Origin of the sequence: Labrys miyagiensis, assembly GCF_030160835.1 — a bacterium.
GTDB classification, from domain to species: domain Bacteria; phylum Pseudomonadota; class Alphaproteobacteria; order Rhizobiales; family Labraceae; genus Labrys; species Labrys miyagiensis.
In genome coordinates this window covers 284335-713524 of sequence record NZ_BSPC01000005.1, presented here as the reverse complement: position 1 = coordinate 713524, position 429190 = coordinate 284335, and the positions used below count along the sequence as shown (strand labels likewise).

402 protein-coding genes, 2 tRNA genes, 1 other RNA gene, 3 pseudogenes and 1 riboswitch (1 of these 409 cut by a window edge) are annotated in these 429190 nt (G+C 64.2%); of the genes and pseudogenes, 195 read left to right on the top strand and 213 right to left on the bottom strand.

All coding sequences use genetic code 11. From position 1 onward, the window contains the following. Positions 1–266 precede the first annotated feature (266 nt). From QQL24_RS04090 to QQL24_RS04065, 6 genes are all read right to left on the bottom strand, one after another. Positions 267–629, bottom strand: coding sequence for a RidA family protein (locus tag QQL24_RS04090; RefSeq protein ID WP_284310596.1), 363 nt, complete (start codon positions 627–629; stop codon positions 267–269). Positions 630–729: 100 nt separating this feature from the next. After that, positions 730–1551: a carbohydrate ABC transporter permease gene (locus QQL24_RS04085; RefSeq protein ID WP_284310595.1), complete on the bottom strand. Its 822-nt coding sequence runs from the start codon at positions 1549–1551 to the stop codon at positions 730–732. Beyond that, positions 1548–2417 (bottom strand): carbohydrate ABC transporter permease, encoded by an 870-nt coding sequence (locus QQL24_RS04080; protein ID WP_284310594.1) that lies wholly within the window; start codon positions 2415–2417, stop codon positions 1548–1550. The genes QQL24_RS04085 and QQL24_RS04080 overlap by 4 nt, the downstream gene beginning before the upstream one ends. Before the next feature lie 316 nt (positions 2418–2733). Further along, positions 2734–3972, bottom strand: coding sequence for an ABC transporter substrate-binding protein (locus QQL24_RS04075; RefSeq protein WP_431310633.1), 1239 nt, complete (start codon positions 3970–3972; stop codon positions 2734–2736). Positions 3973–4168: 196 nt separating this feature from the next. Beyond that, positions 4169–4477 (bottom strand): addiction module antidote protein, encoded by a 309-nt coding sequence (locus tag QQL24_RS04070; RefSeq protein WP_284310593.1) that lies wholly within the window; start codon positions 4475–4477, stop codon positions 4169–4171. A 2-nt stretch (positions 4478–4479) separates the two neighbouring features. Next, positions 4480–4770, bottom strand: a complete 291-nt coding sequence (locus tag QQL24_RS04065) for a type II toxin-antitoxin system RelE/ParE family toxin (protein WP_284310592.1) — start codon at positions 4768–4770, stop codon at positions 4480–4482. Between the two features lie 209 nt (positions 4771–4979). On the opposite strand from QQL24_RS04065, the gene QQL24_RS04060 reads away from it, so the two are divergent. From QQL24_RS04060 to QQL24_RS04045, 4 genes are all read left to right on the top strand, one after another. Further along, positions 4980–5768: an SDR family oxidoreductase gene (locus QQL24_RS04060; protein ID WP_284310591.1), complete on the top strand. Its 789-nt coding sequence runs from the start codon at positions 4980–4982 to the stop codon at positions 5766–5768. Between the two features lies 1 nt (position 5769). Continuing rightward, a complete protein-coding gene (locus QQL24_RS04055) occupies positions 5770–6837 on the top strand; it encodes an ABC transporter ATP-binding protein (RefSeq protein ID WP_284310590.1) in 1068 nt (355 codons plus the stop codon). Positions 6838–6919: 82 nt separating this feature from the next. After that, positions 6920–7150: a type II toxin-antitoxin system Phd/YefM family antitoxin gene (locus tag QQL24_RS04050; protein WP_284310589.1), complete on the top strand. Its 231-nt coding sequence runs from the start codon at positions 6920–6922 to the stop codon at positions 7148–7150. Between the two features lie 10 nt (positions 7151–7160). Further along, on the top strand, positions 7161–7574 hold the full coding sequence (locus QQL24_RS04045; protein WP_284310588.1) for a hypothetical protein: 414 nt from the start codon (positions 7161–7163) through the stop codon (positions 7572–7574). 44 nt (positions 7575–7618) lie between these two features. Here QQL24_RS04045 and QQL24_RS04040 read toward each other — a convergent pair whose 3' ends face one another. Next, positions 7619–8545 carry a LysR family transcriptional regulator gene (locus tag QQL24_RS04040; RefSeq protein WP_284310587.1) on the bottom strand — a complete coding sequence of 309 codons (927 nt, stop codon included), beginning with the start codon at positions 8543–8545 and terminating at the stop codon, positions 7619–7621. A 243-nt stretch (positions 8546–8788) separates the two neighbouring features. Between QQL24_RS04040 and QQL24_RS04035 the strand changes: the two genes are divergently transcribed. Next, the gene (locus QQL24_RS04035) at positions 8789–10288 is read left to right on the top strand and encodes a CoA-acylating methylmalonate-semialdehyde dehydrogenase (protein WP_284310586.1); all 1500 of its coding nucleotides are present in this window, start codon (positions 8789–8791) and stop codon (positions 10286–10288) included. A 160-nt stretch (positions 10289–10448) separates the two neighbouring features. Here QQL24_RS04035 and QQL24_RS04030 read toward each other — a convergent pair whose 3' ends face one another. Next, complete coding sequence (locus tag QQL24_RS04030) at positions 10449–10931, bottom strand: hypothetical protein (protein ID WP_284310585.1); 483 nt, start codon at positions 10929–10931, stop codon at positions 10449–10451. A 262-nt stretch (positions 10932–11193) separates the two neighbouring features. Continuing rightward, positions 11194–11583, bottom strand: a complete 390-nt coding sequence (locus QQL24_RS04025) for a VOC family protein (protein WP_284310584.1) — start codon at positions 11581–11583, stop codon at positions 11194–11196. Between QQL24_RS04025 and QQL24_RS04020 the strand changes: the two genes are divergently transcribed. Next, on the top strand, positions 11564–11695 hold the full coding sequence (locus QQL24_RS04020; RefSeq protein ID WP_284310633.1) for a hypothetical protein: 132 nt from the start codon (positions 11564–11566) through the stop codon (positions 11693–11695). The two genes, QQL24_RS04025 and QQL24_RS04020, sit on opposite strands and share 20 nt — an antisense overlap. Here the strand turns inward: QQL24_RS04020 and QQL24_RS04015 are convergent. From QQL24_RS04015 to QQL24_RS03985, 7 genes are all read right to left on the bottom strand, one after another. Continuing rightward, on the bottom strand, positions 11673–13100 hold the full coding sequence (locus tag QQL24_RS04015; protein WP_284310583.1) for an MFS transporter: 1428 nt from the start codon (positions 13098–13100) through the stop codon (positions 11673–11675). The genes QQL24_RS04020 and QQL24_RS04015 overlap by 23 nt on opposite strands. Before the next feature lie 456 nt (positions 13101–13556). Next, positions 13557–14357 (bottom strand): hypothetical protein, encoded by an 801-nt coding sequence (locus QQL24_RS04010; RefSeq protein ID WP_284310582.1) that lies wholly within the window; start codon positions 14355–14357, stop codon positions 13557–13559. Positions 14358–14498: 141 nt separating this feature from the next. Next, on the bottom strand, positions 14499–15341 hold the full coding sequence (locus tag QQL24_RS04005) for an Imm49 family immunity protein (protein ID WP_284310581.1): 843 nt from the start codon (positions 15339–15341) through the stop codon (positions 14499–14501). A gap of 18 nt (positions 15342–15359) precedes the next feature. Beyond that, the gene (locus QQL24_RS04000; protein ID WP_284310580.1) at positions 15360–16283 is read right to left on the bottom strand and encodes a hypothetical protein; all 924 of its coding nucleotides are present in this window, start codon (positions 16281–16283) and stop codon (positions 15360–15362) included. After that, a complete protein-coding gene (locus QQL24_RS03995; RefSeq protein WP_284310579.1) occupies positions 16252–17445 on the bottom strand; it encodes a filamentous hemagglutinin N-terminal domain-containing protein in 1194 nt (397 codons plus the stop codon). Before QQL24_RS03995 ends, QQL24_RS04000 begins: the two co-directional genes overlap by 32 nt. Position 17446: 1 nt before the next feature. Beyond that, on the bottom strand, positions 17447–18055 hold the full coding sequence (locus tag QQL24_RS03990; protein WP_284310631.1) for an invasion associated locus B family protein: 609 nt from the start codon (positions 18053–18055) through the stop codon (positions 17447–17449). 707 nt (positions 18056–18762) lie between these two features. Continuing rightward, positions 18763–19512 carry a sulfite exporter TauE/SafE family protein gene (locus tag QQL24_RS03985; RefSeq protein WP_284310578.1) on the bottom strand — a complete coding sequence of 250 codons (750 nt, stop codon included), beginning with the start codon at positions 19510–19512 and terminating at the stop codon, positions 18763–18765. 110 nt (positions 19513–19622) lie between these two features. Here QQL24_RS03985 and QQL24_RS03980 point away from each other — a divergent pair, with 110 nt between their 5' ends. Both QQL24_RS03980 and QQL24_RS03975 read left to right on the top strand, forming a co-directional pair. Further along, positions 19623–20537: a LysR family transcriptional regulator gene (locus tag QQL24_RS03980; RefSeq protein ID WP_284310577.1), complete on the top strand. Its 915-nt coding sequence runs from the start codon at positions 19623–19625 to the stop codon at positions 20535–20537. A gap of 706 nt (positions 20538–21243) precedes the next feature. Beyond that, positions 21244–21768: a hypothetical protein gene (locus QQL24_RS03975; RefSeq protein WP_284310576.1), complete on the top strand. Its 525-nt coding sequence runs from the start codon at positions 21244–21246 to the stop codon at positions 21766–21768. Between the two features lie 183 nt (positions 21769–21951). On the opposite strand, the gene QQL24_RS03970 is transcribed toward QQL24_RS03975, so the two are convergent. Then, a tRNA-Ala gene (locus QQL24_RS03970) sits at positions 21952–22027 on the bottom strand. A 105-nt stretch (positions 22028–22132) separates the two neighbouring features. On the opposite strand from QQL24_RS03970, the gene cbiB reads away from it, so the two are divergent. Beyond that, entirely contained in the window at positions 22133–23116 is a 984-nt protein-coding gene (gene cbiB / locus QQL24_RS03965) for an adenosylcobinamide-phosphate synthase CbiB (protein ID WP_284310575.1), read from the top strand. 423 nt (positions 23117–23539) lie between these two features. Here cbiB and QQL24_RS03960 read toward each other — a convergent pair whose 3' ends face one another. Next, positions 23540–25006, bottom strand: a complete 1467-nt coding sequence (locus tag QQL24_RS03960) for a cobyric acid synthase (protein WP_284310574.1) — start codon at positions 25004–25006, stop codon at positions 23540–23542. Positions 25007–25226: 220 nt separating this feature from the next. On the opposite strand from QQL24_RS03960, the gene QQL24_RS03955 reads away from it, so the two are divergent. The 3 genes from QQL24_RS03955 (at position 25227) to QQL24_RS03945 (ending at position 30719) form a co-directional block, all read left to right on the top strand. Then, a complete protein-coding gene (locus QQL24_RS03955) occupies positions 25227–27884 on the top strand; it encodes a TIGR02302 family protein (RefSeq protein WP_284310573.1) in 2658 nt (885 codons plus the stop codon). Positions 27885–28188: 304 nt separating this feature from the next. Continuing rightward, on the top strand, positions 28189–28587 hold the full coding sequence (locus tag QQL24_RS03950) for a GFA family protein (RefSeq protein WP_284310572.1): 399 nt from the start codon (positions 28189–28191) through the stop codon (positions 28585–28587). A 95-nt stretch (positions 28588–28682) separates the two neighbouring features. Continuing rightward, positions 28683–30719 (top strand): oxidoreductase, encoded by a 2037-nt coding sequence (locus tag QQL24_RS03945; RefSeq protein WP_284310571.1) that lies wholly within the window; start codon positions 28683–28685, stop codon positions 30717–30719. Positions 30720–30756: 37 nt separating this feature from the next. On the opposite strand, the gene QQL24_RS03940 is transcribed toward QQL24_RS03945, so the two are convergent. Both QQL24_RS03940 and QQL24_RS03935 read right to left on the bottom strand, forming a co-directional pair. After that, on the bottom strand, positions 30757–31476 hold the full coding sequence (locus QQL24_RS03940; protein ID WP_284310570.1) for a DUF3142 domain-containing protein: 720 nt from the start codon (positions 31474–31476) through the stop codon (positions 30757–30759). After that, the gene (locus QQL24_RS03935; RefSeq protein ID WP_284310569.1) at positions 31473–33581 is read right to left on the bottom strand and encodes a PA5441 family protein; all 2109 of its coding nucleotides are present in this window, start codon (positions 33579–33581) and stop codon (positions 31473–31475) included. Before QQL24_RS03935 ends, QQL24_RS03940 begins: the two co-directional genes overlap by 4 nt. Positions 33582–33757: 176 nt before the next feature. Here QQL24_RS03935 and QQL24_RS03930 point away from each other — a divergent pair, with 176 nt between their 5' ends. Together QQL24_RS03930 and QQL24_RS03925 are read left to right on the top strand one after the other, a co-directional pair. Further along, positions 33758–34894 carry an MGDG synthase family glycosyltransferase gene (locus QQL24_RS03930; RefSeq protein WP_284310568.1) on the top strand — a complete coding sequence of 379 codons (1137 nt, stop codon included), beginning with the start codon at positions 33758–33760 and terminating at the stop codon, positions 34892–34894. 91 nt (positions 34895–34985) lie between these two features. Next, positions 34986–35507, top strand: coding sequence for a hypothetical protein (locus QQL24_RS03925; protein ID WP_284310567.1), 522 nt, complete (start codon positions 34986–34988; stop codon positions 35505–35507). Positions 35508–35560: 53 nt separating this feature from the next. On the opposite strand, the gene QQL24_RS03920 is transcribed toward QQL24_RS03925, so the two are convergent. The 4 genes from QQL24_RS03920 to QQL24_RS03905 all read right to left on the bottom strand — a co-directional run bounded on the left by QQL24_RS03920 (position 35561) and on the right by QQL24_RS03905 (position 40731). After that, positions 35561–35998 carry an RES family NAD+ phosphorylase gene (locus tag QQL24_RS03920; protein WP_284310566.1) on the bottom strand — a complete coding sequence of 146 codons (438 nt, stop codon included), beginning with the start codon at positions 35996–35998 and terminating at the stop codon, positions 35561–35563. Then, a complete protein-coding gene (locus QQL24_RS03915; RefSeq protein WP_284310565.1) occupies positions 35998–36423 on the bottom strand; it encodes an Xre family toxin-antitoxin system antitoxin in 426 nt (141 codons plus the stop codon). Before QQL24_RS03915 ends, QQL24_RS03920 begins: the two co-directional genes overlap by 1 nt. A gap of 174 nt (positions 36424–36597) precedes the next feature. After that, the gene (locus QQL24_RS03910; RefSeq protein ID WP_284310564.1) at positions 36598–39024 is read right to left on the bottom strand and encodes a GcvT family protein; all 2427 of its coding nucleotides are present in this window, start codon (positions 39022–39024) and stop codon (positions 36598–36600) included. Positions 39025–39165: 141 nt separating this feature from the next. Next, positions 39166–40731 carry a trimethylamine methyltransferase family protein gene (locus QQL24_RS03905; RefSeq protein ID WP_284310563.1) on the bottom strand — a complete coding sequence of 522 codons (1566 nt, stop codon included), beginning with the start codon at positions 40729–40731 and terminating at the stop codon, positions 39166–39168. A 242-nt stretch (positions 40732–40973) separates the two neighbouring features. Between QQL24_RS03905 and QQL24_RS03900 the strand changes: the two genes are divergently transcribed. From QQL24_RS03900 to QQL24_RS03890, 3 genes are all read left to right on the top strand, one after another. Then, complete coding sequence (locus tag QQL24_RS03900; protein ID WP_284310562.1) at positions 40974–42134, top strand: iron-containing alcohol dehydrogenase; 1161 nt, start codon at positions 40974–40976, stop codon at positions 42132–42134. 93 nt (positions 42135–42227) lie between these two features. Beyond that, the gene (locus QQL24_RS03895; protein WP_284310561.1) at positions 42228–43730 is read left to right on the top strand and encodes an aldehyde dehydrogenase; all 1503 of its coding nucleotides are present in this window, start codon (positions 42228–42230) and stop codon (positions 43728–43730) included. Between the two features lie 130 nt (positions 43731–43860). After that, the gene (locus QQL24_RS03890; RefSeq protein WP_284310560.1) at positions 43861–44970 is read left to right on the top strand and encodes a mandelate racemase/muconate lactonizing enzyme family protein; all 1110 of its coding nucleotides are present in this window, start codon (positions 43861–43863) and stop codon (positions 44968–44970) included. Positions 44971–45109: 139 nt separating this feature from the next. Here the strand turns inward: QQL24_RS03890 and QQL24_RS03885 are convergent, their stop codons facing one another. Next, entirely contained in the window at positions 45110–47929 is a 2820-nt protein-coding gene (locus QQL24_RS03885; protein ID WP_284310559.1) for a S10 family serine carboxypeptidase-like protein, read from the bottom strand. 593 nt (positions 47930–48522) lie between these two features. Here QQL24_RS03885 and QQL24_RS03880 point away from each other — a divergent pair. Together QQL24_RS03880 and QQL24_RS03875 are read left to right on the top strand one after the other, a co-directional pair. Then, positions 48523–48843, top strand: coding sequence for an MmcQ/YjbR family DNA-binding protein (locus QQL24_RS03880; protein ID WP_284310558.1), 321 nt, complete (start codon positions 48523–48525; stop codon positions 48841–48843). Between the two features lie 110 nt (positions 48844–48953). Continuing rightward, complete coding sequence (locus QQL24_RS03875) at positions 48954–49778, top strand: hypothetical protein (RefSeq protein ID WP_284310557.1); 825 nt, start codon at positions 48954–48956, stop codon at positions 49776–49778. A 213-nt stretch (positions 49779–49991) separates the two neighbouring features. Here QQL24_RS03875 and QQL24_RS03870 read toward each other — a convergent pair whose 3' ends face one another. Continuing rightward, positions 49992–50882 carry a DMT family transporter gene (locus QQL24_RS03870; RefSeq protein ID WP_284310556.1) on the bottom strand — a complete coding sequence of 297 codons (891 nt, stop codon included), beginning with the start codon at positions 50880–50882 and terminating at the stop codon, positions 49992–49994. 183 nt (positions 50883–51065) lie between these two features. Here QQL24_RS03870 and QQL24_RS03865 point away from each other — a divergent pair, with 183 nt between their 5' ends. Both QQL24_RS03865 and QQL24_RS03860 read left to right on the top strand, forming a co-directional pair. Beyond that, complete coding sequence (locus QQL24_RS03865; RefSeq protein ID WP_284310555.1) at positions 51066–52004, top strand: LysR substrate-binding domain-containing protein; 939 nt, start codon at positions 51066–51068, stop codon at positions 52002–52004. Continuing rightward, entirely contained in the window at positions 51941–53245 is a 1305-nt protein-coding gene (locus QQL24_RS03860) for an MFS transporter (RefSeq protein ID WP_284310630.1), read from the top strand. The genes QQL24_RS03865 and QQL24_RS03860 overlap by 64 nt, the downstream gene beginning before the upstream one ends. Before the next feature lie 99 nt (positions 53246–53344). On the opposite strand, the gene glk is transcribed toward QQL24_RS03860, so the two are convergent. The 6 genes from glk to QQL24_RS03830 form a co-directional block, all read right to left on the bottom strand. Beyond that, positions 53345–54298, bottom strand: coding sequence for a glucokinase (gene glk / locus QQL24_RS03855; protein ID WP_284310554.1), 954 nt, complete (start codon positions 54296–54298; stop codon positions 53345–53347). 178 nt (positions 54299–54476) lie between these two features. Next, a complete protein-coding gene (locus QQL24_RS03850) occupies positions 54477–55103 on the bottom strand; it encodes a glutathione S-transferase family protein (RefSeq protein ID WP_284310553.1) in 627 nt (208 codons plus the stop codon). Positions 55104–55177: 74 nt separating this feature from the next. Next, positions 55178–56575: an NAD(P)(+) transhydrogenase (Re/Si-specific) subunit beta gene (locus tag QQL24_RS03845; RefSeq protein ID WP_284310552.1), complete on the bottom strand. Its 1398-nt coding sequence runs from the start codon at positions 56573–56575 to the stop codon at positions 55178–55180. Positions 56576–56584: 9 nt separating this feature from the next. After that, positions 56585–57073: a proton-translocating transhydrogenase family protein gene (locus QQL24_RS03840; protein ID WP_284310551.1), complete on the bottom strand. Its 489-nt coding sequence runs from the start codon at positions 57071–57073 to the stop codon at positions 56585–56587. Positions 57074–57177: 104 nt separating this feature from the next. Continuing rightward, complete coding sequence (locus QQL24_RS03835) at positions 57178–58323, bottom strand: Re/Si-specific NAD(P)(+) transhydrogenase subunit alpha (RefSeq protein WP_431310632.1); 1146 nt, start codon at positions 58321–58323, stop codon at positions 57178–57180. 135 nt (positions 58324–58458) lie between these two features. Further along, complete coding sequence (locus QQL24_RS03830; RefSeq protein ID WP_284310550.1) at positions 58459–58746, bottom strand: aa3-type cytochrome c oxidase subunit IV; 288 nt, start codon at positions 58744–58746, stop codon at positions 58459–58461. Positions 58747–58934: 188 nt separating this feature from the next. Here QQL24_RS03830 and QQL24_RS03825 point away from each other — a divergent pair, with 188 nt between their 5' ends. Together QQL24_RS03825 and QQL24_RS03820 are read left to right on the top strand one after the other, a co-directional pair. Beyond that, the gene (locus QQL24_RS03825) at positions 58935–59219 is read left to right on the top strand and encodes a CopG family ribbon-helix-helix protein (protein ID WP_284310549.1); all 285 of its coding nucleotides are present in this window, start codon (positions 58935–58937) and stop codon (positions 59217–59219) included. 3 nt (positions 59220–59222) lie between these two features. Further along, complete coding sequence (locus QQL24_RS03820) at positions 59223–59513, top strand: type II toxin-antitoxin system RelE/ParE family toxin (protein WP_284310548.1); 291 nt, start codon at positions 59223–59225, stop codon at positions 59511–59513. A gap of 1 nt (position 59514) precedes the next feature. On the opposite strand, the gene QQL24_RS03815 is transcribed toward QQL24_RS03820, so the two are convergent. Beyond that, entirely contained in the window at positions 59515–61047 is a 1533-nt protein-coding gene (locus QQL24_RS03815; RefSeq protein WP_284310547.1) for a trimethylamine methyltransferase family protein, read from the bottom strand. Between the two features lie 114 nt (positions 61048–61161). Beyond that, positions 61162–61749: a hypothetical protein gene (locus QQL24_RS03810; RefSeq protein WP_284310546.1), complete on the bottom strand. Its 588-nt coding sequence runs from the start codon at positions 61747–61749 to the stop codon at positions 61162–61164. 103 nt (positions 61750–61852) lie between these two features. On the opposite strand from QQL24_RS03810, the gene leuD reads away from it, so the two are divergent. The 3 genes from leuD (at position 61853) to htpX (ending at position 64640) form a co-directional block, all read left to right on the top strand. Then, a complete protein-coding gene (leuD, locus tag QQL24_RS03805) occupies positions 61853–62458 on the top strand; it encodes a 3-isopropylmalate dehydratase small subunit (RefSeq protein WP_284310545.1) in 606 nt (201 codons plus the stop codon). 267 nt (positions 62459–62725) lie between these two features. Continuing rightward, positions 62726–63421, top strand: coding sequence for a L,D-transpeptidase (locus QQL24_RS03800; protein WP_284310544.1), 696 nt, complete (start codon positions 62726–62728; stop codon positions 63419–63421). Between the two features lie 298 nt (positions 63422–63719). Then, the gene (htpX, locus tag QQL24_RS03795) at positions 63720–64640 is read left to right on the top strand and encodes a zinc metalloprotease HtpX (protein ID WP_284310543.1); all 921 of its coding nucleotides are present in this window, start codon (positions 63720–63722) and stop codon (positions 64638–64640) included. Positions 64641–64662: 22 nt separating this feature from the next. Here htpX and QQL24_RS03790 read toward each other — a convergent pair whose 3' ends face one another. The 3 genes from QQL24_RS03790 to QQL24_RS03780 all read right to left on the bottom strand — a co-directional run bounded on the left by QQL24_RS03790 (position 64663) and on the right by QQL24_RS03780 (position 68283). After that, entirely contained in the window at positions 64663–65205 is a 543-nt protein-coding gene (locus QQL24_RS03790) for an invasion associated locus B family protein (RefSeq protein ID WP_284310542.1), read from the bottom strand. A gap of 257 nt (positions 65206–65462) precedes the next feature. Continuing rightward, entirely contained in the window at positions 65463–67550 is a 2088-nt protein-coding gene (locus QQL24_RS03785; protein WP_284310541.1) for a CHASE2 domain-containing protein, read from the bottom strand. Continuing rightward, positions 67543–68283: a Crp/Fnr family transcriptional regulator gene (locus QQL24_RS03780; protein ID WP_284310540.1), complete on the bottom strand. Its 741-nt coding sequence runs from the start codon at positions 68281–68283 to the stop codon at positions 67543–67545. The genes QQL24_RS03785 and QQL24_RS03780 overlap by 8 nt, the downstream gene beginning before the upstream one ends. 196 nt (positions 68284–68479) lie before the next feature. On the opposite strand from QQL24_RS03780, the gene QQL24_RS03775 reads away from it, so the two are divergent. The 7 genes from QQL24_RS03775 (at position 68480) to QQL24_RS03745 (ending at position 74412) form a co-directional block, all read left to right on the top strand. Further along, the gene (locus QQL24_RS03775; protein WP_284310539.1) at positions 68480–69220 is read left to right on the top strand and encodes a ComF family protein; all 741 of its coding nucleotides are present in this window, start codon (positions 68480–68482) and stop codon (positions 69218–69220) included. A gap of 39 nt (positions 69221–69259) precedes the next feature. Then, entirely contained in the window at positions 69260–70354 is a 1095-nt protein-coding gene (locus QQL24_RS03770) for a YwqG family protein (RefSeq protein WP_284310538.1), read from the top strand. Positions 70355–70587: 233 nt separating this feature from the next. After that, on the top strand, positions 70588–70845 hold the full coding sequence (gene grxC / locus QQL24_RS03765) for a glutaredoxin 3 (RefSeq protein WP_284310537.1): 258 nt from the start codon (positions 70588–70590) through the stop codon (positions 70843–70845). A gap of 13 nt (positions 70846–70858) precedes the next feature. Beyond that, positions 70859–71701: a carbon-nitrogen hydrolase family protein gene (locus tag QQL24_RS03760; RefSeq protein WP_284310536.1), complete on the top strand. Its 843-nt coding sequence runs from the start codon at positions 70859–70861 to the stop codon at positions 71699–71701. Beyond that, positions 71698–72144, top strand: a complete 447-nt coding sequence (locus tag QQL24_RS03755; RefSeq protein WP_284310535.1) for a DUF1178 family protein — start codon at positions 71698–71700, stop codon at positions 72142–72144. Before QQL24_RS03760 ends, QQL24_RS03755 begins: the two co-directional genes overlap by 4 nt. A gap of 295 nt (positions 72145–72439) precedes the next feature. Further along, positions 72440–73087: a TerC family protein gene (locus QQL24_RS03750; RefSeq protein ID WP_284310534.1), complete on the top strand. Its 648-nt coding sequence runs from the start codon at positions 72440–72442 to the stop codon at positions 73085–73087. 296 nt (positions 73088–73383) lie between these two features. Then, positions 73384–74412, top strand: a complete 1029-nt coding sequence (locus QQL24_RS03745) for a LacI family DNA-binding transcriptional regulator (protein ID WP_284310533.1) — start codon at positions 73384–73386, stop codon at positions 74410–74412. Between the two features lie 60 nt (positions 74413–74472). Here QQL24_RS03745 and QQL24_RS03740 read toward each other — a convergent pair whose 3' ends face one another. Beyond that, positions 74473–75963, bottom strand: a complete 1491-nt coding sequence (locus tag QQL24_RS03740; RefSeq protein WP_284310532.1) for a S10 family peptidase — start codon at positions 75961–75963, stop codon at positions 74473–74475. A 233-nt stretch (positions 75964–76196) separates the two neighbouring features. Then, entirely contained in the window at positions 76197–76949 is a 753-nt protein-coding gene (gene ubiG, locus QQL24_RS03735) for a bifunctional 2-polyprenyl-6-hydroxyphenol methylase/3-demethylubiquinol 3-O-methyltransferase UbiG (RefSeq protein WP_284310531.1), read from the bottom strand. Positions 76950–77261: 312 nt separating this feature from the next. Here ubiG and QQL24_RS03730 point away from each other — a divergent pair, with 312 nt between their 5' ends. Together QQL24_RS03730 and gfa are read left to right on the top strand one after the other, a co-directional pair. Further along, positions 77262–82082, top strand: a complete 4821-nt coding sequence (locus tag QQL24_RS03730) for an NAD-glutamate dehydrogenase (protein WP_284310530.1) — start codon at positions 77262–77264, stop codon at positions 82080–82082. Positions 82083–82206: 124 nt separating this feature from the next. Then, complete coding sequence (gene gfa / locus QQL24_RS03725; protein WP_284310529.1) at positions 82207–82773, top strand: S-(hydroxymethyl)glutathione synthase; 567 nt, start codon at positions 82207–82209, stop codon at positions 82771–82773. Between the two features lie 132 nt (positions 82774–82905). Here the strand turns inward: gfa and QQL24_RS03720 are convergent, their stop codons facing one another. Next, positions 82906–83706 carry a TrmH family RNA methyltransferase gene (locus QQL24_RS03720; protein WP_284310528.1) on the bottom strand — a complete coding sequence of 267 codons (801 nt, stop codon included), beginning with the start codon at positions 83704–83706 and terminating at the stop codon, positions 82906–82908. 198 nt (positions 83707–83904) lie between these two features. Here QQL24_RS03720 and QQL24_RS03715 point away from each other — a divergent pair, with 198 nt between their 5' ends. Then, the gene (locus QQL24_RS03715; RefSeq protein WP_284310526.1) at positions 83905–84741 is read left to right on the top strand and encodes a methyltransferase domain-containing protein; all 837 of its coding nucleotides are present in this window, start codon (positions 83905–83907) and stop codon (positions 84739–84741) included. 9 nt (positions 84742–84750) lie between these two features. Here QQL24_RS03715 and QQL24_RS03710 read toward each other — a convergent pair whose 3' ends face one another. The 5 genes from QQL24_RS03710 to QQL24_RS03690 form a co-directional block, all read right to left on the bottom strand. Next, positions 84751–85074 (bottom strand): type II toxin-antitoxin system RelE/ParE family toxin, encoded by a 324-nt coding sequence (locus QQL24_RS03710; RefSeq protein WP_284310628.1) that lies wholly within the window; start codon positions 85072–85074, stop codon positions 84751–84753. Next, positions 85064–85354 carry a type II toxin-antitoxin system ParD family antitoxin gene (locus tag QQL24_RS03705; RefSeq protein WP_284310525.1) on the bottom strand — a complete coding sequence of 97 codons (291 nt, stop codon included), beginning with the start codon at positions 85352–85354 and terminating at the stop codon, positions 85064–85066. Before QQL24_RS03705 ends, QQL24_RS03710 begins: the two co-directional genes overlap by 11 nt. Positions 85355–85445: 91 nt before the next feature. Beyond that, entirely contained in the window at positions 85446–85859 is a 414-nt protein-coding gene (mutT, locus tag QQL24_RS03700) for an 8-oxo-dGTP diphosphatase MutT (RefSeq protein WP_431310631.1), read from the bottom strand. Further along, positions 85856–87094 carry a bifunctional glutamate N-acetyltransferase/amino-acid acetyltransferase ArgJ gene (gene argJ / locus QQL24_RS03695; protein WP_284310626.1) on the bottom strand — a complete coding sequence of 413 codons (1239 nt, stop codon included), beginning with the start codon at positions 87092–87094 and terminating at the stop codon, positions 85856–85858. The genes mutT and argJ overlap by 4 nt, the downstream gene beginning before the upstream one ends. A 129-nt stretch (positions 87095–87223) precedes the next feature. Continuing rightward, entirely contained in the window at positions 87224–88240 is a 1017-nt protein-coding gene (locus QQL24_RS03690) for a peptidylprolyl isomerase (RefSeq protein ID WP_284310524.1), read from the bottom strand. Between QQL24_RS03690 and QQL24_RS03685 the strand changes: the two genes are divergently transcribed. Both QQL24_RS03685 and secA read left to right on the top strand, forming a co-directional pair. After that, positions 88239–88445: a hypothetical protein gene (locus tag QQL24_RS03685; RefSeq protein ID WP_284310523.1), complete on the top strand. Its 207-nt coding sequence runs from the start codon at positions 88239–88241 to the stop codon at positions 88443–88445. The genes QQL24_RS03690 and QQL24_RS03685 overlap by 2 nt on opposite strands. A gap of 496 nt (positions 88446–88941) precedes the next feature. Then, entirely contained in the window at positions 88942–91755 is a 2814-nt protein-coding gene (gene secA, locus QQL24_RS03680; RefSeq protein WP_284310522.1) for a preprotein translocase subunit SecA, read from the top strand. 160 nt (positions 91756–91915) lie between these two features. Here secA and QQL24_RS03675 read toward each other — a convergent pair whose 3' ends face one another. The 7 genes from QQL24_RS03675 to QQL24_RS03645 form a co-directional block, all read right to left on the bottom strand. Further along, positions 91916–92668: a TfuA-like protein gene (locus QQL24_RS03675; RefSeq protein ID WP_284310521.1), complete on the bottom strand. Its 753-nt coding sequence runs from the start codon at positions 92666–92668 to the stop codon at positions 91916–91918. Beyond that, entirely contained in the window at positions 92665–93879 is a 1215-nt protein-coding gene (locus QQL24_RS03670) for a YcaO-like family protein (RefSeq protein WP_284310520.1), read from the bottom strand. The genes QQL24_RS03675 and QQL24_RS03670 overlap by 4 nt, the downstream gene beginning before the upstream one ends. A 57-nt stretch (positions 93880–93936) precedes the next feature. Beyond that, on the bottom strand, positions 93937–94548 hold the full coding sequence (locus QQL24_RS03665) for a hypothetical protein (protein WP_284310519.1): 612 nt from the start codon (positions 94546–94548) through the stop codon (positions 93937–93939). Positions 94549–94613: 65 nt separating this feature from the next. Beyond that, complete coding sequence (locus QQL24_RS03660; RefSeq protein ID WP_284310517.1) at positions 94614–96533, bottom strand: BTAD domain-containing putative transcriptional regulator; 1920 nt, start codon at positions 96531–96533, stop codon at positions 94614–94616. 842 nt (positions 96534–97375) lie between these two features. Next, positions 97376–100600: an efflux RND transporter permease subunit gene (locus QQL24_RS03655; RefSeq protein WP_284310516.1), complete on the bottom strand. Its 3225-nt coding sequence runs from the start codon at positions 100598–100600 to the stop codon at positions 97376–97378. Between the two features lie 16 nt (positions 100601–100616). Next, a complete protein-coding gene (locus QQL24_RS03650; RefSeq protein ID WP_284310515.1) occupies positions 100617–101780 on the bottom strand; it encodes an efflux RND transporter periplasmic adaptor subunit in 1164 nt (387 codons plus the stop codon). A 255-nt stretch (positions 101781–102035) separates the two neighbouring features. Further along, positions 102036–103352: a UDP-glucose dehydrogenase family protein gene (locus QQL24_RS03645; RefSeq protein WP_284310514.1), complete on the bottom strand. Its 1317-nt coding sequence runs from the start codon at positions 103350–103352 to the stop codon at positions 102036–102038. A gap of 291 nt (positions 103353–103643) precedes the next feature. Here QQL24_RS03645 and QQL24_RS03640 point away from each other — a divergent pair, with 291 nt between their 5' ends. Beyond that, positions 103644–104459 carry an alpha/beta fold hydrolase gene (locus QQL24_RS03640; protein ID WP_284310513.1) on the top strand — a complete coding sequence of 272 codons (816 nt, stop codon included), beginning with the start codon at positions 103644–103646 and terminating at the stop codon, positions 104457–104459. Between the two features lie 84 nt (positions 104460–104543). Here QQL24_RS03640 and QQL24_RS03635 read toward each other — a convergent pair whose 3' ends face one another. After that, positions 104544–105095: a histidine phosphatase family protein gene (locus tag QQL24_RS03635; RefSeq protein ID WP_284310512.1), complete on the bottom strand. Its 552-nt coding sequence runs from the start codon at positions 105093–105095 to the stop codon at positions 104544–104546. Between the two features lie 216 nt (positions 105096–105311). Here QQL24_RS03635 and QQL24_RS03630 point away from each other — a divergent pair, with 216 nt between their 5' ends. From QQL24_RS03630 to cobS, 4 genes are all read left to right on the top strand, one after another. Then, the gene (locus QQL24_RS03630; RefSeq protein WP_284310511.1) at positions 105312–105524 is read left to right on the top strand and encodes a CbtB domain-containing protein; all 213 of its coding nucleotides are present in this window, start codon (positions 105312–105314) and stop codon (positions 105522–105524) included. Positions 105525–105540: 16 nt separating this feature from the next. Then, on the top strand, positions 105541–106323 hold the full coding sequence (locus tag QQL24_RS03625) for a CbtA family protein (RefSeq protein ID WP_284310510.1): 783 nt from the start codon (positions 105541–105543) through the stop codon (positions 106321–106323). 359 nt (positions 106324–106682) lie between these two features. Then, on the top strand, positions 106683–107291 hold the full coding sequence (locus tag QQL24_RS03620) for a J domain-containing protein (RefSeq protein WP_284310509.1): 609 nt from the start codon (positions 106683–106685) through the stop codon (positions 107289–107291). A 79-nt stretch (positions 107292–107370) separates the two neighbouring features. Continuing rightward, positions 107371–108357: a cobaltochelatase subunit CobS gene (gene cobS / locus QQL24_RS03615; protein ID WP_284310508.1), complete on the top strand. Its 987-nt coding sequence runs from the start codon at positions 107371–107373 to the stop codon at positions 108355–108357. A 1-nt stretch (position 108358) separates the two neighbouring features. Here the strand turns inward: cobS and QQL24_RS03610 are convergent, their stop codons facing one another. Continuing rightward, positions 108359–109168, bottom strand: a complete 810-nt coding sequence (locus QQL24_RS03610) for a glycosyltransferase (RefSeq protein WP_284310507.1) — start codon at positions 109166–109168, stop codon at positions 108359–108361. A 265-nt stretch (positions 109169–109433) separates the two neighbouring features. On the opposite strand from QQL24_RS03610, the gene QQL24_RS03605 reads away from it, so the two are divergent. The 3 genes from QQL24_RS03605 to QQL24_RS03595 all read left to right on the top strand — a co-directional run bounded on the left by QQL24_RS03605 (position 109434) and on the right by QQL24_RS03595 (position 113201). Next, complete coding sequence (locus QQL24_RS03605; RefSeq protein WP_284310506.1) at positions 109434–109817, top strand: DUF4112 domain-containing protein; 384 nt, start codon at positions 109434–109436, stop codon at positions 109815–109817. 289 nt (positions 109818–110106) lie between these two features. Then, positions 110107–111993 (top strand): cobaltochelatase subunit CobT, encoded by a 1887-nt coding sequence (gene cobT, locus QQL24_RS03600; RefSeq protein WP_284310505.1) that lies wholly within the window; start codon positions 110107–110109, stop codon positions 111991–111993. Continuing rightward, a complete protein-coding gene (locus QQL24_RS03595) occupies positions 111990–113201 on the top strand; it encodes a rhomboid family intramembrane serine protease (RefSeq protein ID WP_284310503.1) in 1212 nt (403 codons plus the stop codon). Before cobT ends, QQL24_RS03595 begins: the two co-directional genes overlap by 4 nt. A gap of 332 nt (positions 113202–113533) precedes the next feature. Here QQL24_RS03595 and QQL24_RS03590 read toward each other — a convergent pair whose 3' ends face one another. From QQL24_RS03590 to QQL24_RS03580, 3 genes are all read right to left on the bottom strand, one after another. Beyond that, positions 113534–114283 carry an SDR family NAD(P)-dependent oxidoreductase gene (locus QQL24_RS03590; RefSeq protein ID WP_284310502.1) on the bottom strand — a complete coding sequence of 250 codons (750 nt, stop codon included), beginning with the start codon at positions 114281–114283 and terminating at the stop codon, positions 113534–113536. 49 nt (positions 114284–114332) lie between these two features. Then, on the bottom strand, positions 114333–115082 hold the full coding sequence (locus tag QQL24_RS03585; protein WP_284310501.1) for an SDR family NAD(P)-dependent oxidoreductase: 750 nt from the start codon (positions 115080–115082) through the stop codon (positions 114333–114335). A gap of 95 nt (positions 115083–115177) precedes the next feature. Continuing rightward, a complete protein-coding gene (locus QQL24_RS03580) occupies positions 115178–115471 on the bottom strand; it encodes an ArsR/SmtB family transcription factor (RefSeq protein WP_284310500.1) in 294 nt (97 codons plus the stop codon). 183 nt (positions 115472–115654) lie between these two features. Here QQL24_RS03580 and QQL24_RS03575 point away from each other — a divergent pair, with 183 nt between their 5' ends. From QQL24_RS03575 to QQL24_RS03560, 4 genes are all read left to right on the top strand, one after another. Beyond that, the gene (locus QQL24_RS03575; RefSeq protein WP_284310499.1) at positions 115655–116365 is read left to right on the top strand and encodes a glutathione S-transferase family protein; all 711 of its coding nucleotides are present in this window, start codon (positions 115655–115657) and stop codon (positions 116363–116365) included. 198 nt (positions 116366–116563) lie between these two features. Beyond that, positions 116564–119101: an ABC transporter permease gene (locus tag QQL24_RS03570; RefSeq protein ID WP_284310498.1), complete on the top strand. Its 2538-nt coding sequence runs from the start codon at positions 116564–116566 to the stop codon at positions 119099–119101. Positions 119102–119347: 246 nt separating this feature from the next. After that, positions 119348–120124, top strand: coding sequence for a Bax inhibitor-1/YccA family protein (locus tag QQL24_RS03565; protein WP_284310497.1), 777 nt, complete (start codon positions 119348–119350; stop codon positions 120122–120124). Between the two features lie 64 nt (positions 120125–120188). Then, positions 120189–120713, top strand: a complete 525-nt coding sequence (locus tag QQL24_RS03560) for a GNAT family N-acetyltransferase (protein WP_284310496.1) — start codon at positions 120189–120191, stop codon at positions 120711–120713. 73 nt (positions 120714–120786) lie between these two features. On the opposite strand, the gene QQL24_RS03555 is transcribed toward QQL24_RS03560, so the two are convergent. From QQL24_RS03555 to QQL24_RS03530, 6 genes are read right to left on the bottom strand one after another with little or no spacing between them, the layout of a single operon-like run. Beyond that, on the bottom strand, positions 120787–122406 hold the full coding sequence (locus tag QQL24_RS03555) for an acetate--CoA ligase (RefSeq protein WP_284310495.1): 1620 nt from the start codon (positions 122404–122406) through the stop codon (positions 120787–120789). A 6-nt stretch (positions 122407–122412) separates the two neighbouring features. Further along, positions 122413–122994 carry a CAP domain-containing protein gene (locus QQL24_RS03550; protein ID WP_284310494.1) on the bottom strand — a complete coding sequence of 194 codons (582 nt, stop codon included), beginning with the start codon at positions 122992–122994 and terminating at the stop codon, positions 122413–122415. Between the two features lie 12 nt (positions 122995–123006). Continuing rightward, on the bottom strand, positions 123007–126276 hold the full coding sequence (locus QQL24_RS03545) for a DUF3772 domain-containing protein (RefSeq protein ID WP_284310493.1): 3270 nt from the start codon (positions 126274–126276) through the stop codon (positions 123007–123009). Positions 126277–126336: 60 nt separating this feature from the next. Then, positions 126337–126804 carry a GNAT family N-acetyltransferase gene (locus tag QQL24_RS03540; RefSeq protein WP_284310492.1) on the bottom strand — a complete coding sequence of 156 codons (468 nt, stop codon included), beginning with the start codon at positions 126802–126804 and terminating at the stop codon, positions 126337–126339. Between the two features lies 1 nt (position 126805). After that, on the bottom strand, positions 126806–127723 hold the full coding sequence (gene kce, locus QQL24_RS03535) for a 3,5-dioxohexanoate:acetyl-CoA acetone transferase (RefSeq protein ID WP_284310625.1): 918 nt from the start codon (positions 127721–127723) through the stop codon (positions 126806–126808). Further along, the gene (locus QQL24_RS03530) at positions 127720–129060 is read right to left on the bottom strand and encodes an aspartate aminotransferase family protein (RefSeq protein WP_284310491.1); all 1341 of its coding nucleotides are present in this window, start codon (positions 129058–129060) and stop codon (positions 127720–127722) included. Before QQL24_RS03530 ends, kce begins: the two co-directional genes overlap by 4 nt. 484 nt (positions 129061–129544) lie before the next feature. Between QQL24_RS03530 and QQL24_RS03525 the strand changes: the two genes are divergently transcribed. The 3 genes from QQL24_RS03525 to QQL24_RS03515 are packed head-to-tail and all read left to right on the top strand — an operon-like array spanning position 129545 to position 131967. Further along, positions 129545–130453 carry a heparin lyase I family protein gene (locus tag QQL24_RS03525; RefSeq protein ID WP_284310490.1) on the top strand — a complete coding sequence of 303 codons (909 nt, stop codon included), beginning with the start codon at positions 129545–129547 and terminating at the stop codon, positions 130451–130453. Beyond that, positions 130440–130634 carry a hypothetical protein gene (locus QQL24_RS03520; RefSeq protein WP_284310489.1) on the top strand — a complete coding sequence of 65 codons (195 nt, stop codon included), beginning with the start codon at positions 130440–130442 and terminating at the stop codon, positions 130632–130634. Before QQL24_RS03525 ends, QQL24_RS03520 begins: the two co-directional genes overlap by 14 nt. Before the next feature lie 31 nt (positions 130635–130665). Continuing rightward, positions 130666–131967, top strand: a complete 1302-nt coding sequence (locus QQL24_RS03515) for a nicotinate phosphoribosyltransferase (RefSeq protein ID WP_284310488.1) — start codon at positions 130666–130668, stop codon at positions 131965–131967. Positions 131968–132200: 233 nt separating this feature from the next. Here QQL24_RS03515 and QQL24_RS03510 read toward each other — a convergent pair whose 3' ends face one another. Next, a complete protein-coding gene (locus QQL24_RS03510; protein WP_284310487.1) occupies positions 132201–132542 on the bottom strand; it encodes a hypothetical protein in 342 nt (113 codons plus the stop codon). A gap of 665 nt (positions 132543–133207) precedes the next feature. Between QQL24_RS03510 and QQL24_RS03505 the strand changes: the two genes are divergently transcribed. The 3 genes from QQL24_RS03505 (at position 133208) to QQL24_RS03495 (ending at position 135352) form a co-directional block, all read left to right on the top strand. Beyond that, positions 133208–134254: an aldo/keto reductase gene (locus QQL24_RS03505; RefSeq protein ID WP_284310486.1), complete on the top strand. Its 1047-nt coding sequence runs from the start codon at positions 133208–133210 to the stop codon at positions 134252–134254. Positions 134255–134469: 215 nt separating this feature from the next. Then, the gene (thpR, locus tag QQL24_RS03500; RefSeq protein WP_284310485.1) at positions 134470–135027 is read left to right on the top strand and encodes an RNA 2',3'-cyclic phosphodiesterase; all 558 of its coding nucleotides are present in this window, start codon (positions 134470–134472) and stop codon (positions 135025–135027) included. Positions 135028–135046: 19 nt separating this feature from the next. Further along, the gene (locus QQL24_RS03495) at positions 135047–135352 is read left to right on the top strand and encodes a 4a-hydroxytetrahydrobiopterin dehydratase (RefSeq protein ID WP_284310484.1); all 306 of its coding nucleotides are present in this window, start codon (positions 135047–135049) and stop codon (positions 135350–135352) included. 113 nt (positions 135353–135465) lie between these two features. Here the strand turns inward: QQL24_RS03495 and QQL24_RS03490 are convergent, their stop codons facing one another. The 6 genes from QQL24_RS03490 to QQL24_RS03465 all read right to left on the bottom strand — a co-directional run bounded on the left by QQL24_RS03490 (position 135466) and on the right by QQL24_RS03465 (position 141033). Beyond that, positions 135466–136281 carry an ABC transporter permease gene (locus tag QQL24_RS03490; RefSeq protein WP_284310483.1) on the bottom strand — a complete coding sequence of 272 codons (816 nt, stop codon included), beginning with the start codon at positions 136279–136281 and terminating at the stop codon, positions 135466–135468. Then, positions 136278–137144 carry an ABC transporter permease gene (locus QQL24_RS03485; RefSeq protein ID WP_284310482.1) on the bottom strand — a complete coding sequence of 289 codons (867 nt, stop codon included), beginning with the start codon at positions 137142–137144 and terminating at the stop codon, positions 136278–136280. The genes QQL24_RS03490 and QQL24_RS03485 overlap by 4 nt, the downstream gene beginning before the upstream one ends. Continuing rightward, entirely contained in the window at positions 137144–138268 is a 1125-nt protein-coding gene (locus QQL24_RS03480) for an ABC transporter ATP-binding protein (RefSeq protein ID WP_284310481.1), read from the bottom strand. The genes QQL24_RS03485 and QQL24_RS03480 overlap by 1 nt, the downstream gene beginning before the upstream one ends. 251 nt (positions 138269–138519) lie before the next feature. Next, complete coding sequence (locus QQL24_RS03475; RefSeq protein WP_284310480.1) at positions 138520–139647, bottom strand: extracellular solute-binding protein; 1128 nt, start codon at positions 139645–139647, stop codon at positions 138520–138522. 62 nt (positions 139648–139709) lie between these two features. Beyond that, the gene (locus QQL24_RS03470) at positions 139710–140378 is read right to left on the bottom strand and encodes an alpha/beta hydrolase (protein WP_284310479.1); all 669 of its coding nucleotides are present in this window, start codon (positions 140376–140378) and stop codon (positions 139710–139712) included. Beyond that, the gene (locus QQL24_RS03465) at positions 140365–141033 is read right to left on the bottom strand and encodes a DNA-3-methyladenine glycosylase family protein (RefSeq protein WP_284310478.1); all 669 of its coding nucleotides are present in this window, start codon (positions 141031–141033) and stop codon (positions 140365–140367) included. Before QQL24_RS03465 ends, QQL24_RS03470 begins: the two co-directional genes overlap by 14 nt. 22 nt (positions 141034–141055) lie before the next feature. Here QQL24_RS03465 and gluQRS point away from each other — a divergent pair, with 22 nt between their 5' ends. Beyond that, the gene (gluQRS, locus tag QQL24_RS03460) at positions 141056–141913 is read left to right on the top strand and encodes a tRNA glutamyl-Q(34) synthetase GluQRS (RefSeq protein ID WP_284310477.1); all 858 of its coding nucleotides are present in this window, start codon (positions 141056–141058) and stop codon (positions 141911–141913) included. Positions 141914–142081: 168 nt separating this feature from the next. Here the strand turns inward: gluQRS and QQL24_RS03455 are convergent, their stop codons facing one another. Together QQL24_RS03455 and QQL24_RS03450 are read right to left on the bottom strand one after the other, a co-directional pair. After that, complete coding sequence (locus QQL24_RS03455; protein ID WP_284310476.1) at positions 142082–142519, bottom strand: NfeD family protein; 438 nt, start codon at positions 142517–142519, stop codon at positions 142082–142084. 93 nt (positions 142520–142612) lie between these two features. Further along, a complete protein-coding gene (locus tag QQL24_RS03450) occupies positions 142613–143593 on the bottom strand; it encodes an SPFH domain-containing protein (RefSeq protein ID WP_284310475.1) in 981 nt (326 codons plus the stop codon). 300 nt (positions 143594–143893) lie between these two features. On the opposite strand from QQL24_RS03450, the gene metX reads away from it, so the two are divergent. Then, positions 143894–145081, top strand: a complete 1188-nt coding sequence (metX, locus tag QQL24_RS03445; protein WP_284310474.1) for a homoserine O-acetyltransferase MetX — start codon at positions 143894–143896, stop codon at positions 145079–145081. 29 nt (positions 145082–145110) lie between these two features. Then, on the top strand, positions 145111–145746 hold the full coding sequence (gene metW / locus QQL24_RS03440; RefSeq protein WP_431310637.1) for a methionine biosynthesis protein MetW: 636 nt from the start codon (positions 145111–145113) through the stop codon (positions 145744–145746). Positions 145747–146180: 434 nt separating this feature from the next. Here the strand turns inward: metW and QQL24_RS36410 are convergent. Both QQL24_RS36410 and QQL24_RS03430 read right to left on the bottom strand, forming a co-directional pair. Next, positions 146181–146402, bottom strand: a pseudogene (locus QQL24_RS36410) (methyltransferase domain-containing protein); the annotation flags it as partial. A gap of 241 nt (positions 146403–146643) precedes the next feature. Then, positions 146644–148215, bottom strand: a complete 1572-nt coding sequence (locus QQL24_RS03430) for a L,D-transpeptidase family protein (protein ID WP_284310473.1) — start codon at positions 148213–148215, stop codon at positions 146644–146646. Between the two features lie 547 nt (positions 148216–148762). On the opposite strand from QQL24_RS03430, the gene QQL24_RS03425 reads away from it, so the two are divergent. After that, positions 148763–148975 (top strand): hypothetical protein, encoded by a 213-nt coding sequence (locus QQL24_RS03425; protein WP_284310472.1) that lies wholly within the window; start codon positions 148763–148765, stop codon positions 148973–148975. Between the two features lie 132 nt (positions 148976–149107). Here QQL24_RS03425 and QQL24_RS03420 read toward each other — a convergent pair whose 3' ends face one another. The 4 genes from QQL24_RS03420 to QQL24_RS03405 form a co-directional block, all read right to left on the bottom strand. Further along, positions 149108–150061: an acetyl-CoA carboxylase carboxyltransferase subunit alpha gene (locus QQL24_RS03420; RefSeq protein ID WP_284310471.1), complete on the bottom strand. Its 954-nt coding sequence runs from the start codon at positions 150059–150061 to the stop codon at positions 149108–149110. A 115-nt stretch (positions 150062–150176) separates the two neighbouring features. Beyond that, entirely contained in the window at positions 150177–150965 is a 789-nt protein-coding gene (locus QQL24_RS03415; RefSeq protein ID WP_284310470.1) for an SDR family NAD(P)-dependent oxidoreductase, read from the bottom strand. Beyond that, positions 150962–151450, bottom strand: coding sequence for a tellurite resistance TerB family protein (locus QQL24_RS03410; RefSeq protein ID WP_284310469.1), 489 nt, complete (start codon positions 151448–151450; stop codon positions 150962–150964). Before QQL24_RS03410 ends, QQL24_RS03415 begins: the two co-directional genes overlap by 4 nt. A gap of 207 nt (positions 151451–151657) precedes the next feature. Beyond that, on the bottom strand, positions 151658–152806 hold the full coding sequence (locus tag QQL24_RS03405) for a DUF4167 domain-containing protein (protein ID WP_284310468.1): 1149 nt from the start codon (positions 152804–152806) through the stop codon (positions 151658–151660). 449 nt (positions 152807–153255) lie between these two features. Here QQL24_RS03405 and ffs point away from each other — a divergent pair. The 4 genes from ffs (at position 153256) to QQL24_RS03385 (ending at position 155958) form a co-directional block, all read left to right on the top strand. Next, positions 153256–153353: signal recognition particle sRNA small type (ffs, locus tag QQL24_RS03400), an RNA gene on the top strand. Positions 153354–153398: 45 nt separating this feature from the next. Then, the gene (locus tag QQL24_RS03395; RefSeq protein WP_284310467.1) at positions 153399–155183 is read left to right on the top strand and encodes a DNA polymerase III subunit gamma/tau; all 1785 of its coding nucleotides are present in this window, start codon (positions 153399–153401) and stop codon (positions 155181–155183) included. Positions 155184–155192: 9 nt separating this feature from the next. Beyond that, a complete protein-coding gene (locus QQL24_RS03390) occupies positions 155193–155516 on the top strand; it encodes a YbaB/EbfC family nucleoid-associated protein (RefSeq protein WP_284310466.1) in 324 nt (107 codons plus the stop codon). A gap of 34 nt (positions 155517–155550) precedes the next feature. After that, positions 155551–155958 (top strand): hypothetical protein, encoded by a 408-nt coding sequence (locus tag QQL24_RS03385; protein ID WP_284310465.1) that lies wholly within the window; start codon positions 155551–155553, stop codon positions 155956–155958. A gap of 38 nt (positions 155959–155996) precedes the next feature. On the opposite strand, the gene QQL24_RS03380 is transcribed toward QQL24_RS03385, so the two are convergent. The 4 genes from QQL24_RS03380 to QQL24_RS03365 are packed head-to-tail and all read right to left on the bottom strand — an operon-like array spanning position 155997 to position 157517. Next, positions 155997–156338, bottom strand: a complete 342-nt coding sequence (locus QQL24_RS03380) for a type II toxin-antitoxin system RelE/ParE family toxin (protein WP_284310464.1) — start codon at positions 156336–156338, stop codon at positions 155997–155999. After that, positions 156339–156584, bottom strand: coding sequence for a type II toxin-antitoxin system ParD family antitoxin (locus tag QQL24_RS03375; RefSeq protein WP_284310463.1), 246 nt, complete (start codon positions 156582–156584; stop codon positions 156339–156341). A 41-nt stretch (positions 156585–156625) separates the two neighbouring features. Then, positions 156626–157093, bottom strand: coding sequence for a carboxymuconolactone decarboxylase family protein (locus tag QQL24_RS03370; protein WP_284310462.1), 468 nt, complete (start codon positions 157091–157093; stop codon positions 156626–156628). A gap of 1 nt (position 157094) precedes the next feature. After that, positions 157095–157517, bottom strand: coding sequence for a cupin domain-containing protein (locus QQL24_RS03365; RefSeq protein ID WP_284310461.1), 423 nt, complete (start codon positions 157515–157517; stop codon positions 157095–157097). 96 nt (positions 157518–157613) lie between these two features. Between QQL24_RS03365 and pdxR the strand changes: the two genes are divergently transcribed. Both pdxR and QQL24_RS03355 read left to right on the top strand, forming a co-directional pair. Continuing rightward, entirely contained in the window at positions 157614–159029 is a 1416-nt protein-coding gene (pdxR, locus tag QQL24_RS03360) for a MocR-like pyridoxine biosynthesis transcription factor PdxR (protein ID WP_284310623.1), read from the top strand. A gap of 84 nt (positions 159030–159113) precedes the next feature. Beyond that, positions 159114–159797, top strand: a complete 684-nt coding sequence (locus QQL24_RS03355; RefSeq protein WP_284310460.1) for a 5-formyltetrahydrofolate cyclo-ligase — start codon at positions 159114–159116, stop codon at positions 159795–159797. 143 nt (positions 159798–159940) lie between these two features. Here the strand turns inward: QQL24_RS03355 and QQL24_RS03350 are convergent, their stop codons facing one another. Beyond that, the gene (locus QQL24_RS03350; RefSeq protein ID WP_284310459.1) at positions 159941–161035 is read right to left on the bottom strand and encodes an HPP family protein; all 1095 of its coding nucleotides are present in this window, start codon (positions 161033–161035) and stop codon (positions 159941–159943) included. 218 nt (positions 161036–161253) lie between these two features. On the opposite strand from QQL24_RS03350, the gene recR reads away from it, so the two are divergent. The 5 genes from recR to QQL24_RS03325 all read left to right on the top strand — a co-directional run bounded on the left by recR (position 161254) and on the right by QQL24_RS03325 (position 166298). After that, positions 161254–161856: a recombination mediator RecR gene (gene recR / locus QQL24_RS03345; protein WP_284310458.1), complete on the top strand. Its 603-nt coding sequence runs from the start codon at positions 161254–161256 to the stop codon at positions 161854–161856. Between the two features lie 152 nt (positions 161857–162008). Continuing rightward, positions 162009–162311, top strand: a complete 303-nt coding sequence (locus QQL24_RS03340; RefSeq protein ID WP_284310457.1) for a virulence factor — start codon at positions 162009–162011, stop codon at positions 162309–162311. Positions 162312–162335: 24 nt separating this feature from the next. After that, positions 162336–162926, top strand: a complete 591-nt coding sequence (locus tag QQL24_RS03335) for a methylenetetrahydrofolate reductase C-terminal domain-containing protein (RefSeq protein ID WP_284310456.1) — start codon at positions 162336–162338, stop codon at positions 162924–162926. Beyond that, positions 162923–163975: a methylenetetrahydrofolate reductase gene (locus tag QQL24_RS03330; RefSeq protein WP_284310455.1), complete on the top strand. Its 1053-nt coding sequence runs from the start codon at positions 162923–162925 to the stop codon at positions 163973–163975. The genes QQL24_RS03335 and QQL24_RS03330 overlap by 4 nt, the downstream gene beginning before the upstream one ends. Positions 163976–164108: 133 nt before the next feature. Further along, positions 164109–166298 (top strand): patatin-like phospholipase family protein, encoded by a 2190-nt coding sequence (locus QQL24_RS03325; protein ID WP_284310454.1) that lies wholly within the window; start codon positions 164109–164111, stop codon positions 166296–166298. On the opposite strand, the gene QQL24_RS03320 is transcribed toward QQL24_RS03325, so the two are convergent. The 7 genes from QQL24_RS03320 to QQL24_RS03290 form a co-directional block, all read right to left on the bottom strand. Next, positions 166273–166641 carry a VOC family protein gene (locus QQL24_RS03320; RefSeq protein ID WP_284310453.1) on the bottom strand — a complete coding sequence of 123 codons (369 nt, stop codon included), beginning with the start codon at positions 166639–166641 and terminating at the stop codon, positions 166273–166275. The two genes, QQL24_RS03325 and QQL24_RS03320, sit on opposite strands and share 26 nt — an antisense overlap. 131 nt (positions 166642–166772) lie before the next feature. Further along, positions 166773–167783, bottom strand: a complete 1011-nt coding sequence (locus tag QQL24_RS03315) for a CobW family GTP-binding protein (protein WP_284310452.1) — start codon at positions 167781–167783, stop codon at positions 166773–166775. Next, the gene (locus QQL24_RS03310) at positions 167780–168670 is read right to left on the bottom strand and encodes a DMT family transporter (protein ID WP_284310451.1); all 891 of its coding nucleotides are present in this window, start codon (positions 168668–168670) and stop codon (positions 167780–167782) included. Before QQL24_RS03310 ends, QQL24_RS03315 begins: the two co-directional genes overlap by 4 nt. 252 nt (positions 168671–168922) lie before the next feature. Continuing rightward, positions 168923–170248, bottom strand: a complete 1326-nt coding sequence (locus QQL24_RS03305; RefSeq protein ID WP_284310450.1) for a D-alanyl-D-alanine carboxypeptidase family protein — start codon at positions 170246–170248, stop codon at positions 168923–168925. Positions 170249–170731: 483 nt separating this feature from the next. Next, a complete protein-coding gene (choV, locus tag QQL24_RS03300) occupies positions 170732–171928 on the bottom strand; it encodes a choline ABC transporter ATP-binding protein (protein WP_284310449.1) in 1197 nt (398 codons plus the stop codon). Then, positions 171928–172770: a choline ABC transporter permease subunit gene (gene choW, locus QQL24_RS03295; protein ID WP_284310448.1), complete on the bottom strand. Its 843-nt coding sequence runs from the start codon at positions 172768–172770 to the stop codon at positions 171928–171930. Before choW ends, choV begins: the two co-directional genes overlap by 1 nt. Before the next feature lie 315 nt (positions 172771–173085). Next, entirely contained in the window at positions 173086–174036 is a 951-nt protein-coding gene (locus tag QQL24_RS03290; RefSeq protein WP_284310447.1) for a choline ABC transporter substrate-binding protein, read from the bottom strand. A gap of 479 nt (positions 174037–174515) precedes the next feature. Between QQL24_RS03290 and QQL24_RS03285 the strand changes: the two genes are divergently transcribed. Together QQL24_RS03285 and QQL24_RS03280 are read left to right on the top strand one after the other, a co-directional pair. Then, complete coding sequence (locus QQL24_RS03285) at positions 174516–175298, top strand: 3-hydroxybutyrate dehydrogenase (protein ID WP_284310446.1); 783 nt, start codon at positions 174516–174518, stop codon at positions 175296–175298. A 106-nt stretch (positions 175299–175404) separates the two neighbouring features. Next, positions 175405–176127, top strand: a complete 723-nt coding sequence (locus tag QQL24_RS03280) for an SDR family oxidoreductase (RefSeq protein WP_284310445.1) — start codon at positions 175405–175407, stop codon at positions 176125–176127. A gap of 84 nt (positions 176128–176211) precedes the next feature. Here the strand turns inward: QQL24_RS03280 and QQL24_RS03275 are convergent, their stop codons facing one another. Further along, entirely contained in the window at positions 176212–178134 is a 1923-nt protein-coding gene (locus tag QQL24_RS03275) for a potassium transporter Kup (RefSeq protein ID WP_284310444.1), read from the bottom strand. A 295-nt stretch (positions 178135–178429) separates the two neighbouring features. Continuing rightward, on the bottom strand, positions 178430–180343 hold the full coding sequence (locus tag QQL24_RS03270; protein ID WP_284310443.1) for a potassium transporter Kup: 1914 nt from the start codon (positions 180341–180343) through the stop codon (positions 178430–178432). 430 nt (positions 180344–180773) lie between these two features. Between QQL24_RS03270 and QQL24_RS03265 the strand changes: the two genes are divergently transcribed. Beyond that, entirely contained in the window at positions 180774–182480 is a 1707-nt protein-coding gene (locus QQL24_RS03265) for a formate--tetrahydrofolate ligase (RefSeq protein ID WP_284310442.1), read from the top strand. Positions 182481–182675: 195 nt separating this feature from the next. Continuing rightward, positions 182676–182876, top strand: coding sequence for a hypothetical protein (locus tag QQL24_RS03260; RefSeq protein WP_284310441.1), 201 nt, complete (start codon positions 182676–182678; stop codon positions 182874–182876). 20 nt (positions 182877–182896) lie between these two features. On the opposite strand, the gene QQL24_RS03255 is transcribed toward QQL24_RS03260, so the two are convergent. The 3 genes from QQL24_RS03255 to QQL24_RS03245 all read right to left on the bottom strand — a co-directional run bounded on the left by QQL24_RS03255 (position 182897) and on the right by QQL24_RS03245 (position 184946). Then, the gene (locus tag QQL24_RS03255) at positions 182897–183400 is read right to left on the bottom strand and encodes a hypothetical protein (RefSeq protein ID WP_284310440.1); all 504 of its coding nucleotides are present in this window, start codon (positions 183398–183400) and stop codon (positions 182897–182899) included. A 69-nt stretch (positions 183401–183469) separates the two neighbouring features. Beyond that, positions 183470–184003: a hypoxanthine phosphoribosyltransferase gene (gene hpt, locus QQL24_RS03250; RefSeq protein ID WP_284310439.1), complete on the bottom strand. Its 534-nt coding sequence runs from the start codon at positions 184001–184003 to the stop codon at positions 183470–183472. Between the two features lie 82 nt (positions 184004–184085). Further along, positions 184086–184946, bottom strand: a complete 861-nt coding sequence (locus QQL24_RS03245) for a CE1 family esterase (RefSeq protein ID WP_284310438.1) — start codon at positions 184944–184946, stop codon at positions 184086–184088. A gap of 328 nt (positions 184947–185274) precedes the next feature. Here QQL24_RS03245 and ftsE point away from each other — a divergent pair, with 328 nt between their 5' ends. The 5 genes from ftsE (at position 185275) to QQL24_RS03220 (ending at position 189354) form a co-directional block, all read left to right on the top strand. Next, a complete protein-coding gene (gene ftsE / locus QQL24_RS03240) occupies positions 185275–185949 on the top strand; it encodes a cell division ATP-binding protein FtsE (RefSeq protein WP_284310437.1) in 675 nt (224 codons plus the stop codon). Further along, entirely contained in the window at positions 185940–186908 is a 969-nt protein-coding gene (locus QQL24_RS03235; RefSeq protein WP_284310436.1) for a cell division protein FtsX, read from the top strand. Before ftsE ends, QQL24_RS03235 begins: the two co-directional genes overlap by 10 nt. Before the next feature lie 16 nt (positions 186909–186924). After that, positions 186925–187731, top strand: coding sequence for a YdcF family protein (locus QQL24_RS03230; RefSeq protein ID WP_284310435.1), 807 nt, complete (start codon positions 186925–186927; stop codon positions 187729–187731). Positions 187732–188197: 466 nt separating this feature from the next. Further along, positions 188198–188944 (top strand): lysophospholipid acyltransferase family protein, encoded by a 747-nt coding sequence (locus tag QQL24_RS03225; protein ID WP_284310434.1) that lies wholly within the window; start codon positions 188198–188200, stop codon positions 188942–188944. A gap of 32 nt (positions 188945–188976) precedes the next feature. Then, positions 188977–189354 (top strand): hypothetical protein, encoded by a 378-nt coding sequence (locus QQL24_RS03220; protein WP_284310433.1) that lies wholly within the window; start codon positions 188977–188979, stop codon positions 189352–189354. Positions 189355–189513: 159 nt separating this feature from the next. Here QQL24_RS03220 and ureG read toward each other — a convergent pair whose 3' ends face one another. From ureG to QQL24_RS03180, 8 genes are all read right to left on the bottom strand, one after another. Beyond that, positions 189514–190143, bottom strand: a complete 630-nt coding sequence (gene ureG, locus QQL24_RS03215) for an urease accessory protein UreG (protein WP_284310432.1) — start codon at positions 190141–190143, stop codon at positions 189514–189516. 70 nt (positions 190144–190213) lie between these two features. Continuing rightward, entirely contained in the window at positions 190214–190531 is a 318-nt protein-coding gene (locus QQL24_RS03210; protein WP_284310431.1) for a hypothetical protein, read from the bottom strand. Further along, entirely contained in the window at positions 190528–191217 is a 690-nt protein-coding gene (locus QQL24_RS03205; RefSeq protein ID WP_284310430.1) for an urease accessory protein UreF, read from the bottom strand. Before QQL24_RS03205 ends, QQL24_RS03210 begins: the two co-directional genes overlap by 4 nt. A 3-nt stretch (positions 191218–191220) precedes the next feature. Continuing rightward, a complete protein-coding gene (locus tag QQL24_RS03200; RefSeq protein WP_284310622.1) occupies positions 191221–191835 on the bottom strand; it encodes an urease accessory protein UreE in 615 nt (204 codons plus the stop codon). A gap of 267 nt (positions 191836–192102) precedes the next feature. Beyond that, positions 192103–193815, bottom strand: coding sequence for an urease subunit alpha (gene ureC, locus QQL24_RS03195; RefSeq protein ID WP_284310429.1), 1713 nt, complete (start codon positions 193813–193815; stop codon positions 192103–192105). 112 nt (positions 193816–193927) lie between these two features. After that, positions 193928–194233 (bottom strand): urease subunit beta, encoded by a 306-nt coding sequence (locus QQL24_RS03190; protein ID WP_284310428.1) that lies wholly within the window; start codon positions 194231–194233, stop codon positions 193928–193930. A 97-nt stretch (positions 194234–194330) separates the two neighbouring features. Continuing rightward, positions 194331–194633: an urease subunit gamma gene (locus tag QQL24_RS03185; RefSeq protein ID WP_284310427.1), complete on the bottom strand. Its 303-nt coding sequence runs from the start codon at positions 194631–194633 to the stop codon at positions 194331–194333. 111 nt (positions 194634–194744) lie between these two features. After that, positions 194745–195572: an urease accessory protein UreD gene (locus QQL24_RS03180; protein WP_284310426.1), complete on the bottom strand. Its 828-nt coding sequence runs from the start codon at positions 195570–195572 to the stop codon at positions 194745–194747. Between the two features lie 200 nt (positions 195573–195772). Between QQL24_RS03180 and QQL24_RS03175 the strand changes: the two genes are divergently transcribed. After that, a complete protein-coding gene (locus QQL24_RS03175; protein WP_284310425.1) occupies positions 195773–196237 on the top strand; it encodes an Hsp20 family protein in 465 nt (154 codons plus the stop codon). 116 nt (positions 196238–196353) lie between these two features. Here the strand turns inward: QQL24_RS03175 and QQL24_RS03170 are convergent, their stop codons facing one another. The 3 genes from QQL24_RS03170 to QQL24_RS03160 form a co-directional block, all read right to left on the bottom strand. Next, complete coding sequence (locus tag QQL24_RS03170; RefSeq protein WP_284310424.1) at positions 196354–196794, bottom strand: hypothetical protein; 441 nt, start codon at positions 196792–196794, stop codon at positions 196354–196356. 131 nt (positions 196795–196925) lie between these two features. Beyond that, positions 196926–197975, bottom strand: coding sequence for a GTPase ObgE (gene obgE / locus QQL24_RS03165; RefSeq protein WP_284310423.1), 1050 nt, complete (start codon positions 197973–197975; stop codon positions 196926–196928). A 174-nt stretch (positions 197976–198149) separates the two neighbouring features. Continuing rightward, on the bottom strand, positions 198150–199325 hold the full coding sequence (locus QQL24_RS03160) for an aspartyl protease family protein (RefSeq protein WP_284310422.1): 1176 nt from the start codon (positions 199323–199325) through the stop codon (positions 198150–198152). 304 nt (positions 199326–199629) lie between these two features. On the opposite strand from QQL24_RS03160, the gene QQL24_RS03155 reads away from it, so the two are divergent. From QQL24_RS03155 to QQL24_RS03145, 3 genes and pseudogenes are all read left to right on the top strand, one after another. Continuing rightward, positions 199630–200172, top strand: a complete 543-nt coding sequence (locus QQL24_RS03155) for an invasion associated locus B family protein (protein ID WP_284310421.1) — start codon at positions 199630–199632, stop codon at positions 200170–200172. A 91-nt stretch (positions 200173–200263) separates the two neighbouring features. Continuing rightward, positions 200264–200554 (top strand): annotated as a pseudogene (locus QQL24_RS03150) (type II toxin-antitoxin system RelE/ParE family toxin). Positions 200555–200567: 13 nt separating this feature from the next. Then, entirely contained in the window at positions 200568–200858 is a 291-nt protein-coding gene (locus tag QQL24_RS03145; RefSeq protein ID WP_284310420.1) for an addiction module antidote protein, read from the top strand. Positions 200859–200993: 135 nt separating this feature from the next. On the opposite strand, the gene betA is transcribed toward QQL24_RS03145, so the two are convergent. The 3 genes from betA to betI form a co-directional block, all read right to left on the bottom strand. Continuing rightward, on the bottom strand, positions 200994–202652 hold the full coding sequence (gene betA, locus QQL24_RS03140; protein WP_284310419.1) for a choline dehydrogenase: 1659 nt from the start codon (positions 202650–202652) through the stop codon (positions 200994–200996). Between the two features lie 100 nt (positions 202653–202752). Continuing rightward, positions 202753–204216 carry a betaine-aldehyde dehydrogenase gene (betB, locus tag QQL24_RS03135; RefSeq protein ID WP_284310418.1) on the bottom strand — a complete coding sequence of 488 codons (1464 nt, stop codon included), beginning with the start codon at positions 204214–204216 and terminating at the stop codon, positions 202753–202755. Positions 204217–204235: 19 nt separating this feature from the next. After that, positions 204236–204868: a choline-binding transcriptional repressor BetI gene (gene betI, locus QQL24_RS03130; protein ID WP_284310417.1), complete on the bottom strand. Its 633-nt coding sequence runs from the start codon at positions 204866–204868 to the stop codon at positions 204236–204238. A gap of 183 nt (positions 204869–205051) precedes the next feature. Here betI and QQL24_RS03125 point away from each other — a divergent pair, with 183 nt between their 5' ends. Further along, positions 205052–205264 carry a hypothetical protein gene (locus tag QQL24_RS03125; protein ID WP_284310416.1) on the top strand — a complete coding sequence of 71 codons (213 nt, stop codon included), beginning with the start codon at positions 205052–205054 and terminating at the stop codon, positions 205262–205264. 162 nt (positions 205265–205426) lie between these two features. On the opposite strand, the gene QQL24_RS03120 is transcribed toward QQL24_RS03125, so the two are convergent. The 9 genes from QQL24_RS03120 to QQL24_RS03080 all read right to left on the bottom strand — a co-directional run bounded on the left by QQL24_RS03120 (position 205427) and on the right by QQL24_RS03080 (position 212874). Further along, a complete protein-coding gene (locus QQL24_RS03120; protein WP_284310415.1) occupies positions 205427–205882 on the bottom strand; it encodes a pyridoxamine 5'-phosphate oxidase family protein in 456 nt (151 codons plus the stop codon). A gap of 132 nt (positions 205883–206014) precedes the next feature. Then, the gene (locus QQL24_RS03115; RefSeq protein WP_284310414.1) at positions 206015–206416 is read right to left on the bottom strand and encodes a F0F1 ATP synthase subunit epsilon; all 402 of its coding nucleotides are present in this window, start codon (positions 206414–206416) and stop codon (positions 206015–206017) included. A gap of 63 nt (positions 206417–206479) precedes the next feature. Then, entirely contained in the window at positions 206480–207910 is a 1431-nt protein-coding gene (gene atpD / locus QQL24_RS03110) for a F0F1 ATP synthase subunit beta (RefSeq protein WP_284310413.1), read from the bottom strand. Between the two features lie 36 nt (positions 207911–207946). After that, positions 207947–208354, bottom strand: a complete 408-nt coding sequence (locus QQL24_RS03105) for an organic hydroperoxide resistance protein (protein ID WP_284310412.1) — start codon at positions 208352–208354, stop codon at positions 207947–207949. 24 nt (positions 208355–208378) lie between these two features. Continuing rightward, the gene (locus tag QQL24_RS03100; protein ID WP_284310411.1) at positions 208379–209266 is read right to left on the bottom strand and encodes a F0F1 ATP synthase subunit gamma; all 888 of its coding nucleotides are present in this window, start codon (positions 209264–209266) and stop codon (positions 208379–208381) included. A gap of 30 nt (positions 209267–209296) precedes the next feature. Beyond that, a complete protein-coding gene (gene atpA, locus QQL24_RS03095; RefSeq protein ID WP_284310410.1) occupies positions 209297–210823 on the bottom strand; it encodes a F0F1 ATP synthase subunit alpha in 1527 nt (508 codons plus the stop codon). Beyond that, the gene (locus QQL24_RS03090; RefSeq protein WP_284310409.1) at positions 210823–211383 is read right to left on the bottom strand and encodes a F0F1 ATP synthase subunit delta; all 561 of its coding nucleotides are present in this window, start codon (positions 211381–211383) and stop codon (positions 210823–210825) included. Before QQL24_RS03090 ends, atpA begins: the two co-directional genes overlap by 1 nt. 365 nt (positions 211384–211748) lie before the next feature. Next, on the bottom strand, positions 211749–211934 hold the full coding sequence (gene rpmF, locus QQL24_RS03085; RefSeq protein ID WP_068294749.1) for a 50S ribosomal protein L32: 186 nt from the start codon (positions 211932–211934) through the stop codon (positions 211749–211751). Positions 211935–212163: 229 nt separating this feature from the next. Then, complete coding sequence (locus tag QQL24_RS03080) at positions 212164–212874, bottom strand: biosynthetic peptidoglycan transglycosylase (protein WP_431310636.1); 711 nt, start codon at positions 212872–212874, stop codon at positions 212164–212166. A gap of 194 nt (positions 212875–213068) precedes the next feature. On the opposite strand from QQL24_RS03080, the gene QQL24_RS03075 reads away from it, so the two are divergent. After that, positions 213069–213953, top strand: coding sequence for a LysR family transcriptional regulator (locus tag QQL24_RS03075; RefSeq protein WP_284310407.1), 885 nt, complete (start codon positions 213069–213071; stop codon positions 213951–213953). 6 nt (positions 213954–213959) lie between these two features. On the opposite strand, the gene QQL24_RS03070 is transcribed toward QQL24_RS03075, so the two are convergent. Further along, positions 213960–214385: a cupin domain-containing protein gene (locus QQL24_RS03070; protein WP_284310406.1), complete on the bottom strand. Its 426-nt coding sequence runs from the start codon at positions 214383–214385 to the stop codon at positions 213960–213962. Between the two features lie 204 nt (positions 214386–214589). Between QQL24_RS03070 and QQL24_RS03065 the strand changes: the two genes are divergently transcribed. Next, positions 214590–214949: a hypothetical protein gene (locus tag QQL24_RS03065; protein WP_284310405.1), complete on the top strand. Its 360-nt coding sequence runs from the start codon at positions 214590–214592 to the stop codon at positions 214947–214949. A 14-nt stretch (positions 214950–214963) separates the two neighbouring features. Here QQL24_RS03065 and QQL24_RS03060 read toward each other — a convergent pair whose 3' ends face one another. Continuing rightward, entirely contained in the window at positions 214964–215851 is an 888-nt protein-coding gene (locus tag QQL24_RS03060; protein WP_284310404.1) for a LysR family transcriptional regulator, read from the bottom strand. A 111-nt stretch (positions 215852–215962) separates the two neighbouring features. Between QQL24_RS03060 and QQL24_RS03055 the strand changes: the two genes are divergently transcribed. Beyond that, the gene (locus QQL24_RS03055) at positions 215963–217012 is read left to right on the top strand and encodes a YeiH family protein (protein WP_284310403.1); all 1050 of its coding nucleotides are present in this window, start codon (positions 215963–215965) and stop codon (positions 217010–217012) included. Between the two features lie 104 nt (positions 217013–217116). On the opposite strand, the gene QQL24_RS03050 is transcribed toward QQL24_RS03055, so the two are convergent. Next, positions 217117–219171 (bottom strand): 2Fe-2S iron-sulfur cluster-binding protein, encoded by a 2055-nt coding sequence (locus tag QQL24_RS03050; protein WP_284310402.1) that lies wholly within the window; start codon positions 219169–219171, stop codon positions 217117–217119. A gap of 113 nt (positions 219172–219284) precedes the next feature. Then, positions 219285–219896 carry a glutathione S-transferase family protein gene (locus QQL24_RS03045; RefSeq protein WP_284310401.1) on the bottom strand — a complete coding sequence of 204 codons (612 nt, stop codon included), beginning with the start codon at positions 219894–219896 and terminating at the stop codon, positions 219285–219287. Positions 219897–220018: 122 nt separating this feature from the next. Between QQL24_RS03045 and QQL24_RS03040 the strand changes: the two genes are divergently transcribed. Together QQL24_RS03040 and crcB are read left to right on the top strand one after the other, a co-directional pair. After that, the gene (locus tag QQL24_RS03040; RefSeq protein ID WP_284310400.1) at positions 220019–220921 is read left to right on the top strand and encodes a LysR family transcriptional regulator; all 903 of its coding nucleotides are present in this window, start codon (positions 220019–220021) and stop codon (positions 220919–220921) included. 60 nt (positions 220922–220981) lie between these two features. After that, positions 220982–221041, top strand: a riboswitch (Fluoride riboswitch). 70 nt (positions 221042–221111) lie between these two features. Then, a complete protein-coding gene (gene crcB, locus QQL24_RS03035) occupies positions 221112–221549 on the top strand; it encodes a fluoride efflux transporter CrcB (protein ID WP_284310399.1) in 438 nt (145 codons plus the stop codon). Between the two features lie 162 nt (positions 221550–221711). Here the strand turns inward: crcB and QQL24_RS36525 are convergent. Next, positions 221712–222137 (bottom strand): annotated as a pseudogene (locus QQL24_RS36525) (ROK family protein); the annotation flags it as partial. Between QQL24_RS36525 and QQL24_RS36520 the strand changes: the two are divergent. From QQL24_RS36520 to QQL24_RS03010, 4 genes are all read left to right on the top strand, one after another. After that, a complete protein-coding gene (locus tag QQL24_RS36520; RefSeq protein WP_431310630.1) occupies positions 222120–222263 on the top strand; it encodes a hypothetical protein in 144 nt (47 codons plus the stop codon). The pseudogene QQL24_RS36525 and the gene QQL24_RS36520 overlap by 18 nt on opposite strands. 155 nt (positions 222264–222418) lie before the next feature. Then, complete coding sequence (locus tag QQL24_RS03020; protein WP_284310396.1) at positions 222419–223258, top strand: FkbM family methyltransferase; 840 nt, start codon at positions 222419–222421, stop codon at positions 223256–223258. A gap of 162 nt (positions 223259–223420) precedes the next feature. Next, complete coding sequence (locus tag QQL24_RS03015) at positions 223421–224401, top strand: aldo/keto reductase (protein ID WP_284310395.1); 981 nt, start codon at positions 223421–223423, stop codon at positions 224399–224401. A 276-nt stretch (positions 224402–224677) separates the two neighbouring features. After that, positions 224678–225505: an aldo/keto reductase gene (locus tag QQL24_RS03010; RefSeq protein ID WP_284310394.1), complete on the top strand. Its 828-nt coding sequence runs from the start codon at positions 224678–224680 to the stop codon at positions 225503–225505. 352 nt (positions 225506–225857) lie between these two features. Here the strand turns inward: QQL24_RS03010 and QQL24_RS03005 are convergent, their stop codons facing one another. Further along, positions 225858–225983, bottom strand: coding sequence for a hypothetical protein (locus QQL24_RS03005; RefSeq protein WP_284310393.1), 126 nt, complete (start codon positions 225981–225983; stop codon positions 225858–225860). A 563-nt stretch (positions 225984–226546) separates the two neighbouring features. On the opposite strand from QQL24_RS03005, the gene QQL24_RS03000 reads away from it, so the two are divergent. Next, complete coding sequence (locus QQL24_RS03000; RefSeq protein ID WP_284310392.1) at positions 226547–227335, top strand: hypothetical protein; 789 nt, start codon at positions 226547–226549, stop codon at positions 227333–227335. Positions 227336–227760: 425 nt separating this feature from the next. Here the strand turns inward: QQL24_RS03000 and QQL24_RS02995 are convergent, their stop codons facing one another. Beyond that, positions 227761–229080, bottom strand: a complete 1320-nt coding sequence (locus tag QQL24_RS02995; RefSeq protein WP_284310391.1) for an LLM class flavin-dependent oxidoreductase — start codon at positions 229078–229080, stop codon at positions 227761–227763. Positions 229081–229224: 144 nt separating this feature from the next. Here QQL24_RS02995 and QQL24_RS36515 point away from each other — a divergent pair, with 144 nt between their 5' ends. After that, entirely contained in the window at positions 229225–229506 is a 282-nt protein-coding gene (locus QQL24_RS36515; protein WP_431310629.1) for a hypothetical protein, read from the top strand. A 424-nt stretch (positions 229507–229930) separates the two neighbouring features. After that, positions 229931–230179, top strand: coding sequence for a helix-turn-helix domain-containing protein (locus QQL24_RS02985; protein ID WP_284310390.1), 249 nt, complete (start codon positions 229931–229933; stop codon positions 230177–230179). Between the two features lie 188 nt (positions 230180–230367). On the opposite strand, the gene QQL24_RS02980 is transcribed toward QQL24_RS02985, so the two are convergent. After that, on the bottom strand, positions 230368–231639 hold the full coding sequence (locus QQL24_RS02980; RefSeq protein ID WP_284310389.1) for a S41 family peptidase: 1272 nt from the start codon (positions 231637–231639) through the stop codon (positions 230368–230370). Between the two features lie 157 nt (positions 231640–231796). On the opposite strand from QQL24_RS02980, the gene QQL24_RS02975 reads away from it, so the two are divergent. Further along, on the top strand, positions 231797–232240 hold the full coding sequence (locus QQL24_RS02975; protein WP_431310628.1) for a group III truncated hemoglobin: 444 nt from the start codon (positions 231797–231799) through the stop codon (positions 232238–232240). Positions 232241–232250: 10 nt separating this feature from the next. Here QQL24_RS02975 and QQL24_RS02970 read toward each other — a convergent pair whose 3' ends face one another. From QQL24_RS02970 to QQL24_RS02960, 3 genes are all read right to left on the bottom strand, one after another. Continuing rightward, positions 232251–232757, bottom strand: coding sequence for a hypothetical protein (locus tag QQL24_RS02970; protein WP_284310388.1), 507 nt, complete (start codon positions 232755–232757; stop codon positions 232251–232253). Between the two features lie 43 nt (positions 232758–232800). Next, positions 232801–233199 (bottom strand): hypothetical protein, encoded by a 399-nt coding sequence (locus tag QQL24_RS02965; protein ID WP_284310387.1) that lies wholly within the window; start codon positions 233197–233199, stop codon positions 232801–232803. 160 nt (positions 233200–233359) lie between these two features. After that, positions 233360–234412 carry a LuxR family transcriptional regulator gene (locus tag QQL24_RS02960; RefSeq protein WP_284310386.1) on the bottom strand — a complete coding sequence of 351 codons (1053 nt, stop codon included), beginning with the start codon at positions 234410–234412 and terminating at the stop codon, positions 233360–233362. Here QQL24_RS02960 and QQL24_RS02955 point away from each other — a divergent pair. Continuing rightward, positions 234368–235180 (top strand): hypothetical protein, encoded by an 813-nt coding sequence (locus QQL24_RS02955; RefSeq protein ID WP_284310385.1) that lies wholly within the window; start codon positions 234368–234370, stop codon positions 235178–235180. The two genes, QQL24_RS02960 and QQL24_RS02955, sit on opposite strands and share 45 nt — an antisense overlap. A gap of 10 nt (positions 235181–235190) precedes the next feature. On the opposite strand, the gene QQL24_RS02950 is transcribed toward QQL24_RS02955, so the two are convergent. Together QQL24_RS02950 and QQL24_RS02945 are read right to left on the bottom strand one after the other, a co-directional pair. After that, positions 235191–236213: a methyltransferase gene (locus QQL24_RS02950; RefSeq protein ID WP_284310384.1), complete on the bottom strand. Its 1023-nt coding sequence runs from the start codon at positions 236211–236213 to the stop codon at positions 235191–235193. Continuing rightward, positions 236210–237082 (bottom strand): MarR family winged helix-turn-helix transcriptional regulator, encoded by an 873-nt coding sequence (locus tag QQL24_RS02945; RefSeq protein ID WP_284310383.1) that lies wholly within the window; start codon positions 237080–237082, stop codon positions 236210–236212. The genes QQL24_RS02950 and QQL24_RS02945 overlap by 4 nt, the downstream gene beginning before the upstream one ends. A 101-nt stretch (positions 237083–237183) precedes the next feature. On the opposite strand from QQL24_RS02945, the gene QQL24_RS02940 reads away from it, so the two are divergent. Then, the gene (locus QQL24_RS02940; RefSeq protein ID WP_284310382.1) at positions 237184–238140 is read left to right on the top strand and encodes an IS481 family transposase; all 957 of its coding nucleotides are present in this window, start codon (positions 237184–237186) and stop codon (positions 238138–238140) included. Positions 238141–238237: 97 nt separating this feature from the next. On the opposite strand, the gene QQL24_RS02935 is transcribed toward QQL24_RS02940, so the two are convergent. The 10 genes from QQL24_RS02935 to QQL24_RS02890 form a co-directional block, all read right to left on the bottom strand. Further along, the gene (locus QQL24_RS02935; protein ID WP_284310381.1) at positions 238238–239389 is read right to left on the bottom strand and encodes a flavin-containing monooxygenase; all 1152 of its coding nucleotides are present in this window, start codon (positions 239387–239389) and stop codon (positions 238238–238240) included. 358 nt (positions 239390–239747) lie between these two features. Then, positions 239748–240158 carry an acyl-CoA thioesterase gene (locus tag QQL24_RS02930; protein ID WP_284310380.1) on the bottom strand — a complete coding sequence of 137 codons (411 nt, stop codon included), beginning with the start codon at positions 240156–240158 and terminating at the stop codon, positions 239748–239750. 169 nt (positions 240159–240327) lie between these two features. Further along, the gene (locus QQL24_RS02925; protein WP_284310379.1) at positions 240328–240819 is read right to left on the bottom strand and encodes an RNA pyrophosphohydrolase; all 492 of its coding nucleotides are present in this window, start codon (positions 240817–240819) and stop codon (positions 240328–240330) included. Next, a complete protein-coding gene (locus QQL24_RS02920) occupies positions 240816–241319 on the bottom strand; it encodes an RNA pyrophosphohydrolase (protein ID WP_284310378.1) in 504 nt (167 codons plus the stop codon). Before QQL24_RS02920 ends, QQL24_RS02925 begins: the two co-directional genes overlap by 4 nt. 9 nt (positions 241320–241328) lie before the next feature. After that, positions 241329–241919 (bottom strand): DsbE family thiol:disulfide interchange protein, encoded by a 591-nt coding sequence (locus QQL24_RS02915; RefSeq protein WP_284310377.1) that lies wholly within the window; start codon positions 241917–241919, stop codon positions 241329–241331. Continuing rightward, complete coding sequence (gene ccmD / locus QQL24_RS02910; protein WP_284310376.1) at positions 241916–242119, bottom strand: heme exporter protein CcmD; 204 nt, start codon at positions 242117–242119, stop codon at positions 241916–241918. The genes QQL24_RS02915 and ccmD overlap by 4 nt, the downstream gene beginning before the upstream one ends. 1 nt (position 242120) lies before the next feature. Then, positions 242121–242879 carry a heme ABC transporter permease gene (locus QQL24_RS02905; RefSeq protein ID WP_284310375.1) on the bottom strand — a complete coding sequence of 253 codons (759 nt, stop codon included), beginning with the start codon at positions 242877–242879 and terminating at the stop codon, positions 242121–242123. 169 nt (positions 242880–243048) lie between these two features. After that, positions 243049–243717, bottom strand: a complete 669-nt coding sequence (gene ccmB, locus QQL24_RS02900) for a heme exporter protein CcmB (protein ID WP_284310374.1) — start codon at positions 243715–243717, stop codon at positions 243049–243051. After that, positions 243714–244334 (bottom strand): heme ABC exporter ATP-binding protein CcmA, encoded by a 621-nt coding sequence (gene ccmA / locus QQL24_RS02895; protein WP_284310373.1) that lies wholly within the window; start codon positions 244332–244334, stop codon positions 243714–243716. Before ccmA ends, ccmB begins: the two co-directional genes overlap by 4 nt. After that, positions 244331–245359 (bottom strand): KpsF/GutQ family sugar-phosphate isomerase, encoded by a 1029-nt coding sequence (locus QQL24_RS02890; protein WP_284310372.1) that lies wholly within the window; start codon positions 245357–245359, stop codon positions 244331–244333. Before QQL24_RS02890 ends, ccmA begins: the two co-directional genes overlap by 4 nt. Before the next feature lie 63 nt (positions 245360–245422). On the opposite strand from QQL24_RS02890, the gene QQL24_RS02885 reads away from it, so the two are divergent. Both QQL24_RS02885 and QQL24_RS02880 read left to right on the top strand, forming a co-directional pair. Beyond that, positions 245423–246757 (top strand): lytic murein transglycosylase, encoded by a 1335-nt coding sequence (locus QQL24_RS02885; protein WP_284310371.1) that lies wholly within the window; start codon positions 245423–245425, stop codon positions 246755–246757. Positions 246758–246799: 42 nt separating this feature from the next. Next, on the top strand, positions 246800–247933 hold the full coding sequence (locus QQL24_RS02880) for an SGNH/GDSL hydrolase family protein (protein ID WP_284310370.1): 1134 nt from the start codon (positions 246800–246802) through the stop codon (positions 247931–247933). Between the two features lie 42 nt (positions 247934–247975). Here QQL24_RS02880 and QQL24_RS02875 read toward each other — a convergent pair whose 3' ends face one another. The 5 genes from QQL24_RS02875 to gltB all read right to left on the bottom strand — a co-directional run bounded on the left by QQL24_RS02875 (position 247976) and on the right by gltB (position 255736). Beyond that, positions 247976–248284 (bottom strand): type II toxin-antitoxin system RelE/ParE family toxin, encoded by a 309-nt coding sequence (locus tag QQL24_RS02875; RefSeq protein WP_284310369.1) that lies wholly within the window; start codon positions 248282–248284, stop codon positions 247976–247978. After that, the gene (locus QQL24_RS02870) at positions 248277–248564 is read right to left on the bottom strand and encodes a type II toxin-antitoxin system ParD family antitoxin (protein WP_284310368.1); all 288 of its coding nucleotides are present in this window, start codon (positions 248562–248564) and stop codon (positions 248277–248279) included. The genes QQL24_RS02875 and QQL24_RS02870 overlap by 8 nt, the downstream gene beginning before the upstream one ends. A 91-nt stretch (positions 248565–248655) precedes the next feature. Next, positions 248656–249288, bottom strand: coding sequence for a LysE family translocator (locus QQL24_RS02865; protein WP_284310620.1), 633 nt, complete (start codon positions 249286–249288; stop codon positions 248656–248658). A gap of 172 nt (positions 249289–249460) precedes the next feature. Continuing rightward, a complete protein-coding gene (locus QQL24_RS02860) occupies positions 249461–250885 on the bottom strand; it encodes a glutamate synthase subunit beta (RefSeq protein ID WP_284310367.1) in 1425 nt (474 codons plus the stop codon). A gap of 105 nt (positions 250886–250990) precedes the next feature. After that, a complete protein-coding gene (gene gltB / locus QQL24_RS02855; RefSeq protein ID WP_284310366.1) occupies positions 250991–255736 on the bottom strand; it encodes a glutamate synthase large subunit in 4746 nt (1581 codons plus the stop codon). 580 nt (positions 255737–256316) lie between these two features. On the opposite strand from gltB, the gene QQL24_RS02850 reads away from it, so the two are divergent. Further along, on the top strand, positions 256317–256508 hold the full coding sequence (locus QQL24_RS02850; protein ID WP_284310365.1) for a hypothetical protein: 192 nt from the start codon (positions 256317–256319) through the stop codon (positions 256506–256508). 2 nt (positions 256509–256510) lie between these two features. On the opposite strand, the gene QQL24_RS02845 is transcribed toward QQL24_RS02850, so the two are convergent. From QQL24_RS02845 to QQL24_RS02810, 8 genes are all read right to left on the bottom strand, one after another. Then, positions 256511–257515, bottom strand: a complete 1005-nt coding sequence (locus QQL24_RS02845; protein WP_284310364.1) for an ABC transporter permease — start codon at positions 257513–257515, stop codon at positions 256511–256513. Further along, positions 257512–258567, bottom strand: coding sequence for an ABC transporter permease (locus tag QQL24_RS02840; protein ID WP_284310363.1), 1056 nt, complete (start codon positions 258565–258567; stop codon positions 257512–257514). Before QQL24_RS02840 ends, QQL24_RS02845 begins: the two co-directional genes overlap by 4 nt. Before the next feature lie 217 nt (positions 258568–258784). After that, positions 258785–260293 carry a sugar ABC transporter ATP-binding protein gene (locus tag QQL24_RS02835; protein ID WP_284310362.1) on the bottom strand — a complete coding sequence of 503 codons (1509 nt, stop codon included), beginning with the start codon at positions 260291–260293 and terminating at the stop codon, positions 258785–258787. Positions 260294–260545: 252 nt separating this feature from the next. After that, a complete protein-coding gene (gene rhaS, locus QQL24_RS02830; RefSeq protein ID WP_284310361.1) occupies positions 260546–261565 on the bottom strand; it encodes a rhamnose ABC transporter substrate-binding protein in 1020 nt (339 codons plus the stop codon). A 272-nt stretch (positions 261566–261837) separates the two neighbouring features. Continuing rightward, positions 261838–263202: an FGGY-family carbohydrate kinase gene (locus QQL24_RS02825; protein WP_284310360.1), complete on the bottom strand. Its 1365-nt coding sequence runs from the start codon at positions 263200–263202 to the stop codon at positions 261838–261840. A 352-nt stretch (positions 263203–263554) separates the two neighbouring features. Beyond that, positions 263555–264610 carry a substrate-binding domain-containing protein gene (locus QQL24_RS02820; RefSeq protein ID WP_284310359.1) on the bottom strand — a complete coding sequence of 352 codons (1056 nt, stop codon included), beginning with the start codon at positions 264608–264610 and terminating at the stop codon, positions 263555–263557. A 245-nt stretch (positions 264611–264855) separates the two neighbouring features. Further along, complete coding sequence (locus QQL24_RS02815) at positions 264856–266472, bottom strand: FGGY-family carbohydrate kinase (protein WP_284310358.1); 1617 nt, start codon at positions 266470–266472, stop codon at positions 264856–264858. 184 nt (positions 266473–266656) lie between these two features. Further along, positions 266657–267433 carry a DeoR/GlpR family DNA-binding transcription regulator gene (locus tag QQL24_RS02810; RefSeq protein WP_284310357.1) on the bottom strand — a complete coding sequence of 259 codons (777 nt, stop codon included), beginning with the start codon at positions 267431–267433 and terminating at the stop codon, positions 266657–266659. Positions 267434–267694: 261 nt separating this feature from the next. On the opposite strand from QQL24_RS02810, the gene QQL24_RS02805 reads away from it, so the two are divergent. The 12 genes from QQL24_RS02805 (at position 267695) to QQL24_RS02750 (ending at position 283435) form a co-directional block, all read left to right on the top strand. After that, a complete protein-coding gene (locus QQL24_RS02805) occupies positions 267695–269773 on the top strand; it encodes a bifunctional rhamnulose-1-phosphate aldolase/short-chain dehydrogenase (protein ID WP_284310356.1) in 2079 nt (692 codons plus the stop codon). Positions 269774–269905: 132 nt separating this feature from the next. Continuing rightward, entirely contained in the window at positions 269906–271081 is a 1176-nt protein-coding gene (locus QQL24_RS02800) for a glycosyltransferase family 4 protein (protein WP_284310355.1), read from the top strand. Further along, positions 271081–273000: a glycosyltransferase gene (locus tag QQL24_RS02795; protein WP_284310354.1), complete on the top strand. Its 1920-nt coding sequence runs from the start codon at positions 271081–271083 to the stop codon at positions 272998–273000. Before QQL24_RS02800 ends, QQL24_RS02795 begins: the two co-directional genes overlap by 1 nt. A 122-nt stretch (positions 273001–273122) precedes the next feature. Further along, on the top strand, positions 273123–275018 hold the full coding sequence (locus tag QQL24_RS02790) for an ABC transporter ATP-binding protein (RefSeq protein ID WP_284310353.1): 1896 nt from the start codon (positions 273123–273125) through the stop codon (positions 275016–275018). Next, complete coding sequence (locus tag QQL24_RS02785) at positions 275015–276928, top strand: ABC transporter substrate-binding protein (protein WP_284310352.1); 1914 nt, start codon at positions 275015–275017, stop codon at positions 276926–276928. The genes QQL24_RS02790 and QQL24_RS02785 overlap by 4 nt, the downstream gene beginning before the upstream one ends. Further along, positions 276925–277944, top strand: coding sequence for an ABC transporter permease (locus QQL24_RS02780; protein WP_284310351.1), 1020 nt, complete (start codon positions 276925–276927; stop codon positions 277942–277944). The genes QQL24_RS02785 and QQL24_RS02780 overlap by 4 nt, the downstream gene beginning before the upstream one ends. Before the next feature lie 8 nt (positions 277945–277952). Beyond that, positions 277953–279119: an ABC transporter permease gene (locus QQL24_RS02775; RefSeq protein ID WP_284310350.1), complete on the top strand. Its 1167-nt coding sequence runs from the start codon at positions 277953–277955 to the stop codon at positions 279117–279119. A gap of 245 nt (positions 279120–279364) precedes the next feature. Beyond that, a complete protein-coding gene (locus QQL24_RS02770) occupies positions 279365–280702 on the top strand; it encodes a nucleotide sugar dehydrogenase (RefSeq protein WP_284310349.1) in 1338 nt (445 codons plus the stop codon). 44 nt (positions 280703–280746) lie between these two features. Next, positions 280747–281028, top strand: coding sequence for a helix-turn-helix domain-containing protein (locus QQL24_RS02765; protein ID WP_284310348.1), 282 nt, complete (start codon positions 280747–280749; stop codon positions 281026–281028). Positions 281029–281130: 102 nt separating this feature from the next. Beyond that, positions 281131–281700, top strand: coding sequence for a TetR/AcrR family transcriptional regulator (locus tag QQL24_RS02760; protein ID WP_284310347.1), 570 nt, complete (start codon positions 281131–281133; stop codon positions 281698–281700). Positions 281701–281770: 70 nt separating this feature from the next. Beyond that, the gene (locus tag QQL24_RS02755; protein ID WP_284310346.1) at positions 281771–282640 is read left to right on the top strand and encodes an SDR family NAD(P)-dependent oxidoreductase; all 870 of its coding nucleotides are present in this window, start codon (positions 281771–281773) and stop codon (positions 282638–282640) included. A 177-nt stretch (positions 282641–282817) separates the two neighbouring features. Beyond that, positions 282818–283435, top strand: a complete 618-nt coding sequence (locus tag QQL24_RS02750) for a class I SAM-dependent methyltransferase (RefSeq protein ID WP_284310345.1) — start codon at positions 282818–282820, stop codon at positions 283433–283435. A 165-nt stretch (positions 283436–283600) separates the two neighbouring features. On the opposite strand, the gene QQL24_RS02745 is transcribed toward QQL24_RS02750, so the two are convergent. The 5 genes from QQL24_RS02745 to QQL24_RS02725 form a co-directional block, all read right to left on the bottom strand. Further along, entirely contained in the window at positions 283601–285595 is a 1995-nt protein-coding gene (locus tag QQL24_RS02745) for a mechanosensitive ion channel family protein (RefSeq protein ID WP_284310344.1), read from the bottom strand. Further along, a complete protein-coding gene (locus tag QQL24_RS02740; protein WP_284310343.1) occupies positions 285592–286722 on the bottom strand; it encodes a 2Fe-2S iron-sulfur cluster-binding protein in 1131 nt (376 codons plus the stop codon). Before QQL24_RS02740 ends, QQL24_RS02745 begins: the two co-directional genes overlap by 4 nt. Before the next feature lie 399 nt (positions 286723–287121). Continuing rightward, positions 287122–287601 (bottom strand): class I SAM-dependent methyltransferase, encoded by a 480-nt coding sequence (locus QQL24_RS02735; protein ID WP_284310342.1) that lies wholly within the window; start codon positions 287599–287601, stop codon positions 287122–287124. Continuing rightward, positions 287598–288857, bottom strand: coding sequence for a glycosyltransferase family 4 protein (locus QQL24_RS02730; protein ID WP_284310341.1), 1260 nt, complete (start codon positions 288855–288857; stop codon positions 287598–287600). The genes QQL24_RS02735 and QQL24_RS02730 overlap by 4 nt, the downstream gene beginning before the upstream one ends. A 22-nt stretch (positions 288858–288879) precedes the next feature. Beyond that, positions 288880–290088: a glycosyltransferase family protein gene (locus QQL24_RS02725; RefSeq protein ID WP_284310340.1), complete on the bottom strand. Its 1209-nt coding sequence runs from the start codon at positions 290086–290088 to the stop codon at positions 288880–288882. Between the two features lie 354 nt (positions 290089–290442). Between QQL24_RS02725 and QQL24_RS02720 the strand changes: the two genes are divergently transcribed. The 11 genes from QQL24_RS02720 to QQL24_RS02670 all read left to right on the top strand — a co-directional run bounded on the left by QQL24_RS02720 (position 290443) and on the right by QQL24_RS02670 (position 303782). After that, positions 290443–293232, top strand: a complete 2790-nt coding sequence (locus tag QQL24_RS02720) for an ABC transporter transmembrane domain-containing protein (RefSeq protein ID WP_284310339.1) — start codon at positions 290443–290445, stop codon at positions 293230–293232. A 70-nt stretch (positions 293233–293302) separates the two neighbouring features. Then, on the top strand, positions 293303–293746 hold the full coding sequence (locus QQL24_RS02715; RefSeq protein ID WP_284310338.1) for a cyclic nucleotide-binding domain-containing protein: 444 nt from the start codon (positions 293303–293305) through the stop codon (positions 293744–293746). Between the two features lie 66 nt (positions 293747–293812). After that, positions 293813–295081 carry a serine hydrolase domain-containing protein gene (locus tag QQL24_RS02710; RefSeq protein WP_284310337.1) on the top strand — a complete coding sequence of 423 codons (1269 nt, stop codon included), beginning with the start codon at positions 293813–293815 and terminating at the stop codon, positions 295079–295081. A gap of 7 nt (positions 295082–295088) precedes the next feature. After that, entirely contained in the window at positions 295089–295451 is a 363-nt protein-coding gene (locus QQL24_RS02705; protein WP_284310336.1) for a VOC family protein, read from the top strand. Positions 295452–295820: 369 nt separating this feature from the next. Next, positions 295821–297488 (top strand): adenylate/guanylate cyclase domain-containing protein, encoded by a 1668-nt coding sequence (locus QQL24_RS02700; RefSeq protein ID WP_284310335.1) that lies wholly within the window; start codon positions 295821–295823, stop codon positions 297486–297488. A gap of 200 nt (positions 297489–297688) precedes the next feature. Then, complete coding sequence (locus tag QQL24_RS02695) at positions 297689–298003, top strand: HigA family addiction module antitoxin (RefSeq protein WP_284310334.1); 315 nt, start codon at positions 297689–297691, stop codon at positions 298001–298003. 146 nt (positions 298004–298149) lie between these two features. Then, positions 298150–299253: a radical SAM/SPASM domain-containing protein gene (locus QQL24_RS02690; protein ID WP_284310333.1), complete on the top strand. Its 1104-nt coding sequence runs from the start codon at positions 298150–298152 to the stop codon at positions 299251–299253. Continuing rightward, positions 299250–299984, top strand: a complete 735-nt coding sequence (locus QQL24_RS02685) for an FkbM family methyltransferase (protein WP_284310332.1) — start codon at positions 299250–299252, stop codon at positions 299982–299984. Before QQL24_RS02690 ends, QQL24_RS02685 begins: the two co-directional genes overlap by 4 nt. Positions 299985–300074: 90 nt before the next feature. Beyond that, positions 300075–302288, top strand: coding sequence for a mechanosensitive ion channel family protein (locus QQL24_RS02680; protein ID WP_284310331.1), 2214 nt, complete (start codon positions 300075–300077; stop codon positions 302286–302288). A 69-nt stretch (positions 302289–302357) separates the two neighbouring features. Next, complete coding sequence (locus QQL24_RS02675) at positions 302358–302999, top strand: LysE family translocator (protein WP_284310330.1); 642 nt, start codon at positions 302358–302360, stop codon at positions 302997–302999. A gap of 30 nt (positions 303000–303029) precedes the next feature. Further along, positions 303030–303782: a phosphodiester glycosidase family protein gene (locus QQL24_RS02670; RefSeq protein ID WP_284310329.1), complete on the top strand. Its 753-nt coding sequence runs from the start codon at positions 303030–303032 to the stop codon at positions 303780–303782. A 4-nt stretch (positions 303783–303786) separates the two neighbouring features. Here the strand turns inward: QQL24_RS02670 and QQL24_RS02665 are convergent, their stop codons facing one another. After that, positions 303787–304344, bottom strand: a complete 558-nt coding sequence (locus tag QQL24_RS02665; protein WP_284310328.1) for a Uma2 family endonuclease — start codon at positions 304342–304344, stop codon at positions 303787–303789. Between the two features lie 122 nt (positions 304345–304466). Between QQL24_RS02665 and leuC the strand changes: the two genes are divergently transcribed. The 4 genes from leuC to rlmH all read left to right on the top strand — a co-directional run bounded on the left by leuC (position 304467) and on the right by rlmH (position 307798). Then, positions 304467–305888, top strand: coding sequence for a 3-isopropylmalate dehydratase large subunit (gene leuC, locus QQL24_RS02660; protein WP_431310627.1), 1422 nt, complete (start codon positions 304467–304469; stop codon positions 305886–305888). A gap of 235 nt (positions 305889–306123) precedes the next feature. Beyond that, on the top strand, positions 306124–306768 hold the full coding sequence (locus tag QQL24_RS02655) for a nicotinate-nucleotide adenylyltransferase (protein WP_284310326.1): 645 nt from the start codon (positions 306124–306126) through the stop codon (positions 306766–306768). 138 nt (positions 306769–306906) lie between these two features. Beyond that, on the top strand, positions 306907–307311 hold the full coding sequence (rsfS, locus tag QQL24_RS02650; RefSeq protein WP_284310619.1) for a ribosome silencing factor: 405 nt from the start codon (positions 306907–306909) through the stop codon (positions 307309–307311). A gap of 7 nt (positions 307312–307318) precedes the next feature. Beyond that, complete coding sequence (gene rlmH, locus QQL24_RS02645) at positions 307319–307798, top strand: 23S rRNA (pseudouridine(1915)-N(3))-methyltransferase RlmH (protein WP_284310325.1); 480 nt, start codon at positions 307319–307321, stop codon at positions 307796–307798. Positions 307799–307894: 96 nt separating this feature from the next. Here the strand turns inward: rlmH and QQL24_RS02640 are convergent, their stop codons facing one another. Continuing rightward, a complete protein-coding gene (locus QQL24_RS02640; protein WP_284310324.1) occupies positions 307895–308317 on the bottom strand; it encodes a hypothetical protein in 423 nt (140 codons plus the stop codon). Between the two features lie 401 nt (positions 308318–308718). Continuing rightward, on the bottom strand, positions 308719–309342 hold the full coding sequence (locus tag QQL24_RS02635; RefSeq protein ID WP_284310323.1) for a zinc-ribbon domain-containing protein: 624 nt from the start codon (positions 309340–309342) through the stop codon (positions 308719–308721). Between the two features lie 282 nt (positions 309343–309624). Here QQL24_RS02635 and QQL24_RS02630 point away from each other — a divergent pair, with 282 nt between their 5' ends. Next, on the top strand, positions 309625–310044 hold the full coding sequence (locus QQL24_RS02630; protein WP_284310322.1) for a hypothetical protein: 420 nt from the start codon (positions 309625–309627) through the stop codon (positions 310042–310044). A gap of 128 nt (positions 310045–310172) precedes the next feature. Here QQL24_RS02630 and tlpA read toward each other — a convergent pair whose 3' ends face one another. Then, positions 310173–310784: a thiol:disulfide interchange protein TlpA gene (tlpA, locus tag QQL24_RS02625; protein ID WP_284310618.1), complete on the bottom strand. Its 612-nt coding sequence runs from the start codon at positions 310782–310784 to the stop codon at positions 310173–310175. Positions 310785–310865: 81 nt separating this feature from the next. On the opposite strand from tlpA, the gene argH reads away from it, so the two are divergent. The 3 genes from argH (at position 310866) to lysA (ending at position 314017) form a co-directional block, all read left to right on the top strand. Next, complete coding sequence (gene argH, locus QQL24_RS02620) at positions 310866–312251, top strand: argininosuccinate lyase (RefSeq protein ID WP_284310321.1); 1386 nt, start codon at positions 310866–310868, stop codon at positions 312249–312251. Positions 312252–312543: 292 nt separating this feature from the next. Further along, positions 312544–312744, top strand: coding sequence for an LPS translocon maturation chaperone LptM (lptM, locus tag QQL24_RS02615; RefSeq protein ID WP_284310320.1), 201 nt, complete (start codon positions 312544–312546; stop codon positions 312742–312744). A gap of 7 nt (positions 312745–312751) precedes the next feature. Continuing rightward, a complete protein-coding gene (gene lysA, locus QQL24_RS02610) occupies positions 312752–314017 on the top strand; it encodes a diaminopimelate decarboxylase (RefSeq protein ID WP_284310319.1) in 1266 nt (421 codons plus the stop codon). A gap of 134 nt (positions 314018–314151) precedes the next feature. Here the strand turns inward: lysA and bmt are convergent, their stop codons facing one another. The 3 genes from bmt to QQL24_RS02595 all read right to left on the bottom strand — a co-directional run bounded on the left by bmt (position 314152) and on the right by QQL24_RS02595 (position 318276). Next, the gene (gene bmt / locus QQL24_RS02605) at positions 314152–315141 is read right to left on the bottom strand and encodes a betaine--homocysteine S-methyltransferase (protein WP_284310318.1); all 990 of its coding nucleotides are present in this window, start codon (positions 315139–315141) and stop codon (positions 314152–314154) included. Between the two features lie 424 nt (positions 315142–315565). After that, positions 315566–316897, bottom strand: a complete 1332-nt coding sequence (locus tag QQL24_RS02600) for a S41 family peptidase (protein ID WP_431310635.1) — start codon at positions 316895–316897, stop codon at positions 315566–315568. Continuing rightward, positions 316897–318276 carry a murein hydrolase activator EnvC family protein gene (locus tag QQL24_RS02595; RefSeq protein WP_284310316.1) on the bottom strand — a complete coding sequence of 460 codons (1380 nt, stop codon included), beginning with the start codon at positions 318274–318276 and terminating at the stop codon, positions 316897–316899. Before QQL24_RS02595 ends, QQL24_RS02600 begins: the two co-directional genes overlap by 1 nt. Before the next feature lie 309 nt (positions 318277–318585). Here QQL24_RS02595 and QQL24_RS02590 point away from each other — a divergent pair, with 309 nt between their 5' ends. Further along, complete coding sequence (locus QQL24_RS02590) at positions 318586–319188, top strand: YqaA family protein (protein WP_284310315.1); 603 nt, start codon at positions 318586–318588, stop codon at positions 319186–319188. Further along, positions 319179–319685: a disulfide bond formation protein B gene (locus QQL24_RS02585; protein WP_284310314.1), complete on the top strand. Its 507-nt coding sequence runs from the start codon at positions 319179–319181 to the stop codon at positions 319683–319685. The genes QQL24_RS02590 and QQL24_RS02585 overlap by 10 nt, the downstream gene beginning before the upstream one ends. Positions 319686–320572: 887 nt before the next feature. On the opposite strand, the gene QQL24_RS02580 is transcribed toward QQL24_RS02585, so the two are convergent. Next, a complete protein-coding gene (locus tag QQL24_RS02580; protein ID WP_284310313.1) occupies positions 320573–321748 on the bottom strand; it encodes an NAD(P)/FAD-dependent oxidoreductase in 1176 nt (391 codons plus the stop codon). Between the two features lie 174 nt (positions 321749–321922). Between QQL24_RS02580 and QQL24_RS02575 the strand changes: the two genes are divergently transcribed. From QQL24_RS02575 to QQL24_RS02565, 3 genes are all read left to right on the top strand, one after another. Next, positions 321923–322378, top strand: a complete 456-nt coding sequence (locus tag QQL24_RS02575; protein ID WP_284310312.1) for a thiol-disulfide oxidoreductase DCC family protein — start codon at positions 321923–321925, stop codon at positions 322376–322378. Continuing rightward, entirely contained in the window at positions 322375–323451 is a 1077-nt protein-coding gene (modC, locus tag QQL24_RS02570; RefSeq protein ID WP_284310311.1) for a molybdenum ABC transporter ATP-binding protein, read from the top strand. Before QQL24_RS02575 ends, modC begins: the two co-directional genes overlap by 4 nt. 500 nt (positions 323452–323951) lie before the next feature. Next, complete coding sequence (locus tag QQL24_RS02565; RefSeq protein WP_284310310.1) at positions 323952–324077, top strand: hypothetical protein; 126 nt, start codon at positions 323952–323954, stop codon at positions 324075–324077. A gap of 341 nt (positions 324078–324418) precedes the next feature. On the opposite strand, the gene QQL24_RS02560 is transcribed toward QQL24_RS02565, so the two are convergent. The 4 genes from QQL24_RS02560 to QQL24_RS02545 form a co-directional block, all read right to left on the bottom strand. Further along, positions 324419–325264: a carbohydrate ABC transporter permease gene (locus tag QQL24_RS02560; RefSeq protein ID WP_284310309.1), complete on the bottom strand. Its 846-nt coding sequence runs from the start codon at positions 325262–325264 to the stop codon at positions 324419–324421. A 2-nt stretch (positions 325265–325266) separates the two neighbouring features. Further along, positions 325267–326208 carry a carbohydrate ABC transporter permease gene (locus QQL24_RS02555; RefSeq protein ID WP_284310308.1) on the bottom strand — a complete coding sequence of 314 codons (942 nt, stop codon included), beginning with the start codon at positions 326206–326208 and terminating at the stop codon, positions 325267–325269. A 64-nt stretch (positions 326209–326272) separates the two neighbouring features. After that, complete coding sequence (locus QQL24_RS02550) at positions 326273–327532, bottom strand: ABC transporter substrate-binding protein (protein WP_284310307.1); 1260 nt, start codon at positions 327530–327532, stop codon at positions 326273–326275. A gap of 194 nt (positions 327533–327726) precedes the next feature. Next, positions 327727–329220, bottom strand: coding sequence for an alpha-glucosidase/alpha-galactosidase (locus QQL24_RS02545; protein WP_284310306.1), 1494 nt, complete (start codon positions 329218–329220; stop codon positions 327727–327729). Positions 329221–329388: 168 nt separating this feature from the next. On the opposite strand from QQL24_RS02545, the gene QQL24_RS02540 reads away from it, so the two are divergent. Continuing rightward, positions 329389–330270 (top strand): helix-turn-helix transcriptional regulator, encoded by an 882-nt coding sequence (locus QQL24_RS02540; protein ID WP_284310305.1) that lies wholly within the window; start codon positions 329389–329391, stop codon positions 330268–330270. Positions 330271–330301: 31 nt separating this feature from the next. Here QQL24_RS02540 and QQL24_RS02535 read toward each other — a convergent pair whose 3' ends face one another. Next, complete coding sequence (locus QQL24_RS02535) at positions 330302–330673, bottom strand: YkvA family protein (RefSeq protein WP_284310304.1); 372 nt, start codon at positions 330671–330673, stop codon at positions 330302–330304. Between the two features lie 236 nt (positions 330674–330909). Between QQL24_RS02535 and sdhC the strand changes: the two genes are divergently transcribed. From sdhC to QQL24_RS02505, 6 genes are all read left to right on the top strand, one after another. Next, positions 330910–331320, top strand: coding sequence for a succinate dehydrogenase, cytochrome b556 subunit (gene sdhC, locus QQL24_RS02530; RefSeq protein WP_284310303.1), 411 nt, complete (start codon positions 330910–330912; stop codon positions 331318–331320). Positions 331321–331595: 275 nt separating this feature from the next. Beyond that, positions 331596–331985, top strand: a complete 390-nt coding sequence (sdhD, locus tag QQL24_RS02525; RefSeq protein ID WP_431310626.1) for a succinate dehydrogenase, hydrophobic membrane anchor protein — start codon at positions 331596–331598, stop codon at positions 331983–331985. 5 nt (positions 331986–331990) lie between these two features. Next, a complete protein-coding gene (sdhA, locus tag QQL24_RS02520) occupies positions 331991–333817 on the top strand; it encodes a succinate dehydrogenase flavoprotein subunit (RefSeq protein WP_284310301.1) in 1827 nt (608 codons plus the stop codon). Positions 333818–333854: 37 nt separating this feature from the next. Continuing rightward, positions 333855–334448, top strand: a complete 594-nt coding sequence (locus QQL24_RS02515) for a hypothetical protein (protein ID WP_284310300.1) — start codon at positions 333855–333857, stop codon at positions 334446–334448. 49 nt (positions 334449–334497) lie between these two features. Then, positions 334498–335277, top strand: coding sequence for a succinate dehydrogenase iron-sulfur subunit (locus tag QQL24_RS02510; RefSeq protein ID WP_284310299.1), 780 nt, complete (start codon positions 334498–334500; stop codon positions 335275–335277). Continuing rightward, positions 335274–336101: a nucleotidyltransferase domain-containing protein gene (locus QQL24_RS02505; RefSeq protein WP_284310298.1), complete on the top strand. Its 828-nt coding sequence runs from the start codon at positions 335274–335276 to the stop codon at positions 336099–336101. The genes QQL24_RS02510 and QQL24_RS02505 overlap by 4 nt, the downstream gene beginning before the upstream one ends. A 19-nt stretch (positions 336102–336120) precedes the next feature. Here the strand turns inward: QQL24_RS02505 and QQL24_RS02500 are convergent, their stop codons facing one another. Next, positions 336121–336342 (bottom strand): hypothetical protein, encoded by a 222-nt coding sequence (locus QQL24_RS02500; protein WP_284310297.1) that lies wholly within the window; start codon positions 336340–336342, stop codon positions 336121–336123. Between the two features lie 265 nt (positions 336343–336607). Between QQL24_RS02500 and QQL24_RS02495 the strand changes: the two genes are divergently transcribed. Continuing rightward, positions 336608–337192 carry an AprI/Inh family metalloprotease inhibitor gene (locus QQL24_RS02495; protein WP_284310296.1) on the top strand — a complete coding sequence of 195 codons (585 nt, stop codon included), beginning with the start codon at positions 336608–336610 and terminating at the stop codon, positions 337190–337192. Between the two features lie 131 nt (positions 337193–337323). Here QQL24_RS02495 and QQL24_RS02490 read toward each other — a convergent pair whose 3' ends face one another. Continuing rightward, the gene (locus QQL24_RS02490) at positions 337324–338166 is read right to left on the bottom strand and encodes a fatty acid desaturase (protein WP_284310295.1); all 843 of its coding nucleotides are present in this window, start codon (positions 338164–338166) and stop codon (positions 337324–337326) included. A gap of 247 nt (positions 338167–338413) precedes the next feature. Between QQL24_RS02490 and QQL24_RS02485 the strand changes: the two genes are divergently transcribed. From QQL24_RS02485 to QQL24_RS02475, 3 genes are all read left to right on the top strand, one after another. Continuing rightward, a complete protein-coding gene (locus tag QQL24_RS02485; RefSeq protein ID WP_284310294.1) occupies positions 338414–339274 on the top strand; it encodes a helix-turn-helix domain-containing protein in 861 nt (286 codons plus the stop codon). A gap of 283 nt (positions 339275–339557) precedes the next feature. Then, complete coding sequence (locus tag QQL24_RS02480; protein WP_284310293.1) at positions 339558–339983, top strand: hypothetical protein; 426 nt, start codon at positions 339558–339560, stop codon at positions 339981–339983. A gap of 345 nt (positions 339984–340328) precedes the next feature. After that, the gene (locus QQL24_RS02475) at positions 340329–341210 is read left to right on the top strand and encodes an alpha/beta fold hydrolase (RefSeq protein WP_284310292.1); all 882 of its coding nucleotides are present in this window, start codon (positions 340329–340331) and stop codon (positions 341208–341210) included. A 63-nt stretch (positions 341211–341273) separates the two neighbouring features. Here the strand turns inward: QQL24_RS02475 and hisN are convergent, their stop codons facing one another. The 5 genes from hisN to QQL24_RS02450 all read right to left on the bottom strand — a co-directional run bounded on the left by hisN (position 341274) and on the right by QQL24_RS02450 (position 348364). Next, on the bottom strand, positions 341274–342062 hold the full coding sequence (gene hisN, locus QQL24_RS02470) for a histidinol-phosphatase (protein WP_284310291.1): 789 nt from the start codon (positions 342060–342062) through the stop codon (positions 341274–341276). 263 nt (positions 342063–342325) lie between these two features. Continuing rightward, positions 342326–342637, bottom strand: coding sequence for a hypothetical protein (locus tag QQL24_RS02465; protein ID WP_284310290.1), 312 nt, complete (start codon positions 342635–342637; stop codon positions 342326–342328). A gap of 211 nt (positions 342638–342848) precedes the next feature. Continuing rightward, positions 342849–346301, bottom strand: coding sequence for an ATP-binding protein (locus QQL24_RS02460; protein ID WP_284310289.1), 3453 nt, complete (start codon positions 346299–346301; stop codon positions 342849–342851). After that, positions 346298–347551 carry a metallophosphoesterase family protein gene (locus QQL24_RS02455; RefSeq protein WP_284310288.1) on the bottom strand — a complete coding sequence of 418 codons (1254 nt, stop codon included), beginning with the start codon at positions 347549–347551 and terminating at the stop codon, positions 346298–346300. The genes QQL24_RS02460 and QQL24_RS02455 overlap by 4 nt, the downstream gene beginning before the upstream one ends. A 300-nt stretch (positions 347552–347851) precedes the next feature. After that, positions 347852–348364, bottom strand: coding sequence for a DUF1993 domain-containing protein (locus QQL24_RS02450; RefSeq protein ID WP_284310287.1), 513 nt, complete (start codon positions 348362–348364; stop codon positions 347852–347854). A 264-nt stretch (positions 348365–348628) separates the two neighbouring features. On the opposite strand from QQL24_RS02450, the gene QQL24_RS02445 reads away from it, so the two are divergent. From QQL24_RS02445 to QQL24_RS02425, 5 genes are all read left to right on the top strand, one after another. Next, positions 348629–350104: an amino acid permease gene (locus tag QQL24_RS02445; protein WP_284310286.1), complete on the top strand. Its 1476-nt coding sequence runs from the start codon at positions 348629–348631 to the stop codon at positions 350102–350104. 107 nt (positions 350105–350211) lie between these two features. Beyond that, positions 350212–351585 (top strand): 3' terminal RNA ribose 2'-O-methyltransferase Hen1, encoded by a 1374-nt coding sequence (locus QQL24_RS02440; RefSeq protein ID WP_284310285.1) that lies wholly within the window; start codon positions 350212–350214, stop codon positions 351583–351585. Next, entirely contained in the window at positions 351582–354149 is a 2568-nt protein-coding gene (locus QQL24_RS02435) for a polynucleotide kinase-phosphatase (protein ID WP_284310284.1), read from the top strand. Before QQL24_RS02440 ends, QQL24_RS02435 begins: the two co-directional genes overlap by 4 nt. Positions 354150–354282: 133 nt before the next feature. Beyond that, positions 354283–354573: a type II toxin-antitoxin system RelB/DinJ family antitoxin gene (locus tag QQL24_RS02430; protein ID WP_284310283.1), complete on the top strand. Its 291-nt coding sequence runs from the start codon at positions 354283–354285 to the stop codon at positions 354571–354573. Beyond that, positions 354536–354871 carry a type II toxin-antitoxin system YafQ family toxin gene (locus QQL24_RS02425; RefSeq protein ID WP_284310282.1) on the top strand — a complete coding sequence of 112 codons (336 nt, stop codon included), beginning with the start codon at positions 354536–354538 and terminating at the stop codon, positions 354869–354871. The genes QQL24_RS02430 and QQL24_RS02425 overlap by 38 nt, the downstream gene beginning before the upstream one ends. An 89-nt stretch (positions 354872–354960) precedes the next feature. Here the strand turns inward: QQL24_RS02425 and QQL24_RS02420 are convergent, their stop codons facing one another. Next, positions 354961–355890 carry a glutaminase gene (locus QQL24_RS02420; protein WP_284310617.1) on the bottom strand — a complete coding sequence of 310 codons (930 nt, stop codon included), beginning with the start codon at positions 355888–355890 and terminating at the stop codon, positions 354961–354963. A 375-nt stretch (positions 355891–356265) separates the two neighbouring features. Between QQL24_RS02420 and ffh the strand changes: the two genes are divergently transcribed. The 6 genes from ffh (at position 356266) to rplS (ending at position 361310) form a co-directional block, all read left to right on the top strand. Then, the gene (gene ffh, locus QQL24_RS02415) at positions 356266–357834 is read left to right on the top strand and encodes a signal recognition particle protein (protein ID WP_284310281.1); all 1569 of its coding nucleotides are present in this window, start codon (positions 356266–356268) and stop codon (positions 357832–357834) included. A 53-nt stretch (positions 357835–357887) separates the two neighbouring features. Then, positions 357888–358253 carry a 30S ribosomal protein S16 gene (gene rpsP, locus QQL24_RS02410; RefSeq protein ID WP_284310280.1) on the top strand — a complete coding sequence of 122 codons (366 nt, stop codon included), beginning with the start codon at positions 357888–357890 and terminating at the stop codon, positions 358251–358253. 273 nt (positions 358254–358526) lie between these two features. Next, entirely contained in the window at positions 358527–359072 is a 546-nt protein-coding gene (rimM, locus tag QQL24_RS02405; RefSeq protein ID WP_284310279.1) for a ribosome maturation factor RimM, read from the top strand. Further along, positions 359062–359790: an HAD family hydrolase gene (locus QQL24_RS02400; RefSeq protein WP_284310278.1), complete on the top strand. Its 729-nt coding sequence runs from the start codon at positions 359062–359064 to the stop codon at positions 359788–359790. The genes rimM and QQL24_RS02400 overlap by 11 nt, the downstream gene beginning before the upstream one ends. A 245-nt stretch (positions 359791–360035) precedes the next feature. Next, positions 360036–360734, top strand: coding sequence for a tRNA (guanosine(37)-N1)-methyltransferase TrmD (gene trmD / locus QQL24_RS02395; protein ID WP_284310277.1), 699 nt, complete (start codon positions 360036–360038; stop codon positions 360732–360734). A 192-nt stretch (positions 360735–360926) separates the two neighbouring features. Beyond that, on the top strand, positions 360927–361310 hold the full coding sequence (gene rplS, locus QQL24_RS02390) for a 50S ribosomal protein L19 (protein ID WP_284310276.1): 384 nt from the start codon (positions 360927–360929) through the stop codon (positions 361308–361310). Positions 361311–361469: 159 nt separating this feature from the next. On the opposite strand, the gene QQL24_RS02385 is transcribed toward rplS, so the two are convergent. The 3 genes from QQL24_RS02385 to QQL24_RS02375 are packed head-to-tail and all read right to left on the bottom strand — an operon-like array spanning position 361470 to position 365484. Next, positions 361470–361748: a hypothetical protein gene (locus QQL24_RS02385; protein WP_284310275.1), complete on the bottom strand. Its 279-nt coding sequence runs from the start codon at positions 361746–361748 to the stop codon at positions 361470–361472. Beyond that, positions 361727–363580, bottom strand: a complete 1854-nt coding sequence (locus QQL24_RS02380) for an extracellular solute-binding protein (protein ID WP_284310274.1) — start codon at positions 363578–363580, stop codon at positions 361727–361729. Before QQL24_RS02380 ends, QQL24_RS02385 begins: the two co-directional genes overlap by 22 nt. Before the next feature lie 5 nt (positions 363581–363585). After that, positions 363586–365484, bottom strand: coding sequence for an extracellular solute-binding protein (locus QQL24_RS02375; RefSeq protein ID WP_284310273.1), 1899 nt, complete (start codon positions 365482–365484; stop codon positions 363586–363588). Positions 365485–365644: 160 nt separating this feature from the next. Between QQL24_RS02375 and QQL24_RS02370 the strand changes: the two genes are divergently transcribed. The 3 genes from QQL24_RS02370 (at position 365645) to QQL24_RS02360 (ending at position 366750) form a co-directional block, all read left to right on the top strand. Next, a complete protein-coding gene (locus QQL24_RS02370) occupies positions 365645–366022 on the top strand; it encodes a VOC family protein (protein ID WP_284310272.1) in 378 nt (125 codons plus the stop codon). Positions 366023–366078: 56 nt separating this feature from the next. After that, positions 366079–366163: transfer RNA gene (locus tag QQL24_RS02365), tRNA-Leu, on the top strand. Between the two features lie 188 nt (positions 366164–366351). After that, the gene (locus QQL24_RS02360; protein ID WP_284310271.1) at positions 366352–366750 is read left to right on the top strand and encodes an Arm DNA-binding domain-containing protein; all 399 of its coding nucleotides are present in this window, start codon (positions 366352–366354) and stop codon (positions 366748–366750) included. A 65-nt stretch (positions 366751–366815) separates the two neighbouring features. Here the strand turns inward: QQL24_RS02360 and QQL24_RS02355 are convergent, their stop codons facing one another. The 3 genes from QQL24_RS02355 to QQL24_RS02345 are packed head-to-tail and all read right to left on the bottom strand — an operon-like array spanning position 366816 to position 369331. Further along, a complete protein-coding gene (locus tag QQL24_RS02355) occupies positions 366816–367046 on the bottom strand; it encodes a HupE/UreJ family protein (RefSeq protein ID WP_284310270.1) in 231 nt (76 codons plus the stop codon). A gap of 17 nt (positions 367047–367063) precedes the next feature. Next, positions 367064–368410: an aspartate aminotransferase family protein gene (locus QQL24_RS02350; protein WP_284310269.1), complete on the bottom strand. Its 1347-nt coding sequence runs from the start codon at positions 368408–368410 to the stop codon at positions 367064–367066. A 60-nt stretch (positions 368411–368470) separates the two neighbouring features. Beyond that, positions 368471–369331: a fatty acid desaturase family protein gene (locus tag QQL24_RS02345; RefSeq protein WP_284310268.1), complete on the bottom strand. Its 861-nt coding sequence runs from the start codon at positions 369329–369331 to the stop codon at positions 368471–368473. A 448-nt stretch (positions 369332–369779) separates the two neighbouring features. Here QQL24_RS02345 and QQL24_RS02340 point away from each other — a divergent pair, with 448 nt between their 5' ends. From QQL24_RS02340 to QQL24_RS02295, 10 genes are all read left to right on the top strand, one after another. Then, positions 369780–370475 (top strand): MtnX-like HAD-IB family phosphatase, encoded by a 696-nt coding sequence (locus QQL24_RS02340; RefSeq protein WP_284310267.1) that lies wholly within the window; start codon positions 369780–369782, stop codon positions 370473–370475. Continuing rightward, positions 370475–371389, top strand: coding sequence for an arginase family protein (locus tag QQL24_RS02335; RefSeq protein ID WP_284310266.1), 915 nt, complete (start codon positions 370475–370477; stop codon positions 371387–371389). Before QQL24_RS02340 ends, QQL24_RS02335 begins: the two co-directional genes overlap by 1 nt. Beyond that, positions 371386–371748 (top strand): DMT family transporter, encoded by a 363-nt coding sequence (locus QQL24_RS02330; protein WP_284310265.1) that lies wholly within the window; start codon positions 371386–371388, stop codon positions 371746–371748. Before QQL24_RS02335 ends, QQL24_RS02330 begins: the two co-directional genes overlap by 4 nt. Next, entirely contained in the window at positions 371745–372641 is an 897-nt protein-coding gene (locus tag QQL24_RS02325; protein ID WP_284310264.1) for an alpha/beta hydrolase, read from the top strand. The genes QQL24_RS02330 and QQL24_RS02325 overlap by 4 nt, the downstream gene beginning before the upstream one ends. Continuing rightward, a complete protein-coding gene (locus QQL24_RS02320) occupies positions 372638–373774 on the top strand; it encodes a GNAT family N-acetyltransferase (RefSeq protein ID WP_284310263.1) in 1137 nt (378 codons plus the stop codon). Before QQL24_RS02325 ends, QQL24_RS02320 begins: the two co-directional genes overlap by 4 nt. Further along, entirely contained in the window at positions 373771–374166 is a 396-nt protein-coding gene (locus QQL24_RS02315; protein ID WP_284310262.1) for a DMT family transporter, read from the top strand. The genes QQL24_RS02320 and QQL24_RS02315 overlap by 4 nt, the downstream gene beginning before the upstream one ends. Next, positions 374163–375974: a sensor histidine kinase gene (locus tag QQL24_RS02310; RefSeq protein ID WP_284310261.1), complete on the top strand. Its 1812-nt coding sequence runs from the start codon at positions 374163–374165 to the stop codon at positions 375972–375974. The genes QQL24_RS02315 and QQL24_RS02310 overlap by 4 nt, the downstream gene beginning before the upstream one ends. After that, entirely contained in the window at positions 375949–377331 is a 1383-nt protein-coding gene (locus tag QQL24_RS02305) for a sigma-54-dependent transcriptional regulator (RefSeq protein ID WP_284310260.1), read from the top strand. Before QQL24_RS02310 ends, QQL24_RS02305 begins: the two co-directional genes overlap by 26 nt. A 20-nt stretch (positions 377332–377351) precedes the next feature. Then, positions 377352–378617: an SAM-dependent methyltransferase gene (locus QQL24_RS02300; protein ID WP_284310259.1), complete on the top strand. Its 1266-nt coding sequence runs from the start codon at positions 377352–377354 to the stop codon at positions 378615–378617. 74 nt (positions 378618–378691) lie between these two features. Beyond that, positions 378692–380248: a B12-binding domain-containing radical SAM protein gene (locus QQL24_RS02295; RefSeq protein ID WP_284310258.1), complete on the top strand. Its 1557-nt coding sequence runs from the start codon at positions 378692–378694 to the stop codon at positions 380246–380248. 10 nt (positions 380249–380258) lie between these two features. Here the strand turns inward: QQL24_RS02295 and QQL24_RS02290 are convergent, their stop codons facing one another. From QQL24_RS02290 to QQL24_RS02260, 7 genes are all read right to left on the bottom strand, one after another. Continuing rightward, positions 380259–381113: a MipA/OmpV family protein gene (locus tag QQL24_RS02290; protein WP_284310257.1), complete on the bottom strand. Its 855-nt coding sequence runs from the start codon at positions 381111–381113 to the stop codon at positions 380259–380261. A gap of 118 nt (positions 381114–381231) precedes the next feature. After that, positions 381232–381831 (bottom strand): phosphatase PAP2 family protein, encoded by a 600-nt coding sequence (locus tag QQL24_RS02285; RefSeq protein ID WP_284310256.1) that lies wholly within the window; start codon positions 381829–381831, stop codon positions 381232–381234. Position 381832: 1 nt separating this feature from the next. Then, complete coding sequence (locus tag QQL24_RS02280; protein WP_284310255.1) at positions 381833–384523, bottom strand: ABC transporter permease; 2691 nt, start codon at positions 384521–384523, stop codon at positions 381833–381835. After that, positions 384520–385287: an ABC transporter ATP-binding protein gene (locus QQL24_RS02275; protein ID WP_284310254.1), complete on the bottom strand. Its 768-nt coding sequence runs from the start codon at positions 385285–385287 to the stop codon at positions 384520–384522. The genes QQL24_RS02280 and QQL24_RS02275 overlap by 4 nt, the downstream gene beginning before the upstream one ends. Continuing rightward, the gene (locus QQL24_RS02270) at positions 385280–385945 is read right to left on the bottom strand and encodes an ABC transporter ATP-binding protein (protein WP_284310253.1); all 666 of its coding nucleotides are present in this window, start codon (positions 385943–385945) and stop codon (positions 385280–385282) included. Before QQL24_RS02270 ends, QQL24_RS02275 begins: the two co-directional genes overlap by 8 nt. 4 nt (positions 385946–385949) lie before the next feature. After that, positions 385950–386537, bottom strand: coding sequence for a hypothetical protein (locus tag QQL24_RS02265; RefSeq protein ID WP_284310252.1), 588 nt, complete (start codon positions 386535–386537; stop codon positions 385950–385952). A gap of 291 nt (positions 386538–386828) precedes the next feature. Beyond that, positions 386829–387377, bottom strand: coding sequence for an acyloxyacyl hydrolase (locus tag QQL24_RS02260; RefSeq protein ID WP_284310251.1), 549 nt, complete (start codon positions 387375–387377; stop codon positions 386829–386831). A 396-nt stretch (positions 387378–387773) separates the two neighbouring features. On the opposite strand from QQL24_RS02260, the gene QQL24_RS02255 reads away from it, so the two are divergent. Beyond that, positions 387774–388616: a FadR/GntR family transcriptional regulator gene (locus QQL24_RS02255; RefSeq protein WP_284310250.1), complete on the top strand. Its 843-nt coding sequence runs from the start codon at positions 387774–387776 to the stop codon at positions 388614–388616. A gap of 335 nt (positions 388617–388951) precedes the next feature. Here QQL24_RS02255 and QQL24_RS36510 read toward each other — a convergent pair whose 3' ends face one another. Further along, on the bottom strand, positions 388952–389176 hold the full coding sequence (locus tag QQL24_RS36510; protein WP_431310625.1) for an NAD(P)-binding domain-containing protein: 225 nt from the start codon (positions 389174–389176) through the stop codon (positions 388952–388954). A gap of 190 nt (positions 389177–389366) precedes the next feature. Here QQL24_RS36510 and QQL24_RS02250 point away from each other — a divergent pair, with 190 nt between their 5' ends. From QQL24_RS02250 to QQL24_RS02240, 3 genes are all read left to right on the top strand, one after another. Then, entirely contained in the window at positions 389367–390305 is a 939-nt protein-coding gene (locus QQL24_RS02250; RefSeq protein ID WP_284310249.1) for a substrate-binding domain-containing protein, read from the top strand. Positions 390306–390408: 103 nt separating this feature from the next. Continuing rightward, the gene (locus tag QQL24_RS02245; protein ID WP_284310248.1) at positions 390409–391959 is read left to right on the top strand and encodes a sugar ABC transporter ATP-binding protein; all 1551 of its coding nucleotides are present in this window, start codon (positions 390409–390411) and stop codon (positions 391957–391959) included. After that, the gene (locus QQL24_RS02240; RefSeq protein ID WP_284310247.1) at positions 391956–392981 is read left to right on the top strand and encodes an ABC transporter permease; all 1026 of its coding nucleotides are present in this window, start codon (positions 391956–391958) and stop codon (positions 392979–392981) included. The genes QQL24_RS02245 and QQL24_RS02240 overlap by 4 nt, the downstream gene beginning before the upstream one ends. A gap of 297 nt (positions 392982–393278) precedes the next feature. Here the strand turns inward: QQL24_RS02240 and QQL24_RS02235 are convergent, their stop codons facing one another. The 4 genes from QQL24_RS02235 to QQL24_RS02220 form a co-directional block, all read right to left on the bottom strand. Continuing rightward, positions 393279–395075, bottom strand: coding sequence for a flavin-containing monooxygenase (locus QQL24_RS02235; RefSeq protein ID WP_284310246.1), 1797 nt, complete (start codon positions 395073–395075; stop codon positions 393279–393281). 226 nt (positions 395076–395301) lie between these two features. Beyond that, positions 395302–395442: a hypothetical protein gene (locus QQL24_RS02230; RefSeq protein ID WP_284310245.1), complete on the bottom strand. Its 141-nt coding sequence runs from the start codon at positions 395440–395442 to the stop codon at positions 395302–395304. A gap of 131 nt (positions 395443–395573) precedes the next feature. Beyond that, a complete protein-coding gene (locus QQL24_RS02225) occupies positions 395574–396653 on the bottom strand; it encodes a tetratricopeptide repeat protein (RefSeq protein ID WP_284310244.1) in 1080 nt (359 codons plus the stop codon). A 174-nt stretch (positions 396654–396827) separates the two neighbouring features. Further along, positions 396828–397646: a hypothetical protein gene (locus QQL24_RS02220; RefSeq protein ID WP_284310243.1), complete on the bottom strand. Its 819-nt coding sequence runs from the start codon at positions 397644–397646 to the stop codon at positions 396828–396830. Positions 397647–398470: 824 nt separating this feature from the next. Here QQL24_RS02220 and QQL24_RS02215 point away from each other — a divergent pair. The 7 genes from QQL24_RS02215 (at position 398471) to QQL24_RS02185 (ending at position 405528) form a co-directional block, all read left to right on the top strand. After that, on the top strand, positions 398471–399244 hold the full coding sequence (locus tag QQL24_RS02215; protein ID WP_284310242.1) for an SDR family NAD(P)-dependent oxidoreductase: 774 nt from the start codon (positions 398471–398473) through the stop codon (positions 399242–399244). 121 nt (positions 399245–399365) lie between these two features. Further along, a complete protein-coding gene (hisD, locus tag QQL24_RS02210) occupies positions 399366–400706 on the top strand; it encodes a histidinol dehydrogenase (protein ID WP_284310241.1) in 1341 nt (446 codons plus the stop codon). Positions 400707–400755: 49 nt separating this feature from the next. Further along, positions 400756–401487, top strand: a complete 732-nt coding sequence (gene hutC, locus QQL24_RS02205) for a histidine utilization transcriptional repressor HutC (protein WP_284310240.1) — start codon at positions 400756–400758, stop codon at positions 401485–401487. A gap of 10 nt (positions 401488–401497) precedes the next feature. After that, positions 401498–402643, top strand: coding sequence for an alpha-hydroxy acid oxidase (locus QQL24_RS02200; protein WP_284310239.1), 1146 nt, complete (start codon positions 401498–401500; stop codon positions 402641–402643). Between the two features lie 226 nt (positions 402644–402869). Beyond that, positions 402870–403877 (top strand): ABC transporter substrate-binding protein, encoded by a 1008-nt coding sequence (locus QQL24_RS02195; protein WP_431310624.1) that lies wholly within the window; start codon positions 402870–402872, stop codon positions 403875–403877. A gap of 27 nt (positions 403878–403904) precedes the next feature. Next, positions 403905–404738, top strand: coding sequence for an ABC transporter permease (locus QQL24_RS02190; protein ID WP_284310238.1), 834 nt, complete (start codon positions 403905–403907; stop codon positions 404736–404738). A gap of 10 nt (positions 404739–404748) precedes the next feature. After that, the gene (locus tag QQL24_RS02185; RefSeq protein ID WP_284310237.1) at positions 404749–405528 is read left to right on the top strand and encodes an ABC transporter ATP-binding protein; all 780 of its coding nucleotides are present in this window, start codon (positions 404749–404751) and stop codon (positions 405526–405528) included. Between the two features lie 430 nt (positions 405529–405958). Here QQL24_RS02185 and pcaF read toward each other — a convergent pair whose 3' ends face one another. The 8 genes from pcaF to QQL24_RS02145 form a co-directional block, all read right to left on the bottom strand. Continuing rightward, entirely contained in the window at positions 405959–407161 is a 1203-nt protein-coding gene (gene pcaF / locus QQL24_RS02180; RefSeq protein WP_284310236.1) for a 3-oxoadipyl-CoA thiolase, read from the bottom strand. Further along, positions 407158–407835 (bottom strand): 3-oxoacid CoA-transferase subunit B, encoded by a 678-nt coding sequence (locus tag QQL24_RS02175; protein WP_284310235.1) that lies wholly within the window; start codon positions 407833–407835, stop codon positions 407158–407160. The genes pcaF and QQL24_RS02175 overlap by 4 nt, the downstream gene beginning before the upstream one ends. 3 nt (positions 407836–407838) lie before the next feature. Continuing rightward, entirely contained in the window at positions 407839–408570 is a 732-nt protein-coding gene (locus tag QQL24_RS02170) for a 3-oxoacid CoA-transferase subunit A (protein ID WP_284310614.1), read from the bottom strand. 63 nt (positions 408571–408633) lie between these two features. Continuing rightward, a complete protein-coding gene (locus tag QQL24_RS02165) occupies positions 408634–409515 on the bottom strand; it encodes an intradiol ring-cleavage dioxygenase (protein ID WP_284310234.1) in 882 nt (293 codons plus the stop codon). A gap of 8 nt (positions 409516–409523) precedes the next feature. Beyond that, positions 409524–411278 (bottom strand): FAD-dependent oxidoreductase, encoded by a 1755-nt coding sequence (locus QQL24_RS02160; RefSeq protein WP_284310612.1) that lies wholly within the window; start codon positions 411276–411278, stop codon positions 409524–409526. Beyond that, positions 411278–412318, bottom strand: a complete 1041-nt coding sequence (locus tag QQL24_RS02155; RefSeq protein ID WP_284310233.1) for a branched-chain amino acid ABC transporter permease — start codon at positions 412316–412318, stop codon at positions 411278–411280. The genes QQL24_RS02160 and QQL24_RS02155 overlap by 1 nt, the downstream gene beginning before the upstream one ends. Before the next feature lie 367 nt (positions 412319–412685). Further along, a complete protein-coding gene (locus QQL24_RS02150) occupies positions 412686–412940 on the bottom strand; it encodes a DUF6489 family protein (RefSeq protein ID WP_284310232.1) in 255 nt (84 codons plus the stop codon). A gap of 315 nt (positions 412941–413255) precedes the next feature. Continuing rightward, positions 413256–413951, bottom strand: a complete 696-nt coding sequence (locus QQL24_RS02145) for a response regulator transcription factor (protein WP_284310231.1) — start codon at positions 413949–413951, stop codon at positions 413256–413258. A gap of 652 nt (positions 413952–414603) precedes the next feature. Between QQL24_RS02145 and QQL24_RS02140 the strand changes: the two genes are divergently transcribed. Then, entirely contained in the window at positions 414604–414891 is a 288-nt protein-coding gene (locus tag QQL24_RS02140; RefSeq protein ID WP_284310230.1) for a DUF982 domain-containing protein, read from the top strand. Here the strand turns inward: QQL24_RS02140 and QQL24_RS02135 are convergent. After that, positions 414885–415724, bottom strand: coding sequence for a c-type cytochrome (locus QQL24_RS02135; RefSeq protein WP_284310229.1), 840 nt, complete (start codon positions 415722–415724; stop codon positions 414885–414887). The two genes, QQL24_RS02140 and QQL24_RS02135, sit on opposite strands and share 7 nt — an antisense overlap. Here QQL24_RS02135 and QQL24_RS02130 point away from each other — a divergent pair. The 5 genes from QQL24_RS02130 (at position 415723) to QQL24_RS02110 (ending at position 419460) form a co-directional block, all read left to right on the top strand. Further along, positions 415723–416001: a hypothetical protein gene (locus QQL24_RS02130; protein WP_284310228.1), complete on the top strand. Its 279-nt coding sequence runs from the start codon at positions 415723–415725 to the stop codon at positions 415999–416001. The genes QQL24_RS02135 and QQL24_RS02130 overlap by 2 nt on opposite strands. A 199-nt stretch (positions 416002–416200) precedes the next feature. Next, positions 416201–416350, top strand: a complete 150-nt coding sequence (locus tag QQL24_RS02125) for a hypothetical protein (protein ID WP_284310227.1) — start codon at positions 416201–416203, stop codon at positions 416348–416350. Between the two features lie 123 nt (positions 416351–416473). After that, a complete protein-coding gene (locus tag QQL24_RS02120; RefSeq protein WP_284310226.1) occupies positions 416474–417187 on the top strand; it encodes an SDR family NAD(P)-dependent oxidoreductase in 714 nt (237 codons plus the stop codon). Further along, positions 417180–417362: a DUF3303 domain-containing protein gene (locus QQL24_RS02115; protein WP_284310225.1), complete on the top strand. Its 183-nt coding sequence runs from the start codon at positions 417180–417182 to the stop codon at positions 417360–417362. Before QQL24_RS02120 ends, QQL24_RS02115 begins: the two co-directional genes overlap by 8 nt. Before the next feature lie 148 nt (positions 417363–417510). Beyond that, entirely contained in the window at positions 417511–419460 is a 1950-nt protein-coding gene (locus QQL24_RS02110) for a hybrid sensor histidine kinase/response regulator (protein WP_284310224.1), read from the top strand. A gap of 29 nt (positions 419461–419489) precedes the next feature. On the opposite strand, the gene QQL24_RS02105 is transcribed toward QQL24_RS02110, so the two are convergent. After that, positions 419490–420305, bottom strand: coding sequence for a YihY/virulence factor BrkB family protein (locus QQL24_RS02105; protein WP_284310223.1), 816 nt, complete (start codon positions 420303–420305; stop codon positions 419490–419492). Between the two features lie 394 nt (positions 420306–420699). Here QQL24_RS02105 and QQL24_RS02100 point away from each other — a divergent pair, with 394 nt between their 5' ends. Beyond that, positions 420700–421410: a DUF1223 domain-containing protein gene (locus QQL24_RS02100; RefSeq protein WP_284310222.1), complete on the top strand. Its 711-nt coding sequence runs from the start codon at positions 420700–420702 to the stop codon at positions 421408–421410. A 132-nt stretch (positions 421411–421542) separates the two neighbouring features. After that, complete coding sequence (locus tag QQL24_RS02095; RefSeq protein WP_284310221.1) at positions 421543–422475, top strand: threonine/serine dehydratase; 933 nt, start codon at positions 421543–421545, stop codon at positions 422473–422475. 127 nt (positions 422476–422602) lie between these two features. Here QQL24_RS02095 and ppa read toward each other — a convergent pair whose 3' ends face one another. The 4 genes from ppa to QQL24_RS02075 all read right to left on the bottom strand — a co-directional run bounded on the left by ppa (position 422603) and on the right by QQL24_RS02075 (position 427023). After that, a complete protein-coding gene (gene ppa / locus QQL24_RS02090; protein WP_284310220.1) occupies positions 422603–423139 on the bottom strand; it encodes an inorganic diphosphatase in 537 nt (178 codons plus the stop codon). A 116-nt stretch (positions 423140–423255) separates the two neighbouring features. Further along, complete coding sequence (locus QQL24_RS02085; protein WP_284310219.1) at positions 423256–424299, bottom strand: ABC transporter ATP-binding protein; 1044 nt, start codon at positions 424297–424299, stop codon at positions 423256–423258. Further along, on the bottom strand, positions 424296–425822 hold the full coding sequence (locus tag QQL24_RS02080; protein ID WP_284310610.1) for an ABC transporter permease: 1527 nt from the start codon (positions 425820–425822) through the stop codon (positions 424296–424298). The genes QQL24_RS02085 and QQL24_RS02080 overlap by 4 nt, the downstream gene beginning before the upstream one ends. A gap of 175 nt (positions 425823–425997) precedes the next feature. After that, entirely contained in the window at positions 425998–427023 is a 1026-nt protein-coding gene (locus QQL24_RS02075) for an iron ABC transporter substrate-binding protein (protein ID WP_284310218.1), read from the bottom strand. Positions 427024–427479: 456 nt separating this feature from the next. On the opposite strand from QQL24_RS02075, the gene QQL24_RS02070 reads away from it, so the two are divergent. Next, on the top strand, positions 427480–428073 hold the full coding sequence (locus tag QQL24_RS02070; protein WP_284310217.1) for a hypothetical protein: 594 nt from the start codon (positions 427480–427482) through the stop codon (positions 428071–428073). 85 nt (positions 428074–428158) lie between these two features. Here QQL24_RS02070 and QQL24_RS02065 read toward each other — a convergent pair whose 3' ends face one another. After that, positions 428159–428668, bottom strand: coding sequence for a GNAT family N-acetyltransferase (locus QQL24_RS02065; RefSeq protein ID WP_284310216.1), 510 nt, complete (start codon positions 428666–428668; stop codon positions 428159–428161). Positions 428669–428965: 297 nt separating this feature from the next. Between QQL24_RS02065 and hemH the strand changes: the two genes are divergently transcribed. Continuing rightward, positions 428966–429190, top strand: partial view of a ferrochelatase gene (gene hemH / locus QQL24_RS02060; RefSeq protein ID WP_284310215.1) — the start only. It continues 825 nt past the right edge of the window; only the first 225 of its 1050 coding nucleotides appear in the window; its start codon is at positions 428966–428968; its stop codon lies off the right edge, out of view.

Genomic DNA, 429190 nt, shown 5'->3' with positions numbered 1-429190 from the left:
TTTGCCAATGCAACTTGACAGCTCAGATAGTCGCTCACCTCTATCCTCTCCCCGTAAACGGGGCGAGGGGACTTCAAAGGCGCGCTTCCACTTGTGACGTCTCATCTCGCCCAACCGGATGGGCGAGATGAGACGCCAAAGAATAAAACTCGCCAGTTGCGCCCCCTCGTCCCGTTTACGGGGAGAGGATAGAGGTGAGGGGTGGCGCGACATGTGTGAGCAAGGCAGTCGTTTCCAAGAGCGGACGGGACGTCCGCGCTCCCAGCTTAAGGCTTATACGCCACGGCCTCGATCTCGACCTTGATATCGATCATCAGCCGGGCCTCCAGCGTGGTGCGGGCGGGTGGGTTTGTCGGGAAATAGCTGCCATAGACCTTGTTGAAGGCCCCGAAATCGCGCGCGTCGACCAGGATCACCGTGGTCTTCACCACATCCTCGAGCCCGGCGCCGGCCAGCGCCAGGGCCTTGGCGAGATTGTCCATCACCGCGCGCGTCTGCTCCTCGATGCCGCCCTGCACCACGGAGCCGTCCGGCAAGGTCGGCACCTGACCGGAGATGTAGATGCTGTCGCCCGCCCGCACGGCGGGAGAGAGGGGGACGTGGGCAGAGCCGAAATGCTGCTTGGTCATACCGGGATCGCCGGCTTTCCAGCCGGCCCTTTACTTCAATAAGATCGGCAATGCCGCTTGAACTGGATGGAAGAGCCGGCTCGAGAGTCGGCGATCCCAGCTATTTCACCGCCCCCAATGCCAGCCCGCGCATCAGATAGCGCTGCAGCCACATGAACATGATGGCGATGGGGATGGTGGCGACGAAGGCGGCCGCCATCACATAGTTCCATTCGATGGTATAGCGCCCCGCCACCTGGTTCACGATCTGGATCGGCAAGGTGTAGCTGTCCTGCTGGCGCAGCATCGAGAGGGCGAGCGGAAACTCGTTCCAGGCGAAGATGAAGGTGAAGATCGCCGTCACCACGATAGCCGGCACGGCGAGCGGCAGGAACACCTTCACCAGCGTCTTGAAGGGGCTGGCGCCCTCGATCCAGGCAGCCTCCTCGAGGTCGCGCGGGATGGTGGTGAAATAGCTCTGCAACATCCACACCGCGAAGGCGAGGTTGAAGCCGATATAGACGAAGACGAGGCCGCTGAGCTTGTCGATCAAGCCGAGATAGACGATCAGCCGGAACAGGCCGATCACCAGAACGATCGGCGAGAGCATCTGCGAGATCAGCAGGAATTGGCGGAAGGCCCCGCGCGCGGCGAAGCGGTAGCGGCTGAGCGCATAGGCGGCGGGAATGGCGATGAGGATGACGAGCGCCGTCGTCGCCAGCGCCACGATCAGCGTATTCAGCAGCGCCGGGCCGAAACCGGTCTCGCTCCACATGTCGATGAAATTGCGCCAGGTCGGTTCGCTCGGCCACCAGGTCGGCGACAGCATCTCGCTGGTGGGCTTGAGTGCCGTGATGAACATCACCGCGAAGGGAAAGAGGGCCATCACCACCATGGGCGACAGCAGGATCCAGTAGAGGATGGAGCGCTTGAGCTTGCTCATGTCGTCTTCTCCTCCCGCATCGCCAGCCTGACATAGATGATGGTGAAGACCAGCAGCAGCGCGAACATGATGATCGACACCGCCGAGGCCTCGCCCAGCTTCCCGAAGCGAAAGCCGACCTTGTAGAGATAGGTCACCAGGATGTCGGTCGAGTTGGCGGGGCCACCCTGCGTCGTCACCCAGATGATCGGGAAGGAGTTGAACACGTTGATGGTGTTCATCACGAAGGCGATGTTGATGAAGGGCCGCAGCAAAGGCAGCGTGATGTAGCGGAATTGCTGCCAGTGGCTCGCGCCCTCCACCGAGGCGGCGTCATAGAGATCGTCGGGCACCGAGGAGAGGCCGCCGAGGAAGATCGTCACCGTGAAGGGGATGGAGACGAGGATGCCGATCAGGATCTGCATCGGGAAGGCGGTGGAGGCCTGCGCCAGCCATTCGATATTGGTGTTGATCAGGCTGAGCCCTTTCAGGCCCGAATTGAGCAGACCGCTCTCCCCGTTCAGCGCCCAGCGCCAGACGATGGCCATCATGGCGAGCGATACCGCCCAGGGCAGCATGACGATGACGCGCGCCAGGCTCCGGCCGTGGAAATCATCGTTCAGGATGAGCGCTATGGGGACCGAGACGACCAGCGTGCCGATCACCACGCCCGCCGTCCACACCAAGGTGCGCCAGAGCGCGGCGATGAAGTCGGGATCGTTGAACAACGCCTGGAAATTGGCGATGCCCGAGAAATCGCGAAGCATGCCGAAGCGGTTGACGTCATGAACCGAGATCGTCCCGATCTGGTAGAGCGGCCACAGGATGATGAAGGCCGCCATCAGGAAGCTTGGCAGGATGAGTAAGTAGGGTGTCGCCCGCCCCATCAGAAAGGCTCTCCGGGTGGTGGGGTGATAACAGCCGATCTTGAACGGAAGACCGCGGCGTGGAGCCTTCCCCACGAAGCTGGGGAAGGTGGCCTTGCGAAGCAAGGTCGGATGGGGTGTGGCCCGACGGGCTCAACTTCACAAAAAGACGCTCAGCTTCGTTCTACGACTGAGCAGAGCCCTATTTGTTAAACGGGAGCTAGCGGCCCACACCCCCTCCGAGCCGACCACGTCGGCCCACCTCCCCCAGCTTCGTGGGGGAGGCTCACGTCGCGCTCTTGCGGGCCGCTGAAGCCGCAAGCCGCTCCTCACATCCTCACTTCTTGTTCAGGATGTCGTTTGCCTGCGCAGCCGTGGCCTTCAGCGTGGCGTCGATGTCGTCGGCCTTGCCCAGATAGATCTTCTGGATCGCATTCGAGGTGATCTGCGCGATTTCCTCCCAGCCCGGGATCACCGGGGCGAAGTGGGCGTTCGGCAGCAGCGAAGCGAAGACCTTCAGGTCCGGATCGTTGGCGAACAGCGGATCCTGCGCTTCCTTGGCATTCACCGGCAGGAACCCTTCGACCTTGTCGAACTTGGTGCGCTGGTCGGTGGTGAACAGGAAGTCGAGGAACTTGAAGGCCTCGTCCTTCACCTTGGAGTTCTGGAACAGCACGATGGAGTCGGTCACACCATAGGTGCTGGTCTTGCCGGAAGGGCCGGTGGGAATCGGCGCCACGCCATAATTGAGGTTCGGCGCTTCCTTCTTGATCTGGCCCGACAGGAAGGGCGCGGTGATCACGGTGGCGACCTTGCCCTGCTTGAACAGGTTCTGCACGTCCTCACGGGCGTAGGAGGTCACGCCCGGCTCGGTGAGGCCACCGTCGATGAAGCTCTTGTACATCTTGGCGGCATCGCTGGCCGCCTGGGCGTCAAGACCGGACTTGCCATCCTTGACGATATCGCCACCCATCGCCCACAGGCCGTAATAGAAATAGACGTCCGTCTCGATTTCCTTGCCCTGCAGGCCGAAGGGCGCGACGTCCGGCGTGGCGGCCTTGATCTTGGCGGCGGCGGCCTTGAAGTCATCCCAGGTCTTCGGCGGCTCGGTGATGCCGGCCTTGGCGAAGACGTCCTTGTTGTAATACATCGCGCGGGCGGAGGCGGCGATCGGCAGGCCATAGGTCTTGCCGTTCAGCACCGAGGGGGAGAGGAAGGTGTCGATGAAGCGCCCTTTGATCTCGGGCGTCATATAGCTGTCGAGCGGGGCGACGATGCCATTCGAGACATAGTCGAGCAGCCAGCGCGTGCCGATGATCGACAGATCGGCATTGGTGCCGGCCGAGATGTCGGTGGTCAGCTTCTGCTGCAGGTTGTCCCAGGGAACGACCTCGATCTGGATGGTGGTGCCGGGATTGGCCGCCTCAAAGGCCTTGGCCGCTTCCTCGAAATAGGGGCCCGTGCCCTTGGAATATTGGGCGATGGTCACACGCACGGTGCCGGCCTGCGCCGCGGAGGCATAAGCCAAGAGTGAGGCGCCTGCCATCAGCATCGCCATCCGTCCGATCATCTTCATGAAACGTCCCCATCTTTCTGACTGCTGCGGTTCCTACGGCGCCCAGCGCCTGTCGCCCGCATGACGGGCGCTACTCTTCCCCGTAATCGGCTGGCTGGCAAGAGGCTTTGGCGGACGGAGTGTAATCGGTTCCACAGAGGGATGGCTGTATCGATTTACCGCAACATCCCTTCTCCGCAATTGGAAGCGGGATGGGTCAGCTATGCTCCAACTCGTGGGGCTCGACCCGATGAATGCTCAGCCCGAAGCCGAGCGCCGCGAGGACACTCGTCAGAGTCGACAACCGGGGATCGCCTTCCCGGGTGAGGCTGGAATAGATGGTCTCGCGGCTCACGCCAGCCTTGCGTGCAATCTGCGCCACGCCACTGGAACGGGCGACAGCACCGAGCATTGCCGCGATGGTCGCCGGATCGCCGCTTTCGAACGCAGCTTCAAGGTGCGCGATCACGTCCCCCTCATCCTTGATATAGTCGGCCGGGTCCCAATTGCTGAGCTTGATGGCCATGATCACACCTCCTTTGCCAGCCTGACGGCCTTGTCAATGTCCTTACTCTGCGTGCGCTTGTCTCCACCACATAGGAGCACGACGATCAGGTCACCCCTTCGCGTCAAGTACACCCTGTAGCCAGGGCCATGATCGATCCTGATTTCACTGACGCCTTCGCGCAGATATTTGACCTTGCCAAATTTGCCCAGCGACACGTCTATGATCGCTGTCTGGATACGAGCGACTGCTTGTTTGTCCCTTAGATCGCCTAACCACTCGTTGAATTCGTCAGTGCGCAGGACGTCGACCATGTGTCAGTTATACCTGACATAGTGGTATGTGCCAAGTTTTCCTTCTGGGGAGTGCGGTTGTCTTGTGCGCTTCTCCTTTCTCATCGAGCACATCGTTTCCACAAGGGGACATCGCGACATGCACGCATGTCGCGATGTCCGCGCTCCCGGATTTCCTTCTCCGGCGAACCGTGCATAGATGCGCCGTCCTGCCTGCAGCGAGTCTCCCCATGCCCGATAATCCGCCCCATCCCCTCGGCCTTGCCGGGCGCCATGTGCTGATCACCGGGGCGGGTGGCGGCATCGGCCGGGCGATGGTCGCGGCCTTTGCCGGAGCCGGCGCCATGGTCTCCGGGGCGGATCGGGATGCCGCCACGATGGCGGAACTGCCGCTTGCCCATCGCCTCGCCTTCGACCTCACCGACGCCAAGGCCTGCGCCGATGCCTGCGCCGATCTTGCCGGGGCCGGTGCGGCGCCCGAGGTGCTCGTCAACAATGCCGGCTTCACGCGCGCCGAAACCATCGGCCAGGTGGATGAGACGGTGTGGGAGCGCGAGATCGCCATCAACCTCACCGGCGCCTTCCACATCACCCGGCCCGTGGTCGAGGCGATGGCGAAGCGCGGCGGCGGCGCCGTGGTCTTCGTCGCCTCGGTGAACGCCCTCGGCCATTACGGCAATCCCGCCTATTCCGCCGCCAAGGCGGGGCTGGTCGCCTATGCCAAGGCGATCGCCGTCGAGATGGGCGAGAAAGGCATCCGCGCCAATGTCGTCTGCCCCGGCTCGGTGCGCACGCCGGCCTGGGACCACCGCCTTGCCAAGGACCCGGCGATCTTCGAAGATGTGGTTTCCCATTACCCGCTCGGGCGGATGGTGAGTCCGGAGGATGTGGCCAACGCCACCCTCTTCCTGGCCTCCCCGCTCGCCGCCGGCGTGACGGGAGCGGTCCTGCCGGTGGATGGCGGCCTCACGGCCGGCAATCTGCGCTTCGTGCGGGACATCATCGAGAGGAGAAAGTGATATGGCGGGCCTGCAGGTCAAATCCTTGGAGAAGCGCTACGGTACCGCCAGCGTGCTGCATGGCATCGACCTCGATGTGAAGGACGGCGAATTCGTCGTGCTGGTCGGCCCCTCCGGCTGCGGCAAGTCCACCCTGCTGCGCATGATCGCCGGCCTCGACGAGATCTCCGGCGGTGAATTGTGGATCGGCCCCAGGCTCGCCAACAAGCTCTCGCCCCAGCAGCGCAACATCTCCATGGTGTTCCAGTCCTATGCGCTGTTCCCGCACATGACCACGCGCGCCAATATCGGCTTCGGGCCGCGCATGCGCGGGGAAAGCGCCCAGTCGATCGAGCCGCGCGTGCAGAAGGCGGCGGGCGTGCTCAACCTGAACAGCTACCTCGACCGCTATCCGCGCCAGCTCTCCGGTGGCCAGCGCCAGCGCGTCGCCATGGGCCGCACCATCGTGCGCCAACCCGAGCTCTTCTTGTTCGACGAGCCGCTCTCCAACCTCGACGCCAAGCTGCGCGTACAGATGCGCACGGAGATCAAGGCCCTGCACCAGGACCTCAAGACCACCATCGTCTACGTCACCCACGACCAGATCGAGGCCATGACCATGGCCGACCGCATCGTGGTGATGAATGCGGGCCAGATCGAGCAGGTGGGTTCGCCCCTCGAACTCTATGACCGCCCGGGCAATCGCTTCGTGGCGAGCTTTCTCGGCTCACCCTCGATGGACTTCATTCCCGGCACGGTCGAGAAGGGCGACGGGGCGCCGAAGCTGCGCACCAGGGGCGGGCTGCTGCTGCCGATGAGCGAGAGTAGCGCTTCCTCGGGCCAGGCGGTGGAAATCGGCATCAGGCCGGAGCATTTCCTGCTCTCGGACATCAAGAACGGCTTCCCCTTCCTGGTCAGCGTGGTCGAGCCGACGGGGGCGGAGACGCATCTGTTCGGCAGCATCGACGGCACCCAGATCCGCACCGTCTTCCGCGAACGCCTGTCGCCGCAGCCAGGCGAGACGCTGTACCTGACGGTGGTGCCGGGCAATGTGCATGTGTTCGACCCGAAGAGCGGGGTGCGGCTGTAGGGCGGCAGCGCCAGCGAATCCTGAATAAAGCAATTGCTCAAACTGTCTAATTTGTCTATTTTGGATAAAACTGGACAGCGCTATGAAATCCTTTGCCTCCACTGAGTTCAAACAGCATCTCGGCGACGTCCTCGCGGCCGCCGAGCGGGAACCAATTGCCATCACCAGACATCGCAAGACCCGCTATGTGCTGATGGACATCGAAACCTATGAACGTCGCTTCAGGAACAATCCGCGGCGGAGCTATGCCATCGAAGAAATGCCGCCCGAGCATTTGGCCTTGCTGGAAGAAGCGCTCGCCGATCTGAAGTGAGGTTGCTGCCGTGCCCGCTCCAAAGTCCGGCGATGTCTGGCGCTACGATTATCTCTGGCGGTGGCAACACGATGCAGGCGAGACCGAAGGCCGGAAGAGCCGCCCTGTCTCCCTCGTGGCGGTCGTGATCGACAAGGATGGCAAGACCAACCTCTTCATTCTCCCGATTACCTCGTCGCCACCTTCGTCAGATAGGCTGGCCCTGGAGGTACCGGAAATCGAGCGGCGCAGGGCCGGTCTTAACGATATGCCGCTCTGGATCATCCTCGACGAGTACAATCACGACCTCTTCGAAGGATCCTTCTACCTCGATCCCTCTGCCTGTATCGGCCGGTTCAGCGAGGCTTTCCAACGAACGACCCTGAACGCCTTTCTCACGGCTGCCAAAAGCCAAAAGACTCGAAGGGTGCCTCGTACCGATTAGACCGAACGCTGCCGAGCAGGCCTTGGCTTTTAGAAATGTCTCCGTCAGGCGAGTTGTGCGGCTCGTCTTCCCGAGTATTCCACATCCGCCACCGCAAAGCTCCCCCGCTCCGCCCGCACCCTCGCCGTGATGTGCTCGGCCACCGCCTTCACGCGCCGCGTATGATGCGTGTCCGGGTGGGAGACCAGCCAATAGCTGCGGGTGAAGTGGATGTGCGGCAGCAGGCGACGGAGTTCCGGGAAGCGGCGGGCGGCGTAGTCGTGCAGGATGCCGATGCCGTGGCCAGCGCGCACCGCCTCCATCTGGGCGACCACGCTGCCGCATTCGAAGCGCCGGCTCATCAGGCGGCCGAGCGTCTCGGCGTAATCGAGCGCGCGGCTGTAGACGAGGTCATCGACATGGGTGACGAACAGCCGGCCCTCCAGATCCGCCTCGCGGGCGATCGGGCCGGTGCGTTCCAGATAGCTTTCGGAGGCGTAGACGCTGAGCGTATAATCTGTGAGCTTCTTCACCAGGAGCTTGCCCTGCGCCGGGCGCTCGAGCGTCACCACGATGTCGGCCTCGCGGCGCGAGAGCGAAAAGGTGCGCGGCAGCGGCACGAGTTGCACGACAAGCTCGGGATGCAGTGCCGCAAGCGCGCCGAGCTCCTGCGACAGAAAGTAATTGCCGAGGCCATCAGGCGCGCCCACGCGCACGATGCCGCTGATCGAAGCCGCCGTGCCGGAGAGGTCGGCGCTGACGCGCAGGAACTCGGACTCCGCCCTCTCCGCTGCCACCAGCAGCGCCTCGCCGGCAGCCGTGAGGGCGCAACCCTGGTTCTGCCGGTCGATCAGCCGCGTGCCCATCGCCTCCTCCAGCGCCGTGAGCTGGCGGCCGACGGTGGCATGGTTGAGCTTCAGGCGGCGCGCGGCGCCGAGGATCTGGCCGCTGCGGGCGACGGCGAGGAAGATGCGGACGTGATCCCAGTTCATGGAGGGTGACTATAATTTTCGCACATCGGGAGTGCAAGACATCTCATTGATGTGCACGGTCGCAAGTCGCATAAGGGCAGCAGTCATCCCGGACGCATTGCGGCACGAAGTGCTGCGACGCAGATCCGGGATCGCAAGCAGAATGAGACTCGCAAATTTGGATGGCGGTCCCGTGTCTGCGAAGCTGCACTTCGTGCCGCATCACGCACGCACGGGATGACGTCTCGCCCCAAGGAGGAAACCATGGCCCAGGAAATTTCCCATTTCATCGGCGGGCGCATCGTCGCCGGCAAGAGCGGCCGCAGCGCGCCGGTCTACAATCCCGCCACTGGCGAGAGCAGCGCGACTGTCGCCCTCGCCTCAACGGCGGAAGTGCGCAGCGCCGTGGAAGCCGCCAAGGCCGCGGCGCCAGGCTGGGCCGCTACCACGCCGCTGCGCCGCGCCCGCATCCTCAACCGCTTCCTCGCCATTCTCGAGCAGCGGATCGACACACTCGCCGCGGTGATCACCGCCGAGCACGGCAAGGTGCTCTCCGACGCGAAGGGCGAGATCCAGCGCGGCATGGAAGTGGTGGAGTTCGCCACCGCCGCCCCGCAGCTCCTCAAGGGCGAGGTGACGGAGAATGTCGGCACACGCGTGGACAGCCATTCGCTGCGGCAGCCGCTCGGCGTGGTCGCCGGCATCACGCCGTTCAACTTCCCGGCCATGGTGCCGATGTGGATGTTCCCGGTGGCGCTCGCCTGCGGCAACTGCTTCATCCTCAAGCCCTCCGAACGCGATCCCTCCGCCTCGCTGCTGCTGGCCGAATGGCTCAAGGAAGCCGGCCTGCCAGACGGTGTCTTCAGCGTGGTGCAGGGCGACAAGGAAGCGGTCGACGCCATCCTGACCGATCCCGACATCAACGCCGTCAGCTTCGTCGGCTCGACCCCGATCGCCCGCTACATCTATGAAACCGCCACCCGGCACGGCAAGCGCTGCCAGGCGCTGGGCGGGGCGAAGAACCACATGATCGTCATGCCCGACGCCGACATGGACCAGGCGGTCGACGCCCTGATGGGCGCCGCCTATGGCTCGGCCGGCGAGCGCTGCATGGCGATCTCGGTGGCCGTGCCGATCGGCGACAAGACCGCGGACGCCCTGGTCGCCAAGCTCGAGCCCAAGATCCGCGCGCTCAAGATCGGCCCCGGCACCGATCCGGAGGCGGAGATGGGCCCGCTGGTCACCAAGCAGCATTACGACAAGGTGCGCGGCTATATCGACGCCGGCGAGGCGGAAGGCGCCAAGCTGGTTGTCGACGGCCGCAGCTTCAGGATGCAGGGCTATGAGGACGGCTATTTCGTCGGCGGCACGCTGTTCGACAACGTCACCACCGACATGAAGATCTACAAGGAAGAGATCTTCGGCCCCGTGCTCGCCGTCGCCCGCGCCCCGGACTACGCCACCGCCGCCCGCATGATCAACGAGCACGAATTCGGCAACGGCACCGCCATCTTCACCCGCGACGGCGATGCGGCGCGCGAATTCGCGCATCAGATCCAGGTCGGCATGGTGGGCATCAACGTGCCGATCCCGGTTCCGATGGCGTTCCACTCCTTCGGCGGCTGGAAGGCCTCGCTGTTCGGCGACCACCACATGCATGGCCCGGAAGGCGTGCGCTTCTACACCAAGCTCAAGACCATCACGAGCCGCTGGCCGACGGGCATCCGCTCCGGCGCCGACTTCGTGATGCCGACGATGAAGTAGACCGGGAGCGCCGGCTTTCCAGCCGGCCTCTTTCCCTGGGATCGCAGGCGTCTCGCCTGCTCTTGGAAACGAAGCGTTTGCAGGAGAGGAAGAGCAGGCGAGACGCCTGCGGTCCCAGGGGATCCCGCACCCCCCTTCCGACAGGGCGTGGTTCCAGAAATTACCCCATCGGGTTCGGCAGATATCCCACGAACCCGATGATCTTCCACACCCCATCCACCCGCGCGCACAGATACAGCGTCTGCCAGTTGATGACATCGACGCTGCCATCCGCCTTGCGGATCGTCCCATCGAATTTCTTGTGCGCCACCACGCGCTCGCCGCTGATCTCGATCTCGGTGAGCGAAGTCGCGCGATAGAGCGCCTCGCGCCGCGGCTCGGCATAAGCGGTCTCGGCGGAGAGCCTGGCCTGCGCGAGCCAGCGGTCGCGGTAATCCTCGAGGCGCGGGAAGACCATGCGCCATTCGTCGGGATTGGCGGATTTCATGCCGCTGAGGCCGAAGAAACGGTCGGCCAGGAAATCGCCGGCGATCGCCTCCCAGTCCGCGGTAAGGAACGCCTCGATATCGCGGCGCACGAGCATCTCCCACAGGCCATGGCGCTCGGGATCGTGGGGAAAGGGATTGGTGTCGGGAGAGGGCATGGGGGGCCGTTCGATTTGATCGTATTCTTGAGATGTCGCGCAGCCCCTCACCTCTATCCTCTCCCCGCAAGCGGGGCGAGGGGACTTCGAGGGCGCGCTCTATCCTCAAACGCTTCATCTCGCACAACTGTTGGGCGAGATGGGACGTCTATGGAAAAGTCATCACGATTGCGCCCCCTCGCCCCGCTTGCGGGGAGAGGATAGAGGTGAGGGGCTGCGCGACATCTCAGAAAGAGGCGCCGCAAACCAGGACCCCTCGTCTCTACTTATACCGCCCGCCCCTTTGCAGCACCTCGATCTTGTAACCATCCGGGTCGGCGATGAAGAAGAATCGCGCCTCCCCTCCCCCCGGCAAGACGAGCAGCTTGAGATCGCCGGGCTCCAAGCCCAGCGTCTTCATCTGGCCATGCGCGGCGGCGAGATCCGCGACAGAAACCGCAAGGTGGCCATAGCCATTGCCGAGGTCATAGGGCTCGGCGCGGCCCTTGTTGACCGTCAGTTCCAGCTCGAAGCCCTGCTCGTCGGCGAGATAGATCAGCACGAAGCTCTCGAACTCGTAGCGTCCGGCGATCTGCAGGCCGAAGGCGTTGCGGTAGAACTCGACCGAGCGTGTCTCGTCGAGAACGCGGATCATGCTGTGGATCATGGCCATGGCGCCGGACCTGCCGTTCGAGGAGAAGGAGCTTGCCAGGGTAGAGGCGCCGGCTTCGAACCAGGTAGTAATCTTGCATTACACGCCGACTATTTCGCGCCCGCCCGCTTGATCTTGAGCTCGTTGCCGGCGCGCGCGTCGAGGCCGAGTATGTCGAGGATGGCGGCGAAGGCGAGCAGGCCGATAAAGGCGAAGGCGATCTGGAAGTCGATGAGCGGCAGCTTGCCCGGCGCGCCCGGGAACCAGAGTTCGGCGAGCCTGAGCGCCGCCGCGCCGACGCCAATGCCGATGCCGAACGACATCTGGAACGCCACGTTGAACAGCGTGTTGGCCCCGCTCATGCGCGCCTCCGGCACCTCGGCGAAGGCGATGGTGTTGAGGGCGGTGAATTGCATCGAGCGCGTCAGGCCACTGGCGAAGAGCAGCGCGCAGATCACCGGCACCGGCGTCGCCGGGGTCAGCAGGGCGCAGGCGGAAACCAGGATGGCGTTGAGCAGCCCGTTGCCGATCAGCACCTGGCGGAAGGAGAAGCGCCGCAGCACGGCCGTGGTGAAGGGCTTCATGGTGATGTTGCCGGCGAAGACCCAGAGCACCAGCAGGCCCGCCTGGTAGGCATCGAGCCCGAAGGCGAGCTGGAACATCAGCGGCGCCAGGAAAGGCACGGCGCCGATGGCGATGCGAAACAGCGAGCCGCCCCAGATGGTGATGGCGAAGGAGCGGATGCCGAGCGCCGAGACATCGACCAGCGGGTGCGCGGCGCGCAGCACATGCCGGGCCGCAAGGCCGGCGATGACGGCGCTCGCCGCCAGCCACAGCGCCGCCAGCGGCATCGAGGAATTCTGGCGCGAGATGAGGTCGAGCCCATAGATCAGGCCGAAGCAGGCAGCGCCGACCAGCACGAAGCCGAGCCAGTCGAAAGGCTTGGCGCCATCGGCCTGGCCCGGCGGAATCAGCTTCATGGTGAGCAGGAAGCCGACGAGGCCGAGCGGCACATTGAGGAAGAAGATCCAGTGCCAGCTCGCATAGGTGGCGAGGAAGCCGCCGACCGGTGGCCCCAGCACCGGCGCGGCGAGGCCGGGCCAGGTGATCACCGCGATGGCGCGGATCAGATCGGCCTTCGCGGTGCTGCGCAGCACGATCAGCCGCCCCACCGGCACCATCAGCGCCCCGCCGACGCCCTGCAGGATGCGCGCGGCGGTGAAGAACCACAGATTGGTGCTGAGGCCACACAGGATCGAGGCGGCGGTGAAGATCACGATGGCCCAGCCGAATACGCTGCGCGGCCCGTAGCGATCGGCCACCCAGCCGCTGGCCGGGATCAGCACCGCCAGGGTGAGCAGATAGGCGGAGATGCCGATATTGAGGTCGATCGGCGCCACGCCGAAGGAATCCGCCATCTGCGGCAGGGCGCTGACGACGACCGTGCCGTCCAGCATCTCCATGAAAAAGGCGCCGGCCACGAGAAAAGCGAGGACATTGCTTCGCGTGGCGCTGCTCTGTGCCGGAGCGATGGTCATGAGGGTGGTTCCGAACTCGACAAGGCCGCGCGAGACTCATGGGCCTCCGGCAATGGTCGGACCATAGAAAAAGAGCGGGGGCGTGGGAAGAGAAAGGTGGCAGGACAACTGCGGTCCAGCGACCCAGTGCGGACTGCCAGGTCCTGGTTGGCCGCGATGGTGGAGCCGATAGTGTCGAGCCGCCGGTCGACTGCCGGTCGACTGCCGGTAGAGATCGCCCGCCCCAGCGACCGTGCCGAGGATGTTGAGATCGCCGGAGACCTGGAGGGCGAGCTTCTGTCCACCTCCAGCGTCTTGCCGGCGTCGATGGTCAGGCCCGAGGCGGTGAGTGACAGAGAGCCGAGCAACCGCGTTCTCACGCCCTCTCGGGCTGAGTCATGCAGCGGGCGCCTCACCTCGTTCTAGCGGATTGCCCCGCACCCAATACACTTCACAGTTTCTTCGTAACGACATAGGCTACGCCAAGCTCCTCCTGCAACCGTTGAGCCAAGGCCTTGCCTTCCTTCCGGAACTCGCTAGCCGCCTGCTCAGGATGTTCACATCGCCCATCAGCGACTGCAGCGTGATGGTGCCCGAGGCCGCCATCGAGCCGCCGGCGACATCGAGATCGCCCAGCGTGAGGATGCCGATATCGGCGGCCTTGATCGAGCCGCCGTCCTGCAGATGGGCATCCCAGCCGTCATAGACGGCGCGCTGGTTGTCGAGGAAGCCGCCGGCGCTGATCAGCACCTTGTCGGAGGCGATCAGGTTGCCGGTGTTGGTGACGGCATCGCCGGAGATGGCAATGTCCTGGCCCAGCACCATGCCGCCCATCTGCTTGGTGAGGGCGTCGACCTGGGATGGCGGCAGCAGGAGCTCAGGCGTCAGCACGCCGTTGTCGTTGGTGTACCAGAGGATCGGCTGGGTGATCGAAGCCTTCTGGGCCTCGGTGAGGGTGTCGCCGAGATGGATGTCCGGATTGGCCTTGAGGAAGTCGACCGTGCCCTGCCAGAGCGCCTGCTGCTGGCCCGCCGGATCCTTGTATTTGGGATCGAGCAGCGCGCGCCCGGTCTCACTGATGATCGCCTTCTCGATCAGGTTCTGCTCGGTCAGGGGATCGGCGAAGAAGGTGAGGTTGCCCCTGCTATCGCCGACCTGGCCCAGGATCCAGGAGGGATCGCGCTGGCCGGCCGGGGTGAGGGGCGCGCCGTGCAGATAGGTGATGCCGTTCTCGGTGACGGGCGTGGGCGCGGCCGCGCCCGTGCCGCTGGCATTCACCGCCCCGGCGCTGACGAAGTAGAAAAATAAGCTCCAGTGTTAGACAAAAACCATGTTCTATAAAACCGGGTCAGAATACAATTACATTAGATGATTACCTCAACTAAGAAAGAATATTTAATTTATTTAATTTTAGTATAGCTAGAAATCTCTCCACAATTTCTTGAAATCTTCTGAATTATCCGCATTTAATTTATCCATAAACCCATAAGCGGTCTTGTATTCGTTCAAGGGCTTCACCGGAAGCCATGCACATGGAACATAAGAGGATTCTAAATTGACGCAAAACCCATGGCGCCACGCGATCTTCGCGTACATTGTCGCGGGTGTTGACACTAAGTCTCGCGTAAAGCCACCCTCCATCGCATTACGTTGCTTCAGCAATTTTGATGAAGTAAATTCCATCAGAATTTCTTCCATCATTGATGAGTTACCATTTGCGAGAGCTAAAAAATAACGAAAATCTGGAATAAATTTTTTGAGGGCACTCGGGTGATTTGCAAGAAAAGCCTCACTTCTTTCCTTTAAAAGCCAAAATTCTCCACGTATAGCTAATTTTGTCTGGTAAAATAGATAATCCAAAGTTTTAATATTATCGGAATCTTTCTCTGAGACATTTTCATCATTGTTGCAGAACCATGTAACCACCCCCTCGTCATCTGACAATAAAGGCGCAAGCAGCTCTGCCCACTTAAGTAGAGGCCCTGAAATAGAAGGCTTGAGAAGATAATTAATTTTCAAAAGACATGCACTATTGAAATACCAGGCCTTGAAATCATGTAAAGATCGGCGATCAAACCACGAAGACAAAGCCGATGCCGCAGCATGGTCAGCCAACGAGCCGGCACACGCTGCTGGATTGCCCCTCTTTGCTTCAATTAGTGCTAACGCTTCCTTATCGTTCTCATCAAAAACAGCATGCTTCTTGACATGTTGTATCCGAGCGTTTGCTTCAGGTTGAAAATCCACCATTATCTCTTCCATAAAATATCTCCGCTGCATTCATGGCACGTGAACTGGGACAAAAACCAAGTTTCCTGTGACACGATTTACCCCTGTGACAGCTGTTATGAGGGTGCCAGTGTTGAGAGCTCTTTGAACGGCCATTGCAGCCGGAGAGTCTGGTTCTAAGTTAGCGAGTACCCCTCGCACCCAAGCGTCCGACAACTGCACACCACTCTGGCTTGATCCAAGTTGTAGAGCGCCGTTTGCCAACTGCTTCGAGTCAACGATTATGATGGTTCCATCCGCCATCTCAAGAACGTGGTCAAATCCATTTATGAGACCTGGTCCGTAGGCTCCTCCCGCAAGTAAGGTGGCTCCCCGATCACTGGCCGCGATCAGATTAAACAATTGTTCTGTCAAAGCACCGCTGGCATCACCGTTTCTCATGATCTGTTGGAGAATGGCCTGTTCAGTTACATCCAACGCGATAGTCGTTCCGTTGATGGATATTTTCGTCGCACTTATGAAGCCGTTTGTAGTAGCGGTAGCGGTACCACCACTTTCGGCCCAAGCTTGAGCGACTCTTCCCAGAGCGGCCTCGGCCTCCTCTGCAGCAGGCAGAGATCCGACCAAACTCGAACAATCCATATTGACCGCGCAACCGGCAGCCTCTGCTACCTGCGCACAACTCAACGGGTTCAAAGTACAGTAGGCGTAGACCTCTGGACCAGCAGCGACACCTGTTATGACCGCTAACGCCGTCAGGCCAACCGCAGCCGTAAGAGCCTGATCCTTCTTCAACTCGGAAATGTAAGCTTGGGAAAGCTGGCTTGCGGTTATCGCACCGCCGTCGACGTCATCCAAGACCTTGGAAAGCAAGACATCGCCTTGGTTTACAAGTGGCGTGCCCAAAATTGAGGACTGAAGACCGGCACCTTCGCCAATGGCCTCATCGAGTTGCTTGCGGCCGGATAAGGGCATCGGGCGCCTGGCGCTGCGAGCCTGATATCGCACCTTCAAGATTGATATCGCCGTCATTGGCGAGCAGCGTCACACTCCCAGACTGCGAAGCGAGCGTAGCCTGGGCGGTTGGTCCATTGCGGATGTCGATCGATCGTGCCTTGATCTTGAGCACGGTCTCGGCCTTGATCTGGGCGGCTTTGGTCTTGGTGTCTGCTGGGATCCTGGCGTCCGGTGGCGCGCCAATGATTGTGACTTTGCCGTCATTTGTGATGGTGAAGTTGCCCAGCGAGGCATTGCCGGTGCCGGCATAGGAGACGCCGGCGCCCCTGGCATTGACGGCGATCTGGATGCTGCTTGCGGAAAGCGAGCCCTGAGGAGTGACATCGACCAGAATCTCATTGGAATTGCCGTTGCCGGATCTCGTTTTGGTCGCCCAGCCCGTGGCCAATCCCAAGGGGGAAACCTTGGAATCAAGCGTCAGATCGGCATCACCCGCATTGATGCCGATATCTCCCGACGCATTGAATTTTTTGTCTCCGGTGGTTTGGTCTGTGGTGAATGTTCCATTGGTGACAGGCCCATCGATCCTGATCTTGCTGGCCAGCAACTGCAGCGTCGGCATGACGCCGGCCAAACCCTTGCCCGTGACCTCGATGTCCGAGCCCGAGCTGACGATCGCGTTGACCATGCCCGGCGACGTCAGGGAGGGCGCATAGCTCACCGTGCCGCCGGACAGCACCACGCCACCGGTGTTGATGAAGGAGCCGCCATCCACCGTGATGCCATTGGGGTTGGCGATGATGATATGGGCGCTGGACCCCAATACCTCGATTGGACCGCCAATCGTCGACCGGCGCGAAGAGGTGACCTCATTCACGATGGTGCTGGCGAAAGGAGAGCCCTTGAGATTGGGATTAGCCGTGCTGTTGTCGAGATTGAGGCCGGCGGCACCCACCGAGAAGTCGGTATAGGTGTTGTGGCTGATGCCGCTGGCGTTGGGCGTGGCGATCTCGACCGTCGGACGGCCGACAGCGGTCGGCGTGCCCATCTGGGTGGCTGTTCCGCCGTCGGGAATGACTTGCTGGGCGAGCGCCGGCATGCCGGCCAGCAGGGCAGACGTGCTGGCGGTGATCAGGCCGAGACTCAGCCGGAACAGAGACTTGAGACGTAGAACTGGCATGTCACATCCCGCCCTTGGTGATCGCGGCGAGCGCGTCGGGCAAGCCCTTCAGGGAAACGGAAACGTCGGCGGGCTTGGTCTTGGTGGTCCACAAGCGGAAGGAAGCGGCCTTGCCCTTCCTGAACGAAGCAAGCACGGCGCCCGTGATCGGAAAGCCCGCGTGGCAGCCGGCCTGGTTGCAGGTCTCGAACAGGATCTTGTAGGCCTTGCCCTTGTCGATCGAGAGCTGCATGCCGGGTGCGAGGTAACCGCCAAGCGGCACCGAAACGATGCCGATGAAAGCCTCGCCTTGCTTGGCCTTCGCGTTCGGCAGGATGGTGGTGGCAAACACGGTCTCGCCGCTTTCCTTCACCACCAGGCGCTGGATGGCGCGGCAATCGGCCTTTGAAGCGGGGGAAGCTGCGGGTGCCTCAGATGTCGGCCCGTCCTGCGCTGATGCCGAGGAGGGCGGCGTTGCAACGACAGCCGATCCACAAGAAACCTCCCAGTCCCCAAACTGCGTAATCCTGGGCCCGGGTAGGGATGTTTTCGAAGGCGTCGCGGTTGTTTTGTCGTCTTGCGCAATCGGCCGTGTTGCCTTGGGCCCGGACGGACTGACGTCATCAGCCAAAAGCTTGGCACTAGAAGTTAAAAGGACAAAGAAAATACCTATGGATATTAATAATACACGGACACCGAGATATATGCGCGCCAATGCCGTAGGTGAGTTCAAATTTCTATTATTCTTGTAGGGCAAGGAGGCACATCGAGTTACAGGTTTTCAACATTACAACGCGTTAACAAATGACTTACCTAAAGTCAATCGTGGATTTCTCTGGGAAATGTCCACCCGATGGTTAACCAATTAGCGAAATAATGAAGTGAATAAAAATAAACTATCAATATAAATGTAAAATAGACATATATTTATCTGATTCTTATAAATAAATCATAAGAAATAATCGCATACTTAGGTATTATTGTAGGTTATATCGTTGTCATAAAATACAAATATGTCCCAATATACATAACGACCACTGCGAAGTTGGCCCCCAAGCCAGTGCACCCGCGAGTGAATAATCGCGAGACTGCCGGAGAAAGGCGCTCGAATTCGGTCGGGCTCCTTTGAAGATCGCTGCAAAAGACAAAGGACGGCGGTCACCAACGCCGCGACGACATCAGGTGATGGGCGCTCACGGACGACTGTGCCTGGAACGTTTTACCTTCAAATCGAATCGTCAAGAACCAAAAATCCCTTTTATATCAATAAATTAATCTATAAACCTGCTTCTGCCTGAATGCATATTACTCGAGTGGATCGCCTGCCATGACCGTCCCCTATCCATAAGCCCGCGCGAAAAATACCACCGTCATCCCAGCCGCGATCAGCAAGGTCGCCGCCCTTACCGCGACCGGCGGCAAGCGCTTGCCGAGATAGGCGCCGAGGTAACCTCCGAGGAGGGCGCCGGCGCCCACCAGCAATGTCGCGACCCAGTACACGGTGCCGGCGGCGATGAAGCAGAGTGCGGCAGCGGTGTTGGCCGCCGTCACCATCAGCGTGCGCGGCGGATTGAGCGCCTTGATGTCGGCATCGGCGAGCAAGCTCCAGGCCGCGATCATCATCAGCCCCACGGCGCCGCCAAAATAGCCGCCATAGAGGCCGAGCGCGAACTGCACCGCCAGCACCGCGCCGGCTGCGGCAAGCCAGCGGGCGCGCAGGGCCGTGCCAAGGCGAGGACCCAACGCCAGCATCAATGTCGCGATGAACAGCAGCCAGGGCAGCACCCGGTCGAACAGGGCGATCGGCGTCCACAGCAGCAGCAGGGCGCCGGCCAGGCCGCCCGCCAGCGTCACGCCCAGCATGCGTCCTGCCGACACGCCGCAGACGGGCGCAAGGCCGTTGCGATAGACCAGGGCGCTGGCCGCGCCGCCGGGATAGAGCGCCACCGTGCTCGAAGCATTCGCCGCGACCGAAGGTACGCCGGCGGCGATCAGAGCCGGCAAGGCTACGAAGGAGCCGCCGCCCGCCAGGGCATTCATGAAGCCGGCAAGCAGTCCGGCAAGGGTGAGCAGCAGGATATGGGACATGACGCAGCGAGGGCGAGTGACGGAGAACACCCTAGAACTGTCGCACCTCCGCCGGCTTGACAATCGGGAAGATCCGAGCTGTTCCTTCGGAAAAACCGAAGGAAAGGCCGATGCGCTTCGATCTCACCGATCTGCGCCTGTTCGAAGCCGTGGCACAGGCCGGCTCCATCTCGGGCGGGGCGGAGCGCATGCACATGGCGCTCGCCTCCGCCAGCGCCCGGATCAGTGGCATGGAGGCGGTACTCGGCACCGCCCTGCTCGTCCGCGCCCGCCGCGGCGTGGCACCCACGGCCGCCGGCCGCACTTTGCTGCATCATGCCAGGGCGATCCTCGCGCAGGCCGAGCAGATGCGGGGCGCGTTGCGCGCCTTCGCCACCGGGCTCAAGGGCGAGATCCGCATGCTCTCCAACACGGCCGGGCTGGTCGAGCTCGTGCCCAACGCCTTGCGCAGCTTCCTCGCGGCCAATCCCGGCGTCGACATCGATCTCGAGGAGCGGACGAGCCTGGAAATCGTCGAGTCCGTGGCGGCGGGACAGGCCGAATTCGGGGTGATCGCCGCCACCGCCGATCTCGCCAGCCTGGAGCTACGCCCGCTCGGCATCGACCGCCTTACCGCCATCACCGCCGCCACCAGCGCCCTCGCGCTGAGGCAGGATATCAGCTTTGCCGAGCTCCTGGACGAGCCCTTCGTCGGTCTCACCGCGGGCGCCTTGCACGACCACCTCGCCCGCAACGCCGCCCGACTCGGCCGGCACATCGCCTATCGCGTGCGCCTGCGCAATTTCGACGCGGTGGCCCGGCTGGTCGAGGCGGGCATCGGCGTCGGCGTGCTGCCGCTCGCGGCAGTGGCGCGCCACGGCTCGCCGGGCCTTGCAGCCCTGCGCCTTACCGACGACTGGGCCGACCGGCGCCTGGTGGTCTGCGCGCGCACCTTCGAGGCGCTGCCGGTTCATGCACGGCTGTTCGTCGATGCGCTGGTGAATGCTGGGAGCGCCGCGCCGGCATTGATGAGGCCGGGCGGATAACCGATGCGGAGCTTGAAGATTATCGGTGAGGCCGGGACGCGAAGTACGCACCTGGTCTCCGTCCAGACCTGCTCGCTGCTTTGGTCGCCATGTGACTGGTCACGCCAAAGGACTCCAAATTGCCTTCGTGATCGAACACCGGCACGACCATCGCGCCGGCTTCTCGTCCCACCTTCGCCCAGTAGGCATTGATCGCGTCGGCTTGCCGCTGGGCGTCCACGACCGAGGATAATAGATGCGATGTGTTTGCTGGCATCTCGCCTCCGCTGTTCGAATCGATCCAGCGAAGAAACCACGCGGAGGGGGCGATAAGGTGACCTCGCGTGCCAAGGAATCGGCCCACTTATTCCCAATTCCTTAAGCTCATCGCCCACCGGGAGCGTTTCATTTTCAGATCGAATCACCGAGAATCGCAAAATACGTTTGATGCCAACGAGTTAATTTGCGAGTCCGCTCCTGCCTGAACGCATCTTGGTCTAGACCACCACTGCACGACCCCCGTCCGAACCTCGTTGCGAGCTGTCGCCAGGAGCACGGGGTGGCGAACTGGGAGAGGTGGTGGAGATGTATAGGTCTAGAAGGGCAACAGGCGAGAAGCTTCAAGCGAGCGGCTAGGCCTTCTATCGTGCCCCGGAATCGGGCTGGTCTTGGTATTTTGATGAATCCTTCTGCTGTACTAAGCTTTGCTAATTGCAGGAGCTTTCAAATGGCCCGGGCCTCGCCGACTAGCTTGGACATTGTCGCAGCGACGGGCTTGGCGATTGGGGGCATCTTCGGCCTCGCTGGTACGTTTGTCGGGACCGCCGAATTACGCGAGTCTTTCTGGACGATTGACGGCGTGGCCATCGTGGTGGCGGCCACCCTGTTGGCGACGAAATATCTGCGTCAAGGACAAGACTGCATAGCGGCTGGGTACCTGACCTTCGCTGCTGGTGAAAGCCTGCTGTTGGCGGGCAATGCCGCGGGACTTCAGGCGAGCGTGCCGTCCTATGTCGGGGGAATAGCCCTTTGGTCGGCAGGCCTCATCATGATCAGCGCGCCGAAGACCTTTCCCCTGTGGGTGCGTTTGACGGCGCTGGTGGCCGCCGTGCTGTTCGGGGTGACAGTGGGTCGGATTATCTGGGGCGCCCCTTTGCTGCCGACCTCCGCTCCCTTGCCCGCCCTGGGATATCCCTTCCTCGTGCTGACCTTCGCGGGTTGGATTTGGACCCTTCTGAAGCGCGGGCCTTGAGTGGCCCGCTTCGGCGCCTCTCTCCGTCTGAGAGGTTGAGTGCCGTCCGACTGGTCGAACCTCGGGAATCTCGCGCTGGTGAACGCTGGGAGCGCGGCCCTCCTTCGCCAAGGCTTCGGAGGGCATCCTGCTTCGATGAGATGTTTCGGACCTGTCCTGCGAAGCTCGAAGAGCGAGGCAGGATGGTGGAGCTGATGAGATTCGAACTCACGACCTCTGCAGTGCGATTGCAGCGCTCTCCCAACTGAGCTACAGCCCCGGCTGCCCGGAAGCGTCGCCATTTAGTGTTCGCGCCTCCCCCCTGTCAAGCCGCCTGCGGCCCGGATCCGGGGTCGGGCATGATCAATTTGGTTTTGCAATACCTATGGATCTGTTCTCACGTATTCTCAGCCTGGCGATCGCCTGGGCCTTTGAAATGATTTTCGGCTATCCGCGGCCCCTCTATGCGCGCATCGGCCACCCCGTCACCTGGATGGGGGCGCTCGTCGCCGGGCTCGACCGCCGCCTCAATGTCGAGGCGGACAGCCGTTCCACCCGCCGCTCGGCCGGCATCGTCGCCACCGGCGTCCTGGTGGTGGTGGCCGGGCTTGGCGCCTATCTCGTCGAGCGGCTCTGCCTGTCGTTCACCTATGGCTTCATCCCGCTCGGCATCATCGCCTCCTCGCTGATCGCTTCCAAAAGTCTGGCCGAGCATGTCGAGAACGTCGCGCAAGGGCTGGAGACGGGCGGTCTCGCTGGCGGGCGCAAGGCGGTGTCGATGATCGTCGGCCGCAATCCCGAGACGCTGGACGAGCCGGGCGTGTGCCGCGCCGCCATCGAGAGCCTGGCCGAGAATTTCTCCGACGGCGTGGTGGCGCCGGTGTTCTGGTATGCGCTGCTCGGCCTGCCGGGCATAGCCGTCTACAAGATCGTCAACACCGCCGATTCGATGATCGGCCACCGCACGCCCCGCCACGAGGCCTTCGGCTGGGCCTCGGCGCGCCTCGACGACTGGCTGAACCTGATCCCGGCGCGGCTTACAGCCCTCATCCTCAGCGCCGCCGCCTTCATCAGCCACCGCCGCGGCCGCGCGGCGATGCTGGCGGTGCGGCGCGACGCCGGCAAGCACCGCTCCCCCAATGCCGGCTGGCCGGAAGCGGCAATGGCCGGCGCCCTCGACCTGCGCCTCGCCGGCCCGCGCGTCTATGGCGAGACGGTGGTCGAGGATGCCTATATGGGCGATGGCCGTAGCGAGGCGGGGGTGGCGGATATCAGGAAGGCTCTGAACCTCTTCCACACGGCTTGCGTGATCCTGTCGGCGGTGATCGGGGTATTGACGTTCTATCTGGTGTACAAGCAATATCACTGAGGGGCGGGATTGCACTCGACAGTCGGGCGAGAAGAGTCGGTTTGAGAAAAGGACGAGGCGGTTGCGCCCCCTCGCCCCGTTCTTACGGGGAGAGGATAGAGGTGAGGGGCTGTGCGACTTTGGCAGGATTATTTCCGCAAATAAATCAGATAGATACAATGAGACGACGAACCACCACCCAGATCGTCGTGCCTTGTAGAACGCTGATCTGAGAATTTTGCGCAGCCCCTCACCTCTATCCTCTCCCCGTAAGAACGGGGCGAGGGGACTTCGACGGCGCGTTCTATCCTCAACCCTCTCATCTCGCTCAGCCGAATTACTGGCGTCTATTCTTCTCAGGCTGAGATGTGTGAATTCGACAGCCAAGAAGCTGGGAGGGCCTGCGCCTTACTCGGCCACGGTCTCACCAGTGGTCAGCGTCGCTTACCCCAGCCCTGCGATCCTCGCGATCGCGGCCATGTCGAGATGCCCGGCCAGATGCGCCGCAAAGGCGTCTAGCGTCTCCTCCACCACGACCTCGTACTGCATGCCGCCGCCCTGCCCGCCCAGCCGCCGCAGCCAAGCGGTGCGCTGGCGGTCATCGCCGAACAGGCCGTGCACATAGCAGCCGGCAACACGGCCGTCGGCGGACCAGGCGCCGTCCGGCGAACCATCGGCAAGGTGCAGCACCGGGCGGGTGAGCGCCGGGCCTTCGGTGATGCCGACATGCATCTCGTAGCCGGCGAAGGGCACGCCATCGGCCGCCGTTTCCCCGGTCACCGCCACCAGGCGCTTGTCGCCGGTGAGGCGGGTGGCGACGTCGAGCAGGCCGAGGCCCGGCACATCCGCCGGGGGGCCCTCAATGCCGTCGGGGTCCTCGATGCGGGTGCCCAGCATCTGGTAGCCACCGCACAGCCCCAGGACATGGCCGCCGCGCCGGGCATGGGCGGCGAGGTCGATGTCCCAGCCCTGGCCGCGCAAGAAGGCGAGGTCGGCGATGGTGGCCTTGGAACCGGGCAGGACGACGAGGTCGGCAACCGGCAGGACTTCACCCGGCTTCACCATCACGAGATCGACTTCCTCTTCCTGCGCGAGCGGGTCGAGATCGTCGAAATTGGAGATGCGCGGCATCATCGGCACCGCGATGGTGATCTTCGCGCCGGGCCGGCGGCTGCCATAGCTGCCGAGCGCCAGCGCATCCTCGGCCGGCAGCTTTGCCGCGCCGGGGAAATGCGGCACCAGCCCCAGCGCCGGCCAGCCGCTGCGCTCGGCGATAAAGCGCATGCCGTCGGCGAAGAGCGAGGGATCGCCGCGCATCTTGTTGACGATGAAACCCTTGACGAGGGCCGAGTCCTCCGGCGCCACCGCCGCCTGCGTGCCGAGGAGCTGGGCGATCACGCCGCCGCGGTCGATATCGCCGACCAGCAGCACGGGTGCTTCCACGGCGCGGGCAAAGCCCATATTGGCTATGTCGTTGGCGCGCAGATTGACCTCCGAGGCCGAGCCGGCGCCCTCGACGAGAACGAGATCGGCCTCTTCACGAAGGCGCGCGAAACTGTCGAGCACATCGGGCAGGAGCCCGGCCTTCAGCCCTTGATAGTCGCGCGCCCTGGCCGAGCCGCGCATGCGGCCCCGCACGATGATCTGGGCGCCCGTCTCCGATTGCGGCTTCAGGAGCACCGGATTCATATGCACGCTCGGCGCCACCCGTGCCGCCCGCGCCTGCAATGCCTGCGCCCGGCCGATCTCGCCACCATCGGCGGTGACGGCGGCATTGTTCGACATGTTCTGCGGCTTGAAGGGACGCACCCTGAGACCCCTGTCGGCGAAATGGCGGCAGAGCCCGGCCACCAGCAGCGACTTGCCGACATCCGAGCCGGTACCCTGGAGCATGAGGATCTTGGCGGGCATTGGGAGTCCTGGAGTTGGTGTCCAGCGCTGTATAGCCGGGATGAGAGCGAAGGCCATATCGAAGATTGGGAAAGGCGCGACCTGAGAGCGTCGCGCCTTTCACAACAATGATCCTCCCCCCGGCCATCGATTCGCCACGCACATCCTTATGATCGATCCCGGCTGGAATCGCAGGGCACAACGCCCTACACTCCCAGAATCGGTTCATTCGGACGGTGGCATGGCGGACGCTGAGGCTGGCAGGGGCCAGGATATCACGCAGGAGGCGCAGTCCTTCGACGCGCTGATCCGGCGCGCCCGGCTGGCGATCGCCTGGGAGCGGGCCTGGCCGCGGCTGGCCTTGCCGCTCGGCGTGATCGGGCTTTTCCTCGCTGCCAGCTGGTTCGACCTGTTCGGCCAGCTCTCGGGGCCGCCGCGCCTCGCCATCTTCCTGCTTTTCGTCGCGGGCCTGATCGCTTCGCTCTGGCCTCTGGCGCGCCTGCGCATACCCACGCGCGAGGAAGCCCTGTTCCGGCTCGACCACGCCATCGGACTGCCGCACCGCCCGGCCACCGCAAGGCAGGATCGGCTTGCCCAAGGCGGCGGCGATCCCCTGGCCGAGGCGCTCTGGCGCCGCCACCGCCGCGCCGCGCTGGAAGCGAGCCGCAACATTCGCCTCGGCGTGCCCTCGCCCAACCTGCCGGCACTCGACCGCTATGGCCTGCGCATCGGGCTGGTGCTCGCCCTCGTGGTCGGCTTCTTCTATGCCGGGGCAGAGCGCCTGCCGCGCCTGATCGATGCCCTGCAGTCGCCCGCCTATGATATCGCCGCCCTGTTTTCCGGCTCCACCGCCGAGCAGCCCGGCACCCGGCTCGATGCCTGGGTGACGCCGCCGCCCTATACGCGCCGCGCGCCGCTGGTGCTGACCGATGCGAATCAGGCCGCCCCGACCGCGGTTCCCGCCGGCTCGCTGCTGGTGATCCGCCTCGCCGGCGACAGGGAGGCCCGCATCAGCGCGAGCGGCGGCACCAGCGAGGAAGCCGCCGCCACCGCCAATGCGCCCGATCCCAACCTGATCGAGAAGCGCCTGAAGCTCAACGCCGATGCCGGCGTCGAGATCGCGCGCTCGAACGGCGCGGTGACGCGCTTTGCCTTTACCGTCATTCCCGACCGGCCGCCGACCATCGCCTTTGACGAGCCCGTGAAGCCGGACGGCAAGGGCGGCATGACCTTCGCCTACAAGGTGGACGACGATTATGGCGCCGCCGCCGTGGAAGCACAGGGCACGCTGGCGAGCGAGGGCCATCCGCTCTACGCCCCGCCCCGGATTTCCCTGCCCACGCCCGCCGGCCATGCCCGCAGCGGTTCGGTGACGGCCACGCGCGACCTCTCCTCCGATCCACTCGCCGGCGCCACCGTGAAGATGACGCTGGTGGCCCGCGACGATGCCGGCAATGAGGGCCGCAGCGCGCCGCAGGACGTGACGCTGCCCCAGCGCGACTTCACCAATCCCCTCGCCCGCGCCTTGATCGAGCAGCGCCTGAAGCTGTCGCTCGACGCCAACCAGGCCGCCGAGGTCAAATATGCGCTCCGCGCGCTGATGATCGCGCCGGAGGATTTCACCAAGGATGCCGGCCTCTATCTCGGCCTGCGCACGGCCTGGGATCGGCTCGACCGCGCCAATTCCGACGACGACTACCGCAATGTCGCCGATTATCTCTGGCAGATCGCCAATGCCATCGAGGATGGCGACGGTACCTTGGCCGAGCGCCAGCTCAAGGCGGCGCGCGAGAAGCTGCGCCAGGCGATCGAGCGTGGCGCCTCGCCCGAGGAGATCCAGCGACTGACGCGGGAACTGCGCCAGGCCATGAACAATTTCCTCAAAGACTATGCCCAGCGCCAGCAGCAGGCCCTCAAGCATGGCCAGAAGCCGAATGCCGGCAAGCAGTTGCGCGTGATCTCGCCCGACGAACTCGCCAAGCTGCTCGACCAGCTCGAGAAGTCGGCCCGCGAAGGCAACAAGGACGATGCCGAGAAGCTGCTCTCCCAGCTCGACGACATCCTCAACAACCTCGCCAATCCCGAGGATGTCGGCCAGGGCGACCCCTCGATGCAGCAGATGCAGCAATCGCTCAATGACATGAGCAAGATGATCCTGCGCCAGCAGCGCCTGCGCGACCAGACCTATCGCCAGAACCAGCCCCCGCCCCAGGGTGGCCAGGGCGACGAGAGCCAAGGGAACGATCAAGGCCAAGGGAACGACCAGAGCCAGGGCGGCAATCAAGGCCAAGGTGACAATCAGGGACTGGGTGACGACCAGAACATGGGCATGGACGGCCAGGGGCAGGAGGGCCAGGGCCGCCCGGGCGGACGCCAGCAGGGGCAGAATGGTCAGGGGGGGCAGGGCCAGACGGGCCAGGGCCTGCCTTCGCTCGGGGATCTGCGCAACCAGCAGCAGGCGCTGCGCCAGCAGTTGGAGAAGATGCAGCGCGACCTGCGCGAGAGCGGCACCGAGGCGCCGGACGCGCTGGGCGAGGCCGGCCAGGCCATGCGCGATGCCGAGGGCCAGCTCGGCGACAACAACAGCGAGGATGCCGTCAGCTCGCAGGGCAAGGCGATCGAGGCGCTGCGCCGGGCGGCCAAGAATCTCGGCGAGCAGCTCGCCGAGGCCCAGCGCAATGCCAAGGGCCAGGCCCAGCAGGGCGGCCCGCGCAACCGCGACCCGCTCGGCCGCCAGTTGCCAAACAGCGGGCCGGATTATGGGGCCGACGGCTCGATCGACGCCTCGCCCTCCAAGCGCGCCGGCAAGGTGCTCGAAGAGCTGCGCCGCCGCCTCGCCGACCCGAACAGGCCCAAGGCCGAGACCGACTATCTCGAGCGCCTGCTGAACAACGAATAGCCTGGGAGCGCGGACATCATGTCCATGGGCGCTGACTTTGCCAATCGAGACGCAGGGTTGGAGTATCGATCACCGATCGACACTCTTGGAAACGCCGCGCTTGGTGGCAGGGAAGATGGCGATCGGTGATCGCCACTCCGCTACTGGCGGTCTCGGCCCGCAAAGTTCACGCATATGGACAGGATGTCCGCGCTCCCAGAAAAACTCCCTCCTCTTGCCAGAATGCGACCTTCATACCGTATTCCGACAATTCGCTCCCCCCGCGCCCGATAGGATGGCCCGCGAAGCATCCACGGAGCCGCCGATGTCCAAAGCCCTTCGCGCCACCGGATCCTGCCTTTGCGGCGGGGTGCGCTATGAGGTGCACGGCGCGCTCAGCGATGTCAGCGCCTGCCATTGCTCGCAATGCGCCAGGACCACCGGGCATCATCTCGCCTCGACCAATTGCGCCAATGACGACCTGATGCTCACCGCCAGCCAAACGCTGCGCTGGTACCGTTCCTCGGAAAAGGCGGAGCGCGGCTTCTGCTCCACCTGCGGCGGCAATGTGTTCTGGCGGGCCTTCGGCGCCGAGGAGATCAGCATCGCCGCCGGCACGATCGACCGGCCGACGGGCCTGAAGCTGACCAGCCACATCTATACCGGCTCGAAGTCGGACTATTACATCATCGCGGATGGGGCGGAGCAGTATGAGGTGTCGTAATCCCCGGATGCGCGGACGTCCCGTCCGCTCTTCCTATCCGACCAACGAGCCGTTTCAAGATGCGGACGGGACGTCCGCGCACCCGGGAATCCCTCATGTCTTCTGATCCCCTGCTCCAGCCCTACCAGCTCAAGCACCTCACCTTGCGCAACCGGCTGATGTCGACCGCCCATGAGCCGGCCTACACCGTGGACGGCATGCCGGCGGACCGTTACCGGCTCTACCATGTCGAGAAGGCCAAGGGCGGCATCGGGCTCACCATGATCGGCGGCTCCGCGGTGGTGGCGCCGGACTCGCCGCAGGCCTTCGGCAACATCCTGCTCTACAAGGACGAGGTGGTGCCGCATCTTGCCCGCCTCGCCGACGAGGTGCATGAGCATGGCGCGGCGGTGATGATCCAGATCACCCATTTGGGACGCCGCACCAATTGGGGCAAGGAAGACTGGCTGCCGATCATCGCGCCCTCCTCCATCCGCGAGCCGGCGCACCGCGCCTTCCCCAAGGCGGCGGAGGACTGGGATCTCAAGCGCATCGTCGCCGCCTATGCCGACGCAGCCGAGCGCGTGAAGGCAGCCGGCCTCGACGGCTTCGAATTCGAGATGTACGGCCACCTCATCGACCAGTTCTGGTCGCCTGCCACCAACCGGCGCGAGGACGAGTATGGCGGCAGCCTCGACAACCGCCTGCGCTTCGGCTTCGAGGTGATGCGGGCGGTGCGCGAGCGCGTTGGCCCGGATTTCATCGTCGGCACCCGCATGGTCTGCGACGAGGACTGGGACCGCGGCATCTCGAAGTACGAGGGCCTCGACATCGCCCGCCGCATCGCCCGCTCGGGCCTGGTCGACTTCATCAACGTCATCAAGGGCCATATCGACACGGACGAAGCACTGAGCCACGTTATCCCCGGCATGGGCGCGCGCTCGGCCCCGCATCTCGACTTCGCGGGCGAGGTGAAGCAGGCCACCGCCATCCCCACCTTCCACGCCGCCCGCATCCAGGATGTCGCCACCGCCCGCCACGCCGTGGCTTCCGGCAAGCTCGACCTCGTGGGCATGACGCGCGCCCACATGGCCGACCCGCATATCGCCCGCAAGATCGCCGAGGGGCGCGAGCACGAGATCCGGCCCTGCGTCGGCATGGGCTATTGCATCGATTCCATCTATGGCGGCGAGGCTTTGTGCATCCACAATGCCGCCACCGGGCGCGAGGGCTCGATCCCGCATGAAATCACCGACAAGGCCGCTGTCTCCAAGCATGTCGTGGTGGTCGGGGCCGGCCCCGGCGGGCTGGAGGCGGCGCGGGTGGCGGCCGTACGCGGCCATCGCGTCACGGTGTTCGAGGCGGCGGACGAAGCCGGCGGCCAGATCCGCCTCACCGCCGCCCTCAAGCGCCGACGCGAGATCATGGGCATCATCGACTGGCGTGTAGCCGAATGCGAGCGGCTGGGCGTGAGGCTGCATTTCAACACCTATGCCGAGGAAGACACCGTGCTGGCCGAGACCCCCGACATCGTGGTGGTGGCGACGGGCGGCCTGCCCAACACCTCCTTCCTCGACGCCGGCGAGAATCTCGTCACCACCAGCTGGGACATCCTCTCCGGCGCCTCCAGGCCAGCGGCGAACGTGCTGCTCTATGACGACAACGGCGCCCATCCCGGCATGACCACGGCCGAGTTCATCGCCGAGGGCGGCGCAAAACTTGAGCTGGTGACGCCGGAGCGCAGCCTCGCCCCGGATGTCGGCGGCACCAATTTCCCGGCCTATTTCCGCGCCTTCTCCAAGGCCGGCGTGCAGACCACCCTGAACCTTCGCCTCGAAAGCGTGGCGCGCGAGGGCAACAGCCTGGTCGCCCGCTTCTTCGACGACTACGGCAAGCGCGTGGTGGAAAAGCGGGCCGACCAGGTGGTGGTGGAGCACGGCACCCTGCCCCTGGACGAGCTCTATTTCGCGCTCAAGCCGCACTCCTCCAATCTCGGCGCGGTGGACTACGAGGCATTCACGGCCGGCAAGCCGCAGACGCTGGCGGTGAACGAGGCGGGGACCTTCCAGCTCTTCCGCATCGGCGACGCGGTGGCATCGAGGAACATCCATGCGGCGGTGTATGACGGCATGCGGCTGGCGATGGCGTTCTGACCTGGGAACGTAAGCCAGGGCCAGTATCGGAAGTATGTCAGGGCGGGTTCTGCAGGAAAATCACGTAGCCCCGGAAATGCGGATCGGACGCGAGACCGGCGGGCGGCGACCATGCCGCGCCTTCGGACAACCCCAGGCGATAGGGAATGCGCAGGCGGCCCAGCCTTGCCAGATAGGCATCGATATCAGGGACCGTCTGCCGGCCGCGATAGGTCTGGAAGATGATTTCGTCGATGGTGCCCGACAAGGCGTCGAGATCTTCCGGTGCCGCCTGCGAGGCCCAGTCCATCAGGCCAGTGACGCTGAGCCGGCAATCGGGCGGGAGCGAGCGCCGCAAGTCCTTGAGAAAACCCGCATAGTTCCGGAGATTTCGCGTCGAGGCGTCGAAATCCACCTGGATGCCGGGAACGCTGCCGGGCTGGGTGCGCCAGGCCGCGTATTTCCTCGCGATCGCCGCCGTGATCTCCGGCGTCCAATCGAGACTGCGCACGCGATAGGCGAGCCAGAGCGCCGGCACGTGGGGACCGGGCACCGAACCGCCCTGCGCCTTGAGACGGACAGCGCCGGAAGGGTCCGGGCCGATCTCGCCCTGCAGCAGGTAGACGGTCTTGGCCTGCTGCACGATCGGGCGCGCCTTCACGCCAGCCCAGAGCCAATAGGCATCATAGTCGCTGGCCTTCACGACGGGTTCGCCGACTGCGACCTGCGTCATGAGCACCGACAGAAGCAATACGGCCGGAAGGCGGGTCAGCCTCACCAATAGAGGCTCTGGCTCCGCGCCCAGGACGTAGCGCCATATTTCGTTTTCAAGGTGTTGAACCAGGCCTTACGCACCGGCTTGCCGACATCCTGGCCGCCGCAGCGATTATTGCCGCTGGGACCATAGCAATTGATGGCGCGATAGAGCGCATAGGCACGCTCATTGTCCGGGGTCGAGGCGTCGGCGATCAGCTTCCTGTAGACTTCGCCGCGCGAGAACGGCGCGCCGGGAAAGATCGGCTTGCTGCCCAATTCCCCAGACTGCACCTCGAAGCTTTCGACGTCGTCGAGATCGGAGGTGCGCACGAAGTCGCCGAGGCACAGCAAGCCATGCGCCGAGCGCGGATTGGCGGCCAGTTCAGCCATAACCGCCTTCAGAGCCGGACATGAATAGGGCTGGCTCGTTCCAGCCCATTTGAAGATGGCGGATTTCGTGCCGGCTGGCGCAGTCCCGTCGTCGCCTGTCAGCGTCGCGGCGTTGAAATCCTCGAGAAAGCCGGTGTAGTGCCCGCGTGTGGCCTCCTTGAAGAGCAGAACGAAACGTGCAAGCGCCCTTTCCTGGGGCGTCGATTGCGGGTCCGCCACCGCCTGGCGCAGCAGGATCGGCCCGGCCGAGCGGCGCAGCACAGTCGCCCTGATGCCGGGATCAGCGATGCGCGTGCCCGGCAGGAAGACCTTGTTGAGCGTGCCCGCCTTCTCCCAGCTCAGGGCGAGGCCCAGTTCGACGCTTTCCTTCTGCCAGCGTCCGGACGCCTGTGGCAGCAACGCCGTCCAGTAATCCGCCGCCTTCTCATACTGGCCGAGTGCCATCAGCGCCTGGCCGCGCAGCATCGACCGGCTGAAAGCGACATAGGGTGGCGCCGGCGGGTCGTTCCTGGCGTCACCCAGCAATTGCAGCGCCGCCGCCGCATCGCCAGCCGCGTAATAGAGGCGGGCGGCCTTCAGGAAGGCGAACAGCGCCTCGTGTCCGGCGAAATCCGACGCCTGGGCATCGAGGTCCGCTGCCGACAATTTGCCTTGGGCGGAATCGCCTTGCCGAAGCTTCATGAGATCGGCAACCGCCAGCAAATTCGCATCATGCCCGGCGTCCTGGGTCCCGGCGAAATATTTGGCATCGATTTCCTGGGAGAGATCGCCGGGAAGCAGATTGGCGAGATCCTTGCCGGTATTGGCGATCTGCCAGCCATATTCAGACGAGAGCCCGTCCTTGTCGCCCGCCAGCCAGTCCAGTCGGCGCATCAGGCCGCGCGCGGAGGTCGCGTATCGCCCGGTGGGATAGGCAGCGAGGTAGGCCTTGAATGCATTCTGCGAGCCGGCCAGCGCCTCCTTGTCCGTCACCTTCGGCTGCGGAACGCCGTCGAGCGAATCGAAGGCTCCGACCTCGGCCTTGTTGAGCAAAGTGCGGCCGATCATGTAGGACGCGCTCTCGCGCAGCCAAACGTTCTGTGTCCCGGCAAGCTTGGTGAAGCTGGCGAGAGCCTCGTCGAACTTGCCCTCATAGAAGGCCGAGGCACCCTTGAGATAGGCGGCGAAATCCTGCGCCGCCGCCGAGGGCTGCGCTACGCCGGCCAGCGGATCCTGCCAGGCGACGGACGCCGTCGCAGAACAGTCGGGGTTCATGCGGCCACGGGCATCGCTGAGAAGCGTGCGCTCGTTCGCGGACAAGCCTTGCTCGGCCTGAAGCGCCGCGACAAAGGCTTGCTGGCCGCTTGCAGAGGAGACGCAGCGGGTCCCCTCCTCGGTCGAGAACACCGATGGGGGGATGCCGGCGCCGGATGGGTTGTCGGCTCCCAAGCCGTCACTGGTCAGAACGTTGTCGATGTTGAAGTTCGCGAACAGCATCGAGGCGTCGAGCCCGGTATCACCGGGCTGGCCCTTCGCCTGGTCCGCAGTCGGAGCGCCCGCGGAACCAACATCCCGCATCAGCAATTGCAAATTGATGCGGCTGTCATTGCCCGGGCTGAGAAAGGGAAGCGCATAGCTTGAAGAATATGCCTTCTGGTCGAGCACCCAGTGTCCGATCTCACGATCATCGCCACAGGCGCGGGCCGCCTGCGTGGACAGCAACACGGCAAGGGAAACAGTCGCGAACAGCAGCCGCATGGGAACATCCGGGTTCAACCAAATATCGACAGGCTATCGGGTTCGATTGGCGCAGGAAAGTGCTCAAGGTCACATGATCATACCGGCGGTTGCCCGAAAGTGCGGGCGCCATCGCATTTCGACAGCGCAAGGCGGCTGGCTTATTGTCTTCCCTCCCGATTCGACCGGAGCCGCCCGTGCCGTCCTCGCCCAAGATCCTCTTCCTCAGCGTCTCCGCCGGCGCCGGGCATATGCGCGCGGCCGAAGCGCTCAAGGAAGCGACGCTCCTCCTCGATCCGAAAGCCGAGGTGCGCCATCTCGACGTGATGGACTATGTGCCCTCCACCTTCCGCAAGATCTATACCGACTATTACATCAAGCTCGTGACCCGGCATCCGGCGATCTGGGGCATGCTCTACCAGGCGAGCTCGGAGGCCGCGCCCGATGCGATGTCGCAGAAGCTGCGGCGGGCGGTGGAGCGCCTCTCCAGCCGTCCCCTGCGCGGCGCCATCGACGACTTCGCGCCCGATGCCATCGTCTGCACGCATTTCCTGCCCGCCGAGCTGTTGATGCGCGAGATCGGCAAGAGCCGCCTCGGCGTGCCCGTCTTCGTGCAGATCACCGATTTCGACCTGCACCGCATGTGGGTGATCCCGCGCATGACCGGCTTCTTCGCCGGCAATGAGGAAGTCGCCTTCCGCCTGCGCGCTCACGGCATCGAGGCGGCGCATATCCATGTCACCGGCATTCCGATCATGCCCGCCTTCGCCGAGAACCATGACCGCGCTGGTTGCGCGGCGGCCTTCGGGCTGGATCCGGCGCGGCGCACCTATCTGCTGATGGGCGGCGGCGCCGGCCTCGGTGTCGCGCCGCTGGCCAAGCGCCTCGCGGCCGTCGATCCCGAGCTGCAGCTCGTGGTGCTGGCCGGCAAGAACAAGCCGGCACTGGAGGATTTGCAGGCGGCCGCCGCGAAGCAGCCCGGCCGGCTCTTCCCCCTCGGCTTCACCAACGAGGTGCCGCGCCTGATGGCGGCGGCCGATCTCGTGATCACCAAGCCCGGCGGTCTCTCAACCTCCGAATGCCTGGCCATGGGCGTGCCGATGCTGCTGAGCGCGCCGATCCCCGGGCAGGAGGAGCGCAATGCCGACTACCTCCTGGAAAACGGCGCTGCGATGAAGGCGATTGACGAGGTCGGCCTCGACTATCACATCGCCCTGCTCAAGGCCGAGCCGCAGCGCCTGGAGACCATGCGCCGCAACGCCCGCGCCCTCGGCCGCCCCCGCGCCGGCGAGGATGCCATGAGGATCGTGCTGGAGAAAACTGCGATTATCTGAAATCGCAGCTTTCTCAAGACCTCGGTTTTGACGCATTTTCTTAATCGAAAAGTCTGCCAACTTTTCTGGAAAATGCTATGGCCGCCCTGCCATGACAGCCACCGACATGCCGCTCGCCGCCACCGGCCGCACCCGTCTCCTGCAACCGATCCTCCTGATCGGCATGGTGATGCTGCTCGGCTTCTTCTTCGCCAATGTCGAGATCCAGATCGAGGGCAGCCATGGCTGGGCCTCCAGCCTGCCGACCTGGCGCATTGAGCACCACTGGCTGCTCGACATCTTCTGGGGCAGCCGCCCGATGACGGGCTACCATGCCTGGGTCTTCCCCTTCATGGCCCTGTTCTTCCATTTCCCGCTGGTCTTCGCCTGGCGCTGGTCATGGCGGCTGGAAGCCCGCGTCATTGCCTGCATCATGATCTTCTGGCTGAGCGAAGACTTCCTCTGGTTCGTCTGCAACCCGGTCTTCGGCCTGGCGAAGTTCGCACCGGAGTTCATCCCCTGGCACATTCACTGGTTCGGACCAGCGCCGGTGGATTACTGGACGATGAGTGCGGCGGCGGCGGTGCTGATGGCGTGGTCGTATTGGGAGCGCGGACTTCCCGCTGCCACTTGAATCTCGAAGCGGCCCCATCCGCCGCCGGCTTTCCCGCCTGTACGGAGCATTGATCAGTACCTGAGGGGAAGCCAGAGACGGTCGTCGAATTTGAAATCCCGTGTGGTGAAATAGCGAATGTCCACGGCTTGTGGGTGAACGGGATTGACGAGAAGATTAAAGCTTTCGGGGATGATGAAGGACGGAACTCGCAAGAGAGGCGTTCTGGCAGAGGCCAGCCACGCGTTGCCAACGGCTTGCGGATCCGAGGGGAGGTCCGAGATGTCCTCGACAGGCAGATCCGGTACCTCGATCTTCATGAGAACGTAATCGTCCGGGAGAAGATTCCAGTCGAGGTCCAAGTGAACACGAACCTCCAGAACCGAGAGAGCGGCGTCCTCGGCTGTGTAAAGCATCGGACGTCCAGGCGTATTCCAGCGAGCTCCATAGAGCCTGGCGCCTTCACCGGACAGGTCAGCGAAGGGCGCAGCGGTAATCCTCCATACGACCATCAGGCCGCAAGTCCATGACGGATTCGGCCTAGCAAAACCTCCACCTGATGAGCGCCTTCGTTAGTGTCCAGCATGTCGAGAGGCGCTTGATCGGTGAGCGCCGTCGTCTTTCGGCGGAGCCAGATCGACGCCTTGTCCTTCGATCGGAATGTCTCTTCAGCCAAGGCGATGACCCGGACCACCCTGAGAAGGCGATCCGACTGGTCGGGTGTGAGCGTACCAATCCGTTTCCGATTGGCGAGAGTCTTACGCGGCACGATCACATGATCCACTTCCGCGGTGGTGATCCGATCTGCGCCAATAAGGGCATCGATAGTGGTTACCGGCAATCCGACCCGCACGGCGTGGATCAGCTCTGCCGCGGTTTCAAGCTTGGTGCCGAGAATGCGATCAACCAAGTTTGCACTGCTGGAGGTTTGAAGCATGGCCTGTTCTCCATGGCGATATGCACCTTATATAAGGGCATATCGCCGGAGGCGCCAGTGCGGATAGAATCGCGACTTCCCTGGCGTTTGAAACCAACGTAACGGCATGCCGTTCCCTCTACATCGACTGAAGGTCGATGGGACTGAGAAGACCGACACACCAAAAGGCTCCCATTACCCCCGCATCCTCAGCCCCTTCGGATCGAACAGCGGCTCGGCGGCCATCTTCGCCCCTCTCCGCTCGCCGATGATCTCGATCTCATAGGGCGCGCCCGCGTCAAAGGCGGCCGCCTCGACATAACCGAGCGCCACCGAGGCTTTCGAGTGATGGGCATAGCCGCCGGAGGTGACCCAGCCGACCACCTTGCCATCGCGCCAGATCGGCTCGTCGCCGATCACGTCGGCGTCGAGGGCGTCGACCACGAAGGTGGCGAGCTTGCGCACGGGGCCGGCGTCGCGTGCTTTCAGCATGGCGTCGCGGCCGATGAAGTCGGGCTTCTGGGTGGAGACGAAGCGCTCGAGGCCGGCTTCCCAGGGCGTATAGATCGGGCGGTATTCGCGCGACCAGGAGCCGAAGCTCTTTTCGAGGCGCAGCGAGTTGAGGGCGCGGCCGCCGAACAGCTTGAGGCCGAGATCGGCGCCTTCCTTCATCAGGAAATCGAACAAAGCGCGCTGATGCTCGGGCTTGACCCAGAGCTCATAGCCCAGATCGCCCGTATAGGTGACGCGGCCGACAATGGCCGGGATGATGCCGACATTGAAGCGCCCGAAGGCCATGAAGGGGAAGGCTTCCTTCGACAGGTCCTCGTGGACGAGGCGGGTGATCAGCTCGCGCGACTTCGGCCCGGCGATCTGCAGGCCGACGAGGTCGAGGCCATGGGCGCGCAGGGTCACGCCGCTGTCGGGCAGATGCGCCTGGAACCAGCGCATGTGATACTGCTCGGCCAGGCCCGAGCCGAAGACCCAGAAGCGGTCGTCGGCCTCGCGCGCCAGCGTGAAATCGCCGATCAGCATGCCGTTCTCGTTGAGCATGGGGGTGAGCACCATGCGACCCCTCGCCGGCAAGCGGTTGGGCAGGAGCTTGTCGAGCCAGGCATCCGCGCCCTTGCCGGAGATCTCGTATTTGGCGAAGTTCGAGATCTCGAGCAGGCCGACGCCCTCGCGCACCGCGGCGCTCTCGGCGGCGATATGCGGGAAATCGTTGGAGCGGCTGAAGGAAAAATCGTCCTTGGCTTCGGCCTTGGAGGGCGCGAACCAGAGGGCATGCTCGAGGCCGCACATGTCGCCGAACACGGCGTTATGGTCGATGAGGCGATCATAGACCGGCGTGGTGCGGAAGGGGCGGGCCGCCGGCAGTTCCTCGTTGGGGAAGCGGATGCGGAAGCGGCGGGCATAGTTCTCGCGCACCTTGGCGTTGGTATGCGTCAGCGTTGTCCAGTCGCCATAGCGGGCGACATCCATGCCCCAGACGTCGAAGCCCGGATCGCCATGCACCATCCAGTTGGAAAGCGCGAGGCCGACGCCGCCGCCCTGGCTGAAGCCGGCCATCACGCCGCAGGCGACCCAGTAGTTCCTGAGGCCGCGGATCGGGCCGACCAGCGGATTGCCGTCGGGCGCGAAGGTGAAGGGGCCGTTGATGACGCGGCGGATGCCGGCGTTCTCGAAGGCCGGGAAGTGGCGGAAGCCGACTTCCAGTGACGGGGCGATGCGGTCGAGATCCGGCTCCAGCAGGTTCTGGCCGAAATCCCAAGGCGTCTCTCTCTCCGACCAGGGCTTGCAGGCCTGCTCATAGGTGCCGAGCAGCATGCCGCCGCGCTCCTGGCGCATATAGATCTCGCCCTCGAAATCGAGCGCGGTAATCACCTCCTTGCCGGTGGAAGCGTTGATCTCGGCAACTTCGGGCATGTCCTCGGTGAGGAAGTACATGTGCTCCATGGCGAGCACGGGCAGTTCCAGGCCGACCATGCGGCCGCATTCGCGCGCCCACAGGCCGCCGCAGTTCACCACATGCTCGGCGTGGATGTTGCCCTGCTCGGTGGCGACATCCCAGGTGCCGTCCTCGCGCTGCGACATGTCGACGACGCGGTTGCGCAGGACGATGTCGGCGCCCTTGAGCTTGGCGGACTTGGCATAGGCATGGGTGGTGCCATAGGGGTCGAGATGGCCCTCCAGCGGATCGTACATCGCCCCGGCGAACTGCTTCTCGTCGATCAGCGGCATCAGCTTCTTGGCTTCGGCAGCCGAGATGATCTCAGTGTGCATGCCCAGATACCGGCCCTTGGCATGAGCCATCTTCAGCCAGTCCATGCGCTCCTTGGTGCCAGCCAGCATAACGCCGCCGGTGAGGTGCAGGCCGCAGGACTGGCCGGAGAGCGCCTCGATCTCCCGATAGAGCTCGACGGTATATTGCTGCAGCTTGGCGACATTGGGATCGCCGTTGAGGGTGTGGAAGCCGCCCGCCGCGTGCCAGGTGGAGCCCGCCGTCAGCTCCGCGCGCTCGATCAGGGTGATATCCGTCCAACCGGCCTTGGCGAGGTGGTAGAGCACGGAACAGCCTACGACGCCGCCGCCGATGACGAGGACACGGGTGTGGGATTTCATGGGGAGCGGTATCCTAGGGTCGAGAGTGAGCAGTAGAAGGCGGCGATTTCCCGGGTGCGCGGACGTCTCGTCCGCATCTTCCCTTCCATCAAGCAAGTCATTTCCAAGATGCGGACGAGACGTCCGCGCACCCGGGAAACATCAAAAATCCGTCGGCGCGCCGCCTTCTTCCTTGCGCTTGGCGACAAAAGCGGCGAGCTCCTCCCGGATGGCGGGATCCATCGGAGGTTCCTGATAGGCCTCCAGCCGATCCTTGTAGAGCCGGTTGGCGCGGTCATAGGCCGTGGGCGAACCCGCTTCCTGCCAGGTCTCGTAATTGCGCCAGTCCGAGATCATCGGCGCGAAGAAGGCGGTGCGGTAGCGGGCCTGGGTATGGGCGCAGCCGAAGAAATGGCCGCCCGGGCCGACCTCGCGGATAGCGTCGAGCGCCAGTTCGTCGTCATTGACCTGGAACGGCATCAGGAAATTGGTGATCATGTCGAGCAGATCGGCGTCGATCACCATTTTCTCGAAGGAAGCATGGAGGCCGCCTTCCATCCAGCCGGCGCCATGCATCAGCAGGTTCACGCCGCCCATCACGGCGCCCCAGAGCGAGAACACGCTCTCATAGGCGGCCTGGGCGTCGATGGTATTGGCGGCATTGGTGTTGGAGGAGCGGTAGGGCAGGCCATAGCGGCGGGCAAGCTGGCCGCCGACGAGAGCGGCCTTCATCTGCTCGGGCGTGCCGAAGGCGGGCGCGCCGGTCTTCATGTCGACATTCGAGGTGAAGCCGCCATAGGCGAAGGGCGCGCCTGGACGCACTGACTGCGACAGCACCAGCCCGGCCAGCGCCTCGGCATTCTGCTGGGCCACCGCCCCGGCGATAGTGACCGGCGCCATGGCTCCGGCCAGCGTGAACGGCGTGAGCACGGTGAGCTGGTTATGCCGCGCCATCTGGATGACGCCTTCCATCATCGGAATATCGAGACGCAGCGGCGAATTGGAATTGATGATGGTGAAGAGCGAAACCTCGCGATCCAGCGTCTCGCGGTCGATGCCGCGCGCGATCCGCACCAGCTCGAAGGCATCGAGGTTGCGCTCGCGCCCAAGCGAATAGGCATGGACAGGCTTGTCGGACAGGGTCAGCAGGTCATAGAGCGCATCGAGATGGCGCACCGAGGCATGGATGTCGGCGGGCTCCACCGGGTAGCCGCCCCACAGATGCACGGTGTCGAGGGTCTGGCCGAGGCGGATGAGGTTCTGGAAGTCGCGGCGGTTGCCGGGCCGGCGGCCACCATCGCGGTCGGCCACGTTGGGCGCACTCGCCACCGAGCAGAAGGCAAGATGGTCGCCGCCGATGGTGAGGTTCCGGTTCGGATTGCGTGCATGCAGGGTGACGCTCCTGGGGGCGAGGCCGAGCTTCGATTCGACCAGGCCGCGATCGAAGCGCACCCTGTTCGTATCAGGCGCGACATCGGCGCCGGCCGCCTTGAGAATGGCCCTGGCCTCGTCATGCAGTACCTCGATGCCCATCTCCTCCAGGATCTGCATCGACGCGTTATGGATGGCTTCGAGCTGATCCTCGGAGACGGCGTTCACAGCCGGGAAGGGGCGCTTGGGCTGGGGACGATAGACCGGCGCCGAGCTGCCCGCGCGCTGGCGCTCCTCGCGGCCGCGGCGGCGCGGCTTTTCGGTGGTTTCGAGGGAGAGTTCCGGCGGGGTTTCCATGACGGGCGGTTCCTTTTCTCCTGGAAACCTAGCGTGCGCCCGGAGCGTTCGCCATGGCGAAAGGGGGCTATCGCATTTTTGGATTGCCTCATCGAATTAAGGCGCGCCCGGCGCGAAAGGGCTGCGGTTAGAGTTGGCTGGAAATGGTGCTTTCGGGAGGCGGGCCTTCAGACCCGCCTCTTGTGGCAAGCGCCGCGTTTCATGCCGGTCTGAAGACCAGCACCCCAAATACGAGATCCACCATGGCCCGCTACCAGCTCTCCCATCTGCCGCGCATCACCGGCGGCCCCGGCGCTCGTGAATTAGCCGGCGAACTGGCGTCCGCCAGGCTTGGCAAGGGCGCGCAGGTGCTGCTTGTCGCCGATCCCGGCCTGAAGGCTACCGGCCTCATCGACGATGTCGAGGCCTCGCTGAGGAAAGCCGGGCTCGGCGTTTCCGTCTTTTCCGAATTCGCGGGCGACCCCACCATCGTCTCGGCCGATGCCGCCGCGGCGCAGGCCCGGCGCACCAAGGCCAAGGCGGTAGTCTCGCTGGGCGGAGGCTCGGCGCTCGACCTCGGCAAGGTCGTCGCCGCCATCGCCACCACTGCCGCCACGGCGCGCCGCTCGGCTGAAGACTATGCGCTCTGCGCCCGCTCGTTCCCGCGCAAGCGTCTCGTTTCACTCGTCATCCCCACCACGTCGGGCACCGGCTCGGAATGCACCCGCACTGCCATCCTCACCCGCGCCGACAAAGCCAAGGTCTGGCTGTGGGGCGAGGAGCTGAAGCCGGATGAGGTGATCCTGGACCCCGAAACCACGCTATCCCTGCCGCCGGTGCTGACGGCCTGGACCGGCATCGACGCCCTCGTCCATGCGCTGGAAGCCAGCACCAACGGCAATGCGACGCCGGCTAACAATGTCTATGCGCATGAAGCGATCCGCCTCGCCAGCGCCAACCTGGCCGATGCCGTCGGCAAGGGCAGCGACCTCGCCGCCCGCGAGGGCCTGCAGCGCGCCGCCGCGCTCGCCGGTGTCGCCATCGACAATTGCGGCACGGCGGTCGCGCACAATATCGGCCACGCGCTCGGCTCGCTGCGTCCGGTGCAGCACGGCCGCTCGGTGGCGCTCGGCATGATCGCCACCCTCGGCTGGAACATCGAGGGTGATGATGGACGCTTCACCGCCGCCGCCCGGGCCATGGGCCTGAAATCGGCCGCCGACCTCCCCGCTGCCTTCGACCGGCTGGTGCGCTCGATCGGCATCAAGGTCTCGCTCGCCGACGAGTTCGCGGGCATTACCCCCACGCGCCTCGCCGACCAGATGAGCCGGCCGGAGAACGCGGCGATGCGGGCTTCCAACCGCCGTACCATCGAGGATGCCGACCTGCTGCGCTTCGCCGAGTGCGTGCTGACGCAGGCCTAGCTGGGACCGCCGGCTTTCCAGCCGGCTCCTCCCTTGTCGTAGAACTCAACGTTTCCAAGAGCGGACAAGATGTCCGCGCTCCCAGGATCTCCAATGCTCGACAAATCCCCCACCCGCTCCGACTGGGAAGCCAAGGCCGCCGCGCTCAAGGCGGAAGGCCGCGCCTTCATCGATGGCGCCTACGTCCCCGCCCGCTCCGGCGCCACCTTCGCCAAGACCTCGCCCATCGACGGGCGCGTCATCGCCGAAGTCGCCGATTGCGGTGCCGAGGACATCGAGGCCGCCGTCAAGGCCGCGCGCGCCGCCTTCGAGGACGGCCGCTGGCGCCACAAGGCTCCGGCCGAGAAAAAGCGCATCCTGCTGCGATTCGCCGAGTTGATCCGCGCCGATCTCGAGCACCTGGCCCTGCTCGAAACCCTCGATGTCGGCAAGGTGATCGGCAATTCGTTGGCCGTCGACGTGCCGTTCTGCGCCGACTGCATCCAGTATTACGCCGAGTTCGCCGACAAGAGCTTCGATGAAGTGGCGCCCACCGGCCCGAACGACCTCGCCATCGTGCGCCGCGAGCCGCTCGGCGTGATCGGTGCCATCGTGCCCTGGAACTACCCGCTGATCATCACCGCCTGGAAGATCGGCCCGGCGCTGGTGGCCGGCAACTCCGTGGTGCTGAAGCCCGCCGAACAGTCGCCGCTCTCGGCCCTGCGCCTCGGCGAGTTGGCGAAGCAGGCGGGCCTGCCGGACGGCGTGCTCAATGTCGTGCCCGGCTTCGGCGAGAAGGCCGGCAAGCCGCTCGCTCTCCATGCCGATGTCGACATGATCTCCTTCACCGGCTCCACCGAGGTCGGCAAGCTGATGATGCGCTATGCCGGCGAGAGCAATCTGAAGCGCGTGGCGCTCGAATGCGGCGGCAAGAGCCCGCATGTCGTGCTCGCCGACGCCGATCTCGACGCCGCCGCCTCCGGCATCGCCTGGGGCATCTACTACAACCAGGGCGAAACCTGCCATGCCGGCTCGCGCGTGATCGCCCATGCCTCGATCAAGGATGCGCTGGTCAGGAAGATCGGCGAGGTCGCCGCCCAGCAGATCCCGCTCGGCCATCCGCTCGATCCCGCCGCCCAGATGGGCGCACTGGTCGAGAAGGGCCATATGGAGCGCGTGCTCAATTATATCGGCATCGGCACCAGCGAGGGCGCCGTTGTTGCGCAGGGTGGGAAGCGCGTGATGGAGGAGATCGGCGGCTATTATGTCGAGGCCACTATCCTCGACGGCGTCAGGCCTGAGCACCGTGTGGCGCGCGAGGAGATCTTCGGTCCGGTGGTGGTGGTGACCAGCTTCGAGGACGAAGCCGAGGCGCTGAAGATCGCCAATGATTCGATCTACGGCCTCGCCGCCGCGGTGTGGACCAGGGACATGGGCGCCGCCCATCGCTTCACGCGCGATTTGCGTGCCGGTACGGTATGGGTGAACTGCTTCGACAAGTCTTCGCTGGCGACACCCTTCGGTGGCTTCCGGCAATCGGGCTTCGGGCGGGATCGCTCGCCGCATGCCATCGAGAAGTACATGGATTTCAAGACGGTCTGGACGGCTTACGCGTAAGACGTCATCCCGGAGGCGGTGCGGCACGCAGTAACGCCTCGCAGATCCGGGATCGCCATCAGGATTAATCGGCACACGGTCCCGGATAGCGCTTCGCGCTTCCGGGATGACGCAACACCCAGGATCCCCCATGAAAATCACCGGCATCGAGATCACTCACCACCGCCTGCCCCTCGACCCGCCCTTCCACGCGAGCTGGGATTCCAAGCCGCGCACCTCCTTCGACGCCACCATCGTGCGCGTCACCACCGACGAGGGCGTCACAGGCTATGGTTCGGGCGACACCATGACGGGCTTTGCCGGCCATGAACGCTTATTCATCGGCGAGGATCCGATGGCGATCGAGCGCCATTACCGCATCCTCTCCAACATCCAGTTCCATTACGGCCGCTGCTGGCCGCTCGACCTGGCGCTGTGGGACCTTGCCGGCAAGATCACGGGACAGCCGGTGTGGAAGCTGCTCGGCGGCCTCTCCAACAAGGTGGCCGCCTATGCCTCCTCCGGCACGCTACGCAAGCCCGAGGAGCTCGCCGAGGCCGCCGAGGCCTATCTCGGCCAGGGCTTCAAGGCGCTGAAGATCCGCTTCCATCGCGGCGACTGGCGCGCCGACATCAAGGCGCTCGAAGCCGTGCGCGGGCGCGTCGGACACAAGCTCGACTTGATGGTCGACTGCAACCAGGGCTGGCGGATGTCCTGGGACGCCTACGCGCCCTGGTCGCTCAAGGACGCCGTGCCGGTGGCGCGCGAACTCGAACGCCTCGGCGTCTACTGGATGGAGGAGCCGCTGCACCGTTCCGACCGCGAGGGCATGCGGCGCCTGCGCGAAATGGTCGATGTGCGCATCGCCGGCGGCGAGATGACGCGCGAGCTCTACGAGTTCCGCGACCTCATCCGCGACGGCTGCCTCGACGTGCTGCAGCCCGATGCCGCGCTGGTGGGCGGCATCACCGGCCTGCGCCGCGTCGCCGCCATGGCGCATGAGAACAATCTCGTGTTCACGCCGCATACCTGGACCAACGGCATGGGTGTGGCCGCCAATGTCCACCTCACCGCCGGCCTTGCCGATGCACCCTTCGTGGAATTCCCCTACGACCCCCCGGAATGGAGCCTGCCGCGCCGCGACTTCATGATGACCGAGCCGCTCGCCGTTGGCAGCGACGGCATGATCACGCTGAGCGATGCGCCCGGCATGGGCTATGCGCTGGACGAGAAGGTGCTGGAAAAGACGCGGATCGGGTGATCCTGGGAGCGCAGGGATTCCTGCCTGCTCCTCCCATCCCCATGCGCCCCAGTTCCAAAAGCAGGCAAGGATGCCTGCGATCCCAGGATTTATCGCCCCGGCGTCGCTGTCGACGGGGCGATAAGTGCAGGCAGCAACCTCACGCCCTCTTGCCTCGGCGTGGCGCGGAACGTGGCAAGGCTGCGGCGGCCAAGGCAGGCTCGGCAACTGCTCCCGCTGCCGCAACGACCTCGGCCGATGCGGGCACGGCGCCGAACAGCTTGGCCAGGCGGTCCCCGATCGGGGCGCCGAGGCCGGTGCAGGGATCGGGTCCGATACGCGCACGGTAGAAGCCGTTATCGCCACTGACGATATCGGCGAAGCAGGTCTGGTTCAGCCAGAGCTTCGGCGTCACGAGGCCGAGCCTGGTGCCGAAGCTGGCGAACAGGCCGGCATAGAGCGGCGCCACGGCGCTGGTGCCCCCCAACGGAACCGACGCGCCGTGCACGAAGAGCTGATAGCCGGTGAAGGGATCGGCATTGCCGGCGACATCGGGAACCATGCGACCCGGGCCCTGTGGCGCGCCCGCCTGCCAGGGCTGCGGCGGGAAGATCGTGGAGAAGCCGCCGCCCGTGCCGTTTCCGTTGGGGCTGCCAGGGTCGTTGTTCCACACCGTCTCCGCCTGGGGCGTCTTCGTGGTGCCTCCGCAGCCGATCACGAAGGGAGAGGAGGAGGGCAGATCGACATTGGCCGGGGTCGGGCCGCCATCCGACGAATCATTGTCGCCGGAAGCCGCGAAGACGATCATGCCGCCGGAAGAGGCGGCCTTCGCCGCAGCGTTGAGGTTGCCTGCGTAGTCGACGCCCGCCTGCTGACCTGCCGCTTGCCAGTTGGCCTCATCCGATCCCCAGGAGATCGAACAGATATCGCAGCCATCCGCCGACGCCGCCGAGATCGCGGCGGCAATGGCACCCATGTCGGTCCCATCGACCCAGTAGACGCGGATCGATGCCGGCTGTCCGGTCGCGAGCGTATAGGCGGCGGCGGCAATCTCGATGTCCATCGTCACTTCGACGTCGGGATCCGCGGCATCGCCTTCGTGCTGGCCGGGGCTGTTTCCCGGCCCGCTGATCACGACATCCTTCAGTGTGGGCGAAGGCTTGCCGATCGACCGGAAGAACGCCTCGATGTCGCTTGTCACATAGCCACCGTCGAGTTCGATAATGGCGATCACCCCGCCCCCCTTCAGCCCGGACGGCCATGAATAGGCTCGGCAGAGGTCAGGAAGGGTCCAGGAGGTGGCGCTCGGCGCGGCCCTCATGGTCAGCCTGCCACTGCCCTGTTCCTGCCGCTTGAAATAAGGCCGGAGATGTCGGCGGGCGGCCTCACGCGAGGACGCGAGCAAGCTGGCAAATCTGGCGCGCGTTGCGAATTGCATGGTGACGCCGTCATAGAGCGTGGTCAGATCCGCCTTCATCTGCGCGCGTGAGGCGCCGTCGAGATAGATCATGTGTCCCGAGGGGTAGTCGCGGATCGTCAGATTGGCGCGCGCCTTCGGGTCGGCGAGCGGCATGGCATCGAGCGTGAGCCTGGTCTGGAAGAAGGGCGTCACGCCGTCGAAATAGCCATTGGCGGAGAAGACCTTCAGATCCGGATTGGCGGCCATGGCCGCGGCGAGATCGCCGGCCGTGTAGACGACCGGATTGCCGCTCGCATCCTTGCCGCCTTTCTGGGCCCGGGTGGGATCGATATGAGAGAAGTCCCAGTTCGCGTAGGCCTGGTCGTTGAGGTCGACGAAGTTGGACGTAGAGGTGAATTGGAGGTCATTGTTGAGATAGACGTTCCACATCGAGGTATAGACGCCCGAGACCGCCGTCATGGTGGGATCGTTGGAGCCCGAAGCCGGATCGACGATGGCCGAGATGCCGGTGTCGATGGCTTTGACCCGTCCGTCATAGATGCCGAGCGCCAGCCCCTGGTCCTGCAGCAGCGCCACCAGGAATGACGATGTGATGCCGTTGTTGGCCTCGACATTCAGCGCCCAGGAGTCGAGCATGACCGGGGAAATGCCGAGCATTTCGCTGAGCGTCTGCGTCGTCGCCGGATCGCTCTTGGGGAAGGCTGCGAGCGCCTGGGCATAAGGGCCCTGGGCGAAGGCGATGACTTGCGTCATGAAGCTCGGCAGGTCGGCCGGTCGCGGCGAGACGGTTGTCTTCTGGTGCCACCAGGCATCGGCGGCGAAGGTCGGCAGCAGGCCGATGGGGTTGGAAAAAGTCGGCGGGTAGTCGAGCACGCTCGATTGCAGCACGATGCCGTTCAGGTCGATGCCATCCTCATGCAGCATCCAGGCGAGAACGCAGGAGCGCGCCGTGCCGTAGGACTCGCCGAACAGGAAGCGCGGCGAGTTCCAGCGGCCGAACGCCGTCAAATATCGCTTGATGAACTGCTTGATCGAGCGGGCGTCCTGGTCCACCCCCCAGAAATCGCGATTCTTGGCCGGCGCGATGGCGGCCGAATAGCCGGTACCGATGGGGTTGATGTAGACGAGGTCGGTGCGGTCGAGCAGGCTGTCGGGGTTATCCTCCATCCGGTAGGGCGGCGGCGGCGTGAAGCCGGGCATGTCGGTATGGATGCGCCGCGGTGAGAAGGACCCCAAGAGCAGGAACACGGCGGAGGAACCCGGCCCGCCATTGTAGAAGAACGTGACCGGCCGCGTGCTCGGATCCATCCCGTCTGCGGTGAAGGAAACATAGAAGAACTTTGCGTTTGGCTTCGAGGAGGACGGATCGACCGCCACGAGATGGCCCGCGCGAGCCGTATAGGCGATGGTCTTGCCGCCGATGATCGCTGAATGATGGGTGATCGCGGCGCTTTCCGACGTATCCGTTACGTTGTCGTCGGGGCCAGCACCATAGGCCGTGGTATCGAGGACGGGAACGTCGGTCGGTGCGGCTTCCTGGTTTGAGGCGGCAATCGACATGAGATCCTCCTGGAAGGTTGAATATGTTGAAGCCCCCCGGCCGATGATCGCTGTCGTAAGTTCCTCGCTAGGTCTGGTCTTGCGAATTCGTGTCCCTGGATCCGATCGGAAAAAAGAACGAGCGTTAAGACTTGTTTCCGCCGCTAAGTTTTACTGGCAGGTTCGACGCGCAACCAGAGTATATCATCCCGTCTCTGCGAGACTGACACAACATCGTAAAAACAAGTGTTGCGTACGCATTCAATGGTCGTGAACTAACCATCATCGCGATCTTGTTCATTATAAACAATTTTACAAGTCCCCGCCAGCAGAAGCATCCATGGGCCGTTGACATACGTTGACGTACAATCAGGATAACAAACGGTATTATTTCTCGCACCACGAGGGGGGTGTCAGACAGTCGCCTAAGCCAGGCATCGATCGGCCATCTTGAACGGGCCGGGCGCTTTGCGGGCCCAGGGCGGGAGATACTCCATGCTAAAGTGTTTTGCGATTTGACGAACTCGGCAAGAATCGCAAAGACGCGTCGAAACAAAGAGCGAGAGCAAAGCAGCGTTTACGCTTGAACGCGCTTTGCTCTAGGGAGGGCGAATATGACCAGCGCCGAGGATCTGCGTCGTCTCGCTTTGGGCCTGTCCGGCACCAGCGAAGCCCCGCATTTCGACCGCATCGCCTTCAAGGCCGTGCGCATCTATGCCACGCTCGCGCCGGACAGGCTGAGCGCCAACCTCAAATTCACGCCGGAGGAGCAGGAATTCAAATGCCTGCTCGCCCCCGAAGCCTTCAAACCCATCCCCAACGCCTGGGGCCGCCAGGGCTGGACGGTGGCAGTCCTGTCGGCGCTGTCGGAGGAAGAATTGCGGGCCGCCCTGGAGATGGCCTGGAAGCACGGAACAGTGAAGAAGAAGCGCTGAACGGCGGCAACGCGAACCTGCATCGTTGCTCAACACTTACTTCACTTGCCGATGGGGCAGGCTCGTGCGAGGAGGAAGCCGTTGTCCATCGAAGGTTCCTGATATCGTCCATGTCCATCGGCGCCGTGTTTTTCCAGGCTTGGACCTTGTTCAGGCGTCGTTTCGTCCTGCTGCTCCTGCTCGGGCTGCTGCAGGGCGCGAGCCTGTTCCTGGGCGTGTTCTGGCGCGATCTCTACTACAATTTCGGCGTCTACGAGATCGGCAGCGTTCTCCCCTATCTGGCGTCGCGGCCCTATGCGAACGAGGTCATGCTGGCTGCCGGCTTCGTCCTTCTGCTGTTCGCCGGCACCGCCATGGCCCTGCTGACCCGTCAGCGGTCGCCAGGATCGACGGGTGCGTTCTGGCGGCTCATGATGCGGCGCTTCCCGCCAGTCCTGATCGCGAGCGCGCTCTGTTTCGGTTTGATCGGCCTGGTCTTCTATGGCTGGTTCCGGCTTGCTCTCGAGATCTTGCGCGGCCCCTTCTCCCAGATGATCCTGATCGGCGTCACCGGAGCGACGGCGCTCATGCTGATCGCCTTCGCCAGTCTCGTCTTCGTCACGCTGCCCGCTGCGGCGCTCGAAGCAGGCGGGCCACTGCAGGCCCTCCGCCGAAGCCTCACTCTCACCGCAGGTCAGCGTTGGCGTCTGGGCGCCATCATGTTGATCCTGCTCGCCGGCCTGGTGCTCATGCTGATTCTGGGCGTCGCGGGGCTGCAGACATCGGCGATCGCAGCCCTTGGCCTCGAGCCGATGCAATACGGCTTGATGGTCATAGGCTTTCTCCTCTCCCTCTTCCTGCTCATCCTCACCCTGGTCATCGCCGCCGCCTATCACCAGATGGTGCGCCTGAAGGATGGCGTGCGCGCCGAGGATGTCGGGGTGGTGTTCGAATAGTGCGGAAAGGCCTGGAGCGTTTTGCGACTTAACGGAACCGGCAAGAATCGCAAAGACGCGTTAAAATAAGGAGTTAGAGCAATGGGTGTTTACGTGTAAACGCGCTTTGTTCTAGAGCAAAATGCGTTCAGGCAGGACCGGACCCAAAGCTTAACTCGTTGGTATCAAACGTATTTTGCGATTCTTGGTGATTCGATCTGAAAATAAAACGCCCTAGGCCATCCTCAACCGCTGCGCCCGCGCCTCCCACCAGACGAGGCCGAGGCTGGCGGCGACGATCAGCGCCGCGCCGGCGAAGACATGCGGCTTGGGGACGTCCTGCCAGAGCAGATAGCCGTAGATGAAGGCCCAGACGAGGCCCGTATATTCCACCGGCGCGATGGCCGAGGCGGGGGCGTAGCGATAGCCCTCATAGAGCAGATATTGCGCGATGCCGGAGAGGAGGCCGAGGCCGAGCATCAAGCCCCAGCCGGTAAGATCGGGCGTCTTCCAGACGAAAGGAAGCGCGGCGCCACACACCACCACGAACAGGCCGGCGGTCGCGATCATCTGGTTGGCCGTGCTCTCGCTGCGGTTGATCAGACGGATCAGCACCGTGCTCCAGGCCCAGCAGAAGGCGGCGAACAGGACCATGGCGGCAGGCAGGAAATCGGCGCGGCCGGAGGGGTCCGCCGCCACGATGACACCGACGAAGCCAGCGCTGACGGCGCACCAGCGCACCAGCGACACCTTCTCCTTCAGGATCAGGATCGAAAGCACCACGCCCATCACCGGCGCGCCGAAATACATCGTCGTGAGGTCGGCAAGCCCGAGATAGCGCGAGGCGTTGTAGAAGCTGAGCCAGGCCACCAGCAACAGGAAGGCGCGGGTGGTCAGCGCCCATTTGTTCCGGCTCTTCCAGATCGGCGGCTGGCCCTGACGGTGGGCGATCGCCACCCCCACGAACACGATGATGATCGAGCGCAGGAAAAGGATCTGCGGCACCTCGTAGCTCTGCACCAGCCACTTCACCGTGGCGTCCTGGATGGAGAACAGGCAATAACCCGCCGCCGCCAGCGCGATGCCGGTCAGAGGGCGTGTATCGGAAGGGGAAGCGGGGGGCATGGGAGGGAAACAAACTTGTAAGGCAATATTCCATGCCTACGCCTCCATGGTTAAAAAAGTTTCTTGCATGCGCCATTTGCCGCTTCGTTCATGTCGCGTTCAAGCTAGGGCGAATATGCGGGAACGGGATGATGCGGCAGACGATGATCCGGCCGTGGCGCCGGGCAGGGTAGGATTTCCGACATGGACAGGCGCTGGCTGCCGCTGAACGCGTTGCGCGCTTTCGAGGCGGTCGGGCGCCAGGGCAGCTTTACCGCGGCCGCACAGAGCTTGCTTGTCTCCCAGAGCGCTGTTAGCCGCCATGTCATCGGCCTGGAAGACTTCCTCGGCGTGCCGCTGTTCGACCGCAAGCCCCCGCAGCCGGCGCTGACGGAGGCTGGCAAGCGCCTGCTACCGGTGGTGGAGAAGGCCTTCGCGCGCATCGACACCACGCTGGAGGAGATCATGCGCGAGCGCGGCGAGCCGCAGCGTTCCCTCCGCGTGCTCCTGCCGACCACCTTCGCCCAGCGCCTCGCCGTGCCGATCCTGCGCAATTTCCGCGCCGAATTCCCCGACCTCAAGCTCGACATCGATTCGCGCCCGGTGCCCGGCAATGCCGAGCGCGAGGCCGACATCGCCGTGATCTACACCCCTCCCCGCGTGGCGCCCCAGGTGCTCGACCTCCTGTGGATGGTGAAGCTCACCATCCTCTGCCATCCCGAGGTGGCGGCGAAGGCCAGGGAGACGGATATCGCGGCCTTCCTCGCTGCCAACGACCTCCTGCATGTAAAGCTCGATGCCCGCTCGCCGGCCTTCCTGTGGGAGAATTTTGCGAGGGCCGCCCACGTCAGCGTCGGCCCGCTTGACCGGGGCCTCGTCTTCGACACCGCCCAGCTCGCCGTGCAATACGCGCTCTCAGGCGCCGGCCTCGCTTTGGTCGATCCCGTGCTTTTCGAGGAGGAGATCCGCGCCGGCAGGCTGGTGCGGCCCTACGACATCCATGTCGATGACGGCTATGGCTATTACCTCTCCATCCATCCCGACGATCTCGACCGGCCAGAGATCGCCCTCTTCCGCTCCTGGCTGATCCGCCGTTTTTCGCGTCCGCCCGCCATCAGCGAACCGCCGCAACAGGCGATGTAGAACGAAAAGCCCCAGCCCGCCTGATTTCACCTCGCCCGAAAGCCCCTCCCTTGCGTTCCCCCTACGCTTCCATCGCTGCCCTGCTGGTCTCCGTCGCTGGCGTGCTGGCCGGCAATGGCGTGCTCACCACCCTCCTGCCGGTGCGGGCCGAGCTCGAGCATTTCCCTGCGCTCGCCATCAGCCTGATGGGTTCGGCCTATTTCGGCGGCATGCTGACAGGTGCCATCCTGACGCCGCGGCTGGTGCAGCGCTTCGGCCACATCAAGGCCTTCGGGCTCTCCTCGTTCTGCGGCGCGCTGATGATCCTCGCCGCCGGCACCTTCGTGGAACCGCATGCCTGGGTCTGCATCGGCTTCCTGCGCGGCTTCTTCCTCGCCGGCATCTACGCCATTGTCGAGAGCTATCTGCAGGGCAAGGCCGAGAACCGTATCCGCGGCCGGCTGCTCGGCCTCTATTCGATCACCCAATATGGCGGCTGGGCCATCGGCAACCAGTTCATGCGGCTGGGCGATCCGCACGCCTTCACCATCTTCGGCATCGCGGCGGCAGTATTGACCGTGTTCCTTTCGCCGCTCCTGCTGATCAAGGATGGGCGGCCGCCGAAGGACTCGCCCCGGCCGAGCATGCGCCTGCTCTGGCTGCTCAAGACCACGCCGGTCGGCTTCGTCTGCGCGGGGCTGATCGGTTTCGCCAACGGGCCGTTCTGGTCGCTCACCCCGGTCTACGCCACCAAGCTCGGCATGGATGGCGTGCAGACGGGCACGCTCGTCTCGGCCATCACCATCGGCTCGGCCGCCTTCCAGTTCCCGGTCGGCCGCCTCTCCGACGCCTTCGACCGGCGCAAGGTGCTGATCGGCCTGTGCATCCTCACGGCCCTGTTCGAGGTCGGCATCTATTGGAGCGGTGCCCGCCTGATCGGCTGGCCCTTCGTGGCGGTCGGCTTCATCATCGGCGGCACCATCTCGACCCAATATTATGTGAGCTCGGCCTTCACCAACGACATCACCGGCCGCGACAACGTCGTGGGCGTCGCCTCGGCCTTGCTCTTCCTCTACTGCATCGGCGCCGTGCTCGGCCCGGTGACGGCCTATTACATCATGCGTTGGCTGGGGGATTCGGCACTCTACCTCCACAATGCCGGCATCCATGTCGCGATGGCGGTGTTCGTGATGCTGCGGGTGCTGAGGAGCCCGGGGATGGAGAAGGTCGCTGGGAGCGCGGACGTCCTCGCCCGCTCTTGAACCGCCAGCCTATTCAAAAAGGGCGCGACCAGAGGTTAGCGCGCCCTTTCTCTGACGAGACGCTTCCAAGAGCGGACGAGGACGTCCGCGCTCCCAGCATCACCAATGCGCCGCGACGGCCGCGCAGCCGATCAGGCCGGGCGTGGGATGCGTGATCAGGCGCGTCGGGATCTGCGCCAGGAACTTCTCCAGTGGCGCCTTGGCTTCGAAGGCATGGCGGAAGGCCTGCTTGTCCATCAGGGCCGAGAGCTTCTGCACCACGCCGCCATAGAGGAAGACGCCGCCCTTGGCCGCGAACATCAGGGCGACGTCGCCGGAGAAGCGGGCGAGATAGTCGAAGAACAGGTGGGCAGCCTCCACGGCGGTGGCGTCCGTGCCCGCCACGGCGCTGGTGCCGATATCGGCGGCGCTACGCTCCCGGGGGTGGCCCGCCAATTCGTTGAGGGCGGCGTCGATGCGCTGCAGGCCGGGGCCGGAGAGCACATGCTCGCCGGAGACGCGGCCGATCTTGCGGCGGATGAGTTCATGCGCCTTGGCCCATTGGCCGTCCGGCACGCCGATCTCAGCATGGCCGCCTTCCGACGGCACGGCCACCCAGCGCGAGCCGCCGCGCACCAGCGCGCCGACGCCGAGTCCCGTGCCCGGCCCAAGCACCGCCATGTTGCCGCCCGAGGTGTAGGCCTGCACCTCGCCGATCGTGGTGGTGTCGCTGTCGGCAAGATGCGGCAAGGCGTGGGCCACCGCCTCGAAATCGTTGATCACGTCGAACCGGGCGAAGCGCAGCGCCGCCGCCAGCTTCGGCGGGTTGAACAGCCAGCTCTGGCGGTTGGTCGGGCCGACCATATCACCCGCCACCGGTCCGGCAATGGCGACGACGCCGGCATTGGGCCGCTCGCCGACCTCGGTGACATAGGCCTCGATGGCATCCTGGAAGGTCGGGAAGTGCTCGTTCTCGTAATGCCGCTCGCTGCGGTAATCCGTCCGCCCCTTGTTGACGAGGGCGAACCGGCTGTTGGTGCCGCCGATATCGCCGAGCAAGGTCACATCTGTCATAGGTGTTCCCGTCTTCTTGGTGGTTGCTGCGAAGGTGACGTGTCGGGACGAAATTGGCAAGCGCGCTTACTTGCCTCGCCCACATACTCGCCAGCTTCCGTCGAGCAAAACCAGCCTCCCCAAAGCCCTTTGAACAACGTCTAACAGCTTTCTGCTCCAACCCAAGAATTATGTCGGATTATTCAGAACTCTGTTCATGGCGCCGCCAGGTCTCACCGATCACAGGATGCGCCAAGATCGCCTGCCGCAGCGTCCGGAAGACCGGTAGGTCCTGGGCAGGTTCATGCCAGTCGGCGAGCATCGCCGCATAGGCGTCGACGATGGTCGGCGTTTCGCCGAACAGGAACGGCCCCCTCATCGCGCCGGCGACAATGGCAAAGATACGATCGGACTCCCGGCTCGCCGCGGCGCGAACGGCCTCGATCCCCGCCTCGCTCGCATCGGCCGTGAAGCGGTCGGCATAGTAATAGCGCAGGGCCGCCGGATAGCCGGCAACGGCGAGGAACATCAGCCAGCGCAGCGCCGTGCCACGCTCCGAGGAACCGGCGGGCGGCAGCAGACCCGCGCCCGGGCGCGCCTCATCGATCGCCAACACGATGGCAGCCGTCTCGGCCAACACGGTCCCGCAAGGCATGATGGCCACCGGGACCTGAGCCGCCGGATTGAGCGCGAGGAAATCCGGCTCATGCTGGCTGCTCTTCTTTTCGACCAGGATCGCCTCGGGCTCGATGCCAGCCCAGGCGAAGGCGATCGCGGTCACCAGCGATCCGGTCTGGGGGCGCCAATAGTGCCGCCACTTGGTCATCTTGGTCTCATCCTTTGCTTGGGGTGGGGCAAAAATTTTATTCTGGAGATTCGTGCAGGCCCCCCTTCGCGCCCTCACAGTCCCTTGAGGATCTCTTCCACCATCTTCTTGGCATCGCCGAACAGCATCATGGTGTTGTCGCGGAAGAAGAGCTCGTTCTCCACGCCCGCATAGCCCGAGCCCATGCCGCGCTTGATAAAGAGCACGGTCTTGGCCTTCTCGACATCGAGGATGGGCATCCCGAAGATCGGCGAGGCCGGATCGGTCTTGGCGGCCGGGTTGGTCACGTCATTGGCGCCGATGACGAAGGCAACGTCCGCCTGGCCGAACTCGGCATTGATATCCTCGAGCTCGAACACCTCGTCATAAGGCACGTTGGCCTCGGCCAGCAGCACGTTCATATGGCCGGGCATGCGGCCCGCGACGGGGTGGATGGCATAGGCGACGTCGACGCCCTCGGCCTTGAGCCGGTCACCCATCTCGCGCAGAGCGTGCTGGGCCTGCGCCACCGCCATGCCGTAGCCGGGCACGATGATGACCTTGGAGGCGTTCTTCATGATGAAGGCGGCATCCTCGGCCGAGCCCTGCTTCACCGGCCGGGTTTCCGGCCCCTTGGCCGCGCCGGCCACCGCATCGCCGCCGAAACCACCGAGGATCACCGAGATGAAGGAGCGGTTCATGCCCTTGCACATGATGTAGGACAGGATCGCACCGGAAGAGCCGACCAGCGCGCCGGTGATGATCAGCGCCAGATTGCCGAGCGTGAAGCCGATGCCCGCCGCCGCCCAGCCCGAATAGGAGTTGAGCATGGAGACGACCACCGGCATGTCGGCGCCGCCGATCGGGATGATGATCAGGCCGCCGAGCAGGAGCGCCGTCAGCACGATCAGCCAGAAGAAGGCATGCACCTCGGTGACCACGAAGGCGATGATCAGCAGCACCAGCAGCGCGGCGACGGCGGCATTGATGATGTGCCGGCTCGGCAGCAGGATCGGTGCGCCCGACATGTTGCCGTTGAGCTTGGCGAAGGCGATGATTGAGCCGGTGAAGGTGATGGCGCCGATGGCCACACCCAGCGACATCTCGACCAGCGAGCCATGCTCGATGGCCCCGGCCTCGCCGATGCCGAAGGCGGCGGGCGCGTAGAGCGCGCCGGCGGCGACGAACACCGCGGCAAGGCCGACGCCGGAATGGAAGGCGGCGACGAGCTGGGGCATCGCCGTCATGGCGACGCGGCGCGCCACCACGGCGCCGATGCCGCCGCCAATGGCGATGCCGAGAACGACGAGCAGCCAACCCGGCCAGTCGGAAGGCGGCGCCACCGCGAGCGTGGTAAGGATGGCCACGCCCATGCCGATCATGCCGAAGCGGTTGCCCTGGCGCGAGGAGGCGGGCGAGGACAGACCGCGCAGCGCCAGGATGAACAGCACGCCGGCGACGAGATAGAGGAGCTGGGTCAGGTTGACGGACATATCAGAGCCTCACTGCGCCGCAGGCGGGGCGATCCCGTCCTGAGCGGCGGGCTTGGGCTTTTCCTTCGGCCGGTACATCGCCAGCATGCGCTCGGTGACCAGGAAGCCGCCGAAGATGTTGATGGAGGCAAGGATCAGGGCAATGAAGCCGAAGCCGCGCGCCCACCAGGAGCCACCCTCTCCAGCCACCGACACGCCGACGGAAAGCAGGGCGCCCACCACGATCACCGAGGAAATGGCGTTGGTCACCGACATCAGCGGCGTGTGCAGCGCGGGAGTGACGGACCAGACCACGTAATAGCCCACGAAGATCGCCAGCACGAAGATGGCGAAGCGGAAGACGAAGGGATCGATCGCCCCCCCGCTCGCCGCATGGGCCGCCGCGCCGATGGTGGTGGCGATCTGGTCGGCATAGGAATGGGCGAGATCGGCCGCCTGCCGGGCGCCTTCGGCGGCAGCATTGGCCTTGTCGAGCAGTTCCTGCGGCGTATCGGCCATGACGATCTCCCGGAATTTGGGGGGCGGGTCTTCAGACCCGCCTCTTTGAAAACGCAACACTGGTGAAAGTGGCGGACCAGGCGGGTCTGAAGACCCGCCCCCCGCTAGCCCACCGGCAGCTGGAACATCGGATGCACGATGGCGCCGTCGCGGGTCAGGAGCGTCGCCTTGACCAGCTCGTCGTCCCAGTTCGGCGCCAGCACCTTCTCCTTCCTGTCGACCAGCGTCTCGACAAAGGCCAGGAGATTGCGGGCATAGAGCGAGGAGGCGGAAGCGGCGAGGCGCCCGGGCACGTTGAGATGGCCGATGATCTTCACGCCATTGGCGGTGGTGACGACCTCGCCCGCCTTGGCGCCCTCGACATTGCCGCCCCGCTCGACGGCGAGATCCACCAGCACCGAGCCCGGCTTCAGGCTCTCCACCATGGCTGATGAAACCAGGTGCGGCGCCGGCCGGCCCGGGATCAGGGCGGTGGTGATGACCACGTCCTGCTTCTTGATATGCTCGGCAACGAGAGCCGCCTGCTTGGCCTGGTACTCCGCCGACATCGGCTTGGCATAGCCGGCCGCCGTCTCGGCCTGCCTGAACTCCTCATCCTCCACCGCCACGAATTTGGCGCCGAGCGAGGCGACCTGCTCCTTGGCGGCGGGACGGACATCGGTGGCGGTGACGATGGCGCCGAGGCGCCGGGCGGTGGCGATGGCCTGCAGGCCGGCGACGCCGGCGCCCATCACGAAGACCTTGGCGGCCGGCACCGTGCCCGCCGCCGTCATCATCATCGGAAAGGCACGGCCGAATTCGGCTGAGGCGTCGATCACCGCCCGATAGCCGGCAAGATTGGCCTGCGAGGAAAGCACGTCCATCACCTGGGCGCGGGTGATGCGCGGCATCAGTTCCATGGCGAAGGCGGCAACGCCGGTCCGCGCCACGACCTCGAGCGCCTCCTGCTGGCCATAGGGATCCATGATCGCCAGCACCAGCGCACCGGCGGGATAGGCGCCGAGCTCCTCGGCCGCGGGACGGCGGACCTTGAGGACGATCGCAGCGCCGTGCAGGGCCTCGGCGTTTGAAGCGGCAATCGTGGCGCCAGCCTCCCGGTAGTCGGCATCGGTAATTCCGGAGGCGAGGCCGGCGCCAGCGGCCACCGTAACCGTGGCGCCGAGGGCGATCAGCTTCTTCACGGTATCGGGCGTGGCGCCGACGCGGGGCTCGCCGGGATCGACTTCTTTGGGTACGGCTATGCCGATCATGGTCGCTCCTCGACGGGGGCATAAGGAGGCACAGAACATTCGCCCGGCGAAGGCCGGTCGAGCCAGGCTCCCTGAAATGGGAGCGGAGAGGGTTTACCCTCTCTGATCACGGAAGATGGCCGCCGCGGCAGGATCTCAATGGGTGAGAAGCAGTAGGGACAGGAGCTGGAGCACCACCACCAGAGCGCCGGGCTTCCAGCTCCAGCTCTTCACGGCCAAGCCCAGGATGTTGGCAATCGTCGAAACGATCAGAAGGACGGAGGCGATGCCCCAGTGATTGGTCGTGCCGCCGATGCCCAGCGTGACGACGATGCCGAGCACCCAGGCCATACCGATCGCGGACAGGCGCAGGAAGCCTTCATAGGTGCCCTTGTGATCGGAAAAATCGTGCGCGGTCATCGCTTCTTGATGTGCTTCGGCCATTTTCATCCCCAAACTTGGATAACGGCCTTTAGCGCGAAGTGCCCTTGCGCGCAATGCGGCGAATTGTGGGCGTGGCGTAATCCTCAGCCGATGAGCAGGGTTTCGGGACGCACGCGTTCGGGCGAGGCATTGACAGCAGCGCAATTCCTCACTACATTGCACTACAATAAACTACGAGAGTAATTTCTATGTCCACGGTCCCCTTCTCCCTACGTCTCAATCCCGATGTCAAAGAACGGCTGGATACGGAAGCTAAACGTATCGATCGTTCATCGTCTTGGCTTGCGACGCAGGCGATTGAAGCCATGCTCGACGCTCGGACAGCCAAGGAAGAAGCTATCCGCTTGGCCCTTATCGAAGCTGAGAAGGGCGAGTTCATTTCAAGCGAGGCGATGCATCGCTGGATCGATTCATGGGGAACCGAGAACGAGCTTCCCGAGCCAGAGATCGATATCTTCCCATCTCGATCCTAAACCATGAGGATCATCTATCTGCCGAGCACGAAAGCGGATCTGCGTTGGTTCCGGCAATACTATACCCGGCATTTTCCAGAGGGGCAGAAAAGGGCGAGAGAGCATTACTACGCTGCCGTAATCATGCTCTCAGAAAATCCCTATAGTGGCAAAGCCATTGAAATGGGGGAGGCTCGAGAGCTAGCGATCCCTCGAACACCTTTTTCGCTCGTTTACGCAATACGCAATGGCCAAATAGAGATTATTCGTCTCTGGGATGGCCGTGCGGACCGCTCCTTTCTGGATATTCGATAGCTCAATACCAAGCGTCCGGCACCTCGGCCTTTTTCCGTGCCACGAAATCTGTCAGCGCCTCGCGCTTGTCCTGCTCCATCGGCGGCGCCTCATAGGCTTCCAGCATGGCCTTCCACTTGCGATTGGCGCGCTTGACGATGTCGTGACTGCCCTCCTCGCTCCATTGCTCAAAGGAATTGTTGTCCGAGAGAGGGAAGTCGTAGAAAGCGGTCTCGTAGTTGCGCATGGTGTGGGCGCTGCCGAGGAAATGCTTGCCGGGGCCGACCTCGTGGAAGCCATCGAGGGCGAAGGCGTTCTCGTCCACCGGCATGCCCCGCGCCAAGGTGTGGAAGGCGCCGAGCTGGTCGGCATCCATCACGAATTTCTCATAGGACATGGCGAGCGCGCCCTCGGCCCAGCCGGCCGAATGCAGGATGAAATGGGCGCCGGCGAGGAAGGCCGGCCACATCGAATTGGCGCTCTCATAGGCGGCCTGCGCATCCGGGATCTTGGAAGCGCAGAGATTGCCGCCGCAGCGCAAGGGCACGCCGAGGCGGCGAGCGAGCGCACCGATGCCGAGATAGCCGAGCGCCGGCTCCGGCGTGCCGAACGTCGGTGCGCCGGATTTCAGCGACATCGATGACAGGAAATTGCCGAGAATCGCCGGCGCGCCCGGACGTTCCAGCTGGGTCAGCGCAACGCACATCATCGCCTCGGCAAAGCACTGGGCAAGCGCGCCGGCTGTCGTCACCGGGCCCATGGCGCCGCCGAGGATGAAGGGCACGCAGACCGCCGCCTGGTTCGCGCGCGCATAGGTGCGTATCACGCGCGAGGCCTCGCCATCGAGCACGAGGGGCGAGTTGGTGTTGACATTGCCGAGGATGACGCAATTGGCGTCGACGAAATCGGCCCCGAACAACACCCGGCACATCTCGATGGAATCGGAAGCGCGCGGCGCGGTGGTCACCGAGCCCATGAAGCCCTTGTCGGAGAGGGTCATGTGGGCCAGCACCATGTCGAAATGGCGCTTGTTGACGGGCACGTCTACCGGTTCGCACACCGTGCCGCCGGAATGGTGCAGCCAAGGCGTCATATAGGCCAGTTTCACGAAATTGCCGAAATCCTCAAGCGTGCCATAGCGCCGGCCGCGATCGGCATCGGTGACGAAGGGCGAGCCGTAGGCGGGCGAGAACACGGTGTTGGCGCCGCCAATCACCACCGAGCGCTCGGGATTGCGGGCATGCTGCATGAAGCTCGCCGGGCAGGTCCGCTGGATGATCGAGCGGATCAGCCCGCGCGGCGGCCGGATGCGCCAGCCGTCCGTCTCGGCGCCCGCTGCCTTGAAGAGGTCGACCGCCTCCTGGTCGCCGCGGATCTCGAAGCCGACCTCCTCCAGGATACGGTCGGCATGCTCCTCGATCAGCGCCAGCGCTTCCTCGGAGAGGATCTCATAGGGCGGGATCTTGCGGGTGATATAGGGCGGCGCCACCGGGCCGCTGCGCGCCCCACGCCGGCCTGATCGAGAGCGCCTTGCCTCCGCCACTGCTTCCATCATCGTCCCGCTCCCTGCTGTTTCGAGCGATGCTAGCGGGAAGGCAGGCTCTCAAAGACTGAAAGCAGACATTGGCTGTCCCAGAGGCGACAAATGCTGGGAGCGCGGACATCACAGCTAATGCACCGGCGAGATGATCGTCACCGAATGATCGAGCGAGAGGCGGCGGATGGCGAGTTCGGCGTCCATGACATTGTCCATGCCGGCGAGCACCGTCTCCGCTTCGTCGCCCCTGGCCTCGTGGCGCACTTCCAGCGTGCCGAAGCCGCGCTCGATGCTCTTGCGCTCGACGCCGAGGATGGAGCGGGCGGACAGTGTTTCCTCCACCCCGTTGCGGATGGAAATCAGCACCAGCCGGCGGTCGGTGATCAGTACCACGCGGTCCTTGGCGCGGAGATAGGCGGCATAGGGCGCGCTGATCAGATAGACGCCGAAGATGCAGGCCGGCAGCGCCAGCAGGCTGAACAGCAGCGGCAGCACCACCGAACCGCCATTGGCGATGGCCTGCCAGGCCGCGGAGAGACAGGCCCAGGCGATCGGCAGGCTCAGCACTGCGATCAGAGCGCCGGCGCCGAAGGTGGAGATGGCGTTGCGCGCGGCCTCGCGAGGGTCGGGCGTGGTGACGTAGACGATGGGTTCGGCCGGAGCCAGGGCCTTCACCGTCGCGCGGCGCGCCGCCTCACTGAGCCGTAACAGACCAGACATGGTGCCTTCTCGGTTCTCTCACGCCCAAATTACTTGTCACCCGGAACAGCAAGCCATAAAAGACCGGGCAATAAAAGCTTCAGTTCGAAACGGTTCTCAGCCAATGGACAAATTTACGACGCTCACCGGTGTTGCCGCGCCCCTGGAGATCACGAACGTAGACACGGACATGATCATCCCCAAGCAATATCTCAAGACCATCAAGCGCACGGGATTGGGCGCCGGGCTGTTTTCCGAGATGCGCTTCAACGACGACGGCAGCGAGAACGCGGATTTCGTGCTGAACAAGCCTTCCTATCGCCAAGCCAAGATCCTGGTGGCCGGCGATAATTTCGGCTGCGGCTCCTCACGCGAGCATGCGCCCTGGGCCCTGCTCGATTTCGGCATCCGCTGTGTGATCTCCACCTCCTTCGCCGATATCTTCTACAACAACTGCTTCAACAACGGCATCCTGCCGATCGTCGTTTCGCCGGACGATCTCGAAAAGTTGTTCGATGATGCCAAGCGCGGCGCCAACGCCACGCTGACGGTGGACCTCGAGGCCCAGGAGATTCATGGGCCGGATGGCGGCACGGTCAAGTTCGACATCGATCCCGCCCGCAAGAACAAGCTGCTCAAGGGGCTCGACGACATCGGCGTGACCATGGAGAAGACGCCGCACATCGCCTCCTTCGAGCAGAAGACGGCTGCGGCGCGCCCCTGGATCTGAGGGTGCCGCTCGAAAGCCCGCGTGACCTGTTCATGACCCCGCGATCCCGGCCCTGGAACGGACCGGGCTGGCGGCGGCCATGCAACCTGCGGCTGCTGGACAGGCGGAACTCTTTCAAATTGTTTGGGTTGACGTTGCGAAAAAGTTGGTGCCGGCGATTTCCTAACGAAGCTATTGCCCGGGATAACCAGCTATTAACCCTGATAAGCTCTACTCGCCCCGAAATTTGCCCGAATTGATACTGATTCCTGGCTTGGAAGGTCTGTGATGCCCGATTTGTCCCGCCGCCTGTTCGTGCTCGGCGCTCCTCTCCTTCTCGCCAGCTGCGCCTCGTCCCGCCGCCTGTCGGCGGACGCCTTCTTCGACGGCTGGGGCGGCAGCGACTATAACTACCGCGCCATCTATGCCGGCGGCGAGGACAATGGCTATCCGGTGCCGGCGATCGACCTGGGGCAGATCGATCCCGCCTTCTACCGCCGCGAGGTCTCGGATCCGACCGGCGAAGCGCCCGGAACCATCGTGATCGACCCCAACAACCACTATCTCTACCATGTGCATGAGGGTGGTCTTGCCACCCGCTACGGCGTCGGCGTGGGTCGCGAGGGCTTCGGCTGGCACGGCAACGCCACCGTCAAGCGCAAATCGGTCTGGCCGACCTGGACGCCCCCCTCCGACATGGTGAAGCGCGATTCCGAGGCCGCCAAATATGCCGACGGCATGCCCGGCGGCCCCGGCAATCCGCTGGGCGCCCGCGCCATGTATCTGTTCCAGGGCAATCGCGACACGCTCTATCGCCTGCACGGCACGATCGACCCCACGTCGATCGGCAAGTCGATGTCCTCGGGCTGCATCCGCCTGCTCAACCAGGACATCATCCACCTCTACAACAACACGCCTGTGGGCACCCATGTGGTGGTGCTGCCCTCCAACGATCCGGGCGACGAGGTCGACGCTGCGATGTGAGGCGCAGCGCCTGTTTCGAGAGCCTGACTGAAAAGAGCGGCGATATCGGAAAAGGCGCCGGTACTGCCGTCATTGCGAGCGCAGCGAAGCAATCCAAGGGCCGAAGGGTGATGCCAATGGCCCTGGATTGCTTCGTTGCGCTCGCAATGACGAATTACAGCTCGTCTCCCACACACACTCGCGAATAGAGACCCGAGCCGCCGCCGTTCCTCCACATGACAAAGCTTTCATGCGGCGGCCTCTTGCATAGGCTATGGTGGAGTTCCGATCTTATCGCCGGAGAAACGGGACTCCTTCGATGCATTACGCACGCACGGCCATCCTCCTTGCCGGCATGACCGCCTTGTTCATGGCGATCGGCCTGGTTCTGGGCGGCAAAACCGGCATGATCATCGCGCTGGCGATCGCCATCGCCACCAATATCTTCGCCTATTGGCGCTCGGGCGACATGGTGCTGTCGATGTATGGCGCCCGCGAAGTCGACGCGCGCAGCGAGCCGGAGCTCTACCAGCTCACGGCGGGACTGGCGCGCAATGCCGGCCTGCCCATGCCCAGGCTCTACATCATCGACGATCCGCAACCGAACGCCTTTGCCACGGGCCGCGACCCGGCCAATGCCGCCGTGGCCGTGAACAGCGGCCTGCTGCAGATGCTCTCGCGCGAGGAGGCGGCGGGCGTGATCGCCCATGAGCTCGCCCATATCAAGCATCGCGATACGCTGCTGATGACGGTGACGGCGACGCTGGCCGGTGCCATCTCGATGCTCGCCAATTTCGGCATGTTCTTTTCTTCAGGCCGCGATCGTGAAGGCCCCGGCCCGATCGCCAGCATCGCGATCGCCATCCTGGCGCCGCTCGCCGCCATGATCGTGCAGATGGCGATCTCGCGCTCGCGCGAATATGAGGCCGACCGCCTCGGCGCCGAGATCAGCGGCAATCCGCGCGCCCTCGCCTCGGCCCTGGTGCGCATTCACGATGCCGCGCAGCACATTCCCAACGAGGCGGCCGAGGCCAACCCCGCCACGGCCCATATGTTCATCATCAACCCGCTCTCAGGCCGGGCGATGGACAACCTGTTCTCCACCCACCCCGATACGGGCAACCGCATCGCCGCGCTGGAGGCGATCGCCCAGCGCATGGGCACCCCGCCGAAACGTAAGGGCGGGTTCGTCGAGGGTATCGGGCTGGACGACCTGAAGCCACGCGGGCCGTGGGGGTAACTGGGAGCGCGGACTTCCAGCCCTACTGGATCTTCGCGAAGGCGTCGGCGAAGCCCTGCAGCGGCAGGGAGATCGTCATGTCCTTATGCTGCATGTTCTGGAAGACCGTCTTCAGCTGCTGGCCGCTCTTCATCTGGGCGAGCAGTCCGGCATCGAGAGGCATGCCGACATAGCAGCCCGAGGCGTCGCAGGTCTGGATCGGGTAGCTCAGAGCCTGGCCGTCATCGACCTGCAGCTTGAGCTGGGCCGGCAGGAAGAGGCCGAGCGGTATCTGTACCAGCAGCGCGGGGGCGCGGGTGTCGTTCGGCACGCGCACCGAGAAGGCCACCACGAGCTGGCCGGTGTTGTTCATCACCGCGCTCTCGTCGACGGCGCAATCGGGCGATCCCTGACGGGAGGTCGAGGCGCAGCGCACGGCCCATCCCCCGCCGGGCGGCGGAGCTGGCGCGGGGGCCGCGGCGGCCGGCTTGGCCGCATCGGTGGACTGGGCCAGGGCCGTGCCGGCGCCGAGGGAGGCGCAAAGCAGGGCCGCAACGGCCAGGGTTTCGACAAGACGGTGTTTCATGGGCGTTCCCAGTTCTCGTGCAGATGGATATGCAACAGCGCGCCTGTCGTCTGATCGGGTGCGCCGCCGGAGGGTTGCGGCCCTCCTGTTCAGCTACCCTGTAGCGCAAACCGCCGGAAGCCGAAAGGTCATGCGGCGATTTCGAGAAATTGTCCCGTGAACTTGCCGTAGATCGCCAGAGATCACCCGGGCGACAAATACCCGACACTCCTATGGAACTCGATGGCGGCGCTCGCTTTCCGCTTCGTAGAAGGCCCTCAAGACAACGTCTTGACCCAATAGGCGACGGCCGGATCACCAGGCCATTGCTCCGCGAGACCCTTGAACAGCGCCAGAGCCTGGTTTGAATCCTGTTTCACCAGCTCATAGGCAGCCAGGTAAGCCTGCCGCCGCTGCGGCGTGGCATCGTCGGGCCAGGGGCTGAACACGGCCGTCTCTGCCGCGCGCCCCCGCAGCACCACCGTGCCGAGCGGGCGCATGAGCTCCGGCGCGCCGATCGCTTTTGCCGCGCGGGCGCCGAGACAGATGGTGGTGCCGAACTGCTTGTTGATGGCCTCGAGCCGCGCGGCCGAGTTCACGGCGTCGCCATGGGCGGTGTAGTCGAGATGGCCGAGGCCTCCGACATCGCCGACGATCACCGGCCCGGTGTCGAGGCCGATGCGCGTGCGCCCGAAGCCGAGCTTCCTGGCATCCTCACGGTTGCGGAATTCCTGGGTGAAGCGGCCGATCTCGATGGCGCAATCCATCGCCACCCGGGCATGGCCGGGTAGAGCGAGCGGGGCGTTGAACAGGCCATGTACGGCATCGCCCACAATCTTGTCGACCATGCCGCCATGGCGGATGACGATGGCGCAGACCCCATCGAAATAGGCATCGAGTGCGCCGACCAGCGTGCGCGGCTCGGCATTCTCAGACATGGTGGTGAAGCCCTCGATGTCGGAGAACAGCGCCGTGACCTCGCGCAGTTCGCCCTCGATCCTGAGTTCCTCCGGGGCTGCCGTCAGCCGGCGAACGATCTCCGGCGAGAGATAGCGCCCGAACTTGCGCTCGATGGCATTGCGCAGCTTGCGCGTGCGCGCGAACATCACCACCAGGGCCGAATTGGCGGCGGCGACGGCAGGGATCAGCGGCCCGACGGGATCGATGAGCAGGCCCGTGCCAGCGAAGAGGCCGACGCTGAAGCCGATCCAGCCGAGAATCAGGACCGCCAGGATCAAGCTTGCCAGCAGCGGCCCGAGCCAGAGAGCGGCGGCAAGCGCGACCAGGCCGAGCGCGGCTGCCGCCACCGGCTCGACCAGGCGGGGATTGTGGATGCGAAGCGGGATATCGCCTGAGCGCAGCCCTTCGATCGCCTCGGCCTGCACCTGCACCGTCGGCGTGTTCGGCGCCACGGCGGTGGCGAGAAAGGCGCCCGCTTCCGGGGCTGTCGCGCCAATCAGGACGATGCGGCCGGCGAGCCGCTCGGCCGGTATCTTGCCATCGAGCACATCCGCAGCGGAAACCGTACGGGCTGCCCAGCTCAAGGGCGAGGTCAGATGCAGGCGGATCGATGCGCCTTCACGCAGGGGGATATGACGATCGCCCACGGAGACCGTCGCTCCATCCGGATCGATCACGAAGGCAGACGCCTGCTGGGTATCCCGGAAGACTTCCACGGCAAAGCCGGCATAGTCCTCATTGGCGGCATTCACGAAAACCGGCGCCTGTCGCACCTTGGTGCCGGTGCCCGCTGAGAAAGAGAGGGCACCCACGGCGACGGCGCCCTCGACCAGTACGGGCAAGGGGGCATCGACACCCTCCGCCGCCTGCGACGGCTGCGGGGTCGGTGCTCCCTTCGCCCTGGCGATCATGGCGGGAAAGGGCGGCTCGTCCTTGCCTTCTTCGTCCAGCAGAAGGCCGAGCACCACGTCCGAACGCGCCAGGGTGTCGCCGAGCGCCTTGTCGTCATCGGGCAGGCTGGCGGCCACGGTGTTGAGGTCGGTCCTACCGGTCGACTTCGCAAGCTCCCTCAGGGTTGGCCCCGGCGCGCGGCGGTCAGGACCGTTGAGCAGGATGTCGATGCCGATCACTGCGGGCTTGGCGTCCTGCAGCTTGCTGACGAGGTCGACATAACGGGCTCGCGGCCAAGGCCAGGAGTCCTTTTCGGCCAGGCTGTTGCGGTCTATTGCAACGACCACCACGCCATCCGGCAGCCGCTTGGCGAGAATACCCGCTTCGATGAGATCGAAGGCCTCCTCGCGCAAGGTGTTCGCCGCATTGCCGGGATTGAGGATGAGGAAGCCGAGTCCGAGGATGAAGGCCGCCAGGCCCGTTGCGATCGCGGGCTTGAACGCAGGATCAGCCACGCTCGGCGTCCTGGCTGGCGCCGTCCTCTCCACCCGCAGCCGCCTCCGCCTGGGCGAGGCGCGTCAAGGCGGCGATATCGCAATGCACGATGGCGCCCCGCCTCTCGATGGCTCCGCGCTCCTCGAAGGAGGCAAGCAGGCGGTTGACCTTAGGCCTGGAGGCGCCGACGAAGCTGGCGATGGCGCTCTGCGAAATGGTAAGCGGTGCACTGCGGCCCCCATCCGGCCGGGTGCGTCCGAAGCGCTGCACATGCCAGAGCAGGAAGCGGGCCAGGCGCGCCTCCAGCGGATAGAGCGCGATCGATTCGAGCTGGTCGGTGGTGTCGCGCAGCCGGGCGCACAGCACCTGCAGGATCAGCATCTGCATGGCCGGGCGCGTGGAGAGCAGCCGGGTAAAGGGCGCCTGCCCGATGAAGCCCACCGCCACGGGCCCGACCGCCGTCGCATCGGCGGTCCGCCGCCCGCCATCGAGAACCGCGATCTCGCCGATCACATCGCCCGGCCCGGCTTCGCGCAGGATGAGCTCGCGCCCGTCCACCGAGACGATGGAAAGACGGATCGACCCCTGCAGCACGATCACCATCCCCTCGCCCGGCGCGCCGCGCGAGAACAGCTGTTCGCCGTCCTTGAAGCGCTGCTCGACAGCAAGGGCGGCCACGGCGTCGATATCATCGGGACTGGCGCCGGCGAACATATCGAGGCGGCTGATGACGGTGCGAAGAGAAGCGGACATTGACAAGGGCATTCCGGTCTGAAGGCAGGATTACGCCCGCCATAATGGCTATGTCGGGCCGGCTCGGCAAATCATGGCGCAATTCCGCAGCATGATACCAGTGTCCATCCTGGCGACACACCCAACTTATGATGACAGCCGAGAGGTTCTTTGTCACTTTACCGGAATGTGTGCTGATGCCGTCGCATCCCCGTGGTTGGCGCGCCTGCTGTCGCGGGTAGGAGGACGTCTGGCCGACATCGTGCTGCCGCCGCGCTGCCTGGTCTGCCGCGAGGTGACAGGCAGCCATGCGAGCCTTTGCGTCACCTGCTGGCGCGACCTCTCCTTGATCGAGCGGCCCTATTGCGAAAGACTGGGGATTCCCTTCGTCTACGACCATGGCGACGGCATGATTTCGGCCCAGGCGGTCGCCAACCCGCCAGCCTATGGCAAGGCCCGCGCCGCGGCGCGCTATGAGGGCGCGGCGATCGAATTGGTGCACCGGCTGAAATATGGCGACCGCGTCGAGATCGCGCCTTTCATGGCAGGGTTGATGACGCAGGCCGGACGCGACATCCTCGATGGTGCCGACATGCTCGTCCCGATACCGCTGCACCGGCTGCGTCAGTGGCGCCGGCGCTTCAACCAGGCGGCACTGCTGGCGCGCGAGGTGAGCCGGCGCTCGGCGATCGCCTACGAGCCGCTGCTGCTCACCCGCGCCAAGCGCACCGCCCGCCAGGTCGGCCTCAGCCGCAACGAGCGTGCCCGCAACCTGCAGGGCGCCTTCGCGGTGGCCGCGGCTGACCGCCCGGCCATCAAGGGCAAGCGGATCGTGGTGGTCGACGACGTGCTGACCTCGGGCGCCACGGCGGAGGCCGCCGCCCGCACCCTGATGCGCGCCGGCGCGGCTGGTGTCGACATGCTCGTCTTCGCCCGGGTGGCCACGCCGTTGGAATGATAGAATGGATGGGGCTGGAAAGAATGCATGGGGCTGGAAATGCCGAAGAAAGCGCCGATCGCCTGGCCGGAGAGCCGCGAGGACCTTCTGGCGTCCCTGCAGGGAGCGGGCCTGCCCGCGGGCACTGCCCTCCATCTCGCCGAGCAGGCACAGCCCGCGCTCCTGCTCGAGACCGGCCTCGCCGACGAGACGCAGATCCCGCTCGGCGCCAGCAAGATCGGCGGCCTGCCGGACCTGCCCCTCGACATGGCCTGGCCAGAGCGCCCGCCCTATGAGGATGCCGTCGAGCGGGCGCGGGCGCACCGGCTCGAGGCTGCGCGCCTCCTGAGCGAGGCGACGCGGCCGGGCTCCTGGATGACGCCTGAGCAGGCCAGGCTCTTCAGCCGCGAACGCAGCGATCTCGCTTCTGCGGTGGAGAGCGTGTTCCCGCTCGCCTTCATCGCCCAACTCGACCTCGCCAGCCTGTCGTCGCACGCGGGTTACCCGGCGCTGCTGCCCCATCACGGCCGCCTCCTGTTCTTCTGCGACTATTGGGAACGCCCGCCGGGCTTCGACCCCTATACCGCCGCCGGCTTCCGTCTGATCTGGGACAGGACGCCCGTCGAGCAGCTGGAGCGCAAGCCCGCCCCGGCTGCGCTGGCGGCGATGATGGGCGAGCGCTGGAACAGCCTGTTCCGGCCGGCCGCCGTAACGGCGCGCTCGGTCTTCACCGCCATCCCGCCCAGTGACCGGAATTTCGACGCCTTTGCGCATGGCGAGGACGCCGGCACCTTCTGGGACGAGGACAGCGACGAGATCCGCTACGAGGGCTGGCTCGCCCGCTTCGACACCCCCGACAGCCGCGAGGGCCCGAACCACCGCCTCGGCGGTTGGCCAGCCCCGCTGCAGAACGGCATGCAGGCCATGGCCAAGCTCGCCACGCATGGCATCTATTGCGGGACAGGGGAGGCTTTCAACACCGCCGAGGCCCGACGCCTGCTCAAGACCGCCTATCGCTGGCGCCTGCTGCTGCAGATCGGCCGCGACGACGCCGTCGGGCTGCTCCCCTCGGGTTGCCTCTACGTGCTGATGCGCGAGCAGGACGTGCGTGCCCGGGCCTTCGACAAGGCCTGGATGGTCTTCCAGAACGATTGAGAGGACATTTCTGGGGTCGTGTTGCGCAAATCTAAAGCGAGGTTTTAGATTTGCGCAAATTACAAACCTATTCCGTCAATTACCGTTGTTGGCCTTGACCCGGGAACTCGCCCGTTTTCGGCCCTCCGCTCCCTCCCTTGTGAGCGCCCCTCAACCGCTTATAATGCCTGATTGAATTTTGCCGGAACCTCCCTATTTCTCAGAGAGTTCTTTCACTGATCGGAAATACTGGCATGCCGCCCGTCGTGGTTTATTCCAAGTCCTGGTGCCCCTATTGCAAGGCAGCAAAGACCCTTCTCACCCGCAAGGGTGTTCCGTTCGAGGAGATCGATGTCGATGGCCGGCCGGACCTGCAGAAAGCCATGAGCGCACGAACCCGTGGCCGGTACACGGTGCCGCAGATCTTCATCGGCGAGACCCATGTCGGCGGCAGCGACGATCTGCACGACCTCGAGGCCACCGGTGGTCTCGACAAGCTTCTCGCAGCCTGAAGGAAAGTCCGTGATGCGATTCAAAGCCGCCGTCCTGCAGATGCGCTCCGGCGTGGTGCCCTCCGCCAATGTCGCTACCGTGGCCTCGGCGGCGCGCGAGGCCAAGGCGGCCGGCGCCGACTACCTGCAGACCCCGGAGATGACGACCGTGGTCAACCGCGACCGCGCCGCCATGATGGCCGCCATCGGCGATGACCACAGCAATCCCGAGCTCGACGCCTTCCGCGCTATCGCGCGCGAGAACGCCATCCATCTTCACATCGGCTCGATGGCGGTGCGCGTCGGCGAGAAGGCGGCCAACCGCGCCTTCGTGATCGACCCCAAGGGCGAAGTCGTCGCCTCCTATGACAAGATCCATCTCTTCGATGTCGATCTTGCCGGCGGCGAGAGCTGGCGCGAATCCAACGCCTATGTCGGCGGCAACGATGCGGTGACGGTGGACCTGCCCTTCGGGCGCCTCGGCCTTGCCATCTGTTACGACGTGCGTTTCCCACAGCTCTTCCGCGCCTACGGCGATGCCGGCGCCGATGTGATCAGCGCCCCGGCCTGCTTCACCAAGCAGACGGGCGAGGCACATTGGCATGTGCTGCAGCGCGCCCGCGCCATCGAGAACGGCGCCTGGATGATCTCTGCCGCGCAGGTCGGCCACCATGACGACGGCCGCGACACCTATGGCCATTCCGTCATTATCGATCCCTGGGGCCGCGTCACCGCCGATGCCGGCGACACGCTCGGCCTGATCTATGGTGAGATCGACGTCCATGCCGTGGCGGCGACGCGCGGCAAGATTCCGAACTTGAAGAACGCCCGCTCCTTTACCCTCAAGACGGAGCCGGCGCTGAGGGCTGCAGAGTGATCCGTTTCTCCCTTGTCTGCGACCAGGGACATGCCTTCGAAAGCTGGTTCCGCGACAGTTCGTCCTTTGACGACCAGGCCGAGCGCGGCCTGTTGAGCTGCCCCCAATGCGCTTCCGTGAAAATCGGCAAGGCCATCATGGCCCCGCAGGTCGCCCGCAAGGACCGCGAGCCGGCTCCTTCCGCACCCGCCCCGCAGCCGGTGGCGCTGATGTCGCCCGAGGAGCAGGCGTTGCGTGCCAAGGTGCGCGAATTGCGGGCGATGCTGACCGAGAAGTCCGATTATGTCGGCGAACGCTTCGCCAACGAGGCACGCGCGATGCATGACGGCGAGATCGAGCACCGCGCCATCCATGGCGAGGCTTCAGGTGAGGACGTGCGCAGCCTGATCGAGGACGGCATCGAGATCATGCCGCTGCCGATGCTGCCGGACGAGCGGAATTAGGCCGCGGCGGCGGTTGCGTAACTATTCCCACAGCCATGCACGATCGGAACTTTTCTTCCACTGCAACTTGCGGTAGAGGAAACCCACCAGGCCGGGCCCCTCTGGCAGTTCTAGGGCAGGCCGTCAGCAATGGTTTCGATTCCGAACCCTGACTGACGACCCAGCAAGAACTGTGATGTCGGACTGGAGCAGACAGAGCGGCCCCGGCGCGTCCATCCCCCAACGCGGCCAAGGTTATGAGCCTTGGCAAAAACTGGAACCGCTCTCCCGCATCCGAACGAGAGAGCCCTTCTCAATGTCCGACTTCGTGTTATCCGACCTCGTCTCCGTGGCTTCCATGGTCGCCCTCGGCCAGGTTATCATGATCGACCTCGTGCTGGCGGGCGACAATGCGCTCGTCATCGGCCTCGCCGCGGCGGGCCTGCCCAAGGAACAGCGCACCCGTGCCATCCTGATCGGCATCGCCGCCGCCACGGTGCTGCGCATCATCTTCGCCGCCGTCACCACCCAGCTCCTTGCCATCGTCGGCCTGCTGCTCGCCGGCGGCATCCTGCTGCTGTGGGTGTGCTGGAAGATGTATCGCGAACTGCGCACCGGCCATCATGAGGAGGATGCCGCCCAGCGCGCCTTGGAGGGGGGCGAGAACGGCAATGGCGTGCCGCGCAAGACTTTCGCCCAGGCCGCCTGGCAGATCGTCATCGCCGACGTCTCGATGTCGCTCGACAACGTGCTCGCCGTCGCCGGCGCGGCGCGCGACCACCTATGGGTGCTGATCTTCGGCCTCGCCGTTTCCATCGCGCTGATGGGCATCGCCGCCAGCCTGATCGCCAGGCTGCTGCAGCGTCATCGCTGGATCGCCTATGTCGGCCTTATCGCTATCCTCTACGTCGCCTGCGACATGATCTGGCGCGGCGCCGCCGAAGTATGGCCGCTGATGTTCTGATTGGCACGTTCCAAAAGTTGTTGGCGCGGCTTTCCTGCCCCTGGCCGCCCTCCAGGACCTATTTCTCAGCCAGTCTTTTTGTTTGCGGCGCACAATAAATGAGGTGCGTCAATCATCCGTTGACGTCGCGCTTCCGCTGCTTTGGAGTTCATGATCCGTGCCGCCGCTTGCTCGCACTAACTATCTGTCTTACAAAACGAAATCTGAAGGCTCGGCTTGTGAAATCGATTTACCGAAACGTTTGCGCCTGTACGAGTTCTGAGGTACGTTCCTGAAAAATCGGGGCTGATATCTCCATGGCACGGGCGACGGTGCATGATCTGGCAAATGCCGCGGGCGTAAGCCTGGCCACGATCGACCGCGTGCTCAACCGGCGGGGCGGCGTGCGGCCGGCGACGATCGAGAAGGTCGAGCAGGCCATGGCGCGGCTGAATTATCGGCGCGACCTCGCCGCAGCCATGCTGGCCAAGCAGCGCGAATACCAGCTCGTCTTCCTCATCCCCACCGGCGTCAACACCTTCATGCGCAACCTCGCCACCGAGGTGGCGCGCCTCGCCGATCTCAACGCGGCCGAGCGCGTCAGCATCCGCGTGATCGAGGTGCCGCCCTTCGACGACGACACGCTCGCCCTCGCCCTCAACGGGCTGGAGGGCACGCCGCTCACCGGCGTGGCCGTGGTGGCAACCGACAATGCCCTGGTGCGCCAGGCCATCGACCGCCTCTCCGTCCGCGGCGTGCCAGTGGTGACACTGGTCTCCGACGTGCCTGGCTCGCGCCGCGCCCATTTCGTCGGCATCGACAACAGCGCCGCCGGCCGTACCGCCGCCTCCCTGATGGGCCGCTTCCTCAATGGCCGCAAGGGCCGCATCGCCATCCTCGCCGGCTCGATGCTGCTGCGCGACCATGCCGAGCGCCATTTCGGCTTCGAGCGCGTGCTGCGCACCGAATATCCCGAGTTGGCCGCCCTGCCGGTGATCGAGGGCCGCGACAACGCCGCCGTCGCCGAGGAGGTCCTCGGCGCCCTGCTCGACGCCCACAGCGACATTATCGGTCTTTACAGCCTCGGCGCTGGCAATCGCGGCGTCATCGCCGCCCTGCGCAAGCGCGGCCTCGGGCAGAAGATCTGCGTCATCGCCCATGAGCTGACCGACCATTCGCGCGAGGCCCTGATCGAGGGCACCTTCGACGCCATCCTCAACCAGGACCCCGGCCACGAGGCCCGCAGCGCCATGCGCGTGCTGCGCGCGCTAACGGACGGCCAGCCCATCGATCCCGGACAGGAGCGGATCAGGATCGACATCTATCTGAGGGACAATCTGCCGTAGAGGGAGAGTGAAGGCGCCGATTTGCGCTCGGAGTGGACCGAGCGCGAAGGCTCCCTCCCTCTACGGCCCCGCCACCAATGTCCGCGCGTCCTCATGCAGAGCCTTGCGGCTGTCGTCGCGCGAATAGAACATGTGGCCGCCGCCATAGACCTTGAATTGCAACCGGCCCGGCGGGCCATAGTCCGGTACCTGGTCGAGCAGGCGCTTGTTCTGGAAATAGGGGACCTGGATGTCCGTGAGGCCGCCGGTCACCAGCACGCGGAAATGCGGGTCGAGCGCCAGCATGCCGCGCAGCGCATCCATGGACGAGGGCGGCGAGAGCCGGTCGCCCCACTCCCAGGAACTGCCGACCCGACCGTTGAGGATCTCGTAGCGCTCGATGGTCTTCCAGCCGAGTTCGCGATTGTAGAGATCCATGATCGCGCTGGTCATCGGCGCCTCCACGCCCTCCAAAGCGGGGTCGTGCCAGTTGTTGTAGTTCGAGGCCGGCTCGGGATCGTAGGCGCTGACGGTGGCGTCGTAGAAGCCGACGACCTTGCCCTCGGGCCGCAGGATCTCGCGCTGGAAGGTCGTCTTGTCGATGCGCCCGCCAAGCCGCTTGACCAGCGCCGGGTCGAGCCCCGTCAGCTCGGTCACGCGCTGCACCATGCGGGCCACCGCCGCCATATCGCGCGGGCCGCGCAGGTAATCCTGGAGGTAATCGCCGATCGCGTAGCGCTCGACATCGGCAAGCTGCTCACGGGTGACGGGCCCGGATTGCTCACGGTGCGCAGCCGTATAGGCCGGCAGGCGGTCCAGCCAGTAAAACGCACCGTCGTCGGCGGAAAAGTCCAACGCCGGCGAGATCAGCACCAGGCCATTGATGCCGATACCCTCCTTCATGGCGAGTTCCTCGGCAAGGCGCGGCCCGCGAAAGCCGCCATAGCTCTCGCCGGCAATGAATTTGGGCGATTCGAGCCGCTGGTTCTGCGCGAGCCAGCGGCGCACCACGACGGTCAGCGCCTGGATGTCGCCTTCGACGGACCAGAGGCTCTTGCGCACATCATCGCCCGTCGCGGTGATGCGGCTATAGCCGGTGCCCGGCGGGTCGATGAAGACGAGATCGGTGAAGTCGAGCCAGGTCTCCTGATTGTCGACCAGCACCGGAGGCGCCGAGGGATAGATCTTTCCCGCTTCCATGGGCAGGCGCCAGGGCCCGATGGCCCCGATATTCAGCCAGGCCGAGCCTGCGCCGGGCCCGCCATTGAAAACAAAGGTCACGGGTCGGGACCCGGCCTCGGCACCGTCGAGCTCATAGGCGATATAGCCGACCTGCGCGAGTTCATGCCCCTTCTCGTCCCGAAGCCGGAGACTGCCGGCCGTCGCCTTTAAGCTCAGCACGCGGCCACCCGCCAGGGAGACCGTGTGATGGGTAATGGAATCCGAGGGGAGGCTGGGCGGCCGATCGGCGTCCCGGTCTTCTCCCCGTTCGGCCTTGGCCGCAGGAGCGGCGGGCGCGGCATCCTGCGCCCAGCCCGGCGTTCCCAGAACAAAGATGACGACAAGGGTCATCCCAATGAGTGCAGACCAGCGAGACAACGACATGGGCACTCCCTCGGGACATTTGCGGATGCGCGATCCGCAAACCTGTTCGCCTCTTTGTAGCATTGTCTGGACTGCCGGGAAGGAACCAGAGCGGGAAAGGGTCGTGCTCGACCCGCGTACAGGGTGCGCCAATTTCGGCACGCATCGTGGCAACGGAACACCAGCCCTACCGGTCGGACGGGGGTGGTCCCGAGGAGCCCTCATCCGGCGCCGCGGCTGAACACCATCATGTAATTGACATCCGTATCGCGGGCGAGGCGCCATTCGTCGAACAGGGGATTGTAGATCACGCCTGCCCGGTCAAGTTCCACCAACCCCTCCGGCTCGACGGCCGCGCCGATCTCGGAAGGCGTGACGAACTTGTTCCAGTCATGCGTGCCACGCGGCACCCAGCGCAGCACGTTTTCCGCCGCCACGATGGCGAGCGCATAGGCCTTCATCGTGCGGTTGATGGTGGAGACGAAGAGGAGCCCGCCGGGCTTCACCAGGCCAGCGCAGGTCTTGAGGAAGGCGGCGGGATCGGTGACGTGCTCGACGATCTCCATCGCCAGCACGACATCGAAGCGCTCGCCCGCCGCCAGCAGGTCCTCGGCAGCACTGTTGCGGTAGTCGATGATAAGGTTGGAGCGGGCGGCGTGGGCTTTGGCCATCTCGATATTGGCAGCGGCCATGTCGATGCCGGTGACCGTTCCGCCGAGCTTGGCCAGCGGTTCGCTGAGCAGGCCCGCGCCGCAGCCGATGTCGGCGAGCCGCAGATCCTTCAGCCCGCCCAGCGCGGTGGCCGAGCGGCCGAAATGACCGGCGACCTGGTCCCGGATATAGCGCAGGCGCAACGGATTGAGCCGGTGCAGCGCCTTCATGCTGCCGCGCGGGTTCCACCAATCGGCAGCCATGGCATCGAAGCGCCGGATCTCCTGCGGATCGACCGAAGAAATGGTGGAGGTAGCGTTCATCGTGTGTCTCCGCGGCCAGGGCGGCCTAGCGCCTGTCAACATAGGTCCGCGCAGCTCCACAGAAAAGGGAATCTCATAGCTCCTACACGAGGTAAAGAGCGGACGTATCATCAGACCAATTAACCTCCCCTGCCCCAGAGGTATCCCGCATTAACATTACGAACCCAACTTTCTCGATATTGTCATCGCAAAATGGCAATTTCCGTCGCCGCTGGACTTTGAGCGGCCTTAATTTGAGCTATGGTCGCCGAAACCGGCTGAAGTCGGTACCAGTGCCGCGGTCAGACGGCGCAGCAAGATAGGGAGAGTACGATGGCGTGGCGTGATGATGAAGCCCGGGCCGCCCTGATTCGCCGGGCGGCGGGCAGCCTGCAGGCAGGCCGGACGCCGCCGATGTTCGCCGAGGCGCTGTTCGGCCGCACGACGCTTGAGGATCTCTCGTCCCACGATGCCGCCTCCCTTGCCTTCCTGGCCGAACAGGCCTGGGAGCACGTCCAGCGCCGCACGCCCGACCGGGCCGACATCCGCGTCGTCAACCCGATGATGCCCGATGGCCGCGAGATCTCCGTCGTCGAGATCCTCAACGACAACATGCCCTTCCTGTTCGACTCCACCATGGCCGAACTCACCGAACAGGGCACCGAGGCGCTGCTGGTTGCCCACCCGATCATCGCACTGGAGCGCGACGGCAGCGGCAAGCTGGTGCATTTCTACGGCAACACCCTGCCCGAAGGCGTCAAGGGTGAGCGCGAAAGCCTCATCCACATCCATATCCCGCGCATCGATTCCGATGCCGACCGCCAGAAGCTGGTCGACGGGCTCACCCTCTCGCTCAACGACGTGCGCGCCTGCGTGCAGGACTGGCGGGCGATGCGCGACCGGGTCGAGCTGGCAATCGAGGCCTTCCGCTCCAATCCCCCGCCGCTGCCGGTGGACGAGATCGCCGAGGCCAACCAGCTCCTGCAGTGGCTGTGCGCCGACAATTTCACCTTCCTGGGCCTGCGCGAATACCGCTTCTCGGCCGAAGCGGACGCTTCGGACGAGGTGAACGAGGGCCCGGGCCTCGGCATCCTGCGCGACCCCAACGTCAAGATCCTGCGCCGCGGCACCGAAATGGTGGTGATGACGCCGGAAATCCGCGAATTCATGCGCGAGCCGACCATCCTCATCGTCACCAAGGCCAATGTGAACAGCCGCGTGCATCGACGGGTGCGCATGGACTATATCGGCGTCAAGCTCTATTCGCCCGAGGGCAAGATCGAAGGCGAACTGCGCCTGGTCGGCCTGTTCACCTCGGCCGCCTATACGCGCTCGGTGCGCCAGATCCCCTATGTCCGCCACAAGGTGGCGCAGGTGCTGCAGCGCGCCGGCCTCGACCCCGAAAGCCATTCGGGGAAGGCCATCCTCCACATCCTCGAGGAATATCCGCGCGACGAACTGGTGCAGATCGATGCCGAGACGCTCTACAATTTCGTCATGGAGATCCTGCTGCTTTACGAGCGCCCCCGCATCCGCGCGCTCGTGAGGCCCGACAAGTTCGATCGTTTCGTCTCCATACTCGTCTTCATCCCGCGCGAGAAATACGACACGGACGTGCGCGTTGCGGTCGGCGCCTATCTCGCGCAGGTCTATAAGGGCCGCCTGTCGGCCTCCTACGCCGCCTTCCCCGAAGGCCCGCTCGCCCGCGTGCATTACATCATCGGCCGCTATGACGGCGAGACGCCGGTGATCGACCGGGCCACGCTCGAGGCCGAGATCACCTCGCTCGCCACCAATTGGGGCGACAAGCTGAGAACGGCGCTTGCCGGCACCACGGACGGCATGCGCGCCCGCCTGCTCGGCAACCGCTACGCCAAGGCCTTCCGCGGCGGCTATCCGGAAGTGTTCTCCACGGCGCAGGCCATTGCCGATATCGGCGTCATCGAAAAGCTCTCGCCGGATCGTCCGGTCTCGCTTTCGGTGTACAAGCGCGAGGGTGACGACAACCCCAGCCGTTTCAGCCTGAAAGTGTTCTCGCACGGGGCGCCCCTGTCGCTCTCCTACCGCGTACCGGTCATCGAGAACCATGGCCTGCGCGTCGTCAATGAACGAACCTATCGCGTCACCCCCGCGGCCAATCCGGCTCCCACGCCGGTGTGGCTGCACGACATGACCATCGAGACCGCCGACGGCCAGCCGATCAGCATCACCAGCGACTTCAACCACCGCCTCGAAGCCTCGATCATGGCCGTGGTCAGCGACCGGGCCGAGTCCGACGGCTACAACGCCCTGATCCTGCGCACCAGCCTGGGCTGGCGCGAGATCTCCACCATCCGAGCCCTGTCGCGCTATCTGCGCCAGATCCGCGCGCCCTTCTCCCAGGACTATATGTGGGAGACGCTGCGCAAGAACACCGAGATCACGGCCAGCATGGTGGCCCTGTTCCAGACACGCTTCGACCCGCGCCTCGTCGCCACCGAAGCCGAGCGGGCGGCGCGCGAGACGACGATCCTCGCCAATATCGAAGAGGAACTGAAGCAGGTCTCCTCCCTTGACGAGGACCGCATCCTGCGCCGCTTCACCAATCTGGTGCAGGCGATCGTGCGCACCAATCTCTGGCAGATCGGCCCGGATGGCCATCCCCGCCCCGTGATCACCTTCAAGTTCGAATGCCGCAAGGTCGACGGCTTGCCGGCGCCGAAGCCCCTCTACGAGATTTTCGTCTATTCGCCCCGCGTCGAGGGCATCCATCTGCGCTTCGGCAAGGTGGCGCGCGGCGGCCTGCGCTGGTCGGACCGTCCACAGGATTTCCGGACCGAGATTCTCGGCCTGGTCAAGGCGCAGCAGGTCAAGAACGCCGTGATCGTGCCGGTGGGTGCCAAGGGTGGCTTCGTGCCCAAGCGCCTGCCGCCGCCCTCCAATCGCGATGCCTGGATGACCGAGGGCACGGAAGCCTATCGCATCTTCATCCGCTCACTGCTCGAACTGACCGACAACATCGACGGCGACAGGATCGTGCCGCCCGACAACACCATCCGGCATGACGGCGATGATCCCTATCTCGTGGTCGCCGCCGACAAGGGCACGGCGACCTTCTCCGACACCGCCAATGCCATCTCGATCGACAAGCATCACTGGCTCGGCGACGCCTTCGCCTCCGGCGGTAGCGTGGGCTATGACCACAAGAAGATGGGCATCACCGCGCGCGGAGCCTGGGAGGCCGTCAAGCGCCATTTCCGCGAACTGGGCACCGATATCCAGACCGTGCCCTTCTCCGCCGCCGGCGTCGGCGACATGTCCGGCGACGTCTTCGGCAATGGCATGCTGCTCTCGCCCGTCACCCGGCTGGTGGCCGCCTTCGATCATCGCGACATCTTCCTCGATCCCGATCCGGACCCGGCCGCCAGCCACGCCGAACGCGTGCGCATGTTCAACCTGCCGCGATCGAGCTGGCAGGACTATGACAAGTCGCTGATCTCGAAGGGCGGCGGTGTGTTCTCGCGCTCGCTGAAATCGATCCCGCTGGCGCCGGAAGTGCGGACGCTGCTCGACCTCAACAAGCCGGAAGCCACGCCCTTCGAGGTGATGACGGCGATCCTGAAGGCCCGCGTCGACCTGCTCTGGTTCGGCGGCATCGGCACCTATATCCGCGCCGGCAGCGAGACCGACGACCAGGTCGGCGACCGCGCCAACGATCCCATCCGCATCACCGGCTCGGATCTGCGGGCGCGGGTGATCGGCGAGGGCGCCAATCTCGGCGCCACCCAGCGCGGGCGCATCGAGGCTGCACAGAAGGGCATCAAGCTCAACACCGACGCCATCGACAACTCGGCCGGCGTCAACACCTCGGACGTCGAGGTCAACATCAAGATCGCCCTCGCCCGGCCCGAGCGCGACGGCCGCCTCAGCGAAGCCGATCGCAACGCACTGCTCGCCGTGATGACCGACGAGGTCGGCCAGCTCGTGCTGCGCAACAACTATCTGCAGACGCTGTCCCTCTCGCTCGTCGAGCGCAAGGGCCTGGGGGAGACGGGCTTCCTCACCCGCCTGATGCAGACGCTGGAACAGCGCGGCCTGCTCGACCGCGCGGTCGAGTTCCTGCCCGACGACAGCACGCTCGTCGAGCGCACCCGGCGCGGCCAGGCCCTGACACGGCCGGAGCTTGCCGTGCTGCTCGCCTATGCCAAGCTCACGCTCTATGACGACCTGCTCAGCACCAGCGTGCCGGATGATCCCTATCTCGCCCGCGAGCTGACCACCTATTTCCCGCACGAATTGCAGGAGAAGTTTCCCGACGCCATCGAGCATCATCGCCTGCGCCGGGAGATCATCGCCACCAACCTCGCCAACGGCATCATCAATCGCGGCGGCCCATCCAGCGTGGTACGGCTCGGCGACGAGACCGATGCCGACGTGCCCGCCATCGCCCAGGCCTTCGCGGCGGTGGACGAATCTTACGGGCTCGGCCGCCTCTATGACGGCATCGACGCCCTCGACAACAAGATCGACGGCCAGCTCCAGCTCGGCCTCTACGCCTCGCTGCAGGACCTGCTGCTCTCCCGCGTGGTCTGGTATGTGCGCAATGTCGATTTCAGCCCGGGGCTGGAGGCGGTGATCTCGCGCTTCGGCACCGGTATCGGCGAGATCGCCGCCGGGCTCGACGCCTCACTGCCCGAGGACATGCAGGCCGCCCGCGGCAAGCGCCGGCAGGAACTCGTGGATGGCGGCGTACCCGAGGAACTTGCCGGCAGGCTCGCCAACCTCGACGCGCTGGGCTCGGCGCCCGACATCGTGCTGGTCGCCGGACGCACGGGCCGGGCGATCGGCGAGACGGCCGCGACCTTCTTCGCGACCGAGGCCGACTTCCGCCTCGACCGCATCATCGCCGCCGCGCGCGGGGTGCCCGCCAACGATTATTTCGAGCGCCTCGCCATCGACCGGGCGATCGACCAGATCGCAGCGGCCGAACGGCGCCTGGTGGCGGACATGCTGGCCACCGGCCTCTCTGGCCAGCCGGCGACGCAGGCCTGGCTCGAAGCCCATCCGGAGGCCGCCCGCATCCGCCGCTCGGTGGAGGAGATTGCCGCGAGCGGCCTGACGCTGGCCAAGCTCACGGTGGCGGCGAACTTGCTGGGCGATCTGGTCAGGGGGTAAGGCGAACCTCGGAGGCAGGGCGCGACGCTCGTATCGCGCCCTTTTCTAGCTGCATTCATCCGACTTTAGCGTCATACTCTCCTCGTCAGGCTGCGCTCAAAAGCAGCCGCAAGGGGAGGAAGTCATGACAGTTTCGATCCATCCGGCCGTCGACGGCGGCGTTAAGAAAGGCAGCGACAGTTTTGCCGGTGGCACGTTGGTATGCGCCTGCCAGGACCGGCCGGTGAAGGTGGCGATCAAGGGGCAGATCGCGTACAATCATGCCTGCGGCTGCACCAAATGCTGGAAGCCCACCGGCGCCACCTTCTCGGTGGTCGCGGTGGCGCCCGTCGGCAATGTCACCGTGCTGGAGAACGGCGACAAGCTCAAGGTGGTCGATCCCTCCGCCCTGATCCAGCGCTATGCCTGCATCGGATGCGGCGTGCACATGCATGGGCCGGTGGAGCGCGAACACGCCTTCCAGGGCCTCAGCTTCGTGCATCCAGAACGCTTCCAGGAAGAGGGCTGGGCCGAGCCGGGCTTCGCCGCCTTCGTCTCCTCCATCATCGAGTCCGGCACCGATCCCTCTGAAATGGACGGGGTGCGCGGAAGGCTGAAGGAACTCGGCCTCGAGCCCTATGACTGCCTGTCGCCGGGGCTGATGGACTACATGGCCACCTGGGTGGCGAAGAAGAATGGGGTGTTGAAGTAGCCTGGGAGCGCGGACGTCTCGTCCGCTCTTGAACCACGGCCGAAGATTGAAAAGGCGCTGCCTGCGACATGGCTGGTGCCTTTTCTTATTTGCCAAGTGGTTCAAGAGCGGACTGGAAGTCCGCGCTCCCAGCTATCGCGCCAGATGATGCAGCACGATGCCGCTCGTCGTCGCCACGTTGAGGGAATCGAAGCCGCCTCTCATATCGAGCCGCAGGCTGCGTAGCCGGCTCAATATCCCTCCCGGCAGGCCCGGCCCCTCGGCGCCGAACAGCACGGCCTGCCGCTTCCGGGGCGCGACATCGTGCAAGGTCTCGCGGCCGGCTGGGCTGGTCGCCAGCACCTCGAAGCCATGCGCCAGCAGGGCGTCGCACAACATGGCGATGTCACCACCCTGCGCGAAGGGCGTGACCAGCGTCGCCCCGGCCGAGACACGGATGGCCTTGCGATAGAGCGGGTCGCAGGAGGCGGCATCGATCAGCACGCCATCGACACCGAAGGCGGCGCAGTTGCGGAAGATGCCGCCGATATTGTCGTGGTTGGCGATGCCCGAGAGCCCGACCACGAGGGCATTCTCCGGCATGCCGGCCAGCAAGGATTCGGGCGAGGCCGGCTCCCCCCGCAGGCCGATCGCCAGGATGCCGCGATGCATGGGAAAGCCGGCGATGCGATCGAGCACCGCGCGCGTGGCGACATAGATGGGGATGGAGGTCGGCACGCCGGCGAGCAGATCGGCCAGCGGCACGACCCGGTTCTCGCCGATCAGGATGGATTCGATGGCAAAGCGCCCGAGCTTCAGCGCCGTCTGCAGCACCACCTCGCCCTCGACCACGAAGCGGCCGCCCCGGCCCTTGAGATCGCGCTCGCGGATATCGAGATAGGCCTCGATGCGCGGATCGGCAGGATCTTCGATAGGGTGCAGAAATGGTGGCATGGGCCTCAATCGGACGAGTCGGGCGCGAGCGAGCGAAAGTCGCCATCTCCGCCACCCCGCAGGTGAAATGCAAGCGCGAATGCCCTACATAACCTCTGAGCAAAATGCGCTCAGGCAGAAGCGGGTGGAGAATTCAGCTCGTTGGCATCAGAAGCATTTTGCGATTCTTGCTGATTCGATCTGAAGATAGACCGCTCTATGACAACGCCTCTCCTCTTCGACCCGGCCGCCCTGGCGCTGCATCGCCGTCGCGCCGCCGCCCATCCGGCCGATTTCCTGCTGCGCCATGCGGCCGAGGACATGGCGGACCGCCTCGCTGCCGTGCTGCGCCGCTTCGAGGCGGCGGCGGAGATCGGGCCCCTTTCGCCCCTGCTCGGCAAGACGCTGCGTCCCGCTCTCGCCGGCAGTTGGCAGCGCGCCGATATCGCCAACGAGGTGCTGCCGCTCGCCCCGGGCAGCATCGACCTCGCCCTCTCGGCCCTGTCGCTGCAATTCGTCAACGACCTGCCGGGCATGCTGAGCCAGATCCGCCGCGCCCTGAAGCCCGACGGATTGCTGATGGCAGTGCTGGTGGGCGGCTCGAGCTTGAGCGAATTGCGCGAGGCCTTCTCGCAGGCAGAGCTCGAGGTCGAGGGCGGCGTCTCGCCCCGCGTCGCCCCCTTCGCCGATGTGCGCGACATGGGTGGCCTCCTGCAGCGCGCCGGCTTCGCCTTGCCGGTGGTCGACAGCGACACCCTCACCGTGCGCTACGACAATGCCTTCGCCCTGATGGCGGACCTGCGCGCCATGGGCGCCACCAACATCATGACGCAGCGCCGCAAGAGCTTCACCCGCCGCTCCACCCTGCTGCGCATGGCCGAGATCTACCGGGAACGCTTCTCCGACCCGGACGGCCGCATCCGCGCGACCTTCGAGCTGATCTGGATCTCAGGCTGGGTGCCGCATGAGAGCCAGCAGAAGCCGCTGCAGCCGGGCTCGGCAAAGACAAGGCTGGCGGATGCGCTGGGGGTGAAGGAACATCGGGAGGAAGACTGAGGCTCGAGGTCAGCTATTTTCGTTTTTGATGCCGAGTGCTGCCTCGAAATCCCGACCCTTTCCCCATACCTGCAATATCACAATGCGATTGTTCTCTTCATCGATGAAGTAAGAAATCGTCGCCTGCCGGCGATAGAACGCAAGTCGTGTTCCAGGCTTCATCCCGGGTCGAGCGGTTCCACGTTGTGGAAACTGAGCAGGGCCCCGGCAAAACTTTTCAATATCGAGAACAAAGTTTCCGGCTGCTTTAGGCGCGCCCGCCTTGGCTATGTGCTTGTAGATCGACAGGAGATCCGATCGCGCTCTCCGTCTGAAAACAACCTCATGCGGCATCGTCACGAGACGTCACTTGCACAGCGTGATAGGCTCTCAACTCCGCGAACACATCGTCGGCAGAAATGACGTCGTCGGGGTTCCTCAGGTAGTCGTCATAGGCAGAGTTGACTTGCTCAACAAGCCACTTCTCAATGGCCTCGTCGCGCGCCCTGAGGCTGCGCAAACCATCGCGGATAACCTCACTTTCAGAGGCATACTCACCCGATGCGACTTTTTCCCTCACCATATCAAGCATGTCATGCGGCAAAGTAATACTGATCGCCTTAGTGGTGCGCATGATCGGCCTCCTCATGAAAACGTCACGAGGCGCAATACCATACGGCATGATTAAATCATACTGGTGGGGTATGCCGTTCGAAGTTCGCGGCCTATCGTCCTGGCACCAGATCGATCAGCATCGGGATCAGCGGCTCGTCGGCCGGCGGCATCGGGTAGTCGCGCAGTTTGGTCGGCAGCACCCATTTCACCGCCTGTCCCTCCTTGCCATGCGGCGCGCCCTGCCAGCGGCGGCAGATCCACAGCGGCATCAGCAGGGTGAAGTCCTCATAGGCGTGGCTGGCGAAGGTGAGCGGGGCAAGGCAGGCTTCCTCGACCTCGATGCCGAGTTCCTCGCGCAGTTCGCGGATCAGGGTTTCCTCCGGCCGTTCGCCCGGCTCGAGCTTGCCGCCCGGGAATTCCCACAGGCCGGCCAGCGCCTTGCCTTCCGGGCGCTGCGAGATCAGCACGCGGCCGTCGGCGTCGACGAGCGCGCAGGCAGCGACGAGAAGAAGGCGCTTGCTCACGAACGATAGTCGCCGTTGATGGCGACATATTCCTTGGTGAGGTCGCAGGTATAGACGCGGTCGCTGGCCGAACCGAGGCCGATATCGACGGCCACCGTGATCTCCTGGCCCTTCATATAGGCGGAGACCTTGTCCTCGTCATAGGTCGGGTCGCGCTCGCCTTCCACCGCGACACGGATGCCGCCAAAATAGATCGACAGCCGGTCACGATCGGCTTCCTCGCCGGCCTTGCCGACGGCCATGACGACGCGGCCCCAATTGGCGTCCTCGCCCGCGATGGCGGTCTTGACCAGCGGCGAATTGGCGATCGACATCGCGATGCGGCGGGCGGCCTGCCTGGAAGTGGCGCCGCGCACGTCGACGGTGACGAACTTGCGCGCGCCCTCGCCGTCACGGGCGACCTGCTGGGCAAGGTCGAGCAGCACGCCGTCCAGCGCCTTGGCGAAGGCCGGCAGGCGTGGATCGGAAGCCTCCGTCGCCGACGCGCCGCCGGCCTTGCCAGTGGCGAACAAGAGGAGAGTGTCGGAGGTCGAGGTATCGCTATCGACCGTGATGGCGTTGAAGCTGTCGACGACGCCCTTGGCAAGCAGGCCCTGCAGCACGTCCTGCGCAATCGGAGCGTCGGTAAAAACGAAGGAGAGCATGGTCGCCATGTCGGGCGCGATCATGCCGGCGCCCTTGGCGATGCCGTTGATCGTCACCTTGGTGCCGCCGAAATCGACCGTGGCGGAGGCGCCCTTCGGAAAGGTGTCGGTGGTCATGATGGCGCGGCCGGCATCCTCGAAGGCGCCGGGAGAGACACGGGCCGCGGTCTCGACCAGCACGCCCTTGAACTTGGTCGCATCGAGCGGCTCGCCGATCACGCCGGTGGAGGCAAGATAGACCTGGGCAGGCGCACAGCCGGCGGCCTCGGCGGCAAGCTCGGCCGTCAGCGCCACGGCTTCGGCGCCCTTCTTGCCGGTGAAGGCGTTGGCATTGCCGGAATTCACCACCAGCGCGCGCGCCGTGCCATCCTTGAGGGCGGCACGGCACCAGTCGACCGGGGCCGAGGGGCATTTGGAGCGGGTGAAGACACCGGCGGCCTGCGTGCCCTCGTCGAGCAGCACCAGCAGCACATCGGTGCGGCCCTTGTAGCGGATGCCGGCCTCCGCTGTCGCCAGCCGCACGCCTGCGATCGGCGGCAGATGCGGGAAATGCGCGGGAGCGAGCGGGGACAGGGGCGCAGCCTTGGCCATCATGGATACTCAGCAGGAAGGGTGGGATGCGCCGATCGGGAAACCGGCGCGTTCAGGCTGGAACCGAAAGAAATGCCGGCCTCGCGACATCGACTGAACCTCGATGTGGCTGAGAAGGCCGACAGGACCTCATTGTGCAGGAGCAGGAGCAGGAGCGGGAGCCGGAGCCGGCTGGCCCTGATCGTCCGGCTGGCCGGCGTCGGGCAGCTGCATGTCGCCGCCGGGAGCGGGAGCCGTGGCCGGCGCTGCGGACGGCGGCGGCGCGACCACCTTCGCCTTGGCGCGCAGATCGGCGAAGAACTTCTGCTGAGCCTGCTGGGCCACGAAGTCGGCAAGCTGCGACTTGTACTGGTCGAGGGATGGCGGTTGCTGGCGGCGGCGCTCTTCCAGCTTGATGATGTGATAGCCGAACTGCGTCTTCACCGGGTCGGAAACGTCACCCGCCTTCATGTTGAAGGCGGCGTCGGCGAATTCCTTGACCATGCGGTCCTTGGTGAACCAGCCCAGATCCCCACCCTGGTCGGCGGAGCCCGGATCCTTGGAGACTTCCTTGGCGACCTTGGCGAAATCCTCGCCGGCCTTCAGGCGGGCTTCGACCTTCTTGGCGTCGTCCTCGCTGGCGACCAGGATGTGGCGGGCATGCACCTCGTCCTGCACCGGCATCTTCTGGACGATCTGCTCTTCATAGGCCTTCTTGACGGCCTCGTCCGTTACGGCGTCCTTGCTGACCTTGGCGACGAGCGCGTCGATCAGGATGCGCTGGCGATAGAAGGCGAGCTTCTTCTGCAACGCAGCGTCGTCCAGGATCTTCAGCTTCTCGGCCTCGTTGGCGGCCAGGCGCAGGTTGATGGCGGCGTTGATGATCACGTCCTGGCGCTTGGCGGGCGAGAGCTGGGGCGACAGGTTCGGTCCGATCTCCTGTGCCACCGCGTCGAGATCGTCCTGCGTGATCGGCTGTCCGTCGACCGAGATTTCGGGCGCCGCCGCCGGCGCTGCGGGAGCCGGCGCGGCAGCGGCCGGAGCCGGTGCGGGCTGTGCTGCAGGCTTGGTCGCATCCTGCGCGAAAGCAGGCGCGGCAGCGAGCGCCAGCGCGGCAACGCTGGCGAACAGGATCGCGGCGGGACGCGCGCGGCGGGTTAGGATCATGGACAGGTTCCTTGACGAAAGAGGGGGCGAATCCGGTGCGGTGGCTCGTCCGGGCGGACGCTGTTTCGGCAACAAGCCCGCATTATTCCCTATCCCGGACGAGCGCCTCGCAGCGCTGATAGGACAGGACAAAAGCCAGGTCAATGTCGCCTGCGAAATGGCGTTTCAAGCGGCCTTTTACGAAGGGCAGTCGTCAAAACTGTGACAGCCTGTTTTCGCATCGTTTCCCGTGTCACGCAAAAGAGCGCTTCCACATGGAGATTGTCACGGATTTTTCAGCGAAATGACGTATCTGACCGATTTGTAAGGGGCCAGTTCGATTGACACCCCCACCCCCAATACTTAAGTGAGTCCGGCCAGCAAACCTTCGAACCGTGGTGCTGGCGTGGGGTCTGTCGCCGGGCCTTGGGACGTCCGGTTCACGAATTTGTCTGGAGCGGCCTGCTCCCCGAGCGCCGGAGGCTCCCCAAGGGGGCTCGCCGTCATTCTCGTGCCACATCGCACTGCGATCGGGATAAGGCCGCCGCTGGAGCAAAACGCGTTTGAGCGCAAGCGCCGTTTTTCGCCAGCTCTTTATTTCGACGCGTTTTTGCGGTTCTTACCGGTTCGGTCAGACCGAAGAACGCTCCTGGGGTGTCGCACGCGGCTCCCGATGGTTCGGATCATGGCGCCGCCTCGGCGCAAAAACTTGAAGGCCTTCTATGTTCGGCTCGCTCGCCAAGAAACTGTTCGGCTCCTCCAATGACCGCAGGCTCAAAGCCTACAATCCCAAGGTTGCCGCCATCACCGCCTTGGAGCCGGAAGTGGCGGCGCTGTCCGACGAGGCGCTACGCGCCCGGACCGCGGAATTCAAAGCCCAGCTCGCCGCCGGCAAGAGCCTGAACGACATCCTGGTGCCCGCCTTTGCCACCGTGCGCGAGGCCGCCAAGCGCGTGCTGGGCCAGCGCCATTTCGACACCCAGCTGATCGGCGGCATGGTGCTGCATGAGGGCGCCATCGCCGAAATGAAGACCGGCGAAGGCAAGACGCTGGTCGCCACCGCCCCCGTCTACCTCAACGCGCTCGCCGGCAAGGGCGTGCATGTCGTCACCGTCAACGACTATCTCGCCCGGCGCGACGCCGAATGGATGGGCCGAATCTACGAATTCCTCGGCCTCACCACCGGCGTGATCGTACACGGCCTCTCCGACGAGGAACGCCACGCGGCCTATGCCTGCGACATCACCTATGGCACCAACAACGAATTCGGCTTCGACTATCTGCGCGACAACATGAAATATGACATGGCGCAGATGGTCCAGCGCGGCCACGCCTTCGCCATCGTCGACGAGGTCGACTCCATTCTGGTGGACGAAGCCCGCACGCCGCTGATCATTTCCGGCCCGCTGGAAGATCGGCCCGAGCTTTACATGACCATCGACGCGCTGATGCCCAGCCTCAGCAAGGAAGACTACGAGCTCGACGAGAAGCAGCGCACCGTCAACCTCACCGAGCAAGGCAACGAGCATGTCGAGCAGATGCTGGCCGGTTCCGGCCTGATGCGCGAAGGCTCGATGTATGATGCCGGCAATGTCACCATCGTCCATCACGTGAACCAGGCGCTGCGGGCCCACAAGTTGTTCACGCGCGACAAGGACTATATCGTCCGCAACGACGAAGTGGTGATCATCGACGAGTTCACCGGCCGCATGATGCCGGGCCGGCGCTATTCGGAAGGCCTGCACCAGGCGCTGGAAGCCAAGGAAAAGGTGACGATCCAGCCCGAGAACCAGACCCTGGCCTCGATCACTTTCCAGAACTATTTCCGCCTCTACGCCAAGCTCGCGGGCATGACCGGCACGGCCGCCACCGAGGCCGACGAGTTCATGGACATCTACAAGCTCGAAGTGATCGAAATCCCGACCAATCGTCCGGTGCAGCGCCTCGACGATGACGACGAGGTCTACCGTTCGGTCGACGAGAAATACAAGGCGATCGTCCGCCTGATCGAGGACTGCCGCAAGATCGGCCAGCCCTTGCTGGTGGGCACCACCTCGATCGAGAAGTCCGAGACGCTGGCGCAATACCTGCTCAAGCAGGGCTACAAGCAGCGCGACTTCTCCGACCCCAACGCCTTCGCCTCTCTCTATGACGGCGACCAGGGTACGGCGGAGGAAAAGGTCTTCGCGGTGCTGAATGCCCGCTATCACGAGCAGGAAGCCTTCATCGTCAGCCAGGCCGGCGTACCCGGCGCCATCACCATCGCCACCAACATGGCGGGCCGCGGCACCGACATCCAGCTCGGCGGCAATGCGGACATGCGCATCAAGGTCGAACTCGGCGACATTCCGGCCGGGCCGGAGCGCGAGGAGGCCGAAACCAGGATCAAGGCCCAGGTCGCCGGCCTGAAGGAGAAGGCAATCGCGGCTGGTGGCCTCTACATCATCGGCACCGAGCGCCACGAGAGCCGGCGCATCGACAACCAGCTGCGCGGCCGCTCCGGCCGGCAGGGCGACCCCGGCCATTCGCGTTTCTTCCTGTCGCTGCAGGACGACCTGATGCGCATCTTCGGCTCGGATCGCATGGACGGCATGCTCTCCAAGCTAGGCCTCAAGGAGGACGAGGCGATCGTGCATCCCTGGATCAACCGGGCGCTCGAAAAGGCGCAGCAGAAGGTCGAGGCGCGCAATTTCGATATCCGCAAGAACATCCTGAAATACGACAATGTGTTGAACGACCAGCGCAAGGAGATCTTCGAGCATCGCCGCGAATTGATGGCACAGGATTCCGTCGACGACTCGATCGTCGATTTCCGCCACCTCGTCATCGACGATCTCGTGCGCGCCCATGTGCCCGAAAACGCCTATCCCGAGCAATGGGACACCGAGGGGCTTCATACCGCCATCAACGATGTGCTGAACCTCGACCTGCCGGTGAAGGACTGGGCCAAGGAAGAAGGCATCGCCGACGAGGAACTCACTCATCGCATCTCCGAGAAGGCCAAGGAGCATGCCGACGAGCGCACCGCGGCCTTCACCCCGGAGGTGACGCGCCAAGTCGAGAAGGCGGTGCTGCTGCAGACGCTGGACAATCTCTGGCGCGAGCACATCGTCACACTCGACCATCTGCGCCAGGTCATCGGCCTGCGCTCCATGGCCCAGCGCGATCCGCTGATCGAGTACAAGTCGGAAGGCTACCAGCTCTTCTCCGACCTGATGCAGCGCTGGCGCGAGGATGTCACCCGGACCATGTTCCGCCTGCAGGTGATGCCCCAGGAGCCGGAACTGCCGCAGATGTACGGCCAGCACATCGACCCGCTCACCGGGGAAGACGAATTCGCCACAGCCGGTTCAGGCTTCCCGCCTTCTCAGCTCAGCGCACCGATCGCCATCGGCGAAGCGGCGGGCCTGGCGGCAGTGGCACCGGAGACCCGCGATCCCAACGATCCCTCGACCTGGGGCCGCATCGGCCGCAATGAGGCCTGCCCCTGCGGCTCGGGCAAGAAATTCAAGCACTGCCACGGGCAGTTCGTGTGAGGACAAAGGCGGATCGCATGATCCGCCTTTTTCTTTTGGGTCTTGTGACCGGTTTGAGACGCCTGTGGCTCCATGCCGTTTCCGCCACATCGCCTGAAGCCGATGTGGCTGAGAAGACCGGCACACCGAAAGGACGCCACGCACATAGGTGTGCCGGTCTTCAGACCGGCATGGAACCCCTACCCTCGACAAGATGCGCCAGCCTCGCCTCCACCCGGCGATGCAGCTTCATGAAGAAGCCGGTGCGCGACAAGGTGAAATCCGCCACTGGCCCCGGCTCGCCGGCATCGGCCCGCATGCGGGCGAGCAATGCGAGGGCATCTTCCTGTTTCTGGCTGCAGGCATGGCGCTCCAGCGCCGCCTCCACACCAGCCGCCTCGGCGAGCCCGGCGCGGGCGACGACATCCGGCCAGGTACGCTCCTTGAAATGCAGCCCACGCGCGGATGCGAGGATCGCCTCGCAAATCTGGTCCGGCAAGGCGTCGGCAGCGCGCACCGCCGCCAGCGTCGCCTCGACGTCGACCAGCGCCACGCTCAACGGCGCATGGCCGAGCTCGGCCGGAGCGTGGGCGACGCCCACATCGGCATCCGCCACGCGCCTGCCGCTGGCATAGTCTTCATAGATGCGACCGACACCGATCATGCCATAGGCGGCGCATTCGGCCCCGCGCAGGGCGCCCATGCTGGCGGCGCCATAGACGGGAATACCCTGCCCGATGGCGTGAAGGATCTCCTTGTGCCAGACCGAGAGTGCATGGTCGAAGATGCCATCGATCAGGCCGATGGCTTCAGCCCCGCCCATCGCCGCAGCCAGCACGTCGCCGCATCCCGCGGGTGGGCGCATGTCGAACCCTTCGAACAGGGCGGCATCGACGCCATGGAGGCTGGGGCCCGCGAACACCACGCGCGTCATGAGCCCGGCCCCAGCAGCACATTGCGCAGATCCCCGGCGGCGACCTGCGTGACATGGCCGGCGATCTCGGCCTTGAGGCCCGGCACCAGGGCACGCACGACATGGATGCCTGATACGGGCACCGGCAGGTCGAACAGGAAGACCTCGGTCAGGCCTGCCGCCGCCAGCCGGCCGACGATGGTCTCCAGCCGCGCGGCAGGCGAAAGGTCACGCGCTGCCGCTCCCGCCACGAGACGCGGGAGCGGCAGCGCGTCGGGCAGCAAGGCCGGCAGCGTGCCACTGCCCGGGCCATACTGCGTCTCGTCCATGTCGTCACGCGAGCCGGCGATGTTGGTGAGGCGCGATTGCACCGCCTCCAGCACCGCCGCGAGGGCGGCATCGCCGGCATCGATCCGGCAGGCATCGCCGCCGGACAGGCGCGCGCCCGCCCCCGCCTCATGCAGGACGGGCCGGGTGATGATGGCGCTCACCACGGGCAAGCCGACCTGGCTCGCCGAGACGAAAAGGCGAGGCTCGAGCCCGGCCGCCTCGACCTTGGCGACCGCTTCGTCAAGCCCGCCATGAAAGCCCGGCTCCCAGCGAAGCTGCTGGATCGTGCGTCCGCCGAACAGGCCATTGAGGGCGGTCGCGTCGCGCTCGATCAGCTCCAGCAACGCGGCGGCGGCGGCGAATTCGAAGCTCGGTCCGGCGGCGAGGCCGTTCGAGGTCATGTGGAAGCCGGCGTGGTCCCAGGGCAGGAAAGTGCGCAGATCGAGGCCCACCAGCTCATAGGGCGCCAGCACGGGGCGGCCCGTGCCATGCTCGACGCCGGGGACCCAAGCTCGCTCGCGCGAGGGTGAGAAGACGCCGAAACGGCAGCGGTCGAGCCGTTCCAGCGGCACGAGATCGCGCCCCCTCGTTTTCAGCGCCGCACAGCTGCCAAACTCGGTGACGATCTCGCGCGTCTTCTCCGCCACGGCCCCCTCGACCGATTCCATGATGGCGGAGATACGGGCCTGCTCGTGGGTCAGGCCCTTGCCCTGGCTGACCGAGAGCACGCGCGAATTCGGCCGCACCGAAAACCAGACGGGAAGGCCGATGATGTCGAGATCGGTGAGATCGCCCACCCGCGTGATGCCGAAGGGCGCAAGGGGCGGCCATGCTGCCGAGGCCAGCGGTGCGGCCTCGGCGTACGCCGGCAATGAGCGAAGCAGTCGGTCCTGCCCGGCCATTCCTTATCCAATCGTCATCTGCATGGTGGCGATACGAACGTCGTCACCCAACCACCGTCACTTGGACGGCTCGTCGGACAGGACGGCGCTCTGCAGCGTCTCGCCCTCCTCGGCAAAGAGCTGCTTCAGGGCAGGCCCGATCCCCGCATAGGCGTGGGGGCGGGTCTGGGCCTGGGTCTGCGCCTGCGTCTGGGCATGAATAAGGGCTTTGACATCCTCGTCGCTGGGTGGGCGCGGCGGCCCATCATCGACCTGGGCTTGAGCCTGTGCCTGTGCCTGTGCCTGAGCCTGAGCTTGGGCCTGGGCCTGCGCCTGAGCTTGGGCCTGCGCTTGAGCCTGCGCCTGGGCTTGTGCCTGGCTCTCCGGCGTCAGTATTTCGGTGGTGAACACGAAATCGGCATGGGTGAGTTTCACGCCCGAGACCACCAGGCTCTCCACGCCCGAAGTCTTGGTTTCGTCGAGGCCGGCTCCCTCAGGTACGCCCGCGCGGAAATCCGCGATCAGGCGCCAAAGCGAAGCGGCAACCTTGGCATAGCCATCCCCCCCGGCGATGGCGCCATATTTGCGCACTTCCTCGTCGCTGACTTCGACCACTCGCAACGGATTGGTCTTCAAGATCAGAACGCCGGCACCTCGTTCGCCGACCACATACATGCGTCCGTTTGGCATTTCCCCTCCATGTCCACGGGCACTTCGACTACGTACTTCTCTCCCGAAGAACCGCTGACACGGGGTCAGGCCAGACCTGCGATCCGAAGACCTTCGGCACAGAGAGTGATGTCCTCGATCCGCCGATCCGGCGCCATCTGGGCGAGATCCACGGCGGTCGAGCCCGGATACATCTCCATGAGGCGGCGGCCATACTGGCGCGCGGTCTCGACCTCACCGAGATGGCCGTGGCAGATCGCCAGGACGCGCATGACGGATTCATCGCTCTCCATCTTGCTGCACATGCTGATGGCGGCGCCGAACTCGCGGCGGCGGATGGCAATGGTGGCGCCGAACCACCAATAATAGTCCGGCGGGAATGGATTGAGCTCCAGTGCGCGCTGGAAGCGCTCCCAGCCGGCATCGGCCTCGCCCAGATGCGAGAGCGCGTCGGCGTGATGGGCGAGCAGATCCGCCGAATGCGGGTTAAGCATCTCGGCATCCAGGAACTTCTCGGCCGTGCGATCGAAGTCACGCTGATAGAGCGCCACCACCGCCGCCATCCAATGGCCAATGCCACTGCCGGCGTCGATCTCAATCGCCAGTTCCGCCTCCGCCTTGGCCTGGTTGAGCAGATAGGGATCGGTGCCGCCGAGCATCAGCCATTCCTGCTGCAGGGTCTGGGCGATGCGGGCATGGGAGGGCGCGAAATTGCGGTCCTCCTGGATGGCCTGGCGGAATTCGGCGCGTGCCCGGCGCAGCTTGGGCAGGTCAGAATTGCGCAGCCGGGACTGGCCTTCCAGATAATGCCTGTAGGCAATGGGCTTGGGATCGGCGCGCATGCGGTCGAGCTGGTCACGCTCGATCTCGCTGGCGAGCGTGGCGGCAATCTGGCGCGAAACCAGCCGGAAGGAAACCGCGAGCCTGTCGAGCGCCACCGGATATTCGGCGGCCCAGATGATTTCGTCGCCGGGCTGGCGCGTCAGCCGCAGTGCCATCTGGTCTCCACCCGGCACCATCAAGCCGGAGATCAGGTAGCCGCTACGCAACGCGGCGATGCGCTCGCTGTCGGGCGTGTCGGCCACGCCGAAGCTCGAATGCGGCGCCACCACGGCGAAGGTGCGGTGGCGCGACAGGTCGTTGGCGATATCCTCGACCAGGGCGCGATGCAGTGGATGCAGGGCCTGGCCCGGCAGGGACTTGGGCGGGAACAGCGCCACGCGCGGCAGGCCGGCCATGCTGCGCACGGCGGAAATCTCCCGCACCGCCTGGCTGGGAACGGCAGCGTCCCGGTCGGAGACGATCTGCAGCCGGGCGCGCGGGGCGCTGGCGAGGATGCGTCGCACCGCGGCCACTGTCTCGGCCCGTGGGTCGGCGTCGAATTCGCGGCGCAGCACCTCGATCAGCGTGGCATAGGTGCGGTTCACCGCATCGATATTGCCGTTGCGGCCATAGGCTTCCATCAAGGCGCGGAAAGTCTCCTCGCGCTCCGGCTCCAGAGCCAGCATGCATTCGCCGATCTTGTCGATCTCGCGCTCCTGCGCCCGGCCGAAGCGGGTCATCTCCACCAACACGTCGGCGGCAAGTGTCAGCACGAGGCGGCGGAAGCGCTCGCGCTCGCCGCGGAACCATTGCGACAATTCCGCGCCGCCGGTATCGATGGTGTCGAGGAGATCGCCCTTGGCCAGCAGCACGCCGCGCAGCCGTTCGGCCAGTACGGCCGATTTCTGGTGCATCAGGATGGTGGCAAGGTCGCTGCGCTCGGCGCCCGGACCCGCCGTCAGATGCGGGCCGTTGGTCTCGACCAGCATCTCATCATGCGGCCAGCAGCGGTTGATTCGCACCAGAAGCTGGCGCAGATTGGTCAGCGCCTTTTCTTCGGGTGCATCGTCCCACAACAGCGAGGCAATCGCCTGCCGGCTCATCCGGCGGCTGCCTGCAAGCAGCAGCATGGTGACGAGGACATAACCTTTAGCCGGGAAAACGCCTTCCGTGGGGATCGCCACGTGGGGAATTCCGACCAAATGAATTGCAATATCGCGCTCAGCATTCATCCAACGATCTCCGGGCTCCCGAAGGCAGCCTCGAGGTGGTCAAAAACCAACCTGCCTTCTGCGAGATCTGGCGCCGTCTCGATGCACGCCCGTCCCGCGGCAGGAAGAATATACGAACTGCGCCCGACGAACAGCCCGCACACAATAGTCTCTTGCTATTTACACGCAAGTCAACAAGACGACCATCCCGTGTCTTTTCAAGTCACGGCCGAGTCACACAACACCCGGCACCGGCTCAAATCAAGATCAGGCTTCGTTACAGCAATACTCTCGGTAAATTCCCTAGAGTAATTACTTAAAATAATGAATTTAACAAGTTTGAACTCAGAGAGAACGCTGCATATCCGTTACGAAATTAACAGAGGCCTAGAAACAATGCGTTGCGGCGTGACACGGTAAACTGGGACGTTGGTACGCAAACACCACGAGAGGTGGTAACGCCTACGGCGCTGGGCATCGTTGCTCACCCATGATCTGGCGTCCCACCTGCAAAGTAGCGAGATCGAAATGGGGGAGGGATTTCAGATTTGTCCATAGATCACGCTCCGCTTGCCATAGAGGCGGCGCCATCCCCGCGCAAAAACCTGCCCGCTCAGTAGAAGAAGCGGCAGATATATCGGCAAAGTAAGTACGCTAGATCACGCACTTGACCCAAAGAGGCCGCCCCTGGCCGAACCCGGAACGCTGCTGACGGGCGGACGCCTTCCGGCCCGTTAGGGAAGCCAGCGGTCCTGTCACACGGATTTCACCGAACGGTGAAACGCAGTGGATTGTACCATACTTAACGACAGGTTTCAGCTTCCCTTTGGTTCGGCCATGGTGGCCGGCGTCACAGTGCTCGGCTTGGGCTTTTCACGGAAAACCACACGCACGATCAGGCGAATTGTCACGTAGAACACCGGCGTGAGGAACAGGCCCAGGAATGTAACACCGCTCATGCCAAACACAACGGCCGTGCCGATTGCCTGACGCAGCTCCGACCCCGGACCTGTGGCGAAGGCGAGCGGCAACGCGCCGAGGATGAAAGCGAAGGAGGTCATCAGGATTGGACGAAGACGCAGCCGGGCGGCTTCCATCACCGCCTGCCACGGCGTGTCACCGTGATCCTCGCGCTGACGGGCGAATTCCACGATCAGGATGGCATTCTTTGCAGCAAGGCCGATCAGCATGACGAAGGAAATCTGCGTCAGGATGTTGTTGTCCATATTGCGCACCCACCAGTCCCCGAACAGGGGCAAGCTGCGCGCCATGCCGCCGAGGAGGGCCGCCAGAATGGCGAGCGGCACGATCAGGATGATCGCCAGCGGCAGCGACCAGCTCTCATACTGGGCAGCCAGGAACAGGAAGACAAACAGCACGGCGATGCCGAACACATAATAGATGGTATTGCCCACCGAGCGTTCCTGGAAGGCGATCTCGGTCCACTCATAGCCGACCCCCGGCGGCAGCACCTCCGCAGCGTCCTTCTCCATCAAGTCGAGAGCCGTGGTGGAGGAGACGCCGGGTGCGCCGGAACCGCTGAGATAGACGGCCGGGTAGAGGTTATGGCGCGTCACCGTATCCGGGCCCGTGCGCTCCTGGAAAGACACGAGTGAGCCGAGCGGCACCAGCGCACCGGACGTGCTGCGCACCTTGATGCGCATCAGGTCTTCCTTGTTGAGGCGATCGCGGCCTTCGGCCTGGGCGTTCACCTGGAAGGCGCGGCCGAGCCGCGTGAAGTCGTTGACATAGGCTGAGCCGACATAGACCTGCAACGCCTCGAAGACATTGCCGATCGGCACGTTGAGCATCTGCGCCTTGACGCGGTCGACATTGACGAAGAGCTGCGGGGCGTTGTTGGAGAGCGTGGTGTAGACCTGCATCAGGCCCGGCGTCTGGTTGGCCTTGCCCATCAGGGCGTAAGCCGCCTGCATCATGGCCTCGTTGCCGACGCCGCCGCGGTCCTGCACCTGCATCTTGAAGCCGTTGCCGGTGCCCAGGCCCTGGATCGTCGGCGGCTCGATGACAAAGACGAGGCCTTCCTCGATGGCGAAGGCGCGCTTCTGCAATTCCGCCACGATCGCCTTGGAGGTCAGCCCCTGCTTCAGGCGCTCCTCGAAGGGCGTGAAGGGCACGAAGATGGTGGCTGCGTTGGAGGCCGCCGTGAAGGTGGCGCCCGAGAAGCCGGCGACGCCGATGACATGGGCCACGCCCGGCGAGCCCGCGGCGATTTCCTGCGCCTTCTTCACCACCGCGTCGGTGCGCTCCAGCGAGGCGCCGTCGGGCAGTTGCACCACCACGATGGCATAGCCCTGGTCCGACTCCGGCACGAAGCCCCCCGGCACCTTCTGATAGACATAGAAGGTGGCGTAGATCAGCCCGGCATAGATGAGCAGGAAGACGAGCTTGTGCCTGACGGCAAAGCCGACTGTGCCGCCATAGCCGCCCGACAGGCGGTTGAAGCCGCGGTTGAAGGCGTCGCCCAATCTCCGCAGCCCGCGCATGAGAAAGAAGCCGCCCTTGTGACCGGGGTCGTGCGGCTTGAGCAGGATGGCAGCCAGGGCAGGCGACAGGGTCAGCGAATTGAAGGCCGAGATCACCGTGGCCGCGGCGATCGTCACCGCGAACTGCTGGTAGAACTTGCCGGAGATGCCGGGAATGAAGGCCGTCGGCACGAAGACGGCGCACAGCACCAGGGCGATGGCAATCACGGCGCGGCCGACTTCGTCCATGGTGGCGTGAGCCGCCTTGTTGGGCGACATGCCGTCATGGATGTTTCGCTCGACATTCTCCACCACCACGATGGCATCGTCGACCACGATGCCGACAGCCAGGATCAGGCCGAACAGCGTGAGCATGTTCAGGGAAAAGCCGAGCCCGTGCATCACCGCGAAGGTACCGATCAGGGAGACCGGAATGGCGATGATGGGAATGATGGCCGCCCGCCAGGACTGCAGGAAGATGAAGACGACGATGACGACGAGCACGATCGCTTCATAGAAGGTGTGGTAGACAGCGTCGATCGAGGCCGAGACGAATTCGGTGGGGTTGTAGACGATCGAATATTTCAGGCCATCCGGAAAGGCTTTCGACAGTTCCTCCATTTTGGCCTTGACGCGATCGGCGGTGGCGAGCGCGTTGGTTCCTGGGCGCTGCAGCACGGCAAGGCCCACCGTCGGCTGGCCGTCGAGGTAGAGATTGGAGCCATATTGCTTGGCGCCGACTTCGATGCGCGCGATATCCTTGAGCCGGAGCAGGCGCCCATCCGGGGTCGCCTTGACGATCACGTCGCGGAACTGGTCGGCATCCTGGAAGCGGCCGAGCGTGGTGACGGTGATCTCGCTGGTGGTGTTGTTCGGCGAGGGTTGGCCGCCGAGCGTGCCGCCCGAGACCTGGACGTTCTGCTCGCGCAGCGCGTTGACGACGTCGCCCGCCGTCAGGTTGAAGCTGGCGAGGCGCTCCGGATCGAGCCACACGCGCAGAGACGGCTCGCGCAGGCCGAAGGAGAAGGTCGAGCCGACGCCGTCGACGCGGGCGATGATGTCGTTGATGTTGAGAATGGCATAGTCGGAGATGCCATAGTCGCTCAGCGAGTTGTCCGGCGAATAGAGCGTGACGATCAGCAGGAAGTCCGACGAGGACTTGTTGACGGTGATGCCGAGGGCGCGGACATCCGCCGGCAAGCGGGGCTCGGCCGCGGAAACGCGGTTCTGCACCTGCACCTGGGCGATGTCGAGATCGGTGCCGGTGGCGAAGGTCACCGTGATCTGCAGGGACCCGTCATTGGTGGCCTGGGAGGTCTGATAGATCATCCCCTCCACACCGTTGATGGCCTGCTCAAGCGGCGCCGCCACCGTCTCGGCGATGGTCTGGGCGTTGGCGCCCGGATAGGTGGCATTGATGACGACAGTGGGCGGGGCGATCTGAGGGAACTGCGCGATCGGCAGGCCGACATAGGCGACGATGCCAACCACCACCGTGACGATGGAGACCACGGCGGCAAAGATCGGACGGTCGACGAAGAAATGGCCGAATTTCATGGGCGGCGCTCCCCGATCAGTTGGCGTCGGGGAGGAGCGGGTCTGGCACATCCAGCTTGGTGGGCTGCGGGATGACCTCGCTGCCCGGGCGGGCGCGCATCTGACCATTGATCAGCACCGCGTCCTCAGGCTTGAGACCGCTTTTGATCACTCGGAACGTGCCGAGTTTCGGCCCGACCTCCACCGGGCGGATCGTCGCCTTCTTGTCGACGATGACGGTGACATAGCGGCCCTGAGAGGACTGGCCCACGGCGACGTCCGGCACCACCAGCGCGTCATAGGGCTCGCCGAGCGCGATACGGATGCGCCCGAACAGGCCGGGGGTGAGGAAGCCATCGGGATTGGCAATCTTGGCGCGCGCCGTCACCGTGCCGGTCTGCGCATCGACCTGCGGCTCAAGATAGTCGAGCGTGCCCTGATGCGAAAAGGTCTTCTCATCGGAAAGGGCGATCTCGACCTTCATGTCCTCATCCGCCCCGGACGGATCGGCCTTGCCGCGCGAGGCCCGGCGATAGGCCAGATAGCTCGCCTCGTCGAATTGGAAATAGAAATAGATCGGATCGACAGCCACGATGGTGGTGAGCGGCGCCGTGCCGTTGGCCACCACCAGATTGCCGCGAGATACAAGCTGGCGGCTGATCTTGCCCGCGATCGGCGCCGTGATGGTGGCGAAGTTGAGGTCGAGCTTGGCGGTGGCGAGCGCCGCATTGGCCGAATCGATCGAGGCCGCCGCCTCCTGGAAGGCCTGCAGGTTGGACTGATAGGTGGCGTCGGTGACGTTGCCGCTCTTCTTCAATTCCTCGGCGCGGGCGAGATTGGCCTTGGTAAGATCGATCCTGGTCTGGGCGATCTTGACCTGAGCGGCAGCCTGGTCGACAGCGGCCTGGAAGGGACGCGGATCGATGGAAAACAGCACGTCGCCCTGCTTGACCAGCGAGCCTTCGACGAAGCTCGATTTGTCGAGATAGCCGGTGACGCGCGAGGTGATGGCGACGGAAGGCCAGGCCTGGAAGCGGCCGGTGAATTCCGCCATCTCGGTGATCTTGCGGCTGACGGGATTGGCCACCGTCACCGGCATGGCCGGCATCTGCTGGGCCAGGGCGGCTTCCGCCATGCCCAGGACAGCCAAGGCCGCCACACCGCCCGCCAGCCAGCAACAGCTCCGATGCAAACCCGACATGAACGCTCCCGAAAGCAACGAACATCCGCCTCCCGGTCGAGCAGTGAAACCGGAATCAGCGACCGGGGCGCACTATGACCATTTTTCGGGTTATGACCTAGCAAGATCGAAAAACTACAACCTTGCCGCGCAGGCATGATGCAATTCGGCAACAATTTGCGACTGCACAAGGCAAGTTGGAGGCAGATTTCCTCTTCCGGGTCGTGTTTTGCTTCGCCGACCAGCAAGGTTTAACGCGAAAGGATCAGGAAAACTTCAGGGTACCGTGCCCTCGCGGCCAATGCTCTCGTAGCGGAAGCCATGGCGTGCCATGTCGTCGAGCCTGTAGATGTTGCGCAGGTCGACGATCACTGGCTGGCTCAGCAGGCCCTTGACACGTTCGAGGTCGAGGGCGCGGAACTCGTCCCATTCGGTGACGATGACGGCGACATCGGCGCCATCCAGGCAGTCATAGGCGCTGTCGCGGTAGTCGACATCGGCCAGCACCTTGCGCGCCTCTTCCATGCCCTGCGGGTCGTAGGCACGCACGCGCGCGCCCTTGTCCTGCAGCGCATAGACAATCGGGATAGAGGGGCTCTCGCGCATGTCGTCGGTGTTGGGCTTGAAGGTGAGGCCGAGGAGAGCCACCGTCTTGCCGGCGATATTGCCGTCGAGCGCCCCGATGATCTTGCGGGCCATCGAGGATTTGCGCGCGTCGTTGACTCCCACCACCGCCTCGACGATGCGTAGCGGCGCGCCATATTCCTGGCCCGTGCGCAGCAGCGCTAGCGTGTCCTTGGGAAAGCAGGAGCCGCCATAGCCCGGGCCGGCATGCAGGAACTTGGAGCCGATGCGGTTGTCGAGGCCGATGCCGCGCGCCACCTCCTGCACATTGGCGCCGGCCTTCTCGCATAGATCCGCGATCTCGTTGATGAAGGTGATCTTGGTCGCCAGGAAGGCATTCGCCGCATATTTGATCATCTCGGAGGTGCGCCGTTCCGTGAACAGCAGTGGCCCCTGATTGAGATGGAGCGGGCGGTAGACTTCCGACATCATGGTGCGGGCCCGTTCGTCCTCGACGCCGACGACGATGCGGTCCGGGCGCTTGAAATCCTCGATCGCCGCGCCCTCGCGCAGGAATTCGGGGTTGGAGACCACGGCGATATCGGCATCCGGTCGGACCTCTCGGATCAGGCGCTCGACCTCGTCGCCCGTGCCGACAGGCACCGTCGACTTGGTCACCACCACGGTGAAGCCTTCCGCCGCCGCGGCGATCTCGCGCACGGCGCCGTAGACATAGGAGAGGTCGGCATGGCCGTCGCCGCGGCGCGAGGGCGTGCCGACGGCAAGGAACACCACGGCCGCCTCCTTCACCGCCGGCGCAAGCTCGGTGCTGAAGGAGAGGCGCTTTTCCTTGACGTTTCGCGCCACCAGCTGCTCGAGGCCGGGCTCGTAGATCGGCATGCGGCCGGCGAGCAGGCTTTCGATCTTGGCCGGATCCTTGTCGACGCAAACAACGACATGGCCGAAATCGGCGAGGCACGCCCCCGTCACCAGCCCGACATAGCCTGTCCCGATCATTGCCACGCGCATGCAATCATTCCTCGTTGGGCGCCCTGTCTACAAAAGGCCCGACGACATGCCAATGACGAAGTTCCTCCCTGGGACCGCCGGCATCTTGCCGGCCTCTTGGAAGCGGTGCGAATTGTGATTGAGGCACATCGTACACCGGAGGGACGTCAAGCCCTCCAGACATATCTGCCGCTCCGATGTTCAAGAGGCCGGCAGGATGCCGGCGGTCCCAGGAAGATGTCCGCGCTCCCAGGCTTGCCCGCGCCTTCAACCAGGCGCAGATTTCCTGAAAGCCCACCATCAGAGGCCGCCATGGACTGGAATCTTCGTCAGACCTTCGAATTCGAGGGCCAGAGCGTCGCCTATGACCGCTTCGGCGCCGGCCCACCCCTGGTGCTGGTGCATGGCACGCCCTTCTCCTCCTTCGTCTGGCGCGCCATCGCCCGCGAACTCGCACGCCATTACGAGATCTATCTCTACGACCTCATCGGCTACGGCCAGTCGGAGAAGCGCGAAGGCCAGGATGTGTCGCTGGGGGTGCAGAACCGGTTGCTGGCGGCCCTGCTGCGGTTCTGGTCGCTGGAGCAGCCCGACGTGATCGCCCATGATTTCGGCGGCGCCACGGCGCTGCGCGCCCATCTCCTCAACGGCTGCGAATACAAGCGCCTCCTCCTGATCGATCCTGTGGCGGTCCGTCCGTGGGGCTCGCCTTTCGTGCGCCATGTCCGGCAGCACCAGGAGGCCTTCGCCGGCATACCCGACTATATCCAGGAAGCCATCCTTACCGCCTATCTCCAAGGCGCAGCCTTCAGACCGTTGTCCGCTGACGCACACCAGGCCTATGCCGCTCCCTGGACGGGGCCGGTTGGCAAGCCCGCCTTCTATCGCCAGATCGCCCAGATGGATCAGCGCTACACGGACGAGATCCAGGACCGCTATGCCAATCTGCGCTGCCCCTCGCGCCTGCTCTGGGGGGTGGAGGATGGCTGGATCCCGGTGGAGAGGGGACGCGAGCTGGCGACTCTGCTCCCCGGCTGCCGCCTGACGGAGATCCCGGATTGCGGCCATCTGATGCAGGAAGATGCGCCGGAGGCGATCGTGGCGGCGGCGCTGGGGTTCCTCGGATAGCTGGGAGCGCGGACGTCCCGTCCGCTCTTCCTTTGTCGCAAAGCGACCCGTTTCCAAGAGCGGACGGGACGTCCGCGCTCCCCGCTACCCCAATCTCAGCGTCCACCCTCGCGGCGAGGGCCGGAGATCGGTGACCGACAGCGGCCCCGCCTCGAGGCGCCAGAAGGCTCGCCCCGGGGCGCCGAGCGCGTGCACCGCGGCGGCCCGCACCACGGAGGCGTGGGTGACGGCCAGCCTATGTCCCTCGAAGCGCTCGCCGTCGAGCCAGGCGCCGATACGGCGGATGAGGCTGGTTACCGATTCCCCGCCATGCGGACTGGCATCGGGATCGCTGGCCCAGGCCGCCAGCGCCTCCGGCTCGGCGACCGCGACCGCCTCGAAGCCGAGCCCCGCCCAGCGGCCATAGTCGCACTCACGCAGGGCTTCGCATGTCTCGCCCTCGAGGCCCATCGCCTGCGCTGTCTGGCGTGCCCGCAAGGCGGGACTGACGAAAACGCGGCCGATCTTCCCGAATCGCCCCGTCAGCGCCCTGGCCGCTGCCAGGCCCCTGTCATCGAGCGCTTCGTCCAGGGGAAAACTCGCCGCACGCAAGGCGGGCGTCGCCGCATGGCAGACAAGGGTCAGGCGCGGGGTCATGCCATGATCTCTACAAGCACAAAAATGACGGCACAATATTGACATGCGACAGCGATGCGCTGCTTATGCCATTTGCACGCCAAGGTTGAGAAGCCGGTGAAAGTCCGGCACGGTCGCGCCACTGTAATCGACGGCATCCGCTGCCGCTTCGATAGTCAGACCTCCACCAAGGCACGCACGCCTCAAACGGGACGCGTAATCCCAAGGAGCTTTATGATGACGACTGCCGTTCTCGCGCCTTCCGCCCCGCAACCCATCACCATTCCGCTGCGCGAAATCGTGCCATGGGCGATCCTGACGCTGCTTCTGGCTCTCCTGGCGATCTACTTCGTCGGCGCCGAGGAGGGTGCGACGTCCATTTTCCAGGGCATGTACATCCACGAATGGGTGCATGACGGCCGCCATCTGCTCGGCTTCCCCTGCCACTAAGGGCAACGGACACATCATGGTCAGGTCCCTTTTGATCCGGGGGATGCTTGTCGGCATCCTCGCGGGCTTGCTTGCCTTTGGCTTTGCCAGGGTGTTCGGCGAGCCGCAGGTCGATGCCGCCATCGCTTTCGAGGAAAGCTATTCGGCGCAGGAGGAGGCCAAGCCTGCTCCTGCCATGAGTATGAACATGTCGACGGCGCCCGCCGCCGGCCACGATCATGGCAACGACGAGGAACTCGTCAGCAGGCCGATGCAGGCGAGCTTCGGCTTGCTCACCGGCGTGCTGGTCTATGGCACGGCGCTCGGCGGCATCTTCGCCCTCGTCTTCGCCTTTGCACAGGGACGGCTCGGCTCACTGAGCCCGAGGACCACTGCGGCCATCGTCGCAGCGATCGGCTTTGCCGCCGTCGTGATCGTCCCGCAGCTCAAATATCCGGCCAACCCGCCGGCTGTCGGCAATCCCGACACGATCGGCATGAGGACAGCCCTCTATTTCACCATCATGGCGCTTTCGGTGCTGGTGATGATCGCTGCCCTCAACACCGCCAATCGCCTGGCCGCGAGCCTTGGACGGTGGAACGCCAACCTGATCGCGGCGGCTGCCTATGCCGTGGTGATGGCCATCGCGATGATGGTGCTGCCAGGCGTGCATGAAGTGCCGGCCGGCTTCTCCGCCGACGTGCTGTGGAATTTCCGAATCGCCTCGCTCGGCATCCATGGGGTGCTGTGGACCACGCTGGGCCTGGTCTTCGGCATTCTGGCACAGAAATTGATGCAGCCCGAAGGCCGGCGGGCGTAAGGGAAGGTTGAAGCCATTGGCCAGACCGTCAGGCCAATGGCTTGAGAGTCAAGCGTCGCCTTTATGTCACACCGCTCGGATTTCTTGCTTTCTTGCACCGAAATCATCCGTTTCGCACTTGCGAAATGACGGAAGCGGTCGCACCTTAGGACGCGTAGTGGATGCCGTTCCGCACCTCTACAGCCCTCCTTGGGCGTTTCCTCCCTAAGACTTGGGCCGCCATCCGGGCGGCCTCTTTCTTTTTCAGGGTCCGGCTCCATATAATGACTTGCCGCTTCGCGGCATTCCGCCTCAATTAACTCCTTGTCCTTAAGCTCGCGCTTGCCCATTTGGTCCGGCGCTCGCATAGTGATGTCATCATGGATTTGGACTCGCCCTTGTTTGATCGCATCCGGGTGCGCCCGAGGGCCGAGGAGGTCCATCAGGCGTCCGAGAGGTTGTGCGAACACGTCAATTGCCGCAATCACGGTGAATTTCGAGCGCCGAAGGGGCGCAACCGCGAGGGCCAGTTCTGGCATTTCTGCCTTGAACATGTGCGCGACTACAATAAGAACTACAATTATTTCGCCGGCCTGCCCGACGATTCCGTGAGCGCCTATCAGCGCGATGCCGCTTTCGGGCATCGGCCGACCTGGACCATGGGCGTCAATCCCTGGGCCAAGAAGCGCGGCGCCCAGGCCGGCCCCGAGGTCCAGGACGATTTCGGTTTCTTCGACGACGCCCATGGCTTCCGCCGGCAGACCGCGGCACCCGAGCCGGAGCGCCGGCGGCTCAAGATTCTCGAGCGCAAGGCGCTTGAAGCACTGGATCTGCCGGAAACGGCCAATGGCCCGGAGATCAAGGCGCGCTACAAGACTCTCGTCAAACGGCTTCACCCCGATGCCAATGGCGGCGACCGATCCAGCGAAGATCAATTGCGCGGGATCATTCAGGCCTATAATACGCTCCGAAGCGCCGGGCTTTGCTAGGCTTGCCCTCTGAGGGCTTTCATGCCCGCTCGTACTGATTGTCGGCTTCGCCGTCCTGGCGACAGCCAAGGAAGGCATTATGACTAACGAAACGACACCGGCCAACCTGCCGGATATCATGGTCTCGGCCAAGAAGCTGTTTGGTTTCGATACGGACCTGCAGGTCCCGGCCTATTCCAAGCCCGACGACCACGTCCCGGACCTCGACCCAGACTATCTCTTCGACAAGCCGACGACCCTGGCGATCCTCGCGGGCTTCGCCCATAATCGCCGCGTGATGGTCACAGGTTATCACGGCACCGGCAAGTCGACCCATATCGAGCAGGTCGCCGCGCGCCTCAACTGGCCCTGCGTGCGCATCAATCTCGACAGCCATGTCTCGCGTATCGATCTCGTCGGCAAGGATGCCATCGTCCTCAAGGACGGCCAGCAGATCACCGAGTTCCGTGACGGCATGCTGCCCTGGGCCCTGCAGAACAACATCGCCCTCGTCTTCGACGAATATGACGCCGGCCGCCCCGACGTGATGTTCGTGATCCAGCGCGTGCTCGAGGTATCCGGCCGGCTGACCCTGCTCGACCAGCGGCGCGTGATCCGCCCGCACCCGGCCTTCCGCCTGTTCGCCACCACCAACACGGTGGGCCTGGGCGACACCTCCGGGCTCTATCACGGCACCCAGCAGATCAACCAGGGCCAGATGGACCGCTGGTCGATCGTCACCACGCTGAACTACCTGCAGCACGACAAGGAAGTCGACATCGTCCTTTCGAAGGCCAAGCACTACCAGCGCAGCCCCAACGGTCGCGATATCGTCAACAAGATGGTGCGGGTGGCCGATCTGACCCGCAACGCCTTCATGAATGGTGATCTCTCCACCGTGATGTCGCCGCGCACGGTGCTGACCTGGGCCGAGAACGCCGACATCTTCCACGACATCGGCTTCGCCTTTCGGGTGACCTTCCTGAACAAATGCGACGAGCTGGAACGCAGCCTCGTGGCCGAGTTCTACCAGCGGGCTTTTGGCGCCGAGCTGGCGGAGAGCTCTGTGAACGTCGCCTTGACCTGAGTCATGACGGTCGATGCTGCCCTGTCCTTGCCATCTTCGGGCGAGGACAGGGCCTTGCGTCGACAAACGCGCCGAAAGGAAGACAGCCTTCGTGAAACAGCATCTCCCGGCGTTGCCGTTCCGACCAATGAAGGCCTGAACCTATGCTCGAATAGGTTCGGTTTGCGCCCCGGACGATCGGACCGTCTTCCTCCTTGAGAACGAGGATGAGGCGTTCGTGCCCTCTCTTCAGCTGTCGGCCCTGCGATCCCGGCTGTGTCACGATCGCGGTGAGCAACCCGGGCCCCGACATCCCCCAAATGTCATAGGGCACATGCCCTTGCGTGCTCTCCTTGCTCTTCAGCCAGGCATAGTTGATGAGAGACTGCCGGGCGCATTCGAACATGAACCCGCTGCCTTTTTGGGCCATGATTATCCCATTATAGAAGATATGCTCGTCGACGCGCTTGGGACCGACGGAAGCAAGCCGATCGAACAGAATCAACTCGACCTGGTCGAGCTTTGAAATCAATCTTCTGACTTCACCGATATCCCTGACGCCTGCATTGCAATCAATGTACAATCCGCCCCGCGCATAAAGCAGGATATACCTTGCAATGTCTGCTTTCGCCGCAGGTATCCTGATAGATTTATACACATCGACGTAATCAATAAAATATTCTTCGAGCAATTCTACAACGTGAGAGTCATCCAATATCTCAAAAGTTGGATAGCAAGCTTTCCAATGATCGAAGAACTTGCGTAAATGCCCTTTCTCGAGACCATCCCAATAAGCAATCGGCGTCGATTGGCAGAAGCTTTGCGCGGGCAAGAGAAACGACAATCTCCTGCGAATGGATCTCAATAGGTTCATTGGTCACGCCACCACCGGAAAGAACTCTTCACGCCCACCCCATGCGCTTAATCATCCGACAGCCAGAATGCAATAACATCGGAGGCACCGGGATAACTCACGGCATCTCTACGGCATCCACGCCCCGGCAGGTCCGACGGAATTTCGTGGCCCGCCGGCTGTTCGCCTCCCTTGCACTAGCCCCAACGCCATCTCATCTGTGCATCGTGTGGAGGGATGCGCCATGGCTTTTGCCTCATCGCGAACATTCGACGATCGCACCGACTTGCGGGCTCGCGTCGAGCGGCTCGACCGCCTCTCGCGCCTGCTCGACACCGCCTTTGCCATCCCCTTCACCAAGATCCGCTTCGGCGTCGATGCCATCATCGGCCTTATCCCCGGCTTCGGCGATTGGGCGGGCGTGCTGTTGTCGAGCATCATCGTCATCGAGGCCATGCGTATCGGCGTGCCGCGGGTGCTGCTTGCTCGTATGGTGGTGAACGTCGCCATCGAGGGCGCCCTCGGTGTCCTGCCCGTGGCCGGCGATATCGTTGACATCTTCTGGCGCGCCAACCGCCAGAACATGGCGCTGCTGCGCGACCATCTGCTTGCCGAGGGGCGGATATAGAACCCGGGATCGCAGGCATCCTTGATCCAGGGTGCAGGCGCCACTCGGTGCGCCGGTCTTCAGACCGGCATGCCCTCGACGTCGGTGGCAAGATGCCGTTCCCGCCACATCGACTGAAAATCGATGTGGCTGAGAAGACCAGCACACCAAGGCGCTTCATTCCGTCGGCATATCTTCCAGGCAAAGAAGTCTGCGATCCCAGGTACCGCGTCCCGCCGCCGCATGCCGATCGCGCTTGCCCGACCAGTTCCCGGTTGAGGAATGGCGTGGCATTGGATATCTCAGAACCATGACCACCAATCGCAAGCCCGGCGACAAGGCCAAAGACGTCCCCAACGATGCGTTCAAGCGTTCGGTGGCCGGTACCTTGCGCGCCATCGCCCGCAAGCCGGACCTGGAAGTGACCTTCGCCTCCGAGAAGCCGGCCCTGATGTCCGACAAGGCGCGGCTGTCCGAGCCGCCGCGCAAGCTCGACGCCCATGTCGCGGCGATCGTGCGTGGCCAGGCCGATGCCATGGCGCTGCGCCTCGCCTGCCACGATGTCGGCATCCACCGCCGCCTGGCGCCTCAGAACGATCAGGCCCGCACGGTATTCGACGCGGTGGAGCAGGCGCGCTGCGAGGCCATCGGCTCGCGCCGCATGGCGGGTGTCGCCAACAACCTTTCGGCCATGCTGGAGGACCGCTATTTCCGTGGCGGCAAATATGAGGACATCCGCGTCCGCGAGGAGGCGCCGATCGAGGACGCGCTCGCTCTGCTGGTGCGCGAGAAGCTCACCGGCCTGCCCCCGCCGGAACCTGCCCGCAAGCTGGTCGACCTCTGGCGCCCCTTCATCGACGAGAAGGCCGGCAAGGATCTGGCACGCCTCGACAGCGTGATCGAGAACCAGCGCGCCTTCGCCCGCACCATGAACGATGTGCTCACCCATATGGGCCTGTCGGACGAGATGGAAGGCGATAGCGACGATTCTGACGACCGCGACAATGATGCGGACTCGGAGCAGGAAGGCGAAAACCAGGAGAACCAGGGCGAGACCCAGGACGAATCCGACTCCATGAAGATGGAGGAGAAGGAGACGGACGACGAGGATTCGCAGGAAGGCGAAACCCAGGACGCCGAGTCTCCCTCCTCGGACATGCCCGACGAGACCGAGACGGGCGATGCCGAGGAAGCCGCCCAGCCCTGGCGCCCGCCCGAGCATCGCGACAATGAAAGGCGAGGCCCGGACTATCGCGCCTTCACCACGCGGTTCGACGAGATCGTCGATGCCGCTGATCTCTGCGACCCCGAGGAGCTCGACCGTCTGCGCGCTTATCTCGACAAGCAGCTCTCGAGCCTGTCGGGCGTGGTAGCGCGCCTGGCCAACCGGCTGCAGCGCCGCCTGATGGCCCAGCAGAACCGCTCCTGGGACTTCGACCTTGAGGAAGGCATGCTCGATCCCGCGCGCCTGTCACGCGTGATCATCGACCCGACCTCGGCGCTCTCCTTCATGCGCGAGCGTGACACCGATTTCCGCGATACCGTGGTGAGCCTGCTGATCGACAATTCTGGCTCGATGCGCGGGCGCCCGATCACGGTGGCGGCAACCTGCGCCGACATCCTGGCCCGCACGCTGGAGCGCTGCGGCGTGCGTGTCGAGATCCTCGGCTTCACCACAAGGGCCTGGAAGGGCGGGCAGTCGCGCGAAGCCTGGCTGCAGGCGGGCAAGCCTGCCTCGCCCGGGCGCCTCAACGATCTCAGGCACATCATCTACAAATCGGCCGACGCTCCCTGGCGCCGGGCGCGCAAGAATCTCGGCCTGATGATGCGCGAGGGTCTGCTCAAGGAGAATATCGACGGCGAGGCGCTCAACTGGGCGCATCAGCGCCTGATCGGTCGCACCGAGAGCCGGCGCATCCTGATGGTGATCTCCGACGGCGCACCGGTCGACGATTCCACCTTGTCGGTGAACACCGGGAATTATCTCGAACGGCATCTGCGCTGGATGATCGAGGATATCGAGACCCGATCGCCCGTCGAGCTGATCGCCATCGGCATCGGCCACGACGTCACGCGCTATTACAAGCGCGCCGTCACCATCGTGGACGCCGAAGAGCTTGGCGGCGCGATGACCGACAAGCTTGCCGAGCTCTTCGACGAGACTGGCTCCGCGGGCCCGCGCCGGGCGGCCGCGTGATCCAGAGGGCCGAAACGCTCTGGCGTGAGGCCCTGCTCGGCCCGATGCCGCTCGCCTTTCCGCTGATCGCGGTCTGCGTGCTCTGCTTCGCGCTGAGCGCGGCGCTCAGCCTCACTTTGATCGCGCTGGTGGGCGACGGCTCCGCGTCCAGCCTGTTCGGCGCGCTGTGGACGCCCCTGCCCACCGTGCTGATCCAGATGGGCGCCGGCGGCTTTCTCGCCATCGCCAACTGGCAGCCCTGGTATCTCTTCACCGCGATCTTCCTGCACGCCAGCCTGCCCCATCTGATCGTCGACATGATCTGCCTGATGATGATCATGCCGGCGGTCGAGAAGGTGTTCGGCCGCCTGCGCGCCTTCATCATCTTCATGCTGGCGGGTCTGGCGGGCTCGCTGGCATCCGCCTTCTATGGCGAGCTCTACACCCTCGGCACCTCCAGCGCGACCTTCGGTCTTTTCGGCGCAGCGCTGGTCTACGGCTCCCTGCGGGGAAGCGAGGAAGGCCAGAGGTTGATGTTCGGCACGGCGAAATGGGCCGCGCTCAACTTCGTGTTCGGCTTGTTCTCGCTGGTCTCGCTGGCGCCGAGCGTCTCCTTTGCCGGCCTCTTCGGTGGGTTCATCGCCGGGGTGATGACGGCGCTTGCCATGATCTATCGCATCGGCCCGTCCTGGCTGCCGGGCCTGCGCCGGACCGGCCTTGGTCTCGCCAGCATCGCCCTGCTCAGCCTGGCGCTGGGCGTCGGCACTGCAGTCTCCTCCGCCTGGCTGGCCTGGAGCGCCCCCGACACCTATGCCAAGGACGCCAATGACGACCAGATCGCCCGCCTCGGCGCCGTGATCGCGCTGGATGACGGCAACGCCGCCGCCCACGCCCTGCGGGGCGCCGCCTACGCGCTGAAAGACGATTACGCCAGCGCCATCCCGGACCTCGACGCCGCCCTCGCCGGAGGCGTCGACTCGCCGCAACTGCGCAATCTCAGGGCCTGGTCGCTCTACAAGGTCGGCCGCGCCGCCGACGGCCTTCCGGATGCCAACGCGGCCCTCGCGGTGACACCCGACGATGCCGCCACACTCGATACCCGCGCCCATATCTACGAGGATCTCGGCCGGCGGGACGAAGCCATCGCCGACTACCGCGCCGCGCTCGTCCAGAATCCCGACATCGCCGAGAGCAAGGCGGGGCTGCAGAGGCTGACGGAGGGACAGTAGAACGGTTGGGCGAGATGACACGCTGAAGGATCAAGCGGGCCGCCTGCGCCCCCTCGCCCCGTTCTTACGGGGAGGGGATAGAGGTGAGGGGCTGCGCGACCTTGGTAGAGCTATTTTCTTAAATCGATCAAGGAGATATGGTGAGGTGATGCGCGCCGACTAAATGCTGTGGCTGAGAAAACGCTAGTCTCAGAACCCTGCGCCGCCCCTCACCTTTATCCTCTCCCCGTAAGAACGGGGCGAGGGGACTTCAAGGCACAGCCTATCCTCGGATCTCTCATCTCGCCCAGCCGAAACCGGGAAGGATTCTCGCGCCTCTCCTCACGCAAGTCCTACCGCACCCCGCCCGAGGCCACCAGCACTTCGCCTGTCAGCCAGCCGGAGTCGGCGGAGGCGAGGAATACGGCCACCGGCGTGATGTCGCCGGGCTGGCCGATGCGGCCGAGCGGGGTCTGGGCCACCGTCTGGCTTTCGAGCTCACCGCCGATGAAGCCGGCCGCATGCACGCCCTCGGTCTCGACCATGCCGGGATTGATCGAGTTCACTCGGATCTTCTTCGGCCCTAGCTCTTTCGACAGCACCTGCGTGATCGAGGTCACCGCGCCCTTGGTGGCGGTGTAGACGGCCGTCTGCGGAATGTTGAGGTCGGTCACGGCCGAGCCGATATTGATCACGCTGCCGCCCTCGGGCCCGAAATGCTTCTCGGCTTCCTGGGTCGCCAGGATGAGGCCCAGCACATTGGTGTTGAATTGGCGGTGGAATTCATCCTCCGTGATCGCGTCAAGCGGTGCGAAGGCATAGACGCCGGCATTGTTCACCAGCACATCGAGCTTGCCATAGGCCTTTGCGGCCTCGGCAAACACGCGCTTGACGTCCCCCGTCTTGGAAACGTCGCCCTGCACCGCGATCGCCTTGCCGCCCTTGGCGATGATCTCGGCGACGACCTTGTCGGCGCCCTCGCGGCTGGAAGCGTAATTCACCACCACCGAGGCACCCTCGGCGGCGAGGCCCTTGGCGATCCCCGCGCCGATGCCCTTGGAGGCGCCGGTGACGACGGCGACTTTGCCTGTCAGTTTGCTCATTGTCGCTACTCTCTTTTGGATGTTGGATCGAGGCTGGAGGCGGACGCGCTCAGCGCACGCCGCCGGAGGCGAGCAATGTCTCGCCGGTGAGCCAGCCGGAGTCGTTCGAGGCAAGGAACACCGCCACCGGCGCGATATCGGAGGGCTGGCCGATGCGGCCGAGCGGCGTCTGCGCGACCTGCTGGGCCTCGAAATCGCTGCCGATCACACCTGCGGCATGCACGCCCTCGGTTTCGACCATGCCGGGGTTGATCGAGTTGACCCGGATCTTCTTCGGGCCGAGTTCCTTGGCCAGCACATGCGTGATGGAGGTCACCGCGCCCTTGGTGGCGGTATAAATCACCGTGGCCGGCGGCGTGATGTCGTCGGCGACCGAACCGATATTGATGACGCTGCCGCCTTCGGGCCCGAAATGCTTCTCGGCCTCCTGGGTGGCGAGCAGCAGGCCCAGCACGTTGGTGTTGAACTGGCGGTGGAACTCTTCTTCGGTCACCGCTTCGAGCGGCCCGAACTGATAGACGCCGGCATTGTTCACCAGCACGTCCAGCTTGCCATAGGCCTGCCTGGTCTCGGCGAAGATCTTCTTCACATCCGCGGCCTTGGAGACGTCGCCCTGGACCGCGACGGCCTGGCCGCCCCTGGCGGTGATTTCAGCAACCACCTTGTCGGCGCCCTCGCGGCTGGTGGCGTAGTTCACCACCACCGCCGCGCCCTCGGCGGCCAGCCCCTTGGCGATGCCGGCGCCGATGCCCTTGGAGGCACCGGTGACGACGGCGACCTTGCCTGTCAGTTTGCTCATTGTCGTTCTCGTTGTTCGATGACGATGATTCGATAATTAGATAATCATCGAAACGAAACAAGGGGCACTTGCGCAGATTTCTTGCACTGCGTCATTCAGATCTTGGCAAGCTGGTCGAGATAGGCCGCCAGCACCTCGCGCTGCAGCACGAGCGTGGCATATTTGCCCTCGCGCAGGATCTCGATGAGACCGGCGTTCTCCAGTTCCTTCACGTGGTGCGACAGCGTTGCCGGGCTGATGGCATGGCATTGCTGCACGCCCGAGCAGGCGATCGTGCCCCCCGCGGCCGAGATCTCCTTGAGCATCTGGTAGCGGCGGGGCTCGGCGAGCGCGCGGGCGATCAGGGTGATCTGGCGGTCAGAGAGCTGCGTAGCAGTGGGGGTGGACATGATGCACCCTATATCGGTTTCATCGCGACCTTTGGCAAGGGAGTACCTTTTCCACACCGTTTCGCCTTTTTTAACGCGCTGTAGTGTCCTTACGTCACTGCCAAAGCGCTTCGTTTGAGGAACACGCATCCAGGCTTTGAGACAGGATCCTGGCCCGCGTCGCCGCAACACAGGAACCCTGCGATGATCACGCTCTTCACCTTCGGTCCCGCCTTCGGCCTGCCGGATATGAGCCCCTTCGTGACCAAGGCCCATCTCCTGCTCAAGCTTGCGGGCCTGACCTACCAGGCCAACCGCAAGGGCTTTACCAGGGCGCCCAAGGGCAAACTGCCCTACATCGAAGATGGTGGGGAGATCGTCGCCGATTCCACCTTCATCCGCCTGCATATCGAACGCAAATATGGCATCGATTTCGACCGCAACCTTGCGCCCGAGCGCGGTGCGGCGATCTGGGCGCTGGAGAAGATGTGCGAGAACCATCTCTACTGGGCTGCCGTCCGCGAGCGCTGGATGCGGGACGAGAATTTCGAGAAGATCGCCGCCCTCGTCTTCAGACGCGTGCCGTCGCTGCTGCGCCCGGTCGTCAAGACGCTGGTGCGCCGCAAGATCCGCAAGGACCTGCACAGCCAGGGCGTCGGACGCCATTCCGACCAGGAACTGGCCGAACTGGTCAAGCGCGACGTGGCCGCCAGCGCCGCCCTCCTCGGCGATGCTCCCTGGCTCGGCGGCGACCAGCCCTGCGGTGGCGATGCCACGCTGGGCGCCTTCGTAATCACCGGCCATGCGCCGGAATTCAGGACCGAGGTGGGGCGTCTGATCGGAGGACACGCCAATCTCATGGCCTATAAGGAGCGCATGCTGGCGGCCTATTTCGCGGATTTTGTGGGAACATAGGCGCTGGGAGCGCGGACATCCTGTCCGCTCTTGAAACGATAACTGCGTAGACAAAGGCATGAACCTCGACGGTCGCGCCCTTTTCTGCAGCGAAAGCGTTTCCAAGAGCGGATCGTCCGACACTCACTTGAGTGTCGTAGGGACGTCCGCGCTCCCAGCGCCATCATTCGGCCTTCTCCGTCCTCTCATTGTGCGCGCATGACATCCTCCACCCTACCCCTCCCTTTGCGCTATGCCCTTCGCGAACTCCGCGCCGGCATAGGCGGCTTCGGCATCTTCCTCGCCTGCCTGGCGCTTGGCGTGATGGCGATTGCCGGCGTCAATGCCATCTCCAGCGCCCTGACCGACGGGCTGCGTACGCAGGGGCGGGTGATCAATGGCGGCGACATCGAGTTTTCGCTGATCGGGCGCGAGGCCGATCCGCAGGAGCTTGCCTTCCTCCGCGACCAGGGCCGTCTCTCGGTGATCGCCGGTACGCGCGCGATGGCCCGCACGGCCGATGGCCAGACGACGCTGGTCGAGATCAAGGCCGTAGACGGCCTCTATCCCCTCTTTGGCAGCGCGGCGCTTGCCGGCGGCAAGCCGCTCAGCGGGACCATCGGCGGTGAGGGCACGCAGGTCCGGGCGGTGGCCGACCCGACCCTCTTCGTCCGCCTCGGCCTGCAGCCCGGCGCCACCGTCACGCTCGGCGCCCTCACCGTGACGCTGGCCGACCGGCTCACCGGCGAGCCCGACAAGCTCGCCGGCGGCATCGGCCTCGGGCCACGCCTGACGATGACTCTCGACGCCTTCCGGGCGAGTGGGCTGATCCAGCCGGGCTCCCTGATCCGCTGGCGCTACCGCCTGGAGCTGCCGCCTGATGTCACGCCGGCGATGGTGAGCGCCAAGGCGCTGGCTGCCTTTCCCCAGGCGGGCTGGGAGATCCACACGCGCGACGATGCCTCGCCGGAACTGCGCCGCGGCATCGACCGCTTCACCATGTTCATCACCCTGGTCGGGCTCACGGCGCTGCTGGTGGGCGGGGTCGGCGTCGCCAACGCCGTGCGTGCCTTCGTCGAGCGCCAGCGCAACAGCATCGCCACCTTGAAGACGCTGGGCGCCGGCTCCAACCTAGTCACATCGATCTATCTCACCCAGACCATGCTGCTGGCCGTCTTCGGCATCATAATCGGCCTGGCGCTCGGCGCGGCGCTCCCCTTCATCCTCGCTTATGGCTTCGCCGATTACCTGCCGCTGCCGATCACCCCGGTGATCAATCCGGCGGGCCTGGCGCTGGCCGCTACCTATGGCATGCTGACCGCCCTGGCCTTCTCGCTGCTGCCGCTCGGCCGGGCCCGCGAGATCGGCGTCTCTGCCCTTTTCCGCGACGCCATCGCGCCCAGCCGCCGCTGGCCCGAGCCAATGTTCCTGCTATTGGCGGCGCTGCCGGTGCTGGCGCTCGTCGCCCTCGCCGTCGTCTTCGCCACCGACAGGAAGGTGGCGCTGGTCTATGTCGGTGCGGCACTCGGCGCTTTCATCCTGCTTCGGGTGGTTGCGAGCCTCTTGATGGCGCTCGCCCGCCGCCTGCCACGGGCGCATAACACGCCGCTGCGCCTTGCCATCACCAATATCCACCGACCGGGCGCGGCGACGCCCTCCGTAGTGCTCTCGCTCGGCCTTGGCCTCTGCCTGCTGGTGGCGCTCACACTGATCGACGCCAATATCCGCCATCAGCTCTCCGCCGCCATCCCCGACAAGGCACCGAGCTTCTTCTTCGTCGACATCCGCCACACCGACGCTCCGCGCTTCGAGGCCTTCCTCGAGAAGGCGGCGCCCGAGGCCAGCATCGAACGCGTGCCGATGCTGCGCGGGCGCATTGTCAGCGTGAACGGCGCGCCGGTGGAGCAGGTCAAGCCGCCGCCGGATGTCGCCTGGGTGCTGAGCGGGGATCGCGGCGTCACCTTTGCCGACAAGATACCGGAAGGCTCGCGTGTGGTTGACGGCCAGTGGTGGAACCCCGACTACACCGGTCCGCCCCTGGTCTCGCTCGAACAGGATATCGCCCGCGGCCTCGGCCTCAAGGTCGGCGATCCCCTCGTGGTGAACGTGCTTGGCCGCAACATCACGGCCATGGTGGGCGCGCTGCGCAAGCTCGAATGGCAGAGCTTCGGCATCAATTTCGTGCTGGTCTATTCGCCCAACACCTTCAAGGGCGCGCCGGTCACCGACATCGCCACCCTAACCTATCCCCATGGCGCCAGCGATGCCACCGAACTCGCGCTGCTCAAGCGAGTCGCCGACGCCTTCCCCGCGATCACCACCGTGCGCATCAAGGATGCCCTGCAGAGCCTCGCCGAGCTTGCTGGCCAGCTTGCCATGGCGATCCGCGTCGCCGCCTCGATCGCCCTCATCGCCTCGATCCTGGTGCTGGCGGGGGCGCTCGCCGCCGGGCAGAACAGCCGGCTCTACGATGCCGTCATCCTCAAGGTGCTGGGGGCGACGCGCGGCAAGATCCTCTTCGCCTTCGTGCTGGAATATGGCCTGCTTGGCCTCGCCACCGCGATCTTCGGCGTGATTGCCGGCACGGCCTGTGCGTGGCTGATCGTGACCTACCTGATGAATTTCACCTTCACCTTCCTGCCTGTGCCGGCCCTGACGGCCGCTTTCGGGGCGCTCGCGCTGACGATCCTGTTTGGCCTGGCGGGGACATGGCGTATACTGCGGCAGAAGCCGGCGGCGCATTTGAAGAGTCTGTAATGTCCGCTCTTGAAACGATGACTTTTAGGGGTGAGTGCAACGGGATGATCTATCTCGCCCCTAAAAAGCCGGTACTTCGTTGCGGGTCGCGCGCTTTCGTGCAGCGTTATCGCTTCAAGAGCGGACAAGATGTCCGCGCTCCCAGGTTCAAAACAACATTGCGCGCAATTCACTTCACTGTTTTGGTGGGACACACTACATAAGGTCCAGCTTTCTGCGGCACGTGCCGCACTTTTGGAGAGTCCGATGTCCTTCAATGATCCTCGCTATTCGGCCGGCACCGTCTCCGACGCGCGCGCCGGAGCACCGGCGATCGACCAGGGCCTGCGCGCCTTCATGCTCGCGGTCTACAATCACATGACCCTCGGCGTGGCCATCACCGGCCTGGTCGCGATCGGCGCCTATCTGGCGTCCGGCGTCGAGGTCAACGAGATGGGCAAGATCGTAGCCCTCAACTCGTTTGGCCTGCTGCTGTTCAACACGCCCCTGAAGTGGGTCATCGCCTTCGCGCCGCTCGGCATGGTGTTCTGGATGAACATCGGCACGCAGGGCCGCTCGGTTCAGATGACGCGCGTCCTTTTCTACGTGTTTTCCGCGTTGATGGGCCTGTCGCTGTCGACCCTGTTCCTGGTCTATACCCATGGCTCGATCGCCCGCGTCTTCTTCGTCTCGGCGGCCAGCTTCGGTGCGCTCAGCCTCTATGGCTACACCACCAGGCGTGACCTGTCGGCGTTCGGTTCGTTCCTGATCATGGGTCTGGTTGGCCTGCTTCTCGCGAGCCTGGTGAGCCTGTTCTTCCCCTCGAGCATGCTGACCTTCCTGATCACCGTCGCCGGCGTCGGCATCTTCGCGGGCCTCACCGCCTACGACACCCAGATGCTGAAGTCGCTCTATGCCGAGAATGCCCGTAGCTTCAGCCGCGATGAGGGCGAGAAGCTCGCCGTGCATGGCGCGCTGACGCTCTATCTCGACTTCATCAACCTCTTCATCATGCTGCTGCGCCTCCTGGGCGACCGCCGCTAAAGCAAAATGCGAAAGCATTCTGCTATTCCTGGCGGTTCAATCTGAAAGTGGAACGCGCTGATCGATGCAGGAACTGACGATCGCGCCGGTCGAGCGGGGTGATATCCCCTCGATCGGCGGCATTTACCGGGAGGCGGTGCGGCACGGCACCGCCTCTTTCGAGTTGGACCCGCCCGATGACGAGGAAATGGCGCGCCGCGCCGATATCCTCCTCACCGGCGGGTTTCCTTATTTCGTGGCCCGGCGTGGCGGACACCTCCTCGGCTATGCCTATGCCGGCCCCTACCGTCCCCGCCCGGCCTATCGCTTCACCTTGGAAGATTCGGTTTATGTCGACCCGGCCGCCCACGGCCAGGGCATCGGCAGTTTGCTGCTCGCCCGCCTGATTGCGGAGAGCGAGCGGCTGGGCTTCCGCCAGATGATCGCCGTGATCGGCGACAGCGCCAACCAAGGCTCCATCGCCCTCCACCGCCGCCTGGGCTTCTGTCTGACGGGCGTGTTCGAGTCGGTCGGTTGGAAACACGGCCGCTGGCTGGATTCTGTGCTGATGCAACGGGAGTTGGGCAGAGGGGCGAGCGAGCCGACGTAATCAGGCGCAACGGGTTGATACGCTCCTGGGACCGCAGGCGTCCCGACCGTTGGCGCAAACTGGGCGCACCCGCTCAGTCTCCCTCCCGCAACGCCCTGCGGATGATCTTCCCCGACGAGGTCATCGGCAGCGCCTCCGCATAGGCGATCACCCGCGGATATTCATGCGCCGAGAGCCGCTCGCGCACGAAGAGCTGCACGTCCCTGGTCAGCTCTGCCGAGGGCGAAAAGCCCGGCTTCAGTACCAGGAAGGCCTTGACGATCTCGGTACGCAGCGTATCGGCCGCGCCGATCACCGCCGCCATGGCGACGGCCGGATGGCGCATCAGGCAATCCTCGATCTCGCCGGGGCCGATGCGGTAGCCGGCCGAGGTGATGATGTCGTCGCTGCGGCCGATAAAGTCGAGATAGCCGTCCTCGTCGCGCCGCGCCTTGTCGCCGGTGAGGAGCCAGCCCTTGCGGAACTTGGCGGCCGTGGCCTTCTCATTGCGCCAATAATGGAGGAACATCACCGGATCGGGCGCCTTCACGACGATTTCACCGATCTCGCCGGGCGCACATGTCAGGCCCTCCTCGTCCTGGACCTCGACCTCATGCCCCGGCACGGACTTGCCGATAGCGCCGGGCCTGCTAATGCCGGCCTGGAAGCTTGAGCCCAGCACCAAATTGCACTCGGTCTGGCCATAGAGTTCGTTGACGGGAAAGCCGAAGGCCTCCCGCGCCCATTCATAGGTGCCCGGCCCCAGCGTCTCGCCGGCCGACATGATGCTGCGCAGATGCGTCCTGTAAGCCTCGCCCGGCCGATGCGCCGCCTGCAGCATGCGCAGGGCCGTCGGCGGCAGGAAGGCGTTGCGCACCTTGAGGTCCCGAAGGAGCGCGAGCACCTCGTCCACCGAGAACTTGGCATGCAGGCCGGCCACCACCGGCACGCCCAGCGCCAGGCTCGGCAGCAGCACGTTGAGCAAGCCGCCGGCCCAGGCCCAGTCCGCCGGCGTCCACATCACGTCGTCCGCCTGTCCGAGGCCAGGATGGGCGAAACGGAGGCCGGGGATATGGCCTGGCACCACGCGGTGGCCATGCACAGCGCCCTTGGGCTGGCCGGTAGTACCGGAGGTATAGATCATCATGGCCGGATCGCCGGGCGTGGAGGCGACCGGCGTGAGTTCGCCCTGTGCCCCGGCGACCAGGCTTTCGAAATCGAGCGCGCCGCCGCCGGCGCCGTCGACGCTGATCAGCGTCTCGAGATCGGGCAGGTCGGTCTCGATCTGCCCGAGCTTGGCAAGGCCCCCCTCGTCAAGCAGCACCACCTTGGCGCCGGAATCCCGCAGGCGGTAGGCCAGCGCATCCGGCCCGAACAGCACGGCCAGCGGCAGCGAGATGGCGCCGAGCTTGGCGGTGGCGAGATGGGCGATCACCACGGCGGGGGACTGCGGCAGGAGGATCGCCACCCGGTCGCCCTTGCCGACGCCGAGGCTTTTCAGTGCTAGGGCGAAGCGGTCGGAGGCTTCGCGCAGCGTGCCATAGCTGATGCGCTCGCTGCCGCCGCCCGGCAGGCGGCGCAGGATGGCCGTGCGATCAGGCTCGCGCTTGGCCCAGACGTCGCAGACATCAGCACCGATATTGTAGCGCGCCGGCAGGTCCCAGTGGAACTCGCGGCGCAGCGTGGCGTAGTCCTTGAAAAGGGGTGCAGCCATCCAGACTCAGTTCCCGAACAGGCCGCCGAGGACGCCGGTATCCGGCTGCCGGCGGGCCACCCGCACCGTCGGACCCTCGCCGAAGATCGGCGTCTCATTCGCGGCCGGCGGATCGCCTGCGACAACCATGGCCCAGTAGACCGTGCCGCCCGACTGAGCGATGGCGATACCGAAACGCGTGGCGCGCGGCAGCAGCAGATTGGCATTGTGGCCGGGGGAATTCTGCCACAGCCGCATCGCGTCGGGAACGTTGCGGGGGCCGTAGGAGACATTCTCGCCGGCGCCGTACAGGTTCGCGGACCGGACACGATCGGAGAAGCTGCCGCCGACCGAATGGGAAAGCTCGTTATGCGCCGCCATGGCATTGGCCTGCGCCTGGGCGAAGGCGTTGAGGCGCCCATCCAGAGCCACGTCCGGCAGGCCCTTGCTGGCGCGATATCGCGCTAGCCAGTCGCGTGCTGCCGAGGCACTGAAGGAGACCGGTCCGCGGGCATAGGAGCCCTTAAGGGGCCCCTGGATCACGGTGCCGCCGCAACTGCCGAACCCAAGGCAGAGCGCCGCTGCCAATACCGCTTTGAAATATGACATGGTGATCTCCAATCAGGGCGCGCCGGTCGAGGAGGATGCGGCGGGCGGCGTGGAAGCTGCCGCCGGTGTCGATGCAGGCGCCTCGGTCTTCTCCGCAAGCAATCTGGCGATCGCGGCGGACTGCAATTGCTCGTCGAAATGCACGACGACGGGAGCGGCCTCGGCCGCGCCCTGTGCCAGCAGGCGGATATTCTTGGCCCGGAAGGTCTTCAGGATGCGGGTCAGCAGGTCGCTCCTCACGGCGGGATGGGTTTCCATGCTGGCGATCATGCATTCCAGCTGGAATTCGAGGCCCGTGTCGATCTTGGCCAGATAGACGCGGGGCGCCGGGCTAGGCAGAATGCGCGGATCGTCCTCCGCCGCACCGAGCATGGCCGCCTTGACGGCATCGAGATCGCTTTCGTAGGCGAGCGTGAGCACGATGCGCAAGCGGCTCCAGGTATTGCCGTACACCCAGTTCTTCACCGAGCCGGTGATCAGCGTGGAATTGGGGATGATCAGCGTGGCGCGCTCGAAGGTCTCGATCTCGGTGGCGCGCACGCTGATGCGGCGGACGTAGCCCTCCTCGCCGCCGGCGGCGATGATGTCGCCCACCCGGATCGGGCGCTCGGCCAGCAGGATCAGGCCGGAGACGAAGTTGTTGACGATGGCCTGCAAGCCGAGACCGAGACCGACGGATAGGCCGGCGGCAACGACACCGATGTTCTGCCAGGCAACGCCAACCTCGGACAGGCCGACCGAGATGGCAATTATGAAGCCGACATAGCCGATGATGGTGGCGATGGAATTCTGCAAGCCGGAATCGAAGGTGGTGCGCGGCAGCAGGGTGTTGCGCATCCAGCCATTGATCAGGCGTGTCAGTGCCCAGATCACGACAAAAAGGATGACGCCAGCCAGGATCGAGGAGGGCGCGATCGTCATCCCACCGACCTGGAAGCCGAAATAGGCCCGCTGCATCATCGGCCACAGGTCGCCCGAATAGAAGCCGAACGGGATACCCAATGTCAGCACGGCGGCGATCAGCATGAAGAAACGCATGACGCCCGAAAGCAGTGTCGCGCTGAAGGCCACGTTCTTCGAGGTGATGCCGATCGCCGCGCCGATGGCTCGTCGTCGGTCGGCATCCGCCAGCAGATTGTCGGTGAGGGATGAATCGACCAGCGTGGTCAACAGGTAAGTCGCGGCAATGATGCAGAGCAGCATCAGCGGCAGGCCGGCCACGGCCAGCGCCAGGATGTTGTAGCCCAGCACCAGGCAGACCGCCATGATCAGCACGGCAACCCAGCTCAAGGGACGCAGGATATCGAGCGTGTTGATATCCTCGTCCGGCGGAACGGGCTGTCCGTCGACCAGGGTCGGCGGTGCGCTGCGCAGCCGGATCAGCAGCGAAGCCGTGATGATGATGAAGAGCATCGCCGTGATGCCGGCGCGCGCCTGGATCAGGGAGGCGTTGCCGTCCAGCGAGGAGCGGGGCACCATCGACTTGATGATGCCGTCGAGCAGGACCGAAACGCCGAGCACCAGCGCGAGCCAGCTCATGCGACGCCCGATGCGACGCACCGCCCAGTCGCTGAGGGGCAGCATGCGCAGTTCGGCATGCTCCTTGGCGAGGATGGCGCGCGACAGTGCCCACAGCCCGACGCCGATCAGGCTGGCACGGATGAAATCCCAACCGACGTGTTCGATCACATCGCTCGGCAACAGATTGGAAAGATCGAAGGCGAGCACGGCGACGATGACGGCGCAGGGCAGGCCGAGCATGGTGTGAACGAGAGCGAGCACTGCGTCGAGCGAGGCGATGTAGCGCCGCGACGTCTTCTTTTTCTTGGGTAGCCGCGCCCGCCAGCGCGTGATGCGAAAGCGCAGGAACTGTGCCACCACATAGCCGATCGCCACGGCCAGCAGGAAAATCGCAATCGAGGTCGAATTGACACGGTGGGAGAAAAAGTCCATCGACCGGGTCGCCGTGTCACCGACCTTGTCGAAGGTATCGGGCAGGCTGGCGATGACCGGTTTCCAGAAGGCAGCCGTGAAGATGCTCTCCACGCGCCCGAAAAGCTGTCCGGTGATCAGCTCGCGTTGATGCTCGATGAGAGAGCTGGCGAGATCGTCCGCTCTGTTGCTCTGGGTCTGCGCACTGTTGACGACGTTCTGCAGAGCGGTGAGAAGCGAGCTTTCCTTGTCCCTCGTCGTCGCTGCGTCCCAACCCTCCGGGGGGTCTCCCGGCTTGAGGTCGGCGGGCATCCGCGCCTTGGACTGATCGCGCAGCGGAGTGACGGTCGACAGCACCGAAGCGAGATCGGCGCGCACCTTGTCGACCTTGCTGCGCTCGTCGATCAAGGTCTGTTGCACCTGACCGGCAACCGTGACGCCGCTCAAGGCACCGATGCTTGCCTCTGTTTCGTCGAGGGTCCTTCGGTCTACGGCGACCGCCGCCTCGAAAGACCGCGTCGTGATGGCGTTGATGGCGGTGTTGACCTGCCTGATCAAGGCCTGCGTATCCGTCAGGAGAGTTCCCAACTGATCCAGCTGCCCCTGGGCGGCATCGCGCGCACTGGCGACATCCTTGCTTTCGGGAGGCTCCGTCGCCTTGGGTTTCGGGCCGAGCTTGTCGAGGCTCGCCCTGGCCGCCTCCCGAAGCTGGGCCACGTTCGCGACCAGGCTGACGAGATCGGCCCGGATCTTGTCGACACTCGGACGCAGGGCCTGGACCTTCTGCTGGAGCGACTCGTCGTCATCCTTGATCTCGGCCAGATGCGCGGCGACATCGCCCAGCGCCTTGCGGTTCTGCGCCAGCGTCTGTTGCAGGGGCATGATGGCGAAGGAACCCGCCAGGGCATCGGCCTGCGAAATCTGCTGGCGGACACCGGTGAGAAGCTCGGCAAGTTGCTGATTGAGCGCCTGCTCCTTCTGGCGGGAATCAGCCTTGTCCTTGGCCTCCTGCGGATCGGAGGGTTTGGGCATCGGTCCGAGCTGGTCGATATTCGCCTGGGAGGCTTTCCGCGCCTGCTTGACGCTGTCTTCAAGCGCGCCGAGATCCTTGCGTGTCTTGTCGAGACTGTCCTTCAGGGTCTGCAGGGCCTCGACCGTGGTGGCATCGTCCCCCTTCAGGCCCTGCAGGCTCTGGGCGATGTCATCCAGCGCCTTGCTGTCCTGTGTGAGCTCCTTCTGGAACTCGGCCACGGTGGCGTCAGTCGCCTGCGCCCACGCCGAAGCCGGCGGGGCGAGCGCGACGGCGAGCAAGATCAACAGGGCAACAAGGCGAGAAGCAAAACGAAGCATGGCGCGAAACTAGAGGTTGATGCGGCCAGATGGAAGCCCTTGCTAGGAGCGCGGACGTCCCTACCCCGCCAGCGCCCTTAACCCCGGCTCGTCGAGCACCATGAAGCGCTCGTGATCGAGCGGCCGAAAGCCGTAACGCTCGTAGAAGCGCCTCCCTCCTTCATTGCCCTCGCTGATGTCGAGCCGCATGAAGCGGGCGCCCTTCGCGGCGCCCTGGCGGGCAGCTTCCGCCATCAGCTTGATGCCGATGCCGTCATTGCGCCATTGCGGCTTGACGAAGAGATCGACGACGAAGACGCCATTGGCGCCGCGCCAGGTGGAGTAGGTATCCTGGTGCACGAGATAGCCGGCGAGCGTACCGTCCGGCGCCTCCGCCACCAGGAGCGAGATCGTCGGCCGCGACCCGAAGGCTTCGACACGCAGTCCTTCGGCGGTGGTGCCGGCGGTGACGCCGAACAAAGCGGCGAAGTCAACCACCATATCGACGACCGCCTCGCAATCCTCGGGCCTGGCCGGACGGATCCGCATCTCAGCGCGGCTTGATGCCGATGATGGCGCGCGCCTCGTCCGGCGTCGCGACGGCGAGGCCCAATTCTTCCAGGATGGTGCGGATCTTGGTGACCTGCTGGGCATTGGAGGTGGCAAGCTCGCCCTTGCCGATCCACAGATTGTCTTCGAGACCCACCCTTACATTGCCGCCCATGATGGCCGCCATGGTGCCGAGCGCTATCTGGTTGCGGCCAGCCGCCAGCATCGACCATTCGTAATCCTTGCCGAACAGCTTGTCGGCGGTGCGGCGCATATCGACCACGCTGTCGGGATTGGCGCCGATGCCGCCGAGAATGCCGAGCACGGTCTGCACGAAGAGCGGCGGCGTCACCAGCTTGCGGTCGAGGAAATGGGCCAACGTGTAGAGATGGCCGACATCGTAGCATTCGAACTCGAAGCGTGTGCCGAGCGGACCCATTGTCGTAAGGATATGTTCGATATCGGCCAGCGTGTTCTTGAACATGCCGCTGCGCGTGGCCTCGAGGAAGGGCACCTCCCAATCATGCTTCCACTCGCGCGGGCGGGAGAGCATCGGGTAGAGGCCGAAATTCATGGTGCCGAGATTGAGCGAGCACATTTCGGGCCTGAGCGTCGAGGGCCCCTTGAGGCGTTCCTCGATGGTCATGCGGGCCGAACCGCCGGTGGTGATGTTGACGATGGCGTTGGTGGCCTGGCGGATGCGCGGCACGAACTGCTCGAACACCGCGACATCAGGCGTCGGCGCGCCCGTCTGCGGGTCGCGGGCATGGAGATGCAGGATGGCCGCGCCGGCCTCGGCGGCGGCCAGCGCCGATTCGGCAATCTCGTCCGGCGTCACCGGCAGATACGGCGACATCGACGGGGTATGGATGGATCCGGTGACGGCGCAGGAAATAATGACTTTGTCGACCAATGCTATGCTCCAATATCGGTAAGGGCCTGGCGCAGAGATTTGGCGAAGCGCGCGGCGATTTCATCAAGTTCACTGTCGGTGGCGTTGTAGGGCGGCGACAGGATCACTGTGTCGCCCTTGATGCCGTCCACGTTCCCGCCCGAGGGATAGCAGATCAGGCCATTGGCCAGGGCACGCGAGCGGATCTTGAGATAGAGGGCTTTGTCGGCCGCAAACGGCTCCTTGCTGCCGCGGTCCTGCACGATCTCGATGCCGGTGAAGAAGCCGCGGCCGCGGATATCGCCGATATGGGGAATTCCGGCGAGAGCGTCGGCCAGTGTCTGCTTGAACGCTTCGCCCTTCACGCGCACGCGCTCGACCAGCCCCTCGCGCTCGACGATGCGCTGCACGGCGACGCCGGCAGCGCAAGCCGCGGTATGGCCGGTGAAGGTGTGGCCGGTCTGCGGGCCGCCATCGACGGCCTGGATCGGCCCGGCGACTTTGTCGGAATAGATGGCGGCGCCGAGCGGCAGATAGCCCCCGGCGAGGCCCTTGGCCACCGTCATGATGTCGGGGAAGACGCCATCATGGTCCAGCGCCCGCCAGGTGCCGCAGCGCCCGGCGCCGCACATCACCTCGTCGGCGATCATGAGCACGCCATGACGGTCGCAGATTTCGCGCACGCGCTTTGCATAGCCTGGCGGTGCCGGCACCACGCCGCCGGCGGCGCCCACCACCGGCTCGAATACGAAGGCGGCCACGGTCTGCGGCCCCATCTCCAGGATCTTGTCCTCGAGCTCCTGCGCGCAATGGCGCCCGGCATCCTCGGGCGCGACACCGGCGGGCGGGCGGTAGACATTGGCGGGCGACAGGCGCGGCACCTCGACCAGTGCGCCCTCGAAGGACAGGCGGCGCTCGCGAAAGCCGGAGAGAGCAAGAGCGCCGAGTGTGTTGCCATGCCAGGAGCGCTCGCGCGAGATGAAACGGTGGCGACTCATCTCGCCCCGGCAGGCATGGTATTGCAGCGCCAGCTTGAGGGCGGATTCCACCGCCTCCGAGCCGCCGCAGACGAACACCATCTGCTTCAGCGTGCCGCCGCAGAGCCGGCCGATGCGTTCGGTCAGCTCCTCCAGCGGATCGGAGGTGAAATTGTAGCGATAGCCGTGGGCGATGCGGTCGAGCTGGTCCTTGATCGCCTGGTTGACCTCTTCATTGCCATGGCCGAGGCAATAGACGGCAGGCCCGCCCGAGCCATCGAGATAGCGCTTGCCATCAACATCGGTAAGGGCAAGCCCCTTGCCCCAGGCGATCTTCGGCAAACGCGCCGCCGCGACCGACGTCGACTCCGCTACGCCCACACTCATTCGTTCCTCCCACCCGGGTTTTATGGAAGGCTGGAGAGGGGAGCGTCAAGGAACATGCTCCCGGACGGCAACCCGGGGCTCCGAACTCGGGTTATTAAGCGGCGGGGAACGTCATTCCGGGCGCCCGTATCCTCACAAGCTTCGCTTGTGAGTGGAGACCCGGAATCCATGAACACTGTCTTGTGAGGGTTGTGTTCATGGATTCCGGCGTGTCGCTGCGCTCCAGCCGGAATGACGAACCGGTCCGCCCCCACTCTTGTTAGCCCGAGTTCAGAGCCCTAACGGCAACGGGATCGCATTGTGCTCCGCGCTAGGCTGATGCATGTTGCAGCGAATCAGGAAAAGAAGCGCGCTGAAGTGCTCCATCGGCCAAAGCGTTTTGCGATCCGCTGGAATCGTCAAGAATCGCAAAAACGCGTCGAAACAAAGAGTTAGAGAAAAATAGCGTTTCCGGCCAAACGCATTTTGCTCTAGGGAGCATGACGTGTTCATTCGGCAGATCGCCATTCTGGCGATGGTGGGTTGCAGTTTTTCCGGCTTGGCGCGGGCCCAGGATGTTCGGGACGATTTTACCGGCAGCACGCTCGATCCCGCCAACTGGTTTCAATGCGACCGGCCCGAGAATCACTTCGACATCGAGACCGTGCCGGGCCAGGGCTTTCGCGCCGCGGTTGCCACGGTCGCTCCCCGCAACGACGTGGCGGCGCAGACTTTCCTCAACAGCCATCAAGCATGCCTCAACGGCCCGCCGCCCTTCACGCCGGAGGCCGATGATGAACGGGCCGAGCTATGGGAGGCGGACGACCTCGCCCTCCGGCTCGGCACGGAGGTCCGCTACGAGTTCGCCATGCTGATCGACCCCGGGATCAGCGACCGCTCGCCGCGCTTCGTCAGCGGGCAGTGGAAGCAGGGAGGCCGCTCACCGTTCCTGGCCCAGCGCTTCGACGGCCATGCCTTCACCGTCACCATCCAGCAGGACAATCGCTCCGCCGATGCCGCCCTGCGGCCGGAATGCCGGATCGTCGCCGCGGCGGACAGCGTCTCGCCAAAAGTGCCGGGAAGCTCCTTTTCCCACAGCGACCAGCCGCATGGCAGCACGGGGATAACCTGCGATTCCGATGTGAAGGTCACCACCTACGGCCCGCTTCCCAGTCCGTTCGGCCGGTGGGTCACCATGGGCTTTCACCTCAAGGATGTGGGCACGGACCGCGCCCTCATCGAGATCTCGGCGGATGGCAAACCCATCGCCAAGGTCACGGGCCGGATCGGCTATACGGATGCCAGCGGCTCGGCCATGCAATATTTCAAATTCGGCCCCTACCGCGACCGGGAGACCGGGGTCAATTTTGCCAAGCTGGCCCGTTTCCGGCGCATGACGGATGATCCGAAGTGATTTTGTCGGCAACAACAACGGCAGCGACGCTATTCCGACCCCTGTGGCCCTTGATCTTGCCTGTGGTTGCACGCATGTTCCCCAGCTTCGTGCTGAGGCGCTTTGCGATTTGGCGGAATTCGGCAAAAATCGCGAGGACGCGTCGAGAAAAGAGCCAGAACAAGACAGCGTTTCCGTTTGAACGCGCTTTGCTCCGGGGTTTGTAGGGTTCCATGAATATCGATATCGCCAAGCGGGTCTATGATCGGACCTGGAAGCTCGACCCGATCGTCCGCAGCCTCCTGGACACGGATTTCTACAAACTCCTGATGCTGCAGCCCATCCATGCCCGCCATGAGAATGTGCGCACCACCTTCACCGTGATCAACCGCACCAAGTCGATCAACCTGGCCGAGGTGATCGACGAGAGGGAGCTGCGCGACCAGCTCGACCATGCCCGCACGCTGCGCTTCGGCAAGCGCGAGCTGATCTGGCTGCGCGGCAACACCTTCTATGGCAAGCAGCAGATCTTCCGCCCCGAATTCCTCGACTGGCTTACCGATTTCAGCCTGCCGGACTACGATCTGCGCATCGAGAATGGCGACTATGTGCTGGAGTTCGATGCGCCCTGGAGCCAGGCCACCATGTGGGAGGTGCCGGCGCTCGCCATTATCAACGAATTGAAGTCGCGCGCCGCCACCCGCTCGATGGGCCGCTTCGAGCTCGACATCCTCTATGCCCGCGCCAAGGCCAAGCTCTGGGACAAGATCGAGCGGCTGAAGAAGCTCGAGAACCTGCGCATCTCCGATTTCGGCACCCGCCGCCGCCACTCCTTCCTGTGGCAGAGCTGGTGCGTGGAGGCGATGAAGGAGGGTCTCGACAAGGCCTTCGTCGGCACCTCCAACGTGCTGCTCGCCATGAACAACGACCTGGAATCGATCGGCACCAACGCCCATGAGCTGCCGATGGTCTATGCGGCGCTGTGCGAGGAGGACGCGGCCTTGCGCGAGTCACCCTACAAGGTGCTGGAGATGTGGCGCGACTTCTATGACGGCAACCTCCTGATCGTGCTGCCCGACACCTTCGGCACCGCCGCCTTCCTCGACCGCGCCCCCGACTGGGTGGCCGACTGGACCGGCATGCGCCCGGATTCCAAGCCGATCCAGCAAGCGGGCGAGGAGATCATCGACTGGTACAAGGCACGCGGGCGCAACCCCAAGGATAAGCTGATCATCTTCTCCGACGGGCTCGACATCGATTCGATCGAGACGGCCCACAAGAGCTTCAACGGCCGCATGCGCCCCTCCTATGGCTGGGGCACCAACCTCACCAACGACTTCCGCGGCTGCGGCTCGCAGCCGATCCCGCTGCTCGACCCGATCTCGCTGGTGTGCAAGATCACCGCGGTGAACGGCAAGCCGGCGGTGAAACTCTCCGACAACCTCGCCAAGGCCACCGGCGGCAAGCCGGCGATCGAGCGCTATCTGAAGGTGTTCGGGGAAGAAGGGCGGGGAATGCAGGAGGTGCAGGTTTGAGGGGCGGCTCTTTCCCTCTGGCGGCCAGCTATTGTCTTGTAATCCGATGACGGTTAGGGCCTCAGCGAGTTTACCAAAAAAATGCAATGATGCAGATCCTTGATAGCAATTCCAATTGTGACCGAAAGCCGTTTGCCGCCCCCGAGGGACCCGGCAGTCGCCGAGCCCTCCTTTAATGCCGACCTAGCAAGGGAACTGTCTGCTTTCGCCAAGGGGCCCTTGGCGAGGGACCGCTACTGATTGGTGCCACTGGCCCATACGGGGTCTCTCGGCCAATAGATCACTAGATTCCCATCATTTTGCAGGATCAGATACGATCCTGGCTTGCCATTCGTGCCCGAAGCCCAGGCCGCCGTGTTATTCTCATGGTAAAGTACAAAATTGCCGTCGCCCTGCATGATTGCATGGTGCGTATCTTGGCCATTGGTTCCAGTCGCCCATAAGGCACGATGATCCTGGGTACGGTAAAGAACTAGATTGCCGTCTGTTTGAAGAATAAGGGTAAACCGTCCATCGTTGGAATTAAGACTCTGGTTCGTGAACAAACTTTGTCCTGGATTCAGCATATTGCTCATGGCTCGCTCCAATTTGTCAACATTGTTCACTTCTTGATGCAGAGAAGTCAGGTTTTCATGCGAAGAAAAACGTAAAACAGACCTATTTATGTGCTTATTTAATTATTTTTCCGCACAGTGTTTTTATGAATATTGTCGCCTATTACGCTTTACCATACAAGCTTCGCAGCAACAGATAAAAGATAACAATCCAGACGTGACTCCGGTGTGAATAAGTTAATACGGAATTATATGAAGCCATTATTTTTAAATACATGAACGTTTGTACCAGTTTATTTTAACCTTCATTGTCAATATAATAAGAATAATAACTTTGTCGAATGAGCAAAAAGAAATATTGCGCTCAATATTCATGATTAAACTTAAAATTATGTTGAGATTAAATACCAATAACCTTAAAAATTAGATCGGAGATCGTTGACCCAGAGCCTGTGAAGAGCCAGTGTTGCTTCACCAGTCCCAGCTTCTCGGGCCCAAATTTGCGGCCACACTTCCTTCGTTGCATTTACGCCCTTCAGTTCCGCAAGCCCTGCGGCCAGAATTGCTGCGCTCACAGGCACGGAGCTAAGGGAAGAAAGATGCCTTCGATCCCGGGAGAAGTTCTTGCCAGAAACCCCATCGATAGGCCAAACAGATCACCTCTTTTGATCGGACAATTCCTTTCCATGAAATTTCATAAGCTGGGCCGCACCGGCCAGGACGTCTCCGTCATTTGCCTGGGCACCATGACGTGGGGCGACCAGAATAGTGAGGCCGAAGGCTTCGAACAGATGGATTATGCCCTCGAACAGGGCATCAATTTCTTCGACACCGCCGAGATGTATTCGGTGCCGCCCAAGGCTGAGACCACCGGCTCGACCGAGCGCATCATCGGTGCGTGGTTCAAGGCCCGCGGCACCCGTTCGAAGGTGGTCCTGGCCTCCAAGGTCGCCGGCGCGAGCACGTTCACTTGGCTGCGCGACAGCAAGGAGCCGACGCGGCTCAACCGCGCCCATATGACCGAAGCGCTCGACAAGAGCCTGAAGCGGCTCCAGACCGATTATATCGATCTCTACCAGATCCACTGGCCCGAGCGCCCGGTGAGCTGGGGCTCCAACCCCACCGCGTTCCAGGTCCATCCCCAGAGCGAGACCACGACGATCGCCGAGCAGCTCGACGTGCTCGACGGTTTCGTCAAGGCGGGCAAGGTGCGCTGGCTGGGCCTGTCCAACGAGAGCCCCTGGGGCGCGATGAGCTTCCTGAAGGAGAGCGAGGTCCGTGGCCGTGCGCGCATGCAGTCGATCCAGAACGCCTATTCGCTGGTGAACCGCACCTTCGAGACGGGCCTCGGCGAGATCGCCATGCGCGAGCAGCTCGGCCTGCTCGCCTATTCGCCGCTGGCGCAGGGATACCTGACGGGCAAATATCGCCATGGCGCCCTGCCCGCCGGCTCGCGCAAGGCACTCTACAACCGCCTGCAGCGCTATGAGAAGCCCGGCGCCGATGTCGCCTTCGAGGCCTATCTCGACCTCGCCCGGGAATATGGCCTGGATCCCGCCCATCTCGCCCTCGCCTTCGTCAACACGCGGCCCTTCCTCACCGCCAACATCATCGGCGCCTCGACAATGGCGCAGCTCAAGACGGCGATCTCCTCGATCAATGTCGCCTTGCCGAGCGACCTCGAGGCGCGCATCGATGCGATCCACCAGCTACATATGAACCCGGCGCCGTGATGGGAGCGTTCCGGGTGCACGGGCATCCTGCCCGTTCTTGAAACGTCGTGCTTGCGGTGAAGAAAGAACGGGCAGGATGCCCGTGCACCCGGGATAGTCCGCGCCCCCCAGTTTTTCCGCAGGTTTTTTCGCACCCACAACGCTTTGTGCTTTCCCCAACGCAGAAAACCTCTCTAGGATTGCCGTGTTGACGTTAGCCATACGGCGTTTATCCCATGCCGCGTCTCTTCACCGCCCTGGAAGTTCCCCCCATCATCGGCATGCGATTGTCCACGTTGCGCGGCGGTTTGCCGGGCGCACGCTGGATCGATGTCGAGAATTATCACATCACCCTGTCCTTCATCGGCGACATCGATGACCGCCTGGCCCGCGATGTCGCCGAGGCGCTGGACGGCGTGCGCCGGCCGGAAGTCGAAGTGCAGATCGACGGCGTCGACGCCTTTGGCGGCGCCAGGCCCAAATCGGTCTATGCCAGGGTGCTGCCTTCAACGCCGCTGATGGAGCTGCAGGCCTCGCAGGAGCGCCTGCTCCGGCGTTTGGGCGTGCCCATCGAAAACCGGCAATACACGCCCCATGTCACCCTGGCGCGGCTGCGCAGCGAGGCCACGGCCCGCCTGACGGCCGATTGGCTGGCCCTGCGCGGTGGCGGGCGCCTGTCCTTTACGGCAGGACGCTTCGTGCTCTACTCCTCGCGCGATTCGGTCGGCGGTGGCCCCTATATCGTCGAGGAGGCCTATGACCTGCAGCGGCGCGAGGCGGCTGTCTCACGATAGGACGAGATAGGAGGACGCAATGTCCCATCCCCGGCTTACCGAGAATGAACGCCACACCGCCCTGGTCGAGCTTTCCGGTTGGGCATTGACGCCCGGGCGCGAGGCGATCCGGCGCGTCTTCACCTTCCGCAACTTCAACGAAGCCTTCGGCTTCATGACGCGGGCGGCTTTGGTGGCGGAGAAGCTGAACCACCATCCCGAATGGTCCAATGTCTACAAGACGGTGGACGTGACGCTGGCCACGCATGACGCCGACGGGCTGACGGAGCTCGACGTCAAGCTGGCCAGGAGCATGGACAAGATCGCCGCCAGCATGGGGGTGTAGGCACGGCGCCCGGAAGCGCTCCTGGGACCGCAGGCGTCTCGCCTGCTCTTGGAAACGGTTCGTCCACTGGATAGGAAGAAGCAGGCGAGACGCCTGCGCTCCCAGGAGGGCCCCTACCCGCCAGCCCTCTCCTGCCCCGCCCTCCTCCTCAAATACCGCCGCCGCGCCTCATATCCAGTCAGCCCCGCCAGCACGATCCCGATCAGGATCAACGCCAGCGCATTGATCGAGGGATCGATGCCGGTGCGGGTGCGCGAATAGATATAGGTGGTGAGCGTGTGCGAGCCGCCGGCCGTGAACAGCGTCACATTGAAATTCTCGACCGATTGGAAGAAGCCGAGCAGCGCCGCGGCGATCAGGGCCGGACGCAGATGCGGGATCAGCACGCGCCGGATCACCCGGACATGCGAGGCGCCGAGGTCGAGCGCCGCCTCCTGCAGAGCGGGATCGAAGCTCTGCAGCCGCGCCAGCACCAGCAGCATGGCGTAGGAGGCGATGAAGGAGACCTGGCCGAGCACGGAGAGGTGCAGGCCGGCGCCGATCCCGAACTCGCTCCAGAACAGGAAAGTGGCGATGCCGATCACCGCGCCCGGCATCAGGATCGGCGCGATCATCAGCCCGTAGAGCGGCGCGCGGAAGCGCGGGTGGATGCCATTGACGAGAATGGCGCCGGCCGCCCCGATCGGCACGGCGAGCGCCACGACGACGAGCGCCACCACCAGCGTGTGGAGCGCGGCGGCCCACAATTTTGCATCGGCGAAGAGCACTTCGAACCAGTGCCCCGTGAAGCCCTTCCAGGGGATGATGGCGGGGAAGGCCGAATCGTTGAGCGCGGCGCCGCCCATCACCACCAGCGGCAGCAGCAGGAAGGCGAAGAACACCAGCGCATAGAGGCTGGCGCGGTTGCGGCCGGGATAAAGCGGTTTCATCGGCCGAAATCCGCCAGCCGCACGCGGAACAGCCCGAGCAAAGCGGCAACGAAGCCCAGGCAGAGCACGAGCAGCAGGAAGGCATAGGCCGAGCCGGTATGCCAGTCCTGGCTCTCGAAGAACCATTGCTGGATCACCTGGGTGAACCAGCGCGAATTCGGCGATTCCAGGAGGTTCGGCACCAGGATGGAGCCCGCCGAGAGCATGAACACCATCACGCAGCCGGCGGCAATGCCGGAATTGGCGTGGGGGATGACGATGCGCCGGTGCATCTGCCAGCGCGAGGCCCCGAGATCGCGCGCCGCCTCGATCTGGTGGGCATCGAGCGACTGGATCGACGAGTAGACCGGCAGCAGCATGAACAAGATGTAGGTGTAGACGAGGCCGACGGCGATGCCGTTATAGCCGGACAGCCAGCGGACCTCGAGGCCGGTGAAGCTGTTCAGCACCCCCTTGTAGTCGAGGATGACCTTCCAGGCGAAAGTCCTGAGCAATTCGCTCACCAGCAGCGGCACGAGCGCCAGCATGAAGAGCGTAGCCGCGGCCTTGGCCGAAATGGTCTTGGCCATGAAATAGGCCACCGGATAGGAGGCCGCAAGGCACACCGCCGTCACCAGGCAGGAGACCAGCACGGTGATCAGGAAGACCTTGATGTGAATCCAGCTCACAAAGAAGGTGGCATAATTGGCGAGCGTGTAGCCGTCCCTGGGTCCGCCGATATCCGCCACCGGCAGGAAGGGCCGCAGCGAATAATTGACCATGATGATCTCGGGCAGCACAACCAGGATCAGCAGCCAGAACGCCGTCAGCGCGAGGAGGACGGCGGTGAGGCCCTTGCCGTAGCGTTGGATCAGGCGCTGCATCAGCCATGCACTCCCAGGGAAGACGCCCCCTTTGGCGCGTCATGCAGGATCACGCTGCGGTCGGCCGGGAAGTTGAAGTAGAGCCGCTCACCGGGCCGCGGCAGCAGTGTGCCCGGATCATTGTGCATCTGCACCATGCCGATGCCCTGGCGTGCATCCATGGTGTGCACGTGCACGACGCTGCCCTCGAAGGTGACTTCCAGCACCTCCACCGGGATCGAGTTGAACCCGGCATTGGGCGCCGCCTCCAGGCGTATGTGCTCTGGCCTCACATAGAGCTTGGCCTCGTCATGGTTGGCCACGCCAGGGCCTGGCCTTGCAATGAAGATGCCCTGCTGGGTGCGGAACTTCGCCAATTTGGAACCATCTCGGCCGTTGCTGAGCCCGGTGACGACCCCCGGCAGCACATTGTTCTCGCCCACGAAGGAGGCGACGAAGCCGTTGGCCGGGCTGTTGTAGATCTCGGCCGGCGTGCCGACCTGCTGGAGCCGGCCCTGCGACATCACGCCGATGCGGTCGGACATGGCGAGCGCCTCGCCCTGGTCATGCGTGATGTAGATGAAGGTGACGTTGGTGCGCCGCTGGATGGCACGCAACTGGCTGCGCAATTGCAGGCGCAGCTTGAGGTCGAGGGCGGAGAGCGGCTCGTCGAGCAGCATGACCTTGGGCTCGACCGCGAGCGCCCGGGCGATCGCCACGCGCTGGCGCTGGCCACCCGACATCTGGCTGACGCGCTTGTCGCCGGCGCCGGGCAGGTCGACCAGACGCAGCAGTTCCTCCGCCCGCGCCCGTCGCTCGGCCCTGGGCACGCCGCGCACCTCCAGGCCGAAGGCGATGTTCTCCCACACCGGCATCAGCGGAAACAGCGCGAGGTTCTGGAAGATCAGGGCTGTCGGCCGCAGGTTCGGCCCGATATCCGCCATGTCCTTGCCGCCGATGCGGATGGCGCCCGAGGTCGGCTCGGTGAAGCCGGAGATCATGCGCAGGATGGTGGTCTTGCCGCAGCCCGAGGGACCGAGAAACGAAAAGAACTCGCCGGCCTTGATGGCGACATCGACATTGTCGACGGCCCGGAAGGCACCGAAATCCATGCTGACATTGGAGAGCTGGACGTCTTCACTCATGGGCGCCTTGTAATCCCCAATATTGCAATGTTGCGCAGCCCCTCACCTCTATCCTCTCCCCGCAAGCGGGGCGAGGGGGCACAAGCGGCTCGCTCCATTCACAAACGTTTCATCCCGCCCAACCGTTGTGCGAGATGTGCCCTTCGCTAAACAAGATGCGCCCCCGAAGTCCCCTCGCCCCGCTTGCGGGGAGAGGATAGAGGTGAGGGGCAGCACCAACCTCGGAAAGCAAGGCAAAAAGCGCTCCCAGGTCACGCCGCCCGCCATTTGTCGGCATATTCGCTGCGCAGGGCCACGAACCAGGCGGGCTGCGCCGGCCACCACCAGATCCTGGACTCCGCGTCCTGCGGATAGGCCTTGTGATAGAAGTCGCGCACCTTCTGGTCGACGAGATCGATGGCACCACTCGCGGTCGGGTTGGCGGAGAAGGCGGTGGCATAGGCGGCCGAGCCCTCGGGCGTGGCGATGAAGCGGGCCCATTCATGCGCCTGCTCGACGTTCTTCCCCGCCTTCAACAGCACATAGCCCTGCAGCCAGCCGAAGGCGCCTTCCTTCGGAGCGATGAAGCCGAAGCCGTCGGGGCCGAGGTTGAGGCCGGTCGAATCCCAGGTCAGGCCCAGCGTGCAGCCATTGGTTCGGAAGGCCGATTGCGCATCGTTCTCGCTGCTCCAGAACTGCACCACATTGGCCTTGTGCTTGATCGCCTCGGCCAGCGCAAGGTCCCAGAGCTGGCGCATGCTGGCCTCGTCCTTGTAGCTGTCGAGCCAGGGCTTGGGCAGCTTGCCCTGCGCCTCCAGCACCCGGCCCATGGCGGCGAGGGCCGAATGGGCGCGCAATGTGACCTTGCCGGCATAGCGAGGATCGAACAGATCGGCCAGCGACGCCGTGCCATAGACGAGGGGCGCCTCCTTGACCGAATAGGTCAGCGCCTCCGTGCCCCAGACGATGGGCAGGAAAAAACGGCGCCCCTTGACCATGCCGGAGGCGGTGAGGAAGGCCTTGTCGTAGGAGTCGAGGCTGACATTGGCATCGTTCCAGGCCTGCACGAGATCGGCATCGACCCAGCCCGGCAGGCGGTCGATGCTCGGCTCGGCGATGTCGGCGGCCGAGGTCTGCGCGGCAAGGCGCGCCTGCGCCAGCATGGAATCCTGATCGGGCTGGTCGATGAAATTGATCTTGATGCCGGTCTTGTCGGTGAATTTAGCGAAAAGCGCCGAAAAATCGTAGCCGGACCAGCCCATATAATTGAGTTCGCCGGAGGAAGAGAGCGCCTCGCCGACGATCGCGGGAGAGGCGACGGCCCCGAGCCCGAGGGCGGCCGAGGCGCGCAGGAAGGCGCGGCGGTTGAAGCGCGGCGGTGAGCTGCTTCGGCCGATCATCGAACCCTCACTCTAGCCGGGACTGCGGGAGTATGACCTCAATTCAAAGCCGCAGGCAATCATCACGTGCGGGCAAAGGCCCGCGCCAGAAAGTCGCCGCCGAGACGCAGGCCGGCATTGTCGATGCCATGGCCGAGGCCCGGACGCATATGGGCCTCCACGGGGACATCGAGGGCGTTCAGCCCCTCCAACGAATAGGGCAACGCCATGGGCGGCACGACCTGATCCTGGTCGCCATGCACCAGCAGCACCGGCGGGCGGGCGGTGATCTCGGGCGCGAGCACGCTGAGGGGCTGGTCATCCGGGCCGATGAGAATGCCGGAATAGCCGACGATGGCGCCCATCGCCTTGCGGCGGCGCAGGCCGGTATGCAGCGCCATCATGCTGCCCTGGCTGAAGCCGGCCAGCGCCAGCGCATGGTCGTCGAGCCCCTCGCGCTTGAGTTCCGCATCGAGGAAGGCATCGAGGATGGGGCTTGCCTGCCGCGCGCCGTCCCAGCGCTCGTTGTGGACGCGGAAGGTCAGCGGGAACCACTGGCGGCCATAGGGCGCTCCCGCGCAAGGCTCGGGCGCATGCGGCGAGACGAAGGCGGTGTCCGGCAAGAGATCCCGCCAGGCCTGGCCGAGATCGATCAGATCGTTGCCGTCGGCGCCATAGCCATGCAGGAACACCACCAGCTGGCGGGTCTTGCCGGATTTGGCGGGCAGACGTGGTCCATCAAGCGGCGTCATTCTCGGCTCCATCCTGAACAGGCGCACCCGGCCGATTCTTCCTGTTGGCGTAATAGGCAAAGAGCAGGCGCGCGGCAACCGCCCGCCAGGGCCGCCAGGCCTGCGCGATGGCAGCGAGTTCGAGGGCGTTGGGGCGCTCCTCCAGAACGAGCAGCATCTTGGCCGCCTCCTGCAAGGCGAGATCGCCGGCAGCGAAGGCGTCGGCATGGCCGAGGCAGAACATCAGATAGACATCGGCCGTCCAGGGGCCGATGCCCTTGAGCTTGACGAGCTCGGCATGGGCCTTGTCGGCGTCGAGTTCGGCAAGGCCGTCGAGGTCGAAACCCTCGGCAAGCGCCCGCGCCACGGCGCGCAATGTGCGGATCTTCGGCATGGAAAGGCCGCCGGCGCGAAAATCCTCGTCCGGCGCGGCAATCAGGCGCTCGGGAGTCAAGGGGTCGAACACCGCCTTGGTGCGGGCCCAGATTGCCCGTGCGCTCGCCACAGAGACCTGCTGGGAGACGATGATCCAGGCAAGCCCCTCCAGTCCGGCCGGATAGAGGCGCAAGGGTGGCTCGCCGACGAGATCGTGGATGGCCGCCAATCGGGAGTCGAGGGCGCGCAAAGCAGCGATGCCCGTCTCGATTTCGGGGCGCGAACGGATGATGATGGTCATGCACCTGTGTTACATCGCGCGAGTGACAAATCAAACGCTACCACCTGTCCTGCGCTTCGCGCCGAGCCCCAATGGCTATCTCCATCTCGGCCATGCCTATTCGGCCCTGCTGAACAAACGGTTCGCGCGCGAACTCGGCGGCCGCCTGCTGCTGCGTATCGAGGACATCGACATCACCCGCTGCCGCCCCGATTATGAGACGGCGCTGCGCGAGGACTTGGCCTGGCTCGGCCTCGAATGGGAGGAGCCGGTGCGCCGCCAGTCGGAGCATTTCGACGATTACGCGAAGGCCCTGGATCGGCTGCAGGCGCTCGGCCTGCTCTACCGCTCTTATGCCTCGCGCAAGGACATCGCGGCGGCGAGCGGCCAGGACTGGCCGCGCGATCCCGATGGTGCGCCGCTCTATCCGCGCGAAGCGCTTCAGGCCATCGACAATCCGGCCGTTCACGCGGAGGACGAGCCGTTCAGCCTGCGGCTCGACATGGGCAAGGCGCTTGCCCTCTCACCGCCCTTGAGCTGGCAGGAGCTGCAACCCGATCTCACCTGCATCGAGGTCCTTCCGGCCGAGCCGGCGCGTTGGGGCGATGTCATCCTCGGACGCAAGGAATTTCCCGCGAGCTATCATCTGGCCGTCGTTCACGACGACGCGCTGCAGGGCGTCAGCCATGTCGCGCGCGGCCGGGACACGTTCCAGGCTACCGCCATCCATCGCCTGCTGCAGCAGCTTCTCGGCCTGCCGCAGCCCCTCTACCACCATCACGCCCTGATCCTTGGCGAAGAGGGCGCGAAGCTCTCCAAGAGCCTGGCCTCGAAGAGCCTGCGGGCGCTGAGGGCCGAGGGGATGACGCCGGCGGATGTGAGGAAACTGGTCGGGATGTGAAGCGCTGGGACCGCCGGCTTTCCAGCCGGCTCTTGAACCGGCGTACTTGCCGAAAAAAAGCGCGAGACGTGCCGCCGCAGGCGAGGGCATGCCGGTCTGAAGACCGGCATGCCGATGAAGCCGGCGCCTCGGGCCAAAGAGCCGGCTGGAAAGCCGGCGCTCCCAGGGCTACTCCACCACCAGCCTGCCGCCTACGACGCGCACTACCTTGATGCGCGTGCCAGCATCCGCATCCGGTCCCCGCAGATGCCAGACCGTGTCGCCGATGCGGATGCGCCCCTCCCCGTTCACGATCGGCTCGGACAAGGTGAAGCTCTGGCCGATCAGGGCGTCGGCGCGGCGGTTGAGGAAGGGCTGTTCCTTGTCGCCGGCATCGACTCCGGCGGAGATGCGGCGGCCGACAAAGGCGAAGATCACGCCGAGGATGGCGAAGAGCAGCAGGGCGAGGGGCCAGTCCATCGGCAGGAACAGGTTCACGAGGCCGGTCGCCGCCGCCGCAAGGCCCAGCCAGATCATGAAGGCGCCGGGCAGCAGCATTTCCAGCCCGATCAGCACCGCAGCCAGGACGAACCAGCCCCAGACCGTGATGGAAGTGATTTCGTTCATGGACTCTCCCTGGGAGCGCGGACATCCTGTCCGCTCTTCCTGACTAACAAGCGCTGCAGTTCAAGATGCGGACAGGATGTCCGCGCTCCCAGCCTAGTCCCGCCCGACATTCGGCACGCCCGAACCACCACGCCGGGCCTGCACGGCTGCGTCGCCGAAGGTTGCCTTGGCGATCTCGCCGATGCCGGCGAGCGAGCCGATCAGCGCCGTCGCTTCCATCGGCAGCACCAGCACCTTCTGGTTGGGGGCACTCGCCATCGCCTGCATCGCCTTCACATATTTGTCGGCGATGAAGTAGTTGAGCGCGGCGACATTGCCCCGCGACAACGCCTCTGAGACGACCAGTGTCGCGGCTGCTTCGGCCTGTGCGGAGCGCTCGCGGGCCTCGGCGTCGCGGAAAGCCGCCTCCTTGCGGCCCTCGGCCTCCAGCACCTGCGCCTGCTTCTGGCCCTCGGCCTTGAGGATCTCGGACTGGCGCTGGCCCTCGGCTTCCAGGATGACGGCACGCTTCTCGCGCTCGGCCTTCATCTGGCGGCCCATCGAGGCGATCAGGTCGGCCGGCGGCACGATGTCCTTGATCTCGACGCGGGTGATCTTGATGCCCCAGCTGATGGCGGCGGCATCGACCACATTGAGCAGACGGTTGTTGATCTCATCGCGGTGGGACAGGAGCTGGTCGAGGTCCATCGAGCCCATCACCGTGCGGATATTGGTCATCAGGAGGTTCATGATGGCGCTGTTGAGATTGGCGACCTCATAGGCGGCCCGCGCCGCGTCGATCACCTGGAAGAAGGCGACGCCGTCGACCGCGACGGTGGCGTTGTCCTTGGTGATGATCTCCTGCGTCGGCACATCCACCACCTGCTCCATCATGTTCATCTTCACGCCGATGCGGTGGAAGATCGGCGGCACGATGTTGAGGCCGGGCTGGATCGTGTAGGCGTAGCGCCGGAAGCGCTCGACCGTGTAGTTGTAGCCCTGCGGCACCGTCTTCACCATCTTCATCAGGAAGAACAGCAGGACGACGGCAGCGGCGATGATGACGGTGGTGGAGGTGACGGCGAAGTCGGACATGGCGGGTTCCCCAGGGACTGCGGCATTCCGCTCCTGTCTACCCCTCGCGGCGGCGCATGCAAGGCCGGGGGCGAGCGATTGCAATCTTGAGGTGTCGAAACGCACAACGCTGGGAGCGCGATCCCTGGGACCGCCGGCTTTCCAGCCGGCTCCTCGAACCGCGGCGTCTGCCGGACGGGAAGAGCCGGCTGGAAAGCCGGCGGTCCCAGCCATTGCGCTTCCGCCAACCCATGTTATTAGGATACGTCGAACAAAATGTTCGACAAACCGAACGCTACCGGGAAGGAACGGCACAGCCCCATGTCCGAAGGTGAGCAACTGCGCGCCAGTTTTCCGGAAATGGCCCGCAAGCAGGCTGATGAGCCTGATGACAGCTTCATTGTCGATTTTGGCATGAACAAGCCGCTGCGCCTCGACAGCGGCATCGATTTCGCGCCCCTTCGCATCGCCTACACCACCGCCGGCAGGCTCAATGCCGACAAATCCAACGCCGTGATGGTCTGCCACGCGCTCACCGGCGACCAGCATGTCGCCAATGTCCACCCCGTCACCGGCCGGGCCGGCTGGTGGGAGACCATGGTCGGGCCGGGCAAGCCGATCGATACCGAACGTTTCTTCGTTATCTGCCCCAATGTCATCGGCAGTTGCATGGGCTCCTCCGGGCCGGCTTCGACCAATCCGGTCACCGGCCAGCCCTATGGCCTCGATTTCCCGGTGGTGACCATCGCCGACATGGTGCGGGCGCAGGCCATGCTGCTCGACCACCTGGAAATCCCGAGCCTGTTCTGCGTCCTCGGCGGCTCGATGGGCGGCATGCTGGTGCTGCAATGGGCGGCGTCCTATCCGGAGCGCGTCGTCGCGGCGCTCTGCATCGCCAGCGCCCCGCGCCATTCGGCCCAGAACATCGCCTTCCACGAGGTCGGCCGCCAGGCCATCATGGCCGACCCCGACTGGCAGGGCGGGCGCTATATCGAGGCCGGCACGCGGCCCGGCAAGGGCCTGGCGGTGGCGCGCATGGCGGCCCACATCACCTATCTCTCGGAAGGTGCCCTGCAGCGCAAGTTCGGCCGCAACCTGCAGGACCGGGCGGAGCGCACCTTCACCTTCGACGCCGATTTCCAGATCGAGAGCTACCTGCGCTACCAGGGCCTCAGCTTCGTCGACCGCTTCGACGCCAATTCCTACCTCTATGTCACGCGGGCGATGGATTATTTCGACCTCGCCAGCGACCATGGAGGCTCGCTCGCCACCGCCTTCAAGGGCACGCGGACGCGCTTCTGCGTCGCCTCCTTCACCTCGGACTGGCTGTTCCCCACCAGCGCCTCGCGCCAGATCATGCATGCGCTGAACGCCGCCGGCGCCCGCGTCTCCTTCGTGGAGATCGAGACGGACAAGGGCCATGACGCCTTCCTGCTCGATATCCCCGAGCTCTTCGGCATGGTGCGCGGGTTCGTGGGCGCCGCCGCGCGCGACAGGGGGATCGCATGACGAAGTTCCGCCAGCGCGACACCCGCACCATGGCCGCCCAGCGCAGCAACGGCTCGGGCCTCGGCACGCGCCTCGACCTCCTCAAGATCCGCGACATGGTCACCCCCGGCGCGCGGGTCCTCGATGTCGGCTGCGGCGACGGCGAGCTGCTCTCGCTCTTGGAAGCCACGCGCAATGTCGACGGGCGCGGCATCGAGATCAGCCAGCTCGGCGTCAACGCCGCCGTCGGGCGCGGCCTTGCCGTGATCCAGGGCGATGCCGATTCCGATCTCGGCAATTATGCCGACGACAGCTTCGACTATGTCATCCTGTCCCAGACTCTGCAGGCCACGCGCAATCCGCGGCAGGTGGTGGAAGACATGCTGCGCATCGGCCGGCGCGCCATCGTCTCCTTCCCCAATTTCGGCCATTGGCGCATCCGCGGCCAGATCCTGTTGCGCGGCCGCATGCCGGTGACCGAGAACCTGCCCTATAGCTGGTACGACACGCCCAACATCCATTTCTGCTCGATCCGCGATTTCGTCGAGATGGCTCGCAGCATCCATGGGGTGATCGAGCGGGCGGAAGCACTGACGGTCTCGGGCCAGCCGGTACAGGTGCAGGCGCCCTGGTGGTTCTGGAACCTGTTCGGCGAGCAGGCGGTGTTCTTGCTGAGGCGGCGGTAGCCTGGGAGCGCGGACATCCCTACGACACTCAAGTGAGTGTCGTAGGGATGTCCGCGCTCCCAGCGATCACGCTCCCAGCTTACCCTTCCCGCGCTCGGGATCAGCACCGGCTGGAACTTCGGCGCCGTCGCGCGCTTGGCGCGCACGGTGATCGGGCGGAAGACCTGCTTGGAGGCTTCCACGATATGCACGCCGGCAAAGGGCGAGGCGAGCCGGGCGGCGAGGCGCTCATAGGTCGGGGCCGAGCGCAGGGCCCAGCCATGGAAGAGCGGCGGCAGATAGAGCGCCTCCGTCCAGTTCACCGGCGAGAACAGGGCGTCGCGCAACAGGCGCGTGAGCTGCGGCCGCGAGAAGGGCCGGCCATTGCCGAAGGGCGTGGCGTCCGAGCGCGCCCACACCCCGCGCCGATTGGGCGCCACCAGCATGACGGTGCCGCCCGGCGCCAGCACGCGCCAAATCTCGCGCAGCGTGTCGAGGGCGGAGTCGGCTTCCTCCAGGAGGTGGATGGCGAGCACGCGGTCGAGCGAGCCGTCGGCGAGCGGCAGTTCCGTCTCCTCCACCAGCGCTGCCGCCAGGGGGCCGGTGTCCGGCCACTCCAGCACACCCTGGGTTGCCGGATTGAAGGAGACCACGCGCTCGGCCTCGTCGCGGAACATGGTGAGATAGGGTGCGGCAAAGCCGATGCCGGCCACGCGCTGACCGGTGAGATCGCCCCAGCGCGCCCGGATCTTGGTCGCGATCAGACGCCCGGCGACGATGCCGAGATTGGAGGTGTAGAAGTCGCGCAGATCGACGACATCAAGCGACATGGCACACAACGCTTCCCGAAAAGGAGGAAACCCTCTCCCATGGCGGGAAAGGGTTCCAATGTCAGTCTAGCGAAGATGGCCTGCGATCTCAATTGGCCGGCGTTGCCGTACTGTCCCCGCCCCAATTCAGCCAGCGCTTGTAGAAGGGCTGCTCGGCGGGCGGATTGGCAGCAGACGACGGCAGGGCCGCAACCTGATCGGCAGGTGGGGCGACCGACGCGACCACCGGCTTGCCTGGCGTCACCGTCTGGCGAACCAGCTTCTTGCCGTTCTTCGTCTTGGTCTCGGGCACCGTTCCGGTCTGCACCGGATCGGCCTGCGCCGTCAAGACTGGCTGGGCGGGCTTGGCCGGCTCGCTGGCAAAACCGAGCCAGCTGGCATAGAAGGGCTGGTCACCACCGGCGGGAGCCGCAGCAGCCACCTTCGGGCCAGGCGCGGTGACCTCGGCCGGGGCCGGAGCCGCCGCCACGAGGGAGGGTCTGCCGGGCACATCAACCGTCGCCACCGCGGCAGGCTGGGCAGCGGGCAGCGCATCGGCCGGCAATTTGCCGCCCATCAGGCCAGCGTAGACGGACTGCTGGCGGGCCACCACGGCCTTGGGATCGGCAGGCCCCCTGAGCGGACGGCGGGCTACCGCGGCTTCGGACTGCAGCAGTTCCTCGGCGGCCGAATAGGTCACCTGGCGGGCGGCCTGGGCATCGGCGGCGGTGGCCGGCGCACCATTGTCGTTGAGAGCCACTTCCGTCACGTCGACCGTGGAATAGGTAAAGGGACGATCCTTGCCCGGTACGGCCGACTGATCGACGGCGCGGGCGACGAAGATCGGGTTGGAGCCGCCATCCTGATAGATGTAGTTGTACGCCTTGGTGCCCGAAGAGATCAGCGAGGCGATCTTGGCCTCGTCGTTGCGCTTCTTGTCGTAGACGGCCGCCGCCACGCTCGGATTGGCTGGCGAAATGCCGCAGCCCGCGCCGCCGTCACCATTGAAGACATAGCGGCCCTTGCAGACATCGGTCTTCACCGCCTGCTTGGTCACTTCGAAATTGTCGGAGCCCTCCTTGAGATTCTGCCAGAAGCCGAGATTCGGATTCCTGCGATTCTTGGCCATGTTCTCGGCCGTCATGTGGAAGGGGTAGGACTGCAGCTGGAACGAACCCTCGCCAGCCTGCAGCGCCTCGCGGGCCACGGCGTAGATCTCGGCCATCTGCTTGTCGGTCATGGCGAAGCAGCCGCGCGAAGAGCAGGAGCCATGCACCATGATGTCACCGCCGGCGCGGCCGAGCTGGCGGTCGAAATTGTTGGGATAGCCGACGTCGAAGGACAGGTAATATTTCGAGTTCGGATTGAGCTGGCTCATGCCGACATTGTAGAAGCCTTCCGGCACCTGGCGGTCACCTTCGACCTTCTTGGGGCCGAGCTGGCCGGACCAGCGGCAGATCGGATAGGTCTTGAGCAGGGCATATTTGCCACTCGAGGTCTGCTTCCAGAGCTCGAGTTCGGATTCCTTCTTGTACACGCGCACGAGGATCGGCGCAGTGCGCGCCATGTCCTTGGCCTGCATCTCGGCCAAGAGCGACGCGGGTACGGGGCTGAGGGAGCGAATGCTGGCCCCGTTCTGATTGGAACAAGCCGCGGCCAGCAACATAACCGGCACAGCCATGGCAATCTTGCGCATCAACGTGAAGTGAGCGGACATGAACCAGCGAACCCGTGAAAAGTCAGTACGTCAGACAGAGGACATTTACCGTCAATGGGCAGGCGCCGCAAGTCACGCGCCCATCATGGTTACGCGACATCATGAACAGAGTCTTAACACAACAATGACTGATTCCGGCGCACCGCGAAAGAGGAAGAGCGGCCACCGATGTTTCATCTCCCGGACCAGATGACCGGAAAGGATAAACCTGCCACGGCCAGGATCTTGCCCCGACACCATAGCCTCCATCCCCCGGAAGGTAAATAGACAACGGTACAGTTGTTGCTGCAACCTGCGTTTGCAGCGTTGACGCCATGTCATAAAGCATACAAACGGCCGCTAAAGTCAGCAAAGATTGTCAGTTGAAACAAGTCTTGTCTGGAACAATCACGTTTGTCTGCGATATAGCACGGCACTGCCGACAGAGACAGCAGGCATGTCATGGATTCGTCACCCGCGATGGTTCTTCCTCGCTGACACAGCCTTATCTTGTGTCAGCGGAAAGACCAGAATGCGCATGCTTCCTGAAGCCCTTGCCGTCGCTCCCCTGCCGGTCAACCCCTCTCAGCCCGCCAGCGTCGACCCGTTGGACCGCGCGCGGGTCCTCGTCGGCGCGCCCTTCGACTTCAAGGCCGAGTTCGAGGGAAACGTTAAGCAGTCTGCCAGGCCACCACATGTCGGAACGCGTGCGGAGAGATGCCTCGATGAGAGAGGCGGGCCTTGAATGAAACGGTGCCGGTCTTCTCAGCCACATCGATCTTCAGTCGATGTGGCGGGAACGGCATGCCCGCGACGTCGCAGTTTACAAACAAGCGACTCGTTTCCATGAGCGGACAGGATGTCCGCGCTCCCAGCCTTACAAACTCCGGCCGATCATCAGGAACTTGTCCTGGCGGGCGCGGATGATCACCTCGCGGGGCTGGTTCGACAGATCGCGCAGCGCGTTCTGGATGAAATCGCCCGTCGTCTCGATCGCCTTCTCCGCTCCGCGGTGGGCGCCGCCGGTCGGCTCGGGGATGATGGCGTCGATCACGCCGAACTTGAGCAGGTCCTGCGCGGTGATCTTCATGTTGTTGGCCGCGTCCTGCGACTTGGCGGGATCGCGCCAGAGGATCGAGGCCGCGCCTTCCGGCGAGATCACCGAATAGATCGAATGTTCGAGCATCAGCACGCGGTTGGTGGCGGCCACGGCAATGGCGCCGCCCGAACCGCCCTCGCCGATGATGACGGCCACATTCGGTGTGCCAAGCGCCAGGCAGGCATCGGTGGAACGGGCGATCGCCTCGGCCTGGCCGCGCTCCTCGGCGTCGATGCCGGGATAGGCGCCAGCCGTGTCGACGAAGGACAGGACCGGCAGGTCGAAACGGTCGGCCAGTTCCATCAGGCGCACGGCCTTGCGGTAGCCCTCGGGCCGGGCCATGCCGAAATTGTGGCGGATGCGGCTTTCGGTGTCCGAACCCTTCTCATGGCCGAGCACGCAGACCGCCTCGCCCCGAAAGCGCCCGAAGCCGCCGATGATAGCCTCGTCCTCGGCATATTTGCGGTCACCGGCGAGCGGCGAGAAATCCTCGATCAGGGCCTTGATATAGTCGGTGGCATGCGGGCGCTCGGGATGGCGGGCGACCTGCGCCTTCTGCCAGGGCGTGAGCTGGGCGTAGAGATCACGCAGCGCCTGGTTGGCCTTGACCTCGAGACGCTGGATCTCATCCCCGATCGCCACGGCATCGCCGGCCTCTCCCATCGCCCGCAATTCCTCGACTTTGGCCTCCAATTCGGCCACGGGTTTTTCGAAATCGAGATAGCTGCGCATGGTTGTCCGGCTGACGACGAAAGGAGCCGGAAACTGGCGTCTCACGGCAGGGAAGTCAAGGAAGGCTTTTGGCAGTCGGCTGTGGCGGGCTGACGACGATGCCGGCGATATCGTCTCATCCCTTTCTGCGCTGGCGCTGGGCTCGCGCCAGCACGGGCAGGACGATGCGAGCGGGCAGCACCGACAACACAGCGACCATCAGCTTGGGAATGAGGCCGGGCACCACGATTGTGCGGCGGCCGAAATAGCCGGCAAGTCCGATATGGGCGACATCCTTTGCCGACAAAGGTCTTGTCAGGCTGGTCACGGCGGAGCGGCGAAAGCCCGCCCGCGTGCCGAACTTCGTCGGCACCGGACCGGGACAGAGGGCGCAGACCCGGATGCCGCTCTCCCTCTCCTCGAAGGCCAGGGCGCGGGTGAGCGAGACCACGAAGGCCTTGCTGGCATAGTAAACGGCAAGGCCCGGCCCGGGCGTGAAGCCGGCAACAGAGGCAACATTCAGCACCCCGCCATTGTTCTCGCGGATCTCGGGCAGGAAAGCCAGGGTCAGCGCCAGGAGGGCGCGGCAGTTGAGATCAAGCATGCCGACCTGTCCGCCGGCGGGCAGGTCCGCCATGTCGCCGGCGAGACCGAAGCCGGCATTGTTGACGAGATGGCGCACGCTGAGGTCCTGCGCGTGCGAGGCCTGCCGGACCATCTCGGCGGCATCGGCACGTTCGAGGTCGAGCGGCAGGATGGCGACGAAGCGGCCGGTGGCGGTGGCGATCTCACCCTGCACACGGACGAGCTCGCTTTCGGTGCGGGCGATTAGAAAAAGATCCTCGCCCTGCTCGGCCAGGGCGCGCGCCAGTTCCTCACCGATGCCGCTGGATGCCCCGGTGACCAGCGCCACCGGACGGCTCACTCGCCGGCCTCCGGCAGGGTGACGCCATTGTGCTCGGCGACCCTGTTGCGGATGGCGTTGCGCGTCTGCGCCGGCACGCCGAGTTCCTCGGCCACGCGCCAGACGAGATTGTCCTCGAATTCGTGCAGGGCCTTGTCGGCGAACACCGTCTCCCACATCATCTCGATGATGCGCTCGCGCCCCTCCAGATTATAGGCGCGCTTCACGATACCGGTGAAATCGTTGAAATCGAGGGCGTCGCGATTGCGCTTATCGGCGGCGGCGAGCAGCGCCCGCGTCTCGTCGGCATCGAGCGAGAAGCGCTCCTGGATGAGGCTCTCGACGCGCTTCTTCTCGGCCGGGCTCTGTACGCCGTCGACATTCATGGCGTAGACGAGGAGGCCAGCGGCGGCAACGCGGTGGTCAGTCTCGTCGAAGACATAGCGGGGCTTGGCCGGACCGCCCGGCGTGAATCCGCGTATCAGTCTTTGCAAACGAGCCAGCATCACCCCATCCCGATATCGACCCTCTGGTGCTGTCTGGCACCGCTCGGACCGTTATGGACCATGATTTGCAGCGCTTGCGCAAGTCATAAGCCACCAAACCCGCAAGTGGCCGCCGAGTTCCAGCATATCGATACTTCGATACAATAAAAAAACGGCGGTCAGGAAGCGACCGCCGGTTTGATCATGGCATTGCGTGCTGACGGGCGATTATTCGCCGGCCGGCTCCGCGCTCGGCTCGGGCGTTTCACTTGCCTCGGCCGTGCGCTTGGTGGTGCGACGGCGGCGTGTACGCAGAGGAAAGCGCGCTTCGCCCTCACCCTCTACAGGCTCGGGGGCCGCTTCTACTGCCACGGCAGGGGCGGGAGCCACAGCCGGCGTGGGGGCCGGAGCTGGGGCCGGCGCCACCGCTGGCGTGCCCGTGATGAAGGAGGGCAGCGTCGAGAGCGAATTGTCCTCGCTCACGTCCGGCTGGGGCTGGTCGACCGGCACAACCGAAGCTGGCTGGAAGGAACGCTCCTGATAGGGCCCACGCTCACCCTGCTGGCGGTCACCGTAAGGCGCAGCTTCGCCATTGCGATCGCGGAAGGGCCGCTCGGGACGGTCGCCATAACGACGATCTCGGCGGCCGTGGCGCGGATTGAAACTGCGCTGCTCCCCGGCGCCTTCGCCTTCCGGCGCGAAGCCGTTGACGGGAGCGTCGAAACTGCGCTCGGCCCGCTCACCATAGGTGCGCTCGCGCGGCTGGCGCTCCTCGCGATAGGGCCTGTCATCACGCGGTTGACGGTCGTCGCGCGGCTGGCGGTCATCGCGTGGGGGACGCTCGCCGCTGAAGCGGTCGTTACGGTCGCGGAAACGGGGCTCGCGCTCGCGATAGGGCTGGCCGCCCTCGGCGCGATCGTTGAAGCCGCGCTCACGGTCACGGTCGCCAAAATTGCGCTCGCGCGCCGGCTGCACCAGACGCGGCTGCTCTTCGAAGCCGTTGCCGTTGCCGAACTGATTCGCGGGCGAACCGAAGCCCTGCGGCATCGAGGGGATCGGCCCCTCGAAATCGGAATCATCGCCCTCTTCCTCGTCCTCGGCGCCCTGGCTGAAGCCCTGCTCACTGCCAAATTGCGGCTGCGCGGCGGCGATGATGCGGAAATAATGCTCGGCGTGCTGAAGATAGGATTCGGCCAGAATCGGGTCGCCTGAAGACTGGGCGTCGCGCGCCAGCTGGACATATTTCTCGGCGATATGGGCGGCTGTGCCGCGTACCTTGACGTCGGGGCCGTTGGATTCGTAGCTGCGGCTGAGCGGGTTCGGACCCTTACCGCCGCGCGAACGGCCGCGCATACGCTTTTGCTGTCCCTGCCTCATGGGTTGGTCTCATTCTCCAATATAAACTTGCGCGAAGCGGCGAGGTCATGGCGGTGATCCGTCATGGCCGAAGCGTCTTTCTTGTTACCGCACGGGTCAGGAAAATCATCAATTCCGCCTGCGTCGCACGCAGCAGCACACCACCGGCAGATCGCCACCTTGGCTCTTGTAACCGGAATGAGCATTTCTATCGTTGGGGCGAACGAGCGCTTCGCTCGAAGTTCGACGACAAGTGCTTCCCGCACTAGAGCCAGCTCGTACTATCGACGCCAGCCCCTAACGATTTGTGTATCCCTAGATAGTCGCTCACGCGCCAAAGTCCAAGACGTTTTTTTGGGCCGAATAGGTTTTTTTGCTGAAAAACCGTGAAAGTCCCCTGCTTCCAGTGCCTGTGATGAATTGGGTGTTGCCGTCTTGTCATTCGCGCGACGATGCCTCATATACGCGTCGGGAGGTTGGCGGTGGACGCAACACTCGCCAACCGGGTCAGGTCCGGAAGGAAGCAGCCCCAACGAGACCGCTGCGGGTCTTCGTCCAGCCTCCTACCTTTTCTTACGGCCGCGTCGCGGAAGCCCTTTCAGAGGGATGGTTGATGGAAGACGCGAACACCAAGCTGCCCGATACCCAGCCCTATCGCGTCCTCGCCCGCAAATACCGCCCCCAGACCTTCGATGATCTGATCGGCCAGGACGCCATGGTGCGTACCCTGTCGAATGCCTTCGAGACCGGGCGCATCCACCAGGCCTATATGCTCACCGGCGTGCGTGGCGTCGGCAAGACCACGACGGCGCGCATCCTTGCTCGCGGCCTGAATTACGAGCCGGAGGAGGGCGGCGGCAAGCCCACCATCCATATGCCGGTGCTCGGCCGCCACTGCCAGGCGATCATCGATTCGCGCCATATGGACGTGATGGAACTCGACGCCGCCTCGCATAACGGCATCGAGAACATCCGCGAGATCACGGACGGCGTGCGCTATGCCCCGGTTTCGGCGCGCTTCAAGGTCCTCATCATGGACGAGGTCCAAATGGTGACAACCCAGGCCTTCAACGCGCTCCTGAAGACCCTGGAAGAGCCGCCGCCGCATGTAAAATTCATCTTCGCCACCACCGAAATCCGCAAGGTGCCGATCACCATCCTCTCGCGCTGCCAGCGTTTCGACCTGCGCCGCGTCGATGCCGGCCTGCTGACGCGCCATCTCGGCTCGATCTGCGAGAAGGAGAATGTGACGATCGACGCCGAGGCGCTGGCGATGATCGCCCGCGCGGCCGAAGGCTCGGTGCGCGATTCGCTCTCCTTGCTCGACCAGGCCATCGCCCATTCTGGCGGCACCATCGACGCCGAGAACGTGCGGGCCATGCTGGGCCTTGCCGACCGCTCGCGGGTGATCGACCTGTTCGAGGCGGTAATGCGGGGCGATGCCGCCTCGGCGCTCGACGAATTGCGCGCCCAATACGACCAGGGCGCCGACCCGGCCGTGGTGCTGTCGGAACTTGCCGAATTCACCCATTTCGTCACGCGCGTGAAGATCTCGCCGGCCGCCGCCAACGATCCCTCGGCCACCGAGGTCGAGAAAGTGCGCGGCACGGAGCTCGCGGGCAAGCTTTCGATGAAGGTGCTGACGCGCCAGTGGCAGATGCTGCTCAAGGGCATCCCGGAGACGCAGACGGCCGCCAAGCCGCTGGCCGCCGCCGACATGGTGCTGGCACGTCTGTGCTATGCCGCCGACCTGCCCTCGCCCGAGGATCTCATCCGCCAGTTGACGGACAATGGCGGCAGCCTGCCAGCCCGTTCGCCCGCCCCTTCGCCATCTGCTCCTGCGCCGCCGGCGCCGCGCGCCCAGCTGATCACCAGCGTCGCGCAGCCGCCGATGCAAGCTCAGCCTCAGCCGATGCGTGTCCCCCAGGCGGATACGGCAGCCCTGCCTACCCGCGAGCTCGCGAACTTTGCCGAGGTGGTGGCGCTTGCGCAGGAAAAGCGCGACCTGCCGCTGAAGCTGTCGCTCGAGCGCTTCGTGCGCCTGGTCGCCTTTGCCGACGGACGCCTCGACATCGCCCTCGAACAGGGCACGCCCCAGGGGTTCGTCAACGACCTTTCGAGAAAATTGTCGGACTGGACCAACAAGCGCTGGCTGGTGGTGATCTCCGCCGAACGGGGTGAGGCGACGCTGCGCGAACAGGCCGAGGCCAGGCAGGCCGCCGTGCTCTCCGGCATCCGCGCCCATCCGCTGGTGCGCAATGTGATGGAACGCTTCCCCGGTGCCGAAATCGTCGACGTACGCGACAACAGCCCGGTGGTGACGCAATCCCTGCCGCCGGCGCCCGACGAGAATGACGAGCCAGACGACGCCGAGTTTTATTCGGCCGATGATATCTAGGAGATTCCCATGAAAGACGTGATGGGCATGATGAAGCAGGTCCAGGCCATGCAGGCCAAGATGCAGGACCTGCAGGCCGAACTGGAGCGCACGGAAGTGGAAGGCGTCGCCGGCGGCGGCCTCGTCAAGGTGCGCCTCACGGCCAAGGGCGAGATGAAGGGCATCAGCGTGGATGATTCGCTGCTCAAGCCGGAGGAGAAGGAGATCGTCGAGGATCTCATCCTCGCCGCCCACAACGATGCCCGCGCCAAGGGCGATCGCCTGATGCAGGAAAAGATGGGCGCCCTCACCGCCGGCCTGCCGATCCCGCCCGGCATGAAGCTGCCATTCTGAGGCGGTGGCGTCCCGACGGATCGGTTGTGCCGTTTTGCTGGCGGCATGTCTCGCAACCTCGGCCGCGCAAGGCCGCGACTATGCGGTCGGACAGATATGGTCCTACCGCACCCGGCCCGGCGAAGAGGCTTCCCGCATTCTGATCGACAAGATCGAGGACCATGCCAAGCTTGGCCACATCTTTCACATCAGCATTGCGGATGTGAAAATCCAGAACGGGCTGGCACCGGGTGGCTATTCCTATTCGCTGCCCCATCTGCCCGTCTCCCAGAGGACCATGGATACGAGCGTGGTGGCGCTAGTTGGGCAGGGCGGCCCCAATCCCGCATTTGAAGAGGGCTATGCCCAATGGAAACCCGCCTTCGATGCTGGGAAGGCGGGAATCTGGACGATCACTCTGTCAGGGATCGTCGGCGTCGTCGAAAAAGGGTTGAATCAGTAAGGGCTTGGCACCTGATCGCTTGAGGAAGATGCCAGGATTCAGTCAGGATCTTCTCCTGGTGCGGGCGATGCCGAACTGCCTCTGCTGAAAAACGCCTCAATATCGCGGTGCCCCTCGACAACATTGACGATTTGGAGCCGGTCTTCTTCATAACGAAGGAGAATAATGTATCCCTGATAAGCGAAGCTTCGAATATCCGAGCGTAATTCCGGCCTCAAACGTCCCATGAGACCCGGCAGTGACGCGAGCTTGCGACACTGCCGGCGCAACCGGTCGGTGAAGCGGCGCCCGAGCGCCGGATTGCCGCTCTCGCGTGTGATGTAGGTCTGTATCGCGATGAAGTCCCGGCGCGCCGCGAAAGTGTATGAAAGCCGGCGCACTCAATGTCCCTCTTGCGCCAATCGCTCCGCAGCGGCATCGAGATCTCTCCCGATATCTTCATCCGACAAGTCGCCTCCCTCTTCGATGGAGGCATTCACCATGTCCCGAAGAGCGCGCAGCTTGGCTTCGCGCTCTTCCACAAGCCGAAGACCCTCTCGCACCACCTCGCTCGCGGAACCATAGCGGCCTTCTGCGACAATGGCAGAGACGAACTCTTCCCAACGACTGCCGATAGAAACGTTCATGACGGTGTCCTCCGCCGCCACGATAACATTATATGCTCAATTTATGCTACTCTCTGTAGCTCCTTCACCGCCTGCGGCGTCGCCCGGAAGCTGATGGCGAGGCGGTTGTAGGTATTCATCAGGCCGATGGCGATGGTGAGGTCGGCGAGTTCCTTCTCGTTGAAGGCGGCACGGGCGGCCTGGAACTCGGTGTCGGGGACAGCCGTCTCGGCCACCTTCGTCACCGTCTCCGCCCATCTCAGCGCGGCCCGCTCCCGAGCGGAGAACAGCTCGCCAGCCTCATGCCATACCGGGGTGAGCGCGATCTTGTCGATCGGGATGCCATCCTTGATCAGGTCCCGCGTGTGCATGTCGATGCAATAGGCGCAGCCATTGATCAGCGAGACACGCAGATAGACGAGGTCGATCAGGGCCTTGGGCAGGCCGCTCTGGCTGACATAGCCATAGACGCCGCCGAGGGCCTTCATGCCGGCCGGTGCGGCCGTGTTGTAGTCGAGGCGATGGGTCATCTCACTTGTCCTTGTCAAAGGTGGTCAAGGTCCTCTCGTCGCTGTCGGCGACGAAGACGGCGAGGAGGGAGGCGGGCTTGGTCTTGCTGGCGTTCTCGCTCACCTTGTGATGGGCGCCGGGATCCTCATACCAGCTCTCAGGGGCACGATAGACCTTGGCCGGCCGGTCATCGACCTGGCTGCGGATCGAGCCCGACAGCACATAGGCCCAGACGAAGGCCGATTTGGCGTGGGTATGGGAAGGCGAGGTGCCACCCGGCTTGTAGGAGACGACGACGGTCGTCAGTGTCTTGCCGGGGATATTGGGGAGCTGGTGCTGGAAGGCCGGCGTAACGATGTCGCCGCCCTTTGCGTCGCCGGCGCTGGCGAAACCAGTACCTGCCAAGGCGAAGGAAGCGGCCAGAAGCCATGTCTTGAAGGTCATCGTCCTGTTCCCGATGCTATCGATGGCGCGAAGATGCGCTGCTTTCGGATCATGAAAAGCACCAAGTCTTGCATAAAATGCTGTACCATGACAGATATGACGGACAGGTTCGAGATCAGCATCGACCGCGCGGCCCGGCAGCCGCTGGCGGTCCAGATTCATCGCAGCATCAGCCAGGCCATCCGTGACGGGCGTCTTGCAGGCGGGGCGCGCTTGCCCTCATGGCGCGACCTCGCCGCCCAGCTCGGCGTGGCGCGCGGCACGGTGCGGGTCGCCTATGAGAAGCTCGCCGACGAGCAGTTGATCGCCGGCATGGGCGCGGCGGGCACGCGCGTCATCTCGCAGGGCGCGCCGCGCCGGCCTGCCGGCCCGGCCCGTGAGGCGGCGCCTCTGCCGATGCTTTTCCATGATTTCGAGCGCCCGCCCGCCGCCTTCCAGATGGGTGTCCCGGCGCAGGATGCCTTTCCGTTCTCGCTGTGGTCGCGCCTGATGGCACGCAGTGCGCGGGCGGCGGCCGCCACGCCTGTGAGCTACCCGGACCCGCGCGGCCACTCCGAGCTCCGGCAGGAGATCGCCGCCTATCTCGCCCTGTCGCGCAGCATCCAATGCTCGCCGGGGCAGATCCTGGTGACCTCCGGCTATGCCGGCGCTCTCGGCCTGATCCTGCGCACGCTCGACCTCGACGGCTGCCACGCCTGGCTGGAGGATCCGGCCTTTCCGCTCACTCGTATCGGGCTCGAATTTGCCCGCATCGCCATCACGCCCGTCCCCGTCGACAATGAGGGGCTCGATGTCGCGGCCGCCCTGCGTCTGGCGCCCGAGGCGAAGCTCGCGGTCGTCACGCCCGGCCAGCAGGCACCGCTCGGCGTCACCCTGTCGCTGACCCGCCGCCTCGCCCTCATCGACTGGGCCGGGCGCGCAGGAGCCTGGATCATCGAGGATGATTATCTCAGCGAATTGCAGCTCAAGGGCCGGGCGGCACCGGCTCTTGCCTCGCTCGACCCGCACGGCCGCGTGCTGCATGCCGGTAGTTTCAGCAAGACCATCAGCCCGGCGCTCAGGCTCGGCTTCCTGGTGGTGCCGCCCGAACTCGCCGCCCGTTTCGGCGACGTCGCCGCTGCCCTCTTCCCGGCGCCGGCGGCTTCGATCCAGCGGGCCGTCGCGGCTTTCCTGGCGGAGGGACATTACCTCCGGCACCTGCGCCACATGAAGCGCCTTTATGCGGCCCGGCGCGAGCGGCTCGCTGAGCATATGCGCCAGCGCCGACGTCCCGGCATGGCCGTGCATGTCACCGGCGGCCTTTCCGTCCTCCTCGACCTGCCCGACACCGCCGACGATCTCGCCATCGCCAGCCAGGCCCTTCCTTTCGGCCTGGCGCCCGTGCCGCTCTCGCCCTGGTACCAGGCGTCGCGCCACGCCGGCCTCATGCTCGGCATCACCAACCAGAGCGAACAGCGCCTCGCCGCCGATTGCGACCGCCTGATCGGGCTGATCGAAGCGAATGGCGGCTGATGTCCGCCCCGGGCGGGAGGGCGTCGCCTCTAGGGTAAGACCGGCGGAAACGAGGGCGTAGCCTTCCGGAAGGAGGGCCTCGACATGGGCGATCCCCAAGACGACGATGCGCGCGATCTAGCGTCCCCCGCCTGCTTCCTGCACGAGCTCTCGCCAGGCGAAGGCGGCATGGGCGATCTCAGTCCGGCCGAGCGGCGCTCCAACATCTTCCGCTGGCGCCGGGCCGAGCGCGAACGTCTCCTCGCCCTGCGCATAGCGATCCCCGCCGACAGGCGGGCCGCGGATGCCGAGTGCATTGCCGCCCATCTCGACACGCTCCTGCCGGCGGTGGAGGGCAAGGTCGTCAGCCTTTACTGGCCGATGCGCTGCGAACCGGACCTGCGCGCCTGGTTCGCCGCGATCCTCGGGCGCGGCGCCATCGGCGCACTGCCGGTGGTGGCGGAGAAGAACACCCCGCTGGTCTTCCACCTCTGGCGGCCGGGCGAGAAGCTGAAGCGCGGCTTCTGGAACATCCCGGTGCCCGAAAAGGAGGAGGCAGTCACGCCCGACATTGCCCTCGCACCCATCGTCGGCTTCGACGCGGAGGGCTACCGGCTCGGCTATGGCGGCGGCTATTTCGATCGCACACTGGCGGTGCTGCCGGCGAGCCGGCGCGTGATCGGCGTGGGCTATTCGATGCTCAGGATACGCACGATCTATCCGCTGCCGCACGATATCAAGATGGATGCCATCGTGACGGAAGCTGGGAGCGCGGACGTCCCCTCTTGAATCGCTGGAAGTGGAGTGTCGATCACCGATTGACATCGCCTTCACTCTCAAGCGTGTCGTTTCCATGAATGTCGATCGGTGATCGACACTCCAACCCCACCTAATCCCCGCCCACCTTCGTTCAAGAGCCGATCGTCCGGCACTCACTTGAGTGTCGTGGGAACGTCCGCGCTCCCGGCAAGGCGTGCCGTCGCCGCGAGGAGGTCCGTCTGCGTCACCAGGCCGGCCACTCGTCCCTCCTCAAGCACGATCACCACCGCATGCGCGCTGCCGTCGGTCAGGCGCGGGATCAGGCTCAGCGCCGGTGTCCCGGGTGTCGCTGTTACAGCTGCCCGCATCACCTCGCCGACCCGCTCCCCAAGCCGGGCGAGTTCGCGCAGGCCCACCGTACCGGCAAGCCGGCCGGTGGCATCCACCACAGGCAGCGTGCGGATATTGTGGTCGAGCATGAGGTTGCGCGCCGCCTGCAGCTCCGTCTCCGGCCCGACGGTGATCACGTCGCGGGACATGATGTCGGCGCAGGCGATGTCGCCATGGCTGCGCAGCAAGGCGCGTTCCTCGACCCGCCGCAGCAACCGGTCTAAATCCTGGCGATCGATGTCGAAGGCCTCGCCAATATCCTCCAGCGCGGCATCGACGTCCTCGGCGCGGAAACCGACTCGCCGCGAGGGAGCGGAATCGCGGGTGCCATGCGTGCTGGCTGGCAGAGGGGCGGACACATGCGGATAGGCATGGCGGGAGAAGCGGTGGAAGAGCCAGCCGAGCGCCACCAGCAGGAGCGAGTTCAGCCCCACCGGTATGAGCGCGAAGCTGAAGCCGGCCGCCGCAACGGCGGGGCCGCCGATTACCGCCGTCAGCGCTGCCGCTCCGCCCGGTGGATGCAGGCAACGGGTGAGCGACATCACCGCGATGGCCAGGCCCACCGCAAGCCCGATGGCGGCGAGCGGCTCGTGCACGAACTGGCAGACGATGATGCCGGCCAGCGCCGAGAGCGTGTTGCCGCCGACGATCGACCAGGGCTGCGCCAGGGGGCTCGCCGGCACGGCGAAGAGCAGCACGGCCGAGGCGCCGACGGGGGCGACGATATAGGGCAGATGCGGATCTCGGCCGAAGACCAGCGTGCAGACGAGCCCGGTGAGGCCGATGCCGATAACGGCGCCGAGACAGGCGAACAGCCGGTCGCGCGGGGTGGCGCCGGCGAGGATCGGCACGAAGAGCTTGGAGGGAAGGATCGGCATCTTGGACCAGGAACAACGGAGGCGTCGAGATATATCGCAAAGCGATACGTAAGCTCAAGCAGCGCTGGGAGCGCGGACGTCCCGTCCGCTCTTCCCTCCATCGCAGGACCACGTTTCCAAGAGCGGATCGTCCGACACTCTCTTGAGTGTCGTAGGGACGTCCGCGCTCCCAGCGAAAACCCCTCGCATCACCGCACCAAATCACCTATCTGAGCAGCATGCCCTCCGTGACCGGCCCCGAAATCGAACGCCTGATCCAGCTCCTTGCCCGCCTGCCGGGCCTGGGGCCCCGTTCGGCGCGCCGTGCCGCCCTCACGCTGATCAAGAAGCGCGACCAGCTGATGCTGCCGCTCGCCTCGGCGCTGCAGATTGCCTGCGAGCGGGTTGTGGTGTGCTCGAACTGCGGCAATATCGATACCGCCGATCCCTGCACCATGTGCTCGGACCCGCGCCGGGACAATGCCCTGCTCGTGGTGGTGGAGGACGTCTCGGACCTCTGGGCGCTGGAGCGCGCCGGTGTCGTCAATGCGCGCTATCATGTGCTCGGCGGCACGCTCTCACCGCTCGACGGGATCGGCCCCGAGGATCTTTCCATCGAGAAGCTGATCTCCCGCGTCTCCGAAGGCGGCATCACCGAAGTCATGCTCGCCCTCAACGCCACGGTCGACGGCCAGACCACCGCCCATTACGTCACCGATCTTCTCGCGCCCACGGGCGTCAAGGTGACGAAACTGGCGCATGGGGTGCCGGTCGGAGGCGAGCTTGACTATCTCGACGAGGGCACTCTGGCCGCCGCGATCCGCAGCCGGACGCCGTTTTGATGGTGTCATCCCGGACGCGGTGCGGCACGCAGTGACGCTCCGCAGATCCGGGACCGCCATCAGAACAAAGCTACTCATCTTGCGATCCCGGATCTGCGACGCATCACTTCGTGCTGCATCGCGTCCGAGATGACAGAACCCCAGGACCCATCATGCCCCAGCTCATCATTACCTATTGGCGCGACATTCCCACCATGGTGGTGGCCAAGCAGGGCCGCACCAGCGCCAAGCGCGAGCTGTCCTCGCGGTTCGGCGAGGCCGTCGACATGGCGGCCATGCGCTCGGATGCCGCCGCAACCGACGATTACCTCGCCGAATTCCGGCGCAGCACCCCGGTGGAGTGCGGCGACGACCTCGAAGCGGAAGTTTCGGCAGCGGCGGCCAAGATCGAGGCGGAATATGACAAGGCCCGGCTTGTCGCTCTTGCCAAGAATGGCGGCAAAGAGAGCAGCTAGCTCTTCAACCCGAGTTCTGCCGACATGCGCACGCCCGCCGCCTTTGAAGCCACTGGAAAATCGCCGCGCGATGCGAAGAAATTCGCGCTGCGTTTCTGGGCCATCCGCAACTCCGCCGCCATGGAGCGGATGTACAACGGCCTGGAATGGACGCTGGTGAAGCTTGCCCCCGCCTTCACCGCCATCGGCTGGGAGCGCATGGAAAAGCCGGTCGCCAAGGTCGAGAAGCTGGTGAAGGGCGCGCTGTTCGACTGCAAGATGTGCGGCCAATGCGCCCTTTCCTCCACCGGCATGTCCTGCCCGATGAACTGTCCGAAAGGCCTCCGCAACGGGCCCTGCGGCGGCGTGCGTGCCAATGGCAATTGCGAAGTCTATGCCGACATGCCGTGCGTGTGGGTGAAGGCCTATGAGGGCTCGCAGAATATGCAGGATGGCGCCGCCATCGCAGTGCCGGCCAAGCCGGTCGACCACCGCCTGAAGGGGACATCCTCCTGGCTGGCGGTGGCCCGCGAGAAATCCGGCTACAACGCTCGCATCGCGGCCGAGAGGGCCGCCGCCGCGGCGGCAGCCAAGGCGAAGGCGGCGACCGGCAAGAGCGGGGGAGCCAAGGCATGAGCATGGAAACCCGCCTGCCCCATCCCGACGATTTCGGCCCGCACCCAGCCGCCCCTCTGCCGGCGCTGCCCGGCCATTCCTCGCGCGGACGCCTGGAGCGCGTGCTCCGCCGCGGCGAATTCGCCGTCACGGCCGAGCTCAATCCGCCCGATTCGGCCAATCCCGACGATGTGCTGGAGCGCGTGAAGCCCTTCGAAGGCTGGGTCGACGCCATCAATGCCACCGACGGCTCCGGCGCCAACTGCCACATGTCCTCGGTGGCGATCTGTGCGCTGCTGACGCGCGTCGGCTATTCGCCAGTGTTCCAGATCTCCTGCCGCGACTACAACCGCATTGCCATCCAGGGCAATGTGCTGGGCGCGGCGGCGCTCGGCGTGTGCAATGTGCTGTGCCTCTCCGGCGACGGCGTGCAGAGCGGCGACCACCCCGAGGCCAAGCCGGTGTTCGACCTCGACTCCACCGCTTTGCTCTCGACCATCCGCACCATGCGCGACGAGAGCCGCTTCCTCTCAGGCCGCAAGATCACCACGCCGCCGGCGATGTTCATGGGTGCTGCGGCCAATCCCTTCGTGCCGCCCTATGACTTCAGGCCTGTCAACCTCGCCAAAAAGGTCGAGGCCGGCGCGCAGTTCATCCAGACGCAATATTGCTTCGACGTGCCGCTGCTCGAGCGTTTCATGGCGCGTATCCGCGACATGGGCCTGCATGAGAAGTGCTTCATCATGGTCGGCGTCGGCCCGCTGGCCTCGGCCCGCACCGCCAAATGGATGCGCTCCAACGTGCCGGGCGTGCATGTGCCCGACGAGATCATCAAGCGGCTCGAAGGCGCGGCGGACCAGAAGGAAGAAGGCAAGCGCCTGTGCATCGACATCATCCAGCAGGTGCGCGAGATCAAGGGCGTCGCGGGCGTGCATGTGATGGCCTATCGCCAGGAAGAATATGTCTCGGAGATCGTGCACGAATCCGGCGTCCTCGCCGGCCGCACGCCCTGGCGCCGCGACATGGTCGCAGGGCCGATGCCGCATGAGGAGATGGTGGCGGCGCAGTAGTAGAGCCTTTCCGGCAGGCCGCGGGCCCCCTTCCCCTAACTCTGTTGTGACCGATCCTCAAAAGCCGCATTGCCTTCCCCGTTCCACCTTGTGCATCATGGGGCCTGCCTGCTGAAGCGGTCCGGGGAGCGCGATGATGTCTGGTGATGGTGAGAGTCCTCAATCCGGCGGCTCTTCCGCCAGCCCGCCACTTGAATGCGATATCGTGATGGCGGGTGGCATCACATCCGGCATCATCTATCCGGGCGCCGTCGCCAGGATCGCAGAGCGCTTCGCCTTCCGTTCGATCGGGGGCACCTCTGTTGGGGCCATCGCCGCCGCAGTGGCCGCAGCCGCCGAGTATGGAAGGCGAACCGGCGACAACCCCAATGCCTTCGAGAGCATCGTTGCCGGTATCCCACAGAGCCTCGGCGACCAGGCCAGCGACAAGCATTCGCGCCTTTTTCATCTCTTCACGGCCGAGGCAGGCACGCAGCCACTTCTTACTTTGGTGATGCCGCTCTTCCAGGGCGGCAGCATGGTCGGAAGGCTCTCCGGCGTCCTGATGGCGGCGCTGTCTGCCGCCTGGATCGCCCTGCCTGTGCTGATCGCCACGATAATCGGCCTCATCCTCGTCATGGGGCTCCTTTGGCTGGGTCATGGCATGCTCGCCCTCATCGCCCTGCCTGCCGTGCTCACCTTCATCCTGGCCGTCTGGCTGGTGGCGCTCTTCGTGATGCTTCAGTATCGCTGGCTGCCTGGCCTGCAGAAGAACGGCTACGGCGTCTGCACGGGCCAGATGGCGCCCACCGTCAAGGAGGACGCAAGCAAGCTGCCCTTCGAGGGGCTGACCGCCTGGATCCACCGCATGGTGCAGACTGCGGCGGGCCGCAAGATCACCGATGATCCTCTGACCTTCGGCGATCTCTGGAACTGCCCTGGCAAGAAGGTGGCGGCGTCCACCGCCCCGCCCGATCCCGAGCAGGTGCCGCCCCGCACGATCGACCTCGCGATGATCGTCAGCGACATCAGTCGCCATCGCGCGATGCAACTTCCCTTCCTGGAGTTCCCGACACCCGTCTATGTCGAGGTCGAGGAACTGAAGCGCTATTACCCCGACAGCATCGTGAACTGGATGGTGGCGAACAAAGGCGTTGCCCTCCCCGATGTCGAGACGCCCGACGGCACCATCCGCCTTCCCGAACCCGCCAATATTCCCGTCGTCTTCGGCGCTCGGCTTTCGCTGAGCTTCCCGATCCTGCTTACGGCCGTCCGCCTGCGCACGCCCGATTTCCTTGCCCGGAAGAACGGTGGCAAGGCACCCTTGCGGGATCTCTGGCTGTCCGATGGCGGCCTGATCTCGAACTTCCCGATCCACTTCTTCGACAGCCCGATCCCGACCCGGCCGACCTTCTGCCTGAATCTCGTGGATTACGGCTCGGAGGTACCCGCGGACGACGGCAACGCCGCTCAGGCGCCTGTCGGTTCCTTTGACGAGACCAGATTAGCCAAGAATCGCAAGCCGCAACCTGCTGTTCCCCCGGGGCCTGGAAACGAGGTCTGGAAATTCGTGACCATGATCAGCGGCAACCGTTTCCTGCCGCCGCCTTTTACGGATTTCGATGCGAAACGTGTCGGCATGGTCGGCTTCCTTGGCACGCTGGTCAATACGGCGCGGGTCTGGAGCGACAATCAGCTGCTGCTGGCGCCGGGCGTGCGCGAGCGCGTCGTCAACATCGCCCTGAAGAGCGACGAGGGGGGCCTGAACCTCGACATGAAGCCGGACGTTCTGCTCGACCTCGACTATCGCGGGCAGGCGGCCGGCCTGCTGATCGCCGCACGGTTCGACCCCAGCGCCCAAACGGATCCCAGCACAGGCGAGGAGCCGCCAAGAGCCTTCATCAACCATCGCTGGGTGCGCTACCGCAACTTCATGGGCGCCTTCGAGGATCTCTCCAGGCGCTATGTGTCGTCCCTGGACGGTTCGGAAGAAGCGGCCCGGCAGCGCGGCGAACCACTTCTCGAGAACATGGTTCGGGGAGAGGCGGAAAAGCTCCATGGCTATGATCTTCCCGACCACGCCCGCGGTTACTTCCTGACCTATACGGATGAGTTGAGGGCCTTGGCACTCAGGATGGCCGCCGCCACGAGGTCAAAACCCGTGGAAACCTTCGACCAGTATTCTACTTACGCAGACGGCAGGACGGTGAACCCACCCGGCGCCGCCCCGCGGCCGAAAATGCGCCTGCAGTTGCGGCCGCTGACGGGCAATGATCCGGCGGCGGAGAGGGCCGACCTCCCCGCGCCGCCTCCTGACGCTACGCCGCTGCCGCAAACACCCTGAGGCGGTGGCCGTCGGGGTCGAGAATCACGAAGGTGCGGCCGAAATCGAGGTCGATGGGCTTTTGCAGCACACGGACATCCTTGGCGCTCCATTCGGCATAGAGCTTGTCGACGCTGGCGGCGTCGGCCACTTCGATGCCGAGTTCCGCGCCGCCGGGAGCGGCACCCGGCAAAGGCTCGGCGGTGTGCTTCGACCACAGGCCGAGCCTCAGGCCGGATTCGAGTACGAACATCGCGAAAGTGGCCTGTTCTTCCACCGGCGCCAGGCCGAGGAGGTCACGGTAGAAGGCGGCGCTGCGGCGCGGGCTGTCGACGAAAAGCAGCACGTAGTGGGCATTGGGCATGATGGGCTCCTCGGGTTGCGATGAAGAGGATGTAGAACATCTGCCTGTCAGATTCTGGCAGGAGCATTCCCGGGTGCGCGGAAATCGCGACATGCAAGCGCGTCGCTGTGATGTCCGCGCACCCGAGATCCTCAGAACGCCAAAGGATTGTTGGTCAGCGCCTCGCGGTCCGGCGCGTCGAGCCTGATATCGCCGGTGAAGGCGGCGAACAGGTCTTCGACGCGGCGCTGGTCCAGGCCCCTGGTGATCAGGACGATGCGAGTGCGCTCGTCCCCATCCGGCCAGGCGGAGAGGCGCTCGGGCGGATACAGCACATGCTGCACGCCCTGGATCAGCACAGGCCGCGCCGGCTCGTCGGCGAGCTTCACAAGCCCCTTCAGCCGCAGCAGGCCCTCGCCGTGGTGCTCGCGCAACTCGTCGAGGAAGCCGACGAGACGGTAGGGCTCCATTGTCTTGCCGGTGGTGAGCACGAAGGAGGCGATCGAGGCGTCGTGGGCGCTGAAGAAGGGGCGGGGCTTCTGCGGCATGGCAGGCGTGAAGGCCGGGGCAGCGAGCAGCTCGGCCGGCTGCACGTCCTGTACGCTGTCGATCCGGGCTTGCGGATTGAGCGCCGCCAGCCTGGCGATGAAGGGCGCGATGTCGGGTACAAGATCGGCCTTGCTGATGAGGATGTGGTCAGCCACCGCAAGCTGGGCGAGGCTCTCCGCATGTTCGTCCAGCAACGCCTCTCCCCGCTGGGCATCCGCCACGGCGACAACGCCAGCAAGCCGATAGCCGGCGGCGACGAGCTGGGGCGCGAGCAGGGTCTGCAGCACCGGGGTCGGGTGGGCGAGACCGGTTGTCTCGATTACCACGCGGGCGAAGGGCGGCAGGCTGCCGTCCGCGCGGCGTGCGGCAAGGTCGGCAAGCGTGTCGAGAAGATCACCGCGCAGGCTGCAGCACAGGCACCCCGAGGAGAGCAGCACGACGCCGTCGCCGGACTTCTGCACGAGGAGATGGTCGAGCCCGGCATCGCCATATTCGTTGATCACCACCGCCGTATCCGCCAACGTCGGATGCTTGAGCAGGCGGTTGAGCAGCGTAGTCTTGCCGGCGCCGAGAAAACCGGTCAGCACGAAGGCGGGGATGGCTGGCGTGCTCATGCCGGCGCCACCTGCTTGCGGCTTTCGGCGAGGACGGAGACCATCACCGCGATGAGCACCAGGGCGCCGCCGCTGATCTGGGCAAGGGTGAGGCCTTCGCCCAGCACCTGCGTCGCCAGGAGGATCGAGGCCACGGGCTCGGCACAGAAGACAAGGCCGAGTGCGGCCGGCAGCGTCAGGCGGGCGGCGAGGAGATGGAAGCCGAAGGCCAGCACGAAGAGGAGGATATGCATGCCGGCCGGAAAGGCGGCAACGACCAGCACGGAAGGTGGGTTCAGCCTGCCGGCAAAGAGACAGGCGGCGAGCGCGATGGGAATGATGATGAGCTGCGTCCAGAAGCCCGCGATCAGCGGCGTCGAACCGCGCGTTGCCCGCGCCGCGCAGAAAAACTGCGCCGCGGCGGCCGCCGCTCCCATCAACGCAAGCGTGAGGCCCCGCCAGTCGAGCGAGGTGAAGTTCGGGCCAAGGGCGATGAACAGGCCGGCAAAGGCCAAAGCGAAAATGCCGAGCCGCGCCGGCGTCAGGCGCTCGCCGTCGACGAGCGGGGCCACCAGCAGGATCATCAGCGGATAGGTGTAATAGAGGATGGTGGCGACGCCCACTGGGATGAAGGCCACCGAGGAGATGTAGCACAAGCCCACGAAGCTGGTGGCAATGCCGAGGCCCAGCACGGGAAGGCGGCTGCCCGCAGGCACGGCCAGCGAGCGGCTCCGGGCAAGGCCGAGCCCACCGAGCACTACCACCATCAGGAAGGCGCGGTAGAGCACCAGCGTCGGGCCGTCAGCTCCCGCCTGGGCCGCCAGCTTGGCATAGGGCACGTTGGCGCCGTAGCACAGCGCCGCCGTCAAGCCGATGCTCAGTCCGAAAAGGGTGGTGTTACGCGACATAGGAAATGAGGTGGACCAGTATCTTGGCAGCACTAGCGAGGATAGGAAGAAAGCTGGGCAGAGGAGCTCAGCCGAAAATCGCAAGAAGCAGGACCTTTTGCTCGTCATTGCGAGCGCAGCGAAGCAATCCAGGAGCCAAAGGGCGGCGTCTACCGCCTCTGGATTGCTTCGCTGCGCTCGCAATGACGATGTTTCCATCGCCTCTTTCAGCTTGCGTCGCCTTACTAACCAAGCGCCACCGCTCAGTACGCCTCACCCTTCCGGCTGCGGCTTCCTTTTCTTCTTGGGATCGGCCGGCTTCACAAGTTTGGCGGGCTTGGCCTTCGCGGCCTTGGTGTTCGCCGTCTTCTTCAGGCTCTTGCGGCCCTTGTTGAGCTTGGGGTCGGTGAGTTGCGGCGGCACGGCCAGGGCCTTGGCAGGGTCGGCATAGCCGGCCGCGGTTACCGCGCCCTTCTTGCCGGCAACCTTGGAATTGGCCGGCTTGGCGGGTCTGTCGAGAAGGACCGGCGCATCGGCGAAGGCGAACAGCGGCCGGCGCGTGCCCAGATAGGGACCGACGGCAATCGGCGGCGCGGTCACCCAGCTCGACAGCAACGGACTTGCCGCCACAGGGAGGCCGCCTGGCTCGCCCGGCAGTACCTCGGCCGTGTCGGCATTCTCGGCGGCGGACGAACCGCCCCTCTTGCGCGAGCAGGCGATGTCACGAATGTCGGCCGGACCGGGATAGTTGGAAGCGCGCAGCTCAGTCAGCAGGGGAGCCTTGGTGAAGAAGCCACCACCCGGGTTGTTGTAGTTCGCCTCGAACAGGTTGACCGCCTGGTTGGTGCGCTCGTTCGGCGTGGGCGAGCCCATCACCACTGTGATCAGCTTGCGGCCGTTGCGCGTCGCGGTCGCCACCACATTGAAGCCGGAGGCGCAGATGAAGCCGGTCTTCATGCCGTCGGTGCCGGGATAGCGGTAGACCAGGGCGTTGTGGGTGCGCAGCACGCGGGCGCCGGACTGGATGGTCTGGATCTGGAACAGCGAGGCATATTGCGGGAATTGGGTGATGATGGCGTCGGCGATGATGGCCATGTCGCGCGCCGAGGTGACCTGGCGCGGGTCGGGCAGGCCGTTGGGATTGACCCAATGGCTCTGCGCCATGCCGAGGGCGCGGGAATTGGCGTTCATCTCGTCGGCGAATTTGTCGATCGAGCCCGACGTGCCTTCGGCGAGCGCCACCGCGATGTCATTGGCGGAATGGACGACCAGCATCTTCAGGGCATCGTCCACGGTGATCAGGGTGCCGACGGGATAGCCCATCTTCGAAGGCGCCTGCCTGGCGGCGCGCGGCGTGATGATGATCGGCGTGCCACCGTCGATACGGCCAGCCTTCAGCGCCTTGAACACGGTGTAGGCCGTCATCAGCTTGGAGAGGGAGGCGGGATACCAGGGCCTGGTCGCATCGTTCTGCTGGAGCACCCGTCCGGTGGCGGCATCGACGACGATGGTGGGGTTGGCGCTTGCGATGCCCCCGGCGAACCCGGAGACAAGACTTGCCACGGCAATGGCGGCAATGGCGCGTTTCATCATACCCATCAGTTCCCCTTTCGGCTTCGGCGGCGGCCACACATCCTCCGCGAGGGGGGCGATTTGATGACCGCAAGACGGACTGCGCGGGCAATCCGCCAACAGGGTCGCAAGTATCGCGGCAAAGAATTAACGGATCAATGGCCAATCGGCGCGTGCGAACAGGCTTTTCTCGGTTGTATCATCTCGACTTTGCATCGCGAGGTCGGCGCAGCCAGCCAGTTACACCATTCACAGAATACGTGCCGTCCTGTTTCTCGGCATAGCCAACACCGGGATTCTTGAGTCAACATCACAGCCACTTGTGCAGCCCTTTTCCGTCGGAGCAGGCTGGGATCTCCGAGTTCCAATCCCCGCCCCGCGGTTGGCACCCGCGCCTGGCATTTGTCCCTACGATCCTAGAAGTGGTGGTAGAGGAGCAATGCTGGGGACAGGCAGCGCCAGGACCAATCAAGCCATTTCAGCGCTGCCTTCATTGTGTCGTTCGGCCTCTTAGGCCGGGTCCTGCTTCCTCAGCACGGCCTGCAGCACGTCCTTGACGCCGATGGCGCCGACGAAGCGGTTCTGCTCGTCGAACAGGGCCACGGGCGCGGTATCGGCATTGTGCATGGCGAGCATCACCGTCTTCAGCGAGGTACCAGGGCTCGCCCAATAGCAGGGCCGCTCGCCGGCCGGGACCGGCGTCTCGCATTCAGAGCAATGCACCCAGGCGCCGTGCACGCCATCCCGTTCGGCCGCCAGAACCTGGCCATCGGGAGCGACCTTGAAGCGCGTGGTCTTGCGGCTGTCGAGCCAGATCCAGCCATCCTCGCCCTTTTCGAGGTCGCGGGCATCGCGCATCACGTGCCAGGCCGTGAGCACGCTGAGCGGGTTCACATTGGCGATGAATTCCTGGACATAGTCATTGGCCGGACGCAGCACGATGTCCTCGGGCTTGCCGGATTGCACGATGCGCCCGCTCTCCAGGATGGTGATGGTGTTGCCGATCTTGAGGGCCTCTTCGAGATCGTGGCTGACGAAGATGATGGTCTTCTTCAGCTCCGCCTGCAGCTGGAGGAGTTCGTCCTGCAGCTTGGTGCGGATCAGCGGATCGAGCGCCGAGAACGGCTCGTCCATCAGCAGGATCGGGGCTTCGGTGGCAAAGGCACGAGCAAGGCCGACGCGCTGCTGCATGCCGCCCGAGAGTTCATGGGCGAATTTATGGGCCCACTGATCGAGATGGACCAGCTTGAGCTGCTTGTCGACGCGCACCTTGCGCTCGGCTTCCGGCACGCCGGCGAGTTCGAGGCCGAAGCCGACATTCTCCGCCACCGTGCGCCAGGGCAGAAGGCCGAATTGCTGGAAGACCATGGCGACGGCACCCTGGCGGACCTGCCGGAGCGTGGTCGCGTCGCAGGAAACGACGTCGACCATCTTGTTGCCCGACTTCACCAGCACGGAACCGCGGGTGACTTTGTTGAGGCCGTTGACGGCGCGCATCAGGGTCGACTTGCCGGAGCCCGACAGGCCCATCAGCACGCTGATCTCACCCTCGTTGACGGTCAGGTTGCCGTTGGCACAGCCGAGCACCGAGCCCGTCTTTTCCAGGATCTCGGCGCGGGTGGAGCCCGCATCGAGCATCTTGAGAGCTTCGGTCTGCTTGGCGCCGAAGATGATATCGACATTCTTGAAATCGACGGCGACGTTCATCAGTGCGCTCCCTTCACTCGGCAGAGGCGGTCCAGCATGATCGCCAGGATAACGATGCAGGCGCCGGCTTCAAAGCCACGCGGGATGTTGAACTGGCCCATGGCGCGCACGACGTCGACGCCGAGGCCCTCGGCCCCGACTAGGCCTGCGATGACGACCATGGAGAGGCTGAGCATGATGCATTGGGTGACACCCGCCATGATGGTCGGCAGCGCATGCGGCAGCTCGACCTTCCACAGCAGCTGGCTCTTGGTGGAACCGAAGGCTTCGCCTGCCTCCTTCAACGCGGTCGGCGTCGAGGTGATGCCCAGATAAGTCAGGCGCACGGGCGCCGGCAGAGCAAAGATCAGCGTGGCAATCAGGCCAGGAGCAAAGCCAAGGCGGAACAGGGCGACCATCGGGATCAGATAGACCAGGGTCGGCAGCGTCTGCATCATGTCGAGGACGGGATGCAGGAAGTGATAGAGCCTGGGCCGATGGGCCGCCATCACGCCGAGCGGGATACCGATCGCCATCGCGACGGCCGCCGACCAGAACACGAGAGACACCGTCTTCATCGTGTTGACCCAATAGCCCTGGTTCCAGATGAACAGGCAGCCGAGAAGGACGAACAGGCAGAGCTCCCACGAGCGCTGGCGCCACCAAGCAAAAGCCATGGTCAGCACGATAACGACGATGGGCGGGGGATAGACCAGTATGTCCGCCGTATGATTGACGACGTATTCGATAGCCTTACGCAGCGGATCGAACAGCCACGTGGTGCAATATTGCTGCAAGAACACGACGATTGTATTCATAAGCTGGCCAAATGGCAGCTTGTAGGTCGTAACCCAATCGAACATTAAGTCCCCCGCATTCTACGATGGCCGGGCTTGATCGGGTCCCACCCTCGAAGGGCATGTCTCTCGATCGACCCTCAGAGCAAAACGCGTTTAGGCGTAAACGCTTCTTTGCCCCAGCTCTTGGTTTCGACGCGTCCCTGCGATACTTGCCGATGCCGTCAAAGTCGCAAAACGCTTTTGTTTTCTCGTCTCTCACCGGCACAGGCCGGCGGGCTGAATGGTCTGTCGTCGTCGATGGAGAGGCCCGCTCCGCGATAGACCGGGAGCACAGGCTGAGGGGAAGGGCAGGGCAGCCCTCCCCCATGCTGATTGGGATCAGAGACCGAGGCTCTTCTTCACCGCCGGCAGGCCGGGCTGGCCGTCGAAGGTGGTCACGCCGTCGAGCCAAGCATCGAGCACGCCCGGATTGGCCTTGAGATATTTCTCGGCCGCCGCGGGGCCGTCCATGCCGTCACCCGTGATCATCTGCATCACCTGGTTCTCGAGGTCGACGGTGAACTTCAGATTGGCGACGAACTTGCCGGCATTGGGGCAGTCGGTGGCGAAGCTGGCGCGCTCATTGGTGTAGACCTTGGCGGCGCCGAAATTCGGCCCGAAGGTGTCGTCGCCGCCCGTGAGGTACTGGATCTTGAAGTTGACGTTCATCGGATGCGGCGCCCAGCCGAGGAAGACGATGTCCTCGTTGCGGGCCACGGCGCCCTGCACCTGGGCGAGCATGCCCTGCTCGGAGGATTCGACCAGCTGGAAGTCGCCGAGATTGTCCTTCTTGCCGTCGATCAGGCTCTGCACCAGGCGGTTGCCGTCATTGCCCGGCTCGATGCCGTAGATCTTGCCTTGCAGGGAATCCTTGAACTTGGTGATGTCGCCGAAGTCCTTCAGGCCCTTGTCATAGGTGTATTGCGGCACGGCCAGCGTGTATTTGGCGCCTTCCGGCAGGTTGGCCGCGACTTCGACGACCGACTTGTCCGCAATATAGGCCTTGCGGTCGTTCTCCATGCTCGGCTCCCAGTTGCCGAGGAAGACGTCGATGTCCTTGCTCTTCATCGAAGCATAGGTGACGGGCACGCTGAGCACGGTGGTGGTGGGGGTATAACCAAGGCCGGTCATGATGCGCGAAGCGATCGCCGTGGTCGAGGTGATGTCGGTCCAGCCCACATCCGAGAACTTGACCGTCTTGCAGGCATCGGAATCGCCTGCCAGCGCGGCGCCTGTCGTGACCCCCATGGTCAGCGCGGCTGCCGCGAAAATCTTAGCAAAACCCGTCATTTCATATTCTCCCGGAAAACGACGTAGATTGTGCACGGACCTAGGCCCGAGCCAACCTGGTTGATACCCCTCTGACCCCATCTGGTGGATCAAACCCTTGCCACGAGGTGGAACCCCCGTGGCAATTCAGCACGAATGACGGTCATTGTCCCCTTAATTCGCAGCGCTGGATGACGCTACGGAGCCAATGGCGTCTGCCCCGTTCCGGCCGACTTTGCGGTCTTGGAACGGCGTCGTCTAGATACTTTATTGATTGAACATACAATCAATTAATGTCGCAAGGGCTTTGCATGTGCGCGACGCTCTGTGTCACGGCTGCGCCACTTTCACAGCGCTGTGATGCAACGCAATATTGCGGCTCGCCGCGAGCATCGGCCGTTGCGTCAAGGCGAGGCGGGGTTTTATGACAGACGGATGACGGATGTGGAGCACAGGCTCCGCCCTCATCCACCGAATCCCGCCCGAAGGAACTGGAACTCATGCTCAAGAACAAGGCGGCCGTGGTGACCGGCTCGACGTCCGGGATCGGCCTCGGCATTGCCCGGGCGTTGGCCCGCGAAGGCGCCGACATCATGCTCAACGGCCTGGGGGACGCCGACGAGATCGAGAGGATCCGCGCCGGCATCGCCGCCGAGTTCGGCGTGAAGGTGACGTTCTCCCCGGCCAACCTGATGGAGCCGGCCGCCGTCAAAGCACTGATCGCCGATGCGGAGGTTGCCTTCGGCGCCGTCGACATCCTCGTCAACAATGCCGGCATCCAGCATGTCGCGCCGATCGACGAATTTCCCGACGACAAGTGGGAGGCGATCATCCGCCTCAACCTGATGGCCGCCTTCCATGCCATCAAGGCTGCCCTGCCCGGCATGAAGAGGAAGGGCTGGGGCCGCATCATCAACACAGCCTCGGCCCATTCGCTGGTGGCCTCGCCCTACAAATCCGCCTATGTCGCCGCCAAGCACGGCATCGCCGGCCTCACCAAGACGGTGGCGCTGGAGGTTGCGCAGCAGAAGATCACCTGCAATGCCATCTCGCCGGGCTATGTCTGGACGCCACTGGTGGAGAAACAGATCCCCGACACGATGAAGGCGCGCAACATGACCGCGGAGGAGGTCAAGCGCGAGGTGCTGCTGGCGGCCCAGCCGACCAAGGAATTCGTCACCATCGAGGAGGTCGCGGCCATGGCGGTGTTCCTGTGCTCGAACGCGGCCGCCAGCATCACCGGCGCCAACATGTCGATGGATGGTGGCTGGACAGCGGCCTGAGACGGCGCGGCCTTCCCCGACGATTGACTCGCCTGCCGCTGGCGCGACACATTCGTTGCGAGAGCAGACAAACTGCTCCTTCACGGGAAGAGCGAGAGGACGGGCGATGGCGAAGAAGCCACTGGCGATGATCACGGGCGCGGGGACGGGAATCGGCAAGGCGACGGCGCAGGCCTTCGCCAAGGCAGGCTATCCGCTGCTGCTGATGGCAAGGCGGCAGGCTCCCCTCGAGGATCTCGGCCTGCCCGACAGCGTCTGCCTCTCCGTCGACGTGCGCGACCGCGAGGCGGTAGTGGCGGCCATCAAGACGGGCGAGGCCGCCCATGGACCCGTCGATTGCCTCATCAACAATGCCGGCATCGCGGCCCTCTCCAAACTCGACGAGCAGGACCCGAGCGAGTGGCGCGAGCTGATCGACATCAACTGCATCGGGGTGCTCAACTGCATGCACTCACTGATGCCGGCGATGAAGGGGCGGCGCCACGGCACCATCATCAACATTTCCTCGATCGCCGGGCGCAAGTCCTATCCCTATCACGACGTCTATGGCGGCACGAAGTTCTTCGTCCATGCCATCACCGAGGGTGCGCGGCGCAGCATGGCTCCGCATGACGTCAGGGTGATCGTGGTTTCGCCGGGCCTCACCGAGTCCGACATCGTCGGCACCATGCACAATGAGGCCGCCCGCGAATTCTGGCAGGCCGGCAAGGACCAAGTCGGCTCGATCGGCCCGGAGGCGGTGGCCGACACCGTGCTCTTTGCCTATCAGATGCCGCAGAACGTCATCCTGCAGGAGCTGACGATTACCCCGACCCGGCAGGAATATTGATTGGGAGCGCGGACATCTTGTCCGCATCTTGGAAACACGCCGCTTGTCAGTAAGGAAGAGCGGACAAGATGTCCGCGCTCCCCATCACATCAGCACCTGCGTACCGATCTCGACCACCCGGTTGGATGGGATCGAGAAATAGTCGCTGGCATCATCCGCATTGCGGGCGAGGATCATGTAGAGCCGGCGCTGCCAGCGCCAGATCATCGGCTTGCTGCCGGCGCGCAGATGGCGGCGCGACAGGAAGAACGAGGTGTCCATGATGTCGAAGGACCAGCCGGCCTTGCGGCAGAGCGCCAGGGCCTTCGGCACGTTCGGGCTTTCCATATAGCCGAATTGCACCCGCATCTTGGTGAATGTGGCCGAGACCTCCTCCATCGAAATCCGCCCGCCGCCGACGACCGTGGGCTCGTCCGTGGTCTGGATGGTGAGAATCGCCACCTTCTCATGCAGCGCCTTGTAGTGCTTGAGGCTGTGCAGCAGGGCAGTCGGCGTGTAATCGGGGTCGGAGGTCAGGAAGATCGCTGTGCCCGGCACGCGGGTGACCGAGCCCTTCTCGATGCTCTTGACGATGGTCATCAGCGGCACTTCGGTGCGCCGCGTCTTGTCGAGCACCAGGCGCGTGCCGACCCGCCAGGTGATCATCACCACCATCAGGGCGCCGGCGATCATCAACGGCACCCAGCCGCCCTCGAACACCTTGAGCAGGTTGGCCGAGAGGAAGACGAGGTCGATCAGGAGGAACGGCGCAATGATCAGGCCGGCCGCCAGCATCGACCAGCGCCAGACTTTCCAGATCACCAGGAAGGCCATCATGGCGGTGACCACCATGGTGGTGGTGACGGCGATGCCGTAGGCTGACGCCAGGCGCGACGAGCTCTCGAACACCAGCACCAGGATGAGCACGCCGATGAGCAGGATTGTGTTGACCTGCGCGATATAGATCTGGCCCGACTGGTGCTCGGAGGTGTGCAGCACCTTCATGCGCGGCAGCAGGCCGAGCTGGATGGCCTGGCGCGTCAGCGAATAGGCACCGGTGATCACCGCCTGGCTGGCGATGATGGTGGCGACGGTGGCGAGTACCACCATCGGCACCAGGAAGAGCGGGTTCTGCGGCACCATCATGTAGAAGGGATTATCGAGGACCTCGGGCGTCGGGCTCTTGAGCACGAGAGCGCCCTGGCCGAGATAATTCAGCGCCAGCGAGGGCAGCACCAGCACCATCCAGGCCATCTGGATCGGCTTGCGGCCGAAATGGCCGAGATCGGCATAGAGCGCCTCCGCACCGGTGACGGCCAGAAAGACGGCGCCCAGCGCCACGAAGCCGATATGGCCATGGCTGAGCATGAAGGCGACGGCGTGCCAGGGGTTGAAGGCAGCGAGCACCACCGGTGCGTCCTTGATGTGCCAGAGGCCGGCGAGGCCCATCACCAAGAACCAGACCACCATGATCGGGCCGAAAAAGGCGCCGACGCGCGCCGTACCGTGGCTCTGGACCAGGAACAGGCCGACGATGATGACCACCGTGATCAGCACCACGAACTGCTCGAAGGCCGGCGTCACCAGTGTCATGCCCTCGACAGCCGACAGCACCGACACGGCGGGCGTGAGGATGGCGTCGCCATAGAACATGGCGGCGCCGATGGTGCCGAGGATCAGGAGCGTGGTGCCCGAACGGCCGAGTGCCCGCTGGGCCAGCGCCATCAAGGTGAGTGTGCCGCCCTCTCCCTTGTTGTCTGCACGCAGCAGCAGCAGCACATATTTGAGGGTGACGATGACGATCAGCGCCCACAAAATCAGCGAGACCACGCCGAGCACGGCCTCCTGGCTCATATTCGCGCCGCCGCTGGTCGCGGCATGCAGCGCTTCACGGAAGGCATAGAGGGGGCTGGTGCCGATGTCGCCATAGACGACGCCGATCGATCCCAAGGTCAACGCCCAGAAACCGGCGCTATGGCCTTGATCGCTGCTGTCTTCGCCGCTCGAGGCGGCGGTCATGAGCCCCATTCTGGGCCTCCGTTGGTGATGTTGGGATCGATCGGTCAGCGACCGGCAGACTGAGGTCTCTCGTTTGGATTCAGTCGTTCTTGACAAGACGTGCCATCGAACCCTGGGTGCGATGCAGCAAGCGCGGCCTCATACACTGTTCCTGGTGTCCGGCAAAGGGGGCTCGCATTAACTCCACGCTGCCCTGCCCGGCGAAAATCGCGGGGCTCCCTGGGAGCGCGGACATCCTGTCCGCTCTGCCCCTGTCGTCGAACGCGGCGTTTCCAGGAGGCGGACAGGATGTCCGCGCTCCCAGCTAAATCAAAACCTGCGTGCCGATCTCAACCACCCGGTTGGAGGGGATCGAGAAATAATCGCTGGCGTCATCGGCGTTGCGGGCGAGGATCATGTAGAGCCGGCGCTGCCAGCGCCACATGGCGGGATGGCTGCCGGCGCGCAGGTGCCGGCGCGACAGGAAGAAGGAGGTCGCCATGATGTCGAAGGACCAGCCGGCCTTGCGGCAGAGCGCCAGCGCCTTCGGCACGTTCGGGCTTTCCATATAGCCGAACTGCACCCGCATCTTGGTGAAGCTGGCCGAGACCGGCTCGATCGACACCCGTCCTCCACCCGGCACCACCGGATCGTCCGTCGTCTCGATGGTGAGGATCGCCACTTTCTCATGCAGCGCCTTGTAATGCTTCAGGCTGTGCAGCATGGCGGTGGGTGCGTAATCGGGATCCGAGGTGAGGAAGATCGCGATGCCCGGCACGCGCGTCACCGAGCCCTTCTCGAGGCTCTTGACGATGGTCATCAGCGGCACCTCGGTGCGCCGCGTCTTGTCGAGCACCAGACGCGTGCCGCGCCGCCAGGTCACCATCAGGGTGATCAGGCCCAGGGCGATCAGGATCGGCAGCCAGGCGCCCTCCAGCAGCTTGAGCAGGTTGGCCCCAAGGAAGATCAGGTCGATGCACAGGAAGGGCACAATAAGGGCGGCGGCCACCCAGGGCTTCCACAGCCACACCCGCCAGATCACCACGAAGGCCAGGATGGTGTCGACCACCATGGTGGTGGTGACGGCGATGCCATAGGCCGAGGCAAGGCGCGAGGAACTTTCGAACACCAGCACCAGCAGCACCACGCCCATGAGCAGGATGCCGTTGACCTGCGCGATGAAGATCTGGCCGGACTGGTGCTCGGAGGTGTGCGAGATCTTCACGCGCGGCAGCAGGCCGAGCTGCACGGCCTGGCGCGTCAGCGAGAAGGTGCCGGTGATCACCGCCTGGCTGGCGATGATGGTAGCGATCGTCGCCACGATCACCATCGGGATCAGGAAGAAGGGCGAGGCCGGCACCAGGCGGTAGAACGGATTTTCCAGCGCGCTAGGATCCTCGAGCACCAGCGCGCCCTGGCCGAGATAGTTGAAAGTGAGGGCCGGCAGCACCAGGCAGAGCCAGGCCATCTGGATCGGCTTGCGGCCGAAATGGCCGAGATCGGCGTAGAGCGCCTCGCCGCCAGTGACGGCGAGGAACACGGCGCCCAGCGTCACGAAGCCGATATGGCCGTGGGTGAGCAGGAATTCGGCCGCGTAGGCGGGGTTGATCGCGGCGATGATGCCGGGGTGGCTGAGGAAGTTGACGAAGCCGATGACACCGATCAGCACGAACCACAGCGCCATGATCGGACCGAACAGCGCCCCCACACGCGCCGTGCCGTGACTTTGCACCATGAACAGGACGACGATGATCGCGATGGTGGTCGGCACCACGAAGCCGCCGAAATCGGGAGCGACCAGCCTGAGGCCCTCGACGGCCGACAGCACGGAGACCGCAGGCGTGATCATGGCGTCGCCATAGAACATCGAGGCACCGACGATGCCGAGGAAGACGATGGGGATGCCCGAACGCCCGAGCGCGCGCTGCGCGAGCGCCATCAGGGTGAGCGTACCGCCCTCGCCCTTGTTGTCGGCGCGTAGCAGCAGCAGCACATATTTGAGGGTGACCACGATGATTAGGGCCCACAGAATCAGCGAGATGACACCCAGAATGGCGGCGGGCGTCACATTCTCCCCGCCCTGGGTGGCAGCATGGGCGGCCTCGCGGAAAGCGTAGAGCGGGCTGGTGCCGATATCGCCATAAACCACGCCGATGGAGCCCAAAGTGAGGGCTGTAAAGCTGCCGGTGTGTTTATGACTGGCCTCTTCGCTGGTTTCGACGGCGGTTACGAGCCCCATGCGGGCAACTCCGTTTGGTGCTGTGGGTGATTGCGATCCAGAGCCTGTGCTCCAAAATTCGGCCGCCTCTTGCAGGCCGGATTTCCCGTGGCCCCCATTGATGGAACCGGCAACGCATCGCGTCAACGATGTGGCGTCTTACACGGTTCCGCCACAATGTCACAGGGGCGCTCACCTTCATGCACACCCGCGTGATCGGGATCGCCTAAAACGTCGCGAAGGCGACACATCCTGCGACGGTTTCGGACAAGCGAATTCCGCGTCGATGGGCTACCTATCTGGTATACGACACTCCGTCGTATTCAGGACATTCCAGCCATTTCTTCCAGGGACATTCAGCCACACGAACACATCCACTGCGAAGAAATTTATTTTCATTCCCGTGAAAATATGTCTCAACTCTCCCAAACAAAAGCCCCCGGGGAAACATATGGCCCAAGATCCGAAGAAGCCACTGAGCGACATTGAAATCGCGCGTCAGGCCAAGATGCAGCGCATCGAGGCGATTGCCGAGAAAGCCGGCATTCCCGACGAAGCTTTCGAGCCCTATGGCAAGCATATCGCCAAGATCGACCTCGACAAGATCCCTGGCCTGGCCGATCGCCCCGACGGCAAGCTGATCCTGGTCACCGCCATCAACCCGACCCCGGCCGGCGAAGGCAAGACCACCACCACGGTGGGCCTGGGCGACGGTCTCGCCGCCATCGGCAAGAAGACGATGATCTGCCTGCGCGAGCCCTCGCTCGGCCCCTGCTTCGGCGTCAAGGGCGGCGCGGCCGGCGGCGGCTATGCCCAGATCGTGCCGATGGAGCAGATCAACCTGCACTTCACCGGCGATTTCCACGCCATCACCTCGGCCCATAATCTGTTGTCGGCGATGATCGACAACCACATCTATTGGGGCAATTCGCTCGGCATCGACACCCGCCGCGTCGCCTGGCGCCGCGTGCTCGACATGAACGACCGGTCGCTGCGCCAGATCAACTCCTCGCTCGGCGGCGTCTCCAACGGCTTCCCGCGCGAAGACGGCTTCGATATCACCGTCGCTTCCGAAGTCATGGCGGTGTTCTGCCTCGCCAAGGACCTCGCCGACCTCGAGGCGCGCCTCGGCAAGATGATCATCGGCTACACCCGCGACAAGAAGGCGATCACCGCCTCCGACATCAAGGCTTCCAGCGCCATGACGGTGCTGCTCAAGGATGCCCTGAAGCCGAACCTGGTGCAGACGCTCGAAGGCAATCCGGCCTTCGTGCATGGCGGTCCCTTCGCCAATATCGCCCATGGCTGCAACTCGGTGACGGCGACCCGCGCCGGTCTCAAGCTCGCCGATTATGTGGTGACGGAAGCCGGCTTCGGCGCCGATCTCGGTGCCGAGAAGTTCTTCGACATCAAGTGCCGCAAGGCCGGCCTGACCCCGGCCGCGGCCGTGATCGTCGCCACCGTACGCGCCCTCAAGATGCATGGCGGCGTGCCCAAGGACCAGCTCGGCAAGGAGAACCTGGAAGCCCTCAAGAAAGGCCTGGCCAATCTCGGCCGCCATGTCGAGAACGTGCGCAAGTTCGGCGTGCCGGCAATCGTCGCCATCAACTATTTCACGGCCGACACCGCCGCCGAGCACGAATTGCTCAAGGCTCATTGCAAGGAGCATTTCGGCGTCGACGCCGTGGTCTGCAGCCACTGGGCCGAGGGTTCCAAGGGCACGGAAGAATTGGCCCGCCGCGTGGTGGCACTGGCCGAAGCGCCCCACCCGCTCGACGGCCGCGGCTTCCGCCCGCTCTACCCGGACGAAATGCCGCTCTGGGACAAGATGAAGACCATCGCCAAGGAGATCTACCGGGCCTCCGACATCATCGCCGACCAGAAGGTCCGCGACCAGTTCAGGGAGATCGAGGCGGCCGGTTACGGCAACTTGCCGATCTGCGTGGCGAAGACCCAGTATTCCTTCTCCACCGACCCGAGCCATCGCGGCGCCCCGGTCGACCATGTCGTGCCGATCCGCGAAGTGCGCCTGTCGGCCGGCGCCGGCTTCCTCGTCGTCATCTGCGGCGAGATCATGACCATGCCCGGCCTGCCGCGCGTGCCTTCGGCGGAAGTCATCCGCCTCAATTCGGAAGGCCTGATCGAAGGCCTGTTCTGACCGCGGTTATCATTCCAAGCAGAGCCCCGGCCCATCGGCCGGGGTTTTGTATTTCGGGCCGCACGCGCCTGACGCGGTCACTACACCATCACGCAAGGATCCTATTCTGTGTGCCGTCGCGCACGGCAGGGGGGCGATTCGGAGGCTAGGCTTGCTTGCAAGTTCAGCCTGCTCCTGCCCTGGAAGGATCATCCAATGTTTGCCGCCGCCTCGATTGCGCTGCTTGTCGGCAAGCTCATCCCCAATCTCGGGGAGCCGGTGCCCTTTGCCCGCTGGCGCCCGACCCGGCCGACGCTCGACCAGGTACTCTGGGGCGCCATCCGCCACAGGACCTCGCACGCGTCCTGGCAGCGCCTGCTGAAGCAGCTTTTTTCGAAAGACAAGGGCAAGCACTGAAAGCCGCCTGCCGGTATCGCCTACAGCTTGCCCTTCACGAAACCCAGCAGATAGACCTGCCAGACCACGATCCCCAATACGATGACGGAAACGATCCAGCGGCCATAGACCGGTAGCAGTTGGTCACTGATGATCGGCGAGAAGATCTGGACATAGACGGCGGCCGGCAGGATCAGGGCCATCTGCGCGGGCTGGCCGAGATCGTTGCAGCGCTTGGCGCTGACGAAATAGATGCAGACCGAGATTAGGATCATCAGGACATAGCTGATATCGATCACGAAGAGCGAGGCGTAATAGGGCACCGACAGGAAGCTGTTATGGCTCTCGGCCGCCCGGTTGACCAGCGCCTCGGCTGCTTCCGGTGTCTTGGGCAGGAAATCGTCGAGCGCCATCACCAGCGCGCCCATGACCGCCAGGGCAAGCACGAGCACCGCCATGGCGCGCCACCAGCTCGCCCTGTCGATGCTGCCCTTGTCGTCGCGAAACAGAAAGCGGGCGCTGTGGGCGCCCAATAGACCAGCCATGGCTCCTCCAGGCGCAGCCTGCGCCATCAGCCCGCCTCTTTGCATGCCGGGCCTGGCAGGATCAAGGCGCTACTTTTCCACCACGCCCACAAAAGGCAGCTCGCGGTAGGAGTGCGCCACATCCATGCCATAGCCCACGACGAAGAGATCGGGACATTCGAAGCCGACGAAATCGGCATGGATCTGCACGGCGGACTTGCCCGGCTTTTCCAGGAGCACGCAGGTCAGCACCTCCTTGGCACCGCGCGCGGTCAAAAGGTCCTTGGCGAAGGCCAAAGTGCGGCCGGATTCGAGTATGTCGTCGACGAGCAGGATGTTGCGTCCACGCACATCGCTCTCGACATCATGCATGATGTTCACGGTGCCGGAAGACACGGTCGAGTCCCGATAGCTCGACAGATGCACGAATTCCACCTCCGGCGACATGCCCGCCTTGTGCATGGCGCGCAGGAGATCGGCGGCGAACACGAAGGAACCCTTCAGCACGGCGACCACGAGGAGATTGTCGAGCTTGCGCGCCTTGATCTCCTCCACCAGCGCGGCATTGCGCTTGGCGATCGTCTCGGCGTCGAACAGTACTTTGATTTTACGCGGCGTGGACATCGAACCCCTCTTCTTATCCGCTCAGCATAGACACAGGAGAAGGGCCCCGACAATGGGGACGCGACGCGAGGCGGCAGGGCGTTCACGGCTTCGATTTCAGCAGACCAAAGAACCGGGCTGACTTCTCGGCGATGGTGACGCCTTCGGTTTTCATGATCGCCGCTTCGATGTGATCGAGCGGATGATCGGCGCCAGGCACGATCTGCAGCGTATAGGTGGCTCCGGAATTCAGGAAGGTTCGCCGGGAGCGATCCTCGGAATTGAAGACGGTGAACGACAGTCCCTTCGACCCCTGGCCACCTGCGACGGGGACATTCTGGTCATTGGCGCCGTGAAGGGCGAGGATGCGGGTGCCTCGTGCGGCCGGGCAGCTGGAAACCTGCAGGTTGAGCGGTCCGGAAATCGCCACCACCGCCGCAAACAGATGGGTTTCGCAGGCCAGGCGCTGGGCCATGATCGCGCCGTTGGAGTGCCCGATGCCATAGATCCGCGTGCGGTCGATGCCATAGCGGCTCGCCAGGGCGGCAACGGCGCCCTTGATATAGGCGACGTCGTCGACATTGTTCACCGCCGACATGCCGCAACAACCGCCACCAGCGTTCCAGCCCAGGAACTGGCTTCCGAACCGCCGGGTGACCGGCGTTCCGTCTAGATAGGCGACGATGAAGCCGTTGCGCTCAGCGACGGCATCCATGTTGAGCCCGCTCTCCGCTTGGCGGCTTGCGATACGCTGGGCGTTGCCCAGCCCGCCATGCAGGACGATGACGAGAGCACGCGATCCCGAAGGTGGCAACCGATCCGGCACATGCACGATCATCTGTCGCCCGTCATAGCTCTGCACGGTGGAAGCATAGCCCTGGGCGATCATGCCGCGGAGGCCTGCTAGCAAGAGCCCTGTCAGGAGCGTCGAGAGGAAGAGATTCTTGAATATTGCATGGATCACGACTGGAGTTCCTGATTGGCCAGCGCTGGCGACGAGTATCCAATGTTGGCTCCATTCATAGGACGTTACGGGATGTGACAGAAGCGGTCAGTATCTTGCGTGGACTGGAGGTCAGTAAGTGCCGATGATGTGGAATTCCGACGCTGCGCTGATACCTGGGATCGCAGGCATCCTTGCCTGCTCTTGGAAGCGCTCACGTGAGAAAGGGAAGAGCAGGCATGGATGCCTGCGATCCCATCAAGGTTAAATTCGTTGTCATTTCGTTAACGTTAATACCTCGTTAACCGCCCCCTCTGCACAGTGCTCCCGATGCGGGGAGACTCAGGACTTGGTTCGGTTCGAAAATGTGGGACTGCGCTACGGGATGGGCCCGGAAGTGCTGCGCGACGTCAGTTTCGACGTCCCCGCCAATTCGTTCCAGTTCCTGACCGGCCCCTCCGGCGCCGGCAAGACCACGCTCTTGCGCCTGCTCTTCCTGACGCTGAAGCCCACCCGTGGTCTCGTCCATATGTTCGACCGCGATGTGATGACGCTCTCCAAGCACGATCTTGCCGAGACGCGCCGGCGCATCGGCATCGTCTTCCAGGATTTCCGCCTGCTCGACCACCTCACCACCTATGAGAACATTGCCCTGCCCTTGCGCGTGCAGGGCCAGGACGAGGCGCGCTACCGCGCCGAAGTGGTGGAGCTCCTGCACTGGGTGGGCCTGGGCGAGCGCATGCATGTGCTGCCGCCGGTGCTCTCGGGCGGCGAGAAGCAGCGCGCCGCCATCGCCCGCGCCCTCATCGTGCGGCCGGAATTGCTGCTGGCCGACGAGCCCACGGGCAATGTCGACCCGGCGCTGGCCCGCCGTCTGCTGCGCCTGTTCATCGAACTCAACCGTTCCGGCACCTCGGTGGTGATCGCCACCCATGACGAGAGCCTGATGGAACTCTTCCCCGCCCGGCGCCTGCGCCTTGAGGACGGCCATGTCACCGTGCAGGAGCCGGCGGCATGGTCATGACCGGCCAGAACGGCCAGCATTCGGCGCAGCGCTCGAGCACGCGGCGGGCGGAGACGCTGATCCGCCCTTCGGCCCCGATCGTCCCCTCAGGCTCGATCGCCGGCCGCTCGCTGATGGCGGTGGTGGCGATCATGACCTATCTCGCCGCCCTTACCGCGGGCTGCGTGCTGCTGATCGCCGCCGCCGCCTCCGACTGGGGCTCGCAGGTCTCGCGCGAGGTCACCATCCAGGTGCGCCCGGTCGAGGGGCACGACATCGAGACCGAGATCGGCAAGGCCGTCGTCGCCGCCCGGGCCACCGACGGCATCGCCGACGTGCAGGTCTACACCCGCGAGGAGACCGAGCGTATGCTGGTGCCCTGGCTCGGCGAGGGGCTCGACATGAGCGACCTGCCGATACCCAGGCTCATCGTGGTGAAGATCGCGCCCGCTGCCCTGCCGGATCTCGCCGGCCTGCGCAAGACCTTGGCCGACGGCGTGGTCGGGGCCAGCCTGGACGATCACCGCTTCTGGATCGCCCGCCTTGCCGCCATGGCTCAGGCCATGGTGCTGGCCGGCCTCGCCGTACTCATCCTGATGATCGTCGCCACCGCCCTTTCGGTGGTGTTCGCCACGCGCGGCGCCATGGCAGGCAACAAGGAGGTGGTCGAGGTGCTGCATTTCGTCGGCGCGCATGACTCCTTCATCGCCAACGAGTTCCAGCACCATTTCCTCTGGCTCGGCCTCAAGGGTGGCCTGATCGGCGGCGGCGCTGCCGTGCTCACCTTCATCGGCGCCCATCTCCTTTCCACGCGTTTTACCGCCACGGCGGCGGGCGATCAGGTGGAGGCCCTGTTCGGTTCCTTCAACATGGATTGGCGCGGCTATGCCGCCATCGTCGTGTCAGTCGTTCTCATCGCCGTCATCACGGGCGTGACCTCCAGGATGACGGTCCATCGCGTTCTCAGCGGCCAGGTATAGAAAGTCAGAGGGACCCATGAGTGTCTGGCAGGGCTCCGCGCCCATTCCGCTTCACACCCGCCCCGCCGATCCAATTTTTGCCCATGGCGTGCGCAAGAATTTCTTTCGCGACAAGGCAAGGCGGCTCAATCCCATGCGGCAGGCAGCGGCATCCCATCCGGCATCCCCGTCCATGGCGGAGCAGCCGCCGCATCGCACGCGCCGCTGGCTGCGCTGGGTCATGGAGATCACCGGCGCGTGCTTGCTCTTCCTCACCGCAGCCGTTGTGACGGACTTTGCCTATTTCGTCGCCACCCTGCAGGCCGAAGCGCCGAGCCCGGCGGTTCGGGCCGACGGCGTGATCGCCCTCACCGGCGGCTCCGACCGCATCAGCGAGGCCTTCGACCTGCTCACCGAGGGCCGCGCCAAGCGCATGCTGATCACCGGCGTCAATAAGGCGACCAGCCCGGAGGCTCTTTCCGGCCATACGGCTGCTGGGGCCGAGGTGATCGATTGCTGCGTCGACATCGATCGCAACGCGCTCAACACGGTCGGCAATGCCCTGGAGGCGGCGCGCTGGGTGCAGGACAAGCAGTTCAAGTCGATCATCGTGGTGACTTCGAACTACCACATGCCGCGTTCCCTGCTCGAGTTGCGCCGCGTGCTCCCCGACACCACGCTGATCGCCTATCCGGTGATCTCGCAGAACCTCAAGCTCGACACCTGGTGGACGGACCCCACCAGCATCCACCTCCTGGTCTCCGAATATGTGAAATATGCCAGCGCCACTTTCCAGCTCAGGGTGGAACAGCCGACCCTGCAGGCCATGGCGCGGGCGGATTGAGGCAGAAAGCGAGAGCCTTCTGCTGTTGGGCGAGATGAGACGTCTCAGAACAAGGCGAGCCGATTGGGCCCCCTCGCCCCGTTCGTACGGGGAGAGGATAGAGGTGAGGGGCTACGCGACTTTTACAGTATTATTTTCTCCATTAAATCAACGAATTATCGCAAGACGACACGCTCTTCCCAACTCACTGCGCCTCGTGGAGCATTCACCTCGAAATCCTGTGCTGCCCCTCACCTCTATCCTCTCCCCGTAAGAACGGGGCGAGGGGACTTCGAAGGCGCGCTCTTTCCTTAGACGTCTCATCTCGCCCAACCCTAGAACGTGGGCCGCCCAATATTGGGACGTGAGACTGCTACCCCGGAAAAGGTCTTTGCGCCGCTCAATACCGCGGGGGCTTTCCGCGCGCGGTTCTGCTATAGCGGGCCAAGTCCGCCCTCGAAGTCCGCATCTCGAACGATTCCGGCTCATGATTGTCCTGCGCTCCCTGCTGTTCAACCTGGTCTATTACACCAACATCATCCTCTGGATGATCTGCGCTCTCCCCTCGCTGCTGCTGCCGCGCATCGTGCTCCTGAGGATCGTCAGGACCTGGGCGCGGGTGAACTTCTTCCTGATGCGCACCCTCGCTGGCATCACCTGCGAGATCCGCGGGCGCGAGAACGTACCGCCCGGGGGGGTCCTGGTCGCCTCCAAACACCAATCGGTGTGGGACACCTTCGCGATGTTCCTGGTGTTCGACGATCCCTCCTACGTGCTCAAGCGCGAATTGATGTGGCTGCCTTTGTTCGGCTGGCTCGCCTCCAAGGCGGAGATGATCGCCGTCGACCGCGGCGCGCGCTCCAAGGCGATGAAGCAGATGCATGCCGATGGCGCCGCCCAACTTGCCCGGGGCCGCCAGATCATCATCTTCCCGGAGGGCACCCGCCGCGCACCCGGCGCCGAGCCGGCCTATAAATATGGCGTGGTCTATCTCTACAACGAATTCGGCGTGCCCTGCGTGCCCATCGCCCTCAATTCCGGTTATTTCTGGCCGCGCCGCCAGTTCATCCGCCGGCCTGGCAAGCTGGTGATGGAAATCCTGCCGGCCATCCCCCCGGGCGGGGACAAGACGGCATTTTTCGAGCAGCTGCAGGCCGGCATCGAGACCGCCTCGGACCGGCTGCTCGCCGAGGCTCAAGGCCACGCCATGCAGGAACAAACCGGAATCGCTTGACGCCCTCGAGTCTCGTGTTCTAACTTTGTTCTATGACACAAGTCGCGATTCGTTCTCATATTTCGAACGCCGAGAATCGGCTCTGCGCTCCCCTCGCCGCCTTGGGCCGCGAGGCGCCGCATGCGGCCTCGCGCTTCCGCCGCTGGGTCGGCGCTTCGGGCCGGTCCTATCTGGTTTCGGTCTATCCGATCGGCCAATGCCCCGATTATGTCGACGCGGTGGTGATCGCCGTGGAAGGGTCGAGCGGCGCCTGCGTGTGGATCGGAGAATCCGGTCAGGGCGGCGAAACCCTTGCCGCAATCCTGCGCGCCGCCGCCGAGGCCGGCGCCAGCGAGGTGCATGTGCACCTGCTCGCCGGTAAGGCAGTCGAGCGCGTGGCCGCCGTGAAGGATCTTGACGGACGGCATTGAGGGGCGCGCCTTGGTGTGCCGGTCTTCTCAGCTACATCGACCTTAGGTCGATGTAGCGGGAACGGCATCTTGCCACCAAAGTCGAGGGCATGCCGGTCTGAAGACCGGCACACCGATTGAGGCCCACGACTTGGACAGACCCGCAGGTCGGCCCCTCCCTCAAGCTGCCTGCGCTTTCAGCCCCCCGCGGCTGAGGATGAAGTCTTCCACCGCCTGCACACCGTCACCGGCCCGCACATTGGTGAAGACGTGGGGCCGGCCCTTGCGCATCGTGGTGGAGTCGCGGTCCATCACCTCCAGGCTCGCCCCGACCATCGGCGCGAGGTCGATCTTGTTGATCACGAGGAGGTCGGAGCGCGTCACGCCGGGTCCGCCCTTGCGCGGGATCTTGTCGCCGGCCGAGACATCGATGACGTAGAGGGTGAGATCGGCCAGTTCGGGCGAGAAGGATGCAGCCAGATTGTCGCCGCCCGATTCGATCAGGATGACATCGAGATCGGGAAAGCGCTGGTTCATCTCCGCCACCGCCGCGAGGTTGGCCGAGGCGTCCTCGCGGATGGCGGTATGAGGGCAGCCGCCTGTCTCCACGCCCATGATGCGCTCCGGCTCCAGCGCCCCCGAACGTGTCAGGAACTCGGCGTCCTCCTTGGTGTAGATGTCATTGGTGATGGCGGCGATGTCGTATCTTAGGCGCAGGCTCTTGCACAGCGCATCCACCAGCGCCGTCTTGCCCGAGCCCACCGGTCCGCCGACACCCACACGCAGCGGACCATGCTTCGATTTCGCCATCGTTCTTTCCTCACCTTCAGACGCCAAACTGCGATCCGGTGAAGCAAATTTCATGCCGTCCGATGAGGACTCATTGCGAAGGAAGGGCCTTGCAGCCAGCCGCTTGCGCGGTGGCTTGGCAGCCGCCTTTCGTGAGCCGGTCGATCTGCTCCTGCATCTCCCGGAGCACTCCGTTCCCTGATCCGGAATCATATTTCGCCAGCGCAAGCAGGCCACCGAGGATAGCGAGCCCACCCACGACCATGATGCGAAACCGCAGGCTATGATCGTCCCGCGGCACTGGCGGGGGAGGCTGGTTCCTGCGGGCCTGCTGCGCCCACATCTGCGGCGACATCCGGTGCGGCGGCACTTTGGCGAGTTCTGGCGGCTTGTCCTCGTCCTCGCTCATGAGCGGAACAGCCGCGTGGTCTGCGTTTCATGCCGCATGGATGCGATGTCGGAGCGTATGGCGCAGCCGCCGAGATCCTCCAGCGTCGCCGTCTCGGCGCGCGCCGCGAGCTCGGCAATCGCCGGCTCCAGCGCGGAAAGAACGCGCAACCCATCGCTCTGGCCAATCGGGGCGAGACGGATGGCGGCGGAAACGAGATTGGCGGCAAGGCCCGTGAGATAGGCCTGAAGCACCGCCCGCGCCTCGATGCCATTAGCAGCCGCCGCCATGCCCACGGCGACGGGCAGCGCGATGGGGTCGCGCCAGGCCTCTCGGAAGCGGGCAATGGCAGGATGGCTCCAGCCGGTCTCGACTGCCTTCAGGAAGGCTTCGCCCTGCACGGTCGATTCAAGCCGCCGTTCCAGCGAGGGTTGCAGAGCCAGGGCGAGTTCGGCCGTCTCCAGGAGCGCCTGCTCGTCAGCGGCACGAGCGGCACGATGGATGGCCGAGATCAGCACCGCATCCGACCAGCCCGCGCCATCGCGCAGCACGCCCTCGATCCAGGCCTGCAACGAGGCGCGGTCCTGCACGTCCTCGGCCTCCACCGCCCATTCCAGGCCATGGGAGAAGCTGAAGGCACCGGTGGGAAAGGCTGGCGAGAACCACAGGATTAGACGCGAGGCGCCGGCAGGGTCATCCATCGTCATCGATCAGTCGTGATGATGCTTGCCGTGATGGTGGTCATCATCGTGGCCATGCTCATGCTTGTGATCGTGGTCACGCTTGTGACCGTGGTCGTGATGATCATGATCGTGGTGGTCATGGCGATGGTCGTGATCGTGATCATGATGCCCGTGATCATGCGCGTGGGCGTGATGATCATGGCCATGCTCATGGTGATAGGCCCCGCCTTCCGGCTGGAACGGCCCCTCGATCTCGACGACCTTGGCGCCCAGGCCTTTGAGCATGTCGGCGATGACATGGTCCTGGCGGATGCGCAGCCATTTCGGCCCGATCTCGGTCTCCAGATGCCGATTGCCGAGATGCCAGGCGAGCCGCATCTGGTGCAGCGGGTCGCGCCCCTTCACCTCGAGCAGCGGCTCGGCCTCGGCCACGATCTCGATCAGGCGGCCATCTTCCAGGAGATAGGCATCGCCATGGGCGAGCGCCGGCGCCTCGGCGAGATCCACCAGCACCTCCAGCCCGCCCACCGTGGTGATCACGCCCCGGCGGCGGCGGCGATCCTCGAAGGTCAGCACGACACTGTCGGCAATGGACTTGGCCTCGACCTTGGGGGCGGGCACGAACGAATGGGCGTGAAGCATGGCAACCCTGGGAGCACGGACATCTTGTCCGCTCTTCCTATCCTTCATACGAGGCGTTTCCAAGGGCGTTTACTGGGAGCGCTGACGTCTCGTCCGCAATGCACTGCGGCGCGAGCAGGAGGAAGCGCAGGCGCGGTGTGCCGGTCTTCGGACCGGCATCTTCCCAACCAACAAACGAGACCCTCGCGGACATACCGGTCTGAAGACCGGCACACCGATTGACGGTTGCGTTTCCAAGAGCGGACGAGGACGTCCGCGCTCCCAGCGCTAAAACAGAAAATACCGCTGCGCCATCGGCAGGCTCTCTGCCGGCTTGCAGGTGAGCAGTTCCCCGTCCGCCCTCACCTCATAGGTCTCGGGGTCGACCTCGATATGGGGCGTGGCGCTGTTGTGGATCATCGAGGCCTTGGAGATGCCGCCACGTGTGTTCCTGACCGGCAGTAGCGTCTTCGACAGCCCATAGCGCTGGCCGATGCCGGCATCGAGCGAGGCCTGGCTGACGAAGGTCACCGCGCTCTTGACAATGGAGCGGCCGAAGCCGCCGAACATCGGGCGGTAATGCACCGGCTGGGGCGTCGGGATGGAGGCATTGGGGTCGCCCATGGCGGCGGCGGCGATGGTGCCGAGCTTGAGGATCAGGTCCGGCTTTACCCCGAAGAAGGCGGGCGACCACACCACGAGATCGGCAAGCTTGCCCACCTCCACCGAGCCGATATGGGCGTCGAGCCCATGGGCGATGGCCGGGTTGATCGTCACCTTGGCGATATAGCGCTTCACCCGGAAATTGTCGTTGCCGGCGCCATCCTTGGAGAGGCGCCCGCGCTGCACCTTCATCTTGTGGGCGGTCTGGAAGGTACGGATGATCACCTCGCCCACGCGCCCCATCGCCTGGCTGTCGGAGGCGATGATGGAGAGTGCGCCCATGTCGTGCAGGATATCCTCGGCCGCGATGGTCTCCTTGCGGATGCGGCTTTCGGCGAAGGCGATGTCCTCGGGAATGGACGGGTCGAGGTGGTGGCAGACCATGAGCATGTCGAGATGCTCTTCCAGCGTGTTCACCGTGTAGGGACGCGTGGGATTGGTCGAGGAGGGGATGACGTTGGCCAGCCCTGCCACCTTGATGATGTCGGGCGCATGGCCCCCGCCCGCACCTTCGGTGTGAAAGGCATGGATGGTGCGGCCCTTGAAGGCGGCGATGGTGTCTTCGACAAAGCCGGACTCGTTCAGCGTGTCGGTGTGGATCATCACCTGCACGTCGTAATCGTCGGCAACGGCGAGGCAATTGTCGATGGCGCCGGGCGTGGTGCCCCAGTCCTCATGCAGCTTGAGGGCGCAGGCGCCTGCCTCGATCTGCTCGACGAGGCCAGCCGGCAGCGCCGCGTTGCCCTTGCCGGAAAAGGCGAGGTTCATCGGGAAGGCCTCGGCCGCCTGCAGCATGCGCTCCAGATGCCAGGGGCCGGGCGTGCAGGTGGTGGCGTTGGTGCCCGTCGCCGGGCCGGTACCGCCGCCCAGCATGGTGGTGACGCCCGACATCAGCGCCTCCTCGATCTGCTGGGGCGCGATGTAGTGGATATGGGTGTCGATGCCACCGGCCGTGACGATCTTGCCCTCGCCAGCGATCGCCTCGGTGCCCGGGCCGACGATGATCGTGATGCCCGGCTGCACATCGGGATTGCCGGCCTTGCCGATGCCGACGATGCGCCCGTCCTTGATGCCGATATCGGCCTTGATGATGCCGGTATGGTCGATGATCAGCGCGTTGGTGATCACGGTATCGACAGCGCCTTGCGCCCTGGTGGTTTGCGCCTGGCCCATGCCGTCGCGGATCACCTTGCCGCCGCCGAACTTCACTTCCTCGCCGTAAAGGGTGAAGTCCTTCTCGACCTCGACGATCAGCTCGGTATCGGCGAGGCGGACCTTGTCGCCGACGGTGGGCCCGAACATGTCGGCATAGGCGGCGCGGGGCATCTTGAAGGGCATGGATTTCTTCCTGGGAGCGCGTGCTATTCGGGGGGCGGGTCTTCAGACCCGGCATTCTTGGCGAGGAGTCAGGACGGAGAAGAAGAGCCGGGTCTGAAGACCCGCCCCCCATTCACAACTTCCCCATGACATCCTGGCGGAAACCATAGACCTCCCGCTTGCCGCGAAAGGGCACGAGATGGACATCGCGGCTCTGCCCCGGTTCGAAGCGCACCGCCGTGCCGGCCGGGATATCGAGCCGCTTGCCGCGCGCCTTGTCGCGGTCGAAGGAGAGGCCGGGATTGCTCTCGAAGAAATGATAATGGCTGCCGACCTGGATCGGCCGGTCGCCGGTGTTGGCGATGGTGAGCGTGGTGACGGCAAGGCCGGCATTGAGCTCGATGTCGCCTTCGGCGGGGATGATTTCACCGGGGATCATGGTCTCTCCTGCTGGGAGCGCGGACGTCCTCGTCCGCTCCTCCCTTGTCGTAGAACATACCGTTTCCAAGAGCGGACGAGGACGTCCGCGCTCCCAGTCATCTAATCGGATGATGCACGGTCACCAGCTTCGTCCCGTCCGGGAACGTCGCCTCGACCTGCACGTCGTGGATCATCTCGGGAATGCCCTCCATCACCTGGTCGCGGGTGATGACACCGGCCCCGGCCTGCATCAGGTCTGCCACGGAACGCCCGTCGCGGGCGCCCTCGACGACGAAATCGCTGATCAGGGCAATCGCCTCGGGGTAGTTCAGCTTCACGCCCCGTTCGAGCCGCTTGCGGGCGACGATCGCCGCCATGGCGATCAGGAGTTTGTCTTTTTCACGCGGCGTCAACTGCATTGCTACGACCTTCTACGCATGGTCCCGAAAAAGCTGCGGACTCTTCGGATGAGATCATGCGTCACCATGAATCACCTGAAAGGCATGTCTCCCAAGCAAGAGACATGCCTTTCAGGTGTGCCAGACGCGGGGCAGTTCGCCACCGAGCGCCCCGAGCAGCGGGATGAGCACACGGCGCAGCGCAGCGCCATCCTCCGCGATCACGCGGGCAACGCAAAGCCTCTCAAATGTGCTGATTCCGCCCTCTGCTGCCTCTTTTGTGAGCACGTCGCGAGCTGCCTGGAGATGGGAGGCGGCGTCGGGAACGACCAGCAGCACGGTGGCATAAGCAGCCGCGCCCTTCAGCGTCGCCGCAGCCGACAGGCGGGCCGCGAGATCGCCGTCGAAAGCGGTCTCCTCGGCGAAGACCAGCTTGCCGGCGCGCCGCACCCGCCAGGAATCGCGGAACAGGCCCTGCGTCAGGCTCTCCCCCGAAGCCTTGCGGCCGAGCAGCACGGCTTCCATGGCGAGAAGCCTGGCATCCTCCGTCATCTCGACGGTGAGCCTGCGCCTGAGGCGCGCGCGGTCGAACAGGATGGTCTCCTGCGGCAGCCAGGCAAGCGAGGCGCCCTCCGCCAGGGAGAGACGCGTCTCGACCAGGGCATCGCTGCCGTCGGAGCGGTAGATCTTCTCGCAAGCCTGCGTGGTCGCCAGCGCCCGCGCGCCGGGCGCGAGGCTCAGCGCCGCATCGAAGCGGTCGCCGCCGGTCAGGCCGCCGGAGGTGTTGACGACCACCGCCTCCAGGGGGCGGCCCGCGGCGATGGCGGGAAACAGCAGCCGCCCGCAGCCGGACTGCGCCAGCTCGGCAACGACATGGCGCTCGCCGCGCCTGGCGACGCCGAGGGAAACAGAGCCCCGCGCCCGCTCGAGCACAGGTTGTTGGAGGGCGGGCACGGTCACTGCACGTTTTAATCCTTTGGCTGGGATCATGCAGGAAACGGGCCAGCCTCTCATAGACGAGATTCCTGCAAAACACCCCTTGAAACCCGCAAATCCCTCACCAAATCCAGTCTTGTGCAGGCCCAGGAGGGATGCACGTGTCAGCTCCGGCCCTTGTGGCGGAGCACCCCTACGGCTTGTCGCTTCAAAGGAGGATAGCCATGCGTCAGTTTGATTTCTCGCCCCTTTACCGTTCCACCGTCGGCTTCGACCGTCTCTTCTCGGCCCTCGACCAGGTTGCCGGGTATGATGGCTCTGCCACCACCTACCCGCCCTACAATATCGAGCGTACCTCGGATAACACCTATCGCGTCTCCGTTGCCGTCGCCGGCTTCGCCGAGAGCGATATCGCCATTGAGGTGAAGGAGAATGCCCTCACCATTCGCGGCGAAAAGGCCGAGAACAAGGAAGAGAAGAAGGGCGAAATCCTGCATCAGGGCATTGCCGCGCGCGCCTTCGAGCGCCGCTTCCAGCTTGCCGACCATGTGCAGGTAACCGGCGCCAGCCTCGAGAACGGCCTGCTCCATGTCGACCTTGTCCGTGAGATCCCGGAGGCCAAGAAGCCCCGCCTGATCCCGATCAACGGCTCGGCTCCCAAGCAGGTCGAAACCAAGGCTGCTGCATAAGCTTCCGCAGTAGAAATCGTATGGAGGGCGCTCCGGGCAACCGGGGCGCCTTTTTGCTGGGAGCGCGGACATCACAGCGACATGCTTGGATGTCGCTGTGATGTCCATGGTCCCAGTCAACACCCCGGGGCATTCGCCTGGAAGCGGCACCAGCCGGGCTGGAGTTGGCCGGCGGAATTGAACGGATACTGGATCACACCTATCGGATGCGGTGGCTTGGGCGCCTGATAGGGCGGGAACATCATACGCGGCGGCGGCGCTGCCGTGATGGGCGCCACACCGGCTTGCTCGGTCTGCGAGGGCGTGACGATCCCCGCGGTCCCGGAGCCGCGCAGGGGCACGACAGCAACGATCTTGCCGGTCTCGCCGTCCACCGTCACGCGCACGCGCTTGCGCTTGGCGTCGATGGCGGCGGCATAATAGAAATTGCGATCATGGGTTACACCGCCGATGCCGGAATAGCCCGCCTGCGTCATGACACGGATGGCCTGTTTGGGCGTCAGCGCATCGGCGAGCGCGGGGGAGGCCGCACACAGGCCGAGCAGAACCGCCAGCATGATGCCGACTGCCTTGCTCTTTCCGGCTGCAGGAAAGCGGCAGCGGCGAGGGCCTGACGCCTTCCTCAAAAATTCCATTGCCATTTCAATTGCTCGCTTCGGCCGAAGCTGGTCCTTCCCCGAGGCCGGCTTCAGGGTTGCCAGGTATTGTTCTTCTCCAAAACCGGCTTTTCAATGATCGCATCGGCGGTTTTTGCCGTCCCGATGATGTCGAAGAGCTGGCGAAGAGCCTCCTGGATACCTTCGCCCGAGGCGGAGGAAAGGGCGATCGGCGCCTTCTTCGCCGCCCGCTTCAGGCGCGCCATCTGCTCCTTCAGGAGTTCGGGCGACAGCGAGTCCACCTTCGACAGCGCCACGATCTCCGGCTTGGCGGCAAGATCCTCGCTATAGGCGGCAAGTTCATTGCGGATCACCTTATAGGCCTTGCCGGCGTGCTCGCAGGTGCCGTCGACCAGGTGCAGCAGCACGCGGCAGCGCTCGACATGGCCGAGGAAGCGGTCGCCGAGGCCATGGCCCTCATGCGCACCCTCGATCAGGCCGGGAATGTCGGCGAGCACGAATTCGCGTCCGTCGACGCGCACCACGCCAAGGCCGGGATGCAACGTGGTGAAGGGATAGTCGGCGATCTTCGGTTTGGCCGCCGTCACCGTGGCCAGGAAGGTCGACTTGCCGGCATTGGGCAGGCCGACGAGGCCAGCATCGGCGATCAGCTTGAGGCGCAGCCAGATCGTCTTCTCCTCGCCCGCCAAGCCGGGATTGGCCCGGCGCGGCGCCTGGTTGGTCGAGGTCTTGAAATAGGCGTTGCCGAAGCCGCCATTGCCGCCCTTGCAGATCACCGCGCGCTGGCCGACCTCGGTGAAGTCGGCGATCATGGTCTCGCCGTCTTCCTCATAGATCTGCGTGCCCACCGGCACCTTCAGGATCACGTCGGGCGAATTGGCGCCGGCGCGGTTGCGGCCCATGCCATGCACGCCGGTGCGCGCCTTGAAATGCTGCTGGTAGCGGTAATCGATCAGCGTGTTCAGGCCGTCGGTGCATTCGGCCACGATCGAGCCGCCCCTGCCGCCGTCGCCCCCATCCGGGCCGCCGAATTCGATGAATTTTTCACGCCGGAAGGAGACGCAGCCCGCACCCCCGTCACCGGCTTTCACATAGATCTTGGCTTGGTCGAGAAATTTCATGGCCTTGGCTTTGTTCTTGAGGAAGACAAGTCCGTTGCGTCGGCCAATTCTCCCACCGCGCGAGCCCCACGGCTCACGCCTTTGCTATCGATGCTGTCGCGTTGATCGCGCTGACATAGTGGTTCCGGCCGGAAAAGGCGAGGATTTTCCTGCGTTCTTTCTTCGAAAGCCGCATCAAGGCGTGCTCTTGGCCTTCAACGAAAGTTCTCCGCCTGTCATCGTCAAATTGAAGCGAGCGAGAAACGACATGCCGATGAGGCCATCCACGCCGTTGCCGAGCGTAGGCTTCTGGACCACGAGAACGACCTTGCTTGCCTGAGCGTGGCCGAGGCGCACCGTGGAGGCGGATCCGAGATCAGCCGTGATCTCGCCATTGGCGGTCTGAAGCGTTACCGCGCCGGCGTTGATGATATCGACCTGGGCCTTCTTCGCGAAGTCCTCGGTGAGATCGACGAAAGAGGCGCCGGTATCAACGATGAAGGTGCCGGACGTGTTGTTCACCTGTGCCTTGACCAGGATGACGCCATTGTCTGACTGCTTAAAACGATCGGTGCCCTTGGCGGTATCGGTGTCGCACGTGCCCCTGGCGGCGTAATCCCTGACCATCTTCTTTGTCTGCGTGGTGTCGCGCTCGACCGGATCGAGCATGACCCAGGTCTCGATCGCTGTGATGGCATCGCAGGAGCGGCCGAGGTGATCGTAGATATTGGCGAGCTGGAAGAAGACGGCCGAGTTGATGTCCTTCGGGCTGCCCAGCAACTCGATGGCGTTGATGTAGAAGGGCAGCGCATCGGCCCACCGCTCCTTGGCATTGGAGGCCTGGCCGCGCAGATATTGGATCTGGCCATTATAGGGGTTGGCCTTGATCAGTTCATCGCCCAGGGTAACGGCCTTGTCATAGTCGCCAAGGCCGAAATAGAGATCGGCGGCACGGTAGAGCTCGTTCTCAGTACTCTTGCAGGCCTTGGCGAAGCCTTCCAGAGCCTGCGCCGCGGCAAGAACCTTGCCAGTCTGCTCCAGAGCAACAGAGAGATCATAGATGCCGGATTTGTCGCAAGGCTCGACCTGAAGCTTGCCGAGGGCGGCCTGGACATTGTCCTGATAAGCGACATTGGCGGCGAGGGGCACGATGCCGAGATGCTGGTAGACCGCGCTGAAATCGGCGCCGATTCCCTTGCCGACAGCGCCCGCGACGGACTGGCGCCCGAAGTTCAACAGGCCGTCGATATCACGGTAGAAATAGAGACCGCCACATACGAGAAGGGCAATGATCACCAGGCCGACGATGGGGCCTCCTGCCCATTGTTGGCGTGGCGGTCCGCCGATGCGGTCGCGTTCGTCGAGCTGCATGGATGTTCGAAAGCGTGAGAGGGCCTTGTAATCGTTGTTTCCTGTCGCAGGGGAATTTGCAACTGTAAATCGTGTCGCCGTCCCACGGTCGGAGTTTTCGCCAACCATGCGGACCATACCGGGTGATCTCATTGCCCTTGCTCTCGAGGGCCGCTTTACCTTCGTGGAGTTTGTGCACGCCTGATCACACCGCCACCGCCAGCCGATCATCGAACCAGCAGTTCTCGAACGGACTGGGAACTTTCCTGTTGCATCCAGGGCAGCGCGATGCTGAGAACGGCGGCCGGGCAGTTCGGAGGTATCCATGTTCGTTCCCAGGGTGGTCTCGAGAGGCTTCCTGCGTTTCGCGCTTGCCGTCGTGGCCAGCCTCGCTCTGCTACCCATGGCGGCGGCCCAACAGGCGACGGCACCCGAGCCGGCTCCGCAATTCGGCGACTGGCAGCTGCAATGCGATCCGCCCGCGGGCCCCGGCAAGCAATGCGCCCTGGTGCAGACGGCAAGCCCGGCCCAGGACCCGGACCTCTATGCCAATGTCCTCCTGATCCGGCTGGACCGGAACAGGCTCCTGCTGCGCATCATCGCCCCGCTTGGCGTGCTGGTGCCGACGGGCGTCGGTCTGAACATCGACGGCAATGATGTAGGCACCACCGGCTTCACGCGCTGCCACCTTTCCGGCTGTCTTGCCGACGTGCTGGTAAATGAGGACCTGCGCAAGAGCCTCCTGGCCGGCAGCAACGCCTCCCTCACCCTGCATCAGACGCCTGAGACCACCCTCGACTTCACTTTCAAGCTGGACGGCACGAGCAAGGGCCTCGCCGCCCTGCCCCCGCCGCCGAAGGCACCATAGTTAAAGATGGGCGTAATGCCTGCAAAGCCGGGGAGACTCATGTTTGTCTCCTATAGTTGACACATGACGATTTGTTTCCTATAAGAAACACATGATCGAGGTTCGGCAGACCCGCATTTTCCAGGAATGGCTTGCCGACCTCACAGATCGCCGAGCGGTCGAGCGAATTGCGCAAAGGCTAGTTCGACTGCAATCCGGCCTTTTCGGGGATGTCAAACCGGCCGGTGATGGCCTTAGCGAACTTCGTATCGACTATGGCCCGGGCTACCGACTTTATTTCGTCCAGTAAGGTCGAACTCTGGTGATTCTGCTTTGTGGCGGCGATAAGCGGACACAGGCCCGGGACATCAGGGTGGCAAAAGAAATGATGAAGGAACTTTGAAGGAGGTAGACACATGGCACTAGAGACACTCCCCTTCGACGCCGCCCCTTATCTGATTGATCCGAAGGCACAGGCTGAACTGTTGACGGATGCCCTCGAGACGGGGGATGCCGGTTATATCGCAAATGCGCTCGGAACCATCGCACGTGCACGCGGCATGGCGCAGGTCGCCAAGGACGCGGGTGTTACACGCGCCTCACTCTATAAGGCGCTCAGTTCGGAAGGCGACCCGCAACTGACGACATTGCTCGGCGTCATCAAAGCCCTGGGCATCAAGCTTACAGCCCAGCCGATCTCGGGCTGAGGCGCGAGGGACAACGCACCTTCGGCATATGCGCTGGCTCGGTGTGCCAACCTCCAGGTCGGCACTCTTTCCTCGAACGTCCCGGTTCCATGCCGACCTGGAGGTCGGCACACCAATCGGTGTCCCCGGCAAGGCTTACCGCTGCTTCGTCTGCCAGTCCTTCGCCTGATAGAAGGGCGCGTTGGACGGCGGCAGCATGGTCTTGCCGAGGATGTGATCGGACGCCTTTTCGCCGATCATGATGGAGGGCGCATTGAGGTTGCCGTTGGTGATCAGCGGAATGATCGAGGAATCGGCAATGCGCAGGCCCTCGATGCCGACGACGCGGGTTTCCGGATCCACCACCGTCATCGGGTCGGAGGGATCGCCCATCTTGCAGGTGCCGGAGGGGTGGAAGGCGCTCTCGACATGCTGAGCGATGAAGGCGTCGATCGCCTCGTCCGAGGTCACGTCCGGACCCGGCTGGATCTCGCGGCCGCGGTAGGGCTCGAAGGCCTTCTGCTGGAAAATTTCGCGCGTCAGCCGCACGCAAGCGCGCATCTCCGTCCAGTCGTCCGAGTGACTCATATAGTTGAAGCGGATCAGCGGCGCCTCGCGCGCATGCTTCGATCTCAGCCGGATATGGCCGCGGCTCTTGGAGCGCATCGGGCCGACATGGGCCTGGAAGCCGTGCTCGCTGGCGAGCGAAGCGCCGTTATAGCTCACCGCCATCGGCAGGAAGTGATACTGGATGTCGGGATAGGCAATGCCGGCATGCGAGCGGATGAAGCCGCAGGTCTCGAAATGATTGGTGGCGCCCAGGCCCGTATTGCGCAGCAGCCATTCCACGCCCACCCTCGCCTTGGCGAGCGGATTGACTACCGAATAGAGCGTGATCGGCTGGGTGCTCGCCATCTGGAAGTAGAATTCGAGATGGTCCTGCAGGTTCTCGCCGACGCCCGCCAAATCATGCAGCACCTCGATGCCCATGGCCTGCAATTCGGCGGCGGGGCCGATGCCGGAGAGCTTGAGGAGTTGGGGGTCGTTGATCGGGCCGGCGGAGAGAATCACCTCGCGGCGCGCCTTGACGCGCTTGAGCTGTGAGCCCTGCCAATATTCGATGCCCACCGCCTTCCGGCCTTCGAACAGGATGCGGCTCGCCAGCGCATGGGTCTCGACCGAGAGGTTCGGTCGTTTCATAGCCGGCTTAAGATAGGCATTGGCGGCTGACCAGCGGCGGCCCTTGTAGACCGTCATGTCCATGCGGCCGAAGCCCTCCTGCTGGTAGCCGTTGACATCCGGTGTCGTAGGATAGCCGGCTTCGGCGGCCGCATCGACGAAGGCTTGGTAGAGCGGGTTCTTCAGCCGTCCATAGGAGGTCTTGAGCGGGCCGTCGCTGCCGCGATACTCGTCGCCACCCTCCTCGCGGCCCTCGGCGCGCTTGAAATAGGGCAGCACGCTCGCATAGTTCCAGCCGCGCGCGCCGTCCTCTGCCCAGGCTTCATAGTCCATGGCGTGGCCGCGGATATAGACCATGCCGTTGATCGAGGAGGAGCCGCCCAGCACCTTGCCGCGCGGCGTGTGCAGGCTGCGCCCGCCGAGCGCCGGCTCGGGCTCGGCGTGGTAGCGCCAGTCATATTTCGGCGAGTTCATCGGGATGGAGAGTGCGCTCGGCATCTGGATGAAGACGGAGCCATCCTTGCCGCCGAATTCCAGCACCTTGACGGTGTGCGTGCCGTTCTCGGTCAGGCGGCTCGCCATCGCGCACCCCGCCGAGCCGGCGCCGACAATGATGTAGTCGAAGGTATCGGTCATGGTTTTCCCGGGTGCGCGGACGTCTCGTCCGCTCTTCCCTTCTCACAAACGTCACGTCTCCCAAGAGTGCGGACGAGACGTCCGCGCACCCGGGAGAATCTCAGTACGGTGCGTCGATATCGCCCAGGGCGACATAGACGCTCTTGATCTGCGTGTAGTGCTCCACCGCCGCGCGCGAATTCTCGCGACCCAACCCCGACAGCTTCACGCCGCCGAAGGGCAGCTCGATCGGCGTGACATTGTACTGGTTGATCCAGCAGGTGCCGGCCTCGAGATTGGCGATGACGCGATGGCCGCGGGCAAGGTCCGTGGTGAAGACACCGGCCGAGAGGCCATATTCGGTGTCGTTGGCCCGCGCCACCACCTCGTCCTCGTCCTCGAAGCTCAGCACCGTCATCACCGGCCCGAAGATCTCCTCGCGCACGATTGCCATGTCATCCTGGCAGCCGTCGAACACGGTGGGGGCGACGAAGGCGCCCTTGGCGAGTGCGCCGGCGGTAACCCGGTTGCCGCCGGTGAGCACCCTGGCGCCCTCTGCTTTGCCCTTCTCGATATAGGACATCACCTTTTCGAGGTGCTCTTGCGAAACGAGGGCCCCGACATGCGTGTTGGGATCCAGGGGATCGCCGATCACCATCTTCTCGGTGCGCGCCTTGAGCCTGGTGAGGAATTCGTCCTTGACCTTCCGGTGCACGAAGACCCGCGTGCCGTTCGAGCAGACCTCGCCGGCCGAGTAGAAATTGCCGAGCAGGGCGCCCGAGACGGCGTTGTCGAGCTTGGCATCGTCGAACACGATCAGAGGCGACTTGCCCCCGAGTTCCAGCGTGACATGCTTCAGCGTCTTGGCGGCGTTAGCCATGATGATGCGGCCGGTGCCGGCCTCGCCGGTGAGCGAGACCTTCTTGATGACGGGATGAGCGACCAGCGCCTTGCCGACGCGGGCATCGCCCTGCACGACGTTGAAGACGCCATTCGGCAGCCCGGCTTCCTTGAAGGCCTCGGCGAGATAGGGGGCGGTGAGCGGCGTCTGCTCGGAAGGCTTGAAGATCATGGCATTGCCGCAGGCAAGCGCCGGGGCCGACTTCCAGCAGGCGATCTGGATCGGATAATTCCAGGCGCCGATGCCGGCGACCACGCCGAGCGGCTCGCGGCGGGTATAGCCGAAGGCGGCGGGGCCGAGATCGACATGCTCGCCTGTCAGCGTCGCTGCTATGCCGGCAAAATATTCCAGGCAGTCGGCACCGGAGAGCACGTCGACGGCAATCGTCTCCTGGATCGGCTTGCCGGTGTCGCGCGTCTCGATCTCGGCGAGCGCCTGGTTGCGTTCGCGCAGGATGTCGGCCGTGCGCCTGAGGACGCGGCCGCGCTCGGCGCCCGTCATGCGCGACCAGACCGCGAAGCCGGCCTTGGCGGCTTCAACGGCGCGCTCGATGTCGGCATCGCCGGCCTGCTGGATCTCCGCGATCGTCTCGCCGGTGGCCGGATCGATCGAGGGGAAGGTCTCGCCCGAAGTGGCATCGACGAAACTGCCGCCGATATGGTTCTTCACAACGCCGTAACGCATGGTTTCAAGGACTCCTTGGCTACCGGCCGATGCCGAGCAGCATGAATTGACTGTCGACGAAGCCGCCCGCGACCATGCGGGCCATGCGTCCATCGGGATCGTTGGCGAGAGTGGCGCGCAGCCAGAGCCCATCGATCATCGAAGCGATCGCCTCGGCGAGCGCCCGGGCCGGGTCGCGCATCAGGATGGGGCGCAGCGCATAGGAAAGATTGCCGGAGAGGCGGCGGTGATAGGCGCGCTGCACGCGGGCAAAGTTGGGCGAATGCGGCACCTGCGCCCAAAAGGCGAGCCAGACTGTGCCGATACGCCGCTCGAACTGGCTGGCGCCGAGCATGGTGTCGATCACCGCCTGCACGCGGGCACGCGGCGTGGTGGCATCGCGCATGCGGGCAGCCGCGGCGCGCGACAATTCGCGGGCGAGATGGCGCAGCGTCGCTTCCAGCAGCCCGTCCTTGTCGCCGAAATAGAAGGAGACCAGGCCGGTGGAGACATCCGCTCGGCGGGCGATCTCGGCGATGGTGGTGGCGTTGAAGCCCACTTCCGCGATGGCGACGATGGTGGCCTCGATCAGCTGGCGCCGCCGCACATCGCCGGCATCCACGCGGCGGAGCCGGACGGGGCGATCGAGAGAGGAGGGAAGACTGCTGGGCATCCAGGCACATTATTTTGAACGTTCAATCAGTCAAGGACAGATCACGAGCAAAGTGCCGATTGTGATGGCAGGAGGCATCTCAAAGGGGATGGCTAGCGATTCCCCTTTCCCTTTCGGCGCGAAGTCGGGCTATGCTGGCAGACGCCCTGCTGCGCGGAATCAAAAAAGGGGAGGAAAACCTGAATGCGCGACAAGACCACCGAAGGCCAACTCGTACCCGGATTGAATGTCATCGAGACGACGGAGACCGACAATATCCTGCGCTGGGACGGCCATATGGTTTATGTCGAGCACAAGGTCTTCCACAACGGCCAGATGGTGCATGAACGCTACAAGCGCCGGGTCACCGCCGAAGTGGCGAAGGCGCTGCTGGCAACGATCCAGCTGAACGGGTGAGCCTGGGCAACCTCGCAGACAGAGGCGGGGGATCCCCTGGGACCGCAGGCGTCTCGCCTGCCTCTGGGAACCGGGTCGCTTGCGGAAAAGGAAGATACAGGCGAGACGCCTGCGGTCCCAGGGGATCCCGCGTCTCTTATGGAAATGCCAGTGTTTCCGGAGTCAGCCCTCGGCCAACGACTTGTAATAGGCGCTCCAATGCCGCGCGAGCGCGTCGGCCTCCTCGCCGATGTCATAGACCGGCGAGCGCAGGAATTTGGCGTCGGCGATCTCGATCAGCACGAAGCCTTTCATCATGCCCGCCAGTTGCGGCCATTTCTCCGTGAAGCGCGCATGCAGTCCGTCCGGGAGCTCCGCGGCAGTGCACAGGCGGGCGGCACCGCGAATCCGGCAGGCCGTGCGGTGGAGGACATCGATAAAATTGACCTCGACAGCCGGATTGCGGGCGATATTCCTCACCGTGCCGGGCGAGCGGATATTGGAGAAGGCGATCGTCCTGTCGTCATGAATGAGAAACGTGCCCTTGGGCGAAACAGCCGGCGCTCCCTCCGGCGTCACCGTGGCCACGAGGCCGAGGCTGTGATGGGCGATCAGGTCCCGCATCTGCGCCGTGAGCATGGTGCACCTCTCCGTTCTCAGGAGTGGATCAGAGCGCAAATGAACGCGGGGCGTATACGCGATTTGCGACATGCACCAACAAGAAAGCGCGCCGGAGCGCGCTTTTCCAAACTCCACGGCTTAAGGCGAACATCAACCCAGCGTCTTCTGCAGATCCTTGAGCTGGCCGACCTTGAGGTCGGCGTTGGCCTTGGCGATGTCGCCATTGGTCGCGTTGGCCTCGGCCTCGGCGGCGGCGACCTCGCTCCGCAGCCTCTCGGCGGTAAGGTCCTCGACCGCAATAGCCTGCTCGGCGAGGATGGTGAGGCCGGCCGGGTTCACATCGGCAAAACCGCCGCGCACGAACAGGCGGCGGGGCGCGGCGGCGCCGGATTCCTTCACCACGATCACGCCGGGGCGGATGGTCGACATCAGAGGCGCATGCAGGGGCAGCACCTCGAAATCGCCCTCGCTGCCGGGCACGACGACGGAATCGACCGGGCCGGAGAACAGCAGCCTCTCAGGCGTGACGAGTTCGAATTGGAAGCTGGCCATCGGAGCGGTCCCTAATTCCTAGAAAGAAGAGGGGACGCGCATGACGTCCCCGATCAACTTGGCTTACGCGGCCTCGGCGGCCAGGCGCCTGCCCTTCTCGACGGCCTGCTCGATGGTGCCGACCATGTAGAAGGCGGCTTCCGGCAGGTAGTCATACTGACCTTCGGCGATACCCTTGAAGCCCTTGACGGTATCTTCGATGGGAACCTGCACGCCGTCCGAACCGGTGAACACCTTGGCGACGTCGAAGGGCTGCGACAGGAAACGCTCGATCTTGCGGGCGCGAGCCACGGTCATCTTGTCCTCTTCGGACAGTTCATCCATGCCGAGAATGGCGATGATGTCCTGCAGCGACTTGTAGCGCTGCAGGATCTGCTGCACCTGACGGGCCACCGCGTAATGTTCCTCGCCGACCACGGCCGGGGTGAGCATGCGCGAGGTCGAGTCGAGCGGATCGACCGCAGGGTAGATGCCCTTTTCGGCGATCGAACGCGAGAGCACGGTCGTGGCGTCGAGATGGGCGAAGGAGGTCGCGGGCGCCGGGTCGGTCAAGTCGTCGGCTGGCACGTAAATGGCCTGCACCGAGGTGATCGAACCCGTGGTGGTGGTGGTGATGCGCTCCTGCAACGCGCCCATGTCGGTGGCGAGCGTCGGCTGATAGCCCACGGCCGAAGGAATACGACCGAGCAGCGCCGACACTTCGGAACCGGCCTGGGTGAAGCGGAAGATGTTGTCGACGAAGAACAGCACGTCCTGGCCCTGGTCGCGGAAATGCTCGGCGACGGTGAGGCCGGTGAGGGCGACGCGGGCGCGAGCGCCCGGAGGCTCGTTCATCTGGCCGAACACCAGCGCGCACTTCGACTGGATGCCCTTGGGATTATGCGGATCGTCGTTGACCCCGGCTTCGATGAACTCGTGATAGAGATCATTGCCTTCGCGGGTACGCTCGCCGACACCGGCGAACACCGAATAGCCACCATGGGTCTTGGCGATGTTGTTGATCAGTTCCTGGATGAGCACAGTCTTGCCGACGCCGGCACCACCGAAGAGGCCGATCTTGCCGCCCTTGGCGTAGGGAGCCAGGAGGTCGACGACCTTGATGCCCGTGACGAGGATCTGGGCTTCCGTCGACTGTTCGGCGAAGCTAGGCGCGGGCGCATGGATCGGGCGCAAGCCTTCGCCATTCACAGGACCGGCTTCGTCGATCGGCTCGCCGATGACGTTCATGATGCGGCCGAGTGTGGCATCGCCCACCGGCACCGCGATCGGAACGCCGGTATCGGTCACTTCCTGGCCACGCACCAGACCTTCGGAGATGTCCATGGCGATGCAGCGAACGGTGGATTCGCCCAGATGCTGGGCGACTTCCAGCACCAGGCGCTGGCCGTTGTTGATGGTTTCAAGCGCGTTCAGAATCTCGGGCAGATGATCGTCGAACTTCACGTCGACGACGGCGCCGATGACCTGCGCAACGCGTCCGGTCTTGTTGGCCATGGGGTTCTCCAAAGTCTCTCTAAGTCTTGAAACGGATCAGACGACGGTCAGCGTGACAGGCACGTTGTTGCGGGTCGCCCGGGAATAGGGGCAGATCTGGTGGGCTTCCTCGACCAGCGCCTTGACCTTTTCGAGGTCGGCGCCGGGAATATGGACCTTCAGCTCCACCGAGAGGGCGAAGCTGATGTCGTCTTTGGTCAGGGTCACGGCGCAAGTGATCTTGGCGGCACCCCCGTCAAGGCCATGCTTGCGACCGAGGGCCACGATCGCCTGGCCATAGCAGGCTGAATAGCCGAGCGCGAAGAGCTGCTCGGGATTATGGCCCGCGCCATCGCCGCCAAGCTCTTTCGGGAAGGCCATGGCGAGCGCCAGGCCGCCATTGTCGAGAACCGCACGGCCCTCGCGGCCACCCTTGGTCGATCCAGAAGTCGTATAGGACGTCATCACGATACTCCTTGGGCCCTAACCTCAGAGTGCTTCCGCACCCGAGATGATTTCGATCAGTTCCTTGGTGATCATCGCCTGGCGCGTGCGGTTATAGGTGATCGTCTGCTTCTTGATCATCTCGCCGGCATTGCGGGTGGCGTTGTCCATGGCGCTCATCTGCGAACCATAGAAGGAGGCGTTGTTCTCGAGCAGAGCGCGCAGCACCTGGACCGAAATGTTGCGCGGCAGTAGCTCGGCGAGGATGGACGTTTCATCCGGTTCATACTCATAGGCGATCTTCTGGCCGCTCTCGCCCGCCTTGGGATCGGGCGTCGGCACTTCGGCGGGGATCAGGCGCTTGGCGGTGGGGATCTGCGAGATCACCGACTTGAAGGTCGAGTAGAACAGCGTGCAGACGTCGAACTCGCCATCGGCGTAGAGCTTGCGGACCTTCGAACCGACAAGATCGGCCTGCTCGAAGCCGAGAGTGCGCACGGCGCGGAAATCGACCAGCTCGATGATGTTCTTCTCGAACTGGCGCTTGAGCACGTCATAGCCCTTGCGCCCGACGCAGAGGATCTTGACCGTCTTGCCCTGGCCCACCAGCGCATTGGCACGCTCGCGGGCCAGGCGGGCGATCGAGGTGTTGAAGGCGCCGCACAGGCCGCGCTCGCCGGTGCAGACCACCAGGAGATGGGTCTGGTCCTTGCCGTTGCCGGCCAGGAGCGGCGGCGCCTGGCGCGGATCGGCGATCGAGCCGGCGAGGTTCGCCAGCACCGCATCGATCCGCTCGGCATAGGGACGCGCCGCCTCGGCCGCGCTCTGGGCGCGGCGCAACTTGGCGGCCGCGACCATCTGCATGGCCTTGGTGATCTTCTGCGTCGCCTTCACCGAGGCAATGCGATTTCTAAGGTCCTTAAGCGAGGGCATCGCTTCGCCTTCCTAACGAGAGCCGAACGATCAGGCGAAGGTCTTGGCGAATGCCTCGACCTGGTCCTTGAGCTGGGCGCCGACAGAATCGGCCAGATCGCCCGAGGAGCGGATCGCCTCGAGGATCGAGCCTTCGGCGCGCAGCTTGGCCAGCAAGCCGTTCTCGAAGCTTTTCACCTTGGCGACATCGACCTTGTCGAGGTAGCCGTTGACGCCGGCATAGATCACCACGACCTGCTCTTCCATCTTCAGCGGCGAGAACTGAGCCTGCTTCAGGAGCTCGGTGAGGCGGGCGCCACGAGCCAGCAGGCGCTGGGTGGTGGCGTCGAGGTCCGAACCGAACTGGGCGAAGGCGGCCATTTCGCGATACTGAGCGAGCTCGCCCTTGATCTTGCCGGCAACCTTCTTCATCGCCTTGGTCTGCGCCGACGAACCGACGCGCGACACCGACAGACCCACGTTCACGGCCGGGCGAATGCCCTGATAGAACAGGTCCGTCTCAAGGAAGATCTGGCCGTCGGTGATCGAGATCACGTTGGTCGGGATGTAGGCCGACACGTCGTTGGCCTGGGTTTCGATGACCGGCAGCGCGGTCAGCGATCCCAAACCGGCGGCCTGGCCCATCTTGGCGGCGCGCTCAAGCAGACGGGAGTGGAGATAGAACACGTCGCCCGGATAGGCTTCGCGGCCCGGCGGACGGCGCAGCAGAAGCGACATCTGGCGGTAGGCGACGGCCTGCTTGGAGAGATCGTCGTAGATGATCACGGCGTGCATGCCGTTGTCGCGGAAATATTCACCCATGGTGCAGCCGGCGAAGGGCGCCAGGAACTGCATCGGGGCCGGGTCGGAAGCGGTGGCGGCAACGATGATCGAGTAGTCGAGCGCGCCGTTCTCTTCCAGCACCTTCACGAACTGGGCGACGGTGGAGCGCTTCTGGCCGACGGCGACGTAGACGCAATAAAGCTTCTTGGTCTCGTCATTGCCCTGGTTGAGCGGCTTCTGGTTGAGGATGGTGTCGAGCGCCACGGCGGTCTTGCCGGTCTGGCGGTCGCCGATGATCAGCTCGCGCTGGCCGCGGCCGATCGGGATCAGGGCGTCAATGGCCTTGAGGCCGGTCGCCATCGGCTCGTTCACCGACTTGCGCGGGATGATGCCGGGAGCCTTGACGTCCACGCGGGCGCGGTGCTCGTAGGAAATCGGACCCTTGCCGTCGATCGGATTGCCAAGAGCGTCGACGACGCGGCCGAGCAGACCCTTGCCAATAGGTACGTCCACGATGGCGCCCGTGCGCTTGACGATGTCGCCTTCGGAGATTTCACGGTCGGAACCGAACAGCACGATGCCGACATTGTCGGTCTCGAGATTCAGCGCCATGCCGCGCACGCCGCCGGGGAATTCGACCATCTCGCCGGCCTGGACATTGTCGAGGCCGTAGACACGGGCGATACCGTCACCGACGGAGAGAACCTGACCGACTTCCGAAACCTCGGCCTCCTGGCCGAAATTCTTGATCTGGTCCTTCAGAATGGCGGAAATTTCTGCGGCGCGGATGTCCATCAGCCGACCTCTTTCATGGCGATCTTGATCGATTGGAGTTTGGTCTTGAGCGAAGCGTCGATCATGCGGGAACCGATCTTGACGATCAGACCGCCGATGAGGCTCGGGTCGACCTTGACGTTGAGAGTAATATCCTTGCCGGTCGACGCCTTGAGCGAGTCCTTGAGGATATTGAGATTGTCGTCGGAGAGAGGCTGGGCGGCCGTGACGTCGGCCGTAGCCTGGCCGCGGGCCTTGGCGACGAGCGCCGTGAAGCCGCGGATCATGTCGCCAACCGCGAAGAGGCGGCGGTTATGGGCGGCAAGCTTGATGAAATTGGCGGCAAGACCACCGATGCCGGCGCGATCCAGCACGGCCGTGATGGCCTTGGTCTGCTCATCGGAGGAAAAGACGGGGCTGCGAACGAGGCGCTTGAGGTCGGCGCTCTCTTCCACCAGGCCATTGAAACGGCCGAGATCGGCGGCAACGGAATCGATGGCGTTCTGCTCATTTGCGAGCTCGAACAAGGCGACGGCATAGCGGCCTGCCATGCCGGATACGATCGGTTCTTCCCCTGCCACCGCGCGTCTCTCTCTTGTAGCCGCTTCGGGAAAGAGACAGTCCAGCCCGGATTCCCCCGTGCCTGACCGCCCAACCCCTTGGCGGATATGTTGAATTTCTTTACGGTTGCAGAACCGGGCCCTCCCTTGCCCTGCAACACGAGCGCTCACCTAACACACAGGCTTTGCTGACGCAACAAGAGCCAAACACTGAAAAGGCGGGGAAAAATGCCATGCCCCCAGCATTTTTCCGCCCTGTTTCGCCTGGTTCTGGAAAGTGAACCGTTATAGCCGCGTGAAGACAAACAAAAGGGCCGGCAATTGCCGGCCCGGAAGAGGCGTTGCGCGGGGTTCCGCGCAAGACCTCAAATGTCGGATTTCAGCCCTCAGGCGTCAGACTTCTGGGTGAGAATCTGGCGGCCGCGATACATGCCGGTCTTCAGATCGACATGGTGAGGACGGCGCAGTTCGCCCGAGTCCTTGTCCTCGACATAGGTCGGGGCCTTCAAGGCATCGGCGGAACGGCGGAAGCCGCGCTTCATGCGGGAGGTTTTTCGCTTCGGAACAGCCATTGGTTTCTTCTTCGTGGCGTGCGGATGCCGTGACAGTCACGGCAGGCCGATGACAAAATTCGATTGAAGGCGCAGCCTATACAGGAAGAGAACCCAGGAAGAAAGGGGCCGGAGTCATTATTTTCCCTGGGATCGCCGGCCTTCCGCGTGCACGGGCATCTTGCCCGTTCTTCCCTTATCACGAAGCGTGCCGGTTCCAAGAACGGGCAGGATGCCCGTGCACCCGGGACTACCTCACACAGGAAAAATACTCCGCCGAGTTCCGGGCCCGGTTCATGATCAGGCCGGCGAGGTTGCGCAGCCGTCTCGTCGGCGCACCCGCGCTGCGGCGGATCGGGTTGGGCAGCGCGACGGCGAGCTGCGCGGCCTCGCGGGCGTTCAGCCGGGACGCCGGCTTCTTGAAATAGAACTGCGAGGCGGCTTCGATGCCATAGATGCCGTCGCCCCACTGCGCCACATTGAGATAGATCTCCAGCGTGCGCCGCTTCGACCAGACGAGGTTGGCCCATAGCGCCAGCGGCACCTCCAACGGCTTGCGGGCGAAGGTGGGCAGCGGCCAGAGATAGAGGTTCTTCACCGTCTGCATGGCGATGGTGGAGGCTCCGCGCGAAGGGCCGCCCTCCTGCTCCAGCACCGTGCCGATCGCCCCGAAATCGACGCCCCAGTGCCGGCAGAACTGGCCGTCCTCCGACGCCATCACCGAAAAGCGCGCCACCGGAGCGATGTCGTCCAGCTTCACCCATCGCCGGTCCACCTTCTGTCCGGTGGCATAGCGCCCGAGCATCGGCAGGGAGACCGGCGGCACCACGGCATAGACAAAAGTGAGCAGCACGGGGATGGCTGCGACCGCGATCAGGGCATAGGCAAGGCGCCGCCAGAGCGGGCGCGAGCGTCTCCTGGCAGGCATGGCAACCCCAAGCTCCGTGCCTTGTTCGGGCATTGCCGCGTCAGCCATCGTCCCGCCCGGCCCCAAATGTTCTTAACCTCAATAGCGCAAAGCAAGCGCTGGCGCATCCCACAGTTAAAAATGGGTTAACATCGCCGCTTGCCGACAGGTTGCCGGATCACACACCCTAGGCACATCGCGAGCGACCCCTCATATTAAATGGTCTACTCAGGCGGGCCGCTCCGATCATGCATCCTAATATCACCTTTACCCAGCTCCGCTGCTTCGTCGCCGTGGCCGAGACGGGCGGCTTCACCTCGGCCGCCCAGCGCATCCACCTGACGCAATCGGCGGTCAGCCAAGCCATTGCGGGGCTGGAGGATGCGCTCGGCGCCAAGCTCCTCACGCGTACGCGCGAAGGCGTCGTCCTCTCCGACATGGGCGAAGCGGCCCTGATCGAGGCCCGGGCGTTGCTTGCCGGCGCCCAGCGTCTGGCCGCCGTCACCCGCACCAGCGACAAGCTGGCGGGTGCGACTTTGCGCATCGGCTCGGTGCAGAGCGCGGCGGCGAGACTCCTGCCCGGCTGGCTGAAGCCCTTCCGGGCGCTCTATCCGCAGGCGGGCATCACCCTGCACGAAGGCACCGACGACGAGGTGACCGCCTGGGTGCTGGCCGATGCCGTCGATGTCGGCATCAGCGGCCAGGCGCACCCCGATCTCGACAACCACATCGTCGCCAATGACGATTTCGTGCTGGTGCTTCCAGCCAATCACCGCCTGGCCAAGAACGCTTCGATCAGCCTGGAGGCGCTCGACGGCGAGCGCGCCATCTTCTCCGGCGGGGGCGACGACACCCAGCTCGCGGCCGCGCTCATGGCCGTCGGCGCCAAGCCCCAGGTGCTGTTCCTGGCACGCGACAATTCCACCATCTTCGGCATGGTGCGCGAGGGCATCGGGCTCACCATCATGCCGGACCTGACCCTGCCTGATGACACGACGGGTCTTGCCGTGCGCCGGCTGACGCCGACACTGCGGCGCGACCTGCACGCTTCCACGCACAGGAGCGGCCTTAGTCCGGCCGGCAAGGCCTTCATGGAGCTGCTGCCGATCGACAGCGTCAACGGCTCGAAGTGAAACGCCTCAGGCGCCCGGCACCGGCACGAGCCCGTAGCGGAGCATCGTCTCCTTCATCTTGACGAGATCCGGCGGCTCCACGCTGAGCAGGGCCGCCACCTCGCGGAAATAGCCGGGGCCGAGCACGCCGGGGGTCAGCACCACCAGGCTGGTGGCCGGCTCCTGCGTATCATTGCGGAAGGCGTGGACGACGCCACGGGGAATAAAGAGGGTCTCGCCGGGTGCCACGGTAAGATCGCGCCCATCGACTCGGAAGCTCGTCACGCCGGAAAGGCCGTAGATCGTCTCCTCCCAGTTTTCATGGTGATGGGCCACCGGCATGCGGGAATTGGGCTGCACGATCATCTCGAACATGTCGAGACTGCCCCCGGTCTCGTCTTTGCTCTGCAGGAAGCGCAGTTCGAGGCCCTTGATCTTGATAGTCTCTGGCATGGCTGATGGCGCCTTCGGTGGATTGACGCCCCAAGCTGGGCCCCCGCGGGGAATGCCGCAAGGTACTATCTCAGCGGCAGGCTACTAATTTTCATTCCCGACTTCGTCGATCCTCTCCCGCGGAGCTTGGACGACAGACGCCGGCATGGTCACCGCCCGCGAAGTAATCCATCCTCACCACCTAAATGGAAGTGATGCGAAACCATGCCCACCACCGTTTCCACCAATCTAGACGACGCGGTCGCCGCTCGCGCTCGCGACATCGCCCAACGAGAACATTGCTCCCTCTCCACTCTCGTTGCCAATGCCGTGACAGTGTTCACCGAGTTGCCAAAGGAGCTACGCGACATGGTGTTGGACTTGCGTGCGGCGAACGATGAAGCGCAGTTGCACGCTCTGAGCAACGAGATCAGAGCCATCGTGGCCCGCACTCGATTCGACAGGATCGCTCATCGGCTGGCAGCAGAAGTCAAATTCCCTCACCTCGCCGCAGATGCAAGTGAGCTTGAGATCTTGGAAGCAGCAACGGCTCTGACGCTAAACGAAATACGCCGGCGTGATTGAGCGTCCTCCCAGCATCACCCGCCGCTCTGCGTGATCACCATCTCCAGCATCTTGGCGGCCTTGGTGAAGTAGCGCTCCTTGTGGCGCAGCATGCGGAAGGCGCGGGGCGGGATGTCGAAGGCGATGCGTACCAGGCGGCCGGCCTGCAAATCGGGGCCGGCGACCAGCTCCGACATCACGGTGACATAGGGGCCGGAACGCACGGCCGAGCGCACCGCCTCATTGGATGGCAGCACCAGCGCGACCTCGAGCGCGGAGGGATCGACGCCCCAGGCCTTCAGCGCTTCCTCGAAGGCCGAGCGGGTACCGGAGCCCGCCTCGCGCATGATCCAGCAGGCGGTGGCGATGTCATAGGCCCGCACCACGCGCCCATCGGACCAGGGATGGCCGGGGGCGACCACCACGATCAGGCGGTCATGCGCCACGGTCTGCACATGCAGGGCCGGCTCGTCGATGGCGCCCTCGATGAAGCCGATCTCTGCGGCGCCCTCCAGCACCGCCTGCGTCACACTCTGGGTGTTGCCGATCTCCAGCCGGAGGTCGATGGTGGGGTGGACATCGTGATAGCGGGCGAGGAAGGGGGCCACCCAATAGCTGGCGATGGTCTGGCTGGCCTGCAGGGTGAGCGAACCACGCAAGCCCCCTCCGAGTTCCGAAAGTGCCAGCTCTGCGGCCTTTGCGGAAGCGAGCGTTGCCCGCGCTTCGGGCAGGAACTCGCGGCCGCCCTCGGTCATTTCGATACGCCGGCCCACGCGGTGAAACAGGGTGGCGCCGTAGCGACCCTCCAGCACGCGAATGGCTGAGCTCACCGCCGAGGGCGTCAGGCGCAGATCCTCCGCGGCGCGCGTGAGATGCTCCCGCTCGGCCACCGCCACGAAAATCCGCAATTGTTCCAAGGTCATGGAGCGATCATTCGATTAAGTCGAACGAAACTTACACTATTTCGAAATGGATTGAACAGCGCTTTTCGGCGAAAAACAACCACCCCATCGAAGCCCCGAAAAGTACCCGTAATGACCGCCGGCATCAGCAACAAGATTCGCGAAATCATCCCAGGCGCTGGGCTGTGCATCGTGGTCACTGCCCTTGCCATGGCGGCCCAGCTCGCAGAGACCAGCCTATTCGGCAAGGCCTGGCTGGAAGCCTTGGTGCTCGCCATCCTGATCGGTGCGCTGATCCGCACCTTCGCTCAGCCCGAAAAGCATTTTGACCGCGGTATCACCTTCGGCGCCAAGACCCTGCTGGAAGTGGCCGTGGTGCTGCTCGGCGCTTCCGTCAGCGCCGCCGCCATTGCCGATGCCGGCCCGGCCCTGATCGTCGGCATCGCCGGCGTGGTGACTGTCTCGATCCTCCTGAGCTTCGGCATCGGCCGCTCGCTCGGCCTGCCCTACAACATGGCGCTGCTGGTCGCCTGCGGCAACTCGATCTGCGGCAATTCCGCCATCGCCGCCACCGCTCCGGTGATCGGCGCCAATGGCAAGGACGTTGCCGCCTCCATCGCCTTCACCGCCGTGCTCGGCGTCGTGGCCGTGATCTGCCTGCCCATGCTGGTGCCCGCTCTCGGCTTCTCGGCCGGCCAATATGGCGTGTTCGCCGGCCTCACCGTCTATGCCGTGCCACAGGTGCTCGCCGCCACCGCTCCGGTCGCCGCCCTCAGCGTGCAGATCGGTACGCTGGTCAAGCTCACCCGCGTGCTGATGCTCGGCCCGGTGATCCTCGTGCTCGCCTTGATCGGCGAAAGCCAGCGCACCGCCAGCGCCGGAGCCGAGGGCAGCGTCGCCCGTGTCAAGCCGAAGCTCAGCCAGATCGTGCCCTGGTTCATTATCGGCTTCCTGGCGATGATGGCCCTGCGCTCCTTCGACCTGCTGCCGCAAGCCTCGCTCCAGCCCATCGCCTCGGCCTCCAACACGCTGACCATCATCTCGATGGCCGCCCTCGGCCTCACCGTCGATATCCGCGCCGTCGCCAAGGCCGGCCCGCGCGTCACCTCCACGGTGATCCTCTCGCTGCTGGCCCTTGGCGTGATCAGCTATGCCCTCATCATGCTGCTGAAGGTGGCCTAGAGCAAAATGCGTTCGGGCTGAAACGCGTCTCCATTTTAACGTATTGGAAGTAGGAGCATTTTGCGATTCCGGGTGATTCCGTCTGAAAGCTCACATCTAGGCGCTCAAAGATCCAGGCTCAGCGCCCCGCCTGCGGCGGGCACCGAACAGCAGAGCAGAGCCTCGTCCCCGCCGACTTCGGCCATCGGCTCGCCTTCATAGGACACTGCGCCGGACAGCACCGTCGTCCGGCAGCTGCCGCAGGAACCGGCCCGGCAGCTATAGGGCGGGCTGAGGCCGTGCGCCTCGGCAAATTCCAGCAGAGAGCCGGAAGCCGGCTTCCACTCCGCCTGCCGGCCCGAAGCGGCGAAGGTGACGGTTACGGGCTCGGCTGCCGGCTGCTGCATGGTCCGCATCGGTTCTCCTGCATCCCTCCGGCGCTTGAAGGAGGATGGCCCGAAAGCTTCTGCGCGGACACGGTTGTCAGGCACGTTCAGGTCGCGCAGGCCATCGTAGAGGGCCTGCATGAAGGCGCCTGGACCGCAGAGGTAGAAGTCGTAGTCGTCGAAAAGCGGGCTCGAGCGCAGCAGAGCGGCATCGATGCGGCCGTAATGCTCATAATCCTCCTCCCCGGCGCCAGTCGGGTCGCTCAGGACGCGCACGACCTTCACCGCGCCCTCCGAGGCTGCCACCAGGGCGACGATCTCGCGATCGAAGGCGCGCTCGGCCTTGGAGCGGGCGGACTGGAACAGCACGGTCTGGCGGATGCGGCGCTTGCGCAGGCCCTCATAGACGATGTGGCGCAGCATGGCGAGCAGGGGCGTGATGCCGATGCCGGCGGCGAGCAGCACGGCCGGCCTCTCCTCCAGCGCATCGATAGTGAAGGCCCCCGTCGGCGCACGGGCCTCGATGACATCGCCGGGCTTCAAGCCGTGCAGGAAGCGCGACACCGCGCCCTCTCGCTTGACGCTGATGCGATAGAGCCCGTCCGAAGGCGCGGAGGAAAGCGTATAGGTCCGCAGGGCCTCGCGGCCATCGGGCAGGTGCACACGGATGGGCAGATGCTGCCCAGCTTGGTGGGCAATCAGCCCGGCGCCGTCGACGGGCTCGAGATAGAGCGAGCGGATGACGCTGCTTTCCTCGACGATCCCAGCCACGCGGAAGGGCCGCCAGGTCCTGCCGAGCTCGGCAGCCTTCAGCCGGGCGGCGGCTTCGACCCAACTGCCCGTCAGCAACGCGTTGGGTGAGGCGCCCTGCGGGCGCGCCGGCCAGCGCAGCGGCAGGGTCCCGGGGCGATAGACGATCTGGCGGGGCGTGAAGCGCAGCAGCCGCTCGGCGCCCTGGAACGCCGCGATCTCTGGCGAGTCGAGCACGACCTCGCCGAGGCCGGAGAGTTGCAGGAGGTCGCCCGTCTCGAAATCGATGAAGACCAGCCCAGCCTTCGGGTTCACCAGGATATTGCCGAGCGTGTTGAAGAACAGATTGCCGGCAAAGTCCGGGATGGTCAGCACGCCGTCCTCGCCCACCCGCACGAAACCGGGCCGGCCGCCGCGATGGGAGACGTCGACCTGGCGCCCGCTATCGGGACGATCCGCATAGGAGGCGATGAAGAAGGTGTCGGCCTTGAGGATCATCGTGGTGGCGAGACCTTCCAGGCTGCGAAGGCGCTGCGGCGTCTCGGCATGCGGCGAAGCGGGCTCGCGCGTGAAATCGAAATTGCGCAGCTGGATATATTGCGGGCAATTGCCGTAGCTCTGGCCGACGACGACGTCGAACGAAGCCTCGTCGCTCCGCCTGACCGTGCCGTTCAGCCGGTTGCGCCGGCGGGTGTGCAGCTCGATGCCGATGAAGCCGACGGCGTCCCCGTCCTGCAGTCCCGCGGCCGCCGGATCGGCGGGATTGACCGCTGAAGCAACATGCAGGGTGTGGGGATCGGGCGAGTTCAGGAAACCCGGGCGGCCAGACAGCACCGTCGCCCAGGCATTGCCGGCAGGATCGACCGCCCCGGCCACGATGAAGGGCAGTTGCGGATAGAACTCGCGGTGCTGGTCGATCAGATGGTCCCGCAGGGCATGGCGGCCGACCACATCCATGCGCTCGGCGACGCCGGCCCGCCGCTGCAGGGCAATCTCGCCCTCATGCCAGGGGGAGCTGGACAGGATGGGAGTGCTGCCGTCCATGGTGGGAGCCTTTCTGTGGAGGCGGGCGATTTGGGGGGCGGGTCTTCAGACCCGGCTCTTGACCACACTCGCCGCGCAAGGAGCCGGGTCTGAAGAACCGCCCCCAATGTGTCCTAGGCCGCCAGCCCGATGGCCGTTTTCTGGAAGGGCACGAAGCCCGGTAGAGCCTCGACCCGGCGCAGCCAGGCGTTGACATGACCATAGGGCGCGAGATCGACATTCCCCTCGGGCGCCGAGGAAATGTAGCTGTAGAGCGCGACATCAGCCGCGGTCGGGCGATCCGTGGCGATCCAGGTGCGATCAGCCAATTCTCCGTCGATCAGCTTGAGGATGCGATGGGCGCCAGCGATGGCTCTCCCGGCATCGAAATCGCGCCCGAACACGGTGACGAGGCGGGCGGCGCAGGGCCCGTTATAGATCTCACCCGCAGCCACCGAGAACCAGCGCTGCACGGTGGCAGCCGCCTCCGGCTCCGTGGGAACCCAATCCGTCAGGCCAAGCTTGCGGGCGACATAAACAATGATTCCGAGGGAATCGGAAACGATCACGCCCTTGTCATCCAGCACCGGCACCTGCCCGAAGGGGTTGAGGCTCAGGAAATCGCGCTCTTTGTGCGCGCCCTTGGCGAGATCCATCTCCACGAGCTCGTGCTTGACCCCCGCCAGCGACAGGAAGAGATGCGCCCGGTGCGAATGGCCGGACAGCGGATGGTAATAGAGCTTCATGGTCGATCTCCGAAAGGCGCTTGTTTCGAACATCAAAATGCTTGTTCCATCCTGAAAAGAGAATATGCATTCTCCGGAAGTCATTATTCCACTGAATGAAACAGTCATGCGCGGGAGCGGCCATGGATCGCTGGCAGGCCATGCGGGTGTTCGTGAAAGTGGCGGAGACCGGCGGCTTCGCCGAGGCGGCGCGCAAGCTCTATATGAGCCCGCCCGCCGTCACCCGGGCCATCGCCGCCCTCGAGGAGACGATCGGAGCAAGGCTCCTCATTCGCACCACACGCTCGGTGAAGCTCACCGATGCCGGCCAGCGCTACCTCGCCGATTGCCAACGCATCCTCGCCGATCTCGCCGAGGCCGAGGCCGCCGCCGCCGGCTCCTATGCGACGCCTGGTGGCACGCTGGTGGTCACCGCGCCCGTGCTGTTCGGCCAGATGCATGTGATGCCCATCGTGATGGATTATCTCAGCCAGCACCCGTCGGTGACGGTGCAGACCCTCTTCCTCGATCGCATCACCAACCTGATCGAAGAGGGCATGGATGTCGCCATCCGCATCGGCCGCCTGCCGGACTCGGAGCTGAACGCCATCCGCGTCGGCACGATGCGCCGGGTGGTCTGCGCCTCGCCCACTTATCTCGCGGCGCATGGCGAACCCCTTACGCCCGCCGAGCTCGCCGACCACCGCGTCATCGCCAATGTGAGCGCCTGGCCTTCGCTGGAGTGGCGCTTCGGGCGCGAGCGGAAGACCAGCGTCAGTATTCATCCACGCCTGATCTGCAATCTCAACGAGGCTACCATCTCAGCCGCCCTCGAAGGGTGGGGCCTGGCGCGGGTGTTGTCCTACCAGGTCGACGCCACCGTCAGGGACGGGCGCCTTCGCATCCTTCTCGCCGAATTCGAGGAAGAGCCCCTGCCCGTCCATGTCGTGCATGCCGGCGGGCACGGGCCGTCAGCCAAGATCCGCTCCTTCGTCGATTTCGCCGTCGAGCGGCTGCGGGCAAGCCCGATCTTCGGCGGCAGTTGACTGGAGTGGCAGTGTCTCCCGTGCCGTTGACCATCCTGCACAGGGCGCTATAGAGTGCCTCACCAGCACGGGGATGGAGTCCCCCCAAACCGCCGCAAGGCTGATGACTCCTACCAGGCGTTTCGCGCCGGTAGGGGTGTGTCCGTTCTCCTCCTGATCGAAACGCTGTGCGGTTCAAAAAGGAGGACTCATGTCTGATTCATTCACGAATACGCTACTCATCGCCATTGGCGGCGCCCTCGGCTCGGTGGCGCGCTATTGGGGCGGCATCTGGATGGCGCCCTATAGCCAGAGCCTGCCCTGGGGCACCATCCTCATCAATATTCTCGGCTCCTTCGCCATCACCTTCTTCGGCACGTTGACCTTTGCGAGCGGCCGCATCCCGCTGGCGGATGGCTGGCGGCTGTTTTTCATGGTGGGTATCTGCGGCGGCTTCACCACCTTCTCCTCCTTCAGCCTGCAGACCTTCGAGCTATTGCACATGAACATGCCCGGGCGGGCGCTGGCCAACATCGCCGCCTCCGTCCTGCTCTGCCTCGCTGCCTCCGCGGTAGGCTATTACGCCGCCGCCGGCATCAATGGCGGATCGCAGCAGACGGCGCAGGTGCAGGTGGAAGACGAGGCGTAGCCTCTTCCTGGGAGCGCGGACATCACAGCGACATGCAAGCATGTCGCTGTGATGTCCGCGCTCCCAGGAACCAATCTCGATGTTCGAGCCATCGAAGCCCCGGTGATGCGCGATGGTCGCCGCTCCCACGGCGCATTCCAGTTCGCCCAAAGTGGAGAGGCGGATCTGACGCCTCGCCATGCCCGGTACGATGGCGGCGCCCACCGCCTCGGCGATCGTATCGAGCCGCGCCGCCAGCACGGGGCGCATGGGCCCGCCGAGGACGATGGTGCCCGGGTTGAAGATGTTCACTAGTGTGGTGAGCCCGGTGACGAGATGGTCGGCGAGGCCGTTCATGACCGCGTCAGCGTCGCGATCGCCCCGAGCGGCCGCATCGGCCACCCGCGTTGGCCAGGCCGAGAGACCGTCCGTGCCGAAGCCCTCGCCGGGGCGGTAGGCGCGTTCCAGGGCAGCGATGTTGACGAAGGTTTCGAGGCACCCCTCCTGCCCGCAGGAACAGCGCGGGCTCGTGGTGCGGATGCGCAGATGGCCGAACTCATCGGCGGCGGCGTTTCCAACGGCTTCGACCTGATGGAGACGCGCATCCACGCCGAGATCCGCAAGACGGCGATGCCCTCATTCCGGGACGTGCCCGTGGTGAAGGCCGGGCTTGGCGACAATGCCGGGCTGGTGGGCGCTGCGGCGTTGCCGCTGTTCGACGAACGGGGCGAATAGCTTCCCCGGGATCGCAGGCTTCCAGCCTGCTCTTGCAAGCAGGCCGCTTGCCGGAGGGGAGGAGGCAGGCGCCTCATCTTGGTTCTCCATACGCACTTCTCCCTTTGATGGCGCTTTGCTAGCCTTGGGGCCACCGAGCAAACCGGGGAGTGAGCGTGCCGAACTATGTCATCGAGAACAGCAGGATCGCGGCCAAATGGACGCGCCATGGCCTGTTCTTCTTCAACCGCAACGACCTGTTCATCGGCCGCTCGCTCGACCTCTACGGCGAATGGTGCGAATCCGAGATCCAGCTCCTCGGGCAGGTGCTGCGACCCGGTGATGTCGCCCTCGACATCGGGGCCAATATCGGCACGCACGCGCTGTCTTTCGCCGAGATCGTCGGACCTGGCGGGCGTGTTTACGCCCTTGAGCCACAGCACCACGTCTTCCAACTCCTGTGCGCCAATGCCGCGGTGAATCTGAGCGACAATCTGCATTGCCTCAACAAGGCAGCCGGCAGCGAGGCTGGGCGCATCCGCCTCGCCGTGGGCCGGCCCGACCAGGCCTTCAATTTCGGCGCCGCCCGCCAGGGGCCGGAGGGCGAGGACGTCGAGGTCATCACGGTGGATGGTCTCGATCTTCCGGCCTGCCGGCTCATCAAGGTCGATGTCGAGGGCATGGAGCCGGCCGTGCTGGCGGGCGCGGCACGGACGATCGCCCGTCACCGGCCTTTCGTCTTCGTCGAGTGCAACGACAGCTCCGATTCGCGCGGCATTATCGGCGCCATGACCAGCCAGGATTATGACCTGTGGTGGCACATAGCCGGCTATTATTCGCCTGCGAATTTCCTCGGCAACGCCGTCGACATCTTCGGGAGCTATCAGCCGGAGGCCAATCTCTTCTGCGCTCCGAGGGAGCTTGGCCTGCGCATCGGCGGCCTGGAAGCCTGCACCGGCCTTGATGACAACTGGCGGCTGGCGCTGGAGCGGCTGAACAAGAAGAAAGCCGAATGAGGGATTTGGAGTCCAGCGTTGGAAGCTGCTTTCGATGATGTGAATTAACACCGCCCCAGCCGGATGCTACCCCTTGCCGGTTCGACCTCCCCTTAGTGAAGCGGTGCGCCGCGGCCGTTGGAGCCGCCCCTCCCGTGCCACCGACAGTCTGGAGCTTCATCCATGGACTACGTAAAACTCGGCTCGACCGGCCTCGAAGTCTCGCGCGTCTGCCTCGGTTGCATGACCTATGGCGATCCCCGGCGCGGCAACCACAGCTGGACTCTGCCGGAAGATGAGAGCCGCCCGCTGATCCGGCAGGCGATCGAAGCCGGCATCAATTTCCTCGACACCGCCAATGTTTATTCGGACGGCTCCTCGGAGGAGATCGTCGGCCGCGCCATCAAGGATTTTTCGCGCCGCGAGGAGATCGTGCTCGCCACCAAGGTCAATTCGCGCATGCGCCCTGGCCCGAACGGCGCCGGCCTGTCGCGCCGCGCCATCCTGGGCGAGATCGACCACAGCCTGAAGCGCCTCGGCACCGACTATGTCGATCTCTACCAGATCCACCGCTGGGACGCCTCCACACCGATCGAGGAGACGCTGGAGGCCCTGCATGACGTGGTGAAGGCGGGCAAGGCCCGCTATATCGGCGCCTCCTCGATGCATGCCTGGCAATTCGCCAAGGCGCTCTACACCTCCCGCCTCAACGGCTGGACCGAGTTCGTCTCGATGCAGAACCACGTCAACCTGCTCTATCGCGAGGAGGAGCGCGAGATGCTGCCGCTCTGCGAGGATCAGGGCGTCGCCGTCATCCCCTGGAGCCCCCTCGCCCGCGGCCGCCTGACCCGCGCCTGGGACGAGACCAGCGAACGCCAGGAAACGGACGCTTTCGGCGGCACGCTCTACAACGCGCATGTCGAAGCGAATCGCAAGATCATCGAGGCGGTTGCCGCGATCGCTGGAGCACGCGGCGTGCCGAAGGCGCAGGTGGCGCTGGCCTGGCTTGCCCAGAAGAGCGTGGTGGCGGCCCCGATCGTCGGCGCCTCCAAGCCCAGCCACATCACGGATGCGGTGGCGGCGGTGAGCCTTGGGCTGACGGATGAGGAGATCGCGGCGTTGGAAGCGCCGTATATTCCGCAGAAGATCGCGGGGTTTCTGTGAGGGGCTGGAGGTCTTTGAAATGGCGCGACGCGAGCCTCCCCCACGAAGCTGGGGGAGGTGGGCCGGCGAAGCCGGCTCGGAGGGGGTGTGGCCCGACGGGCACGACTTGAGAGAAAGAAGTTCAGATCCCCTCCTATCAACTTGAGCCCTATATTTTGATGAGCAGCTAGCGGACCACACCCCCTCCGTCATTGCTTCGCAATGCCACCTCCCCCAGCCTTGTGGGGGAGGCTCGCGTCGCGCCCTACATTCCACCTACTCAACCAGGAAGTTCCCATGTCCCCCACCATCCGCTTCAACGACGGCAACCAGATCCCCCAGCTCGGCTTCGGTGTCTGGCAGGTGCCCAATGAAGGCGCGAACGCCGCTGTGACGGCTGCGATCAATGCCGGCTACCGGTCGATCGACACCGCCGCCGCCTACCAGAACGAGACGGGCGTCGGCGATGCGCTCGCCGCCTCCAGCGTGCCGGCGAAGGATCTCTTCATCACCACCAAATTGTGGAATGCCGACCAGGGCTATGACTCCACCCTGCGAGCCTTCGATGCCAGCCTGAAGAAGCTCCGGCTCGACAAGCTCGACCTCTACCTCATCCACTGGCCGGTGCCCTCGCGCGACCGCTATCTCGACAGCTGGAAGGCCCTCATCAAGCTGCGCGAGGAGGGACGCGTCGCCTCCATCGGCGTCTCCAATTTCCAGATCCCGCATCTCGAGCGCCTGAAGGCCGAGATCGGCGTGGTGCCGGCGATCAACCAGATCGAGCTGCATCCGCGCTTCCAGCAGAAGGCCTTGCGCGACTATCACGCCAAGGAAGGCATCGCGACGGAGGCCTGGAGCCCGCTCGGCCAGGGCCGGCTGCTCGCCGATCCCGCCATTGCGGCCATCGCCGGCAAATATGGCAAGACATCAGCCCAGGTGATCCTGCGCTGGCACCTCGACATCGGCAATGTGGCGATCCCCAAATCGGTGACGCCGGCCCGCATCGCCGAGAATTTCAAGGTCTTCGACTTCAAGCTCGCCCCCGAGGACATTGCAGCCATCGAGAAGCTGGACGATCCCCATGGCAAGATCGGCCCGAACCCCGACACCTTTTCGATGATGTGACGGCAGGGCTGTCCGAAGAAGACAGGGTGTGAGAGCCTCCCCTACGCCCTATTTCTTTGGACAATTTCCTCCGCGGCGCCTCAACGCGCAAACGCTCTCGTTCCCACGCCCTTTCCGGCTGGGTTGATGAAGAGACCGGGCGATGGCGGCTGCGGAGCAGCCGTGAAAGCAAGATCATGGAAGATGCAGGCCGCACTGTCGGTGCAGGCCGCCATCGCCCCGTTCCGGCTGCCCGGCACGCTGACAAGGCGCGCAAGACCACCTGTTTTTTCCGCCTTATGAAGGCGGAGGCGAGCCGGGAGCGGATGGCACGGACCATCCGAACCTGAGCCAGCCGGCTCGGTGAAGGGGCTCAGCGCTGCAGTCCTGGCCGGACAGTGGCATGAGCCGTCTTCACCGCATCGGCGGGAGATGGGACGAAGGCGTTGCCGGGCTCTAGCCCTTCACGCTCCGTCCCGGGATCGCGTGGCACTTCCATGGGGTGCCGATCCCTCTGTCCCGCTCGTCACCCCTGGAGGCCGGCTTCGAGAGAAGCAGGACCGCCGCATGCGCCTACCACCTGGATAGGCTGTCGGGGTGGATGGAGGCGTTCGGGGCCGGGTTGTACAGACGCCGGCCGCTGACGCTTCGTTCCAAGACGGATGAGAGCATGGGAACGAGAAATAATCAATATTAGTTCATATTCTGTTCAACGTAATCCAACGCCTGTATCATCGGCGAAGGAGGATACCGGGCGGCGTGCTGTCGATTGATCCGGTTCTGATGAACGGTTTGACCAAGTAACTAGGGGATTGCATGTAGCGCGCACCTCAGCACTTTCTCGAAATGCGTGATTTTGGTCGTTGCGAAAGTCGTTTGCGCAAATAAGGGCGTTGTAGAAATTGGGATCAAAGCGACAAAGTAGACGGCTGCTTTCGACCTTGGCTAGCTCTGCCGACTGATGACCACTTTGTCCGCCCCGCACGGCACAAATAACGTTGCGGAACTAAACGAGGCATTGCTATTCCGTTCAATCGAAATGAATCGTGGGAGACATGTTCAATGGGTGAGAGCACACGTACCTTTGACAAGCTGCATCTGACCCAGATTGAGCCTGACGACCGCCTCGTTGTGCTCGCTCGGACAATACAATCGCGCGGTCAAGGATCGGAACCAGCGTTGAAAGACGGCGCTGTAAACTGGGTTCGATACGGGGAGACATGTGTCGGACAGGCACTCTATCGGCATCGCTCTGTTTTTCAGAACGCCTCGGAAGCGCCAGTGTGGAGCCATCTCGAGCTGAGCTACTTCCACGATATGGTTCCTGCCGACGTCATCCACGACCTCGTTGTCAAGCAGCAACCGGTGGAAACTCATCTGCTGCGAGCCGAGATTCTTCTGACGACCCCCTCGTCCTTCGTGATGCCGCGAGACTGGCAAGGCTCAGCCGGTCGACCCGAATGGCAAGTTTCACTGGAATATATCGACGTGCAACAGGCATATCTCAGCGATTACAGAGACATCATGCGGAAATATCTTGGCCCTGCCGCTGCGAGGCTTGTCCAGGCGGGCAATATTGGGACATTCAGGACGATGGAAACCGCGGCGGTGCTCTATCGTGATCCAGCGCTCAACATCGACTGGAACCAGATCCATTTAAGCGAGGTGGATGCAGGTGGCTTCAAGGGGTTTGGCCAGAAGTTCGATGCCGCACTCCGCGAGATATTCCCCGATGGAGGCTTTGTGGGCGTTTTTGCCGGCCTCGATCGCATACGCACGATCCCCCGTTGGACACTCAACGATCCGGTGGTGGAGGCCGACACCGCACTCGGGCAACTAGGCTCGGCGTAATTGCCTCATAGTTGAAGGACTGCCCCAGACTTTCCCACTTTTTGCGGATCTTCTCCTGTCGCGAAATTCCTGACCTTTCCGATACCGCTGCCTTCTCTGAAATCTCGGCGTCCTTTCCTGTTGCATAAGCCCCGTGCCGCGAACGATTTATGCAACAGGGCCAAGAACGCGGTCGGCACTTTGACCTCTCGGGCCCAACGTTGGGCCGCACATCCCCGACATATCCGTCCATCAACCCCTCCCGGCTCCAGAAACGCTAAAGCGTTTTGCGATTTGACGGAATCGGCAAGAAGCGCAAAGACGCGTCGAAACAAAGAGTTAGAGCAAAGAAGAGTTCACGCGTGAACGCGCTTTGCTCTGGAGCTCGTGAGGACACCGCTGAGGCCAACAAACTCGACCGATGCGCTTTGCCTTTCGATCGCTCCTCAGGGGAAGAAGCGGTTGGCCGGCCGCGGCAGGCCGAGATTCTCTCGCAAGGTCCTGCCCTCATACTCTCGCCGGAACAGGCCCCGTTCCTGCAGCACCGGCACCACCTTGTCGACGAAATCGTCGAGACCGCCGGGCAGATAGGGGAACATGATGTTGAAGCCGTCCGAACCCTCGCCGTGCAGCCATTCCGCCATGGCGTCGGCGATGGTTTGGGGCGTGCCGACGAAAGCAAGGCCCGCGTAACCGCCGAGCCGCTGGGCAAGCTGGCGCACGGTGAGCCCCTCGCGCTCGGCGAGCTGCAGCACGCGCTCACGCCCGCTCCTGGACTGGTTGGTCTCGGGGATCGGCGGCAGCTTGCCGTCGGGATCGAAGCCCGTGGCGTCATGGCCGAGCGCGATGGAGAGCGAGGCGATGGCGCTGTCGTAATGGACGAGGCTGTCGAGCTTGGCGCGCTTGGCCTTCGCCTCCTCGACCGTGTCGCCGATAACCACGAAGGCGGCCGGCAGGATCTTCATGTGGTCGCGGCTGCGCCCGAGCGTTTCCATGCGGCCCTTCACATCGGCATAGAAGCGCTGCCCGTCCGCAAGCGTTCCCGGCGCGGTGAATACCGCCTCGGCGGTCTCGGCCGCCAGCTTGCGACCGGCTTCCGAGGAGCCCGCCTGCACGATCACCGGCCAGCCCTGCACCGGACGGGCGATGTTGAGCGGACCGCGCACCGAGAGGTTCTCGCCCTTGTGGTCGAGCACATGCATCCGGGCGGGATCGAAGAAGATGCCGCTCTCGACATCACGGACGAAGGCATCGTCGGCCCAGCTGTCCCACAGGCCCGTCACCACGTCGTAGAATTCACGCGCCCGGTGGTAACGCTCATCATGCTCGACATGGTCGGTCAGGCCGAAATTGAGTGCCGCATCGGGGTTGGAGGTGGTGACGATATTCCAGCCTGCCCGGCCGCCGCTGATGTGGTCGAGCGAGGCAAAGCGGCGGGCGACATGGTAGGGCAGGTCGAAGGTGGTCGAGGCGGTGGCGACGAGGCCGATATGCTCTGTGGCCCCGGCCAGCGCCGAGAGCAGGGTGAAGGGCTCGAAGGAGGTGGACGTGTGGCTGCGCTTCAACGCTTCCACCGGCATGTTGAGTACGGCGAGATGGTCGGCCATGAAGAAGGCGTCGAAGCGGCCCTGCTCCAGCTTCTGGGCCAGGCGCCGGAGGCCTGGAAAGTTGAAATTGGCGTCCGGCCAGGCGCCGGGATAGCGCCAGGCGCCGGTATGGATGCTGGCGGGCCGCATGAAGGCCCCGAGCCGCAATTGGCGAGCCATGAAATTCTCCACTGAAATCGCTTGTGAATATGGGAACGGCCGGCAGCCTTGCCAGGAAATGAGCGTAGCGGACTCTGCCTCGGCGGATAATTACATTCAACACATAGCTCATATGTAATTGTCGCATCCTTGAAGCCAAGCCCCATGATGAATCTGACGCCGCTGCTCCGGCGAGACAAACCAGCGGGGAAGACAATGCCCGTCTGGTTCATCACCAGTGCATCGCGACGTTCCGGCACCCTGATCGTCAAGGACGCCCTGGCGGCGAGCGATGCGGTGATCGCGACAGCGCGCAAAAGGCGATCCGAGAGCGCCGCCAGCCACAGCCTCTTCCGAGCTCCGGAAGAGGCTTCTTCGCACCTCACCCGGTCACGAATCAGTCAAATCCACGTGACCAAAATCGAAGAATATCAAGGGCCTGATTGACCTGCCGCATTGTCTCGGTCAATGTACCTTTCGTTACACTCGAGTGGCAGCCATGTTATTGATGTATCAGCAGAAACAGCTAGCTATTTGTGCTCGAAATCGGCTAAGCTTGACCGTCGCGAATTTCGGTCCTATCGTCCCGATCGCGTGATTCACGGATTGACATCCCTTTATCACTGACAATTATACTTGAAGTTATACTCGCGTAGGGTGATTGCCCCAGACAACAGACAGGCGTTCTTCTGTCGCTCACGAGAACTGTAGCCTGCCTTTTATGCGTTTCTAAGCAATGCCGCGGTGTGCCAAACGGGTTCGGACGCAGCGGAACCATCCCGAGGAACGCTCTGTCCCTCATCCACCTCAACTGGAGCCTATAAAAGCAAAAACCTATCCATCCCCGGATACTCATAACAAGGAGTGACATATGCCCTATTCCGGAAGCGAACACGCCCTCTCGAAAGCAACGACCTCCGCCGCCATCAACGCCGGAGCTCACGTCTTCAGGGAGGCCCGCGAAGCAAAGGGATACAGCATCGAGGATCTGGCCGTGACATGCGGCCTGACGGTGGACGAGATCAAGGATGTTGAATTGGGCCTGGATGCCAGCCCCAGCTATCTGCGCCGCGTGGCTGCCGCTCTCGGCCTGCCGGAAAACGCGGCCTGCAACGCCTAGAGCAAAGCGCGTTTAAGCTTAGACGCTGCTTTGCTCTCACTCTTTGTTTCGACGCGTCTTTGCGATTCTTGCCGATGCCGTCAAATCGCAAAACGCTTTAGAAAGCAATCCAGGGAGGAACCGACATTCGCCGCATCCGTAGGCTACGGATGCGGCGAATGTCGTTTTGAGCGCTGCTGAAAGTGCAGTTACTGCGTCAGGCGCCGCGGCGGGAAGGCCGGGTTCAGGCGAACGCCACGCAAGAGATCGAGCGCCGCGTTGAGCTGGGTATCGTCCCTGGCATCCACGGGGACGTAGAAGGACGAGCCGCCGCCTTCCTCCTCACCGTCCGGCGCCTTGAGATGACGGGCGAGTCCTGCCTCCCCGCTGGTGAGATGCACATCGCTATAGGCTTCGGCATCGCGCTGGAGTATGAGAATGTCGGGCTCGATGCCCTCGGCCTGAATGGAACGGCCCAGCGGGGTGTAGTAGCGCGCCGTGGTCAGGATCAGGGCGCTCTGGTCGGCCAGGCGCGAGACGGTCTGTACCGAGCCCTTGCCGAAGGAGCGCGTGCCGAGAATGGTGGCGCGTTTGAGGTCCTGCAGCGCACCCGCCATGATCTCCGCGGCCGAAGCGGTGCCGCCATTGATCAGCACGATCACCGGCTTGTCGCCGATGAGGTCGGCGCCATTGGCGATGAATACCTTGGCGAGATTGGGATCTCGCCCACGCACCGACACCACCACGCCCTTGCCGACAAAACCGGCCGAAACCGTGATCGCCTGGCCGAGCAGGCCCCCAGGGTTGTTGCGCAAGTCGACGATATAGCCCTTGAGATCCTTGGGCTTGATATCCGCCTGCAGCTTGTCGGTGGCCTTGTGCAGGCTGCCGAAGGTGTTGTCGTCGAACTCGACGATGCGGATATAGGCGACATCCCGTCCGAGTTCCTGGGTTTGCACCGTCTCGGTGGCGATGATGGCGCGGGTGACGGCGAGATCGAAGGCCATAGGCCTGCCCGTACGCTGGATCGATAGCCTTGCCGTGGAGCCCACCGCGCCCTGCATCTTCCTGAGCACATCATCGAGGCTCATGGACTGGAGCGGAGTCCCGTCGATGCTGAGGATGACGTCGCCGGCCAGGAGCCCCGCCTTGGCGGCGGGCGAGTCCTCGAGAGTGTGCTTGACCACGATCGCACCATTGTCGAGCGACACCTCGACGCCGAGGCCGGCGAACTTGCCCGTCAATTCCCGCTGCATGTCGCGAAAGGCGTGCGCATCGACATAGCGCGAATGCGGATCGAGCGAACCGACCATGCCGTCGATCGCCGCCTCGATCAGCTTGTGGGGATCGGGCTCGTCGACATAATTGGAGAGGATACGTTGATAAATGGCGGCGAAGCGCCCAAGTTCGTAGATCTGTTGCGCGCTGTCGGTACCGGGATCATCCGGATCAAGCGGCTGTGCCATAGCCGGAGACGACATCAGAGCAATTGCGAGACAGATGACTGCAAGTGGACGTACCGGCATGGCAGCCCCCACCAAACATCATGCAAACAGTATACAAGATAATAATGGCCGGATAATAGCGCCCTTGCGTTTATGTTCCTTGCGAAACAGTACCGGCATGACGGATTCATCAATGATTTCCAGCATAAATATGGCCGAAAGCAGCGGCACGACTCTTTCCGAAGCGATGATCGAACAACTCGTCCACACCTTCTACGGCCGGGTGCGGCAGGATGAGCTGATCGGCCCGATCTTCAACGCCAAGGTGGCCGATTGGGACGACCATCTCGCCAAGCTCTGCGCCTTCTGGTCTTCCATGGTGCTCCGCACGGGGCGTTATGATGGCAGGCCCCTGCGCCCTCATCTGATGCTGCCGCTCGAAGGGCGCCATTTCGATCGCTGGCTCGACCTCTTCGAGCGAACCGCCGGCGAGGTGCTGCCGCGCGAAGCTGCGCTCGTCTTCATCGACCGTGCTCGCCGCATCGCCGACAGTTTCGAGATGTCGATCGGCACCCGGAGGGGCGAGATCCGCCCGCCCCGCCATCAAAGTCGGCCAATGCCGCTGGCGGACGGGTAGCGCGTCGGTCTCAGCCAACCGATCCCATGCCGAAATGCTGATCGAGACGCGCGAATTGCAGCACTTGTGCGTAGCCCGCCGCCATCTCCTGGCTCACCACTTCCAGCATCAGCCGATTCTCGATCCAGACTTCGATGACGTGGAAAACCGGCGGTCTACCGGGCACGCCGCGCCCGATATACTTGGTCAGCCAACCTTCCCGCGCGCCAATGCATTCGATCTCCTCCCGCTCCCGTGGGACCGATACAAGCGCGTGAAACGCCGTCGATGCCGGCGGAGCGCCGCCGCCTGACTTGATGGTGTCGACGAAGGTCGGCCCGTCGTCGCCCTTGCCAGGTTCAAGCACCACGGCGGCCGGATAGACCTCGATCATGGTTCCGTGCGGATCACCGCTCACAGCCATGAAGGCACCCGAGACCGGGCCGGGGAACGGATAGGATCGTCCCTTCATCAGTTCGGCGAGGACCTCGGAAACATGACGCGGGTCGGATGCCGGGATCGATATGTGATGGAGCATTTGAAATCGTTCCATGTTGATGGGGAAATAGATCGAAGCGCCGCTATCGGGGAGTGCGATCGCCTGGCTGGCCGCCGTTCCGGGCCAAGCCGATGCACATGGCGAGAAAGAGGAGTGCACCGAGAAGCCAGATCAGGGAGCCAACGATCGCAAGCACCGGCGTTGTCTGGGTAACGGCCAGCGCTATGCCGGGCAGAAAGGTGATGGCGCCGAGATTTGCGACGCCGAACTGCCAAGGCGCTAGCTTCGACGCCCGCAATTCCGGGAAGGCTCGCAAGGTGAGACCGTACAGGCCCAGTGACGCCCAGCCCACCAGGTTGATGTGGGCGTGAACGGCGACGAGTTGAAAGTTCTCGGTGATACCCATGCCGATACCAAGGCAGAGACCGATAACAAGATATGCTGCTGCGGCGACGATGTAATAGCGGTCGATCCGGCTCACTGTGCTGCCTCTATGCTTCACCTGAACCCATGATTACGCCAACGATGCAACCACCCGCTTCGGTCAAATCACCCATCGTTCGAAAAATCTGCCTGGGTAATTTCCCGCGCTCACAGCTTGGCTGGCGCGAAACCGCCGGCCACGCGGACGCCGCCGAAGCTCAGAACAGATTGTGCTCGTAGGCGTAGGCTGTCGCGGCGGCTCGCGATGGCACGTCGAGTTTGATGAAGATGTTGGCAAGGTGGCGGTCTATGGTCCGCACGCTCAAGCCAAGCTCGGTGCTGATCGATCGATTGGTCTTGCCGTTCGCGACCAGGCGCAGGACCTCGATCTCGCGCGTGGTCAGATGGCAGCATGCCTTTGGCGCAGAGACCCGCGGCACGGCCAGGAGAAGCTCGATATCCGGCATGGCACGGAGATGCCTGAACGTTGTCAGGGCTTGATCGAACGCCAGTCTTGCTCCGGCCTGCTCCCCCAAGGCGAGATTCGCGTACCCCATTGCCACTCTCGTACGAGCGGCCTCATAGGGGACACCGACCGATTGCCACAATGCCAGCGCCTTGCCGAGTTTCGCCAGACCGGCCTGCGCGTCGCCTTCCGCCACGCGGATCATGCCGCTCGATTGGAGAGCGAGGGCCATCGGAGCCTCGGTGCCCATGCGGATCGCGATTTCGATCAGTTCGTCGGCGACGTGCCTCGCCTCCTCATGCTTGCCGAGCCTGACCAGGATCTCCGCCAAAGCGGGCAGGAGGCGGAGCCGTCCCTGCCCGGCATGACAGGCATCCACCTCACGGCGAAGGCAGGCAAGCGCCTCTCGTGCCTTTCCTTGCGCCAGACGCAGAAGCGCCAATCCCGGCTGCAAGTTGGAACCCAGGTGCTCCGCTTCCCGGTAGGCCAGTTCAGCGCAGCGGAACTCTCCCCGCAGGCGGTGAATTTCCGCCCGCTGGTAATGCGCCGCCGCCCGCACCAGCATGGCTGGCTTCGAGGTTCCACCACGCTCGAGGCGTTTGGCGATATCCATGGCTTCCGGCCATTGTCCACTCAGATGCAGGATCTCGGCCCGGTGCAAAAGACATTGGCTCGAGAACACCGCGACCTGGGGCTGCGACTTGCACCAGTCATCAAAGGCCGAGGTCCATTCACGCGCCCGGTCGAATGCAAACATTCGATGATAATTCGCGATGGCCGTGCAGTAGACCAGCCCGGTGAACATGGGTGTCAGCTCGCCCGCGACCACGGCGACCATCGCTTCATCGAGCAACGCAAGACCGGCCGCGACCTCGTCATCCGCCAACAAGGCCCGGCCTTGGAGGGTCCGGGCATAGACACCGAGATCGTTATCGCGGAAACGATCGCCAATGCTGGCCGCGGCAGCAGCCAAGCTGCCGGCAGACCGATTCTCATTCAGGGCCAGATGCCGCTGTACGGCGGGCAGGAGAAGATACCCCCGCTCGGGGCAATCGTCTCCGGCGCGTTCGACGAGGCGCTGGGCCCTGGCGAGCCAGCCATTGGCGCGGGAGACCTGCCCCTGCCAGGAAAGCCGGAACCCGATCCAAAACGCGGTTCGCGCGGCAGCGATGGTCTGGTTGTTGGACTGGTAACAGTTGTGCGCCTTCTCGAAGGCCTTGAGATAATCATCCTCGCGGCCCGACAGGCCAGCGGCGATCGCGAGGCGCTCGAAGTCCTCGCCCCTGAAGTCGCTGGCGTCCGTGGCGGCGGCAAGGGCGTCGGAGTCATCATTCCGGCCCGGAACATCGTGGGCAGGCAGGTCGCGCTGATAGGCCTCCTGCACGATATCGCGATTCGCTTCTTCCAGGTTTGCTCGCATATTCGCCCCTCGCCGCTGTGCGGCGCCCGACCAAGAGCGCGAAAGCACGCTTATCGGGCCAAGCATGTATTCATGTTGCAAGATGCCGGCATGAGACCGGGCGTTTTCCCGACTGCCCGACCTGTGTGGCGAAGAGGACGAGCGATCGGCTGACGACCGGCCGTCAAGGCGGTATTGGCTCACCCTCGATAATCGTCATGCGTGTGCCCGTCGCGATGAGACGAGCCAGGCGGAAGCCTGCTGCGCCAAACAATCCCGCGAATTGCTCCTGCGTGCGCTCCTGCCCGCCGGGCGAAACCAGCATGTTGAGGTCGCTGAACTTCGCCTCGGCGCCTTGGTTTGGTGGCGCGATCGGGCGCTCGATGACCAGCAGCCGGCCATTGGCGGCGATTGCCTCCCGGCAATTGCGCAGGATGTCGGCCGCGGCGCGGTCATCCCAATCGTGCAGGATCCCCTTGAGGACATGGATGTCGCCAGCGGGAACCTGCTCGAAGAAACTGCCGCTCACGACCTCCACCCGCGCTGCCAGACCCATCGCTGCAACACGATCGGTGGCTCGCGCGGCGACCTGCTCCAGCTCGAACAGCACACCGCTTAAAGCTGGATTGGCGTTGAGAATACCGGCCAGGAGGGCACCCTCGCCACCACCCACATCCACGACGCGGCTGACGCCAGCAAAGTCGTAGGCCGCGACGACGGCATCGCAGACCTGGCGCGAAATCGCGGTCATGGCCTTGTCGAACAGGGCGCCTTCCTCGGGATGCTGGGCTCGATAGGCCCACACGCCGGTGCCATGAACATGACTGAAGGCGCTGTCACCGGTTTGCACGCTGTAGAGCAACTCGTCCCAGGCGCGGCGAACATAAGGCCGGCCAATGAAGGCGGCCCAAGGCCCGACGGGATCGTTCATATCGGAACCCAGGCATTGCGCCATCGGCGTCAACGCAAAAACCCGATCTTCTTCCTCCCGGAATATATCGACAGCGGCGAGGGCGCGAAGAAGCCGGTACAGCGCCCCGGAATCGGTGGCGGTGGCCTGGGCCAGGTCCTCGATCCGCCGCGCACCCCCGATGAGATGATCCGCGATCCCCAGCACCGCAGCGACGTGGATCGCTTGCGAAACCTGGTAGCCGTTGACCAATCGCATCAACGCGACGGACGGGCTCTCTTGTGCTGCCGTTGTCATGGTTCGGACAGCCCCTGCCCGTTTCCGCCGGGACACATATATCCATCCCTGCGCTTCGCGTTGCGGCGGCCACTGCCAGGCCGCGCATAGCCATCGTTTCCTTCGACGACACGTGCCAGAAGTTCGAGCAGCGTAGCCTGTTCAGCAGGCTCGAGGGGGGCCAGGATCCTGGTCTGAGCTTCAAGAAGAACGGGCCTCACGCGCTGGCGCAGGGATGTTCCAAGCAAGGTCGGCACCAGAAGCCTGACGCGCCGGTCCGCCGGATCGAGCGTTCGGTCCACCAGGCCCATCGCCGCAAGCCTGTCCACCATCTGGCCGATACTGGTCGCATCGATGCCGAGCGCCATGGCCAGCTTGCGCTGATCAAAGCCCGGGCGATCGTCGATGGCGGCCAGCACTGCATATTCGATGGGTCGCAGTCCCTCCGGCATCAGGATCTCCGCACTGACGCCAACACAGATCTGGTTGAAACGGCGGGCGAGATGCGCGGGCACGCGATGGCGCGCCAGCAGTCCCGGGCTGGGGCCTGCCGGCTCGGCCCCTGAGCAGCGGCCTCCGCCGAGTTCCGCAGTCTCGCGATTCTTGGTTTCATATATATCATCAGAATTCATATCATCAGAATACTGATGATATGCCAGACAGTCAAACGAAACTCTCGCCTCACTGCTGGCGCGCTCGGATTTGAGCGACGCCGCGAGATTGGCATCGCGCATGCTATCAACAGCCGGGGAGAATAGCCGTGACTTGTTGTGAAACCTTCGGCCGTGGAGGTCGGAGATCTCGAACGCCTCGCGATTTGGCGGAATCGGCCAGAATTGCAAAGACGCGTCGAAACAAAGAGTTGGAGCAAAAATGCGTGTACGACCCAAACGCGCTTTGCTCTAGCTGTGAGCTTTCAGGAGGTTGTCCATCCGGTCTGAACCGAGGAAGCTGAGGTTGTTGAAGCTTCAGTTTTCCAGGGAGAGACCGGATGAACAGCCATAAGAATGCCCTTCTGACGCCTCGCGGTCGAGAGCCTATGGTGCGCGCGGTGGTGGATGGGGGGTTGAGCAAGGCGGTGGTAGCGCGCCTGTATCAAACCACGCCGAAGACGGTTGCCAAATGGGTCGAGCACTTCTGCAGGGACGGCGTGGCGGGCCTGCGTGATCGGTCCTCAAAACCCCTTTCATCGCCGAGCCAAACAACGCGAGCCACCTGCGCGGCCGTCGAGGCCTTGCGCCGTCAGCGCCACACCGGCAAGCACATCGCGGCGCAAGTGGGCGTTTGCCCCGCCACCGTCAGCCGTATCCTGCGGCGGCTGAGACTGAACCGGATGCGTGATCTGGAGCCCGCCGAACCCGTTCGCCGCTATGAACGGGCCAGCGCCGGCGAGATGATCCACATCGATATCAAGAAGCTTGGTCGTTTCGAGAAGATCGGCCACCGGATCACCGGCGATCGCACCGGTCAGAGCAACAGCCGCGGCGTCGGCTGGGAATTCGTCCATGTCTGCATCGACGACTATTCCCGCCTCGCCTTCGCCCAGATCAAGCCCGACCAGAAGGCCGACAGCGCCGTGTCTTTCCTCAAAGCGGCCGTGGCCTATTACAAAAGCCTCGGCATCACCGTCACCCGTGTCATGACCGACAACGGCAGTTGCTATAAGGCCTTTGCCTTCCGCCATGCCTGCACGGATCTGGGCATCAAGCACATTCGCACCAGGCCCTACACCCCCAAAACCAACGGCAAAGCCGAGCGCTTCATCCAGACCGCCCTCAGGGAGTGGGCTTATGCTCAGGCCTATCCAACCTCACTACGCCGCGCCCAAGAGCTCCCAATCTGGCTGCATCGATATAATTGGCATCGCCCACACGGCGGCATAAAATCTCAAACTCCTATCAGCAGACTCGGCCTGTCCGAGGACAACCTCTTGAGGCTCCACAGCTAGCGCGTCTTGCCTTCAGATCGAATCACCAAGAATCGCAAAATGCTTTGATGCCAATGCGCTAGTTTGGAAATCCGCTCCTACCTGAACGCATTTTGCTTTAGGCGCTGCGAGACTTCAGACGCGCCACGATCATATCGGCGATGTAGCGCGCGTCGCGCCCGACCCCGTGAATCATTGCCGACGACATCGCATAGAGAAACGGCAGCCCGACGAAATAGAGGCCCGGCTCACCTTCCGCGACGCCGCGATAATGCATGGGACGGCCGTCGTCGCCAAAGATCGGGCGCTCGATCCAAGACAGGTCATGTCTGAAGCCGGTGCACCACACGACATTGTCGACCTGCAGGCGGCCCATGCCCTCCAGGACAGGCATGCCGTCCACGACGCCGATGGTCCGGGCCACGCGTTCGACGCCCACGCGGTGGAGATCAACAGGCTTGACCCTGATGAGGGGGCCGCCGCCGGCGACAATCCTCGGCCGCACCTTGCGCCCAAGGCGCGTCCGGACTGTGAGGACGCGATGAAACACCAGGCGGAACAGGATGCGCACCAGCACGTGCCGGGCCAGCGCCGTCTCGATCCTGAACGGCACATGGCCTGTGTTGCGCCCCGATAGAATGACGTGATGCCCGGCCTTTGCCAGTTCCATGGCGATCTCGGATCCCGAATTTCCCGCGCCGACGATCAGGACATTGCCGCTGCGCAATTGCGAGGGATTGCGATAGTCACTCGAATGCAGTTGCGTGATGTCAGGTGAAAGCTGCCTGGCAAAGGCCGGGATCTTCGGCTCCCTATAGCCTGACATGGCAATGACGACATGGGCGGCCTGATAAAGCGTAGGCCCCGCCCTCACGACATAACCATCGCCGCCCTTGTAGATGCGATCGACCTTGGTGCCCAACTGTACCGGCAAGCGGAAGCGTTCCGCGTAGGCCTCCAGATAATCCGCCATCTGGTCCTTCGAAGGGAAATGCTCCTTTCCCCCTGGAAAAGCCATGCCAGGCAGGCCATCGAAATGGGCGGGCGAGAACAGACGAAGCGAGTCCCACCTCGCTCTCCAGCTGTCGCCGATGCGGCTGGCACCATCAAGGATGATAAGATCTACGCCGCGCGACGCCAGATAATGGCCGACCGACAGCCCGGCCTGTCCAACGCCGATGACGACAACATCGAAACGTCTGGCATTGGCTCCCGCTCTGGCCAAGGCCCCACCAAGGGTTACGGTGTCCGGGGAGATCGGGATATCCATGGAATGCCCGGACCTCCCGAGCGAAAAATCTGTGTGCATGTTGCCTCTGCCTGTTTTGCAAAGGCCTTGCTATCAAGCTCGCGCAACAGGCGCTTCGGCCAAAAGCCCCATGCCACACGCCTTTGTATGATGGGTAATTTACGCCACCGTTCGGCAGGATATCGGCCCGGCGGCCGGGATTTCCACGTCGCCATGGCATCTGCGTTCAATTTACGGCTATGCCACGCCGGTGCTGTCGACACTGACCCTGGTGCTGGTGGGTGCTGCTGATCGTCGTCGGCGCCCTGCTCGCCTGCGCGACCAGCTTTTCCCGCCCAGGAAGGGAGGCCTTGAAGCCGCGTTCGATTGAGCGAAGACCTCAGCCTCCCGCCTTCCGAATGAAATGATCGATGATGGACTTCGAGACGCGCGCCGGACGATGGGTCTCCGCATCGAGACAGCACCAGCTCGACTTCACCTCGGCAAGCACCTCCTCGCCGCGCTTGATGATGATCTCATAGAACGCCCGGGCGCCGTGGACCTTCTCCAGGATGACGGTTGCGATCACATGATCATCCAGGAAAGCCGGCTTGCGATAGGTGATCTCATGCTTGAGGGCGACCCAGGACAGACGCGCGATCGCATCGGCCGGCGCCAGGCGCTCCCAATGGCTGATGATCGCCGCCTGCACCCATTTGAGATAGCTGGCATTGTTGACGTGGCCCATGAAATCAATATCAGCACGGTCGATGCCGACGGTATAATCATAGGGGGCAACACTTCGAAACATGAATAGGGCGCCTCCGCGCAAAAATCTTATATGGGAACTGCGGAGCCCGATTACAGGCCGCACGCCCTTGCGAGACGACACAGTTGCGACGAGGGGAGCATGTTCACGCAGCACGATGGCCTCAGCAAGGCAAGCGGCGGGATTATTGCTGTTTCATGAAACTGTAAAATTATACCAGCGCAACGAAGGCCCTGGCCATGCGCTCATAGGATGGCCGCTTGTGCGGCGTCACCAGGTCAGGCAGGCGGGCCAGGCTTTCCCAACGCCAACCGAAGAACTCCTGCGGCTCGCCGGTGGGAAGGTTGACGACATCGATCTCGCTGTCCTGCCCCTCGAAGCGGAAGGCGGCCCAGCGCTGCTTCTGGCCGCGGAAGGGCGAGAGCTTGTGCGGTGGGCCGTCATAGGGCGGGAAATCATAGGGCCACCATTCGTCCGTCACCGCCAGCAATGAGGCGGAGCGGACATTGGTCTCCTCCCACAGTTCGCGCCGGGCCGCCGCGACGATGTCCTCGCCCTCGCCGATGCCGCCCTGAGGGCACTGCCATTCATGACCGGGCACGATGAGCTCTGGGCCCGAGGTCTCCGCGCGGCCGACCAGCACCAGGCCCTGCGCATTGAACAGGGCGATGCCGACATTGGGGCGATAGGGTTTTTCGCTCATGCGACAAGATGGCGGAAGGCGGCCACGACTTGGCTGTAGACGTCGCGCTTGAAGGGCACGATCAGGCCGGGCAGGGCTTCGAGATCCTCCCAGCGCCAAGCGTCGAACTCGGCCTTCGCGCCGCCGCCGGGATGCTCGACGTCGATCTCGCTGTCGGTGCCGGTGAAGCGGAAGGCATACCATTTCTGGGTCTGGCCGCGATAACGAGCGGTCCAGCCACCGCCTACCGCCTCCGGCGGCAGGTCGTAGGAATACCACTCCGGCGCCTCGGCCAGCAGCGCGATGGAGCGCACATTGGTTTCCTCGTGGAGTTCGCGTACCGCCGCCCCATAGGGATCCTCGCCCTCGTCGATACCGCCCTGCGGCATCTGCCATTCCAGCGTCGGCTTGTTCGGCTGGCCTTCCTTGCTGCGGCGGCGGCCGATGAAGACCTTGCCGGCCGCGTTGAACAGGACCGCACCCGCGCAGGGCCGGTAGGGAAGCTTGGAGCGGTCGGTCATATCGGGCCTTTATTTCGATGCGCCTTCGATGGCGGGCAGGAGCTTGTTCGCCAGCTTGTCGTCATCGAGCGGGCCGACGATCTTGTCGACGATCTCGCCCTTGCCGTTGACGATGAAGGTCTCGGGCACGCCATAGACGCCCCAGTCGATGGCCGAGCGGCCATTGGCGTCGACGCCCACGGCGTCATAGGGGCTGCCGAAGGTGCCGAGGAAGCGGCGGGCGTTGTCCGGATCATCCTTGTAGTCGATCCCAACCAGCCGCGCCTTCTTCATGGCGGCGAATTTCATCAGCTCCGGATGCTCTTCCTGGCAAGGCGCGCACCAGGAGGCGAAGACATTCACCACGGTGACGCCGCCGGCCTTGAAATCAGCGGTGGCAAGGCCCGGCACCGGCTTGCCGTCGCGCGTGAGCTCGACGAGAGGCGGCAGCTTCATCTCCGGCACCGGCTTGCCGATCAACGCCGAGGGCAAGGTGGAGGGATCGCCGCCGTCCCGAAGCTGGTACAGGAAGAGGCCCGCCAGCGCTGCGAAGACAATCAAGGGAATCAAGACGAGCGCGCGGCGGCGCGGGGCCGGCGGCAAGGTCTGGCTGTTGCTCACGCCGCCTCCTTGCCCGGAGGTGAACCTTGGCGCGACCGCCGACGCAGGCCGCGTGCTTCAAGATCGGCGAGGGTCTTGCGCTGCAGGCGGTAGTCGGCCAGCACCCAGACGATGAGGGAGACGATCACCACCAGCGCCGCCGCATAGGCCCAGACGATGAAGGCCCAATGGGTGCCGAGGTCCATGCCGAGGATCACCATCTCAGGCCTCCGCCGGCACGGCAGGCGACACGGCACCGGTCACGCCGGCCGCAGCCATCAGACGCATGGTGCGAATGCGCCGGCGCAGGATCTCATTGCGAACAGCCATCACGTGGAGCGTGGCGAACAGGAAGGTGAAGGCGAGCGCCATGTCCAGCAACGGCCACAGCATCATCCAGGAATAGATGGTCGAGCCGCCGATACGGAAGACCGAGGCGCCCTGGTGCAGCGTGTTCCACCACTCCACCGAGAATTTGATGATGGGTATGTTGACGGCGCCCACCAGCACCAGCACGGCGCAGATGCGCGCCGCCTTGCCGGGGTCCTCGATCGACTGCCAGAGCGCCAGCAGCGCCAGATACATCAGGAAGAGCACCAGCACCGAGGTGAGCCTGGCGTCCCACACCCACCAGGTGCCCCACATCGGCTGGCCCCAGAGCGAGCCGGTGACGAGGCAGAGCAAGGTGAAGGCCGCGCCGATCGGCATCGCCGCCTTCATCGCTACCTCGGCCAAGGGATGGCGCCAGACCAGCACGCCGAGTGCGGACAGCGACATCACACCCCAGCCCGCCATGGCGAGCCAGGCGCTGGGCACGTGTATATACATGATCTTCACCGTGGCGCCCTGCTGGTAGTCGTCCGGCGCCATGGCGACGCCATAGAGCCCGGCCACGAACAGCAGCGCGGTAACGGCCATCAGCCACGGCAGCAGGCGCGCGGCGAGGCCCAGGAACACGGTCGGGTTGGTGAATTTCCACATGGACGCTGTTTTACCCGCGCTGAGGCGGCGAAACAATGACGGAGGGAACAGATTCTGGGAGCGCGGACTTCCAGTCCGCTCTTGAAACGAAGACGGACGAGATTGAGGTACGGCCTTGTTCTCAAGGGTCGTCGTTTCCAAGAGCGGACTGGGAGTCCGCGCTCCCAGGTCATTCCAGCCCGAACCGCAGCGCCCAGGCGGCCGCCACCGTGCCCAGCACGATCGAAAACAGCGTCATGGCACACAGCAGGAGAAAGGGCGGCAGGAAGGGCATGGGGCCGGTGATCGCTGCCGTCGCCGCCGCCACGCCGAAGATCAGCACCGGGATGGTCAGCGGCAAGATCAGGATCGAGATCAGCATGCCGCCGCGGCGAAGCGCCACGGTGAGCGCCGCGCCGATGGCGCCGAGGAAGGTGAGCGCCGGCGTGCCGACCAGCAGGGTCAGGCTCAGCGGGGCGATGCCATGGCCGGGCACGTTGACGAACAACGCCAGCAGGGGCGCCGCGATCACCAGAGGCAGGCCGGTGGTAACCCAGTGGGCCAGCGCCTTCACCGCCACGGCCAGCTCCAGCGGCGTGCCGCCGAGATGGAGGAGGTCGAGCGACCCGTCGTCGAGGTCGGCCTGGAACAGGCGGTCGAGCCCGAGCAGGGTGGCGAGCAGCGCGCCGAGCCAGAGCACGGCGGGACCGATGCGGGCGAGCAGATTGAGGTCGGGGCCGACGCCGAAGGGGATCACCGTGACCACAGCGAGGAAGAAGATCACGCCGACGGGCGCGCCGCCGCCCGAGCGCACGGCCAGCCGGACGTCCCGCACGAAGAGGGCGCCGAGCGCGCTCATGCGCCACCGATGGTAAGGGTCTGGCTCGGCGGGAGGCCGAGATCGCCATGGGTGGCGGCGAGGATAATCCCGCCTTCGTCGAGATGCTTGCGCATCAGCTCGGCGAGGCGCGCCTGCGTCGCCACGTCGAGGGCCGAGGTCGGCTCGTCCAGCAGCCAGACCGGGCGCCAGGAGACGAAGAGGCGGCAGAGCGAAAGCCGGCGCTTCTGCCCCGCCGAGAGATAGGCGGCCGGCAGATCAGCGAGATGCTCGATGGCAAAGAGATCGAGCGCCTCCGCGATGTCGAGCCTGATATCGCCGTAATAGGAGCGCCAGAAGCTCAGATTCTCGCGCACGCTCAGCGAGGGCTTGAGGGCATCGCTATGGCCGCAATAATACATGTGTTCGGGAGCGCTCTTCTCGGCCTCGCCACCTTCGAGGCTTAGCGTGCCTGACGTCTTCGGCACCAGGCCGGCCACCACGCGCAGCAGGCTCGACTTGCCGGCGCCGTTGCGCCCGATCACGGCCACGAGTTCGCCCGCTCCCGCGCTGAAGCCGATATCCTCGAACACGAGCCGCCCGCCCCGCTCGCAGGCAAGGCTCTCGGCGATCAGGCGGAGGGCATGGGCAGTGCTCAAACGAGGCCGGTGTTGATCAGGTCGAGCATATGGACGACGCCGACCGGGCGGTCATTCTCCATGGCGAACAGCACGGTGATACGCCTGGAGTCCAGGATCTCCATCGCCTCGCTCACCAAGGCGTCGGTGCGGATCACCCGGGGCGAACGGGACATGATGTCGTCGACGCGCTTGGCCATGAGATCGTCGGCGATATGGCGGCGCAGGTCGCCATCGGTGACGATGCCGACCAGGGCACCGGCCGCATCGATCACGCCGACGCTGCCGATACCCTTGCTCGACATCTCGCGGATGACCTCCGGCATGGGCGAGCCCGCCAGCACCAGCGGCATGGCATCGCCGGTACGCATGACGTCGCGCACGAATTTCAGCGCCGCGCCGAGCTTGCCGCCAGGATGGAAGACGCGGAAATCCTCGGCCGTGAAGCCGCGCCATTCCAGCATGGCCATGGCGAGTGCATCACCCAGCGCCAGGATCATCACCGAGGAGGTGGTCGGCGCCTGGCCGTTCGGGCAGGCCTCCTTGACCTTGGGCAGGATGAGGCAGTGATCGGCGGCCTTGGCCAAGGTGGAAGAGGGCGCCGAGGTCACGGCGATCAGCGGGACGTTGAAGCGGGTGGCATAGTCGATGATGTCGCCGAATTCGCGCGTCTCTCCCGACCAGGAGAGAGCGATGACGGCGTCATCGGTGGTGATCATGCCGAGATCGCCATGGCTTGCCTCGCTCGGATGCACGAAAAAGGCGGGCGTGCCGGTGGAGGCAAAGGTGGCGGCGATCTTCTTGCCGATATGGCCCGACTTGCCCATGCCGGAGACGATCACCCGGCCCTTCAGGCCGCCGATGCGATCCACCACGGCGGCAAAGGCCGTACCGAGGTCGCCGGCAAGCGCCTCGCTCATCGCTTCCAGCCCGGCCCTCTCGGTTTCGATCGTGCGCAGGGCCGAGGACCGCGCCGAATTGACAGGGACCGCCGCCTTCACCGCGCCATGAGCCTTGTTCAAACCTTGCCTCTTTGCAATTTGCATCTCACGGCGGTGTTTATCACAAAAAAGATGAACGTCATGGTATCAGGATTCGAGGAGGCGCCAATGCCACGTGTGAACCCATCGCCCGCCGATAGCGCCGTCATTGCGAGCGCAGCGAAGCAATCCAGGACCACCGCCGCAACCTTCGGGCACCTGGATTGCTTCGCTGCGCTCGCAATGACGGCAAAACCTCCGCGCATGTTCATCATGGCGGTCTGCCTGTGCCTCTCGGCCCTTCCGGTCCTTGTTCTGTCGGCCACGCCGGCCCGCGCCGACAACTACCTGAATTTCATCACGCATCTCTGGCCGCGCGCCAAGGAGGCCGGCGTCTCGCGCGAGATCTTCGATGCCGCTTTCGCGGGGCTGGAGGTCGATCCCAAGGTGATCGCGCTTGCCGGGACGCAGCCCGAGTTCAACCAGACCATTCACGCCTATATCGATGGCCGCCTGACCGCCAACCGCATCGCCCAGGGCAAGGCGATGGCGCAGCGCTGGAAATCCTGGCTCGACAAGGCAGAGGCCCAATATGGCGTGGACCGCTATGTCATCCTGGCGATCTGGTCGCTGGAGAGCAATTACGGTGCCTCGCCGGGCGATTCCGACATCATCCGCTCGCTCGCCACTCTCGCCTGCTGCACCACCAAACGCCCCGAGCTCTTCCGCGACGAGTTGATCGCCGCCCTCAATATCCTGCAGGAGCACGACATCACGCCCCGTGGCATGACCGGCTCCTGGGCCGGTGCGCTCGGCCAGGTGCAGTTCATGCCGTCCAGCTTTCTGAAATATGCCGTGGACATGGACGGCGACGGCAAGCGCGACGTCTGGGAAGACGAGCCGGATGTCATCGGCTCCATCGCCAACTACCTCAAGCAGCATGACTGGGACGCCGGTAAGCGCTGGGGCTATGAGGTGAAGCTGCCGGCAAAGTTCGATTTCACCGCCATCAACGACCATGACGGCGGCCCGGCCTCAGCCTGGGCCAAGCTCGGCGTCATGCGTGTGGACGGCCAGAAGCTGCCGGGCGCGGACAAGGCCTGGCTGTTCCTGCCGGCCGGCGCCAAGGGTCCGGCCTTCCTGATCTTCCAGAACTACTGGGCGATCAAGACCTACAACATCTCCGATTCCTACACGCTGTCAGTGGGCCTGCTCGCCGACCGCATTCGCGGCATCGACGCTCTCAAGGGCAGCTGGCCGGCGCAAGAGACGACGCTCAACCACAGCCAGATCAGCGCGATGCAGACGAAATTGAAGGCGCTCGGCTATCCCATCGACACCATCGACGGCAAGATCGGCCCTTCGGCGCGCACGGCCCTGCGCAGTTGGCAGGCCAAGGCCGGACTTGTTGCGGACGGCTATCCCACGCCCGCCGTGCTGCAGAAGCTGAGCGAAGCGAAATAGGCTATGATAGGGTTTCGCAAAACGGCCTGATCCGGCAAGACCTTGACGAAGCGCTTCCTCCTCCTCGCTCTCCTCGCTTTGGCCGCCTTCGGCCTGGCGCAGCTTGCCGTGCATGCGCGCAGTGGCGGCGACACGCCGGGCGAGGCGCTGCGGCAATATAACGAGATGCAGGACAGGGTCCGCGCCAACAATGCGCGCCCGGCGCCGGTGCGGCGAACCAAGGTGCGCGCCTCGCCTTTCTCGATGCCGAAGCCCATCGCCCCCGTGCTGGCGCCCACCGTCCCGCCTTCCCTCTTCGTGCATGTCATCGGCGATTCGCTGGCCGACCAACTCGCCAAGGGGTTGACCGACGTGCTCGACGACCGGCCCGACATCGCCATCGCCGATGATGCCAAGGCCGATACCGGCCTGGTGCGCACGGATTTCTACGACTGGAACAAGGCGGTGGCCGATCTCCTCGCCGCCAACGCACAGATCGATGCGGTGGTGGTGCTGGTCGGCTCCAACGACCGCCAGACCATCCGTGACGGCGACACAAGGCTCGATCCGCAGTCGGAGGAATGGGAGACAGCCTATGCCAAGCGCATCGATGCCCTGCTGGCGCCGCTGAAGGCGAGAGGCATCAAGATCTTCTGGGTCGGCCTGCCGCCGATGCGCAGCGACGATCTCAGCGCCGGCATGGTCAGGCTCAACAGCCTCTATCGCAAGCAGGTGGCGGAAGCCGGCGGCATCTATGTCGATATCTGGGACGGCTTCGTGAATGGCGACGGCAGCTACGCCGCCAGCGGCACCGGCCTCGATGGCCAGCCCGCCCGCCTGCGCCGGCCTGATGGCGTGCATTTCTCGGACGAGGGCGCCCGCATCGCCGCACATTTCCTGGAAGGCGACCTCAGGCGCGTGCTGGGTGACGCTCCACCAGCCCCGGTGATCGCCACGGCTCCCGTGGCCGAGCCGACAACGGATGCACCTGGCGAAACGCCGGCGCCGGAGAAGCCGGAATACGGCCCGGTGCTGCCGCTCGACGCCTATGAGACCACGCCGGGCGGCGCATTGCTGGGCGGCGCGGCTACAAAATCGACGGGCAGCGCCGATCCAAGCGTGACCAAGGTGCTGCAGCAGGGCGGGAGCCTGCCGGCCCGCGAGGGCCGAGCGGATGATTTCCGTTGGCCAAATTGATCCCAGGTTCTGCCCTGCGCTGGCAATTACCTTGTGGGCCGCTCAGAACCCGTCATCGTCCTGCATGACGGCATTGAAATCGCGACCACCGGAGAGAACCCGACCGATGACAACGGTCTGCCCGACAATGCGATAACAGACAACGACCTTGCCGAACATCGGAAGAATACGCAGGTCCTGCCTTATCTCGCTGCGAGACGGCCCGAGCATTGGATGCTCACACAAGGAACGACACCTGGCTCTGATGTCGGCGACATAACTCGCAGCTCGTCGTGGGCTATCCTGTTCGATGGCATCGTAAATGGAATCGAGATCCGCGATCGCCGCAGGCCGGTAGATCAACTCAAGCATGATCTTTGCGAGTTGCCAAAGACCGCCTCAACCTCTCCTCGAAGTGCCGATCAACTTCCGCCCCGCTCAAAGAGGGACGGGGATCATTATCGGCTTCATCGATCTTGGCGCGAATGGCTGCAAGTCTTTCTTCTCGCGCCTGTTCCCTTTCTTGCCAGGAACGCATGGCTTCCCTGATCACTTCGCTGTTTGAAGCATAGCGACCCTCCTCGACCTTGGCACGAATCAAACGCGCCATTTCGGCCGGAAGCGTGATGCTCAAACGTTCGACACCCTGCATGGAAGATCTCCCTCAATAGCAAGATTTGTAGCATATAGTATTACTTCATGCCACAAGACTAAAGGGGGAGACAGGTATTCGCACTCCAGCGTTACCGCCGCGCCGTGTCCAGCGCCATGCGTGCCGCCAGCCCCATCAGCACCGTACCCATCAGCCAGCGCTGCACCGTGGTCCAGAGCGGACGGCCGGCGAGGAAGGCCGAGATCGTGCCCGCCATTACCACGAAGAGCGCGTTGAAGAAGGCGCTGGTGGCGATCTGGATCAGGCCGAGCTGCAGGGTCTGGCCGAGCACATTGCCGCCGTGATCGACGAATTGCGGCAGCAGCGACAGATAGAGCGCCGCGATCTTCGGGTTCAGCAGACTGGTGAACAGGCCCATGCCAAAGAGCCGGCGCGGCGAATCCGGCTTGAGTTCGCGCACCTCGAAGGGCGAGCGGCCGCCGGGCTTCAACGCCTGCCAGGCCATCCAGGCGAGGTAGGCGGCACCGGCGAGGCGCAGCACGTCATAGGCGACCGGCACGGCCAGCAGCAGCGCCGTAATACCGAAGGCCGTGAGCAGCATGTAGACGAGAAAGCCCGTGACCACGCCGCCCAGCGAGATCAGCCCGGCCAGGCGCCCCTGGCAGATCGAGCGCGAAACCAGATAGGCCATGTTCGGGCCGGGCGTCAGCACCATGCCGACAGCGACAGCGGTGAAGGTGAGGATGGTGGCGAGGGAAAGCATGCTGGGATCTCGGGTCATCCCGGACGTATCCTCACAGGCTTCGCCTGTGAGTGGCGGCACGAAGTGACGCTTCGCAGATCCGGGACCGCGTGAGGAGTAGGCACAGTTCTGGATACGGTCCCGTGTCTGCACCGCATCATTACATGCTGCGGTGCGCACGGGATGACACCAGTCAACGCGGCAGGGTCGTGGCACCCATGAGCGCCTCGTCGATCGCCCGCGCTGCCTGGCGGCCTTCGCGGATGGCCCACACCACCAGGGACTGGCCGCGGCGCATGTCGCCGGCCGCGAAAACCTTGTCCATCGAGGTGCGGTAGTCCCTGTCGGTGGCCGAGACATTGCCGCGCTTGTCGAGATCGACACCCGACTGGTCGATCATGCCTTGCTTGACGGGGCCGGAAAAGCCGAGCGCGATGAACACGGCATCGGCGCGGATCACGGTCTCCGTGCCCTCGATCGGCCGGCGCTTCTCGTCGGCCTTGGCGATCTTCACGCCGGTGACGCGGCCGTTCTTGCCGACGAGACCGAGCGTCACCGCCTGGAACTCGCGCTCGGCGCCTTCGGCCTGCGAGGAGGAGGTGCGCATCTTGGTCGGCCAATAGGGCCAGATGGCGAGCTTGTCTTCCTTCTCGGGCGGGCGCGGGCGGATGTCGAGCTGCGTCACTGAAATGGCGCCCTGGCGGAAGGAGGTGCCGACGCAGTCGGAGGCCGTGTCGCCGCCGCCGATGACCACGACATGCTTGCCCGTGGTGAGCAGCGGCTCTTCCTTGCTGATATCCTCGCCGCCGACGCGGCGGTTGCTCTGCACGAGATAGGGCATCGCAAATTGCACGCCTTCGAGCTCGGCGCCCGGCAAGGCCGGATCGCGCGGGTGCTCGGCGCCGCCCGCCATCAGCACGGCGTCGTGCTGGCCCTTGAGGTCGGCGAAGCTCATGGTGACCCCGACATTGACGCCGTAGTGGAAGGTGACGCCCTCGGCCTCCATCTGGCGCACGCGGCGCTCGATATGGTGCTTTTCCATCTTGAAGTCAGGGATGCCATAGCGCAGCAGGCCGCCGGCGCGGGGTTCGCGCTCATAGACATGCACGTCATGGCCGGCGCGGGCAAGCTGCTGGGCGGCGGCCATGCCGGCGGGGCCGGAACCGACGACCGCGACCTTCTTGCCGGTCCTCGCCTTGGCGATCTCGGGCTTGATCCAGCCCATCGACCAGGCCTTGTCGGCAATCGACTGCTCGATCGTCTTGATGGTCACCGGCACGTCCTCGAGGTTGAGCGTGCAGGCCTCCTCGCAGGGCGCCGGGCAGATGCGGCCGGTGAACTCCGGGAAATTGTTGGTGGAGTGCAGGTTGCGCGCCGCCTCCTCCCAGTCGTCCTGGTAGACGAGGTCGTTCCAGTCCGGGATCTGGTTGTTCACCGGACAGCCGGTCGGGCCGTGGCAGTAGGGAATGCCGCAATCCATGCAGCGCGCCGCCTGCTTGGCCACGTCCTTGTCGTCGAGCGGAAGGGTGAACTCGCGATAATGGCGGATACGATCCGCCGCCGGCATGTACTTCTGGTCCTGCCGGTCGATTTCAAGAAAACCTGTTGCCTTGCCCATATCAAATTCCCCCGGTCGAACCGGATGCGCGCCGCGCTATCCGGGGCCGAAACAAAATCCCTCTATCCCGGGCGCATAGGCCCGGGATGATGACAATCCTTCCGGTCACTCCGCTGCCATCAGCGTGCGGGCCCTCTCCATCTCGCGCAAGGCGCGCCGATATTCCACCGGCATGACCTTGACGAAGCGGGTGCGATAAGTCGCCCAATCGTCCAGCATGGTCTGCGCCAGCGTCGAGCCTGTGTAATGCAGGTGGTTCTCGATCATCTTGCGCAGGCGCTCCTCGTCATAGCGGCCCATGTCGCCGGAGACGTCGATACGGCCCTTGAACTCGAGGTCGCCGCCATGATGGTGCAGGCGTTCCATCAGGTCCTCTTCCTCTTCCACCGGTTCGAGGTCGACCATAGACAGGTTGCAGCGCTTGGCGAAGCTCTGGTCCTCGTCATAGACATAGGCAACGCCGCCGGACATGCCGGCCGCGAAGTTGCGGCCCGTCTGCCCCAGCACCACCACCACGCCGCCGGTCATATATTCGCAGCCATGGTCGCCGGTGCCCTCGACCACCGCGGCCGCGCCGGAATTGCGCACGGCGAAGCGCTCGCCCGCCACGCCGCGGAAGTAGCACTCGCCCGAGATGGCGCCATAGAGCACGGTGTTGCCGACGATGATCGACTTCTCCGGCACCGCCAGCGTGTCGGGATGCGGCTTGATGATGATGCGCCCACCGGAAAGGCCCTTGCCGACATAGTCGTTGGCCTGGCCCACCAGAGTGAGATCGACACCGGCCGCGAGGAAGGAGCCGAAGCTCTGCCCGGCGGTACCCGTCAGGTTCACCTTGATGGTGCCGTCGGGCAGGCCTTCATAGCCGTAGCGCAGCGCGACCTCGCCCGACAGCATGGCGCCGGCGGTGCGATCGACATTGGTGATCCTGCCCTCGATCACGACCTCGCGGCCATAGTCGAGCGCCGGCGCGGCCTCGGCGATGAAGCCGCGGTCGAGCACGGTGTCGATCGGATGCTTCTGCTTCTCCTCATGGCGGATGCCGACATTGGCCGGCACGTCGACCTTGTGGAAGAGCCTGGTGAAGTCGAGGCCCTTGGCCTTCCAGTGCTCGATGGCGTCCTGCTTGTCGAGCAGGTCGGAGCGGCCGATCAGCTCGTCAAGCTTGCGGAAGCCGAGCTCGGCCATCAGCTCGCGTACTTCCTCGGCGACGAAGAAGAAATAGTTGATGATGTGCTCGGGCGTGCCTTTGAAGCGCTTGCGCAGGACGGGATCCTGCGTTGCCACGCCCACCGGGCAGGTGTTGAGGTGGCACTTGCGCATCATGATGCAGCCGGCCGCGATCAGCGGGGCCGTGGAGAAGCCGAATTCGTCGGCGCCAAGCAGCGCGCCGATGATGACGTCGCGGCCGGTGCGCAGGCCGCCATCGACCTGCAGCCGCACGCGCGAGCGCAGGCGGTTGAGCACCAGCGTCTGCTGGGTTTCGGCCAGGCCGATCTCCCACGGCGAACCGGCATGCTTGATCGAGGTCAAAGGCGAGGCGCCCGTGCCACCCTCGAAGCCGGAGATGGTGATGTGGTCGGCGCGTGCCTTGGCGACGCCGGCGGCGACCGTGCCGACGCCGACTTCCGAGACGAGCTTGACCGAGACATCGGCTGCCGGGTTGACGTTCTTCAGATCGAAGATCAGCTGGGCCAGGTCCTCGATCGAATAGATGTCGTGATGCGGCGGCGGCGAGATCAGGCCGACGCCCGGGGTCGAGTGGCGCACCTTGGCGATGACCGCATCGACCTTGTGCCCAGGCAACTGGCCGCCCTCGCCCGGCTTGGCGCCCTGCGCGACCTTGATCTGCATCATGTCGGCATTGACGAGATACTCAGCCGTGACGCCGAAGCGGCCTGAGGCGACCTGCTTGATGGCCGAGCGCTTGGAGCGCCCGTCGGGCAGGATCTTGAAGCGCTCGGCTTCCTCGCCGCCCTCGCCGGTGTTGGACTTGCCGCCGATGGCGTTCATGGCGATGGCCAGCGATTCATGGGCCTCACGCGAGATCGAACCGAAGGACATCGCGCCGGTGACGAAGCGCCTCACAAGTTCCTTAGCCGGCTCGACATCGGCGAGCGGCACCGGTGCCATGCCACGTTCCGCAGCAGTCTTGATGCGGAACAGGCCGCGCAGGGTCTGCAGGTGGCCGTCTTGCGCGTTGATGACCTGCGCGAAGTCGCGATAGCGATCCTGCGCATTTGTGCGCACCGCATGCTGGAGCGTGGCGACGCTGTCCGGCGTCCAGACATGGTCCTCGCCGCGGATGCGGTAGCCATATTCGCCGCCGACATCGAGTGCATTGCGGTAAACCGGTGCGTCGGAGAAAGCGTCCTTGTGCCGGGACACCGCTTCGGCAGCGATCTCGTTGAGGCCGACGCCCTCGATCATGGTGGCCGTGCCGAAGAAGAATTCCTCGACCAGCGCCGAGGACAGGCCCACGGCGTCGAAGATCTGGGCGCCGCAATAGGACTGGTAGGTCGAGATGCCCATCTTGGACATCACCTTCAAGACGCCCTTGCCGATCGACTTGATGTAGCGCTTGACCACCTCGTACTCGTCGACCTCCTCCGGGAAATCGAGCTGGGCATGCATGGCCGCCAGCGTCTCGAAGGCGAGATAGGGGTTGATGGCCTCCGCGCCATAGCCGGCGAGACAGCAGAAATGATGGATCTCACGGGCTTCGCCGGTTTCCACGACGAGGCCGGCCGCCGTGCGCAGGCCGCGGCGGATGAGATGATGATGCACCGCCGCCGTCGCCAGCAGGGCCGGGATCGGAATGCGATCGGGGCCGGTCTGGCGGTCGGACAGGATGATGATGTTGTAGCCGCCATGCACGGCCGCCTCGGCGCGCTCGCAGAGGCGATCGAGCGACCCGCGCATGCCCTCGGCGCCTTGCGTGGCCGGATAGGTCATATCGAGCGTCTTGGTGTCGAAGCGTTCCTCGACATGGCCGATGCAGCGGATCTTCTCCAGATCCTCATTGGTGAGGATGGGCTGGCGCACTTCGAGCCGCTTCTTGCGCGAGGTGCCCTCGAGATCGAGGATGTTCGGGCGCGGGCCGATGAACGACACCAGGCTCATCACCAATTCCTCGCGGATCGGATCGATCGGCGGGTTGGTGACCTGCGCGAAGTTCTGCTTGAAATAGGTGTAGAGCAGCTTCGACTTGTCGGAGAGCGCCGAGATCGGCGTGTCCGTGCCCATCGAGCCCACGGCTTCCTGGCCCGTGGTCGCCATGGGCGGCAGCAGGAGCCTGATGTCTTCCTGGGTGTAGCCGAAGACTTGCTGGCGATCGAGCAGCGACACGTCGGTACGCGAGGCGCGCGCCTCCACCGGGCGCAGATCCTCCAGCACGATCTGGGTACGCTTCAGCCAGTCGCGGTAGGGATTGGCCGTGGCGAGCGAAGCCTTCATCTCGTCATCGGAGACGATGCGGCCCTCCTCCAGATCGATCAGCAGCATCTTGCCGGGCTGCAGGCGCCACTTCTCGACGATGTCTTCTTCCGGGATCGGCAGCACGCCGAATTCGGAGGCGAGCACGACCAGCCCGTCCCTGGTGACGAGATAGCGCGCGGGGCGAAGGCCGTTGCGGTCGAGCGTGGCGCCGATCTGCCGGCCATCGGTGAAGACCACGGCCGCCGGCCCGTCCCAGGGCTCCATGAGGGCGGCGTGATATTCATAGAAGGCGCGCCGGTCCTCGGACATCAGCGGGTTGCCCGCCCAGGCCTCGGGAATCAGCATCATCATGGCATGGGCGAGCGAATAGCCGCCCTGCACCAGGAATTCGAGCGCGTTGTCGAAGCAGGCGGTGTCGGACTGGCCCTCATAGGAGATCGGCCAGAGCTTGCCGATATCGTTGCCGAACAGCTCCGAATCGACCGAGGCCTGGCGAGCCGCCATCCAGTTCACATTGCCGCGCAGCGTGTTGATTTCGCCGTTATGCGCGACCATGCGGTAGGGATGGGCCAGCGTCCAGCTCGGGAAGGTGTTGGTCGAGAAGCGCTGATGCACGAGCGCGATGGCGCTCTGGAAGCGCTCGTCGGTGAGATCCCTGAAATAGTCGCCGAGCTGGGTCGCGAGCAGCATGCCCTTATAGGTGATGGTGCGGCTCGACACCGAGACGGGATAGAAGCCCGCCGTCTGCGGCTTGCGCTCGACATCGTTGTAGATGGTGTTCGAGATCACCTTGCGGATGATGAACAGGCGCCGCTCGAACTCGTCCTGGTCGGGCGTGGCGGCCGAGCGACCGATGAAGGCCTGCATATGGATGGGCTCGGTCGGCAGCACGCTTTCGCCCAGGCCCGAATTGTCGACGGGCACGGCGCGCCAGCCGAGGAAGACTTCGCCTTCGTCGGCCACGACCTTCTCGACCACGCGCATGGCATGCACGCGGCCTTCCTCGTTCCTCGGCAGGAAGAAGAAGCCGACGGCATAGTCGCCGGGTTCAGGCAGCGTGAAGCCGAGCGCCTGGCACTCGGCGGCGAAGAAATCATGCGGGATCTGGATCAGCATGCCGCAGCCATCCCCGGCCTTCGGGTCTGCGCCAACGGCGCCGCGATGGTCGAGATTGTGCAGGATCTGCAGGGCCTGGGAGATGATCTTATGGCTCTTGCGGTTCTTCATGTCGGCAATGAAGCCGACGCCGCAGGAATCCTTCTCATTGGCCGGATCGTAGAGGCCCTGGGCCTGCGGCAGGCCGGGATCTCGTACGATCAGACGGTCTTTCGCCACGGCCGCATTGGTTTTCGTCGCGGCTTCAATCGCCGCTGTCGAAACCGTCTGCCGTCCGTGTTCGAAGATCGCGCTCATCGCCTGTCTCCCTCTCTGCCTCGATCACCAATAAACTGTCTGCCGGACACTCAGCCGCCCTGATCGCCTGCCCATGCAATTGCCGGGCCGCGACTATGCCGCCTGATTGTCCTTATTGCACTACTATGTGTCGCTTAGCCGATACCAGCTTTGCTTCACACATTGTCGCAGAGCCAAACGGAAAACCCGTACTCACTTTTCCTGGCTTTGCTCCATGCTGCACCGCTTTGCGCTGAAACGCGAGAGGGCAGTTCTTGTCCTACGGCGTGGCCGGGCCTGTGGGCCATCTTCGGCTTATCCGCGTGCCGCCAGCCTGAACCGCAGCGGCATCCCTAATGGGACAGCATAGCTGTCCTAATATGGAAGGGTGACATGACACATTTCCAAGCAGGGGACAAGCACATAAAAGCGCCAGCGCGACGTTTTCTTTCGCGCCGAGGCCATGCAGCAGCAAGAAACGAAATGTGATCACAGGGCGGAGCGACAGAGTGTTCCAGCAAATGCGAAGCCGAAGCCCTTTGGCAGGGCAGATCGCCTCGGCTGCGCGCAAAACTGGAAGGTGTTTCCAGTGGCTTGCAGCATGCATCTGTTCTCCGAGATCGACGGCGTCGGCATGCGTAGCGTCAACGGCTACTTGCTGCCCAAAGGCGAATTCCGGCCGCAGTTCCATGTCCAGTGCCAGCACGCGGTGCTGCCTGTTGTCGACGACCTGCCGCATTACAAAGGCTTTCCAGCGGCTTTCGGCGGACGGGAGGAGTTCGTTGCCTGGTAGGCCTACTGCGCCCGCATCCCCAGCACCCGCCGCACGATGATCGGCAGAGCGATGGCGGCCACCAGCAACACGCCCAGGATCACGTTGATGACGATGCCGGGCACGTTGATCAGCGTGAGGCCGAAGGTCGTCAGGCCGAGCACGAAGACGGCGATCACCACGCCCGGGATGGTGCCGGAACCGCCGGCGATCGACATGCCGCCGAGCACCGCCACGGTCACCACTTCGAGTTCCCAGCCGAGCGCGATATTGGGGCGGGTCGAGCCGATGCGGGCGGTAAGCAGGGCCGAGGCGAGGCCCGAGAGCAGGCCCGTCAGCACGAAGAGCAGGAAGCGGATGCGGTTGACCGGGATGCCCGAGAAGCGCGCCGCCACCGGATTGTTGCCGATGGCATAGAGCATGCGGCCCCAGGGCGTGAAATGCACCACGATCGCGAAAATCAGCGCCAGCACCAGGAAGAGGATGAAGGCGAGATAGAGTGGCGGGGTCTGGATGATGTAGCCCTGGGCGAGGCTGGTATACTCGTCCGGATAGGTGGTGATGGCCTGGTCGCCCAGCACGACCTGGGCGATGCCGCGATAGAGCGACATGGTGCCGATGGTCACCACGATCGAGGGCAGACCGAAGCCGGTCACCAGCCAGCCATTGAAGGCACCGCAGACGATACCGACGAGGATGCCCACCCCGATCAGCGGCGCCGGCCCATAGCCCGCCTGTGCGGCATAACCGATGGCGAGCGAGCAGAGCGCCACGGTGGCGGCGACCGAAAGGTCGATCTCGCGGGTGAGGATGAGGAGCGCCATGCCGAGCGCGATGATCGCCTTCTCCGAGAAGTTCTGCGTCATGTCGGAGAGGTTGTAGACATCGAGGAAGTAGGGCGATCCAACAGCGTTCACGACGATGACGAGCACCAGCAGGATGCACAGGATCGTCTCCCAGCGCAGCAGCCAGTCGGTCAGGCGCCAGGGCGCGCGGTCGAGGACCTGGTAGCGGGTCTGTTCGCTCATGAGCGCACTCCCTCTCGCGCAGCGGCGCGGCGGCGCGCCTCGGGCAGGATAAGCTTGCCCTGCCTGCGTTCGGCCCTGGCATTGACCACCACGGCAGCGAGGATCACCGCGCCCGAGATCGCCATCTGCCAGAAGGGCGAGATATTGATCACCGGCAGCGCATTGACGACGACACCGAGAAAGAGCGCGCCGAGCAGCGCCCCGGTGACCGAGCCGATGCCGCCGCCGATCGAGACGCCGCCGATGACGCAGGCCGCGATGACGCTGAGCTCATAGCCGAGCGCGATCTCTGTATAGGCGATGCCGAAGCGCGCCACCCACAGATAACCGCACAGGCCCGAAACGGCGCCCGACAGGGTGAACACCAGCAATTGCTGGCGCGAGAGGTCAATGCCGCAATAGCGCGCCGCGATGGGATTGCCGCCCACCGCATAGAGGCCACGCCCCACCGTGGTGAAGCCGAGGAAGATGGCCATCAGCACGGCGACGGCGACAGCGAGGCAGACCAGGCTGGAAATATGGAGGTTGGGAGTCTGCAGGCCGAAGATATGGAGGCTGGGAATATTGAGCACGATGGCATGCGGAAAGGCGAGGAAGGCCGACGTCATCAAATCCGACGAGATCCATTTGCCGCCCGAGACGATGAAGACGAGGCCACGATAGATGGCGAGCGTGCCGAGGGTCACCACGATGGGTGGAATGCCGATCCAGGCGATGAAGACGCCATTGAGGAAGCCGAAGAAGGTGCCGACGGCAATCGCCACCAGGATGACGATGAAGATGGGCACGTTCGGTGCCCAGATCGAGAACAGCGCGGCCACCATGCCGCTCAAAGCAAGATTGGCCGCCACCGACAGGTCGATGCCACGGGTGAGGATCACCGCCATCTGCGCCAGAGCGAGCATGGCGAGGATGGTGGTGTCGTCGAGCAGGGAACTGAGGGAATCCCCGCTCAGGAACACCGGCGCGCGCAGGCCGATGGCGAGAATCATGCCTGCGACGATGAGGGCGAGGATGATCTCGCGGCCATAGCGCCGCCAAATTCCTGTCATGTCGACGATCCTTTCAGAAAGAGGCGGATCGTCATTCCGACCGAAGAGCCGGAATCCATGAACAGCGCGCTCGACGAACGGACCGAAGGCCGATCACCGGTCCGGAGAAGCCGGTGGTCGTGGATTCCGGCTCTTCGGCCGGAATGACGGCGCCACCCCGCACCCCGAACGCCATCATTTTCCTGACTCCGCGCCGGGAAGGACAGTCTCTTCTCACTCATGCATGGCCTCCCGTTGCGGCGGTGACGATGGCGGCGGCGTCCATGTCGGCGCGGGCGAATTCCCTGACGATGCGGCCCTCATGCATCACCAGGATGCGGTCCGACATGCCCATCACCTCCGGCAGTTCGGAGGAAATCAGCACCACGGCGAGACCCTCCGCGGCGAGATCGACCATGAAGTCGTGCACTGCCGCCTTGGAGCCGACATCGATGCCCTTAGTCGGCTCGTCCAGGATAATCACCTTCGGGTTGGTCGCCAGCCATTTGGCGATCACCACCTTCTGCTGGTTGCCGCCGGAGAGTTCCTGCAGGCGCTGGTCCCAGGAGGCCGCCTTGACGGAGAGACGCGTGCCGAGGCGGCGGGTGTCCTGGATCTCGGAAGCGAGCGAGAGGAAGCCGCCGCGGGCGTGGCGGAAGAGGCTTGCCAGCGTGGTATTCTCGCGCACGCCGAAAGGCAGCACCGCGCCCTGGATCTGGCGGTCCTCCGGCACATAGGCGATGCCGGCGGTGATGGCGTCGGCCGGCGTGCGGATCGACAGGGGCTTGCCGGCAAGGCTGATCTCGCCTGCGCTGGGCTTGCTGATGCCGAACACGGCCTGCATCGCCTCCGAGCGGCCGGCGCCGACGAGGCCGTAAAGGCCGAGGATCTCGCCCTTGCGCAAGACAAAGGAGATGTCGGCGAATTCGGTGGGGTTGGAGAGGTTCTTCACCTCCAGCGCGACGTCGCCGATCGGCACCTCGCGCTTGGGGAAGACCTGCTCGATCGAACGGCCCACCATCAGCCGCACGAGCTGGGGCGGATTCGCCTCCGAGATGGCGCCCTCGCCGACATGCTCGCCGTCGCGCAGGCAGAGCCAGCGGTCGGCGACGCGGAAGATCTCCTCGAATTTGTGCGAGATGAACAGGATGGCCCGCCCCTCGGCCTTGAGCTGGGCGATGATGCGGAAGAGATCGTCGATCTCGCGGGCCGAAAGCGCGGCGGTGGGTTCGTCCATGATGACGATGCGCGCCTCGTGCGAGAGCGCGCGGGCGATCTCCACCAGATGCTTCTGCGCGACGCCGAGCGCTTTCAAGGGCTCGGCCGGATCGATGTCGCTGTCGAGGCGCTTGAGTAATTCGCGCGTGCGGCTGTGGACGGCGCCCCAGTCGACCAGGCCGCCCGCACCCTTGGGCATATGGCCCATGAAGACATTCTCGGCCACCGAGAGCTCATCGAACATGATGGTCTCCTGGTGGATGGCGGTGATGCCAGCCGCCCAGGCGTCACGCGGGCTCGAAAAGCTCACCGCTTCACCGCCGACGCGGATCTCACCCTCGTCGGGCGTGTAGATGCCGGTGAGGATCTTCACGATGGTGGACTTGCCGGCTCCGTTCTCGCCGAGCAGCGCCGTCACCTGGCCGGGATAGAGGGTGAGGTGGGTGTCATGCAAAGCCCGCACGCCGGGAAAACGCTTGGACACGCCAGTCAGGGAGAGAAGCGGGGTATCGGCGGAGGCAGAGGGCATAAAGGGGTCCAGCTAGGCGCGGCTTGCCTCCCCCACGAAGCTGGGGGAGGTCGCGCACACAAGTTGTGTGCGCTACATTGCGAAGCAATGACGGAGGGGGGTGTGGTCAGGATAAGGCACGGGAAATGGAACCCCAGGGCGCGGTCGCAGTGCCCTATCCTGGCCACACCCCCTCCGAGCCGACTTCGTCGGCCCACCTCCCCCAGCTTCGTGGGGGAGGCTTCCCGCGCTTCATTCTCAAAAGTCCGTACCTCAGAAGATCTTCGCGTATTCCTCGACATTCGACTTGTCGAAGGTGAAGGGCTCGCCCATCACAGCCTCGCCATCTTCGCCGATCTTGGTTTCGCCCTTCGAGCCCATCTTGACGGTATCGCCGGGTCCGGCCTTCTCGCCATTGATGATGCCCGCGATGATCTGGGTCGAGCAGTAGCCGTAATCGACCGGGTTCCAGATCGCGAAGGAGTCGCAGGCGCCCTTCAGCACCGCATCCTTCATTTCCGACGGCAGGCCAAGGCCGGTGATATGGACCTTGCCGACCAGCCCGCCGTCGATGATCGCCTTGGCGCCGGCGCGGATGCCGATGGTGGTGGGGGAGATCACGCCCTTGAGGTTCGGGTGGGTCTTCACCAGGCCCTGCATCTCGCGATAGGACTTGTCGTCCTGGTCGTCGCCATAGACGATGTCGACGAGCTTGAGCTTGGCATAGTCGGGCTTCTTCCACTCCTCCTTCATGGCGGCGATCCAGGAGTTCTGGTTCGTCATGGTGGAGGCGGCCGAGAGGATGGCGACCTCGCCCTCGCCGTTCAGGGTCTTGGAGATCATCTGCACCTGCTTGGCGCCGATCATCGGCGTCGAAGAGGCATTGAGATGCATGATGCGCCCGCCCTTGGCGATGGCGCTGTCGAAGGAGATCACCTTGATGCCGCGCTGCATCGCCTTCTTGCCGACGGGCACGAGGGCGTTGGCGTCATTGGCGGAGACGATGATGCCGTCGACCTTCTGGGCGATCAGCGCATCGATCACGGCGATCTGGTCTTCGGCGGTCGCCTTGGTCGGGGCGGTGTAGATGATGTCGAAGCCGCCGATCTCCTTGGCGGCCTTCTGGGCGCCATCGCGGCAGGCATCGAAATAGGAATTGCCGAGATTCTTCACCACCAGCGCGATGCGCTTGTTGGCGGCGAAGGCCGGCGTGGCGGTGAGCGGCAGGGTGCCGGCCAGCAGCGAGCCGCCCAGGATCTTCAAGGTGTTGCGGCGCGATTGGTTCTCGAACATGTCGTCTCCTCCAGAAAATCGCCGGCTTTTGCCGGTCGGTTGGACTGTGCATGCGCGAGGCGGTGGGAATACCGAGTCCCCTCGCGCAGATACAGCATTGATGCCTGCCTTGTCGCCGATTGCAAGGGGTGAGCGAAATTTGTCTGATCAATTCTTCCCGGGTGCGCGGACGTCTCGTCCGCTCTTGGAACTGGCGCACATGTGGATAGGAAGATGCGGACGAGACGTCCGCGCACCCGGGAAGAGCAGGCAGGGATGTCTGCGACCCAGGATTACCCCGGCAGCGTTGCACGCCAGGCGGCCTTGTAGCGTTCCAGCCCAGCGACATCGCGGTAAGCCTGCGCCTGATGCAGCGGCTCGCGGGCCGGCATGTCCGGCCATGTGGCCAGCAGCGAGGTGCCATAGGCCGTGCCGCCGCTGTCGACGCTGCTCAGCACCGCCTGATACGGACGCAGCGCCGCGAGCAGGCTGCAATAGGTGGCGTTGGCTGCAAAGCTGCCTTCGACCAGCAGCGGGCCTTCGTTCGCTCCCAGTGCCTCGAGCAGATAGTCCGTCAAAAGCACGCAATAGAGGCTGGCGAGGCCGGCGCGCATGCCCGGCCCTTCGGGAAGGCGGCCACGGATCTCGGAAGGGTGGGCCGGAAAGGGACCACCATTGGGCACGAAGCTCGGCAGCGCCAGCGCCCCGGCGGCCATCACGGCGGCGACATCGGACTCGCCGCAGCCGGGCTCGGCGCCGTCGAGGATGACCGCATATTCGCGTCCGCCCATGAATTTGGCAGCCGGCACCGGCCGCGCCTCGACATCGGCATAGGCCTGCATGTCGCGCGCCGGATCGAGCCGCGTGGGATCGGCGCCCATCGCCATGATCACCGCCCAGGTCCCCGAGGAGATCAGGGTGAAGGGCGGCTCGAAAGAGATGAGGTGCGGCAGGATCGAGCCGTTGGAATCATGGATGCCGGCTCGCACGCGCACGGTCTGGGGTAGGCCGGTCTCGGCCCTCACCGCGGGCAGCAACGGCCCGATCGCCTCATAGGCCTTGACGAAGGGCGGAAAGAAAGGCTCCCAGCCGCGCCGCGTGACGAGGGAGGAGAGGCGCCTTTCCTGCATGGCCCAAAGGTCGGAATGGCCGCCGATGCCGGTGACCTCGCTGCGGGCGATGCCGGTGAGGCGCCAGGCGAAATATTGCGGGTAGGGAATGATGTGCCTGACCTTGGCGAAGCTCTCGGCGCAGCGCGTCTCCTGGTAGAAGATCTGGCGGCCGGAGTTCAGCCCAGCCGACATTGGCGGCGATAGCGCCTCCGCGAAGGACGGCCGGAAAGGCGCGTACTCGGCCTCGATCGTGTCGACGCCCTCGAATTCATAGTCCATCACCGGCAGGGCGAGGCCATCCTCGCCCAACAGCGCCATGGCGGCGCCATGGGTGGTGACGGCGATATCGGCGATGGCGTGCTCGGCCCCGGCCTGGCGCAAGCCGTCCAGCAGGAAACGCCAGATCGCCTCGACATCGGCATGGGGATAGGGCGGGCCCGGCAGCGGCCGGTTGGGCATCGAGGCCTGCCAGACGATGGCGGCGCCCTCGAACAGCACCAGTTTCACATTGGTCTTGCCGACATCGAGAACGGCAGTTGCGGACATGCTGACCTCGGGCGCTCCTCACTCCCTGTCGGGAGGCTCGGCCGTCGAGGGCCGGACGAATTGCTTGTTGCGCAATTCATTTCCGAGGGCGCGAAGAGCGTCAAGGTGAGGAGGCCCCGATGCGCGAAGTTGAGCGGTATGGAGGGAGGAAGGGCGCCGCGCGAGGCCTCCCCCACGAAGCTGGGGGAGGTGGGCCGGCGAAGTCGGCTCGGAGGGGGTGTAGTCAGGATAAGGCGTGGGAAGCGATACGAGGTCGACGCTTCAAGCACTTACTCCGCCCACACCCCCTCCGTCACGACTTCGTCGTGCCACCTCCCCCAGCTTCGTGGGGGAGGCTTTCGCGCGGCGCCCTTCAATACACGTCCGCGAATTTCGAGAAATTCTTCACGTCCACCACGAAGGGCTTCAGCGTGGCGACGCCGCCTTCGGCCACGGTGATCTGGCCGAGGCGCCCCGCCTCGAGCGTGCTGCCGGTATTGGCCGTGAGCGTGTTCTTGGCGAGCGCCGCGGCGATTTGCACCGCGCCATAGCCGAGATCGACCGGATTGACCGAGGCGAAGCATTCGATGGTCTGCGCCTCCATCGCCGCCTTCAACTGCGAGGGGCGCCCGAAGCCGGTGACGAAGACCTTGCCTGTCAGCCCTTTGTCGGCAATGCACTGCGCCGCCCCCACCAGGGCTGCCGCGTTGAAGACCAGGATGCCCTTGAGATCGGGATGATCGGCGAGAAGCCTCTCGGCGGCGGCGTAGCCCGCCTTGTCGTCCTCGTTGCCGAACACGGTGGCGGCGAGCTTGAGCTTGCCATAGGCCGGCTTCAGCCACTCAGCCATGGTGTCGGAAAGCAGGGCTTGCCCCTCGGAACCCGGCTTATTACCAGCGATAATGGCGATATCGCCGCCTTGCTTCACGTCGCCGGCCAGCATGTCCATGAAGGCGGAGGCCTTGCCGCGGCTGCTGACCGCGTCGAGATGGATGAGGCGGGTCGCCTGCGGCAAAGGCTGGTCGAAGGAGATGACCTTGACGCCGCGCGCCATGGCCCGCCGGCAGATCGGGCCGAGCTCTGCCGCATCCACCGGCACGATGGCGATGGCGTCGACCTTCTGCTTCACGAAGCCGTTGAGCAGGATCGCCTGGTCGCGGAGATTGCGCTTGTCGGGAGCGGCGACGACGATGTCGAGGCCGCCGATCTGGGCCGCTGCCTCCTGGGCGCCATCGGCGCAGGCCTTGTAGAAGGGATCGTCCTTGACCGGGAGGAGCACCGCCAGCCGCAGATTGCCTGGATTGACCGGTATCACCGGCGTCGGATCCGCGCCCGGCTTGGGCGCAGCGAAGGCGGCAGGTGCCGTAGCGGCAAGCCCCAGACCGGCGAGCAGCGTCACGATCTGGCGGCGGGTGAAGATATCGGTCATGGGAACTCCGTCGGTGCGGCCGAATCAGACAGCCGGTGTCATCACAACACATGCCATCATCTTTGCAATAAGGGCGTTACCGGGGGATCCTTCGGGCGGGAATCGCGCGGATTCGATGGAAAGCGCAAAGTGGTGTGCCGACCTCCAGGTCGGCACTTCCTTTTCTAGATGTGAGCTTTCAGAATGACGGTGCGCCCTACCCTAAAATAACAATGCTCTAACGGCGCAGCGATTCGGTGCCAACCCTACGCCATCACCATGCGGGCCTGCCGCGCCGCCGCCTGCAGCAGTTCGTAGACCTTGAACTTGGCGTCGTGGAAGGTCTTCATCCCCGCCTCGCTCGGCGCGTAGGTCGCGCCCAGGGCGGACATGCCGCTCATGGCGTCCGCCAGTGTCGGATAGGCCCTGGCGGCAACCGCGCCAAGCATGGCGGAACCGAGCAGGACAGGTTCCGGCGTCTCGGCCACCGCCACCTCCAGGCCGGTGGCATCGGCGATGATCTGGCGCACCAGCGGGCTCTGGGCCGCGCCGCCGCTGATGATGATCTGCTGCAAGGCGATGTCCTTGGCCGCCATCGCCTCGACGATCTGGCGCGCGCCATAGGCAAGGCCGCACAGGCCCGCGAGATAGAGCTTCACCAGACTGTCGAGATCATCCTCGAGGTCGAGGCCGGCGATGATGGCGCGCGCATCGGGATCGGCATGCGGGGCGCGGTTGCCGAGGAATTCGGGCACGACATGGAGATCCCGCGCCAGGGTGACGTCGCCGGCGATATTGGCCTGTGCTTCCAGCCAGGCGAGCAGCGGACGGTTGGCGGTAGCAGCCTTCTCCACCGCCTGGGCATAGGAGGGGTGGAGGGTGAGGAGGTGGTCGAGCGCCGCGCCGGCTGCGGACTGCCCGCCCTCGTTCAGCCACAGCCCGGGCACCATCGCCGAGAAATAGGGCCCCCAGACGCCGGGCACGAAGGCAGGCTCCCGGGTGCTGGCCATGGTGCAGGCCGACGTGCCGAAGACATAGGCCATGCGCGCCGTGACATCGGCAGGCTGGCCGTCCTTGCCCGCTGCGCCGACCGTGCCGATGCCACCGGCATGGGCGTCGATCAGCGAGGCACCGACCGGGATACCGGCGAGGAGACCGAGATCGGCGGCGGCCTTCGGCGTCAGGCCGGTGGCGAGAGGCGTGGCGACATCGACGATCCTGTTGCCGATACGCCGGAAGCCCTCATCCGCAAGGGTACCGAGCCCGATCTTGTGGAAATAGCCGGCATCCCAGCGCTTCTCATGGGCAAGATAGGTCCATTTGCAGGTGACGGTGCAGACGGACCGGTCGAGGCTGCCGGTGGCGCGCCAGCTCAGATAATCCGGCAGGTCGAAGAACCAGCCGGCTGCCTCGAAGATCTCCGGCTTGTGCTCCTTCAGCCAGAGCAGCTTGGGCGTCTCCATCTCCGGCGAGATCACGCCGCCGACATAGCGCAGCACCGCTTCGTCCGTCTCGTTGATGCGCTTGGTCTGATCGAGCGCACGATGGTCCATCCAGACGATGACATTGCGGTTGGCGTCCCCGGAGGGGCCGACGGAGAGCGGGCGTCCCTGCCTGTCCACCACCACCAGGGAGCAGGTGGCGTCGAAGCCGATGCCGGCGATGGCAGAGGGCGCCACATCGGCCTCTTCCAGGGCGCCCTTCACGGCCGCGCAGATCGACTGCCAGATATTCTCGGAGGATTGCTCGACGATATCGCCGGATTCATGCCAGATCGTGATGCCCTGCCTGGCCGAACCCCTGAGGACGCCCTTGATATCGAACACGCCGGCACGCGCCGAACCCGTGCCGACATCGATACCAATGAAGAACTGATCGGCCATCGTGCTGCCTTCTCCCCGAATTCCTGCCACCTGACACGGCTGCTTCGCGCCAGCTTAGAGAGGTGGCCGCATGGCGCAACCTCGAAGGAGAGAGTCCCGGATGCACGGGCATCTTGCCCGTTCTTGAAACGACCGCGGTTGAAGAAGAGGAAGAACGGGCAGGATGCCCGTGCACCCGGAAAGACTACCCCATCGCCACCACCTCGACATCCACCCCCGCCTCCCTCAGCATGTCGAGCGCCCCTTTCGGCGCCCCATCATCGGTGATCAGCCTCTTGATGCGCGACAGCGGGGCCACCGCCATCGAGCCGCGCGGCTCGAACTTGGAGGAATCGGCCAGGATGATGAGGTCGGCCGCGCGGTTGAGGAGCTTGGCCTCGGCCCGGGCGATGAGCGGGTCGCTCTCGATCACGCCGAGCGGGCCGATCGACATGGCGCTCATGAACATCCTGGACGCCGTGTAGTGCTGGATCGAATCCTCGTCGAAGGGCGAGAGGATAAGGCTCTGGTCGCGATAGATCTCGCCGCCCGGCAGGATGATGCGGTTGTCGCTCTCCTGCATCAGCGCGGCGGCGATCGGAAAGGAATTGGTGAGGATCTGCAGGCGGGTGGCGCGCAGGAACTCCACCATCTGGAAGGTGGTCGAGCCGCCATTGATGATGATGGATTCGCCGTCCCGGCATAGGGCGACGGCCCGCCGTGCAATGGCGCGCTTGCGGTCGGCATTGAGCGTCCGGCTGACGGTGAAGCTGGCGCTCTCCAGCTTGGCGTTGCCCTTCGGTCCTACGGTCTGCACACCGCCATGGATGCGGTGCACGAGGCCCTGGGCGGCGAGTTGCGTCAGGTCGCGCCGCAGGGTGGCGGCCGAGGCGCGGGTGATGTCGGCAAGCTCCCGCGCCGAGACGACGGAGCGCTCTTGCACCAGGCGCAGAATCGTCTGCCAGCGTTCCTGTTCGTGCATATGCCCTCCATTCGCTCATCGCTTTGCTCGATCGCTCATTCTCGTCATCTGTGTGAGCGAATATTGCGCCACAACCATGATTTTTGCGGGCCATATGAGCGATGTTGATTGACCATGACTGACTCTCTTCCTATCGTCCAGCCCATCTTCATCGCGGACAGCATAATCGGTATGCCGGTCTTCAGACCGGCGCTGGCATTCAAGATGCCGGTCTGAAGACCGGCACACCCTGTCCCGTCCACCCACCGAAGGAAACGACCCATGGCCTCTGGAAAGCTGGTTGATCTCTGGGACGACGCGGTCGCCGCCAAGCTCGACGAACCTGGCAAGCTGCTCTACCGCTCGAACCTGCTCGGCTCGGACCTGCGCATCACCAATTTCGGCGGCGGCAACACCTCGGCCAAGGTCAAGGCGGCGGATCCCCTCTCGCGCCAGGAGGTCACCGTGCTCTGGGTCAAGGGCTCGGGCGGCGATATCGGCTCGATGAAGCTCGATGGCTTCTCCACCCTCTATCTCGACAGGCTGGAGGCTCTGAAAGGCCTTTATCGCGGACTCGAGCATGAGGACGAGATGGTCGGCTACCTGCCGCACTGCACCTTCAACCTCAACCCGCGCGCTGCCTCGATCGACACGCCCCTGCATGCCTTCGTGCCGAAGATCCATGTCGACCACGTCCATCCCGACGCGGTGATCGCCATCGCGGCCTCGAAGAATTCCGAAAAACTCACGCAGGAAATCTTCGGCGGCGAGATCGGCTGGCTGCCCTGGCAACGCCCGGGCTTCGATCTCGGCCTCAGACTTTCGAAGATCGCCACCGAGAACCCGCACCTCGTCGGCGTGGTGCTCGGCGGCCACGGCCTCTTTACCTGGCATGACGATGCCAAGGCCTGCTACCAGCTCACCCTGCGCATCATCCAGAAGGCGGCGAACTGGCTGGAAGCCAACGCCAGGAAGCCCGCTTTCGAAGGCGAGAGGGTCAAGGCCCTGCCGGCGGAGGAGCGCGCCGCCATCGCGGCGAAGCTGATGCCGGCGATCCGCGGCCGCATCGGCAAGGAGCAGGCCAAATCCGGCCATTTCACCGACGCACCCGAAGTGCTTGAATTCGTCGATTCCAGGGCGCTCGACCGGCTCGCTCCCCTCGGCACCTCCTGCCCCGACCACTTCCTGCGCACCAAGATCCGGCCGCTCATCATTCCCTTCGGCGGCGATGTCGAGGCGGCGATCGCCTCGCTGGACGGGCTGATCGAAGCCTATCGCAAGGACTATGTGGCCTATTATGAGCGCTGCGAGCATCCGGACTCGCCGAAGATGCGCGACCCCAACGCCGTGATCTACCTGGTGCCGGGCGTCGGCATGATCTCCTTCGCCGCCGACAAGGCCACCGCCCGCATCGCCTCCGAATTCTATGTCAATGCCATCAACGTGATGCGCGGGGCAGACGGTACCGACACCTATGTCGGCCTGCCCGAGCAGGAGGCCTTCAACATCGAATATTGGCTGCTCGAAGAGGCCAAGCTCCAGCGCATGCCCAGGGCCAAGAGCCTCGCGGGGCGGGTCGCCCTGATCACCGGCGGGGCCGGCGGCATCGGTAGCGCCATCGCCGCCCGCCTGATACAGGAAGGCGCCAATGTCGTGCTCGCCGATATCGACCAGGCCTCGCTCGACCAGCGCGTCGCCGATTTCGGCAAGGTCTTTGGCAAGGACGTGGTGCGCGGCGTCAAGATGGACGTCACCAGGGAGGACACGGTGATCGCCTCCTTCCAGGAGACGGCACGTGCCTTCGGCGGCATCGACATCGTGGTCAACAATGCCGGCATCTCCTCCGCTGCCGCGGTCGAGGACACCACGCTGGACCTGTGGAACCACAACATATCGATCCTCGCCACCGGCTATTTCCTGGTGGCGCGCGAGGGCTACCGCCTGATGAAGACACAGGGCAATGGCGGCTCGATCGTGTTCATCGGCTCGAAGAACGGCGTCTCCGCCTCGGCCGGCGCTTCGGCCTATTGCACCGCCAAGGCGGCCGAGCTGCATCTGGCCCGCTGCATGGCGCTGGAAGGCGCGCCCTTCGGCATCCGCATCAACTCGGTCAATCCGGACGCGGTGCTGCGCGGCTCGAAGATCTGGCAGGGCGAATGGCGCCAGCAGCGCGCCGCCTCCAACAAGATCGCGGAGGACGATCTCGAGGAATTCTACCGCAAGCGCTCGCTGCTGCAGCGCTCGGTGTTTCCTGAGGACATCGCCGAAGCGGTCTACTTCTTCGCTTCCGACCTCTCGGCGAAGTCGACCGGCAATTTCCTCAATGTCGACGCCGGCAATGTGGTGAGCTTCACGCGATAGGCCCAAACCTGGCAGGATAGGGCGTGGGTCTCCCTCCCCAGGAAGCTGGGGAGGGCCCGAGCCTTTACCAGCTGAGCCGGAGTCCCGAGAACCCCTTGTCCCGCGCCATGGGGTGTGCCAAGTGGCGAAGCCATGCCCCGGATCGCCTTCTATGCCCCGCTGAAGCCGCCCGACCATCCCGTGCCCTCGGGTGACCGCGAGATGGCCCGGCTGCTGCTGGCCGCCCTGCAGGCGGCCGGCTTCGAGGCCGAGATCGCCTCGACCCTGCGGACCCTGGACACCAGCGGCGGCCGGGATTTCACGGCCGAGGCGGCGGCCGAGTCTGCCCTGCTACTGGCCCGGTACCAGGCGCAACCGGAGAGCCGCCCGGACCTGTGGTTCACCTATCACGTCTATTACAAGGCGCCCGACCTGATCGGGCCCAACGTCAGCAAGGCGCTCGGCATCCCCTATGTCATCGCCGAGGGCTCGCGCGCACCCAAGCGCGCCGTCGGCCCTTGGGCGGCCAGCCATACGCAGGCCGAAGCGGCGCTCGATGCCGCCGACCTCATCCTCATCCCCAACCCGAATGACCGCGAGATGCTGGAAGGGGGGAGGCCCGTCGGCCAGGTCCTGGTCGACCTGCCGCCCTTTATCGACGCCTCGAAATGGCCATTGTTCCAGCGCGGCACAGGCGGGGACGAGCGGCGCTTGCTGGTGGTGGCGATGATGCGCGAGGGCGACAAGCTCGCCTCCTACGGGATCCTGGCACAAGCCCTCGCCCTGCTGCCCGCCTCGTCGTGGCGTCTCGACATCGCGGGCGACGGCCCCGGCCGCCACGAGGTCGAGGTCGCCTTCGCACCGTTCGGTGACCGCATCCGCTTCCACGGCCGGATCGATGACCCCAATACCCTCGCCCGCTTCTATGCCGAGGCCGACCTGCTGGTCTGGCCGGCCGTCAACGAAGCCTTCGGCATGGTCTTTCTCGAAGCGGCGCTGCAGGGTTGCCCCTCCGTTGCGGGCGATTACGGCGGTGTCGGCAGCGTCGTGATCGACGGCGAGACAGGCCTCCTGGCCCAGCCCGGCGATGCCCAGGACTTCGCGTCCGCACTGGAGAGGTTGATGCGGGATGGGTTGTTACGGGCGAGGCTGTCGGCCGGCGCCATGCGGTTCGCGCGGGAGGAGCGCTCTCTTGGTGGCGCAGCACGACTTTTGCGGGAAGCGCTTGCTGGGAGCGCGGACGTCTCGTCCGCTCTTGAAACGAGACGGCATCAGGATGGTGCGCTGGACACGTTCAAGGTAAAGCCGCAGAACAAACAGGACCCTTGATGCCAGTACCGCCCAATCCCCAATGCGATCGGTTCAAGAGCGGACGAGACGTCCGCGCTCCCAGCGTCTTCATCCTTGTCACCCACCTCCTCGGCGTCGGTCATCTCGCGCGTATGTGCGCGCTCGCGCGAGGACTGGCCGCAAACCGGCATCGCGTCACGCTGGTAAGCGGCGGTCGCCCGGCGCCGCTCATCGGCAAGGACGGCTTCGATTTCGTACAGCTGCCTTCGGTTCATTGCGTCGGCGTCCACTTCCGCACCCTGCTCGCGGAAGACGGTACGCCGATCGGCGACGAGGCACGTCAGGCGCGTATCGACCGGACCCTCGCTGCGCTGGAGGCCAGCGACCCGGATGTGGTCGTTACCGAAACCTACCCTTTCGGGCGCCGCCAGCTCGCCGCCGAGTTCCTGATGCTGCTGGAAGCCGCGCGCCGACAGACGAGGCCAGTGGCCGTGCTCTCCTCCATCCGAGACATCCTCAACCCCCCCGCGAAATCGAGCCGCGCCGCCGAGGCCGAGGAGATCCTGGCACAGTTCTATGACGGCGTGCTGGTCCACGGCGACAGCCTCGTCACCCCGCTATCCGCCTCCTGGCCTGCGAGCAAGGCGCTGGAAAAGGTGCTGACCTATACCGGCTATATCGCCGACACCGCGCAGGGCCCGATCACGCCGATCCCCTCGGACGACATCCTGGTCTCCGGCGGAGGCAGCGCCGCCAGCCTGCCGCTCTATCATGCGGCGATCGGAGCTGCCGAAATGCTGGATCGGCCCCATCCCTGGCGCATCCTGGTCGGCCATGGCGTCGCGGCGGGCGATTTCGAGGCGCTGGCAACCAAGGCGGGGCCTAAGGTCACCGTGGAACGCGCCCGTCCGGATTTTCCCGCCTTGCTGGCGGGTGCGGCCCTTTCGGTCAGCCAGGCGGGCTACAACACCATGATCGACCTCGGCCGCGCCGGCGTGCCAGCCGTGGTGGTGCCCTTCGAGCAGGGCAAGGAGGCCGAGCAGCGCCTCAGGGCCGAGCGCTTCCATGCGCTCGGTCTCGCCGGCATCGTGAGCGAAGCGGAGCTGACGCCCGAGCGCCTTGCCACGGAGGTGACCGCCACGCTCGACCGGCCGCGAGCGGCCGTTGCCTTCCCCGGCATCGAGGGTGTCGCCAACAGTATGAAAGCCATCGAGGCGGCCGCCTTGCGCGCCGATGCCGAGGCGGCGGCCTGGGCGCAATTGGAGACAGCTCTGGCGGCCCGTGGAGAGATCCGCCTCTGGTGGCGCGATGACGATGCGATCGCCGCCACGCCGGCGCTCGACCGCCTGCTCGACCTCGCCCGCCGTCACGATGTGCCCCTCGCCCTCGCCGTGATTCCGGCCGGGGCCACGCCTGGGCTCGCCGAAAGGCTGGCATCGGAGCCGCTCGTCGATGTGCTCGTGCATGGCTACAGCCATGCCAACCATGCACCTGATGGCAGAAAGAAGCAGGAGCTCGGCTACCGTCCCCTTCCCGAAATGAGGGCCGAGCTGCAGCAGGGTCTCACCCGATTGCAAGGCCTGTTCGGCCCGCGCTGCCTGCCCGTGCTGGTGCCGCCCTGGAACCGTATCGATCCCGCGCTTGTGAAGATCCTGCCGGCCTGCGGGTTTCGAGGTTTGTCCGTCTCCGCCGACGGCCCCGGCGAAGCGTGGGAGGCTCTTGCCGTCGCCAATATTCGCTTCGACCCGATCGACTGGAAAAACGACGGCGGCCTCATCGACAGGCTCACGCTGCTGCGGCAGTTCACACAAGTGCTGGAAGCCGGAGAACCCTTGGGGATACTCACCCATCATCTTGTGCATGATGCCTGGATCTGGGCTTTCCTCGACAGACTTCTTGAAAAACTCAAGCAGCATGCCAATCTGCGCTTCATGCGGGCCGCTGAGTTGTTTGTATAAAAAGCTGCAACGAAAAGAGGATACCTGCGTTAGATAGGTGTGGCGCCGATTTCATTGTGCGAATAGGCTGACGTCCTCACAGCCCCGGAAAACGGGCAGAGGGGACAGGTTGCGGAGCGGGAATGAGCAGTGAGCCGTTGCTGAGCGTGCGCGACCTCAGCGTTGACTTCCAGGCAGACGCGGGCGTCGTCCACGCGGTCAGACGAGTCTGCTTCGACGTGTTCGAGGGCCAGACCTTGGCGGTTGTCGGCGAGTCCGGCTCCGGCAAGTCCGTAACCGCGCAGGCGATCATGGGCCTGCTCTCCAAGAAGGCCCGCGTCACCAGTGGCAGCTGCCTGTTCCGCGATCCCAAGACCGGCATCACCACCGATCTCGTCAAGCTCGATCCCAACGGCCCGCAGATGCGCGCCATCCGCGGCGGCCGCATCGCCATGATCTTCCAGGAGCCGATGACCTCGCTTTCGCCGGTGCACACCATCGGCGACCAGGTGAGCGAGGCGCTGGTCGTGCATACGGGCTGCTCGCGCCGCGAGGCCGAAGAGAAGGCGATGCTGCTCTTCCAGCGCGTCGAGTTCCGCAATCCCGAGCGCATGCTGCGCACCTATCCGTTCGAACTCTCCGGCGGCATGCGCCAGCGCGCCATGATCGCCATGGCGATGATCTGCCACCCGGCGCTGTTGATCGCGGACGAGCCTACCACGGCGCTCGACGTCACCACCCAGGCGCAGATCCTCAGCCTGATCAGGGACGTCCAGGCCCAGAAGCGCATGGCGGTGATGTTCATCACCCATGATCTCGGCGTGGTTGCCAACATGGCCGACGATGTCGTGGTGATGTATCGCGGCGAGGTGATGGAACTCGGCGGGCGCGAGACCATCTTCGAGGATCCGCACCACGCCTATCTTAAGGCGCTGATCCGCGCCGTGCCCCATTTCAACATGAAGCCGGGCGAACGGCTGAAGCCCGTGCGCGAGATCGCCGTGTCGATCCCCGGTTCCTGGAAGTGCGAGACGCCGGCTCCGGCGGCCGCTCCTGCGCCTGTCCTGAAGATCGACAACGTCTCCAAGAGCTTCACCCTCCGCTCCGGCATGTGGTCGGGCCGGGTCGAGAAGATCCAGGCCCTCAACAATGTCTCCCTTTCCCTCGACCGTGGCGCCACGGTCGGGCTGGTGGGCGAATCCGGCTCGGGCAAGACCACGCTGTCGCGCATGATCATGCGGGCGCCGGGCAGCAAGCCGGACGAGGGACGGATCTGGTTCGATGACGGTACGGGCCCGCGCGACGTCTTCGAGCTCAAGGACGAGGAACTGAAGGCCTATCGCCGCTCAGTGCAGTTCGTCTTCCAGGATCCCTTCTCCAGCCTCAACCCACGCATGACGGTCTACGACATCCTGTCGGAACCGCTACTGATCCACGATATCGGCACGCGTGAGGAACGGCACGAACGGGTGAAGTCCCTCCTCGAACTGGTGGGGCTGGAGCCCGCCTATATGCGGCGCTACCCGCACTCCTTCTCAGGCGGCCAACGCCAGCGCATCGGCCTTGCCCGGGCGCTCGCCCTGGAGCCCTCGGTGATCCTGTGCGACGAACCGACCTCGGCGCTGGACGTCTCCGTGCAGGCCCAGATCCTCAATCTCCTGAAGGACCTGCAGAAGGCCCTGGGTGTCTCCTACCTCTTCGTCTCGCACAACCTCGCGGTGATCGAGTACATGGCGCGCGACATCGCCGTGATGTGCCGCGGCCATATCGTCGAGCAGGCCCCGCGCGAGGTGCTGTTCCGTTCGCCCAAGCACCCCTATACCAAGGCATTGCTGCATGCGATCCCGGATGTCGACCTCGATCATCCGCTCGATTTCACCGCGCTGAAGGCGAGCGCTTCCTCCCATCCCGAACGCTGGCCGGCGCCTTTCACCATCGCACCAGGCGAGCCGCCGCCGCTGATGGTGGAAGTCGAGCCCCGGCATTTCGTGCGCATCAGCGCCGTCAACGCCGGTGTGCCGACGGGAGTGGCGGCATGATCTCCCGCCGCACCCTCCTCATGGCCGCCGCGGGCCTGTTCGCCACCCCGGCGCTCGCGGTCGAATCCACCCTGCTCGGCCCGCTGGTCGCCGCGGGCAAGCTGCCGCCTCAGGCAGACCGCCTGCCGAAGCAGCCTTTGGTCGCCGACATGCTCGTGCGCAAGCGCACGATCGGCCAGTATGGCGGGGACATGCGCACCCTTGTCGCCAAGCCGAAGGACCTGCGCTACCTCACCGTGATGGGCTATACCCGCCTCGTCGGCTATGATGAGACTCTCAACCTCAAGCCCGACATCCTGGTCGATGTCGTCAACGAGGGTGACCGCTCCTTCACTTTCGTGCTGCGCGAAGGCCATCGCTGGTCCGACGGGGCGCCCTTCACCACCGATGATTTCCGCTTCTATTGGGAGGAGGTGGCGCTCGACGCCGAGCTCACGCCTGCCGGCCCGCCCGCCTTCATGGTGGTCGATGGCGAACCACCCAAGGTGGAGATCCTCGACGCCACTCATGTCCGCTACAGCTGGTCGCATCCCAATCCGCGCTTCCTGCCCTCGCTCGCCGGCCCGCGTCCGGAGTGGATCTATACGCCTGTCCATTACATGAAGCAGTTCCACAAGAAATATGGCGACATGGCCAAGCTCACCGGCATGGCCAAGAGTCTCGAGATGAATTCCTGGGCGGCACTCTACAATCAGCTCGACGACCCCTATGGCGCCAGTAATCCCGACATGCCCACGCTCGACCCCTGGTGGATCAGGACCAAGGCGCCCTCCCAGCAATTCATCTTCGAGCGCAACCCCTATTTCCACCGCGTCGATCCGCAGGGCCAGCAACTGCCCTATATCGACCGCATCGTGGCCAATGTCGCCGCTACCGGCCTGTTCGCCGCCAAGGCCAATGCCGGCGAGGTGGACCTGCTTTATCGCGGTCTCAACACCGGCGACATCCCCATGCTGAAGGGCGGCGAGGCCTGGCACAAGTACCACACGCTGGCCTGGCAGATCGCCAGGGGGTCGGCCTTCGCGCTCTATCCCAACCTCACCTGCAACGATCCGGTCTGGCGAGCCCTCAACCGCGACGTGCGCTTCCGCCGTGCCCTGTCGCTCAGCATCGACCGCCACGTTCTCAACAACACGCTCTATTTCCGCCGGGGCATCGAGGGCAACAACACCATGATGCCGGAAAGCGCCCTGCATTCCGAGGAAGACCGCAAGGCCTGGGCGACCTTCGACCCCAAGCTCGCCAGCCAGCTTCTCGACGAGGCCGGCCTCGACAAGCGGGAGGGGTCGGGCACACGGCTCCTGCCGGACGGGCGTCTCGCCGAGTTGATCGTGGAGGTGTCCAGCGAGGCGAGCGACATCATCGATGCCCTGGAGATCACCAGCGAGTTCTGGGCCGATGTCGGCATCAAGATGGTGATCAAGGCCGAGGATAGCGGCGCCCTCAACAAGCGCGCCTATGCGGGACAAACAGTGATGGTGGCGAGCCAGGGCCTCGACAATGCCTACGCCACCGCTGTGATGCCGCCAACCGAACTGGCGCCTCTGAAGCAGGAGAAAATGGCCTGGCCGAAATGGGGTCAATATGCCGAGACAGCGGGCAAGGCCGGCGAGAAGGTCGACATGCCGGAGGCGCAGCAATTGCTCGATCTCTACAGCCAATGGATGAACGCCACCACCCTGGACGAGAGGACGAATGCCTGGCGCGATCTGCTGCGCATCCATGCAGACCAGCAATTCGTGATCGGCACCGTCCAGGGCGCCCTGCAGCCGATCGTGGTGACCAAGACCATCCAGAACATCCCGAAGAAAGCGATCTTCTCCTGGGAGCCCACGGCCAATCTCGGCGCCTATCGCGTCGATGAATTCTACTATGAGCAGAAGACGGCGCAGGCCGACACGGCGCCATGATTCGCTATGTGCTGCGCCGGGTGTTGACCATGGCGGTGACGCTCATCTTCATTTCGCTGTTGATCTTCATTGTGATCAAGCTGCCTCCTGGCGATTACATCACCAACCAGATCGACGAATTGCGGGCTCAGGGCGAGACGGCCAGCATCGCCAAGGCCGAGCAGATGCGCGTGCAATACGGCCTCGACAAGCCCGTGCTCTATCAGTATGGCGCCTGGATCGGCATTCTTCCCGGCCATGACGGCTATAGCGGCCTGCTGCAGGGAAATTGCGGCCGGTCCTTCGAATATGGCCAACCGGTTTGCACCGTGGTCGGGTCGGCGATCGGCCTGACCATCGTGGTCAATTTGCTGGTGATCATTTTCATCCATCTCGTCTCGATCCCGATCGCCATCTATTCGGCGACGCACAAGAATTCGGTCGGGGCGCATACGGTCACCTTTCTCGGCTATATCGGACTGGCGACGCCCAGCTTCCTGCTGGCTCTCGCATTGCTCTATTACCTCAATCGCTGGTTCGGCATTTCCATCGGTGGTCTCTATGATCCGAAATATGCCAATGAAGCGTGGTCCCTGAACAAGCTCGGCTCCTTGCTCAGCCATCTCGTGGTGCCGGTGGTGGTGATCGGTCTGGCCAGCACGGCCGGCATGATCCGGCGCTTGCGCGCCAACCTGCTCGACGAGCTCTCCAAGCAATATACGGTCACGGCCAAGGCCAAGGGCCTGCCGCCTGGCAAGGCGCTGCTGAAGTACCCCTTCCGCATCGCCATGAACCCGTTCGTCGCGGATATCGGCAATCTCCTGCCGAGTATCGTCTCGGGTTCGGCCATCGTCTCCATAGTGCTGAGTCTGCCGACCATCGGCCCCTATCTGGTGCAGGCGCTGAAGTCGCAGGACCAGTATCTGGCCGGCTTCATCCTCCTCTTCGTCGCCTTCCTCACCGTGACAGGCATGTTCATCGCCGATCTCGCGCTCGCCGTGCTCGATCCGCGCATCCGCCTCGGCGGCGGTAAATAAGGGCTGAGATGAGCGAGACCAGTACGCCCCACTACGTCAACCCGGCGCCGTTCGACCCGCATGTCGCCAAGCCGATGACCAAGGCAGAGGAGCGCTTCTACAGCGCCTCCTCCTTCAAGCTGATCTGGTGGAAGTTCAAGCAGAACCGTATGGCGCTGGCCGCCGGCATTTTCCTGGCTCTCACCTATCTCAGCCTGCCTTTCGTCGAGGTGATCGCGCCCTACTCGCTGGGACAGCGCAACAGCGACTATCTCTATTCACCACCCCAGGAAGTGCACTTCTTTCACGATGGCAAGTTCATCGGACCCTTCGTCTATCCCCTGAATTTTTCGAACCGGGATATCGACGATCCGCTCTTCCCAGGCCTCTACGAGACCGACAGGACAAAGCCGCAGCCCCTGCGCTTCTTCTGCCAGGGCGAGCGCTATAAGCTCTGGGGCCTATTCTATAGCGATTTTCACCTGTTCTGCCCGCCCGAGGGCGGCCCCGCCTTCCTGCTCGGCACCGACAAGCTCGGGCGAGACATGCTCTCGCGCATCATCTATGGCGCCCGCATCTCGCTCACCGTCGGCCTCCTCGGCATCGCCGTCTCCTTCTCCATCGGCCTGACGCTCGGTGGCCTGGCGGGCTATGTCGGCGGCATCCTCGACAGCGCCATCATGCGCCTCATCGAGGTGCTGCGCTCTTTGCCCGAGCTGCCGCTCTGGCTGGCGCTCTCCGCCGCCATGCCACCCAACTGGAGCCCGGTGATCGTCTTCCTCGGCATCACCGTCATTCTCGGCCTGCTCGACTGGCCGGGCCTTGCCATCGCCGTGCGCTCCAAGCTGAAATCGCTGCGCAACGAGGATTTCGTGCATGCGGCCGAGCTGATGGGCGCCTCGCGCCGGCGCATCATCGGGCGGCACCTGCTGCCCAACTTCATGAGCCACCTGATCGCCAGCGCCACGCTCTCGATCCCGGCGATGATCCTGGGCGAAACAGCCCTCTCCTATCTCGGCCTCGGCCTGCGTCCGCCGGTGACAAGCTGGGGCGTGCTCCTGAACTCGGCCCAGAATCTCGGCTCGATCAGCCTCTACCCCTGGCTGCTGATCCCGATGATCCCGGTGATGCTGGTGGTGCTGGCCTTCAACTTCTTCGGCGATGGGCTGAGGGACGCGGCGGACCCGTATCACTGATGCTGGGAGCGCGGACTTCCTGTCCGCTCTTGGAACCGCGCCTTCTGAATTGAGCGCGGTGGCTCCATGCCGGTCTGAAGACCGGCACACCGGTTTGCGCCGCGCCTGTCGTTATCGGTGTGCCGGTCTTCAGACCGGCATGGAACCACCACGCTCACCGAACAAAGCACGTCGTTCCCAAGAGCGGACTGGAAGTCCGCGCTCCCAGGCTTGCCTTCTCCCCGTCGCTGCCTGATATGCAGAGCATGACCTCCCCCCTCGCTTCCGAGCTCCTCGCCCGTATCGACAACCGCCAGGCCGTGATCGGCATCATTGGCCTCGGCTATGTCGGCCTGCCGCTTGCCATCGCCATCGGCCGCGCGAATTTTCGCGTGCTCGGCTTCGATATCGACACGCGTCGCGTCGAGGCCCTCAACCGGGGCGACGGGCTGATCAGGCATATCCCGAACGAGCCCATCGTTGAGGCAATCGGCAAAAGGCTGTTCGAGGCCACCGCCGATTTTGCAAGGCTGGGAGAGCCCGATGCCATCCTGATCTGCGTGCCAACGCCGCTGACGCGCCAGCGCGAGCCGGACATGTCCTTCGTGCTGAAGTCGACGGCCTCGGTTGCCGCGACGCTCCGGCGCGGCCAGCTCGTCATCCTCGAATCCAGCACCTGGCCCGGCACCACCGAGGAACTGATGAAGCCTTTGCTGGAACAGGGCGGCCTCGCCTCCGGCAAGGATTTCTTCCTCGCCTTCTCGCCGGAGCGCGAGGATCCCGGCAATCCCGTCTATGGCACGCAGAACATCCCCAAGGTGGTCGGCGGCGACGGCCCCGATGCGCTGGGCCTCGCCGCCAGGCTCTATGACGCCTTCGTCAGCCAGACCGTGCCGGTCTCCTCGCCCACCGCGGCCGAGGCGGTGAAGCTCACCGAGAACATCTTTCGTTCGGTGAACATCGCCCTCGTGAATGAGCTCAAGGTCATCTATGACGCCATGGGCATCGATGTCTGGGAGATCATCGACGCCGCCAAGACCAAGCCCTTCGGCTACATGCCCTTCTATCCGGGGCCCGGGCTCGGCGGCCACTGCATCCCGATCGACCCGTTCTATCTCACCTGGAAGGCGCGGGAGTTCGACGTCACCACCCGCTTCATCGAGCTCGCCGGCCAGATCAACACGGCGATGCCGCGCCATGTCGTCGACCGTCTCGCCGAAGCGCTCGACCGGCGCTTCCGACGCGGGCTCAATGGTGCCCGCATCCTCGTCCTCGGCATCGCCTACAAGAAGAATGTCGACGACACCCGCGAAAGCGCCTCCTTCAAGCTGATCGAGATCCTGGAGGAGCGCGGCGCCGCCACCGATTTCCACGACCCCTATGTCGCCGAGATCCCGCGCACCCGGGAGCACGCCGCCCTCGCCGGCCGCCGCTCGGTGGCGTTGACTTCCGAGAATTTAGCCGGCTATGACGCCGTGCTCGTTGCAACGGACCATGACGGCATCGACTATGCAAGGGTGGTGAAGGAGGCAAAACTTACCCTTGACACCCGCAACGCCTGCGCCAAGGCGCGGGCGGATATGGCGAAGGTGGTGAAGGCATGAATCAGCGCTGAATTGGTCGAGCATGAGGCAAGGAAGATTCGAGGATGACCAGTCTCGCCACACTTAAGAAGCGTCTTCTTGAGAAGCCTTCCATCCGGGCTGAGTACGATCGTCTCGACCCGGTTTACGCGCTTGTCGGCGCGATGGTCGATGCTCGGCACAATGCGGGGCTTACTCAACAGCAGCTCGCCGTGCGCATGGGCATGACGCAGTTCGTTATCGCCCGTCTCGAGAATGCACACCACATGCCCAGCCTCGACATGGTGATACACTATGCGGCAGCGGTCGGTCGGCGCATCCAATTCGATCTTGTTCCCGCCGAATAGAAGATGGGCGTTGCATCTGCACCAGGCAACGTATGTGTGACTTGACAGGCGTCCTTGTCACCTCTAATTAAATGAGCATGCACTCACTCAATACCTAAACCCATGGCCCGTCCTCTCAGCGAAGCGAAGCGTGAAGCGATCCTGGTGTCTGCGACCAAGCTGGTTGCGGCGCTGGGCACCGGTGCGCCGACCGCAAAGATCGCGCAGGGCGCGGATATCGCCGAGGGCACGCTGTTCAAATATTTCGCCACCAAGGACGATCTGCTCAACGAGGTCTATCTGACGCTCAAGACCGATCTCGCCAAGGCCCTCAATGAGGGTTTTCCCGCCCTCGCCGACATGCGGCAGCGGGGTTGGCATATCTGGAGCCGTTGGATCGACTGGGGCGCGAAATATCCGGACAAGCGCAAGGCCATGCGTCAGCTCGGCGTTTCCGAACGCATTACCCCAGCAAGCCGGCAGGCCGGCATGGCTGCTTTTCGGGAGGTGAGCGAAACGCTCGAGCAAGCCATCGCGGCCGGCCCCCTCCAGGGCCAGCCGCTCACCTTTGTCGGGGCGCTGTTCGAATCCCTGGCCGAGGCAACCGTCGAGTCCGTCGCCCGCGACCCCGAGCGCGGCGAACGATACAAACAGGCCGGCTTCCACATGCTGTGGAGCGGCCTGTCCACATGACCCCGAGGCGTGACCTCATTTACGCCTTTAATGAGTGACTACACACTCTCTTAACAGAAGGATGCAAGCAATGTCGCAAGTCTGGCTGATTACAGGTGCGGCCCGTGGCCTCGGGCGTTCGATCGTCGAAGCGGCGCTGGCCGCCGGCAACAAGGTGGTGGCGACGGCGCGCGATCCCGGCCGTCTCGCTGACCTCAAGGCCGAACATGGCGACAGCCTGCTCACCTTTGCACTCGATGTCACCGATGCCGAGGCCTCCGGCAAGGCCGTCCAGGTTGCCATCACTGCCTTTGGCCGCCTCGACGTGCTCGTCAACAATGCCGGCTTTGGCCATATCGCACCCTTCGAGCAGGCGAGCGCCGAGGATTTCAAGGCGCAGATCGACACCAACCTCTATGGCGTGGTGAACCTCACGCGCGCCGCCCTGCCGATGATGCGCAAGCAGCGTTCCGGCACCATCATCAACGTCTCCTCGGTGGGCGGTCGCCTCGCCACGCCGGGCCTCAGCGCCTATCAGGCGGCGAAATGGGCCGTCGGTGGCTTCACCGAGGTGCTGGCGCTGGAAGCGGCGCCCTTCGGCGTCAAAGTGATCGCGCTGGAGCCAGGCGGCATGCGCACGGATTGGGGCCACACCGCCCATGGCAATGTGCCGGACCTCCTGCCTGACTACCAGCCGAGCGTCGGCGGCATCTTGCAGCTGATGCAAGCATATGCGGGTAATGAGGTCGGCGATCCCGACAAAATCGCCAGGCTGGTGGTGAGCCTGCCTGGACGCGAGAGCCTGCCGAACCATCTCGTGCTCGGCTCCGATGCGCTCTACGTCTTGGGCCAGGCGGAAGCGGTGCGGCAAAAGGCGGCGTCCGAATGGGCCGAGGTCAGCGCCTCGACCGATTTCGAGGGCAGCAATGCCACGGCGCTGCTGGATAGCCTGCATCCGTGAGCGCCTGGTCGATCCGGGATATGCCGTTCCGGAAGGGGCGCCGGGCGGTTACTACCGCCCGCAGGCCAGGTTCGAGTTGAAACGGCCGGTCAGCGAGGCCAGAATAGGCCAGGAAGCACAGGACAAGGCCCTGGCCGCCCGTCTATGGTCCCTCTCGGAAAAACTCACAGGTGTGATATGGCCGACCCCTCAAGCGAGCTTCGTCTGAGCAACCCGGGCACGTCCCGTGCCGATTTCAGGCGCTTCTTCCGTGCCTGGGTCTCGAACCCCAGGCGAGTCGCGGCCGTAGCTCCCTCCAGCGACGCCCTCGCTCGCGTGATCACCCGCGAGGTCACGCCGGACATGGGGCCCGTGCTGGAGCTCGGTCCCGGCACCGGTGTCTTCACCCGTGCCTTGCTGGCGCGCGGCGTCGAGGAGGGCGATCTTACCCTGATCGAGTTCGGCCCGGACTTCGCCCGCATATTGGAGGCGCGCTATCCGCAGGCCCGCGTCCTCTCGATGGACGCCGCGCATCTGGCGAAGGAGGCGATCTTCGAGGGCCGGCCGGTAGGCGCCGCTGTGAGCGGCCTGCCGCTCCTGATCATGCCACCCCAGCAGGCCGAGGATATCGTGGCCGGCGTGTTCCACTATATGCGGCCGGGCGGCGCGCTCTACCAGTTCACCTACGGCCCGCGCTGCCCGGTGCCGCGCGCGACGCTCGACCGTCTCGGCCTGAAAGCGGTGCGGATCGGCGGCGCGCTGTGGAATATCCCGCCTGCCGGTGTCTACCGCATAACGCGCAAGGACGGCAATTAAGGCGTCGCAGCGGGTGACGTTCCTGGGACCGCTTGCAGATTTCGCCGGACGCAAGGGGCGCATGAATGATAACCGATCTCTCGCCTCTCACATGCGCCAGCACTTCGCCGAGCGACCGAACGAGCTCTTCACCAAAGGCGCTCATCACCTGTTCCTCTCGCCTCCTCACGCCGCGACGGCAGGCTGACTGCCGCTGCCCGGGATCAGCACGGTCTGCGTGCCGTCGGCGAAGGGGATGCCGGCCTCCTTCAGCGCAGCCTCGATACGCCTGAAGGCCTGGGCGCGCACGTCGAACTGCTTGCCCGGAGCGGTCTGGAACTTGCAGCGAAAGATCTTCACGCCGGGGTCGATGCGATAGAGCTTGGCCTTGAGCGGCTCGCGCATCAGGGGCCCGACGTCGGGGTCGGCCTTCATCGCCTCGCCCACCTTCTTGATGACCTTGCGGATCTGCTCAGAGTCGACATTGACCGGCAGCGGCAGGTTGAACTTCTCGATCACCCAGTCGCGCGAATTGTTGCGCACCGTGCCGAGCGAGCCATAAGGCACGAAATGCAGCGGCCCGTTATGGTGACGCAGCGCCACCGTGCGCAGGGTGATGCGCTCCACCGTGCCCTTGGTGGTGGTGCCGCTCTCGATATATTCGCCGATGCGGAAGACGTCCTCGACCAGGTAGAAGATGCCGGCGATGACGTCGCGCACCAGCGCCTGGGCACCGAAACCCAGCGCCAGGCCGAAGACGCCGGCGCCGGCCAGGAGCGGCGTGATCTCGATGCCGAGCGTCCACAGCGCCGAGAGCACCAGCAGCACCAGGAAGACGATGGCGCTGGTCATGCGCATCAGCGGCAGCAGCGTGAGCAGGCGGGCATTGGGGCCGGCCTCGCCATGCGGATCGAACGGGCCGATGGCGCGCAGGCGACGGTCGATCAGTTCGCGCACGGCGATCCATCCGATATTGGTGACGAGCGCCAGGCCCGCGACGCCGAGCAGATGCAGCACGAAGCGCATCAGGGGATTGTCGTTGTTCATCGCCATGTCGGTCAGCGGCGCCCCCAGCGCGAGGACCGCCGCGGCGATGCCGAGGATCACCACCGCGTAGCGCGACAACGAAAGCACGATGTTGGGCAGGAGCCCGGCGCCCGACGTGCCCTCGACGGGCAGCACCTCCTCCGGCCAGAAGAAGAACACCCAGTTGCGCAACTGCGTCTGGATCGCCGCCACGATGGCCGTGATGGCGAAAAGCGAGGCGGCCCTGGCGCCTGCCGCCAGCCAGACGCCGTAAATACCGAGGACCAGGGCCGTCGCCAGGAAGGCGTAGGGAAAGCGTGGCGGCGTGCGTCCGCTGGCCTTGGCTCGGGCGTTGCCCTGGCGGTGGCCGGAGAGCACGGCCGCCAGCACGATCAGGGCGAGCAGGGTGGTGGCAAGGACGCGAAGGGCGGAAGCGGCGTGCGGCGCGCCGGCGCTGCGTTCCAGGAGGTCGAAAAGGAAATAGGAGAGCGCGATCAGGAAGACCATGCCGACCGTGGCGGCAACGAAACGGCCGGCATGGCCAGGTTCGATCGCCGCCAGGCGCAGTTGCGGATTGCCGGGCGAGGCGATGGTGTTGGCGCACAGCCAGGCGAAGCGCACGATCATCGTCAGCAGGATGGAGGCGATGACGAAACCGTCGAAGCCCGACGGCCAGTTGAAATAGGCAGCGGCGCCGACGATGCCGACGACGAAAAGAGCGAGGCCGAAGAAGCGCATGCCGAAACGCCGCATCGCCAGGCGGAACCCCTGGCGGGGGTTGGCCACGGGCGCCGATTCCACCGCGCGCACCACGGGAGAGGCGTAGGTCCAGTAGAGCCACTCCGCGCCAGCCCCGACGATCACCAGGATGAGGCCATAGGTGATGGTGAGAATGCCATTGCCGGTGGGCATGGCGGTGGAGGCATCGCTCATCAGGCGCATGAGCTCGCCAGGCGCCTCGACGATATCGGCGGCCAGGCCCGACAGCCGGTGCTTGGCCGCCACCAGGATGCCGCCGATCAGGCCGGAGACCTGCGCCTCCGCGGTTTCCGAGGCCGATGCGGCCTGAGCGCCGGTGGATTGGGCGAGCGCGGCCTGCGTCAGGCCGGCAAGCAGGACCACGGCGGCGGCGAAGATCTCGGCAGGCTTTCTCATGGCGCACCTTCGGCGGTGGCAACAGGCGACAGGACCGGCTTCCATTCCTCCGGATTGCGTGAAGCGGAGGCGTCGGCATAGGCCGGGCGCAGCCGCGTGACCTCGACCGGTCCGCCGGTGAGGCGCGCCTGGCAGGCGAGGCGCTGCCCAGGGCCTGCATGGATTCGATGGAGCGTGGCGGCCTCGTCGCCCTTGATCGGCGTCAGCCCCTGGGCACCGCTGTCGACCTCGATCAGGCAGGTGCCGCAGCGCGCCCGGCCCGAACAGACATGGGCATGCGGCACATGGTTGAGCAGGCTGACTTCCAGCACCGAGAGCCCCCGCTTGCCGGAAACCGACACGCCGCCGTCATAGAGCACCGGCACAGGCTGGGCCCTGGTGTGCAGGGCTCTGATGATGAAACTCGCGAAGGCGAGCAGGGCCAGGACCGCATAGCCCAGCAGCATCCAGTTCCTGATGCTCTCGATCTGCGCCTTCGAGGCGGTGATGAGCGCCATGTTGTCGGCGATCTTCGCCTGCCATTCGCCGTTGCCGGCGAGGCGGACCATCACATCCTTGCCACCCTGCGCAAAACCGAGCAGCGCGGCGATCGGCACCAGGAAGAACACAGGCGTCACCAGCGGCCCGATGCGCCGCCACACCGGCCGCAGCACCAGCCAGCTATAGATGCCGATGGCGCCATGCACCCATACGGCCACCACCCCCAGCACCTGCAGCAGGGCGTTGCTGGGTATGTATTTCCAGAAGATCGCAAAGAGCAGGCCGTAATCGGGCTCGAACTGGCTGTTGAGGGTCTTGAATACCCCCACCAGGGCAAGATGGTTGATGAGGAGCGGCACCGTTACAACACCGAGCAGCAATTGCACCCAGTCGGTGCGCGAGAGCGCGAAGCTGCGGCGCGAGGCGATGGTGACCAGGCCGAGAACGGCGTGGATCACCATCGATGCCGACAGCAGCACCATGCCCGGCAGCGTGCGCCAGGGCGCCAGCAGGACGGCGCGGGCCTGGTTCATCGCCTCGATCGAATCAAGGGCAAGGGCGAGATTGATCAGGTGGCCCAGGACGAAAACCAGGAGCACCAGGCCGCCGAGAAGACGCAGTCGACGCACGAAGGGTGGGAGAAGCATGGAAGAGCCGTCCGCTTGGAACCTGGTTCACCCTATACGCAAGGACCGAACCTTCAGTTCACAATGGTAGCTTTGCCATGGCACGCCTGCAAATTGCATGACGCAGATGTGATGGATGCGGACATAGTCGACCCGGCGGGTATCCTTATGCGCTTGCGACGCCCCTCACCTCTATCCTCTCCCCGTAAACGGGGCGAGGGGACACAATCGTCGTGATCTATTCATCATCGTATCATCTCGCCCAACCGGCTGGGCGAGGCTCGACTTCACAGACTAAAGCACGCCTTCGAAGTCCCCTCGCCCCGTTTACGGGGAGAGGATAAAGGTGAGGGGCTACGCAACGTTGCCGATCCCGCGAGACGGACGCGACATCGATATTTTGGCAAAGAAACCCCACTATCACTTTCGCAGATACAGAAAATACCGCTCATGCGGCACCCCCGCGGGCAGCTCGAGAACCGCCAATTCCGGGTGGCTCAACGCCAGCCCGCTGGCGACGATGCCGCCCTCCCGCAGGAGGCTGGCGGCGAGTGGCGGCAACCAGCGGGCGGTCTCGGCATCGATGTCGGGGTAGTTGGTCTCGATGTCGGCATGCACCAGTGCGGCACCGATGCCGGCGAAACGGGCGGCCGTCTCGTTGATTTCGCCGAGGACCAGATCCTCCCCCGGCGGGACCGAGCTCTCATGGGCGCCGAGCTTGCGATCGAAGGCGATGATCCGACGGCCGGGGAGTTTCTCTCGCAGATGGTGGAAGGTGCGGCCGTTGCCGAGGCCGAGCTCGATCACCGGGCCCGGCAGGGCGGCCAGCAGCGTGCAGACATGGTCGAGTACGTCGCGCTGCGCCGTCACCCGCCGGATGAAGCTATCGAGACGGCTCATGCTCCCTTCCCCGCCAACACGGCGTCGAGCCGGTCGGCAAGCACGGCAATGCCTGCCTCGAAGGAAAAGGCCTCGCTCACGCGCCGCCGCGCGGCCTCGCCGAGTTTCCGGCGCAAGGCAGGATCCCCGATCAGGGTCGCCAGAGCCTGCGACAGCGCGGCCGGATCCTGTGGGGGCACTAGCAGGCCCTCCTCGCCCTCGCGCACGAATTCCGGCACGCCGGCAAAGCGCGTGGAGGCGATGGGCAAAGCCTGCGTCGCCGCCTCCATGATGACATTGGGCAGGCCGTCGCGATCCCCGGCTTCGCCCTCCTTGCAAGGCAGCACGAAGATGTCGGCGGCGCGCAGGGCCGCGACGACGTCGTCCTGTGCCAGCGCCCCGCGCCAGGTGATGCGGTCGGCAAGCCCCAGGCGCTCGGCCTGTGCCTTCAGGGCGGCGCGCAGTTCACCCGTGCCGATATGGCTGAGGCGCCAATGGAGGCCGGCGGGCAGCTCCGCCAGGGCGTCGAGCAGATCGTCGAAGCCCTTCTTCGCCACCGCCCGCCCGACAGTGACAAGTTGCACGGGATCATCGCCGTCGCGGCCGTCGCGGGCCGGCCGCTCTCGCGGCGGCTCGGGAAAGCGGGCAAGGTCGAGGCCGTGATAGACGAGGCTGACCCGATCGGGATCCGACGGCGGCGCCAGCTTCTGGAGGGTCTCGACGCCGGCGCGCGTACAGGTGACGCCCCACGCGCTGTCGGCGATCTTCTCGCGCTTTTCCCAGTCCGTGGTCGTCCAGATATCCTTGGCATGGGCCGAGAAGCTGAAGGTCCGCCTGGTCAGCAGCGCCGCATAGCGCACCACCGAGGCGGGCGTGTGCAGATAATGCACGTGGATATGCCGTATGGCCGGATCGAGCTCGCGCGCCATCACCAGAGCCTGGCCGAGGCGGCGACCGCGATTGGCGCTGAAATCGCGGCGGAGATCGCGCAGGAACAGACCCAGCAGCCGGAAGAGACGAGGCCTGGCGAGGGCGGCGAGCGCGCCGGCCAGGACCCGCCAGGGCGCCTGGTAGAGATATTCGGGCAGGTAGACGGGCCTGGCCTTGATCTGCTTGTTCAGCATGTGCACCGCTCCGTCGGTAGGATGGCGCAGCGACCAGATCTCGATCGTGAAGCCCGCCTTCTCCAGCGCCAGGATCTCCTGGGCGATGAAGGTCTCGGACAGTCGCGGATAACCCTTGACGACGACGGCAATGGGGGAACGGAGAGGCGGCATGGAAGGGTTCAGCGCACGCCGCTCATTTGGAAGCGACGCGATCCAGCTGGACGGCGTTCGTTCTGGCGTCGAACCACGGCGTCGTCAGCTTCTCGATGCGGTCGAGCCCCTCCAGGAGATGCGGCAGGAAGGCCTTGGAGGGCAGCGGCTGCTCGGGCAGATGGCGGATCGCCCGCGCCATCACCATGGCATCGCGCTTGGCGCCGGGATTGAGATTGTCGCCGTCGAGCATGCTGACGAGGCCGATGCGCGCCGCCTGCTCGGCCCGGATCGACTGTTCGCGCCGGGGCGTGGTGCGCGGCACGATGAGCGCGCGCTTGTCGAGCGACAGGATCTCGCAGAAGGTGTTGTAGCCGCCCATCGAGACGATGCCCTGCGCCTTCATCATCAGGTGCTCGATCTTGGCGTCGAAGGTGATGGCATCGACATTGGGCAGTCGCGCGATACGATCCATGAAGGGCCCGCGCCGGTCGCGCGCCACGAAGGGTCCGAAGACCAGCAGCGCCGGCGTCGGGATGCCGGGATCCTGCTCATAGGCCGACAGCACCCAGTCGATCAGCTCGTGCCCATCGCCGCCGCCACCGGTGGTGACCAGGATGAACGGACCCTTGGTGAGCCGGGGATAGCGCATCAGCTGGGGCAGTGGGGGCAGCTCGCGACGCAGGAAGCCCGTGTAGACGATGCGGCGCCGCACATGCTCGGGCAGATCGAGACCGGCCAGCGGCTCGTAGATCTCGCGCAGGCCATAGACCCAGATGTCGTCATAATAGCGGACCAGGGCATCGACGGCGCCCTTGCGCTCCCATTCCTCGGCGAGGACGGTGGGCTCGTCCATGACGTCGCGAACACCCAGCACGATGCGGGCACCGCACTTGCGCAATTCCTCGAGTGCCGGCAGCAATTCGCCGCGAAAGCCCGTCGGTTCCTTATCGACGATGACGAGATCCGGCCTCAGCGTACGCGCGGTTTGCAGGATGATCCCCTCGCGCATCGCCACCGCCTCGTCGAGCGGCATGTTGAGGCTGAGGGTGGTGTAGTCGCCATTGGCGTGCTTCACCACGCCCGGCACGCGCACATAATCGACGCCGTCGCCGAATTCGAAGCTCCCGATGATGGGCGAGCCCGAGATGATGACGATCGAAGCGTCCGGATGGCTTTCGACCAGGCGGTTGGCAATAGCACGCGAGCGCCTGAGATGCCCCAGGCCAAAAGTATCGTGGCTGTAGATCATTACGCGTGGGCCGCAAAAGGGGCGTTGCGCGCGGCGGGAGCTTCCCCCCGGCCCGGGGTGATGCAACATGTCTAAAAGCCCCCGGAGCCTGGTTGGACGCTCTGCATGCAAAAATCCGAAGTCTTGTCCGGCACTTAGGCCGAGGTTTCCGCATCAGGTCAGGCGGGCCAGCCGCGGCAAGCCGGCACCACTCGCAGATATCATAGCCACACGATAGCCTAGCTACAACGGGGGATGCGCCGATAGTTGCGAGTCTGGTATCAAGGTCCTTTGATGATTTCGTGACCGGCGCTCTCGTTGACGTGCGGGCTCCGAATTCCTACTTCAGCATAAAATAGCCATAGGCATCACGCGTTGGACCCTAGCCTGTATCGATATATCTGGCGGCATTCCCGCGGCGAGCAGATCTTCCTGCTGCTGGTGATTCTGGTTTCGCTTCCCTTCAATTGGATCGCGCTCGAGATCCCCAAGCACATCGTCAACGATGCCATCCAGAACGGCGCCTTCAAGGCGGTCGGCCAGGAGGTGAGCCTGATCGACTGGACGGCCTATTTGCCTGACCATCTCGGTGGGGGCCGGTGGAAGGTACTGGTCGAACACGGCACGACCAGTCATGCCAACCAGACCGCGCGCCTGTTCGAATGGTCGATTTCCCTGCCAAGCTTCTTGGGTGGCTACACCTGGAAGATCTTCGATGGAATCGAATTCACGCGTCTGCCCTATCTCCTGGCACTGAGCGTGTGGTTCCTGGTGATGGTGCTGATCAATGGCGCCTTCAAATATGTCATCAATATCCGCAAGGGCATCCTGGGCGAACGCATGCTGCGGCGCATGCGCTTCGACCTCTTCGCCATACTGATGCGCTTCCGGCCCGAGGACATCGCGCCACTGAAGCCGGCCGAAGTCGCCGGCATGATCAAGGACGAAGTCGACCCGATCGGCGGCTTCATCGGCGATGCCTTCATCCAGCCCGTCTTCCTGCTGAGTCAGGCTGGCACGGCGCTGGTGTTCATCATGGTCCAAAGCCCGAGCATGGGGCTGGCAGCTCTTGCCGTCGTGCTGGTACAGGCCGTGATCATTCCTTATCTCCGGCGGGAGCAAATCCGCCTTGGCCGCATGCGCCAGCTCGCCTCGCGCCAGCTCGCCGGACGCATCGGCGAGGCCATCGAGACGGCCCCCGCCCTGCACACCTTCGGCACCACGCGCTATGTCGAGGCTGATATCGGCGACCGGCTCGGTGGGCTCTACAGGATCCGCACCGATCTGTTCAAACGCAAATTCGCGGTCAAGTTCCTCAACAACCTGCTGGCCCAGGTCACGCCCTTCATGTTCTTCGCCGTGGGTGGCTATCTCGCGCTTGCCGGCAGCGTGAACATCGGTCAGCTCGTCGCCGTCATCAACGCCTACAAGGATCTGCCGCCGCCCATCAACGACCTGATCACCTGGGACCAGCAGCGCCAGGACGTGCAGGTGAAGTATGAGCAGGTCTCGGCCCAGTTCTCGCCCGACCGGCTGCTGCCGGAATTCGATTCCAGCCGCAAGACCGCGCTGCCACCGGCCGACGCCCCGATCCAGCTCACTTCGGTGAGCGTGCAGGATGCGCGCGGCGTGCCACTGCTCGACCGTCTGTCGCTGCAGTTGGGGCGGCCTGCTCATGTTGCCCTCACCGGCGCTGTCGGCACGGGGCGCGACATTCTCGCCCGCATCATTGGCCGCCAATATCTGGCTTATCAGGGCAGCGTGAAGATCGGCGAGGCGGAGATTTCGGCCTTCTCCGACGTCGAGCTCAGCCAGATCCTCAGCTTCGTCGGATCGGACAGCCATCTCTCGCCGGGTTCGATCCGCGACAATATCCTGTTCGCCGCCAAGCGCCGGCCGCCCTCGCTCGGCGATGTCTCGGTGCTGGTGTCCGACAACGAGCAGTACCGCGCCTTCCTGGAATCGCGCCGCTCCGGCAATCCGCTGGTTACTGCCGATGCCGACTGGATCGACTACCGCGCGCTGGACGTGGAGGGACCAGACCAGGTGTACGAGGCGTTGCACCGCGCCCTCGAGGTTGCCGGCGCCCTGCCCGACATCAACCGCTTCGGCGTGCGCGGGCGTTTCGACGACAGCCATGGCGACGAGTTCCTCGAACTCTTTGTGCACGCCCGCCATGTGGTGCGCGAGCGCCTGGCCGACAAAGGCATGTCGCACCTCGTCGATTCCTTCGACCCGCGGCGCTACAATGCCGGCGCCTCTGTCGGCGAGAACCTGCTGTTCGGCGTGCCCAAGGGCAAGAGGCTGCGCATGGATACGCTTCAGCGCGACATCTTCGTGCGCTCCATCCTGGAGGCCGAGGCGCTGATGGAGCCCCTGATCGATCTCGGCCTCCACATGGCCGAGATGGCGGTGGAAACCTTTGCCGGCCTGCCGCCAGAACACCCGGTGTTCGAGCGCTATTCCGCCATCCGTCCTGAGGATCTGCCGCGTTTCCAGGAGATCGTCGACTCCGTCCATGCCCGCGGCACGACGCGGGCCCTATCGGCCTCGGCGCGCACCCGCCTGCTCGGCGCCGGACTCGCCTATATCGAGCCTCGCCATCGCCTCGGCCTGGTGGACGAAGCCTTCACCAAACGTGTGCTGCGGGCTCGTCAGAGCTTCCGCGACCACCTGCCCTCGCATTATTCCGACGAGATTGAGTTCTACGATCCCGACCGCTACATGCGCGCCGCCCCGGTGGGTGACAACATCCTGTTCGGCCGCATCTCCTATGGCATCGCCAATGCGCCGGAGCGCGTCTACGCCCTGGCGCGCGGCGTGGTCGAGGAGCTCGAGCTCGACAAGCACATCTTCGCGCTGGGCATGGAGTTCGAAGTCGGCAAGGGCGGCTGGCAGCTGCAGCCGGCCCAGCGTGCCCGCGTCGCCATCGCCCGCGCCCTGATCGCCAATCCGCAGATTCTGGTGATGGAGAACGCCTTCCTTGCCTTCACGCCCGCCGAGGCGGAGGCCCTGCTCGCCAGCATCCGCGAGGCCATGAAGGACCGCACGCTGATCACCACCCTGGCCGAGAACGAGGAAGCCGAGGGTTTTGACCGGGTCATTCAGTTCGAAGGCGCAAGAATCGTCAGCCGGGATGTTGTAGAGCTTGCACGGAGTGCCTAGATAATGCTTGATTGAATCTGGATTTCGCCTTGATCGCTCAACGATCGGTTGTTGGGTTGGGAGTATGGCCTTGGATCTGGATCTGGAAGTCAAGACCATCAGAAATGCGCCGATCTTCACGGGCATCGACCCGTGCAAGATGCGCCTGCTGGCCTGCATGAGCGAGCAGATCACCTTCGAGAAGGGTGATTATCTCTTCCGCTGCGGCGAAATTCCCGACGCTGCCTATGTGATCCTCAAGGGCGAAGTCGAGTTCATGGCGCAGACGGGCGAAGGCATGAGCGTCATCGGCCAGGATGGCCCCGGCGCGATGATCGGCGAGGTCGCGATCCTGTGTGACGCCAAACGCTTCACCTCGGCCCGCGCCCTCACACCGCTTTCTGTGATGCGCATCAACAAGGACTGCCTGCTGCGCATGATCCAGGACAGCCCGCAATTCTCGCTGTCCATCGCCAAGGAACTTGCCCGCCGCGTCATGCAGGTGGCAACGCATGAGGGCATCCACGCCCAGTGAGGGGGCGACAGGAAAGCTTGCGTCGACGCATGAAGGATAGGGCCTGGCCTTGAGCGAGGTGTTTTCATGCGCGTGCCCCCAACCCTCTTTCTCGCATGCCTTTTGCTTGCCATTGCCGGCCTCGGCGTGCAGGCCCAAACCGCACAGACTGGCGGCGTAGCTCCCGTATTCTCGCCAACCGGCTTCGATGCCGAATTCTATGGCGAGCCTCTCGGCTATCCCGCCGCCCTGCCCATCGAACAGCAGTCGAACATGGTGGGCGGCTTCAGCCATTATGACCTTTTGTTTCCCACACGCGCCGTGGCAGCACCAGGCCAGGCATCACCCCTCAAGCGTGCCGACCACGACTTCTCCGCCAGCTTCACACGGTGGGGCATTACCTATTCGATCGAGGACTATCTCAAGCGCAACGCCACCACCGGCCTGCTGATCGCGCGTGGCGATACCATCCTGTTCGAGCACTACCAATATGGCCGCACCGACCACGACCGCCTGACATCGCAATCCCTGTCGAAGACCTTGGTGGGCATGCTTGTCGGCATCGCCATCTCGGAGGGCGCCATTCATTCGGTCGACGACCCGGCGGCCACCTACGTGCCGGAACTCGTCGGCAGCGAGCTTGGGCGCACGCCTCTCCGGGCCCTGCTGCATATGGCATCGGGCATGGGATTCGAACGGGATTACAGCCCTGACAGCGATCTCACCCGAAGCAACCGCCTGCATGTCGCGGGCGACATGCCGGATATCCTGGCTGCGCTGCCATCGTTCAAGACACGTATCGCGCCGCCCGACACGCTTTGGCGCTATGCCAACGTCAATGCAGAAATTCTCGGGCTGGTGCTGGCGCGCGCCACCCATATGCCGTTGAGCCGCTATCTGGAGAGCCGCATCTGGCAGCCCATGGGTGCGGAGGCGCAGGCAAGCTGGCGTGTCGACGCCTCCGGCCAGGAGATCGCATCCTGCTGCTTCAATGCGGTGCTGCGTGATTACGCCCGCTTCGCCCTGCTCCTCGCCCATGACGGCGCCTGGAACGGCCGACAGATCATTCCTCGCCAATGGGTCCTCGATGCCACCCGACCGGTCGTGGCTGGCTCCTTTCTCGCCCTCGACAAGAGCGAACACCCCAGCGGCTATGGCTATCTGGTCTGGCTGATGCCGGGGCCGCGCCGGACCTTCGAGCTCAGGGGCATCTACGGCCAGCGTATCTTCATCGACCCGCAATCCCAGCTGGTCATGGTACACACCGCCGTGCGCCGCCAGCCCGTCGACGACCCCCGCGAGGCCATGGTGGACGCGCTCTGGCAGAGTGTGCTGGCAAAGGCCACGCAGGAATAGGAGAGACATGCCCCTCCTCGCCATCGACCACATCCAGCTTGCCATGCCGGCGGGGCAAGAGGCAGCGGCCAGGCGTTTTTATCAGGACCTGCTCGGCCTAGCCGAGACGCCCAAGCCGCCGGCCCTCGCCAAGCGGGGCGGTTGCTGGTTCGAGCAGGGCAGCGTGCGGGTGCATCTTGGCGTCGAGGCCGAATTCAGGCCCGCCCGCAAGGCCCATCCCGCCTTCCTGGTCGACGACCTTGCCAGCCTCATCCAAAGGCTGCGGGAGGCGGGTGTCGGCGCCATCGAGGACAAGGCGCTCCCCGGCTATGAGCGCTGTTATGTCGCCGACCCGTTCGGCAACCGGATCGAGCTGATGCAGCGCCTGTGATCTCGGTGATATTTTCTCCGGCCCCGTCATGCCCCTCGCCCTTGGCCGCCTGCGTGCCGACACACCCGGCATCACCCATCACGACCCTCTCAACAATGCGTGCGCCGCGCTGATGCCAGCCTTCCCGCCCTTGTGCGTGCATCGGCGCATTACTACAACAATGCGGACGAGTTCGATGCCCTCATCGAACTCGTCCGGACATTGTGAGAATCAGGCGCCGTCTCTTCGGATCGCCGTCGTGGCAGCGGCGGCTGATGACGCAGGAACGGAGCATCGCCTGTCTCGCTCTTGCGCCGTATTTCACCTACCTTATCGAGCCTGTTGCACCGGGTGCCGATTCCCGGCGCGGCCTCCATCGAGTTTGACTGAATGAGCGACACCGATACCGCACCGGGGCGGATTGCATTGCGTCTTCCGCGGGAACGCGAGCTGCGGCTATGGGCCGGTGTCGTGCTCTTCGCGTTCGTCACCACCCACCTGCTGAACCACGCGCTCGGCATTTTCGGCGTCGGCGTGCTGGAGGCGGTGCAGGCCTGGCGCATCTGGGTCTGGCAATCGCCGGTCGGCACCGGGCTGCTCTACGGCGCCTTCCTCGTGCACGCCCTCCTGGCGCTGAAGCGCCTGACCACCCGGCGCATATCGCGCATGCCCCTCGAGGACCTGGTGCAGATCGCCCTCGGCCTCGCCATCCCCTATTTCCTGATCGGCCACGTGCTGGGCACCCGCATCACCGCCTATTATGGCTATAGCGAGAGCTATACGGAGGTGTTGGCGCGCATCTGGCAGGGCGACCAGTTCAAGCAGATCCTGCTGCTGCTCTGCGCCTGGACGCATGGCTGCATCGGCATCGGCCAGACGCTGCGCTCGCGCAAATTCTATCCGCGCTGGCGCGACCTCCTGATCCTCTCCACCGGCATGCTGCCCACCCTGGCGCTGGCTGGCTTCTTCGCCGCCGGCCGGGAGATCGCGGCGATAGGCTATACGCCCGCGCCCCTCAAGGTGAACGACACCATTGCCCTGCTGGCGCTCGGCCAGAGGCTGTTGCTCGGCTTTGCCGGCCTGCTCGCCCTCGTCGCGCTGGTGATGTTCCTGCGCGTGCTGCTGCGGCTGCGCTCGGGCTCGATCACCATCCGCTATGTCGGCCACGGCACTTTCAAGATCCCGCGCGGCACCACCGTGCTGGAGGCGAGCCGTGCCAATGGCATTCCCCATCCCGCCCAATGCGGCGGGCGCGGACGCTGCTCCACCTGCCGCGTGGCCATCACCTCCGACCCCAGCGCCCTGTCCTCGCCGCACATCGCCGAGCGCGCCATGCTGGAGCGCATCTCCGCGCCCGGCAATGTGCGCCTCGCCTGCCAGCTGCGCCCGGACCACGACCTCTCCGTCCAGATCCTGCTGCCGATCGTGCCCACCGGCATGCGCGGGCGCAGCGGCGACGACCTCTATCGCTGGGGCGCCGAGCGCGAGATCACCGCTTTGTTCGTCGATATCCGCGCCTTCAATTCCATGACGCGGCTGCAGGTGCCCTACGACATCGTGCTCTTGATGAACCGCTTCGTGCAGGAGATGACACAGGCCGCCGAGGCCCATGGCGGACGCGTCGACGCCTTCGCCGCCGACGGCCTGATCGCCATCTTCGGCCTCGACGACGACAAGGGGCAAGGCGCCTACAACGCCGTCCGCGCCGCGCAGGACATGCTGAAGAGCGTCGAGGAACTCAACACCGAATTCGGTGCGGCCCTCGCGATGCCCCTGCGTGTCGGCATCGGCATCCATTCCGGCAACGCCATCATCGCCCGCGTCGGCGACACCCAACGCGGCATGCGCCTGGTGGCCCTCGGCGAGACCGTGACCATCGCCGGGCGCCTGGAAGCAGCCACCAAGGACCACCTCACCGACTGCCTGATCTCGGAAGAGGCCGTGCAGCGCTCCGGCCTCACCCTGCGCCGCCAGAACGGCAAGAACCTGCACATCGTGGGCAGGGACAAACCGATCGCGCTCTATACGCTGGATGAGGCGGCGGTGCCGGCGGAGTGAGGGAGGCGTGCCGAATTCGTCAACAGAATCCGGCACCCTCTTGACCCTTCCATAACCTCGCGTAATCCTGCCTCATCTCAACAGATGGAGTGCGGCGTTGCCTGAAGTCTGGCTCGTGTTCGACAAGCGTGATGTGTCCTTTGACGATTGTCTCGACTTGCGCAGTTGCTTTGCCGTCTGTACGGCAGGAGGGCCGGAGAATGTCGAAATCGTCGATTACCACTGACCAGATCGAGAATCCGACACCGGGCGAGATGCTGCTGGAGGACTTCCTCAAGCCCTATGAACTGACACAGAATGCCCTCGCGCGGGCGATCGGAGTACCCCCTCGCCGAATAAACGAGATCGTCCTCGGCAAGCGCAGCATTACGGCGGACACAGACCTGACGTTGGCACGCTATTTCGGCCTCTCCGATGGCTTCTGGCTCGGCGTACAGGCCGATTACGAGCTCATGGAACGGCGCAGGGCCATAGCAGCCGAGTTGGCCGAAATCACACCGCGCGCAGTGGCTTGAGGGCTTGGCGCGAGATTACGGTTTGCGAAACTTCCTGATTCTCGCCTCACCCGAAAGTGACTCCCCCCTGTCGCTCTTGCCGCAATTCTGCGCTACACAGGTTGCAAGCCTCCGGCCTTGAACCGGTGCGCGACAAGGAGAAGACCGTGCTTGATTTGACTGCGATCGGAACGAAATCCGCTGCCCCCAAGCTCCTGCACCGCGTGCGCGACAAGGTGACGGACCAGATCCAGAAATCGCCTTTGGCGCGCAAGGCGTTCACCTACGCCGCCAGCCATATCCCGCTCAGCTATTTCAAGAAGCTGCCGACCATCATCGTGGTGGACGTCACCAACAGCTGCAATCTGCGCTGCCCGGTCTGCCCGGTGACCTTCGCGATGACGCGCCCGCGCGGCTTGATGAAGATGGAAATCTTCCGCCAGATCGTCGACGATTTCGTCGACGAGCCGCTCAAGCCGGCAATGTATTTCAACTTCTCCGGCGAGCCGACCATGAACAAGGCGCTGCCGGAGATGATCGCCTATGCCAGCGAGCACGGGCACGACACCTTCGTCTCCACCAACGCCACCAAGCTCTCCTCCGAACTCATCGAGAAGATGCTCACTGCCGGGCTTGGCCGCATCAATCTGTGCATCGACGGTTTCGACGCCGAGGCGCAGGAATCCTATCGCGTCGGCTCGAAATTCGAGCAGGTGAAGGCCAATATCGAGAATTTCCTCGCCATCAAGCAACGCCTCGGCGCCACCAAGACGGTGACCGTGCTGCAGACCCTGCTGACCTCCTATTCGGAAAAGCAGATCGACGCGATGGTGGAATGGGCCGACAACATCGGTTTCGACCAGGTGCGCTTCAAGACCTTCAGCCTCGGCTCCTACACCGATGACGGCCAGCAGGCCGAGCATGGCCATCTGGTGCCGAAAAACCACGACCTGCAGCGCCACCAGAACGAGAAGATCAGCCTGCTCTGCGATGTGCCGCTCTACCAGACCGTGGTGTTCTGGGAGGGGGACCTCGGCCTGTGCTGCATCGACTATGACCGCATGATCAAGCTGCCCAATGTCGACAAGGTCGGCTTCAAGAAGGCCTATCTCTCCGACGAGGCGGCCAAGGCGCGCCGGCACGGCTACACCAAGCAGTTCGAGATCTGCCAGAGCTGCTCCTATTCCAACGCGGACAATATGGGCTTCAAGATCAAGCTCGACAAACTGCGCCGCGAGAAAGCCGCCGAGACCCGGAAAGTCGCCGCGTGAGTGCTGGAATTCGCAGCCTCGCCGTCGGCGGTACCCGTTTCAACACCGCCGACGACAAGGAGAGCTTCTGGGACAAGGCCGCCGCCGGCGCCTGGGAGCCGGAAACGCTGGCGAGCGTGCGCGTGCTGGTGGACCAGGACACGCTCTTCATCGATATCGGCGGCTGGATCGGCCCGATCACCCTGCTGGCCGCGGCGCTCGGCGCGAAAGTGTTGACCTTCGAGCCCGATCCGCGTGCCTTCCAACTCATCAGTGCCAATGTCGCCGCCAATCCCGCGCTGGCGCCCCGCATCACCCTGCACAATGCGGCCGTTTCCCCGACACCGGGACGGGTGCGTCTGGGTTCGCCCAGGAAGCCCGGCGACAGCATGGGCAGCATCCTGGCCGCCGACAGCGGCGTCGCCTTGTGGGACGCTGCAGCCATCCTGCCCACCGAGATCGCCGCCATGGCCGGGGATGCCGGCCGCATCGTCCTGAAGATGGATGTCGAGGGCGCCGAATACGGGCTTCTGCCGCATCTTGCCCCGCTGCTGGGGCCGCGCACCGTGGCGGCCCTGATCGCCTTCCACCCACGCCTGCTGGCGAAGGCCGGGCATGGGGCCGGTGCGATCGAAGCACTGACGGCCTCGGCCGCCCTGGCGCTTGGCGATTACAGCCTGCGCAGTCTCGACACCGGGGAGGCGCCCATCTCCCGCGCCGTCAATTCCACCGTTCTGCTCACGCGAAGGTAGCGCCGAGGCGGCAATACCATTGACCCGACTGCGTCACTGTGTCGTGAATTGGCGGCTCGGTCCGAGCATGGGGTGCGGGAGGATTCTGCGGTGAGACGGCCAGCAGTGCTGCGTTGGGTATTGATATTTCTCGCTCTGGCGACCTGGCCGGCCCTGGCGCAGAACAACACGCCAGCCCCCGCTCCCCAGCCCGCGCCGACCATGTCGCAGCAGCAGATGGACAAGATGGTCGATGCCATCAGCCAGGCTGTGATGAAGAAGATGCAGGACCAGGGCATGCAACCCGCCGCACCGCCGGCGGCGGATACAGGCCAGGGCATGCAGATGGCCAGCACGGAACAGACCGAGATGTTCATGCATGTCGGCACGCTGATCACGGGCCTGCCGGCGCTCTGGACCGAATTCCGTCATTTCGGCGAACGCCTCGACGCCCCCATGAACAATGGGCGCGATGTGAGGACTTATTTCCTCCTGCTGCTGGGAGCCATCGCGCTTGCCCTCGCCGCCGAATGGCTGGTACGGCTGCTGCTCACCCCGCTGCGCCGGCGCGCGGCCGCGCATATGCATGGGCTGCACGGCGTGCGTGCCCTCCTCATCCTCGCTGCGCTGGAACTACCGCCCCTGATCGCACTCTGGCTGGTCGGCAATGCCAGCGAAGCCCTCCGCTTCATGGGCGACACGCCGCAGACCCGCTTCTCGGTCGGCATTCTCAAGACCATCATGCTGTGGCGCCTGGTGCAGGCCCTGTTCCGCTTCACCTTGCAGCCGCGCCTGCCGGAGGCCCGCCTGCCCGATCTCGGCGACGCCGATGCCCGCAAGATCTCATGGGGCGCCTCCTGCGCCGTCCTGCTTCTGCTCAGCAACAATGTCCTGGCGGTCTTGCTGCAGGCCCTGCAATCGCCGCCTGTCGCGGTGAGCACCGCCCAGCTCTACGGCGCCCTCACCATGGCGATCGGCATGATCGCCATCTGCACCTGGCTCAACGGCGCCATCAGCCACTGGTTCATCGGGGTCACCAATCCCTCTCATGCCAATCCGATCAAGAGGAGTCTTGCCCGCCGCTGGCTGGTTGCGGCTATCCTCATGTTCGTGCTGTTCGCGAGCGCCGACATCTATGGCGCCGTGGCCGGGCAGTCGCGGGTTTCCAGGGCGCTGATGCTGACCTTGGCCATCCTGGTCGGGCTGCTGCTGGTCGAATCGCTGGTGCATCGCCTGCGCATCCTGCTGCAATACGAAACCGCCGATGGCGTCCAGCTCGTCCATCCACGCGGCGCCGAGGCGCTGGCCCGCTGCGCGCGCTTCGGCATCATGATCATGGCGGCCGCCGCGCTGGGGCGATCCTGGGCCGTAGACGTCAGCGGCGTGATGGCGGGCGACGATTTCAACCGCATCACGCGCAACCTGATCGGCGCCGGCGTCACCGCCTTCGCCGCCTATTCGGCCTGGGAACTGGTGCGCTACCTCACCGACCGCTATTCCATCCCCCAGCCGAGCGCGGCCGGACCGCCCGGCCTCCAGGCCGCCGATGACGACGCTCCTATCCCTACAGCTTCGCGCATCGCCACGCTGATGCCCCTGTTGCGTATCGGCCTGGCCATCGCCATCGGCGTGCTGGCGATCCTGACCATCCTGTCGCAGCTCGGCGTCAACGTCACGCCACTGATCGCCGGCGCCTCGATCTTCGGCCTCGCCATCTCCTTTGGCTCGCAGACGCTGGTGAAGGACGTCGTCTCCGGTGTGTTCTTCCTGGTCGACGATGCCTTCCGGGTCGGCGAATATATCGACGTCGGCAAGGCCAAGGGCACGGTGGAGGGCTTCACGCTGCGCTCCCTGCGGCTGCGCCACCAGAACGGGCCCGTGCACACCATCCCCTATGGCCAGCTCGGCCAGGTCACGAACTACAGCCGCGACTGGTCCACCCTCAAGTTCACGCTGCGCTTCGCCACCGACACTGATCTCGAAAAGCTACGCAAGGCCGTGAAGAAGGTCGGCCAGGACATGCTCGAAGATCCCGAAATGAAGGAGGAGTTCCTCGCTCCGCTCAAGATGCAGGGTGTCTCCGACATCGTCGACAACGCCATCGTGGTGCGCTTCAAATTCACCGTGAAGCCCAACAAGCCGACCTTCATCCAGCGCGAGGCCCTCAAGCGCCTGGTGCGCATCCTGCCCGAGCAGGGCATCGAGTTCGCCAGCGGCGCGGTATCCGTGCGCACGATCAACGGCCAGATGGTGCCTGACGTGGTGGCCGGCGCGGTGGTCTCGACGGCCGCGGCCGCCGCTGCGCCCGTGCTGCCGACGGGCTGAAGGAAAAGCCTTCCGTCAGCTGCGATCTGGGTGTAGCAGGCTGAGAAAGCTCGCCGACGGATGGTCGCCATGAACTTCCTGCCCGATTCCCACACGCTGCTGATCTACTCGGCCGCCTGCGTGCTGCTGTTCATCACGCCGGGCCCGGATATGAGCCTGTGGCTGGCCAAGACGATCTCGGGCGGCCGGCGCGGCGGCACGGCGGCCATGCTGGGCACACAGGTCGGCTGCGTGTTTCATACTTTCTTTGCCGCTGTCGGTCTCTCCGCCGTGCTCGCCGCCAGCGCCAGCGCCTTCACGGTGCTGAAGGTGGTGGGCGCTCTCTATCTGCTCTGGCTCGCCATCAACGCCATCCGCTCGGGTTCGGCCCTGAATGTGAAGGACGAGGGCAAGCCGATGGGCGGCTTCTGGCCCACCTTCATGACCGGGCTCGGCATCAATCTCACCAATCCCAAAGTGGTACTGTTTTTTCTGACTTTCCTGCCGCAATTTGTCGATGTCGGGGATCCGCATGCCTCCCAGAAACTTTTCTTTCTGGGACTCTATTTCATTGCCATCAATGTGCCACTTGCGTTCATTCTGATTCTCGGCGCCGAGAGGGTGGTGTCCTGGCTGAAGGCGCGTCCGCGTTTCCTGCGCGGCATCGATTATACCTTCGCCGGCGTGTTTGGCGTGTTCGCGTTCAAGATCCTGACAACGCAGGCGCGCTGAGCCGCCAAAGTTATTTATGGGAGCGGTTTATTGCTGTCGTTTCTGCGCCGGGCACTTCTTGGCCTGGCATTCGCCGCCTCGATCACCGATTTTGCCGTCTCGGCCCAGGCTGCCTGCGAGAACCTGACCGAGCAGGGGCATGCTTATATCGTTTGCCGCTTCGACCTGAGCAATGACGCGCTGGCCCTCTATTGGCGCGGCGCCGACGGCACGCCGCTCGGCAGCACCAGCCGGCTTGCCGATGAGCTCGGCGCCCAGGGCAAGAAGCTGATCTTCGCCATGAACGCCGGCATGTATGACAAGGCGCTGGGCCCTGTCGGCCTCTATATCGAGAACGGGCGCCTGCTCCACAATGCCAACACCCGCAACGGCTTCGGCAATTTCCACCTGAAGCCCAATGGCGTGTTCTATTTCGGCGACGGCAAGGCCGGCGTGATGGAGACCAGCCGCTTCCTGAAGTCGCGCATCAATGCGCGCTTCGCCACCCAGTCTGGCCCGATGCTGGTGATCGACGGCCAGATCCATCCCAAGATCCAGCCGGACGGGGCTTCCGAGAAGATGCGCAACGGCGTCGGCGTGCGCGACGGCAAGATCGTGATTTTCGCCATCTCGACCGAGCCGGTGAGCTTCCACGACTTCGCCCAGCTCTTCCGTGACCGGCTGGGCACCCAGAACGCCCTCTTCCTCGATGGTTCGATCTCCACCCTCTACGCCCCGCCCATGCCCGGCATCGGCGGCTGGAACAGCCTGGGGCCGATGGTGGGCGTAACAGAAGGGCCGTAAGGAGTCAGTTTTCGGGCAGACCGCCGTAGATCTCTTGAAGCGAGAGACTGGCACCGATCATTTCGAGGTCGATCGTCGCGTCCATCCCGAGGATTTCCTCCCCGGCATTCCAGTCATTGCCCACGCGGCGATGGACAAGCACCCTTGGTTCATCCTGCCAGAAAATCAGGTAAGCCATGACATCAGGCACGGAACGATAGTCGCGCAGCTTGATCAGAAAATCGGTAGCCTTGGTCGAATTGGATAAGACCTCGATAACGATGCGCGGTTCGTTCGCAAGTAGATCCTGGCCGCGGAATGGACCACAATGGACCGCCACATCGGGATAACGGACATTGCCGGTTGGACAGGATATCTTCAGGTCCAGTGCAGCTCGACAACGCTTGCCCTTCAGCTGCTCTCGCAAAGAGGCGGCGATCTCCAGGCGAACATAGTCATGAGCTGCCGTCCCCCCGGTCATCATCACCGGTTGGCCGTCTACCAGCTCGTAGCGCAATTCCTGCTCATTTTCCCAGGAGAGGAACTCATCCAGCGACATTGCCTGGCGCCTTGCTTCAGCCATTCACACCTACCCCAACACCACCGACAATTTATCACACGAGGCTGGTAGTTTTTACACTCTTTTCCAACGGCCCATTTTTGACTAAATGACCGTCAAAATCACGTCACATGCAGGATACGTCCATGGCTCCCCGCACCCTCTACGACAAGATCTGGGACGACCACGTCGTCGAAACCGCGCCCGATGGCACGAGCCTGCTCTATATCGACCGCCACCTCGTGCATGAGGTGACCAGCCCGCAGGCCTTCGAGGGCCTGCGCGTCTCCGGCCGCAAGGTGCACTCGCCCCAGCGCACGCTGGCCGTCGTCGACCACAACGTGCCGACCACCGACCGCTCCAAGGGCATCGACGATCCCGAGAGCGCCACGCAGGTGGAAACGCTCGCCCAGAACGCCAGGGATTTCGGCGTCGAATATTATTCCGAACTCGACAAGCGCCAGGGCATCGTCCACATCGTCGGCCCCGAGCAGGGCTTCACCCTGCCCGGCACCACCATCGTGTGCGGCGACAGCCACACCTCGACGCATGGCGCCTTTGGGGCCCTCGCCCATGGCATCGGCACTTCCGAGGTCGAGCATGTGCTCGCCACGCAGACGCTGATCCAGAAGAAGGCCAAGAACATGCGCGTCACCGTCGACGGGAAGCTTCCCGAAGGCGTGACCGCCAAGGACATCATCCTTGCCATCATCGGCGAGATCGGCACCGCCGGCGGCACCGGCCATGTGCTGGAATATGCCGGCGAGGCCATTCGCGCGCTTTCGATGGAAGGCCGCATGACGGTCTGCAACATGTCGATCGAAGGCGGCGCCCGTGCCGGCCTGATCGCGCCGGACGAGAAGACCTATGCCTATCTCAAGGGCCGCCCCAAGGCGCCCCAGGGCGCTGCCTGGGACCAGGCGATGGCCTATTGGAGCACGCTCTACACCGAGGAGGGCGCGCATTTCGACCGTGAGGTGAAACTCGACGCGGCTTCCCTGCCGCCGATCGTGACCTGGGGCACCAGTCCCGAGGACGTCGCTTCGATCACCGGCACCGTGCCGCGCATCGAGGATGCCGCGAACGACCACAAACGGGCCTCGATCGAGCGCGCGCTGGCCTATATGGGCCTGAAAGGCGGCGAGCGTATCCAGGACCTCAAGCTCGATCGCGTCTTCATCGGCTCCTGCACCAATGGCCGCATCGAGGACCTGCGCGCTGTTGCCGGCATCGTCGCCGGCCACACCGTCAACGCCAATGTCAACGCCATGATCGTGCCGGGTTCGGGCCTCGTGAAGATGCAGGCCGAGGCCGAGGGGCTCGACAAGATCTTCCGCGCGGCCGGCTTCGACTGGCGCGAGCCCGGCTGCTCGATGTGCCTGGCCATGAACGCCGACAAGCTGGCCCCGGGCGAGCGCTGCGCCTCGACCTCGAACCGCAATTTCGAGGGCCGCCAGGGCTACAAGGGCCGCACCCACCTCGTCTCGCCACAAATGGCCGCCGCCGCGGCCATCGCCGGCCATTTCGTCGACATCCGCGAATGGGAGAAGGTCGCGGCGCACGCATAAGGGCGCAACACAAGCCTCCCCCACGAAGCTGGGGGAGGTGTCACGACAAAGTCGTGACGGAGGGGGTGTGGCCAGAATAGAGTGAGGGAACCATCGACCCGGTCTCCTCTTCACGCGCCTTATCCTGACCACACCCCCTCCGAGCTTGCTTCGCAAGCCCACCTCCCCCAGCTTCGTGGGGGAGGCTAAGTCCCGCCCTCTACATGACATCGTAGCGCTCGCCGCAGGATAATTCTTGCCAGGAACCCTCCCCACGCCCGCCGATGCCCGCCGCCTGCCGTCCTTCTCGCCGGGCATGACCATCGGCCTGTTCGGCGGCAGCTTCAACCCGCCGCATGAAGGCCACCGCCATGCGAGCCTGGTGGCGTTGACGCGGCTCGGCCTCGATCAGGTCTGGTGGCTGGTCACACCCGGCAATCCGCTGAAGGACAACCAGGCGCTGCCCTCGCTCGAGATGCGCGTGGCGGCGGCGCGCCAGCTTGCCGACCACCCCCGCATCGTCGTCACCGGCATCGAGGCCGATATCCACACCCGCTATACCTACGACACCATCGCCTGGCTGCAGCGCCGCTGCCCGGGCGTGACGTTCGTGTGGATCATGGGCGCCGACAACCTCGCGGGCTTCCACCGCTGGCAGCATTGGCGGGGCATCGCCTCGCGCGTCGCCATCGCCGTGGTTGCCCGGCCCGGCGCTACCACCAAGGGCCCTCTCGCCAAGGCGGCTCGCGTGCTCGCCGCCTTCCGGCTGCCCGAATATGAGGCCCGCAACCTCAAGCGCCACAGGCCACCCGCCTGGGTCTTCCTTCACGCCCCGCTCGACAGCAATTCCTCGACCGCGCTACGCGCACGAGGTCACGGCCTGCCGGTCGGTGAAAATTAACGCCGGATTCACCCTGTTTGAGTAGCCTAATCCCATTGGTGTCATTGAATCGACGCCATGACTTGCTAATATTGTGGAGCGAATGGAATTCGCGGAGGTCCGCGAATCAATGAGCAAGAGGGTGTGCCCCTGACCACGTTGGTGAGACGCGAAGCGGATGTGATACCGCTTCATCCCGTGAGCCGAGCGATCCGCCCGGACGTTGACGCCACGGTTCGCCTGATCCTCGACAGCCTGGACGACATGAAGGCCGAGGAGATTGTGGAAATCGATCTGCGCGGTAAGAGTGCTATCGCCGATGTCATGATCATCGCAACGGGTCGCGTTGCGAGGCATGTCGGCGCGATGGCCGATCGCGTGGTCAAGGATCTCAAGGACAATGGACATGGCAGTCCCCGCATCGAGGGCATCCCGGTCTGCGACTGGGTGCTGATCGATACGGGCGATGTGATCGTGCATCTGTTCCGTCCCGAGGTCCGTGCCTTCTATAATCTCGAGAAGATGTGGTCGTCGGGCCGTCCGAACGAACTGCGCCCGAGCTAAACGCCAGATGCGCCTCCTGGTCTGCGCCATCGGCCGGCTCAAAGCCGGCCCGGAACGCGATCTCGTGGCCCGCTACGCAGAACGGCTGAATGCGACCGCCCGCAACCTGGCGCTCGGCCCTCTCGACATCGTCGAGATCGACGAAAGCCGCGCCCGCCGTGCCGAGGACCGCAAGGCCGAGGAAGCGGAGAAACTGCTTGCGGCCGCAGGCAGCTCTCAGGTCATTGCCCTGGACGAGAACGGCGCCTCGCCAGGCAGCGAAGCCTTTGCCGCGAGGATCGCCGGCTGGCGGGACGGCGGCACTGCCTCCCTTGCCTTCCTGATCGGTGGCGCCGATGGCCATGGCGACACGATAAGATCGCGCGCGATCATGACGCTTTCCTTCGGCAAGATGACCTGGCCGCACCAGATCGTCCGGATTCTTCTGGCCGAACAGCTCTACCGGGCCTCGACGATCATCGCCGGCCACCCCTATCACCGGGTGTGAGACTCATATCAGTTCGGCAGTAACTTCGGTGCACGGCATCTATGGCAGGCTGGTCGCCATCGAGTAGAGCCGATGGCGGCTTGCCGACTGCCGATCTCAGGCCGCCAGAGCCCTGCGCATGCCGTCCTCGCTGATGCCGAGCCGAGCAGCGATCGCGTCCAGCAGGTCCCGCTGCTGCTTCTCGCCGCCCTCGCCGGCCCGCACCACCTCGCGGGCCGATTGCAGGAAATGCTCCTTGTCAGACGGACGCAGGCTTTGCGGCAGATTGCCCAGCCGGCCCAGCACCTCCTCCAGCGCCATGCCGCTCGTGGGGACGCCCCGGCAATCGGCCATGATCTCGCCGACATCGGCTCGCTGGCGCCAATGACGGACCATGCCGCTGCCGATGGCCTCGGCCTGGCATTGCTTCGGCGGGCCGAAGGCGCAGGCAACCGCGATCATCGCGCAACGCCACTGGACGACGGTGCCGATCTCCTGCCGCCGGTTTCGCTGATCCGTCGCACGGCCGATCAGGGCCACGGGATAGGCTCTGCGGCAGCTGCCGCATTCGATGCGCTCACCGAGTGTTGTCGTGGGAAAGAGCGGAATAGAATAGAACGCCAGCCAGCGTTCAGTCTTCTTGTGTTCATAAGCGCGTTGATCAGCACAATAGGGGCAGCGGAAGGAGCCCCGACCTGTCGTTCTGATCCTGCTCGTGGAACTCAGTCGAAACATAACTTGCATTCTTGGAAATGACGTTACGTCACTTAAGCAGTAACGATCTCCCATCGCACTTCAACCTATCAATGGGATAGGGCGTCAGGAAGGAGTGCCTGCCCCAAGCCGGAGCAGACCACCACCTTCGAGGTAGGGTCGAGAAGAGGCCTTGGCGAATTCCGCCGATTGCCTCTGGTGGGCGCTCCCCGATCGGGGGCGCCCCCTCAGGCCGGTGTCGCCAGGATGCCGCGGACATGGGCCTCGCTGAGGCCCAGCAGGTGGCCGATGCGCTGGAGCAGGTCGTGCTGCGCCTGCTCGTCGCCGCTGCCAGCACGCAGCACATCCAGCGCGGATTGCAGGAAGTCTTCCTTCGCGACGGCTGCCAGGCTGCGCGGAAGGTCGGCCAGGCGGCCGAGCACTTCCTCCTCCGCCATGCCGCCACTGGGAGCGCCGCTGCAGTCGGCCAGGATGTCGCTGGTGTTGAGCTGCTGCTGGAAGATCCGCGCCATGCCCGTGCCGACAGCCTCGGCCTGCACCTCGTTTGGACGGCCGAAGGCACAAGCGATGGCGATCATTGCCGTGTGCCATTGCCGCAAGATCTCGTCCCGGCGCCGTGCTTCCTGTTGCGAGGGGTCGTAGCTGAGTACCGCGGTGGTATAGGCCTGATTGCAGGCGCTGCAGACGATACGCTCCCCTAGCGTTTGCAGTGGAAAGATGGGAACAAAATACAGCGTGAACCAGCGCTGCAACTTCTTGTGTTCATAAGAACGCGAGGCGCGGCAATTCGGGCAATTGAAACTTCCACTGCCAATCGTGCGGTCCCGACCGCGATAACCAAAAATGATCACGAAACCTGCCCCTATGTTTTCACCTGCAATAGCAACACGGCAACCACAGTCAATAGAAATGCAGCGGCGTAAACAACTTCATGCGGTGGGGCGCCCGGGCACCGCTACAGGCCGGACGAAGGTAGATAAGAATAGGCTTTCAGAGCTGTTTCCATGGGAACAAGGAAGCGGTGGCTACGCATATTTTTATGGTCTACGCCTCTTCCTCTCCGTTATCACGGGCCGGTCACAGGGCGAGGCTTGGACGTTAAGTTTTTCAACTGGAATAGGAATCAAAGAAAGATGATCAGAAAATCTCCCATCTTGGCAGCCATGGTATCGATATCAGCCGCGGGAGCCGCCAATGCAGGAAGCTGCGAGAGCAACCTTACCTCGTCGGGCGTGCCGATGATGACCACTCTGAGCTATAAAAGCTACGAGACCATCCCCGGTCTGAGCGCGGGGAAGGCCCTGTCCAATATCGCTGCGGCCCTGGAGGCGGAGAACGCCAATGGCGTACGCATCAGCAAGGGCGCCGGCACCGTCGATGCCACCCAGGACACCAGCGGCTCCGGCCGCATGCAGACCTGGCGCGCCGTCGTTCGCAAATCAGGCAATGGCGTCCGCGTCGATCTGATCTTCGCGACCCAGCAGGGCCAGCTCACCAGCACAAGCGCCGTCCGCCCCGTCCTCTGCCGCGTGATCGCGGCTGCCCGAGGCTGAACGGGCGCTGTCTTGTTCGGGGGCGGGTCTTCAGACCCGCCTGTTGGCAAAAGCAGTGCCGCAAGAGCCGGGTCTGAAGACCCGCCCCCCGAAATAGCTTTTTAAAACACAGCGCTTGGGACAGGCGCCTACGACCCGATCGCCGCCCTGATCAGCGCCTTGGCATCGTCGCTGGCCCATTCGGCGGGGCCGGCCATGGCGCCGAGGCGGCAACCCTGCTTGTCGACGATCACCGAGGTCGGCAGGCCCTGTGCCAGCCCCTCGTTCTTCAGGCTCTGCAGGATGCCGGTCGAGGGGTCGGCGTAACGGTGCAGCTTGTCGATGCCGGCATCGTTGAGAAAGGCCTCGACGCGCTCCGGCCCCTGCGTGTCGATATTGACGGCGACGACCTCGAAATCCTTACCCCCCAGATCGGCCTGCAGCTTGTTGAGGGCCGGCATCTCCTTTCGGCAGGGAATGCACCAGGTGGCCCAGAGGTTTAGCAGCACCGTCTTGCCCTTGAAGTCGGCGAGCGTCACCTTGGCGCCGTCAGCGGTCTGGAAGCTGATTGATGTCAGTGGCTGAGGCGCCAGATTGACGTTGAGGGCGGCCACCTGGCCCTTGGCCAAGGGATCCATCTTCACCGCAACCGCAGCCGCCCCCGGGCAGGACGCGCTTTCCTGATTGCCCATGCCGCCCTTTGTCCCGTATACCGCGCCCACGCCAACCACGGCTCCTGCCAGGATGGCCGCACCGACCAGCCAGCGCCGGTTCGATTTCTGCGGGGGCCGCGCTTCGGGATTTTCCTGCCGACTGTCTTCGTTCACTGAAAGCCTATCCAGATGAGCAATAAAATGTGGGGCGGCCGGTTCCAGTCGGGACCGGACGCGATCATGGAAGAGATCAACGCCTCGATCGACTTTGACAAGCGCCTCTGGGCCCAGGACATCCGCGGCTCGCTGGCGCATCTCGCCATGCTGGAGAAGCAGGGGATCGTCGCCGCCGCCGACGCCAAGGCCATCTCGGAAGGTCTAGAGGCGGTGCGTGGCGAAATCGAGAGCGGCTCGTTCACTTTCTCGCGTGCGCTCGAAGACATTCATATGAATGTGGAGTCGCGCCTGGCAGCCCTTGCCGGCCCGGCCGCCGGCCGCCTGCACACCGCCCGCTCCCGCAACGACCAGGTCGCGACCGACTTCCGGCTCTGGGTGCGCGACACCATCGACGACCTCGACGCCCAGTTGAAGGACCTGATGACGGCGCTCACCGAGAAGGCCCTCGCCTTCGCGGGCGCGGTGATGCCGGGCTTCACCCATCTGCAATCGGCCCAGCCTGTGACATTCGGCCACCATCTCATGGCCTATGTCGAGATGCTGGGGCGTGACCGCGGCCGCTTCGCCGATGCACGCCGCCGCCTCAACGAATGCCCGCTCGGCGCCGCCGCGCTGGCCGGCACCTCCTTCCCGATCGACCGCCATGCCACCGCCAGGGCGCTCGGCTTCGACCGTCCCACCGCCAATTCGCTCGATTCGGTCTCGGACCGGGACTTCGTGCTGGAGGCCCTCTCGGCCGCCTCGATCACGGCGATGCACCTCTCGCGCTTTGCCGAGGAGATCGTGATCTGGACGACGCCGCAATTCGCCTTCGTGGCGCTGTCGGACAAGTTCACCACCGGCTCCTCGATCATGCCGCAGAAGCGCAATCCCGACGCCGCCGAGCTGGTACGCGGCAAGGCCGGCCGCGTCATCGGCGCCCTGATCGGGCTGCTGGTGATGATGAAGGGCCTGCCGCTTGCCTATGGCAAGGACATGCAGGAGGACAAGGAGCCCGCCTTCGACGCGCTGCAGACCCTGTCGCTCTGCACGGCAGCCATGGCCGGCATGGTCAGGGACATGGCGCCCGATCTCAAGCGCATGAAGGCCGCGGCGGGCTCAGGCTACGCCACCGCCACCGATCTCGCCGACTGGCTGGTGCGCGAGCTCAACCTGCCCTTCCGCGAGGCCCATCACGTCACCGGCCGCCTGGTCGGCATGGCCGCCGAGCGCAAGCTGCCGCTGGAAAAGCTGTCGCTGGCCGAGATGCAGGGCGTGGAGCAGCGCATCAACGACGGCGTGTTCGGCGTGCTGGGCGTTGAGAAATCGGTGCGCAGCCGCACCTCCTATGGCGGCACTGCCCCGGCCAATGTGAAGGCACAGGCGAAACGCTGGCTGAAGGCGCTGAGCAAGGGGTGAGAGCCGCGGTGTCTTGGACGGTTTGCGCAGCCCCTCACCTCTATCCTCTCCCCGTAAGAACGGGGCGAGGGGGCTTCGAAGTCGGGGCTCGGCCCGAAATGGCTCATCTCGCTCATCCTGTTGGGCGAGATGAGGCACTACCGAACAAATCGCGCCGACTGCGCCCCCTCTCCCCGTTCTTACGGGGAGAGGATAGAGGTGAGGGGCTGCGCGACATCAGTGTATTCAGCCCCCCAACACCCCGCACCAAATCAAATTTCGTGCTACACAGCGTCAAACATTGGAGTTCCCTATGGCTGGTAATGCGTTCCGCGTCGCTCTCGCTCTGGCGCTGGTTTCGAGCCTTGGCCTGGCCGGCTGCGGCCGCAAGGGCAAGCTTGAGCCGCCCCCGGAGCAGAACGTGCCGCAGAAGAGCGGTGCCAATGGCAAGAAAAAGGATCCCGGCTATGTCAAGCCGGACCGCAAGCTGCCCCTGGACTTCCTGCTGAACTGATCGTCCGATGCACCATTTCACCTATCGAAACGGCGTGCTGCACGCCGAGGATGTCGCACTGCCGGCAATCGCCGCGGCGGTGGGCACGCCCTTCTATTGCTATTCGGCCGCCACCTTGCGCCGCCATTACAGGGTGTTCGCCCAGGCCTTCGCCGACGTGCCGTCCCTCGTCTGCTTTGCCATGAAGGCCAATTCCAACCTCGCCGTGCTGCGCGTGCTGGCCAAGCTCGGCGCCGGCATGGACGTGGTCTCCGAAGGCGAGCTGCGCCGCGCCCGTGCCGCCGGCGTGCCGGCCAGCAAGATCATGTTCTCGGGCGTCGGCAAGCTCCTGCGCGAGCTCGATTACGCGCTCGACGAGGACATCCTCTGCTTCAACGTCGAATCGGAACCGGAGCTGGAGCTGCTTTCCCAACGCGCCAGCGCCAAGGGCCGCACAGCGCGGGTGTCGCTGCGCATCAACCCGGATGTCGACGCCAAGACCCACAAGAAGATCTCGACCGGCAAATCCGAGAACAAGTTCGGCATTCCCATCGCCCAGGCGCGGGCGCTCTATGCGCGCGCGGCCAAGCTGCCCGGCATCGAGGTCACCGGCGTCGACATGCATATCGGCAGCCAGATCACGGCGCTCGAACCCTATGACGCCTCGATCGAGCGCCTCGTCGCCCTGGTGCGCGAGTTGCGCGCCGACGGCCATGTCATCGACCATATCGATTTCGGCGGCGGCCTCGGCATCCCCTACAAGGACGACAACGAACCCCCGCCCCACCCGGACGACTATGCCGCCGTGGTAAAGCGCTATTCCAAGGATCTCGGCGCCACGCTGGTGTTCGAGCCCGGCCGCCTGATCGCCGGCAATGCCGGCATCCTGGTCACCGAGGTCGTGTTCGTGAAAGAGGGCGAGGGCAAGACCTTCGTCATCGTCGACGCCGGCATGAACGACCTGATCCGCCCGACACTCTACGAGGCCTATCACGCGATCTGGCCGGTGAAGGAGCGCCCGCTCGGCGGCGCCATGCTCACGGCTGACGTGGTCGGGCCGGTCTGCGAAACTGGCGACTATCTGGCCCTCGACCGCGACATCCCGGTGGTGGCGAGCGGCGATCTGGTGGCGGTAATGTCTGCGGGCGCCTACGGCGCCGTGCAGGCCGGCACCTACAACACCCGCCCGCTGGTGCCGGAAGTGCTGGTGGACGGCGACAGGTTCGCGGTGATCCGCAAGCGGCCGAGCTATGAGGAGCTGTTGGGGCTCGATAGCATGCCGGATTGGATGTAGCTCACTGGGAGCGCGGACATCCTGTCCGCCTCTTGAACCACAAACGTTGCAAAAAGGTGCCACCATCGAGGTTCGCGCCCTTTTCTTAAAAGGTCGGCGGTTCAAGAGCGGACGGGACGTCCGCGCTCCCAGCCTCAATGTCTCCGCCGCCGGCGCTCCTCGCCACCCCCCGCCTTCGGCGGCGCCACCAGCGGGCCGATCTCGGCGATGACCTTGGCGGTATTCGGCCGTTCGGCGCGGGTGTGGCTGTCGATGGCCTGGCGCATCGCCCTGAGATGGGCCGGCGAGGTGCCGCAGCAGCCGCCGATGATGCGGGCGCCGGCATCGATGGCGAGGCGCGCATATTCGGCCATCAGCTCCGGCGTGCCGGAATAATGAATGTGGTCGCCATGGAATTGCGGAATGCCGGCATTGGCCTTGGCGATCACGATGGCGTTCGGATTGGCCTCCGTCATCGACAGCACCGAGACCAGCAGGTCCGAGGCGCCGACGCCGCAATTGGCGCCGACCGCCACCGGGCTGGGATCGATGTCCTCGGCCACCTCGGGCATGGAGGCGGGCGGGATGCCCATCATGGTCTTGCCGGCCGTGTCGAAGCTCGCCGTCACCGTATAGGGCATGCCGGCCTTCGCCGCAGCCTTGGCGGCGGCACGCATTTCCTCGGAGGCCGACATGGTCTCGATCCAGATCACGTCGACGCCGCCTTCCTTGAGGCCCTCGATCTGCTCGTGGAAGATCTCGACGGCATCATCCTCGGTCAGTGGGCCGAGCGGCTGGAAGAGGTCGCCGGTCGGGCCGACCGAACCCGCAACGATCACCGGGCGGCCGGCGCCGTCGGCAACCAGACGGGCATTGCGCGCCGCGGCGGCGTTGAGTTCCCTGACGCGCCCGTCGAGCTTGTGCAGGGCGAGGCGCCGGCGGTTGCCGCCGAAGGAATTGGTCAGGATGATGTCGGCGCCGGCATCGACGAAGGACTGGTGCAGCGCATGGATGCGGTCGGGATGCTCGAGATTCCACATCTCCGGCGGATCACCCGACATCAGGCCCATCTCGAACAGATTGGTTCCGGTGGCGCCGTCGGCGAGCAGCACGGGCTTCTGGGCGAGGAGTTCGTCGAGACGCATGGTATTTCCTTCAGCGAAGACCGAGTTTCCACATAGGCCTTTGCGGGGATGTTTCAAGCGGGAAATCCAGCAGCGAACCGCAGGGGCCTCCAGCGCCATCACCTGCAGCCGTAGAGGCGTAGTGGAACGAGCGAGATGAGTTCCATAGCATAGATATAACGATATCTTTATATGTCAATCATTATAAGTCAAGGAATCTGGTCAGCCAGGAAGCGCGCGTGGCCAGGATCCTGGGAGCGCGGACATCACAGCGACATGCCTTCATGTCGCTGTGATGTCGCCTCTTGAAACGGTACCGCCGGAAGCAAAAATGCCGCGGTTGATAACAACCGCGGCACTCAATTTTGTGACCTCAATGGCTCAAGAGCGGATATCGCGACATTTATCTTCGATAGAATGTTGCTGTGATGTCCGCGCTCTCACGTCAGTTCGGCACGCCGGCCTTCGGGTCGGGCGGGAAGAAGGCGCTCTTCTGGCTGCCGTGCAGGAGGTCGATCGCCTGCTGGAGCTGGGTATCGTCCTTCTCGTCGGCCGGCACATAGGCCGAGGAGCCGCCCTCCTCCGACTTGTCGTCGCCCGGATTGGCGAGATGGCCCTTGAGGCCCGCTTCGCCGCTGGTCTGGTCCTTGCCCTTCAGGTCGGCCGGCACGTTCTCCTGCACCACGATCTCCGGCTCGATGCCCTTGGCCTGGATCGAGCGGCCCGATGGCGTGTAGTAGCGCGCGGTCGTCAGGCGCAGCGCACCATTGCCCTGCAGCGGGATGATGGTCTGCACCGAGCCCTTGCCGAAGGAACGCGTGCCCAGGATGGTGGCGCGCTTGTGATCCTGCAGGGCGCCGGCGACGATTTCCGAAGCCGAGGCCGAACCGCCATTGACCAGCACGATCACCGGCTTGCCGCCGGTCAGGTCGCCCGAGCGCGCCGTGTAGCGCTGCACGTCATCAGGACTGCGCCCGCGGGTCGAGACGATTTCGCCACGCTCCAGGAAGGCGTCGGAGACCTGGATCGCCTGGTCGAGCAGGCCGCCCGGATTGTTCCGGAGGTCGATGACATAGCCCTTGATCTTGTCCTGGCCGATATCCTTGTTGAGCTGGTCGAGGCTCTTCTTCAGGCCATCGAAGGTCTGCTCGGTGAACTGGGTGATGCGGATATAGCCGATGTCATTGCCCAGCTTCTTCGAGCGCACCGACTTCACCCTGATGATGTCGCGCACGACCTTGACGTCCATCGCATCGCCCTTGCCGCCGCGCAGGATCTTCAGCGTGATCGGCGTGTTGACAGCGCCGCGCATCTTGTCGACGGCCTGCTGCAGGGTCATGCCCTGGACCGGGTCGCCGTCGAGGGCGGTGATCACGTCACCGGCCAGGATGCCCGCCTTGGAGGCCGGCGAATCGTCGATCGGCGAAACGACCTTGAGGTTGTTGTCCTCCATGGTGACCTCGATGCCGAGGCCGCCGAACTCACCCTTGGTCTGGACCTGCATGTCCTGGAAGCTCTTGGCGTCCATATAGCTCGAATGCGGGTCGAGCGAGGTGAGCATGCCGTTGATGGCCGCTTCCACCAGCTTCGAATCGTCGGGCTGCTCGACATAGTCGGAACGGACGCGCTCGAACACATCGCCAAACAGGTTGAGCTGCTTGTAGGTATCGGTCACGGCTGCGTGGGCGCCGCCCATCAGCATGGGGGCCTGCGTTATCGCGACCGTCGCGACAACGCCGAGGGCCACACCGCAGAATAGAATGGGAAGCTTGCGAATCATCCGCGTGCCTTCTCGCCTTGATTGGACCACCATGGTGTGGGGTCTATGGAAACACCGTCTTTTCTGAACTCGATATAGAGGGCTGGCTGATGCGTGCCAGAGGCAGCATTGAGCGCCGCGGTCGTCGGCTCCGCCCCCAAAGCTGACTGGGCCCCGTTGTCTGTTCCCGGTCCCCGGGCCTGATCTGAACCCATGGCGGCAACGGGCTCGCCCGTCAAGACAAACTGGCCCAGCGCAACATTAATCTTGTCCATGCCGGCCATCACGACATGATATCCGCCGCCGGCATTGATGATCAAGAGCTGGCCGTAGGAGCGGAAATTGCCGGCAAACACCACCCAGCCATCGCAAGGCGCGGTGACATTGGCCTCGGCCGCGGTCGCGAGCGTCATGCCCTTGAACTGGCCGCCATTGCCGTCATCGGCGCCGAAGCTGCGGGCGATCGAGCCGGTTACCGGCAGCCGCAGCAGGCCCTTGGCCTGATCGAAGGGGACCGCGGGGGTAAGACGGCTGGGATCCTGCAGCGCCACCAGGGAGGATTTGGCGCCATTGGCCGCCTGGCTGGAGGCCGCATCCGCGCTGCCGGCGGCGCGCTGGGCCGAAGGAACCTCGCGCTCCATGCGGGCGATCAAATCTTTGAGATTGGCGGCCTGCTGCGCCAGTGCGGTGGCATGGGCCTGCTCGGTGGAAAGGCTGTCCTGTTCCTGCGACAGCACCTTCTGGCGTTCCTCGACCAGGAGCTGGGTGCGCGTGCGATTCTCGGCGAGATCCTGCAGCGCCTGCTTCAGCGTGTCGCGCTGGGCGGTGATCTCGCCCCGTACGCGCTGCAATTCCTTGAGGTCGGCGATGAGGGCCTGGGTTTCCTGGCGCATTTCCGGCAGCACGGCGCCGAGCAGCATGGCCGTGCGCACCGCCTGGAGAGCGTCGTCCGGGCTCACCAGCATGGCCGGCGGCGGATTGCGGCCCATGCGCTGCAGGGAGGCGAGTACCTCGACCAGCAAGCCTCGCTTGCTCTGCAGGGAGACGCGGATGTTGTCCTCATTGCTGTCGAGCGAGGCGAGGCGCGCCTCGGCGCCCAGCACCTTGGCCTCGGTGTCATGCGTCCGATTGCCGGTGTCGACGAGTTGCTGGCGCAGCTTGTCGCGATCGGCCCCCAGCGACTGGATGTCGCTGCGCAGCCGCGCCAGGGTCTCGTCGGAAAGCTTGATCTCGCCTTGCAGCCGAGCGAGGTCGTCGCGCCGGGCGGTGGCCTCCTTGGCCGGATCGACGGCAGGCTGGGTCGCGGAAGCAGGCGTCGCCGCTTGGGCGAAGGCGGCCATGGGGGATAGCGAGAGCGCGGCCATCAGCCCGGCGAGCATGGCCAGGTTCCGCTTCACATGTGCGCCCGTTTCGATCATTCCTGACAGATGCAGCCCATAAGGTTAACGATTTCTTCAATCGTTAACGATTCTTCACGCCCGATAGGAGAAAGTGGCGAGGCATCGCGCCTTTTCTGGGGCAAATCCATGAAGCACTTCGTCTGCCTGCGATTCGCCGCCCCAAACCTCATCCTGCGCTAATCCAGGGCGGACAAGATGCCGCGACCAACGGGAAGTTGATCATCCGAGGCGCTACCTGACGACGCGCCCCGGTGGATTTCCTGTGCCGAGCCCGTTAAGGGGACTTGCGATCAATTAGGAATGCTCATGCTGCGCCGCTTCTATGACTGGATGATACGTGCCTCGGAAAGTCCCTTTGCAATCTGGGTGCTCGGATTCATATCCTTCGCCGAGAGCTCTTTCTTTCCCATGCCTCCCGATATCATGCTGATCCCGATGTCGGTGGCCCAGCCGAAGAAGGCCTGGCTCTACGCGACCGTCTGCACGGTCACCTCCGTCGTGGGGGGTGTCTTCGGCTACATGATCGGCTGGCTGCTCTATGACACAGTGGGCACCTGGCTGATCAACCTCTATGGCTACCAGCATGGCGTCGAGCAGTTCCGCTGCCTTTACGCGGAGAACGGCGCCTGGATCATTCTGATCAAGGGCCTGACACCGATCCCCTACAAGATCGTGACGATCACCTCCGGATTTGCCGGCTACAGCCTGTTCTGGTTCGTGGTCTTTTCGGTGATTACCCGCGGCGCGCGCTTCTTCGTGCTCGCCGGTATCCTCAATTATTTCGGCGCGCCGCTGCGGGCCTTCATCGAGAAATATCTCACGCCCGTCGTCGTGGGCCTGGTGATCTTCCTCGTCGCCGGCGTCTTTGCCTCCCATTATATTTTCCCCGAGAGCAGCACATGCCATTGACCAGTGCCTCACGAGCCGTTCTCGTGGCCGGACTGATCGGCCTCGTCGTCATTCTCGCCGCCCTGGTGCTGCAATATGGCTTCGGCTACGCGCCCTGCCCGCTCTGCCTGCAGCAGCGCTGGCCCTATTACATCGGCGTGCCGATCGCCATCATCCTCGGCCTCGTCGGCAACCGCCTGCCCGGCAAGCTGCTGGCGCTGCTGCTGGTGCTGCTCGCCGCCCTGTTCGCCTATGGCTGCTTCCTCGGCGTCTACCAGGCCGGCGCGGAGTGGAACTTCTGGCTCGGGCCGGCGGACTGCGCGGCCGGCAATGTCGGCTCGAACCCCGCCAGCGTCGGCGGCCTGCTCGATGCCATCGACAATTCGACCGTGGTGTCCTGCACCAACCCGCGCCTGCGCATCCTCGGCGTCTCGCTGGCCGGCTGGAACGGCGTGGTGATGGCGGCGCTGGTGCTGATCACGCTCTGGGGCGCCTGGCGGGCGGCGAAGGCGAGGTAGGGGAGTTGCAAAACGCAGGCGCAAAAGTCTCATTTTAATCAGAAATTTCGCGCCAACCCAGGTAGGGTGAGAGCACTGGCTCTCCTTGTGAATTCCTCGTCAACGCATCACAGGCTATCCGTCGTTCCCGATGTCGCCACTGGCTAAGAGCTCTGCCGATATACAAGGTCCAACGATCCTTCGCCCCAATATCTATTCGATCGTTGAAATGGTCGTATTCTGGTGCGGCCTGCCTCTCGCCATCGAAGCCTTCCTTCTCGGACGTATAATCTGGGATAGGCTGGAGCATGTCGCTTCCAACCCCAATGTGATATCTGCGTTCTGGCTATTTCTGTTGCCGCTGGGAGTGGCAACCTATGTCACTGCAAGCTGGGCCTTCTCTGTAATAGCCCTGTCGGAGGATCGCGTCACCCTAAAGAGAATGCGGAACTCTGAATACGTGCTTGCCTCTCACGTCTCTGCTATCAAGCACATGGAAACAAGAGGGGGCCTACGGCACACTCTACTTGTTACGACACGGGGATCTCTGTGGATTAACACATCTGCCTACAGCTTTACGCAGATCGAGAGCGTTATCGATTACGTCAAGAAACGATCGAAACACTCGTTATGAAACACAACAGAACTGCCGCCCTCTTTCAATGTATCGATTTCCTGCGGTGATCCCATTCAAGTTCGCATCTGCCCTTGCCTGTCGCGAATCCCCTGACTTTTCCGCCACCCTACACACATACTGAAATCTCAGCGCTTTCCCTGTCGCAAAAGTCCGACGCTAAAGAACCGTTTTGCGAACGATTTTTGTGAAGCCCCATGCGTAGGTGTGCCACTCCGACAAGCGTGGCCGAGCAGAGAGGCCATCCCAGACGCGAGACGACACGGGATGACCGTCAGATCACATTCAGCTCGAACACAGGTTTGTTGTCGATCACGCGCTGATAGCCGAACACGCTCAAATCCAGCGTCTGGAAGCGGCCCGCCGTAATCAGTTCGGCTATCGCCCGCCCTGCCGCCGGCGACTGCTGCAGGCCGTGGCCTGAAAAACCGTTGGCAAAGTAGAAATTCGGCATGGCCGGATGCGGGCCGATGACCGCGTTCTGGTCGAGCGTATTGTATTCGTAATGCCCGGCCCAGGCGCGCACCAGTTTCAGTTCCTCCAGCGCGGGCACCTGCGTGGCCAGCGCCGGCCAGACGGCCTCCTCGAACAGGGAATAATTCACCTCGAAATCGCCGTCGGCCCGCTGCTCGCCGCGCTCGTCCTCGGCACCGCCGCAGATATAGACCTCGCCTTCCGGCCGGATATAGATGCCGCCGGGCTCGACCAGCAGCGGCATGCGCGGCAGCGGGGTCTTGCAGCGCACCACGAAGACCGAGCGCTTGCGCGGCTCCACCGGCAGCACCAGCCCGGCCATGGCGGCGACATCCCCGCCTTGCGGCCCGGCGGCGTCGACCAGCGCGCCGCAGGCGATGCGTCCGCCCGACTTCAGCCTGACGGCTTCGACGCGGCCGCCGTCATGCTCGATGCCGACCACCTCGTCCTTGACGTAGACGGCGCCGGCCTCCCGCGCGGCCTTGCGCAGGAGGTCGAGCAGCGAATGGGCGTCGAACCAGCCTTCCCCCCGCCGACCATAGGCGCCGGCCGCGATGCTCTCGACGCTAAGCCAGGGGAATTCCTTGCCCAGAGCCTCGGGGTCCAGCAGTTCGATCTCCGTGCCCTCCGCCTTCTGCACCTGCCAGTTCTGCTCCAGGATCGCCCTGCCCGCCTGCGTCGCCAGCAGGAGATAGCCGCCCTCATGGAAGCCGATATCGGCGGCGGGGCCGAAACGGTCCTTGAGGTTGCGCAGCATCTCGAGCCCGAACAGGCTCATGCGGATGTTTTCCGGCGTCGAGAATTGCTGGCGGATCGAGGCCGCCGACAGCGTGGTGGAGGAGAGGGCATAGGTCGGATCGCGCTCGACCACCGTCACCGTGCCGGCATAGCCCAGGGCGGCCTTGAGGAAATAGGCGGTGGCGGAACCGATGGCGGCGCCGCCGACGATGACGATATCGGACGAAGAGGGATTCACGAGGGACTCGCAGGAAGTGCGGCAATTGCGCCGTGGAAGCGACCTTTCTATGATCGAGGGCGGGGGAAGTGCAACATGCTGGGAGCGCGGACGTCCTCGTCCGCTCTTGAAACCGTCGCGGACGCAAGTTGGGAAGAGCGGACGAGGACGTCCGCGCACCCAGGGAGAATCGTCTTGAACGCTTGGCGCCCGCAACCGGCCGGTGACCTGCCCGACGGGCTGATCCTGTTCGACGGGGTTTGCGTGCTGTGCTCGGGCATGGTGCATTTCGTGCTGCCGCGCGACAAGGCGAAGCATTTCCGCTTCATCGCCATCCAGACCGAGGCCGGGCAGGTGCTGGCGAAGCGCTTCGGCATCGACCCCGCAAGTCCTGAGACGGTTGCCGTCACCCACAACGGCCATGCCCTGTTCAAGAGCGATTGCGCCATCGCCATTGGTCGCCGCCTGCCCGGCTGGGGCTGGGTGGCGGCCTTTCGCCTCGTGCCCCGCCCCCTGCGCGATTTCCTCTATGACCGCATCGCGCGCAACCGCTACAGCCTGTTCGGCAAGCGCGACACCTGCCTCATGCCGACGCCGGAGGTGCGGAGCCGCTTCATCGACGCCTTGCCCGATTTGCCGAAGGCCGCATGATCGACGCCGATATCACCGTCCGCCGCGCCGGCTTTTCGCTGGAAGCCGCCTTCACAGCCGATGGCGGCATCACCGCTTTGTTCGGCCGTTCCGGCTCGGGCAAGACCACGGTGCTCAACGCCGTGGCCGGCCTGTTGCGCCCCGACCGCGGCCATATCAGGCTCAATGGCGACACGCTCTTCGATGCCGCCGGCCGCGTCTTCCTCAGGCCGCATCGGCGCCATGTCGGGCTGGTGTTCCAGGACGCCCAGCTCTTCCCCCATCTCACCGCCCGCCAAAACCTGACCTTTGGCCGCTTCTTCAACCGCACGGCCCGGGAAAAACTCGATTTCGACATGGTGGTCGGCGTGCTCGGCATCGCTCCGCTGCTGAACCGCCGCCCCGGCGCCCTTTCGGGCGGGGAAAAGCAGCGGGTCGCCATCGGCCGGGCCCTGCTCGCCTCGCCGCGCCTGCTCCTGATGGACGAGCCGCTCGCCTCCCTCGACACGGCGCGCAAGCTCGAGATCCTGCCGTTGATCGAGCGGGTGCGCGACGAGATGAAGATACCGATCCTCTATGTCTCCCACGCCGTCGAGGAGGTGGCGCGCCTCGCCGCCCGCGTGGTGGTGCTGGAGGACGGCAAGGTCACCCGCATCGGCCTGCCGCAGGACGTGCTGGCGCCCGCGCCGGGCCCGCTCTCGGACCAGCGCTTCGACTCGGTCTCGCTGCTGCAGGCCAGAGTGCGGGCCTATGACGAGCATTACGGCCTCTCCACGCTCGACCATCCGGCCGGCCCGATCAGCATCCCCAGCCGCGCGGGCCCGCTCGGCGCCAGCGTGCGGGTGGTGGTGCGCGGCTCCGACGTCTCGCTCGCCATGAAGCGCCCGGGCAGCGTCTCCATCCGCACCATGCTGGCCGCGAGCGTCAAGGCTGTCGAAGTCGACGACGGCCCGATCGCCCGCGTCGACCTCACTCTCGACGGCGGCGACACCCTCTCGGCCTTCATCACCCGCAACGCCGTGGACGAACTCGGCCTGCGCCCGGGTGACAGCGTGCTGGCGATGATCAAGGCGGCGTCGATCGACGCGCGGTAAGGGCGGTTAAAAAATAAGTGAATCGGAAAGCCGGTGTTGAGAGCACAGGAGAGGCGCGGCGCTTGAAGCGCCTATTTCTAGAGCAAAATGCATTCAGGCAGAAGCGGAGTTCCGCATCAACTCGTTGGTAGCAAATGCATTTTGCGATTCTTGCTGATTCGATCTGAAGGTAAAACGCTCTAAGCGATTCCTTGGTTACCCCGTCAAACCTCTCGCCCCGTGCCCCGATCAATCGACGGCGTTCTGCGTGGCATCCCACTCCACCGATGATGCAGGCGTTGAATTGCGTTGAACATAAAAAGTACAAATATTGATTTTTGTTCGTTTCCATGCTTTGCTCAGCTCTGGAACGAAGTGTCAGCAGCCGGCGAAGGAACAACCCGGCTCCGAACGCTTCCATCCACCCCGACAGCCTGTCCAGGCGACAGGCGCACGGCGGTCCTGCTTCTTTCGAGGCCGGCCTCCAGGGGTGACGTGCGGGACAAAGGGATCGGCACCCCATGGAAGTGCCCTGTGATCCCTGGACGGAGCGTGAAGGGCTTGAGCCCGGCAACGCCTTCGTCCCATCTCCCGCCGATGCGGTGAAGACGGCCTATGCCACTGTCCGGCCAGGACTGCAGCGCTGAGCCCCTTTACCGAGCCGGCTGGGTCAGGTTCGGATGGTCCGTGCCATCCGCTCCCGGCTCGCCTCCGCCTTCATAAGGCGGAAAAAACAGGTGGCCTTGCGCGCCTTGTCAGCGGGCCAGGCAACCGGAACGGGGCGATGGCGGCCTGCACCGACAGTGCGGCCTGCATCTTCCATGATCTTGCTTTCACGGCTGCTCCGCAGCCGCCATCGCCCGGTCTCCTCATCAACCCAGCCGGAAAGGGCGTGGGAACGAGGGCGTTTGCGCGTTGTGGTGAGAAGGCGGGCACGAACGTTGCGCTTGAAGCGCCTATTTTAACTATTCCGATGGCGAGACCGCTCTCAACCCTTCACGGCTCCTGCCGCCAGGCCCTCCACCAGGAAACGCTGCAGATAGACGAAACCGAGCGCAACCGGCACCACGGCCAGCACCGATGCCGCCATGAGCAGGCCCCAATCGGTCTGGTGCGAGCCTCGGAAGATCATGATCCCCGGCGTCAGCGTACGACGGGCATCGTCATTGATCAGCACATAGCCGAACATGAATTCGTTCCAGGCTGCGACGAAGGCAAAGACGCTGGTGGCGAGAATGCCCGGCGCCGTCAGAGGCAGCAGGATCCGCCAGATGAAGCCGAGGCGCGAACAGCCATCCATCTCCGCCGCCTCTTCCAGCTCGGTGGGAATGCCGTCGAAGAAACTCTTCAGCATGAAGGTGACGAGCGGGATCATGAAGGTGCAGTAGACGATGACGAGCGCCTGGTAGGTGCTGAGCAGGCCCAGATGCTGCATCAGCCCATAGAGCGGCACCAGCAGCAGCACGCCCGGGATCATCTGCGACACCAGCATGGCGCCGCCCACAAGCTGGCTCACCGGGTAGCTACCCCATCGGCTCAGGGCATAGCTGGCGAAGATCGACACCACAAGAGTGAGAAGGGTGGAGGACACCGCCACGATCAGGCTGTTGCGGAAATAGGTGAGGAAATCGCTTTGGAAGAGCACGTTCGCGAAATTCCGCAGGGTCGGCGAGGCGATCAGCAGGGAGGGCTGGCTGCTCATCACCTCGGTGGCCGGTTTCAGGGCCGTATCCAGCATCCAGATGAAGGGAAACAGGCAGTAGACGCACAGGACGGCGAGGATGCCATAGGTCAGGGTGGACGTGAGCAGGCGCTGGTTTCGGGAGGTGACCATGGTTAGCGAGCCTCCTTGCGGCCAAGGCCGTAGAAGTAGACGAAGAACAGGCTCGCCATGAAAGCCATCGACATGGAGGCAAGCGCACAGGCAGCGCCGATGTCATAGTCCTGCATGGAAAATTTGTAGATCATCACCGGCAGGGTCTGCGACGCGTTGAGTGGCCCACCCTCCGTCATCACCCAGATGAAGTCGAAATTGATGGCCGTCCAGATGATGTGGATGACGATCAGCGTGAGCGACACCGCCTTGAGATGCGGCATGGTGATCACCCAAAAGCGGCGGATCGGGCCGGCGCCGTCCATCGCCGCCGCCTCGTGCAGGTCGGCCGGCACGGCCTGCAGCGCGGCCAGCAGCGAGATGGTATAGAAGGGGAAGCTGCGCCAGATATTGACGAAGGTGACGGTCAGCAGGGCGGTGTCGATCTGGCCGAGCCAGTCCCGCGAATGGTCGAGCAGGCCGAGCTTCACCATCCAGGCATTGAGCACGCCATAGTCGGGATTGAGCAGCCACATCCAGTTGAGGCCGGCGATCGCGATGGGGATGACCCAGGGCACCACGACGATGCCGCGGAAGATCGCCCGCCCCTTGATCGGCTGAGCCAGCACGATGGCGGCGATGAGGCCGAGGATGTACTCGCCGGCAACCGAGAGGACCGTCCAGGTCAGCGTGTGCCAGAAGGCGGGAAGGAAATCCTCGTCTTCCAGCACCGTGCGGTAGTTGTCGAGCCCGGCATAGCCCTGCGTGGCCGGGTCGACGAGGTTGCCATAATTGAAGCTTTGCCAGAGCACGTTGAACAGCGGATAGGCGATCAGCACGAGCAGGAAGGCGGCCGCCGGCAACAGGAAGAGCGCAGCCATGCGGCGAAGATGGGCCTGGCGTGGGGTCGCCCGCCGAGTGGCGGCGACCTTCTGCCGGATTGCCATGAGTTCCGCATTCGCCATGGGCGCGTTTCCCGTTGCAAGCTGGCCGCTGGTGCCGGCCTTCAAACCCGTGTCCGTCAGGCCGTCAATTCTGGGCCGACATCTGCCCTGACTGGCGCAGGCTCTTGTTGATCTGCTTGCCCAGCCAGGCCGCGACAGCCGCCGGATCTTCGTTTTTCAGGAGCACACGGCCGATGGATTCCTCCATGTCGCGTGTGATCGAGCCCAGCGCCACCGGAGGGAAGGAAATACCGATCGGCGTCAGCGAGGTGAAGGAGGTACCCCACACCGAATCGCCCTGTACGTCCATGCGCGGCGAACTGTCGGGGAAGACGGCGGCCTGATAATCCTTGCTGAGCAGGAAGGAGACGAATTCCCAGGTCTCCTCGGGATGCTTGCTCTTGTAGACGTAGAAGGGAGCGATCTCGAAGAAGGTCGCCGCCTTCTGGCCCGCCGGTGGAGGGGCCACGCGCACATCCTTCATCTGCTCGGGATTCTGGTCGGCGCGATTTCGCATCCAGGAGCCGTTGACGACCATGGCGTATTGGCCGAGCGCGAAGTTGGTGTCCTCCTCCTCCCAGCCCCAGCCGGGGGCTTGCGGTGCGATGATGCCCTTGTCGAGAAGCTGGCGGTAGAGGGCAAAGACCTCAGTTGCCCGCTTCATCTCCTCGGGATTGTCGGCCCAGTCATTCTTGTACTTGCCGTCGGCCTGGCGCCTGGCGATCTGCACGTCGTTCTGCGCGAGATACATGATCAGTTCCTGCGGCGAACGCACGCCACGGCCGGCGATGCCGAAGCCGGGCTTGCCCGTCGCCTGCTTCACCTTCAGGCTGGCTTCGACGAGCTCGTTCCAGCCCTTGGGCGGCGTGTCGATGCCAGCCTGCTTGAGCATGTCGGCGTGATAGAGCAGCCCGCGCAGGCCGAGATAATTGGGCAGGGCCAGCAATTTGCCGTCCACGGTGAGCTGGTTGAGCGCATTGGGGTAGATGGCGGCGCGATCGGCCCATTTGGCGGCATAGGGCGTGAGATCGGCAAGGGCGTTCATGCGGTTCAACTCGCCGAACCACTCGATCAGCCCCCAGCTGAGATCCGGCGCGTCGCCGCCGGCGATCGAGGTGACGAGCTTGTCGTGCAGCGCCTGGAAGGCGATGTTCTGTGTCTTGATCTTGATGTCGGGATGAGCCTGCTCGAACTCGGCGATCTTGGCAATGGCCGCCTTGCCGTCCGCCTGCGATGGATCCCAGGCCACCCAGAAATTGAGGGTGACCGGGTCCGCCCGCGCCGGGCTCAGCACGAGAGGGGTGAGCAGGGCACCCAGCAGCAATCCGATCTTCAAGAGCTTCATGATTTCTTCCTCCAGCTGTTTCATTGGCGGTTTGTCTTTCCGCCCTGTCGTTCTTGGTAGTGCGAGAGCACCTCGGCAGACTCCGGAACGGAGCTAAAGCGTTTTGCGATTTGACGGAATCGGCAAGAATCGCAAAGACGCGTCGAAACAAAGAGTTAGAGCAAAGAAGCGTTCACGCTTGAACGCGCTTTGCTCTAGGCGACGACCTGCTGGTCGGGTGACACGCCGCCTTCCTTGCGGCTGCGCTCCACGCGCAATTCGTCGATGCTGCGCACCGGCAGGCGGGCCGCGCCCTGCCAGTCGCGCTTGGGCACCTGCTTGGCGGCAAGGCGCGCCTTGGCCCCGTCGATGGCATGGGCGTATTGGGGCAGCCATCGGGCCTGGGCAACCAGCATCTCGTCGGTCATCTGCCAGACTTCCTCGGGCGTGCAGACGGCACCGACCAGCGGATCATGCAGCATGGCGAGCTTGAGCAGGTCGACATCGCCGGTGATCGCGGCCTTCACCGCCATGCGCTGAACATTGATCGAAGCGATGCAGGGCGCGGCGCAGGCATCCGGCAAGGTGAGGCCGGCCACCATGTTGAGGCCGAAGCGGTCGACGAAGCCGGTGCTTTCGACGATGGCATCCTCGGGCAGATTGGTGATTAGGCCACGGTTGCGCACATTGAAATGCCCTCGATAGACGCGGCCGGTCTCCAGCGCCTCGATGATGTAGCTGGCATGCTCGGTGGTGCGCCTTGCGGGGTCGACCGGCGTGCCCGCATCGTTGAGGAAGCGCGGGAACTCCTCCTCGAACCAGTTGCGGCCTTCGGTGCAGACCCGTAGATAGCCGCCCGTCTCGCCATGGATCCATTCCGACATGTCGATCCAGCGGGTGATCTCCTCGGGCCGCTTGCGGTACCAGGGCAGATATTCGGACAGGTGGCCGTTGCTCTCGGTCGAATAGACGCCGAAGCGCCGGAGCACGTCGATGCGCACCTTTTCCTGTTTCGAGTAGACCGGGTGGCGCTCATAGGCCTCCAGCAATTCCTGCTTGCCGATGCGCCGGCCCTTGTGGCGGACATCGATATACCAGGTCTGATGGTTGATGCCCGAGCAGATATAGTCCACCTCCCTGGGGTCGGCGGCGCCCAGCACCTCGGCGATCTGGCGCCAGCCATGCTGGATGCCGTGACACAGGCCGATGGTGTCCACCCCGCCATGGTCGAGGGCCGCCCAGGTATTCATCGCCATCGGGTTGGCGTAGTTCAACAGGCGCGCGCCCGGTTCGGCGACCTCCCTGATGTCCTTGCAGAAATCGAGGAGCGCCGCGATCGAGCGCTGGCCGTACATGATGCCGCCGGCGCAGATGGTATCGCCCACGCACTGGTCGACGCCATATTGCAGGGGAATACGGATATCGTCGGCAAAGGCCTCGAGCCCGCCGACCCGCACGCAATTGATGACATAGCGCGCACCCGCCAGCGCCTGGCGCCGGTCCGTCGTGGTGGTGATGCGGGTGGGAAATTTGTTGACCTCGACCAGACGGTCGAGGATCTCGCGGATCATGTCGAGATTGTGCTGGTTGATATCCGTCAGCGCGAACTCGATGTCACGCAATTCCGGCACGCAGAGGATGTCTCGCACCAGGGTCCGGGTAAATCCGACGCTGCCGGCTCCGATAATCGCAATCTTGATGGCACTCATGGCCTGAAACCTCCCTGCAACACCGTTCCCGCCTGCCACGAGCAGGAAATCACACCGCATACACGCCGATTGATCTGCCGGAACAGTGGCGTATCCTCACGGCCATCCATCTATGCGCGGCGCCAGCTGTCCAGAACAGAGGACGATGGTGCTCTTTGGGGTAATTTTGTGCTCACCGCTCTCGCCGCCAACGGCCCCTTCCGCCACACCATCTCGCTGCCCCGCCGACGTGACCGGCTGCACGTGATGCCAACCAGCACAGGCTACGAGATCGCCAGCGCGCCTTCCTATGACTGGGATGGACGCAAGCGCGGCAGTACCCCCTTCTCGATCCTGCAGCACACCATCGCCGGGAGAGGCAACCTGCATTACGAGAGGCGGCGCTACACCATCGGCCCGGGCGATACCATGCTGGTGACGATCCCCCATGCGCACCGCTATTGGGTGGAGCAGGGCGAAAGCTGGTCTTTCTTCTGGATCGCCATGTGTGGCCAGGAAGCGCTGCGCCTGCACCGGGCGATCCTTGCCGCCGCGGGCCCCGTCTTCCGGCTGCGTCCGGAGACGATTGACACCCTGGCGGCCATCTCCATCGGCCTTGCAGATGGTGGACTTGCCGCCGGCAAGGCCTCGGGCCTCGCCTACCACGCCACCATGGCGCTGCACGATGATCTGATGGCCCGCCATGAGTCCGCCCCGGATGCCGGTGGACATCTGGCGATCGGCCGCGTCACCTCCCACATCCGCCGCCATCTCGACCAGGACCTCGAAGTTCCAGCGCTCGCCGACATTGCGGGCATGAGCCGCGCCCATTTCAGCCGGACCTTCCGCACCGTCGCGGGTGTGGCTCCCTCCGAATTCGTGATGCGGGAGCGCATGCAGCTGGCAGCGCGACTGCTTGTCAACGGCCAGCTCAGCATCAAGGCAATCGCCAGCACCTGCGGCTTTGCCGATCCAAACTATTTTGCCAAGGCATTCCGGCGCACTTTCGCCATCAGCCCCTCCGAATTCCGCACCACAGGCATGTATGCCGCAAGGTCGGCGGGAGCATGAAGCCAGCCCTTTATGTTCCCGATGAGCTTTCTCACTGCCCCTTCCTGGCCTCGTCCAGCCAGCGCTGCGCCGCATCGTAGTGGCGCTGCTGCATGGAACCCGACACCATGCGGATGGCGGCGAAGAGGATGGCGGCGTCATCGGTGTAGCCGAGGCCGACGATGAAGTCGGGGATGACGTCGAAGGGCAGCACGAAATAGGCGAGCGCGGCAGCCAGCGTCACACGCACCCTCATGGGGGTTTCCCGGTCGAGCACCGTGTAATAGGCGGCGAGCAGATCGAGGGCGAAGGGCACATGGGCCAGTACGCGCTTCAGCTTGGGCAGGAACTGCGCGCGCAGATCGCGCTCGCGCTGCTCGAAGCCGGCATCGGCGTCATCGGACATACGGGACTGCGTGACCATGGCACCTTCCTTTCGCGAGAGGATGTGGCCCCGTTAGGGAAGGTTTCAATGGGCCGTATCCCATTGCTCGAAAATAATTGGACAATGACTGGCGCACGCCCGTTCCGCATCGGCCCTTGCGCTTCTAACATGGCAGGCAAACGCGATTTGCCGTGCGAATCCATTGCGTCCGACCGCGCAACGGGATATCGCATCGCAACAAGATTATAACGGGTCGAAACTGGAGGTTCCTTCCGATGGCCGATCCAAAGCTATCTGCCGACCGACCCCTCTCCCCCCATCTCCAGATCTATCGCTGGCCCATCACGATGACGATGTCGATCCTGCATCGCGTCACGGGCGGCGCGCTCTATTTCGGCACGCTCCTGCTGGCCTGGTGGCTGCTCTCGGCTGCGGCGGGTGCTCAGGCCTTCGCCTGGATGCAGTGGTTCATCGGTTCGCCCATCGGCCTTCTCGTGCTCTTCGGCTACACCTGGGCGCTGATGCACCACATGCTCGGCGGCATCCGTCACTTCGTCTGGGATCTCGGCCATGGCCTCGGCCCGGGCGACCGCGACCGTCTTGCCCGCTACAATCTCATCGGCTCCATCGTGCTGACCATCCTGATCTGGATCATCGGCATCTGGGCGCTCGGCGGCTCGAACTAGGGGGTGTTGTCAGCTATGGATTGGAATTTGATGAGGTCAAAAATGGTCAGATGGGAGGAGCATCGCGCACGCCGATACATCCGTATCGGCAAGCGGTGCGACGCTGCAGCTGACCATTTTTCACCTCACCGCAAAGCGGCGGGGCGCTTTTGGCCGACTGGCACGTCGCGTATCGTAGCAAGCCGACAGGCTTGCGTCCTCACGCTCCTTCCATTCGGCCAAAATCGCTCCCGTCAAATCCAATCCATAGCTGACAACACCCCCTAGGAATGGTCATGAGCAACAAAAGCCTCAAGACACCACTCGGCCGGGTCCGCGGCCTCGGGGCCGCCAAATCGGGCACCCAGCATTTCTGGCTGCAGCGCCTCACGGGCGTGGCCTTGGTGCCGCTCACCGTCATCTTCGTGTTCACGGTGATCTATCTCGCCCGCGCCAGCCAGACCACGGTGATCGCCACGCTGAGTTCGCCCCTGATCGCCATCTTTCTTTATCTTTTCATCATCGCTGGCGTCATCCACATGCGGGCCGGCATGCAGGTCATCATCGAGGATTATGTCGAGAAGGAGGAACTGAAGATCGCGGCCGTGATGGCCAACACCTTCTTTGCCATCTTCATCGGGGCGGCCTGCCTCTATGCCTTGTTGAAATTGAATTTCGGGATTTGATTGATATGGCCGACGGCTCCGTTTCCCAGCCTGCCTCGAGCGGCAACGCCTATCCCATCACCGATCACAGCTATGATGTCGTGGTCGTCGGCGCCGGCGGCGCGGGCTTGCGCGCCGTGGTCGGCTGTTCCGAGGCGGGCCTGCGCACCGCCTGCATCACCAAGGTCTTCCCCACACGCTCCCACACCGTGGCCGCCCAGGGCGGCGTCGCCGCCTCGCTCGGCAATATGGGACGCGACGACTGGCGCTTCCACATGTACGACACCGTCAAGGGCTCGGACTGGCTGGGCGACCAGGATGCCATCGAATATCTTGTGCGCAATGCACCGGCCGCCGTCTACGAACTCGAGCATTGGGGCGTGCCCTTCTCGCGCACCGAGGATGGCCGCATCTATCAGCGCCCCTTCGGCGGCATGACCACCGACTACGGCAAGGGCATTGCCCAACGCACCTGCGCCGCGGCCGACCGCACCGGCCACGCCATCCTGCACACGCTCTATGGCGCCGCCCTCAAGCATCACGCCGAGTTCTTCATCGAATATTTCGCCATCGATCTGATCATGGACGAGGAAGGCCAGTGCCGCGGCATCGTGGCGCTCAAGATGGATGACGGCACCATCCACCGCTTCCGCTCCCATCGCACCATCCTTGCCACCGGCGGCTATGGCCGCGCCTATTTCACCGCCACCTCCGCCCATACCTGCACGGGCGACGGCAATGCCATGGTGCTGCGCGCCGGCCTGCCGCTGCAGGACATGGAATTCGTGCAGTTCCACCCCACTGGCATCTATGGCGCCGGCTGCCTGATCACCGAGGGCGCGCGCGGCGAGGGCGGCTACCTCACCAATTCGGAAGGCGAGCGCTTCATGGAGCGCTATGCGCCCTCCGTGAAGGATCTCGCTCCGCGCGACATGGTCTCGCGCGCCATGACGATGGAAATCCGCGAGGGCCGCGGCGTCGGCAAGCTCAACGACCACATCTTCCTGCATCTCGACCATCTCGATCCGAAGATCCTGCATGAGCGCCTGCCCGGCATCTCCGAATCGGCCCGCATCTTTGCCGGCGTGGACCTCACCAAGGAACCGATCCCGGTGCTGCCGACCGTGCATTACAACATGGGCGGCATCCCCACGAACTATCATGGCGAGGTGCTGACCAAGAAGGGTGACGACCCCGACGCCGTGGTGCCCGGCCTAATGGCGCTGGGGGAAGCGGCCTGCGTCTCCGTGCATGGCGCCAACCGCCTGGGCTCCAACTCGCTGATCGACCTGGTGGTGTTCGGCCGTGCGGCGGGCCTGCGCTGCGCCGAGATGCTCAAGCCCGGCGAGAAGCATCGCGACCTGCCGGCGGATTCGGCCGAGAAGGCGCTCTCCCGCCTCGACAGCCTGCGCTATGCCAAGGGCTCGACGCCAACGGCGGAACTGCGCCTCTCCATGCAGCGCGTCATGCAGAACGACTGCGCGGTCTACCGCACCGGCGTCTCGCTCGCCGAGGGCAAGGACAAGATCCACAAGGTCTGGGCCAGCGCCGACGATGTGCGCGTCACCGACCGCTCGCTGATCTGGAACTCCGACCTGATCGAGACCCTGGAGTTCGACAATCTGATCGCACAGGCCGTGGTCACCATGGACGGGGCGGAGAACCGCACCGAAAGCCGCGGCGCCCATGCCCGCGAGGATTTCCCCAACCGCGACGACCAGAACTGGATGAAGCACACGCTTGCCTGGGCCGACACGGAGGCGAAGTCTGTTACGATCGATTACCGCCCGGTGCACACCTACACCATGTCGAACGACGTCCAGTATATCGAGCCGAAGGCGCGCGTGTATTGAGGAGGGGCTTGACGGTGTACGACCGCGGAGGGGCAGCATGACGATCGCAGCGAGCCTGAGATGTGCCGTCACCCTTGGCGTCGTGCTGGCAATAGGCCTTCCCATCGCCGAGGCCAAGCCGGCGAAGAAGATCGCCGCAACCTTTCTGGGCGAGCGGTTTCCAGCAGAAGTCGCAGGATTTCGCTATGCCGGTGTCAAGAATTACGAAAGCCAGCAGGCCGGCGGGGGCTATGGCGCCCGCTACGAGGGCCCCCCTGGCACGTGGGCCGATGTCTACGTCTATGATTGGGCCCGCAAGGACATTCCTGATCACTACAACGAGAAAACCAGCTATGACGAGCTGGCGCTTGTGGGCCAGGCTATCAACAAGGCGGTGCAGATCGGCGCCTATCGCAGCGCCACGCCCACCGGAAGCTTCGCCGTACCGGCCAGCGGCATCCCCCGCCTCAATTGCGACCGTTTCCTGATCGAGCCCAAGACGGGTGACGCGCGCGAGAGCATCGCCTGCGTGACCAACCGCAACGGCCGCTTCGTCAAGATCCGGCTCGATGGCCCCAAGGGTGCGCTTGATTTGGGCAAGCCCGGCTCGAATTCGATCAATGCCTTTCTCAAAGCCTGGGTTTCTCCTTAAGGGGCCGCCCGGCTGACTTCATGATGTCCTCCTGAACGAAGTTCATTCCATGGTCCAGCTCACTCTCCCCAAGAACTCCCGTGTCGTCAGCGGCAAGGTCTGGCCGAAGCCGGAGAGCCAGAAGAACCTGCGCGAGTTCAAGATCTACCGCTACGATCCCGATGGCGGCTCGAACCCGCGCACGGACACCTATTTCGTCGATCTCGACGATTGCGGGCCGATGGTGCTGGACGCCATCATCTGGATCAAGAACACGGTCGATCCGACGCTGACCTTCCGCCGCTCCTGTCGCGAAGGTATTTGCGGCTCCTGCGCCATGAATATCGACGGCTCCAACACGCTGGCCTGCACCAAGGCCATGAGCGACATCAGGGGTGCCATCAAGATCTATCCTCTGCCGCATTTGCCCGTGGTGAAGGACCTGGTGCCGGACCTCACGCGCTTCTACGCCCAGCACGCCTCGATCGAGCCCTGGCTGCAGACCGACACGCCGATGCCGGAGAAGGAATGGCGCCAGTCGCATGGCGACCGCGAGAAGCTCGATGGCCTCTATGAGTGCATCCTGTGCGCCTGTTGCTCGACCTCCTGCCCGAGCTATTGGTGGAACGGCGACCGCTATCTCGGCCCCGCCGCGTTGCTGCAGGCCTATCGCTGGCTGATCGACAGCCGCGACGAACGCACCGGCGACCGCCTCGACGAGCTGGAGGACCCCTTCAAGCTCTATCGCTGCCACACCATCATGAACTGCGCCCAGACCTGCCCCAAGGGCCTGAACCCGGCCAAGGCCATCGCGGAGATCAAGAAGATGATGGTGGCGCGCCAGGTTTGAGCACGACATCCTCGACCATCGAGCCTGTTACGGCGGAACTCTACGCCTTGATCCAGGCCAGTCTGCGCCGCATCGAGGGGGAGGAAGGCGCTCGCGTGCTCCTGGCCGTCGAATCCGGCAGTCGCGCCTGGGGCTTCTGGTCGCCCGACAGCGACTATGACGTGCGCTTCGTCTATGTGCGTCATCCCGATGCCTATCTTTCGGTGGAACAGCCCCGCGACGTGATCGAGCGTCCCCTCTCGGATGAACTCGACATCGCTGGATGGGACCTCGCCAAGACGCTGAAGCTGATCTTCAAGTCAAACGCGGTCATCCTGGAATGGCTGCAGTCGCCTATCCGCTATGGCGGTGACGAGGACTTCGCCGCCGCGATCCAAGACTTCGCCCGTCCCCGACTCGACGAGAAGGCACTGGCCTACCACTATCTCAATCTTGCCCGTAGCCAGATCGCCCGCTTCCTCGACCATCCCGAAGAGGTCCGCGGAAAGAAATATTTCTATGTGATCCGGCCGGCCCTCACCTTGCGCTGGCTGCGCCTGCATGGCGCCGGCACCATCCCGCCAATGGATTTCGGCCGCTTGACCCGCGAGACCGACCTGCCGGAAACGATTCTCGAGGCGCTCGCGCAACTGCTGGAGCAGAAGAAGAAGGAACGCGAGTTTGGCTCGATCCCGCGCCATGCCGCACTGGACAAGCTGATCTTCGCCGAGGTCGAGGATGGCGAGAAGCGTGCAAGAAGGCCCACGCAGCGTCAGGCCGCCGGTGACATCGAGGCAGCGAATACGCTATTCCGGGATTGGGTGCGATCTGGGAGCGCGTCGTAGGGGCGTCCGCGCTCCCGGGTTAGTTCACCGGTCCGGTGATATCGACATCGTCCACCGGCGCCTGCTTTGCGAGGTCATCACGCCTGAACTGCGGCGAGGCGGCGGCTGGGACGGTCGCGGGGGCCTGGATCGAGAGCTTGGGCAGATGGAGGGCGGGCTCGACCTGGCGGCCGGCCGGCGTGGCAGCGGAGGTCACCGTCGACAGGGCAACCAGCACGGCAAGGGCACCTGGGGCAGCCATCGATGTTCTCCGGCGAGAGTCACGTTCGGGCCACACCTTCTCGAAATTGATTTAAGCAAGCCTTAAGATCGCCTGGGTTATCAAAAAATCGACACAGAGTCGGTTCAGCACAGCTCGAGCCATTCGGGAACAAATGATATTCCGTAACGGCATGAGAACCCCATATCGTATCCTTGGCCTACCGAGGCGCTTCTTACTGTCACGCCGTCTGCCAATCTGGTATTGGCACCTTTGAGCAACACCTGATCTGGAACCGGATGGACCGATGAAATTATCCGCGCTGGTACTTCTTCCTTGTGCCCTGGCTTTGGCTTCCTGCGCGTCATCGTCCCGTCTTGGCGACACATTCGATTTCGGCGCGCGCAAGCCCCCGCCGGACAACCGTCCGATCGCCGCACCCGAGCCGCTGATGGCCGCACCCACGGAACAGGTCTCCTCCGAGCCGCTGCCCCCTGCCGGCGGCAATGGCGTGACGCCCGGTTCCTCGGTGGCCGTGGGCAACCCACCAGCGGGCGGGCCCTCCTCGCAGAGCCAGGTTGCCGCCTTGCCGACCGCGCCACCGGCGCCTTCCGCCGGCGGCATCGCCGGCTCCTGGAAGATCTCTGACGCGGCCCGCGGCAGTTGCGGCATCTCGCTGACCCGCCAGACCCTGCTCGACGTCTACCGCGCCACGCCGTCGGGCTGCCAGGCCGGGTCGCTTGCAAAGGTCAATGCCTGGCAGCAGCGTGGCCAGGAGATCGACCTGCTCGAGCCGGGCGGCCGCACCGCCGTGCGCTTGTTCCCCACCGGCGACGGCGCCTATGAAGGCGCGGCCACGATGTCGGGCGCCAAGATCCGCATGACGAGGTAACTGGGAGCGCGGACGTCCCGTCCGCTCTTGAACCGATGACGGATACGAAAAGGGCGCCAACCGTGACGGTAGCGCCCTTTTTTCATACGGCTTGTTTTCAAGAGCGGACGGGACGTCCGCGCTCCCAAAGATTACGTCCTGCTCACCGCCGGCGCCCTGCCGTGCGGGTGGATCTGGGTGTCGTGCTCGGTGAGGAAATAGCGCCGCACGATGTCCCAATAGCCGTTATAGACCAGCCCGCCATTCTCCTGGATCAGCCGCTCACGGTTCTGCCGGTACCAGGCCGGGATCTCGTACCAGGGCATCATCGGATTGTCGTGGTGCACCACATGCAGATTGTTGTAGAGGAACAGCAGCCCGAGCAGCGGCGCGTTCTCGACGATGGCCGTGCGCTCTTCCACATCGCTCTCGGCCCGGTGCTCGGCAAAGGAGCGCACCAGCATCAGCGCCGTGGCGGGATAGACGATCAGCGCGAAATAAACGAGCGGGTTGATGCCGCACACCAGCACCAGCCAGGCCAGCACCGCCAGCAACTGGAGAGCATGGCTCGCCCAGATATGGCGATGCATCGGCTCGTCTCTCCATACCGCCCGAGCCTCGCGGGCCAGGAAGGTCGACATCGCACGCGCGGGACCGATGGTCATGCGGCCGAGGAAGGTGGCGTTGATCCGGATGAGCAAGGCGTGGAGGGGGCTCAGCTTGTCCCACTGCTCCTGCGTCCAGTAATGCGATTCGGGATCGTCGAGCGGATCCGTCAGCCGCTCGTCGCGGTGATGGATGAGATGGCTGATGCGATATGATTCGTAAGGCAGCCACAGCAGCAGCGGCCAGCAGCCGATGAAACGGTTCAGCGTGCGATTCGTGGTGGGGTGGCCGTGAATGATCTCATGCTGCAGGGAGGCCTGCCACGCCACCGTCCAGGTGCCGAGGGGAATCCAGAGCCAAAACGGGATCGAAGCATGAAAATAGGTCAATAATCCCCAAAGACCATAGATTAAAGCAGCAAGAGCCACGGTTGGCCATTCGACCGCCCGTCGCGCCCTTCGCGCTTGAATCGCAGCCTTAGTCATTCAAATCACTCCACATTATTGGGGATGATGCAGGCAAATCACAAATTACACAAGGATGATGTTGTAGCAGAACATTGACATCCGTCGTTTTTTGTTCTCTTATGTGTACTGTTCCACCACTTGTTGATTATTGTAACCAAATGGAGCGGCTATGGCCCATCCCAGCGCGGCTCAAGGCTTCCGCGACCGGCTGGAGCGCGTGATCGCGCAGACCGGCCTGAACCAGGCAGGCTTCTCCCGCCATGTCGGCATCGACCGCTCGACGCTCTCCCAGCTCCTTTCCCCCGAGAATGATCGCCTGCCCCGGGCGGAGACGCTTGCCGCCATCGCCAAGGGCTGCCGCATCTCGATCGACTGGCTGCTGGGCCTCTCCCAGCGCGAGCAGGTCGGTGCCGAACTCGTCGAAGCCGTGCTCACCATCGAGACGCAGGCCCACGCCCCCTTCGACGAGCGCTTCCTGCGCTGGCATGCCGAAGCGGCCGGGCGCAAACTGCGCACCGTGCCGATGACCTTCCCGGACTTCATGAAGACCGATGACGTCATGCATTTCGAATATGCGGCGGCGCTCGGCCCCGATCCCAGTCCGGCACTGGGGGACCGGCGGCGCCACGTCGTCGCGTCCGTCCGGGACGGCGGCGAGATGGAGGCTTGCGTCTCGATCCAGGCGCTGGAGGCCTTCACGGCCGGCAAGGCCCAGTGGGAGGGCCTCGACAGCGCCACCCGCCAGATCCAGCTCAACGCCATGGCCGCCCTGGCCGAGGAGCTTTATCCCACCCTGCGCCTGCAGCTCTACGATCTCAGGCAGACCTATTCGGCCCCCTTCACCGTGTTCGGCAATTCACGCGCGGCGGTTTATCTTGGACCGACCTATCTGGTGCTGAATGCCAGCGAGCACATCCGCACGCTGACACGCCGCTTCGACGATATCGTGCGCACGGCGGTGATCCAGCCGCATATGATGGCCAGCTATCTGCGCGAGCAGGCGGCGACGCTGAGCCAGAAGGCAGCGTGACCTTCCGGGACCGCCCAGAAGCACCAACTTTGCGGGGTGAGACGCGAGTGGAGTGCCGATCTCCAGATCGACATTCTTGGAAACGATGCGTTCTGTTAGAAAGAAAGATGGTGATCGGAGATCGCCACTCCGCGTTTGGCACGCCTACTTCCACAAAGCTGGCGCCAATAGGCAAGGATGCCTGCGATCCCGGGAAAGATGAACACTGCATGAACAGCCGCTTGCAGGAGTATTCACACATTCCCAGTTAGGATGGTTTCACGATCTGGTTTGGAGTCGCATCATGTCCCGCCGAGCCCTTATCGGGGTTATAGCCGGTCTTGGCCTCCTGACCGGCGTAAGTAGCGCGTTTGCACAGAACTACATGGATGACGACGCCCCGCCTCCCCCGCGCATGGGCTGGAACCGTGCCATGCCAGTGCCGCCGCCAAATGCCGACATCGGCGGTGACCAGTTGCTGCCGCCGCGCACGATCATCGGCAGCCTGTTCCGGCGCGGCTATCGCGATGTCGATATCAAGCGCGTGCGCGGCGACAGCTACATCGCCGAGGCGAGCGATCCGCAGGGCGGACGCGTGCTGATCGTCGTCGACGGTCATACAACCGAGATTACGGGCCTGCGCCAACTTGGCTGGGACCGGCCTGCTCCCCGTCGCTGGGACGACAATGGCTGGCTCCCCCCGCGGCCCTGGGGTGGTCCACGCTGGTAGGCTCGAGGCTTCCTCGATAGCACGGCGTGATCCGGAGTGGTCCGGCGGCCCGCCTGCGCCCTGAGCGCAGGCGGGCTTGTTTTTGGCATGTCATCCCGGACAAGCCGCAGCGCACAGCGATACGGTGCAGTCAGACCAAACCAGGGGGTTGGTCCGGGGGCCGCATGACGAGAAATCTGCGTGCTTGCTGTCTCGGATCTTCGCCACGCTGCTTCGCGGCGCGGCTCGTCCGGGATGACCGCAGCGAAGAAATAGTGCTATGGAGCGGTATCCCTCCATTGCCCGGGTTCCATGCAGCTCTTCGATTGCCCCGAAAATCCCTGTCCGGACGGCGCAGTCGTCGAGATGATCACCACCCGTGACGGCGTGGCGTTGCGAACCGCCCGCTGGCCTGCCTTGTCTCCCAAGCCCAAAGGCACGATCTGCCTGTTCCAGGGGCGCTCGGAATTCATCGAGAAATATTTCGAGGTGATCCGCGACCTGCGCGCCCGCGGCTTCGCCGTGGCGACGATGGACTGGCGCGGCCAGGGCGGCTCGGACCGGCTGCTGCTCGACGGGCGCCTCGGCCATATCGACGATTTCGCCCATTACGGCCCCGATATCGAGGCGTTCATACGCCAGGTCGCACTGCCGGAATGCCCAAGCCCCTTCTACGGCCTCGCTCATTCCATGGGCGGCGCCATCCTGTTCGCCAATCTGCCGCCGGGCGCCAGCCGGTTCGAGCGCCTGGTGGTGACCACGCCGATGATCGACCTCGGCAGCAAGCCGCCGGCTGCCCGCTTCCTCGCCCGCTTTCTCGGTGGCATCGGCCTGTCCAGGCGCACCGTGCCCGGCTTCTCGCCGCGGCCGGTAGGTCTGAAACCGTTCGAGGGCAATCCCGTCACCTCGGACCCCCAGCGCTATGCCCGCGCCGCCTTGGTCGCCCGCGAGGCGCCGGAGCTTGCCATCGGCGCGCCGACAGTCGGCTGGGTCAGGGCCGCCTTCGCGGTGATGGACCATCTCATGGACCCGCGCTTCGGCGCCGACTGGCGCATCCCCACGCTGATCTTCCTCGCCGGCGAGGACAGGGTGGTCTCCTCCCCGGCGGCCAAGCATTTCGCGGCCAAGCTCTTCGCCACCAAGGCCGTGAACATCCCCGGCGCCCGCCACGAGATCATGCAGGAACGCGACGCCATCCGCGACGTGTTCTGGGCAGCGTTCGATGCATTCGTTCCGGGAACGAAGTGAGGGAATATCGGCTCTTGAGGGGCTGCGCGACTCTGGCTGGCAAACCTAATACCGCCCTTGCCCTCAATATTCCGCCTGCAGCAGGGACAGCGCCGCCGCGTGCACGCGGGCATCGCCGGCCGCCACGATGCGCCCGCCCGCCTGGGCGGGGCCGCCGTCCCAGGTGGTGATGACGCCGCCGGCGCCCTCCACGATCGGGATCAGGGCGCAGATATCATAGGGCTGCAGGCTCGCCTCGATCACCAGGTCCACCAGCCCCATCGCCAGCATGGCATAGGCATAGCAGTCGCCGCCGTAGCGCGAGAGCTTCACCTTCTCCTCGATGACGGCGAAGCGCTTCTGCTCCGGCGGAGCCATCAGGCGCGGCGTGGTGGTGTACAGCACCGCTTCGGACAGGCTGGCGCAGGAGCGCGTCTTCATCACGCGCTCGCCGCCCGGGCCGCGATATTTGGCCGAGCCGCCGTCGCCCGAGAAGCGCTCGCGCGTGAAAGGCTGGTGCATCATGCCGTAGCAGGGCTGGCCGTTGCGCAGCAGGCCGATCAGCGTGCCCCAGCCGACCATGCCGGAAATGAAGGATTTGGTGCCGTCGATCGGATCGAGCACCCAGACGAACTCGGCGTCGAGGCGCTCGGAGCCATATTCCTCGCCCATCACGCCGTGGCTGGGGAACATGGCGCGGATCTTCTGGCGAATCACCGCCTCGGCGCCGCGGTCGGCCTCTGTGACCGGGTCGAAATTGACGCCGCCCGACTTGTCCTCGGCGACCAGCGCGGAACGGAAAAAGGGCAGAATAGTGGTGCCCGAAACGCTCGCAAGCTCATCCACGAAGGCTTCGAAATCGACAGGCGCCATCATGCTCTCCACGCTGCCCCGACAGTGACCGGCTTCGATGCTGTAGAGCAGTTTCGGACAGGAGAAAACCTGTTTCTAGAGCAAAATGCGTTCAGGTAGGGAGCGCATTTCGAAATTAACTTACTGGTATCAAAAGCGTTTTGCGATTCTTGGTGATTCGATCTGAAAGTAAAACGCTCTAGAAAAGAAAACCCCGCCACGAGGGCGGGGCTCTTGCCCTATGCCGGCAATGGGCGCCGGCTCAGGTTACTACTCGTGGACGATCACTGGCAAACGCGGACGCGCTCGATGTGATAGCCGTAATCATACTGGTTCGGCACGCGCTGGCGCTCGAACCAGCAGCGGGGCTGAACATAGACCGGAGCAGGCGCGGGCTCATAATAGCCGTCGTCGTAGTAACGATCGCGATTGTTGAGAGCACCGCCCAGCAGCAGGCCACCGACGAGGCCCGCAGCCGCGCCGCCGGCGAAAGCGCCGTTGCGGCCATACTCGGCCTGAGCTGTACCGGTGGTAGCCACCGACGCACCGGCAACCGTGGCAAGAACCAGAGCCGATGCAAGAACCTTCTTCAACATGATCCACTCCTCACAGGGGGTGTTTGGGGAAGCGCAGCCGCTCGGCAGCACCTCGTGTCCTTGAATTGATAGGGTGCACTCTAAAGGCTAGGACCTGAATGGACTATGAACGCAACAGACAGCATCCGCTCACAGCCGTTCAGGACGGCGCCTTCTATCCGCAACCGCTCCGAAAGCCAAGAGGGCTGAAGATTACAATCCTGGATTGCAGCTAGCCTGGACTGGCGAAGTTCACCACGTCGACGGCATCGCCGAGCCGTTCCCGTGCGATATCGACGACATGGCGGTGGTGGGTGAACAGGATCTTCTGCAGCGAGGAGCCCGGCACCGCCAGCACCTGCAGCGCGGCGGCGACGCGATCCTCGTCGAAGGTGATCACCAGATCGTCGCCGATGAAAGGCGGCACCTCGCGCCGGGCGGCCATGGCCTCGAGATTGGCCAGGCGCAGCGCCAGATAGAGCTGGTCGCGCGTGCCTTCGCTCAGGCCCTCGATCGGCGTAGTGTTGCCGTCGATGCGCCGCGCGGCAAGACGCAGGCGGTCCTCGTCGTCATAAAGCGTGGCGATGCCGGCGAAGCCGTTGCTCGTCATGGTCGAGAACAGGGCGCCGGCTCGGGCGATCAGCGGCCCCTGCTCGGATTTGAGCTGGCGTTCCAGCCCGGCCTCGATCAGCAGCGAGGCCGTCTTCAGCACGAGATAGTCGCGCGTGATGCGTTCGAGATCGCCGCGGGCGTCCTGGAGAGCCTGGGCGGCGCCAGCGGCGCCAGCCTCGCGTTCGATGGCCTCGCGCTTGCGGCGCAGATCTCCGAGCGCCAGGGCAGCCTGCTTGTCCGCCTCCATCAGGGCCACCAGCTCGGCCTGCACCGCTTCGGCCTCGCCGGCCGCTTCGTCGGCACCGATCTCGGCGGCTTCCGCCCGCAAGATGGCTTCGTCCAGCCCGTCGCTTTGCGCCGCCAGTTCGGCCCGCGCCTTGGCGAGGTCCTGGCGCAGGGCGGTTCGCGCCACGAGATCACCGGCGAGCGCGGCAAGATGCGCCGGCTCGCAGCCGGTCCGGGACGCCAGGACAGCGATAGCCTCGTCATGGCCGCGCTGCGCCAGCTCGGCCTCGGCAAGCGCGGCCTTGCGACGCTCCAGCGCCTCCTGCGCGGCCCGTCGCCTTGTCGCTGCCTCGCGCGCTCGCGCAAGACCGGCGGCAAGGCCCACTGCGATCTCGGCGGGTTCGGCGACTTCGTCCGGGGTCAACCGGCCGGCGAGGCCGACGGCACGTTCTGCGAAACCGGCCTGATCGTCGCGGATACTGGCGATGCGGTGCTCGATGCTGTCGAGCTGGGCGAGTTTGCCCTGCACCGCAACCCACAATTCGCCCGCCTTGGCCGCTTCCTGCGGACTCGCATCCGCAGGCAGGCCGAGGGCGCCCAGCGCCGCCGACCATTCCGCTTCCATACCGGCAAGCACCATCTCGGCCTCTTCCCGTGCCTTGCCGGCCCGCGTGAGCTCGGCCCGGGCCGTGGCGAGCTGATCCGAGACGGAACGGGCCTCGCGCGCGCCCTGTTCGAGAGCGCCGAGGCGGTCTTCGATCAGGCGCATCAGGCTCGGCAGGCTCTGCGCAGCCACGCCGGCCAAACCGGCCTCGGCGGCGAGCGCTTCCAAAGCGGGGCGCTCCGCCGCAAGGCGCAGCCTGGCCCGGCCGATGCGTGCTTCTAGGTCGCGCAGCGCCTGGCGTTCCTCGCGCAGGCGGACAAGTTCGGAAAGGAAGCGGCGCATCACAGCGGGCGTGCCAGCCTTGCAGCCGAGTGGCGAGAACAAGACCTGCCAGTCCCGATCGGCGCCTTCGCGGTCTTTCGCCAGCACCGCGATATGATCCTGCAGCGTCGCCAGCGCCGCCGCATCCTTGTCGCGCGTGCGCAGCATCACGTCGCGGCGAGCGAGGCGCTCGGCCTGGGCCAGGCGCCGGTCAGCCAGCGCATCGACCTGCGTCACGATCTTGCGATAGGCCTTGATCGCCGCGGCGGAGGGCTCGGCGGCGATCGCTTCGAACAGGGCATCGCGTTCCGCGCGCTCTCCGGCAAGATGTGTGCTGTCGATCAGGCCGTCCCCGCCTGCGGCTGCCTCCAGCACCGTATCGGTTTCGGCGATGGCCCCCTTCAGGCGGTAGGCTTCGGCCTCATATTGGCGCGCCTTGGCATCGAGCCCGGCGAAGCGGCGTTCCGCCTCCGCGAGCGTCTCCTCGGTGGGCTCCTGCCAGGACCAGAGCCGGGCCTCCTCCGGCACGGATGGCGAGAGCCGGGCGAGCCTGTCCGCGAACAGCCCGCGGCGTCGCTCGAGCTCGGCCTCCTGCTCGCCGACGGTCGCGGCCTCGGCCAGGGACGGCTGCATGGCCTTCAGGCGCTGGCGCAAGGGCTGGGGATCGGCGCCGTTGCTGACGCCGGCCGCCTTGCGCTCCAGGGCCTCGATCGCCTCACAAGCCCTGGCGGCGGCTCGCTGGTTTTCGGCAGCCGCCTCCCCAGCCTTGCGTCGCCGCTCGGCGACCACACGGATGCGCTCCAATGCGAGGTCGTCGGGCCGAAGATCCGCCAGTGCCCCGCGGTCGGGCTGGCCGAGGCGCCGGGCGAGATCGTCGAGGTCGCGGGTAAGGTCACGCGCCTCCAACTCGCGGCGCGGCAGGTCCTGCAGGGCCTTGGCAAGGGCGGCGCGCTCCTCGTTCAGCGCTGTGATCGTCTCGCCCTCGGCCAGGAAGTCCTCGTCGACGCGGATCGAAGCGAGCGCCTGCCCGGCCTCGCCGCTTTCACGGGCAAGACGCGTCAGGGCTTCCCGGCCGGCCTCGGCTCGGGCCAGGGCTGCCTCGATCTCGCCCGCCACAATGTCTGCCAGGTCCGGCAAGGCCTGGAGGGCGGCAAGCGCCTGCTCGCCCTGATCGATGCGAATGAGCAGCGGTGCGATACGTCGCACACGATCTATGCGTGCACGCCTGATGCCGGCCTCGCGCAATTGTCTTATCAGGGCAAGAGCTTGCGCTTCCTGGGTGGCGATCTGCTCTTCCAGGGCACGCACGTCGTCGGCCCGCAGCGACTGGTCGCGCAAGGCGCGCCGCGCCTGGTCGTAGCGCTCCTGGGCTTCATAGAAGGCTCGCTTGTTCGATTTGCGGCTGCCGAAGAGCCCATCGGCCTCCGCCTCCAGCCCGGTGCGCACGGAAAGCAGGGTCTTCAAACCCGAGGCGGCGGCGAACAGGCTTTCGCCGACCTCGCCCTGCGCTGCCAGCATCTGCCGCGCACCCTCGCGCAGCCCGGCCTGGTCGAGGCCGAAGGCGGCGAGAAAGACCTCCCGCGAGATGCCACTGAGGGCGCCGTCGAGCAACCCATCGTCGAGCGGCGTGTCGGCGCCGTCACTCAGCGAATTGCGCAGGCGCTTGCGCCGCCAGAAGGCGAGATTGCTGCCATCGGCCCGCAGCACCTGCGCGCCAATCTTCAGATCCTCGTAGCGATGACGGAAATTGGCCGGGCTGCGCGGCTCGAAACCGTAGAGCAGGTCGGTGATGGCTGATAGAGCCGAGCTCTTGCCCGCCTCGTTCGGGCCATAGACGATGTGCAGTGCCGCTTCCGGGCGGAAGTCCAGTCGCACATCGGTGAAGGGGCCGTAGCGGCCGAGGTCGAGGCGGGTGAGCTTCATGCCGCGTCCCCGCCGCCATGACGCAGGCGCGCCAGCGCGACCGAGCGGGCTTCCGCCACCAGCGCCGTCTCGATCCCCTCCCCGTCCCCGCTCACCGCCTGACGAATCTCATCCGGAAGCTTGGCCAGGATCTCCTCGATGACGACATTGAGGTGCTCGCTGAATTCGGCCTCTTCTTCGAGGCCGGCGAGCAGCGCCTGCGGATCGGCGAGACCGACGGCCTCGCCGTCTCCGGCCGTGCGGGGCGGCAAGGTCGCGAGTTCGACGCGCTCGATATAGAGCCGGTCGCTCACCCGGTCGGCCGCCGCCTGGATCTCGGCCTGGAGATGCTGGCTGTCGGCAGCGAGCGCATCATGGGCCCGCGTCTCGCCCTGCAGGGTCAGGCGCAGGGCGAGTGGGCGCTCCTCGGCCGCGGCGAGTTCGGTGCGCAGCGCCGGCTCGACCAGCGCCAGCACCTCGGCCAGATCCGTGGCGCCGCCAACATCCATGCGGGCATGCGCCCAACGGGCCTTGTCGAGCACCAGTGGCGTCGCCGAGACCACGGCGCCCTTGTCGACTTCCACCAGCATTGCCCCCTTGGCGCCGGCTTCGCGCACATGGCGGCCCTGGAGATTGCCGGGGAAGACCACGTAAGGGTCGCTGGAAACTGTCTCGGCCGCGTGGATATGGCCGAGCGCCCAGTAATCGTAATATTTGGCCCGGAGATCGGCGAGCGTGCAGGGCGCATAGGAGGCATGGCCGGCACGCCCGTCGAGCGAGGTGTGCAGGAGGCCGATATTGAACCAGCCTTCGCGGGCGGCAGGATAGGCGCGCACGATATTGTCGCTCACCGAGCGGTCGGCGAAGCTGCGGCCGTGCAGCGCGACCTTGAGATCGGCGAGTTCCAGCGTCTCGGCCTTGCGGGTGCCGAAGAGATGGACGAGTGGGGGCAGCGTCACCTTGCGCGAGATCTGGCTCTCGGCGTCATGGTTGCCCTGGATCAGGAAGGTGGGAATACCCGCCCGCGACAGCCGCGCCAACTGTCCGACGAAGAACAGGCCGGTGTGATAGTCGCGCCAATCGCCGTCATAGACATCGCCGGAAATGATCAGGAAGGCCGCCTCGCGCGCCAGCACCTCATCGATGAGCGCGACGAAGGCCCCGCGTGCCGCCTCACCGAACAGTGCCGCCAGATGCGGCTGGCGCGCGGTGAGCCCATGCATCGGACTGTCGAGATGGAGATCGGCGGCGTGGACGAAGCGAAAGCGCATGGGAGGCTTTTAGGGCGTGGAGCGGCCGGAGGAAAGGCATCCCGAAATCGCAGTCATCCTCGCCTGTTCTTTTCCCCTGCCAAGACTGCATCCGGGGAGAGGAACGCGCAGGCAATGCAACACCCTTCCCAGAGGAGGCTCTGGAACCACCGTCATTGCGAGCACAGCGAAACACTCCAGGGGTAACAAACGCTGCCCTTTGACCTGGATTGCTTCGCTGCGCTCGCAATGACGGGTGGGTATCGCCCCCAGCCTCCAAGTCGTGGCCTCATGCGAGACACCCGAACCAGCAGGAGCCCCTCACCCCAATATCGGCCCAAGGTAATCCCGCTTGCTCAGCTCCACGCCGTTGGCGCGCAGGATCGCGTAGGTGGTGGTGAGATGGAAGTAGAAATTCGGCAGGGCGAAGAGGGTGAGATAGGCCTCCGGCTCGAACTCGCGCGGTTCACCGCCGAGCTTCAGGCTTACCTTACGCCCGGCCGCCGCCTCGACCGAAGCCTCCGGCACCGAGCGGATATAGTCGAGCGTCTTGGCGATGCGCGACTGCAATTCGACAAAATCCTTCTCCTCATCGGCATGCTTGGGCGCCTCGACGCCCGAAAGCCTGGACACCGCGAGCTTGGCCGAGTCGCAGGCCGTCGAGACCTGGCGGGAGAGGGGGAGCATGTCGGCCGTCAGCCGCAGCCCGCACATCACCACCGGGTCTATCTTCCGGGCCTCCGCGTAAAGAGCACCCTTCTCCAGGATGGCCGAAAGGTTTCCCAAAGCGTGAACGAACACCTGGGCCGACGATTGATAAAAAGTAAGGGGCATATTTCCTCTCGGTATTTGTCTGATTATTCACGCAACACCTTGCGATTGCATGATTGTGATTGCGATGGAGATAGTAAAGTAGGTTTTATCGACTTTAGCGTTCACTAAACCCGGGCAATTATCTGGACACCTGCGGAAAGCCTCATTACCAAATTGTAACCTGGCAAAGTTTTTTTGCTGGGGGGAAACACATCCCGGGGTGGCGCGATCTTAGCAAGATCGACGCCATTCGATAACGCAAAACGAAAAAGGGAAGAATCCATAATGGCAGACGTAGGTTTGATGACCCGAAAACCCGTGGCCGATATCATCGCCGAAGGCGGTGAGGGCGGCGGGCACACCCTCAGCAAGACGCTCGGCCCCTGGAGCATCACCGCGCTCGGCATCGGCTGCATCATCGGCGCCGGCATCTTCGTCCTTACAGGCACCGCGGCGGCAAAATATGCCGGCCCGAGCATCATGCTCTCCTTCGTCGTGGGCGGCATCGCCTGCGCCTTCGTCGGCCTGTGCTATGCCGAACTGGCGGCCCTCCTGCCGGTTTCGGGCAGCACCTATACCTACACCTATGCCACCCTCGGCGAGATCTTCGCCTGGATCATCGGCTGGGATCTCATCCTCGAATATGCCATGGGCGCCTCCACCGTCGCCGTAGGCTGGTCTGGTTATATCGTTTCCCTGCTTCGAAATTTCCACATAAATATCCCACCGCAATATGCGGCAGCACCCTGGACAGAGGCCAAGCTGCCCGACGGAACCACGGTCGAGGGCATCGTCAACCTGCCGGCCGCCTTCATCGTCCTGCTCCTCACCGCGATGCTGATGGGCGGCACCAAGGAATCGGCGCGCCTCAATAACATCATGGTGGCCATCAAGCTGTTCGTGGTGGCCGCCTTCATCCTGCTCGGCATCGGCTACGTCAATCCGGCCAACTGGCACCCCTTCATTCCCGACAACACGGGTGAATTCGGCTCCTTTGGCCTGACCGGCATCATGCGCGGCGCCTCGGTGGTGTTCTTCGCCTTCATCGGCTTCGATGCCGTTTCCACCGCCGCCCAGGAAGCCAAGAATCCGCAGACCGACATGCCCATCGGCATCCTCGGTTCGCTGGTGATCTGCACCATTCTTTATGTTGCCGTCGCCGGCGTAATGACGGGCCTAGTGCCCTATGCCCAGCTCAACGTGCCCGACCCGATCGCCAAGGCCGTCGATGTCATCGGCCTGACCTGGTTCTCCGTGCTGATCAAGTTTGGCGCCCTCGCCGGCCTCACCACCGTGATCCTGGTGCTGCTCTATGGCCAGAGCCGCATCTTCTTCCAGATTGCCAAGGATGGGCTGCTGCCGCGCATGTTCTCCGACGTGCATCCCTCGCTCGGCACGCCTTATAAGAGCCAGCTCCTGATCGGCATCATTGTTGCGGTCGTGGCCGCGCTGACGCCGATCGACGTGCTCGGCGAAATGGTCTCGATCGGCACGCTCTTCGCCTTCGTGCTGGTCTGCGGCGCGGTGATCTATCTGCGCAAGAGCGACGCCGAAGTCGCCCGCCCCTTCCGCACCCCTGCTGTGCCGGTGGTGCCGATCCTGGGCATCGTCTTCTCGCTCTTGCTGATGGCCTTCCTGCCGCTGGCCACCTGGATGCGACTGGTGATCTGGCTGATCATCGGCCTTGCTCTCTACTTTGCCTATGGCAGCAGCCATTCGGTGCTGAGGAATGGCCTGAGGGGCCAGAGGCCGCTCAAGTAAGATCATTCAGCAAGGTGTGGCAGAAACCGGTATTGTTTCTGTCCGTTCTGCTCTAAACAAACGCGCCGGATCGGGCTCCCTGATCCGGCGCAATTGTTGAGCCTCCCATGTTCCTCTCCGTCATCACCACGCATCGCCCCGCCACCGATCTAGGCTTCCTCCTGATGAAGCACCCGGACCGGGTGCATGAATTCGAGCTGTCCTTCGGCAAGGCCAGCGTGTTCTTCCCGCAGGCGGACGAGGCCTGCTGCGAGGCGGTGCTGGCACTCGACATCGATCCGGTGGGTCTGGTGCGCGGGCGCGGCGCCGGCGACGGGCTGCTCGACCACTATGTCAACGACCGGCCCTATGCCGCCTCCTCCTTCCTGTCGGTGGCGCTGAACCGTGCCTTCCGCTCCGCAATGGCCGGCTCCTCGCGCGAGCGCGCCGAACTCGCGGCGACTCCGATCCCGCTGGCGATCCGCCTGACGCCGCTGCCGGTGCGCGGCGGCGAGGCGCTGGTGCGTGAACTGTTCGAGCCGCTCGGCTGGACGGTTGAGCTCGACTTCATTCCCGCCGCCAACGGGCCCTCGCGCTATGCCGACCTGAAGCTCTCGGGCACGCTCACTCTCGCCGAGGCATTCAACCATCTCTACGTGCTGATTCCCGTTCTGGACGCGGACAAGCATTACTGGATCGGCGATGACGAGGTCGACAAGCTGGTGGCCAAGGGCGGCGCCTGGCTGCAGAAGCATCCTGCTATCGAGACCATCACCTCGCGCTACCTCAAGCGCCGCCGCGGCCTGGTGCGGGCGGCCCTCGCCAAGCTCGCGCCCGAGGAGATCGAGGCAACGGAAGCGCCCCAGGCGAAGGAAAGCCGCGAGGAGAAGATCGAGGCTCCGCTCCGCCTGCACGACATCCGCCTCGATGCGGTGGCTGACAGGCTCGAGGCCACCGGCGCCACCATCATCGCCGATCTCGGCTGTGGCGAAGGGCGGCTGCTGCAGCGCCTCCTCCGCAAGCGCCAGTTCAAGACCATCATCGGTCTCGATGCCTCCTCGCAATCGTTGCAGCGGGCGCGCGAGAAGCTGAAGCTCGATCTGTCCGGCGGGCCGCCGGAAGGCCGCGTGAAGCTGCTGCACGGCGCCCTCACCTATCGCGACGAGCGCTGGCATACCGCCGAGGCGGTGGCACTGGTGGAGGTGATCGAACATCTCGATCCCGACCGGTTGCCGCACCTTGCCGAGATCGTCTTCGGCGCGGCGCGGCCCCGCACGGTTGTCATCACCACCCCGAATGCCGATTACAACGCCCTGTTCGAAAACCTCAGGGCGGGCGCCTTCCGCCATCCCGACCACCGATTCGAGTGGACGCGCGCGGAAATGCAGGCCTGGGCCACCGGTATCGAGGCGCGCTACGGCTACCGTGCCGAGCATTCCGGCCTTGGCGAGGCCGATCCCCAGCACGGTGCCCCTTCCCAGATGGTGGTGTTCACCCGATGAGACGTCCCGATCCTACCCTCCTCGACATTCCCGATTTCTCGCTGGTGGTGCTGATCGGCGCCACCGGCTCGGGCAAGTCAACCTTCGCCTCGCGCTGGTTCGCGCCGACCGAGATCATCTCTTCGGACCATTGCCGCGGCCTCGTCTGCGACGACGAGAACGACCAGACTATCTCGGGCGATGCCTTCGACCTCGTCAAGGCGATCGCCGAGAAGCGCCTGAAGAATCGCCGCCTTGCGGTGATCGACGCCACCAATGTGCGCGGCTCCGAGCGCAAGGCCTGGATCGAGCTGGCGCGACGCTGGCATGCCCTGCCGGTGGCCATCGTCATCGATCCCGGCCTCGACATCTGCATCGAGCGCAACAAGCTCCGGCCCGACCGGCAGTTCGGACCCGGCGTGCCGCAACGCATGATCAGCGAGATCCGCAAGGGCCAGCGCCATTTGCCGGAGGAGGGTTTCCGCCAGGTCTGGAAGCTCTCGTCACAGGAAGCTGTCGACGCGGCCACCATCATGCGCAAGCCGCTGTGGACCGACAGGCGCGCCGATACCGGTCCCTTCGACATCATCGGCGACGTTCATGGCTGCGCCGATGAGCTGCGCGCGCTGATGGAAAAGCTCGGCTACGGCATAGAGGGCGAAGGCGACGGCATCACGATCACCGCGCCGGAAGGCCGCAAGCTGGTCTTCGTCGGCGATCTCGTCGACCGCGGCCCGAAGACGCCGGAGGTGCTGCGCATCGTCATAGCCGCCTGCGAGGCGGGGATCGCCCTGGTCACCCAGGGCAATCACGACCGCAAGCTCAGCCGCTGGATGGCGGGACGCAAGGTGCAGGTCAATCACGGGCTGCAGGATTCGATCGAGCAGCTTTCGGCCGAACCACCCGCCTTCATGGCCCGGGTCAAGGCCTTCATGGACGATCTGCGCAGCCATTACTGGCTCGACGGCGGGCGGCTTGCCGTCGCCCATGCCGGCCTCAAGGAGGAGATGATCGGCCGCGGCTCGCCGGCCGTCCGCGAATTCGCTCTCTATGGCGAGACCACCGGCGAGACCGACGAGTTCGGCCTGCCCGTCCGGCTCGACTGGGCCAGCGCCTATCGCGGCAAGACCGCCGTCATCTACGGCCACACGCCGGTGCCGGAGGCCGACTGGCTCAACAACACGCTGTGCACCGATACGGGCTGCGTCTTCGGCGGCAAGCTCACCGCCTTGCGTTGGCCAGAGCGCGAGATCGTCTCCGTGCCGGCGCAGGCCGTCCATTGCGAACCGGCGCGCTTGCTGGCAGCCATTGCTGGCGAGGCGAGTGCCCAGTCGGCCGCCGACCACCTCCTCGATTATGCCGACGTCTCCGGCCGGCGCTGGATCGACACGACAATAATGCGCCGCATCGCGGTGGCAGAGGAGAATGCCGCGGCGGCGCTCGAAGTGATGAGCCGCTTCGCCCTGGCGCCGCAATGGCTCGCTTATCTGCCGCCCACCATGTCACCGGTGGAGACCAGCCACGAGAACGGCTGGCTGGAGCGGCCGGAAGAGGCTTTCGCCTTCTATCGCGAGCGCGGCCAGCCTACCCTGGTCCTGGAGGAAAAGCATATGGGCTCGCGTGCTGTTATCGCGCTCTGCCGCGATGACGCAGTGGCGCGGCGGCGCTTCGGCACGGTGGGCCAGGAGACCGGCGCGATCTGGACCCGCACCGGCCGCGCTTTCTTTCCCGAACGCGCCACCACCGAGGCCCTGCTCGAGCGCATCCGCATCGCCGCCGACAAAGCCGGCCTGTGGGAGGAGCTTGCCACCGATTGGCTGATCCTCGATGCCGAGATCATGCCCTGGTCGGCCAAGGCTTCCAGCCTGATCGAGCAGCAATACGAGCCGGTAGGCATTTCGGCGCAGGCAGGCCTCAACGCCGCCCTCGATGCAGCCGAGCGCCTTGTCGCCCGCGGCGTCGAGGCGCCTGGCCTGCGCGACCGTCTCGCCACCCGAGCCGGCAAGGCGGCGCGCTATGCCAGGGCCTGGGCGCCCTATGTCTGGCCGGTCGGCGGCATCGACGACCTCAGGGTGGCGCCTTTCCACCTGCTCGCCAGCGAGGGCGCGGTGCATTTCGACAGGGACCATCTCTGGCATCTGGGTCTCGCCCGGCGCCTCGCCGAAACTAGCGAGAAGGCGTTAGCGGCGACCACCATGCGCACGCTCGACCTCGCAGACGAGCACGCCTGCCGCGACGCTGTCGCCTGGTGGGAGAAGCTGACGGCCGGGGGCGGCGAGGGCATGGTCGTGAAGCCGCTCGCCTTCGCCCCGCGCGGCGAACGCGGCCTGATCCAGCCGGCGTTGAAGGTTCGGGGCTCGGAATATCTGCGCATCATCTACGGCCCGGAATACGATCTGCCTGAGAACCTTATCCGCCTGCGCTCCCGCGGCCTCGGCGGCAAGCGCTCGCTGGCCCTGCGGGAATTCGCACTCGGCCACGAGGCCCTCACCCGCTTCGTCGCCCGAGCCCCGCTGCGCAAGGTGCATGAATGCGTCTTCGCGGTGCTGGCGCTGGAGAGCGAGCCCATCGATCCGAGATTGTGACTTGGAGCGGCGGCCTTCCAGCCGGCTCGGAAACGATACGCCCGAAAACAAGACCTGATGTCTTGATTGTATCTCATTTGAGATATATCTTCGGCTCGCTATACAAGCTCGTTTCCTCCTGAAAGGCATCGACATGACCGCTCACAGCAGAATGGTCCATGTACGCGTGGACGACGAAATCCGGAATAAGGCGGCAACGGCGCTGGAGGCAGTTGGCCTGTCTTTGTCCGACGGTGTCAGGCTCTTCCTGCATCGTGTCGTTGTCGAGAATGGCTATCCCCTGGAGCTCAAGCTGCCCAGCGCGGAAACTCGTCTTGCCATCGAGGAGGCAGACAAGCTCTTGAAGGAAGGTGCAGCGCGGTCGATGACGCCGGAAGGGGTATTCAATGAGCTCGACGACGTCGAAAAGACCGCCGGCAAGTAAGCGGGCGGCTCTGCCACGGCGCAATGTCTGCACCAAGGTTTTCCAGAAGGATTGGCAGGCTCTGTCACGATCCGGCCGATATGACATGAACCGGCTCAAGGAAGCGATGATGCTGCTGATCGCCAGTGACGCGCCGCTACCGGCGGAATGGAAGGATCATGCTCTGAACGGAGCCGAGTGGAAAGGCTGCCGGGAGTGTCACATCGGCGGGGACTTCCTGCTCGTCTACAAGCTGGGTGACGACAACGACATTGCCTTCGTGCGGGCGGGAACCCATTCAGAGCTGTTTGGGCGGTAGGCGACTGGCCGAGGTGCTTTGCTTTGCACCGCCGAAGTTCAAGAGCCGGCAGGATGCCGGCGGTCCCAGGAAGAAGCCGGTGCTCCCAGCTACGCCCCGAAGATGGACCAGCCCATCCTTCGCGTCAGGATCTCCAGCGCGATCCGCCCTAGATGCGAATTGCCGGAAGCGTCGAGCCCCGGGGACCACACCGCGATCGAGGCCTTGCCCGGGGCGATGGCCAGGATGCCGCCGCCCACCCCGCTCTTGCCGGGCAGGCCGACGCGATAGGCGAATTCGCCCGAGCCGTCATAATGGCCGCACATCAGCATGAGGGCATTGATGCGCCGGGCGCGCTCGGGCTGCACCACCCGATGACCGGTGGTGGGGTTGCGGCCATATTGGGCAAGGAACCGGCCCGCCATGGCGAGCTGCCGGCAGGACATGGCGATGGCGCAATGGTGGAAATAGACGCCGAGCGTGTATTCGACCGGATTGTCGAGCACCCCGAAGGCCTTCATGTAGTTGGCCAGTGCATTGTTGCGATAGCCCGTGCGCTGCTCGGAGGCGGCCACCGCCTCGTCGATGATGATGGTGGGATCGTCAGCCAGGAACTGCATGAAGCGCAGGATCTCGCCCAGCACCTCGCGCGGCTGGTGTCCGGAGAGGATGAGGTCGGTGATGGCGATGGCGCCGGCATTGATGAAGGGGTTGCGCGGGATGCCGCGCTCGTTCTCGAGCTGCACGATCGAGTTGAAGGGGCTGCCGGAAGGCTCACGCCCGACGCGCCGCCAGAGACGGTCGCCGGCCTTGCCGAGCGCCAGGGTCAGCGTGAAGACCTTGGAAATGGACTGAATCGAGAAGGGCATGTCGCCATCGCCGCCGACATGGGCATTGCCCTCGGCATCGATGACGGCGATGCCGAAATGCTTCGGGTCGACGCGGGCAAGCTCGGGAATATAGGTCGCGACATCGCCGCGGTCGGGACGCGCGGCCATCTCCTCGGCGATCTCTTTCACGACTTGGTCAAGCTGGGGCAAGGCGAGGTCTCGGGTGAAGATGAGGCTACTATGCAAGAGGGATGCCGGGGCCGGCTGCTTAGGCGGGGCGTGGGCCTGTGTCCAGGGCTTTCCTGGGAGCGCGGACGTCCCGTCCGCTCTTGGAAACGAATTGCCCTGGGATTAAGGAAGAGCGGACGGGACGTCCGCGCTCCCGGGAATTGACTCTCTCGCCCTTTTCCCCTATTCCCCGCCCGTTCTTACATCGGTAAGGCACCCAACCCGCCGACCATTCCTGGAGGATGGAGGCCAACGTCCGTCAGCGCGATGCGCCCACGGGCGTGTTTTGCGTTGTGTGCCTTGTTGTTGCCAAGAGCGGCTCCGATATCAGCATCGTAGCCACAAAAGGATATGTGAATGTTCGATGGCCTCTCCGCGCGTCTTTCCGACGTGCTCGACAAGCTCACACGCCGCGGCGCTCTCAGCGAGAGCGACGTCGGCGAGGCGATGCGCGAGATCCGCCGTGCGCTGATCGAGGCGGACGTGGCGCTCGATGTGGTGCGCTCCTTCACCGACAAGGTGCGCGCCCGCGCTGTCGGTGCGGACGTGCTGAAGTCGGTTACCCCTGGCCAGATGGTCGTCAAGATCGTCAACGACGTGCTGATCGAGACGCTCGGCGGCGAGGGCCAGGCCATCGACCTGCAGGCCGTGCCGCCGGTACCGATCTTGATGGTCGGCCTGCAGGGCTCGGGCAAGACCACCACCACCGCCAAGATCGCCAAGCGCCTCACCGACAAGCTCGGCAAGAAGGTACTGCTGGCCTCCCTCGACACCCGCCGCCCGGCCGCCATGGAGCAGCTCGCGGTGCTCGGCCAGCAGGTCGGCGTCTCCGTGCTGCCCATCGTCGCCGGCCAGAGCGCCGTGCAGATCGCCAAGCGTGCCATGGATGCCGGCCGTTTTGGCGGCTATGACGTGGTGATGCTCGACACCGCCGGCCGCACCACGGTCGACGAAGCGCTGATGGCCGAAGCCGCCGAGGTCAAGGCCGTCACCGACCCACATGAAGTGCTGCTGGTCGCCGACGCCCTCACCGGCCAGGACGCGGTCAACACTGCCCGCGCCTTCGACAACCGCCTCGGCATCACCGGCATCGTGTTGACCCGCCTCGACGGCGACGGCCGCGGCGGTGCGGCTCTTTCGATGCGCGCCGTCACCGGCAAGCCGATCAAACTGGTCGGCACGGGCGAAAAGGTCGATGCGCTCGATGATTTCCATCCCGCCCGCATCGCCAACCGCATCCTCGGCATGGGCGACATCGTCTCGCTGGTCGAGAAGGCGGCCGAGACCATCGACGCCGAGAAGGCCGCCAAGATCGCGGCCAAGATGCAGAAGGGCCACTTCGATCTGGAGGACCTGCGCGATCAGCTCATCCAGATGGAGAAGATCGGCGGCATGTCCGGCGTGCTCGGCATGCTGCCGGGCATGGGCAAGATGAAGGAGCAGCTCGCCAGCGCCAACATCGACGAGAAGGTGTTCAAGCGCCAGCGCGCCATCATCGACTCGATGACGCCCGCAGAGCGCCGCAAGCCCGAGATCCTCAAGGCCTCGCGCAAGCGCCGCATCGCCGCCGGCTCCGGCACCACGCCTGAACAGATCAACCGCCTCCTGAAGATGCATATGCAGATGGCGGACATGATGAAGAAGATGGGCGGCGCCAAGAAGGGCGCGCTCGGCAAGATGGCTTCGATGTTCGGGCTCGGCGGCGGCATGCCGGCGATGCCGCCCGGCGCGATGGAGGCTCTCTCCAAGGGCCAGATGCCGCCAGGAATGCCCTCTGGCCTGCCGCCCATGCCGAACCTGCCGCCGCAGATGCCGAATTTCGGCGCCGGTGGCCCCAAGCTGCCCGGCCTTCCCGGCCTCGGCGGCGGACCCAAATTGCCGGGCGGCCTGCCGCCGGGCTTCCCCTTCGGCGGCAAGAAGAAATAGCTGCCCGAACCTTTTCACCTCGACAACAAGCAAACTGACAAACGGAGTATCCCATGTCCCTCAAGATCCGCCTCGCCCGCCGCGGCGCCAAGAAGCGTCCGTTCTACGCTGTCGTGGTCACCGATTCGCGTTCCCCGCGCGACGGCCGCTTCATCGAGAAGCTCGGCACCTATGATCCGATGATCGCCAAGGATTCCGGCCAGCCGCGCTGGACCGTCGATCTGGAGTCCGCCAAGGCCTGGATCGCCAAGGGCGCTCAGCCGACTGACCGCGTGCTGCGCCACTTCGCCGACGCCGGCCTGCTGACCCGCGCAGCCCGCAACAACCCGGCCAAGGCCGTTCCCGGCAAGAAGGCGCAGGACCGCGCCGCCGAGAAGGCCAAGAAGGCCGAGGCTGCCGCCGCCGAAGCGGCTGCGTAAGCAAGATAGGGCGCGACTGGCCTCCCCCACGAAGCTGGGGGTATCCGTGACAACTTCGAGTACGAAGTTGTCACTGGGCTTGCGCAGCAAGCTCGGAGGGGGTGTGGCCAGGAGAGGGCGCGTGAAGCGGAATCCCGAGAAGGTAGTTCCCGCGCTCTATCCTGACCACACCCCCTCCGTCACGACTTCGTCGTGCCCAGCGCACACTTCGTGTGCGCGATACCCCCAGCTTCGTGGGGGAGGCTTTCTGTGCCCTCTCTTCAAAGGCCCCTTATGCCCCCAGCCCCGCAAAATCTCGTCCTTCTCGGCGTTTTCGGGGCGGCGCATGGCCTGAAGGGTGAGGTGCGGCTGAAATCCTATACGGAAGAGCCGCTGGCGATCGCCAATTACGGCCCTCTCCTCACCAAGACCGGCCGCAAGATCCACATCACCAGTCTGCGCCAGCAGAAGGACATGCTGGTGGCCCGGATCGAGGGCGTCAACGACCGCACGGCCGCCGAACAGCTCGTCAATCTCCAGCTCTTCACCGCGCGCGAGGCCCTGGGCACGCCCGAGGACGAGGACGAGTTTTTCCACGCCGACCTCATCGGCCTTGCTGCCCGCGACGAACAGGGCGTGCTGATCGGCACCGTCACCGGCATGTTCGATTTCGGCGCCGGCGATATCGTCGAGATTACCCCGGACGGCGGCAAGCCGCTGATGTTGCCCTTCACCAGGGCTATCGTGCCGACGGTCGACATCAAGGCTGGACATATTCTCGTCGTGCTTCCGCAGGAAACAGGGGACGGGGGCGAAGAGGATGGAAAAGATGAGCGCTGATCACGTGTTGAACGAAAGCCAATTTCCTGGTCGTCTTGCGGGCGATTTCGGTGCTCTTTCGGCCATCCCCGTCGCCGGCCTGATCTTCGACATGGACGGCACCCTTGTCGACAACATGCATGTCCACAACGATGCCTGGGAAACCTGGCATCAACGGCACGGCATCCCCTTCAATCGCGAGACCTTCTTCCAGGAGACGGCCGGACGCGCCAATCGGGAAGTGGTGAAATGGGCCAAGCCCGACGCAACGGAGCTGGAGCTCGAGACGCTCGGCCTTGAGAAGGAGGCGATCTACCGCGAGATCTATCGCGGCCAGATGGCGCCGCTGCCCGGCCTCCTGGCGGTGATCGCAGCCTGCGAGGCCCATGGACAGAAGATGTCGGTGGCCACAGCCGCGCCGCCCGAGAACGCCGCGCTGGTGCTCGACGGCCTCGATCTGCGCCGCCATTTCGTCACCGTGGTCTCGCCCTCGATGGGCTATCGCGGCAAGCCCCATCCCGACCTCTTCCTCGCCGCCGCCGAGGCGATGGGGTTGGAGCCCGCCCAGTGCGTGGTGTTCGAGGACGCCCCGCTCGGCATCGAGGCCGCCGCCAATGCCGGCATGCGCGCGGTGGGTGTGACCACCATGCTCGACGCCGCCGCCCTCCAGGCGCCGAATGTCGTGTTTTCGATCCGGGATTTCACGGATGAGCGGCTGAAGGGATTGTTGGGGCCGTGAAAAGCCGTCATCAGTCAAGCCTATGTCTATCGAGAGGCGCGGGCAGCCTCCCCCACGAAGCTGGGGGAGGTGTCGCGACGAAGTCGTGACGGAGGGGGTGTGGTCAGGATAGAGCGCCTGAACCGCAGATCGTGCTTCCCGTGCCTCACTCCGCCCACACCCCCTCCGACCTCACTGCGTTCGGCCACCTCCCCCAGCTTCGTGAGGGAGGCTGCGTCGCGCTCTTTGTCTTCACGGAATTCCCCATGTGGCGCGCCTCGATCCTCACCCTCTATCCTGACATGTTCCCCGGCCCGCTCGGCGTCTCGCTGTCGGGCGAGGCGCTGGCGGCCGGCACCTGGGCGCTGGAGACGCGCAATATCCGCGATTTCGGCCAGGGCCGGCATCGCGCCGTCGACGATACGCCGGCCGGCGGCGGCGCGGGCATGGTGATCCGCGCCGACGTACTCGCCCAAGCTATCGACGCGCTGCCCGACGACGGCCGCCCCCGCCTCCTGATGTCGCCGCGCGGCGCCCCGCTCACCCAGGCCCATGTTCGCGCTCTGGCCGCCGGCGAAGGCGCCGTGATCGTCTGCGGCCGCTTCGAGGGCGTCGACCAGCGCGTGATCGAAGCCAGAGGCCTGCAGGAGGTCTCGATCGGAGATTACGTGCTCTCGGGCGGCGAGCTCGGCGCCATGGTGCTTGTCGACGCCTGCGTGCGCTTGTTGCCCGGCGTGATGGGTGGCCAGACCTCGGCGGACGAGGAGAGCTTCGAGAACGGCCTGCTCGAATACCCGCATTATACCCGCCCCCTCAATTTCGAGGATCGGGAGATCCCGGAGATCCTGCGCTCCGGCCATCACAAGAATATCGCTGCCTGGCGCCGGGCGCAGTCGGAGGCGCTGACGAAAGAGAGGCGGCCGGATCTATGGGAAGAGTTCGTGCGGAAAGGGTCGAAGAAATAAGGCTTTCCGGGTGCACGGGCTTCCTGCCCGTTCTTGAAACGCCGCGCTTGCAGGATGGGAGGAACGGGCAGGATGCCCGTGCACCCGGAAGCGCCGAATTCAATAGACTCGGTCCCCGATTTGGCGTATTGGCTCGCCTCCACTTCAAGTAAGAGCAAGATGCGTCCCTCAGGGTGCGCGCGGAGATCGATCATGAACCTGATTCAGACTATCGAGCAGGAAGAAGTTGCCCGCCTGTCGGCCGGCAAGGATATTCCCGAGTTCCAGCCCGGCGACACGGTCATCGTGAACGTCAAGGTCGTCGAAGGCGAACGCTCGCGCGTTCAGGCCTATGAAGGCGTCTGCATTGCCCGCGATGGCGGTGGCCTGCAGGAAAGCTTCACCGTCCGCAAGATCTCCTATGGCGAAGGTGTCGAGCGCGTGTTCCCGCTCTACTCGCCGATGATCGATTCCATCAAGCTCGTCCGCCGCGGCAAGGTCCGCCGCGCGAAGCTCTATTACCTGCGCGATCGGCGCGGCAAGTCGGCCCGCATCGCCGAGCGCGTCGACTACAAGAAGCCCGAGGGCAAGAAGTAAGCTCGACGTATTTTTTGAGAGTTTCGACGCCGTCCTGGAAACAGGCCGGCGTTTTTGTTCTCCGGGATCGCAGGCATCCCTGCCTGCTCTTGGAAACGTTGCGCTCGCGGGGAAGGAAGAGCAGGCTGGAAGCCTCCGATCCCAGGGATGTCGCGCCACTCATCGCCTCCTCGGCGCCCCGCACACCAGCACATGCCTGTGCCAGTGGCAGAAATAATCCTCGCCCCAGTCATAATGCGGATCGACATTGACGGAGCGTTCGACGCCCTCGGGCAGGCCTCGGTCCGGCACGCTGTCGTCCCGCAGGGCGACGAACACGCTCTCCGGTTTTGGCCAGCCACGGCTCGGCCCCTCCTTGATGACATTGCCGCGGGCGAGCTCCCGCTCCAGGATCGGCCGCAACTCCTCGCACAGCGTCACGTCTTCGGCTTGGCCCACCACAGATCCATTGCCCCCAGTTCATAGATCGCGCCGGGGTCTCCGTGCTCGAACTCGTCCCAGTAAGCGAGCCAGCGCTCGGTACGGTACCACATCGGCACCCAGTAGAAGCCCGCGCGCAGCACGCGGTCGAAGCAGCGGCAGGCGGCGACCAGCTCCTCGCGGCTGCCCGCATTGCCCATGCGGTCCATCAGCGCATCGAGCACGGGATCGGCGACGCCGCTGCGGTTGAGCGTGCCCTTCCGGTTGGCGTTGGCGCTGGCGTAATAGCCGCGCATGTCGTCGGCCGGCGTGGAATTATAGGAAACGCGCTGGGTGATCACGTCGAAGTCGAAATTATCGGTGCGGATCTGCATCTGGGAGGGATCGACCACGCGGAAAGTCGCCTGGATGCCGAGCCTCTGCAGGTTCTGGATGAAGGGCGCGGTGTGCTTGTAGAGCCCGTCATCGTCTTCCAGGAACTCGATGGTGAAGGGCTCGCCCTTGGCGTTCTTGAGAATGCGGTTGTCGATGGTCCAGCCGGCTTCCGCCAGCATCCGGCCCGCTGCGCGGAGAAGATTGCGATCGAACCCCGAACCGTCGGACACCGGCGGCACGATCGCCTCGCCGAACACCGCATCGGGCACCTTGCCGCGATAGGGTTCGAGCATGGCCAGTTCCTCGGGCGAGGGCTTACCCGTGGCCTTGAAGGAGGAGTTCTCGAAGATCGATGTCGCGCGCTGGTAGAGCGAGTACATCACATGCTTGTTGGTCCACTCAAAGTCGAAGGCCATGCCGATGGCCTGACGCACCCGGGGGTCGGCAAGCTGCGGGCGACGCGTGTTGAAGAGCCAGCCCTGCCCACCGGAAGCGGTGTGGTCGGGCACAGTCTCGCGCTTGATACGCCCGTCGCGCACCGGTGGGATGTCATAGCCCGTAGCCCAGTTGAGCGAGGTATATTCCTCCCGGAACAGGAAGTTCTTGGTGGAGAAGGCGATGAAGGAGGCCGCCCTGTCCTGGTAATAGACATAGGTCTGGTTGTCGAAATTATTGCTGCCGACCTGGCTCGGCAGCTTCTCGCCCCACCAATCCTTCACCCGCTCGAAGCTGATGCTCTGGCCAGCCTGGATCCTGCCGATCTTGTAGGGCCCGCTGCCGAGGATGGGCTCCAGCGTCGTCTTGGTGAAATCCTTGCCCGTCCACCAGGCCTTGGCGAAGATCGGCAGGCCGGCGACGGTGAGCGGCGTGGTGCGCCCGCGCTCCGGCGTCAGGGTGACGCGCACGAGATCCGGCGCCTCGGCCACCGCCTCCTTCATGAAGCGCAGGGGCTCGGTGATATAGGGGTGGCCGTCCTCCTTCAGCCGCGTGAAGGACCAGGCGCAATCCTCCGCCGTGAGCGGCGAGCCGTCATGGAAGGTGAGGCCGGGCCTGAGGCGGAAGCGATAGGTCAGCCGGTCGGCCGAGACCTGCACCGTCTGAGCGGCATAGGCATACATCGCATCCATCTCGTCCCAGGCGCGCGAGAAGAGCGTGGCGAAGCACATATCGATGCCGGCCGCCCCCGCCCCCTTAAGGATGTAGATGTTGAGATTGTCGAAGGTGAACAGGTTCTGATTGTAGATGGTCTGCACCACCTGCTGGGAGAAGGTGCCGCCTTTGGGCGCATCGGGACGGACATAGAAGAAGGCCTTGAAGTCGGGCCCATATTTGAGGTCGCCGAACAGCGAGAGGCCATGGCTCTCGACCTCCTCCCCCCGCACGCCGGCCGGCAGCAGGGCGGCCGCGGCGCCGAGGAAGCCCGCCTTGAGGACGGTGCGGCGGGTTGGATGGCTAAAGGCCTCGGCCTGCGGCATCCCCCTCACTTCGGCGCCCCCGTCTTGGCGGCGAGAGCCTGATCGTACCACCACACGGTCGGGAAGCCGCCGGTCGGGCTTTGCGTCGGCAGCACGTCGGGATGGCCGAAGCGGTTCCAGCGCAGCGTGTGCCAGACGCCCGAATACCACATCGGCACCACATAATCGCCCGAGAGCAGCACCCGGTTGAGCGCCTTGGTGGCGGCCACGAGTTCGGCCCGATCCTTGGCATAGACGATGCGGTCAATCAGGGCATCGACGGCGGGATCCTTGATGCCGATGGAGTTGCGCGACGTCGGCTGGTCCGCCGCGGCCGAGCTCCAGAAGTCGCGCTGCTCGTTGCCGGGCGATTGCGACTGGCCAGCGCCGAATACGATCATGTCGAAGTCGCGGTTGTTGACGCGCAAGGTGTATTGCGAGTCGTCCACCACGCGCACATTGGCATCGATGCCCAGGCGCTTGAGGCTCTGCGCATAGGGCAAGGCGACCTTGGTGAAGGTGTCGCTGTCCAGGAGGATTTCGACGGTCATGGCCTCACCCGTCTTCACATTGGTGAGCTTGCGATCCTTGATCTCCCAGCCGGCGTCCTTGAGGAGGCCAAGAGCCGTGCGCAGATTGGTGCGCCTGGTTTCGTCGGTACCGTTGACAGGATTGGTGTAGGGCGTGGTGAACACCTCCGGCCGCACCTTGTCCTTGATCGAGTTCAGGATCACCAGCTCCTCGCCCTGCGGCACGCCGGCGCCAGAGAACTCGTCGAGGCCGGCGAAATAAGAGTCGATGCGCTTGTATTGACCAAAGAAAGCCGAGCGGTTCAGCTCCTCGAAATCGAAGGCCAAGTTGAAGGCCTGGCGAACCCGGATGTCCTGGAACTTCGGCCGCCTGATGTTGAAGCCGAAGGCCTGCATGCGCCCGCTGGTATTGCTGGGGAAATCCTGCTTGACGATGCGCCCGTCCTTCACAGCCGGAATGTCGTACTGCGTCATCCAGTTGGCGATGACGTTCTCCAGCCGGAAGTCATAGGAATCGCTCTTGAAGAACTCCGGCAGCTGCTGGACATTGGTGTAGTAGACGTAGCGGATTTCGTCGAAATTATACTGACCCTTGGCGGTCGGCAGGTCGGCGCCCCACCAATCCCTGACGCGCTCATAGGTGGCGGAGCGGCCGGCCTCGAAGATCTTGAGCTTGTAGGGGCCGGACCCCAGCGGCGGCTCCAGACTGGTATCGGCGATATTGCGCGGCTTGCCGTCTGGCCCCTTGGCGAGCCACCAATGCTTGGGCAGGATGAAAAGCTGGCCGACGATCTGCGGCAGCTCGCGATTGCCCTTGATGGAGAAGGTGAAGGTCACCTGGTCCGGCGCCGTCACCTCGGCCTTGGCCACGTCGTGGTAATAGGCGGCCGTCTGGACATTGTTGGCCTTCTGCACATCGAAGGACCAGACAACATCCTCGGGCGTGATGGGTTGGCCGTCGTTCCAGCGCGCCTTCGGGTTGATGCGGAAGGTCACCGAGGAGAGGTCATCGGCATAGCGCACGGCATCGGCGATCTCGCCATATTCGGTGGATGGCTCGTTCTGCGAATCCGTCATCAGGGTCTGGTAGACATTGAGGATGCCGCTTTCGATCACGCCCTTCACCTGGGCGCCCGAGATCGACATCAGCGCGATGTTGAAATTGTCGAAGTTTCCCGCCACCGCTAGCCGTACCGTACCACCCTTCGGCGCGTCCGGATTGACATAGTCGTAATGGTCGAAGGGCGTGGTGTGCTTGGGCTCGCCCAGCAGCGAGAGGCCGATGCGCCAGGGCGGGGTGCCGGCGGTACTGTCCTGCGCGGCGGCCGGAGCCAGGGCGGCGAGGCTCCCCAGGACGAGAGCGGCGGACAAGGCGGCGAGACGGACAAGACGCATGGAGATCCCGATGGTTTCGGCTGCCCGCGGCACGGGCGGCGATTCCGGTTCAGGATAGGTGGCATTGCGGCGGAATTGCAGGCAGTTTTTTGAACAATCGGAGAGTATTCTTGCCGTCCGGGCAGGGTGTTGCCCGTACCGCTGATTCGGAGAGCCCGCCATGCTGGGAAGCAAGATCGCCGTCGCCACGCTTCCGGTGCGCCATCTGCCCACCGCCCGGCTCTTCTACGAGGAAAAGGTGGGGCTGGAGATCGCCTTCATGCACGAGCCCAACGCCATCGCGTACAAGGCCGGCAATTCCATCGTGCTGGTCTATGAATCCACCTATGGCGGCACCAACAACGCCACCGCCGTGACCTGGGTGGTCGATGACGACATGGCGGTCCTGGTGGCCGAGTTGAAGCAACGCGGCGTCGCCTTCCAGCATTACGACTTGCCCGGCATCACCCGGGAGGGCGACATCCACCATGCCGGCGCGTTGCAGCAGGCCTGGTTCAAGGATCCCGACGGCAACATCCACGGCCTCGCCAGCGGCTGAAACGCGCAATCCCCGATTGACGCCGGACTCTCTCTCGCTATAGTGCGCGCCGCGTTGCCCCTATGGCGGAACTGGTAGACGCGTCCGACTCAAAATCGGATTCCGCAAGGAGTGCTGGTTCGATTCCGGCTAGGGGCACCACCTCCACTTTCGGCGGTGTTCGCGAAAGTTCAAAATCATCCAAAAATCAAAGACTTAAGCACAAAAGCCGTTCGGCATGGTTCGTCCTCGTACGTCTGCAGCCGTGATGCGTGGTGGTACGGACGGTGGTATCGGAACCGGACACTGTTAAGATGTGGTGGTACGCGATACCACCATCCGGGTCTCCCATGCCGCTGGCAGACATCGAATGCCGAACCGCCAAGCCGACAGAATCGACGCGCAAGCTGTCAGACGGCCAGGGTTTGCAGCTCTGGATCATGCCGAATGGCTCGAAACTCTGGCGGCAGGACTACCGTTACGCGGGTAAGCGCAAGCTTCTGGCGATCGGCCCCTATCCAGCGATCACGCTGGTGGCGGCCCGCAAGGCCCAGACCCGCCGCGACACCAAAATGGCCGGACACCTGCGGCAGCGGCTTATCAGAAAGACGGGCTACTACCCTACCGCGTCGTTGGCAACCACAGCCATCTTACTGATCGAGAGCGGCGAACCCCGGCCTGATACTCGCTACGCCGGCGGCGCCACGCCTGGATTGCCAGTGCCTCTAATCATGAATGTCGCTATGTGAATTGGTCGGTCTGTGTCCGTACGTCTCACTAGGGCCCTGTCAGAGCAAATGGCACCCGATGACATTCAATAATGCCCATTAGCGATAAAGGGCGCTATCCTCCCCAAACACACTCTGCGCCGCTGTACGTCAAAGACCGGACGCTTACCAATGATCGCGGCGCTGAGCCGTAGAGACAGATCTATAGCCAGCACCACCATGAGCCCGAGCATGATCACCGACACGAGAATGCCAAGCTCGACAAACGGCAGGGCGATGTACTCCCACCCGAGGCCCTCGCCAACCAGGCGAGGCATCGGCCTGCCTCTGCCGCTCAGATCGTCCTCGCAAGTGCCACCGCCGTGTCCCTCGCCGCGCGAAGGGTGAGTACGATGTCCTCGGCCGTATGCGCCGTCGAAACGAAGAGGTTCTCATAGGCGCCGGGATGAAACAGCACGCCCCGTTCCAGCATGCCCTCCCACCATAGGCGAAACAGGCCCTGGTCGGCATGGCGTTCGGCATCACGGTAGTTCTCGATGGGTCGCTCCGCGAACCACACCTGCATCAGCGGGCCGATACCCACGACATTTACCGGCAGGCCCGCTGCCCGAAGCTCGGCTTCCAGGCCCTCGCGCAGGATGTCGGAAATCCTGTCGAGACGATCATAAGTACCCGGCCTGGCGAGTTCGTCGAGTGCCGCGTTGGCAGCCGCCACGGCGATGCCATTGGCCGTATAGGTGCCGGCCATGGAGACGGTTCCGTCAGCCACCAGCTTCATGATATCAGCGTGTCCGCCGAGGGCCGCCACGGGAAAGCCGCCACCGAGCCCCTTGGCAAATACCGTCAGGTCCGGGCGAATGCCGAAGCGTTCCTGCGCTCCGCCGAGGCCGAGGCGGAATCCGGTGATCACCTCGTCGAAGATCAGCACGATTCCGCGCTCTTGCGTCAATGTCCGCATGGTTTCGAGAAAACCGGGCTTGGGCAGGATGCATCCCGTGTTGCACATCACCGGCTCGGTCAGCACAGCGGCGATCTCATCCCCTTCCCGTCCGATGACATCGGCAAGGATGTCGGCATCGTTCCAGGGCAGAATGATGAGGTTTTCCTCCACGCCCTCGGGCATGCCCGGCCCCTGTGCCACCGGATTCGGCCGATCGTCCGGCCCCGCCTTGGCGAGCGCGGGATGCTTGCTCCAATACACGCCGTCAGAGAAGCCATGATACATGCCCTCGAAGCGGATGACCTTGCGCCTTCTGGTGAAGGCACGGGCGAGGCGCGTCGCGTAAAGCACGGCCTCGGTGCCGGTGTTGCAGAGCCGGACCTGATCGACGCTCGGCACGGCCGCGATGATCTTTTCGGCCAGCACCGCCTCTTCGGCGGTCGGCAAGGCGAAGATGGTGCCGCGTCGCTCGATGAAATCCACGACCGCCCGTGTCACGCCCGAGGGACGGTGCCCGAGGATCATCGGACCAAGGCCAAGGAGATAGTCGACATACTGGTTGCCGTCGACATCCTGCAGACGAGAGCCGTTCCCATTGTCCACAAAGAGCGGATAGGGCATCCAGCCCGACCATTGCGCCCGGGCGGTGCTGTTGACGCCGCCAGGAATGACCTGGCGCGCCGCGTCGAACAGAGCTGCACTGTTGGTGGTGCGGGTAAGCGGCTTATGGATGAAATTCACGGGACATGTCTCGGTTGTGCAACGGGAAGGGCCGGGCGCTTTCCCCGCGCCCGATGGGGATCAGTGCTCGGCGATGTCGGCGTCGAGGAAGCCGAGCGGATGGGGCGGCCGGATCACGCGGGTGCCCGCCCTCCCCTGCTCATCGGCAATGGTGCGATGGAGTTCGGGCATCTTGGTCCAATGCACCTTGGGCCGATAGTGATGCTCGGCATGATAGCCGTTGTTCATCCAGGTCCAGTTGTAGAGTCTGTCATAGGTGCTGACGCCCCAGGCGAGCGGCTTGTCGGGGTCGCCACCGAAATGCTCGTAATAGCCATTGAGCGAAGAGAGGCATTGGCCGAGATAGTTGAAGGGCAGCATGCAGGCGACGAACCGCCAGTCGATCACGGCCAGGGCAAGGTAGAAGCCGATCATGACGGCGAGTTCCATCTTGGCCTGGCGCGCCTCGCCCGGGCGGCGCGCCGCCATCGCCCGCAGGATCTCGGCGGGGTCGTCGCGAAAATAGCTCAGGAAGGTGTAGCGCCAGACATTCTCCGGCTTGCCGTCATGGCCATGCTTGTAGATCGAGAGGTAGTCGAGCGTGCGCCCCTTCTCATCAGGTCGGTCCATGTTGCCGCTGTGATGGCGCATATGGACGAAGTGATACATCGCCTGGGAGAAGCCGAGGGTCAGCGACAGGATCAGACTGAAACCCGCATTCAGCCTCTCGTTTCTGAAATAGGGATTATGGATGAAATTGTGGGAGACGCTGTTGATGTTCCAGGAAATCGACAGCGAATAGATCAGCGCCAAGGGGATGAAGCTCCACCAGGACAGCCAAGGGAAGGCAAGAAACACAGCCAGCACACCTGCCAAATGCGCAAGCCCGAGCATTACCGGCATCCAGTCCCAGGAGGAATATTGCAGAAGACGGGCCTGCATTGCAGAGCTTCTCCGGGTTCGACGCGCCAACCGTCCCGAAGGGGAACCGCGTGGCATTTCCTGCAGCCCGAAGCGCAAGCGGCATGCCAACTTGGCATGAGCCCGATATCTCAATGACTTAGCGGCATTTTGCCCTCGTCCACGGGAGAAAAAGTCGCGGCCTTCCCGACATTTCCCGATGGAAGCTACAAAATTTGATGCTCGCAATTTGGAGGGATGCCGCGCTGACCGCCCGTAGAGCCTGAGCAGACCTGCATTGGCAAACCGACGCCTCACCTGCCTAGGTCCTTGTTTCGACGCGGGTTCTCACCGGAAAGCCGCAGTACATTCTTCTGCAACCTACCCAGGATTCCGGAGGCTTCGAGCCTGGGGAGGCGTGGCACGCATCTTGCGAAAGCCTGCCCGAACCTGTGCGCCGAGGGCGTATCCTGAGTTTCCGGACAGCACGATGACCTACCGCATCCTTTGCGACTTCGATGGAACCGTCACACATGGCGATGTGACGGATATGCTCCTGGAAGCATTCGCCGAGCCGGGCTGGCGGGACATCGAGGCGCAATGGCAGGCAGGCGTGATTGGCTCCGCGGCCTGCATGGAGCGCCAGGTCGCCCTGCTGCGTTGCGACCGCCAAGCGTTGAACGCGATGCTCGATACTGTCCAGATCGATGTTGGCTTCCTCGGCTTCGCCGCGCGCTGCCGGCAGCTGGAAATTCCCCTGGCTATTGTCAGCGATGGTCTCGACTACGCGATCCGGCGCATCCTCAGCCGGGATGGAATTGGCGACCTGCCGGTGATCGCCAACCGGTTGATCTTCCTGGACGACGAACGCTACGCCATGCTGAGCCCGCATGCCGTGGCCGGCTGCCGGTCCGCAGCCGGCACCTGCAAATGCCGGGCAGCAGACCCTGTGGAGAAAGAGGAGCAGATCGTCCTCATCGGTGACGGGCGATCGGATTTCTGTGTCGCCGAGGCAGCCGACATCGTGTTCGCCAAGGATGAGCTCCTGGCCTATTGCCGGCTTCAGGGCATCGAGCATGTGCCATTCGAGCACTTCGCCCAGCTCACGGATTTCCTCTCCATGGGTCTGGACTGCGAGATCGCGACCGCCACCGCGGCATGCGAGCCCTCGGTGGTAGCGCCGTGATGCGGATCCGTGTCCTCGACCTTGATGGCAGCCTATGCGACCAGCCGCCGATCGCCCGGCGGCTGGCGGCCGGGAACGTTGAATTGCATGACCTACGCCCGCAAGGCCCTGCGTTGCGCCTGTGGTCGCTCGGTCATCACTTCGCCGCCTTCGATCGCTTCTGGTGCAGCCTGCCCCGCGACCCACAGCCGGTGCTGACGCTGGTCGGTTCAGGCGACTTCCATCACCTCACCGCCAGCTTCATCGCCGCGGCGGACGGGCCTCTCACCGTCCTGCATTTCGACAATCACCCCGACTGGTGCTGGACCATGCCGCGCCGCCATTGTGGCTCCTGGACCCATGCGGTGCTGGCCATGAACCATGTGGTGCGCCTCATCACCATCGGCCCCTGCAGCGAGGATCTTGTCCGCCCCGACCGCAAAGGCGCGGATATGGATGCCCTGTCGACCGGACGGCTCGAACTCTATCCCTGGTGGCATGCACCCTCCACCGTCGAGCGATCGGGGATTGCCGACGGGCCCGGCCATCGCGTCGCGGATGGCGCGCTGCACTGGCGGAATCTCGCCGGCGATGATTGGAGAGAATTTCTGGATGAATTGGTCCAGAACATCACGACCGAGAAGGTCTGGATCACCATCGACAAGGACGTGCTGTCCCCTGCCTATGCCGTGACCAACTGGGATCAGGGCGGGCTGCCGCTCGACAATCTGGTTGAAGCGGTCCTGCGGATCGCCGCCCGCTTCAGGATCGTCGGCGCCGACATCTGCGGCGAATATGCACCCATCCGCCACCGCAATCCGTTGAAATACCTGGAAGCTCGGCTCGACCAGCCGCGCGCGCCCGATCTGCCCGATCTTGCCGTCAATGCCCGGACCAACGAGCGGTTGATCGCCGCCTTCGAGGAGGCCTTATGACTGTGATGGCTATCCTCGTGCTCGCCGGCACCATCTGCTGCGACGTCATCGGCCAGCTTTGTTTCAAGGTTGGTCTCGACGATCCCTCGATTTCGGCCCAGGCCCTGCCAATCTGGCTGAGAGTCGCCGGCTCTCCGCTGATCTGGCTCGGGGTGGCGACGTACGCTGTCGAAATCGCAGCCTGGCTGTTCGTTCTGTCGCGGCTGCCGCTGAGCGTTGCCTTCCCGCTGGCAGGCCTGTCCTATTGCGGCATCGCGCTCGCCAGCCGCTTCATTCTCCATGAATCCATTTCGCGCCGGCGCTGGATCGGGACAATCCTGATTGCGCTGGGCGCCGCCGTCGTGGGAAGCTCCCTGTGAAATTTCGCAATTCAACCAAACCGGACCTTCACCTCGCCGGAATGCAGCCGGATCACGGCTTCCATTATCCGGGCGGCCCCACGGCCGTGCTGATGATCCATGGACTGACGGGCACGCCGGCCGAGTTGAAGTTCGTCTCGAAGGGATTGGCCCGAGCCGGCTTCTCCGTTTACGGCGTGCAGCTGGCGGGGCATTGCGGCAGCGAGGCCGATCTTCTCGCCACGAACTGGCAGGATTGGCTGGACAGTGCGCTCGCCGCCTTTGACCGCATCCGTGAGCGGCATGAAACCGTCTTCGTCGGCGGCCTCTCGATGGGAGCCCTCCTGGCCTTACTGGTCGCCGCACATCGGCCACAACGGGTCAATGGATGCGTCCTTTATTCCCCCACGCTGTTCTATGACGGCTGGAGCATTCCCCGCATCAGCGTCATGATCCATCTGGCGATCCTGCTCGGCTTTGGCCGCTTCCTGCGCTTCCGCGAGAACTACCCCTATGGCGTCAAGGACGACCGTCTGCGAGCGCGCATCCTGGCCGCCATGGAATCGGGCAGGAGCGAGGAAGCCGGCCTTCTCCACATGCCCGGGCGAAGCCTTGGCCAATTGCTCCGCCTGATCCGCGACCTCAAGCGCCGTCTGGCCGGCATCAGGACCCCTGCCCTGGTGCTCCACGCCCGCGAGGACGACGTCACCAGTGTCAGGAATGCCTCCTACATCGCCGCGAATATCGGCGGGCCGATCGAGAAGATCCTGCTCGAGGACAGTTATCATCTGATCACGCTCGACCGCGAACGCGAGCTGGTCACCGACCACACCGTCGCGTTCCTGCACCGGATGGAGCGTGCGAGGCCATCGGCCCTACCCGCCTTTCCTCAATCCGAACGGGTGGCGTCATGACACTCCAAGCCACCGTCGAGACCTCGATCACCGCCTTTTCCGCCGCCGACTGGGATCGTTGCTTTCCCGGAGACCCCGAGAACTGGGCGTTCTACCGGGCCTGCGAGTTGGCAGGGCCTCCCGGTTTCGACTGGTACTATGCCGCGATCCTGGCGGATGGCCGCCCCATCGCCGTAGCGCCCGCCTTTGGCACCGAATATCGCCTGGATACCACCGTGCAAGGGCCCATGAAGCGGATCACGAGCTGGCTTCACAACAGGCTGCCCTCCCTCTTGTCCCTGCGCCTGCTCGCCCTGGGTTCCCCGGTTGCGGAGATCTGCCATCTCGGCTTTGCACCGGAAATCAATGCTGCGCTCAAGCCGGATCTGCTCGCGCGCATGGTCGAAGCCCTGCAGCAATTCGGCGCGAGGAGCCGCTACAGCCTTCTGGGCATCAAGGATGCACCTTCGCTCGACGACGCGCTCTGGGCCGACCCAATGCAGCGCGGCGGTTTCACCCGCCTGCCCGGCCTGCCGACCGCCGTGCTCGACCTGCCCTATCGCAGCTTCGACGACTACCTCGCCAGCCTAAGCCGCGCCACGCGCAAGGACATGCGGCGAAAGATGAAGGATTTCAGAGAGATTCGTGTCGAGCGGCGGCGGGCGATCGACGATGTGGTGGAAGAGGTCGCCGCCCTCTATCAGGAAACCGTCGCACATAGCGAGCTGCAGTTCGAATATCTGCCGCCCGGCTATTTTCCACAATTGTTGCGTTCCCTTGCCCCGCAGGCCAGCATCTTTCTCTACTGGGCCGAAGACCAGCTTGTTGCCTTCAATTTCGTGATCGAGACCGAAGGCCGCCTGATCGACAAATATATCGGCATGCACTACCCGGCCGTGCCGCGTTACAGCCTCTATTTCAACAGCTGGCTCCACAATGTCCGCTACTGCATCGAGCGGGGCATACCGCGCTATCAGAGTGGCCAGGCCTTCTACGGCCCGAAACTGCGCCTGGGTTGCCGCCTCCTGCCCAATTGGCAGTATTTCCGCCATAGGAATGTCGCGATCAATGCCATGCTCCAACTGGTGGCGCGGATGGTTCGGCTCGATCGTTTCGACCCCGCGATCGCGGAACTGGTGAGAGGGACGCCATGACCGACGGCGTGGCGACGGGACGCCCGGGGACCCAGGCCATGGTCATCGCCTGGGTGCTGCTGCTCGGATTCGAGACCCTGGCGCAGGTCGGCTTGAAGGCGGGCGGCCAAATTCTCGCGAACACGCCATTCGGCCCATCGTGGTTTCTGGAGGCCTTGCACACCCCCTGGGTCTGGGCCGGCATTGCCGGCTATGTCGGCGGCTTCGCTGCATGGATGGTGATCCTCGACCGCACTCCCCTGAGCTTCGGCTTTCCGCTGACCGCCGTGGTGATGCTCTCCGTCGCGGTCGCATCCTATTACCTCTTCCACGAAGCACTTTCGCTCTGGCGGCTCAGCGGAATCGGCCTCATCATTGTGGGGCTTGTGATCATGGGAGGGGACGATCCGTGACCCTTCTTGCACGCCTCGGAGGATTTTGGGCGCGTTCGATCCGCTGGAAACTGGTCGCAGTCTTCGTGCTGATCAGCGTCGTGCCGATGCTGGTCGCCAGCCATCTTGCGACGCAGCTCGTGGCGACGGCGTTCGAGAACAATGTCCGCGCCTGGCTGTTCCAGACCTCGCGCTTCTTCGTGGCCAACATCCTGGACGAGCGGCGAGAAACGGCCGGCGTCGCCAAAGCCATGGTCGAAACCGGCAGTCTCAACGGCCTCCTCGCCGGACAGACACGTGAGCTCCCCGCACCCGTTTCACATGTGATCGATGCACTCGGCTATGACCTGTTCATGATCACCGACGAGAATGACAAGGTCGTTTTCTCCTCGCGGGGAGGAAGCAACATCACCCGGGTGCCGTTCGACCAGGGTCAGACCCTCTATCTCTATGACAATGCCGGACAATCCGTGCTGATGGCGGCGGGCAACACCGAAACGACGTTCGACGGCCATCGCTTCCGCATCCTGATCGGCAACTTCGTCGACCAGAGCTTCGTCAACAATATGGGCGTGCTGTCGTCGCTGACGATTCAACTCTTCTACAAGGTCGACGGCAAATTCAAGGAACTCTACACCTCGCAGCCCGGCATCGCCGCCCCCCTGCCCGATGTAGCCCTGGCTCGCCTGGAAGAGGGCAACACCAACGGCTATGTCAAGGCGCGGCCGGATGGCGACAATCCCTCCGTCGCCATCCTGGCCCCGATCCAGGATGGCGGCCATCTCATTGGCGTCGTTTATTGCGGCCTCAGCCCGCAATCCGGCCTTGCCGACTGGATCACCCGCGGCAATCTGTTCATCGGCATCTTTGCCTGCGGCATGCTGCTTTCGGTCGTCGCCGGCCTCATCATGTCGCGCCTGCTGACACAGCCGGTGATCCGCCTGTCTCGGGGCGTCAATGCGATCGCCAAGGGCGACTTCACCCAGCGCGTCCCGGTACGCGGCCAGGACGAGCTCGGCCACCTCGCCATGGCCTTCAACTCAATGGCGTACCAGCTCGAGGGGCTGCGCAAGATGGAGGCGAAGCTGCGCCGGCGCGAACGCCTGATCACGCTGGGCGAGGTCGCCGCCGGCCTGGCACATGAGGTGCGCAACCCGCTCGGCATCATCAAGACCTCGGCGGAGCTGTTGCAGAACAGCCCCAATCTCACCGACGTGCAACTGCGCCGCCTCGGTTATGTGGTTGACGAGGTCCGCCGTATCGACCACCTCATCCGCGACTTCCTCGCTTTCGCCAAACCGCCGCAACGTATGGTCGACCTGCCGCCGGCCGCCCTGGTCGAGCGCGTGCTCGGCAGTTGCCAGAGCGAGATCGAGCGCCAGAATGTCGCCGTGCGCGTCGAGGACAGGACAAAGGGAATTCTGGTGCATGTCGATCGCGACCAGATGATCCAGACCTGCCTCAATCTCGTGCTCAACGCCCTGCAGGCGATGGAGACGGTGCCGGAACCGGCTGGCGGCCCGCCGCCGGCTCAGTCGCGCCCTCAGCTCGACATCCTGATCGCCAGCTCGGGAGACGATGTGCATTTCGTATTTGCCGACAATGGTCCAGGCATAGCGCCCCATCTGATCGACCGCATCTTCGATCCCTTCGTCACCACCAAGGACAGCGGCACGGGCCTCGGCCTCGCCAGGGTCTTCGCGGTGGCCGAAGGTCATGGTGGCTGGATCGAGGCTCGCAACAATCCGCTTGGCGGCGCCATTTTCGAGTTCGTCATACCCCGATCGCAGCGGAGGGCGGGCAATGTCCCAGACGATCCTGATCGTTGACGACGAAATCCGGCTGCTCGACGTGCTCTCCGGCGTGCTCGAGGCCCTCGGCTATACCGCCTTATCCGCCAGCAGCGGCCCGGCCGCGCTCGAGCTTCTCGACGGCGAGCAGATCGATCTCGTGCTCACCGATCTGCGCATGCCCGGCATGAACGGCCAGGAATTGCTGGCTGAGATCCGCCGGCGCCACCCCACCATGCCTGTGGTGATCATGACCGCCTTCAGCACGGTGCGTGATGCCGTCCAGGCGATCAAGGACGGCGCCTTCGACTATATCGCCAAGCCGATCGAACAGGAGGAACTGGCGACTACGCTCGCCAATGCTCTGCGGCTGCATGAAGCCCTGCGCGACAATGAACGCCTGCGCCAGGAGCTGGCGGGCCGCTACAAGTTCGACACGCTGGTGGGCAATTCCCCTTCCTTCCAGAAGGTGATCCGGGCGATCAGCGAAGTATGCGAGCAGCGCACCACCGTGCTGGTCACCGGCGAGAGCGGCACAGGCAAGGAGGTGGTGGCGCGCGCCATCCACTTCAACAGCCCCCGCCATCGCAAGCCCTTCATCGCGGTCAATTGCGCGGCGATCCCCGAGACTCTCCTGGAAAGCGAGTTCTTCGGCCATGTGAAGGGCAGCTTCACCGGCGCCGTCGCCAATCGCGTGGGACGCTTCGCCCAGGCCGAGGGCGGCACGCTCTTCCTCGACGAGGTCGGCGACATGCCGCTGCAGCTGCAGGTCAAGATACTGCGCGTGTTGCAGGAGCGGCAATATGAGCCCGTCGGCGGCACAGGCACCCGCACCGCGGATGTCCGCATCATCGCTGCGACCAACCGCGATCTGATGGACATGGTGGCTGAGGGCAAGTTCCGCGAGGATCTCTACTACCGCCTCGCCGTCTTCCCGATCCGGTTGCCGGCCTTGCGCGAGCGCGGCGAGGACATACCGCTGTTCCTCAGGCTCTTCGCGGACCAGCTCGGTCCCTCGCTCAGCAGGCGCGACGTGCAGTTCAGCCCGGATGCGGTGCGCGTGCTCTCGGGCTATCGCTGGCCCGGCAATATCCGCGAATTGCAGAACTGCGTCGAACGTTCGCTGATCTCGGCGCGCAGTCCGATCATCACCGCCGCCGACCTGCCGCCTTACATCGTCGAGCAGCCGGCGGTGGCGAACGGCAGCACCTTCCCTTTGCAGCTCGACGACCTGGCGGCCGATTTCGAACGGCGGCTGATCATCGATGCGCTCAGGCAGGCCGAGGGCGTGCAGGTGCGGGCGGCGGAACTGCTCGGCATCAACGAACGCAGCCTTTGGCACCGTCTCAAGAAATACGACATCACCGTCTCGAAGGCGGTTGCGCCGCGCCCCTGAGGCGCGGACGGGAGGCTTCCATGACCCCGATCCTCGATCACATCTTGCGCCGGGCCATCGGCCGCATCGTCCATAAGGGCTCGCTCACCCTCATCGCGCCCTCGGGCCAGCGGATGAGCTTCGGCGACGGCACGGGCGAACCTGTCACTGTGCGCCTGACGGACAAGCGCGCCGTGCTCGCATTGCTGACCGATCCGGACATGCGGCTCGGCGAGCTCTATATGGACGGGCGCTTCGTGGTCGAGCAGGGCTCGATCTACGACTTTGTGTATCTGATGCTGCGCGAAGCTCAGAACCGCTCGCATCCCCTGCCCGCCCGCCTGATTGACCGCGCGCGTGCCTCGCTGCGCCGCTTCCGCCTGCGCAACCTCCCGGCCCGCTCGAAACGCAATGTCGCCCATCATTACGATCTCGACGGGCGGCTCTACAGCCTGTTCCTCGATGCCGACCGGCAATATTCCTGCGCCTATTTCCAGCGTGAAGGACAGAGCCTGGAGGAAGCGCAGGCCGCCAAGAAACGCCACATCATCGCCAAGCTCCGGATCGAACCACCCCACAGGGTGCTCGACATCGGCTCCGGCTGGGGCGGCCTCGCCTGCTCGATCGCCGAGGCTGGTGCGGCCGAGGTGCGCGGCGTGACGCTCTCGGAAGAGCAGCTCGCCTATGCGCGCGCCCGGCCCAAGGGCAAGGCCGAGGGGCACGTTCACTTCGATCTCACCGACTACCGTGCCGTCGAGGGCCGCTTCGACCGCATCGTCTCTGTCGGCATGTTCGAGCATGTCGGCGTCGGTTCCTACGGCGCCTTCTTCCGGACCTGCCACCGACTGCTGGCCGATAACGGTGTCATGCTCCTGCACACCATCGGCTGCTCGGCCGAACCCGGCTTCACCACGCCCTGGCTCGACAAATACATCTTCCCTGGTGGCTACATCCCCTCGCTTTCCGAAATCCTGCCCGAGATCGAGCAGGCCGGCCTCTTCGTCACCGATGTCGAGGTGCTGCGCCTGCACTACGCCCTGACCTTGCGGTCCTGGCGCGAGCGCTTCCTGGCGCGGTGGGACGATGCCAGGGACCTGTATGACGAGCGCTTCTGCCGGATGTGGGAGTATTACCTGGCGGCCGCCGAGGTCGCCTTCCGCTGCGAGGATCTCGTCGTCTTCCAGATCCAGCTCGCCCGGCGCAACGACACGCTGCCGCTGACCCGCGACTATATCGGTCGCGCGGAGCAGGCCCCGGCTGCTGCCCGCACAGAGCCTGACATGCCTGCGCTGAAACATGCCTCCTGACTCTCCCGGATTTCGAGCTTCAAGAAAACGGAAATGAACCGACGCCTTTCACCCCCATAACGAACGGTGGCTCCATGGCCCATATCGTGCTGATCAATCCCCGCTTCGAAGCCTCCTATTGGGGGCTGGAACATGCCCTCCCTCTCTTCGACGCCAAGGCCAACCTGCCCGTCGCCTGCCTGCCCCTGCTGGCAGCCCTCACGCCTGCCGAACACCACGTTACGCTGATCGACGAGAATGTCGAGGAGATCGACTACGACCTGTGCGCCCGAGCCGATATCGTCGGCGTCACCGGCATGATCGTGCAGCGCTTCCGCACGAAGGAGATTCTCACCGAGCTGAAACAGCGCGGCTGCTTCGTAGCGGTCGGCGGCCCCTGGATCACCGTGCAGGAAGACTATTTCGGCGATCTCGTCGATGTCGCCTTCATCGGCGAGGCCGAAGAGACCTGGCCGCGCTTCCTGGCCGATTGGGCGGAAGGACGACACGCCAGCCGCTATGAGCAGACCGACAAGACGGATATGACTACGGTGCCGATCCCACGCTTCGATCTCCTGAAGATGGACGATTACGCCGTCGGCAGCATCCAGTTCTCGCGGGGCTGTCCCTTCACCTGCGAATTCTGTGACATCATCGTGGTATTCGGCCGCAAGCCGCGCATCAAGACGAGCAGCCAGATCCTGGCGGAGATGGAGGCCCTGCTCGCGACCGGGATGGATACCGCCTTCATCGTCGACGACAACCTGATCGGCAACAAGAAGGCGATCAAGGAAGTGCTGCGCGATGTTATCGCCTGGCAGGCACGGCACAACTATCCGATGACCTTCGTCACCGAGGCTTCGATCGACCTCGCCGATGACAGGGAACTCATGCAGATGATGGTGGACGCCAATATCCGTGTCGTCTTCATCGGCATCGAGACGCCGAATGAAGCGGCGCTGCGCGAGACCAAGAAGCTGCAGAATGTGCGCAAGGGCATGAGCATGCTGGAAAAGGTGCATACGATCCAGCGCGCCGGCATCGAGGTCTGGTGCGGCATGATCCTGGGCTTCGACAGCGACGATGCCACCATCTTCGATGCCCAGCGCGCCTTTATCAAGGAAGCGCGCATCGTCAACGCCATGGTGGGCATGCTCGCCGCCATCCCCAAGACGCCGCTCCATGCCCGCCTAGCCAAGGAGGGCCGGCTCGATCCCTCGGACAGGCAGCCCTATGGCACCAATGTCATCCCGCTCCAGCTCAGCCGGGAGGAACTGCGCGACGGCTATCTCGCCGTCATGGGGGACCTGCATGAGCCCAAGGCTTTCTTTGATCGGCTCGATGCTCTCTATCTCGACGAACGGATTGAGCCCGAACGCACGCGCCTACTCCATCTGCGCCAGCATCCCCTGCAACTCGCCAGGCTCAATGCAATGTGGGTGTTCGAGGCCTTCGGCATCTTCATGCGCCTGATGCGCCGGGTGCCGGAGCCGGAGCTGCGCCGCGTCTACCGCCAACGCCTGTGGGCCATGCTCAAACGCCGCCGCTCGCCCGTGGTGATGCAGATCTATGCCATCAAATGCGCGATGCATTACCACGCCTATACGATGATCCGGCAGATGCGCTCCGGCCAAATCGTCAATTCGTTCTGATTCCGTCAGCTTAGAACTTCACGCCGAAGGAATAGCTGAGATCCAGCCCGACCGTGCTCTGGTTGGACGAGCCGATGCGCGAGACGATCGGGCTATCGGCCGCGTCCCCGACGAGACGATCGTATTTGTAATAGAGCGTGGCCTTCCAGGCAGGGTTGAAGCGATAGGCGGCGGACGCCAACGCGCCGACGGACTTGATGCCGCTGGTGGCGCGATAAGGCGTAACCAGATCGTTCTGTGCGGCCTCGCCATTGGAAACGCTGAAGGAATTGCGCATATAGGTGCCATTGGCCAGCGACAGCCGGGGGCCGAGCGAAAAGGTGAAGGCCTGGTAGGGCTGGACCCAGTCGGCCGAAAGGTCCGCCACCATCCCCTGCTGTCCGTGCAGGGCCTGGCGGATCTCGACATGCGCGCGCAGCCGGTCCTCGATAAACCAATATTCCCCGAAAACACCGGCATCGATGGTGAAGGGCAGCGAATGGAGACCGGCGAGGGAGCGGTCGTCCGAGCGGGACCGGCCGGCCCGAAAATCCGCAGCGGGTCCGAAGGAGAAACCATTGCTGTCGAACACGCTGTAGGTGAAGGCGTCATCGGGTGCGCTGAAGCCTTCCGGCTCGCCGGCGCGGCGAATGTCGAGATCGGACGGCAGCACCGAGAAATTCGTCTTCGAGGCCCCCTCATAGCTTGGGCCATACTGCGCGCCGGCTCCGAGCGTCACGATCCAGTCAGGCGCCGCCGCCGGCTGCGAGGAGAAATTCAGCACCGAATAGGGCGAGGCTTCCTGCCCAGATGCCGAGGCGTTCGCCAGCAGAAGCGACGAGACCAGGGCAGCTCCAAAGGCCAGCATTATGGGACGCTTGTACATGAACCAGATACCCGGATACCGATTTGCATTAGGCGTGCTGTTGCGGGGTGAAGCAAGTATCGAGTTTGTTCAGGGTGAAGACCCCGTTCGGGTGTAACGGCAAGTCCACACACCGTTGTTACCGCCTGATCCAGCCGAGCTTGATCAACGGCGCGAAGAGCGGGCGATAGACTGCCTCCCCGAATGACAGCAGCGGGCCTCCCAGCCATCGCATTACGACCTCGGCGATACCCACCGCGATCAACGAGGTGACCACGGCCCCCACAATGTCGAGCGGCATGTGCACGCCGAGATATAGGCGGGCCCAGCTCACGGCTAGCGCGACGACCGATAGCATGGATGCGGCGATCCAGCGCCTCCCGGCCCCATAGGAAGCAACGGCCGCGAACAGCACCGTGGCATGGTCGCTCGGAAAGGAGGTGTCCGTGGCGCTGGCGAGGAAAGTGTGGCCGAGGGGAATGGCGAACGGTCTCGGCAGGAAGAGGAACAGGCCGATCAACTGGTTGAGCCCCAGCGCGAGCAAGATGGTCGCGAGTGCGAGCAGTGCGGTCTCCCGCTGCCCTCTTTCCCCTCGCAGCCAATCCCGGCAGAGCAGCAGCGGCACGATGAGAATGGCGAAGACCGCGATCAGGCTGGCTGCCTCGATTGCCGCCGGCAGCGAAGAAGCGTCGGCATTCACCGCCAGGAACAGCGTGCGGTTCAGGGCTTCGAGTTCCATGTCAGCGCATTTCCCTGATTGTTTCGAGGGGTGAGGTCTGGGCATCGCGGCGCGCCACCTCGATGGCGGCGATGCTGGAGAACAAGGCTGTGCAGACAGTCACAACGAGATAGCTCCAGGGCACAGCCAGAGTTTCCGGGGGCGGATCGAAGGCGCCCTGCAGAACGGTCACCAGCATCCAGGCGATGAGGCCGCCGGCAACAAGGCCAATCAAAGCGCCAAGGGTGAAGACCAGCCCGCCCTCCAGCCACAAAAAGGCGGCGATCTGGCGCGGACTAGCGCCGAGCAGGGCCAGGATGGCAAAGCTGCGCCGGCGATCCGCCAGCCCCAGCGCGAGCACCAATCCGGCCGCGGCGGCAATGGCGATCACCGCAAAGCCGAGTTCCAGCCGGGTGAGGCCAGAAAGATCCACCGCCGTCAGGCTGGAGCCGATAAGGTGGCTGGCCTCGCCGACATCGCTGACGCGAAGATCGGGCCGTCCAACCAGTGCCGCCGAGATGGCCCTATGCAGGCTCTGCGGCGAAGTCGCGGCCCTGGCCAGCAGGATCTCGGCATCCCCCATGCCGGTCATTCGCGCGATATAGCTCGCATTGGCCACCAGGAAGGAATCCCGTGGCGCGGTCGGGAACTCCCTGACGACCCCGACAAAGGTGAACGGTACGCTCACGAAGGCCTGCGTTCCCGCATGCTTGATGCGAAGGTTCAGGCGGTCGCCCGGCGTGAGCTGGAAGTCGGAGACGGTTTCCTCGGAGACCAGCACGCCATCCTGTACACCCGCCAATGCTTCCAGCGTGCCACGGGCATCGTGGCTGGCGAAAAAGGCGTCGGATATCGAGGTCGCCTCGCCGACACGCCGGGGATCGATGCCATAGAGATCCTGGAGGTCGGTGCCGACATAGGCGTAGCGATGCTGCATCGGCTCGATGGCGGCAACCTCGGGCAGCGAGGCGAGTTTTGCGATCTGCGCCCCGGCCGGCCTTCCCGTCTCGCCCTGCACCGTGACATCAGCGCCATTGGTAAGTTGCGCATCCACGAGCGCCTGGCCTTGATAGGTCGTGTTGAAGATTGCAGTCGAAACCGCAAAAGTGAAGGCCAGGGCCGTGAGGCCCACACCGATGGCGAGGCGCCCATGCTGCCGCGACAGGCTGGCGGCAACGCCCTGGGAGAGGGCACCGGAAAGCGGAAAGACGAGCCAGGCGAGCAGCCAGCGGCCCCGTTGCACCAGAGTGGTGACGCAGCGCATCGTGATGAGGCCGATACCGATCCACAACAGCAGCGGTGCCAGGAAGGACCAGTAGTCTGCCGAGGTTTCCGCCACGCCCTCCGTCGCCAGGACAATTTGGTAGCCGCTCTCGACCGTGCGCCAATAGACCAGCCCCGCAAGTCCGAGCAGGATGAAGTCGAGATGGATGCGCCACCAGAGCGGCGTCTCCCGCAGGCCAACACTCATGCGCCCGGCGATAACGCTCAGCCGCCTCGTCCGATGCCAGGCTGGCAGCAGGATCGCGCCAAGAGCGAGCACCAGTCCGCCGACGGCGCCCAGCACCATCATCCCCAGCGCATCCCTTTCCAGGGTCATGCCCAGCACGATCGGGCCGACGAGAACAATCAGACAGGCGGCGAGCAGCGTCGCCGCCAGCCATATCGCCATCGTTTCCGCCAGTGCGAGCGTCAGGATGGTGGATGCCGATGCACCCCGCTGCCTCAGCAAGGTCTGGTCGCGCTGCCGCGCCCGTTCGCCCGAAGCGGCCGTGGCGACGGTGAGCAGCCCCGCCAGGACAAGGCCCGGTGCACCGAGGAACAGGAACAGTACCCTCGCATAGAGCGCATCCGCCCGGGCTGCATCGAGGCGCGCGGCGAGATTATTGGCAAGCACACCCTGCCCGGCGAGGAGAAGCTCGAGATTGTGCCCGGCAGCGGCCACGGATCGATAAGCCGCAAGCGGATCCGTCGGCAGGGATGCGTGATCAAGCGTTGCGTGGATCTGCCAGCGCACGCTTCGCGGGCTATCCACGGCCTGCTTTGCGAAAAAGCCCTGCCAGAGATCGAGCGGCAGGATGAGCACATTATCCGGCGGCGCCTGTGGGGCCGCTCCCGGCGGTATGCCAATGGCCTGGAACATGGCGTCCGCATTGGGCAGATCGACCACCCCGGCAATGGTGACCGTCTGCGAGGAGGTATCGGGGAGATGGACGATGATGTTATCGCCCACTCCGACATGAAGATTGGACGCCATCTGCTGGGTGACGAGCGCACCGCTTAACGCGCCCTGCAGGAGCCTGATTTGCCCCGGGAAGGTCTCGGCATAGGTCTGGCTGAGGCCCAGGACCTGCCCCGCTCCGGTGGTCTGCACCGTATCGGCGGTGCTGGCTTCGAAGCCGTCGACGGAGGCATAGCCCACCTTCTCATGGCGCCTCACGCCCGCCGCCTCGCCAAGCGCGGCCTGCCCCGTTTCCACCGGCACAGCGGGCGCCAGCTCGATCTGCCAATCCACCGGCACGGCTGCAATGGAGCGCGCCGTCATGGCCGCTTCGCTGTTCTTGAGAAAGGCCAGCAGCAAAGCCAGCAGGGCGATGGTGATTGCCACGCCACAGACAGTGCCGGCCATGCGCCAGGGACGCGTACGCGCCAAGCCGCTGAGCCACCATCCCCCTGCCGCGACGATTCGAAGGGCTGGCAAGGCCGTCTTCATGCGACCCTGCCCACGGCATGGCCGTTGCCGAGGGCCGTCTCCCGCTCGGCCCCGCCTTGCGCCGACGGCACGTGCCCCAGAGGACCGACAGTGTCGAGCAAACCGTGATAAATGGTCCAAGTCCTGTCGAGGCGCCGCGCCACCTCGACATCATGTGTGGCGATCACCACGGCGCATTTGTTGTCCGCGGTCCAGCCAAGAAGCGCCTCGATCGCCGCCATGCCATTGAGATGGTCGAGCTGGCTGGTCGGTTCGTCAGCGAGGATCAGGTCGGGCCGGGCGACGATGCAGCGGGCGAGCACGACCCGCTGGGCCTGACCGCCGGAAATCTCCTCGGGCAGTTTGTCGGCAAGATCCTGTACCCTGAACAGGGACAAGGCCGCAGCGGCCCGCTCCTCCGCTTCTCCGGCCCCACCGCCTCTCAGCATATGCGGCAGCGCCGCGTTGGCGATGACTGTCAGGGACGGGATCAGGCTCGGCGCCTGGAAGGCCAGAGCAATGTCGCTGCTAGCGAGGCCGACCGGCTGGCTGCTGCGACCGGGCAACCCCGGCCAGGCGATCGTTCCGACATCGGGCTTGTCGAGGCCTGCGATCAGGGCGAGGAGTGTCGACTTGCCGCTGCCGGACGGTCCGGCGAGGGCGATACGGTCCGTTGACGCGATCTCGAAGGACGCAGAGGCGAGTGCCCCAACCTTTTGTCCGGCAAAGGCAAAGGAGCGCTGCAGATCCCGGGCGACAACGAGCAGCTTGGAGCCCTCAGCCATCGACCACTCTCCCATCCCTGAGATGAATGGCGCGGTTGGCCATGCGGGCGACGGCCTCGCTGTGGGTCGCGACCAGGGCTGCCGCGCCCTGATCGCAGCGCCGGTGGATCTGCGAAAGGATGGCCGCCTCGGTCCCGGTGTCGAGCTCGGCCGTCGGCTCGTCGCAGAGGAGCACGGCGCGCCCACCTGCGAGCGCGACGGCGAGGCCACCTCTTGCGACTTCTCCGCCCGAGAGCTGGGTCGGCAGCTTGTCGCCTTGCCCGCCCAGCCCCAGCTTTTCGAGCAGTTGGTGGACATCTTCATCCTCGCCCGTGCCAACCAGATGCTGCTGCAGCCGGATGTTCTGGAACATCGTAAGGTGATCGAAGAGCGTTCCAGACTGCATCAGCATGCCGATATGACGGCAGCGCAATTGGGAGCGCGCAGCCTCCGTGCGATGCGACATCCGGGAGCCAGCCACCCTGACATAGCCGCCATCAGGCTCGTCCAGCCCGGCGATGCAGGCAAGCAGGGTGGATTTGCCGCTCCCGGACGCGCCGATGAGCGCCACCATTTCGCCCTGGCTGAGATCGAGGCTGACATCGCGCAGAGCGAACACCTCGTCATCGCCGGTCCGGTAGAATTTGTGCAGGTTCCGCCCTTCGACCACCACCGACATGACGTCACTTCCAGCGGAAGGAATCAGAGATCAGCTGCCACTGATCGGCATTGTCAGCGCCAAGAGGAGCGGAGAGATCGAGGGTGGCAAGCTTGCCGTTGTGAAAATAGAAGAAGCGCTCGTTTTCAAGCCGGCGCTGCGATGACGTCACCGAATTGGGTTCGGAGTTGGAGTTGTACAGGATGCGAATGACCGTTCCGCTCTTTCGAGAGACGGTGCTCACGCCCTTGATCTCGACCGCCCTACCCTCCTTCTGGAGCTTGGGAACGATCTGCCCCTTCACAACATCCAGCGTCGGCGCCGTAGCGGCATCCTCGATGTTGACCGCTATGGTGTCGTATTTGTCGGCGAACTGGACCTGATGCGGCGTCGTGCGCCGAGCCCACCCTTCAGGTGCCTTGAGCTCATAGCCGTCGGAAGATCGGTAGGTCACGAAGACCTGGTTGTCCGGAATGTCACCGGGCGGATTGTGCTCGGGCGCCACCGGCTTTTCGGCGGCGAAGCCGGTTGCCATCGCGAGCATCAATGCTGCTGCAGCCGTACCGGCAACCGAACGCAATCGAGTGTGAATTCTTGCGGCTTGCCCCTTCATGGCGAACTCCTACCAGAACCAGCCCCCGCGAAACCGACAATAGGAACGGAGACTTAGGCTGGAGTTAGGGGTCACCGGCTCAGATGTCGCCAATTTGACAGCGGATTAAAAGGCGCCTTCCGAACCCCATGCGGGTTCACACTCGGACTGGGAGGAGGCAAGCAAGAAACCCGGTGTGGCATACGTTCGCATGGCGTCCCGACTGATATCCGTCCGGGCGTATAGGCTCGTCTCTACAGCCACTGTCACGACGTTCGCACGTACGAGAGACCGAGACGTCCGCGCTCCCGGTCAGAACTTATAGCCCACCCGCATGCCGTAATTCGTCAGGCCGCGATTCTTGTCGCACAGGCCGGCGTTCGAATTGTGCTCCACCGTGGCCATGATGCGCCAGTGCTCGGTGATATCGTAGCCCAGGCTCCCCGATTCCCGGAACAGCGCATGGCAGCCGAGGTCGCTGCGGTGGGTGCCATCCTCGGAAAAATTGTTGAGGCTGCCGCCGAACGTGCCTTCCACGAAAATGTTCTGCGTCACGTTGTACTGCCAGGCCACGCCCGCATAGACGGTGGAGGTTCCGCCGCCGAAATTCAGCGTGGTGCCGAAATTGGGCCGCGGCAGCCACCATGTCTGCTCGCCACCCCAGGGCTTGGCGAACAGGATTTCGGCGTTGAAATCCGGCCCGGTGCTCTTCTCGGGACTGGTGAGATCGTGCAGCAGCCCGCCGAAGCGCAGTTCATTGATGAAGGCATCGGCCCCGAAAGAGGCAGTAGTCGCGTCCTGGGCATGCGAAGCAACGACCATGAGAAGCAGAATAAAGACGCCGGAAAGGACGTAACGCATGGACTGACATCCTACGCCCCCGAGGCTCAAGCTAGCATAGGGAATTTTTTCACCAAGTCTTTTTAGCCAATGCGATCAAAGGTCCACTGCCTCATCAGCGGCACGCAGGTGAGGAGATAGCCGCTGTCCGCCGGTAACCCCGCCAACGGTTGGGAGCCACAATCGCCACAACATCGGACACCGCGAACTTGTCCGCCGACGTGATGCCGTAGAGCCCGATCGGCACACTGGCCGAGGTGTTCCAGATTAGCTTTTTGGGAAAATGGACGAAAGCTGAAACATGAGTGGCTTTGTGGCCGCTCGTCTCGCGAAGTAGCGGGTTGCAATGACCCGCACAGACATATCCAATGAAACCATGGGCATCAATAGTGGTATTACCACAATCGAAAGAAAACAATGACGATCATGGCGACAGATGCGACGAAAAAGAGCGCAGCGGACGATGGCGAGGTAGAAGCCACGCAGCAAGGCGCGCCAGCAAAGCGGCCGCGCCCCGCCTTGATTACGAGGCGTACGCCGAAAGCCGGTGATAAGAACAAAGGCCGCGATGAAGTGGTCAGCCGTATCCTCGAGCTGGTTCAAGATGGCTACCTACATCCAGGCGATAGGCTCCCTCCCGAGCGAGAGCTCAATGATATTTTCGGTATTGGCCGTCCAAATCTTCGCGAGTCGCTGCGAGCGTTGCAGACCCTTGGCGTGATCGAGATACGTCATGGCGGGGGTGCATACGTCACATCATTGGACGCCCGTCGCCTCCTCGCCCCTCTGAATTTTCTGCTCTCGCTCACACCTGCTGTTCTTGATGACAGCAGTGAGATGCGTCGTCTCATCGAAGTCGCTGCGGTCGAGAAGGCGGCATTACGCATGACCAAGGCCGACCTCGAGGATTTCGAGGCTATGATGCAGGCACACGCGGCAGTCAAAGCCGATTATGTCGGCTTTCTCATCCTCGACAGCCGCTTTCACTCAAGGCTGTACGAGCTGAGCGGCAATGTGGTGCTCGAACAGATCGCTATGGCCCTTTACAACATTGGTCTTGAACATCGGCGGAAGCTGATGTCGCAGCCAGGCGAGATAGCAAAGAGCACCGCTGACCATCGTGCAATTGTCGACGCGCTGAAAGCCAAGGACGTCGATGGCGCAAAAATGGCGATGGACGTTCATCTCAGGCACATTGCAGATAGTTCGCACCAGGTATTGAGAGGCCGTTCGCCCAGGCGTGTCGACAAACGGCCGTAGCTCGATCCCCGCATCGTGTGCAGTCGATCGCGGCAACTCCGGCAAGTCCGGACCAGCCATGCCATGGTCCAGCGCCCGATGATAGATCGCTGCCACGGAGGCAGCCAATTCGCTCCTCACCCCGAGACCGCGTCCCACTGCCTCCACATCGCGGATGGTCTGGCCGGCGTTCGCCAGAGAGAAGCGATGCGAAGAAGATTCTCCTTCCAAGGCCCAGAACATGAAGGTGTGAAATACTGACAGTCCATCCGGCTGGTGCGGATTAAATCGTCGAAGTGCCGCCCTGTAAGTCCGGATTTCAGCGCCAAGACAAGCGCTTCCGAATATATTGCAGTTTAGCCAAGCGATACAAAATTGGTGACCAGCTTCTGACCGCTGCCGCGAGGTACGATAGGTTGGATAGTGTCGGCAATCGTATCCAAAAGTGGTCGTATGCGTTCGAACAAAGGCGTACTGGCGCCAACGAGTGTCGAAAGCTTACCTTGCCGCGCTTCAGCAGGAGACCTTCCCAGCGGCGCGTCGAGGCGACGACGTGGTACGGTCGATGATGAAGACACCATGGGGGCACGAGACGCTATCCCATCGTGCCCCTACACGAGTTCCTTCACTTGGTCCGCGTTGACCCAGGCTAACATTGATCATACAAACAGTGGTCTGACCACATCTGCACGCCTCTGCCTCGCAGGCCAGCGCCATACAAATAGGTCAGTTTTAGGAGGAAACATGAAGCCGGTAAGACGGAGACTGATCTTGCTTGCCAGCCTGGCTGGGCTGGCAATGACGTGTACGATCCCAGCAAGCGCGGACGAAAAACATCTGACCATCCTCGCGACAATGCCCGATATGGCATTTCCCTTCTTCACCCACATGATGACACAGGTCAAAGCCGAGGCGGCGAAGATCGGTGGTGTTGACATCATCGAGGCCGATGGCCAGCGCAGCTCGCCCAAGCAGACGGCGGATATCGAGGCGGCGATCACCAAAGGAGTCGACGGCATGTTCCTCGATCCGAACGAGGTCGATGCGCTTGCTCCAGCCGTGCAGGAAGCGGTCGACGCCAATATTCCAGTGGTAACGGTCGACCGCCGCGTCGATAAGGTTGCCGGCGTGCTGGCGCATGTCGGCGCCGATAATGTCAAGGGTGGCGAAGTGCAAGGTGAGCTGATCATGAAGCTCTTCCCTAACGGTGCCACCGTAATGAACCTGCAAGGCCAGTCCGGGGCTAGCCCAGCCATCGACCGTAACAAGGGACTTCACAACGTCCTCGATAAAGCGGCTGACAAATACAAGTTTGTTTTCGAAGATACAGCTGGCTTTGATCGCGCCAAGGGGCTAGCCATGACGGAATCTGCCTTAGATGGCATGAAAACGCCCCCGGACGTGATTGTTTGCGCCAATGACGATATGGCTCTTGGCGCCTTGCAGGCCCTGAAGGCCCGTAACCTGATCGGCAAGGTCAAGCTGATTGGATTTGACGCGCTCCCGGAAGGCCTGGCACAGATCCGGGACGGCAACATGACCGCGACCATTGAGCAGTCCCCCGGCGGCCAGAGCAAAGCGGCGCTTGATGCGCTCGTTGAGTTCATTCGCCACGGTACCAAACCCGCTCAAGCCGTGACGTTGCTCACGCCGATCGCGATTACGAAGGACAACCTCAACCAGTCCGAGCGGCTCGACGAGGTCAAGTGAACTCCCGTCCGCGACATCAAAACGCTGCCCTCCCCGTACCACGGGGCGGGCCTCAGCAGGGCACATCGGGCCTAGCTCGATCACGGGAGAAATAGCCAAACCTATGTCCATGCCTCTGTTGAACATGGTGGGGATCACTAAGTGCTTCCCTGGCGTAGTTGCCCTCGACAACGTGAATTTTGAAGTCACTCCGGGTGAAGTCCACGCCTTGCTCGGAGAGAACGGGGCCGGCAAATCTAGCCTTCTCAAGATACTCTCGGGCGCCCAGCAACCTGACGAAGGCACGATAGCTCTTTTGGGCGACAATATCGTCTTCGCTTCTCCGCATGACAGCCAGCGCAGCGGGATTGCCACGATCTACCAAGAATTTACGCTGTCGCCTAACATGACTATCGCCGAGAATGTATTCATCGGGCGAGAGCCCGGCCGTTGGCCCTTCGTCAACTGGTCGAAAATGGCGGCGGACACGAAGGCGATCACCTCACAGCTTGGCCTGCACCTGCAGCCGATGGCGCTGGTGCGCAACCTCAGCGTCGCCGAGCAGCAGATGGTCGAAATCGCGCGTGCGCTATCCATGGAAGCACGACTGATTGTGATGGATGAGCCAACGGCTGCTCTGTCTTCCAGTGAGGTGGACAAGCTGTTTGGCATCATCCGAAACCTGAAGGCACGCGGCTTCAGTATCATCTTCGTCACTCACCGGCTCGAAGAGGTTATGCAGATCTGCGATCGCTACACCGTGTTGCGCGACGGCAGGCAAGTGGGCGCCGGAACGGTAGCCAATACCTCAGTTTCCGAGATCATTCGCCTGATGGTCGGCCGTGACGTCGCTTCGCTAGGTGGGCCCCGGGCAGCGGCGAAGATGGGGGAGGTAGCCTTACGGGTCGATGGATTATCTCGGCGGGGCGACGCCCAGGACCAAAATGCCATCGTCCTCGAAAATGTGAGCCTTGAGGTACGTCGCGGTGAGATACTCGGCATTGCCGGGCTGGTCGGCGCCGGCCGCACCGAAACAGCGCGCGCGATCTTCGGAGCCGATCGCTTCGACAGCGGCCGCATCTTGGTCGACGGGAAGCCTGTAGATATCCGCTCGCCGCGAGACGCCATCAGGCACGGCATCGGACTGGTTCCCGAGGATCGCAAACAGCAGGCCTTGTTCCTGTCTCTGGCGGTACGCACTAACCTTTCGATGACGGCGCAAAAGCAGATCACCCGATGGGGCTGGTTCATCGACGAAACCGCCGAACGCAAGCTCGCCGGGCGTTATAGAGACATGCTCAATATCCGCATGGCAAGTCAGGACCAGGCGATCGCCAATCTCTCTGGGGGCAATCAACAAAAGGTCGTTCTCGCGCGCTGGCTGGCCCTGCGGCCTCGGGTTTTGATCATCGATGAGCCGACACGCGGGATCGATATCGGCGCCAAAGTCGAAGTGCACAATCTCCTGATCGACATGGCGAAGGATGGCATTGCCATCATCGTCATCTCGTCGGAACTACCCGAAGTCATGGCGATCAGCGACCGCATAGTCACCATGCGCGAGGGCAAGGTGATCGGCGAACTTGGGCGCGATGCCGCCACGCAGGAGTCGTTGATGGCAATGATGACGCTAGGTGCCAAGGCCCCCGTGGCAGGGCAGAGGAGACAGGCATGAGCGAAGCTGCGACGGCGAAACCCACCTCGCGCCCTACCGATTTCGTCGGGGTGGCGGCTCGGTTCGCACCCTTGATCTTCCTTCTTGTTCTAATGATCGGATTCGCGATCGGGGAGCCGCGATTCCTGACGCCGTTCAACTTGTTCAATGTAATGCGGCAGGTCTCGATCGTCGGGCTGCTCGCAATAGGCATGACCTTCGTGATCCTAACGGCGGGCATTGACCTTTCCGTCGGTTCGCTTTTGGCTTTCGCCGGCTTGGCAGCCGCCGCAGTCGCCAAAGGGGGGCTTGCTAATCGCTTTTCTGTCGGCACCGGCCAGGACTCCCTTGGTTATGGTTGGGAGCTCGCGCTTCTGGCCGCCGTCTTGGTCGGCATGGCCGGTGGCTTCATTCAGGGTTTTGCAATCACCCGGCTTAAGGTGCCGGCATTCGTAGTGACGCTTGGCGGGATGTCGGTGTTCCGCGGGGCCGCACTGCTGCTCGCCGGCGGCGGCCCAATCAGCGGCTTCGCCCCCGACTTCATCTGGTGGGGCCAAGGCAAAATCGGTCCGGTACCAATCCCCGTAGTAATATTCATCGCGTTTGCTCTTTTGGCGCACATAGTGCTGCGCTATACGCGTTATGGACGTCAGCTTTATGCCGTCGGCGACAATGTAGAAGCGGCGCGGCTATCGGGTCTAGATGTGCGGGCTGTGATCTGCAGTGTCTATGTGATCATTGGATTTTTTGCCGGTATCGGTGCCTTCGTGCTCTCGGCGCGGCTAGATTCCGCAGAGGCCGTGGCCGGTACCGGCTACGAACTCACCGTTATCGCTTCCGTTGTTATCGGCGGAACTAGTCTGTTTGGCGGCATCGGAACAATCTTTGGTACGGTGATCGGCACCATCCTCATCGGCGTATTGCTGAACGGCTTGGTTCTGATGGGCGTGTCGCCATATATCCAGCAGATCATTATCGGCGTCATTATTGTCCTCGCCGTTGCATTCGATACCTTTGCGAAATCTCGCCGCCGAACAACCTGACGAGACAAGCGCAGGAGAATTGGACGGCATGCTGAATTACCGTGGGCGGAAAACGATGGCGGGCATAAGAAATGGACGCCATCCCCCTACCTTGCCACCGTCCAGACGTTTACGTGACAATGCTCTGTAGAGCCCTGTATTTGCGGCTCACGGCCTGATCGGACGTGAAATGAATTGGCCCGTTCTGACCATGACCCCGGCCTATGGCAACGGGTCCAGCTTCTCGATACGGCGTATAAAGGGGACGGGAGGCGCGGAGGCCAAATCTCGTCTTCCCTGAGTTGGCCGAGGATTGCGCTATTGCAGATGATGAACCTGCGGGACGCCGAACACCGGTGTGGGTATGCCCTCCAGGCGCGCCTTCAACTGTAGCGACAGATACTGGGAGTAATGCCGCGACTGATGCAGGTTGCCTCCGTGGAACCAAAGCGCCTCCTGTCGGGTCGGCTTCCACATATTGCGCGGTTCGCCCTCCCACGGCCCAGGGTCTTTGGTCGTGCCCGAACCGAGTCCCCAGACTTTGCCGACGGTGTCGGCGACGTCCTGCGAGATCAGCTTGGCAGCCCAGCCGTTCATCGAACCATAGCCTGTAGCATAGACAATCAAGTCGGCTGGCAGTTTTTCGCCACTACTCATGATAACGCCATCCGAGGTGATTTCGCGGATGCCCACGCCGCTCCTGAGCTTAATGTCACCGTCGGCAATAAGCGCGGAAGCGCCGACGTCAATGTAATAACCCGAACCCCGCCGCATGTACTTAAGGAAAAGTCCGGATTCGTCGTCCCCGAAATCGAGCAAAAATCCCACCTTCTCAAGTCGCTCCAGCAGATGAGCATCAGCGCCTCTGATTGCGGCGGTCACAGGCTTGAGGATCTCCGGCATCAGCCTATAGGGCACCGAAGCGTTGAGGAGATCCGCCTTGTCCGTTGTGATGCCACGATCGAGGGCGTCCTCCGAATAAAGCCTGCTGATGCCGAACCTGAACAAAGCTTCCGAGGTGGCAACATGGGTCGACGTGCGCTGCACCATAGTGACATCGGCACCGTTCTCCCAAAGGTCAGCGCAAATATCGTGAGCGGAATTGTTTGAGCCGATGACCACACATTTCTTGCCGCGATAGACCTCGCTGCTTTTGTAGCGGCTGGAGTGGCATTGTTCTCCTCCAAACCTCTCCATGCCCGGAAAATTCGGCTCATTTGGAATGCCGGACATGCCCGTCGCGAGGATCAGATGCTTGGGCATCAGCGTAACAGGCTTGCCCTCACGCATGACCTCGACAGTCCATTCACCGCGCTTGGGCTCAAACGAGGCTTTCTGACAGGTGGTCGAGGTCCAGACATTGAGCTCCATCACCTTGGCATAGGCCTCGAGCCAGTCGGCCATCTTGTCCTTGGGCGAGTAAACTGGCCAGTCGTCGGGGAACGGCAGATAGGGCATGTGGTCGTACCACACGGGATCGTGCAGGCAGAGCGACTTGTACCGCTTGCGCCATGAATCCCCTGGTCTTTCATGGGTCTCGACAAGAACGGTTGGGACACCAAGCCGCTTCAATCGCGCGCCCAAGGCAAGTCCACCCTGACCCGCGCCAACGATCAGGCAATAGGGCTGGAGATCCCTGCCGAGCGCTTCGTCTTCCTGCTGGCGTCGCTCAAGCCAGGTCTGCCGGTCGCGGTGAGCCCCATGCTGAGCGCCCATGACACGGCGGCGGCCCTTCTTCTCTTCGAAGCCTTTCAGTTCCTCCATGGAAGTGAGCAACGTCCAGCAGAGATTACCCTTGAGGCGGATGTGGCCGATGCATCTCGCCTCGACCGTCTCGAAACTGAAAAATCCCTCGGCCACCCCTTCGGTGTCGCTTGCACCTTCATGGAGGGCAAATGCGTTAGGCTGCACGCGTTCCAGCGTGGCTTGGATCATCTCTCCAATTTCCTGCTTTCCTTCGGCGGTATGGAGATTCCAGGTGAAAGCCAGCAGGTCGCGCCAATAGCTGTCCGTGCCGAATAAGGAGAGAAGCTTGAGCCGGTCACCTTTTGCGGCGGCGGCGGCGAAACGATCCAGCCACGCAGAGAGGCGGCGACCAGCATCTTCATTGCCCATGGTGTTTCGTCCCACTAATTTTGATGTGGCGGCCCCTTATAGTTCTGAGGCCCGGTATATTTACACAGTTCACGGAATTCCATGACTCGCGATCTAAATGCAGAGCCTCTCCTGGCCGAGGAAATGGAAGCGGAGAAGAAACATGCTCACGCGCTGAACCACCTCGGGCGCTCCCACTCTAATTGGGACAGCATAGAACAATGAATGCGGAGCTTATCGCCATCGGTTATTCTTGCGTGGAAGGCTTGAGTCCGCCTTGCACGCCACGGTCGAAATGGTGGATCAGGCTGCTGGCTTTGGAGGTGCGGGCTGTGATCGCCATCTGCAGCGCCGCTGCGGCAAGCCCGGCCCGTAGATGGGTCTGCATGCAGAGCCCTCAACGCCGGACGATGGCCATCGAACCCGACGATTTGCGTGGCCTCGTCCCTGGCCTTCCGCATGCTTGAACGCATGCCCCCCCATTCTTTGCGCTCCCAAGCGCCGTGGCCGAATGTCGTGTCAGCCACCCATCTTCATCAGTTCGCCCTTCGCCTCCGTGCTCCAGCGTGCGGCACGCTTCAAGAAGGCGATCGCCTTGGCCCTGTCCATTTCGTAGCCTTCTCGACCCTCGGCCATGTCGCGGGCGACAGCGAGAACGGCGTCGGCATTGCCTTGATCGGCCGCCAGCTTGTAGAGGAGTGCCGCCTCACGCGGATCCTGAGGCAATCCGCCCTTGCCCTCTTCGTAGAACCTGCCGAGATCGTACTGCGCGTATTTGTTGCCCTTGTCGCTCGCCTGCTTGAAGAGCCGGGCAGCCTGCTTGTCATCCTTCGGCAGGCCGTAGCTACCCCGCTCATAGGCCTTCGCCGCAAAGTCCCAGGTCTGGGGATCGTTGCCGGCCACGGCCTTCAGGATCAGACGCAGCGACTCTTCCGGGTTTTTCGACAATCCGCCTGTGCCCCTGAAATACATTCTTGCCAGATCAAACGCCGCCTGGGCGCTGCCGAGTGCCGCCGCCTGGTGCCAGAGCAGTATGACATCTGCTTGCCTGCCTTCGTCCAAGCTCAACGGTAGACCGAGCGCATAGAGTGCGTCTGCATCGCCCTTGTCGGCGGCCTCCTTGACAAATCGGATCTGCGCCTCGTTGGGGTCTGTGGCAAGGGTCGTATCTCCGAATAGGTTCCGGCGCTGCGACCTGGCCTCTGTGGCGTCCGACACCGTCGCCTTGTCTAAAAGGAGCATGGCCTGCCGGGGATCTTCCTGGAAACTATCCTCGCCGCGCCAATAGAAAGTGGCCAGTGCGACCTGCGCCGCGGCATAGTTCAGGTCCGCGGCACTCTTATAGCTTCGGCCGGCCCGTGCCATTTCATCGACCGACCGCGACCCCACGCCCCCGCGTGCTTCATGCGCCCGACCGAGGTTGAAAAGCAGGCGCGGATTGTTCGGATCAGCGGCCAGCGCCGCTTCGCAAGCCGCGATGGCCTCGTCCGGTTCGATCCCGTACAGGCCAATTCCCGCACCGACCCCATCCGGATCGGTGTACGAGCCCGCCAAACGGTCGCACTCGGTCGATTGACCGGCGAAGGCGCTCCCCGCCATCAACAATCCGAACAATCCAGCGATAATCATTCGGCACGACCGCATCGAGCCACTCCCTCCTGCCCGTTCGGTTCTCCAAACCATATTTGGATCTTCGCGCTTAGTACATGGATCGTGTCCCAGGACAGCTTGCGGTCCACGCCGATGAAGGCAATTTCAAGCTTGGGAATGCTTTTAAGGCTGGAACTCAAATCCAGTCACGGTCACCGATTGCGGGCCGGACGGAGCTGCCCCGTGCATCAGCCAGAGATTGAGATGCAGGCGCTCGCAACTTGTGCTGGTATGGTCGGGGATCAGGTCCTTAATCCCGTCGTGGTTGCTGGGCATCCACGAAGCGATTGCTGCTTCTGGGGGCGGTAGATTACCTAGTGACCACCTGCCAGAATAGCAAACAAAATATGACGCTCGATTGAGGCCTTCGTCAATGTGCCAGTGATTATATATAGTGATGACCTCGGTCTTAGGAGGAATCTTAAAGAAATTCACGGGGTGAGGATTATGATCGTAGGGTTGCAAAGTGAACTGTGCGTTCCCTTCTCCACTTCGGAGCACCTCCAGAAAATCTATCTCACGATGAATATTGGCGCCATTGGAAGGAGGTGCCTCCGAATACTGATAGAGGAAGGCGCCAAAAATTGCATTGGGGTCGAGATCGGAGAATGATCCGCCATCAGCTTCTACCGTTATGAGGTATTTGCCGTAACCCAGCTTATCCATCAGAACCAATTCAGAAGTACGGCATTCATTCGGTTTGTTACTGGGCAATATTTGCAGCCGGATCCCTTTATCTGTGAGCTGAATGATACCCGGGTCGAAGATCGAGTTGAACGGTTCGCCAGCCCAGGTTCCCGACCTCTGGGTCCAGTGATAATTGATCCACCATTGCCTCCCAGCGAAGGTGATGAACGGATCACGTCCCGGGCAGTATTTTACCGCCTCTGGATTTCTAGTGTTGCTGGGTTGAAAATAAGAATCATCGTCATATGCTGACATTTTATGCCTCATGACTGTAGCATTTTAGCAAATAATACTTTATATCACAAGATATATACTACCTCATTATAGTATATAGGGCAAGCCTTAATTTATTGAAACTACGTCTTTAGAGGGGCACAGCGGGGTAGAGCAATGGCCATCGCGTACTCTGGTAAAATTTGGCTGTCGGCATGAACCATTCTGGAGTAAACACCGACGGCCATAGACACGGCGCCGCGCCAGGATGCTCACACGGCGAGACGCCAGCGTGAAATGAGACTTAATTGATGTTTCCTCAGAGGAAATTTGTAGATTTTTATATTGAATTGACTAGGGTCGTCTAAGTCTATTGTGTTAATCCACCTTTCAGTATGTCTTCGTACGTGGAAGAGGACCACGGAATGCCACGGCGTAGGGTGTGAGATGTGCCAGTTGCAGTAGTTGGCAGCCAAGCCGACGTTCGACGTGGCGCCCAACTCTGCCGTCGATCGCGAAACCCCGGGGTCAGAGGTTGTTTGGGGATGTCTCGAGAGCTTTAACTTATAACAAACATCATGCACATAGACTTGGGTATGCCACTGCTTAGTTACGGAGATTCTCCGGTTGACGGCGCCACAATCTGGCGTCAGCTGCGGATGTGTTCCGAACGCTGGCCAATGCAGATTTTCAGACTGCGTTGGACCGAAGAGAGGTCACAAATCTAAATATGGATCTGCTTCAATCCTCGCCGTGTGCCCATCTGGCAAAACGAAATCGATGTTCTTTCAATTTTACCGCAAGCGGGTGCGGAACTATGGCGAGATGCGGGACACCGAGCAGATCCCACACCTCATGGGTATCGCATGTGCAACGCTTCTCTCTTCGACCTATCCGGCAGGAAGGCCCTCGTCACCGGCGCGAGTCGGGGTATTGGGCGCAGCCTTGCGGAGGCCCTGAGCGCGGCCGGGGCGGAAGTCGCCGTGACGGCCCGGAACGCCGGCTCTCTGGAGGAAACGGTCTTCGCGATCCAGGCCAGGGGCGGCATCGCCCATGCGGTGGCGATGGATGTGACGTCGGTCGAGAGCTGCATGCAGGGAGTCGACGCGGCGGTCGAACGCCTGGGCGGCCTGGACATTCTGGTCAACAATGCGGGCGTCGAGGAGGTCCGCGCCTCGCTCGATGTGGACGAGGCGCTGTGGGACAAGATCCTCGACACCAACCTCAAGGGTGCCTTCTTCTGCGCGCAGGCGGCCGCGCGCGCGATGAAGGGCGCCGGGCATGCGGGCGCCATCATCAACCTGTGCTCGCTGACATCGCTTGTGGGCATTCCCACGGCCGTGCCCTACGGCTCTTCAAAGTCTGGCCTGCTCGGCATGACGCGGGCGCTGGCCACCGAATGGGCGGCCTCCAACATCCGCGTCAACGCCATCGTGCCGGGATATTTTCGCACGGCCATGACCGAGAGCTTTTATGAGGACGAGGCCTGGCAACAGGCCATGCTCGGCAAGATCCCGCAGCGCCGCTTCGGCAATCTGGACGATCTCCATGGCGTGGCGATCTTCCTGTGCTCGCAGGCGTCTGCCTACATCACCGGGCAGGCGATACCGGTGGATGGCGGTTACCTCGCCTCGATCTAGGCTGTGACATCGAGAGCAGCGCACCCACAACGCGGGAAGAATCGGCTTGGCGGCTGCTTGTATGTGCTTGTATATACTTCCCAGACGCGCGATCTCTCCTTTGCCAACATTGAGAACTTCGATGTCCGACATCAGCTTCCACGATCTCTCGCGCCTCGATGCCGGCCAGCGCGCCGACCTCCTGCGGCGGGCGGAAACCGACCTTTCGGTTTTCATCGACAAGGTGCGCCCGATCATCCAGGCCGTGAAGGAGGAGGGTGATGCCGCATTGGTGCGGTTCGCCCGCGAGTTCGACAAAGCCACCGTCTCGAAGGACGGCATCGCGGTCACGCCGGCGGAGTTCGAGAGGGCATTCGCTTCCGTCGAGAAGGGCGTGATCGAAAGCATCGAGTTCGGCATTTCGAATATCCGCAAATTCCATGAGGAGCAGCGCCCGGAGACGATGTGGATGAAGGAGATGCGGCCGGGCGTTTACGCCGGCGATCGCTACACGCCGATCGCCTCGGTCGCTCTCTATGTCCCGCGCGGCAAGGGCGCCTTTCCCTCGGTTACCATGATGACGTCGGTTCCCGCCGTGATCGCCGGCGTGCCCCGCATCGCCATCGTGACGCCCCCGGCGCCGGATGGCTCGGTGGATGCGGCCACGTTGGTGGCGGCGAAGCTTGCCGGTGTTGAGACCGTTTATAAATGTGGCGGCGCGCAGGCTGTCGCCGCCGTCGCCTACGGCACCGAAACGGTGAGGCCGGCCCTCAAGATCGTCGGCCCCGGCAGCCCCTTCGTGGTCGCGGCCAAGAGCCTCCTCTCGTCCGTGATCAACACCGGACTGCCCGCCGGGCCCTCGGAGGCCATCATCTTCGCCGACGAAAGCGTGGATGGAGCCTTGGCCGCGCTCGACGTTCTGATCGAGGCCGAGCACGGCCCCGATTCATCTGCCTATATCGTCACTCATAGTCGCAAGGTCGCCGAAGCCGCTCGCAACGCCATTCCGGGCTACTGGTCGCAGATGACCGAGCAGCGCGTGGAATTCTCCCGGGCTGTGCTGACGGGTAAGCGCGGCGGCATCATCCTCACGCCATCGCTCGAGGAAAGCTATCGCTTCATCAACGACTATGCGCCCGAGCATCTCGAGATCCTCTCCCTCGAGCCCTTCGCGCATCTGGCGCACATTACCGAAGCGGCCGAGATCCTAATGGGACCGCATACTCCTGTGACTATCGCGAATTTCGTGCTTGGTCCGAACGCGGTGCTGCCCACCAGCCGGTGGGCGCGCTCCTACGGCCCACTCTCTGTGCATGACTTCGTCAAGCGGTCCTCGGTCGGCTACGTCACCTCGCCCGCCTATCCCGAGCTCGCCAAACACGCCCGGCGGCTTGCCCGCTACGAAGGCTTCAGCTCGCATGAGAATGCGGTGTCCGAATTGCGCGAACCCTATCTCGGGCGGGGCCGAGACACTCCGGCGTGAGGCGCTCGATCCCAGGACGTTCCAGCGGCATTCCTGAAAGGATCTTCGGATGACTTCTCTACCGGACACGGCCAGCCCGCTCTACGAAAAGGTGAAGGACTATATCCTTACCAATATCGGCACCGGCCAGTGGGGCACGGATAGCAGATTGCCCTCCGAGAATGAGCTCGTCGCGTCCCTCGGAGTGTCGCGAATGACGGTCCACCGCGCCTTGCGCGAACTCACCTCGGCCGGCTTGCTGATCCGCGTGCAGGGCGTCGGCACCTTCGTGGCGCCGCCTCGTCCGCAATCGGCACTCATCGAGATCAACAACATCGCGGCGGAGATTTTGGCGCGCGGCAATCGTCACCGCGCCGAAGTGCTGGTGCTGGAGAAGGTGGCCGCCAGCATGGATCTGGCTTCCTCCTTTGAGGTCCCCCGGCAGGCGCCGCTGTCTCACTCGATCGTGGTGCATTTCGAAAACGACGTGCCGGTGCAGATCGAGGAGCGCTTCGTCAATCCCGCCCTGGTGCCTGACTATGACAAACAGGATTTCGCCCGCATGGCGACCTATGACTACCTGATGCAGAAGACGCCGGCGACCGAGGTGGAGCACATCATCTCGGCGGTACCAGCCGACCGGATCATGGCGGCGCATCTGGACATCGCCGAGGGCAGCTGCTGTCTCCTGCTGCATCGTCGCACCTGGACGGGGGCGGTCGTCGCCACTCTCAGCAGGCTCACTTATGCCGGAAGCCGCTACTCGCTGGGCAGCCGTTACCTCACTTCCAAGATCGCGTGAGCGCCGGACGATGAAGCTGATCAATGCCGACGATGCCCGCGAGATGGCCAGGCGCCGACTGCCGCGCATCTTTTTCGACTATATCGACGGTGGTTCGTTCGACGAAGCGACGCTGCGCGCCAATCGTGCCGATTTTGGGCGATGGCAGCTGGTGCAGAAAGTGCTGGTGAACCCCGAAAAGCGCGACCTCTCCACCAGCTTCCTCGGCGAGCGCCACCCTCTGCCCTTCATGCTCGGTCCGGTCGGCTTCCTCGGCCTCTATGCCGGCAAGGGTGAACGGGAGGCGGCGCGCGCCGCCCACGCAGCGGGCCTGCCGCTCTGCCTGTCGAGCTTCTCCATCGCCTCGCTCGCGGAGTTGCGCCGCGAGACCACGGGCTCCCTCCATTTCCAGCTCTACATCCTCAAGGACCGGAGCTTGTGCGAGGAACTTCTGCTGGAAGCCGAGAAGGCAGGCGTCCATACGCTTTTTCTCACCGTAGATACCGCCATCACCTCTGTGCGGGAAAAGGATTTGCGCAATGGCTTCCGCTCGCTGACGAAGGTCAGCCCGGCCTTGCTGCTGCAGATGCTGATGAGGCCAAGCTGGTTCGCCGACATCATGCGGGCCGGCGCCCCGCAGGTCGGCGCTGTTGCCCATAGGCCCGAATTCGGAAAGGGCGTGCTCGAACAGGTGTCCAACCTGTCGCGCTCCATCGACCAGACCCTCTCCTGGCGCGATGTCGCATGGCTGCGCCAGCGCTGGCGCGGGCGCCTGGTCGTCAAGGGCATCCTCTCGACCAACGATGCGTTGCGCGCGAAGCAGGAGGGGGCGGATGCGGTGGTGATTTCCAACCATGGCGGACGCCAGCTCGATTGCGCGACGTCGACGATCTCAGTGCTGCCGGAGATCGCCGGAGCGGTCGGGGACGGGCTCGAGATCCTGATCGACGGCGGCTTTCGACGGGGCTCCGACGTGGTGAAGGCTCTTGCTCTCGGCGCCGACGGCGTGCTGCTCGGCCGCGCCTATGCCTTCGGCCTCGCGGCCGCCGGATCGAGCGGCGTAAGCGCCATGATCGAGGCCATTGCGACCGAGATCGACATCACGCTGGCGCTGATGGGGATCGCCTCGGTCGATGAGCTGAAATCTCTGGGCACATCCGTCCTGAGGCCCGCGTGATGGCGAGAGGGCAACATGGCCCGGGCGCGTCGGTTGGCGGACAGGTTGTATAGTCATGTATATATTTCGATCTTGACAGCCATGAACGGTGACGATGAGATGAGGGCGCTCAATCATGACAGTTCAGGGCCGGACAGTGCGGCCCAATGCGTTCGAACCGCCGTGTTCATCGTCAAATCGCCGCACGTCCACGACGCGGCTTGGTCATTCAAGGGGATCGAGAGAAATGCGCATTTTCACGGGACAATTCCGCGCGATCATGATGGCAGCTGCCATCGCGATCGCTGCGCCGGCCACCGCTCAAGCAGCTGATGCGACCATTCCTACCACGCCGGAAGCCGGCTCGTTCAAGATCGGCATCGAGCCCTGGCTCGGCTATGGCCAGTGGCATGTGGCCGAGGCCAAGGGCCTCTTCAAAGCGAACGGCTTGTCGGACGTGCAGATTGTGAACTTCAGCGAAGACAAGGACATCAACGCGGCGCTTGCCAGCGGCCAGCTCGACGCCGCCAACATCGCGACCCATACCGCGATGGGCATGGTCGCCGCCGGCCTGCCGGTCAAGATCGTGCTGCTGCTCGATGTCAGCATGACTGCCGACGCCATGATCGCCGGCAAGGACATTGCCTCCGTCAAGGATCTCAAGGGCAAGCAGGTCGCCTTCGAGGAGGGCACGACCAGCGACATCCTTCTCAAATATGCGCTCGGCAAGAACGGCATGACGGTCGCCGACATAGAGCCCGTGCCAATGCCGGCCGCCGATGCGGGCGGTGCCCTGATCGCCGGACGCGTCCCCGTTGCGGTGACCTATGAGCCCTATCTCACCGCCGCCCGTGCGCAGAACAAGGATGTCAAGCTGCTTTTCACCGCGGGCGAGGATCCCGGCCTGATCAGCGACGTGCTGGTGGTGCGCGACGAGGTGCTCAAGTCGAAGCCCGGGCAGGTGCTGGCGATGATCAAGAGCTGGGACGCCGCACTGAAGGCCTACAACGCCAATCCGCAGGACGGCCGGGCCATCATCGCCAAGGCGGTGGGCTCCAGCGTCGATGATCTCAACACGGCCTTCGATGGCGTGCGCTACTATTCCCTGACCGAGAACAAGACGGCGCTGACAGGCGATTTCACTACCAAGACCTTCGCCGATGTCGAGGCTGCCGCCAAAAACGCCAAGTTGCTGCAGGCCGACGTCACGCCAGAGCAGATGATTGATCCGTCCTTCGTCAAGGCGGCGGAATGAGCCGGCCCGAGGTTTGAGATTGCGACGATGACCGCACCCCGCCCTGCTGGCCCGGCTACCGGTCGCTTGGCCCGGCGCCGGTCCTTCCGCATCGGCGTGCCCATCACCAGGCCGCGTTTCCTTGCGATTGCGGCCATCGTATTCCTGGCCCTCGGTGCCGTTTGGTGGGCCGTTACGGCGTTCGGCTGGGTGACGCCGATTTTCCTACCGTCGCCCGATAGCGTAGCCGCCCAACTCGTCAAGCTTGCGGGGGACGGCACGCTGTGGGTCGACCTGAAGGCATCGGTCTACCGCATCTCGGTCGGTTTCCTGATCGCCTCCGCCCTCGCCATTCCCATCGGCGTGCTGATCGGCAGCTTCGCCGATTGGGAGGCGGCGATCGAGCCGCTTGTGGATTTCGTCCGCTACATGCCTGTGGTCGCCTTCGTGCCCCTGTCGATCCTGTGGGTTGGCACGGGCGACGCGCAGAAGTTCCTGATCATCTTCATCGGCACCTTTTTCCAGCAAGTGCTGATGTTCATGGATAATGTGAAACGGGTGCCGAAGGACTTCGTCGGGCTCGGGCGCACACTCGGTCTTTCGGATATGCTGATCCTGACGCGGATCGTGGTACCGAGCGCCATGCCCGGAATCTGGGACACCCTGCGCATCAGCCTCGGCTGGGCCTGGACCTGGCTGGTTCTGGCCGAGTTGGTGGCGGCAACCTCAGGCCTTGGCTATCGCATCACCGTGTCTCAGCGCTATTTCCAGACCAACACCATCATCGGCTACATCCTGCTGCTGGGCGTGCTCGGGCTGATCACCGACCAGGTCATGAAGGGCCTGGGCAAGGTTCTGTTCCGGAACGACAGCGGGATGTGAGGCATTTGATATGAGTGTTCCCAAGCTTCACATAGGCGGCCTTCACAAGAGCTTCGGCACGGGCGCGCGGCGCACGGAGGTGCTGCGTGACATCGACCTTGATCTCGCCGACAACGAATTCGTCTCCTTGGTCGGCACGTCGGGATGCGGCAAGAGCACCTTGCTCTCGATCGTGGCAGGCCTGCACCGCTTCGATACCGGGGAACTCGCCATCGATGGCGCGCCGATCCTGCAGCCCGGCCTCGACCGAGGTGTCGTCTTCCAGTCCTACACGCTGCTGCCCTGGCTGACGGCGCAGCAGAATATCGAGTTCGCACTGAAGGCGGCCGGCTACGACCGCGCGGCCTGCCGTGAGATCGCGCGCGAGCATCTCGAGCTGGTAAAGCTCTCCCACAGCGCCGACCGGTATCCCTCCGAGCTTTCCGGAGGCATGAAGCAACGCGTTGCCATCGCACGCGCGCTCTCCTACCGGCCCAAGATGCTGCTGATGGACGAACCCTTCGGCGCGCTCGACGCGCTAACGCGCCACCAGATGCAGGAGCTTTTGACGCAGATCTGGGAGGAGCACCGGCTTACCGTGCTTTTCGTCACGCATGACGTGGAAGAGGCAGTTTACCTCTCGGACCGCATCGTCGTGATGGGCATAGGCCCCGGACGCATTATCCAGAGCTTCGACGTTGGCATTCCACGCCCGCGCCGTGAAGAAGTGATGGAAACGCCCGCCTTCATGGACTTGCAGCGCCGCGTTCATAAGGCCATCCGAGAGGCGGCCAAGGCGACGGTTGCCTAGAGCAAAATGCGTTCAGGTAGGACCGGACACAAAACTTAACTCTTTGGTACCGAACGCATTTTTTCGATTCTTGGTGATTCGATCTTAAAATAAAACACTCTAGAGCGTGGTGGCTTTAGGTTCGATTGCTTCGGCTGTCATCCCCGGCCGTATCCTCACAAGCTTTGCTTGTGAGTGTGCTCGCGAGCGCAGCGAGAGAGAACGAGGGGAAGGGGATCCAGGGGCCCACAGGGCACAGGCCTCGGCCCCTGGATCCCCTTCCCTCGCAGTCACAAGCAAAAGCTTGTGACATGCTCGCCGGGGATGACAGCCTCTCCTGCCCCGTTAGTGATCGGGTCTAGAGCCACTATGCGCTAGATGTCGCTGTCGCGCGGATTCTTGGCGGCTGACCGCGCGGCCAGGAAAAAGGCCGAAACCGGTCATGGCCCGGTCAGACCCTTTCCTGAGCGATGGCGATACCTTGGCCGACACCAACGCACATGGTCGAAAGCGAGCGTTTGCCGCCTGCCAGCGCGAGCTCAAGTGCAGCCGTGCCGGTGATCCTCGCCCCCGACATGCCAAGTGGATGGCCGAGGGCGATCGCGCCGCCATTGCGATTCACGCGCTCGTCATCATCGGCAATTGCGAGTTGGCGGAGCGTGGCGAGCCCCTGGCTCGCGAAGGCTTCGTTCAGCTCAATCACATCGAAATCACTCTGTCTGAGCCCGAGCCTTTGCATCAATTTGCGTGAGGCGGGAACAGGGCCGATGCCCATGATGCGCGGTGGCACACCCGCGGTTGCCGCGCCCAGCACGCGAGTGATGGGCGTCAGCCCGTGACGCTTTGCTGCTGCTTCGCTGGCGAGGATCAGGGCGGTGGCACCGTCATTGACACCGCTGGCATTCCCGGCCGTGACGCTTCCATCCTTGCGGAATGGCGTCGTCAACCTGGCCAGTGCCTCGAGCGTGGTCTCGCGCGGGTGCTCGTCGCGATCCACCACGACCGGACCGCCTTTGCGCTGGGGAACCTCGACCGGTGTGATCTCCATCGCCAGACGCCCGCTCTTTTGCGCAGCGGCTGCCCTATTCTGAGAGCGCATGGCAAAGAGATCCTGATCCTGTCGGCTGATATTGAAGTCAGCAGCGACATTTTCCCCTGTCTCAGGCATGGAATCGACGCCATACTGCGCTTTCATCAGCGGATTGATGAAGCGCCAGCCGATCGTCGTGTCATGAACCTCGTTGCTGCGGGAAAAGGCGCTCTCTGCTTTCGGCATGACGAAGGGCGCGCGGGACATGCTCTCCACGCCGCCGGCAATCATCAGTTCCGCCTCGCCGGCTCTAATGGCGCGCGCTGCATAGACGACGGCGTCCATCCCGGAGCCGCACAGCCGATTGATGGTTGTTCCCGAGACCTCGATCGGCAGGCCGGCCAGCAACAGCGACATGCGTGCCACGTCGCGGTTGTCCTCTCCGGCCTGGTTGGCGCAGCCGAAAACCACATCGTCCACAGCCTGCCAGTCGATCGCGCTGTTGCGCTCGACAAGCGCCTTCAGCGGGACCGCGCCGAGGTCGTCGGCACGAACTGACGACAGTGAACCGCCGAAACGGCCGATCGGGGTGCGAATATAGTCACAGATGAAGACGTCACTCATTTGCTCAACTCGGGTGTGAGGAGGTCGCCGATGGTAGCGGGCACGATGAGTTCCGCACCGGTAAGGGCCTGGAGTTCGTCCACGCGCATGTCAGGTAGTTTTTCGCGCAGGACGAAGCGTCCGTTCTCGATGTCGATGACGGCAAGCGAGGTGTAGACGCGGGTGACGCAACCAACGCCCGTCAAGGGCAGGGAGCACCGCCTGACGAGCTTTGGCTTGTTGTCCTTGGTGACATGGTCGGTGATCACGGCCACACGCTTGGCACCATGGACCAGGTCCATCGCCCCCCCGACGGCCGGCACGCCCTTCGGACCAGTGGACCAATTGGCAAGATCGCCGTTCTCAGCCACTTCATAGGCGCCGAGGATCGCGACATCGAGGTGGCCGCCCCGCACCATGGCGAAACTGTCTGCGTGATGAAAAAAGGCGGTTCCCGGCTTCACGGTTACCGCTTTTTTCCCGGCATTGATCAGATCCCAGTCTTCCTCGCCTTCCGGCGGCGCCTCGCCAAATCCGAGTATCCCGTTCTCGGTATGAAAGATCGCCTGCCGGCCCGGCGGCTGGAAGCGCGCCACCATCTCCGGAAAGCCGATGCCGAGATTGACATACGCGCCTTCGGCAATGTCCTGGGAGGCGCGCCAGGCGATCTGCGCGGGGGTGAGTTTGGTCACCATGGCTTATGCAACCTCTGGATAGCGGGCATTGGCCCGGTTCAGATCTTCTTCCTGGGCGGGATGCGGGATCTCAACGACCGCTTGAACGAAAATGCCGGGGGTGACCACGTTTTCAGGATCGATGCCACCGGGCTCGACGATCCGACTGACCTGCGCCACCGTGTAAGCTGCCGCCATGCACATCAGTGGATTGAAATTGCGCGCGGCCATCCGGTAGGTCAGATTGCCGAGCGGATCGCCGAGATGGGCCTTGACCAGAGCCACATCCGCCTTGAGCCAGCGCTCGCGAACATAGGGCCTGCCGTCGAAATCCTCGGTAGGCCTGTCCTTCGCCAGCTCCGTGCCGAAGGAGGTGGGGGTGTAGAAGGCCGGGATGCCAGCGCCGGCGGCGCGAATACGCTCGGCCAACGTACCCTGCGGCACCAGCTCCAGCTCGATCTTGCCAGCCAGGTACAATTCGGTGAAGACCCGCGGATCCGCCGAGCGCGGAAACGAGCAGATCAGTTTCCTCGCCATGCCCTGTTCGATGAGCGCCGCCAGGCCGACATGGCCATTGCCGGCGTTATTGTTGACGATGGTCAGATTCCTGGGATGGCCGGTCCGCACATGACGGTCGATCAGAGCGTGGATCAGTTCGATCGGCGCTCCTGAGCCGCCGAAACCGCCGATCATCACGGTCATTCCATCTTCAATACGCGCGACCGCTGTCGCCAGATCCGGCATGGTCTTGTCCATGGCCTTGTCCCATTGCTGTTCTTGAAGGGCGCCCCGAGCACCGCGCTGCATCGACGATGCCCCCTATCGGGCCGGTGCGAGGACGAAGTCGTAGCTGATCTCCCAGAACGGGCTGGCAAACTGGAGTTCGGCCGCGCGCTTGGGGTCATGGACTTTGTGGAAGTCGGCCAGAAGGCTTTCCTTCACGCCGAACACCGCATCCGAGTCGATATAGGGATCGTGCGGGTCGAAGATATGCGTGGTCAGTGTTTCATATCCGCCGGCCTTCAGGATGAAATGCAGATGCGCCGGTCGATAGGGATGGCGACCAAGCTTGCCGAGCATCTTGCCGACAGTGCCATCATCCGGGATCGGATAGAATCTCGGCTTGACCGCACGGAACCAATAGCGGCCATCGGGGCCGGTACGGAACATGCCGCGCAGATTGAAATCCGGCTGGATGCCCTGTTGCTGGACATCATAGAAGCCTTCGTCATTGGCCTGCCAGACATCGATCACCGCATTGTCGACCGGCTTGCCATCGGTCCCGGTGACGCGACCGTAGATCACCATATCCTCGCCCTTCTGGTCGAGGCAGATATTGGCGCCCATCGGCAGCTCCGGGGCATCCGCAACGTGGAAAGGCCCAAGCACGGTGCTCTCGGATGCTCCCGAGGGTTTGCGGTTGTTGATGGCGTCCACCAGCATCGATACGCCGAGGACGTCCGACAGCAGGATGAACTCCTGGCGCCACTCGTTGGAGAGGTGCCCGGTCTGGTTCAGGAACTTGATGGCCTCCAGCCACTCGTCCTGGGTCGGCTCGATCTCCTTGACCGCCTCGTGCAGCTTGCGGGTGATAACCTCCATCACCTGCTTGAACCGCGCGTCCTGCGCATTCTTATTGCGTCCAGTGACAACCTCGACGGAATTTTCTTCCGTGAAAAATCCTTTTTCGTGCGCTTCCATGAAGACCCTCACAAAGCCAGAATGGATTTGAGTGCGCGGCGGAGCTCCACTTCCGGCTCGGCGGCGATGGTTTGGCTACGCCAGCACACATGATGATCCGGTCGCACCAGCAGCGCGCCGCTGTCACGCACTTCGCGCAGGCGCGCCCAGTCTCCGGTGAAATCCTGCCAATGCTGACGTGGGCCGATCGTGACCACGTGGATGTCCAGGTTAAGCTCCTTGCCGACCTTTCTGGCGGCATCGGCCCAGCCCTGCCCCCCGATTCCGGTCAGCACGGTCATGCGGCCCTTGCCGGTGAGATCGAGGATCGAGACCTTTTCACCATGCGGGCCGAACACCCACGCATGCGGCACCCGGGCGCCTGGCCAGCTCGTCTGTTGGTGATGCAGCTCGGCATCCCTTTCGAATGCCGGCTCCTCCTGGCCGTTGGTAACGATGGCACCGGAGGCGTAGCGCTGGTTCATCTCGACGCCATGCGCATCGAATTCGTAGACCTTGGCCGCGATCGAGTCGCGGATCCGCCTACGCTGCTCCTCGGCCGCCGTTGTGTCGTTGCAGCGTGCGTCCATGTTCTGTTGCATCTTCACCGGATCGATGGAATCGAGCAGGCCGAGCGCCTTGAAGATTGGCCCGAATTCCTCGATGGATTTGTTGGCCCGGGTGACGATCTGCCTGGCAACAGGAGCGCGCTCCTGCTGATAGCTGTCGAGCAGCTCTGGTCCTGCAGTGCCTTTCAGGACAAAGGCGAGCTTCCAGGCGAGATTGAATGCATCCTGGATCGAGGTGTTGGAGCCCAGGCCGTTTGACGGAGGGTGCCGGTGAATGGCGTCCCCCATGCAGAATACCCGACCGTTCTGCGTCGTCGTCGCATACATGTTGTTGACGGTCCAGGTCGTCACCGATTGGATCTCGACCTCGAGATCAGGGTCACCGACAAGATCGCGAACCACCTTCGTGGCGAAGGTCCCGTCGACCTTCGGAGCCGGCTGGTTGATGTCGTATCCCCAAACGATGAGCCACTCGTTCCATGGACGGACCGCACGCACGAGTCCCATACCGATGCCGCCGACATCGGCGCCGGGCTGCACGACCCAGTAGAGAACCGATGGGCGATGCGCGACATGACGTGACAGATCGGCCTTGAACAAGATGTTCATGGAGCCACCGACGCCCATCTTGCCCTCGAACTTCAGGCCGGCGTGCTCGGCCACCTTGGAATTGCCGCCGTCGGCGCCGATCAGATATTTCGAGCGCACCGTTAGCTGCTGGCCCGTCAGCCGGTCGAGGCAGGTCGTGGTGACGCCGTCCTTATCCTGCACGTGGCTGAGATATTCCGTCGACATTCGGGCCTGCGCACCGCGCGAGCAGGCCGTCTTGAACAACAGCGGCTCCATCATGGTCTGCGGCAGGTCGTTCATAAGGCTGGGCGATGACATCTGGTGTTCGGCGCGGCTGAGCGGGTGCTTGCCCCAGCTCTTCATGCGGCCGATTTCCTCGCCGGACAGCGAGGTGCAGAACACGTTCTCGCCCATCAAATCTTGTTCCATGGCGAACATGTAGGCTTCGTTCTCCACCTCCCGGCCAAGATCGCGGAGCACCTCCATCGTGCGCTGGTTGGTGATATGGGCGCGCGGCGTGTTGGCCAGCCAACGGTAGCGGTTGATGACCATCACATCGATGCCATAGGTCGACAGCAAGGCGGCACTGGTGGACCCGGCTGGTCCGGTGCCAATGATCAGGACGTCTGTTGCAATATCAGCCATTAGGTCCTCCCCGGGGTCGTTATTGGTCCGCCCGTCAGCGTGCGACGGACGGGGAAAAGCTGAATGCCGGTACGTTCGGTGACCAAGCCCCACAACCCGCGCGGAGCAAACAGCATGACGCAGATGCCGACCAAGCCAAGGCCGAGCAGATACCAGGAGCCGTAATCGGCCAGCAGGGCTTGCAGGATGTAGAGGACAATGACACCGATGATCGGACCTTCGACGGTGCCGATGCCGCCGATCACCACGATGAAGATGACGTAGGCGGTCCAATCCGTGACCGAAAAGGCCGCATCTGGCGAAATGTGCGCCTTCTGCACATAAATCAGGGCACCGGTCACGCCAGTGATCAAGGCCGAGATCAGATAGACAGCCGACCTTATCCGAAGCGCGTTGACGCCAACGGCACGGGCAGCCTGTTGATTGTCTCTCACGGCTGCGAGCCCCAACCCCTGACGCGAGCGCAGGAGTTTGTAAATGAATACGATGGAGCCCACGGCCAGCATCACAGCGAGCCAGTAGCACAGAATATCGACGGCCTGGGCGGAGCGCACGCCGAACAGCTTGCTCACCAGGCCCACGCCCCACATGTCGCGCATGACCGGTGCGGGCAACGATGTGCCGGTGCCCCCTCCCAGGGCTTTGAACTGCGCCAGCGCTAGCCGAACCACTTCGGCGATCACCCAGGTGCCGATGGCGAAATAGGCGCCCTGTAGGCGGAAGACGAAGTAGCCCGTCGGAATAGCGAGGAGCACGGCGCATAGACCACCGACGGCGATGCCGGCCAGAGGATCGAGTCCGAGCTGGACGACCGAGCCGACCATGGCGTAGGCCCCGAGGCCGACGAAGGCTTGCTGCCCCACCGAAACCAGGCCGGCATAGCCTGCCAGGAGGTTCCAGCACTGAGCCAAGACCAGCAGGGTGAGGATGAAGAACAGATCCTGGATGCCTCTGCGTGGGACGAACAGCGGTGCGGCGAAAGCGAGTGCGACAACAAGCACCGCGACCAGGAGAAAGGCCAGGGAAGCGTGTCGTCCCACAAGAAGCCGAGCACCAGGGTGTCGCTGTCAAAACACAGCCGGGCATATTCGGCCAGAAAGCTGTCGCTCACGCCGCTGAGGAAGCGATCATGCCGGCTTTTCGCGTCAAGGCGGAGTAGATGGTCGCGGAAAAGCGGTTCCTCTACACGGAACAGCTTCCGGATCGGATTACGCGGGCGAGCGAGGAGCCGTGGCGCTGATTTCAAGGGAGGCCTCCCTCGCGCGGCGTCGATCCATCCAGCCCGCCCGGACAGCCGCCCGATCGATCGGTCACAGCTGCCCTTCGGGGTATCGCGGATCAAAGTCTTCAGGCCCGACGAACCAGACGCACTCCCTGCGTTCGCCAGCGCCACGCGGATAGTCGCATTCAGGTCTTCGAGCTCTTTGCCATATTAGGGGCCGCCTGCCGCAGCCAGGATCCAATGGCATCCGAAAACTGCTCGCCGCCAAGGGGGGAGAGCCAGGCCCGTACAATACCCTCGGGTGAGAATCGTTCGAGATCCGCCATCATCTTCTTCTCGATTTCCGCGAGCAGAGCCGCCTGCAGCGGCTGCACGTCGGGCAGGCCCATCAGCTGTCTTGCTTCAACCGGCGTGCAATCCAGATCCACGGTAATTTTCATGATCCGTCCCGCTGTTTTTGACACGCGCCTGCATCGGCGCGGACGGATCATGCCCGCCCGCCGCAACAACGCGCAATCCATTGTGGCAAATCATCAGACCGATCAAAGGTCGCGAACGGACATAGCCGGGTCCAGATCGGACATTGCATTCGGTGTCCGAGTCGGAAAATCGGCTCGATTCCAGGAGTCTAGAGCGTCTTACTTTCAGATCGAATCGCCAAGAATCGCAAAATGCTTTTGATGCCGGCAAGTTAAGCTTTGGATCAGCTTTCACATGAACGCATTTTGCTCTAGCCTACATCGCCTGCGACCAGCTCACCCAATACCCAGGAGCTCGTTGCTCTTGAAGATCAGCTCGGTGCGGTTCCGGGCCTTGAGCTTGCGCATCATGTTGCGCAGGTGGACCTTCACGGTCGCCTCGCTCATGCTCAGCTTGAAGGCGATGATCTTGTTGGGATCGCCCAACCGCGCCAGTTCGAGCACTTCGAGCTGGCGCTGGGAGAAACCGCCCGTCTTGGGTGCGGGAGCCGCCGCTGCCGCCACCTGGGCGGCGCGGGCGGACATCAAGCCGCTGGCGGGAATGAAGGTGCCGCCCACGCTGACCAGCCTGATCGCCCCGAGGGTAACGTCGAGATCGGTGTCCATGGTCACGAAGCCACGGGCGCCCATGGTCAGCGCTTCCATCATGTGAGCCGGGCTCTCCTCATCCGATATGACGATGACGCGCGCACCGCCGACATTGTGGAGGACCTCGTTGAGATCGTGCCGGATGGCGGTCTCGGTTGCCTTCTGGCCCGTGGCGCAGAGCAGCACGATCCCGTCCGCAGGCTCCTCGCCGCCGGAAAGCCAGGCCTGTGCGCCGTCATGGCAGGAGACCTCGAAATCATGGGTCATGGTCTGCAGGCAACGGGCGAGACAGGTCCGGAAAATCTTGTTCTCGGACAGGATGGTGATGGACATCCTTCCGACCGCGAGGCGGCCTGCCGGGTGAGCCGGGAGGGCTTCGGGCATGGGCAGGGCATACCCACCCAGGAGGTGGGAGGTAGAAGTGGAGGTATGAATGGACATATTCATAATCGACCTTGTCTCAACAGCACTCGTTAGGTCGATTGGTACATGGAGAGCGTGATACGGTCGTTAGCTATAATTCCTAAGATGTAACAATGCGTACGAAAATTCATTCCGAAGGCAATTCCTGAACGCCTCATAGGCTCTGGGCGCCCTGACAGCTTTCCAAATGGTATTCTATGTACTTAAGATTGATGGCAGGGTGTAATTTCTGCCCGAAAGTAGTAGCCTGAAGCCCTCGACAAAAGGCGGCGGAGAGGTATGATCCTGATTAAGCGCGCGCTATGGACGTTCAGGGTTTGTGGGCCTTTTTTACCGGTTATTGCCTCATTTAAGAGGCGGTTAGGCGTAGAGCTGGCTTGTGAACGCACGTCCTTAACAATTGGGTATAATCATACTTTTGATCGAGGGAGGAGGCTTATGTCTCCTCCCTTTTCATTTGGGCCTACCCCCGGCAGGGAGGCCGATAGCCCGGATGCCCCTCGAAAGCGCGGGTGTATCGCAACCGGCATCGTGATTTTTTCTCAAGCCCTTCCGGCCGGAAAGGAACCCGCGCTCCCTCACCTCGTTTCATGTCTGTGGGAGGGTAGAAACCATGATGACCCACCCCTTCATCGGCGCCGTTCTTTTCGCCCGTGGCATGGGCCTGGCCAGCCATGTCGGCAACGCCGAGGCGGCCCTCTACTTTCTCGAGAACAAATGGCCGGACGGAAAGAGGCCCCGGCACGATCGGGCTCGGCGAATCTGCCAGCGGGCGATGGCCGACGAGGCCACGACCCAGGAAGCGAGGGATGCATTCGTACATGCGCTGGCCGAAGCCGATTTCGATCTGCTCGATACCGCCTCGTTCCGAACCCGGCGAGGAAAGCCTCGCAATCACTGAGGCCGATGCTGTGCCGCCTTGTAGGCAAGATAGGCGATGATGGCGTCGAGATCGCCATCGCTCAGAGCCCGCCTGTCGAAGCCGGGCATCTTCATGTCGGGCCAGGCGCGGAGGGAGGCGGGCGCGCGGATATAGGCCCGCAAGGCCCAGGGCTGGAAATATTCGGTCGGGTTGCGGGGGCTGTCGAGGTCCGGCCCCACTTTCGCGTCGCCCGAGCCGCCCAGCTGGTGACAGACCATGCATTGCCGGGCGAAAACGGCCTCGCCCGCCCGGATCGGCGAAGCCGCGGGTATATCGCTCCCCACCGCGAGCGCCGGCCACTTCGAGGCCCATGTCGGCACGAAGCGCAGCGTGTCGACCGCGAACGGCCATTGCTCGCTCGTCACACCCGAGGCTGCGGGATCGAGCCAAACCAGGTAGAACGGGCCGGTGGCCTTGCCGCCCGGTGTGGGTGGCCAGGGGCTGTCCGGCGGCTCGACTGCCAGCCACGGCACAGCGCCCTTGTCGCCGGGCGCGTGGATGAGGCTCGACGGCAGATCGGTCACGAAGCCGTCCGTCGCGGTGATCTGGATATCCTGATCCGCCGGCAGTACGCCCACGCCCAGCAGCGCCCGCAGCGGGACGGCGCGATAAGTCATGGCGCGCCCATAACTCACATCCGAGGGAACCTCGATGGTCATGGCATCGGGCCGGTGCAGCAGTTCCTCGCTCGAAAAGACCGTTCTCGTTCCCATATCGACGACAAGGTCCGCGGCCCGGCCCGACGTGGCCGCCGACAGGATGTTGACGAGGAGCAATCCGCAGATGAACCAGTGGGCGGGACGGATCTGCATGCTGAAATCGACAATTTGGATGTTTCTTACAATAGCGATACTCAAACGCTCGGGTCAATTGATATTCGGCGGAGATTTTTTGGAAATCGATGCAGCAATTCCTTCCCAAGCTCGAAAACTCGCAGGCCTTTTCTTGCGGGTCAGCAGCAAACTGGCCAGAGCGGAGCGGGGATGCCTGATTTTTCTCTCACAATCGGCTCCATTGGGTGGTCCAACCGCGATTCAAATCTGCTTTCAGGGCGAGTCGACTGCTTCCCCCTCCCATTCTGCAAATTAAGCTCGCTCTTTGTGCCCTTCTGTTTGACAAAATCACGAAAACCACAAAGTTTTATTCGCCAGTCGGTTAAGCAATTAGGGCCTCTCGTATCAATATCGCTTTCCACAAGAATATCAGATTGATTTTCAATACTGCAACCAGCCTTAATGCACCACTCCGACTCGTCGAGGCGACGGTCACAGATTCCAGAAGGCATGCAATGACGCGCAACGCGACTATCGGACTTCTCATCATCGCCGTCGTCATAGTCTCTGTCGCCGGCATCATGTATTACAACGCCACTCGGAAGGCGGTCGAGATCAATATCGGCAGCTATGACCGCAAGATCTCACTGAATAGTGCCGTCTAGAGCTGGACGGCGGAGTTGAGCCTTCAACCACGGCGCTGAGGTCTCCCTTCGGGATCCTCGCCCCTTCCCATGGCCGGAGGGGCGTGACAGAGTTGCCATCGCAACAGCGAGGGAGCAGCGGCCGTGAGCCAGGCAGGCGCGATCATTATCACCGGCGCGGCCGGCAATCTCGGCGCGGCGGTGGCGGACATACTGGCGCGGGACGGGGCAAAGCTTGCCTGCATCGACCGTTCGCCGGAAAAGCTCGAGCAGCTCCTCGCCAGCCTGCCTGCCGGCACCGAGGTTCTGCCCCTCGCCGGCGTCGATCTTACCTCGCAAGAGGCCTGCAGCATTGCCGTGTCACAGGTGACAAAACGGTTCGGCAGCGTCTCGGCCCTGGTGAACACGGTCGGTGGCTTCCAGGCCGGGCCGGTCTCGAAGGCTCTGGAGCAATGGGATGCCATGCTCACCGCCAATGCCCGCACGGCGCTCGCCGTCAGCGCTGCGGTATTGCCTGTGATGCAGGCAACGCGGCACGGGCGCATCGTGCATGTCGCCGCCATGGCCGGCCTCAAGGCCCCGGCGGGGCTGGCGGCCTATGCCGCTTCCAAGGCAGCGCTCATCCGGCTCACCGAAGCCATCGCAGAAGAATATCGCGGCGACGGCATCACCGCCAATTGCGTGCTGCCGAGCGTGATCGACACGCCGCAGAACCGCGCCGCCATGCCCAAGGCCGATACGTCGAGCTGGGTGGCGCCCGAAGCCATCGCCCGGCTGATCGCCTTCCTCATCTCGCCGGCCGGCGGAGTGGTAACGGGCGCTGCCATACCGGCCACCGGCACCGGCGGAAATGCCTGAGCCGGATCTCAGCCGCTGCTTCCAGCTGATGGAATGCGAGGATGTCACGCTGCTGCAGCGCTGGGCGAGCGCCTGGTCCGATCTCGTCGAGATTGAGATCGTGCCGGTGGCACTGGGTAAGGACGTTGCCGCCGCGCTTGGCCCAGATCTCGACGCCGCCGCTCCTCTGGCTTGAATCTTCCCCCCGTTGAACCAACCCGTGCCGTGCCGCGTTTCGGTAGGGGAGGATCGGTGCGATCTTGTGGCATTCCCGGCCGGAACGCTAAACATGCCGATCCGGATGTCTGAGGTTTCCGTCCTTGTGACGAGGTAAGGCAGTGTTGATGGAACAGGTCGAAGCACGGCAGGCCGGCCACTCCGACGGAGGGAGCTATCGCCTGCTGCTCGAAGCGGTGACGGATTACGCCATATACATGCTCGACCTCAACGGCCGGGTGGCGAGCTGGAATGCCGGCGCCCGCCGCTTCAAGGGCTACGAGGCAGACGAGATCATCGGCCAGCATTTCTCGCGTTTCTACACCGAAGAGGACCGGCTCGACGGGCTGCCGGCGCGGGCCCTCGCCACCGCCGAGGCCGAAGGGCGCTTTGAGAACGAGGGCTGGCGCGTCCGCAAGGATGGCGCACGTTTCTGGGCTCATGTCGTCATCGATCCTATCCGGGATCCCGCCGGCCGGCTGATCGGCTATGCCAAGATCACCCGCGACCTTACCGAACGCCGCGAGGCGGAGCAGAAGCTCCGCCGCAGCCTGGAACAGTTCCGCCTCCTGGTGCAGAGCGTGACCGACTATGCCATCTACATGCTCGACAGGGATGGCTTCATCTCGAGCTGGAACGCCGGCGCCGAACGCATCAAGGGCTATGACGCCGAAGAAATCATCGGCCAGCATTTCTCGCGCTTCTACACGCCGGAGGACCGCGCGGCGGGCGAGCCCGCCAAGGCGCTGGAGACGGCGGGCCGGGTTGGCCGCTACGAGAAGGAAGGCTGGCGCGTGCGCAAGGATGGCACGCGCTTCCGGGCCAGTGTCATCATCGACGCCATCACGGGCGACGACGGCACGCTGATCGGCTTTGCCAAGATCACCCGCGACATCACCGAGCGCGTCGCCGCCCAACGTGCGCTTGACGAGGCGCGCGAGGCGCTGGCCCAGTCGCAGAAGGTTGAGGCCATCGGCCAGCTCACCGGCGGCATCGCCCATGACTTCAACAACCTGCTTACCGCCATCCTCGGCAGCCTGACCCTCGTGCGCAAGCGCGTGGGTGACGATGCCAAGGTGCTGTCCTTGCTCGACAACGCCATCCATGGGGCGGAGCGCGGCAGTGCCCTTGTCAAGCGCATGCTGGCCTTCGCCCGACGCCAGGAACTCAGCCTGGTCGCGGTCGACCTGCCCGAACTCGTCAGGGGCATGAAGGACCTCATGCAGACCTCGATCGGGCCGATGATCACCATCGACATGCGCTTTGCGCCCGACCTGGAGCCGGTGCGCAGCGACCGCCACCAGCTTGAATCCGCTTTGGTCAATCTGGTGGTCAATGCCCGCGACGCCATGCCCAATGGCGGCATGGTGACCATCTCGGGCCTGGCCGAGGAGATCCGCGAGAACCATCGCACCCGCCTGAAGCCCGGACGCTATGTCTGCCTGAGCGTGGCGGACACCGGCGCCGGCATGGACAAGGCGACGCTCCTCAAGGCGGCCGAGCCCTTCTTCACCACCAAGGGCATCGGCAAGGGCACCGGCCTCGGCCTGCCGATGATCCAGGGCCTGGCGGAGCAGTCGGGCGGGCGGCTGGTGCTGGAGAGCGAGCTCGGCCGCGGCACCACGGCGCGGATCTGGCTGCCGAGCGCCCTCGCCTCCCAGGACGTGGTCGCCGCGGCCTCCGGGCCGACCCCGGAGCCCTCCCCCATCGACCGTCGCCTCACCATCCTGGCCGTCGACGACGATGCGCTCGTACTCCTCAACACCGCGGCGCTGCTGGAAGATCTCGGGCATGAGGTGCTGCCCGCCGCCTCCGGCGCCGAAGCGCTCCGCCTCTTCACGGATCGGCCGGACGTCGAACTGGTGATCACCGACCAGGCCATGCCGCACATGACCGGCCTGCAGCTCGCCCGCGAGATCCGGTCCATTCAGCCGGACCTGCCGATCATCCTTGCCACCGGCTATGCCGAACTCCCGCCCGACGCCGACCCGGATCTTGCCAGGATCGGCAAGCCCTATGGCCAGGACGAGCTGGAGCGAGCGATCCAGGGGGTCGTGAATGCAAGAGGCGCCATCTGAGAGCCTCGCTCCCCTCGCTGCAGGCCGGGCTATTTCTCCGCCAGGGCTGCATTGAACTCGGCGCCCAGCAGAAAGGCGATCGCCACCAGCCAGAGGAAGAACAGCGCGGCGAAGACGCTGCCCAGGCCCGCATAGAGCTTGGAATAGGTGTTGAAATCGGTGATGTAGATGCTGAACACGCCGCCGCCCACCAGCCAGAGCGCCAAAGTGAGCAGGGCGCCGGGCCAGATCTGGCGCAGCGGCGGGCTGCTCGCCACCAGGAAGATGTGCACCAGCATGATGGCGCTGCCGAGCACGAGCAGGGTGATGCCATAGCGCGCGATCTGGATGATCGGCGCGAGCGGTTCCAGGAACGGCGCGAAGGAGATGGCCGCCTGCCACATCACCGGCCAGAGCACCACTAGGAGCGCCAGCGTCACCAGGGCGAGCGAGGCGACGAAGACGAAAAGCAGGCTCTCCAGCCGGCACAGCCAGAAGGAGCGCGTCTCCACCAGCCCATAGGCACGGTTGACGCCGATGCGGATCGCCTCGACACCGTTGCTGGCGAGGGTGATGGCGACGATGGCCGAGATGGTGACGAGGCCCGGGCGAGAATTGCCCAGCACATTGTTGACTTCCTCGGCGATCGGCTCGGACACCGCATGCGGCCAGGTCTCGAACAGCAGCTTCACAACTTCGCCCTGCAGCTGGCCGGTGCCGAGCACGCCGGCGAGCGAGGCGACGAAGATCAGGAAAGGAAACATCGCCGTGAGCGAGGACAACGCCATATGGCTTGCCAGTGCATAGTCGTCATGGGCCGAGGTTCGCACCACCATCCGCCAGATCAGGTTGAAGAAACGCTTCATGCGGACGGCGCCGTTACTGGACGGCCATCGGCAGCACGATCATGGCGAGTGGAGCGAAGCAATTCAGGGACAGCAGGCGCCGCCCTTCGACTCCTGGATTGCCAGGCTCCGCTCGCAATGACCATCATCGGCAAATGACACTCCTCACCTGGTTTCCGGATATACCTGCCGCGTTCCATATTCGCCAATGCATCGCGGAAACCTTTGTTCCCCAAGAGCGCCTGTCAACCCACCGGGCAGTTGTGGCGAGGCAGAGGTGCAGCTCACGCCCCTTCACGAATCGCGGCGCAAGCGGGCACTCACCACAGCGTTACTCGCCCATTAACCCGAGGCAAGGTATGCCTTGCAAATGAAGGAGCCGAAAGTTTACCTGATCGGGAACCGGACGAGATCGATGCGTCGAACTGTTGTTGCAGCCCTGCTCTTGTTGATCGCCGGTGGTCCGGCGATGGCGCAGCCGCGCGCCGTGATCGAGCTGTTCACCAGCCAGGGCTGCTCCTCCTGTCCGCCCGCCGACAAGATGATGGGTAGCTGGTCGAAGGACCCCACTTTGATCGCGCTCTCCCTGCCGGTTGATTACTGGGACTATCTCGGCTGGAAGGACACGCTGGCCAGTCACAGCTTCTCCCAGCGCCAGCGTGCCTATTCGGAAGCGCGCGGCGACCGGGCTGTCTATACTCCGCAGATCGTCGTGGATGGCGTGCAGCACGCCGTCGGCTCGAATGACGAGGAAGTCCGCCGCGCCATCGAGGTCGCCGGCGCCCGCGCCAACGTGCTGGCGGTGCCGGTCGGCATCACGGGTAAGGACGGTTCCTACAGCGTCGCGCTCGGCAGGACCAATTTGAAGGGCGAGGTCTGGGTGGTGCCGGTGGAGCGCCAGGCCAAGGTGGTGATCGAGCGTGGCGAGAACACCGGCCAGACCGTGACCTATTCCAATGTGGCGCGCGGTTTCCGCAAGATCGCCGATTATGACGGCGCCGCCACAACCCTCGCCCTGAAGTCCGAGGACGTCAGTGCCCCTGGCGCCGACAGCTTCGTGGTGCTGGTGCAGGCCACTACGGGCGGCAAGCCAAGTGAGATCCTGGGCGCGGCGATGCAGAGGTAGGGGAGCGCGCTGGGAGCGCGGAGATCCCAGCCACAACCGTCTTGATGGTTGTGGCGGTGTCCGCCTCTTGGAAACGCGACGCCCACAGGATAGGAAGAGCGGACAAGATGTCCGCGCTCCCAGTGGTCCCCCATGATCTCTCCCGACGATATCCGCGCCGCTCATGCGCGCGTGGCCCCCTACATTCGCCGCACGCCCATCCTTGATCTCGAAGCCGGCGCCTTTGGCATAGCGCATCCCCTGCAGCTCAAATTCGAGTTCATGCAGCATGCCGGTTCCTTCAAGCCGCGCGGGGCCTTCAACAATCTCCTCTCCCGCCCGGTGCCGACAGCGGGGGTGGCAGCGGCTTCCGGCGGCAATCACGGCATTGCGGTCGCCCATGCGGCACGCGCCCTCGGCCACAAGGCGCGCATCTTCGTCCCGGTAATCTCCAGCCCCGCCAAGATCGTCGCCATCCGCGCCCGCGGGGCCGATCTCGATATCGGCGGCGAGCGCTATGCCGATGCGCTGGCGGCCTGCGAACGCTATGTCGCGCAGACCGGCGCCCTCTCCGTGCATGCCTTCGACGCCTGGGAGACCATTGCCGGCCAGGGCACGCTCGGCCTGGAATGGGAGGAGCAGGCAGGCGGGGCGCTCGACACCGTGCTGGTCGCCACCGGCGGCGGCGGGCTGATCAGCGGCATTGCCGCGTGGTTCGCCGGGCGGATGAAGGTCGTCTCGGTGGAGCCCGAAGGCTCGCAATGCCTGAAGGCGGCGCTGGCGGCGGGCGGGCCGGTGGATGTCGGCGTCGAAAGCGTCGCCGCCGATTCGCTCGGCGCCCGCAATTGCGGGCCGAAGGTCTACGAGGTCGCCAGCCGCTATGTCGCCGAAGCGGTCACCGTGCCGGACAGCGCCATCGTGGAAGCCCAGAAGCGGACCTGGGCCGATCTGCGCGTGGCGCTGGAGCCGGGCGGCGCCACGGCGCTGGCCGCGCTGATCAGCGGCGCCTACCGTCCGGCGCAGGGCGAACGCGTGGGCGTGCTGATGTGCGGCGCGAATGTGGGGCTGGGGACGATCGAGGGGTAGGAGCGGTCGAGCGAGATGAGACAACTATGATAGAATGCGCCCTTGAAGTCCCCTCGCCCCGTTCTTACGGGGAGAGGGGGCGCAATCGTCGCGCCCTATTTTCAACTGCCCGTCTCGCCCCTCCCGCTCAGCCCTTGTTGGCCTTGTAGCGTTCGATAGCCGCGAGGATCATGCTCTCGGCTTCCTTGGCGTCGCCCCAGCCCTCAACCTTCACCCACTTGTTCTTCTCGAGGTCCTTGTAGTGCTCGAAGAAGTGCTCGATCTGCTTGATCGTGATTTCGGGCAGATCGGTGTAGTTGTGCACCTTCTCGTAGCGGCGGGTGAGACGCGGCACGGGAACGGCGATGATCTTCTCGTCGCCGCCGGATTCGTCGCTCATCTTGAGCACGCCGACCGGGCGCACGGCGATCACCGCACCGGGGATGATGCCGCGCTGGTTGGCGATCAGCACGTCGATGGGGTCGCCATCGTCGGACAGAGTGTGGGGAACGAAGCCGTAATTGCCGGGATAGCGCATCGGGGTATAGAGGAAGCGATCGACCACGAGCGCACCGGACTCCTTGTCCATCTCATATTTGATGGGCTCGCCGCCGACCGGCACTTCGACAATGACATTCACTTCATGCGGTGGGTTGCGTCCCGTCGAAACGGCATCGATACGCATCGGCATCACATCCTGTAGGGCCGGTTTTGGCGCAGGATGCACCAAACCCCCGTGGGGATGCAGCCTTATGCGGGAATCGGGCTCGTTTCAACCCGAAGATGACGGGAAAATCGTTCTCAGGCGTCGAAGACATGGGCAGGGCCGGCGACATTGAGCCGGACGCGCGCGCCGGTCGGCGGCAGCTCCAACCCGGTGCCGGTGATGCGCAGCTTCATGCCGTTCGAGATCAGCGCTACCGTCACGGCACGCAGCGCCCCCCCGAACTCCACCTCCACGACACGGGCGAGGCACCCCTGCTCGGCGCCCTCCTCGACCGGCGTGAAGCGGATCTGCTCGGGCCGCAGCATGATCTCGACCTCGCCGCGATGGCCATGCGTGCCCGCCGGCAGGCGGCCGAGCGCGCAATCGACCCAGCCGACCCCGGCCTGGCCCTTCATCAGCACGGCCTCGCCCAGGAACAGCGCCGTCCTGCGGTCATGCGGCCGGCGGTAGAGCTCGTGCGGCGCGCCAGCCTGCGCCAACCGGCCCTCGCTCAGCACCGCGACCTGGTGGGCGAAGGAGAGCGCCTCCGTCTGGTCATGGGTGACGAGAATGGTGGTGACTCCGGCCGCCTCCAGCATGGCGGCGACGGCCTTGCGCGTTGCTTCGCGCAGGCCGGTATCGAGGGCGGAGAAGGGTTCGTCCAGCAGCATGAGCCGGGGCTGCCTCGCCAGGGCCCGGGCAAGCGCCACGCGCTGCTGCTGGCCGCCGGAAAGCTGGTGCGGCCGGCGTTCCAGCATGGCGGGATCGAGATCGACGGTGCGCATCAGCGCCTCGATACGGACCGCACGGTCGGCGAGGCCGCGCTCCAGGCCGAAGCCGATATTCTGGGCGATGGTGAGGTGAGGAAAGAGCGCGCCGTCTTGGGTGACGAAGCCGATGCCGCGCCGGTGAGCTGGCACGATGGCCGGCCCGTCGGCCAGCACCGCGCCGTCGAGCGTCAGGCGGCCGGCATCAGGGGCCTCGAAACCGGCGATGAGGCGCAGCAGCGTGGTCTTGCCCGAGCCCGAGGCGCCGACGATCGCGGTACGGCTGCCGGCTGGTACCGCGAGGCTGACATCATCGAGCGCGGCCACGGCGCCATAGCGTTTGCTGGCCCCTTCTATGGTGAGGAACGTCATTGGCCGATCGAGCGCCTGGATTGGAAATGAAGCAACAAGGTGAGCGGCAGGGCCAGCAGCACCATCATCAAGGCATAGGGCGCCGCGCGGGCATAGTCGATATCGTTGGTGGCGGACCAGAAGCGGGTGGAGAGCGTCACCGTGCCGCTCGGCGCCAGCATCAACGTCGCCGTGAGTTCGGTGGTGATGCCGAGCGCCACCAGCGCCATGCTGGCGGCGACGCCCGGCGCCGAGAGCCGCAGGGTGATCTGCCAGATCGCCTTGAAGGGCGTGCGCCCGAGCGCCATGGCGGCGCGTTCCAGCTCCACCGGCGCCTGGGCGATGCTGGCGCGCAGGCCGACCAAGGCACGCGGCAGGAACATCAGGGCATAGGCGGCGAGCAAGGTCGCCATGGTCTGGTAGAGCGGCAGGGCGACGCGCACGGTGATCGTCACCAGCGCCAGCGCCACCACGACGCCGGGCAGCGAGCCGACATAATAATGGCAGGCCTCCAGCAGCCTCTGCAGCCGCCCAGGCGCGCGTACCGAAAGCCAGGCCATGGGAAAGGCGAGGAGCGAGGTCAGCACCGCGCCGAGCAGAGCGAAGCCGAGCGTCTGGCCGAGGGCGCCGGCGATGGTATCGAGCGGCCAGACCTCGGCGCCGCCAACGGCAAGCCAGCGCCCCAGCGTCGCCAGCGGCACGCCGAGCGACAGCGCCGCGGTCGCCGATGGCACCAGCAACCACAGCGGCGTGGTGCGCCCGAGCCGAATGCGCGTCGCCGGCCGCGCTGCCCCGGAGCCGACGCGAGCATAGCGCTCGCCCCCGCGCAACAGCGCCTCCAGCCCGAGCAGAAACAGGCAGGCCACCACCAGCACGCCCCCGAGCATATTGGCGGCCGGGCCGTTATAGGACGACTGGAACTGGTCGACGATGGCGGTGGAGAAGGTGTCGAACTGGATCATGGCGTAGAGGCCATATTCGGCCAGCAGATGCAGGCCGACCAGCAGCGCGCCGCCGAGAATCGCCAGGCGCAGCTGCGGCAGCACCACGCGGAAGAACACGCGCAACGGCGAGAGGCCGAGAGAGGCCGCCACATCCTCCAGCGCCGGGTCGAGCCGGCGCAGCTGCGCCGAGACGGGCAGATAGAGGAAGGGGAAATAGGCGAGCACCGAGATCAGCACGCCAGCCCATAGCCCGCCCATGCTGGGCACCACGCTCACCCAGGCATAGGAATGCACGAAGGCCGGCACACCGAGCGGCGCCACCGCCAGCCAGGACCAGATCCGCGCACCCCTGAGGTCGCTACGCTCCGTGAGCCAGGCGAGCGTCACGGCGAGGGCAATGGCGATCGGGATGGTGCAGGCCTCCAACAGGAGCGTGTTGACCAACAGTTCCCCCACGCGCGACCGGAACACCAGCGCCGAGGCGGTCTGCCAGCCGATCTGGACCGTGATCCAGATCACGAAGCCGAGGGGCAGCAGGGCGAAGAGCGAGACGAGCACGGCGGCGCCAGCAACCGCATCCCGCCCGCTGAAGCGGGAGATGGGTACAAGCCTGAAGAGATCGGCCTGGAAACGCTGACTTGAAAGAAGAGACACCGGACGTCCTGAAACTCGAAGGCCTCCGAGTGTACCCCGGAGGCAGGATATTTCGCAGATGGGCAGGGATACGCAACCAAAACCTGGGATCACAGGCTGGAAGCCGGTCCCACGAATCCCCTTACAGCAGTCCCGCAGCCGTCATCAGCTCGGTGACCTTCTGGCTGTTGAGATCCGCCGGCTCGATCTTGGGAGCCTGAAGGTCGGCCAGCGGCACCAGCTTCGGGTTGGATTGGGCGCCCTCGCCCACCGCATATTCATAGGAGGTGCCTGTCTTCAGGATCTCCTGGCCGCCCTTGCCGGTGATCCACTTCACGAAGGCCTGCGCCTCAGCCTGATGCTTGCTGGAGGCCAGCACGCCACCGCCGGAGACACTGACGAAGGCGCCCGGATCCTGGTTGCGGAAATAGTGCAGCGCGACGTTCTTGCTGTTCTCGCCAGTCTTGGCCTGATCGCCGAACCAGTAATAATGGTAGATCACCGCGCCCTGGATCTGACCGGCATTGACGGCCTTCATCGCGGTGCTGTTGCCCTTGTAGAACTTGGCATTCGCCTTCATCGCCTTCAGCCAGTCGGCCGTGGCAGCCTCGCCCTTGAGGGTGAGCAGCGCGCTGACGATGGCCTGGAAATCGGCCCCGGAGGGGGATGCCGCCCAGCGGCCCTTCCAGGCCGGATCGGCAAGGTCGAGCAGCGATTTGGGCAGTTTGTCCTCAGTCAGCTTGGTCTTGTTGTAAGCGAAGACGGTGGAACGGGCGGCGATGCCGGTCCAGCGGCCATGCGCCGGGCGAAGATTCGCGGGCACCTGCGCCAGCGTATCGGCCGGCAGCGGGGCGAACAGCTTGGCATTGTCGACCAGCACCATGGCCGGGGAGTTCTCGGTCAGGAACACATCGGCCGGCGAATTGGCGCCTTCCTGCACGAGCTGGTTGCCGAGCTCGGTGTCGCTGCCATTGCGCAGGGTGACCTTGATGCCGGTCTCCTTGGTGAAGGCATCGGCCCAGGCCTGGGTCAGGTCCTCATGCTGCGCATTGTAGACGGTGATGCCGGCATTCTGGGCCTGGGCAGCAAGGGGGGTGGCGAACAGGGTCGCGGCCAGCGCGGCGGCGCCGGCAAGGACGGCGCGGCGATGCGGCAGGAAAGCTCTCATCTGGACCTCTATCGGAATCGGGCTGCCGGTCGCTCACCGGCAGGACGGGAGCTGTGTAAGCGCGAGATCTTGGGAAAGTCAAACAATTTAGATTAGAATTAGAATTGTTAAAAACTGAATATCAAAAAACAGTATCTTGATTCTCAGTAGAAAAATTTCGCTTACATTTGTAACTAGAACAGAATACGAAAAGATATTACTTCCTTGATCCTTCTGTCATAGCGAAGAGATCACGATTTCCGAGCATTCTGGCGAAGATTACAGATGATCAAAGCTGGCCACGGCAAGCGCAGCTACTGCTTCGGCGCCGATCGCAGCCTGATAGCCGACGAACCGCTATCTCAGCGGCCAGATTCTGTGGACCAAGAACGATTAGGGAAGCCGACGGTGCCAGGCGCGAGGTCTTTCCCCCGCCCGGCAATTGCAGTCGCTTGCCCGATATTGTAGCCCTGCACCATGTCGCCCGAGCCGGATGATATCCTTGCCAAAGCCTGGGAACGCCACGCCCAGCTCCATCCCGTGCATCCGGATGAACACTTCGTGCCCGACAACACCTATCGCCTCAAGGCGCCGGGCTACTGGCTCATCCTGAGCGGGCTGGCGGGGCTGCTGATGTTCGTGGTGATCTGGCGCGCGCCGGTCGATCTTGGCAGCGCCGAGATCCGGCGTACCGTCCTCGCCCTGCTCGCGACGCTTGCCGTTGGCGGCGGCCTCGTCGCCCTGCGGCGTCACCGCCTGAACCTGGTCCGTCAGCCTTCCGCCGATCCCCTCGAGGAGCCCGAGCGGCCTTTCTCGCTCAGCGGTCTGCAACTGCTGTTCGTGCTCGCCTGCTTTGCAGCGATGACGGCCGTGCTGCTGCTGACAGCCCCGGCGAGCCTAGTCTCCGCCGTGCTGCTGACCGCGCTCTTCGTCCTTCCTGTCGCGATCCTGCTCACCTGCACCATCGCCACCCTGCTGCATGCCCTGCGCTGGCGCCTCGCCCGGCGTGCCTATGCCCGGCGCTACAACGAGCCGGATCTTGGCTATTTCGAGGTATGGGACAGGACGTAGACAATCGCAGGCATCCTTGCCTGCTCTTGGAAGCGAAACGTTTGTTGGATGAGAAGGGCAGGCAAGGATGCCCGCGATCCCAGGCTTAAGCCGCCCAGCCGAAGGCGACCTTCTGCAGCTTGCTGTCGCCGAAGCGCTCGACCATGGCGTCCACCTTCACGCCGCCGAGGCGCTGGTAGAAGTCGCAGGCCCGCTGGTTGTCCGCCAGCGCCCAGATCACCATGCCCTTGACGTCGTGGCCGCTGAGGTCGCGGCGCACGGCGTTGAACAGGCGCTTGCCCAGGCCGACGCCCTGATATTCCGGGCGCAGATAGAGTTCGAAAATCTCGCCCTGATAGGGCAGGCTCGCGGCACGATTGCGCCCATAGGTCGCGTAGCCGGCGATCACGCCGCCGAAGGACATCACGACGATGCGGGTCTTGCGGTCGATGGCGTAGCGCCACCATTTGGCGCCGCGCCGCTCCACCAGCCGCTCCAGCTCACGTCCGGGGATGACACCGCGATAGGCGTTGCGCCAAGCCGCATCATGCACATCCGCGATGGCATGGGCGTCGTCCGGCCGAGCCAGACGGATCTCTATGGCGTCGATGCTCATGGGGAAAGAATAAGCGGGAGGAGGTCGATCCTGCAAGTCCTTTGCAGGGAGGCCACCGGGATTTGATCGGCCTGGGAACGCGAACTCCCTGGGATCGCAGGCGTCTCGCCTGCTCTTGGAAACGATGCGGTTCAAGGTGCAGGCGAGACGCCTGCGGTCCCAGGAAGCCCCGTCAGCCTTCTCCTCCCCTGTAAGCGTGCCGCTTCGCAGATGCAGGCTGGAAGCCTGCGCTCCCAGGGAATAATTCTGTTGCAAGCCGGGCCCGCTCCCTGTTGAAAGGCGGCGAAAGGGAACCGCATGTCCTCCTCCCCCATCGCCAGCCTCCTTCCGGTGCCCTCCGACCACCCCCGTCAGGCGAGCGGCAGGATCGGCGTGCTGCTGGTCAATCTCGGCACGCCCGATGCGCCGACCTATTGGCCGATGCGCCGTTATCTCAAGGAATTCCTGTCCGACCGCCGCGTGATCGAAGTGCCGCGCCTCCTGTGGTGGCCGCTGCTCAACGGCATCATCCTGACCACGCGG

Coding starts and splice junctions, on each gene's coding strand:
- QQL24_RS02320 (WP_284310263.1), top strand. CDS start 372,638: ATGACACTCCAAGCCACCGTCGAGACCTCGATCACCGCCTTTTCCGCC.
- QQL24_RS03745 (WP_284310533.1), top strand. CDS start 73,384: ATGGCACGGGCGACGGTGCATGATCTGGCAAATGCCGCGGGCGTAAGC.
- QQL24_RS02460 (WP_284310289.1), bottom strand. CDS start 346,301: ATGAAGCTCACCCGCCTCGACCTCGGCCGCTACGGCCCCTTCACCGAT.
- QQL24_RS02295 (WP_284310258.1), top strand. CDS start 378,692: ATGGCCCATATCGTGCTGATCAATCCCCGCTTCGAAGCCTCCTATTGG.
- QQL24_RS03185 (WP_284310427.1), bottom strand. CDS start 194,633: ATGCAGTTGACGCCGCGTGAAAAAGACAAACTCCTGATCGCCATGGCG.
- QQL24_RS03515 (WP_284310488.1), top strand. CDS start 130,666: ATGAATATCGATATCGCCAAGCGGGTCTATGATCGGACCTGGAAGCTC.
- QQL24_RS03910 (WP_284310564.1), bottom strand. CDS start 39,024: ATGAAATCCCACACCCGTGTCCTCGTCATCGGCGGCGGCGTCGTAGGC.
- QQL24_RS03605 (WP_284310506.1), top strand. CDS start 109,434: ATGGCTTTTGCCTCATCGCGAACATTCGACGATCGCACCGACTTGCGG.
- gfa (WP_284310529.1), top strand. CDS start 82,207: ATGACAGTTTCGATCCATCCGGCCGTCGACGGCGGCGTTAAGAAAGGC.
- QQL24_RS03390 (WP_284310466.1), top strand. CDS start 155,193: ATGAAAGACGTGATGGGCATGATGAAGCAGGTCCAGGCCATGCAGGCC.
- QQL24_RS04090 (WP_284310596.1), bottom strand. CDS start 629: ATGACCAAGCAGCATTTCGGCTCTGCCCACGTCCCCCTCTCTCCCGCC.
- QQL24_RS03325 (WP_284310454.1), top strand. CDS start 164,109: ATGATGTCTGGTGATGGTGAGAGTCCTCAATCCGGCGGCTCTTCCGCC.
- QQL24_RS02840 (WP_284310363.1), bottom strand. CDS start 258,567: ATGACAGGAATTTGGCGGCGCTATGGCCGCGAGATCATCCTCGCCCTC.
- QQL24_RS03840 (WP_284310551.1), bottom strand. CDS start 57,073: ATGGCCGATACGCCGCAGGAACTGCTCGACAAGGCCAATGCTGCCGCC.
- QQL24_RS03770 (WP_284310538.1), top strand. CDS start 69,260: ATGCCGAAGAAAGCGCCGATCGCCTGGCCGGAGAGCCGCGAGGACCTT.
- QQL24_RS03235 (WP_284310436.1), top strand. CDS start 185,940: ATGGTCATGACCGGCCAGAACGGCCAGCATTCGGCGCAGCGCTCGAGC.
- QQL24_RS03870 (WP_284310556.1), bottom strand. CDS start 50,882: ATGCCCCCCGCTTCCCCTTCCGATACACGCCCTCTGACCGGCATCGCG.
- QQL24_RS03005 (WP_284310393.1), bottom strand. CDS start 225,983: ATGGAAGTGCCACGCGATCCCGGGACGGAGCGTGAAGGGCTAGAGCCC.
- QQL24_RS03620 (WP_284310509.1), top strand. CDS start 106,683: ATGGATTTGGACTCGCCCTTGTTTGATCGCATCCGGGTGCGCCCGAGG.
- ureC (WP_284310429.1), bottom strand. CDS start 193,815: ATGCCCTTCAAGATGCCCCGCGCCGCCTATGCCGACATGTTCGGGCCC.
- hisD (WP_284310241.1), top strand. CDS start 399,366: ATGTCCGACATCAGCTTCCACGATCTCTCGCGCCTCGATGCCGGCCAG.
- QQL24_RS02455 (WP_284310288.1), bottom strand. CDS start 347,551: ATGCGCTTTCGCTTCGTCCACGCCGCCGATCTCCATCTCGACAGTCCG.
- QQL24_RS03375 (WP_284310463.1), bottom strand. CDS start 156,584: ATGAACGTTTCTATCGGCAGTCGTTGGGAAGAGTTCGTCTCTGCCATT.
- QQL24_RS02780 (WP_284310351.1), top strand. CDS start 276,925: ATGATTCGCTATGTGCTGCGCCGGGTGTTGACCATGGCGGTGACGCTC.
- QQL24_RS02125 (WP_284310227.1), top strand. CDS start 416,201: ATGACGCGCAACGCGACTATCGGACTTCTCATCATCGCCGTCGTCATA.
- QQL24_RS03450 (WP_284310475.1), bottom strand. CDS start 143,593: ATGTCCGACTTCGCCGTCACCTCCACCACCGTCATCATCGCCGCTGCC.
- hisN (WP_284310291.1), bottom strand. CDS start 342,062: ATGGCGCCTGTCGATTTCGAAGCCTTCGTGGATGAGCTTGCGAGCGTT.
- QQL24_RS03995 (WP_284310579.1), bottom strand. CDS start 17,445: ATGCCAGTTCTACGTCTCAAGTCTCTGTTCCGGCTGAGTCTCGGCCTG.
- QQL24_RS03685 (WP_284310523.1), top strand. CDS start 88,239: ATGGACAGGTTCCTTGACGAAAGAGGGGGCGAATCCGGTGCGGTGGCT.
- QQL24_RS02285 (WP_284310256.1), bottom strand. CDS start 381,831: ATGGAACTCGAAGCCCTGAACCGCACGCTGTTCCTGGCGGTGAATGCC.
- QQL24_RS03980 (WP_284310577.1), top strand. CDS start 19,623: ATGCGCTTCGATCTCACCGATCTGCGCCTGTTCGAAGCCGTGGCACAG.
- QQL24_RS03260 (WP_284310441.1), top strand. CDS start 182,676: ATGTTTGCCGCCGCCTCGATTGCGCTGCTTGTCGGCAAGCTCATCCCC.
- QQL24_RS02740 (WP_284310343.1), bottom strand. CDS start 286,722: ATGCTTCTCCCACCCTTCGTGCGTCGACTGCGTCTTCTCGGCGGCCTG.
- QQL24_RS02890 (WP_284310372.1), bottom strand. CDS start 245,359: ATGCAAATTGCAAAGAGGCAAGGTTTGAACAAGGCTCATGGCGCGGTG.
- QQL24_RS02085 (WP_284310219.1), bottom strand. CDS start 424,299: ATGACGTTCCTCACCATAGAAGGGGCCAGCAAACGCTATGGCGCCGTG.
- QQL24_RS02070 (WP_284310217.1), top strand. CDS start 427,480: ATGTCGCCCGAGCCGGATGATATCCTTGCCAAAGCCTGGGAACGCCAC.
- QQL24_RS03740 (WP_284310532.1), bottom strand. CDS start 75,963: ATGACCCTTGTCGTCATCTTTGTTCTGGGAACGCCGGGCTGGGCGCAG.
- QQL24_RS03590 (WP_284310502.1), bottom strand. CDS start 114,283: ATGAGCAAACTGACAGGCAAAGTCGCCGTCGTCACCGGCGCCTCCAAG.
- rimM (WP_284310279.1), top strand. CDS start 358,527: ATGCCCCCAGCCCCGCAAAATCTCGTCCTTCTCGGCGTTTTCGGGGCG.
- QQL24_RS02245 (WP_284310248.1), top strand. CDS start 390,409: ATGTCCATGCCTCTGTTGAACATGGTGGGGATCACTAAGTGCTTCCCT.
- QQL24_RS02355 (WP_284310270.1), bottom strand. CDS start 367,046: ATGCCTCGCCTGGTTGGCGAGGGCCTCGGGTGGGAGTACATCGCCCTG.
- htpX (WP_284310543.1), top strand. CDS start 63,720: ATGCATTACGCACGCACGGCCATCCTCCTTGCCGGCATGACCGCCTTG.
- QQL24_RS03160 (WP_284310422.1), bottom strand. CDS start 199,325: ATGCAGCTCGACGAACGCGACCGCATCGGCGGACCGCCACGCCAACAA.
- QQL24_RS03945 (WP_284310571.1), top strand. CDS start 28,683: ATGTCTTCTGATCCCCTGCTCCAGCCCTACCAGCTCAAGCACCTCACC.
- QQL24_RS03000 (WP_284310392.1), top strand. CDS start 226,547: ATGGGTGAGAGCACACGTACCTTTGACAAGCTGCATCTGACCCAGATT.
- QQL24_RS03040 (WP_284310400.1), top strand. CDS start 220,019: ATGGATCGCTGGCAGGCCATGCGGGTGTTCGTGAAAGTGGCGGAGACC.
- QQL24_RS03270 (WP_284310443.1), bottom strand. CDS start 180,343: ATGGGGCTCGTAACCGCCGTCGAAACCAGCGAAGAGGCCAGTCATAAA.
- leuC (WP_431310627.1), top strand. CDS start 304,467: ATGGCTCCCCGCACCCTCTACGACAAGATCTGGGACGACCACGTCGTC.
- QQL24_RS02820 (WP_284310359.1), bottom strand. CDS start 264,610: ATGACCGATATCTTCACCCGCCGCCAGATCGTGACGCTGCTCGCCGGT.
- QQL24_RS03275 (WP_284310444.1), bottom strand. CDS start 178,134: ATGGGGCTCATGACCGCCGCCTCGAGCGGCGAAGACAGCAGCGATCAA.
- QQL24_RS03655 (WP_284310516.1), bottom strand. CDS start 100,600: ATGAAATTCGGCCATTTCTTCGTCGACCGTCCGATCTTTGCCGCCGTG.
- crcB (WP_284310399.1), top strand. CDS start 221,112: ATGTCTGATTCATTCACGAATACGCTACTCATCGCCATTGGCGGCGCC.
- QQL24_RS02335 (WP_284310266.1), top strand. CDS start 370,475: ATGCGGATCCGTGTCCTCGACCTTGATGGCAGCCTATGCGACCAGCCG.
- argH (WP_284310321.1), top strand. CDS start 310,866: ATGAGCAATAAAATGTGGGGCGGCCGGTTCCAGTCGGGACCGGACGCG.
- QQL24_RS03210 (WP_284310431.1), bottom strand. CDS start 190,531: ATGAGCGAGGACGAGGACAAGCCGCCAGAACTCGCCAAAGTGCCGCCG.
- QQL24_RS03320 (WP_284310453.1), bottom strand. CDS start 166,641: ATGCCCAATGCCCACTACGTGCTGCTTTTCGTCGACAGCCCGCGCCGC.
- QQL24_RS04000 (WP_284310580.1), bottom strand. CDS start 16,283: ATGCCCTTATCCGGCCGCAAGCAACTCGATGAGGCCATTGGCGAAGGT.
- QQL24_RS03575 (WP_284310499.1), top strand. CDS start 115,655: ATGATCACGCTCTTCACCTTCGGTCCCGCCTTCGGCCTGCCGGATATG.
- QQL24_RS02825 (WP_284310360.1), bottom strand. CDS start 263,202: ATGTCCGCAACTGCCGTTCTCGATGTCGGCAAGACCAATGTGAAACTG.
- QQL24_RS03520 (WP_284310489.1), top strand. CDS start 130,440: ATGATCCGAAGTGATTTTGTCGGCAACAACAACGGCAGCGACGCTATT.
- QQL24_RS03285 (WP_284310446.1), top strand. CDS start 174,516: ATGCTCAAGAACAAGGCGGCCGTGGTGACCGGCTCGACGTCCGGGATC.
- QQL24_RS03925 (WP_284310567.1), top strand. CDS start 34,986: ATGACAGCCACCGACATGCCGCTCGCCGCCACCGGCCGCACCCGTCTC.
- atpA (WP_284310410.1), bottom strand. CDS start 210,823: ATGGACATCCGCGCCGCAGAAATTTCCGCCATTCTGAAGGACCAGATC.
- QQL24_RS02850 (WP_284310365.1), top strand. CDS start 256,317: ATGCATCTGTTCTCCGAGATCGACGGCGTCGGCATGCGTAGCGTCAAC.
- QQL24_RS03490 (WP_284310483.1), bottom strand. CDS start 136,281: ATGAAACCGCTTTATCCCGGCCGCAACCGCGCCAGCCTCTATGCGCTG.
- QQL24_RS03635 (WP_284310512.1), bottom strand. CDS start 105,095: ATGACCCCGCGCCTGACCCTTGTCTGCCATGCGGCGACGCCCGCCTTG.
- sdhA (WP_284310301.1), top strand. CDS start 331,991: ATGGCCGACGGCTCCGTTTCCCAGCCTGCCTCGAGCGGCAACGCCTAT.
- QQL24_RS03975 (WP_284310576.1), top strand. CDS start 21,244: ATGGCCCGGGCCTCGCCGACTAGCTTGGACATTGTCGCAGCGACGGGC.
- QQL24_RS02865 (WP_284310620.1), bottom strand. CDS start 249,288: ATGCTTTCCCTCGCCACCATCCTCACCTTCACCGCTGTCGCTGTCGGC.
- QQL24_RS03555 (WP_284310495.1), bottom strand. CDS start 122,406: ATGGCTGCACCCCTTTTCAAGGACTACGCCACGCTGCGCCGCGAGTTC.
- QQL24_RS03205 (WP_284310430.1), bottom strand. CDS start 191,217: ATGACGATGGATGACCCTGCCGGCGCCTCGCGTCTAATCCTGTGGTTC.
- QQL24_RS03410 (WP_284310469.1), bottom strand. CDS start 151,450: ATGCTGGCTCGTTTGCAAAGACTGATACGCGGATTCACGCCGGGCGGT.
- QQL24_RS02565 (WP_284310310.1), top strand. CDS start 323,952: ATGGAAGTGCCCTGTGATCCCTGGACGGAGCGTGAAGGGCTTGAGCCC.
- QQL24_RS02630 (WP_284310322.1), top strand. CDS start 309,625: ATGATCAGAAAATCTCCCATCTTGGCAGCCATGGTATCGATATCAGCC.
- QQL24_RS02240 (WP_284310247.1), top strand. CDS start 391,956: ATGAGCGAAGCTGCGACGGCGAAACCCACCTCGCGCCCTACCGATTTC.
- QQL24_RS03810 (WP_284310546.1), bottom strand. CDS start 61,749: ATGTCTGGTCTGTTACGGCTCAGTGAGGCGGCGCGCCGCGCGACGGTG.
- QQL24_RS02280 (WP_284310255.1), bottom strand. CDS start 384,523: ATGAAGACGGCCTTGCCAGCCCTTCGAATCGTCGCGGCAGGGGGATGG.
- modC (WP_284310311.1), top strand. CDS start 322,375: ATGATCGACGCCGATATCACCGTCCGCCGCGCCGGCTTTTCGCTGGAA.
- QQL24_RS03340 (WP_284310457.1), top strand. CDS start 162,009: ATGCCCCAGCTCATCATTACCTATTGGCGCGACATTCCCACCATGGTG.
- QQL24_RS02195 (WP_431310624.1), top strand. CDS start 402,870: ATGCGCATTTTCACGGGACAATTCCGCGCGATCATGATGGCAGCTGCC.
- QQL24_RS02100 (WP_284310222.1), top strand. CDS start 420,700: ATGCGTCGAACTGTTGTTGCAGCCCTGCTCTTGTTGATCGCCGGTGGT.
- QQL24_RS02170 (WP_284310614.1), bottom strand. CDS start 408,570: ATGGACAAGACCATGCCGGATCTGGCGACAGCGGTCGCGCGTATTGAA.
- QQL24_RS02560 (WP_284310309.1), bottom strand. CDS start 325,264: ATGGTCACCTCCCGAAACCAGCGCCTGCTCACGTCCACCCTGACCTAT.
- QQL24_RS02450 (WP_284310287.1), bottom strand. CDS start 348,364: ATGCCCCTTACTTTTTATCAATCGTCGGCCCAGGTGTTCGTTCACGCT.
- QQL24_RS03820 (WP_284310548.1), top strand. CDS start 59,223: ATGAGGATCATCTATCTGCCGAGCACGAAAGCGGATCTGCGTTGGTTC.
- QQL24_RS03050 (WP_284310402.1), bottom strand. CDS start 219,171: ATGGACGGCAGCACTCCCATCCTGTCCAGCTCCCCCTGGCATGAGGGC.
- QQL24_RS03710 (WP_284310628.1), bottom strand. CDS start 85,074: ATGCCGCATGAGGTTGTTTTCAGACGGAGAGCGCGATCGGATCTCCTG.
- QQL24_RS03455 (WP_284310476.1), bottom strand. CDS start 142,519: ATGAACGAAATCACTTCCATCACGGTCTGGGGCTGGTTCGTCCTGGCT.
- QQL24_RS03780 (WP_284310540.1), bottom strand. CDS start 68,283: ATGTCCGCTTCTCTTCGCACCGTCATCAGCCGCCTCGATATGTTCGCC.
- QQL24_RS04050 (WP_284310589.1), top strand. CDS start 6,920: ATGAAATCCTTTGCCTCCACTGAGTTCAAACAGCATCTCGGCGACGTC.
- QQL24_RS02795 (WP_284310354.1), top strand. CDS start 271,081: ATGCCAGTACCGCCCAATCCCCAATGCGATCGGTTCAAGAGCGGACGA.
- cobT (WP_284310505.1), top strand. CDS start 110,107: ATGACCACCAATCGCAAGCCCGGCGACAAGGCCAAAGACGTCCCCAAC.
- QQL24_RS02215 (WP_284310242.1), top strand. CDS start 398,471: ATGTGCAACGCTTCTCTCTTCGACCTATCCGGCAGGAAGGCCCTCGTC.
- QQL24_RS02135 (WP_284310229.1), bottom strand. CDS start 415,724: ATGCAGATCCGTCCCGCCCACTGGTTCATCTGCGGATTGCTCCTCGTC.
- sdhD (WP_431310626.1), top strand. CDS start 331,596: ATGAGCAACAAAAGCCTCAAGACACCACTCGGCCGGGTCCGCGGCCTC.
- QQL24_RS02500 (WP_284310297.1), bottom strand. CDS start 336,342: ATGGCTGCCCCAGGTGCCCTTGCCGTGCTGGTTGCCCTGTCGACGGTG.
- QQL24_RS02345 (WP_284310268.1), bottom strand. CDS start 369,331: ATGCAGGCCCGTCTTCTGCAATATTCCTCCTGGGACTGGATGCCGGTA.
- QQL24_RS02095 (WP_284310221.1), top strand. CDS start 421,543: ATGATCTCTCCCGACGATATCCGCGCCGCTCATGCGCGCGTGGCCCCC.
- QQL24_RS03865 (WP_284310555.1), top strand. CDS start 51,066: ATGGACAGGCGCTGGCTGCCGCTGAACGCGTTGCGCGCTTTCGAGGCG.
- QQL24_RS02330 (WP_284310265.1), top strand. CDS start 371,386: ATGACTGTGATGGCTATCCTCGTGCTCGCCGGCACCATCTGCTGCGAC.
- QQL24_RS02465 (WP_284310290.1), bottom strand. CDS start 342,637: ATGTTGAAGAAGGTTCTTGCATCGGCTCTGGTTCTTGCCACGGTTGCC.
- QQL24_RS03355 (WP_284310460.1), top strand. CDS start 159,114: ATGGGCGATCCCCAAGACGACGATGCGCGCGATCTAGCGTCCCCCGCC.
- QQL24_RS02940 (WP_284310382.1), top strand. CDS start 237,184: ATGAACAGCCATAAGAATGCCCTTCTGACGCCTCGCGGTCGAGAGCCT.
- secA (WP_284310522.1), top strand. CDS start 88,942: ATGTTCGGCTCGCTCGCCAAGAAACTGTTCGGCTCCTCCAATGACCGC.
- QQL24_RS02975 (WP_431310628.1), top strand. CDS start 231,797: ATGATTTCCAGCATAAATATGGCCGAAAGCAGCGGCACGACTCTTTCC.
- QQL24_RS03055 (WP_284310403.1), top strand. CDS start 215,963: ATGACCGCCGGCATCAGCAACAAGATTCGCGAAATCATCCCAGGCGCT.
- QQL24_RS02935 (WP_284310381.1), bottom strand. CDS start 239,389: ATGGATATCCCGATCTCCCCGGACACCGTAACCCTTGGTGGGGCCTTG.
- QQL24_RS03800 (WP_284310544.1), top strand. CDS start 62,726: ATGCCCGATTTGTCCCGCCGCCTGTTCGTGCTCGGCGCTCCTCTCCTT.
- QQL24_RS03815 (WP_284310547.1), bottom strand. CDS start 61,047: ATGATGGAAGCAGTGGCGGAGGCAAGGCGCTCTCGATCAGGCCGGCGT.
- QQL24_RS02555 (WP_284310308.1), bottom strand. CDS start 326,208: ATGGCGAATGCGGAACTCATGGCAATCCGGCAGAAGGTCGCCGCCACT.
- QQL24_RS03550 (WP_284310494.1), bottom strand. CDS start 122,994: ATGTCATATTTCAAAGCGGTATTGGCAGCGGCGCTCTGCCTTGGGTTC.
- QQL24_RS03480 (WP_284310481.1), bottom strand. CDS start 138,268: ATGAGTGAAGACGTCCAGCTCTCCAATGTCAGCATGGATTTCGGTGCC.
- QQL24_RS02315 (WP_284310262.1), top strand. CDS start 373,771: ATGACCGACGGCGTGGCGACGGGACGCCCGGGGACCCAGGCCATGGTC.
- QQL24_RS03425 (WP_284310472.1), top strand. CDS start 148,763: ATGCGCATGCTTCCTGAAGCCCTTGCCGTCGCTCCCCTGCCGGTCAAC.
- QQL24_RS03430 (WP_284310473.1), bottom strand. CDS start 148,215: ATGGCTGTGCCGGTTATGTTGCTGGCCGCGGCTTGTTCCAATCAGAAC.
- QQL24_RS03290 (WP_284310447.1), bottom strand. CDS start 174,036: ATGACGGGTTTTGCTAAGATTTTCGCGGCAGCCGCGCTGACCATGGGG.
- QQL24_RS02190 (WP_284310238.1), top strand. CDS start 403,905: ATGACCGCACCCCGCCCTGCTGGCCCGGCTACCGGTCGCTTGGCCCGG.
- rplS (WP_284310276.1), top strand. CDS start 360,927: ATGAACCTGATTCAGACTATCGAGCAGGAAGAAGTTGCCCGCCTGTCG.
- lptM (WP_284310320.1), top strand. CDS start 312,544: ATGGCTGGTAATGCGTTCCGCGTCGCTCTCGCTCTGGCGCTGGTTTCG.
- QQL24_RS03420 (WP_284310471.1), bottom strand. CDS start 150,061: ATGCGCAGCTATCTCGATTTCGAAAAACCCGTGGCCGAATTGGAGGCC.
- QQL24_RS02755 (WP_284310346.1), top strand. CDS start 281,771: ATGTCGCAAGTCTGGCTGATTACAGGTGCGGCCCGTGGCCTCGGGCGT.
- QQL24_RS02545 (WP_284310306.1), bottom strand. CDS start 329,220: ATGAGTGCCATCAAGATTGCGATTATCGGAGCCGGCAGCGTCGGATTT.
- QQL24_RS02185 (WP_284310237.1), top strand. CDS start 404,749: ATGAGTGTTCCCAAGCTTCACATAGGCGGCCTTCACAAGAGCTTCGGC.
- cobS (WP_284310508.1), top strand. CDS start 107,371: ATGACTAACGAAACGACACCGGCCAACCTGCCGGATATCATGGTCTCG.
- QQL24_RS03350 (WP_284310459.1), bottom strand. CDS start 161,035: ATGCCGATCCTTCCCTCCAAGCTCTTCGTGCCGATCCTCGCCGGCGCC.
- QQL24_RS02140 (WP_284310230.1), top strand. CDS start 414,604: ATGATGACCCACCCCTTCATCGGCGCCGTTCTTTTCGCCCGTGGCATG.
- QQL24_RS03720 (WP_284310528.1), bottom strand. CDS start 83,706: ATGCCACCATTTCTGCACCCTATCGAAGATCCTGCCGATCCGCGCATC.
- QQL24_RS04070 (WP_284310593.1), bottom strand. CDS start 4,477: ATGGCCATCAAGCTCAGCAATTGGGACCCGGCCGACTATATCAAGGAT.
- QQL24_RS03370 (WP_284310462.1), bottom strand. CDS start 157,093: ATGACCCATCGCCTCGACTACAACACGGCCGCACCGGCCGGCATGAAG.
- QQL24_RS03730 (WP_284310530.1), top strand. CDS start 77,262: ATGGCGTGGCGTGATGATGAAGCCCGGGCCGCCCTGATTCGCCGGGCG.
- QQL24_RS03010 (WP_284310394.1), top strand. CDS start 224,678: ATGTCCCCCACCATCCGCTTCAACGACGGCAACCAGATCCCCCAGCTC.
- QQL24_RS03545 (WP_284310493.1), bottom strand. CDS start 126,276: ATGCTTCGTTTTGCTTCTCGCCTTGTTGCCCTGTTGATCTTGCTCGCC.
- cbiB (WP_284310575.1), top strand. CDS start 22,133: ATGGATCTGTTCTCACGTATTCTCAGCCTGGCGATCGCCTGGGCCTTT.
- betB (WP_284310418.1), bottom strand. CDS start 204,216: ATGCGTTACGGCGTTGTGAAGAACCATATCGGCGGCAGTTTCGTCGAT.
- QQL24_RS02905 (WP_284310375.1), bottom strand. CDS start 242,879: ATGTGGAAATTCACCAACCCGACCGTGTTCCTGGGCCTCGCCGCGCGC.
- QQL24_RS36515 (WP_431310629.1), top strand. CDS start 229,225: ATGATGAATCTGACGCCGCTGCTCCGGCGAGACAAACCAGCGGGGAAG.
- QQL24_RS03190 (WP_284310428.1), bottom strand. CDS start 194,233: ATGATCCCCGGTGAAATCATCCCCGCCGAAGGCGACATCGAGCTCAAT.
- QQL24_RS03045 (WP_284310401.1), bottom strand. CDS start 219,896: ATGAAGCTCTATTACCATCCGCTGTCCGGCCATTCGCACCGGGCGCAT.
- QQL24_RS02705 (WP_284310336.1), top strand. CDS start 295,089: ATGCCCCTCCTCGCCATCGACCACATCCAGCTTGCCATGCCGGCGGGG.
- QQL24_RS03230 (WP_284310435.1), top strand. CDS start 186,925: ATGAGTGTCTGGCAGGGCTCCGCGCCCATTCCGCTTCACACCCGCCCC.
- QQL24_RS03665 (WP_284310519.1), bottom strand. CDS start 94,548: ATGCCAAACGGACGCATGTATGTGGTCGGCGAACGAGGTGCCGGCGTT.
- QQL24_RS02760 (WP_284310347.1), top strand. CDS start 281,131: ATGGCCCGTCCTCTCAGCGAAGCGAAGCGTGAAGCGATCCTGGTGTCT.
- QQL24_RS02480 (WP_284310293.1), top strand. CDS start 339,558: ATGTCCCGCCGAGCCCTTATCGGGGTTATAGCCGGTCTTGGCCTCCTG.
- QQL24_RS03505 (WP_284310486.1), top strand. CDS start 133,208: ATGAAATTTCATAAGCTGGGCCGCACCGGCCAGGACGTCTCCGTCATT.
- QQL24_RS03280 (WP_284310445.1), top strand. CDS start 175,405: ATGGCGAAGAAGCCACTGGCGATGATCACGGGCGCGGGGACGGGAATC.
- QQL24_RS04025 (WP_284310584.1), bottom strand. CDS start 11,583: ATGGCCATGATCCACAGCATGATCCGCGTTCTCGACGAGACACGCTCG.
- QQL24_RS03915 (WP_284310565.1), bottom strand. CDS start 36,423: ATGCTTCAAACCTCCAGCAGTGCAAACTTGGTTGATCGCATTCTCGGC.
- QQL24_RS03960 (WP_284310574.1), bottom strand. CDS start 25,006: ATGCCCGCCAAGATCCTCATGCTCCAGGGTACCGGCTCGGATGTCGGC.
- metX (WP_284310474.1), top strand. CDS start 143,894: ATGTCCGAAGGTGAGCAACTGCGCGCCAGTTTTCCGGAAATGGCCCGC.
- QQL24_RS03630 (WP_284310511.1), top strand. CDS start 105,312: ATGACGACTGCCGTTCTCGCGCCTTCCGCCCCGCAACCCATCACCATT.
- QQL24_RS03305 (WP_284310450.1), bottom strand. CDS start 170,248: ATGGGTATGATGAAACGCGCCATTGCCGCCATTGCCGTGGCAAGTCTT.
- QQL24_RS02665 (WP_284310328.1), bottom strand. CDS start 304,344: ATGGCTGAAGCAAGGCGCCAGGCAATGTCGCTGGATGAGTTCCTCTCC.
- QQL24_RS02730 (WP_284310341.1), bottom strand. CDS start 288,857: ATGCCGCCTCTCCGTTCCCCCATTGCCGTCGTCGTCAAGGGTTATCCG.
- QQL24_RS04030 (WP_284310585.1), bottom strand. CDS start 10,931: ATGCCCTCTCCCGACACCAATCCCTTTCCCCACGATCCCGAGCGCCAT.
- QQL24_RS03465 (WP_284310478.1), bottom strand. CDS start 141,033: ATGACCATCATCATCCGTTCGCGCCCCGAAATCGAGACGGGCATCGCT.
- QQL24_RS02255 (WP_284310250.1), top strand. CDS start 387,774: ATGACGATCATGGCGACAGATGCGACGAAAAAGAGCGCAGCGGACGAT.
- QQL24_RS02430 (WP_284310283.1), top strand. CDS start 354,283: ATGACCGCTCACAGCAGAATGGTCCATGTACGCGTGGACGACGAAATC.
- QQL24_RS03495 (WP_284310484.1), top strand. CDS start 135,047: ATGTCCCATCCCCGGCTTACCGAGAATGAACGCCACACCGCCCTGGTC.
- gltB (WP_284310366.1), bottom strand. CDS start 255,736: ATGAGCGCGATCTTCGAACACGGACGGCAGACGGTTTCGACAGCGGCG.
- QQL24_RS03570 (WP_284310498.1), top strand. CDS start 116,564: ATGACATCCTCCACCCTACCCCTCCCTTTGCGCTATGCCCTTCGCGAA.
- QQL24_RS03880 (WP_284310558.1), top strand. CDS start 48,523: ATGACCAGCGCCGAGGATCTGCGTCGTCTCGCTTTGGGCCTGTCCGGC.
- QQL24_RS02725 (WP_284310340.1), bottom strand. CDS start 290,088: ATGATCTACAGCCACGATACTTTTGGCCTGGGGCATCTCAGGCGCTCG.
- QQL24_RS04060 (WP_284310591.1), top strand. CDS start 4,980: ATGCCCGATAATCCGCCCCATCCCCTCGGCCTTGCCGGGCGCCATGTG.
- QQL24_RS04055 (WP_284310590.1), top strand. CDS start 5,770: ATGGCGGGCCTGCAGGTCAAATCCTTGGAGAAGCGCTACGGTACCGCC.
- QQL24_RS03835 (WP_431310632.1), bottom strand. CDS start 58,323: ATGATCGGCATAGCCGTACCCAAAGAAGTCGATCCCGGCGAGCCCCGC.
- hpt (WP_284310439.1), bottom strand. CDS start 184,003: ATGTCCACGCCGCGTAAAATCAAAGTACTGTTCGACGCCGAGACGATC.
- argJ (WP_284310626.1), bottom strand. CDS start 87,094: ATGGCCAAGGCTGCGCCCCTGTCCCCGCTCGCTCCCGCGCATTTCCCG.
- ureG (WP_284310432.1), bottom strand. CDS start 190,143: ATGGCGAAATCGAAGCATGGTCCGCTGCGTGTGGGTGTCGGCGGACCG.
- QQL24_RS02475 (WP_284310292.1), top strand. CDS start 340,329: ATGATCACCACCCGTGACGGCGTGGCGTTGCGAACCGCCCGCTGGCCT.
- QQL24_RS03125 (WP_284310416.1), top strand. CDS start 205,052: ATGCGCGACAAGACCACCGAAGGCCAACTCGTACCCGGATTGAATGTC.
- QQL24_RS02765 (WP_284310348.1), top strand. CDS start 280,747: ATGACCAGTCTCGCCACACTTAAGAAGCGTCTTCTTGAGAAGCCTTCC.
- QQL24_RS03905 (WP_284310563.1), bottom strand. CDS start 40,731: ATGGAAACCCCGCCGGAACTCTCCCTCGAAACCACCGAAAAGCCGCGC.
- QQL24_RS03640 (WP_284310513.1), top strand. CDS start 103,644: ATGGACTGGAATCTTCGTCAGACCTTCGAATTCGAGGGCCAGAGCGTC.
- QQL24_RS03540 (WP_284310492.1), bottom strand. CDS start 126,804: ATGCGGATCCGTCCGGCCAGGCCCGAGGATTGCGAGGCGGTCGTCGAT.
- QQL24_RS02220 (WP_284310243.1), bottom strand. CDS start 397,646: ATGTCAGCATATGACGATGATTCTTATTTTCAACCCAGCAACACTAGA.
- QQL24_RS03950 (WP_284310572.1), top strand. CDS start 28,189: ATGTCCAAAGCCCTTCGCGCCACCGGATCCTGCCTTTGCGGCGGGGTG.
- QQL24_RS03015 (WP_284310395.1), top strand. CDS start 223,421: ATGGACTACGTAAAACTCGGCTCGACCGGCCTCGAAGTCTCGCGCGTC.
- QQL24_RS02775 (WP_284310350.1), top strand. CDS start 277,953: ATGAGCGAGACCAGTACGCCCCACTACGTCAACCCGGCGCCGTTCGAC.
- QQL24_RS03920 (WP_284310566.1), bottom strand. CDS start 35,998: ATGGTCGTATGGAGGATTACCGCTGCGCCCTTCGCTGACCTGTCCGGT.
- QQL24_RS02750 (WP_284310345.1), top strand. CDS start 282,818: ATGGCCGACCCCTCAAGCGAGCTTCGTCTGAGCAACCCGGGCACGTCC.
- QQL24_RS03120 (WP_284310415.1), bottom strand. CDS start 205,882: ATGCTCACGGCGCAGATGCGGGACCTGATCGCCCATCACAGCCTCGGC.
- QQL24_RS02510 (WP_284310299.1), top strand. CDS start 334,498: ATGGTCCAGCTCACTCTCCCCAAGAACTCCCGTGTCGTCAGCGGCAAG.
- QQL24_RS02370 (WP_284310272.1), top strand. CDS start 365,645: ATGCTGGGAAGCAAGATCGCCGTCGCCACGCTTCCGGTGCGCCATCTG.
- QQL24_RS03485 (WP_284310482.1), bottom strand. CDS start 137,144: ATGCAGCGCCTGATCCAACGCTACGGCAAGGGCCTCACCGCCGTCCTC.
- QQL24_RS02980 (WP_284310389.1), bottom strand. CDS start 231,639: ATGTCGTCTCCGGCTATGGCACAGCCGCTTGATCCGGATGATCCCGGT.
- choW (WP_284310448.1), bottom strand. CDS start 172,770: ATGTTCGATTGGGTTACGACCTACAAGCTGCCATTTGGCCAGCTTATG.
- QQL24_RS02675 (WP_284310330.1), top strand. CDS start 302,358: ATGAACTTCCTGCCCGATTCCCACACGCTGCTGATCTACTCGGCCGCC.
- obgE (WP_284310423.1), bottom strand. CDS start 197,975: ATGAAATTTCTCGACCAAGCCAAGATCTATGTGAAAGCCGGTGACGGG.
- QQL24_RS03070 (WP_284310406.1), bottom strand. CDS start 214,385: ATGCCAGAGACTATCAAGATCAAGGGCCTCGAACTGCGCTTCCTGCAG.
- QQL24_RS02700 (WP_284310335.1), top strand. CDS start 295,821: ATGAGCGACACCGATACCGCACCGGGGCGGATTGCATTGCGTCTTCCG.
- QQL24_RS02695 (WP_284310334.1), top strand. CDS start 297,689: ATGTCGAAATCGTCGATTACCACTGACCAGATCGAGAATCCGACACCG.
- QQL24_RS03220 (WP_284310433.1), top strand. CDS start 188,977: ATGACACAAGTCGCGATTCGTTCTCATATTTCGAACGCCGAGAATCGG.
- QQL24_RS02305 (WP_284310260.1), top strand. CDS start 375,949: ATGTCCCAGACGATCCTGATCGTTGACGACGAAATCCGGCTGCTCGAC.
- QQL24_RS03145 (WP_284310420.1), top strand. CDS start 200,568: ATGGCACTAGAGACACTCCCCTTCGACGCCGCCCCTTATCTGATTGAT.
- QQL24_RS02805 (WP_284310356.1), top strand. CDS start 267,695: ATGGCCTCTGGAAAGCTGGTTGATCTCTGGGACGACGCGGTCGCCGCC.
- ccmB (WP_284310374.1), bottom strand. CDS start 243,717: ATGAGCGCGCTCGGCGCCCTCTTCGTGCGGGACGTCCGGCTGGCCGTG.
- QQL24_RS02875 (WP_284310369.1), bottom strand. CDS start 248,284: ATGCTTGAGTTGATCTACCGGCCTGCGGCGATCGCGGATCTCGATTCC.
- QQL24_RS03935 (WP_284310569.1), bottom strand. CDS start 33,581: ATGCGGCTGCTGTTCGCGACTGTTTCCCTTGCCGTGTTGCTGTCCACG.
- lysA (WP_284310319.1), top strand. CDS start 312,752: ATGCACCATTTCACCTATCGAAACGGCGTGCTGCACGCCGAGGATGTC.
- QQL24_RS02340 (WP_284310267.1), top strand. CDS start 369,780: ATGACCTACCGCATCCTTTGCGACTTCGATGGAACCGTCACACATGGC.
- QQL24_RS03510 (WP_284310487.1), bottom strand. CDS start 132,542: ATGAGCAATATGCTGAATCCAGGACAAAGTTTGTTCACGAACCAGAGT.
- QQL24_RS02200 (WP_284310239.1), top strand. CDS start 401,498: ATGAAGCTGATCAATGCCGACGATGCCCGCGAGATGGCCAGGCGCCGA.
- QQL24_RS02960 (WP_284310386.1), bottom strand. CDS start 234,412: ATGTTCACCGGGCTGGTCTACTGCACGGCCATCGCGAATTATCATCGA.
- QQL24_RS02950 (WP_284310384.1), bottom strand. CDS start 236,213: ATGACAACGGCAGCACAAGAGAGCCCGTCCGTCGCGTTGATGCGATTG.
- QQL24_RS03890 (WP_284310560.1), top strand. CDS start 43,861: ATGAAAATCACCGGCATCGAGATCACTCACCACCGCCTGCCCCTCGAC.
- choV (WP_284310449.1), bottom strand. CDS start 171,928: ATGAACGTCGCCGTCGATTTCAAGAATGTCGATATCATCTTCGGCGCC.
- QQL24_RS02445 (WP_284310286.1), top strand. CDS start 348,629: ATGGCAGACGTAGGTTTGATGACCCGAAAACCCGTGGCCGATATCATC.
- QQL24_RS02735 (WP_284310342.1), bottom strand. CDS start 287,601: ATGAGCCGTCTCGATAGCTTCATCCGGCGGGTGACGGCGCAGCGCGAC.
- QQL24_RS02955 (WP_284310385.1), top strand. CDS start 234,368: ATGATAATTCGCGATGGCCGTGCAGTAGACCAGCCCGGTGAACATGGG.
- QQL24_RS02485 (WP_284310294.1), top strand. CDS start 338,414: ATGGCCCATCCCAGCGCGGCTCAAGGCTTCCGCGACCGGCTGGAGCGC.
- QQL24_RS04075 (WP_431310633.1), bottom strand. CDS start 3,972: ATGAAGATGATCGGACGGATGGCGATGCTGATGGCAGGCGCCTCACTC.
- QQL24_RS03265 (WP_284310442.1), top strand. CDS start 180,774: ATGGCCCAAGATCCGAAGAAGCCACTGAGCGACATTGAAATCGCGCGT.
- QQL24_RS03255 (WP_284310440.1), bottom strand. CDS start 183,400: ATGGCTGGTCTATTGGGCGCCCACAGCGCCCGCTTTCTGTTTCGCGAC.
- QQL24_RS02235 (WP_284310246.1), bottom strand. CDS start 395,075: ATGGGCAATGAAGATGCTGGTCGCCGCCTCTCTGCGTGGCTGGATCGT.
- QQL24_RS03470 (WP_284310479.1), bottom strand. CDS start 140,378: ATGACGCCGCTTGATGGACCACGTCTGCCCGCCAAATCCGGCAAGACC.
- QQL24_RS02970 (WP_284310388.1), bottom strand. CDS start 232,757: ATGCTCCATCACATATCGATCCCGGCATCCGACCCGCGTCATGTTTCC.
- QQL24_RS02150 (WP_284310232.1), bottom strand. CDS start 412,940: ATGAAAATTACCGTGGATCTGGATTGCACGCCGGTTGAAGCAAGACAG.
- QQL24_RS04065 (WP_284310592.1), bottom strand. CDS start 4,770: ATGGTCGACGTCCTGCGCACTGACGAATTCAACGAGTGGTTAGGCGAT.
- QQL24_RS03675 (WP_284310521.1), bottom strand. CDS start 92,668: ATGACGCGCGTGGTGTTCGCGGGCCCCAGCCTCCATGGCGTCGATGCC.
- QQL24_RS03335 (WP_284310456.1), top strand. CDS start 162,336: ATGCGCACGCCCGCCGCCTTTGAAGCCACTGGAAAATCGCCGCGCGAT.
- QQL24_RS02800 (WP_284310355.1), top strand. CDS start 269,906: ATGCCCCGGATCGCCTTCTATGCCCCGCTGAAGCCGCCCGACCATCCC.
- betA (WP_284310419.1), bottom strand. CDS start 202,652: ATGACCGATACCTTCGACTACATCATTGTCGGCGCCGGCTCGGCGGGG.
- QQL24_RS02860 (WP_284310367.1), bottom strand. CDS start 250,885: ATGGGCAAGGCAACAGGTTTTCTTGAAATCGACCGGCAGGACCAGAAG.
- QQL24_RS02815 (WP_284310358.1), bottom strand. CDS start 266,472: ATGGCCGATCAGTTCTTCATTGGTATCGATGTCGGCACGGGTTCGGCG.
- QQL24_RS03885 (WP_284310559.1), bottom strand. CDS start 47,929: ATGTCGATTGCCGCCTCAAACCAGGAAGCCGCACCGACCGACGTTCCC.
- QQL24_RS02745 (WP_284310344.1), bottom strand. CDS start 285,595: ATGAGAAAGCCTGCCGAGATCTTCGCCGCCGCCGTGGTCCTGCTTGCC.
- QQL24_RS03895 (WP_284310561.1), top strand. CDS start 42,228: ATGCTCGACAAATCCCCCACCCGCTCCGACTGGGAAGCCAAGGCCGCC.
- QQL24_RS02440 (WP_284310285.1), top strand. CDS start 350,212: ATGTTCCTCTCCGTCATCACCACGCATCGCCCCGCCACCGATCTAGGC.
- QQL24_RS02400 (WP_284310278.1), top strand. CDS start 359,062: ATGAGCGCTGATCACGTGTTGAACGAAAGCCAATTTCCTGGTCGTCTT.
- QQL24_RS03155 (WP_284310421.1), top strand. CDS start 199,630: ATGTTCGTTCCCAGGGTGGTCTCGAGAGGCTTCCTGCGTTTCGCGCTT.
- QQL24_RS03650 (WP_284310515.1), bottom strand. CDS start 101,780: ATGTCGGGTTTGCATCGGAGCTGTTGCTGGCTGGCGGGCGGTGTGGCG.
- QQL24_RS02230 (WP_284310245.1), bottom strand. CDS start 395,442: ATGCAGACCCATCTACGGGCCGGGCTTGCCGCAGCGGCGCTGCAGATG.
- rlmH (WP_284310325.1), top strand. CDS start 307,319: ATGCGCCTCCTGGTCTGCGCCATCGGCCGGCTCAAAGCCGGCCCGGAA.
- QQL24_RS02145 (WP_284310231.1), bottom strand. CDS start 413,951: ATGCCCGAAGCCCTCCCGGCTCACCCGGCAGGCCGCCTCGCGGTCGGA.
- QQL24_RS02770 (WP_284310349.1), top strand. CDS start 279,365: ATGACCTCCCCCCTCGCTTCCGAGCTCCTCGCCCGTATCGACAACCGC.
- QQL24_RS02175 (WP_284310235.1), bottom strand. CDS start 407,835: ATGGTGACCAAACTCACCCCCGCGCAGATCGCCTGGCGCGCCTCCCAG.
- QQL24_RS03080 (WP_431310636.1), bottom strand. CDS start 212,874: ATGCCCGAACAAGGCACGGAGCTTGGGGTTGCCATGCCTGCCAGGAGA.
- QQL24_RS03365 (WP_284310461.1), bottom strand. CDS start 157,517: ATGACCTTCAAGACATGGCTTCTGGCCGCTTCCTTCGCCTTGGCAGGT.
- QQL24_RS36520 (WP_431310630.1), top strand. CDS start 222,120: ATGGAGACGCGCATCCACGCCGAGATCCGCAAGACGGCGATGCCCTCA.
- QQL24_RS03395 (WP_284310467.1), top strand. CDS start 153,399: ATGGAAGACGCGAACACCAAGCTGCCCGATACCCAGCCCTATCGCGTC.
- QQL24_RS03850 (WP_284310553.1), bottom strand. CDS start 55,103: ATGACCAAGTGGCGGCACTATTGGCGCCCCCAGACCGGATCGCTGGTG.
- QQL24_RS02360 (WP_284310271.1), top strand. CDS start 366,352: ATGCCGCTGGCAGACATCGAATGCCGAACCGCCAAGCCGACAGAATCG.
- QQL24_RS04085 (WP_284310595.1), bottom strand. CDS start 1,551: ATGAGCAAGCTCAAGCGCTCCATCCTCTACTGGATCCTGCTGTCGCCC.
- QQL24_RS04035 (WP_284310586.1), top strand. CDS start 8,789: ATGGCCCAGGAAATTTCCCATTTCATCGGCGGGCGCATCGTCGCCGGC.
- QQL24_RS03645 (WP_284310514.1), bottom strand. CDS start 103,352: ATGCGCGTGGCAATGATCGGGACAGGCTATGTCGGGCTGGTGACGGGG.
- QQL24_RS03115 (WP_284310414.1), bottom strand. CDS start 206,416: ATGGCCAGCTTCCAATTCGAACTCGTCACGCCTGAGAGGCTGCTGTTC.
- QQL24_RS02495 (WP_284310296.1), top strand. CDS start 336,608: ATGAAATTATCCGCGCTGGTACTTCTTCCTTGTGCCCTGGCTTTGGCT.
- QQL24_RS02925 (WP_284310379.1), bottom strand. CDS start 240,819: ATGAGCGAAAAACCCTATCGCCCCAATGTCGGCATCGCCCTGTTCAAT.
- QQL24_RS03565 (WP_284310497.1), top strand. CDS start 119,348: ATGTCCTTCAATGATCCTCGCTATTCGGCCGGCACCGTCTCCGACGCG.
- QQL24_RS02290 (WP_284310257.1), bottom strand. CDS start 381,113: ATGTACAAGCGTCCCATAATGCTGGCCTTTGGAGCTGCCCTGGTCTCG.
- QQL24_RS03060 (WP_284310404.1), bottom strand. CDS start 215,851: ATGACCTTGGAACAATTGCGGATTTTCGTGGCGGTGGCCGAGCGGGAG.
- QQL24_RS02105 (WP_284310223.1), bottom strand. CDS start 420,305: ATGAAGCGTTTCTTCAACCTGATCTGGCGGATGGTGGTGCGAACCTCG.
- ffh (WP_284310281.1), top strand. CDS start 356,266: ATGTTCGATGGCCTCTCCGCGCGTCTTTCCGACGTGCTCGACAAGCTC.
- QQL24_RS03715 (WP_284310526.1), top strand. CDS start 83,905: ATGACAACGCCTCTCCTCTTCGACCCGGCCGCCCTGGCGCTGCATCGC.
- QQL24_RS02835 (WP_284310362.1), bottom strand. CDS start 260,293: ATGCCCTCTGCCTCCGCCGATACCCCGCTTCTCTCCCTGACTGGCGTG.
- QQL24_RS03315 (WP_284310452.1), bottom strand. CDS start 167,783: ATGAGCACGCCAGCCATCCCCGCCTTCGTGCTGACCGGTTTTCTCGGC.
- rpsP (WP_284310280.1), top strand. CDS start 357,888: ATGTCCCTCAAGATCCGCCTCGCCCGCCGCGGCGCCAAGAAGCGTCCG.
- QQL24_RS04005 (WP_284310581.1), bottom strand. CDS start 15,341: ATGGAAGAGATAATGGTGGATTTTCAACCTGAAGCAAACGCTCGGATA.
- grxC (WP_284310537.1), top strand. CDS start 70,588: ATGCCGCCCGTCGTGGTTTATTCCAAGTCCTGGTGCCCCTATTGCAAG.
- trmD (WP_284310277.1), top strand. CDS start 360,036: ATGTGGCGCGCCTCGATCCTCACCCTCTATCCTGACATGTTCCCCGGC.
- QQL24_RS03530 (WP_284310491.1), bottom strand. CDS start 129,060: ATGAGTGTGGGCGTAGCGGAGTCGACGTCGGTCGCGGCGGCGCGTTTG.
- QQL24_RS02260 (WP_284310251.1), bottom strand. CDS start 387,377: ATGCGTTACGTCCTTTCCGGCGTCTTTATTCTGCTTCTCATGGTCGTT.
- QQL24_RS03955 (WP_284310573.1), top strand. CDS start 25,227: ATGGCGGACGCTGAGGCTGGCAGGGGCCAGGATATCACGCAGGAGGCG.
- QQL24_RS03690 (WP_284310524.1), bottom strand. CDS start 88,240: ATGATCCTAACCCGCCGCGCGCGTCCCGCCGCGATCCTGTTCGCCAGC.
- QQL24_RS03830 (WP_284310550.1), bottom strand. CDS start 58,746: ATGGCCGAAGCACATCAAGAAGCGATGACCGCGCACGATTTTTCCGAT.
- QQL24_RS02995 (WP_284310391.1), bottom strand. CDS start 229,080: ATGGCTCGCCAATTGCGGCTCGGGGCCTTCATGCGGCCCGCCAGCATC.
- ubiG (WP_284310531.1), bottom strand. CDS start 76,949: ATGAACGCTACCTCCACCATTTCTTCGGTCGATCCGCAGGAGATCCGG.
- QQL24_RS02810 (WP_284310357.1), bottom strand. CDS start 267,433: ATGCACGAACAGGAACGCTGGCAGACGATTCTGCGCCTGGTGCAAGAG.
- bmt (WP_284310318.1), bottom strand. CDS start 315,141: ATGCGTCTCGACGAACTCCTCGCCCAGAAGCCCGTGCTGCTCGCCGAC.
- QQL24_RS02275 (WP_284310254.1), bottom strand. CDS start 385,287: ATGGCTGAGGGCTCCAAGCTGCTCGTTGTCGCCCGGGATCTGCAGCGC.
- QQL24_RS02425 (WP_284310282.1), top strand. CDS start 354,536: ATGAGCTCGACGACGTCGAAAAGACCGCCGGCAAGTAAGCGGGCGGCT.
- QQL24_RS03560 (WP_284310496.1), top strand. CDS start 120,189: ATGCAGGAACTGACGATCGCGCCGGTCGAGCGGGGTGATATCCCCTCG.
- QQL24_RS03760 (WP_284310536.1), top strand. CDS start 70,859: ATGCGATTCAAAGCCGCCGTCCTGCAGATGCGCTCCGGCGTGGTGCCC.
- QQL24_RS03105 (WP_284310412.1), bottom strand. CDS start 208,354: ATGACGTCCTATACGACTTCTGGATCGACCAAGGGTGGCCGCGAGGGC.
- QQL24_RS03075 (WP_284310407.1), top strand. CDS start 213,069: ATGCATCCTAATATCACCTTTACCCAGCTCCGCTGCTTCGTCGCCGTG.
- QQL24_RS02870 (WP_284310368.1), bottom strand. CDS start 248,564: ATGCAGGGTGTCGAACGTTTGAGCATCACGCTTCCGGCCGAAATGGCG.
- glk (WP_284310554.1), bottom strand. CDS start 54,298: ATGACAGATGTGACCTTGCTCGGCGATATCGGCGGCACCAACAGCCGG.
- QQL24_RS02785 (WP_284310352.1), top strand. CDS start 275,015: ATGATCTCCCGCCGCACCCTCCTCATGGCCGCCGCGGGCCTGTTCGCC.
- QQL24_RS02985 (WP_284310390.1), top strand. CDS start 229,931: ATGCCCTATTCCGGAAGCGAACACGCCCTCTCGAAAGCAACGACCTCC.
- QQL24_RS03200 (WP_284310622.1), bottom strand. CDS start 191,835: ATGCTTCACGCCCATTCGTTCGTGCCCGCCCCCAAGGTCGAGGCCAAG.
- QQL24_RS02065 (WP_284310216.1), bottom strand. CDS start 428,668: ATGAGCATCGACGCCATAGAGATCCGTCTGGCTCGGCCGGACGACGCC.
- QQL24_RS03585 (WP_284310501.1), bottom strand. CDS start 115,082: ATGAGCAAACTGACAGGCAAGGTCGCCGTCGTCACCGGTGCCTCCAAG.
- recR (WP_284310458.1), top strand. CDS start 161,254: ATGCCCTCCGTGACCGGCCCCGAAATCGAACGCCTGATCCAGCTCCTT.
- pdxR (WP_284310623.1), top strand. CDS start 157,614: ATGACGGACAGGTTCGAGATCAGCATCGACCGCGCGGCCCGGCAGCCG.
- QQL24_RS03330 (WP_284310455.1), top strand. CDS start 162,923: ATGAGCATGGAAACCCGCCTGCCCCATCCCGACGATTTCGGCCCGCAC.
- QQL24_RS03405 (WP_284310468.1), bottom strand. CDS start 152,806: ATGAGGCAGGGACAGCAAAAGCGTATGCGCGGCCGTTCGCGCGGCGGT.
- QQL24_RS03875 (WP_284310557.1), top strand. CDS start 48,954: ATGTCCATCGGCGCCGTGTTTTTCCAGGCTTGGACCTTGTTCAGGCGT.
- QQL24_RS03580 (WP_284310500.1), bottom strand. CDS start 115,471: ATGTCCACCCCCACTGCTACGCAGCTCTCTGACCGCCAGATCACCCTG.
- QQL24_RS02550 (WP_284310307.1), bottom strand. CDS start 327,532: ATGAAGCTCTTGAAGATCGGATTGCTGCTGGGTGCCCTGCTCACCCCT.
- QQL24_RS03175 (WP_284310425.1), top strand. CDS start 195,773: ATGCGTCAGTTTGATTTCTCGCCCCTTTACCGTTCCACCGTCGGCTTC.
- QQL24_RS02375 (WP_284310273.1), bottom strand. CDS start 365,484: ATGCGTCTTGTCCGTCTCGCCGCCTTGTCCGCCGCTCTCGTCCTGGGG.
- ccmD (WP_284310376.1), bottom strand. CDS start 242,119: ATGGTGATCCTCGGCATGGACCTCGGCACCCATTGGGCCTTCATCGTC.
- ppa (WP_284310220.1), bottom strand. CDS start 423,139: ATGCGTATCGATGCCGTTTCGACGGGACGCAACCCACCGCATGAAGTG.
- QQL24_RS04015 (WP_284310583.1), bottom strand. CDS start 13,100: ATGACCATCGCTCCGGCACAGAGCAGCGCCACGCGAAGCAATGTCCTC.
- QQL24_RS02585 (WP_284310314.1), top strand. CDS start 319,179: ATGCCATTGACCAGTGCCTCACGAGCCGTTCTCGTGGCCGGACTGATC.
- QQL24_RS03625 (WP_284310510.1), top strand. CDS start 105,541: ATGGTCAGGTCCCTTTTGATCCGGGGGATGCTTGTCGGCATCCTCGCG.
- QQL24_RS03670 (WP_284310520.1), bottom strand. CDS start 93,879: ATGGCCGGGCAGGACCGACTGCTTCGCTCATTGCCGGCGTACGCCGAG.
- QQL24_RS03475 (WP_284310480.1), bottom strand. CDS start 139,647: ATGATCGGCCGAAGCAGCTCACCGCCGCGCTTCAACCGCCGCGCCTTC.
- QQL24_RS36510 (WP_431310625.1), bottom strand. CDS start 389,176: ATGGTGTCTTCATCATCGACCGTACCACGTCGTCGCCTCGACGCGCCG.
- QQL24_RS02710 (WP_284310337.1), top strand. CDS start 293,813: ATGCGCGTGCCCCCAACCCTCTTTCTCGCATGCCTTTTGCTTGCCATT.
- QQL24_RS02535 (WP_284310304.1), bottom strand. CDS start 330,673: ATGGTCACGCAGTCCCGTATGTCCGATGACGCCGATGCCGGCTTCGAG.
- sdhC (WP_284310303.1), top strand. CDS start 330,910: ATGGCCGATCCAAAGCTATCTGCCGACCGACCCCTCTCCCCCCATCTC.
- QQL24_RS04040 (WP_284310587.1), bottom strand. CDS start 8,545: ATGAACTGGGATCACGTCCGCATCTTCCTCGCCGTCGCCCGCAGCGGC.
- QQL24_RS03845 (WP_284310552.1), bottom strand. CDS start 56,575: ATGTCCGTCAACCTGACCCAGCTCCTCTATCTCGTCGCCGGCGTGCTG.
- metW (WP_431310637.1), top strand. CDS start 145,111: ATGGCCGCCCAGCGCAGCAACGGCTCGGGCCTCGGCACGCGCCTCGAC.
- QQL24_RS03100 (WP_284310411.1), bottom strand. CDS start 209,266: ATGCCCTCGCTTAAGGACCTTAGAAATCGCATTGCCTCGGTGAAGGCG.
- rhaS (WP_284310361.1), bottom strand. CDS start 261,565: ATGTTCGAGAACCAATCGCGCCGCAACACCTTGAAGATCCTGGGCGGC.
- pcaF (WP_284310236.1), bottom strand. CDS start 407,161: ATGAGTGACGTCTTCATCTGTGACTATATTCGCACCCCGATCGGCCGT.
- hutC (WP_284310240.1), top strand. CDS start 400,756: ATGACTTCTCTACCGGACACGGCCAGCCCGCTCTACGAAAAGGTGAAG.
- QQL24_RS04080 (WP_284310594.1), bottom strand. CDS start 2,417: ATGGGGCGGGCGACACCCTACTTACTCATCCTGCCAAGCTTCCTGATG.
- QQL24_RS02845 (WP_284310364.1), bottom strand. CDS start 257,515: ATGAGCGAACAGACCCGCTACCAGGTCCTCGACCGCGCGCCCTGGCGC.
- QQL24_RS02885 (WP_284310371.1), top strand. CDS start 245,423: ATGCCACGTGTGAACCCATCGCCCGCCGATAGCGCCGTCATTGCGAGC.
- QQL24_RS02075 (WP_284310218.1), bottom strand. CDS start 427,023: ATGAGAGCTTTCCTGCCGCATCGCCGCGCCGTCCTTGCCGGCGCCGCC.
- QQL24_RS02380 (WP_284310274.1), bottom strand. CDS start 363,580: ATGCCGCAGGCCGAGGCCTTTAGCCATCCAACCCGCCGCACCGTCCTC.
- QQL24_RS04020 (WP_284310633.1), top strand. CDS start 11,564: ATGCTGTGGATCATGGCCATGGCGCCGGACCTGCCGTTCGAGGAGAAG.
- QQL24_RS03900 (WP_284310562.1), top strand. CDS start 40,974: ATGGCCCGCTACCAGCTCTCCCATCTGCCGCGCATCACCGGCGGCCCC.
- QQL24_RS03310 (WP_284310451.1), bottom strand. CDS start 168,670: ATGTCGCGTAACACCACCCTTTTCGGACTGAGCATCGGCTTGACGGCG.
- QQL24_RS02790 (WP_284310353.1), top strand. CDS start 273,123: ATGAGCAGTGAGCCGTTGCTGAGCGTGCGCGACCTCAGCGTTGACTTC.
- QQL24_RS02930 (WP_284310380.1), bottom strand. CDS start 240,158: ATGTTTCGAAGTGTTGCCCCCTATGATTATACCGTCGGCATCGACCGT.
- QQL24_RS03825 (WP_284310549.1), top strand. CDS start 58,935: ATGTCCACGGTCCCCTTCTCCCTACGTCTCAATCCCGATGTCAAAGAA.
- QQL24_RS02435 (WP_284310284.1), top strand. CDS start 351,582: ATGAGACGTCCCGATCCTACCCTCCTCGACATTCCCGATTTCTCGCTG.
- QQL24_RS02270 (WP_284310253.1), bottom strand. CDS start 385,945: ATGTCGGTGGTGGTCGAAGGGCGGAACCTGCACAAATTCTACCGGACC.
- QQL24_RS02920 (WP_284310378.1), bottom strand. CDS start 241,319: ATGACCGACCGCTCCAAGCTTCCCTACCGGCCCTGCGCGGGTGCGGTC.
- QQL24_RS03985 (WP_284310578.1), bottom strand. CDS start 19,512: ATGTCCCATATCCTGCTGCTCACCCTTGCCGGACTGCTTGCCGGCTTC.
- rpmF (WP_068294749.1), bottom strand. CDS start 211,934: ATGGCTGTTCCGAAGCGAAAAACCTCCCGCATGAAGCGCGGCTTCCGC.
- QQL24_RS02590 (WP_284310315.1), top strand. CDS start 318,586: ATGCTGCGCCGCTTCTATGACTGGATGATACGTGCCTCGGAAAGTCCC.
- QQL24_RS02130 (WP_284310228.1), top strand. CDS start 415,723: ATGCTGAAATCGACAATTTGGATGTTTCTTACAATAGCGATACTCAAA.
- thpR (WP_284310485.1), top strand. CDS start 134,470: ATGCCGCGTCTCTTCACCGCCCTGGAAGTTCCCCCCATCATCGGCATG.
- QQL24_RS02160 (WP_284310612.1), bottom strand. CDS start 411,278: ATGGCTGATATTGCAACAGACGTCCTGATCATTGGCACCGGACCAGCC.
- QQL24_RS02110 (WP_284310224.1), top strand. CDS start 417,511: ATGGAACAGGTCGAAGCACGGCAGGCCGGCCACTCCGACGGAGGGAGC.
- QQL24_RS03750 (WP_284310534.1), top strand. CDS start 72,440: ATGTCCGACTTCGTGTTATCCGACCTCGTCTCCGTGGCTTCCATGGTC.
- QQL24_RS03170 (WP_284310424.1), bottom strand. CDS start 196,794: ATGCTGGCGGTTCTGCTCGGCCTGTGTGCGGCCTCCCCCGCGCTCGCC.
- QQL24_RS02515 (WP_284310300.1), top strand. CDS start 333,855: ATGACGATCGCAGCGAGCCTGAGATGTGCCGTCACCCTTGGCGTCGTG.
- QQL24_RS02225 (WP_284310244.1), bottom strand. CDS start 396,653: ATGGCGGGGAGCGCCTTCGCCGGTCAATCGACCGAGTGCGACCGTTTG.
- betI (WP_284310417.1), bottom strand. CDS start 204,868: ATGCCCAGCAGTCTTCCCTCCTCTCTCGATCGCCCCGTCCGGCTCCGC.
- leuD (WP_284310545.1), top strand. CDS start 61,853: ATGGACAAATTTACGACGCTCACCGGTGTTGCCGCGCCCCTGGAGATC.
- atpD (WP_284310413.1), bottom strand. CDS start 207,910: ATGGCCAACAAGACCGGACGCGTTGCGCAGGTCATCGGCGCCGTCGTC.
- QQL24_RS03225 (WP_284310434.1), top strand. CDS start 188,198: ATGATTGTCCTGCGCTCCCTGCTGTTCAACCTGGTCTATTACACCAAC.
- QQL24_RS03790 (WP_284310542.1), bottom strand. CDS start 65,205: ATGAAACACCGTCTTGTCGAAACCCTGGCCGTTGCGGCCCTGCTTTGC.
- QQL24_RS02300 (WP_284310259.1), top strand. CDS start 377,352: ATGACCCCGATCCTCGATCACATCTTGCGCCGGGCCATCGGCCGCATC.
- QQL24_RS02265 (WP_284310252.1), bottom strand. CDS start 386,537: ATGAAGGGGCAAGCCGCAAGAATTCACACTCGATTGCGTTCGGTTGCC.
- QQL24_RS03065 (WP_284310405.1), top strand. CDS start 214,590: ATGCCCACCACCGTTTCCACCAATCTAGACGACGCGGTCGCCGCTCGC.
- QQL24_RS02165 (WP_284310234.1), bottom strand. CDS start 409,515: ATGGAAGCGCACGAAAAAGGATTTTTCACGGAAGAAAATTCCGTCGAG.
- QQL24_RS03705 (WP_284310525.1), bottom strand. CDS start 85,354: ATGCGCACCACTAAGGCGATCAGTATTACTTTGCCGCATGACATGCTT.
- QQL24_RS02115 (WP_284310225.1), top strand. CDS start 417,180: ATGCCTGAGCCGGATCTCAGCCGCTGCTTCCAGCTGATGGAATGCGAG.